Consider the following 460,373-nt stretch of genomic DNA (forward strand, 5'->3'; position numbering starts at 1 on the left):
GAGCGCGCCCATGGTCCTGCCATGGAAGGCGCCCTCGATGGCGATGATGATCGGGCGTGATCCACCCCCAGCACGGCGGGCCATCTTGAAGGCTGCCTCATTGGCTTCGGTGCCGGAGTTCGAGAAGAACACGGCCGAACCGCTGGGCAGGTCGAGGACCTCGTGAAGTTTGGCCGCGAGGGCGATCTGCGGCGGTGAGGTGAAGAAGTTCGAAATGTGGCCCAGGGTCGACGCCTGCTCGGTGATGGCCTTGACCCACGCGGGGTGGCAGTGGCCGAGTGCATTGACGGCGATGCCGGCGAGAAGGTCGAGGTATTCCTTGCCCGAGGCGTCCCACGCGCGCACGCCCGCTCCGCGGACGAGGTCGAGCTGGGGTGAGCCGAAGACCGGTGAGAGGACGCGGGAGAAGTCATCGCGCCAGGTCTGGGCCTGGTCTGTCACAGCGTTTGTCTCATTCATCGTTCGTCTCCTCCGTGCTTGTCTCGTGTCCTTCGCCCTTGTGTCCGTCACCCAGTGGTGCGGGTTCGACGACGGTGTCTTCGACCATGGTGCCGATGCCCTCGGAGGTGAAGACCTCGAGGAGAAGCGAGTGCGCCATGCGGCCGTCGATGATGTGTGCCTGCTGCACCCCGTGCTCGATGGCCTCGAGGGCCGCGGTCATCTTCGGGATCATGCCCGCGTCGAGGCTGGGCAGCAGTTCGCGCAGCTTCTTCGGTCCTATGCGTGAGATCAGGCTCGAGGTATCGGGCCAGTTGGCGTAGAGGCCGGGCACATCGGTGAGCATGATCAGTTTGTCGGCGCGCAAGGCTTTCGCCACGGCGGAGGCGGCGAGGTCGGCGTTGATGTTCAGGGGCTTGCCGGCCTCCCCGTCGATCTCCGAGGCGATCGAACAGATGACGGGCACCCGCCCGGCGTCGAGGAGCTCGGTGAGCACGGTGGTGTTGACTTCGGCGATCTCACCCACCCGGCCGAGGTCGATGACCTCGCCGTCCACCTCGGCGTGGGTCTTGTTGGCCAACAGCAGGTCCGCGTCCTCACCGGAGAGCCCGATTGCGGCATTGCCGTTCTGGTTGATGCGGGAGACGATGTCGCGGTTGACCTGGCCGGACAGCACCATACGGATGACCTCGGCGGCCTCTTCACTCGTGACTCTCTGTCCGGCCTTGAACTCGCTTTCGATACCCAAGCGAGCCAGCATCGAGGTGATCTGCGGTCCGCCGCCGTGGACGACGACGGGTCGGATGCCCGCGAAGCGCAGGAACGCGATGTCGTCGGCGAAGGACTGCTGCAGCTCCGGGGAGATCATCGCGTTGCCGCCGTACTTGATGACGATCGTGGCACCGGCGAAGGTCTTGATCCACGGCAGCGCCTCGGTCAGGGCCTCGGCCTTGACCTGGGCGGCGGCGAGCCGGGCTGCCGTGGACTTCGTGGACATGTCGTGTGGGTTGCTCATGTGGAGTAGGCGCTGTTCTCTTCGACGTAATCGTGGGTGAGGTCCGAGGTCCAGACCGTGGCGGTGTGATCTCCTGCGTGGAGGTCGATGACGACGTCGACGTTCCGGTCGAATGTGACCTTCTCCGGGTCCTCATAGGGACCAGAGGCGCGGCACACCTCGGTGCCGTTGATGATCACGTCGATGGCCGTGGGGTCGAAGGTCGCCGAGGTGGTCCCCACCTGGGCGACGACGCGTCCCCAGTTCGGGTCCTGACCGAAGATCGCGGCCTTGAACAGGGCCGAGCGTGACACGGAGCGGGAGACCTCGACAGCCTCGGCCTCGCTGGCCGCCCCCTGTGTGGTGATGGCGATGTCGTGGTGGGCGCCTTCGGCATCGACGTGGAGCTGGTGCATGAGGTCGAGGCAGAGTTCGCGCAGCAGGCTGGTGAACTCGTCCGTATCGACGGCTGCTTCGTGGGAGCCGGAGGACATGAGGATGACGGTGTCATTCGTCGACATGCACCCGTCGGTGTCGAGGCGGTCGAAGCTTCGACTCGTCGAGGCCCGCAGCGCCTGATCGAGCACAGCCTGGTCGACTGTCGCGTCGGTGGTGATAACGACGAGCATGGTGGCCAGACCGGGGGCGAGCATGCCCGCACCCTTGGCCATACCGCCGATCGTGTACCCGGATGAGCCTTCACGGGTGGCGGTCTTGGCCACGGTGTCGGTGGTCATGATCGCCTCGGCGGCGTGTTCGCCTCCGGTCACGGTGTCATCGGCGGCGGCCACTAGTGGTGGGAGGTTGTCGATGATGGTGTCGCGGAAGTCCTGGCCGCCGACGCCGATGAGTCCGGTCGAGCAGACGAGGATGTCTTCGGCCGCTGTTGTGGTGCCGGCCTTGGTGAGGAGTTCGGCGGTGGTCTGTGCGGTCAGGGTGGTCGTCTCGTACCCGAAGTCGCCGGTGTAGCAGTTGGCTCCCCCGGAGTTGAGCACAACGGCCCGGGCTTGACCGTTGGCGGAGACCTTCTGGGACCACAGGACGGGGTTGGCTTTGCAGCGATTCGAGGTGTACACGGCGGCGACAGCAGTGTCGGGGCCGGTGTTGATGACGAGTGAGAGGTCTTTGGTCCCGCTGGGTTTGAGTCCGGCGGTCAGGCCGGCGGCTGTGAAGCCGAGTGGTGCGGTCACGCTCATGGTGCAACTCCTTCAAGGGGAAGTGCGGTGGTCTCGTCGAGGCCGAGGGCAAGGTGGATGGACTGCAGGGCCTGGCCGGCGGTTCCGCGGACCAGGTTGTCCAGGGCCACGACGATGAGGATCTTCTCGGCGCGTTCGTCGACGGTGAACTGGACGTGCGCGAGGTTCGATCCGGTGGTCGAGGAGGTACGCGGCCATTGGCCTTCGGGCAATACGCGGACGAAGGGTTCGTCGGCGTAGGCCTGGTCGAATGCCTGGGCCAGCTGGTCTTTGAGTGCCGCGGCGTCGAGGAGGCCCTCGGCGGTTCTCGGTGCGGACTCCCCCGGCTCGGCGGTGATGGTAGCCAGTATCCCCCGGGCCATGGGCACGAGCGTCGGGGTGAAGGAGATCCGCGTCGGGCCATCTGCAGCATCGGCGCCGAGGACGCCATTGAGGTTCTGCTCGATCTCGGGCACGTGACGGTGTGTACCGCCGGTGCCATAGGGAGAAGCATCGCCGAGGACCTCAGCGGCGGTGAGGTGTGGCTTAAGCGCCTTGCCGGCCCCGGAGACGCCGTTGGCGAGGACTGCGTTGAGTGCTGTCGGTGCGGCAAGTCCGGCCTGGATGAGCGGGGCGAGCCCAAGCGTCACTGCGGTGACATTGCAGCCGGGGACCGCGATGCGCTTCGTGTCCTTGAGTCCTTCGCGCTGCTTCGTGCCATCGGCAGTGAGCAGTTCGGGCAGGCCGTAGGTCCAAGTGCCTTGGTGCTCAGAGCCGTAGAACTTCGCCCAGGCTGCGGCGCTGATGAGGCGGTGGTCGGCGGCGAGGTCGACGATGAGCGTCTCGGGGCTCGATTCTTCGAGCTCGGCGGCGATCGCTCCGGACTGACCGTGTGGGAGAGCAAGGATAACGACATCGTGGCCGGCGAGCACCTCGGCGGTGGACTCCTTGACCACGAAATCGGAATATCGGGCAAGATGGGGTTGATGTCGGCCGAGCGTCTCACCCACGGAGGAATGTCCGCACACCGTGGTGACGTTGAGATGAGGGTGAGTGCTCAGCAGCCGGAGGACCTCTCCCCCGGCGTATCCGGTGGCACCGGAGACGGCAACCGTAAGATCATTCATATGTATAACTATACCAGCACATTAAATTATATGCAGGAGGCGTGATGACCCAGGCTATTCAGGCGATGCGAGCAGGTGGACCCGAGGTTCTCGAGTTCAATGAGGTCGACACTCCTCAGCCCGGTCCTGGTGAGGTCCTCGTCGACGTCGCGGCCGCGGGTGTGAACTTCATCGACACGTACCGTCGTTCGGGCACCTATCCCATGAGCTACCCGCATATCGTCGGCTCTGAGGGTACCGGCCACATCGCCGAGGTGGGCGAAGGTGTGGCGAGCTGGTCCGTTGGCGACCGCGTCGCCTGGCACGAGGGTCCGGGTTCGTATGCCACCCAGGTTGTCGTCAAGACCGATAACCTACTGCGCGTACACGAGGGCGTGAGCACCGAGGTTGCTGCCGCAATGCCACTGCAGGGCCTGACCGCCCAGTACCTGGCCACAAGCTCGCACGAGATCAAGCCAGGACATACTGCCCTCGTCCACGCGCGCCGGCGGAGTCGGACTCCTACTCACACAGATCATCAAGCATCTGGGCGGCAACGTCATCTCGACCGTGAGCACCGAGGAGAAGGCTGAGCTGGCACGCAAGGCCGGAGCCGACGAGGTGTTCCTCTACGGCGAGGGTGTCGACGTGACCGCGAAGGTGCGCGAATTGACTGATGGCGAAGGTGTCGAGGTCGCTTATGACGGCGTCGGCAAGGACACCTTCGATGCCTCCCTCGCATCGCTCAAACCACTCGGTTCGATGGTGCTCTTCGGCGGAGCCTCGGGACAGGTGCCGCCGTTCGACATTCAGCGGTTGAACTCCTCGGGCGGCATCTTCCTGTCCCGGCCTTCGCTGGCGTGGTTCGTCCGGTCATCGGAGGAGTTGGCGAAGCGCTCGTCCATGCTCTTCAACGGGATTGAGCATGGCTGGTTGAACTTCCAGGTTGGTGCGACGTTTGCATTGGCTGATGCTGCGACGCGCATCGGGCACTGGAGGGGCGGGAGACTACCGGGAAAGTGGTGCTGACCAAGTGACTAACGCAACAATCCTGCACATAGCCACCCCTCGGGCTACAGGAACAAAATAGGTGCACGACTCTACAAAGCGGGCAGTGATGCGCCCGCTTTAGAGCAACACAATTACGGACTCTAGCTAAACCACCCTCACTTCAACGATGAGCTCCGTCATATCAAACCGGCACCCGGTCCGATGAAAGCGCATGCTTTGCCACAAGGTCGGCCAGCTCACCCGACTTAGCCGATCTATCAAGTGCCCATCCATGCTTCAAATTCAAGTCATTAGCCTTGCTCAACACAACGTCGATAACGGCATCAACCTTCTCCTGATCGAGGCCGTCAGACTCTAACCACTCAGATTTCAGCTGGGTCGGACTACGTAAAACATCTTTGGCACGGCTCGCCACAATATACATGCCCACATAGAACCGACAGTTGGTTTTAACATAGGCGCTATCGACAATTTCACTCGTAGACAGGTATCGGTCCACGGATTTCTGCATTTTCGTCACTCCAAGAAATGTCTCCAGCGACACTCCCTTACCGAAGACAGAATTGTAATCTTCAGTCTTTTTCAGCAAAGTCGAGGGCCGAGCACGGGCATCATTGGGCCGACTCATGCCTATGGCCATCATAAATTGCGCCAGTGCCGAAATACCAACTATCCGATCAACAGGTCGCCCTTGGTTCTTATGAAAATTCTTCCTTCGGTCGTAGAACCAATTGTGAGATTTAAAGTAGGATTCAATTTCTCGATGAATATCCTCAGTTGCATGCAATGAAGCATCATCAACTTTAGTCTGACTATTTGTTGCTCGAATTATCTGGTCCCTGACTGTCTCGTCGCTAGTTTGAATTACCCGAACGTGCACAGACCAGGCAGGCAACTCATCAATCGATCCGTCCTTGTGTCGCGTGGAAAGAACCTCGTGTATCACATGCGACGTTTGCATACCATTTACCACCTGAACATCTTCCAGCGCGAATGTCTTACTCCCACTTATGTTGACCCTGGAGCACAAAATCGTGACACCATTATTTAGCCACCAGAATTCAACGTTCCCGTCACCCTCAAGGGAACTTCTAATGCCCTTATTAACAGTAACTTTCCCCTGGTAGTCGCGAACGTTAAAATCAAAAAGATGCTGCCTTATTTGACCACTATCATCTGAGATGAAGTTGTAATATTCAGGTATCGTAACAAGACCCGAGTACGAATCTCCCTTTGTAACATAATCTTCAAACTGCAGTTGCAAATTATAAGACGGCTGAGCGTTGCCCTTCACCCACAACTCACGAGCACCAAGGAAGTTGACAGCGATGCTGCTCTCACCGATTACGATGTCCTCAGCGGACCGCTTCAGAATATCTCCTCGAACTTTCAACGCTGAAGAAATGTCGGAGGTCTTGCCTCGAGTGGCATAGTGGAATTCTATTTTGAACCTCAAGGATCTGGCATTATATTTCTCCCACACGGATTTGAATATACCAAATTTTTCAATCAAATCGCTTGCATAGATCTGTTTCGCCAAAGTCAAATCTAGCGACATGTCGGTCAAATATTCGAAAGTATCCTTAAGCTTATCGATTGCAGACTCACGGAACGACTGCTCAAGCTTCGATTGAATTATTACTAAACGCAACTCTGCGTTTCTTGGAACATTTGTAACATCGAATTCATCACGCAATTGATCAGAATCTTCTGCCAGAAGCTGTCCGTGTAAGAATGTGTAAATTGAGTCGACCCCGCCGTCTCGACCTCCCCCTACAATTCCGGAGTTTATTTCTTCAATACTGATATCTTCATCACGAAGAATGAGCTCAGCCGTGAATTGTTCAAAGTTTTCTCCTCTCTCACGGTCGCTCGGAGTAGGCGAAAGTCGCTCCTCCAACATTCGGTTGAGAAGAACCACATCATTGCTTTGCATTAGACTCACCTTTCCGGGTAGACGTTCAGTCGACTAGTCTTGAAATATGACGCTTAAATCTCCGGAGTGCGTCACCACCAGCTGATCCCGAGCCCGTGTCGCTGCAACATAGAGCAACGACCGTTCGCGCAGATTGAAGTCCTCGATGAACTCATCCGGCTGGAAGCGTGAGTTCAGAGGCGATGGGATGTCAGAACTGCCGGCATGCATGATCACAACATTCCGGAACTCTGTACCTTTGGCCCGGTGCATTGTCATGACGACAGGAAGACCGTCTTGGATCAGCCCCCTGCCAACGGACTGCACAATCACATCCAGCTCGCCTAAACGCCGTGCCGCTTTCCCCGGATCGCTCCTCACCAGGACGGCGATCTGTTCGGGTTTCAGCGTCGGGTCGGTGTCACACCGTGACAGCCACAACTTCAGAACGTCGGCCACAGCCTCGAGCTCTTCGTCGAGGTTTTCAAACCCACGAACAACTGGCGGTTCCCCGGCTCGCAACGATCGGTATCCCTCTACTGACTCTTCCGAATCTTCCAGGTCTGTAAACGATCCTCCCGAGAGGATGTGAAGCCCGAAAGCAAGGTTCTGTTCAGTTGTGCGGTAATTGAGCGTGAGCCTACGAGATCGCCCGACGATGCTGATTCCGAACCGAGACAATACAACTTTGCTGCCATAGATCCGCTGATGTGAATCTTCACCGATGAAGAGATCGTCTCGTCCTGGCCGAACAAGGGCACGTAGAAACATCCAGTGACCGGGGTTGAGATCCTGCCCCTCGTCGACTAGCAAATGATCGGCCGGATAGGCAGCGCGTCGTTGGCTTTCCGGAACCTCAGGGCGGTCATCTACGTTTGCCCGATCCTCCAAGATCACAGCAGCAAGATGGCTAGCTTCTTCGAAGCTGACTGAGTTGTTCGTTGCGGTCCTTGCGCGGTACGCTTCGAAGACGTCCCAAACAAACGACCGCTGCAGGCGGCTCAGTTTCACTCCACGGCCGGGCCTGCGGATTCGAAGATACTCTGGCTTATCCGAGATGCGGTTCGGCAATACCACCTGCTCGTATTCGTCCTTAAGGAAGACGCGATTCCGGGTCCGTTCTGGTAAATCGGCGGAAACCGACTGCAGAACTCGGTCCCAATCGGCATCTTCGCTACGATTCGTGACGTTCTGGTGCGCACGCCCCAAGAGTGTAGTTGTTGCCTGCAACAGTTCGTCAGCGTTAGCTCCGCGAAGAACTTCCGCAACAAGCTGATCGACACCTGCGACGTACAGCCCGCCTTTGCCAAGCTTCCCCGCACGCGGGACTGAGTTGTCCAGCGTGGACACCTGAGCATCAAGTTCACTCGCCAAGTTCCGGGTGAAAGTCGTCAAGACAACTCGCGGTGCCGGACCATCAGCTGGGGCAGTGGCGTTGGCAAGCCGTACTGCGCGATGAAGCAGAACGACGGTTTTGCCGGTCCCGGCGCCTCCTGACAGGCGGAATGGCCCGTTGTAACCGCGCTGTGCCCAGCGCCTTTGCTCCGGATGCAAGAAGACCCGCCATGCTTCGAAGTCTCCGCCCTCAGCTACACGCTTGAGCTCGTCTTCGTTCTCGACCTCCGCGAAGCTCAACTGAGCGGCCGAGGTGCGAAGTCCTGCGATGAGTGCGTCGTCCTGGCTCAGTTCAACATTGTCAGGCAGAGCAGGAACACCCGTGGGCCGGTCGGATTCCGCCAGGTCAGACGCCACACGAGGATAAGCAGCAGAAGCATCCGACAGCCTCGTATCATCGCTACCCGTGTCGAAGAGTTTCTTGACGATGTCTTCGTATGAAGTCCCCGATGCCAGATCCAACATTGCGTCCGATTGCCACTCAGGCGCGCCCAAGGATTCCAGACCATCAAGCAATTCGTCCACGGACCGGCACGATCGCGCTTTTGCTACGACACTGCGCCACATGCCCAGTTCGGAGATGAGCTTGGTGTCCGGCACAGCGCCGAGGGTTTCCGCCAACGGTTTGTCGCCGAAGACCGGGTCCGCCTCCGTGCGCCCGAAGGTCGCGGGAAGGCTTGCTTTGACGGCTTCAGAATGATTCGTGCCGGGCGCATAATTGTCGACCATCTCCTCCGCGGACGCTGCAGCAACAGGCGCTTGATTGGAATTCGGCGTTTCCAATCGTGACGCGAGTTCATCTGCATCGACCTTGTCGACAAGAGTGATTTCAGTGACGCCGTTCGTCGGATTGACGTCGAGCTTGAGGAAACGGGCCATCTCGATGGCTTTGTCATGCGGGTAGACCCCGTAGATGACCCAGCTCGTACCACTCTTGCCGGTCAGCTTGAAGAGAACCGCTCGCCAGAATTTGTCGACTCGACCGGTACGAAAACGACGGTCAGCAGAGTTCCGAATCGGCTCGATGTGAAGTCCCGACGAGGATTCGTCAGCATCGAGTTTCATCAGGAATTCCATCACCTTGCCCTTGATGGACTTCTCCATCTTGGACATGTTCTTGTGCATTGTGATGTTCATCGGTCCGAGACCTCCCCGTTGAAGTTGCTGCCTTCATCGTCTTTGCCTTGGTCCGGCTGCTCTCCAGTGCTGCCGCTACCTGAGTGCCCCAAAGCTGATTTCACTGTAGCGACCGCCGCGGACACGAGAGTCCACCCGCTGTTTCGCAGCTCTTCCTCGTCACCATCGATCGGATCGAGCAGCACTGCTAGCTTCTTTTCTGGCCATGCGAAGTCGAGAGAGACGCCCTCATCGGTCTCCTCACCCCACACTGGGACTTCCTCAACTCCTGCCTCTGCCAGATCACGAGCAAACTTCAATTCCTTCGCTGAGAGAAGACTCTGCTGAGACAGAAGCTCGTTCCATTCCTTTGACAGTGGGACACCGCCACCGGAGACGGCGGCGTAGTCAACCCCAACTGTGCTCGGAGCGGCTTCGTAATCTGAACCAGGCAGACTCGACAGACGGTCGGCCGCGTGCTCGCCCACGGCGTCTCCAGCGTCGCCCATACCACTGTCGCTGAGCACCGCTGAAATGGTCGTCAGTTCCACCCGAGATCCCGGTGCTCGCACGGCCACGATATTCGAGATGCGCAGCCATTCCTGCCATGCATCGGTGAACTCGTCGCCGATGGCAACTGATTCCTCTCGATCATCAATCACTGCAGCAATATCGAAGCGAATCATGTCATTGTCCACTGGCGCGGCAATCACCCGCAGCGCGCCACGATTCCATAAGAATCCATGTCGAAACCCAGTGGGCGACGATCCCTGAGGATGATCCGTCAGCGGAGCGTCACCGATGGCATCATCGACGACTGCTCCAGCCAATTCGCCAGTGGCCGCAACTTGGACAATTCGCTTGTTCCCGCGATGCATGGCGAAGAACAGAGGAGCCCCGTTTCCTGCAGCCACCATGGACTGTGGAACGCCCGGCTCATTGGAGTTCACGGCCTGAATCAGACCGACCAGTACGTCTAGTGGATTTCCGAGTGCGTCTTCTGATTGCGCAGTCCAGCCGAATTCGGGGCGATTGAGCACACTGGATACCACCGTTTTCGAGAACCATGGGGGCCTCTTGGCCGCGCCGAAACCATTTGAGTCGTGCAGTCCACCGCCCTTCAGTACTTCTGCGGCTTCGTCAACATCGGCACTTGTGATCGCGATAACCATGTTTCCCTGGCTTCGTACCCACGCACGCTTTGCCGCATCGTCGGCGAGGCGGTTGACGGCATGAGAAGCATGGAATGCCCGACCATCCGTGTAGATCGCGATGTCCGGTACATCCGGGGATTCACACCTGAGGAGGAAGTCCGGTTTCGTCCGTCCCAGGTTCACCTGAGGAATCATTCGCCACTTGAGCCTCGAGCCCAACTGCTGGATCTCGAGCTCGGTACCCGTTGGTGCAGGCTTATCCTGCACATCGACGTTTGCTCGTTCCAACCGTTCACGGAAGACCTGACGGAACCGTCGTTCGAGGAACGACTCGGGATCCATCGTCTGAGGAACCTCGGAAGTGACTTCCCATCGCTTCTCGTCATCGGCTTCTGCGACTCCACTGAGTTCGTCGCTCGCGCGCCCGGCGAGCAGAAGCTCTTTCAGTTTCTGTTCGGCGATGGAACGGCTCACCGTCGACGACGCAGTGCGCGGTACGTAGGGAAGCAGACATTTCGCGCATGCCCAGAGGTTCTGCTCCCGGCACTCGCATTCGGCCAAATGCCGCCACGCCTCGTACAGCACCTTCCACATGGTCTCCGGCTCACGCAGGTCAGCGAGATACCCGGTTCCGCCGGGCACGATGTCGTGCAGGAGGAGCGCTTCGACGACTCCTCCACCGTCGAGCGGTTCCTTAGCCGGAATGATGTCGATGTGGTCCGGATCCCCGCCGAGGTGCTTGGCCAGGCCCAACCGGATCGCCGCTTGCAGGGTCATCAGTGCGTTGTGTTCCCCGACGAGGAGATTCTCCGGAAGTCGGATCAGCGCACCTTGAGTGGTGAGGCTGTGTGTGAGCACAAGATTGAGATTCGACTCTTCAAGATCCTCGCGCTTCGGACACCATGGTCTGTGATCGGTCCGTTGATTGCCGTTGGTAGAGCTGTCAAGCTTTCCACAGTGATCGCAGACAACGAATCCGGAGTTGACGATGGTCTCCCCCGCAGCCAGAATCTCCTGGCCCTTTCCGCGGGTGCCGAAGTTCGTCGTCGTCACTGTCACCGAGTTGAGGTAACTGACGCCAAGACCGTAGCCGTCGACGAACCAACGGGAATTCATCATGGCCGGATCGATGTCGGCCGTCGGGGCAATCATGTATGAACGCAGACGACGTTCGTCATCGACATCGCTGATTCTTGCCTCATCACGATTGACCATGGCGCTGACTTTGCGCAGCTGAATCGCTTTGAGCCGCTGACCGACGTCAGCGATCGAGGCATCGCCACACCTAGGACATTGCGTTGGCGGTGTGACACTGGTCCGATGGTCATGGGAGTATCCGCATTCGGCGCATAATCTCAGTTCGTAGACTTCCTGCCGGTGCGGCCCGAGTTCGATCGCGTCGATGCGCGTCGCCAGGGAGCGTCCGTAGAAGGTCGATCCTGGAGCGAAATCGCGCAGCGCCTGTCTGGCTCCGCGTTCGAACTCGATCCGCTCACTTTCATAAGTTTGCGTATCTTCGTCCCGCCAGCGCACCGCCACGTCGAGTTGGGTGGTGTCGTCGAGGAGGGTGTAGTTGGGCAGCAGTTGATAGGTCTCGAGGGCTTCGATCCAGTACCGGCGACGTTCGTTCTCCAAGCGTCGTTCCGTCGCTCTTTGCGCCGAAACTGCTTGCCGGTAGGCATCCTTGTCTTCTTCGGTTGCTGTTGCCTCGTTGGCCGCCGCGGCAGCGAGTTCGTTGATGACTCGATTGATCTCTGTCAACTGATGCTGCAGCGATTCGACTTCCGTCCGGTACTCCCGATGCGCTTGCCACACAGTTGCCTGGAGCCCGCATGAACCGTCGTCTGCTACCTCGGCCCATGCGATGAGCTCTGTCTTCGCCTGATCGATGAGCTCGCCGAATCCTGCGAGGAACTCGGGAAGCAGTTCAACGTGTGACTCACAGTTGAGGTCGATGACCGAATTGAGAAATGGCGAATGATCCAGCTCGGCGCCGAAGACCTCTCCTACTCCGTGCACGGGAACAGCTCCGGGCGCCTGAGCAAGGCGGTCCATGAGGAAGGCGAGATACTGGCGTTTGATGATTTCGACGGCGTCAAGATAGGTCGCCGGCGGCTGCACCGATCCGTTGATGATCGACAGCGGCTCATGGATGGTGCGCAGTTCTTTCCCGGTGCTGCCGACGATGGCGAGGTTGAGCGCGTTTCCGGTGAGTCGTCCTGCGCGTCCGACTCGTTGCACGTATGAGGCGACGGTCTCCGGGAGGGATCCAAGCATCACTGTTGACAGGTCGCCGATGTCGATGCCCATCTCCAAAGTGGGTGTGGCGACGAGGACATTCGGTGCTGAGGGATCGTCCGAGCCGTGTTTGAATCCGTCTTCGTAGGCCTTGCGATCGTCGGTTTCGAGCATGCTCGAGTGCTCACGAGCGACGATGCGCGTCATCTGTGCACTTGTATAGAGATTGCGGTAGAAGTTCCCTTCGACGGTGCCTCCTGTCAGCCTGCCTGCACAGCCGACCATGAGGCAGTTCGCGTCCTCGAGGTCACGCAGGGTCTGATGGGCAGCGGGGAATTCCGTTTTGCACACGGAGCAGACCAGGTTCTCTGACTTCTCATTGACGTCGCTGAAGGCTCGTTCCAGCTGAATGCGGACTGGATCAATTCCGTAGGCGACGGCATCGGAGTCCTTGACAGGCATGGCCCTCAGAATTCCTTCGACGGCGAGCTTCTGCAGGAGGAGTTTCGTCAGTCCGGCCCCGTGGTTGGCCGTGACGCCAAAAGTTCGGGCTGCATATCTGGCGTACCACCCTTGGTTGGATTCGACCATGTCGAATTGTGAGCCACCTCGGCCACCGATTGACTTACGGGTCATTCCGGTGACCGCGAATGCCGGCGCATTGCGGCCGCTGGGGAACGCCGGCATGCCTTGGTCCCGCTTGCGCTTTCCCCAGATCCAGATTCGGTATCCTCCGCTGGCGACGTAACGGTCAAGCCACGGATGGTGAATGGCGCCCTGCGTGCGCAGTCGTTCGACGACGGCGCGGACCCATGCGATGCGCTTCCTCGCCGAGGTGGTGCTTTCTCCTCGTTGGTCCGTGTCCCCCAGATCGAGGACCCCCGCAACCTCGCCGGCTTCGGTGAGGACTTCGGCCGTGAGCCGATCGAGCATTCCCGCCTCTGGCAGCGCCACTTCAGCGTAGACGGTTCCAGTGGTCGATAAGGTCCGTCCGTACCGGGACTGCAGACCGAACTCGAGGGCTGCGTCGAAGGACAGTCGCTTCGTCACTTTCTCGACGGCTCGCCTATTGGTCCGCTGCGGTTGCTGCCACCAGGTGCGCACATCGGCGAAGCGGTCGGTGGAGAACTCGGGTGGCAGCACTCTGTATCGCTTAGCAGTGTCTTCGCCGGCTTGGGAAATGATCTGTCCGGCGACTGCTTCGAGTGTGCTGTAGTCGCCGATTGCTTCGGCAATGACGTTTCTCAGGGTCAGAACATGAGAGCGGGATTCGACGAATCCGGCGCGGTGGGCTGCATCCTGCACGGAGTCGGTGAAGACGAGGGACTTCTTCTCGTTGTCGTCGAGGTTCTGGTCGCCGAAGAGAGTCGACAGGCTCACGGAGAGCAGTGTTGCGACAGCTGACCCGAGGAAGCGAATGGAATCGCGTTCACCGCAGGCAGGGCAGTATTCGGCTTTGGACTTCTCCTCGGCGTCAGAGCCTTGGAAGACTAGTACGGGCAGAATGTCGCCTGCGTCGAGAGCTTCAGCGAGGTCATCGGGGATCGTCGGAGTTCCGAAGATGCGATCGGGGCTGATGAAGTCACGGTTGCGGACGTTGAATGCGGTGAGATTCTCGTGCAGTTCGTCCGCATTGCCGCCGGAGAGTTCGAAGCGGTCGGCTTCGCCTCCGGCGCTGATGAGTGCACGGTAGCGTGTGTTCTTCGACATCGATTCGCGGCGGATGTTCTTATCCTCATCCGGTGCAGCAAGCTGGTTGCCGACTGCGGACTTCACGACTCCCCAGCCGTTGCGTCCGCAGTTGCGGCAGTAGATCGCGGGGAACCGCTCTCGGGCTGAGTTGTCATCCCAGGTTCCTGTATCGGCAGTGATGAGATGCCCGTCGTCGGCCCAGGCGAATTCTGTTTCTCCGCCCGCGACGCGGTCGATCCTTGTCAAGGCGCGCACCCACATGTGTACGTCGATCGTGGGTGCCGCGAGTCGTTCAGCGGCGCGTATGGTGCTCAACCCGGCGATGATGTGGCCGATATAGTTCTGGGCCGTCGTGCCGCGATCTCCCAGGAGGTTCGCCGCCAGTTCGTCGAGGCTTTTCGCCGAGGTGGTCGATTCGAGGAAGGTCCGAATCCACGGATGTCTCTTGGCCAGAGTGAGGAGTTGGGCTGTGTCCTCGCCGAGGTGGTCGAGCGCCATCTTCCACTCAGGCTCCGGGGCGGGGTCAGTGACGGCGGTCGCGTTTGAATCCTCGCGTATGCGGAAGAGGGTGGCGAATGCTCGGCGACCGGTGATTTCGTCGCCGGAGTTCTTCTGACCGTTTTCGATCCAGCTCACAGCTGCATTGATGTCGAGAGCACTGGGATCCTCGATCGGTTCAAGATTCTCCCGCGCAGCACTGAGTTCAGCACCGGGGAGCGTGGCCCATTCCCCGACCGTATAGCGTGATTCGGTGACGACGGAGTCATTGTCGAACTCGTCTCCGAAGACGGTGCGAGCGAAGGTGAGAATTCGACTCGGATCGTTCTTGTCCCCCAGTGTTGCGCTCGTCGCTACGGGTGTTATCAGCCCGAGCGGTCGGGTACGATCATCGTCGGTGATTTCAGGGCCGTTGTCGGGCCACTGTGATTTCAGTTTGGCGCCCAGGCGGCGCAACAGCATAGCAACGTCGGTTCCCTGGGCACCGTCGTAGGTGTGGAACTCGTCGAGGACGAGGTAGCGCAGGCTCAGCGCGCTTTCCGACCAAATCTTCTGATCGGCAACGCGCAGAAGCATCTGGTCGAGCATCTTGTAGTTCGTCAGCAAGATGTCCGGTGGATTCGACTGGATTGCTTCTCGATCATTGATGAGACCATCGGCAGTGACACGAGAGCGCTTTGCGTCTCCATCATCGCCGGTGTAGATAGCAGCGCGAATGCCGCCGAGTTGGGGATCGTCAGTGATCATCCGCGCCAGTCGCTGGGCTTGGTCTGTGGCCAGCGCATTCATCGGATAGAGGATGAGACCGCTGACGCCTGCCCCGCCGCGTCGACGATGACGGACCACGTGGTCAAGGATCGGGTAGAGGAACGACTCGGTCTTACCTGATCCTGTTCCGGTGGTGACCAGAGTGGGTTGAGGGCGCTGGCCCTCGCCGAGATTGCGGCTGCTCAGCCGTTCAAAGGCTCGGGCCTGATGGCCGTAGGGTTCGAATTTGCCGGGCGTGATCTCGAGAGCGTCTCCCCCGCCAGGCTGTGGCTTGAACGGTGTCCGCGTGCGAATGTATGGACCTTTGAAAATGCCGGTCTCGGGATCACGGAGGAAACGATCAAGTGCCGTCTGCACTTCTTTGTCTGCAAGGGCAAAGGTGGTCCGCAGGTATTCCGTCAGTGACTCACGAGCACGACGAGCTTGAGCGGTGGGCAACAGCTGACTCATGAGACTGCTCCTTGGCTATTCGACGGCTCGCGCACGCTCTCTCCCTTATCAGCGAGACGCTGTTCAAACTCGGCATAGGCGGTACGCATATCGGCTTCACGGTCGAACGTGCGGAACGGCGGCACATACGTGTACTCAAAGCCTTGCGCATTCGTCGCCGAGAGGTCATCCTCGTCGGCTGCGTCGCCGAGTTTCTGCCACGTTTTGAGAACGTCGGCAGGTACGATGCGACCGTTCTGGTCGAAGTGGTCTCGTTGAGTGTCGTACTTGTACAGGACGGGAAACTGCGTGCGATAGATCGAACAGAGTTCGTCGGCGCTCACACCGAGCATGAGCGCCACGAGCGCATCAATCTCAACCTGAGCTTGACGCCGGTCTGCAGCGAGACGAAGTGGCGAGCTTTCCGACCACTCGTAGTCGAGCACATCCATGGACACGGAGTCCGGGTATCCGTATCCGCCAGTCCAGGCTTGGCCATCGGAAGTGAGGTCACTGAGTGAGTTCCAGAGGTCGGCATAACCGTCAGTCAGGGAGTTGAGGAGGAGAACTCGTACTTTAACATCCGCAGCGAGCGGATGATCGGAATTCGGCAAAGGAAGGCGGGCCGTAACGGCGGGATAGATTCCACTCTTCGGTGCAACACGAACTGCGAAATCAGACAGCAAAGAACTCATTGATCCGCTTGCAAGCAACAAATCATGATCGGAGTCGAATCCATAACTAAACACACCGTTGATATGCGCTACGCCCGGAGGAATCAGCGCAGGGATTAACGTCCGCTCGCCTGTGTTGGCAGCCATTGCACGCCAGGCGATTCGGTAGTAGTCGCGGGCGGCGACTCGGTCGCCGTTGGGGAGGGTCCAGTGGGTGTAGAGCTGGTCGTACTTGCCATCGCGAATCGGCTTATAACTCGTCACCGGCACAGCGTCCCCAGGAAGGTGTTCAATGTCGACGTTATGCCAGTCGCCATGACTTTTCATGCTTGGGTTCGGATATTTATATACCGGGGTGCCAACATGCAAATTTGGCCCTTGATAAATTACATTGCTCCAATCAGCAGGTCTACCCCACTGAAGCTCAAATCTACCGGCTTGTCTATCGGACTTCTCGTGCCACCCAGAACTGAACTGTGGGCCCGAAGCTCCGACACGTCTCGCCAGAGACAATTTCGCCAACACAGAGTCAGCTGAGGAATTAACCGTATAGATCAACGGGGTCTGCGCAGAAATCGATTCGTACTCGCCTAGAACTACGGCCCACTGATTCAGCTTGCTATTGTCCACATTAACAATTCTCGACTTGTGGGGCCGCAAATCCCACGAATCTTCTGGAGTCTTTATTCCTGGATCCGCTCCCGAACCATCATGTTTCAATGATCGATCTACTGTATCTGGGTGATACAAGTTCGAGGCGTTTAAAAACTTTATCTCCTCAGAGAAAGCCCCATAGACATGGACTCCAAAGTTGAATATGTGAGCAATTTCGAATAGTTTTAACTCATTAATGAACTGCCAGTGTCGGCGTAGGCGTCGATACGTTTGCTGGCGAAGGTAACCTGCTCTTGAGTCCGTGAAATGAGATTCAGGGTGGATTAGTCCAGTGACACCAGCACTCGCAGAGTGGCGCCAGACTTGCTCCATAAAACACCGATATAGATCTGCCTGAAGTCCTTGCAAGGCGGGATAATTATTGCCCGCACTTAGATACTCATTAGTTCCAGCGACGTCTACGATTCCATCCAATACTAAGTCCACAATCCCTGGCAGTTCAAGAGTCTTTGCCCGCATTCGATTTCGGACTGTCTCAGATGGTTTAAGCGTCAGCTGCCACCAAGGATCGCCCTCGGCGAGGAGTGCGTCTATGTCCACCGTCGGACGCACCCAAGGCGGGTTACCGAGCTGAAGGTCAAACCCTCCTCGTTGGAACACCGTGGCGAAGTCGAGGTCCCAGTGGAAGAAGCCCTGTTGTTCGGCGATCGCTTCAGTGATCCTCAGCCACGGGTGCTCATCGAGGACCTTCTCAACTGTGGATGCGGCACCTGAAATGGCCCGCTGGTTGCCTTCGTACTCATTGAGTTCGGACCAGTTATCCACATCGAACATCGACGCCTGGCCTGCAACTCTCGAGGTGCTTCGGCTCTTCACGTCGCCCTCTGGCTTGCCAAGCATTTGCTCGCACGCGTCGACCCACTGTTCAACGGACGGTGGTTCAATATCGGTCTCGGTAAGCGGCCAGAACCACAGGGCGCACCAGGCGTCCATCACTCGACGCAGTCGCTGGTAGGCACCGTTCGGATCAGCGAGCTTTGCTTCGATCTCTGCCCGAGTAATTGTGGTTCCGGACTCGGGCTCCTCGAGACCCCACACATTGATCGTGCGCCGAGTTTCAGCCTCGGCGATGGTCAGTCGTTTGAGTGCAATCTCCCACAGAACATCAGCCTGTTTCGACAGCCCGACTAATCGCCCTATCTGCGGGTTGCTCAGCTTCACTCGCTGCGACTTTCGCCATGTCTTCAGTCGAGCCACAGCTTCAGGGGCGAGTGCTTTGCCTTCCTTAGCGTCGGCTGCGGCGCCCCACCCCTCGGCAGGAAGGAGGAACTGATAGATGCTCTGTCCATCGCGCTCGTCTGAATCAACCTTCTGCGGGGTCGATTTCAACCACGTCTTGTCTTTAACCGTGCTGCGGCCGTAGACAGAGCGGCGAGCGCCGATGAGCGAATTGCCTCGGCGCAGTCGCAGTCCGAACCACGGCGCAGAGAGATCGGCGACCATCGTGTCGAGCCAGAGTGAGATTTCTGCGAGCTCGACGGCGGTGGAGTTGAGGTCGACTCCGTAGACATTGTGCAGAGCAATATATGCCTTGGTCTTCTGGAGTTCCTGTTGGTATGTGGCTGGATCGATGGCCTCCCCCAGCTCGTCCTGCTTGCGCCTCAGATATTCGACGGCGAGTTGGTTGACGGCTTCCAACGCGAATGCACCGGATCCCAGTGCAGGCTCGCATACGGTGAGCCTGAGGATCCCGTCGGCGCTCATGTCATCGGTGAGCAGTTCAGCCAGTGCTTGAGACACCGTGAAGCGGGTGAGCACTTCCGGCGTGTAATACGATGCCGACTGCTGCCGGTCTCGGCCGGAGAGTCTGAAGACGAAGCTGCCTTTAGTATGGCGCACCGGCGCATATTCACCGCTCGCCTCGGCGAACTCACACACGAAGTCATCGGCGTCGATGTGATCTGCTCGATCTGTCGGCACCACCCAGCTGCCTTTGCTCGAGTCTCCCTTGGGGGCCACTTCGAAAAGGTCAGTCTCTGCAAAGAAGCCGGTGTAGGACATCAGCCCTTCATAGACTCGGCCGAGTTGGTTGATTCCGAGCTCCGCATACGAGATGAAGCCGCGGGCCTTCTTCGCCGATTCCTTGCTGAGGAGCAGCTTTTGGAGAACTTGCTGGAGCGCGTCGTTTCCCAGACCCACCTCATCGATGTGCGCGGTAGCCTTCCGCGAGAACAGATCCGCCTCGAGCGGGTGGAAGACCAGGCCTTCACTCATCGGCACGGCTTCATGGGAACGATCAGCCGCCTCGGCGATCCGGAGATCATTGTGACCGGATTGGATCTGGGTGAACAGAACGTTGAGGGACTGATAGAGGTGGGTGCCGTCTCTACGGGTGGGAATGTCGACGAGGGCAAGGTCGCGCAACCGGTCAAGACTGTATCCGGATTCGTATTCCGTCGAGCCGACGGGAACAACGTCAAGCTCAGGGGACGCCTCGGCGAAGAGGAGGAAGAGAATGCGGTAGAGGAATCGAAGTGATTGCTTTGCGAGTACCTGGGCCTCGTCGGCCGGCAGAGGGTCAAGGTTTTCACGCCGGCGTCGAATGACGACCTCATTGGCAATGATCTCGATCGATTTCTGAACAGCTTCACGAAGGTCCTCGGACACCTTCTCAGTGTGCTTAACGGAGTCATCGAGAACTCCGGAGAACCAAGTTGTCCCTTCGGCGGTGGGAGCAAGTGCCTGAGCACTGGTGCAGGCGAGGAATTGATCGACGGCTCCCCCACGCTTCGTATCGTTACGTTCAAACAGCAGTCCCAGGTCGATCGCCAGATAGCGGCCTTCTTGCCACCGTTCCGCCGCAGTGAGCAACATCGTTGACCCGGCGAGGACGAGCGCGAAGCTCGGAGGATTGTCTTCGACGAAGCGCTTCGACAAGTATCGTGCAACAGAGTCGGTGCGTTCGAGTTTCTCGGTGCTACCCGGGAGCGTTTGAATGATCGGGCGCAACAACGTCGAGGCTTCTTTGTCGAGAAGGGCAGCGATGTCATCGACCGGAGTAGCGAAGACCACGAGCAATGGAGTCGAGTCCTCGGTCGTCGCAGTACCGTGCACGTCCTGATAGGAGGATTCCGTACCATCATGGTTTCGGCCTGTGACAATGTCGTAGCCAGCTGAGTATCCGAGCAGATCAAGTAGCTCGTAGTCGAAGCGAACGACCTCATCGGCGTCCTCATCGTTCCAGGTCTTTCCTTCTCCGAGGCCTTCTGTCAGAGATACCAGCCGCTTTTGAAGCTTCTGCCTGGCACCCGACCATGCGCTCAAAGGCGTCGACAGGGTTCGACCTTCAGCCTCGGCGTCGGAGCTTTCCTGTTCCCATTCCTTGCGCAGTTCCAGGGCTTTGGCCTTGAACGATTCCTTGGTGGAATCCGAGGTGAAGTAGTCGTCGCTGACGAAGTCCTGAACAACGGTGAGTTCATCCATGTCAGTTCTCCTCTGCGCTCTCGACGACGGTTGTGTCGTTCGCTACTGGTGTCTCGGTCGGAACGGCCACGAGCAATGGTCGTAACAGACTTCGGTTCGGCTGCATTGACGTGATGAGTTCTTTCTCCTCGTCCACGGTTCGAATCCGCTTCTTCAACGTTGATACCTGAGTGAAGTCGAGGGCACCCTGTTTCCATTTCTCGTTGCGGGAGAACCAGTCGTTGACGCGTTGTTCGATTCGGCGTTTGCCGGAATCGATGACCTCATCAAGGCTGTCGGCGACTGCATCGATCGCCGCCGGCACGAGGGACTGATACATGTCGGTGTCGATGAGTCCAGGGTTTGGGAGCCTGCTTCGCAGCCCAAGGTCAGCGATGAGTGCACCCGCGTCTTCATATTCGCCGGTCAGTCCGAAGGCGGGATCATTGCCGGGGAATGTCACAGTGCGGAAGACACTCGAGACCATCTGACCTCGTCGGTTCGTCAGACCGGCGTGGACGACGACGGTCGGGGCCGCGACATCTGCGCGGACGACGTAGATTCCGCCGCGCTTGGGCACACGAGACAGGGCACGGTCGGCAACCCACTGGAGTACCGGGTGAAGCGGGCCCAAGTAGAGCGCTTCGGGCCACAGGGAATCGTTCTTGGCGTCTGTCGAATTGCGGGCAGCGTCGACGAGTCTTCGACCGGTGGACTTGGTCGTGGCGAGTTTGAAGTTCGCCTTGACGCCACGATCCTTGAGATAAGTCTGCGGCAGGCTCTCCAATCGGGACCACATATCCCGAGGCGGCTCGAGCTCCGCGATAGATTCCCGCGAATGGTAGTTCCAACTCACACCGCCGCTGCCATCGACGGAGGGACGCTGCTCCGGGTGGTTCCGGTAGACCATGGCGAGGCCGTCGTGGAGGAAATCAACTGGGGAGGAGTAGAGAGCCAGTCCTGTGGCATTGCGGGTCTCAGCGACGCCCGCTCTGTTGCTATCTGAGCTATCAGCGTCCGACTCTTCGGACTCTTCAGGCAGCGTGCTGAGGAGAAGATTGAGGATCTCGTTGCCTTGGGTCGCTTGTCCGACGTCCGCAACGATGTCGTCGACATCCTGCCCCTTGGCGAGCGCGGTCTTGATGGCTTCCTCTTCAGCCTCGGCGGTGTATTTTCCCATGAGCGCGGCGGCGTCACCGAGGGCGGTATGCGCTTCGTTTTCCTTCTCGATGAGTTTCTTCAGGACTCGAATGTCACCAGAGAAGCGTTCTGAGTCAGGTTGCAGCACCAATGTGGTGATCTGTGGTCGCTGAGTCTGCCCGTAGCGGTCGATGCGACCGTTGCGCTGTTCGATGCGGATGAGTGACCAGGGGATGTCGAAGTGAACGAGTTCGTGGCACTGCGAATGCAGATTGACACCTTCAGACGCGACGTCGCCGGTGACGAGCACACGGATGGGTGAGCTCTTCTTCTTGAAAGATTCGACCACGTCCTGCTGTTCGACGTCGGAAAGACCACCGTGCAGGACTGCGACCTGGTCATCTTTGAGCTTGAGGTCCTTTTTGAGGTTGGTCTGCAGCGCGTGGAGTGTGGCAACTCGTTCAGCAAAGATGACGACTCTGGTCTCGCTTCTCGGGCCGATGCCGATGTCACCGAGATAGCTGAGCAGGGCACCGTATTTGCCTGTCTGCGGCAGCTTGGCCGCTCGATTGTGATCGACTGCCTCGAGGCTGGATGCGGCGTATTCGCGCAGGCGATTGAGAGCCCGGGCTTCTCGTGTCGTCTCTTCGGTCACTTCGTGCGCCTTGAGAGTTCGGAGACGGTTGTCGATTGTCTCGATGAGCGCCTCGGGACTGGAGAGGAATGCCTTGGCGAGAGTCCACGGGAAGAGGCTGGTCTTTCCCGAGTATGGACTTGTCCCGGTTGGGTGAAGCCAGATCTGATCGAGTTCCTCTGCGACAGCGTTCTCTTCTGGGCTGGCGTATGCGATTCGAGCCTGGGGCTCTTTGCGCTCGGCCCAATCAGCACCGACTTCCTTCTTCACGTCTTCCGAGTAGCGGTGGCGACGGACGATGAGCTTCTTGACGGCTTCTTCCTCGAGGTTCCCATCTGGTTTGACCGCGGTGGGTTCAAGAAGGCGGACGAGTTCGGCGAAGGATTCCTTCTTGCCGTTGTGCGGGGTGGCACTGGCGAGGATCAGCGCGTCAGTATTCTTAGCCAGCGTGTCCGCGAGCCGGTGGTTGAGCGAACTAGTGTTGGTGACGTTGTGGGATTCGTCGATGACCACGGCGTCCCATTTGTGTTTGCGCAGATGGGCGAGGTACCTGTCCGATTTCAGTGTGTCGATCGAGATGATCACGCGTTTGAAGTAGGTGAAGGGATTGCGCGTGGCAGGCAGCTTCTGACGGATCCGCTGGATGCCCTGCGAATCGAGGCGCACGAACGGGATGGCGAACTTCGTCCACATCTCATGCTGCATCTGTTCGAGGACGTGTTTGGGCGTCACGACAAGGATGCGATCGGCTCGCCCACGCTTGATAAGCTCGGCGAGGATGAGGCCGATCTCGATCGTCTTGCCAAGACCCACTGCGTCGGCGAGGAGAATGCGAGGACGGAGATTGCTCGGGTCGAGGATCTTCCTCACCGGAGTCTGCTGATATTCCTTCGGGTCGATGAGCATCCCATCGGCCACAGTGAGATTAGTGTCTTCGACCGCTGTCGCAGTTTTCATCAGAGTCGCTTCGAGCCAAAGTTTGGCATCGCGGTACCCGGAGCTGGGGTCGTTGATCAGCGGGGCTTGTCTGGGGTCGACCGGAGTGACTGTGTCAATCGAGTCGTAGAAGATGGCGCTCGTGTCACGGACGAGTTCGGAGAGCCCCTGGACTTCGATGCGCTGGACAGGCCTCGTAGGGGTGACTTCCTGGTGGTTGGCACGTTCGTAGATGGTCTGGACGCCGGTGACGAGCCACTCTTCGTCGCGGACTTCGACTACGGAGCCGGGCGCGAGGGTGGCTGCTTGTGAATTGCCTTCCTCCATCGGACTTGCTGGACGGTCGCCGTCGATCGTCGGGGAGACCACTGGCTGCGAAGACACCATTACACAAACCTCACGAGAAGACGGGCACTACTGTCGTCATGTTATCTCGGATGCACCGACTTGCACGTCTATGCCCTCAGTCGAGATTCGACGCTGCAGCCGCGTGCAGGATAGACACCGTCTCTGCGATGAGGTCTGCAACGTCGTACCTCGTCAATGAGGTCACGTCGAGGTCAAGGATCGTCGCGATTCGCAGACCTTTGTCACCTCCGAATGGCCCGGCTCCGGGGTACTTTTCCGCGTCCTCGATCTGCTGGTGGTGTTCGTCAAAGTCAAAGGTGCCAGCAGGCCTTTTGAACCCGTCGTACCTTCCCCCGCTCAAAGCACTTGCCACACTTTCCAATCCTCTTTTGGACAGTTCTTCCTTCAGCGAACTGCAACTCATTGACTGATGAATTCGGCTGGCAAGATCGAAGGCCAGTGATTGTGCCTCGTGTCGTGTTCGCAGGGCTCGATCATCTGAGCCGATCAAGTCGACTTCGATGTGAGGACGAAATTTCCAAGTCTTCCCGTTGAGCCTGCGAGGCGAAGTTCGGAGATCCACTCCGACCGAGACGGAACAGTCGTCTCTGTCACGCGGGTGAGCAGCCCAAGCAAATACCATTGGACTACCGGCGTTATCTCGTGTCGGATTGGCGTTTGCAGGTGCCACAGCCTCATTCAGTTTGGGCACTAGCTCCCTTGCAATTCGCTTGGTCGCAATGTCATTGACGTAATATCCGGTGCTCGCGCCTAAGTAGCCTTCCGCCTCGTTATCCCACAGGTCAAAGGTCTCCACAATGCTTTTCGCCAGCCAGGAGGCGTGTGGGTGAGCCGAATCTTGCCAGCGCGCATAAACATCCTTGAGACGCAGTCTGGTCCACTGGGTGTCTACACCCGCTTCCTCTTCGTCGAAAGCGCAGAAGAACAGGCGAGGAGGGGGCGAAGACACTGCAGATGCCCACGATACGTATCCTTCAAGCTGATCCCCGTGAATTGAGGAAGCTCCCTTCATCTCCAACGCAGCCTTGATCTCATTGCTGTCATCTCCTCGAAGGACCAGGTCGAGTCGTCCTTTTCCCTGCGTCTGCACCTCTCTCATTGCAACGTAGGACTCGTCATCAGGAAGGCCGAACAAATAGGAGACCGGCGCCGGTCCAGGTCAATCAGCATCGCCAAGAGATCTGTTGCTGAATTCTCGGATGCCAGTAGACGCCCTAGTCCGTTTGAATCTGCACGCATATAGTCGTTCATTTTCACGCCCTTCGTAGAACCCGATCTTGTCTTGGACCCTACTCGACCTTCAGCAGCCCCTGTTACAAACGACCGAGTGCCAAGTGGCCGCGAACGACCCAGCAAACTTGCCTTTTACGGTCACAAACTAGTTACAGATAGTGGACTTCAGGTGCGATTTGCAATCTATGTCAGTGGTCTCGACTTATACTGAGTTCACCCCCGCGGAAGTGAGCAAGCCCACCTCGGCCCAGAAACATGTGAGGGGCCTACCCCTTCACTTTGAAAGGCTTGAACTCTGTGAGCATTTGGTCCTTCCTCACGTGGGCTGTCTTCGGCATAGCCTTTGCCGGCATCCTTGTCTTCTTCATTCAGTTCGCCATAGTCGCGACTCGCGAGAACCGAGCCTCCAAGGCAAGGATCTCTGAAGTCCACACGCTGTTAAATGCCGCGAAGAACTCACGCGTCCAAGCACGGCAAAAAGCTGCAAAAGCTTCAGATACGGTCCGCGACGTCTGGGTCGAATTCGATGAGACTCTGGTTGATGATCTTCGGGTTGGCAGGACTCGGTCGACGGTCGAAGCCGAGTTCTTCTTCAACTCCCACTCCCTGGCTGGACCTCTATTCGAGAATCGATGGATCCAGGCACTGCCCGGAACCCTCATCGCAATCGGCGTGGGAGGAACGTTCTTCAAGCTCACCTTCGGCCTCATGGGCCTCGACCTGAGCGGCGACACAGACATCGATGCGTTGCAGGAAAGCGTCATGACCCTGCTGACAACAGCCGGCCTCTCGTTCTCGGCTTCAGGCCTCGGAGTGTTGATGAGCCTGATCGCCACCGGCGTCCTCTCCAACATTCAAACTCGAACTGCCGGTGCGATCAATACGCTGGTATCGGAAATCGACAGCTACTTCGAGCGATACTCGGCTGAGTTCGGCATCCAGAAAGTCGAACAGAACACTCGAGAGATCGCGCAGTCGCTCAACGAGCTCCACGAGAAGATCGGCGTTGAGTTCCAGAAATCCGTCCAGGGTTTGAGCAGCGACATGCAGAACGCCATCATCGGTGCCATCAACGTCGCTCTCGCGCCCGCAATGGAGAGTCTCAGCGAAACGACATCGCGTCAATCGGGCGAAGTCTTCGAGAGCCTGGTCGGTCGCTTCAGTGAGGCGTTCGAGGGCATGGGTAAGTCACAGGCGACCGCGATGAAATCCGCGTCGCTAGACCTTGTCGAATCTGTCTCGTCATTGAGCAGTCAGATCGGAAACACGCTCGAGCGAATTGAGAAGACGACTGCGGACAGCTCTCAGGCGACCAGCTCCGGTGTCACTCAGATGTTGGCAGCGGCACAGGACCAGGCAAGACAAGACCGCGAAAACCACGCCGTCGCCTCGACTGCGGCGAGAGAACAGGCCGAAGTCGACCGTGCTGCATACGCTGAAACCCTCGCACAGCTGCAGACGACTTCCACTGAGTCCCTGGCACGCTTCAAAGCCGAGGCGAGCGAACAGACCGATGTGCTGCAGCGGCAGTTCGGAGAGCTGGCCGAAGCCGCCAACGACCGCCAGCATTCGCTCGAAACGAACATCGCGCGCCTCGTTGAACTCACGTCCGAGACCCAGGGACTGATGGGAACCTCTGCCAAGAATATGGCGGCAAGTTCTGCTGACCTCAAGACTATTGCAGACGGATTCTCGGCGACCACCCGGACAGTCTCCGGCAATCTCTTAGATGCGGTCTCAAGTATCCAAGCAGTCAGCCAGCAGCAGTCGCTGTCGCTCCAGGCACTCGATCAGCACTCAACCGCCATCAACCAGATCACCAGTCACTCGAGCAGTGCGGGCGAACGGTTAGCAGCAGCCGCCCACGAAGCTAAAACGGCGTTCGACGAAATGCGCCAACACCAGGCGGAGTTCCTGCTGGGCCTCGGCTCCTCCCTCGACGGAGCGAAGACAAGTCTGACCCAAAGCATCGAACAGACTGCGAAGAGGATGGCCGAATGGCTTGCCGCGTACTCCGACACTGTGAGTTCGCAGACCGATGAGCGGCTCGATCAGTGGAACAAGCAGAGCACTGATTACGCCACCAGTATGCTGCAAATCGCGAAATCGCTAGAGGGCGTCGTAGACGAGCTCGAGGGGGTGAACAAGAGTGGCGCTTACACGCGGAAGGCGGTCCTCCGCTGACGGATCGAAAGAGACCAACTACTGGTCATCGTTCACCGATGTGATGACTGGAGTGTTGTTCGTCTTCATTCTGGTCGTCGTAGTCCTCGCCATTCAACTGATGCAGGCACAGAAGGACTTCAAAGCGCAGACCGATGATCTCAGCGAACAGATCGCGAACTCCAGCAAAGCGGAGACCATTCGCAAAGACATGCTTGATGAGATTCAAGACGAACTCAAGTCCCAAGGCATTGAGGTCGTCGTTGCCCAGAACGGTTCGGTCATCAGCATCCCCAATGACTCATTGGGGTTCGACCGGGGCTCCTATGAGATCAAGAAGCAGTACACAAGCAAATCATTGGCGATCGGCGAGGTCATTGCTACCGCAATCGAACAACACGAGGGCACCAAGTTCCTCGATACCGTGTTCGTCGAAGGCCACACTGACAATGCGAATTACAAAGGTCTGGAAGGCACAGGCAACTGGGGACTGTCGACATTCCGCGCTATCTCCCTCTGGAAGCTCTGGGAGGACGACCTGCCTAGGAATGAACAACTGGCGAAGATGCAGGGGCCAGACGGACAGCCGCTGTTCTCTGTATCGGGTTACGGAGAGACTCGACCGATGAACAACAACCAGTCGACTGACGCCGGCGCTTCAGCCAACCGACGAATCGACATCCGATTCACGATCATGCGCGCGGACTCCGATCAGCTCAAAGAGATCGAACGCGAAGTCACAGGCTGATGACTCTGGACTTTCCTCTCCCGTCAGCGAATGCGAGCATCCTGCGGTGGAGCAGCCACGACATGACGACCTGGGACAAACTGGCCGTCGATGCTCAGGCGATGAGCCGAAGAATCGACAATCCCGGCCTGAGCGTGGAGACAAGCCAACGGGCACGAGCTGTACTTGCCTCCGAGCATCCAGAGCTGCACCCCGAGTTGGACGACCGCAAGATCTGCCGTGCCATCGTCACAATATGGTCAGGTGACAGAAGACTTGCGGAAGAGACAATGAGAACCCCGGTCCTCCAGACAGTCTGTGACAACGGCAGTTTCACCAGGCTCTTCACGTTCGCACTCGCGAACGTCTATTTCACATATTTTGATCACCTGGACGACTGGGACCAGGGGCTGTTCCCGATGACGGCCGAACGGCTGCAGCGGGCCGTCTCACAACAGTCGACCGTGCACAGCCGGGATGTCCTGTTCGCTGTCCGTGAGCGTCCCGAGGTCGTCATCGGCAAAGACGCTCCCGGCGCGATAGCGCGGCTTGCTCTTGAACAGGATCGGGACCTGCCTTCGGTGATGCGAGATGCGGGGCTCGGCGACTACGCAAAGGGGCAGTATGCCGAAGCAGCCCGGCAGCGGCTCTATCTTGATCGCATTGCGAATGCCGATCCTCAACAGTCATACGATTGGCTGTCTGATCTATGCCAGTCGGATGTCGCCGACGCATCTGCATCCGGAGGCCGCCGTTTTGGGCATCTAGTCCTCGAAGCGATGACCGACCACCGAACGGACAGTCCGAGCCGTGAGTGGGAGAGCACGATCCTCAAGATCGGCGATGACCCTCGCGCCCGCGGAACCGTCAATTGGAATAAATGGTGGGCACGTATTCCACCTGAGAACGTGCAACGAGTCATCGCATGGCTCTCTGGGGAAGACATCAGGTTGTTCCTCGAAGCCGTCGAAGTCTTCGGCAGAAAAAACCACAAGTCGGATCTCCTGCGGATGTTCTCCGACCGTGAGCGGTTCCTAAAAGGACTTCTCGAGCTCAAGATGGTGCGGGAGACTCGCCTGTTCGCGGGTCCCTCGGCACGATCTGCGATTCGTCAGATCATGGGCACAGATCTGAGGACGAGCATTACGCCGATCATCGGAGGCAACTACAGCAGCACTGCAGTGATCTTTATGAACTGCGGTGATTTCCACATCGTTGAGGGATCCCACAACTTCAAGATGCGAGTGCTCCGTGGTGATCCACCTGAGATCATGTCCGACTGGAAAATGACCCGGATCAACAACTACTCCTTCCAGCTCGGAATCGAACGCGACCGCCGCTACGGCGAAGACTACGTCTCACTCACGCACAACGTGCACAAGAAGTGGATCTCAGATGCGCTCCTCTTCATCGAACGGGCAGGCCAGTATGTGCCCCCTGAAGACGTGATGACGGCCGAGACCTATCAGAATGTCTCTGCCACGAAGCCACTGCCCGTGCGGCCGAAGAATTGGCGACGCCCAAGCCAGGGAGAAGAATGATGAGCCTCCGTGAGACCCTCAAACGAATTCTGGGCGAACGAACCGCTCACGCCGCCGACGAGTGGTCGCTGCTCGAGTTCGTCCCCGACTTCGACTCGACTGCTGCGAACTTCCGCATCGGCACTCAGGATTGGGCAGAACTGTCAGAAAGCGGCGGTTCCGGTCGCGCTTTGGAGCAGTACACGGTTCTCGGCCTGTTGGAAGAGCAAGGGGACGCGATCCGCCTCCCGAACGGATTCCGGATGGAAGCGAGGGATGTCTCCCGACTCGACGCTGAGATCTCGGATCTCCTCGGGCTTCCCGGCACTGTCCCGGGTACTTTGCGCACCGAGGTCACGAGCAACACAACGAGCAGCCATTTTCGTGTCACCCCATACTTCGAGGTCGAAGGCATTCGTGCACCTGTCGAACGACATGGCGCGATCATCACCATTGGGGCTGACGAGTACGTTCTCACGCCTGCGGAATTCGACGTGCTTGAGGCAATCGATCACCACGCAGATCTGGTGCCGAATGAACGCACCGAGGCGGCGAACGTATCCTTGGTCGCTCGGCTTCAGGAAGCGAAACATCAGTCGTTGAACGACTGCCGGAGCCGTCCCTTGGACTTCGACCTGGGCCACCTCGAGAAGTTCGACACGACGGTGCCGGAGAAGGTCGAGGTGACCGTCACACAGCATGCGGACGGCTCTCTTGAACTCAGCCCCAACCTCGGCGAGGGCACCTCAGATATCGGCGTCCTGGACTACGAACAGCAGCTTGATAGAAGCGACGTCCTTCGGATCGACGACCGCCTGATCCTACTTCACGAACAGCAGAAGGCTGGGGTCAGAGAGATCAGCCGTAATCGCAGGATCCCGGCGACGCAACGCGACGCGTTTCTTGCTGCCCCTGGCGAATTCCTCGACCCCTCGCTTGTCGACCTCGACATCTCCTTCGGGGTCCGTGTCGAAGGCATCGGTGCCATCGTGCCGCTGACCTTCACTGAGGCTGACGAATCGGGGATCGATTGGTTGACGGCAGCCTCGGAGATCCTTTCGCCAGAAGCCCTGGAGGGGCTCATCGATTCCGACGAAGAGCTCGAGGATGTCAAAGAGAAGGTCGAGTCCGCACGGCATCACGAGCAGTCGACGATCACCCATGATGAGAAGATCGTGGACATCTCCAACTCGGAGGCGACGGACGAGGCAATCAGCAAGGCAGCCAGAAAGGTCGCCGCACGGACTGACGATGCGAAGGTTCCTGAAGCGACGAAAGAGACGGTGCAAGTCGGAATGTATATCTCCGACAGCCGCGATCGTTCCGAAGAGCTGCGGGAGCAGGCTGAGAACGCGGCAGCGAACTATGTTCCGGACCTCTCGGGCCTCAAATTCACGCCCTTCCCTCACCAGAGAGATGGGATCGCCTGGGCCGCGGGTATGATGGCGGCGTCCTTGGAGACTCGAGAAGCTCAAGCACGGGTGCAGGGCGGCCTCCTTGCAGATGACATGGGGCTGGGAAAGACCTTCATGACGCTGGTCGCTCTGCGAGACTTCACGAACGAGCAGAAGCGCAGTGTTGGCCAAGTCAAGCCGATTCTTGCGGTGCTCCCGCTCTCCCTCATCGAGAATTGGGAGGACGAACTCCAGAACGCCTTCGCGGAGCACCCCTTCGACGACGTGGTCGTTCTGCAGTCCTCGCGCGATCAGGACAGATTCAGGATCCAAGGCCGTGGGGCAGAGTCCCGAGCAGCAGCGGCTCTGCTCGACGATCACGGCATGGTCGACGAGTCAGCACTTCGACTCTCACTTCGAGTCGGCGCGACGCAGAAGGAGCGTCGGCTGACATGCCTGGACGACTGGTGCTGACCACGTATCAGAACCTCGGACGCTACCAACTGTCATTGGGCCAGGTGGATTGGGGCGCTGTAGTCTTCGATGAGGCTCAGCAGATCAAAAACCCTGAGACACTCGCTTCCCGAGCCGCGAAGGGCCTCAAAGCCGATTTCAAACTGCTGTGCACTGGTACGCCCGTTGAGAACTCGCTTCGAGACATCTGGAACCTGCTCGATACCGCTCAGCCGGATCTGCTGGGTGACTGGAGCAGTTTCCGGGAACGGTGGATCAAGAGTGTCGAGAACGCATCGGTTGACGAACAAGCGGCGCATGGCAGAGAACTTCGCGACACGATCGGGCGTTTCATGCTGCGGCGAACGAAGGAAGACAATATCGATGCCCTCCCGACGAAGACCATCTACACCGGGCTCGGAGCCGGTTCGTCCGACTCGGCTCTGAAGCCGGGGTACGAATACGACGAGCGGCTCTCGAACGAGATGCCTTCAGCCCAGAGAACCGCCTACGATCGCGTGCTGCAGATGCATCGCCCGCGGAAAGGCGGTGCACTCGAAACCATTCAACGACTGAAGAGCGTGAGTCTGCACCCGGCGACGCTTTCAGAATCGGGAGCGGCCTGGGACCCAAATCTTTCTGCGCGTGTCAACGGGATGGTCCAGGTCCTCGATGACGTCCATAAGGCCGACGAGAAGGCAATCATCTTCGTGATGACCAAAGCCGTGCAGGCACGTCTGGCTGTTTGGCTCCACGATCGATACGGGTTCACACCGAAGATCGTCAATGGTGAGACGAAGGCGGTCGCGAGCAGCTCATCGAAGACGAGAGGAACTCGCAAAAGCATCATCTCCGACTTCGAGTCGAAACCTGGCTTCAACCTCATCATCATGTCGCCTTTGGCTGTCGGCGTGGGTCTGACAGTGGTAGGTGCGAATCACGCGATCCATCTCGAGCGCCACTGGAACCCGGCTAAGGAAGCCCAGGCGACGGACAGGATCTACCGAATCGGGCAAACGAAACCCGTGCATGTATACCTGCCCCTTTCGAACCACCCGACTCTCGAGTCATTCGACGTCAATTTGGACACCTTGCTGCGCTCAAAGACTGATCTGAAAGATGCCGTGGTGATCCCTGGACAAGTGGAAGACGAGCTGATGCGTCGAATGGGCATTCTGGATGCGAAGCAGGCCACTGCCGTCGCCGACTGAGGGTTGGGCGACGGTGGCGGTGGCATTTTCCGGCTATGACTTGTATGTGGCGATAATGGAACCATGAACGACTCTTCGCGAGCTTCGGTCCCACCGCATTCCCCAATGCCGCATGTCTTTGTCACACGCGGAGACCTCACTCATATGGCTTGCGACGCCTGGATGGTGCCGACGGACCGCACACTGTCGGTGCGCTCTTATTGGACCAAAGACAATCCAGCGCTGCTCGAAGCAATCAAGAAGTTCTCTGATGACGCGTTCTTTGCAGGAGAGACGCACGCGGCCGCAGTTGAGACTTGGGACGAAGCCGGACCGATTCCGGTGTTGACTGCAGTTCCCTACTTCGGTTTCGATGATGCCTCTGACTTCGCCGACATCATCGACTGTTTCGCCGAAACAGCAGCCGCTGCCGTCTCAGAATCTGGCAGGGCAGGGGCCCGGCCGTTCCCATTGCTGGCGATGCCGGTCATCGGATCAGGTGGCGGAGGCGGAGCGGAAGTTCTCGGCGACCTCATCCGGAGCGTCCTTGAAGCTGCTGAGTTCGCTGCGGTGCGCCGCCTCGTCGATATTGTCATCGTCGTCCGAAGCGCCGCACAGATGGGACTGGCGCAGCGCATCCGACGCGAGAACCAACACTCACAATGGACCGGGCTTTCTCCTGAGGTCAAACAGGCTGCAGAAGACCTCTCACCAGACTGCGTATCAGGCAACATAGTGCCATTCCTGGGAGCTGGCATCAGCATTTCCGCCGGCGCACCATCGTGGCCGACGCTCGTTTCCCAACTGAGCGTCGAAGTCGCCGATCAACTCACCGAGGTGGAAAAGGCCTCGCTGGCGGCCAAAGGCCCACTCGACCAAGCCGAGATCCTCAAAAACCTCTACCCCAGCCCAGAGGAGTTCAATACGGCGGTCGCCGAATTAGTGAAGAAGACGGCCTACGGATTGGCACCGACTCTCATCGCCAATCTGCCTCTCAACCAAGCAATCACGCTCAACTACGACGAGTTATTCGAGATTGCGAGCGAAGATGCCGGGAATACTTGCGCAGTCATCCCCGGAACTGAGAACCCTGAAGCCTCTCGGTGGCTTCTGAAGATGCATGGCAATGTCTCCGATACCTCGACCATCGTACTGACGCGCAGTGACTACCTCGGCTTCGACGCCAACCGCAATGTCCTCGCGGCCCTCGTCAAGGCCAGCCTGGTGACGAAACGCCTTGTCTTCATTGGTTTCGGACTCGGCGATGACCACTTCCACCAGATCCTCCACGATGTCCGCGAGGTCTCCCCCGAATCGATAGCGCGAAGAGCCATCGCATTGACTCTTGCGGACGATTCCCTCGAGCAGAAAGCGTGGAAGGACAAGATCACACTACAGCCGATGGCACCGCACGGTACTGACACCGTGACAGCTGGTCGCATCCTCGAGATCTTCCTCGACTACCTGCTTATGCTCTCCACCGACAGCCGAGAGTACCTGCTCGATCCAGCGTTCGAATCACAGCTGACAGACCCCGAACGCCGGCTCAAGGATCTCATTTCCAGCATTCACGCGCTCAACCATGAAGCCGATGATCCCTCGATTGCGGCTGCGTCCGCAGCCATCGGCAGGTTCGGCACCCTCAACTGACCTCAGTTGAGTGCGAAGGGGTCAGGCTCGGCGAAACAGTCGCGCCGGCTTGCCGACCGTGCCGGATTCCATCTGGTCTGTTTCCACCAAGTGGCGCATCATCGCACGCCGGAACGTGTCCTTGTGCGCCGTTGTCGGGTCGACCGCCAGATGCAGGCGGTGCAGATCGAGAATAGTGAAGCACTCCCCCAGCAGCCACGCTGGATCGGGATGCTCCGCATATTCTCGACGTAAGGCGGCGACCGCCTCGGCGACGATGAGGTCGTGGTCGAAATCCAGGCCTACGGCCTCCTCGATGGGGACGACGCCGATATCGGTCAGCCGCTCCTGCGGCAGGGTGATCATGTGCGCGACGGAGAGGACGCGTCCGCGGTTGTCTCGATTGATCGCGTCGAACGTACGCAACTGACGGGGAACGACTCCCCGCAGGCCCACTCGCTGACGCAGTGACCGCTCGACCGCCTCGGCGAGAAGTTCTCCCTCGTGGAGGAAAGTTCCCGGCAATCGCTGCGAAGCTCCGCGATCGACGACGGCGACGCTCAACTCATCGTCCCTGACTGTCAGCAGCGCCGTATCGACCGCGACCGACGGTCGCGGGTAGTCGGCCAATTGCTTACCGTTCTCATCGATCCACACTGCCATGTTTACATTAAAGCAGAACTGCGCTAATCTGTCATTAGTTAGCGCAGTTCTGCTCTAACCATGGGGGTCCTGCACGGTAGGGTCCAGGAGGGGAGACAGGTCATGAAGAAGTCAGGACATTTGGACAGAGCCGCCGGAGTGATGGTGGGGCTCGCCTGCGGTGACGCCTTGGGCGCCGCGTACGAGTTCGGCGGTCCCTACCCAGCCGATATGGCAGTGAAGATGAATGGCGGCGGAGCTTTCGGATGGGAGCCTGGCGAATGGACCGATGACACTTCCATGGCAATACCTCTGTTGGAACTCATCGCATCCGGCGAGCGCCCGCGCGGTTACAACTTGCGCTCAGCGGTGAAGGGCTGGATCGATTGGATGCAGGACGCTAAGGACGTCGGCAACCAGACTTCCGCTGTCCTAGGTGAAGCAAGGCTGGCTTCGGGAGGCGACTTCTACGAACTGGATACAGCAGCAATGGTCGCTGCTCGCGAGTTTCAGGTGCAGTTTCCTGATGCCGCCGGCAACGGCTCGCTGATGCGCACCGCCCCTTATGGTCTCGCCGGGCAGGATCTTGAGTACGTCGCGATCACTGCCGCGGGTCAGAGCGAGCTCACTCACCCACATGCCGATGCGGTCACCGCTTGCGCAATCTGGTCGGCGGCGATCAAGCATGCTGTGGACACCGGGGAGCTCGACATCCGAGTTGGGCTTCAAGCGGGCGTATCCGAGACGAACGAGCCCGATCGGTTCGTTCTCTGGGAGACCCGGATCAAGGAGGCGGAAAAGTCTGCTCCAGAACATTTCACCCAGAATGGGTGGGTCGTCCAAGCTCTTCAAGGCGCCTGGTCGTCGATCGTCCACAGCGGGGACCGCGCCGACAATGACCCACGCCATGTGCGGAGAGCACTCGAGATGGCGGTCCGAGGTGGAGGAGACACCGATACCGTTGCGGCCATAGCCGGAGGCTTGATCGGCGCAGCCTATGGAGTCAGTGCGATTCCTCAGGAATGGAAGCGTCGGATCCATGGATGGCCCGGATGGAGGGCTGATGAGCTCGTCGAACACGCAATCACAGCGACTCAAGAGTGGACGGAGTACGGCCGGTCATCGGAGAATTCGTGGCCTGCCACTGACTACTGCGATTATTCGGACTGGCGAGGTACCGAAACCTGTGTGCCGCACCCGCATGATCGAGGTGTCTACCTCGGAGGCATCGGTGCTCTGGACAACCTTCCCGGAGATGTAGATGCCGTCGTCTCGCTATGCCGGGTCGGTCGCAAGCAGGTACCCGGTGCCATCGCCCGAGAGGACAGAGTCAGCGCGTGGTTGGTCGACTCTGATGATCCGGACGACAACCAGTACGTCGACTTCGTCCTCTATGAGGCGGCCGATATGGTCGCGCGAATGCGGCAGGAGGGCAAGACCGTCCTCTTGCATTGCGTACAGGCACACAGTCGGACACCCGCCGTCGGTGCTCTCTATGCGGCGCGCCACCTCGGTGTGCCAATCGATGATGCGCTGCGCGATGTCACCGCCATCCTCCCGATGGCGGACCCCAATCCCGCTTTCGTGGCTGCCATTCGTCGCATCGCCAACGAAGGAGAAGAACGGTGAACGAAGACTTCCTACCGGGTGATGATGAGGCTGAGGACGAGGACTTCATCATCACAAATCTGGGTTCGGTGGGCGAGCTCGATGAAAGTTTTCGACCAGACGAACATTATCTGGCTCGCGGGCCGTTCAGGGTGCACTCGCCGGCGGCCAATCAGTGGACCTGGGGCTACCGCCTCGAACAGGCCGGCAAACACCTCGTATTCCAAGATGGCTCCGCTCTAGGACGAACGGTGATGAGCGACGGCATGAGCATGCGTGCCAGCAATGGCGGCTCGATCATCTGGCTGTTCGGCTTCGAGGACGACGGACTGACTGTCCTTACCCTGTCGGTCGCGACACTCGAAGATTATCGGGCAGCGGCCCCCGACGATGTGGCGATCAGCAACTTCGACGACGGTGCGCGTGTTGTAATGGCAGAGCTCGAGACGAAGCGGAGGGCCAAATTCGGCTTGGACTTTGAGTGCGTCCTCACGAGTCGAATTGCCATTGTCTTTCGGGATATCACAGGATCACCCGTGCAGGGTCTCTTCTATTTCGACCGCTTCGGCGGAATTCACTCTCGAGTAGATGGTCGTTGGCTCAGATGCACCTTCTCGGAAGATGGGCCTGAACGAGGCGACGATGAACTTCTCTTATCTCCGACACTCAAGTCGGGAGTCGCCTTGTTCGATGCGCTCCAAGAGAGCGAAGGCCCGCTATCACTCAAATTGTTCCAGCCCTATATCTACCCCAAGTTCGATACGGACGACTCCGAGTCGTGGAGCTACCTATTCGACGACTGGGAGATCGTCGATTGAAATTCATGTACGTCACCTGCTGTCGACTACAGTTAACTCGTCGTGCAATCCCTTGCGCCCTTACGAATGGAATCTCTCGATGAACCTGCAAGAGCGAATGGTGTACCTGCAGTCCTGGTGGGTTGCTTCGGAGTTCCTCCGTCGTCACCCGGACTTCACGCTGTTCGAGACGTTTCCCGGAGGCGACCAGTACGACTGCCTGGCAATCGGCGGACCGCAAAGCAGCGACAGTCGGTACATCGAGCTTAATCGAAACGGAAGAATACACATTCACCCTGAAGCGTCGCCGAGGTTCGATCGGGGCGCATGGAACATCAACTTCCCAATCGAGTGGCAGTTGGTACAAGAGCAGACGGACCGAAGGGCAGTCCCTCGCTTCCTCGAAGCAGCAATGGGTGCGCCCGGCCCCGCGCAGACTCCTACGACCACGCGCAAAACGCTCACTTACAGAGTGATCTATCACCTGTTGCTCCTTGCGATGAACGAGCCTAAAGATTGGGAAGTACGCAACTCAGCTCCCGGCTCGAGCCCGTCGTTCAGCGTTAAGATTCCAGACTATTTTTCAGATATCGCATCCGCCAGAACATCGATGGTTCATTATGCGAAGGAAGCGAAGCAGAAAAGGTCCTTCTGGGCAGTCTTGCGCGACAGCCGTTGCATTGCTTTGCTGCAGGAAAACGCCACACTTCACCGTCCGAACGCCGTACCTGTAGATGTCATGGATACCTATAACGCGCATCGCCGTGACATCTTGGGCACTTCGCTCAAGATCCGACAACTTTTACAGACTCAGGACTAACTGATTCGGGCACGCGCACCTCGGCAACGGCTCCCAGCAGTGGCAGGTGAATGAGCACCTGTTTGGGGACGGTGCCGAGCGTCGTCTGCAGCGCCTGCCTGTACACGGAGAGCTGTCCCAGGTAGTTGTCACGAATATGACCGATCGGATCGGTTCCGGGGTACGACTTGTGGTCGACGAGGATGTGCTCCCCGCAAGGTAGCACGATGCGGGCGTCGATCCACCCTTCCATCACCTGACCGTCATCGTTGCGCCACGCGATCGGTGCCTCGGTGACCACCTCGGCGCCGGGGAACGTCGCATCGATCCATGCGTTCCACCGTCGGCCGAGCTCGATGAGCATTTCAGCGGTCAGGATCCCACCGGCATCCCAGCGAGTCAGTATCCGCTCGGCCGCGGCCCAGCGTGCTTCGTCAGATAGCGCGGTGAGAGGCAATCCAAGGTAGGCATGGACCGCATCGCCGATGCGATCCCAGTCCCGACCGCCTTTCTCCACCAGAGGCTCGCCGAGTGTGGCAAGGATACTCACCTCCGCGTCAATGCCTTCGGGTGGCACACTGCTCGCGGTGAACCTCGCCGGCAGAACCGGTCCACCAGCAACCGTCGCTCGCGTAGGTATGTCCGTGTTAGCGAAGAATGACCGGGTTTCCGTGCCACTCTCCCCCGCACCGTCGGACGCGGCGTCGATGGGAAAGGCAGTGATCCGTATCGTCAGTTCGTGATGCTCAGGCGCACCGTCAGCCTCAGCTCGACGGAGACCGGCAATCCGCAGAACGCCCAACTCCTCGACGGCCGGCGAAGACGTGTCGCCGATCATCGGGACCTCCCATTCAAGCAATGCGTCATCGACGGAGGCACTGAGGACGTTGCTCTTGCCCGTGGGATCGCCGAACGCCACGATGTTGTGGCACTCGGCGCGGGTCAGCGCGACATAGAGCAGACGATCGGCCTCCCGCTTCTCTGCCTCCCCTGCGCGGCTCACCGTGTCGAGGCCTGCGAGGCGTTCCTTCAACGGTCCGTAGTCCTTTATCACGCCTGGCAGGTACCGCAGCGACCGGTTGGCCAGTGGATGCCTGGCGTCGAACACCGGAGCCTTCTCCACACTGATCTCCCTGTGTCCGAAGTCCTTGTAGACAGGTACACCGACGATGACAACAGGCCATTGCAGGCCCTTCGACTGGTGCATGGTCGTCACGAGCACGGCATCACGGGCGGTGGACTGTTCGTAGGCAGAGGCCGCCTGGGTGAGGTGGTCGAGGAGACCGGCGGGGGTGACCGGCGAGCGCGTCTGCTTCGCGGCGTCCTCGTACTCACCGGCGATCTGGCACAGTGTATCCAGTGTGGCCAATCGAGTCTCCGGGCTCGTCCACGCTTTGATGCGCTGCGGCAAGTCGAAAGCATCGCTTACGGCAAGCAGCAGCTCAACCGACGAGTAGCGGGCCGCATTGACCTCAAGTTCGGACAGTCCAGCCAACGCGGGATCGGCCCACCACGTCCGGTAGTGCTTGTGCCGTTCCTCCCTGTCAACGATCCGTGCAGCATCCTCGAACCATGTGTCGTGTCTGCCGTGGTCGGGCATGAGCGTGACGAGTTCGGTCAGCGCCACGGCATCATCGCGGTCCACAACCGCCGCCAGCCCAGATGCAATGAACTGTCCTTCTCTGGTCGCCAGCAGATTGCTGGTCGAGCCCACCGCGCGGATGCCTCGATCTCTCAGTTCCGCGACGACCGAGTCGACCTGTGTGTTGGTGCGCATGAGGATAGCAATATCGCCCGGCGACACCTCGCCGTTCGGCAATTGAGGCGAGCGCCGCAGGACGTCGACGACTCCTTCGGCAATGGCTTTGACCATCCGTCCATTGGCTCTGCCTTCCTTGCCCTTGTCCGTATTCGGCACCCAGAGTTCGCGGCCGCCGATGCTGCGCAGGTGCTCGCGCTCCGGCGGGATGCGCAGGACCACTTCGTCTTCCTTCTGCTCGGAGAACACCGAACTGAAGACCGTGTTCGACAGTTCGAGCGGCGCCTGCGTCGACCGCCACGATGCGCCGAGGTTCTCCGAGGTCGCCGTGCCCAGATTCGTCGTTCCCTCGATGAGTGCCGCGAACACATCGTTCATCAGTTCCGGGTCGGCGCCGCGGAACCCGTAGATCGCCTGTTTGCGGTCCCCCACCCAGATGACCTCGTCGACGAGGTCGGCCAGTTCCATGAAGATCGCCAGTTGGATCGGCGAGGAGTCCTGGAACTCGTCGACGGCGAGCAGCCGGTAGCGGGAGGCGACGGATGCTCTCACGCGGTCGTTTGTGCGCAGCAGGTCGAGTGCGCGGACTTCTTGGTCGACGAAGTCCATCACGCCGAGTCGGTTCTTATGCTCCTCATACCCGCTGAGTGAGGCGATCGCCGTGTCGATGACGAGGTCGGTCAGTGCCGCAATGTCGGCGTGGAAAGCACTGTTGGACAGTATCTGGTCGGACACCAGCGGTGCACTCGAGTTCTCGAGTACCGCCTTCGGTACCACTCCAGGCGTCTTCCCTCCCGATGCAGCCGAGTAGTTCGCTTTGGCTACCTTCACCCATGTCGACCATGGGGTACGTGCGAAAAGATCGGCGTCGTCGGCATGGGAGTCGAGATCGCGAAGGAAATGCTCCAGCGTGACGATGCTGCCCTCCACATTGCTTGCACTTGTCTTCGTCATCTTCGGTACCTCTGCCGGCAGCTCCTCCTCGTTCTGGAAGCATCGCAGCATCTCGCGCAGAACGTCGATGTCAGCGGCCAAACAGTCCCGCCACGTCTGACGGTCATCAACCTGTTCCGAGGGGAGAGCCGAGAGGTAGAGGTGAACCGAGGCCTGAGCAGAGGAACGCAGTTCAGCCTCGCCGAGGTGGTTCGACCGTGCCGCTTCGGCGACGTCCTTGACGAGTGTGGACCAGGCGACCGGTCCGTGGCCGAAGGGGTTCACATCCTCAGGGCGGCCGTTGTGCCCGGTCCTCACGAGGAGATTTCGATGGGTGGATTCGGCCTTCGCGACGACCTCGTCGACAGCGGTGGCGAAGACGGTCTTCTGCTCGCTCTCTTCGAGCACCCGCAGCTCCGGTGAGAAACCGGCATCGATGGCGTATTCGGTCACGAGTCGTCCCGACATCGAGTTGACGGTTCCGATGAGGGCAGTGCCGATCTCCTCGGCCGCCGTCACGTTCCCATCATCGAGAAGGCGCTTCTGAGTCTTCTCGAGGAGGTCGGCGGCGGCCCGGACGGTGAACGTCGTAGCGATGACCTCGTTGGCGCGCAGGAGGGGTTCACTGTCTTCTGTCGTTCGGGACAGGCGTTCGGAGAGCACCTGGGTCAGTCGGTAGGTCTTGCCCGATCCGGCCGAAGCGGTGATGACGTGAACGCTCATGAGTGGTCTCCCGCTATGCCGTAGATGAGGTTGAAGTCGCTGAAGGTCTGCCGCCTGATACAGAAGAGTCGGCCGTCTTGCAGAATCTCCTTCTTGATCGCTTTGAGCGCCTTGTCGACTTCACTGGTTCGCTCCCCCGGTGTGGCATCGAGGTCGGCGTGAGTATCGGCGTTCGGGGAGTCGAACCGGCCCGCGACGATGTTCGACAGGGCATGTTCGACCGATTCTTCAATGATGGGCCACAGCCCTGCGGGGTCTCCGCCCAAGCCATAGCCGTCGTCGTCGAAGGCGTCTGCTCTCCCTGTCGAGTCCGGGTCAAGACAGTCGTCGGTTGAGACGAATCTGCCCTGTTTGAGCATGAAGTAGGACGTCAGCGGGTGTACACCAGGCGGCGCGTCGGTGGTGCGGGAGTACACGCTGAGCTGGACTGCTTCACCATCGTCGATCATCGTCCTGTACCGCTTATCGGAATTCGCCCATTTGAGGTCGATGATCACGGGTCGCCCGTCAACGAATGCGCCTTCGAGATCACGCTGTCCACGCAGCTGGACCGTCCGGGGCGTGCCGGCGATGGTCAGGGTCCAGTCGACGCAGAAGTTCTCTTCGGCGCCGGTGATGTAAAATCCGCGGTTCTGTGCTGCGGTGAACAGGTGGGTGAGTGAGGCGAGTACGGTGGAGCGGATCGTGTTTCGTCGGGCGAGCTGTCCGGGCAGAAGCAGCTCCGCGGCGAATCGTGGGACGAAGTGGTCGAATGTGGTCGCGATTCTTGCTGCCGGGGGTATCGCGCCATCGCCACGTTCACTATGGCGCACGAGGTGTTCGACGACGGCGTGGACCAGGGTGCCGATCATGCGGTTGTCGGTGGGGATGACGAAGGTGTACCCGCGCCTAACCCCCAGGGCTCTAGACAGGATCCATTCCTGGGGATCGCTGAGGAGTTGGTCGATCTGTGTGTATGACATGGTCTCGGGCAGGAGGTGGGTGAAATCTCCGTCGAGGGTCCGGGAGACCAACTGTGGTCGGATGCTCCGCCCGAGCTGGACGGTCGTCGTCGGGATGATGATGTCGTGCAGCTTCCAGGTCGCGGTGTCGAGGTTTCCTGAGTCGACGAGTTCGACGACGTTCCGGGTGATCGTCGGATCGGTCAGCACCGAGTCGACAAAGGTCGAGGTAAAACGATCCGGATGGGTTGCCGCGATGTCTTCGGCCAGCCTAGAAAGCGTCGGATGGAGGACGAGTTGCTCCCCACGCAACGTGTCCGGGCAGAAGCACACCAGGCTAGACGCTGTGCGGAGTCCGCTGAGTTCTGCTGCCTGTCGGAGGCGTTCCTGATCGGCGGCCGAGGAGATGTGGGCTCCAGCGTCGGCGAGGGCGGCAACCTCGGCGGATCCCAGGTTTCGACAGCGGAGGTGCCACTACGGTGGGAGGCCCACCAGACTATCATGTCCGTATTCACGGGGACCGCTGAGGGTTCGGTGACGACGGTCCATTCCGCGGCTTGCGCGGTAGCGGTTGCCCTCACCGAGGTGGGAGCGCAGGATTCGGCGATATCGAAGAGTTCACGAGTACGCAGAGTCTCGGTTCTGAGCTTGCCGAGGGTCGAGCGGAACGAGTCGAGGTGGGTGACCGTCTCTGCAATGAAGGGGTCGGTCGTGGCTTGAGCTTCGTTCGCTTGGGCTTCTTCGACGTTGGTCGGGTGATGGGCCTTTAGTCTGCGCAGAAGTGTGGTCAGCCAGTCGAGCGCGGGTGCGAGAGAGATCAGGGTGAGTTCGTCGTCGTGGATCTGCGGTGGGGTGACACGAAGTAACTCGTCGAGGGTACGGGCAGCTTCCCAGGCCTTGGTCGCGGTGTCGGGATGGCTGAGGGCCCGCGTTTTGAGCTCGTGGAGTGCTGTCATCCAGGCGGAAGCCGGGTCGCCGGAGATGCCCGGTTCCCGTGCCAGCGCATTGAGCAGTGGCGAGGAGACAGCGTGTGGGACGAGTTTCTTCGCCGGTGAGTCGCTGTCGGTGGATCCGAAAGAGAGGTGGAGAAAATCCGCCACACGTCGAATGTCGGTCGGGGGCAGCACGGCGCTGAGGAAGACCGGGAGGACCTGTGCGGATGGTGCCGTCGTGGTGGCACTAGGAGTGCCGAAGATTGGAGCCTGCCGTCGTGACAGCTGTTGGTCGAGGACAGATGTCGAATCTCCGGCGATGATGGACAGTCGATCACGATTGGGCAGGTGGGAGAGGTAACGGGCGGCCGCCTCGGCGGTGGACCATTCGTCGGGCCCGCGAATGATCGTGAGGTTTGGAATCTCGGTTTGCTGCGGGGTGCGGATGATGGTGACACCGGCGGTTTCCGCTGCATTAAGAATGTCCTGCCAGACGCACGGGAGGTCGCTTCGCTTGTCACGAAGTTCGATCGACCCGATGCCGAGCGGCCAGCTCGGACCGTGGAGTCGAAGCAAATTGAGAACTTCCCGCAGATCGTCTGCTCGTCCGGGAACGAGAGTCGATGAAGTGTCGTGGGAAGAGCCGAAAGCGACCAGCTTCTCGACAGCCGAAAGGGCATCGAGTCGCGGGTGAATGGAGTAGTCGCGGCCGTCTGCTTTCGGCTGCCATCCTGCTTCGATTGCATCGTCGCGCAGCTGCAGCAGGTGGCCCGCTGTGTTCCACGGATCGTTCGCGAATGAACGGCGATACCAGGGATGGTCGGCGCGTGCCAGCAGCGATCGATACTGCGCGATGCGAATAGAACGGTCGACGGTAGGACGAGTCGTGCCCAGCCTGGTCTGCAGGATCCCGAGCAGACCGAGCGGACCGGTGACAACCGTTGTGCCAGCATCACTGGTCGACCATGGTGATCGATCAAGATTCCACCCGAACACTATGCGCATACTTGGTCCTTTCAGAACGTTCGACCAAGTTCTCCCCGTCGATCGGGTTTCCAACTCGTGTCATTAAGAGATCACTAGTCCATCGCTACTTGCCCCGTCCTTTCCTGCATCGTCGGAGAGAGCCCGAAACAATCTCAACGCACCAGCAAGAACAGCCTGGTCGGCCCACCTGGACTCGGCACACGCTAGCCACTGCGTTGGTGCAGAAGAGCATAAGACATCGACGAACGAGTCCAGAGCAAAGTGCCATAACCCTTACTTATTCGTCAGTCTAATGACGAACGGAGGTAAGAAACCGATTCCCGACGCTGATCGCTAAAAGTATCAGAACGGGCTGCGGGGTCACCATAGGGTTGCGGACGGTCCATTCCAGCCGCACTGTCCCAAGAACGAATGATCCTGTCACGAAGGGCTTTGTCAGCATTCGGATGAAAGAAGACATGTTCATGCACACTGTTCATTTCGAATCGTTCAAAAATGACACCAAGCATCGCCACACCGGTGGACTCGTTCAGCAACGCTTCGACCGCGCCCGGCCAGTCTTGGTCATCCTCTTCGAGAGTGCGGTCATTCTCATCCCGAGAGGCTACAAGATCCTCGAACCGACCCAAAAGCGCGGCCAACTGGCTTGCTTCGAGTTCGATAGCGCTGGCCAGCTCTCCGTATGTCCAATTGCCGTTATTCTTCAGAGCGAGCTGGTACTGCAGTACCTTGTCTTCGGGCGCCGCGTCGTGCACACCCCACTGAATGGCATCGACGAGTGCGAAATCACCGGTAAGTGCGCGATCGTCATTATCGACATTGACCAGGGACTGTGCAGCACCAAACTGATTCCCAGGCGTAATCAGACGAGTCCAGCGCATGACAATGAGGTTCTCCCCATCGTGATGGTGGTGGGGGAATACATCGATCCGGCCAATTGGAAGTGATAAATGAAAGCCTTCCTCAACCGGCGGAACCTCAATCGCATGGCTAAACCGATCTACTTGCCAGGCTCCCCAGAGCGCAATTCCCAACTTGTCCAGGTTGATCACTGAAGCGCCTCTTCTGCAGGTTTCGACTTGACTTCAGCAACGATCTTACGAGCCTCGTTGACGATCGACTGCAACACTAAAATCAGCCCGTCTTCATCATTCAGCCAAAACTCTTCAGAATAGGGCTTATAGTCGGATTTTTGTAGATTAGATATTTGACTCGCGGCAACATTTTTGAGTCGAGTCGCAACATCATTTCCATAGCCCTTAATCTTTATATCCTCGCCATCAATACCTTTGATTGCGATGGGTTGTCCGGGGAATACAAACACACTTCCTCCTTCACGCAGCGTCACAGGAATCTGTAAGTTGCCTCCGTCAGATAGACCGAATCCCAGGGTTCGCGAGTGAATGACGTTGCGCCCGGTCAGCTTCTTCGTACCAGACAGCTCAATCGAATCGACACTGTTCAAAACGTTCGCCTGCGGCGTCAACGATCCCGTATATGCATCATGTAAAATTTCGTTGGCGGTGGAACCAGTTACTTTCCGTAGAACGAACTCCAAGAACCCCGCAACAGGACGGGTCAAAGAACTGAGCGGGAGCCTTTTCGACCCCGCATACGTCCTTGGTGTAACTTCCAGCCTGTCGAGCTCTTGCTCAGAGGGCCAGTCTTCATCCCTCGTAAATTGATCATTTCGGTTCAAGGACTGCGAATCAATGTTGAGAACACCACGATCGCTACTCCTCAGCCACCGTGCGCTATCCAGGCTGTATCGCAACGATTCAACTGCGCAAAACGAAAACGCTACCTCTTGACCGTCATGCACGCCCTTGGTTCGCGAGTGAACAGTTAGTTCACGCCTGTAAACCTGTTCGGGTTCCTCGAATTCGCCTTCCACGCTGTCTGAAGCAGGAGAGCCGATGCGCACAAATAGTCCGGACGCCGAATCGACGGGCATCAGCTTCCTCCATTTGATTTCCGAATCCCCAAACGGATCACCATGAGATCCAGTCTGAAATGGTATGAACCATTTTCCCGGCGGAATTATTGCCTCACGGTCGTAATATGGCCCCGTCCCAGTCTGCAAGGCTGAGCGAGACTGAGCCGATCCCTCACGATGATTTGCTCCGGAGCCAACGCTAAGTTTGATATCAACCTTCTGAGCCGGAACTCGACTTTCGTTGATCACGAGCACCCCTCGCCAAAACTTGCTGTCATCATCTTCAACAGTTTCCGCGACCCAAGCATAGACCTGCTCAGCCCGATGACGTTCGCGTTCTCTGTCAGCGGTTTTCAGCTCTTCCTGAAAGATATCTTTCGAGGCGTCGATTTGCTTGCTGGTAGCAGCCATCGACGCGGCGATTTGCTCTTGAGTCGCTATTTTCGCCTGGTTTCCCTGCTGGATGGCAAACAGAACTGTGGCGACCAAAGCACCAGCAGTCAGGATGGGCGCGAGCAGCCCGCCGAATGTATCGCCTATCTCGCCTGTTCCGCTCTTGTCTGCCGCGCCAACATGATCCATGAAGCCTGGCATTGGGAAATTCAGAATGACAATCACCGCGTACACCAACGCACCCAGAGTCAGGAACATAACAGGTGTCACGATGACGATTGCAAGCACTTTAATCCAGAGCGGACCTTGGCGCCACAAATTGCCATTCGCTTTCAACATGGCCGAATTGTCATTTTTAGTATCCGGAGCACCAGGCTGCCCGCCTCCTGAACGGGTATCTCCCGCTCCTGAGCCATCGCCGCTTGAACCATGAACGCCTTGCGACCCATCAGTCGAAACACTTCCCGACATTCTTCCTCTTTCCGGTACTAGCCTGGTCGCCCTACAGCGAACGTCGTATTCGATTCAGTTACAGATGTGATTGTATGTCGGTTTACACTTTTTAATACATAACAACGTCTGCATACGGCAACAATTTGGCAACTTTTTCGTTCACCGCCAGCGTGGGCGGACGACCACTTCCGCCTACGCTTAGCCGACCATGGACCCTATCCGAATGTTTGGATCTCGCTCATTCGGCCTCGGATGTGTCACTTGCAGAAGGCTTAGCACCCGGGAAATTGCTGACCTGCGAGGACGCTCCCGGCTAGCGCCCGTGCAGAAGACGAATAGCGCAGATGAAACCGGGGAACTGCCAGACTCAGCGAGCGCCCAATCCGGTGCCGCGGATGCGTCAAGACCGCCTGTGGGCGTCGGCGCATAGTCGACCGCCTCGGCTCGGCCGTCCGCGCGACAGGGAACGAGAGTCGCCGACAGCCCGTGGGCAGGCCCAAGGTCGACATGCGATTCAACAGCTGAATATGCCTCCAATCGCGGGTGAGCGCGATCGGATGTCATCTGCTCAGATCCGGTCGACGTGAAGCTGTACGTGGGCATGCGTGGTGGTCTATGGGGCGCTGGCGACTGCCAATATCTAGGAATGAAAGGGCTGAGCGAAGGACTCACGATATTGACCGATACAAATCAGCCGGTCTGCTGAGGGATGACCAGCACCCCAGCCTCGCCTTCAGACTGCCGACGAGTCCGCACGATCCGTTAAGCACCGTCGCCTCAGCATTGCTGGACCACCTAGCCCAATAATCGCACCGTATGAACACGGCCCACTTGCATGGGCCCTGCGGCCAGTCGGCGACTCACCGGATTACGATCCTTCGGTCACAAGGCGAAGTAATAGTCCCGAATATAGTGGGACATCAGTTTCCGACGTTCGTTAAGAAACTGAGAATAGCTGTCAGCGGTTGTATTTCGCAGGGACTTCGGCACAGCATTCTCTGTAAACGAGTCCTCGAGTTCGCACGACGTCGCTATCTCTCCGAGAGAAAGGTTCCCCGTACTGATCTGTCTGTCAACACGTTCAACGTAGACAGCGGGTTCAGAATCTTGAATCGCAATGTTGACTGGGGTTTCGGTGATCGCGAAGTTTGCGATCTGGTTGTATTGATTTCTGTCCGTTACTCCAGACATGATGAGGTAGTTCTTCGGAACGAGGTGGTGGATATCTCCACTTTCCTCAGTCATCTGGCGCACTGTGATGTGCTTGGACAGGAACCCTTTGGCGTTCTTCTGTATCTGCGCCGCTCTGAACGTGTTGAAATACGGGCTGCGCGTGCTCGTCGTGATCATGTTCGACGGCAGCTCCACATTCCAGAATCCATCCGTGAGTTGGCCGCGTTCGATCTCGTTCAGGACTCCGGCCGCGCCCATCTCTGCGATCTTTCTGATGTCGGCCTCGAAGCGAGTCTCGAACGAACCCGAATACCTGCCAGTGAGCATCGACATGGCAAACCAACGTCGAACAATCGACTTGATTTCTCCATCGCTCAAATTCCCCTCTGATTTAAGCTGGATAAAGAGCGCGTAGGCGAAATTGAGAGCATTCTTCGAACTGATCATCTTTGCAGCAATGAAGCCGGATGACTTGATGGTGAGTAGGAACTGCTGATAGTTGTACTGGTTGACGATTTCGAGCAGCACTCTCTCGAGTGTTTCAAACGACTGTCGGGCAAGTTGATCGCTGAAGGAGCGTGTATCGAAATCTCGGCCCGACAAGAGGCTGACCAGCGACGACATCCGGCCGCGTCCGAATCCGCGTAATCCGGCGACTCGGATCACGTCGGTGTAGTCAGGGTCGTAGAGATCAGAAGTGTCGTTGCGCAACCACGCGATTCTGTCCAGATATCCAGAAGCGGCAAATGCCTTATCGTTCTGTGAGATGTCGGAATATGCATGAGGGTGTTTGGCCAGGTGGCAGAAGTAGTCAATCAGTTTCCGCAGATTCGAACCGTACTCTCCGTGACTGGAAATCTTACTCATCGCGAAGTCTGCACCGGAGAGAGTGACACCCTTCGAGTTGATGCGGATAAATATCTCGGTGACCGTGTTGATGTCGAGATCATCGGCGAGGGTGATTATGCCGACTTGTGCATTATGAATTCCGGCCAGTTTCTCAAACGATCGGACAATTGCGGTCTCGTCCGCGTCCGGATTGCTGGAGAGGTACCGATTGATCGACCCGAAGGTGGTCCCGGATGAACTCATGAAATCGGAGATGTCCGACACCCACGCGTCATCTCGATCGAGAAACGGAGTCAGCGTCTCGAATTTCTCAGTCTGCGGGTTGAAAGCTATCTTGATGCGCTTCTTCGCGTAGTTCTTGTCCACGACTTCGTGACCAACAAGAGCAGCCGTCATTGCAGTGATTCGCTGCTGCCCGTCAATGAGGATCTGCTTGAATCCGGATGTCGTACCGTCCTTCAGTCCCACGTCTTGACTCTGCCACGTGATGAGATAGCCGACCGGGTAGCCATTGTAGAGAGAATCGAGCAAGTCCCTGACTTTCGTCGATGACCAGACAAACGGCCGCTGCAATTCTGGAATCGCGATCTGTCCACTTTTGACCCACGTGAGAAGCGTGTCGACCTGTTCCTGCCGCACCGTGTATTTGGCCACGTTCGATCCTTCTTTCATCGGAAATTTGCGAGTTTCGCACCTCACTCACACTACAACAGACGCCGTATCTCGAATCCTCGCAATGCGAAACTATCGATCATCGACATGGGATACGAGGGAACCACCGGCCCGCGAACGAACCATTTGAAACGTCCTCCTCTGTGTCCCGTGGCGGATAGGTACTCGGAGCTATCAAGAGCACAGCTAGGACTGAAAGCGGAGGCTTCACCTCTATGTCAGTGCCGACGTCTATTGTTGTTTCAAGTACTTCACAAAGGAGACACCGATGACTGTTCGTTCCATTGAGCCGACACCTGTTCGAACCTTGGTCAGTCCTGCCCACAACATCGATGACCCCAGCACCCTTCCGCCGTCTGCGTTCACCGGAACGGGAACAGCAGGTTTGTCCGAGGTCGTCAAAGCAACGCCGCGAAAGTCCGATCATTTCATCAATATTGTGGCTTCAAGGGCCGCCAGTGAGGTCAATCCTCACCTATGGGCATGGCAGGCGGAAGCCCTAGACGCGTGGCATCAAGCAGGATGCCGCGGCGTTGTCGAAGCGGTTACCGGAGCTGGTAAGACCATGATCGGGATCACTGCGGCGTTCGAAGCATTCCGCCAAGGGATCAAGGTGCTTGTACTGGTACCGACGGCGGAGTTGCAGACCCAGTGGCAACAGCGATTGATGGAAACTTTGCCCCAAGCGGATGTTGGGACCCTAGGGAACGGCCGAACTGATTCACTCAGCTCGTGCGACATATTGGTGGCGATCATCAACTCAGCAACCCGAGGAGCGTTGCTGAGTGAACAGTCTCACGGCATGCTCATTGCCGACGAGTGCCATCGCTATGCGGCGAAGACTTTTGCACAAGCTCTGCAATCGGAGTTCAACTATCGTCTTGGTCTGACTGCAACCTACCAGCGACCGGACAATGCCAATTCGGATGTCCTTGACCCGTATTTCGGCGGAGTGGTCTTCCACATGTGGTACGACAGAGCTCTGCGCGATGGCGTGATTGCCCAGTTCGACATTGCTTTCGTCGGGGTGACGTTGACTGACTCGGAGCGCGGTGAGTATCAGGTTGCAAGCTCTACAGTGAGTAAGCTCGGCATGTCCCTGAAGAACAAGCTGGACCTGCAGTACGCCCCGTTCGACCAGTTCATGAGCTCCGTTCAGACTTTGGCCGGAAGAAAGCACGACCGATCGCCTATCGTGTTTATGGCCCGGAAATATCTTGAAGCAGTCGTGAAGCGACAGCGTGTTCTTACCAATGCAAAGAACAAGATGAAGGTGCTCGACGGCATTGCACCAGTCATCGCCGATTCAAAGGGGACCCTTGTCTTCTCTCAAACAGTCGATTCGTCGACGCAAGCCGCACAACTTCTTCAACGTGCAGGCATCGAGACTAAGGCCGTGTCGTCGGAGTCGAAACCACACGAGAGACGTGGCGCAATGCAGTTGTTTGCAAATGGCATTGCCAAAGTGCTCTGCGCTCCCCGCATTCTCGACGAAGGAATCGATGTTCCGGACTCCGATCTGGCCGTCGTCCTCTCAGGTAGCAAGCAACCTCGTCAGACTATCCAGCGTCTCGGCCGAATCATCCGACGCAAGAAAAACGGAGGCCACGGTCGTTTTTTGGTGCTCTATGCGGTCAACACAATTGAAGATGAAAAGCGCAACAAAGAACAACAGTTCGGCGCGATTCTTCCCTCAGCCCGGCGCATAGCCGATTTCAATGAGACGCAGATTCGCGAACTGAGGAAGTTCCTGCGGGCACCGGCACCAGAACTGCCAAATGCACCGGCTCAACCGGGTGGCGGACCAAGCGAGTTGACTGGGAAGACTCCAGCGTCGGAACTCGACGGCGCCCCACATATTCTGCCGCCTTCCGACGAAGACACCGGCTCGACCTTTGGGCCTGATTCGCCCGATGTCGGACCACAGTCCTTTGTCCTACTCAAGGACGTCGATGAAGATGATGAACCACGCGAGTTGCTTCGAAATGTCCCTGATCCAGATGACCTTGTCCGCCTCTACCTATACCAAATCGGCCAATTCCCATTGCTCACTGCAGCCGAAGAGGTTGAGGTCGCGAAACGCATCGAGGCAGGGCTGTATGCGAGTCACTTACTTGCTCTCGGCCGCTATTCGACACGACGAGAGCGCCATGACCTCGAGTGGGTTCGAGCAGACGGTCAGGCGGCTCTTGACCAGATGGTTTCTTCAAATCTACGACTCGTCGTTTCCATAGCCAAAAAGTACATCAGCGGAAAGCTCTCGTTCCTCGACTTGATTCAAGAAGGCAACCTCGGCTTGGTCAAAGCAGTCCAGAAGTTCGATTTCTCTAGGGGGATCAAATTCTCTACATACGCGACATGGTGGGTTCGCCAAGGAATCGACCGAGGCATCGGGGACTTCACAAATACAATACGCATCCCTATCCACCTTGGTGAGAAGTTCCCCGAATACTGGTCCTGCACAAAAGATGAGGCATCGCTCAAAGCTTGCGAACACGACCATTCGAAGGTCGAAGAAGCGCTCAGAATGCAACCGGTCTCGCTTGAGAGCTATCTCGATCTGCAGTGGGACGGGCACTACGCGGAGAGCCAGAAATCGTTCGATGATCGTATCGCCACGCCTGAGGTGTTCACCGACGATCCCGAGACCAGAATCATCGACGCCGAGTACTTAGAGGCGGTGAATTCAGTCATCGACAGTCTTCCTGGCCGTGACGCCGAAATCGTTCGCCGCAGGTTCGGGTGGTTCAACGGCGAACTCCAGACTCTCGACGCCATCGGTAAGCCGTTCAATTTGACTCGTGAACGGATCCGCCAGATAGAGAAGCAATCCCTCGCGCGTCTACATGACTTGATCGAAGGTCACAGTTTTTTCAACGGTGGCAGGGCGGCCTTGTCACAACGGTCCGAACGATAGGCAATCGTATGTTCTCAAGTATGAATACTCAGATCGACGTTACTTTTGATTTTCGCGACGACGTCCCAGCGGGAAAGGACCCTGACCTGTATAGCTCTACTCTTCACGAGTATCACCGAACACTCTGGAGCAAGCAATTGCCCTCAGGGCAAATGTTCACACTCGCATCGGGCGAGAATACATATCTTCAGCACGAATCAAGTCTCGGACGATTCGTTTTCTCCAGCGACGCAATCACTACAAGACTCCGTGGCCGGGCTTCGAAAGTCGCAAATACCGTTCCTCCCGAATCACTGCCGCCTGATCTGGGTTACACGATCGGCAGCGCGATCATCTTTCCGGGCAATCGCGTTGATGGAGCTTCCACAATCAACGGTGCACGAGGGTTCCATCCGCGGATCTCCGATCGCTTCGATCTGACTCTCGAATGCATCCGGCGTCACTATCACGGTGAAATCAGCCCGATAGGTCCGACATTGAATCGATATGCGGACTTTTTCGCGCTGTTCTCGAGCTTTCCGCAGTACGTCGAGTTTTTCCTTCTCCAAGATCTTTGGGACAGCCGGGCATCGCGGATCAAGTTTCTCCATCATTTCGACGACTTCTCGACTCCGGCTGTCCCGAAAACTCCTGGTGACCTCATCGACTACCTGCAGGCGAACAACGAATTCATTGAAGCGAGAAACAGTCGGATCGTCCAAAGTCTGGAATAGTCGCTCACTCCTCGACGCGCTCAACCTTGCCAACGAGGAACACGTAAGACAGCACGCCCACGGTGGTGATTGCGGCCATGTAGACGAATGCGGATGCGAAGTCGATGTCGGTGACAAGGAAGCCGATCACGATCGGAGTGCGATGATGTAGCGCATCCGAATGGGCGCGCGGCCTTGTGCTCAGCGATGCCACCGTCGTCTTCGACATCATGGGTTTTCTGAGCCAAAGTTTTAATGATTGAGGCATAGTTCGAACGCTCAAGGCTTGAGATACCTCAGTCTCCGTCAGCCCGCTACCAGTCTTCTCTGGCGGCGGGCCGTTCAGCTCTCGTTCTCGAGAGCCAGATATTACTGCCCGACGAACTCACGAATCGCTGGCAGTTCACGACGTGACTGCGAGAGCCCCATGCGATGGGCGGCAGCGAGGCGGCGCAGGTCGCGGGTGCCGTTGTCGACCGGCATACGCTCCGGTGCGAACACGTGGGCCTTCCCCTCCGCTTCGAGAGCGAAGATGCGGTCGCGCGTTTCGTTGTAACGCGCCCACCGAGTCAGCAACGCCTCCCCCAGCGCCGGATACCGGCGAAAGATTTGGCGGTAGACCGCAGGAAAACGCTGTGGGACTTTCCGATACGAGCGCTCCTGGGTGAGCACGATGACGAACTTCTCGAAGCCCTCGCGCTGTGCCTGACTCAGCGCGATTCCACCGTCCTCGCCCATCGCCCCGTCAACATAGACATGACCGTCAAGATGGACTGGCGGCATGAGGACAGGCATCGTCGAAGATGCACGCACCCGAACCATGAGGTCCTCGATGAGAGGAGTGTCTTTCTTTGACCACACCACCTCGTCGCCGGACTCCGCGTCGAACGCGATGATCCGCATGTCCCCGGTGCTCGACTGGAACGTTTCCCAGTCGAAGGGCAGCGCCTGCTCGGGGCCGCCCGCCTGCTGATAGATGTACTCGGCGTTGAACATCCCCTGCCCGCGAGCGAAGGAGCGCAGACCACCGAACTGCTCGTCCGCGGCGAAGTCGACGAACGAACGACGGGCTCGACGGGCGTCACCGGACAGATAATTCACCGCGTTCGAGGCCCCGGCGCTGATGCCAGCGACCCAGTCGAAGGCAAGGCCAGCCTCGAGCAGTTTGATGACCATGCCACTCGTAAGGGACGCCCGCATTCCTCCGCCCTCGAAAATGAGTGCGGTGTCGCTGATGCGCGCCGTTCCTGTCGTGTGGTCTGTGTCCGTCATGTCGATCATCCTAGCGAGTGCCACTCAGCTCGCAGTACACCGCCGTCACTCCCCGGCTATGGGAACAAACCAGCCACATAGTGCAGGCCGCCTTGAACTACCCCAGCCCTTCCCAGACCATCCGCTGTCGCAGCGCCGGTGCCAGCACCATCGCAGCAATGACGCTGCCGACGAGCAGCACCCAGGCCCCGAAGTACGTGAACAGCTTAAGCTCGGGCGCCAGCGGCGGACCGAAATCCGCGGCCATGAGAATGACTCCGCCGAGGATCAATGCCGTGGACACAATCACTTGGATGAACTGTTCGACCGTGGACTTCAGCAGACCTTTGATCATCGAAATGTTCAGGCCGCTGGTGCCGACGTCGAGGGTACCGTCCTGGAGGTGGCCGGCGATACGTGAGAGCTGCCCGGGAAGTTCTGCGATCTGCGGACCTACCGCGGCCGCGTAGAGTGCTGTCTCCTGCAGATCGACTCCCAGCCCTCCGACCTCACGCAGAAGGCTGCGTCCGTTCTGCGTCACGAGAGCGAGCAAGTTGAGCTCGGGGTTGAGCTTCGTGATCGACCCCTCGAGCGTGCTGATCGCACGGAAGGCAGTGGCGACCGAAGCAGGCATGGGGAAACCGAAGTCGACGACGAAGTCGATGAGCTCCCCGAACAGCGCCGCCGAAGTCGAGCCCGGCAGACCGTCACCGTACTTGAGCAGGATCTGTCCGATCTCGCGTTGCAGCTCACGAAGGTTGACGTCACTCGGTGTTCCGAGGAGGTCAAGGATTGCGGCCGTCGCCGCTTGCGAATTCTGCGAATCGAAGGCCATGAGCAGCAGGGCGATCGCCCGACGGTCACGTTTGTCGATACGACCGACGGCCCCGAAGTCGACGAGTCCGGCCCTCCCTGCGGGTGAGATGACAATGTTGCCTGGGTGTAAGTCGGCGTGGAAGATGCCCTTGCCCAGCACCTGCCGGACGACCATGAGGAAGAGGTCCTGGGCGATCTCGTTTCTGGCCAGCTCCGAAAGATTCTCGACAACCTCTGTGGCGTGTGAGAGCGGAACACCCTCGATGAGGTCCATGACGATGACGAACTCACCGGAGTACTCCTTGTACACCCGTGGAATGCGCACCATGGAGTCCGTCCCCGAGGTGGATCGGCCCGTCTCATCGGCTGTGCGCAGCGCTTCGATGTGTGCCAGCTCCCCGCGGTAGTCGAGCTCACTTTGCAGGGAATCGACGAAGCTGCGAGCGAGTTTTCCGATGCCGACCTTGCTGGCCCACTCGGTCGAGCGTTCAAGCCGCTCGGCCAGGCTGAGGACGATATCGCAGTCGGCTCGGACCTGTTTGCGGATCTTGGGTCTTTGCACCTTGACGGCGACAATCCGGCCCTCCCACGTCACTGCCCGGTGGACTTGGGCAACCGAGGCAGCAGCGAAGGGGACCTCATCGAACTCTTCGAACACCTCGGCAACGGGCTTGCCCCACTGGGCCTCCAGCTGGCCTTTGACCTCGCTGAAGGGAACTGGCGGCACACCAGCCTGCAAGGTAGAGAACTCTTCGACGAATTCGTGCGGGATCATGTCTCCACGAGTGGCGATGAACTGACCGAGCTTGATGAAGGTGACACCGGCCGCAGCCAGCGCGTCACGGGTCGTCGACGCGATCTCTCGCAAGGACACGCGCAGGGTCGGGATCCGTGGTTTGAGGTAGCGGGCGAGTCCGAACCGGATGAGGATCTTCTGGATCTGGGCCAGACGATTGAGCCTGCGATACCAGGTGGGGATCTTCGGCGCCGATCGCAGCAGCGAGGTCAGAGATCCCGTCGGGAGGACGAGCTCGATGGCCAAGAGCACGAACATCTGGATGACGATGAACCAGGCGAACAGCAGGAGGAAGACCATGATGGCCGGGAAGCTCATGTCGAGGGTCGGATATTGCCCGCCCTCGGCAATGCCCAGAAGACGATAGGCCTGGAGGGTGATCGGCCAGATCGAGAGCCCCATGGCGAGGGAGACGATGGTGTTGCGAGCCGCACCCGTGCCGGTGAGCATCATTCGCCGGACAAGGAAGCCAACGATGAGTGCGCTGAGGACGCCTAGCCCGATGGAGTAGAGGATTGTCACCCGTCAAGCCCTTCTGTCGTTCGATCAGATGCGTCATTGTGAGGCGTGGTTAACCGTATTCGACGCGCCGAGTTTCGACGCTGTCACCAGCCTAGTAGATCAGGGACGCCTGAGATTGAGAGTTTGCGGTGCATCGGGACGAGTGGCCTGCCCACAACGCATCAACTCTCTATGACGACAGACAGCAATTTCAGGAACCATCTATTCCCGTCCAAACTCCAGAAGACGTCCAGAGGCTATGTTTAACGGCAGCCGCATCAACTTCACCGTCAGCAACAGCACGAGTAGCACGAAACAAGTCACGAGTGTCAATCACAAGTCCGCCCAGAGAGGCAAAATGAGCGATCACCTTTTCAGGATCGGTGAATGTTGGGCCCCGGCTCTCAGGTGCGACGTCCTTATTGCCGTTCACGATGTGCCAAAGCTTGTCCGGTTCTCGTTGAAATTCCAATGCAAACTGAGTGGCCGGGTTCATCGCAACCTGGTTTACCTCTGAAGACTTAGCGCCTCGTGTGTAGCCCTTCACCTCGACCAGACATATCCAATCCGGTCGGGACGAATCCCTAACTCTCAGATCCTCCAACTTCGCACCGCTTGTGGTCGAATCGCGGTCCTCCGCATCCAGACCAAGGACCTCCAGCGCCGACATCACCGCAGCCACCAGTTGTTCGCCGTTCTCAGTCAAGAGCCGCCACTCACCCTGCTCAGCCAGCGCCTTCTCTCGTTCGACCTGCCCTTCCGCCTCAGTAAGCTCTGCATCAAACCGAGCTACAACGTCGTCGCGCTCTTGCTTAAGTGCCTCAACTCGCTTGTACGCCGATCGCAGTGCGCTCGGCGCCCACCCGGCCCCATCTCGCCAACTGGTGCCCGGTGGAAAATGCTCCGCGTCCTCGATCTGCAAAACCGAGATTAATTCCAGCAGCCACAGTTCCGGGTTAAGAGTCTCACGAGGAAGACTGACAATGTGGCGCACTTCGTCCTTGGCGGACGAGTTCCAGAAAGCGAGCACAAATTGCTCCTCCCCAACGGTCAAGAGCGGAAATCCCGGATAAAGGTCGGCCGAGTTTAGCACGGCCCAAGAGCGGAAGCTACTTTGAAATCTGATCCAATAGTCTTTTTCTCCGTCCACAATAACGGGTGCGACAGTTTTACGTACGAGCCGGGTAATTGAGTTCGGGGCGTCTTGCCAAACGGCAAGTTCCGCTGCATGGGTTTTCCGTGCTCTCTGTTCCGCCCCGAGGCTAGTCGCGCCAAAAGACAGAGCGTGACGGATGCGATTGGCCTCGACTTCCGGGGCATAAGTGACGAGCAAGTCCCAATCACTGGCATGGACGTCATTGTTGAGCGAATGGGCGGCACTGGTAATTCTCAAATGCGAGGGTGCATAAACCTTCATTCTTTCGAACACGTCATCCGGGACATCCTCAAAGAGGATGCGCGGTCGTGGCTTCACGTTGATCATAGTCAAACTATATCCATGAACGGCGTATCGCCGGATTATTCGGTTTTGCTATTCCACCGCGCATCATCGGGATGAAACCAAGCTCCTGACAATCAGTTGTGTTTGTCAAGGAGCCCCACGCATAAGGTGACGTGATCCTCGTCTAAAAGCAGCGCGCTCCTCTTACCCGATCTTCGTCATCGCCCCACAGACCCTGCCTTAACTAGCGGTGCGTTTGCGGTTCGGTAAATCCTGACTCGTGAGCCAGTTTGTGACGTTCAGACCACTCGAGGCGTAACCAGTGAAACGATCACACATTCGTTTTATCGTGCATCGGATACCAGCTCTGCGCTGGCCGCCCCAACTCACTCCGGCCGGTGCTCAGCCATGGCCTTCTCGAAGAGCTGTGTTCCGAGCTCGTCGTAGTTCGCGTCCTTGGGGTACCACTGATCGAGATCAGCGAAGTCGCCCTTGTCCTCGTAACCGAGCTCGGTCACGCTCTTCTGCCAGTCAGCCCCTGCGGTCTTCAACGTTGACGGCGCGTCGGGAACGCCTGCCTTCTTCGCCGTCTTATCAGATAGCGTCTTGGCATACTTCGCCATCTGCTTCTGCACGTCATCGTCGAAGGGCTCAACCGATCCGTCGTTGGCCTTCGCCTGTCCGACGGCCATCGCCTTGGCACCGATGACGACCTCCATCATGGTGGAAAATGTCGTCGACATCGAGTCGAACACGATCTGTTGATAGGCCACCGGCAGCTCTGAGTACTTCTTCCCGGCTGTGATGGCACCGGCAGAGCGTGCGATTCCCGCATCGGAGGCGACTCCGATATTCGGGGCGACCTCGAACGTGCCGGCCTCAACGTTCGGGGCGAGCTGCCCGAGATCGCAGTCCACGGTGCCGCGCTGCAGCGCCTCATAGGTCTCCGGGAACGACAGCGACACCGGAGTGGCCCCAAGATCGGTGACCTGCTTACCGGCGGCGGCCGAACCGACACGCAGCTGCTTGCCCTTCCAATCATCAAGGGACGTCATCGGCTTCGAGCACATTGTGGAATACCCACCAGCGGCGAGCATCGGGATGAGGGGAACGAGGTTCTTGTCCTCGAACTCGGCGAGCACTTCGGGTGTCTCCCAGGCGGCTTGGACTCCGGCGGCATTCGCGGCCAGATCACTGGCGACCGGCGAGGACGGCAGAGTCGACATGGCTGTGCCGAGCGCATCGAAGGCCGGGTATTCGGCCGGGGTATAGGACGGCAGCGTGAACGCGAGATCGACTCGCCCGTCAGCCAACGCATCATCGACTTCGGCATAGCTGGCGATCGCCTGACCCCAGACGATGTCGACGGTGATCTTCCCGCCCGAGCGCTCCTCGATCGCCTTCTTCACATCGAGCCCGTTGGGCGCAAGGATCGACTTCTCCGACATCGCCGAAGGCTGGAACTTCAGGGTCACCGGGTCGAGATCGGACAGAGCCTCATCGATCTCATCCTGTGATGCATCAACGGCGAAGCCCTCCCCTGCTGAGGCGTCCGAGTCTGAGCTGCTGCCACCGACAGATCCGGCGCATCCGGCCAGGAGCGACAGCGACGCGAGCGTCGCGATGGCGGTGAGAGGGCGGGCTGACGCCGACCGAATGCGATTCATGGGACCCCTTTGAACAATGACTGAGAGTTTCCTTAGATCATAGATCTGAATGAGTCCACCCTGTTATGACTCCCCTCACACAGTGCGGAAGCCACGCGACGGCGCGGGCGACGAAAGGGCAAAGCCACCTCGGCGAGGGTCATCCGGTGGCCATGCCCCCGCTGGTGCGTTCGATGAGATCGGGCAGCCATTCGGTCATGCCGGGGACGGCGACCATGAGGACGAGGAAAACCACGGCCACGGGCAGGAACCACAGGAGTGAGATGAAGATGTCGCGCAGCGTGATGGTGTGCCCGAGGTTGACGGCCTTGTCCTTGACGATGCTGTGGATGATGTAGGGAATGATGCCGACCGGCGGGGTGACCATGCCGAACTCGCCGAGCAGGACAACGAATACACCGAACCAGAGTGGGCTGACCCCCATCGTCTCCAGCGTCGGCAGCAGGATCGGAATGGTCAGCAGCATCATGGACATGGTGTCGAAGAACATGCCCATGATGATGTAGAGGACGATGAGCACGAGCAGGAAGCCCACCCGCGAGAGCCCGAGGTCGGTGATGAATCCGGTGAGGATGGGGGCAAGCCCCGTGATCGCGAGCAGGCTGGTGAGCATCGTCGCACCGATCATGATGAAGAAGATCGCCGAGGTGGCCGACACCGTGGCCATGGCCGAGTCCGCGATCTTTCGCCAGGGATGGTCGCCCCGTTTCTCCCACAGGCACAGCAGAACGGAGCACAGCGCGGCGGCGGCTCCGGCCTCGGTGGGGGTGAAGATGCCGGAGAACATGCCGCCGAAGAGGACGACGAGGATGACGAGGAAGCCCCAGACTCCGCCGAGTGAGGTCAGCCGTTGGTGCCAGGTAGGTGTCGTGCGGTCGGCGGTGTCGATGCCGCGGCCGACGAGTTTCGGGGCGATAACACCGATGGCGAAGATGAAGACGGCGAAGCACAGCGCCAGCAGAATTCCGGGCAGAGCACCCGCCATAAGTGCCGGGCCCACGGGCACCGAGGCGATGCCGGCATAGATGACCATGAGGATCGACGGTGGGATGAGGTTGCCGGTCATTCCCGACACCATGATCGTCCCGACGGCCATGCGTTTGTCGTAGCCGGCCTTGAGCATCTCGGGAATGCCGGCTCGGCCGAGGGCGTAGGTCATGCCGATCGTCGACCCGGTGACCGCGGAGAGTCCGGCGCCTGCGAAGGTCGTGCCGATGCCGATGCCGCCGGGCAGCCAGGAGAACCAGTGGTCGGCCACGCGGTAGATCTTGCCGGAGAGTCCGGATTGGGTGAGCAGCATGCCCATGAAGATGAACATCGGCAGCACGCTCAGCGTCCAGTCCGAGACCGCGCTGAACGGTGCCGTCGAGAGGATATTCATGGTCGCGGGGATGCCGCTAACCGCGTAGACGCCGACGATGGAGGGCACAGACAAGGCGATGGCGACAGGTACCGACAGAAACAGCAGCACCAGCATCATGGCGATGCACCAGGCGCCGCCGATCGCCGCCGAGGGACTGGTGAAGAGGCCGACCAGGCAGATGGCGACAAGGCCGAAGCCGATAGTCAGAGCGAGGTAGCCGGGCGGTCTCCGGCGGGAACCCGAGGGCAGCAGTTGAGGGCTGTTCTGCGTGCTGCCGTCCGGAGTCGGGCCGGTTGCGGAGGTATCAGTATTTGCGTTCACAGGTCGTTTCCGTCGGCGGCTCGTCAGTAGGTTCTGGTGTCGGCATCGTGCTCGGCCGGTTGCCCCGTGGCACGGTCGACCTCGGGTTCGCCGGCGCGGGCAATGAGGATGGCGTCGAGGACGTAAAGCGTGGCCAGGAGGATGAAAACGATCGGGACGAGGAAGTAGACCGGCCAGGTGATGATGTCGGAGACGTCAGCGGTCGAGCCGATCGCCATGTTCTCGAGTGCCTTCATGAGACCGAACCAGGCGAAGGCGAGGGAGACGAGTGCGCCGAGGATGCAGGCGAAGACTGTGAACACCGAGGCGGTGGCTGGCCGTGCCCGGTCGATGGCCATGGTGACGGTGATGTGTTCCTTCTGCAACTGTGCGGCCGGGATGCCCAGCAATGCCACGATCGGCAGGTACCAATACTCGACGATCTCGTTGGTGCCGTAGATCGGGGCGTCGAAGAGGGAACGCGTGAGCGCGTGGATGACGATGTGGAGCATCATGATGATGATCGCCGCTGCCGTGGTGATCGTCAGGCACTTGTTGAGGACTGTGGTGAATGCCAGCATCACACATCACCTGCAACTTCCACCGCACGAAGCGCATCCAACAGATCCTCGACCTCCGACGTCGAGCGCAGACCATCGGGGATCATCGCGGTGACTCTGCGTGCCCCTGCTTCGTCGAGGACGATCGGGTCGATGCCGGCCACTTGAGAGTAGCGACGGGCGCTTCGCGGCAGAAGGGCAACGCCCAGTCCGTTGGAGACGAGCGACTGGATCGCACCCGGGTTATCAGTGATGTGTCGTGTGCGTGGTTCGAAGCCGGCACGCCGGCAGAGACGCTCGGCGGTGGAGCGGCAGCGCACACAGCCCATGATCCACGGCAGGTCCGCGACATCGCTGAGGTGAGTGATCTGTCCAGCACGGTTCCATCGTTCGGGGACCAGCAGGTCAAGATGATCGACCCCAAGGTCGACCGTGTCGTGAGCAGGCAGCCGCGGTGCCTCCTCATCTTCGTGATGGAACAGGAAGGCGACGTCGATCTCGCCTGCTTCAAGCAGGGTCATGGCTTCGGGCGGTTCTGTTTCGGCAACCTCGTAGGAGTGGTGCTGGACGGAATCGGCGCCCGTACCGGAGGATGATGCGAGACTTCCCAAGGCTGCTGCCAAGGGGCCGACGACGAAGCTGGGGAATCCTGCCAGTCGGACATTGCGTCCGCCGAGGCCGAACGCTCTGGCCAGGTCGCCTCTTAAACCCGTCACCGAGGTGGCTATTTCGTTCGCGCGGATGCGTGTCAGTTGGCCTGCGGTGGTCAGCACGATGCCGCGAGAGGTGCGTTCGAAGAGTCTGACGCCGAGGTCTTTCTCGAGCGCGTTCATGTGTTGGGACAGTGCCGGTTGTGACCAGCCGAGTTCGCGTGCGGCAGCACCGATGCTGCCTGCCTCGGCGATCGCGCCGAAGATCAGCAGACGTTTCGGTTCTCCGACATCGAGCGCCTGCTCAAACACATTTGCCATAAGCCCAGGTTATGTCATGGCAGAGGCAACTGGGCCTACCGGGAGTTCCTGGTTCGGACGAGACTGGGGAAGGCACCGTTATACGAGCACGAGGAGATGGACTATGCGCAGGATCGGCCTGTTGGGTGGAATGAGCTGGCACTCGAGCACTGAGTACTACACGAAGATCAACTCAGCTGTGACTGAGCGACTCGGCGGGCATCACTCTGCCCGGATCCTCCTCGATTCCACGGACTTCGCCGATATCCGCGACATGCAGGTCGCCGAAGACTGGACGGGCATGGATGCCTCCCTGACCTCAACGGCACAGCGACTCGTCGATGGCGGCGCCGAAGCGGTGGCAATTGCGACGAACCTCATGCACAAGTGCGCACCTGCCGTTGAGACCGCGGTCGATGCACCCCTGATTCACATCGTCGATGCGATTGCGACGGTGGCCAAGCGTCAGGGCCATTCGACTCTGGCGGTGCTCGGCACGAAGTGGACGATGCTCGACGGCTTCTACACCGAACGGCTCGAGGCAGAGGGCATCCGCACTCTCGTCCCCGACGAGGAGACCTGTACTGAGATCGACCAGATCATCTTCGACGAGCTCACTCAGGGTGTCTTCACCGATGCCTCCCGTGCCCGCTATGTCGAGATCATGAGGGATCTCAAGGCCCGCGGCGCCGATGCGGTGGCACTGTCCTGCACGGAGATCGGGTTGCTGGTTCCACCAGAGACCGCTCCCCTGCCGGCCATCGACTCTGTGGATGCGCATGTGGCAGCAATTGTGGAGTGGATGCTGGCTGAGGAGCGTGCGGTGACCCAATTTTGCAGTTTCTGTCTCCCGTGGCGCTGACTGCTGGAATCCGGGGACCTTGTGCCAACAATTCTGCGTCAATGCCGGGTCGTGGTCTTGCTGCGATCAGCCGAATCACTAACCTAAGTGGCACAAACGGAGCTGAGATGGATTGGGGCAACAACGTCCACCTCTACGGGCTGTTCACAAGTAGGAAGCTGTTCAAAAGCTGGAGCTTCCCCGAAAGCCACCAGAACCTCGGGATGTGATGTAAGTGTTCAAGACTCCATCACAATCTAAGGTCCCTAATACGCAAGTTTGCCCCGCTCTCCCTCGATATCACGCCGCCTGGACGAGCTCGGACTCACACTTATCGGCAAGCACCTGATTGTGTTATGCCTGATCACCGACGTCAACGCAAGCTGCGCCGAGAGCGGGCACCAGGGACAGGTCCGCACCACACAGATCCGCTGATCGGACTGACCACAGCGACACTGGCAGTTCGCATCTGAACGTTCACCCACCCCGACGGCAACAGGCGTTGGTCGCAATCTCCGCTCAGGGTCTGCGTGAGCCGGTCAAAGCAATCCCCTACCGCACGCCTGTGGGTATTGAAGTTCGTCGTCTTCAACCACATAAGCATCCACGTGATCGCTAAGAAACTCGCCAATTTTTGGAACACAATGTGTAAGGGCGTGCTTAATCTCGGTCGCAACATCTTCATCGTCGATGTGACCAAGTTCGATGATGTGACCACGATCAGGGTCGATGAACACTGTTGTGTTCCATCGTGGCTTCGACAGATGAACGACATTGTCGAACCCAGCAACAGGCCAGTACGGCTACTCCATTTCATTCCCGGCCTTGTTGCCCACAGGCTGTCTCACTGACTGGAAAGTCAACCAAATGGCCACCGGGCCGAACATTGGCCCCACCGTAATTAATGCCTTCGACGGATAAGAAGCCCGCGACCCAAGTGAACCCGGATTCGTTCACGATCATGGATCACTTCCGTGATGCGCACATCAGAACGAAACTCGATAAGGCGAGGGAAGCCTTGAAAATCGAGTTCCATGGGTGCCGGTCCCAGGCGGTGATGACTTGCACGGGATCAGGAAAACGATCCGGACACCCGAAAGGCTCCTGTCTAAAAAACAGAAGCATCGACGCAATGGCGTCTTCGCTACCGATAGCCATGCCACCGATGGTGTTTTCGCAATTCCACCAAAACAACGTCAATGGATACGTGACCGCGCCGGCGAAGGGCAAGACGGTCATGGTCCGGTCGACTGACAACCTGGCCAACACGGTCCCTGGTGAGTTGAAGGAGTAGCGGAGTCTGCGAGCAACGCTTCAACATAGTCGTGCCGATATTCTGGCGCGTATCGATCACCCAGAACGCAGAACGAGCCACCGGAAGCGATTAACAGCCAACTCGGGCATTCGCGGGGTGTCGCGTAGTGGTACCTCAGCCGCAACAACCTTCTCATCAGGGCCCGGATCCATGCCGGTGGACTGGGCTCAAGCGCCCACACCTCGTTTATCAAGCGCCCCAAAAATCTGTAGACATCAGAGAAATATCGAGAACTAGAGCCTTCTATGCCTCTATCATAGGATCGAAACTTCAAATTAGACAGAAGGTAGTCCACCGTGGCCTTTTCAGATTGGTTCAAGATCCCAGAGTCTGACGCAACTGATCCACTTAGACGGCCCCGTCGGAGCAAGGCTGAACGCGATGAGAGAAAACTGTTCCAATCGCTGCCAGTTTTTCCATGGGATTTATCGATGTCTGACCTTAACCAGCAACACAGCCAAATCGTTCAAAATTTCCCCGACGCCCATTCGCAGGAACGACTAGTGCAAGGAGATTTTTTCGAAAGATGCTCCACTCTCTATCAAGAAGCCGACGTAGATGTGTTCGCGCCACTGAGCGGTTCCCTTCTAGCCAGGCCAATGGATTTTGTTGAACCAAGTCTTGATAATTCGTCGTTTGCAACGATCGAACATCAGCTACTTCAACAACATGAAACAAACTCAGTAACCGATTGGCCACTACTTTTGCTTGATGGTCACTCGAAATCAGCCAACAGTCCTATCGGGATTACAAATTTTCGCCCGTCCGGTCACAAAGACCAGTATTCAATAACGGGGGAGAATGTTCCATTAACTGGCTCACGTTCAATAGTTCTTGTAAAATTGATTGCAGTTGAAGGAAGACGCGGACCAAGCCTAATCCTGCAATGCATTCATAGCTTAGACTACAATAGCTACTTCTCCGCCGTTTATCGCAGACTCCCCGGGCAAAATCTGCCAAACGCCATCTACTTCTTTGATATTCTAGATCACATTTTCTACAACTTCAGGATTCCGAATCTAGATTTCGAGTCATGGTCCATCGCTTACGACGATTTTGACTACCTTACACGACAAACCAATCTTTTAAACGACTCTGAACTTCCGGAATGGAAAGATAGAGAATCTCGTTTTGCAGAGACGCTAAAAGCAGCAATACCCGATACCCAAACCCCGGGTACACGTCTGCTTTTTGAACAGGTGATGACAGACTTCAGTGCCCCACCAAGGAACTCTCCGACACTGCCAACACCTCGACTTATCAAGAATCCACGAGACGCCGAATTATATGCAGCGCAAATAATGACTGCGCTTGGTTTCACCAATGCAGTCGCAACAAAGGCAGGAATCGACGGTGGAGTCGACGTAGAATCACTTGAAGCTGTTGCGCAAGTCAAGCTCGAAGGACGGCCGACCACAAGTGAGCAACTTCAGCGGCTATATGGAATTTCCGCACATAGAGATGTACTGCCACTTTTTTTCTCTCTAAACGGATACACTTCTCACGCACTACAGTGGGCTGGAGAGACAGGAATGGCCCTCTTCGAATTTGACTACGATGGGACGATCGCGTCTCGATCTACCCTCGCTGATCGGCTCTTGGGCAACGGTACACGTTAGTACGCTTTCGCATTCCCAGACCATTTACCACTTCAACGATGAGCCTGACCACCGTCCTCTCAAGTAGCACCGACGATTCTGGGGGCCGGAGGCTCTACTCATCTCGCCTAGATAAGGGCGATGACTACGGGATTGCCGACCGAGGCGAATGCGTTGACGATGAGGGCGACGTCGAAGACTTTGGACTTCACGACTCCAAAACGAATCCAGGATAGGTCTTCTACAACTCTTGTATAGAAGGGCCTTCCGGTAGCGGACGTGTAACGAAGTGATAAGGCTGGCTGTCGCCGAAGTGATGAGATTCAGTGTCCACGATGCACCGAGATCCCACAGCACCACTGGCGGTTTCCGATAGAGTTCAAATGGCCTCTTGCTCCCGCGCTCAAAAGTACGGTCGCTTATTGCTGTCGGTCGAGCGCCTTCCGCTCAGCACCAGCTGCGCAATCCCACGAGTGCCGAGCTCTTCGAGACAACTCAGGTGCAGGCCGATCTGCATCTCACAGGTGCTGTCCACCCGGGCTTCTGGGTGCAAACACTGGGAAAGCGCACGATATCGACAGCCTTGAACGCAGGCGGACCCACGTGTAGACCCGGCTCCCCATGGTCCGTAGGGACGTGCGCAACGAGGTCGTAGTTCGAGGTCAGCAACCAAACATCAGGCGTTCGACAAAGCGGCGCCGTGGCGCGCGGGAAGAGTCCTGATACATTAGTGCTAATTGTAGTTACCCAGCAAACACCGGCGCCACCGGATGCTACTTCCATACAGTGTCTGCAAGCAACGTGCAGAATGGCTCGAACCACCCACAGACACTGAGCCTTATCGACCGAAGAGCCGACTTTATTGGTCAGGCAAACGATATACCCTGGCCGAGCAGCAAAATGCTTAACGGCATCACCACCGCTGCCTAGGACGGCCATTTGGATGCGGCAGACCAGAGTGCCACGTCTAACTGACGCAACGGTTCCAAATCAAAATTGACTTCTCGCTGGTCCTCCACCGCCTCTGCCTTCGCCACTGCGGCACTCAGCGCTGAACGAACTTCTTCGTCCCGCATCAACTCACGGTAGACAACCCAGTCTTTGGCTCTGTCACCATGCCGATGGATTCCCAGCAATTTGCAGACGACACGATCGCGGACAGGAAACAGGTCTGGCCGCTTTCGAGCTGCAATCTTGCTTGCTGTCACCCACGGGTTGGAACTCTTTGTATCCGCCTTGGCCAGCAGCGACTTGACCAAGTCGTAGAATGCCTCCATAGATGGAAAGCTCTGCGCAACAGTATCCTCAAGTGCGCAAGCAGCAAGAGCTTCCAACGCGCCGTGAATTTTGCTTTGGATTGCGTTGTCTTCGAGTATTCGCCGAACTGCAAGCACGGGAATGTCCACAGACAACGTGGTAACTGCCAGCAGATCGGTGTCGGTTATCTCACCGGCCGCATTGGGCTTAAGGCCAGCAAACGTGGCGCCGGCATAATTCGTATCAACGTCGTAATACTTCCGAACCCGCTCAGGTGTCAGATCGTTATTGAGCACGTGTAAACACTGCTTCTTAGCGAAATCTAGGGTGTCTGAGCTGACCGTGGGGAAGGCACTGCCGCTGTTAACCATTCACTACTCTTTTTCTTGAGGGTCGCGGCGAAGCCGAGGAGCTAGATCTTCAAACAACAGGACGTCTGGCGTACGATTGGCAACTTGGTACCACTCTTCACCATCGGCAAAATTGGTCATCGCTTTGTTTGCCAGGGGTTGCATGGCTTGCTGAAGCAGAGCTTCCAAATCACGAATCAAGTCTTTGGTATCGAGGTTCTCAACTCCGCTGTACGTCTGTGCGACAGTTTCTACACCATCGTCACCGATGACACCTTCGTGGTCAGGAGAATCGAAGGTGAACCAGGAAAATCTGTTCCACAGTTGGGAATGCTCGTCATTGAGATGGTCCCGGATTCGACTTCCGATTCCATTATTTCCAACTGCCAGACCGACGTAATAGACGTTGATATCGTTATAGAGAATGTAGACGCCTCGAGCTCGCCGGAAGTCAACGATACGGAGACTTCCCGAGTTCAGTCCCTGCCGACCTAAGAGCCGCCAGGGCCGCGCCTTCCAATCGACTAGCTCTTCTTCCCAGAACAGCCCGTACGCACCGATAATCATTGACTCTTCTCTCCTTTGAGTTGCCTACTGCCCAGACGCATCTTGGCTCAAGACTAGCCGAACCAGCAGATGCAGCTGGCGTGACTACCTGAGAATTCTCAGTTCTCTAATCACCCGAAACTACGACAGGGAGTGCGTTGACCGACGGGTCGGAGCAAACCTCACCCAAGCACCAGTCGACGGGACGAATCCGACAGACCGGCAGCCGCCTCGGCGAGCAGGGACTGCTCCGAATCCGCACCCGCACGAACGTACCGTCCGGTGAACGCATCCAAGGTCCCCGAGGACAATGCCAGCGCCAGGTCGGTGACCTGCTGCGGGCTGGTCCAATCGTCTTCACCGCGGAAGTCATGGACGGGCATGGACTTCGTCATCGACGTCTCCACGACTCCCGGCGCCATCTCGAAGATCCGCAGACCCAGATCATGGCCGAAGTGGACGACGGAGTCGGCGATGCGGAACAGGGACGCCTTCGATGCCGAATACACGGCATAGGCGGGAGTGCCCTGGGCACCGGATCCCGAGTTGAGGTCGATGATGCGGCTGGGACGACCGGTCGCCTCGGCATTGTCCATGAGCACCGGGGCGAAGGCGTTGACCATGAGGGCGACGCCGAGGACGTTGGCGTCGACTACGCCCTTGATGCTCTCCGGCTCGGCCTCCCACAGCGGACCTTCGGTGGATTCGATGCGGCCGGCATTGTTGACCAGCACCTGGAGTCTGCGTCCGGTCTCGCTTGCGAGTTCGTGCACGGAGTTCTTCAGCTCGGCGACCGAGGCGGCATCGTCGGCGGTGAGGCCGAATCCGGTCACCGTTCCCCCGGTGCTGCCGATGATCTCGGCGGCCGCAGTCTCGGCACGATCCGCCGAGGTGGCCGTGATGACCACGTGATAGCCGGCGTGTGCGAACGCTTCGGACAGATAACGGCCGATGCCGCGGGCTCCCCCAGTGACGATCGCGATTGTCTCGGACGGCACGGCGGAGGCTTCACCAGCCGTCGAATCATTGGGCAGCTTGGTTCCGTAGGGCAGCTTCTCGGACATGGTCTAGGCTCCTCTCAGCTTCGTACTTCGGCACCGTGGCGATCGGCTGCCAACTGCGTCGCGGCCTCACGCATCGCCGAGGCGTCATCGGCCTTGAGCGTGCGGTCTGCCGCTCGGAAGGTCAGGCGGAAGGCCAGGGACTTCTTGCCCTCGGGCAGCTGGTCACCGGTGTAGAGGTCGAAGGTCTCGAGAAGCTCAAGTTCCTCCCCCGCACCTTCGCGCAGCGTCGCCGCCAGAGTCTGCGTGGGCAGTGACTCGTCGACGATGAGGGCGACGTCCTGACGCGAGACTGGGTAGGTTGACAGGGCACCATCCCAGGTCCGCAGATCATCCTGTGCCAGTAGGGCGTCGAGATCAATCTCGAAGGCCACGGTCCGCGCGGGCAGTCCCAGGTTCTCGCACACCTTCGGGTGCAGCTCACCGGCATGACCGAGAGTCTGACCGTCGGCGAGGAGGAACTTCGCCGCCCGACCCGGGTGCCAGGGGGCAACCTGGTCCGCGTCGACGGTGACCTCGATGCCGTTGGTACGGGCGATACGACGAACAGTGTCGATGACGTCGGCGGCCTCGGCCTTACGGCCCTTGCCCCAGACTCCGGGGAATTCCGCATTGCCGGAGATGATGCCCGCGTAGTGGTACGGCTGGGCGGGAACCGAGGCGTAGACCTCCTCGAGTTCGGCATCAGTCGGGTGGTAGCCGGGCAGGTGCCGTGGCCCAGGACCTGCGGGCAGTCCCGCCGAGGTGGAGACGAGTCCGGCTTCGAACAGCGCGACATCCTTGGCTCCGCGACCGAAGTTGCGTGCCACCAGTTCGACCAGGGTCGAGAGCAGGTTGGTGCGCATCAGCGGCAGGTCTTCGGACATCGGGTTTGCCAGGCGGATGTGCTTGCGGCGCACATCGTCGGCTTCGAGACGCAGCTGATCATCACGCTTATCGGACGTGAACGGGTAGGACAGCACCTCCGTGAAGCCATCGGCGGCGAGCAGGTTGGAGATCCGGCGCCGCGCACGCTGTGCTTCGGTCAGTCCCTGGCCGGCGCGAGCGGCCGGCTGGATCGACGGAATCCGATCATAGCCACCTGTGCGGGCGACTTCCTCGATGAGGTCGACGTCTGCGGTGATGTCCGAACGCCAGGAGGGCACGGTCACGGCCAGACGATCCTTGCCGATGACCTCGATGACTGCACCGATGCCTTCGAGCAGCCCGGTCACCTCGGCGGTGGTGTAGTCGACGCCGACGAGGGAGTCGACGCGCTTGACCGGAAGCTCGATGACGGTGGGTTCGGGAGCCTGTCCGACCTGTGTCGTCGCCGGGCTGAGTGTGCCGCCGGCGAGTTCGACGAGCAGGTCAGCGCAGCGGCGTGCCGCCACCGGTCCGAGCAACGGGTCGACTCCACGTTCGAAGCGACGCGAGGCCTCGGAGGACAGCTTGTGCCTCCGTGCGGTCCTGGCGATCGAGATCGGATCGAAGTGAGCGGACTCGATGACGACGGCAGTGGTCTCAGCGTTGACCTCGACCGCTGCTCCGCCCATGACACCGGCGAGGCCGATGATCTTGCCGCTGGTAGTGCCTGAACCCTGTCCACCGCGGTCGGTGATGAGGAGGTCCTCGGCATCCAGGGTGCGTTCGACATCGTCGAGGGTCGTGAACTTCTCCCCCGCCTGCGCACGACGCACGACGATCTCCTCGCCCAGCAGCGCCGTGTCATAGGCGTGCAGGGGCTGACCGAGTTCGAGCATGACGTAGTTCGTGACATCAACGGTGAGGCTGATGGGGCGCATGCCTGCGGCGATGAGTCGGCGCTGCATCCAGAACGGGGTTGTCGCTGCCGGGTCGAGCCCGGTGACCTGCATGGCGGTGAACTGGTCGCAGCCGACGTTGCCGTCGATGGGGTTGGAGTCCTCGATGACGACAGGGAACCCGTCATCGGTGGGGGCGTTGACCTCGGCGACGGTGGGGCTGCCGATGTCGGTGAAGGACTGGCCCTTCATCTGCGCGTACTCGCGGGCGATGCCGCGCATCGACAGCTGGTAACCACGGTCAGGGGTGACGTTGACGTCGAGGGTGACCTGGTCGAGGCCGAGCAGCTTGATCGCGTCATCGCCGGGCTCACCCGTCAGACCAAGATCCGACAAAACGATGATGCCGTCGTGGTCCTCACCCAGGCCGAGTTCCTTGGCCGAGCAGATCATGCCATCGGACTTGTGGCCGTAGGTCTTGCGCGCAGCGATCTGGAAATCACCGGGCAGGACGGCTCCGGGCAGGCAGGCGACGATGAGGTCGCCGACGACGAAGTTGTGGGCACCGCAGATGATGCCGCGGCTGGGACGTTCCTCGCCGGGCTGCGGGTCCTTCGGATCATCGGCATCTTCGTTGTGTGCGGGGCCGACGTCGACACGGCACCAGTTGACGGTCTTGCCGTTCGAGTGCTCTTCCTTGACAAGTTCGAGGACGCGTCCGACGACGAGGGGCCCGGTGATCTCGGGGCCGAAGAAGTCCTCTTCCTCGAGTCCGACCGCGGCGAATTCCGCGGCCAGGGCATGGGGATCCGTATCGGCCGGGAGATCGACGTAGTCGGCCAGCCAGTTCAGTGGGACGCGCATATCAAGCCTTCATTCCGAAACGTGCCGAGAAGCGCACATCGCCCTCGACCATGTCATGCATATCGTTGATTCCTTCGCGCAGCATCAGGGTGCGCTCGATGCCCATACCGAAGGCGAAGCCCTGGTAGACGTCGGGGTCGATGCCCGCGGCCTTGAGCACATTGGGGTGGACCATGCCGCAGCCGCCCCATTCGATCCAGCCGGGCCCGCCGACCTTGTTGGGGAACCAGAAGTCCATTTCCGCGCTCGGTTCGGTGAACGGGAAGAAGCTGGGGCGCAGGCGGGTCTTCGACTCGGGGCCGAACATTTCGCGGGCGAAGCCGTCGAGGGTGCCCTGCAGGTTGGCCATGGTCAGGCCCTTGTCGATGGCGATGCCCTCGATCTGGTGGAAGACCGGCGTGTGAGTGGCATCGAGTTCATCGGTGCGGAAGGTCTTGCCCGGGCACACGATGTAGAGCGGGACACCGCGCTGCAGCAGCGAACGCGACTGCACCGGTGAGGTGTGGGTGCGCAGGACGAGGCCGGCCTCAGGAGGGTCGACGAAGAAGGTGTCCTGCATCTGGCGAGCAGGATGGTCGGGTCCGAAGTTGAGGGAATCGAAGTTCAGCCACTCCGATTCGATCTCGGGACCTTCGGCAACTTCCCAGCCGAGGCCGATGAAGTAGTCGGCGGCCTGTTCCTGGATGAGGGAGAGCGGATGGCGAGCGCCGAGGCGGTTGCGATCTGTGGGCAGAGTGACGTCGATGGACTCTTCGATGAGAACGGCTGCGTCGCGCTCGGCTTCCAGCTCGGCCTGACGGGCGTCGAGGGCCTTCTTGACCTGGCCGCGGGACTTGCCGACGATCTTGCCGGCGGCGGCCTTATCGGCCTTGTCGAGTCCGCCGATGGCCCGGTTGGCCAGCGCCAGCGGGGCCTTGTCGCCCGTGAACTCGATCTTCGCGGCCTTGAGATCGTCGAGGGTGCGTGCGTCCGCGAATGCCCTCAGTGCCGCGTCAACGGCCGCATTCACGGCCGACTCGTCCAATGGGTCGAGCTGGTCAGTCATCAATGTCCTTCATCTGCGTAATCTGCATCTTCTGCGTACTTCAATGCCGTTTGTCTGCTGCGCTCAAGTCTATCGCCTGTGATTCCGTGCTCGACCACTCGTCCGGATCGTGTCCTGGCACCCCTGTGGCTCCCACCCTCGCCGAGGCGGCTCCACCGGATCCCTGTCCGTGCCCACATCTGTGAGCTGAGTCATCGAGGCCCCACTCCAAAAGATGTAGTGTCGAAACATGACGACTCAGCGAGCTTCCGATGTCATGGTCAAGGCCCTGGAGAACGAGGGAGTCGAACGCATCTTCGGCATCCCCGGTGAGGAGAATATCGACTTCATCGATTCTCTGCGCCAGTCCTCCATCGAATTCGTCCTCACCCGCCACGAACAAGCCGCCGCCTTCATGGCCGCGACCTACGGGCGGCTGACGGGCAAACCAGGCGTGTGTCTGACCACCCTGGGCCCGGGTGCACTCAACTTGGCGACCGGGGCCGCCTACGCCCACCTCGGCGGCATGCCGGTGATCATGATCACCGGGCAGAAGGGGATCCGCACGTCCGAGCAGGCGCGCTTCCAGATCGTCAATACCGTGGCGACGATGAAGCCGCTGACGAAAGACAGCCGTCAGATCACTTCGCCGAGGATGATCCCCACCATGATCAGGGAGGCCTTCCGCGTCGCCCAGTCCGAACGGCCGGGTCCTGTGCACCTGGAACTCCCGGAGGACATCGCCGCGATGCCACTGGAGCAGAGCGAACTCGTGCAACCGCACACCAATGGACGCGCCACGGCCAGCGACGATGCCATCGATGCCGCCGCCCAGGTGATCCGGACCGCGAAGCGACCGCTGCTCATGCTCGGCGCCGATGCCTCACGTTCGGACGCCAGCGAGGCTCTGTCGAGATTCGTCTCCCGGGTGCGCATCCCCTACTTCACCACGCAGATGGGCAAGGGATCCGTGTCCGGGTCCTCCGATCTGTACATGGGCACGGCGGCCCTGACCAGCCGGGACTACGTCCACGACGCAATCGAGAAGGCCGACGTCATCGTCACCATCGGCCACGATACGACCGAGAAGCCACCGTTTACGATGGATGAGAACGGACCGACTGTCGTCCACGTCGGCTACCGGGCAGCCGTCGTCGAGCAGGTCTACTTCCCGCAGGTTGAGACCATCGGTGACCTCGGGCCCAGCCTCGACCGTCTCGCCGTGGAACTCGTCGGACACGTGCCCAATGCCGGAGCACTGTTGCCGATGCGGGCAGGAATTCTGGAGAAGATCGAAGAACGGTCGAACGATGAGCGCTTCATCCCGCAGCGCATCGTGTCCGAGGTGCGCAAGGTCATGCCCGTTGACGGGGTCGTCGCCCTCGACAACGGCATGTACAAGATCTGGTTCGCCCGAAACTACCGGACCACGAGGGCCAATACACTCCTCCTCGACAATGCACTTGCCACCATGGGGGCCGGCCTCCCCTCGGCCATGGCAGCGAAGCTGACCTACCCGGAACGCCGGGTCATGGCAGTCGTCGGAGACGGCGGGTTCATGATGAACAGCCAGGAGATGGAGACCGCGGTGCGACTGGGCCTCGACCTCGTCGTACTCGTCCTCGAAGACAGCTCCTACGGCATGATCCGGTGGAAGCAGGCTGTCGACGGCATGCCCGACTATGGGCTGACCTTCGGCAACCCCGAATTCGTCGCCTACGCCGAGTCCTACGGGGCCACCGGGCACCGGCTGGAAAATGTCGACGACATGCATGACGTCCTCGAGTCCGCCTTTGCCGCCGGCGGAGTCCACCTCGTGGTCGTACCCGTGGACTATTCGGAGAACGAGCGAGTGCTCATCGATGAGTTGGGTGAGCGAGCGACTCAGGCGCTGGACGCACAGTAGGGCTGACTTCAGAGTCCGGCTGAACCTGCCGCACTATCCAACTGACCTTGCGGCGCTGTTTGCCGCTCTGCCTGCCAAGACGGCGCAGATGACTACGAGCACCCATCCGACTACGGACAGGATGTGGCCAGTTGTTGTGGCATCCGATATCTCGGCGACGAACAGCGCTACTGCATGGCAGATGCTGATGGCGGCCATGGCAATGAGATAGGGCCTGCCCGCGCGCTGCCCTGCCTTCCACGACGCATCGGATGCGCGCGTGTACCTCGTCCGGATCCCGATCACAGAGTTCCTGCCGATCGCCTGTCTGCGCTGTGCGACGATCATCAAGACGCTGACCGCCGTCACGATCAGGTAGCCCATCATCGGCGGGTAGAACATCGGTGCTGCTCCCTCCTGCTCTCCTTACGGATCCGTTGGACCAGCCGCGTCGGCGGTCATTCGACTCTGATGCCGAGTTCGTGAGCGAAGAGATCGGCGAAGAGCATCAGTTGTGTTTCGTCGATGGTGGCTCCGCGCAATGAGTGGACTCCGGAGATCTTGTGCGGCTGCAGGCCCCGCAGGTCCACATTGCCCAATGTTGAGCCTTCGCACTGGAGCACTCCGACAGTGGAGCCGGGGAAGGACATTCGGTTGACCTTGGCTCGGTCGAGGTCGATCTCGTCGATGACGCAGTCGCGAAATTCGACGTCGGTGAGTTTGGCTCCGCGTAAATTGAGGTAGGAGATGCGGCAGTTGTTGAAGGTCGTCTTCTCCCACACGCTGTCATGGAAGACTCCAGCGCCGATCCGTGTTCCAGAGATCTCGGTATGGATGAAACTTCCCCGTGGCATCGTCCATGTATCGGCGCGGGAGTCTTCGATCGTCGAGCCCGAGAAACGTGCACCGGTGAGATCCGCTGGCTCCTCGGCTGCCCCGAAGTTCATGCGGGACAGCGAGCAGTCCAGGTACGTGGCCTGGGTGGAATCCACCCCGGCGAGGTCAAGATCCGTGAACTCCATGCCCTCTAGAAACTCTTCCGGACCGATATCACCGAGGTAGCCAGGCGTCAGGTTCGTCAGCTTGATCTTGGGTTCGCGAGGAGCTTCAGTCGTCATAGGCTCACCGTATCGGGTTCCGGTGACACACATGCCGTCGGGCACACCCGACTTCCTAGTGCCTACTTCCAGCTGCATACTACCGAGCCGTCTTCACGTTGTTTCGCATGTTTCGCCGTCGTTCAACGTTGAGCCAGGCTTTCCTTGTTGCCTCGGCGGGAAAAGCTGGCTTCGCGTTGAACGAGCGGCCGCGCAGTGCGAATGCTTGCGATGGTCAGCCTATAGTTCCTGGGGAGCTCGCGACGCGTGCTTTGATTCTGAGGAACACATCAGCGGTGAAGAGATCTTGCCACCGGAGGCGAAATACGGAATATCCGAGGTTTCGCAGCTTGTACTCACGTTGACGTTCGAGCTCGAGTTCTCGTCGCGGGTCTCGGCCCGGCAGATGGTAATTTCCAGCGCCGTCGAACTCTGCGACAGTTTTCGCTCGCCTATTTGCGAAATCGGTTCGCGCGACGAAGTTCCCGTTCTCATCGCGAATGGTCACCTGTGGTTCGAACCCAGGAATGGAGAACTCGACGAATCGCACAGCACAGATGGATTCGGCGATCGACTCGCGGCGACCATCAGCGAGCCCCAACACCCGATCGACCCGGCGTTGACGCGTCCGCACCGGGTGCGCTTCGCAGTACTCCCTAACCAGCGGCAAGGTCACCAGGGAAGTGTGGATAGCGGCGTCGATAACGGCGACCGCGAACGCAAGCGGATAGTCGCGAGCGATATCGGCCAAGGTGCGCAGCAACGTGGTCACACGTGCTCCGTCGATCTCGCATACTTCGGCTGGACCGTAGTCCCGGCGCCTCATCAGGAGGGTGTTCCGGCGGACTCCATGAGTCGGATGAACCACCTCGGCGACTATGGACTCATCGCGGTCGAAGTAAGGGATAGGCAGCCCATGCACGATGAGAGCGCTTCTGTGCGAAAGTGTTGCCCCTGGCGGAAGGTCGCCCACGTACGATCTGACGAGAATGCGCAGGTCCTCATCACGTTTCCTCATTCCCGCGGTCTCCACCGGGAGATGCGTGCGATCGGAACCAGCGATCAGTGCGATGTGCTCGTGAATCGGCGTCTGGCACTGTCGTTTCACGAGGTATCGGCCGGACCGCACCCGTCGGAGACAGCAGGCCAGGGCGTTGTCGATCTGGTGTGAAGACCAACCAGCAGCCGTGAGTTCTGCAGTGCTCAGACAGACGAACATGCCATCAGCATCTGCGATGACGACACTTACCGCAAGATGACACGACGCGCCTGTGGACAACAGACCACTCGCCATCACAGGCGGATCGATGACGCTCTGCCCACCATTCGAAACTGTCGTTCAACGCTGAAGGAGGTTTTCACTCCGAGGCAACGGGGAAAACCTGACCCAGCGTTGAACGAGAGGCAGTTGCCTCACATTCGCTGGTTACGTGCGCTCTCGTAGATGCACACGCTGGCGGCTGTGGCCAGGTTGAGGCTCTCCGCCTTGCCGTAGATCGGCACGGCGGCCGAGGCGTCGCAGAGTTCCAGGTCCTTCTCGCCCATCCCCCACGCCTCGTTGCCGAAGACCCACGTGGTGCGAGCCGTCAGGTCGAGACCGGAGTCCCAGGGGTGGTGGAGGTCATGGGCATCGTCGTTGGCGTCCGCGGCAAGGACCTGAAGTCCACGGGCACGGGCCAGTTCGGTCACCTCGGACAGTCCCACACCGGTGACCACGGGGACGTGGAACAGCGAGCCAGCTGTCGAACGCACGGTCTTGTCGTTGTAGATGTCGACACTCGAGTTGGTGAGCACCACGGCATCAGCACCGGCGGCATCGGCCAGGCGGATGATCGTGCCGGCGTTGCCGGGGTCACGGACCTGCGAGAGCACCACGATGAGCTGAGCTTCTTTGTCGATCACCGAGTCAAGGGCCACATCGAGGTGTTCACACACGGCGACGACACCTTGTGAGTTCACGGTCGTCGCCAGTTCGGCAAGCACCTCCGGGGTCACGATGTTCCAGTCGATCTGTGCGCCCTTGACGGTCTCGACGAATTCGGGATGAACCTCGGCCGCTTCCTCGGTGATGAAGAGGTCGACGACAGCACCCTTGGGATCGATGGTCGAGCCCATCCACTCCGGAACACCAGGATTGTGCCCGTCAAGGTCCTGCGAGACATGACGATCCAGCGCTTCTCGCACGGCCTGCGGCCCTTCGACGAGGAACTGCCCCGAGGTCTTGCGGCCGTGGCGCTTGAGCAGCTTGACGGCGTTCTTGATCCGTTTCGACTGTGTGGAGGAGATGACGTCTGGAAGCTTCATGGAGTTTGTCGACCCGCGTTCTGGAAGTGCTGGAAGTGCTGAGACAAATTCAACGGCCCCGAACCAAATAAGTTCGGGGCCGTTGAGAGTATGAGGACCGGCAGCTCAGGCTGCGGCGGTCTTCGCTGCGTTGACGTCAGCCGGAAGAGCTTCCTTGGCAACCTTGATCAGGTGCGCGAAAGTGGCTGAATCGTTGACGGCGAGCTCGGCGAGCATACGGCGGTCAACCTCGACGCCAGCGGCCTTGAGGCCCTGGATGAAGCGGTTGTACGTCATGCCGTTGGCGCGAGCACCAGCGTTGATGCGCTGGATCCACAGGCGACGGAAGTCACCCTTGCGGGCGCGACGGTCACGGTAGCTGTAGACCAGCGAGTGGATGACCTGTTCTTTGGCCTTGCGGTACAGGCGCGAGCGCTGTCCGCGGTAGCCGCTTGCCCGGTCAAGGATGACCCGGCGCTTCTTGTGAGCGTTGACCGCTCTCTTAACACGTGCCACGTGTTACTCCTTCAAAGTTGGTTCAACCGGCGGTGCCGGAGTCTGGTTCAAGCTGTGGGAACCACATCAGTGGCTGCCCGGGATGGAGACCCGAGAGGGTCTCACCTGCCCTTGAGCTTGCCCAGAAGCTTGCGGGCTTTGGCGCGATCTCCGCCGGTGAGGACCTGGTCCTCGGCAACGCGACGCTTACGGGCCGAGGACTTGCCCTCGAACTTGTGCTGGTTGTTCACGCCTTCACGCATGATCTTGCCAGTACCCGTCACACGCATGCGCTTCTTGGCGCTGCTGTTCGTCTTCTGCTTCGGCATCGAGCCGTTCTCCTTTGCATTTCGTTGTCGGTGGCGACCACCGGCAACTACTTCACACGCTGAAACCGTTCAGGCTCCAGCGAATCGGTACTTACTTCTCACGCGTCGGGCGCTGCTTGTTTCTCTGCAGCGACGCGATCGCGTCGGGACTTCACCTCGGCGACGTTGCCCTTGGCATCGGATGATGCCTTGCGGGCCTCGGCCTTGGCGTCGGACTTTGACTTATGTGGGGCAATGACCATCACCATGTTGCGTCCGTCGACCCGTGGTGAGGATTCGACGGTGCCCAGTTCCGACACATCTTCGGCCAGGCGGTTGAGCAGCTTGATGCCCATTTCGGGGCGAGACTGTTCACGACCGCGGAACATGATCATGACTTTGACCTTGTCGCCACCGGACAGGAAGCGGGTCACATGCCCCTTCTTCGTCTCGTAGTCGTGTTCATCGATCTTGAGACGGAAGCGGATCTCTTTCAGCGCAGTGTTCGCCTGGTTCTTGCGGGCTTCTCTGGCCTTCTGAGCAGATTCGTATTTGAATTTCCCGTAGTCCATGAGTTTGGCGACGGGAGGCTTCGCCTGCGGTGCAACCTCGACCAAGTCGAGATCTGCCTCGCGAGCGAGGTCGAGTGCCTTGCGAATGGCAACGATACCGACCTGTTCACCGTTGGGTCCGACCAACCGGACCTCGGGAACCCGAATCCGGTCATTGATGCGCGTCTCGCTGATGTGTTCACTCCTTTTTAGCTCAAATGATGTCGTGGCAATAGAAAAGGCTCCCATTGACCACATGCCAAGGGAGCCTGCACACACATCAGAGCACGGTATTGAAACCGCAGCACTTCAAGTGAATACACCTCGATCTGAAATCTTCTGTCTCAGGCTTGCACCTGGGCTGTCGATCATCAGATCATTGGACCCGATCGCTCTACGCGATCAAGGTGGGAGTCAGACCCCGCTTCGCACCACGACTTAGTGTACTACGCTTCATGACTCTTCGCACATCGAGGCCGAACGTGCAATCGACGCGTCGTTCATATGTCAAGCTAGTCCCATGAGTTCTGAAAATTCTGTACCCGCCGAGGCGGTTGCCGATGTCACGCGTGACATCGCCGAAGTACCAGCCATCGAGGTCATCACATCAGCAGCCGTGCACTTGATGTCCGCTGCCGCCGTCAAATGCGGACTGGCCGAAGACTCCCCCGAGGCTCCCGCAGCAGAGCTGCAGGACCTGGACGAGGCACGCAAGCTCATCACTGCGCTGGCCGGCCTGGTCACCGGCGCCGCCACCGTCATCGGCGACCACCATGCTCGCCCTCTGCGCGACGGCCTGCGCAGCCTCCAGCTGGCCTTCCGCGAAGCCTCGGCGATTCAGGATGAGCCAGGACAGGGTCCCGGCGAGAAGTACACAGGCCCTGTTCGCTGAGACACCCCACCGTGCGTGCCGACTCTTTCGTCGTGCGCCATGGCCCCAAGATATCCGCTGCGGCTCCCGACCACTGGTCGGGGGCCGCTTCTGTCATGTCAGTGCCGGGTGAGACCATCGTCCTATGTCTCCCGTAGAATTGCCGTACGTGAGTGCCAAGGAGTTGCAGGACTACTTCGGCACCACGTTCTACGAGCGCGGACGCAGCTACGCCAACAAGGGCATGGTCGGGCAGGCACGTTGGGACCCCGAGGACAATACTCTGCGGGCAGACGTCGCAGGCAGCGCGGCACAGGATTACACCAGCATCGTGCGGCTGAAGCGACACAGTCCCACGGCGAAATCATTCACCGTGCTCTCCTCGCAGTGCACATGCCCCGTGGGCGGAGACTGCAAACATGTGGTGGCTGCGCTCATGGCGGCATCGGTTCGGCAGGTGGCTCCATTCGGTTCGACGGCACTGCACGACCCGGACCAACGCAGTTCCCCCGACCCTCCCAGCTGGCAGACTGCCCGCAGCAGAACAGCTTCCCGCAGTGGGACGTCGTCACCTCGGCGTGCGGAGTCGGATTGGAAGTCGATCCTCTCCGGTTTCTCCTCCGACCGCGTCGATGCATCGGTGTGGGCCTCTGGCCCCGGCGGCACCCTGGCTGGGACTGCACCGACGCGGCTTGCGCTCGGCTTCGAGATCTCCGAACTGCGGCGCACTCGCTTCGGGAACTTCGAAGTGCACCCGATCACGCGCACGAAGCTGACCGGTTACACCGACCTCGTCGTCACTCTGCGTCCTCTGATGGAGGGGGCACGCCGCAACTGGATCAAGGGCAACGTGTCCTGGTCCAACATCGCCAACAACTCCACCACCCGCGCCTATGCGCGCGGTCAGGCGGCATGGTTCGCTCAGCTGTACGGGCTCTCTGCCATCAACTCGAATCGCCTTGTGACCAATGAGGACACTGTGGTCCTTGACTGGTTCGCCTCACCCTTGCTGTGGCATCTCTTCGATCAGGCGAGGACTTTGGGCATCGAACTTGTCGGCACCCGCCGCGAGCTCACGGTCCGCCTGGCTGACGAGGCCACCACGGAATGCGATGTGGTCGCGACGCCACAGGGGCTCGAGGTTCGCTCCCTGATCACCGTTGACGAAGAACCGTTCGACCAAGGGCTCAGCGGGCCGATCGACGATCATGGCTTCTACGGAATCTCGACCGCGGCAGGACTCGCCCTCGTCCTGGCACCTGCAGAGAAGACCACCGACCATGCGGTCGTTGAGATGCTGCGTCGTTGGGAACCGGTCACCATCTCGAAGGACCAGATGGATGACTTCTTCACAGGCTTCTATCCCAAGCTCGCCTATGCCACCACCGTCATCTCCTCTGACGATTCGGTGACCCTGCCCGTGCTCGTCCCTCCCGACCTCGCGCTCACCGTCACCTACGGAGATCATGGTGCACATCTGACGTGGGAGTGGCACTACCATCACCCGACTCATACGTTCCCGATCCGCCGAGGTTCAGCACCAGACCGCGACCGCAGCATTGAACACGAAGACACCGTGCTCGCGAATCTCAGCTCCACGGTTGCGGCAATCCCAGTCCCACTGACCCTCCCCAGTGCGTTGGGTCATGCAGGCACCGTGGACCTCGACGGTCTGCAGACGGCTGTCTTCGTCGACAAGCTCCTGCCCACCCTGAGCGACATCGACCATCTCGAGGTCCATGAGGTCGGCGATCGCCCGGACTATCGGGAAGTCACCGAAGCACCGTTGGTGTCGATGTCGACCGACGAGGCCGAAGACAGCGACTGGTTCGACATTCGCTTCCACATCATGATTGCCGGACAGAAGGTTCGCTTCGCCGACCTGTTCGTCGCCCTCGCACAGGGGGCAGAGATGATAGTCCTGCCCGATGGCGCGTACTTCTCCCTCGACGGGCCCTTCTTCGACAAGTTTCGTCGCATGCTCGCTGAATCGGATGTCATTGCGGATTGGCAGCCGGACTCACCTCGCCTCTCGCGCTATCACATGGATCTGTGGGCCGAATTCGACGAACTCGTCGACGACTCCACAGCGGCGGCCTCATGGCGACGTTCGGTCGAAGCGCTCAGCCACCTCGGCGAGATTCCGTCTCTCGACGTGCCGGAGGGAATCGAGGCCACACTGCGGCCCTACCAACAGGAAGGGTTCAGCTGGCTGGCCGCACTGTGGTCCAGCGGACTCGGCGGCATCCTGGCCGACGATATGGGTTTGGGTAAAACTCTGCAGGCACTGAGCCTGTTCACTCATATCAAGAACACGACGGCGAATGCCTCCCCCATTCTCGTCGTCGCACCCACATCGGTGATGTCGACGTGGCGTGCGGAGGCCGAGAAGTTCGCACCTGGTCTGCGAGTCACCACTATCTCGGCCACAGAGAAGAAGCGGAAGACCGCCTTGGCCTTGGAGATCGAGGATGCCGACCTCGTCATCACCTCCTATGCGATTCTGCGCCTCGACGCACAGGCCTTCCGATCGATCCAATGGGACACCTTCGTCCTCGACGAGGCGCAGTTCGTCAAGAACCGGACGGCCAAGGTCCACACTGCGGCGAAGGGAATCCAGGCGCGATTCCGCCTGGCCATCACGGGCACACCGATGGAGAACTCGCTGACCGACCTGTGGTCGCTGTACTCGATCACCTCACCGGGACTGCTGCCGGGCATCGAGAAGTTCCGTCGCGAGATCGTCTTACCCATCGAATCGGGCGAAAGTCCGGAGGGCATGGCGCTGCTGCGGCGGCGGATCAGACCGTTCATGAAACGGCGGAACAAGGAACTGGTCGCGGCCGACCTGCCGCCGAAGCAGGAACAGATCCTCAGCGTCGAACTCAGCTCCAAGCACCGGGATCTCTACAACACGGTCCTGCAGAAGGAGAGGAAGAAGCTCCTCGGCCTCATCAACGACATGGATCGCAACCGCTTCGCCATCTTCCGGTCACTGACACTGCTGCGGATGTTGGCCATCGACCCCTATCTCATCGATGAGAAGTACGAAGCGATCGGATCAAGCAAACTCAGCGCACTCTTCTCCCACCTCGACGACATCATCGCCGAGGGGCACCGCACCATCATCTTCAGCCAATTCACCTCGTTCCTGTCACGGGTCGGCGAACAGCTCGATCATCGCAACATCAACTACTGCTACTTAGACGGCTCCACCCGGAACCGAGGTGCGGTCATCGATGATTTCAGAGCTGGGGAGGCACCGGTCTTCCTGATCAGCCTCAAAGCCGGCGGATTCGGGCTGACGTTGACAGAGGCCGACTATGTTTTCCTGCTTGATCCCTGGTGGAATCCGGCGGTGGAAGCTCAGGCGGTTGATCGTGCGCACCGCATCGGGCAGACGAAGAACGTCATGGTCTATCGGATGGTGTCTGAGAAGACCATCGAGGAGAAGGTTCTAGCGCTGCAGGAGAGGAAGGCACAGCTCTTCGACTCCCTGGTCAATGAGGGCGAGGGCTTCTCCTCGACAATCACGAGTGAGGACATCCGCGGACTTCTTGACGGGTGAAGGGCTCCTCGTAGCGGCCGCTCACGCCAGCTCGGTGCCGTTTGCTGGCTCAGTGCCCGAGAGACGATACGACTCCGCGCATAAGCTCATCCTCGACGAGTTCGACTCCAGGGCCGAACTGCCCGAAGCGCAGTGCATTGATGAGGCCGACCAGCGCCGCCCAGACGGTCACAGAGCGCACGATCACCTGATCATCAGGCTCCAACCCCAGTTCCCGCAACCCTTCACGCAGTGGGTCCAAGGCGTGAGATGGCGGAAGCTCAGAGGAAGTCTGGACTGCCGAGGACTTTTCCAACAGATTCGTCAGCGTCACCATGATCCTGGTCCCGGGCACTACGGTCTCATCCCTTGGGGCCTGATAGTCCGGGATGGGTGTGCCGTAGATGAGCGCCCACCGATTGGGATGCCGGCGCGACCAGGCAAGCATCGTCACACCGACCGTGAGAACGGACTCGTCGCGTGTCAGTGCCTCATCGACCTCGTCGGCGATCGCAGTGAACGCGTCACGGATGAGTATTGTCAGCAGCTCATCGCGGTTCTTCACGTATCGGTAGATGGCGCTTGAGACGATTCCGAGTTCTCGAGCAATGGCGCGAAGTGAGACTCCCTCGAGCCCATCGTCGTCGAGCATACGGTTCCCGATCCGGGTGATCTGGGCTTCGGTTTCCAGCCGGGCCCGCTGGCGCGGAGTCGAGTTCGTCATGCCTCAACCCTAAAACGAGAGAGCGAAGATAACAATAGTGAGCACTGCTCTTGAATTGCATTGCGGATCGGCCTAATCTGATTTCAGAGAGCAGTGCTCTCACAAGCCGTGCACTCAAAGGTGCGCACGACATCACGACATCACGAAGGATGATCACTATGAAATCTGCACTCGTCATCGGCTACGGACAGATAGGCAGCGAAATCGCCTTCCAGCTCACAGCAGCAGGGGTACACGTTGCAGTCGCCACCCGTTCGGCTCCAGCCGCTGTCCCGGTTGTCGCCGCCGGCCCAGGATCAGCAGACTCGGCCTACGCCGACCACGCCACAATCGACCGAGTTCGCGCGGACGCGACCGACCCCGATCAGCTGCGCGAGGCCGCGGCTGGCAGCGAAGTCATCTTCGCCTGCGTTCATGCTCCCTATGACAGCCGAGTGTGGGCACAGGTACTGCCGCAGATGGAGAAGACGATCATGGATGTCGCCGCGGAACTGGGCATGCCGGTCATCTTCCCCGAATCGGTCTACGCCTTCGCTGGCCTCCACAGCGCGGTGACGGAGTCCTCTCCGTTTGCCCCGGTCGAGGAGAAGGGACGGATCAGGCAGCAGCTCATGGAGGCGAGGCTGGAACACCCGGCCACTTCGGCGAGCATCATTGCAGGAGACCTGCTCGGCCGAAGCGCACAGCCGTGGTCCTCAGTGGTGAAGATGTGCATTACCACTCCGATCGCCAAATGGCATCGGGCCATTGTGCCCGCACGCTCCGATGTCGCCCACGGCATCACCGTGATCGAAGACCTCGCTGCCGCGATGATCCGCGCGGCACAGCTGCTCGAAGACGTCCCCGCGGGGACGCATCGCCGGCTGATCGCTCCGTCTTCGAATCCGACACTCGGCGAGATCGCGGAGTTCACTCACGAGCATCTGGGAACGAGACCGCGGAGGCCACTGTCCCTCCCCCGCTGGACGACTCGCGTCGCCGGAGTCTTCGAGAGGTCGATGTACGAACTCAACCAGCTCGCCCCGATCTGGTACTCCCCCTGCGTGATCGAGACCGGAGAGTTTGCGAAGGATCTGGGCACCACAGATTGGCGTGAAGGCGTCACACAGATGCTGTGATGCTGCCTCGGCGTGGAAGACGTGGCGTGCGCCGAGCTCGGACGAACAGGTCCTCGCTGCCGGCCTATTTGAGGAAGATGCCGTTGCCGGGGCCCAGCGGCAGGTCGAAGAAGAACCAGATCGCCAGGAGCGCAGCCCACGCCAGCCAAAAGGGTATGACGAACGGGAACATCCTGGAGATGATGGTACCCAGTCCGGCATTGGGCTCATACCGGCGCACGAGACCCAGAAGCACGATCATGTAGGGGTTGAGTGGGGTGATGACCTGGGTCGCCGAGTCGCCGACTCGGAATCCGGCCTGGATGAAGGCCGGTTCGTAGCCGAGCAGCGCGAACAGCGGAACGAACACCGCGGCCATGAGCGTCCACATCGAGGACCCGGAGACGATGAAGAGGTTGAGCACACTGGCCAGGAGCATGAACCCGATGACCGCTGCGAAGCCGGTGAGGCCTATCGCTTCGAGGCCGGAGGCACCGGCCACGGCGATCCAGGAACCGATCCCCGTCCAATTGAACAGCGCGATGAACTGACCGAGGATGAAGGCGAGAATGAGGAAGGACATCATGTCGACGATCGACTGGCTCATCATACGCACGAGATCGTTCATCGACCGCACGGTGCGCACGACGAAACCGTAGACCACGCCCATGAGCATGAAGTAGGCGAAGACGATGAAGACAATTGAGGACAGCAACGGGGACTTCGGCAGGAACCCGCCGTCCTCATTGCGCCAGGGTGAGTCGGGAATGAGCACTGCGAAGAGCAGTACCGCAGTCAGCAGCAGTGCCGAAGCCAGGGACCACACCAGGCCCCGCTTCTCCTCGGGTTCGAGTTCGGCTTTGACCTCCTTCTGCGATTCCTCGACCTCTTCGGCAGACACGGAGTTCTCGCCGTAGGGGTTGTCCTTCGCCTGGTATTCCTTGGCCAGGCCCGAACCCTTGGCATCGGCGTATTCGCGCGGAACGCCTTTGCGAACCATGTTCGGTTCGATGAGCTTGTCGATGATGAAACCGGCGATGACCGCCAGCACGATCGAGGCGACGATGTTGAAGAAGTAGTTCGACACCGGGTTGACGGCCGTATAGTCAGTGTCGGGCAAGGTCTCCATCACCGAGGTGGTGATTCCGGCGAAGAGCGCATCGAGGCTGGTCGGGACGATCGAGGTCGAATACCCGGCGCCGGTGGCGGCAAATCCGCCGATGAGGCCGGCCATCGGGTGTCGTCCGGCGGCCTTGAACACGAGCGCAGCCAGCGGCGGGATGATGATGAAGGCGGAATCGGCCATGATCGACCCGACCACGCCGACGAAGCCGACGGCATAGGGCAGCAGCCAGCGCGGGCTCTTGCCGAAGGCGATTCGCACAGCCGCGGCGAGCATGCCCGACTTCTCGGCCACGCCCACGGCCAGGAGGATCGGCAGTACGGTGGCCAAGGGCGGGAATCCGATGTAGTTGTCGCCCATCGTCGTCGTCAGCCACGACAGCCCTTCGCCGGTGAACAGTCCCTTGATCGCCACGGTCTCGTCGCTGCCGGGAATTGAGACCGACACGTCTGCTATAGCCATGCCGGTTGAGATTGCTCCTGTGATGAGGAACAGTCCGAGAAAGAGGGTGAACGGCTCGGGCAGTTTGTTGCCTATCCGTTCAATCCCGTCCAGCAGACGCTGGCCGATACCGATTTTCGCTGATGTCGTCGTTGACATGTGTCTTCCTTCTCTTCGATGGTCGCGATCCGAGCGGACTCCCCGGACTAGTTGAAGTAGTTCTCCACGTCTACTGCTCCTCCGTCGCGTTCGAATTCTGCAACCACCTCGGAGGCCAGGTCATCGTCGACGAGGAAGTCCAAAGCAGTACACGCCAGCCCGTAGCCGGCATCATGGGCGGCAGCTTCGGCGGCGGGCGTGATCGAGGCTGCCGCGAACTCGCGGGTATGCAGCGCCACCTCGGCGTCGGCGGTTTTGATGAGTGGGTGGATGCCCGGTATCCGATAGGAGACATTGCCGAAGTCGGTCGACGCTGCAATCGACTCATCGAGCACCCCACCGGGCAGCGGTGTTCGCCCCTGCGTCTCCTCATGCACGGCCCAGCGCTGTGTGAGAGCGGAGTTCGTACGCACCGGAAGCGAAGGCGGATGCTCGTCCCAGTCGACTTCTACTCCGGTGCCGGTCATAAGGGCCGCGCCCTTGGCCGCGTCCTCGACCCTGTCGGACAGCTCCTTGAGCGTTTCGGGGAACTTCGACCGCACATAGCACTGCACTGTGGCGGCTTCCGTGATGATCGAGGGCCGGGTCCCGCCGTCAGCGATGACGGCGTGCAATCGGGAGATCGGCGGCATCTGCTGGCGAATAAGGCCAAGACCCTGGTAGAAGAGGTTCGCGGCGTCGAGTGCGTTGCGGCCCATGAACGGCTGCGCCGAGGCGTGGGCGGCGATCCCTGAGTAGTTGACGGTCAGCAGACGCCTGCCCAACCACACCTGTTCCGCGCAGTCGTACCCGTAGCCGTGAACCATAATGGCTGCGTCGATCCCCTCGAATGCGCCGCCGCGGGCCATGACCTCTTTGCCCGAGTGGCCCTCTTCCGCAGGCGTACCGAGCAGCACCACGCTGCCGGGAACAGCGCTGGGGTCCCGTTCCCAGAGGGCATGCAGGGCGAGGAATGCTCCGACTCCGGAGGCGGCGATGAGGTTGTGCCCGCAGGCATGACCGATCTCCGGCAGTGCGTCGTATTCGGCGAGGATCGCGATCGTGCGTCCGTCACCATTTCCCGTGGTCGCGCGCAGACTCGTCTCGACACCGAAAAGTCCGGTCTCGACCTCGACGCCTCGTGAGCGCAGCAGCGAGGCGATCGCACTGACAGACTCGTATTCGACGAACGCGGTCTCTGCCAATTTGTGGATGGTATGCAGCAGCCTGTCGAGATCAGATCTTGCTGCTGCGAGAGCTGCGGCGAGGCCTGCCGTGCTTGACTCGGGAGCCCCGCTGAACTCGGAGCTCCACTCGCCTGCTCGCTCGCTGCGTGTTTGAGTCTCGGCGGCGATCTGGTCGAGATAGCTCGCGTTCGGGACGGTCGGTTGGCTCAGGTCGCGAATCTCACTCATGGAGATCAAGCATAGGAGACTTCGGGCAAGTGCACATGCCTTTTCCCTGTATTCGGGACTCGACCCGAAGTATTGGGTGCGCTGCGGTTCGGGAGTCTACGACTCGGCGATCTGCAGAGCCAATGAGTCCACCTTCTCCACGATCGTCTCATCGGCGGCCAGAGCTAGTTGGAATCGCTTCATCTCCTCGGCGGAGACTTGAGAGCGTACTCCAAGTCGGATGCGACCTCGGGCCCCTCGACATGGACTCGGGCACTGCCGGGACTCAAACTGATCTGCGCCAGCCAAGGAAAATCCTCGGCGATGGCGACCAACGCCTGGCCCACCTCGGCGTCGGCCCAGGACGGAGTCCAGGGCTGTCCCTGGGCAAATGCGAACATTGCGGTACGACGCAGCAGGAACGAGGTCTCGGCCCCGGGGTCGAGGACAACGAGCTGCGAATCGGCTTCAATCGCCCCGAGGACGAGCCGCTCCGATTCGATCGGCACGGGCCGAGCGTCGGGATGCCACGCAGTCAACGGTGGAATCGAGCAGAAACCGGGTGTGCACTCGCGGCCGTCTTCGGCCTGCAGCCGAACCATGGCCATCTCCGAGGAGTTGTCGACCATCAGTCCGTTCTCGCCGACCTCCTGGTCGACTGCCATCGGAACGATCGGTGCGTACAGCCTGGCCCCCGACAGTGCGGAGAGCACCTTGCTGTGCAGCGTCGGGTTCAACGGCTCCTGGCGCACCTGGTTCAGTGCTTCGATCAGACCGGCATCGGCGAGCCCGGAGTCGCCTGAGAACGGGTTCGGCCGCAGATCACGGCCGGACCATGATTGTCCGGCCGAGTCCGAGCGATCGCCCGTATCCGATGCCACTTCTTCAGCCTCCAGCGACTTCGAGGGCTTCTTCCAAGGTGAACTTTCCGGCGTAGAGGGCCTTGCCTACGATCGCCGAGTCCACGCCATAGGGAACCAGCTCGCGCAGGTTGCGCAGATCGTCGAGGCTCGAGACTCCGCCCGATGCCACGATCGGCTTGTCGGTCTTCTCCGCCATCGACTTCAGCAGCTCCACATTGGGTCCCTGCAGCGTGCCGTCCTTGCGGACGTCGGTGACGACATAGCGGGCGCAGCCTGCCTTCTCGAGTGTCGAGAGGACCTCGTAGAGGTCTCCCCCGTCCTTGGTCCAGCCGCGGGCTGCGAGAGTGGTGCCGCGAACGTCGAGGCCGATGGCGACCTGATCGCCGAAGCGAGAGATCATATCAGCGGTCCATTCCGGGTTCTCCAAGGCGGCGGTGCCGATGTTCACCCGCTCAGCTCCCGTGTCGAGTGCTCGTTCGAGGCTCTCGGTGTCGCGGATGCCTCCGGAGAGTTCGACCTTGATGCCGACGGCCTTGACGACCTGGTTGAGCAGATCTGAGTTCGATCCGCGACCGAATGCGGCGTCGAGGTCGACGAGGTGGATCCACTCCGCTCCCCGGTTTTCGAAGTCCTGGGCTGCGTCGATGGGTGAACCGTAGTCGGTCTCCGTGCCGGCTTCGCCCTGGACGAGGCGGACGGCTTTGCCATCGGCGACGTCAACGGCGGGAAGGAGGACGAGCTTGTTGGGGGTTTGAGTCATTGTGACCTTTCTCAAGAGGCTGTCGAGACTGATGTGAACGAGTTGGAGCAGATGAACCTGGAGGGTTCGGACAATCCTAGTGGCGGGCCGCGCCCGCTTCTGGGAAGGAGCCGATCCAGTTGCGCAGCAGACGTGCACCTGCGTCGGCTGACTTCTCGGGGTGGAACTGGGCTGCCCAGGTGGTGCCGTCCTCGACTGCTGCGATGAAGCTGCTGCCATGGGTTGCTGTGGTCACCACCGTGTCCGGCGGGGTTTCGGTCGCCGCATAGGAGTGGACGAAGTAGAAACGTTCCTCGGCCACACCGTCGAACATCCGCGACGACGTCGGCGCGCTGACCTGCGACCATCCCATATGGGGAACGACCGGAGCCTCGAGCGCGGTGACGGCGCCGGGCCAGAGTCCGATGCCTTCGGTCTTCACACCGTGCTCTTCTCCGCTGGCGAAGAAGACCTGCAGCCCGACGCAGATGCCGAGCAGAGGTCGCTGGCTCTCGTGCCAGGAGCGGATCAGTTCGTCTCCGCCGATTCGCGTCAATCCGGCCATCACGGCCGAATAGGCACCGACGCCGGGGACGAGCAGACCGTCGGCGGCATCGATGGCGGACCGGTCAGCTGTGAGAACGACCTCGGCGCCGGCTGCTTCCACCGCGCGTACGGCTGAACGGACGTTTCCTGCCCCGTAGTCAAGGACAGCGACCGTGCTCATTGCTTTGCTCCCTTGGTCAGGACGCTGTAGATCCTCCACAGGGAGAAGCCGAGGACGATCGCGCCGAAGACGGCGACGACCCAGGCCATCGTGTTCCCGGTGAGCCCAATGGTGATGCCGAAGGCAGTGATGAGTCCGGCGAGTACTGCCACGACGATCCACAGCAGTGCAGTTCGGGCCACGGCGGCCCGGCCAGGAGACATTGTGGCGGCGCTGGCCTGCAGCTTCGTCATGGAGGAGGTGGGGATGTTGCCCTCCACCTCGTCGGCCGACTTGATTTCGAGCAGGAGCTGCTCGAGGACGTCTGGAAGGTTCTTCAGCGCCAGCCCTGCCGGCACATCCGATTCGCGGGCACCGTGGCGGAAATGACCGGCATCGATCTGCTCTTCGCTGCGGGCAAGGAGGAGAACCTCGTGTTTGCCCGAGAGTTTGGAGATCGCTGCGGCCGCCTCGTTGCCCGCCTGCACATCGGTGTCGGCCAGGACGATTCCGGTGAAGTCTCCGATGGGAACGATGGTTCCCTTGATGTTCGACAGCACGCAGGCAGCGGCCAGCTGCTCGGCTACGCCGAACGGGGTCACGACGACGGTGGTGCTCACAAGACTCCCTTGGTGCTGGGTACCGAGTTGTTGCGCTCATCGGGTTCGACTGCCTCACGCAGAGCACGGGCGAAGGCCTTGAACTCTGCTTCGGCGATGTGGTGCGGATCCCGGCCGCGCAGCAGGTCGAGGTGCACGGTGAGGCCGGCGTGGAAGGCGATCGACTCAAGCGAGTGTGAGGTCATCGACCCGGTGAAGTGACCGCCGATGAGGTGGTACTGCTGGCCTTCGGGCTCACCTTCGTGCACGAAGTAAGGTCGGCCGGCCACATCGACGACGCAGCGAGCCAGAGCCTCATCCAACGGCACGGCGGCCAGACCGTAGCGGCGGATGCCGGACTTGTCGCCCAGAGCTTCGAGCAGTGCCTGGCCCAGGACGATGGAGGTGTCCTCAACCGTGTGGTGGACGTCGATGTGTGTATCGCCGTCGGCCTTGATCTCCATGTCGATGAGTGAGTGCTTCGACAGCGCCGTGAGCATGTGGTCGAAGAAGGGAACACTCGTCGAAATGTCGGACTGACCGGTTCCGTCGAGGTTGATGGAAACGTTGACCGAGGATTCCGAGGTCGTACGGGAGCGTTGTGCCTGCCTCATGGATGGCCTTTCGTAGGAAGGGTAAGTGCCGTCTGAAGACCATTGTCCTCTGACTCAAGCGAAGCGGTATGTCGGGGTGTGCGCATCTCAGCGATGTCGACTCAGTTGGCGGACAGCACGATGGCCGGGTCCTCGGCCAATATCTCGTCGACTGCGGTGAGGAACGCGGTGGTTTCCTCATCCGTGCCGGCATTGACCCGTGCGTGATGGTCGATGCCGATGTCGCGGATGAGAATTCCGCGATCGAGCAGCTTCTGCCACAGATCATGAGGTGAGGCGATGCTGCCGAAGAGAACGAAGTTCGAATCGCTGGGGTAGACGGTGAACCCCGCCGCATCCAGGTGTTGCGAGATTCGGTCGCGGGAGTCGATGAGCCTGTCCACGTTCTCCAGGAGGAGGTCGGCGTGCTCCAAAGCGGTGGACGCAAGCACCTGCGTGATTTCCGAGAGGTGGTAGGGCAGTCGCACGAGGCGCAGAACATCGATGAGGTCCGGTGACGCAATGGCGTAACCGAGACGCAGTCCGGCGCAGGCGAAGGCCTTACTCATCGTCCGTGACACGACCAACCGGGGACGGCCGTCCAGCAGCGTCATGGCAGAGGCGCGTGCAGGTCGGGAGAATTCGGCGTAGGCCTCATCGACGATGACAATGCCTGAGCAGTTGTCGTAGGCGGCTTCGATGACGTCGAGGTCGATCGAGGTGCCTGTCGGGTTGTTGGGGGTGCACAGGAAGACGATGTCCGGGTTCAATGCGGCCACCTCGGCGGCGACGGTTTCCGCATCAAGCGTGAAGTCGTCGTTGCGCGCCGAGGCCTGCCAGGTGGCACCGGTGCCAGTGGTGATCAGGGGGTGCATGGAGTAGCTGGGGGTGAATCCGAGGACAGTGCGCCCGGGTCCGCCGAAGGCCTGCACGATATGGGAGAGGACCTCGTTCGACCCGTTTGCCGCCCAGATCATGTCGGAGCTGAGCTCGACGGACTGTCCGGCGCGGTCATTGACGCCCTGCAGATAGGTGACGAGATGCTCGCGCAGGTCCTCGAACTCACGGTCGGGATAGCGGTTGAGTCCGGCGAAGTGTCCGTCGACGGCTGCGCGCATACTCTCGACGACCACATCGGGGATCGGATAGGCGTTCTCGTTGACGTTCAGCTGCACTGGCACATCCAGATGCGGAGCGCCGTAGGGCTTGAGGCCGACTAGGTCCGAACGCACTGGCAATGACTCGTTATTTCCCACCGCATCAGTCTAGCGTTTGGGCACATCCAAGGTCTGCCCCGGGTGCACCACAGGCGAGGACAGGTGGTTGATGTCGACGATGTCAGCGACGACATCGCGGGTGTCGCGATCGATCCCGAGATCCACGGCCACTGCCCACAGTGACTCCCCTTCACCGACGACGACTGCCTCGGCGTCGATGCCGATGTCCTCAGTCTCTGCTCCGGCGGCTGCCGAGAACGACTGTGTGGCGACGAAGAATGCTCCGCCGACGATGACAAGAGCGCACACCATGGTCCGAAGCAGGCGCATGGCCTGGCGTCCACGAGTGGTGAAACGCAGTTCCTGGTTCAGTGCAGACATCGCTTAACCTCTTTCCTTCGTACGATTCCACCCGTAATAGGTAGAACGTCTGTTCTATTCAACATGCCAATCGAACATATGTCCAGTCCAACTCGAACATTTATGCGACAATGAGAGAGAACCAGCGTTGTTGATTGATCTGAAAGAACCATCTCAGGCGGCACTGACACGAGAATTCTCGACGTGAGGATCAAGCGGTGAGGCTGGCGGGAATAGAACGAAGGGGAACGAGCAATGGTTCAGAACAAACGAGGGAGGGGCCGTCCCCGCAACGAGGACGTCGCCAGCGAAATCGCAGCCGCCCGCAGCGATGACGAGGACGTCTCGATTCCGGAAGGCTCCACCGGCGAGGGCGATTTTCGTCTGACCCCACGACAGCGTCTGGTCCTCGAGACCATCGAACGCGCAGTCGTGACCAACGGCTACCCGCCGAGCATGCGCGAGATCGGCAAGGCTGCCGGGCTGGCCTCGCTCTCCAGCGTGGCTCACCAGCTATCCCAGCTCGAACGCCTCGGCTATGTCCGTCGAGACCCGAAGCGCCCGCGCGCCATCGAAGTGGTCAATCCCTTCGAGGAAGAAGAGGCAGAGCGGGCCAAGTACGAAGAGCTGGCCAACAACACCGTCCAGGTCCCCGTCGTCGGCCGCATCGCCGCCGGTGGGCCCATCTTGGCTGAGCAGGAGGTCGACGATGTCTTCTCCCTGCCGACACAGGTCGTGGGCTCGGGCGACATGTTCCTGCTCAAGGTCGTCGGTGACTCGATGATCGAAGCCGCGATCTGTCACGACGACTGGGTGGTCGTGCGCAAGCAGCACACCGCTGACAACGGTCAGATCGTCGCCGCCCTGCTCGATGGTGAGGCGACTGTGAAGACCCTCAAGCGCAAGGCCGGCCACCAGTGGCTGCTCCCCCAGAACAAGGACTATGAACCGATCGACGGCACCTATGCCCAGATCATGGGTCTCGTCGTGTCAGTGATCCGTCGCCTCTGACTTTTCTCCCCAGGTCTTCGACCACTGAGGTTCCGATGACTGTGCCCCCGACCGATGACGGTCGGGGGCACAGTGCGTCTCGGGCTCAAATCAGTCGTCGGTGGCTGCCAGACGTCCCAGGCTGGACTTCACGAGCGCGGAATCCGTCGTCGGCCACATCGACGGCATCGAATTCACCAGGTATCCGCCGTAGCGAGCCGAGCGCAGGCGCGAGTCGAGCACGGCCACGACTCCCCTGTCCTTGGTTGAGCGGATCAGGCGACCCGCTCCCTGTGCCAGGCGCAGTGCGGCATGGGTGGCGCTGACGGCCATGAAGCCGTTGACTCCGCGGTTGTCGGCGTCTTTCGATCTTGCCTGCATCAGTGGGTCATCGGGCCTGGGGAACGGAAGCCGGTCGATGATGACCAGGCGGTTGGTCCGACCTGGAACGTCGACTCCCTGCCACAGTGACATGGTGCCGAAGAGGCAGGCCTGGTCATCTGCGGTGAATTGGGAGACGAGTGAGGGCAGTCCGTCATCGCCTTGGAGGAGGATCGGAATGTCGAGTTTCGCCCGCAGGTGTTCGGCTGCGGCATTTGCGGCCGCCCGGGAGGAGAACAGTCCCAGTGCCCCGCCCTTGGAGGCGGTGACCAGTTCCTCAAGTTCATCCAGTGCCTGTTCACTCAGACCGCTGCGGCCAGGACGCGGGAGGTGGGCGGCGACGTAGAGGATGCTCTGTTTGCCGTAGTCGAAGGGTGATCCGACGTCGAGGCTGTCCCACTTGGGTGCGTCGGGGCCGAAGAGTCCCAGGGACGCTGCGACGGCGTCGAAGTTTCCACCCAGGGACAGGGTCGCCGAGGTGGCCACCACCGTCGAGTCCTCGAAGATCCCCGAGCGCATGGTGCCGGCCACGCTGAGCGGGGCGACGACGAGGTTCGTGGTCTCACGCTCGCGGAAGGTGCTGCGCGAGAGCCACACGACGTCGTTCTTGCCGGGATCGCAGAACCGTTCGGCCAGTTCGAAGATCTCCTGGCAGCGGGCCTTGGCCATCTGCCGCCCGGCGTCGGAGTCTTCGGTCTTGCCGCCGATGTCGTTGATGATCTGTCGTGCGGAGTCACGAATCTGAGCCAGCGCGAGGGACAGTGCCTCGCTCATGTTGAGGATCAGACCTTCGCTGACACCGCTCTGGGCACGTTCGAGCGCTGCGGCCGCGGAGTCCAGCAGCGCGACGACGCCGTCCTGGACGATCGTGTGCTTGCGCACGGAGCTAGTAGCGGCGGAGAGCATGCTGGTGTTGATCTGGCCCGACAGTGCGTTCGTCACCCGATCCTTGAGTTCGTGGGCCTCGTCGATGATGATGACATCGTGTTCAGGCAGCACGGTGTTGTCACCGAAGGCATCGATGGCCAGGAGCGCGTGGTTGGTCACGACGATATCGGCTTCGGCCGCGATGTTGCGGGCCAGTTCAGCGAAGCATTCAGTGTACAGGGGGCAGTTCGAGCCGAGGCAGTCGAAGGAGTTGACCGAGACCTCTGACCAGGCGCGGTCGCTGACGCCTGGCAGGAGATCATCGCGGTCGCCGGACTCTGTGGTCTTCTCCCACGTCCGAATTCGCTGGATCTCCTCACCGAGGCCGGACCGGTCGCTGGCCTTACGACCGGCCTCCGCGTCCGCACCGAGGTCGAAGAGCATGCCTTCGCCCTCATCGGGGTATCCGCCGCCGAGCTTGTGCTTGCAGACATAGTTGCGCCTGCCCTTGAGCAGAGCAGCCCGTGGCAGCGGATCGAGAGTCTTCTTCACGGCCTTGAACAGGCGCGGCAGATCTCGGTGGATGATCTGCGTCTGCAGAGCCAAGGTCGCCGTGGACACGATGACGCGGTTGCCCGTCCGACTGGAGTACTCGGCCGCCGGAACCAGGTAGGCCAAGGACTTACCGGTACCGGTGCCGGCCTGGACCAGCAGATGGATGCCCTTGTCCACCGACGAGGAGACTGCTTGGGCCATCTCTGTCTGACCTTCTCGGGTCGAGCCGCCGATGGCCCCTACGGCGGACTCGAGCAGTTCTTCGACGGTGCTCACTCGCCGATGACCAGGTCCGGACGTCGGAAGTCTGCGAGTTCCGCGGCCAGTTCTGCCGGAACCTTCGCCTGCATAGAGGTTCCGCCGGCACCGTGTTCTTCGTGTTCGACCATGCCGAGGGCATAGATCTTCGACACAAGGTCTCCTCGCTCATAGGGAATGAGCACGGTGACCTCGATGTTCGGCGAGGGCAGCATCGACTCAATCGTCTCGACGAGCTCTCCGACGCCTTCTTTGGTCACAGCAGAGACGAAACGTGCCTCCGGGTACTCTGCGTGGAGTCCGGTGATCACCGCTTCATCAGCGATGTCGGCCTTGTTGAAGACGAGGAGTTCGGGAATGTCTCCTGTCTCGACGTCTTTGAGTACCTCGCGCACGGCATGGATCTGACCATGCGGATCCGGGTGCGAGGCATCGACGATGTGCAGGAGCAGATCCGAGTCCGAGGCTTCTTCCAATGTCGAGCGGAATGCTTCGACCAATTGATGGGGAAGGTTCCGGACGAATCCGACGGTGTCCGTGTAGGTGAAGGTGATGCCGTCAGCGGTCCGGGACTGTCTGACAGTCGGATCCAAGGTCGCGAACAGCGCATTCTGCACCATCACCTCGGCGTCGGTGAGCTGGTTGAGCAGTGATGACTTGCCGGCGTTGGTATAGCCGACGATCGCCACCGAGGGGATGTGATTGCGGGCGCGGTTCTTGCGCTTCGTGTCCCTCGACGGTGCCATCGCGGTGATCTGACGGCGCAGCTTCGACATTCTGGCCCTGATTCGACGTCGATCGAGTTCGATCTTCGTCTCACCGGGACCGCGGGAACCGATTCCGGCACCGCCGGCGACTCGGCCACCGGCCTGGCGAGACAGTGACTCGCCCCAACCGCGCAGACGCGGCAGAAGGTATTCGAGCTGGGCCAGTTCGACCTGGGCCTTGCCCTCGCGGGACTTCGCATGCTGAGCGAAGATGTCGAGGATGAGAGCCACTCGGTCGACGACCTTGACCTTGATGACGTCTTCGAGTCCGCGACGTTGGCTGGGTGCGAGTTCGGAGTCGATGATCACGGTGTCAGCACCCACGGAGGCGACGATCTCGGCCAGTTCGGCGGCTTTGCCCTTGCCGAGGTACGTGCCGGGGTCCGGGGTCTCACGTCGTTGGATGATCGCGTCGAGGACCTCCGAGCCGGCGGTCTCTGCCAGAGCAGCGAGCTCCCGGATCGAGTTCTCAGCATCGGCCTGCGTCGTGTTCCACAGTCCTGCGAGGACGACCTTCTCCAGGCGAACCTGGCGGTATTCGACTTCGGTGATGTCTTCGAGTTCGGTGGACAGGCCAGCGACTCGTTTGAGGGCCGCTCTTTCAGCCAGATCGAACTGCGAGGCGTCGTCGGCGTGTGATTCGTTGGTGTCCAGAGCTTGGGCACCTCGTGCGAGAACGCGATCGAGCATCGCGTCCCGACGCTCTTTTTCAGTGGACGTCATTCATTCCTTTGTTCGTTTCTACCCTCGGCGCCACCATGGTGTCGCGCGGAGAGTCTCCCCTCAGTTGAGAGAGGTGTCCATCAATTCTCCCACAGCCGTCTAGACTGTAACGGTGTCAGAGCACTATTTCACCGAATCGCCCAGCAGCGAGGCCAAAACACGCGAGCTCACCCTCGATCTCGCTGGCCGTGAAGTCACGGTCGAGACCGTCTCGGGGACCTTCTCCCCCACGCGTTTGGATCTGGGGACCGCGGTACTGCTGCGACATCTGCCGGTGCCCGAACCCGGCGACATCCTCGATCTGGGGTGCGGTTGGGGGCCGATCGCCTTGGACGCGGCCCTGAGTGCCAAGGACGCCGAGGTGGATGTGCGGGTGTGGGCACTCGACGTCAACTCCCGGTCCCTTGAAACGACTGCCAAGAATGCGCAGCGTCACGGACTCAAGACCATTCGTCCCGTCACCGCTGATGAGATTCCAGCCGAGCTGCAGTTCAGTGCGATCCGGTCCAACCCACCGATCAGGGTCGGCAAGGAAGCTCTGCATGAGCTTTTGAGCACCTGGCTGCCTCGCCTGGCCCCGGGCGGGCGCGCAGATCTGGTCGTCTCGAAGAACCTCGGCGCGGATTCACTGCAGAAGTGGCTCATCGCAACCCTCGGAACCGGCTTCAGCGTCGTACGCACCGGATCGTCGAAGGGCTACCGCGTCCTCACGATCGACCGAGACTGACGCATCGTCAGTCTGCGCGTTTTGGCTGTCGGTCTGTGCCGGCCGCCAGTCAGCTGATCGTGCCGTCGGCGACCAGCACTGCCGGTCCTGACAGGGTGACGCTGCCGCGTGTCCCGTCCTCGTTGGGTGTGATGCCGATACGCAGCTGGCCTCCGGGGACGTCCACTCGCCACTGCAGGGGTGAGTTCGGTCCTGCCCAATGATGGGCGGCGATGGCTGCGGCACAGGCGCCTGTCCCACAGGAGCGGGTCTCACCGACACCACGTTCGAACACCCGCATGCGCAGGGCGCCTTCTCCCCCGGCCATATCGCTGCGGGCCGGTTCCATGACGATGTATTCGACGTTCGATCCCTGCGGCGGAACCGGGTCGAGAACGGGTGCGTCGCGCAGTTCAGCGCTTTCGAGTTCGGCGGATTCCGCCAGGGCGACCACTGTGTGCGGGTTGCCTGTTTCGACGCGCATGCCGGGGCGGGGCACTTCGATGCCCGAGGTCGAAACGATGACGTCTTCGCTGTCGTCGAGTGACCATTCGCCCATGTCGATCATGTACCAGGAGTCGGCTGCTGATCCGGGCAGCGTCTGCCCTGCCGAGGCTGTCGCGTCGCCGGTCTGCTTGCCCAGTGCCGGGTTGAGGACCGTGCGCACAGTCTTGATGCCATCACGGGTGCCGACGAGGATCTCTCTTGAATCGGCCGCAACACGTCCTGTCGTGGCGAGCACGTGTGCGAAGACTCGCACACCGTTGCCGCACATCTCGGAGAGGCTGCCGTCGTGGTTGTAGTAGTCCATGAACCATTCGGCGCCGTCCTCGGCCTGTTCCTGTGCACCGGGGATCCCGCTGCTCGCTGAACGCACGATGCGGATGACACCGTCGCTGCCCAGTCCCGACCGGCGATCGGCGAGCTGCGCGATCGTTTCGGGATGCATCTCGAGGGCACTGTCATCGTCGGCCAGGAGGACGAAGTCGTTCTGTGTGCCGTGGCCCTTGATGAAGGTCGTGCCTGCGATGTCCGCGAATGGTGACTGGGAGGAGCTCATGGTCTTATTCTATCGGTGACAGGCCAGCTGTCGGCACAGTCTGCATTCAGCTCTTGGTATCGGCCACAGCGTCGAGGGCGCTGGCCGCATTGGCCGCATGGTCGCCTGCTGTGCCGTCGATCCAGACGATGCGCGGGTCTCTGCGGAACCAGGTGTCCTGCCGGCGTGCGAACTGTCGGGTTCTGATGGTCGTCTGTTCCTGGGCGTCGTCTCTGTCGAGCTTTCCTGCCAGGTACTGCTGGATCTGGGCGTATCCGATCGCTCGTGAGGCGGTTCTGCCTTCGGCCAGGCCACGTTCGAGGAGGCTGCGGACCTCGTCGACCCAGCCGTGTTCCCACATCGCCTCCACACGGGACGCGATCCGCTCGTGCAGGATCTTGCGTTCGACGCTCAGGCCCAGGTGGATGGTCGGTTCGATGGCCTGGTAGTCGGGCAGCTGAGCGCTGAAGGGGCGTCCGGTGAGTTCGATGACCTCGAGGGCGCGCACGATGCGCCGCGAGTCGTTGGGAGTGATCTTCGCAGCGGCGGCCGGATCTATTTCCTGCAGATGCCGGTGCCTGCCCCAACGATCGGCCTCGACCTCGGATTCGATGCGTGACCGCACCTCTGGATCGGTGCCGGGGAATTCCATCCGGTCAGTCGCGGCGCGCACGTACAGTCCCGATCCACCGACGAGAATCGGTCGTTTGCCTCGCGTACGAATGTCTGCGATGGCCTCACGCGCCTGCCGTTGAAACGTCTGCACGTTTGCTTCTTCACGGACATCGAGGATGTCGATGAGGTGGTGGGTGATCCCTCGCCGTTCGTCGATGGGAAGTTTGGCGGTGCCGATGTCCATGCCGCGGTAGAACTGCATGGAGTCCGTATTGATGACCTCCCCGCCGAGGTGCTCAGCCAGATTGAGGGCGAGATCCGATTTTCCGGTGGCCGTGGCCCCGGCAATGGTGATGGTCGGCTGTGTCGTCGTGCTCAACGGTGACTCATCTCAATACGTCCCGGTCCCGCACAGTGATCGAACCTCGTGAAGGTACTCGTCGAAGACAGTGGTGAAGGAATAGTCGGATGACATGTGGGCCAGCATGTAGGCTGCGGCTGCCTCGAGGAGCTCGAGATCTGCGTGCACGTCAGCGGCTGCCGCGACGGCGGTGGCGACGGATTGGGGATCACCAGTACTGAGCGCGGCAACGATCCGCTCGTCGGCTTGCGTAGCTCCTGGTACGGGTGCCAAAGGGGCTTCCTCAGATGCAGCGGCTGAAAGGTCGATGGGGACCAACAGGTTCTCATTGCTCGCCGGTGCCCCGCTGCTGGACGGTGATTCGCTGCCAGCCAGTGCGCCGATTCGCACTCCGACCGAATGGGCATGGAGGAGGGCCACGGCAATAGCAGGATGCGCGGACTCACAGACTGCCCGATCGGCAGGGCTGAGTTTCGACACTGCCTCAACCCAATCGTCGCCGTCGAGCAGCTCATTCGTTCGCGTGTCGATTCCACGATCGATTCCCAATCCACCAAGACCCGCCAACGGAGGCAGTTGGGTCACCGGAAGCGCCCACTCTGATCTGGTCGACAGGCAGGATTCGATCGCGGCTCGCATCTGCTCAGCTTGCGAGGTTTCTGCCAGATCCACGCCGGCCACCAAGATCGGGGCTGCCGGGATCACTGCAAATGAAGCCATCTCAGCCGCGGGTGCGGATGGTCGGCATGCCCAGGTTCGTGGAAGCACCACTCGTCTGGCCCGATGTGGGAGTCCCACAGCTGTCCGCCTGGGCACGGTCGTAGGCGTCTCCGGCACGTGAGGGTCGCACCGAGTAACCGGAGTCGGCCAAGAGGAAGAACGGTTTGGCGTCCGTCACGGTTGCGGTGACGAAGTCGCCTGGACGCGGCATCTGCTCGCCGTCGGGGATGCCGACGTGAACGAGTCGATTGTCCGCCGAACGGCCGGTGAGCCGTGGGGAGTCATCATGGGGTCGGGTAGTGACGAGGACTTCGACCTCGCGACCGATCTGTGCGGTGTTCTCTTCCCAGGAGATCTCGTCCTGGAGAGCAGTCAGACGTTCGAAGCGCTCCTGCACAATGTGCTTGGGCACCTGATCGTCCATCGTTGCGGCGGGGGTCCCGGGGCGGATGGAGTACTGGAAAGTGAAGGCCTGCGAGAAACGCGCACGCCGGACGATGTCCATGGTCCCCAGGAAGTCCTCCTCGGTCTCGCCTGGGAAGCCGACGATGATGTCGGTGGTGATCGCTGCGTTCGGGATCTTCTCGCGCACCGAATCGAGGATGCGCATGAATCTGCTGGTGCGGTAGGAGCGACGCATGGATTTGAGGATCGAGTCCGAGCCTGACTGCAGCGGCATGTGCAGCTGCGGCATGACGGTAGGGGTCTCGGCCATGGCGTCGATGACGTCATCGGAGAACGAGGCAGGGTGAGGGCTGGTGAACCGCACACGTTCGATACCGTCGACCTTCCCGACGGCGCGCAGCAGCTTCGCGAAGGCACCCTTGTCCCTGAATTCCGAACCGTAGGAGTTCACGTTCTGGCCCAGGAGCGTGACTTCGACGACGCCGTCAGCCACAAGTGCTTCGACTTCGGCCAGGATGTCACCGGGCCTGCGGTCCTTCTCTATGCCGCGCAGGCTGGGAACGATGCAGAAAGTGCAGGAGTTGTTGCATCCGACCGAGATGGACACCCACCCGGAATGCTGCGACTCACGGCGACTGGGCAGTGTCGAGGGGAAGACGTCGAGGCTTTCGAGGATCTCGACTTGAGCTTCCTGGTTGTGTCGCGCTCGTTCGAGCAGTGCGGGCAGTGAGCCCATGTTGTGGGTGCCGAAGACCACGTCGACCCATGGGGCCTTCTTGACGATCGTGTCGCGATCCTTCTGCGCCATGCAGCCGCCGACGGCGATCTGGAAGTCGGGGTTGCGTTCCTTGACGTGGGCCAGCTGACCGAGGTTTCCGTAGAGACGGTTGTCCGCGTTTTCCCTCACCGCACAGGTGTTGAAGACGATGACATCGGCTTGGTCATCGGCGTCTGCGGGAACATAGCCGGCGTCATCGAGAAGTCCGGAGAGCCGTTCGGAGTCGTGGACATTCATCTGGCAGCCGTAGGTCTTCACCTCGTAGCTGCGCGGTGAGCTCTCGGTGGAGGTGGGTGCATCAATCAGTTCAGTCATGGCGCAACTATTCTAGCTGTTGTCTCTCGCCGTCGACGATGTTCAGTCCTCGGCAAGGACTTCGCGTGTCACCTTGAGACAGACCGAGGACGCGAAGCCTCGTCGGGCGAGCATCCCCAGGATGCGACGTTCACGAACGTCATGGTCGAGTCCGCGAGTCGAGGCGGCCTTCTTCTCCGCGACTTGGCGGGCGAGGTCGTCTTCCCCGTCGACGTCTTCAACGGCGTCGGAGACAATTTCGGCGGGCAGTCCCTTTTTGTTGAGTTCACGTTTGAGAGCCGAGCGGGAGAGCTTTCGCCGCTCTCGGTGAGCGCGTACGTAACGGTGCGCGAACTCTTCATCATTAAGGAGACGCGACTTCTGGAGCTTGGCGATGAGTTCATCGACCGCTGCCGGCAGGAAGTCACGTTTGAGGAGTTTGTCGCGCAACTCTCCGCTGGCGTGGTCGCGCATGGCCAGCATGTTCATGGCCGTCTTCTTCGCCTTTTTGTAGGCGGCGTCGAAGTCCTCGGGACCGTCGCCATCATCGTCGTCGAATGACAGTGCGTTCGCGAAGGAGGAAATCTCCTCAGACTCTGATGTCTGCACGGATCCAGAGGCTGCACCGGTCGCCGCAGTCGGTGCATCCGAGGTGTCATCGGCGAAGAATCCGTTTTCGCCTTCGGCATGGCGTTGGTCGATCTCGGAGATGGCTTCGCGAAGTGTCTCCAGCTTCGACGAGGCCGCCCCTGATCTCACCGAGTCGCTCCCATGTGGGTCCGACTCGGCGAGATCACTGCCGCGACCGTGTGGGTCAGGAGACTTCGACGTCATCCGATTTCGAGCTCTCTGCTGCGGCGCCATCTGCCTGATTGGCATCTGCGTCTGCTTCGGGTTCGTCGACCTTGATCAGACCCATCTTGTGTTTGATCTTGAGCTCGATCTCCTCGGCCAGACCCGGGTTGTCGCGCAGGAAGTTGCGCACGTTCTCCTTGCCCTGGCCCAGCTGGTCACCGTCATAGGTGAACCATGATCCGGACTTGCGGATGATGCCGTTGTCGACGCCCATGTCGATGAGGCTTCCCTCGCGGGAGATGCCCTGGCCGTAGATGATGTCGAACTCGGCCTGCTTGAACGGCGGGGCGATCTTGTTCTTGACGATCTTGGCACGGGTGCGGTTGCCGACCGCGTCCTGGCCCTCCTTCAAGGTCTCGATGCGTCGCACGTCGATGCGCACCGAGGCGTAGAACTTCAGAGCCTTACCGCCGGAGGTGGTCTCCGGGGAGCCGAAGAAGACGCCGACCTTCTCACGCAGCTGGTTGATGAAGATGGCGGTGGTCTTCGACTGGGACAGGGCGCCCGCGATCTTACGCAGTGCCTGTGACATCAGTCGTGCCTGGAGGCCGACGTGGCTGTCGCCCATCTCGCCTTCGATTTCGGCCTTCGGCACGAGGGCTGCGACGGAGTCGATGACGATGACGTCGAGCGCTCCGGAGCGAATGAGCATGTCGGCGATTTCGAGCGCCTGCTCACCGGTGTCCGGCTGAGACACGAGGAGCTGGTCGGTGTCTACGCCGAGCTTCTTCGCATATTCCGGGTCAAGCGCGTGCTCGGCATCGATGAATGCTGCGATGCCGCCCGTCTTCTGTGCGTTGGCAACAGCGTGGAGCGCCACTGTGGTCTTACCCGAGGATTCCGGGCCGTAGATCTCAACGACACGACCGCGGGGCAGTCCGCCGATGCCCAGAGCGATGTCGAGTGCGATGGAACCGGTGGGGATGCAGGCGATCGGTTCCCGGACTCCCTCGCCCAGGCGCATGATCGCACCCTTGCCGTAGTTGCGGTCAATCTGACCCAGTGCGGCGTCGAGTGCCTTCGACTTGTCGCCGCCGGTCGGGATCTGCAGGTTCTTCGGTGTACGAGCCATGGTCTCTCCTAAAAGTGTCGTTTTCCGTTGAGACCAAGGCTAGAAGGTGGCACTGACATAACAACAGAGGAACGAAGTCCCCCGTGGATAATCAGCCACTCATGGTCACAGGTCCCGTGATTCATTACCAGCATAACCGACATGGGAACAAGTGTTCTATATGTCGGCGCGTGTCGCACTACTTTGCGCGATGTCATTGTGCGGCTAGTGCGTGAGAACCCCATGCTGCGCTCGACAGCGGCAATGCGCATTGAGGAGCGAAGCACTATCGAGCAGATACAGCTAAGACGGAGAAATCAGCACCGCTCAGAAAGGACGGGAGCGTGGCTTCTCTTTGCCCAGACGCCGTGATTCCGGCACGCCGTAAGCGTCGCAGACGGCGATCCAGATGTCGCGGGGTTCAATTCCGGCTTTGAATGCTTCTTCAGCGGTTCGGGAACCCAAGCTGCTCAGCGCGAGATCCGTGTGCAGTGATGCGGCTCGCGCCTCGCCGAACTCCTCGTTCATGAGGACCCAGTAGAGGGTGTGACGCATTAGGGCTTGGCTGCCAGTCGAGGCACGGTGTAACCACCGGGACGACCGAGGATCTTATCGGAGAGCTCCTGCGGGATGGTGTCGGGAATCTCAACACCTTCTTCGAGTGCGAAGCGATCCGAGACCGAAGACAGCAGAGCCGACAAAGGCAGGTCGAGGGCTTCACAGATTGCGGAGAGGAGCTCCGAGGAGGCTTCCTTCTGACCGCGCTCGATCTCGCTGAGGTAGCCAAGCGAGACGCTGGCTCCCATGGAGACATCGCGCAGGGTTCTCCCCTGGCGGCGGCGAACGGAACGCAACGCGTCACCGATTTCTACTCTCAGTAACATAACGCGTCCCTCCCTTTGTCTCCGCGAACTGTCCTAACGGTGTACTCAACTTTACAACCCGGTCGATGCCGAGCGCCAACCTGGGTGCGTGACCTGATGGTTTTGCCAGTCCATTCGAAGGTACCGGTGCATGTTCTTTCAATTGCCATTACTTGGTTAACTTCAACGAGGTGAAACTTATTCCAGGCATGCATGTTCAGGCCTCGACGGTGTCATCTGCTTCGGGTCCGAACGCCAAACGGGTGACGAAGTCGTCGAGGTCGGACATCATGGCGGCCACGGTCTGGCTGCGGATCGCCTCTCGGTCTCCCTCGAAATGGTGTTCGCTGACCTGTGCCTTCCCAGCGAAGGCGATGGCGGTGTAGACGAGACCGACCGGTTTCTCATCCTGCGGGTCTGGTCCTGCCACTCCCGTGCAGGAGACGCCGATGTCGGCGACGCATTCTCTGGCCGCGCCGGCTGCCATCTGGGCCGCGACGACTTCATCGATGGGCCCGGTCTCTTCGAGCTGGTCGGCGTCGACTCCCGCCAGACGGGATTTGAGGTCGGTGGCATACGTGATGAGCCCGCCGCGGACGACTGCGGAGGCTCCGGGGACGTCGACGAGTGTCGCTACGAAGCGACCACCGGTCAGCGATTCTGCTGCCGCGACCGAGAGTCCCACCTGCGTGCAGGTGGTGATGAGGTGCTGGCTGCGGGAGAAAAGCTCGGTCTCGTTCACGATCTCACCTGGGGTCTGGGCCGGTGTGTCCGTCCCCGGAAGGAGGGCCATCGGCAGGACGTTCGCCGGCAGATCCGTTAGCTGCGTGCGAGTCTTTGGCGAGTTTCGCAGCCTGGACGCAGTAGTCGATTCCGGTCACGACGGTGACGATGATGGCAGCGACCATGGTCAGCCAGGCCAGGATCAGCACGGCGAAGGTCACGCCTTCGGGAACGATCTGTGCAAGGGGGCGCAGGAGCAGGAAAAGTCCGATGGCCACAGTCTGCAGCACCGTCTTGATCTTGCCGCCTCTGGACGCGGGCATGACGGCGATGCGAATCATGAAGAAGCGCAGCACGGTGATGCCCAGCTCCCGGATGAGGATGATGACGGGAACCCACCAGGGGATCTCCGTGATCATCGCCAGGCCGATGAGGGCCGCTGCCATCAGGGATTTGTCGGCGATCGGGTCCGCGATCTTGCCGAAGTTCGTGATGAGGTTGTATTTGCGTGCCAGATCACCGTCGATCTTGTCCGTTGCCATCGCCAGCAGGAAGACAGCCAGTGCCCACCACCGCATAGTCATGTCCTGGCCGCCGTCGGCCAGCAGGAGGACGAGGAAGACGGGGACGAGCAGGATCCGGAGGACGGTCAGTGCGTTGGGAACATTCCACGGGCTGGGCTCTGCCGGTGTCTGTTCCGGGGCGCTGTTCTCTGGTCGATCATTCACGTGACAACCCTATCTGAGGGACATGTGAAACGCGTGGAGCCGACCGCTCGTTTCAGCGGTCGGCTCCACGCCGTGTTCTGTTCTATTCGCACCTCGCCGGTTGGGCATGGGGCCCTATTCAGAGGACACGAGGTGCAGCTGCGGTCAGCGACCCGTCAGTGACCAGGCGTCTTCGCCGCTGGTTTCGACGACTTCGAGTCCCGTCTCGGGATCGACATCGCCGACGTGCAGGTCTGCGGCATGTCCCACGCCCGTCGCATAACGGTCATTGGCGCCGGAACCTGATGACCTCGCCGAGGTGCTCGCACCCGAGTCGCCGTAATCGTCGAACTCCTCATCGAAGTCCCCGGCCGCCGACTGTGTGCCGCCCTGTGACCGGCTGTTCCCGCCGTAGCCGGAACCGTCGTCGTAGCCACCATCATCGCTTGCCGCGGAGCTCGGTTCCTCATCCGGAGGTGTCTCACCCTTGATGATCGCCAGAGTGCCGGGCAGATCTTCGGGACGCACCAGCACGTCGCGGGCTTTCGAACCTTCGGAGGGTCCGACGATGCCGCGAGATTCCATGAGGTCCATGAGGCGACCGGCCTTGGCGAAGCCGACGCGCAGTTTGCGCTGCAGCATCGACGTCGAACCGAACTGGGTGGTCACGACCTGCTCGGCGGCTTGGAGCAGAAGCTCGAGGTCGTCGCCGATCTCCTCGTCGATGACCTTCTTCGGTGCCTCGACCGCGACATCTTCACGGTAGTTCGGCTTGAGCTGGCCCTTGACGTGGTCGACGACCTTTTCGATCTCCGACTCGTTGACCCACGCACCCTGGACACGCATCGGCTTCGCAGCACCCATGGGCAGGAACAGTGCGTCGCCCTGTCCGATGAGCTTCTCCGCACCCGGCTGGTCGAGCACAACTCGGGAGTCGGCCAGGGATGAGGTGGCGAATGCCAGACGTGAAGGCACGTTGGCCTTGATCAGGCCGGTGACGACGTCCACGCTGGGTCGCTGGGTGGCCAGGACCAGGTGGATGCCGGCCGCACGTGCCAGCTGCGTGATGCGCTGGATCGAGGCTTCGACGTCGCGCGGGGCGACCATCATCAGGTCGGCGAGCTCATCGACGACGACCAGCAGGTAAGGGTAGGGCTGGAGCACCCGTTCCGATCCTGCGGGAACTTCGACGCGGCCCTCTCGGACGGCCTTGTTGAATTCGTTGATGTGTTTGAACCCGAAGTTCGCGAGGTCGTCGTAGCGAGCGTCCATTTCGCGCACGACCCATTCGAGCGCCTCGGCGGCCTTCTTGGGGTTCGTGATGATCGGGGTGATGAGGTGTGGGATGCCCTCGTAGATCGTGAGCTCCACGCGCTTGGGGTCGACGAGGATCATGCGCACCTCGTCGGGGGTCGCACGCATCATGATCGAGGTGATCATGGAGTTCACGAAGCTCGACTTACCGGCACCGGTGGCACCGGCGACAAGCAGGTGAGGCATCTTCGACAGGTCGGCGACGACGAAGCCGCCTTCGACGTCCTTGCCCACGCCCATGACCAGTGAGTTCTCGGTCTTGCGGGCGGCCTTCGAGCGCAGCACATCGCCGAGGGCGACGTTCTCACGGTCGGAGTTGGGGATCTCGATGCCGATCGCCTTCTTGCCGGGAATCGGCGAGAGGATACGGACATCGGCGCTGGCCACCGCGTAGGCGATGTTCTTCGACAGCGCCGTGACCTTCTCGACCTTGGTGCCCGCGCCGAGTTCGACCTCGTAGCGGGTGACCGTGGGGCCGCGGGAGAATCCGGTGACCGCCGCGTCGATCTTGAACTGCTCGAGAACGTCGCGCAGTGCTTCGACGACGCGGTCGTTGGCCTCGGACCGCTCCTTCGCAGGAGGTCCGGGCAGGAGGTTGTCCGATGCCGGCAGGGTGTAGGTGACGTCGCCGGCCAGGGTGAGCTGCTCGACGCGTTCGGGCAGCTGTTCCGTGGGTGGGGGTGCCGGGTTGTTCGTCAACGGCACCGGCGCCGAGGCGGCTCCCGAGTTGGTCTTCTTCGCCACGGTGGCAGCGTCGTCGTCCATGCCGATGGTCTTCTTCAGCGCGGCTGTTTCACGCTCGGCCTTCGTGGGCCGACGTTCGCCGGGCTTGAACTGCGGACGTTCGATGACGGTGGTGTCAGCTTCTTCATCGCTGACATCGTTTTCGTGGATGTAGGCCTTGTCGTAGGCCTTGGTCGCCGTGTCATCATCGGGATGCTCGCCCTCGGGGAGGTCGGTCTTCTTCTTCCGCGAGCGACGCTTGGCGCCCATGACGGGCTTGAGGGTCGAGGTTCGGGCATTGTCGGCGACGAGGTCGGTCGAGTCCTGTCCGTCCTGCTTCTCGGAATCGGGCCGAGCCCCTCCGGTGAGACGCAGGTAGAGATCCATCAGGCGCTTGGGGATCGAGCGCACAGGTGTCGCCGTGATGACCAGCAGTGAGAAGAGCCCGAGCAGGATGAGCAGCGGAACAGCCACATATCCGGTGGTGGCGACGACAAGGGGCGAGGAGATGACGAAGCCGAGTGCCCCTCCCCCATTGGCCATGGCCTCACGAGAGTTGACGAAGCTGGGGTTGCCCGCGGCGATGTGGGCCAGCCCTGCTGCTGCGAACAGACCCAAGATGATGCCGATGAGGATCCGGTTGTTGCCTCGGTTGTCGTCTCCGCGCAGGAACAGCCGGATCGCATATGCGGTGAAGATCACCGGCAGGGCGAGGGCTACGCGGCCGAAGGTGCCTTCGACGACATTGCGGACAACATCGCTGATCGCACCGGGGATGTTCCACCATTCGAAGGCTGCGATGATGATCGAGAGACCGATGAGGAAGAAGGCAGTGCCGTCTCTCTTCGTCGGTGACTGATCGGTCGGTTCGTCACTGAGGATCTTTCGCGCACGGTTTCCGGCCATGTGGGCCACTCCCCTCCACGCACCGGAGACAACGTTTGTCCCGGGGTCTTCCTTGGTCCCCGCTTGCCCGGTCCGACCAGCAGTTTTACGCGCTGTGCCTTTTCCTTTACCAGAAGCGGGGGAAGTCGTTCTGGTCGCCATGCTTCTTATCTTAGGGCGATTATGCGCCCCTGCCCAGTAAATCCGCAGGGTTCGGCGCGCCGAGGCGGGGCTGAGACACTGCCTCGGTGGCAGTTGTGCGCCCCGTTCTGATCCGCCGTTTCAGACTTTTCGAGCCACGAAGACAAACTGTCGGACAGCAGCGACGACAAGTCCGCCGGAGGTGAGGCTGATCGTGGCTGATCAGCGTTTCGTCCGTCTCTTCAGCCCATCCCGTAGAGATGTTCTGGACGTCCGGTGCTTCCGTATTGGAGTGAGACGGTCACGGCACGGGATTCGGCGAGCTTGGCCAGGTGGCGTTGGGCGGTGGCACGCGAGGTGCCGACCACCTCGGAGACCTCCATCGCCGTCAGCGGCTGATCGGCACTCTCGAGTGCCTCAAGGATCCGGCCGCTCGTCGACGAACCCGAGCCCTTGGCCGGAGCACTGCCCGGGGACGCGACGTCGTGCAGGCTGCGCAGCTGCCGTTCGAGGTCCGGCTGGCTCACCTTCTCCCGGTCCCAATACCGGCGGAAACGGGCATAGCGACGGAGGAAGTCCTGCAGCTCTTCGGCGGCGAAAGGTTTGAAGATATAGGTCATCGCTCCGGCCCGAAGCGCCGACCGCACCACATCGGGATCGGTCACGGCCGAGAGCACGATCGCATCGACGTCTGTCTCGCGGATGAGTTCGACGCCGTTGCCTTCGGGCAGGACATAGTCGGCCAACAGCAGGTCCACCTGCTCCTCGGCGATGATCGTGCGAGCGGTGCGCAGGTCTCTCACCGGCTCCAGAGCCTGAAATCCTGCAACCTCGTTGACGTAGCGACAGTGGATCTGCCCCACATAGAAGTCGTCGTCGAGGACCAGAACGTTGATCATCATCTCTCCTTGTCATCCGTGTCGTCGCTGAGCGCATCGGGCAGGTGGACGGCGAAGCCGGCTCCGCCCAGCACCGGGTCATGGCCTGCCAGCAGCCAGACTCGGCCACCGTGTCGGCGTGCAGTTCTCCGACACAGGGCCAACCCGATGCCGTGTCCGTGATCAGGGTCGAGGTCATCGGCGCTGCTGACTCCCTCGTCGAAGATGGACTCCACGTCCGCATCCTCGACTCCCCCACCGGTATCGGTGACGACGGCATGCAGCTCCGAACCGGACCCCAGCAGCGTCACCTCGACCCGGCCGAACACCTCGTCGGTCCGATCAGCGTCGTCGCCCATACCGCCCATGGCATCCGTCACCACAGCACGCACGGCGTTATCGATAAGGTTGCCGAGGATGAGAGTGACGTCCTCGGGCTCATTCACCCTTCCCAGCACCAGCGAATCCGGCGTGACAGAAAGACTCACTCCCACCTCGGCGGCGGTGGTGCCCTTCGCTTCGAGGAGAGCACGCAGGTAGGGCTCGGAGAGCACCTCGATGCCTTCGACGGGAGTCGCTATCGGACCGGTGCGCAGGATCGTGGCGAGGTAGTTCCGAGCTTCGTCGGTCGCACCCGTGTCGACGAGGCCAAAGACAGTGTGGAGACGGTTGGCGAATTCGTGGCGCTGGGTCCGCAGGGCTCGCGCCATCGACGTCACCGATTCGAGCTGACGAGCCATGGTCAATACTTGGGTCTCATCGCGCAGGGTCACGACTCCGCCGACCGAGACTCCATCACGGCTGACTCTGACGGCGGTGGCCAGCAGGATCCGGTCGCCGACGTTGACTCGGCGCCGCAGTGCTCCGTGATCGGGTGCCTCGAGCATCATGCGTCGAATCACCTCCGGCACCTCCGCACGGGAGGGCGCATCGGGATCGGCATCCGTTCCCGCCTCGACATGAGCGATGCCGAGCAGCTGCTCGGCCGTGGAGTTGCTCAGGGTCGGGACCCCGTCCGAGCTGAAGGCCAACACTCCATCATCGAGACCACGCAGGACCGCACCTTGATCGCGTGCCATCTCTGCCAGCTCCTCGGGGCCGACTCCCAACGTCTCGCGGCGTAGCCTGCGCCCCAGCGCCAGAGACGCAATGACACCGATGGCCAGGGCCAGGATGGCGACGGAGCCGAGGACGAGGAATTCGCGTCGCAGGTCGGCATCGAGGACCGAGGCATGAATGCCCACGGAGACTTCACCGACGACGGTCGTGTCATCGGCGGTGGAATAGATCGGGACCTTCGCCCGCACGGTCTCACCCAGGGTGCCCCGCTCATGCGTCACGGACTCCCGGCCGGCCAGGGCCTCATCCGGGGAGGTGGAGACACGTTTGCCGATGTTGTCTCGATCCGGGTGGGTCAGGCGGATGCCGCGGTCGTCGGTGATGACGGCGAAGACGATGCCCGAGGACGCCCGCAGGTCATCGGTGATCTCGAGCAGCGGAGTGGTGATCGCTTCATCGGCTTCCCCCGCAGGCTGTGCCGAGGCTTCGGTGGAGCCCTTCCTGACCTCGGGATCGATCGCCAGCGTCCGTGCCGTCGCCAGCGCCTTGGTCTCGGTGACCTCGGTGACCGAACGGCCGCCCATCCACGCGAAGACGCCTGTCACCAGCGCCAAGGTCACCACGATGACCGCGAGCTGACTGAGCAGGACTCTGCGGGAAAAGGATCGAGTGGGACGTGGCACCAACCCACACTAACCACGCATGAGCGAAATGCGCAAAAGGTGCCAAACAGGCAGAACGTCTTCAGTGCACACAAACGCGCGCCGCCGCGGTGACCGCCCTAGGGTGTATCGGGCATCACATCCGCCTTCATAGGAGAAGTTCGTGCTCGTAATTCTTGGTTTCGCGATGATCATCGTCTTCATGACGCTGATCATGACGAAGCGACTCTCACCGATCCTGGCGCTGATCATCGTCCCGACCGTGTTCGGACTGTTCACCGGCGCCGGTCTGGGAATCGGCGAAATGGTCATGGACGCCATCGCAGACATGTCCTCGACAGCTGCGCTGCTGCTCTTCGCCATCATCTACTTCGGCATCATGATCGACGTGGGACTCTTCGACAAACTCGTCGGGTTCATCCTCAAGGTTGCCGGCCACGATCCCGTCAAGGTCGTCATGGGCACAGCCCTGCTGACCGGAGCGGTCTCCCTCGACGGCGACGGGTCGACGACGTTCATCGTCGTCACCGCCGCAATGCTGCCGATCTATCAGCGCCTGGAGATGTCACCGGTGGTGCTGACCTGTGTCGCCGGCCTGATCAACGGCACGCTCAATATCGTCCCCTGGGGCGGTCCGACGGCACGCGCCTCCTCGGCCCTGCAGATCGATGCCAATGAGATCTTCGCTCCGATGGTCCCGGCTCTGGCAGCGGGTCTGCTGGTGTGCTTCGTCTTCGCCTACTTCCTCGGCATCTCCGAACGGCGCCGTCTCGCCAAGAACGGTGTGGCCTGGGTCGATGAGGCCCGCTCGGGGACTTCCGGATCGAAGCGCTCCGATCTCGTCGGTGCCGTCGCCCGCTCAAGCTCAGGATCCAACTCAAGCTCAGGCTCGGGATCGGGTGCCGCCAACGGTGGCACCACCTCGGCGACGTTGGCCGACGGCGACAGCGATAGTTTAGATGCCGGCTCCGGTAACAATTCTGGTTCCGGTTCTGCGCTGACCGACACCGCGCTCGACCCCAACCGGGCGACGCTGCGTCCCAAGCTCTTCTGGTTCAACCTGATCCTGACCGTGGCCGTGATGGTCATGCTCATCGCCGACCTGCTGCCCCTGCCCTACCTGTTCATGATCGCCATGGTCATCGCACTCATGGTCAACTTCCCCAACATCAAGGCACAGCAGGAAGAACTGGCCTCACACGCCTCGGCGATCATCGCCGTGGTCGCCATGGTCATGGCCGCCGGCGTGCTCACCGGCATCATGAGCGGGACCGGAATGGTCGACGCCATGGCCGAGTGGCTCGTCGCCGTCATCCCCTCGTCCATGGGCCCCTACATGGCCGTGATCACCGGGCTGCTCTCGATCCCGATGACGTTCTTCATGAGCAACGACGCCTTCTACTTCGGCATCCTGCCCGTGCTCGCCGAGACCGCCAGCCACTTCGGCATCTCCGCCGCCGATATGGCTCGCGCCTCGATCACCGGTCAGCCGGTGCACATGCAGTCACCGCTGGTGCCGGCGATCCTGCTCCTCGTCTCGCTTTCGGGAGTCGAGCTCGGAGACCATCACAAGAAGGTCCTGTGGCGAGCCCTCATCGTCTCCCTGGTGATGCTGGCCGTCGGCGTCCTCATCGGCGTCATCGCAATCGGATAGGAACACAACCGATATGACTGATTTCTACTCAGCTCCCCAACACAGGTTCCCGGTGCCCTCGCTGCGGGTGGCGGCCTCGGACGGCATCGACGATGCGCAGAATACGATCATTCTGGCCTACCGTTCGGAATCGTCGACGGCGCTCCTTGAGCAGGCGATCGCCGGCGCCCGACGAGAGAACGCGGCTGTGCGCGTCGTCCACTTCGAATCGGATACGACGACCGCGCCCTCGGCCGGTGCCCTGTCTCAGACGAAGGAGCTGGCCGATCGGCTCGCCGAGGCGGACCTCGAGTTCGAGATCCAACGCGCCGATTCCGATGTGGCCTCCCAGATCATCGACCTCGCCGAGGAGTGGCAGGCCAAGCTCATCGTCATGCCCTCCAAGCGCCGCTCGCCCGTGGTCAAGCTGCTGCTGGGCTCGAGCACCCAGAGGGTCATCCTCGAGGCCGAGTGCCCGGTGCTCATCGTCAAGTAGCGCGCTGCCAGCTGAGTTCGCACCCGTGCGGATGCGAACTCAGCGGCCCGAGGGGTCCTCAGCGTGCCAGCAGTTCCCCGGCACCTGCCCCGGTGAGTGAGGCGTCGAGGAGTTCGATCGTGTGGGCTGTCGGCAGCGTCGCCTCGCCCTGTCTGCGCAGAGCATCCGTGACCTGCAGCAGACACCCGGGGTTGCCGGTGACGACGAGCGCAGCGTTGGTGGCGGCGATGTTCGTGGCCTTCTTATCCCCGAGTTCGCGGGCCGTCTCCGGGCGCACGAGGTTGTAGATGCCGGCCGATCCGCAGCAGGTGTCGGCATCCTTGATCGCAGCCAGTTCGATCCCGGGGATCTGGCCCAGGAGTTCACGTGGTGGATTGCGCACTCCTTGGGCATGGGAGAGGTGGCAGGCGTCGTGGTACGCCACCCGCAGTCCCCCATCGGCCACCGGATGTCGTGGTGCACTGGGACCGAGTTCGACGAGGATCTCGGTGACGTCTCTGACCTTGTCCGCCAGCTCCTTCGCGCGCTGGGCATAGGCGGGGTCATCGGCGAGGATGTCGGCGTATTCCTTCATCGTCGACCCGCAGCCTGCGGAGTTGACGACGAGATAGCCCACCTCTGCCGAGGTGAATGTGTCCACGATCCTGCGCGCGAAGTCCTCACCTTCCTCGCTGCGCCCGGCATGGACCGACAGTGCCCCGCAGCAGCCCTGTGACTGCGGCACGACGACCTCACAGCCCTCCATGTTGAGCACGCGCACAGTGGCGGCATTCACCTGCGGGTAGAAGGTCCGCTGCACACAGCCGAGCAGCATCCCCACCCGTGCTCTGACCGGCAACGCCTCTCCTTCGGCAGAGCGTGGCGGGTTCGTGGCGGGAATGGTGACCTTCTTCGTCACCGGCGGTGCGATGGCCTCCATCGTGGCCAGGGTCGGTGAGAGCTTCTCGAGGACCTTGGACTTGCGGATGACATTCGACAGTCCCGTCCGCTGGTAGAGCTTGAGCGGTGCCAGCAGAGCCTTGAGACGGTCCGGGTACGGGAACAGCTGGAAGATGGCTTCCCGCAGTGCCACCTCGGCGCGGCTGCGATGCTCTTTTCCATTGCGTTCGACCTGACCACGTGTGGCTTCGATGAGTTTGTCGTACTGGACTCCGGACGGGCAGGCGCTGACGCAGGCCATGCAGCCCAGGCAGGCGTCGAAGTGCTCGACCATCGAGGCGGTCATCGGACCCTCTTCCAGGCCCTTCTCCATCAGGTAGATGCGCCCGCGCGGTGAGTCTTCCTCATTGCCCCACAGCTGGTAGGTCGGGCAGGCGGGAAGGCAGAAGCCGCAGTGGACGCAGTCGGCGATCAGCCCCGGGTCCGGTGGGTTGAAGACGTCGAAGGCCGAATGGTCCATGGTCGGCGGGGCCATCTCCATCGTGGCCTGGCCCGCGGTCGCCATCGTGGCTTCCAGCGGTGTCGGTCCGCTCGTCTCCTTGGGCGCTCCGCCGCCCTGGCAGCCTCCTGCGCCACCGCAATCGCATGACATCACAGTCCTCCTATTCCACGTCCGGGTGAGAGCAGACCGTCCGGATCGAACTGGTCCTTGATGGTGCGCATGAGTCCGACTCCGGGGATCTCGCCCCACGCATCGACGTCGCCCCACACCGAGGCGGGGGCACAGAGCACGGTCGCGCTCAGCTGCTTCTGACCCCAGGAGCGCAGGTGTTCGAGAACCACTCGGGTCGCGATCGTGGGGTCCGAGTCGAGGTCGCCGATGCCCAGATCGAAGACACCCATGGCGGACCCGCGCAGCTGAATCGGGTAGCCGATGGTGTCCTCGAGGCGGGCGATCTCCCCGACCAGCTGGGGAACCAGTGCAGGAGACACCGAAGCCCGGATGGTCACCGGAGCCTGGGCCCGCCGTGCCCACCAGCTCGGCTCGACGCACCGCTGAGCGCCCGGGTAGGCGCTGACGATGCTCTCGGTGCGCGAAGCGACGGATTCTTCGAGTCCTTCGACCATGACCACGGTCGACGCTTGTCCGCCCGGGGACCGGTCGATCTCCACAGCGGCCGGAGCCACCTGGGAGCCGATGACTTCGAGTGCCGCCTCGGCGCCGGGGATCTCGACGTATCCCTGGGTCTGGGGCTTCGGGTAGAGCCGGAGCGCGGCACTGGCGATGATGCCCAGGGTGCCCCAGGAACCAGTCATGAGTTTGGCGAGGTCGTAGCCGGCGACGTTCTTGACGACCTTGCCACCGGCCTTCGCGATGGTTCCGTCGGCGAGGACGACGGTGACGCCGAGGACGACTTCACGCAGCGGCAGCCGTCCGATGCGGCGCGGTCCCACGGCCCGGGTGGCGATGGCACCGCCCAACGTCGAGCCTGAATCGGTGCGATCGGCGGGAAAGTCCGGCAGGAGCTCTTGGTCCCCGGTCTCGGCGACGGCATTGAGTTCGGCGATCGTGGCTCCGGCCCCGGCGACGAGGATGAGGTCCCCGGGTGAGTGTTCGATGACCTGGTTGAGGCCTCCCATGTCGATGAGGAGACCCGGGGTGTGACCCGGAGGGTGGTCATCGAGCGCGGTCCCGCCGCCGTAGACGGCGATGGTGCGAGATTCGCGATGGGCGCGGGCCACGAGCTCGGACAGTTCCTCAACGCTCTCGGGCCGGGCCATCCGGGGAAGTTCTTCGGTCAAAACAGCTCCGCCTTTCCTGCTGCCTGCAGTGGGTGCTCCCCCGATGTTCGCCGAGGTGGTTCCCCGCACAGCCGTGGAGTCGGGAAGACCTTGCCCGGGTTGGACAAATGGTTCGGGTCGAAGGCACAGCGCAGGATCTGCATGGTATCGAGGTCGTCGTTGGTGAACATGCGCGGCATGAATTTGGCCTTGTCGGAACCGACCCCGTGTTCACCGGTGATCGACCCGCCTTCACTCAGGCACAGGTCGAGGATGCGCCCCGAGGCGGTCTCGGCCAGTTCGGTCTGGCCTTCCACGCTACCGTCGAAGAGCACGAGCGGATGCAGGTTGCCGTCGCCGGCATGGAAGACGTTGGCCACGCGGACCCCGCATTCCTCCGCGATCGTGGAGATCGAGGCGAGCACAGGCCCGAGCCGGGACCGTGGGATGACCCCGTCTTGGACGATGTAATCGGGGCTGATCCGGCCAACGGCTGCGAAGGCGGACTTGCGGCCCTTCCAGATCAGGCCGCGTTCGACATTGTCCACGGCGACCCTGATCTCTCCGGCCCCATGGTCCTTCGCCCGGGCGATGACCGTCTCACGCTCGAGGTCGACGTCGATGGCGGGACCGTCGAGTTCGACGACGAGGACGGCACCGGCACCCTCGGGATAGTTGCAGGCCACGGCCTTCTCGGCGGCCTCGATGGCCAGGGCATCCATCATCTCGATGGCCGCGGGCATGATTCCCGCGGAGATGATGTCGCTGACTGCCTCACCGGCTGCGTCGGTGGACTCGAATCCGATGAGCAACGTCTCCACTGCCTCGGGCAGGCGGGTCAGTCGCACGGTCACCTCAGTGACGATGCCCAGTGTCCCCTCGGATCCGCAGAGCACGCCGAGGAGGTCGTAGCCGGGGTATTCGGGGGCGTCTCCCCCGATCTCGACGATGTCGCCGCGGGCGGTGACGAGGGTGACGCCGGTGACGTGGTTGGTGGTGAACCCGTATTTGAGGCAGTGGGCGCCGCCGGAGTTCTCGGCGACATTGCCGCCGATCGAGCACACGCTCTGGCTTGAGGGGTCCGGGGCGAAGTAGTAGCCGCCCGGGTTGGCCTCATTGGAGAGATTGAGGTTGATGACTCCGGGCTGCACGATGGCACGCTGGGCGAGAGGATCGATGTCGAGGATGTCTCGCATCGTCGACATGACGATGAGCACGCCCTCCGCATGGGGTTGGGCTCCACCGGAGAGACCGGTGCCCGAACCGCGGGCGACGAAGGGGACATCGAACTCATGGCAGGCACCCACGGTCAGGGCCACCTCGGCGGTGGAGGTGACGCGGATGACCAGGGCTGGGACGGTCCTGTGCACCGCCAGGCCATCGCATTCGTAGGTCTTGCGTTCGTTCTCGTCGGTGACGATCGCCCCTGGTGGCAAATGCGGTTCGATCCGTGTGAGGACCGATTCGATTCTGCTCATGTCCACTCCCGCCTCCTTGCGTCGATGATGTCGAGCTTAGCGAAGAACGCCGCCGAAAATGTGCTGCGGGGCACATTTTCGACGGCGTTCTTACCTGGTGAGACTCCTGAACCGTGGAGACTCAGGGGACCGAAACTCAGGGCATACGGGCGTATGCCGGCAGGGTCAGGAAGTCGACGTATTCGTCGGCGACGGCCACTGACAGGAACGTGTCGGTGGCGTCCTTCCAGTCCGCTTCCTCACCGGGCAGCTTCGCGACCTCTTCGGACACGATCTGGCGGACGAGGTCGCCGGTGACGGTGACTCCGGTGTCGAGTTCGACTCCGGCGTCCATCCACTGCCATACCTGGGAGCGGGAGATCTCGGCGGTGGCCGCGTCCTCCATGAGTCCGTGGATGGCGACCGCACCGTTGCCTTCGAGCCAGGCGCGCAGGTACTGGATGCCGACGTTGACGTTGGTGCGCAGGCCGGCCTCGGTGATGGAGCCGGGTGTCGACTTCACGTCGAGGAGATCGGCGGCGGCGACGGAGACGTCTTCGCGCTTGTTCTCGATCTGGTTGGGGTTCTCACCCAGTGTCTCGGTGAAGACCTCCTTGCAGAGGGCGACCATGCCGGGGTGGGCGACCCAGGAGCCGTCGAAGCCCTTGCTGGCCTCACGGGACTTGTCCTCGCGGACCTTGTTGAAGGCGGCCTCGTTCTCGTCCTTGTCCTTGGAGGGAACGAAGGCGGACATGCCGCCGATCGCGTGGGCACCGCGCTTGTGGCAGGTGCGCACGAGGAGTTCGGTGTAGGCGCGCATGAACGGCACCGTCATCGTGACATCCGAACGGTCGGGCAGCAGGTAGTCAGAGCCGCGGGACCGGAAGTTCTTGATCACGGAGAAGATGTAGTCCCAGCGGCCGGCGTTGAGACCTGAGGAGTGCTCACGCAGTTCGTAGAGAATCTCCTCCATCTCGAAGGCGGCCGGGTAGGTTTCGATGAGCACGGTGGCGCGGATGGTCCCGCGTGCCAGGCCGAAGGCGTCCTCGGCATGGTCGAAGACCTGGTTCCACAGTCGCGCTTCGAGGTGGGATTCCATCTTCGGCAGGTAGAAGTAGGGACCCTTGCCCTTCTCGATCTGGATCTGCCCGGCGGTGGAGAAGTAGAGGGCGAAGTCCACGAGGGAGCCCGAGGCCTCTTCACCGTCGACGAGGATGTGCTTCTCCGGCATGTGCCAGCCGCGAGGACGCACGACGATGGTCGGCAGTTCCTCGTCGGGAGCCAGCGTGTAGGACTTGCCCTCTGGTGAGGTGAAGTCGATCTCGCGGGTCAGGGAGTCGAGCAGGTTGACCTGGCCGCCGATGACCGAATCCCACTGCGGGGTGTTTGCGTCTTCCTGATCGGCCAGCCACACCTTGGCGCCGGAGTTCAGGGCGTTGATCGTCATCTTCTTGTAGGTGGGGCCGGTGACCTCGACGCGACGGTCTTCGAGACCCGGGGCCGGCGGTGCGACCTGCCAGCTGGGATCATTGCGGATCTCAGCGGTCTCCGGGAGGAAGTCCAGATCAGCGCCGGCGGCAATCTGCGCCTGGCGCTCCTTGCGAGCCTCCAGTCGTTCGAGGCGGACCCCATTGAACTTCCGGTTCAGCTCGACGATGAGTTCGAGGGCCTTCGGGGTGAGCACCTTCTCTGCCCCGTCCGGCAGTTCGCCGGTGATCTCCATGCCTTCTGGAATATCCAGATTCTCGATTTGAGCAGTCATCGGTGGTTCTCCTTATTCGGCACTTTCACTAGTGCATCGCTGATCGCTGGCAACGGGGTTTAGCCTGCGAAACTTTCACATCGTGAAATTTATTGTTCACACAACGAAAAGAATAGGAGGTGATGCACATCTCGTCAAACGCTTCCCTCGAGGTGAGACGCAGGATTCCCTTGACGGTACAACAATCCACCAGGCACGATGAAGCCAGGTACTTCGTTTGCGGAGTCGGCACCACATCGTCTGCTGATCAACCGATCAGAGATGGGCGGACTCCTCGACCAAGCGGCAACGATGCCGCGGATCGGATTCACGATGGACAACCTCGCTGTCGCGGCGCTTCTTGCGCTCGCCCCCATCCTCCTGGCAGGAATCCTGCTCATCGGGTTTCGCTGGTCCGCGAAATATGCCATGCCGATCGGCCTGGTCGCTGCCGCACTCGTCGCGAACTTCGCGTGGCAGATCGACTGGGTGACGATCAGCGCTTCGGTGGTCCAAGGCCTGCTCACCGCGATCGGGCTGCTGTGGATCGTCTTCGGCGCCCTCCTGCTCCTGGCCACCGTCACACGATCGGGAGCAATCCAGACGATTCGCGCCGGCTTCGTCTCGATCTCTCCGGATCGACGTGTCCAGGTCATCATCATCGCCTGGCTCTTCGGTTCCTTCATCGAAGGCGCAGCCGGCTTCGGCACACCCGCCGCAGTGGTTGCACCGCTGCTACTCGCCCTCGGCTTCCCCGCCATCGCAGCGGTCCTCGCCGGTCTCATCATCCAGTCCACACCGGTGAGCTTCGGTGCTGTGGGAACACCCATGATCGTCGGAATCGGCACCGGGCTGTCGAAGGAAGACGGCAGCATGTCTGCCGATGTCGCGGCAAGAGCGTCCGAACTCGGTCTCAGCCAATCCGAATTCATCGCCCACACTGCCGCCCAGGTCGCCCTCATGCACGGCATCTGCGGAATCCTCATCCCGCTTCTGCTGTCCTGCCTGATGACCGGATTCTTCGGCCGCAACAGGCGCTTCGCCGACGGTCTGGCGATCGCGCCGTTCGCTATCTTCTCGGCCCTGGCCATGATCGTGCCCTACCTCCTCGTGGCCAACCTGCTCGGGCCTGAATTCCCTTCGCTCATCGGCGGCCTCGTCGGTTTGGCGATCGTGGTCTCGGCCAGCAAAGCCGGATTCCTCATGCCGAAGAAGACCTGGGACTTCGCCCCGCGTGAGATGTGGCCCAAACACTGGATGGGCACCGTGGACCCGGCCGATGAGGCAGCGGAGCTGACGAAGAAGATGTCGATGATCCGCGCGTGGTCGCCCTACCTCATCGTGGTCGCGCTCCTGCTCTTCACTCGCAACGTGCCCCCGGTCAAGGAATTCCTCACCGGGCCTGCCGTCATCAAGATCAAGGAGATCTTCGGCACCGCGATCAGTTCGGATATGGACCTCCTGTGGTCCCCGGGCTTCATCTTCGTCATCGCCTGCCTCTGCACCTACCTCATCCACCGAATGACCGGTTCGCAGATCGCCGGTTCGTGGAAGATCGCGGGTTCGCAGATCGCCGGCGCCGCCGTGGCGCTGCTGTGTTCACTGCCCTTGGTGCGCGTGTTCATCAACTCCGGCAGCGACTACAACGCCTCCGGTCTGGATTCGATGCCGGTGACCCTCGCCGAGGCGGCCGCGAGTACCGTCGGCAGCGGCTGGCCGCTGTTGGCTCCGTTCGTCGGTGCCCTGGGCGCCTTCGTCGCCGGTTCGAACACGGTCTCGAACATCATGTTCTCGCAGTTCCAGTTCTCCACCGGATCGGCGATCGGGGCTGCCAGTCCCGAAACGGTCGTCGCCGCGCAGGCCGTGGGCGGAGCGGCCGGAAACATGGTCGCCGTCCACAATGTCGTCGCCGCCTCGGCGACGGTCGGTCTGGTCGGGCGTGAAGGAGAGCTCATCAGGCGCACCTCCATTCCGATGCTCGTCTACTCCCTGACCGCCGGTGCTCTGGCCTTCATCGGCATCAACGGACTCGGGTTCAATTCGGGAACGATCGTCTTCGGTGCAGTCCTTGTGGGACTCATCGTTGCCGTCGTCCTCGCCCGGAAGTCACCGGGCAAGGAACTCGTGGCCGAGACGCCACGACCCAAGGAGAAGGCAGTCGAGGACTGAGGCGACGACCTCCGGCCGGGCCCTGAGATGCACTTCGCCCGCGGTGGACCCTCCTGTGAGGGTCCACCGCGGGCGAACTGTATGTGCGTGGTCGAACGAACTCAGACGATGACGACCATGGGGACGATCATCGGCTTGCGACGCAGCTTCGAGGACGCCCAGCGTCCCACAGTGCGGCGCACGACCTGCTGCAGCTGGTACTGGTCGGTGTTGCCGTCCTTGAGTGCATCCTCGACGGCCTTCGTGACCTTCGGCATGATCGAGTCGAAGACAGAATCGGACTCGGCCACACCACGGGCATGGATCTCGGGACCGGCAATGAGGGACTTGGACTGGCTGTTGATGGCCATGAAGATCGTGACGAAGCCTTCGCCCGAGAGCACGAGACGGTCCTTGAGGTCCGCCTCGGTGATCTCGCCGACCGAGGAGCCGTCGACGAATACGAAGTTGCAGTCCACCGCACCAACAACCTCGGCGTGGCCGTCCTTGAGGTCGACCACCCAGCCGTCGTCGGCGAGGACGATGTTGTCCGGGTTCACTCCGGTCGCCTCGGCGTGCCTGGCGTTGGCCAGCATGTGTCGCCATTCACCGTGGACGGGCATGACTCCGCGGGGCTTGACGATGTTGTAGCAGTAGAGCAGCTCGCCGCCGGAGGCGTGTCCGGACACGTGGATCTTGGCGTCTGCCTTGGTGATCACCTGGGCGCCCAGCTTCATCAGTCCGTTGATGACCTTGAACACGGAGTTCTCGTTGCCGGGGATGAGTGAGGAGGCGAGGATGACGGTGTCGCCGTCGCCCACCTCGACGCGGTGGCTGCGGTTGGCCATGCGTGACAGGGCCGCCATCGGCTCACCCTGCGAACCGGTGCACATGAGCACGACCTGGTCATCGGGAAGTTTGTCGACCTCTTTGATGTCGATGAGAGCACCCCGCGGGACCTCAAGGTAGCCGAGGTCTTCGGCGATCTTCATGTTGCGCACCATCGAACGGCCGACGAGTGCGACCTTGCGACCGTGCGCGTCTGCGGCGTTGAGCACCTGCTGGACGCGGTGGATGTGTGAGGAGAATGAGGCGACGATGACCCGGCGCTCGGCGTGACCGAAGAGGTTCTCGAGAACCGGCCCGATGTCCTTCTCCAGAGCGGTGAATCCGGGGACCTCCGCGTTCGTCGAGTCCGTCATGAACAGGTCGACGCCTTCCTCGCCGAGGCGGGCGAAGGCGCGCAGGTCCGTGATCCGGCCGTCGAGCGGGAGCTGGTCCATCTTGAAGTCGCCGGTGTGGAGGATGTTGCCCGCACCGGTGCGGATGAAGACCGCGAGAGCATCGGGAATCGAGTGGTTGACGGCGACGAACTCGAGGTCGAAGGGACCGAGCTGATCGAGGTCGTTCTCCTTGACCACGCGGGTGATCGGCTTGATCCGGTGTTCCTTGAGCTTGGCCTCGATGAGAGCGATCGTCAGGTTCGAACCGAGGATCGGGATATCGGCCTTGCGGCGAAGCAGGTAGGGCACGGCTCCGATGTGGTCTTCGTGCCCGTGGGTGAGGACGAGGCCGACGATGTCGTCGAGGCGATCGTCGAGGTAGGCGAAGTCGGGAAGGATGAGGTCGACGCCGGGCTGATCCTCCTCCGGGAAGAGGACGCCGCAGTCGACGATGAGCAGCTTGCCGTGGTATTCGAACACGGTCATGTTGCGGCCGACTTCGCCGAGGCCGCCGAGGGCGACGATGCGGACGGCTTCCGCGTCCATCTTCGGCGGAAGCTTCAGTTCTTGAGTCAATGCATTATTCACTGAGGTAACCACTCCTGGTCAATTGGGCGGACACGAGGGCCATCTGCTCATCATCTGCTGGGAGCAGCGGCATTCGCGTACCGCGGTTGTCAAGTATTCCTTGGGCCTGTAGTGCGGCCTTGGCCGAGATGACTCCCGGCATGTGATTCATGAGCGCGTCGACCATGTCTGCCGTTTCATGGGCAATCGCGCGGGCGGTGGTGAGGTCGTTGTTCGCCACGGCGTCGACCATGTCAGCGAACCGCGGTGTGCAGACATGGCCGGCAACGGAGACGACGCCGAGGGCACCCAGAGCCAGCAGCGGAAGGTTGAGCGCGTCCTCACCCGAGTAGTAGACGAGGGAGCTGCGGTTCATCACCTGCGCCGAGGCGAAGAGGTCGCCCTTGGCGTCCTTGACCGCGAGGATGTTGGGGTGATCGGCCAACTCGAGGAGAGTCTCCGTCCGAATCGGCACGCCCGATCGTCCCGGGATGTCGTAGAGCATGACGGGAAGGTCGGTGGAGTCGGCGGCTGCGCGCATGTGGGCGGCAATGGCCGGCTGTGTCGGCTTCGAATAGTAGGGCGTGACGATGAGGATTCCATCCGCACCGGCCTCGGCCGAGCGCTTGGACAGATCGATGGTGTGCGAGGTGACGTTGTTGCCGGTACCCGCAATGATCTTCGCCCGGTTGCCGATGACACCGCGGACGACCTTGAGCAGTTCGATCTTCTCATCATCGGTCGTCGTCGGTGATTCGCCGGTGGTTCCGGACACCACGAGCATGTTGTTGCCGAGGTCGACAAGGTGGTTCGCAACCTTCTCCACGGCAGGATAATCAATGGTTCCGTCGTCCTTGAACGGCGTCACCATCGCCGTGCCGACCGTACCGAACGCATCAATTGCAGCGGCTGCTGCGTTGTCACCGAGAATCGCCATACGAAAAGGATACCGCGCACAGCTCATCACTGCGGCAGTGGCCATCCGCGCGCCACCAGTGCATTTCCCTATCGCCTCCTGTCACCCGTGGCCGCATGCCGCTCATCGGCGGCGTGCGCGACATTCAGCTTCGACCATACAAGGCGGCGAGGCCACGAGAGACAGATCACACCGACCGGGCTCTGACCTCTGCAACGGCCGCGGGGTTGCCAGTGGTGGCTGCGACGTTGCCAGCGGCAGCAGAGCGGGCGTCAGCGGTGGCTGCGGCGTTGCCAGCGGCAGCAGAGCCGGCGTCAGCGGGCTGCGGCCCTATCGTCGACGCCCAGCAGCCGGCCGGCGGTGAGTTCGAGGGATGCCGCGATCCGCTCGGACATCGCGGCACTGCGACCAGCGGCCACGCCGACATCGAAGCCGTCGATGACCGCGATGAGAGTGTCGACGATGAGATCCACATCGGCGTACGGCCGGAAGCTCCCGTCGTCGATGCCGATGGCGATCAGCGCCCGGAAGTGGGCACTCCATGTGTCGAAGATCGCGTCGACCGAGTCTCGCAGGTACTCGTTGCGGGGCGAGGCGGCGACGAGTTCGATCCACACCTGCGAGCGCCGCTGCAGGTCACCGATCCTCGGGACGGCGCGCAGACTCGACTGCAGCCTTTCCCACGCTGTCCCCTGCTCCTGCGTGAGACCCGCGATGGCGTCGACGACACTGCTGCTGTGGGTCGAGAAGGCGTGGACGAGCAGGGACTCCCGGGACCCGAAGTAGTACTGCAGAGTACCCACGGACAACTTGGCCGCCTCGGCGATGTCCTTCATCCGCACTGCTTCCGGACCGTGCAGGGCAATCTGGTCAAGGGCAGATTCGACGATGGCGCTGCGCCTGGACGCGACCTCTGTCGCGGAGTGCTGAGGGCGTGGGCTCACGAGAATGCCGATCTACCGATGCTCACGAGACTGCGGCCAGACTGCTCGCGGCCTGCAGCCCTTCGAAGACCGCCTCCTCCACCGTCCGCGGTGCCACGGCATCCCCGATGGTGGCAACGCTCGCGGACCCGAAATCGAGATCTGGGATCACGGACTGCGGTGCCCCGGAGACGATAGTGGCTGCCACGCCTTCGACCTCGTGGACGATCTCGCACAGCGTCGACTGCAGGTAGCCGGTCGACGCATCGACTCCGACGAGGCGGGCGTCGTTGAGGAAGTCGACTCCTGCCCGCAGAGCCTGGGACATGAGCAGTGTGCGTGTGTACTGCTGGATTGCGGCTCCGGCGAAGTTCGCCGCGGTCGCCAGTGTCACCGGCACACGGGCCTCGGCCAGACGCAGGGCGATGCCCAGGCCGATCCAGTCGCCCTTCCAATCCGTGACGAGCACACGGCCTGCAGGCAGACTCGGCTGGGTGCTCAGATAGCCGCGGGCACCGATGACGAGCGCCTCATCGTCGACCTCGAGGTGCGGCATACGCTCCTTGGCACCCGTCGCGACGATCACGTGATCGGGTGCAACCTCGGCGAGAATCTGCTGGGTCACCGGCGTCGACATTCGAATGTCGACTCCCGCGCGTCGTGCCTCGGCGCTCAGGTTCGTCGCCGCTCCCCCGAATTCGGACCGATAGGGCAGCTCCTGTGCCAGCAGCACGGCCCCGCCGAGGTGGGGCTCGCGTTCACAGAGGACGACGTCATCGCCCTGTTCGGCTGCCACCGCTGCCGCCTTGAGTCCGGCGGGGCCTCCCCCGATGACGAGCACGCGACGTCGGGTTCTCACCATGGGCCGAGGCAGGAACGTCAGCTCCCGACCTGATTCGGGGTATTGGATGCAGGAGATGGGCACGCCCATCTGGAAGTGCCCGATGCAGGCCTGGTTGCAGCCGATGCAGGCTCGGATCTCGTCCACGGCGTCGTGTTGGGCCTTGTTGGCGATCGCCGGGTCGCAGATCATCGCCCGGGTCATGATCGCCATGTCGGTGCGGCCTTCGGCGATGGCCTTCTCTGCTTCGTGGGGCTGGTTGATCCGTCCGGCGACCATGACCGGTCGGTCGGTGATCTTCTTGACCTGTTCGGACAGGGTCGCGGCATAGCCCGGGTCGATCTGCATCGAGGGGACGATGTGCACCGCTCCCTGCAGGGTCGAGGAGTCTCCGGCGGTGATCGAGAAGTAGTCGAGGCAGTCCACCTGCTCGCCGGAGCCTGACCCATCCGCGACCTTCATCGCGTCGAGGTGGCCGATGAGGTCGAGCACCTCGGTGGCGACCAGACCGCCCTCGGTCTTCTCCTCTCCCGAGATCCTCAGGCCCACCACGACGTCTGGGCCCACCGCTTCGCGAACCCCGGCGACCACCTCGGCGAGGAAACGACGACGATTGGCTGGGCTGCCGCCGTACTCATCGGCGCGGGTGTTCACTCGCGGGTTGAAGAACTGAATGGGCAGGTACCCATGGCTGGCCACGATCTCGACGCCGTCGATGCCGGAGTCGGCGATGCGCTTCGCAGCACTGGCATACCCGGCGATGATGTCCTTGATCGCGGAGGTGCTCAACGCCTCGGGGACGACCTTGAACCTCTCCTGCGGTTCGTCACTGGGAGCCACAGCGCGAGGGGCCATGCCGCGCTCGCCGTCCATCACCTCACGGCCCGGGTGGAAGAGCTGAGCGAAGATCGTGGCACCGTGACGGTGGACCGCCTCGGCGACGGCCCGGTATCCGGGCACCGAGGAATCGTCGGTGGCCATGAGCACATGGTTCGTATAGCGGGCGGTTTCGTGGACGCCGGAGACCTGGAGGACGATGAGTCCGCAGCCGCCCCTGGCCCGCTCTTCGTGATAGGCGACAAGATCGTCGCCGATCATCCCGTGGTCATCGAGTACGGTGTCGTGGCCCGAGGACACGATGCGGTTGCGGATGGTCTTCGCACCCAGCGTGATGGGTTCGAAGAGGTGAGGGAACAGTGAAGACATGATCGGCCTTGATACATGTGGGGGTGGATCCTGACACGTAATTCATATCACGGTATTAATAACGATGGAAGGCCCAAGTGTGTGGTTCAGAACACCCAAGTGCTCGACTCAGTACAACCGGGATGGACCAGACCATGTGAGAATCGAGGCATGAGCACTCACCGCTCCCCCACCTCGGCGACTGATGGCAGTACAACGGTCCGTGATCGCCTGAGCCCCGCCGGCCGACTCATCGGCCTCGACGCCGCTCGCGGAATCGCCCTGTTCGCGATGATGGTCACGCACATCTTTGCCTTGTCCGGTCCCGAGGGCCTCCCGACCTGGGCCGCCGTGTTCGCGGGGCGTGCCTCGGCACTGTTCGCGGTCCTGGCCGGCTGTTCGCTGGTGCTCTCGACTCGGTCGCGGATGGCAGCTTCGGGGCGTCTGCGCGATGCCGTGCCCAGTGTGCTCATCCGGGCGGGAGCGATCGTCATAATCGGACTGTGCCTGGGGTCGATCTCGTCGCTGCTGGCTGTCATCCTCGTCAACTACGGGGTCATGTTCGCGATTGCGATGCTGTTTCTGCGCCTGCGCGCCAGCACACTCTTCGTCATCGCCGGTGCCTGGATGGTCCTCAGCCCCGTTCTCTCGATGCTCATCCGCAGTGAATTCGGCCTGGAGCCGATGTATTCACCGATGTCATGGTTCGACTTCGCGACCCCTGGGACCATGCTCCACGACCTGGTGCTCACCGGCTATTACCCGATTCTGCAGTGGCTGTCCTACATCCTGTTGGGGATGGCGGTCGCGAAGGTCGACATCGCCAAGCACCTCATGTCCCTCTTCGCCGCGGGTCTGGGGCTGTTTCTCGTCGGCAAGGGAGTCTCTTGGCTGCTCATCAACGTCGCTGGAGGCGGTCCTGTGCTGGTTCGGGTGTCCGAGCTGTATGGGACCGATCTCAATGCGGCGCTGTTCACCGGCAGCTATGGGGTGACGCCGACGACGTCGTGGTGGTGGCTGGCGATCGCGGGCCCGCACTCAGGCACGCCCTTCGACCTGCTGTCCACGGCAGGGACCGCGCTGACGACCATCGTCATCTGTCAGTCGCTGGTGATGCTGCTGGGGCGCAGCACCTGGGTGCTGGCGCCGCTGACGGCTCCCGGCTCAATGCCCTTGAGCGTGTACCCCGCCCATGTCGTCCTGCTCGAGATCACTCGCCCCTGGATCGAGGCCAATCCGATGCTCGGAGGTGAGGCGATGTCGCCGCAGACCGTCGAGTTCGGTCTGCATGCTCTCGTGTTCATCGGCTTCGCCCTGATGTGGAAGCTGGCGATCGGTGCCCATGGCCCGCTTGAGGGTGGAGTCGCGGCGATCATCCGATCCGCGTCGCCGGTTCCAGGACCTGGGCCGGCTAGGAATTCTGCTTCTCACCCGCCCGATGCATAGTGACAGCCTTGCGCATCGTTGATCTGGCGCGCTTGCGATCTCCGCACGCATCGTAGGCACAGGAGAGGCGGAACCATGAGCGCCAGTCCTCGGGTGCCGCCTCTGCCTCGGCCTGGTACTGGCCGAAGGCTTCGTCGGCGGATTCGCGGATGATCCTCCCGCCTGGAGTTCGCGAAAGATCATCGACGGGCAGTCCTCCCTCTGATTTGAGGATGCGCGCCAGCTTCTCGGTCCGTGCACCGAACGTGAGTTCAACGATCAGCGTCCAGGCCCCGACGAGCGGCAGGACGAAAAGGGCAATGCCCATCAGTCGTGGAATCAGATCGGGTTCCCTGATCAGAACCCATGCTCGATGCCCCATGAGGACGAAGTAGAAGACGAGCACCACTGAGACGACGATCGCCCCGATTTTACCTTTGGACATCAGAGGTCGAGCATATTCTCGAGGCCGTGCAGAAGGCCGGTGTAGTCGGAGATCGACCGCACTGCGGTGACGATTCCCGGCATGAACGCCGAGGTGGAATGTGAGTCCGTCCGGATCGTCAGGGCCTCGCCGCTGGAACCGAAGTGGATCTCCTCCGAGGCTGTCATGCCCTGCTGCCGGATCGCGTGCACGTGGATGCCGTCGACGACTGCGCCGCGAGCACCGTTGGGATCGATTTCGGTGGCGTCGGGTACCGGAGGCAGGCCGGCATCGTTCCGGGCTGCCGCGATTCGCTGCGCAGTGTGGTTGGCCGTTCCCGACGGAGCGTCGAGCTTGCGCGGGTGGTGGATCTCGACCACCTCGGCGGAGTCGAAGTACGGTGCGGCCAGTTCAGCGAAGCGCATGGCCAGGACCGCGCCGATCGAGAAGTTCGGGGCGATGAGCACGGCGGTGACCGCATGCTTGGCCAGGAGCTCTTCGAGACCGGACAGCTTCTCAGCGTCCCAGCCGGTCGTTCCGACCACGGTGTCGATGTCGTGCTCGACGAGGAAGCGCACGTTCGCCTCCGTCGAGGCGGGAACTGTGAGTTCGACCGCAACGTCGATGCTCTTCTCGAGCAGGCTCTCCAGCGAGTCGCTGCTGCCCAGTGTCGCAACGAGTTCGAGGCCCTCGGCCTCGGTGATGGCGTCGACAGCTTGGGCGCCCATGCGGCCCTGTGCTCCGATGACGGCTACCCGAATCGCATTCATAAGTTCGTAACTCCTTGCTCGACGATCTCCGCAGGCCAGTCTAACGACTCACGGCGCTGTCACCGTCATCAGGTGACGTGATCGGCAGCCGACGACCTGGGGCTCGTTGATCTCCGCGCAGGCGGGCGCACACCTCGGTGTCGAACCGGAACCCGTCGTAGAGAAGGCGCTCGCGTTCTCTGCCCTCGACTGTAAATCCTGCGCTCTTGGCGACTGCGCCCGATGCGGGATTGTCCACGCGGTATCCCAGTTCCAGGCGATAGACGTCGAGTTCGTCGTGGAGATGGTCGATGAGACTGCGCAATCCGGCCACGGCCAGTCCGTGACCGCGAACACTGAGATCGAGCCAGTAGGAGATCCAGGCCGTCGAATGGCGCTGCTCGATGGCTGTTGCCATGACATTGCCGACCGGAGTCAGGTCACCAGCCACGATTGCGTAGGCCGCAGCGGTCCCCTCGTCCTCAGCACTTCGGATCCTATCGAGCCACGCCTGCACACCTGCTGGTGAGCGGTCGTCGGGGATGTTGCTGAGGAGGTCGGTGTCGGCCCGGGCATAGATGTCGGCGAGAGCGTCCACATCATCGCGGTGCCAGCGTCTGAGGAATTCGGCCATGGCCCCAGCTTAACGAGGACTCGGGTGCAACCTGTCACGGTCGGCAGACCAGTCCCCGGACATGAAAACGGCGGCCCCGCCGAGATGGGTCGGAGCCGCCGTTTCAGGGTCTGTCAGGTTATCAGCCGAGCAGGAGTCCCTTGGTCTGAGTCACGGCGCGGTCGAAGCGTGCGCCCGCATCTGCCCAGTTAACGATGTTCCACCAGGCCTTGACGTAGTCAGGCTTGACGTTCTGATAGTCCAGGTAGAAGGCGTGCTCCCACATATCGAGCTGAAGAACCGGGGTTCCGCCGAGCTGGATGTCCGACTGCTGGTCCTTGAGCTGTTCGATGAAGAGGTTTCCACCGAGCTGATCGTAGACGAGCACGGCCCAGCCGGAGCCCTGAATCGTGGTGGCTGCCGTGGTGAAGTGCTCACGGAACTTGTCGAAGGAGCCGAACTGGTCGTCGATGGCCGCTGCGAGTTCGCCGGTGGGCTTGTCGCCGCCGTCTGGAGACATGTTGTTCCAGAAGATCGAGTGGTTGACGTGTCCGCCGAGGTTGAACGCGAGATCGCGGGTCAGCTTCGGCACGTTGGCGAGGTTTCCGCTTTCGCGGGCTTCTGCCAGCTGTTCAACAGCGGTGTTGGCACCCTTGACGTAGGTTGCGTGGTGCTTGTCGTGGTGCAGCTCCATGATGCGAGCCGAGATGTGCGGCTCAAGTGCGGAGTAGTCGTAGGGCAGTTCCGGAAGGACGTACTGCTCAGCCATGAAATTCCTCCTGAAGAGAATTGATGTCCGCCAGAGTCGGCGGCTTCATTTCGACCCTATAGCAGGGTCTCATCTCGAACAACACGGTAGCCGTGAGGACTATTCCAGATGACGCCAAGTGACCTCGGAAAAGATCGCGGCACCGCACGAAAGCATCCAGACGCCACATGAATGCATCCACACGAAATCACCCACCGTGTCAGGGCAGATTCCGCGAGATGAGCAGCCGCATGATGTCCGAGGTCCCCTCCTCGATCTCCTCCAGCTTGGCATCACGCATCCACTGTTCGACCGGATGTTCACGCGAATAGCCCCATCCGCCCAGGGTCTGGACTCCGGCCCAGGTGCAGAACATCGCGGTCTCTGAGGCACCCAGTTTGGCCATGGCCGCCGAGGCGGTGACCTTCTCCCGCTCCACGCCGTCACCGGCATCGATCATGCGGGCGGCGTTGAGGACCTGCAGCCAGGCGGCATCGATGCGCGCGGCCATGTCTGCCAGCCGGAAGGCCACGGACTGGTGTTCGATGATCGCTTTGCCGAACTGTGTGCGTTCACGCGCATAGTCGCGGGCGTATTCGTAGGCGGCTCTGGCTGTGCCCAGTGCTGCGGCGCCGAGGACCACACGGGAGATGTCGAAGGTGCGCATCAGCCCGTAGAAGCCCCGCCCCTCCTCGCCGAGGCGGTTGTGGGTCGGGACGAACACGTCGGAGAAGAAGATCTCCCGGCACACGATCGCCCGCTGGCCCATCTTCTTCATCGGTGCCCCGAACTCCATTCCCTCGGTTTCCCTGGGCAGGAGGAAGGCGGTGACCCCACGTGAGCGCTGCGCAGGATCGGTCTTGGCGAAGACGACATAGCCCTCGGCGAGTCCGGCGTTCGAGATCCAAGCCTTCTGTCCGTTGAGCAGGTAGCCGCCGTCAACAGCCTCTGCCCTGGTGGTGATCGAGGCGGAGTCGGATCCAGACCCCGGTTCGGTCGTCGCCAGCGCGGTGAACATCGGTTCCGGCCCGGTCAGAGGGCGCAGCCAGGTCTCCTTCTGCTCCTCTGTTCCCAGCGCCAGAATCGGATCGGCGAAGAAGCCGTTGGAGCACAGCAGGTTGCCGATGCCGGGGTCCCCGAAGCACAGCTGCTCTTGGACGAGGCATTGTGTGAAGACGTCGGTGAAGCCTCCGCCCCCGTACTCCTCGGGGATCATGAAGTCTGTGATGCCCACGCGTGCCGCCTCGCGGAACAACTCAACCGGGGACTCGGTGTCCGCTTCGTCGACGCCGGGGCCTGCGGGTCGGATCTTGTCCTTCGCAAAGGTCCGGCACAGTTCGATGATGTCGTTCTGCTCATCGGACAGCGGCCAGGGTGTGTAGCTCATGTCAGGTCCTTCTTCTCGTGCGAACTCTGTGTCGACTCGTGCGAACTCTGTGCCTGCCGGGCCGCACCCAGCATGTCCGTGGCCGCGCGGGAGTCCTCGGTCATGTGGATCAGGGTGGGTCCGGCGAAGTCCTCGGCCTCCTGCAGTGCCGTCGCCAGCTGCTCCTGGGTTTCGATGTGGAGACCACGAGCGCCCATCGACTCGGCCAGGGCCGGGAAATCGGGTCCCAGCAGTGCCACTCCCGCAGGGGTATCGCCGCGATCGGCCATCTCGTTGCGGATCTCCCCGTAGCCGCCGTTGTCGACGATGATGAGGGACATCGACACCTGGGCCTGCACAGCCGCGGCGAGTTCGGCGATCGTGAACATCGCTCCCCCGTCGCCCTCGATCGCCACGACCCTGGCCCCGGGCACGGCGAGTTTCGCACCGATCCCCGCGGGCAGGCTGTATCCCAGGGTTCCGGCGCCTGCCGGGTAGAGGAAGCGGTCTCCTCGGCGTGCCGCCCATCCGGTCTGCACTCCGTAATAGCAGCACATTGTGGAATCCGCGGCGACGATGACAGGTGAGGTCGCCGAGGTGGTGTAGTCGTTGAGTGCTCCGCACAGCTGTGCCCAGGGTGCGCCTTCGGTCTTGGCTGCGGCAGTGATCGTGTCCTGCCAGCCGCGCAGCCACTCGATTGCCGCCCGGGTGAGGCCAGTCGACCTGGTCTGGTGCAGCCGGTGCGTCAGCGCGATCGTTGCGTCCTTCGCGTCGGCTGGGATCGGGTGACTGACACGGGCGTTGCGCAGCATCTGCACCTCGTCGAGGTCGATGCGAACGACCGTGTGCGGCAGCGGCAACGGCTCGGGCCAGAAATCGCTGGGAGCCAGTTCCGTGCCGATGGCCACCACGGCATCAGCGGCACCGAGCACCTCCGGCAGCGCTTCGAGAACTCCGATGGCGCCGAGGTTGTTGACGAACTCATCGTCGATCGTTCCCTTCGCGTTCGAGGACAGGATGACCCCGGCCCCGAGTACCTGGGAGAGCTCTTCCACCTCCGCTCCGGCGCTGCGGGCCCCGGCCCCGACGATGAGAAGGGGACGCTGGGAGCTTGCCAGCGCCTCGGCGGCGGACCTGATCGCCGAGGGCTGCGGAGCCGGGTTGGGACGGGCCAGAGCCGGGTGCAGGCAACCGGGTCCGGTAGCTTCGATGAGGTCGAGTGGGATCTCGATGTAGGCGGGGCGGGATCGTCCGCTGCGCATGCGTGAGAGTGCCTGTCCGACCGCCAGGGACACCTCACCGGGGCTGGTCACCCGGTGGCTGTCGCCGAGGACGGCGTCGATGGCCTGGCTCTGGTTGCGCACCTCGTGGAGGAGTCCGTTGCCGCGTCCGGGATGGGTCAGGGGCATACCTGGGCTGATGAGCAGGACCGGGACCGAATCGGTGAAGGACTGCAGCAGCGCGGTCAGTGCATTGAACACCGCCGGTCCCGTCGTCGTAATGACGACCTGCACCTCGCCGGTGACGCGGGCCGCGCCGTCGGCCATGTATCCGGCTCCCTGTTCATGGCGCGGTGAGACGATGTCGATACCCTCGGCAGCCAGCTGTGCGAAGATCTCGAGATTGTGGGTCCCGGGGATCCCGTAGACCCGCGTGATTCCCTCGGCTCTCAGCGCCCGGGCCAGGTGCGCACCACCGGTGATCTCTGCCTGTTCCTCTGTCATCGTGACTCCTTGTCGGGGTTGTCGGTGCTGCTGTCGTTGTCGGGGTTGTCGCTGCCGCTGTCGTTGTCGGTGCTGCCATCGTTGTCGTCTCGGTTCGTGACGACGAGCGCGTCGACGGCCAATGCCCCATCCGGGGTCACGCGCACCGGGTTGATCTCGATCTCCTGGATCTCGTTGCTGCCGGCGATCAGACGGGAGACCGAGACGATGATCTCGGCCAGTTCGTCGAGGTCCGTCGCACGCCGACCCCGCCATCCTGTGAGCAGCCGGTAGCACGTGAGCCGGGAGACCATGTCCAGGGCCTCGGCATGCGAGACCGGCGCCAGCTCGAGCCAGGTGTCGCCGTAGAGCTCCGTCTCGGTTCCTCCGGCTCCCACCATCACAATCGGCCCGAAGTTCTCGTCCTGGCGCCCGCCGACCAGGATCTCGACGGCCCCATCGCGGGTGTCCATCTCCTCAACGATGTACTCACCCTCGCCGAGGCGTCCCACCATCTTCACGTAGGCGTCTTCGAGGGCTGCGGCATCGGACAGGCCGAGGGCGATCGCCCCGAGTTCGGTCTTGTGTGCGGGCCAAGAGGCCTTGAGTACGAACGGCGGTGTCAGGTCCGAGCCGGCCACCACCTCGGCGAGTTCGGCTCCGCGACTCAGCGTCAGGGCCCGCGGCACCGGCACCCCGGCCGCGCTGATCGTGTCACGGGCCGCACCGTACCCGGTACCCCAGGGCGTGACCGGACCCGACCGCTCCAGGGCCTCGGTGATGCGCCCGGAATGAGAGGCGTAGAACCCGGCTCCGGCAACGACGCGCATGACCGATTCGATCGAGGTGTAGACGGGTATCGAGTTCTCCCACAAGGCTGCGACGGCCGGCGAATCGGCACTCATCGAGTGGACGATGAGAGGCTTGCGATGACCGCGCACGGTCTCACCCATCCTGCCCACCTCGGCCAGCTCCGCATCGAGGAGAGCAGGAATGTCCTCGCCGTAGCAGCCGAAGTATCCGCTCAGGATGACCGCGTCGATGGCCTCATCGGCCAGGAGCGCATCGACGAGGCGCGAGTGCACGGACAGGTCAGCCTCCCCGGCCCCATCGAGGTCGATCGGATTGTCGATGTGACCGGCCTGCGGCAGGATCTCTGCGACCCGGGTGCGTGTGAGGGCGTCAAGGACGTGAACGCGCAGACCGTGGGACTCGGCTCGGTCTGCGGCGATCGCGCCCTGCCCGCCCGAGTCGGAAATGACGGCGATCCTCCTCCCCGTAGGCAACCAGGACGTGGCGAGGAAACCGGCCAGCTCAACGGCCTCACCGGGTGTCGAGAGTCGGATTGCACCGGCGGCGCGGCAGGCGGCATCGACCGTGTCCATCGCCGAGGTGAGCGATCCGGTGTGAGATCGCGCGAGCCTTGCACCGGCGTCCGATTGGCCCGTGGTGAGGATCATCGTGGGCTTGCCCGCCGCACGCAGTGCCTGCATCGCCGACACCAGGGCGCTGCCGCCGGTGAAGGACTCGAGGTAGAGCACGACCTGCGTGGTGGCGGCATCGTCGACCAGGGAGGACAGGATCTCTGCTGCCCGGACGTCGGACTGTCCGCCGATGGAGGCGAAGCGTGAGATCCCGAGGCCGCTGCGTGCGGAGAGGGTGGCGATCTCTGTTCCCAGTTGGCCGCTCTGCGTCACCACGGCCAGGGATCCGGGGGTGAAGTTGCCCCAGGCCAGAAGCAGATCATTGCTCGCATCGACGACGCCCAAGGACGAAGGACCGATGAGGCGGGCACCTGCGGAGATGATTCGCTGCGCCACCTCAGCGGCCCCGGGCACCCTGGCCGAGATGATGAGGAAGGCTCGCACTCCTGCGGCCAAAGCATCATCGACGACGGCCGGGACCCCGTTGCCCGGGATCGAGATGACAAGGAGCTCCGGTGTCTCAGGCAGCTCAGCGAGGCTGGAGTAGGTGGGCTCACCCTGGATCGAGGCGACTCGTGAGTTGATGAGGTGGACCCGGCGGCGGTGGGTTCCCTTCAACGCTCCCGCGGAGAGCCAGAATCCCCATTTGGCTGGGTCGTTCGAGGCTCCGAGGACGGCGACGCTGCCGGGGTCGAAGAACCGGTCCATGGTTCTAACGCTCTGCCTTCGCTGCGGCCATCTGATCAGGCTGGGCCCGGAGGGCTTCGAGGTTCGCATCCACCCGGGACTGTGCCGCCTGCCGGGGCGTGATTCCCAAACGGCCGGCCTCGCCCAGCACTTGTGTCGTGAGTTCGCGCAGAGTCTCGATGACCAGGGACCTGCTGTCGTCCCAGCTGCCGTCGACATCGCCGAACGTCACCCACCACCACCACGCATTCGTCGCGGAGTTCGCGAGGAAGTCGGGAACAACCGTGACCCCTCGGGCCTGCAGGTGCTCTTCCGCATCGGGCAGCACGGGCATGTTCGCGGCCTCGACGATGAGCCCGGCGGTGATGGTCTCGCAGTTCTCACGCGTGATCGCGTAGCTGACTGCCGCAGGGACGAGCACATCGCAGTCAGCGGCCAGCCAGTCTCCGCGGTCACCGTCCAGATCGTCGGGACGAAGTGCGGCTCGGTCGATGCCGCCGAAGGGATCGCGTGTGTCCAGTAGGGCCTCGACGTCGAGTCCGGCCGGGTTGGACACGAACCCGTCGGCATCGGCGATGCCGACGATGCGCACTCCCGCCTCGGCGAGGAATCGGGCGCTCGTCCCACCCATCGATCCGAATCCTTGGATCACTGCGCTCGAGTCGGCCGGGTCTCTCCCCGCAGATTCGAGTGCAGCGATCGCCGAGGTGGCCACTCCCAGTCCGCCGACGAGCTCATCCTGAGCCAGACCGTCGACGATCGTTGAGAAGGCGGTGGCCGTCCGCGCCCTGGCCGCTTCCGGATCGGTCAGCAGCTTCTCCACGGCCGACAGGCCACTGCCGAGCCCACGCTTGGCAAGGATGTCGTCGATATCCCTCTGGCGTACGCCCAGGTCCTCGCCGAGGGCCCAATAGGCGCCCATGATCGGGTTCACGGCGACGAGGAACCTCTCGAGGATGTCAGTGGCTCCGGGGGCACGTGGGTCGAAGTCGATGCCGCCCTTCGCACCGCCGACGGGAACGTAGTGCCGACCCGGCCGCAGATGGATCGCTTCCTTGCGCGTCATCCCCTGAGCCAGCCCCCGCACCTCCTCGAGAGTGCATCCCTGACGCATTCTCAGCCCGCCCGAGGCTGTTCCCCTCACCAGCGTGTCGATGACGACGAATCCGTGTGCTCCGGTGATCGGATCCTGCCAGGTGATGTCCATGAACATGTCGCTCCCAAGGGTTTTACTGAATCGCTGTTCAGTTAGGTTCAGACCACCAGTCTGACCGTCGGAGGACTGCCGCGTCAAGAGCGTCTGGGCGAGAGTTCCGGACTCATTCCAATTCGCGTGCGACGAAGTCATCGACCCAACTGGACAGGGTCTTAGGCGACACAGATTCGGGGTTGAAGATGAGCTGGACTGCGAGCCCGTCGAGGTACGCGAGGATCCTTGTGGCGCAGCCATCGGCCATCTCTGCGACGGTGGTGCCTGTGGGCCCGTTCGCGGACGCTCCCGTGGCCATTCGGACGTGGCTGAATCGGAATTCCTTCGCCTCGAGCCCCGCGACGATGAGCTCGGACAGTATTGTCTTCCACTCTCGGTCGAGGGTGGAGAACGTCGACCTCATCCCATCATCGAAGAGTGCGGCAGACCACCCGTCGATCCAGATCTTCCAGCTCCTCGTCGAGTCTGTCGGCATGTACCACTGGACGACGTCTCTGAGCCGCTGCGATGCTGGCTTCTGCGTCGCGGCGAGTCGACGCGCGCGATAGAGGTCGTTCTCCCCGGCGTGTGCGAAGGCTGCGGCGACGAGTGCTTCCTTCGTCACGAAGTGGTAGATGACCAGGCTCGGGCTCAGCCCCAGCCGTGCGGCGACATCGGCGACCCGGAGGGTGCGCAGGCCGGTGCTCTCGATTTCCTCCACGGTCGCAGCCAGGATCTCCTCCCGACGCACCGATGCTCTCTTTCGCGGCATGAACCTCTCCCCCACACAGACAGAAATGGCTGTACAACATGAATCTTGTTGTACGGCCATTCTAGATGCTCACGGTTCGGAGCCTGCGGGCATCGCCTCAGGCCAGCGTCATCTCAACCTCAGCGCAGGACGACGTCAGCCTGTGGTCCCACGAGGGACAGCGACCTCGGGCGTCCCATGAGGTCTCCTGCCATCGTCGACACCTGCTCAGCCGTGACCGAGCGGACGCGTTCGATGAGGTCGAGCGGAGATTCGAGTGGGATTCCGAAGATCTCCGATCGGGCCAGTCGATTCATCCGTGCGGCCGAGGACTCGAGTCCGAGGACCATCGAACCCGAGAGCTGGGAGACGATCGCGTCCAGCTCGGTGCGACTTGGCACCTCCTGCGCCAGACGGTTCCATTCGGCCAGTGCCAGGTCGACGACGGCCTGCCCGTTCTCGGGTGTGCAGCCGGCGTAGATGCCGAACGTTCCGAAGTCGGTGAACTGGCTTGCCACGCAGTTGACGGCGTAGGCGAGACCGCGTTCTTCTCGCACGCTCTGGAAGAGTCGGGAGGACATTCCTCCGCCGAGCATCGTCAGCAGCACAGAATAGACGAAGCGATCCGGATGGCCCTCTTCGAGACCCTCGCAGCCGAGCAGGATTCCCAGCTGTTCGGTGTCCTTGACCGTGTGTGAGCGACCCGAGTGGAACGTCGGCACCTCACGTGCGCCGCGGCCGGACACCCGGCCTGCTGTCGCAGCGGGGCTGTCCCAGGTGTGGGAGCCGGCCTGTGAACCGACACCGGCCTGAGCCAATGCGTCATCGACCATGCCCAGGACTTCGTCGTGGGTGGCACCGCCGGCGGCGGCGATGACCAGACGCGGGGGAACATAGGTCGTGGAATGGTGGTCCAGGAGTGTGTGATGGCCCAGCACGCGGATCTGGTCCTTCGTCGCGCCGACCGGACGTGCCAATGGGTGGTCGCCGAAGATGAGCTCGTCGAAGTCATCGAAGAGGACGTCGCCGGGATCGTCAGCGGACATCGCCAACTCTTCGATGATGACGCCGCGTTCGCGTTCGAACTCCTCGGCGTCCAGGTTCGAGTTCGAGACCATGTCGACGAGCACCGAGGTGATGTCCGACAGGTCCGTGACCAGGCAGCGCGAGTAGTAGCAGGTGAGTTCCTTGGCCGTGATGGCGTTGGAGTCTCCCCCGGTCCGGTCGAAGGCTGCCGCGATTGTCTTCGCGTCCTTCGTCGGCGTTCCCTTGAAGAGCATGTGTTCGAGGAAATGGGTCGATCCGGCGGTCTCGGTCGATTCGTCGCGCGAACCTGCCGCGACCCAGATGCCGATGGTCTCCGAGGCCAGCCCGGGCATGTGTTCGGTGGTCACTGTCAAACCACCGGGGAGGACAGACCGATCGATTCGGCTGCCCTCCCCGGTGTGAGAATCTTTGAGTATCAGTTGTCTGATTCCTCTTCTTCTGCTTCTTCGTCATCGTCGCCGACAGGCGAGAGTGACAGCTTGCCGCGGTCGTCGATCTTCGTGATCTCGACCTGGACCTTCTGGCCGACTCCGACGACGTCTTCGACGTCCTCGACGCGCTTGCCATCGTTGAGCTTACGCAGCTCGGAGATGTGCAGCAGACCGTCCTTACCCGGTGTCAGCGAGACGAATGCGCCGAAGCTCATCGTCTTCACCACGGTACCGAGGTAACGTTCGCCGACCTCGGGCACCTGCGGGTTGGCAATGGCGTTGATCATCGAGCGGGCGGCCTCTGCGGCTGCTCCGTCGGTGGCACCGATGAGGACGGTTCCGTCGTCTTCGATGCTGATGTCAGCGCCGGTGTCTTCCTGCATCTGGTTGATCATCTTGCCCTTGGGTCCGATGACCTCACCGATCTTGTCGACCGGGATGTTCACCGAGATGATGCGCGGAGCAGTCGGAGCCATCTCTGCCGGAGCATCGATGGCCTCGGCGATGACGTCGAGGATGACCATGCGGGCTTCCTGCGCCTGCTTGAGGGCGGCACCGAGCACCGAGGCGGGAAGGCCGTCGAGCTTGGTGTCGAGCTGGATCGCAGTGATGAAGTCACGCGTACCGGCAACCTTGAAGTCCATGTCGCCGAAGGCGTCTTCGGCACCGAGGATGTCGGTCAGTGCCGCGTATGCGGTCTGGTCACCGGTGTCGGTAGAGATGACGTCGGAGACGAGTCCCATGGCGATGCCTGCGACGGGAGCCTGCAGCGGCACACCAGCCGAGAGCATGGCCAGAGTCGATGCGCAGACCGAACCCATCGAGGTCGAGCCGTTGGATCCGAGTGCCTCTGAGACTTCGCGGATGGCGTAGGGGAAGTCCTCGCGCTTGGGCAGAACCGGCACGAGTGCACGTTCAGCCAGTGCACCGTGTCCGATCTCGCGGCGCTTCGGGCTGCCCACACGACCGGTCTCTCCGACCGAGTAGGGCGGGAAGTTGTAGTGGTGCATGTAGCGCTTCGTGGTCACAGGCGACAGAGAGTCGATGTGCTGTTCGAGCTTGAGCATGTTCAGCGTGGTGACACCGAGGATCTGGGTCTCTCCGCGCTCGAAGATGGCCGAACCGTGAGCGCGTGGGATCACGTTGGTCTCGGCGGTCAGCGGACGGATGTCCTTGAGACCACGACCGTCGATGCGGATCTGCTCGGTGAGGATGCGCTTGCGCACGACCTGCTTGGTCAGGCCGTTGAGGGCCCCGGCGATTTCCTTCTCGCGGCCGGCGAAGCGTTCGCCGAGCTTGTCGAAGAGCTCAGACAGCAGAACTTCGCCTGCTGCTTCGCGTTCCTGCTTGTCAGCGATCTGGAAATTCTCGGTCTGCTTGGCTTCGGCGAGTTCGCGCACAGCCTCGTAGACGTCGTCCTGGTAGTCCTTGAAGACTGGGAATGCGACGGTGGGCTTGGCAGCACTGTCGGCCAGCTCCTGCTGCGCACGGCAGAGTTCGCTGATGAAGGGCTTCGCGGCTTCGAGTCCCTCGGCCACGACCTCTTCGGTCGGTGCTGTGGCACCGGTCTTGATGCGGTCGATGGCGTTGTCGGTGGCTTCTGCCTCGACCATCATGATGGCAACGTCGTCACCGACGACACGGCCGGCGACGACCATGTTGAAGACGGCGTCGTCGAGCTGCGAGTGGTTCGGGAAGGCAACCCACTGGTCGTCGATGAGTGCGATGCGCACGCCGCCGATGGGGCCGGAGAAGGGCAGTCCTGAGAGCTGAGTCGACATCGAGGCCGCGTTGATGGCCAGGGCATCGTAGATGTGGTCGGGGTGGATCGACATCACTGTGACGACGACCTGAACCTCGTTGCGCAGTCCCTTCACGAAGGAGGGGCGCAGAGGGCGGTCGATGAGGCGGCAGGTGAGGACCGCGTCGGTCGAGGGGCGTCCTTCACGGCGGAAGAACGAACCGGGGATGCGACCCGCGGCGTACATGCGCTCTTCGACGTCGACGGTCAGAGGGAAGAAGTCGAAGCCCTCACGGGGGTTCTTGCCCGCCGAGGTGGCCGAGAACAGCATGGTTTCGTCGTCGAGGTAGGCGACGGCAGAACCGGCGGCCTGCTGTGCAAGCCGTCCTGTTTCGAAGCGGATGGTGTGTGAACCGTAGCTGCCATTGTCAATGTGCGCTACGGCGGATTCAGGGTTGAGTCCCACGTATTCTCCTTGTTTGTAACCGGCACGCGGACACCTTCGAAGAATGAAGGCGAAAGAGGCCCGCGTCGATCCGGTGGATATTGGCTCGGACAACCCCATGGATCCAAGCCGGTCATCGATCGGGGCCCACGGAATCAGCATGCGCATGCGTGCTCTTCCGGAAGCCACTACCGAGGACCGAAACGTCCATGGCATGGTTGTCCACGTTGAAGTCTACCGCAGTTGCCCCTGTGAGCCATTGCCTCGCATTCCACCCGGGCATGCCATGGGCAGTCTCCGGGCATGCTACGGGCAGTCGAGCTGCCGGGGAAGACGAAGAAGCGCCCTGCATGATGCAGGACGCTTCGTTTCGTCTGAGGTGTCTCGGTCGAGCCTGTGTCAGTTCGTCCGAGTCGCGCTCATTGTCATGGGGCTGGTCTCAGCGACGCAGGCCCAGGCGCTTGATGAGCGAGCGGTAGCGCTCGATCTCGACGCGCTGCAAGTACTTGAGCATCCGGCGGCGCTGGCCGACGAGGAGCAGCAGGCCACGACGCGAGTGGTGGTCGTGCTTGTGATCCTTGAAGTGTTCGGTGAGCTCGGTGATCCGGCGGGTCAGCAGCGCAACCTGAACCTCGGGAGAACCGGTGTCGCCCTCGTGAGTTGCATATTCCTTGATGACTTCTTGCTTTTCAGCAGTACTGAGAGCCATGGACTTCTCCTTTTGATCGTTGCGCGGCGCCGAAACCTGTCAGTCTCAGCACTATCGAACCGCGGCCGGTGAAAACGGCAAGGTTCAGTTTATCAGGTGTGGAGCACCTCGCGCACATCGGCAATGTCCTCGTGCATCTTCACGACAAGCTCGTCCATGCCGGTGAACGTCACCTGTCCACGTATGCGTGAGACGAACTCGAGAGACATATGCCTGCTGTAGACGTCGAATTCGCCGAATTCCTTGTCGAGGACATGCGCCTCGACCCGACGAACACTGCCTTCGAAGGTGGGGTTGGTCCCGATGGAGATGGCCGCGGGGTACGGCTGTGCCTCATCCGAGAAGGTCGCCCACCCGGCATAGACACCATCGGCGGGAATGAGGCCCTCGGCATCCTCAGACAGGTTCGCCGTGGGGAATCCGAGATCGCGGCCTCGAGCATCGCCGTGGACGACGGTTCCCTCGACCCGGTGGTAGCGACCCAGCTGATCGGCAGCCTCGGCGACATCTCCGGCAACGATCTGCTCACGGATACGCGAGGAGGAGTACCGTCCCCCGCGTCCGACCTCTTCGATCGTCTCCGTCCGGAATCCATATTTCTCGCCGAGGTGGCGCAGGGTTTCGATGGTGCCTTCGTTGTCCTTGCCGAAGCGCACATCATCGCCGACGACGACGATCTCGCAGGCCAGTGCCTCAACGAAGTAGGTGCGCACGAACTCCTCGGCGCTCTGGGCCGCGAAGTCGAGGTCGTAGTGCTGGACGAACAGCGCATCGATGCCGGTGTCCGCGATGAAGTCGGCCTTCTGCTCGGTGCTCGTGATCATCAGCGTCGGCTCATCAGGGCGGTGGACCGTGCGCGGGTGCGGGTCGAAGGTCATGGCCACGGAGCGCAGAGATCGCTCCCTGGCCAGTGCCGCTACGGCTTGGAGAACGGTCTGGTGACCGCGGTGGACCCCATCGAAGTTGCCCAGGGTCACGACGGTGCCGACATCGTCGGTCCCGACCTCATTCAGTCCGTGATAAAGCTCCACTCGACGTTTGCTCCTTCCGTGCACCGACTCAGGTTATCGCAGAGATGTTCTCACGTGCTAACCCACGCACGCCTCAGGAGATGACGGCCCAGCCGATCACGCCGACCAGGGATGCGATCGCGGTGGAGAGGAACGTTCCGATGATGAATCGCTCGCCAGCGGCCGCCGAGGATTTGATCTCCGCGAAGCGCCCGAGCCCTTTGACTGCGACGACGACGGCCATGAGTTCGGGCCTGCCCAGCACGATGGCTCCGGCGATGAGTGCGCGCTCGACGATGCCGATCCACATTCCGCCGCGCAGGACTTCGATGTCCTCGCTGCCGGTACGCTTCGGCTTCGAGCCGGGCCCGTCGTGGGTCATCCGCAGGAACAGCGGAACGAGCAGATAGCCAACCGCTGCGGACACGATCGCAGCCACAACAGCGATGAGTACGTCAATCCACATGGTCACCTGCCTGTGAGTCGCTGTCCCCGGTCTGGTCTACATGGGCCAGGTCTCCTACATGGGCCAGGTGGAAGGTCGAGAGTGCGCAGGCACCCTTTATGAGTTCCACACCGCCCGGGGAGAGCACCCTGGACACAGCCTGTTGGGAGACGTCGAAGTGTTCAGCGATGTCGTGCTGAGTGGATTCGGGATGGTCTAGCCTGCGGTCGATGTAGCGCCGAGACTGGGACCGGATGTTCTCGAACGTCCAGACCACCAGGCGCAGAGCGCTCTCAGCCAGGCTCGAGTGCGCTGTCTCCGGGTCGACGACAAGATGAGCGGGTGCTCCTTTTGCGGCCTCGACCGCGCGCCTGGCCGCATAGAAGGCCTCCCCCCTGCCCTCGGCGGTGGACGCCGGCAATGGGGTGTCGACCGGGCCGATGCCGATTCCGATATGCCACCCGGTTCGTGCGGCCAGCAGACGGACGGCCAGAGTCACCTGTTCGGGTGAGTCGAGAACTCCCTGCACCTCATCGCCGATCGTGCGCTCGAAGCCCCGCTGGGTCTCAACGCGGGCCAGAATGTCGAGCAGCCCGGGCACCTCATCGGTGCGCTCACGAGATTTTCGCTGGTCGATGGTCATGACGTACATGACTCAAGTACACCAAAGTCCACCACGATAGACAACCGTTCCAGTTGTATCGAACGAATACAAGCGATTACGTTGTGTTGCCCGTAGTGACGTTGTGTTGCCCGTGATGTCGTTGCGCTCTCAGGCGAGGTCGATGGCGAAGGCCGTCTGAGATTTCAGCACTCCCCCGGCTCGCACCTCGGCGATAGAGACGAGCTCCTCGCCGACGATCACGGCCACATCATTGCCCTGATCCGGGCTCCGATCGGTGCCGATCGTCTTGCCCTGCATCAGGGCCTTGGCCTCCACGGAATCGACGTGCACGGTCGGAAGCAGGGTCCGGGCCACCTCGGCGAGAGAGGTCAGCGCGGGTGCTTCGATGTCGAGATCATCGGGGATCATGACCGCTTCGTCGAGGCTGAAGGCGCCCACTCGAGTGCGCCGCAGAGCGGTGAGATGACCATAGACGCCGAGGCTGCCGCCGAGGTCTCGCGCCAGTGCACGAACATAGGTCCCCGACGAGCAGTCGACTTCGACGTCGACATCGATGTGGCCCTGCGCAACGGAGTACCGGGTGGCGAGGATGGTGAAGTCTGAGATCTCGACTCGGCGCGCCTTGAGCACAACGTCTTCACCGGCACGGACGCGGGCGTAGGAGCGTTGGCCGTTGACCTTGATCGCGGAGACCGCGCTGGGAACCTGGTCGATGGAGCCTCGCAAGGCTGAGACGCCGTGTGCGATCCCATCATCGGTGACCGCCGACAGTGCCGCAGGCTCGGCGAAGAGGTCTGGCTCCGAGTCCGCGTCATCGGTCGGCGTGGCCGAGCCGAGACGGATCGTGGCCAGATAGGTCTTGGACACACCGGTGATGTAGCCCAGGAGTTTGGTCCCGCGGCCCAGCCCGAGAACGAGCACGCCCGTGGCCATGGGGTCGAGGGTTCCGGCATGCCCGACCTTGCGGGTGCCGTACCAGCGCCGAATCCGAGAGACGACGCCGTGGGAAGTCAGGCCTTGGGGCTTGTCACAGACAATGACACCCTGTGGGGAAGTATCGCTCACGTCTCAGGTTCGATCAGTTGAACGAGGCGTGCACGTGGTCCATGTGGTTGTCCGTGGGTGAACCGCGGTCTTCCATGCTGCTCCACCCGCTGCCTGGCTGCCAGATCCGCTGCTTCCAGATGACGTACTTGACGTCGAGTGCTCCGGAGTTCTGGATCAGGTACTCGGCGATACGGTCGGCCGTGGACCCGTCGATCATGATGTCGACGGCTCCGCCTGTGTAGTGGTCCGAGGTGCCGGAGCCCGGCCGAACGCCACCGTAGGTCTTGACTTCGGGGAACTTCGCACACACGGCGCGGTAGCCGTTGACGGTGTTGGGCTGCAGTCCGGATTCGATCGAGGACGAGACCGAGCACGGTTCGTTCGAGATGCCCTCTGGAGTGTCTCCACCCTCAGACGACTTCTCATCCGAATCGGTGGACTTATCCTCGGATGACTTCGCACCGCCGGACTCCGCCTGCGCCTTCTCCGTCGTCGGGGACGGCTTGGGCTTGGGAGTCTTGACGTCGAGTGTTGTCTTCGAGGTCTTGTTCTTGTACTTGGGATCGTCCTTGACGTCCTTGAGGTATTCTTCGCCGGCCTTCTCGCGCTGGGCGTCGATCTCGTCCTGACTGACGGCCGAGGGACTCGACTTCGCCTGCTGCGCAGAGGTGTCAGCGGCCTCTGTCGTGACATTGCCGGCCTCGGGCGGGCTCATGACGACGGTGGAGCCGACGACAGCAGCGGTGGCAGCAGCCGGAACCGCGATCGCGGCAACGACGGGACGCTGCCTGACAGTTGACAGAACAGAGGTGGCGGTCGACGGTGCGTCCGAGGAGTGCCGACCGGCAGAGCGCTTGCTGGCCTTGCCTGCCTTGCCGGCGGGAGTCAGATCCCGGACCAGCTGCTTAGCGAAGCCAGGCTTTGGCGAAGAGTGCTTACCCAATTCAGAAGTCCCTTAACAGAGTCGTAATCATTTCGTTACCAGAAAAAGTCTAAACCAGAAGTGAAAGATTACAAAACTGTTACGTGAAGTTTTTCCGCGAGAGTGACAGAGATCGCGGTTGGACGCACGAGGCCCGCCGCGCTCACCTGAGAGGACACAGCCGGAGCACTGTCGCATCGGTGGTCCGTTATGGCGCTGTGACCAGTCAGCCTTCTTCGTCGGTCTTCTTGTAGGGGTCTTCGTCTCCCGCGGGCTTCGCGTCCTTGGCCAGTCCGGCCACCCGAGCGTCATCGGCTGCGGCCTTGGCGAGGAGACCGTCCAGGTGAGCGGCGGCCTCCGGCACGGCGTCGGCAATGAATTCGAGGCTGGGAGTCAGTCGGATCGTCAGGCCCTTGCCGACCTCTGACCGGATGAAGCCCTTCGCGGACTCCAGTGCTTTGCCTGTGGCTTCGAGGTCCTGCCCGTCGCCGAAGACAGTGTAGAAGATCGAGGCGTGCTGCAGATCTCCGGTTACACGCACATCGGTGACCGTGACGAAACCGAGACGGGGATCCTTGAGTCTGCGTTCGATCGTGCTGGCGACGATGACCTTGATCTGGTCGGCGATCTTACGCGCCCGAGTTGCATCTGCCATGGTGTCTTCCTTCTTCATCTGAACTGTGTCTGGGGGTGGTGCTGTATCTGAGCTTATGAGTGGTGCTGTGTCACTGGGTGTGGCTGTCTATCGGCGCCGACGAACGAACTCCCCCGGCACATTCTCTCATTGCCGGGAACCTCATCGCCGGGAACTGTGATGCTGTCGACTGCGATGACGTCGACTGTGGTGGTGCGGGTCTGCGAACCGCCCCGACAATCGCAGACCGGGTCCTGCCCGGGCGGTGTGCGGGCGAGTGGACTCTTGCCACCCGCTCGCACACAACCCGTTCAGAACCCGGTGTGGACTGCGATGTGCTGATCAGTCGCGCGGCTTCTCACGCATCTCGACGGTCTCGATGATGTCACCGACACGCAGATCGTTGAAGCTGCCCAGGCCGATACCGCACTCGTATCCTTCGCGGACCTCGGTGGCATCGTCCTTGAAGCGGCGCAGGGACTCGATCTTGACCTTGTCCCCGATGACCACTCCATCACGGGTGACGCGAGCGGTCGCGTTCCTGGTGATGTGACCATCGCGAACGATGGAGCCGGCAATGTTGCCGAACTTGGAGGAGCGGAAGACTTCGCGGATCTCCGCGGTGCCTGTCTGGACCTCTTCGTATTCCGGCTTGAGCATGCCCTTGAGCGAGCTCTCGATGTCGTCGATCGCCTGGTAGATGACCGAGTAGTAACGGACATCGACACCTTCGCGCTCGGCCAGGTCGCGTGCCTTCGCTTCCGGACGGACGTTGAAGCCCAGGACGATCGCGTTGTCGACCGTGGCCAGGTTGATGTCGTTCTCCGTGATCGCACCCACACCGCGGTGGATGATGCGCAGGTCGACGTCGTCGCCCACATCGATCTTGAGCAGCGAATCCTCCAGCGCTTCGACAGCACCCGAGACGTCGCCCTTGAGGATGAGGTTGAGCATGTCGACCTTGCCCTCGGCGAGTGCCTTGGTGAAGTCCTCGAGGCTGATGCGCTTGCGACCGCGAGCCTGAGCCGCGTTGCGCTCGATGGCGTCACGCTTCTCAGCGATCTGACGTGCTGTGCGGTCATCCTCTGTGGAGATGAACGTATCACCGGCACGCGGCACGGACGACAGACCCAGCACCTGCACGGGACGGGATGGACCCGCCTCCTCGACGAGGTTGCCGTTCTCATCGAACATCGCACGGACACGGCCGTAGGCAGTGCCACACACGATGGCATCGCCCTGACGCAGGGTGCCGGAATCGACGAGCACGGTTGCAACCGCGCCGCGCCCCTTGTCGAGCTTGGCTTCGATCGCGATGCCGCGAGCCGACTTGTCCGGGTTGGCCCTCAGGTCCAGTGCGGCGTCGGTGGTCAGCAGCACGGATTCGAGCAGCTGGTCGATGCCTTCGCGCTTGAGCGCAGAGATCGGCACGAACATGGTCTCGCCGCCGTACTCCTCGGCCACCAGGTTGTACTCGGTCAGCTGCTGCATGACCTTCGAAGGGTTGGCACCCTCCTTATCGATCTTGTTGACCGCGACCACGATCGGAATGTTCGCTGCCTGAGCGTGGTTGAGCGCTTCCACGGTCTGCGGCATCACACCGTCGTCGGCTGCGACCACGAGGATCGCGAGGTCCGTCGACTTCGCACCACGGGCACGCATGGCGGTGAACGCCTCGTGACCCGGAGTATCGAGGAAGGTGATCTTGCGATCGGCGCCTTCGTGCTCGACCTCGGCCTGGTAGGCACCGATGTGCTGGGTGATTCCGCCGGCTTCGCGGGCAGCAACGTTCGCTGAGCGAATGGCGTCGAGAAGCTTGGTCTTACCGTGGTCGACGTGACCCATGACGGTGACGACCGGTGGACGTGCTGCGAGATCCTCGTCGTCCTCGTCCGCGGCTTCCGCGTCAAGGTCGATGTCGAAGGTCTCGAGCAGCTCACGGTCTTCGTCCTCGGGTGAGACGATCTCGATCTTGTAGCCGAGCTCCTCGCCGAGAACCTCGAAGGTGCCCTCGTCGAGAGACTGGGTGATGGTCGCCATCTCGCCGAGGTGGAAGAGCACCGTGACGAGGTTTGTCGGATCGGTGTTGATCTTCTCAGCGAAGTCGGCCAACGAGGATCCGCGGCGCAGGCGCAGCGGAGTCGTGCCGTCGCCGCGTGGAACAGAGACGCCACCGACGGACGGTGTCTGCATCTGTTCGAACTCGGCGCGCTTGGCCCGCTTCGACTTGCGCCCCTTCTGACGGGGACCGCCGCCACGGCCGAATGCACCCTGTGTGCTGCCGCGACCGCGACCTGAACCACGACCACCTGGACCGCCGCCGGGTCCGCGACGACCTGCAGGTGCGCCGCCCGGGGCTGCACCTGGTGCACCGGGTGCGCCACCGCCGGCGGGCGCGTTGCCGCGTCCTCCGCCGCGTCCGCGACCTGGGGCCGGCTTGTTGAGAGCCGAGTTCTTCATCATCGATGGGTTGGGGCGAGGTGCGCCCGGGCGTGGTGCCGGACGTGGGCCTGCTGCGCCTTCCTCACCGGATGCGCGAGGTGGCTTCTGACCTGGCTTCGGCATTCCCTGCGAGTTGGCGAACGGGTTGTTGCCCGGACGTGCTCCTGGACCGCCTTGACCGCCCTGGCCACCTTGGCCGCCGGGGCGATTGCCGGACTTCGGTCCGCCGCGGCCTGCCGGTTTGGGCATGCCCTGGGCTGGAGCGAAGGGGTTGTTGCCGGGACGAGCCGGCGAACGGCCGCCTGGCTTCGGGGCAGAGCCCGGCTTGGGAGCCGAGCCTGGTTTGGGAGCGGCACCCGGCTTCGGAGCAGCGCCTGGCTTCGGTGCGTTCGCACGCGGTGCAGGCTTGGCCTGCTCGGACGCTTCGGCTGCTGCCGGAGCAGCTGCCGCGGTGTCATCAGCCTTGGTCTCTGCAGCCGGCTTCGACTCAGCAGCAGGTGCTGCCGCAGGCTTCGCTCCCGGCTTCGCGCCGGTCGACTTGGCCGCGGGCTTTGCCGCTGCAGGTGAGGTTTCGGCTGCTTCGCTTGATGTCGAGGCTGCCTTGGCGCCGGGCTTAGCACCTGGCTTGGCAGCAGTCTTCGCACCGGGCTTGGGAGCACCGGGCTTCGCTGCGGGCTTTGCACCCGGCTTGGCTGCCGACTTCGTCTCGGCGGGGGCGCTGGAGGCCTTGTCTCCGCTGGACTTTGCCGGAGCGGAATCGGCGAATGCCTCCTTCACCTTCCGCACGACGGGTGCTTCGAGGGTCGAGGAAGCGGAGCGAACGAATTCGCCCAGGTCCTGGAGTTTCTCGAGGACGATTTTACTTGTAGTGCCGAGCTCTTTCGCGAGCTCATGGACACGGGGCTTTGCCACAGTTCTCCTGTCCGGGTTCTTTCCCGGTCAGGAAAGAACCTCATCAATGAAGAGCAGTTCTCATTTCACTGCTCTCTCGAATTCCGATAGCGGTGTCATCGCACGACACTCACAACTTGTCATCCATTCGGGCTACCCGCTCTTCTTGGGTTCGTTATCCATCCTCGGCAGGTCCGAGGCGGTGACCTTCGTTCGAAAGGCTCGAGCGAAGGATGCGGCCGTCAATGCCTTCTTCAGGCATGTGGCGTCCGGGTGCACCCAGGCTCCTCGTCCCGGCAGTATCGCTGACACGTCATGGACGATGGCCGGATGCTGATCAGGTCGAATCACGAATCGTGTGAGTTCGTCCCGGTCGGCCTTTTGCCTGCAGGCGATGCACGTTCTTCGAGGTGCCGCGCCTACAATCACAGTACATAATTCTACAGCACTTCCGTCCCCACCCGTGCCACGCCCCGAGTGGTTCAGGTCACGCCCGATGCCTATTCGCCTGGGATTATGTCGATCTTCCAGCCGGTGAGCTTGGCAGCCAGACGGGCGTTCTGCCCCTCTTTGCCGATAGCCAGCGAGAGCTGGTCCCGGGGCACGATGGCACGAGATTCCTGCAGGTCCGCATCGAGGATGTCGACCTTGCTTGCCTTGGCCGGTGAGAGCGCGTGGCCGATGAATTTGGCCGGATCGTCGCTGTAGTCGACGATGTCGATCTTCTCCTGGCCCAGTTCGTTCATCACGGCCCGCACGCGGGATCCGAGTTCGCCGATGCATGAACCCTTCGCGTTGACTCCGGGCTTCGTGGCGCGCACGGCCAGTTTGGTTCGGTGGCCGGCCTCACGTGCCAGGGAGACGATCTCGACGGTGCCGTCGGCGATCTCGGGCGCTTCGTGCGCGAACAGCCGACGTACGAGGTTCGGGTGAGTGCGCGAGACGGTGACCGATGTTCCCTTCGGTCCCTTGTGCACGTCGGCGATGTAGACACGCAGGCGAGTTCCGTGCCGGTAGGACTCACCGGGAACCTGCTCATGCGGTGGCAGGACTGCCTCGACATCACCGAGGTCGACCTGAACCATCTGCGGATCCCTGCCCTGCTGAATGGTGCCGGAGACGATCTCACCCTCGCGGCCCTTGAAGTTTCCGAGCACCGATTCGTCTTCGACGTCGCGCAGGCGCTGGTGGATGACCTGGCGTGCCGTCTGCGCAGCGATGCGCCCGAAGCCGGTGGGAGTATCGTCGAACTCGCCGATCGGATTGTCATCGTTGTCGAACTCGACGGCGAGGATGCGAACCTCGCCCGTGCTCTTATCCAGTTCGGCGCGGGAATCTGGCCACGCGCCCTCGGTCTTCTGATAGGCAAGGAAGAGCGCTTGTTCGATGAGTTCGATCAGAGTATCGAGCGGAATCTCCCGCTCTCGCTCGATAATGCGCAGAACACTGAGGTCGATATCCATGGCCTATATCCTCTCCGGCTCCCTCGAGCATTGAATTGTCGGTCTTCATTTATGCAGGCGTGACATTCTATCTCAGATTACGCTCACCGAAATTTGAGTTCGACCTGCGCCTTGACGATGTCGCCGAGCTTGACCGTGCGCTTCTCACGACTGGCGGGATCGATGCCCGAGATTGAGTGATCGCCCACATCGTCGAGATCGAGCTTGAAGGTGTCCTTCTTCGTGCTGATTTCGAGTCGACGGCCGAGCACGCGCTTGAAGTGTCGAGGCGCCTCCAGCTTCCGCGTCGCACCCGGGCTGGTGACCTCAAGCTGATAGGGCTTGTCACGGAAGACCTCGACCTCGTCGAGGGTGTCACCGACGAGACGGCTCGATTCGGCGATCTTGTCCATCGACATCGGTTCCGTGCTGGACTCGTCGAGGTCGACGACGACCGTCAGTGCCCGTCGCTGGCCCGCTGCCACTGCCTTCACCGATTCCAGGTAGAACCCAGAGGTCTGCAGCGGCTCTCGCAGAAGTTTCTCTATCTGCGCCACGTCCTCGTCCATGTGTCCTCCAGTCCTCGTCCCGCTGACGAAGGTGTGCCCCGCGCGGTGACGTCGATTCTGCCCTGCTGATTGCCTTAGCCCCACCCTAAGCGACTCCCCCGGGTTGGGTTAAGCATCCGCTAGGATTGGCCTATGCGTTTTCCCGTCAGCCGCCGTGCTCTTCTCCTCTACGGTGTGAGCGGGGCGAGTCTGAGCCTGCTGTCGGGATGCGGTGTGAGACTCGATGCTTCCCCGGACGTGCCGACCCTCGATGAGACGAACCAGCTGCGCAACCGCATCGCCAGAATCCTCGCCGCCACAACTCCGGGAGACAAGGACCCGGAGACCGCCGGTGAGGCCTTGCAGAAATTCCGGGACGCCATCGGCCCCGTCTGGTCCCCTCCCTCGGAGATGGCCACCGAGCCCCCACCGACCGAGGAGCCGCGCGCCTACATCGCCGCCGCCGAGGTGGTCACCACTGCCGTATTCACCGACCTGCCGACCTTGGGCTCAGGCCTCATTCCCGTCCTGGTCGACGTGGCGACCGGCCTTGCCCTGACCGCCGGGACGAAGGACGCCGAAATCATCCGCAGCTCAGATGCCCTGGTCCGAGAATCACGCAGTTCCAGTCCCGCAGATTCCTCGGCAGAGCCGGGAACGGCAGAGGCCACCGAATCCCCCGACGAGCAGGGACCGACGGCTGATGATTCCACTGCTCCCCCGATGTGGAATGCGATCCTCAGCCAAGCCAGAGCTGCCTCCTACGGGTATGAGCGACTGGCCGTGAACTTCGATTCCAAGTCGACCGAACGTAAACGTGCCGTGGCCCGCCTGGAGTCGCTGGGTTCCTTGGCCGGCGAAATGCTTGAGCGCCTCGGTGAGAACAACGCGGATCCGGGCGCTCCGTCATGGAAGCTCGACCCCACCCCCACAGACCCGGAGACTGCCAAAGAGCTGGCGCTGGCGCTTGAGGACGGAATCGCTGCAGCCCTCCTGCCGTGGCTGCAGACCGACACGCGAGCGGCTCTGCGCCTCTGGGAATCCGCCCGCACGCGCACGGTGTTCGCCAGTCCACAGGTGCTTCGGTACACCTATTCCGGGGACTCCGGAGAGGCGGGGGCACAGAAGTGAAGGTCCCACCAGTCCTGTTCAACGCCACTCGAGACATCATCGGCGAGTTCCGCACCACCTCCTGGGTCGCGGCCCTGGACTTCATGGCCAGTGAGCTCGCCGACCGGTGGCAGCTGACCTTCGACGATGTCCCGGGCTCGCCCTGGGCCGGCTGCGAGAGTCTCGTGATCCCAGTCCTCACCCAGGAGCACTACCAGGGTGTGCTGCGGTTCGCGGCCCCCACCTCGGCGCATACGGCCGCACATGCACAGGCCCTGCGGGCGCTGAAGATGTGGAACGGGCACGGTGCCGTCCGGGTGATCCGGGACGATCACAGCTTCCGGGTGACGTTGCAGGAGCGGCTGCGCACGAAGGACAATCTCTCCGTGCTGCCTTTGGCTGATGTGCCTCCGGTATGGGGTGCTCTGCAGCGATCGCTGGAGATTCCAGCGGATTCGGATTTCCTGCGGGTCCAGGATGTGGCTGCGGGATGGCTGAACACCTTCGACGCCGACGCCGGGCTGCTCAGTGGCTGGTCCGAGGCTGGTCCCGGTGATTCTTTGCTGCTCTCGTTCGCCCGCAATTGGATGCACACCCTGGCTGCGTCTGAGGAGAACTGGCTCATCCACGCCGATCTGCACTACTACAACATCCTCGCCGGCAATCCCGATGCCGCCGGGATCTCCACGTGGAAGGCCATCGACCCGCAGCCGCTGTCGGGACCGACCGCCTACACCTTGGCACCGGTGCTGTGGAACCGTCTCGTCGAGATCCCGTCCCAGCATCCCCAGGCCCAGGCCGCATGGCTGCGCGGCTTCGCCACCGACCTCGCCCTGTGCGCGGGCATGGACCCGCAGTACGGGATGGGTGCCGCAGTCGCCCGGGAGATCACCAACATGTTCTGGTACTTGAAGTCGGCCCGCAGCGGTTCGAACGCGGCCCTGGCCGACGCCGCCCGCTCGCTGTGGGTCGCCCGTGCCCTGTCGGGTGCCGATGTCGCCGGCGTCAACGCCCACGCGCTCAAACCCATCGGCTGAACGCCTCGCCGCCGTCAGCTAGCAGTACGGGCAGCAGGGATGGCAGAGGCTAGTGGACGAGGCCGGAGATCACGTCGTAGCCGAGTTTGATGATCATCGCCGAGACCACGACGACGAAGACGACTCGAACGAAACCGGACCCCTTCTTCAAGGCCGTCCGGGCACCGAAGATTCCACCGGCGACATTGCCCACTGCCACAACGAGGCCCAGCGCCCACACGACCTGCCCATCGGGGATGAAGAAGACGAGGGCTCCGAAGTTCGTCGCCCAGTTGATGACCTTCGCCGTGGCCGAGGCTTGGAGGAATGAGAATCCGATGACCGTGACGAACGCGATGACGAGGAAGGAACCGGTGCCGGGTCCGAGCACTCCGTCATAGATGCCGACGACGAGGCCGATCAGCCATGACAGACCATGGTGACGTTTCGAGGATTCCCCGAATCGCAGGCTCGCATCGGCGCCGAGGCTGGGGTTGAGGACCGTGAAGAGTCCGACCCCGATGAGCGCGGCCAGAATGATCGGGGTGAAGAGTTCACCGGGAACCAGGGTCGCGAGTTTGGCACCGAAGACGGCACCGAGGAACGCCGTTGCCGCAGCAGGGATCGTCGCCGAACGGTCGGGCGTGATCTTGCGCAGATAGGTCACCGCCGAGGCGGTCGTGCCCGCAATCGAGCCCACCTTGTTCGTGGCCACGGCCTGGACCGGCGTCATGCCCGGAACCAGGAGCAGAGCCGGGAGCTGGATCAGACCACCGCCGCCGACGACGGCGTCGATCCACCCGGCCAGCACGCCCGCGGCCAACAGCCACAGAAGCATGCCGAGGGTGACATCGATGCCTGCGGTGAGAGCCTCCATCACCTACGTCGGTTCACCGAGCAGGTGTTTCGGCAATCGCTGCGTCCGCCGCAGCATCGGCGGTGGCGTAGGCGGCACGGATCGTGGCCACGGTGCCAGCGACCACCTCGGCGACGGGCACTTCCTGCTTCTCATCGGCGAGACGGTTGCGGACTTCGACGACTCCATCGGCCAGGCCGCGACCGACGACGATCACGGTCGGGATGCCGATGAGTTCGGCATCGGCGAACTTGAAGCCGGGTGAGACCTTGAGACGATCGTCGAGGAGGACGCTGACGCCTTCGGACTCGAGCTCGGCTGTCAGCTTCTCCGCCGCCTCGGCGATCTCCTCGCCCTTGCCGGCGGCGATGATGTGCACGTCGGCCGGGGCCAGGTGCTGGGGCCAGAGGAGGCCGCCCTCGCTGTGGTATTCCTCCGCGATGCAGGCCATGACGCGGGTGACGCCGAGGCCGTAGGAGCCCATGGTCACGGTCGTGGCCTTGCCGTTCTGGTCAAGGACCTTGAGATCGAGGGCCTCGGCGTACTTGCGGCCGAGTTTGAAGATCTGACCGATCTCGACACCGCGGGCAAGCTCCAGCGGACCGGAACCGTCGGGTGCGGGGTCACCGAGGACCACCTCGGCGGCTTCGATGGTGCCGTCAGCGGTGAAGTCACGACCGGCGACGAGGTCGAAGACGTGGCGGCCGGGCTCGTTGGCGCCGGTGATCCAGCGGGTGCCGTCGACGACGCGAGGGTCGAGGAGGTAGCGGATCTTCGAGGTGCCTTCGAGGCCGAGGATCTGATTGTCGAGGTCGTTGCCCGGTCCGATGTAGCCCTTGACGAGCTCCGGGTGGGCGGCGAGGTCCTCGCTGGTGGCGGCCTCGAGATCGACCTCGCCGTTGCCGAGCATTCCGGTGCCGGCGGCGCGGTCGAGGTCGACCTCACGGTCGCCGGGCAGGCCGATGACGATGATCTCGCGGGTGCCGTCGGGGTGGGTGACGGCGCAGACGACGTTCTTGAGCGTGTCCGCTGCGGTCCAAGCGCGGTCTTCGCGGGGGTGGTTCGCGTTGGCGGCGTCGACGAGGGTCTCGATCGTGGGCGTGTCGGGGGTGTCCTCGACGTGGGCCGCTGGTGAATTCTCGAATGGGATTGTCTCGGGCACGATCGAGGTCACTGCCTCGACGTTGGCGGCGTATCCGCCGGGTGAGCGCACGAAAGTGTCTTCGCCGACCTCGGAGGGGTAGATGAACTCCTCGGTGCCGGAGCCGCCCATGGCGCCCGGGGTGGCCTTGACCGGCAGGCAGGGCACGCCAAGGCGGGCGAAGGCGCGCAGGTAGGCCACGCGCATCGCTTCGTAGGAGGCGTCGAGTCCGGCGTCGTCGATGTCGAAGGAGTAGGCGTCCTTCATGATGAATTCGCGTCCGCGCAGCAGGCCGGCGCGGGGGCGAGCCTCGTCACGGTACTTGGTCTGGACCTGGTAGATGGACAGCGGCAGGTCCTTATAGGAGGAGTACAGGTCCTTGACCAGGAGGGTGAAGACCTCTTCGTGGGTCGGGGCCAGGATGTAGTCGTTGTCCTTGCGGTCCTTGAGGTGGAAGAGGTCAGGACCGAAGGCTTCCCAGCGTCCGGACTTCCGGTACGGGTCGGCGGGCAGCAGACCGGGGAAGTGGACTTCCTGTGACCCAGCTCGGGCCATCTCCTCGCGCACGATGGCTTCGATCTTGCCCAGGACCTGAAGTCCCAGAGGCAGCCATGTGTAGATCCCCGGTGCCGATCGGCGGATGTATCCCGCACGGTGCAGAAGCTTGTGGCTGGCGACCTCGGCACCGACCGGGTCTTCCTTCTGGGTTCGCACAAACAGGGACGACATGCGCAGGGCCATGGGTGATACTCCTCAACTTGTCAAGACTCAGATCGAACACTATCGCACGCGAGTATCTGCACGGCAATTGTGAGACCAAACCGTTCTGCGGCTCACACGGACACGGCCAGTGAGGGGTGGTGGAGGTTCTGTCTGTGAGCGCGGATTCGTCAGGTGGTGGAAGCGAATTAGACTGGTGGGCACAGACGTCCACCAGGGCCTGAGCGAATCGGGCCCGATCGCTGACCGACCGAATTTCTGACCGATACGAAGAGCATGCCTGATTTCACTCAACTGACGCAGTTCCCGCGGCCCTCGGTCGCGGTCGACACCGCGGTCCTCTGCCCCGTTCCCCGACGTGGCCTGCACGTGCTCCTCACCCATTCCGGCGACGGCGCCTGGCAGCTGCCGGGATCGATTCTGCGACCCCAGGAACGCCTCGCCGAGGCGGTCGCGCGGTGCCTGCGCGAGAAGGCGAGGCTTGTCGATCGTGCCCCGGTTCAGCTCCATGTCTTCGACCAGCCCGATCGTGATGATCGTGGCTGGGTGATCTCGGTGGCCCACCTCGATGTGCTCTCGACGAGGGATGTGGGCTTCGGCGATGCCAGCACACCCGAGACCGAACCGGATCCGCAGGATGCCCGGCGGCGAAAACTGGCGCCCGTGCATTCGGTGCGTGAGCTCAGCGCCGAGCATCAGGAGATCGTGCGGGTTGCGGTGCACCGCCTGCATGCCCTGCATGAGCGCACCCCCGATCCGTTCGGCCTGCTACCGGAGGAGTTCTCGCTGCGGCAGCTGCGTGAGCTGCATGAGATCGTCTCGGGAGAGAACCTGCAGGCGGATACCTTTCGCCGCACCATGCTGCCCCTTCTCGCGCCCACCGGGCATGCGGTGTCCCAAGGTCGCGGCCGCCCTGCCCAGACATTCACCCGCCGCAGCGAGATCGCTCTGCGCAGCGATGTCGACACCGTGGCCCCGGCTGCAGGCGGCGCGGCGCCGAGTGCAGGCTCGGACGAGGCTTCACGCTGACGATCATGGAGGCTGACTATGGAGATTGACCGCTCCCCCGGCAAACACGTGCGCGTGGATGTCTGGCTGTGGACGACCCGGATGTTCAAGACCCGGAACCTGGCGACCCAGGCCTGTCGGGGCGGACACGTCCAGGTCGAGGGCCAGCGGGTCAAGGCGGCGCAGAAGGTCTCCATCGGCCAGGAGGTCCGCGTGCGCAAGGCAGGCACCGAGTTCATCTGGAAGATCACCGGGTTCATTCCCACTCGTCCCCAGGCTTCGATCGCCGTGCAGTGCTACGAGGATCTCACCCCACCGCCCGATCCTGCTCTGCGCGGATTCGTCCCCCGCAGAGACAAGGGCATGGGCCGGCCGACGAAGAAGGACCGGCGGGAGATGGAGAAATTCCTGGGAGACATGGCCAAGCCCCAGAATCGCGATCGCCGAGACCACTGACTAAGCCAGTCGAGTGTTCGAGCTCTTGCGGTCGACTTGCGGCTGACTGCTGGCCGTCGAAAGCACAGCCAACGCTCGAAAGCAGACTCCCTGAGTTCTCCTCCCGGCGCTGACCTCGGCTCTCGACGATGAGCTCGGTTCTCGACGAGAAGGTTGGAGCGCGAGCGTGACACGAGTCGAGCGGGTCGCTGCCAGATTGCTCCCGACGACGATGCCGCTTCGCGGTCAGTACATAACGGTGGCGAAGGTGCCGACCTGTTCGAAGCCGACTCGCGTGTACATGCGCAGAGCCACCTCGTTGTAGTCGTTGGCGTAGAGGCTGACCGTGGTGTGCCCGGCCGCCCGAGTCTGTGCCACAACGGCAGCCATTCCGGCAGCCCCCAGACCTTGTTGGCGCACATCAGGATGGACCCAGACGCCCTGCACCTGAACGATGCGCGGTGCCCGAATTCCGATGTCGGCCTTGAACAGCACCTGCTCGGACTGCTCTGTCGCCGGCCAACGGCCCACCATCCCGCCTTGCGGCAGAGTGTCAGAGATCCGGGCGAAGCAGTTCTTGCCCCGGATGATGTTGCGGACACGGGCCAGGTAGCTCGACTGGCCGCCTTCGATCGGTGAGAAACCCACCTCGTTGGTGAACATATCGACGCTGGCGGCGAACACCGCAGGCAGCTGCTCCACCGTGACCAGATGCACCGCCTCGTCAGGGTCGACCAAGGGGTCGGAACTGATCGCCAGCAGCGGCTGCCGGTCACGGACACCGCGGGCACGGCCCCAGTTCAGGCGGTTGTGCAGATCGAGGATGATCTCCCGGGAACCGATGAGGGAGCAGGAGTAGCGCCCATCGGCGTTGAGCTTCTCTGCAAGAGCCTGATTCGTTGCCGGGGTCGCAGCGACGGGAATGATATTGCCGCCCACCCAGTAGGCGGCAACCGGGCGGTCACCGTCGAAGACACCCAGCACGGTACCGGCCGGGGAGTTCATCTGAGCTGTGCCGGTGATTTCGATCAGCGCGATGAGGTAGACGTTCTCGCACGGGTTGCGTGCCAGCAGGCTCTTCAGCCACCCGGTGTGCTGATGTCCCAGCCGAGCGACTCTCAGCACCAGAGAGCCTCCTTGTTCTGATCCTCACACACCGGGGAGCTTTTCGAGATGGGTCGGGTTTCAGCCGACGACGACGTCAGGCGATCCGGACGGGGCGTCGGACTCGGCTGCGATGCGGTTGGCCTCTTCGATGAGAGTCTCGACGATCATGGCCTCGGGCACGGTCTTGATGACCTCGCCCTTGACGAAGATCTGGCCCTTGCCGTTGCCGCTGGCCACACCGAGGTCGGCCTCACGGGCTTCACCGGGACCGTTGACGACGCAGCCCATGACGGCGACGCGCAGAGGAACCTCCATGCCTTCGAGACCAGCCGTGACCTTGTCCGCAAGGGTGTAGACGTCGACCTGGGCGCGTCCGCAGGACGGGCAGGAGACGATCTCGAGCTTGCGTGGCTTGAGGTTGAGGCTCTCAAGAATCTGGTTGCCGACCTTGATCTCTTCGACTGGGGGTGCCGAGAGGGACACACGAATAGTGTCACCGATGCCCTGCGACAGCAGCGAACCGAAGGCGGTGGCGGACTTGATCGTGCCCTGGAAGGCAGGCCCAGCCTCGGTGACACCCAGGTGCAGAGGCCAGTCACCGCGTTCGGCGAGCAGCTCGTAGGCGCGGACCATGACCACGGGGTCGTTGTGCTTGACGGAGATCTTGAAGTCGTGGAAATCGTGTTCTTCGAACAGTGAAGCCTCCCACACAGCGGACTCGACGAGCGCTTCTGGGGTGGCCTTGCCGTACTTCTCCATGATGCGCTTGTCCAGGGATCCGGCGTTGACACCGATCCTGATCGAGGTCCCGGCGTCATTTGCCGCCTTCGCGATCTGCTTGACCTGATCGTCGAATTTGCGAATGTTGCCGGGGTTGACGCGAACCGCGCCGCAGCCGGCGTCGATCGCGGCGTAGACGTACTTCGGCTGGAAGTGGATGTCGGCGATGACCGGGATCTGCGACTTCTGTGCGATCACCGGCAGTGCTGCAGCATCATCGGGCGAAGGGCAGGCCACTCGCACGATGTCACAGCCTGCGGCGGTGAGTTCGGCGATCTGCTGCAGAGTCCCGTTGATGTCAGTGGTCTGTGTCGTCGTCATCGATTGGACGCTGACAGGGAAATCGGAACCGACGCCGACCTTTCCGACCTGGATCTGTCGCGTTTTGCGTCGCGGCGAGAGCACAGGAGGTGGTGGGGCAGGCATTCCGAGGTTGACCGATGTCACGAAGACATTCCCTTCATTGACGACTGGGGACCAGACTGATCGTTCGAGTCATTCATATTGTAGGACTTCAAACCGTATCCGGGCTCTCCGATCACGGTGTGATCGCTCACGACAGCATCATTTCGCAGGTATCGTGAAGGAAACTTGCCGTCCGATCCCAGAAGATAGCCGTGAGCTGAGGAGATTTCGTGCCATTCACCCACCCCGATACGCAGGCCATCATCAGCCGACTCGAATCTGCGGCGTCGTCTCTGGCCGAGCAGGGCGGAACCCTGGCCTGGGGCGTCTTTCCCCAAGGTGAGGCCGGAACCGTGGCCAACGGCGATGTTCCCTACCGGATCGCCTCGATGACGAAGTCGTTCACGGCCGCAGCGATCGGTCGGCTCAGGGCCCAGGGGCTGGATATCGACATGCCCTTGGGTCAGCTCCTCCCAGAACTCAGCGGCACATCGATCGCCGACCGCACCTGCCGGCAGGCGCTGACGATGGGCACCGGGTTCACGAAGGACGACCCCTGGGCCGACCGTGTGGAGGCGATGACGGGTGCCGAGCTCATCGACTATCTCAAGCGCGGAGCCATCCCCATCGCACCGGCAGACACCGGATACGAGTACTCCAACCTCGGGTATGCCCTGCTCGGTCTCGTCGCCGAGGCGGTGGCCGGGAAATCGTTCATCGACGTCGTCACCGCCGAGGTGCTCGCACCCCTGGGACTGACCCGCACCGGCTTCGACATCGCCGACTTCCCGGACCTGATGCCAGGCATCCGCATCGACCGTAACGGTCACAACCACCCGGCCGAACTCACCGGCCCCGGGGTCTTCTCCCCCATCGGCGGAGTCATCTCCACGGTCAACGACATCGGAACCTGGATGAGCGCCCACCTGGACGCCTTGGAAGACATCGATTCCTACGAACCGGGCGCACTGCCGCGGATTCTCACGGACAACCAGCAGTCCCACCGTCTCATCGAGATCCAGCACAGCGAGCATCACACCGAATCCGTCAACTACGGCTTCGGTCTGCAGCCGCGCCTGGATTCTCGGTTCGGTCGGGTCGCCTGCCATTCCGGAGGCTACCCCGGGTACGGCTCACACATGCGGTGGTTCCCGGACCTGGGGCTGAGCATCGTCGTCTTCGGCAATACGACCTACTTCCCGGCCGAACGCACCGTGAGAGACGCCATCGATGCCGGTTGGGCCGCCGCCGCGGGCACGCCCGACCTGCAGCTGACACGCACGACCACCGCGGTGCCAGCCCCTCACCATCCGGTCGCAGCCAAACAGTCAGAGACGGTGCTGGCTGCAGCAAACCTGGTCATCGACTTCGACGATGCGATCACCGATGAACTCTTCACCATCAACATGGACCTCGATGAGCCCCGCGCCGAACGCCGCGAACGCTTCAACGCGTGGAAAGAGGACCACCAGCTCAGCCGGCCCTTCACCACTGAGGTACTCACCATGCTGACTCCTTTGAAGGGCACGGTGACTGTCTCTGCTGCGGCAGAGCCAGCAGCCCAGGCACCGTCGATCACGGTGAGCCTGGACCACCTCGGCGAGGTGCAGACGATCACGCTCAACAGCTGAGCACGGGACGCCCAAGCACCAGGGCAGCTACACCACCCGAGCAGCGCAGGGCGTGCCTACCCGGAGTTGAAGATCGCGTCGAGCGTGACCGGTTTGACGAGGTCGACGTAGACGAGCAGCGCCGTCATGCACAGCATCAGCCCGATGACGACGTAGGTCAGCGGCAGCAGCCGGGCCGTGTCGAAGGGGCCGATCTTGCCGCGTCCGCGGAACTTGTTGATCTGGCGGCGTGCGCCTTCGTAGAGACCGACCGCGATGTGTCCGCCGTCCAGCGGCAGCAGCGGGATCATGTTGAAGGCGAACAGGAAGATGTTGAGCGAGCCCAGCATGCCCAGCCCCAGCTGTGCCTTCTCGACGATCTGGAACTGATCGGTCGACACGATCTCACCGGCGATGCGCCCGACTCCGACCATCCCGACCAGGCCTTCGGCGTCGCGTTCCTTCGAGCCGGTGGCCACCTCGGCGATGTCGATGAGCTTGACCGGCAGGGTCACGATCGCGTGGAATACGCCGCTGACCTGCTCCCAGACCGCGCCGGGGAACTCGTTGAGCGGCAGCGGCTGACGTTCCTGGACGGGACCGACACCGAAGAAGCCCTCGGTCACCGTCTGCGGTGTACCGTCGGCGTTCATCTGCGCCTCACCGCGGTCATCGACGACGGCTCTCTCATGGGCGATGATCGGCACTGTCACCGTCTGCTTCTGGCCATCGCGGTTGAACTCAACGTCGACGCGTTCGCCGGCATGATCCTTGATCACGTTGGAGAGTTCGTCCCAGCTGTCGGTGGAGACACCGGCCACCGAGGTGATGTCATCACCAGGTTTGATGCCGGCTTCCCAGGCCGGCGTCAGCGGATCATCGTCCTGGCAGGTCTCCTTCTCAGACGCAGGGCGCTGCGCCGCCTCCGAGGCGGGCACCGCGCATTCGACGACGGTCTGGACCGAGGTCGTCGGGGTCATGACGCCGATGCCGATGAGCGAGATCGCCATGATGATGATCCCGAGCACGAGGTTGACCAGGGGGCCCGCGAACATCACGACGAGCCGTTTGGGCACGTTCAGGGCGTAGAAGGTCCGGTGCTCCTCCCCCGGTTCGATCTCCTGGTTCGAGAAGTCCCGGGCATCGGCCATCGTGTTCTCAAACAGCCGCCCCCGCCGCTGCTTGCGCGGCCGGCGGGGAGCCTCCGTCGCGAGATCAGTAGGTCCGTGCTCGTCCCCGATCGTGCCGACATCGTTGCGCTCGGTCTCGGCTGCAGTCCTGCCGGCCCGACGAGTCGTGGCTACCAGCGGCGGGTACATTCCCGGCATGGCGATGAAACCACCCAGAGGCAGAGCCTTGATCCCGTATTCGGTCTCCCCACGGCGGAAGGAGAACACCGTCGGACCGAAGCCGACCATGTAGTGGGTGACCTTGACCCCGAACTTCTTCGCCGGTACCAAGTGGCCGAGTTCGTGGAGTCCGATCGAGATCGAGATCCCGATGAGGAACAGGACGATCCCGACGATGTAGAGGACGACTGTCATATCAGGAGCGCCGGCGGTCGTACCGGGTGCAGATGATGGTGTCGCCTCGGTCTGTGCCTTCAGGTCCTGGCGGGCGAACTCCCGGGCCCACGCATCGGCGGCGAGCACGGTTTCGACGGTGTGCTCGGCTGCAGGCTCGTGAGCTCGCAGCGCCCGTTCGATGCCCTTGTCGATACCGGTGAAGGGGATCTGCCCGCCCACGAAAGCTTCGACGAAGACCTCGTTGGCGGCGTTGAACACCGCGGGGAAGCTCTTCCTCTTCCGTCCTGCTTCAACGGCCAAACCGAGTGCCGGGAACGCGAGGTGGTTGACGGGTTCGAAGGACCAGTGCATGGGCTGACCCCAGTTGTTGGCCACCGCGCCGGAGGACAGGCGCTGGGTCTGGCCATCGGTCTGTGTGCCGAGTGCATAGGCGATGGGCAGCCGCATGTCCGGTGGGGAGATCTGCGCGATCGTCGAAGCGTCGCTGAATTCGACCATCGAGTGGATCTGCGACTGCGGGTGGACGACGACCTCGATGTGGTCGAAGTCGATGTCGAAGAGCAGATGCGCTTCGATGACTTCGAGCCCCTTGTTGACCAGGGTCGCCGAGTTGATGGTGATCATCGAGCCCATCGACCAGGTGGGATGCTTCAGCGCTTGGGCTGGGGTGACACGACGCAGGGCATCGCGGGTCATCCCGCGGAAGGGCCCCCCGGAGGCGGTGATGACGAGCTTGCTCACCTCACCGTGGGTGCCCGAGCGCAGGGCCTGGGCGATGGCGGAGTGCTCACTGTCGACGGGGATGAGAGCCGCGTTGTTGCGGGCGGCGGCATCGAGGACGATCGAGCCGCCGATGATGAGGGACTCCTTGTTGGCCAGCGCCACATCTGTGCCGCGTTCCAGGGCCGCCAGGGTCGCACCGAGCCCGGCAGCACCGGTAACAGCGTTGAGGACCATGTCGGCGGCGGCACCGGCGACCACCTCGGCGGCGTCGGGGCCCACGTGGATCTCACGGACAGGATCGCTTACTCCCCGTTGGCCGGCGGCCTGCTCCAGTCGCTGGCGGATCTCGTCCGGGCCACCCTCTGGTGGGCTGGTGAGGCCGATGACGGGGACAGAGAATTCGAGGGCCTGGGCGACCAGCGCATCGAGCTGGGTTCCGGCGGCGAGGCCGATGACCTCGAAACCTTCTGCGTTCTCCGCCAGGACGTCGAGGGCCTGGGTGCCGACCGAACCGGTCGAGCCGACTACAATGATTCTACGTTTGCTCACGCCTACCGATAATGCCAAAGTTCTCTGAGAAATGACTCGACATCGGCGTCATCGGCGACGTGAGATATGCAATGCGAATCAATGGCGAAAGAGGATTTAATGACTGCAGCGATGAGCCCCGACGACATTCTCGGCTTGGATTCGGTCTTCGAGGAAGATGACCTCGAGTTCGCGTCGATCGTGAAGAAATGGCTGGATGAGAACGTCCGCGAGAAGATCGGCGACTACTTCCTCGACGCCACGATCCCCGCTCGGGAACTCGCCGAGGGCCTAGGCGAACTCGGGCTCCTGGGCATGCACCTCGACGGCTACGGCTGCGGCGGATCCACCGCCACCCAGTATGGTCTGGCCTGCCGTGAGCTCGAAGCCGTGGACTCTGGTCTGCGCTCGCTCGTCTCGGTCCAGGGATCCCTGGCCATGTTCGCCATCCACCACTTCGGCTCGGAAGCGCAGAAGGAAGAATGGCTGCCGAAGATGGCCGCCGGCAAGGCCATCGGCTGCTTCGGTCTGACCGAACCCGATGTCGGCTCCGACCCCTCGGGAATGAAGACGACCGCGAAGAAGGACGGATCCGACTGGATCCTCAACGGCGCGAAGATGTGGATCACGAACTCCCCGGTCTCCGATGTCATGGTCGTGTGGGCCAAGACCGAAGAGACCGATGCCAAGGGCAAGCCGGTCGTCCGCGGATTCGTCGTCCCCAGTGACACCGAGGGCGTCCAGACTCCGGAGATCCACCGCAAGATCTCACTGCGGGCCTCGATCACCGGCGAAATCGTTCTCGACAACGTGCGCCTTCCCGAAGATGCCATGCTGCCCAAGGCCAAGGGCCTCAAGGGCCCCCTGTCGTGCCTGTCCGAGGCCCGTTACGGAATCGTCTTCGGCGTCACCGGCGCCGCACGCGACGCTCTCCTATCGGCACTCGAGTACACCAATACGCGCATTCAGTTCGACCGTCCGCTTTCTTCGTTCCAGATCAGCCAGCAGAAGCTTGCGAAGGCCTTCGGCCAGTATTCGCAGATCACACTGCTCGCCGCTCACCTGGGCAAGCTCAAGGACTCGGAGAAGGGTGTGCGCCCGGAACAGATCAGCCTGGGCAAGATGGTCAACGTCGATACCGCGATGAACGTGTGCCGTGACCTGCGCGCACTCTTCGGCGGTTCCGGCATCACCAGCGAATACCCACCGCTGCGCCACGCGGTGAACCTCGAGACCGTGCTCACCTACGAAGGCACCCACGAGGTCCACCAGCTCACCTTGGGCCGCAGTCTCACCGGAATCAACGCCTTCGCGAACTGATTCGCAGGGCCTGAGCACCGCCCAGCCAACGAGCGCCTGAGCAACGCCCAGCAACCGCTGGCAAGAAGTGTGTACGCAGTGCACACATGCAGCACCGCTGCACGTCTTGCCAGCGGTTGCTGTCATTCACCTCACGGCTCCGACGCCATCCACCGGCCCGCACAGCGAACCGAATGTTCTCAGCTGCGCAGCCGCAGTTCGAGCACCACGGTCTGCTCGTCCTCGCCGAGTGTGCGCGTGCCGATGAACCCCAGGGCCTCGGCGAAGTCGGTGGCCGGTTGCTGCTGCTGGCTGCCGAGTTCGATGAGCAGCACTCCACCGGGTGCCAGCCAATCGTGTGATTCGGTGATGAGGCGCCGGACCAGGTCCAGCCCGTCGGCCCCGCCGAAGAGCGCCGTCGCCGGCTCGTACTCGGCCGCTTCGTGGGGTAGGTACTGTGCCGCGGAATCCGGTACGTAGGGCGGAACCGCGGAGATCACATCGAACCTGCCGCTCAGAGACTGTGGCAGCCCCACCAGGCAGTCGAGCAGATGCGGCGTCGCCTGAGCGCCGACGTTTAATCTCGCACAGTTGAGGGCAGTCTCATCATAGTCGCCGAGGTGGATCTGAGTTCCGTGCACGGCGCGGGAGACGGTGGCGGCCACGGCACCCACACCGCAGAAGGCTTCGAGGAAGCGCGCCGATTCGCCTGCGGCCTGCACAGCCAGTATCGACTGCTGCGCCAATAGCGTCGATCTCTGCCGCGGTACGAACACGCCGGGTGCGACCGCGATGTGCTGACCTGCGAAGTCGACCCATCCCACGATCTGTTCCAGCGGCTCACCGGCAACACGGCGAGCCAGGAGCCTGCCGAGAACGGCGTGGCGGTCAGCGAAGTCTGACGATGCGGTCTCTTGGGCGGCTTCCAGCAGGATTCGGGCTTCGTCTTCGGCGAAGACGCACCCTGCTTCGCGCAGATGGGCGGTGACCGTGGTGTGGCTCATCTGCTCTGTCGTGTTCGGATCGGAGGCGTCAGGCTTCAGGAAGGAGCTCCTGCGACAGCCAGTCCAGGCTCGATCGTGCGTCGAGCGAAGTCTCGTCGGTGACGATGAGTGCCCGGTCCGGTAAGAGTGCGACGACCGCGGCGGGTTCGACGCGTGAGTCCCTCATCGCCTGATCGATGTTGGCGGTCTCCCCCGCCACGGTGATGCCCACGCCTTCGAACTGGGAGCGGATGGCCTTGACCGATGCCCGTCCCGACTCAATCGGGGCCGCGTCGATGGTGTGGACGAACACGGTGGTGAGCTCGTCATCTCCAGACTGAGCCGAGGAGGCCTCGACCGACGAGGACGTCGCGGACGACGCGGTGTTCGCGGCCGCCGAGCGGACGTCGACGCCGACTCCGATGCGCAGGGCACCGAGGATGCTGAGCGCCCGAGAGACCGGTGGAACATCCTCGGCGATGATGACGCGTTCGTTCTCTGTGCCGTTGATGCCCATGGCACGGAGGACTCCGGCGAGTTTCGCACTCCGGTCGAGCACCTCGGCGCGATCGAGTTCCACGGGCTTCGACAGTGCCTTGACCAGACGTGGGTCGGTGACCACCCTGCCATCGACCATCGGTTGGTCCGGGACTGGCCCGGTCAGGACGATGTCATCGGCCCCGCCCATGGCGATCGGGAAGTCGAGCAGCTCGAAGACCGGGTTGAGAGTTCCAGCCGAGGTGTCCGTGGGTGCTTCGAAGTAATGGAAGTCAGTCAACGGAGGCCATCACTTCGACGACACGGTCGATGAAGGCATCCACCTGGTCCTCGTCGTAGGCCTTATCGCCCTTGGCCGTCTTGAACAGGACGCGACGCACCTGGTCGACGCTCATGGCCACACCCTGGGTGAAGTAGGCGTTGACCTTCTCGCACATGTCATCGACCTGATCAATGTCGTAGCCGATGACTCCGGGTGCCGGGTTGTCGAAGTGTTCGCCGGGTTCGCGCACCAGACGTCCCCGCAGGGACGCGGCCACACGTGTCAGCTCGGACACCCATGCGTCTTGACCCGACTGTGCGATGAGGCGATCACGTGCCTGTTTGGCGAAGGCGTCTTCGAGGCGGTCGAGTGCGGCATCGACGACGGCGACGTGGTATCCCTTGCGCACCAGGTCGAAGCCGACAGTGCGCACCGCACGGGAGTCGAGGTCACCGGGCTGCGGGGTGGGACGTTCGAAGGATTCACGCGCACGTTTGAAGAAGCTGTCGACCTGTTTCGGGTCGTAGCCGTTCTTCCATCCGGACATTCGGGGGAAAGTCGTGTCCGCCATGTTGCCTCCAGAAGCGAATCGCCGTATTGGTCATTTCCACCATGATAAATGGCGGACGCGGAAAATGCGTGTTCGCGACTTCTCAGTCGGCGGCAGCGAGCTGTCCGCAGGCTCCGTCGATGTCCGATCCGCGGGTATCGCGGATGGTCGTCGGGATTCCCTGGTCGATGAGTCTGCGCACGAATTCGTCTGCCACCTCCGGCTCGGACGCGGTCCACACCGAGCCCGGAGTCGGGTTGAGCGGAATCGGATTGACGTGCACCCAACCGCGGCCGCGAGCGTTGAGCTTCTTCGCCAGCAGCTCTGCACGCCAGGGGTGATCGTTCATGTCCTTGATGAGCGCGTATTCGATGCTCACCCGACGTCCCGTCACCTGGTAGTAGTTGTATGCGGCGTCGATGGCCTCATCGGCCTTCCACCGGGTGTTGACGGGGATCATCTCGTCGCGCAGCTCATCATCGGGTGCGTGGAGGCTGAGCGCGAAGGTGACGGGGATGTCCTCGGCTGCGAGCTTGTTGATGCCGGGGACCAGACCGACCGTGGAGATGGTGATTCGGCGGGCCGACATGCCCAGTCCCTGGGGAGCAGGTTCGACGAACCGGCGCACCGCGTTCATCACCCGCTTGTAGTTGGCCAGGGGCTCGCCCATTCCCATGAACACGATGTTGGAGACGCGTTCGGGTCCCGTCGCCGAGGTGCTCGTGCCCGATTCGTCGACCGTGGCCTCAGAGGTCTCCCCCTGCTCGTCATCGGCTTCGGCACCGAGTGCCGTCTCACCTTCGGCTGGCATGTCTGATGTGGGTGCGGGTGCGAGTTCACCGGCAGCGATGACCTGATTGGCTCGGATGACCTGTTCGACGATCTCTGCCGCGGACATGTTGCGTGTCAGGCCCTGCTGGCCGGTGGCGCAGAAGGGACAGTTCATGCCGCAGCCGCACTGGCTGGACACGCACAGGGTGACACGGTTGCGGTAGCGCATGAGGACTGACTCGACGAGCGCACCGTCGTAGAGGCGCCACAGGAATTTGATGGTGTCGCCGTTGGCTGTGCGCAGGCGGCGGACCTCGGTCAGGAGGTGGGGGAAGAATCGTTCCTGCAGGTCGGCACGCAGATCCTTGGGCAGGTCCGTCATGGACTCCACGTCGGTCTGATAGTGCGAGAAGTAGTGTGTCGAGATCTGCTTGGCGCGGAAGGCCGGCAGTCCCATCTCTTTGACCGCGTCGATGCGTTCGTCCATCGTCATATCGGCCAGATGCTGCTTCGGCTGGCTGGCTCGTGGAGATTTGAAATTGAGCAGCGGACGGCCGTCTGCCATCGGTGTCTTCGATGTCGTGCCGTCTGCGTGTTCGACGACGGGCCGTGTCTGCCTGTTACCTGCTTGAGAACTCACACGTCCATTGTCTCATGAGAGCAATTTTATTGGAGTGTGTGAGCCGCCACGGCCCGGCAGGCGTCGGATCAGAGGTATCCGGGCAGAACGGAGAACATCACCAGAGCCACCGGAGCCGTCGGCAGGATCGAATCGAGTCGGTCCATGACTCCCCCGTGGCCAGGCAGAAGAGTGCCCATGTCCTTGAGCTCGAGATCTCGTTTGATCATCGATTCGCTGAAGTCGCCGAGGGTGGCGAAGGCTGGAATGACGACGCCGAAGACCAGTCCGGTCCAGAAGGGCGCGTCGAAGAGTGTGAGAGCGAGGATGGTCGCGACCGCAGCGGCGAAGACCACCGAGCCGAAGTAGCCTTCCCAGGATTTCTTCGGCGAGATCCTCGGGGCGATCGGGTGTTTGCCCCACAGCACCCCGAAGACGTAGCCCCCGGTGTCCGAGGCGACCACGCTGGCAAGGAACAGGATGACGTAGAGATTGCCGTCGGGCTGCGTGAGCAAGTAGACGACGAAGCAGGCCATGAGACCGACATAGGTGAGCGCGAACAGGGACAGCGAGACGTCTTTGACCGCGTTCTTGCGGCGTTCGACCATTGTGAAGAGCATGACTGCGCCGGCGCTGGCAGCGAAGGTCACCCACAGTGCTTCGCGTCCGCCGACGAAAGTCGCCAGTACCATGCAGGCTGCGGAGACCATGGTCGGAATACGCGAGACCAGCGATCCCGAACGAGACAGCGCGTTGGCCAGTTCCCACATCGCAGCGACGATGGCGACGAGGATGATGAAGAGGAAGGAAATCGGGAAGAAGACGAGCGAGGCCAAGACGACGCCGCCGATGAGCAGCCCGATGCCGATCGCCGCCGGCAGATTTCGTCCGGCCTTGCCGTAGTCCTTCTCCGCCACCTGAGGAACGTCTTGCCCGGTCTTCGCTGCCGGATTCGTCGCCGGATCGTCCGGCGAATAGTCCTTATCCGAGTTGCGCAGGTCTCGGCGCCTGGGGAAAGGGGTCTCAGAGCCTGATGCATGCGGAACCGGATCCGGCCCCCCGAAGGAAGCCGGATCGGATGCAGGACTGTCTGACCCGGTCAAGGAAACCATCAGACCTCGAGGAGCTCAGCTTCCTTCTGATTCAGCAGCTTGTCGACGTTGTCGACCTTGCTCTTCGTCAGGTCGTCGAGTTCGGAGATTCCGCGTGCGACTTCGTCTTCGCCGGCGTCGCCGTCCTTCTTGATGCGTTCCAGGGTCTCCTTGGCATGGCGACGGATGTTGCGGATCGAGACCTTGCCGTCTTCGGCCTTGCCCTTGACGATCTTCACGTATTCCTTGCGGCGTTCCTCGGTGAGTTCCGGGAGCACAACGCGGATGACGTTGCCGTCGTTGGCGGGGTTGGCCCCGATGTCCGAATTGCGCAGTGCCGTCTCGATGTCACCGAGTGCCCCACGGTCGTAGGGAGTCACGAGAATCGTGCGGGCCTCTGGGGTCTGGAATGAGGCCAGCTGCTGCAGAGGGGTCGGTGCACGTAGTAATCGATCTCAATGGACGCGAACAGGGCGGGATTGGCGCGGCCGGTGCGGATGGACGAGAAGTCCTCCTGCGTGAATTCCACGGCCTTGTCCATCTTCTCTCTGGCCTCAGCCAGTGTCTCTTCAATCACGACTCACTCTTTTCGTCGGTAGGGTGCTTTGGGTTCATTCTATGGGTCATAGCTCACGAATGCCCCACTCTATTGGTCCAGGAACGGTCCTGGACTTCATATGAGGGGGTGTTTCGAGGTGTTGATGTTCCTGGGCGGTGCGCGGTGAAACTAGTTGACCACGGTGCCGATCTTGTCTCCGACGATCGCCTTGCGCAGGTTGCCTTCGCCTTCCATGCCGAAGACGTGCATCGGAAGCTTGTTGTCCATGCACAGGGAGAAGGCGGTGGCGTCGACGACCTTGAGGCCCTTCTGCAGCGCCTCCTGGTAGGTGATCTCACGGATCTTCTCTGCTGTGGGATCGATGTTCGGGTCCGCGGTGTAGACGCCGTCGACTCCGTTTTTGGCGATGAGGACTTCATCGGCGTGGATCTCCAGCGCACGCTGTGCGGCGACGGTGTCGGTGGAGAAGTAGGGCAGTCCGGCTCCTGCGCCGAAGATGACGACCCGGTTCTTCTCCATGTGACGCATGGCCCGGCGTGGGATGTAGGACTCGGCGACCTGGGACATGGGGATCGCGGTCTGCACTCGAGTGTCGACTCCGGTCTGCTCGAGGAAGTCCTGCAGAGCCAGGCAGTTCATCACTGTTCCCAGCATGCCCATGTAATCGGCGCGGGTACGGTCCATGCCCCGCTGGGACAGCTCTGCTCCACGGAAGAAGTTACCGCCGCCGACGACGATGCTGACTTCCACCTCGTCGACGGTGGGTGCCACTTCCCTGGCGACTGCGGCGACGACGTCGGGATCGACTCCGATCTTGCCTCCGCCGAACACCTCGCCGGAGAGTTTGAGGAGAACGCGGCGGCGGTGGGTGCGGACTGGTCTGCTGGCGTAGCTGGATTCGTGAACCGGGGTGGATGTCATTTAGTCCTTCTTCCGTCTGGGCAGGTTGGAGCCCGGATGAGTCGTCGGTGTCAGTTTAGCGAAAACGGGGCCGGACCGATTGGTCCGACCCCGTCCGCCGCTTATGAGTTCACTCTCAAGCGAGACGACTGCTGTGCGGGTCGGAAACCGACTCGCTCAACGGTCAATGATGTTTCAGGCTCCGACGCGGAAGCGCAGGAATCCGGTGGCCTTGACGCCGGCAGCCTCAAGAACCTTGCTCACGGACTGCTTGGGATCCTTGGCGAATCCCTGGTCCAGCAGGCAGTTCTCCTTGAAGAAGCCGTTGACGCGGCCTTCGATGATCTTGGGCAGAGCCTTCTCCGGCTTGCCTTCGTTCTTCGCGGTGTCTTCAGCGATGCGACGTTCGTTCTCCACGAGGTCCGCAGGGACATCTTCGCGGGAGAAGTACTTCGGGCTCATCGCAGCGATGTGCACGGCGACATCGTGGGCAACCGAGGAGTCGTCACCTTCGTAGGCCAGCAGGACGCCCACCTGAGGAGGCAGATCCTTGTTGGTCCGGTGCAGGTAGGACTCGACGCTTGCGCCTTCGAGACGTCCGACGCGACGCAGGGCGACCTTCTCGCCCAGAGTCGCACCGCTTTCGGTGATGAATTCCGAGACGGGCTTGCCGTCCTTCGTGGACTCGAGGACAGCTTCGGCCGAATCGGCGTTGCTGGACACGGCCAGAGCCAGAACTTCGTCAGCGAGTGCGACGAAGGGATCGGACTTCGCAACGAAGTCGGTCTCCGAGTTGAGCTCGATCATCGTTCCGACGCCGCCGTCGACCTGTGTGGCCACGAGACCGTCGGACGTGGAGCGACCTTCACGCTTGGTCGCGCCCTTGAGGCCCTTCACACGGAGGACCTCGATAGCTTTCGCCTGATCGCCGTCTGCTTCGTCAAGAGCCTTCTTGACATCCATCATTCCGGCGCCGGTCTTCTCGCGCAGTGCCTTGATATCAGCGGCAGTGTAGTTTGCCATTCTTTCTCCTCAGGGTGGTGGAGTTATGGAAAATCAGGACTCGGTCGACTCGGTGGAGTCTGCAGCGGCGTCCGCAGCCGGAGCAGCGGTCTCTTCCGTTGCTTCAGCAGCTGGTGCAGCGGCTTCCTCGGCAGCAGGCTTCTCAGCAGCAGCGTCGGCAGCAGGAGCAGCAGCTTCTTCAGCGGCTGGCTTCTCAGCAGCGTCAGCGGCCGGAGCGGCAGCTTCCTCAGAGGCAGGAGCGTTGCCCTCGAGCAGTTCGCGTTCCCACTCAGGCATCGGTTCGACGGCGGAGACGTTCTTCTCGCCGCTGTCATCGTCGGAGGAGTGGCGGGCGATGAGGCCCTCTGCCACTGCATCGGCGATCACGCGGGTCAGCAGGGACACCGAGCGGATGGCGTCGTCGTTGCCCGGGATCGGGTAGTTGACGTCGTCAGGATCGCAGTTGGTGTCGAGGATCGCGATGACCGGGATGCCCAGCTTGCGAGCTTCGTCGACTGCGAGGTGTTCCTTCTTGGTGTCGACGATCCAGACAGCCGAAGGGGTGCGCTGCATGTCGCGGATACCGCCGAGGGTCTTCTCGAGCTTGTCCTTCTCACGACGGAGAATGAGCAGTTCCTTCTTGGTGTGCGAAGAACCTGCAACGTCGTCGAAGTCGATCTCTTCGAGTTCCTTCAGGCGGCGCAGACGCAGCGAGATGGTCTGGAAGTTGGTGAGCATGCCACCGAGCCAACGCTGGTTGACGTAGGGCTGGCCCACGCGCTTAGCCTGTTCGGCGATCGATTCCTGTGCCTGCTTCTTGGTGCCGACGAAGAGGATCGAGCCACCGTGGGTCACGGTTTCCTTGACGAACTCGAACGCAGTGTCGATGTAGCCCAGCGACTTCTGCAGGTCGATGATGTAGATGCCGTTGCGCTCGGTGAAGATGAAGCGCTTCATCTTCGGGTTCCAACGACGGGTCTGGTGTCCAAAGTGAACGCCGCTGTCGAGCAGCTGGCGGATGGTGACGACGGCCATGCCGACGCCCTCCTTTCTCTTGCACCCGTAGGTGCTTTTACGTCAGTGTTCTCCGGCAGCATTGAGCTGTCGGCAACAGTGACCTTTTCGGTTGATTCCTGGTATTCGGTTCATCCGCCCCACAAATTCGCCCTGACGGACAATTTGCACCATGGGATGGAGAAGAAATCGAATACGCGTAGTCAGAAGACACGCTTCTGCTGAGGCCAGTCTATCCCCGTTGCCCAAGGCATTTCCAATCGATCGGGCACCTGCCGGATGGTCTGCATCACATGCAACGCACATTCGCTGTCCTTTTCGAAGACGATGCCCATTGACTCGTGCGCGTTGGTATGTGGACACAGCCGGATCTGCGGAAGTGTGAGCCCCGATTCTGCAGCCGATCGTGTTCGCCCAGATCGTTCTCGGCCGCCTCATCAGACGCGGCGGCCCGTCACTCATGCGCGCTCTCCTGTGGATTGCCCGATGACTCGTGTTCGTTTCGCCTGTGCACACTCGCGACCTGTCCACAGGGGCCGAGCTTGGGCCTGACTTCGGCAAGTGATCCCGCTTCCATGGGCTCATGGATCTCTTCGCCGATTCCCCTCACACCGCCCTCCCGTCCTGGCTTCGGCCTGTGCCGGCAACTCGTCGTCTGCGACTCCTGCTTGCCGGGAGTCTGCTGGCCCTGACCTTCACCGTCGCCGAGGTGGGCCTGCCGTTGGAGTCACCGACGCACATCTCGTCGGCGGCGGCCGCCACCTCGACAGTGGCTGCCACCTCGGTGTCCGAGGCAGAGCCGACGTGGGTGTCCCCCGTGCCTGCGATGGAGATCATCGAGGCCTTCGATCCGCCGACCGAAGCCTGGCTGAAGGGACACCGCGGCATCGATGTGCTGACGGTCAGCGGTGAACCGGTGCGTGCGCCCGCCGCGGGCACTATCCGATTTCGCGGCACTGTGGCCGGCACCGCGACCGTGAGCATTGTGACGGACTCCGGGCATGTGGTCTCCTTCCAACCAGCGAAGTCGGAACTGAAGAAGGGTGAGAGGTTCGCTGCCGGTGAGGAGATCGGGTCTGTCGGCAAAGGTTCGCACTGCGATGAATCGTGCCTGCACATCGGAGTTTGGGCGGCTCAGGGCGACAAGGTCTACATCGACCCGGCAGGCTTCTTCGGGCAGGAGGAGTCGATCCTGTTGCCTCTGTCTCGCAAACCTGCGAAGGAACCCACCGGGGATTCCACGACCTCGGGTGCAGGAGCCTGGGGCGGGCATCGCAATGGCCGAATTCCTGCGGCTGCCATGTGCACGCTGGACTCGGCACCAGGGCAGATGCTGCGCTGTGATGCGCAGAAGGCATTCGACCGCATGTCCCACGCCTACGAAGCCAGATTCTCGACCCCGATCTCCGTCACGGATGCTTACCGCGACTACGACACCCAGGTCATCCTCAAGAAGCGCAAGGGACGGATGGCGGCAACCCCGGGGACCTCGAATCACGGATGGGCGCTGGCCGTTGACTTGGGCGGCGGAATCAATTCCTTCGGCAGTGCCCAACATCAGTGGATGCGCGCGAATGCACCCAAGTTCGGGTGGATCCATCCCGGCTGGGCCCGCCAGTCCGGTTCTCTGCCGGAGCCGTGGCATTGGGAGTTCCGTCAATGACGGCATCCCAGGACCGCGCACGGCCCGCTGCGATCAGGCCCGGGGGTGCGCCTGTCGATAGGTCTCCTGCAGCCGCTGCATCGAGACGTGGGTGTAGATCTGGGTGCTGCTCATCGTCGAATGCCCCAGAAGTTCTTGGATCTGTCGCAGATCCGCTCCCCCGTCAAGCATGTGTGTAGCGGCCGAGTGTCGGAGTCCGTGTGGGCCGATATCAGGTGCGCTGGGATCAGCGGCACCGTAGCGGTGGACGAGTTCCCTCACCTGCCTGGCTCCGATGCGACCACCTCTGACGCCGAGGAAGAGCGCGTCGCCGCTGCTCTCGGAGGCGAAGGTGTCCCGCAGACTCAGCCACTTCTGCAGTGCCGCCTGGGCTGGTTTCCCGTAGGGGACGCGGCGTTCCTTGTTGCCCTTGCCCAACACGGTGATCATCGAACGCTGGTGATCGACGTCGCCGCGGTTCAGCCCGGTCAGTTCAGAGACACGCACCGCTGTGGCATAGAGCATCTCCAAGATGGCCGCGTCTCTGACCCATTTGGCGGCCTCGATGGGGTCGCTGTTGTCGGCCTCAGTATGAACGGTCCGCTCCCGGGATACGAGATCGGCGGCCTGTTGCGGTTTGAGTACTGTGGGCAGGCGTGAGTCCTTCTTGGGAGTTCGCAGTCGTGCCGCTGGATTGTTCGACAGCCCATGCTGGTTCACGCAGTAGGCGAAGAAGGACTTCACAGCTGCGATCTTCCGGGCCACCGTCGACTTCGCCGCTCCGGCATCGTCGAGCGTGATGAGCCACGACCGCAGATCGTTGAGATCGATGTCGCTGACCTGCAGCTCAGTGGCCCGGGACTTAACGCCGGCACCCGGTGAGTGGGCCGTGTGGTCGAAGAAGTCGCTGACATCGGCGACGTAGGCTCTCGAGGTGTGGGCTGAGACGTCACGCGATCTCAGGTGGTCGGCATAGCCGGACACCACCTCGGCGATGGTCGTCGGAAGGGTCACAGTCCCAGGTTACGCGATCGGACGTGTTCAGCTCCGGACCTTCATCGGCGTCTCATTGTGGTGGCCGCAGCTTGACCCAACCGGAGTCCCGGCGGGCGGTCAGGCCTGCCAGTTCGAGGACGGCGAGCGCGGAGAGGGTGTTCGACACTGTCAGCCCGGCCCGTGACGCCACGGTTGAGACGTCGAGAGCCTTGGTCACCGAGAGCACGTTGACGCAGATCTTCTCCCGTTCGGCGAGATCATCGATCGGGTCGGAGGCCGCTGTGCTGGGGTGTTCGCCCGTGAGTCTTCCGTCGTCGAACAATGTCGGTTCCTCTCCGCCGATGAGTTCGATGACGTCTGTGCAGCTGGTCACCAGTTCCGCTTCATGCGCGCGGATGAGTCTGTGGGTTCCCGTCGAGGATGCCGAGTACACGGATCCGGGGAATGCTGCGACCTCGCGGGAGAGTTCCAATGCGTGCCGGGCGGTGTTGAGGGCTCCGCTGCGCCAGCCGGCTTCGACGATGACCGTGACTTGCGATGAGGCGGCGATCAGGCGGTTGCGGAGGAGGAACCTGTGCCGCATCGGGGTCATTCCGGGAGCGGTCTCCGAGACGATCGCGCCGTCTTCGAGCACCTGCTGGAACAGTTCGGTATTGGCCACCGGATAGAAGCGATCGACTCCCCCGGCCATGAAGGCGATCGTGGTGCCCTCTCGGGCGATGGCTGCCCGGTGGGCGGCCGCATCGATTCCGAAGGCCCCGCCGGAGACGATGGTCAGTCCCCGTGCGGCCAGGTCCCAGGCAAGATCTGAGGCACACTTGGTGCCGTAGTTGCTCGACGCACGTGCTCCGACGATGGCGACGGCCGACCGCAGCGCTGTGTTCAAACGTGCCGCGCCTCGGACCCACAGTCCCAGTGGTGCCGCCGGCCCCAGGTCGGTGAGAGCTGTCGGCCATTCGTCATCGCTGGGGATGACGAGTCGCCCTCCCAGCCTGTGCACGGCTTCAAGATCACGATGCCCCTGGGCGTCCTCGCCGCGCACGGCCCACCGGTCGAAGGCCTCTGGAAGCTGCCCGCTGCCTGGAACTTCTGTCACGATCGTTGAGAGACTCGCAGCAGCTTCGGTCGCAGATGACGTTCCCACAGCCACCGCCCGAATCAGTTCGAGGACTGCGATCGGTCCGATTTCAGCGACGAGCCCGGTGAGCAGACCGTCGCCGGGTTCGCCGATTCTCAGCAGCGCGGCCACGGCTGCCCTGATCTCCCCGTTGGCGTCGTCGTTCATGATTCCTGCGTCCTCAATGCCAGCGCCGCCGTGATCTTGTCGGGTGTCGGCGCACCGGCTCCCTCGAGGTCGGCCAGAGTGGTTGCGACCCTGAGCACTCGGTCATATCCGCGCATGGTGATCCTTCCGGTGTCGAGAGCACGGTCCAGGTCGCGCAGACTGTTCGGGCTCAGCGCAAAGTGTTCACGCAGCCAGGCTCCGGGAGCATTTGAGTTCAGCGTCCACTCGCAGTCGACGTATCTCTCCGCCTGTCGTTGCCGGGCGAGATGGACCCGCGCTGCCACAGTTGCGCTGTCCTCCTGTCCCCCGCCGAGGCGGATGTCTGCTGGGGAGACCGGGAACAGTTCGAGCTGCAGGTCGACTCGGTCCAACAAAGGCCCGGAGAGCCTGTTGCGGTAGCGGCGTTTATCCATCGGTGTGCACCGGCACGTGGATTCGGCTCCGCGCATTCCTACCCCGCACGGGCAGGGGTTGGCCGCCATGACCAGTTGGAACGATGCGGGAAGCACCATCGAGCCCCACGCCCGGTGGATGTGGACCTGTCGAGATTCCATCGGCTGCCGCAGCGCTTCGAGGACGTCCCGTGAGAATTCGGGGGCCTCATCCATGAAGAGGACACCCCGGTGAGCTCTGCTGAGTATTCCTATCGATCCCGGTCGGCGCCCACCGATCAGCGCCGAGGCTGTGCTGCGGTGATGTGGTGCCTCGAACGGGGGTGTGCGGTCGAGTCCTTCGCCGCCGTTGAGCTCTCCCCGCAGCGAGCGCACCGCCGCCGCTTCGATGGCCTGCTCGTCATCCAATGGTGGAAGTATCCCCGGCAGGCACTGCGCCAGCAGCGTCTTTCCGGCTCCTGGGGTGCCGCGCATCAGCAGATTGTGTCCACCGGCGGCGGCGACTTCGAGGCCGAATCGAGCTTCGGCCTGGCCTTGGACTTCGGCAAGGTCGTGACGTTCGGAGATTTCCGGGCTGATGGTCTCGGCCTCGACGGCTGGTGGCAGCTCCGGGACCGCAAGGCTTCCACCGTAGATATTGATGAGCTCTGCCAGTGAGGCGACGGCCTTGACTCCGCCTCCCCCGAGCAGGGCTGACTCCTGACTGTTGCCGACAGGAACGACGAATCGCTCGAAGCCGGCCTGGAGACCACTGTGCAGGCTCGGCAGCACCCCGGTGACGGGACGAATGCGCCCGTCGAGGCCGAGCTCACCGCAATGGATGATCGATTCGGTGTCCGTTGCGGTGATGATTCCTTGAGCCTTGAGCACGGCCACTGCGATTCCGAGGTCGAATCCTGTGCCGATCTTCGGCACGGTGCCCGGGGTGAGGTTGATCGTCAGATGCTGCGAAGCAACGGGTATTCCCAGATAAGCCAGTGCGGCCCGCAGTCGCTTCCTGGACTCGCTCACGGAGGCATCAGGCAGGCCCACGATGTCGATGCCCGGCAGTCCGGCGCTGACGCAGGCTTCAATCGACACGATCTTGCCCGCCAACCCCCAGAGCGCGACAGCGGAGGCCCGTCCGATCACGTTGAGCTTCGTCTCTTCGCTCACGAGTCGACCTGCACATTGCGGCGATGGGAGTAGTCGGGTTCAGGGTCCATCACGATGCCGAGGGCGTCGATGCGGATGGATGGGAAGAAGCCCTTCTGCTGGCTCAACCAGATTCCCGACAGTGTTCTGATCTTCCGCAGCTTCGCTGCCGTCACCGCTTCGAGAGGTGATCCCTGTGCGAGGGTTCTGCGGGTCTTCACCTCGACGAAGACGATGGTGTCGCCGTCTTTGGCGATGATGTCTATCTCTCCGCGCGGGCACCGGAAGTTGCGTTCGATGATGACCATTCCCTGCCGTTGCAGGAATTCTGCGGCCAGGCATTCTCCTGTCTGCCCCAGTGCGCGCTGGCGCAGTCCCGGTGTCGTTGCGCTGCGTCTGCCAGTTGTCGGTCCCATGGGGCTCAGACCACCATCGGGGGTACAGACGCGACAAGGGCAGAAGATCGGCCTGTGGACGACGATGTGTCGTCCACAGGCCGAGCACACACAAGTCGAGGCCCCGTCCACAGCGGAACGGTGTACGAGTCATCCTGAACGCGTCAGGAACTCACATGCACCGGCTGCGTTCAGCCTCTGATCGACGTCGGCGGTTCCAGATCGTTCTTGGAGATCTCTTCGATATTGACGTCTTTGAAGGTCAGCACGTGCACAGTTTTGATGAAGCGTGCTGATCGGTAGCTGTCCCACACCCACGCGTCGCGCAGGGTCAACTCGAAATAGACGTCTCCGGCATCGTTGTGGGCCTTGAGGTCGACGTGGTTGGCCAGATAGAAACGTCGTTCCGTCTCCACAACGTAGGCGAAGAGTCCTACGACGTCGCGGTACTCCTTGTAGAGCTGCAGCTCCAGTTGAGCTTCGTAATCGTCCAGATCATCAGTGCTCATGACGATCCCTCCTTCGCATCGTGTGCCGTTTGCAGGCGGAAGCTTCTCCGGTGGTGAATGCTGGGACCGAAGTCGGCGATGCCCCGACGGTGCTTCATGGTTCCGTACCCCACATTCGACTGCCAACCATACTGGGGGTTTGCCTTCGCGAGTGCGATCATCTCCTCGTCTCGCTGCACTTTTGCCACAATACTTGCTGCGGCAATCACCGGAACACTTCCGTCGCCCTTGATCACGGTTCGCACCTGAGGCAGCTCCAGGTCGGCGGCGTCGCCGAATATCCCCAGACAATCGAGCGTGAGTGGCGCCGAAAGCCAGTCATGCTTGCCGTCGAGGAGGATCATCGTCGACGGCGGAAAGTCGGTCGATCCGACACACTCCAGCAGCATCTCAGACAGGGCCCTCCGACCGGCCAGGTTCAAGGCCATGGTCATCCCGAGTTCGTCGAGTTCATTCGGAGTCGTCGAACCCACGGAGGTAGCCCTGGCCCAGCCATTGACGCGATCAGTCGCGGTTTGACGGGACAGCGCACTAAGCTGCTTGGAATCATGGATGCCAGCGGGCACCTCGGCGGCGGTTACCTCTCTGAGGTCGAAGAGGGCGACCCCGACGCTGACCGGTCCTGCCAATGCTCCCCGACCGACCTCGTCGACGCCGATGACGAATTCATAGCCTTCTGCCAACAGTGCGCTCTCATAGCTGAGGTCGTGCAATCCTGTCTGCGCCATCAGTTGCCGGTGATTCCTTCGGAGTCGGGGACATCGGCGAAGACCGCCTTCGGCGTCGACATCCAGCTGAAGTGCTTGAAGGGCCAGTTGATGAGGAAGACGGTGCCCACCACATTGTCTTCGGGCACATAGGGCTGTGTGTCGACGTGGTACCTGGAATCGGCGGAGTTGCTGCGGTTGTCGCCCATGACCCAGTAGTGGCCGTCGGGGACGGTGACCTTGAACTCCACCTCCGAGGGGGCGGTGTCATCTTCCAGGTAGGTCTCATCGAGGGGTTCGCCGTTGACGAGGATGCGTCCCTGCGCGTCGCAGCATTCGACGGTGTCGCCGCCGACGCCGATCACCCGTTTGATCAGCTGCTGACCCCCGTCTGCCGGAGCCAATCCGACGAATTCGAGGATCGGGTTGGGCTCATATTCCGAGACTTCCTGGGGGCTCAGCCAATGGTCGGGATCATCGAAGACGATGATGTCACCGCGGTTGGCCGGTCCGAAGCGGGGTGCCAACTGATTGACAAGGACCCTGTCGTCGATCTGCAGAGTTTCCATCATCGATCCCGACGGAATGTAGAACGAGCGGACGACCCATGTCTTGAGTGCGGTGGAGATGAGTATGGCGACGAGGATGATCGCTGCGGTCTCGAGCACGCCCCGGAGAAGTTTCTTCGAGGCTGAAGGTGGGGAAGCTTCTGATTCGGTTGACATTCGTTCGCTTTCGCATCGGACCACAGGTTCCGCAGAGGGACTGAAATGAGCGTACCAGCACCTCGTCACGTCACCTGTCAGGCGACGATCATCTCTGAGAACCGTTCAGTTTCCAGACTGGGTCCTGTCTGCGGAGTGGTCAGAGACCAGCTCGGACAGCCGGGTGAGATCACCTTCTCAGTCGACCGAGGAGCCGTGTCCGATGACGGGGCCGATGACACGATCAAGGGGAATGAAACCGCCTCCGGGTCTGCCCAACAGCGCTCGGGAGTCTGCCGAGTCGTTCCGGTTGTCGCCCATCACCCACATGGTGTCGGCGGGGACCTCGATCGAGAACTCCGTCTTCGAAGCTGGCAGAGGGGCGTAGTCCTCTTTCAGTGGTTCGTCATTGAGGAGCAGTCGACCATGGGCATCACAGCATTGGAGTGTGTCGCCGCCGACGGCGATGACGCGTTTGACGTAGTAGACGTCTTTGCTTCCCAGCCCCACCCATGACCCCACCTTCTGGATGGGGGTCGGAAGGGCATCGTCGACGAAGGAGCCTCGTCCGTCGAAGACGACGATGTCGCCGCGTTCGATGTCAGAGCTCAGAGCGTCGGGGCGCCAGACGCTGATATCGTCGCCGACATCCAGGGTCGGCTCCATCGATGCGCTGGGAATCGTGAACCGTTGGACGATGAACCCGCGAACGGATCCGCCGATGACGATAATGAGGATCGCGATGACGGCGATGAGCTTCCAGAAGCGGCCAGAATACAGAAAACGCGACCCGAAGGTCGCGTTTTCTTGTTGCTTCGGCACAGCGCGATCATTGCCCACAGTGCCAGGCAATAATCAGGCCTTTTCGCGGATGCGAGCAGCCTTGCCGCGCAGTTCGCGCAGGTAGTACAGCTTGGCACGACGAACGTCACCGCGGGCGAGAACTTCGAGCTTCTCGACGATCGGCGAGTGCACCGGGAAGGTACGCTCGACACCGACGCCGAAGCTGATCTTACGAGCGGTGAAGGTCTCGCGGACTCCGTCGCCCTGGCGACGGATGACGATTCCCTTGAACACCTGGATACGCGAACGCGATCCTTCGACCACGCGGACGTGAACGTTGAGCGTATCGCCCGGGCGGAAATCAGGAACGTCAGTCTTCAATGAGGCTGCGTCAACAACATCAAGCTTCTGCATTGTGTTTCTCCATGTGTCCCCTGCTTCAGGTCGAGAACACGCATATCGGACCGGTTGTACCGGTGATTGGATCGTCTGTCGGGATTGCTCCCCGGAATTCTGCGATATCAACACCGCAGAATCGCTGTGGGCATCCATCCCCCTGAAGCAGGTGAATGCCAACAAACGCGACGATCTATTCTGTCATGGATTCGTCTCCGGACTCAAACCGTTCCACAACGGCACGGTCGTGCTTGTCCAGATCCTGGAGTTCGGCGAGCAGATCGGGCCTGACCTCGGCCGTGCGTTCGAGCCTGCGGTCTCTTCTCCAACGTGCGATCGCACCGTGATTTCCGCTGAGCAGGATGTCCGGAACGTCCCGGCCCCTCCAACTGGCGGGCTTCGTGTAGATGGGGTATTCGAGGAGTCCGTCCTCGTGGCTTTCCTCAGTCAGCGATTCCGGGTTGCCGATGACTCCAGGAACGAGACGGCTGACGGCTTCGATCATCACCATCGAGGCGACCTCTCCCCCGTTGAGCACATAGTCTCCGATGCTCATGGGGCGCAGATCGAAATGCTCGGCCGACCAGTCGATGACCCGCTGGTCGATGCCCTCGTAGCGTCCGCACGCGAACACGAGGTGTTCGGCCTCGGACAGCTCCTCGGCGATGCGCTGATTGAAGACCGGGCCGGCAGGGCTGGGGACAATGAGGATCGGCTTCTGCGGCGTGCCCGCCCCCGCAGCCTGCGGCTCGTCGAGGATGTTCTCGAGGGCCAGCGCCCAAGGCTCGGCCTTCATCACCATGCCCGCACCCCCACCATAGGGTGAGTCATCGACGGTGTTGTGCCGGTCGAACGTGAAGTCGCGCAGGTCATGCACTGTCAAATCGAGCAGCCCCTGGTCGACGGCCTTGCCGATGAGTGAGAGCTGAAGCCCGGCGAGATACTCTGGGAAGATGGAGACGACGTCGATCTTCATGCCGGTACTCACGAAGCGTCGAAGAGACCGGCCGGAGGTGTGACCTTGACCCACCCGGCCTCAACATCAACCTCGGGCACGATCTCCGTGACGAAGGGAATGAGTGCCTGATGTCCATCGACGTGCTTCATATGGAGCAGGTCCTGGGCGGTGCCGTTGGTCACATCGACGATCTCTCCGACCTGCGTCTCACCGTCGAAGACCCGGAGTCCGATGAGGTCCTCAAGATACCAAGCATCGTCTTCGACCTCGTCGTCCTCCTGGTCGCTGAGGATCAGGGTATTGCGGATCTCCTCTGCCCGGTTGCGATCGGGGACCTCGTCGAAGGTCAGCAGCAGACGGTCCCGGTGCCACCTCGCGGTCCTCAGCGTCAGCTCACCGATGTCGGGATCAGTGGAATAAGTCTGTCCGGGAACGAGTCGTTCGTCGGGTCGGTCCGTGCGCACCTCGACGGTGAACTCACCTTTGATGCCGTGCGGCTTGCCCAACCGGGCGATCACCGTGTCCATGCTGCTCCTCGTGTTCGTGGAAGTGCTCAAGTTCGTGTTCGTGAAGACGCAGGTGCCCCTCCAGATGCGGGCGCGCATTCACTTCAGTCACACAGTTTAGTCCGCTGATCCGTCGCTCGCGGCAGTGGCCACAGCAACGCTCACCTGCACGCCGGCGAATACGCCAGCACGCCAGTGAATACAGGAAAGGGGACACGGCGATGATTCGCCGTGTCCCCTTTCCTGATGAAGGTGTTACGCCTCGATGAGGTCCACTCGCACCGACTCACGGCCGGCAAGAGAGTTGATCACGGTGCGCAGAGCCTTTGCGGTTCTCCCCGCGCGACCGATGACACGACCGAGGTCTTCGGGGTGAACCCGGACCTCAAGCGTGGTCCCGCGCTGTGACGAGCGGGATCGAACTGCAACATCGTCTGGATGATCGACGATGCCGCGGACCAGGTGTTCGAGCGAATCAGCCAACATGTCAGGCTTCAGCGCTCTCTTCGGAAGCAGCAGGTGCAGCTTCTTCAGCAGACTCAGCAGGTGCTTCCGCGGCCTTGTCCGAACCCTTAGGGGTGATAGCTTCCTTGATGACGGAGCCAGCGGTGGGAGCCACGTAGGCTTCCTTCTCCGGCTGCGGCTTTACAGTGTTCACTGCTTCGCCGACGCCGGTGTGCTTCTGCCAGTCACCGGTGAGCTTGAGCAGGGTGCGAACCTGATCGGTCGGCTGAGCGCCGACGGAGAGCCAGTGCTGTGCACGCTCCGAATCGATCTCAATGACCGAAGGGTTGCGTGTCGGGTGGTAGATGCCGATCTGCTCGATGGCCTTACCATCACGACGTGTACGCGAATCAGCGACAACGACGCGGTAGAACGGTGCACGGATCTTGCCCATGCGGGTCAAACGAATTTTGACTGCCACTTTAGTGGTGTCTCCTTTTGTCTTTAAGTTGCACAGAGGTCCCAGAAGAATCGTGGGGTTGATCTGCCGGAATCTGTGACCTGGACTATCACTCCGGGGCGGAAGAGAGGGCCCGCACCGGTAGCAAAAGTACAAGAGTCAATTGTGCCAGAAAGCCCTATTACTTTCCACCTGGGAACATTCCGCCGAAGCCCTTGGGCAGGTTCTTCATATCGAACTCTTCGTCACCGTCGAGATCGACTCCCCCGAAGGCCGAACCGACCGGATCCTTCGTCTTACCGGCCTTCTTATCTTCAAGCGCCTGAGCCTGCTGTGCCCGCTTGGCCGGGTTGCCCGACTGACCGCCCTTGCGGCCCTTCTTCTTGCCTACGGCCTTCTTCTTGCGGTTGGCTCCGCCACCGGGCATTGAGCCCATTCCGGGCATACCGCCCATGCCCGGCATGCCGCCTCCGCCCGGCATACCGCCGCCACGGGTCATTCCGCGCATCATCTTCTGCGCCTGAGTGAATCGCTCCATGAGCTGGTTGACTGCGGTCACCGTGGTGCCGGCGCCCTTGGCGATGCGTGCACGGCGCGAGCCGTTGAGGATCTTCGGGTTGGTGCGCTCTGCCGGAGTCATCGACCGGACGATGGCCTCGACCCGGTCGACTTCTCGCTCGTCGAAGTTCTCCAGCTGGTCTTTGTACTGGCTCATACCGGGCATCATGCCCAGCATCTTCTTCATCGAGCCCATCTTCTTCAGGCCCGACATCTGAGTCAGGAAGTCATTGAGGTCGAAGTCCTCACCGGCCTCGACCTTCTTCTGGAGCTTCGCGGTCTCCTTCTCATCGAAGTTCTTCTCGGCCTGCTCGATGAGGGTCATGATGTCGCCCATATCGAGGATCCGGTCAGCCATCCGGTCGGGATGGAACTGCTCGAACTCCTTCATCGACTCACCAGTCGATGCGAACATGATCGGCTTCCCGGTCACCTCGGCGACGGACAGCGCGGCACCGCCACGTGAGTCACCATCGAGCTTCGAGAGCACGACACCGGTGAAGTCGACTCCTTCGAGGAAGGCCTCAGCAGTCTTCACCGCATCCTGACCGATCATCGCGTCGATGACGAAGAGGACCTCATCCGGGTTGACTGCGGAGCGGATGTCCGCAGCCTGCTGCATGAGCTCTTCGTCGATGCCGAGTCGACCGGCGGTGTCGACGATGACGACGTCGTGGAGCTTGGCCTTAGCGACCTCGAGTGAATCCGTGGCCACCTGCACCGGGTTGCCGACGCCGTTGCCGGGTTCTGGTGCATAGACGAAGGCGCCTGCACGTTCACCGACGATTTCAAGCTGATTGACCGCGTTGGGACGCTGCAGGTCGGCTGCGACGAGCATCGGGCGGTGGCCTTCGGACTTCAGCCAATAGGCGAGCTTGCCGGCCAAGGTGGTCTTACCCGCACCCTGCAGGCCGGCGAGCATGATGACCGTGGGTGGTCGTTTCGCGTAGTTGAGGCGACGGGTCTCCCCGCCGAGGATGCCGACCAGCTCATCGTTGACGACCTTGACGACCTGTTGGCCCGGGTTCAGTGCACCCGAGACCTCTTCGGACAGGGCCCGCTCGCGGATGCGTCCGGTGAATGCACGAACGACCGGCAGGGCGACGTCGGCGTCCAGCAGGGCGCGGCGGATCTCGCGGATGGTGCCATCCACATCGGCTTCGGACAGCCGGCCCTTGCCGCGCAAGTTCTTGAACGTCGCGGTGAGCCTGTCGGAGAGAGAATTGAACACGTACAAGCCTTCTTCACGATAATTGGTCGACTCCCTAGCCTAACAACTCAGTAGTGTCCGACTGAAACCGAGAATGCTGGGAAAGCGCCCACAACCGCCTCACCCCAGAACCTGTCGACTGCGCTGAGATGACTGATCGCCTCGGTGGGGTGGCTGCTTCCACCCCACCGAGGCGATCGGTGAGTACGCTCACGCACTCCCCCTCACCGAGGCGGCCGGCGAGACCGACCGACCCCCTGGCGGGAGATTTCGGGGCTCAGCGGAACGAGTAGGCCTGCTCCGCGTGTTCGAAGGCATCGATGCCCGCCAGTTCGTCTCTGGGATCGATGCGCAGCCCCATGGTCTTGCGGAGGACGAGAGCGATGACCAAGGTTACGACTCCGGCGTAGATCAGGGCGACGAGTGTGGCCACGATCTGGGACACGAGAAGCCCCAGCCCTCCACCGTGGAAGAGACCCGCGGCCGAATCTGGACTCGGAACCGCGAAGAGGCCGATCATCACGGTGCCGATGACACCGGCGACGAGGTGGACGCCGACGACGTCAAGAGCATCGTCGTAGCGGAGGCGGTTCTTGGCCTCCACAGCGAGCACAGCTCCAGCTCCTGCGGCGATTCCGATGATGACTGCCGCGTACGGTTCGACATTTGCACAGGCTGGGGTGATGGCCACGAGGCCGGCGATCGCGCCGGAGACGCTGCCGATGCTGCTGGGGCGAGTCGCCCGAATTCTCTCGATCGCGATCCAGGTGATCATTCCGGCAGCTGGGGCGGCGAGGGTGTTGACCCAGATCAGCCCGGCCTGTTCGATCGTCGAGGCGGCTCCCCCGTTGAACCCGAACCAGCCGAACCACAGCAGTGCCGCGCCGAGAACGGTGATCGGAATGTTGTGGGGCTTGTGTGGTGTCGAATAGCGAGCCCGGCGCCCCATGACGACGACGAGCACGAGGGCCGAGATCCCGGCATTGATGTGCACGACCGTGCCACCGGCGAAGTCGATCGCGGGCCCGAAGGCGCTGCCGATCGCACCCGATTCGCTGAGCAGTCCGTCACCCCAGACCATGAAGGCCAGAGGGCAGTACACGAGGGTGACCCACAGCCCGGCGAAGACCAACCAGGTGGAGAACTTCGCCCGATCAGCCACGGCACCGGCGATGAGTGCGATCGCGATCATTGCGAAAGTGGAGCCATAGCCGATGGAGATGAGGGCTTCGGGTTCGTTGGCGACTGCGTCGGCGAGGCCGATCTGGGACAGCGGATTGCCGAAGATCCCCAGCACCGAGTCACCGGAGCTCAACCCATATCCGAAGAGGACCCAGACGAGCCCGCCCATCGCCATTGCCGAGAACACCATCATCATCATGTTGATGCTCGAGGTGATTCGGGTCATTCCGCCGTAGAAGAAGGCCACACCGGGGGTCATGAGCAGGACCAGACCGGCCGCGACCATCATCCATACATTCACTGCGTCGAGTTCCATGTCGTCTCTTTCATGTCTCTGTCGGCTCCGATTAGAACCGAACAGTGACAGTGTCCATGACGGATGTCACACCCGAGAGTCGATCATGTTTCCAACATGTGACACAGGTGCTCTCACGCTGGGAAATACGGTCAGTCGAGGAGTGCGTCGACGAAGCCCTCAGCGGTGAATGGTGCCAGATCATCGGCGCCCTCACCGAGGCCGATGAGCTTGACGGGAACTCCGAGCTCACGCTGAACGGCCACGACGATTCCGCCCTTGGCCGTGCCGTCGAGCTTCGTGAGCACGATACCGGTGATGTTGACCGCCTCGGCGAAGACCTTCGCCTGCTGCATTCCGTTCTGACCGGTCGTGGCATCGAGGACGAGGAGCACCTCGTCGATTTCGTGCCCCTCACCCAGGGGACGAGTCGCGACACGTTTGACCTTGCCGAGTTCGTCCATCAGGCCGATCTTGTTCTGCAGGCGTCCGGCCGTGTCGATGAGCACGACGTCGGTGTTCTCCGACTTGCCGCGTTCGACGGCGGAGTAGGCCACGGAGGCGGGGTCTGCGCCCTCCTCACCGCGGACGGTTTCGACTCCGACGCGTCCGCCCCAGGTCGACAGCTGCTCTGCAGCCGCGGCGCGGAACGTATCGGCTGCGCCCAGGAGCACGGTCTGGTCTTCGGCGACGAGCACGCGGGCGATCTTGCCCACGGTTGTGGTCTTGCCGGCGCCGTTGACGCCGACCACGAGCATCACTGCTGGGTCGTCGCCGGTGCCTGAGACCGCGAGCTCGCGGTCCATGGTGGGGTCGACCAGCTTGATGAGCTCCTCGCGCAGCAGCCCTCTGACCTCTTCGGGTTCGCGGGTGCCGAGGACCTTGACGCGTTCGCGCAGCCGGTCGACGAGTTCGGTGGTCGGATCGACTCCGACGTCGGCGAGGATGAGCGTGTCTTCGATTTCCTCCCACGTCGATTCGTCGAGGTTGTCACGCGAGAGCAGACTGAGCAGTCCGCGGCCCAGGCCGGAGTTAGACTTCGCCAGGCGTTCGCGGAGGCGAACGAGTCGGTTCGCTGGTTCGGTGGGAACCTCGGAGCCGCGAGTCGCCTCCTTCTCCTTGGCGACCGCCTCGGAGATGTCGTCGATCTTGAGTTCGCCGGTGACATCGGCGTCGATGCTGCGCCGGTCGCGCAGCCCCTTCCGCTTGGCGTTGACGCGCAGGGTGAAGCCCAGCCCGACGACCAGCATGAAGACGATGGCTGCGACGATGAGCAATACGATCGGCTGATCCATTGACGTACGTCCTCCTTTGAGTACCTTTGCAGGCCCCACGTTCTCACGTGGCGACCGCCGGTCAAGGGTGCAGTCCTGGTTCCGTTGCGCGCATCAGCCCGAGACCGTTGTCGCGTTCCGGTGGCCCGCACCCAGCGCCCCGTTGTCTCGGGGCGCGTGTGATGATGTCGTGTTGTCCGGTCAGGAACCTCGGCTGCCGAAGAGCAGACCGGCTGTGGTTCTCCATCCGGTCCCGGATTCCGGGATCTTCCAATGGCGGGTGCGCGGTCTCACGGTCAGCAGAGACGGCGCTGCGTGCCGGCGCGGCTGCGGCCTGAGCACGTAGGAATGGTCCCGGATCGCGGTGACGGCGGCCTGTTCCCGAGTCGCGAGATGGGAGGTGCCGTCATCATGTCCGAAGAATTCGTGGACCTCGTCGTCGTAACCGGTCCATTGTCCCGGCAGTCGAAACCGCTGCACATCGGAGGAGTACTTCAGGCGACCTTCGGCCCTCAGCCCCGGCAGTGCGACAAGGAGCACGACGATGAGGGCGAGTGCGAACGATACGGCGAGTCCGACGATGACGACGAGTACTGCATTCATGCTCTCGAGTCACCTCGTGATTCAGCCGACTCGGCCATGGACGTCCCGCTCCTCAAGCTTTTCGATAATGCTTCCCTGTGCTCAAGTCTATCGTCCAAACACACGACATTTGTGCTCAGGGGCCGTGAGCCTGTTGGAGAATTTCCTGGGACTCCCCTGGACATCCCTGCCAAATCGGCGTCTGACGAAGGTCCGCCGATCATGGGATCCGCTGCGAGATGACCTTCGACACACCGTCCCCATGCATCGTCACCCCGTAGAGTGCGTCGGCGATCTCCATCGTGCGCTTCTGGTGGGTGATCACGATGAGCTGGGAGGAATCCTGCAGCTCCTCGAACACGGTGAGCAGGCGGGACAGATTGAGATCGTCAAGGGCCGCCTCGACCTCGTCCATGACGTAGAACGGGCTGGGCCTGGCCTTGAAGATCGCCACCAGCATGGCCACAGCGACCAGTGACCGCTCCCCGCCGGAGAGCAGCGACAGCCGTTTGACCTTCTTGCCCGCCGGCCGGGCGTGGACATCGACGCCGGTCGTGAGCATGTCATCGGGGTCGGTCAGGCTCAGTGAACCCTCACCGCCGGGGAACAGTCGGGAGAAGATGTCCTCGAACTCCCGCGCGGTGTCCGCATAGGCTTCGGCGAAGACCCGTTCGACGTGCCGGTCGACCTCGTCGACGAGCTTCATCAGGTCCTTCCTCGAGGTTTCGATGTCGGTGATCTGCTTCTCGAGGAACTGGTGCCGTTCCTTGAGCGCCTCGTACTCCTCGAGCGCCAGCGGGTTGACCGTACCGATGCGTTTGAGTGCGGCAGTCGCCTGCTTGTGTCTCTTCTCCACCTCGGCCCGCACATAGGGCCGTTCCTCTTCGTCCTCACCGAACGCAGGAACTGGAGTATGGGGACCGTAGAGTTCGACCAGCCGCTCCAGGCTCAGTCCCGTCTCCTCCCCTGCCCGGTTCTCGATCTCCTCGAGTTTGAGTCGGAACCGCTCCTTCGCGAGTTCGGCTTCCGCCGCGGCATCTTTGAGCCGCTGCAGCTCGGTGCGCGTGGTGCCCAATTCCTCGCCGAGGTGGCCCTTCTCCTCCCGCATCTGCCCGCGCTCTTCGACGAGGACCTGGATCTGGGAGGCCAGTTCGGTCACTGTCGTCTCCGCGAGTGCCGTCGCGTTCTGTGCGGTCTCGACGATGAGCACCGCCGAGGCCGCGGACCGCTTCTTGCGGGCGATCGTCCGCTGCGTCTGTTCGCGTGCGCTTTCTTCGGCTGCTGCCTGTCGCAGCAGGGAGTCGACCCTGTCGGAGAGGAATCGTGCCCGGTCCGTGGCTGCCTTGTGGCTGATGCGGGTCTCGATGACGTCTTCGGAGGATTGGGAGACCTGTCGGCTCAGTTCGTCGCGGTCCGTGGTGTCGACGACCTCTTCGACGTCCCCTGCCCCGGCGAGGGCGGATTCGGCCGTGCGGGCATCACGTTCGGCCGTCTCCAACCGTGTCGCAAGCTCCACCTCGTTGTCCTTGGCCCGTTGCAGGCGGGTTTGGGCTGTGGTGATGTCGCTCGTGATTCGTGAGACTTCTTCGCCTGCGGCCATGATCGCCGCATCCGAGGAATGCAGCTTCTCAAGCGCCGCGGCGGCCACTGTCTTCGCTTCGGTGAGCTTCGCGGCGACCCGATCGATGTCGGTCTCGACTCCGCTGTGAGCTGTCTGCAGTTCGGAGATGGAGGCTTGGGTCTCCTCGAGCGCGGTCTGCGAGGCCAACCGCGTCCCCGAGGCGGTGCGTGCCCGACTGACCCGCGTCGCGGTCACGATCTCCCCGTGGATGGTCACGGCGGTGAGTTCGGGATGGGAGTCGATGACGGACAGCGCACTGCCGGCATCGTCGACGCACACGACCGTCTCCAGCGCAGCGTTGAGGAGCTGGGTGAGCTCGGGGACATCGCTGCTGACGACCTCGGTGAGCCACCGCACTGTCGACTTACCGTCGGCAGAGCCGGTGAGCGTGGGCAGCGCCCGCGACTTGGCCATCGTCTCGGCTGTCGGGTTCGCCCCCTTGCCTGCGCTGGACTTGCCCGCCGCTCCCCCGCGTGACCCCGCACCGGCGGGAATCGTGAGATGGACGTTCGTGTCCTCGCCGAGGTGGTCGAGCACTGTCAGCGCCACCTGGCCGGAGTCGACGAGCACACCGGAGACCGTGTTCGACAGAGCAGCGGCCACGGCCATCTCGAACCCGGTGGCCACGCTCAGTCGTTCGGTCACCGCCGAACCGACACCCGGCAGATCGGCGTTGAGGATGTCTTCGAGGTCGGCTTCCAGCGCGGTGCCCAGTGACAGGGCTTCGGCCCTGGCCTGCGCCGAGGCCAGCTCGGAGGCCGTCTTCGCCTTCTGTGCGCGCAGACCCTCGAGTTCAGTCTCCAACGACGTCGCAGCCTCGTTGGCAGACTCGTATTCCGTGTCGAGTTCGGATTCCCCGGCTTCGACCCCTTCGACGGCGGCTTCAGCTGTGGCCAGTTCCTCGCGGCGTTCGGCGATGCGGGCCGATGCGGTGTCGATCTCCGTCCGGTTAGCTTCGATTCGGGCTGTGAGGTCGCTGATGCGCTCACGCGCCTGGGAGCTCTTCGACTGCAGTGCCGACCGGTTCTTGATCGCCTCGGTGATGGCCAGTTGTGCCGCTTTGACCTCGTCATCGGCCTTCTTCAGCGCCAGAGCGAGTTCTTCCTTGCGCATCTGGCTGCGGTCCAGTGCTGCTGCGGATTCCTCCACTGCAGTCTCCGCGGTGCCGAGCTCTTCCCGGTGATGCTCGACTTGGGATCTCAGCTCTTCCGGTGATTTCGATTCGCGGCGGCCCAGGCTCGCGACCTCGGAGAGCAGGTGTGCGCGTTTGTCCTCGGCGCGCTGGGCGATCCCTTTGGCCCGCACGATCTGGGTCTGGGTGCGCGACTCTGCGGTGCGCAGGTATTCGAGTTCGGAATCGAGCGTCCCCAGGCGTGATTCGATCTCCTGCAGCCGCTCTTCGGTGCGGGAGCGGCGATGTTCGAGGTCGCTGATGCGATCGCCTCCGTCCTCGCCGCCGGCGCTGGCGGTCGAGGCCAAAGAGGACTGCAGGCGCACCGTGTCATCGGCGAGCAGTCGTGCTGTGGAGTCGCGCAGTGTGGCTTGGACCGTGGCGGCCTTCTGTGCGGCCTCCGCCTGCCGGCCCAATGGCCCCAGCTGGCGGTTGAGTTCGGTTCGCAGGTCAGAGAGGCGATCGAGGTTCGTCTGCAGACCCGTGAGTTTGCGCACAGCCTTGTCCTTGCGCCGCCGGTGCTTGAGGACGCCGGCGGCCTCTTCGATGAAGCTGCGGCGCTCGATCGGATCCGCGTGGAGGATCGCATCGAGACGACCCTGGCCGACGATGACGTGCATCTCCTTGCCCAGGCCCGAGTCGTTGAGCAGCTCCTGGATATCAAGGAGTCGTGCCGGTGTCCCGTTGACGGCGTATTCGCTTCCCCCTGTGCGGAAGAGGGTGCGTGAGATCGTGACCTCGGTGTAGTCGACGGGGATGGCTCCGTCGGTGTTGTCGATGGTCAGGGTCACCTCGGCGCGGCCCAATGCCTGGCGTTTGGAGGTGCCGGCGAAGATGACGTCGTCCATCTTGCCGCCGCGCAGATTCTTCGCTCCCTGCTCGCCCATCACCCAGGACAGGGCGTCGACGACATTGGACTTGCCGGATCCGTTGGGGCCGACAACACAGGTGATGCCCGGCTCGAATCGGAGAGTCGTCGCCGAGGCAAAGGACTTGAATCCTCGCAGGGTCAGGCTTTTGAGATGCATTGTCCACCCAGCATATCCCGAAGGAGTTCCAACAATTCTCGAATCTTTTGATAGAGTATTTCCTCGTGCGCCGAAATCGGCGTCTTTCCTCCGTAGCTCAGTTGGCAGAGCATTCGACTGTTAATCGAAGGGTCGCTGGTTCGAGCCCAGCCGGGGGAGCTGATCGAGGCCCCGTCGTCCGCGACGGGGCCTTGACCATGTCCGGGCAGAATCGTCGGCACCATGGCGAAGTCTGACCCCGTCTCGCATCTCAGCTGAAATGATCTTTGGTGTGAACCGATAGGAAACTGAAAAATCGGACTAATTTGGACTCAGCGCCCCAATCGGCCCGGTGACAATCAACGCCGTCCATGAACAGGAAGGAGCGCCGACCGGGACCGGCCGCGGACTTACTGCGGCCACGCTGATCGGCAAGCATCCCTATGAGCAGTGAAACGACAAAGACTCAGGAGCTGATACGGCACCTGAAGAATCCGACCACGAAGCAGAAGCCGCTCATCCGCAAGGGCGTCGACAAAGTGGTCTTCTTCACGGCAGGCGTCCTCGCAGTCGGCTTCGTCGTCTGGGGCTTCCTCTCTCCGGACAGCCTCGGTGCTGTGGCAGGAACTCTGCTGACCGGCGTGATGGACAACTTCGGCTGGCTCTTCGTCATCGCCGCCACCGTCTTCACGATCTTCGTCATCATCGTCGCCCTGTCCAAGTTCGGGCGGATTCCGCTGGGCCGAGACGATGAGAAGCCGCAGTTCAAGACCTCATCGTGGATCTCGATGATGTTCGCGACCGGTATGGGCATCGGTCTGGTGTTCTCCGCGGTCGGCGAGCCTCTCTTCTTCTACATGTCTCCCCCGCCGAACACGGTCGATGGTTCGACTGCGGAGGCCATGGGCACCTCGATGGGTACCACGCTCTTCCACTGGACCCTCTACCCCTGGGCGATGTACGCGATCGTCGGACTCGGCGTCGCCTACGGCTCCTTCCGTCTGGGACGCTCCCAGCTGTTCTCGTCGATGTTCACCCCACTCTTCGGTGAACGTGCGGTCAACGGCGCCGGCGGCAAGGTCATCAACATCCTCGCGATCCTCGCCACGCTCTTCGGCTCGGCCTGTTCACTGGGTCTCGGTGCGATCCAGATCGGCGGAGGCATCGAATCGGCTGGCATCATGTCCGATGTCTCCTCGCCGATCCTCGTCATCATCATTGCGATCCTCACCGCAGCCTTCGTCGCTTCGGCCGTATCCGGTGTCGAAAAGGGCATTCAGTGGCTGTCGAACATCAACATGGTCCTGGCGATCATCGTCGCCCTCATCGTGTTCATCGGCGGACCGACTCTGTTCATCCTCAACGTCATTCCCTCCTCTCTCGGTTCGTTCATCCAGGATCTGCCGCAGATGGCGTCGCGGACCGCAGCCAACGGCCAGGACGTCAACACCTGGCTGTCCTCGTGGACCGTCTTCTACTGGGCCTGGTGGGTCTCATGGTCACCCTTCGTCGGCCTCTTCATCGCCCGCATCTCCCGCGGTCGCACCGTGCGTCAGTTCGTCCTCGGCGTTCTCATCGTTCCTTCGGTTGTCTCGACAATCTGGTTCGCGATCTTCGGTGGCGGCGCCATCGGCATCCAGGAACGTGCTGAGCGCGGCGAAGGCACCGTCAAGGCCTTGGCGAAGATCGTCGACGGGGAACCGGACATCAACATGGATACGATCCTGTTCGATCTCCTCGGCGCTCTGCCGCTGCCCAACGCCATTGCCATCATCTTGATGGTCGTCACGGTCATCCTCATCGCGATCTTCTTCGTCACGGGTGCCGACTCCGCGTCGATCGTCATGGGCACGCTGTCGGCCAACGGCCGCGAAGAGCCCGGCAAGGGCCTCGTCCTCTTCTGGGGTGTGGCTACCGGTGCTGTGGCAGCGGTGATGCTCCTGGCTGGAGGTTCCGACCCGGCCGAGGCTCTCGAGGGTCTGAAGAACATCACGATCGTGGCGGCATTGCCGTTCGTCATCGTCATGCTGCTGTTGTGTGTGGCCGTCTGGAAGGACCTTTCCCGAGATCCGCTGATCATTCAGGGACAGCTGGCCAACCACGTCCTCGAGCAGTCGGTCGCCACGGCCGTCAACGAGTACGACGGTTCGGTCTTCGGACTCGAGACCTCTGAGCTGCCGGCCGAGGACATCGAGAACGACTCCGACGCCGAGGCGGCTGCGACGTCATCATCGAAGGCTGAGTCATCATCGAAGGCTGATGGTTCAGCCGACGACGATACAGGCACAAGCCAGAGCTGACCTTCCGGTCACCAACGGTCCGAGGGCCGGGTACTGCTCCGAACGGAGCGGAACCCGGCCCTCGTTCTCGTTCCCGGCTGGCCACCGCTATATTCTGTGTGTATGGATTCGATGACCGGGCTGAGCAGCATTCTGCAACGCTTGGAATTCCAGGGCAGCGTGACGTTGCCCGGTCGACCGTCCGAAGCGCTGTCTCGTTGGCGACGGAAGAGAAGCATTGCCATCGGAATCTCGTTCGCAGCAGCCGGCGCTGGAGTGGTGCTGATTATCATCGGTGCCATTGTCCGCGATGTCGGATTCTGGTCTCTCAGCATCATCGTCGGCGCGTTGCTTGGCGTGCTGGGTCTGTTTGTCGGAGTGATTCTCGTCGGCGTGGGTCTGCTCTGGCGTGAGCGCATCGCCTCCGAGAAACTTCCCGTGCGCCTTGATGCTGTCGGAATCTCCCTGCGCGGCATCGGCCACATACCTTGGAGAGATCTTCGCGCCCCCGAACGCCGTTATGTGCCGGTCAAAAACGACATCGGGGGCCGATGCACCGTCATGCCGCTGACGCAGCGCGCTCAGGCCCGGGTACGCATGCAGCCCGGTGATTGGCAGCTGCGAGTCGGTCCCCGCCCGTACCTGAGCTTCGACCAGCCGTTCCTTCTCCTGCCCGGAGTCCAGGGCCTCAGTGAGGACGAGGTCGTTCGACTCTTCCACCATGTCTGGTCCACGTTCTCGACTGGGTACCAGCGCTGAGGGACGGTATGGGCTCAGGCGCCCATCCTGCCGCGCCGCTGACGTGAGAAGATAGCGCCGTGCGCCTGACGGATCAGCGGGAAGGAAGCGACGACGAATGAATACGATCATCCGAACCCACGGCGTGGTGTCACTCGTCGTCGGGTGGATGCTGACCGGCATGGGGATTCTGGCCATCGCGACGGTGATCATTCTTTCCGTTTTCGTGGAGGACTGGATGATCATATTCCTCTTCGGTCCTGTCCTCCTGTTCATCGGTGCTGCAGTCAACTTCTAGATGGGGTCTAGGGCACGATTGGAGATCACTCCCGATCGCTTCATCTGGTGCGGATTCATCGGTCGAGCTCGAAGCATCGCCTGGCGCGATGTGCACCGGATTGTGCGACCCCCGCCAGGTTCACCCCCACGTCTGGCCGCGGTCGCGCACCTCAGAGACGGCAGTTTCGTCGAGGTCACAGCCCTCTGGAAATCTCTTTCCTGGCCGACGACCTATCTCAGTCACCAAGACCACGGGCGCGCGCAGCAGGCCCTGATCGATGGGCACATCGCACACCTCAATCGGATGTCACGAGGTTCCCGGCAGCAGCATGGGCGGCAGCAGCCCGGCTGGTCTCAGGGGCAGTCCGGCTCGCCTCAGCGGTAGCGGGGCGGCTTCTGGCAGTTCGGGCAGAAGTGGCTGCCACGTCCACCGATCGTCATCTTCTCGATCTCGGTCCCGCAGCGCACACATTCCTGGCCGCCGCGTCCGTAGACGAGCAAGGCACGGTCGAAGTAGCCCAACTTCCCACGATAGATACATTGAAAAACTGGGAGCCTCTGAAGGAGGCGTTTCCGCTGGTCAGAGGACACTTTACGGTGAGACGACGCGTGAAGGACGCGCACTGCCTACACACCAGAATACGGCCTCAGGACTTCAACATGTCGACGACCCAGTCGAAGCGGGAATCGGGCATCCGTGACCGTGGGCACAGGACGCCTCCGCCATCGAAGATCGGCACTGCGCCGCCTACGACGCAGTCCCGGCCTCCCCTTCTCGTCTTCTCTTGGCGTCCTGCTCGAGCAGGTGGTCCGTGAAGACCTTGGCGATGAACGTCGTCTGCTCGCGCGTCAGCGGCGGCGCGGCCTCGCGGATCTTCTGGACGTGCTCGGCATGCGCAGTCAGACCGAACGCTCGGTCCAGGTGGGAGACTCGGATCAGCGTCTTGATGACCGGGCGTCCGTCGCGGCCGCCCACCTTCTCGGTACGGGCAGGGAGCTTCCCCTTCCAGACGCGCCGCCAGATGCTCTTGGTGCTGCAATCGTGGCGCTCTGCCGTGGCGGCGACGTCGAGCCATTCGTCCTCGGCCATCGGCCAGGTTGTCGTCATTCGGTTGATGCGCTCGGCCGGTCTTCAGCTGAGCGCGCCGGCTCTCCGTCGCAACAGCTTCCCTCGGCATTCCGAACGGACGTGCGATGGCGTCCGGCGAGGATCCCGAGCAGCAGCGCGACAAGGACGGCTGCGACGGACACTCCGGTGACGACGCCGATGTGCCCTTGGACCCAGTCCGACACCGAAGTGGCAACCGCGGCGATGGCATTGGAGCGGCCGGAGGCAGGGGCGTCGCCGGTGGCAGCGGGGTACCAGTACCAGGCCAGGTAGGCCCCGGTGAGGATGAGCACGGCGGCAGTGACCTTGGGGCCATAGCGCGCCAGCGCGGCGATGCGACGCGAGAGCGCCGACCCGGCAGCCGCGGCGGCCACGGCGACGAGCAGCAGGACGGCGGCGGAGCCCGCGGCGTAGGCCGCGAAGACCAGGAGCATGCCGATGAGGCTGGCTGTGGCCTGGGCTTGGGCGATGACAGCGAGCAGCACGCCGAAGGTGCACGACAGCGAAGCCGCGGCGTAGCCGACCCCGAAGAGGACCATGCGCGTAGTTCTCGGCGGTCGGTCCGTGACGTTGCTGGGGATGCTGGGCAGTCGGAGCGAGAAAGAGCGGCCGGCGAGCATCGTCCCGCCGAACAGCACAAGCAGGACACCGACAGCGAGACCGAGTACCGGAGCCGCCTGGATGAGGCCGCGCGCGCCAGCGCTGACCACGACTCCGGCAAGTGCGAGCGTGCCCGCGAACCCGATCGTCAGCGCGAGACCCGCCCGCAGGGCCCGCAGGAGGCGCACCGGGGCCGGGGAGGCGGCGGCGTCGCCCAGCGCGTGGGTGATCCAGGCCGGGAGCAGGGCGAAGCCGCAGGGGTTGACGGGGGCGATCATTCCGGCGGCGAAGGCGAGCGCGAGTAGTCCACCCATGGCTCACGCGCCGGCCTTCTCGAGCTCGGCTGTGATCGTTTCCGCGTCAGGGTCGGTGGCTCTAAAGGTGACTCTGCCTTCGGCGTCGACGACGATGAGGGTGGACAGCGCGGCGACGTCGAAGCGCTGGGACAGGATCGCGCCCTCGTCGATGGCGGCGGGTACGCGCTCGGCCTCGACGTATGCCATGAAGCCTTCGATGGTCTCCTTGGATTCGCGCGGATCCATGTCGACCGCGAGGAATCCGGCTCCGGTGCCGCTCTCCTCCGCACTCGCGGCGGCCTCGCCGAGGGATCGGACCCCGCCGACGCATTCGCCACAGCCGACGGAGAAGAAGAACACCGCAGTGGGCTTATCCGCGGCGGGCAGGCTTACCCGCTTGCCGTCGACCCTGGTCACCGTCGCGGGAGCGACGGCGTCGGTGGAGGGCGGGGCGTCGTCAGCTTTGCCGCAGGCGGTCAGGACCAGCGGCCCTGCGAGCAGGAGGCCTGCGATCGATATCGACGCGCGGCGGGTGAGGGAGGTCGTCATGGGGTCTGTTCGTCCTTCGTGTCGGTGGGGTGGTCGGGATCCATGGGCGGGCAGCAGTCGTGGATGGAGCGGTCGCTGCGGGTCCGGCGGCGGGCGACTGCGAGCACGACGAGCGTCACGAGCGCAATGCCTGTGCCCAGCACCCAGGGGTTGCCGAGGAAACCTCCCAGGCCGGCGAGCACGCCGCCGGCGATGAGCAGCGGCAGCGCGCAGCAGAGGGCCATGAGGAGCACGGCCCCTGCCCCGAGCAGCAGGCCGCCACCGGTTCGGTCGTCGCTTCTTGTCGTCATCGGTGTTCTCGTTTCATTCGGGGCCGGGCTCAGCAGCAGCAGTCGCAGCCGTCGGCGGCCGAAGCCGTGACCTGGAGCCGGTCGAGCAGGCGGCGGGTGAGTTCGATGCCGATCCGGTGGGCCTCTGCTACCGGCACCGCCTGGGCCCCTGGGTGCTCGGCGAGCCACTCAGCGGCGTCGTCCGCCGATGCGAAGTAGTGCACCTGGTTGCAGAACGAAGAGCGGATCGAGGCGATCCGCTCCGGGTTTACCAGGGACACGACGGCGCTCGCGGGTTCGACGCGGGTGACGCCGGCGGCATGGTCGAGGGCGACGACGATCCTCTCGCCGCTGGCCGGGGAGATGGACTCCACGCGGGCCGCCCGGTCCAGGATGGCCGGGAAGACCAGGGTGTCCAGGGCGCACCAGGTGTAGAGCTCCTGACCGGCCACGGTGAACCGGTGCGGGGTCGGGCGCAGGGTGAGGCCCTGGCCGACGATCCGGCCCTGGCCGTCGTACTCGGTGTCGGGCACGGCCGCCAGCCCGTGCCTCACCTGATCGGGGGTGCGGCCGGCGGCCGAGGCGAGCTGCTCGATCGTGACGGGGTCGCCGTCGACGAGCAGCCGAAGCAGCGGGACCAGCAGCCTGGGGTCGAGGCCGGTCTCCTCTGGCCGGCTGAGCCGCTCGGGCAGTTGCGTGTTGAGGTCGGACATTTCGGATTCCTCCAGTTCTGAATTCGGGTGGGCACTGTCACGGGGTCGGGTCAGGCACAGCAGGACAGCTTCGAGACGTCGGTGGTGAAGGCCTTCGCGGCGATCCGGATGCCCTCAGCCATCGTCAGGTAGGGAGCCCAGGCGTCGGCGACCTCGGCGACGGTCTTGCCGAGCACGTGGACACCGGCGGCGGCGAGCTCTCCGGCGTCCTTGGCGACGGCGGTCAGGCCGAGGATCTCGTTCGTATCGGCGTTCACGACGATCTTGATGAACCCGCGGGTGTCGCGGTTGACCAGCGCGCGGGGCACGTGGTGCAGCGGCAGGACGCGGCAATCGCAGCGGATCCCCGCAGCGAGGACTTCCTTCTCGGTCATCCCGACCGCGCCGATCGCGGGACCGGTGAACGTCACCCGCGGCAGATGGGAGTAGTCGACGGACCGGTCGGCGTCGGCGAACGCGTTCTCGGCGACGAGGGTGCCGTGGTGGGCCGCGACGTAGACGAACTCCGGGTGCCCGGTCACGTCGCCCGCGGCCCAGATCCGCGGGTTCGACGACTGCAGATGGTCGGAGACGACCACCTCGCCGCAGTCCCCGGTCTTCACCCCGACAGCGTCGAGGTTCAGGCCGTCGGTGACGGGACGGCGTCCGAGGGCGACCAGCACCTGCTCTGCGCGGAACTCCTGCGAGCCGCCGGACACGTCCGCGGACACCACGACCTGCCCGGTCGCCGCGTCCCGGGACACCCGGGTCGGCACCGCGCGGCGGACGACGCGGATGCCCTCGTCGGCGAACACCTCCTGGAGCGCCTTGGACACCTCCGGCTCCTCCTTCGAGGCGAGCCGGGACCGCACCAGCAGTGTGACCTGCGAACCGAGGCGGGCGAACAGCTGCGCCTGCTCCAGGGCGACGTAGCCGCCGCCGAGCACCAGCAGCGACCCAGGGACCTCCGTCAGCTCCATCGCCGTGGTCGAGGTCAGGTACCCAGTCTCCTCCAGCTCGTCGATCGGCGGTGCCCACGGGCGAGAACCAGTCGCGACCAGGAAGTGGTCGGCCTCGACCGTTTCGACGCCTCCGTCGGCGGTGACGATCTCCAGCACCGGGGAGTTTAGGCTGCCGGTGAACGCGGCGTCTCCGCGGAGGATCCGCCAGCCGTAGGAGTCGGCGACGTCGGCGTACTTTTCGCCGCGCAGCGACTCCACCAGAGCCTGCTTCCCGGCGATCAGCGCGGGCATGTCCACGGGCTCCGCAGTGGTCGCGATCCCGGGGAACCGGCCTGAGGCGTCGGCAGCGGCGTGCCGCGCGTCAGCCGAGGCGATGAGCGCCTTCGACGGCACGCAGCCCGTGTTCACGCAGGTGCCGCCGAGCGTCCCCCGCTCGATCATCACCACCGACTTGCCGAGCGTCGTCGCATGGATCGCCGCGGCGAACGCGCCGCCGCCTGATCCAATGATGGCGAGGTCGTACTTGGTAGGCATCGTTGCTCCTGTCAGTCCTTGGCTTTCCGCTCTATCTCAGCCATACTGGACCTTCCAGTGCAGGGGAAGGTCAAGTCTGCTCCTGCCGAACGATCGGAGGCCGCGATGCGCATCGGAGAACTCGCCGAACGAGCGGGCACCACGGCGAAAACGCTCCGCTTCTACGAGGAGCAGGGGCTGCTTCCGCCGGCCGAGCGCACGCCGTCCGGATACCGCGACTACGCGCCCGAGACGGTCGCCCGGATCGACTTCGTCCACCGCGGCCAGGCCGCCGGCCTCACCCTCGCCCAGATCCGCCAGATCCTCGACATCCGCGACGAAGGCACTGCTCCCTGCGAGCACGTGCGCGGCCTCCTCGACGCACGCCTCGCAGAGATCGAGCAGCAGATCGCCCAGCTCGCCGCGCTCCGAGACACCATTGCCGAGCTCAGGCACGACGCCGCGCAGCCCGACCCCGACTCGTGCAGCGCGGACCAAGTCTGCCGGTACTTGTAGAGCGACTGGCACCGGGAGTTCGCGTCGCGAACCGCCCTAACGCCCGCGAAGACGGGCGACCGGTTCCGGGAAGGGCAACAGTTGGGGAATCAACCTGACGAAAATCACCATGATGACCAGCTCGACCAGAGTCTGCGTGACGACGATGAGTGGCGCGAGGTCGAACACTGCCGGCAGGGCTAGGACGAGCGGCAGCACGACGAGCGAATTGCGCGTCGCACTGCTGAACACGATGGCACGCCTCCCGGGTACGTCGAGTCCAGCAACACGGCTGGACATCATGCCCACTGGCACCATGATTACTGCGAAGAGGACGTAGATCGGCACAGCCAGGAGCAGGAAGCCGAGCTGGGCGCTCACGCCGGCTACCTGCGAGGCGACGACGACCGCGAGCGTGGCGACCATCAGCGGCACCATGGTCCCCATGACGACACGCTCGATCTCCCTCCCGATGCGCCAGCGCGCAGCGGCGAGCTGCGTGAGAGCGGCAGCGACCAGCGGCAGGGCGATGATGAGGACGAAGGCCTCGACGAACGGGGCGAATTCCACGGATTCGACGAACTCCGCCCCGACGAACAGCCAGAGGTACAGCGGCAGCAGGAGCATCTGGGCGAGCAACAGCAGCGGGGCCGATGCCAGGAGCCGCTCCGAGTCCCCGCCGGCGAGCCCGGCGAAGACGATGACGTAGTCGATGCACGGGGTCAAGAGCACGAACAGCACGCCGACGAGGAGCACCTGATCGTGGGCGACGATCCTCGACAGCAGCCACACGACGGCGGGCACCAGGACGAAGTTGACGACCAGGATCGTCGAGAGGAATCGCCAGTCGCGGAAGGCGTGCCCGATCCTGCCGAAGGGGATGCCGAGGAACGTGGCGTAGAGCAGCAGAGCGAGCACGGGGTGGATCGCCAGCTCGGCGGGGTGGGCGACCGCGGGCCAGGCCAGTCCGACGACGGCCCCGAAGACCAGGCCCGCGACGTAGAGCGCCACCTGGTGCCGCTCCATCCACTCCACGCTCATCTGCATTTATTCTCCCTCACCATGTTCAAGGGCGGGAAATCCCGCCTCCAGAAAAACGTTAGACCTTGAACCCGGGTTGAAGGTCAAGCCGGCGAAGCCTAGGCTCGAAGCATGAAGATCTCCGAGGTCGCCGAGCGCAGCGGAGTGCCGGCGAGCACCCTGCGCTACTACGAGCGCTTCGGCATCCTCGCCGCCCACCGCAGCCCCAATGGATACCGCGACTTTGACGAGGGCCATCTCGAACGCCTCGACTTCATCGCTTCGGCCAAGCGGCTCGGACTCGAGCTGCCCGAGATCCGCCGCCTCTTGGAGCTGGCCGACACCGGCACCTGCACCGGAGTGAAGGCCGCGCTGCAACCGCTGCTGGCCGAGCAGATCGCTGCCGTCGAGCGGCAGTTGAGGATCCTCGCCGAGCTGCAGGAGCAGCTGAGCGCAGCGCAGGCCCACGTCGACACCTGCCCGGACAGCGACGAGCGGTGCCGCTCCGAGTGCGCGTTCCGGGCCTTCGCGGGGACCGCTTCGGGGTCCAATCAGGGCTAGCCAATAGGTCAGCACCTGCTGTATGGTCATTATATGCTGACCAGTGCCTCGCGTGTCGACGTCATGAACCGGCTGGGCCGGGCCATGGCCGACCCGACTCGCTCGCGCATCCTCCTCTCCCTGCTCGACGAGCCCAACTACCCGGCGAAGCTCGCCCGCGACCTCGAGCTGACGCGGACGAACGTCTCCAACCACCTGTCCTGCCTGCGCGCCTGCGGGATCGTCATGGTCGAGCCCGAGGGCCGGCAGACCCGCTACGAGATCGCCGACCCGCACATCGCCGTCGCTCTCACGGCGCTCGTCGAGGTGACCCTCGCCGTCGACGAGAGCGTCCCATGCATGGACCCGCAGTGCTCGGTGCCGGAATGCTGCGCCTCCACCCCAGCACTGAGAACGGAGAGAGATAAATGAGTCACGTGGGACCGTTGAACGGGCTGCCGATCGCCTGCGCGCTCACGCCGGACACCGGCAGAGCGCAGGTGGAACGTTGGCGCGCCTTCGACGCTGAGTACGCTCGCGGCATCGAGCGCTCCGAGACCGAGCTCCTTATCCACTACGAGAAAACAGACGATTCCACGCGACGGCTGCGCGAGCTCGTCGCGACCGAGAGCGAATGCTGCTCGTTCGTGGGCTGGGAGATCGACGACAGCCACGCTGATCTGCGGCTGGTCGTCAGCGGAATGCCGGAGCAGTTGGCCGCGCTGAACGTCGGGTAGGCGCGACACGAACGGATCTACCAGTCGGGCCCGCCATCTCTGGCTCATGGAGCAAGGGCACGTCCACGGCGACAGCGGCCGTTATAAGTTGAAGTAGCGCGGACCGAGGCAGCGCCACGAGCGAAGTCAGTCCTCACGCGACGTTTCAGACTAGCGTTTCCTCTGGCAGACCGGGCAAGAGAAGCTCGACCTGTTCATGAATTTCTCGCGCACGATCGGCGTCCCGCAACGCGCGCAGGGCTGGCCGGCAAGACCGTAGGCGTTCAGGCTGCGGGCAAAATAACCGCTGCTGCCTGCCACGTCGACATAGAGGGAATCGAACGACGTCCCGCCCTGGGCGAGTGCCGCAGCCATGACCTCCTGCGCAGCATCGATCAGCGCTGAGATCCTCGGCTTGCTCAACGACGAGGCAGGTGTCTCCCCGTGCACTTTGGCAACCCACAGAGCCTCGTCGGCGTAGATGTTCCCGATACCGGACACCACCGTCTGATCCAGCAGCACGCGCTTGATCCCGGTTTTCTTGGCCTTGATCCGCGCAACTGCTGCCGGCTGGTCGAACAGCGGATCGAACGGGTCCCGTGCGATGTGGGCGATCGGCGAGGGCAGCACCGCTCCGCCCTCGTCGTACAGCAGATGGCCGAACGTGCGCTGGTCGTCGAACCGCAGATCGTGGCCGCCGTCGGTGAAGGTGAACCGCGCCCGCTCGTGCGCAGCAACTGGTAAATCGGGAGAAGTGATGAGCATCTGCCCGCTCATCCCCAGGTGCGCCAGCAGCGCGTCCTCGCCGTCCAGGATCAGCCACAGGTACTTGCCGCGGCGCGCAGTCTCTGTGACCGTCGCACCGACCATCCGCGCTGCCAGATCCTCCGGACCACCCACATGACGACGAGCGGCACGTGGATGCCGGACAACAGCCGAGGAGATCGTCCGGCCACGGACATGATCGTCGAGCCCCCGGCGCACGACCTCGACCTCAGGCAGTTCAGGCACAGGCGACACCTCGCAGTGTCCGGGGCCCGGAGCTACGGCGGTGCGCTGCTGAACGGGTCGGGCCGTCGAGCTGCTTGGCCAGAGCCCTTCGTGCCTGGTCAGACTGGGATACGACTCGTTGACGCCGGGCCGCTGTCCAGCACTGCCAATCGCGACGTTCGAGTGCACGGCTTCCTTCGACCCGCTCTACGTCAATGTAGAAGTAGCCGGATTCGCCGTTGACATTGACGTAGAGCGCGTCGAAGCTCGTCCCACCCACAGCCAGGGCATCGCTCATGACTCGTGTCGCGGAGTCGAGAACGGCGGCCAGACGGGACTTGCGCGTGCGAGCGGGAATCGCCAGGGGGTGGATTCCGGCGCGGAACAGTGCTTCGTCGGCATAGATGTTGCCGATGCCGCTGACCAGGGACTGGTCGAGCAGCGCTGATTTGACCACCGTCCGCTTACGAGCAAGCTGCTCGAGAGCGAGTCCGGGTTCGAAGGCCGGTTCCAGAGGATCGGCTGCAATGTGATTCGCCGAGGCGGGCACGAGCCGACCATAGGCATGCACCAGTGGCTGTACGCCGAGATGGCCGAAGATCCGCTGATCGATGAAGCGCAGCTGAAGGCTCTCACTCCCCCGCTCAAGGCGAAGGATTGCCCGGGTATGTCGGTGGATCTCGTCAGCGGCATCGTGGACGCGCAGCTGTCCGCTCATGCCGAGGTGGACGAGCAGGCTGAGTTCGGGGGCAGCCGGCTCGGCGGCCGGGCCGGCCCCGAGGTCCTCCCCCAATGTCAGCCACATGAACTTGCCGCGACGTTCGGCAGCGATGATCCGGCGACCGGTGACAGCGGCGATGAACCCGTCGACGGCGGAAGCATCGATGCGACGCTGGGATGTCGTTCCCAGGATTCGGGGGTCGATCACCTCGGCGCCGGTGATGGTGGTGCCGGCAGTCCATTCATGGACGCCCACACGGACGCTCTCGACCTCGGGAAGCTCAGGCATCAGGAATGCCTCAGCGCGTGTAGTCCGGGTAGATGGTGCGGATGGCCTTGACGGCGACTTCCGCTGCTGCCGCTTCGGCGTTCTTCTTCGAGGATCCGTCGCCGGTGCCCCAGCCGTTGGCACCCAGAAGGGCGGTGGCGGTGAAGACCATGGCGTGGTCGGGTCCCGAGGACACGATCTCGTAGCTCACGGCACCCAGGTCAAGGTCGGCCGCTGCTTCCTGCAGGGTCGTCTTGTAGTCCATTCCGGCACCAAGATTCACAGCGTCGGAGAGCATCGAATCGATGAGTCGGTGGACGAATGCGAAGGCCTCTTCACGTCCCCGGGCGACAAAGGTCGCGCCGATGAGGGCTTCGACGGTGTCGGCGAGGATCGAGTCCTTGTCGCGTCCGCCGGTGAGCTCTTCGCCCTTGCCCAGAAGTATGTGGGGGCCGATGCCGTGCCTGCGCGCGATCGACGCCAAGGCTCGGGTATTGACCACGGCGGAGCGCATCTTGGCCAGTGAGCCTTCGGCCAGATCCGGGTTGTCGTAGTACAGCGACTCGGTGGCCACGAGGCCCAGGACGGAGTCGCCGAGGAATTCGAGGCGCTCGTTCGTGGGAATGCCGCCGGCTTCGAAAGCGAAGGAGCGGTGAGTTAAAGCGAGACGAAAAGTCTCGGGATCAATATCGATCCCGAGACTCTTCTGCAGTTCTGCTGTGGTGTCAGTGTCCACAGGTCAGACGTCAGCGACCTTGCGTCCCTTGTATTCAAGGAACAGCGGGGTGCCGGCTGCGTCTTCGACAACTTTGGCCTGGTGAGGGCGCGAGTACACAACGCGACCGTTCTCCGCAGTCTTGACCAGGCTAGGAGCCTGTGCCTTCCACTGCGAACGACGGTGGCGGGTGTTGCTGCGCGACAATTTACGCTTTGGAACAGCCACGTCTAGCTCTCTTTCTTCTCATCCAACAAACTCTTCAATGATGCGAACGGCGAATCCGCTTCGCTCTCGTCCACCTCGAGGTCTTCCCCCACGGTGAAGCTGAACTCTTCGCTTTCGTCCTTTGACGGACTGAACGGAAGAGCCATTACGACAGCGTCTCGAATCGCGGGCTCGAGGTCGAGCTGATCGCGGTCGATGACATAGGAATTCTCGTCGCCCTCGGCCTGCTCATAGACGTACATCTCTTGGATGTCGACATCTATAGGCAACTCGATTTCGTCGAGAGTCCTTACATCTTCGCCGCGGGCCGTGGCCGAGACTGTGCCCGACACGTAGATTCCCTCTGACACGCTTTCGAACATCAGCTCGAGTGCCAGTGGTGAACCTTCTGCGACCCCGATCACTTCGATCTTGAGATCCGCCGGAGCAGACAGGGTGGTGTTCACCCGTTCCCATTCACCAGGATGACCGAGCAATCCCATCGACCTGAGATCGTAGACGAACTCAGACTGCTTCTTCATGCTCACTCCTCCTTTACGTGATTGAGGATGCTTACTCCTGCGTTCACACGCGACTCACCATTCTAGTCATCATCGCCGGTCATTACCAATCGAGCCTGCGAAGTTGCACAGGTGTTCCTGGTCACCATTTCTCGCGGTGATTGCGCAGCGTCACCCCACCGGCGGCCAAGAGCAGCGCACCGGAGATCGTAAAGACGATGCCCGAGCCCGCGATGAGGGTGAGCAGGGACGCCGCCGAGGGGATTGCGACTTGGCTGAGTCGGTTGCCGGCGAGCCGGATAGAGAGGACCGCGGCACGGTTGGCCGGGTCCGACAGGGTCGAGACCCAGGTCATCGTCAGCGGCTGCGTGAGCCCGAAGCAGAACCCGGAGATGAGCAGCAGGATCGCCAGCGCCCAAGGCTGAGTGAAGACGGGGATGAGGATGATGCAGACCCCTGCCAGCGCCGAGGCGGTCCACAGGAGCGAGAGATTGTGCCATCTGCGGGTCAGCACCCCGATGATGAGCCGCGAGATGACCGAGGCGAGCGTGCGCAGGGTCAGCAGCCAGGTCACCGTCGTCACCGACAATCCGTTCTGCTGACCGATGAGCGGCAGATAGGCCGTCATCAGGTCCACGGCCGCCAGCGTGGTCATCGAGGCGAGGATCGCGGGCTTCATTCCCCGGATCGAGAGCAGAGACCAGGGCGTGCGGGCGTCCTTGGCCGCATCGGCGCGGGAGACGTGCGGTGTGCGCCCGCGGAGCATGACGATGACCGCTGCGACCAGTGTCAGCGCGGAGACCCCGGTCATGAACCACAGGGCACCGACGATGTGCGGTGACCCGTCGGTCGAATCCGCGATCATGCCGGCCACAGGCAGACCGATCGTCTGACCGATCGAGACGCCGAGCGTGAGAAAGCCGAACTTCGACGTCAGGGCCGAGGCCGGGAAGCTCTGCGGGATCAGCGCTTGGGAGGCCACGGTCGTCAGCAGCTGACCCAGGCCCAGGCTCATCGTGGCGATGAGCAGAACGCCGAGGTTGGGCGCCAGCGCGGCGAGACCGACGGGCACGATCGAGAGGATCGTCCCCGTCCACAGCACAGCTGTGGCATAGCCGCGATCGACGAGTCTGCCGACGAAGAGCGCAGTGAGCAGCGGGACAAGTGAGTAGCAGGCGGTCATGAGACCGAGAACGACACCGCTGCCGCCCAGCTCCAGAGTTCGATAGGAGATGAGGACGCGCACACCGTTGTAGGTCGCGTGCGCGATCACGGTGTGGAAGATGAGGCCGAGGAACCATGCCCTGGAGGAGGAAGAGGGAATCGGCATGCCTCAGCGGCTGGCGTTCAGCGCCGACAGCACCGCATCCGGCACCAGACCCGTGATGTCTCCCCCGCCGGAGTGGACTTCCTTGATGAGTGAGGACGAGACGTGTTCGTACTCGGGATTCCCCGGAACGAAGATCGTCTCGAGCTCGCTCAGATGCTTGTTCATCAGCGCCATCGGCAGCTCGTAGGCGAAGTCCGTGCCCGAGCGCAGCCCTTTGACCACGGCAGGTGCGCCGATGGAGGTGCAGTAGTCGACGAGGAGGCCCCCGGCGACGGTGTCGATGGTGACGTTCTTCGCGCCTCGGGTCCGCTCGTCCTCGTCGAGTGAGCGGCGGATGAGATCGGCGCGAACCTTCGGGTCGAAGCGTCCGGACTTCTTCGGATTGTGCACGACGGCCACGACCACCTCGTCGAAGAGTCGGGCACTGCGGGCGATGACATCGAGATGACCCATGGTGATCGGGTCATAGGAACCGGGGCAGACAACCTTCATGGCTTCATCGTATCTCTCAGCTGCGACCACTGGTCGTCGACAGGCTCGTCGAGGTCCTCGGCCCTGACGATGACAGCCTCGGGTTCCGTCAGCGGATTGTGCAGACGGGATGCGGCGCAGCTCATGACTCTGCCCACGATCGCCAGCGACAGCTGCTCGTCACCGGCTGCGATCGCCTCGGCGAGCTCCCGGTGCGTCTCGATGAGGTCACACCTGACCTCGTAACCGCGCGGATCGGAGAGCGAGAGCAGACGAGTGTGGACCATGGAGACCTTCATCAGGTCACTGAGTCTGACGGACCCGGAGCAAGCGATGATCGAGTGGTGGAAGTCGAGGTCGGCATCGCCGATGGTGCGCGCCGTGTTCTCTGTGATCGCCTCCTCCAGCCTGGCCAGCGCCTGGTGGATGCGGGCGATCGGCTTGCCCGATCGAATCACGATCTTCACAGCCTGGGCTTCGATGGCCTCGCGGACCGCATAGACGTCGTCGATGTCATCGGTGCTCATCCGCTTGACCCAGACTCCGCGGCCGGGCGCATGCGTCATCACTCCTTCGCTGACGAGGCGCTGCAGAGCCTCCCGCAGTGATGGTCGGGAGACGACGAGGAGCTCGGCCGTGCGGACTTCGTTGATGGACTGCCCCGGCGCCAACGAGCCGCTGTAGATGGCGTTTCTGATCTGGTCGGCGATGAGGTCGATCGTCGAGGAGCGGATGACCTTGCGCAGGACAGGGAGCTCCGAGGTCGGGGGTGAAGGCATATCACGATCATATAACGTTGTCTGACAGTGTGACATCCGGACAACAAAAGTATTGAATAGTGTTCTTGAGACGCATGTCACGAAGATGTGTCAACGCACTAAGAAAGGGACAGCTATGAAAGCCATCAAGGGGCTAGCCGCCGCGACCTCGATTCTCGCCCTGACACTCACCCTGGGGGCTTGCGGCGGAAGCGATTCCGACAAGAGCACTCTGCAGAAGGCCATCGACGACGGAAAGATCTCAGTCGGCTTCGCCGGTGAGGCACCGTACAGCTTCGAAAAGGACGGCGAGCTCCAAGGCGCCTCGGTTGAAATGGCCAAGACAATCTTCAAGGAGCTCGGCGTCGACGACGTCGAAGGTGTCAACACCGAATTCGGCTCACTGATCCCCGGCCTCAATGCCGACCGCTTCGGGGCCATCTCTGCCGGAATGTCGATTCTTCCTGATCGCTGCGAACAGGCCGCCTTCGGCAATCCTGAGTTCATGTACACCACTGCCCTGATGACCAAGAAGGGCAAACAGGACGGCATGAAGACCATCGACGACGTCAAGGAGAAGGGCCTCAAGCTGGCCACCATGACCGGTGCGATCGAATCCGACTACGCCAAGGACCTCGGCATCAAGTCGCAGGAAGTCGGCACTCCCCAGGACGGCATGGACGCCGTGACCACAGGCCGTGCCGATGTCTTCGCTCTGACCGGCATCTCGCTCAACTGGATGGCACAGAACAACAAGGATGCCGACGTCGAGGTCAGCGAATCCTTCGTCCAGGAGATCGACGGCGTCCCGCAGATCGGTGCCGGCGCCACGGTCTTCCGCACGGATGACACAGAACTCAAGGATGCTTGGAACAAGGAACTCGACAAGATCGTCAGCGACGAGAAGAAGTACCTTGACGTTGTCGGCGACTACGGCTTCACGAAGGAAGAACGCCCCGACGGTGAGATCACAACGGATCAGCTGTGCAAGGGCGAACTTCCCACAGCCAAGTCCTGATCTGTCTACTGATCACCTCAGATCATGACTGACAATTTCACAACGTTGCTGAATTTCCTCCCACAGCTGTGGGAGGGAATTCAGACAACGCTCATCCTCACCGTCGCGGGCGCGATCGGCACCATCATCATTGCGATCGTCCTCGGGCTCGCGATGACGTCGCTCCACGCCTGGATGCGTATCCCGGCACGCATCATCGTCGAGTTCTTCCGCGGCACATCGCTGCTCGTGCAGCTGTTCTGGCTCTTCTACGTCTTTCCGCTCCTCGGCGTCGACCTCGACCCCATTCTCTGCGGCATCGGAGCTCTGGCTCTCAACTACGGTGCCTATTCCGCCGAGGTGGTTCGGTCGTCGATCAAGACCGTCGACAAGGGCCAGTGGGAGGGTGCCATCGCACTCAGCCTCTCCCCCACCAGACGAATGGTCCGCGTCATCTTCCCCCAGGCCTGGGCACTGATGATCCCGTCCCTGGCGACCTTGCTCATCCAGCTCCTCAAAGGCACAGCGGTGGTCTCCTTCATCACTTTGCAGGACCTGACCGAAAAGATCGATCAGCTGCGCCAGTCGACGAACGACACCTACTTCGCCTTCACCATCGGGCTCATCATCTACTTCGTCATCGCCTGGCTGATCCAGGAGGGTATGAACTTCCTCGAACGCAGGGCCACAGCAAAGCTGGGCCGCAGACGACCCAACTCACGTGCCGACAGACGGGTAGCGCGCCGCGACGCCCGCGCAGATAAGAACAGTGACCCCGGTTCCACTTCAGTGGCTGGGCCGAACGCAGGCAACGTCGGATACGGAGGCCCACTGTGATCTGGAACTGGGAATTCGCCGCCGAAGCGCTGCCGATCCTCCTGCGAGGATTCGTCAACACGCTCATCGCCACCGTCATCGGCACGCTCATCGCCGTGGTCCTCGGCCTCATCATCGCCGTCGCGATTCGGTCGCTGCCACGCTGGATCAATTGGCTGATCCGACTGCTCGTCGCTTTCGTCCGCAACACACCGCTGGTCATGCAGCTGATGTTCGTCTACTTCATCTTCGCCGGGATCCCGGGCCTCGTCGATGTTCCGGCGCTCGTCATCGGCTTCATCGTCATCGGCATCCACTATTCGACCTACATGTCGGAAAGCTACCGTGCGGGCATTGATTCGGTGCCTCCGGGCCAGCATGAGGCAGCGACCGCGCTGTCGCTGCCGCCGGTCCGGAAGTTCACCGCGATCGTCCTCCCGCAGGCTCTGCGCGCCACGGTCCCGTCGTTGGGAAACTACGCCGTCGCGATGTTCAAGGACACCCCGTTCCTGTTCGCGATCTCTGTGGTCGAGCTCGTCACCTCAGCACAGCAGTTCGGAGCGGCGAAATTCGCCTACACGGAAGCCTTTACTCTGGCCGGTCTCATCTTCCTCGCCGCCAGCTACCCGACATCCCTGCTCATCCAACGAATGGAGAAGCGCCTTGCCACCTACTGAGAACACCTCATCAGCACCGGGCACCACCTCGACCTCCGGCACTCCGGCGATCGAATTCAAGGACGTGGAGAAGCGGTTCGGGAAGACAACGGTCCTCAAGGACCTCAACTTCACCGTCGCCCCCGGAGAGCGTGTGACGCTCATCGGCCCCAGCGGCTCCGGCAAGACGACGATTCTCCGTCTTGTCATGACCTTGGAGGAGCTGACCGGCGGCTTTATCTTCGTCGACGGCAAACCCCTGACGCACACCGAGAAGAACGGCAAGCGCGTCGAGTTGCCGTCGAAGACGACGCGCGCCATGACGACGCGGATCGGGATGGTCTTCCAGCAGTTCAACCTGTTCCCCAACATGACGGTGCTCGAGAACATCATCGAGGCTCCCGTCCATGTGCTGGGCAAGCCGAAGGCAGAGGCCGTCAAAGAGGCGAAGTCTCTGTTGGAGAAGGTCGGACTCGGCGAGAAGGCCGATGAGCATCCCACCAGGCTCTCGGGCGGTCAGCAGCAGCGTGTGGCCATCGCCAGAGCATTGGCGATGAGCCCGGAGATCCTCCTCCTCGACGAGGTGACCTCCGCGCTCGACCCCGAGCTCGTCGGCGACGTCCTCGGCGTCCTCCGCGACATCGCAGAGACCACCGACATCACCATGCTGCTCGTGACTCACGAGATGCAGTTCGCCCGCGAGGTCTCACACCGGGTGATGATGTTCGACGGCGGTCAGGTGCTTGAGGAAGGTCCGCCGGACCAGATCTTCAACAACCCGCAGCACGAGCGGACGCGGACGTTCCTCTCCAGCGTGCAGTAGCCACACGTTCAGCAAGGCCCACCGGAGTACGACTCCGGTGGGCCTTGCTGCATCTCATCCCGCGTGCTTCAGCTGCGGATGCGGCGCACGAGCCGCCAGATTCTCACGATCAACGCAATGCCGATGAGCACCATGGCCACCCAGAACAGGATGTCCGTAGGTCCTGGCCAGAAGATGTCAGATCGACTCACCGGATCGGCAGCTTTCGCATCCGACAGGCTCCTCAGCCACTTGAGTGCCAACCAGAAGAGCAGCAGACCCACTCCGCACGCTGCGAACACCCAGGGTGTGCGGTACCAGGGGCGGCGGGAGCTCACGCCGACTCGTTCGCTGCTGCTGAGTCCGACACCTCTTCAGGCTTGCCTTTGAGCTGGACGAAGTACAGAGCGGTCTCACCGAAGGTCTTCGAACGGAAGACCTCGAGGGCCGCCGGCATCGTCGGTTCCGGGGCCCGAGATGCCCGTTCGACCACGACGATGGATTCCATGTCGAGGAGTCCGGAGAGTCTGCCCAGAATCTGAGTCACAGCGTCCTCACCCAATGGGTAGGGCGGGTCCATGAAAACCAGGTCGAAGATGCGCCCATCGCCGTCGTCCAGGTCGCTTCGTGTCTCGAGCACCTCGCCGTCCAGAACCGCATCGAGTCCTTCTCCGTGCTCGCCTTCCCCGCTGTGGGTTCCCCCGCTGTGCCCCTCGGATTGCAGCTGCGCCGAAGCGTGCTGCTTCGGGACACGCTGGGAGCTGAGGAAAGACACGACATCCGAGGAATGGATCCGAGTCGAGTGATCGATTCCGAGCTTCGCGGCATTCGCCTCGACCGCACGGGCAGAGGCACCGGCCGAATCGACGAAATCGACTTCGGCAGCACCCCGCGACATGGCTTCGAAGCCCAGTCCACCGGACCCGGCGAAGAGATCGAGAACGTTCGCGGCCTGCAGCACCCCGTAGCCGTCGAGCATGGAGAAGAGGGATTCCTTGACTCGATCCGAGGTCGGGCGGGTGTTGGACCCGCCCGGTGCGACGAGCTTGGAACCTTTGTACGCACCAGCGATGATTCTCATTGCGGCTCCTCCTCATGAGGGTGGTTCGACAGCACACGAAGGCTTGTCTTCTCACAGTAGCGCGACATCAGCTCACAGCAACGCGACATCAGCTCGCCTCGATGAAGTGAGCCGACTCTGCGGGCAGAACCCTGTTGATGAAGGCCCGCAGAGCAGGCAGTGCACTCAGGTCGGGGTCGACGGAGATGATCTTCTCCGCGATGGTTCTCGCCTCTTCGACGATCGGTGCATCCCGGAGAATGGACAGGTGCTTCAATGACGACCCTCCCCACTGTGAGGACCCGAGCACATCGCCTTCTCCCCTGGTGCCGAGGTCGTATTCGGCAAGAGCAAAGCCGTCGAGGGTGCCCGCAACCTCGCTGAGTCGCTCGAAGCTCTCATCGACTTCAGGCACGTCGGTGAGCAGGAAGCACATGGCCGCACTGCCATCGCGTCCGACGCGTCCGCGCAGCTGATGGAGCTGAGCGACGCCGAAGCGCTCCGCCTCGAAGATGACCATCATGGTGGCCCGAGGGACGTCGACGCCCACCTCGACGACGGTGGTGGAGACCAGGATGTCGGTCTCGCCGGAGACGAATGCCGCCATCGTCCGGTCCTTCTCCGCCGGAGACATCCGACCGTGAAGAAGCGCAGTCGAACGTGAGCGGAGCTCATCGGAGTTCTGCAGAAAGTCCTTCAGGTCCTCAATTCCCTTTCGGGCGCCGATCACATCACCCGTCTCAGGGTCTTCGATGTCGGAGGGCTCGATGCGCGGGAAGACCACGAAGGTACCTCGCCCGTTCTCGGCCGCCTCGTCGATGAGCTGAAGGACTCGGCCCAACCAGTTGGGATGGTCGCCCAGGGAGACAGCGTGAGTGGTGATGTCCTTGGTACCGGCAGGCATCTCATCGAGGGTGGAGACATCGAGGTCGGCGAAGACCGTCATCGCCACGGTGCGTGGAATCGGAGTCGCGGACATCACGAGGGTGTGCGGAACCTTGAGCCCTGCCTTCGCCCGCAGCGCCTCCCGCTGCTCGACACCGAACCGATGCTGCTCATCGACGACGATGAGGCCCAAGGTGTCGAACATCGTCGTATCCGACATCAGGGCATGCGTGCCCACGACGATGTCGATCTGGCCGGTGGCGAGGTCGAGTGCCAGCTGTTTGCGTTCCCGGGCCGGCATCGACCCCGTCAGCAGCGCCACCCGCACCTGATCATCACTCGAAAGCAGAGGACTCAAAGCCATCTGATCGCCGAGGAGGGTCTCAATGGAGCGGAAATGCTGAGTGGCGAGAACCTCGGTGGGGGCGAGCATCGCGGCTTGGGCTCCGGAATCGACGGCCGTGAGCATCGCCCGCAGCGCCACGACGGTCTTGCCGGAGCCGACGTCGCCGTGGAGCAGGCGATGCATCGCCGTCTTCCGGCCCATGTCTGCCTCGATCTCCTCACCGACCCGCAGCTGGGAGGCGGTGAGGTAGAAGGGCAGACTGTTGTCGAACCGCTCACTTCTGGCTCCGACGTTGAGCAGCGGGGTGGCCTCGAGCTTTTCGTAGTCGGCCTTGCGGGAGACGAACTCCGCCTGCAGGGCGAGCGCCTCTTCCCATTTCCATCGCTGCTTGGCTTTCTCCGTCGCTGCGGCTGACCTTGGTCGATGCATGTCGTTGAGAGCGGTGCGCAGGTCTGGCAGGTCGAGGTTCTCTCGCATGGCGGTCGGCAGCGGGTCCTCGAATTCGTCCGGGCCGGCGACATCGAGGAGGACCTTGATGGCCTTCCACAGTCGCGTCTGTGCGATGCCCTTGACTCGTGAGTAGACGGGGAATGGGGAGTTAAGGTCCTCCGGCGTCCACTTCTCATCGTGTTCGTCCCGGTTGAGCCAGGTCGGTGAGTTCAGGGTCAGCTGCCCGCGGTACTCCTCGACCTTCCCGGCGAAGACGACGGTGAGTCCGGGCACCAGCTGGCTGTCCAGCCAGCGCTGGTTGAAGAAGGCGATCTTCATCGACTGCTGCCCATCGTGGACGATCACATCGGTGATGGTGCCTCGACGCTTCTGCATGCGCCTGGTGTCCACGGAGATGACTTCAGCCTGCAGGATCGCGGTTTCGCCCAGCGGGAGCCCGCCCAGGGGCGTCTTCTCACCGGGTACAAGGAATCTGCGTGGGAAGAAGCGGAAGAGATCCGCCACCGAGGTGATCCCTCGTTTCTTCAGAGCACCGCGGTCTCGTGCGGTGAAGTAGTCCTCAAGGCGGGCGCTCATTCGACTCCCATGATGAGCAGCGTGGCCCGGTCCCTCGAATCGATGTCCTGGAACCGCACCTGGGCATGCGACTTCCGGATCCAGTCCCGCAGGTGCGAGAGGACATCGGGGGCGCAGCCGGGACCGTGGACGACGGTGAGGAGCTCTCCCCCGGCGCCCAGGAGGCGATCGGCGAGCTTCTCGACCAGGGTTGTGAGTTCCGTGCTCTGAGTCTTCACCTTCCCGTCGATGAACACCCGATAGAACTGGGAGGGATGGGAGAGCGGGATCCTGCGCATCCCCACCGTTGCGGAGTCAGACGCAGTGCCAGAGTCAGGCGTAGAGTCTGGGCTCGAACTCGTTCCTGGGGCATCATCGATGACCGGCAGGGCACCTGTGGGCGGGTTGAGGGCAAGCTGTTCGGCGGAGACGATGGTGCCCACGCGGGTGCCGGCAGCAGCCTCGGTCATATCCGCAAAGATCTCACCGGACGGGGCGAAGGGATCATAGACCGCGAGTGCTGAGAGCAGAGTGGCGACATTGCGGGAGCGGACCACCTGCACACCGGAGACCTGTCCCAGTGCCTTCAGGACGGTCGTCGAACTGGGGACGACGATGACATCACGTTCCTCCTCGGCGATGATGTCCCTGGTCATGGCCCGCACATCACCGGAATCGGGTGACAGGGCACTTGCCCCGTTGAGCGCGCAGTGCATGAGGAGTCCGGTGCCGGAGACAATGGCCACCAGATGGGTTTCGCCCTCTTCCTCGTGCAGACGCAGGTCTTCCATGTCCAGACGGACGATGCCAAAGCCGGCGAGGTGATCAAGAACGGTCACAGCGGTCGCCTCGTCGGCGACGTGGACGTGAACCTTGGGTCCGTTGATGACGATCGAGGTTCCACCCAACTCATCGAGCGCCTCGGCGAGGGTGGATGTCGTCTCTTCGGAATCGGTCGATGCCGGGGAAGAAGCCAAGATGGCAACGATCTCGAGTTCATCGGCACTGGCCTGATGGACGATCCGTGGAGACCTGGTGACTTCGCCGAGCATCGAATCCTGCGGCGTCCTGCCGGTGACAGTGGCGTAGAGGAGGTCGAAGAGTTCCACGATCCCCGTCGATCCGGCGTCGACGACCTCGGCTTCGCGGAGCACGGGCAGCTGCCCGGTGGTCTCGCGCAGTGCCGATCGGGAGCGCAGCCGCACAGCGGAGATGAGTTCGATGAGGTTCGCCCCGTCTTCGGCCTTCTCAGCTGCCTCAGTGGCCATGGCATCAAGCACGGTGAGCATGGTCCCGTCGACGGGCCGGGCCACGGACTGCCGGGCCCTGGCGGAGGCGAGTTCGAGGGCTTGAGCCATGGCCTCGGGCGTCGCCACTGTCACCCCGTCCAGGGCATCGGCGACGCCTTGGAGTGCGACAGCGAGGATGAGTCCGGAGTTTCCGCGGGCGCCGCGTCCTGCGCCCTCGGCTAGTGCAGCGACGACCTGGGGCAGCGTGACGGGCCCGGTCAGCTCTTCGACGGCCAGATACGCGGCGCGCAGCGTGTGGTACATATTCGTGCCGGTGTCACCGTCGGGGACGGGGAAGACGTTGAGTTCGTCGATTTCGACGCGTTCCTTGCGCAGTCGATCAACGGCTCGCCGAGCCCACCTGGCGGCCAGACGCCCATTGAGGCCGATGGCTTGATTGGGTCCGCTCATGTCACTTCCCGAAATGGCTGAAGCCGCTCGTCGGCACCGGTGCGCCGTCGAGAGTGACCCCGCTGCCGTCTCTCATCTCTCCGATTCTCCGCCAGCCTACCGGAGGCGTGTCGAACTGCGCCGACGACGCGACGAAGCCGTGGTCCTCTCCTCCGTTGAGCACCCAGTGCAGCGCCAATTCCTCGGCCTTGTCGGTACTTCCGGCCGCTTGAGTGCCGGAGCTCCTGGCCACCAGGTGCCGAGCTGCTGGCAGCAGCGGGTCGATGAGCTCCTGGAGTGCAGTTCGGTCGATGCAGGCGTGGACTCCCGAGGCTGCCGCCACCCGTCCCAGGTCCGTGCTCAGACCATCGGAGACATCGATCATCGCCGAGGCTGCCCTCATCTCAAGGACGGCCGCGTAGTCCGGCTGCGGGGCCAGTTGAGTGTTGATGAGTTCGGTGAGGCTCGTCCCCGGCTGAGGATCATCCTGGCCGACGTCTGCGTTTGGGTCGACACCGGCGAAGAGGAGATCCAGTCCGGCGGCCGCGCGACCGATGGTCCCGGCCAGGTAGATCGAGTCCCCAGGCTGCGCCCCAGCACGGGTGATCGCTGCGCCTGATCCGTGGGTTCCTGCAGACGAAGCAGCAGTACCAGTACCAGAACCACCGACGGTGCCCAAGGCAGTGATCGCGACGACGATGAGACCTGAGGAGGAGAGGTCTCCGCCGATGATCGGGATCTCGCAGCCAAGTGCTTCACCGGCACGGGCCGCCTCGGCGACGATGCCGGCGAAGAGAGCCTCGAGGTCCTCGATCTCCGTCGAATTCGGCACGGCCAGCGACACGAGCAGCCCGTGCGGTTTCGCGCCCATGACGCACACGTCGGAGAGGTTCTGTGCGGCGGCCTTGGTGCCCAGTCGAGACCAATCGAGCCAGGTGCGGGTGAAATCCTCGTTCTCCACGAGCATGTCGGCCGTCGACACCAGGTTGCCGTCCACCGCAGTCACGGCGGCATCGTCCCCGGGTCCGATGATCACCTGCGAACCGCTGCGATTGTGAGAGAGGATACGTTCGAGCACGTGTGATTCGCCAAGTTCGGACAGTCGGGTCATGACTCCAGGTTATCGGGAGATACGGTAGTTGTATGAGATCTCGTCGCCTCCGCCCGTCGCCTCGAACGTCGCCTCGGAAGACGCGCACTTTCGCCCTCGCAGCCGTTGCCACAGTGTTGGCCGGTGTGAGCCTGGCCGGATGCGAGCGAACCGTCGTCGTCGAGCCTGCGCAGGACGCACAGAACCCCAAATGCGCCGACATCATGCTGCGCCTGCCCGATGAGATCGCCGGCCAGAAATCACGCACAACCTCTTCCCAGGGCACGAAGGCCTGGGGAGATCCAAACATCGCGGTCATCCGCTGCGGAGTCACCCCACCCGGACCGACCACGGATCAGTGTGTGAGTGTGAGCAGCGTCGACTGGATCTCGAAGGCCTCCGATGAAGACGACACCTGGGTGTTCACCAGCTACGGACGCACCCCGGCCGTCGAAGTCCTCGTCAACCGCAAGGCCGAATCGGGCAACAATGTGCTCGCGGCCATCTCACCGGCCCTGACGGCCGTCAAACCCGAGGCCAAGTGCGTGGGAGCCCAAGACCTCGAAGGCTGAGCAGCCCTCAGTGGGTGCGGGCGTGATCAACCAGGGCGATGGTGATGAGCTCTGAGATGAGCGCCGGGTACTCGATCCCCGACTTCGACCACATGAATGGGTACGCCGAGGTGGGGGTGAATCCCGGGAGGGTGTTGATCTCGTTGATGAGGACCTCACCGGCATCCGTGACGAAGGTGTCGACACGGGAGAGCCCGGTGCAGTCGAAGAGACGGAACACCTGGGCCGAGAGCTCCTGGATCCGCGCCGTCGTCGTCTCATCGACACGAGCCGGGCAGGTCAGCTGGGCATCGGCAAGGTTGAGGTATTTGGCTTCGAAGTCATAGAACGAGTGTTCGCCGGAGACCTCGATCTCCCCGGGGAACGAGACCCGAACCTCACGGTCGTGGACAGAGCCGAGCACCGCGCATTCGATCTCCCGGCCGACGACCTGCGGCTCGACGATGACCTTCGAGTCATGCTCGAAGGCCGAACGCAGCGCCTGATCCAGCCCTTCGGCGGATTCGACGCGGCTGACACCCATAGAGGACCCGGCACGGGCAGGCTTGACGAACACAGGCAACCCCAGACCGGTGATCCGGTCCTGGGCCTCGGCCTGGTCGGCCTCCCACATGGTTTCGGTCACGAGCTCCCAGGGACAGGTCGGAATCCCGGCATGGGCCATCAGGGATTTCGTGTAGTGCTTGTCCATGCTCGCCGCCGAGGCGAAGACCCCGGAGCCGACGAAGGCCGTGTCGCTGAGTTCGAACAGTCCCTGCAGGTCCCATCCTCCCCGTACTGCCCGTGCAGGAGCGGGAAGTAGACGTCAACCGATCCGAGTTCGCTGTAGTGTCCCTCGGCGTCCCGCTGCAGCAGGGGCGAACCCTGAGCTGAGATCGGCGGAATGATCTCGGTTCCGTTGTCGACAACCTCGGGCATATTGTCCGGGTCGAAGGCCATCGTCGACCAGTCTTCGACGATGCGCCAGACGCCGGCCTTCGTGATGCCGATCGGCAGTACACGATAGGCGTCGTCGTCGATGGCCCGGATGACCCCGGCAGCAGTGACGCAGCTGACGGCATGTTCGCTCGATCGTCCGCCGAAGAGGACTGCGACGAGTGGCCGGTGATCAGATTCAGGCATAGAAATCCTTGGTCGTTAGCGCGCGTGACCGTTTGTACGGACTGGAAAACTCTAGCTCACTTGAGCTCGAACGTGCATTCCAGGGATGCACGGGCGATGCCCTTGAAGAACATGTTGAATCCGGCGAAGGCCGGTGATGCAGATTCGTCAAGACCCAGAGGCTCCGCCAGAGCAGTGACGATGAAGAAGTAGCGGTGCGGTCCGTGGCCCTGGGGTGGTGCGGCACCGACGAAGCGAGGTTCGCCCGCATCGTTGCGCAGCGTCACCGTTCCGGCCGGAAGCAGGTCCGCCGAAGGGTCGCCGGCGTTGGCGGGCAGGCTGGTCGTCGAGGCGTCGAGATCGGTCACGACCCAGTGCCAGAAACCGGAGCCGGTGGGTGCGTCCGGGTCGTAGCAGGTCACGGCGAAGGCCTTGGTCTCTTCGGGGAAGCCCGACCATGACAGCTGCGGCGAGACGTCCTGACCGCCGTCGACGCCCATCGCACCCGAGAGCTGTGGTCCGGTCAGTTCGCCCCCGGCTTCGATATCCGTGCTGGTGAGGGTGAAGCTGGGGACATCGGAAAGGTTGTAGAACGGTGAGTTGACGCTCATGTCTGCTCCTAGTCGTACGAGATGATTCGGTACTGGACAGCCCGAGGTGCTCAGGCTGGTGGTCCCTCGTGCTTACGCTTCCGAGACAACAGCAAACCGGCGAGTTCGTCAACCCGCAGCCGTCCTCCGAGGACCGCGCACACGGCTTCCGTGATCGGCAGATCGACGGAGTACTTGCGTCCCAGGGCGAGGATGGCGGGCGCCGATTTCACTCCCTCTGCGGTCTGCGAGGTGTGAGCGATGACATCCTCCAGGCTCATCCCCTCACCGAGGTGGCGCCCGAATGTTCGGTTCCGCGACAGTGGGGAGGCACAGGTGGCGACGAGGTCGCCGAGTCCGGCCAGGCCCGACAGGGTGTGTGGCTGCGCACCCATGGCAGCGGCCAGACGTGAGGTCTCGGCCAGGCCGCGGGTGATGATCGAGGCCTTCGAGTTGTCGCCGAGCTTCTGGCCATCGGCGATGCCGACGGCCAGGGCGATGACGTTCTTGACGGCACCGCCCATCTCAACGCCGACGACGTCGGTGTTCGTATAGGGACGGAAGTACCCGTTCGCGCTGATCTCAGCGACAGCCTCGGCGGTGTCGATGCTCTCCGCGGCGACCACGGTGGCCGTCGGCTGCTGATCGGCGATCTCACGGGCCAGGTTCGGACCGGAGACGACTGCGATCTGGGTGGAGTCCACCTCGGCGACCTCGGCGATGACCTCGGACATGCGCTTGCCCGTGTCGACCTCGATGCCCTTCATCAGGCTCACGAGCTTCACGCCCGGATGCAGGTGCGGCTTCCACCGGCTGAGATTCTCACGCAGCGTCTGCGCGGGCACGGCCAGGATGATGACCTCGGCGTCGGTGACGGCGGCGATGTCGTCTGAGGTGGCGCTGAGCAGCTCGGGCAGGACCCGATCACCTAAATACCGTTCGTTCGTATGTGAGGTGGTGATCTCCTCGGCGACCTCGGGCCGGCGGGCCCAGAGGGTGACGGGGAACCCGGCATCGGCGACGACGGCGGCGTAGGTCGTCCCCCACGATCCGGCACCCAGCACCGTGGTCTTCTTCACGCTCATTCGCCGACCTCCTCGTTGTGGAATCTCTCTGGCAGCTCACGGTTCGAGAGCTCGCCGACCATCGTTGCGATGGTCTTCGTCAGACGGTGGGTCAGCACCGTCTTCGACCTCTTCTCCTCACGGTGGGACCACAGGTCCTCGTAGTCGATGGGATCACCGAAACGGACCACCGAGGTGTGTCGCAGCGGCCGGAACTTCGGCACCTTCGCTCCCTGCGGAAAGATCTCCTGCAGACCCCAGTGCGCGGCGGGGATGATCGGGGCACCCGTTTCGAGTGCAAGCCGGGCGGTGCCGGACTTGAAGTGCTGAGGCCACAGTCCCGCGTCCTTCGTCAGCGTCCCTTCCGGGTAGATGACGACGCATTCGCCCTGGGCCAGAGCCTCTTTCGCATATTCGAGGGAGTCACCGGCCTGGTTCGAGGACCGCAGGACGGGGATCTGGCCCAGCCCACGAAGAACGGTGCCGAGAGCACCGGAGAACAGGGTCGATTTGGCCAGGAAGTGCGGCAGGTGTCCGTTGCGCCACAGCGCCAGACCCACGAGGATCGGGTCGAGGTGACTGGCGTGGTAGGCGGCGATGATGGCGCCGCCGCCCTGGTTCGCAGGCATCCCCCGCAGACGCTGAATCCGCGGGGTCCGAGCCGGCAGGATCTCGGCATTGTCGACCTTGATCTTCGAGGTCAGCCGGTAGAGCCCATAAGCGGCCGAGGCCACGACGAAGGCGACTCGGCGCTGGGACCGGACCGCGGAGGGTTGAAAGGAGACCAGCACCTCCTCGTCGCTCACGCGGCCACCTCGGCGCCGAGGCCGATGAGCTTGTCGATGAAGTTCTCGTATCCGCGGTTGATGAGTTCGATGCCGTGGACCTGACTGGTGCCGCGGGCTGCCAAGGCGGCGATGAGGTGGCTGAATCCGCCGCGCAGGTCGGGCACGTCGATTCGGGTTCCGGTGAGTTCGGTGGGTCCGGAGACCACGGCCGAGTGCTGGTAGTTGCGGCGCCCGAAACGACACGGCGTCCCGCCGAGGCATTCGCGGTAGAGCTGGATCTGCGCACCCATCTCCCCGAGCGCGTGGGTGAAGCCGAAGCGGTTCTCGTACACGGTTTCGTGGATGATCGACAGTCCCTCGGCCTGGGTCATGGCCACGACGAGCGGTTGCTGCCAGTCGGTCATGAAGCCGGGGTGCACATCGGTCTCCAGGGCGAAGGAGGTGAGTTTGCCGCCGGGGTGACGGAAGCGGATTCCGTTCTCCTCGACTTCGAACTCCCCGCCGATGCGACGGAAGACGTTGAGGAAGGTGATGAGTTCGGGCTGGGAGGCCCCTTCGACGAAGATGTCTCCCCCGGTGGCCAGGGCGGCAGAGGCCCAGGAGGCGGTCTCGTTGCGGTCGGGCAGTGCCCGGTGGATGAAGCCGCGCAGGGAGTCCACGCCTTCGATGCGCACGACCCGGTCGGTGTCGACGGTGATGATGGCGCCCATCTTCTGCAGCAGGGCGATTAGGTCCATGATCTCGGGTTCGATGGCCGCATTGCGCAGTTCGGTCACGCCTTCGGCGCGGACCGCGGTCAGCAGCACCTGCTCGGTGGCACCCACGGAGGGGAAGGGCAGTTCGACCTTCGTGCCCTGGAGGCGCCCACGGGTGGTGAGCATGATGCCGCCGGAGGTCTTGTCGACCTCGGCGCCGAACTGGCGCAGCACGTCGAGGTGGAAGTTGATGGGACGATCCCCGATGTGGCAGCCGCCCAGATCGGGAATGAACGCCTGGCCCAGGCTGTGCAGGAGGGGTCCGCAGAAGAGGATCGGGATCCGCGAGGAACCGGCGTGCGCGTCGATGTCGACGATCGATCCCTGTGCCATATCGGAGGGGTCGAGGTGCAGCTCACCGTCGGAGAGGTCTCCATCGCTGCCGGGCGTGACCCGAACCCCGTGGAGCTCGAGCAGACCGGTGACGATCTCGACGTCCCTGATCTGCGGCACGCCGCGCAGCACGGAGGGCGTCTCCCCCAGCAGCGCTGCGACCATGGCCTTGGGCACCAGGTTCTTGGCACCTCTGACCTGGACTGTTCCACCTAGCGGATTACCGCCGCGAACTTCGAGCATGTTCCTCCCTGCGTCACACTTGCACCCGGTGGGATCCGGGCGTGGCCCAGACTAGTCCGGACTCGTCCAAGACTAGCGCAGAGGACACGCGGGTCCCTTGTGGGAAGGCTCTCAGACCGTCGCGTCGGACGATTCGAACCTTCGCACGGGGTGGGTCAGACCTTCGCCGGCAGGGTCGTCGGCTTGAAGGTCGCCCGCTTGGACTCGAAATCGGAGATCTCGGATTCCTTGGCCAGCGTCAGGCTGATGTCGTCATGGCCTTCGAGGAGGCGCCAGCGTGTGTAGTCATCGATCTGGAAGGTCACGGTGACCGAATCACAGGTCACGGTCTTCTCATTGAGGTCGACGGTGATCGGGGTGCCCGGGTGGTTCTCCAGGATCTTCCAGATCAGTTCGATGTCAGCCTGGTCGAGCTGAGCGGCCAGGAGTCCCTCTTTGCCGGAGTTGCCGCGGAAGATGTCGCCGAAGCGCGAGGAGAGGACGACGCGGAAACCGTAGTCCTTGAGCGCCCACACGGCGTGCTCACGCGAGGAGCCCGTGCCGAAGTCGGGTCCGGCCACGAGGACTGAGCCCTTCGAGAACTCCGGATCGTTGAGGACAAATTCGTCGTTCGTACGCCACCGGTAGAACAGGGCGTCTTCGAAGCCGGTGCGGGTGACCCGCTTGAGGAACTTCGCCGGGATGATCTGGTCAGTGTCGATGTTGGCGCGGCGCAGCGGGACGCCGATTCCGGTATGTGTGCTGAAAGCTTCCATCAGTCGGTCTCCTTACGCGTTCGCCGAGGTAGGGGTGGGTGTCAGTGTCAAGGTGGGCTTATCGTCCGTCCACGCCACCGGTTCGGCGTCGCGGGGCAGATCCTTGACGTCACCGGGTGAGGACAGCGTTCCGCGCACGGCGGTGGCCGCTGCCACGAGCGGGGACACCAGGTGGGTGCGCCCACCCTTGCCCTGGCGGCCTTCGAAGTTGCGGTTCGAGGTCGAGGCACAGCGTTCACCGTCGGCCAGCTGGTCCGGGTTCATGCCCAGGCACATCGAGCAGCCAGCGAAGCGCCACTCTCCCCCGAAGTCCTTGAAGATCTTATCGAGGCCCTCGTCCTCGGCCTGGAGGCGAACCTTGGCGGAACCGGGAACGACCATGAAGCGGATGTTCTCGGCCTTCTTCCGGCCGCGCACCACCTCGGCGGCGGCACGCAGGTCCTCGATGCGTGAGTTCGTGCACGAACCGAGGAACACGGTGTCCACCTCGATTTCGCGCAGCGGGGTGCCCGGAGTCAGGCCCATGTAGGCCAGAGCGTTGGCGGCCGAGGCCTTGTCGTTCTCGTCGGCGAAATCATCGGGTGACGGCACCGAGGCAGACAGCGGCAGTCCCTGGCCGGGGTTGGTTCCCCAGGTCACGAACGGTTCGATGTCCTTGGCCTCGAGGACGACCTCATGGTCGAACGTGGCGCCCTCGTCGGTGTACAGGGTCTTCCAGTATTCGACCGCCGCATCCCAGTCCTCACCCTCGGGTGCGTGCGGACGGCCCTTGACGTACTCGAAGGTCGTCTCATCGGGGGCGACCATGCCGGCACGGGCACCGGCCTCGATCGACATGTTGCAGATGGTCATCCGTGCTTCCATCGACAGCGCCCGGATCGCCGAGCCGCGGTACTCGAGCACGTAGCCCTGCCCGCCTCCGGTGCCGATCTTCGCGATGATGGCGAGGATGATGTCCTTCGCACTCGACCCTTCGGGCAGTTCGCCGTCGACCGTGATCGACATCGTCTTGAACGCTTTGAGGCTCAGCGTCTGGGTGGCCAGCACATGCTCGACCTCGGAAGTGCCGATGCCCAGAGCCAGCGCACCGAACGCGCCGTGGGTGGACGTGTGGGAGTCACCGCAGACGACGGTGGTGCCCGGCTGGGTCAGGCCCAGCTGTGGGCCGACGACGTGGACGATGCCCTGATCGGCATCGCCGAGGCTGTGCAGGCGGATCCCGAATTCCTTCGTGTTCTTGCGCAGAGTCTCGATCTGCGTGGCGGAGGTGGGTTCGGCGATGGGCTTGTCGATGTCCCACGTCGGAGTGTTGTGGTCCTCCGTGGCGATCGTCAGGTCGGGGCGGCGCACAGGGCGCCCGGCGAGTCGGAGTCCGTCGAATGCCTGCGGGCTGGTGACCTCATGGACGAGGTGGAGGTCGATGTAGATGAGGTCGGGCGCACCGTCTTCGCCCAGGGATACGACGTGATCGGCCCAGACCTTCTCGGCCAGAGTGCGTGGCATGATTCCTCCCGCCAATACAGGGATTGCCTGTACGTGCTTACAGCTGCGACGTCCGCGATTTCGCGGCGTCTGTGACATTCGACATGGTGACTCGGCGAGTGCGCAAGGCGGTCTCAACGAGTGTGTACAGGAAACCTACTCGTCCGTATCGCATTTCGAACTTGCATCTCGCCCACTGAGACGCGCACAATAGTGTCTATGACAAGCAATGGTAGCGGCGTCGGAGTCATCGACAAGGCCGCAATGGTTCTCTCCGCCCTCGAGGCCGGACCCGCTTCACTGGCCGAACTGGTCTCACTGACCGGACTCGCCCGACCCACTGCCCACCGCCTGGCTGTTGCGCTCGAATTCCATCGCATCGTCGGTCGTGATCTGCAGGGCCGCTTCGTCCTCGGCCCACGCCTGGCTGAACTGTCCTCCGCTGCCGGTGAGGATCGCCTGCTCGCCGCGGCCGGACCGGTGCTCGGCCAGCTGCGTGACCAGACCGGCGAGTCCGCACAGCTCTTCCGCCGCCAGGGCGACCTGCGCCTGTGCGTGGCTGCCGCAGAACGCCCCGTGGGACTGCGCGACTCGGTGCCGATCGGTGCCACTCTGAGCATGCGCGCCGGTTCCGCCGCCCAGGTCCTCCTAGCTTGGGAGGAGCCCGACCGTCTGCACACCGGCCTGCGCGGCGCCCGCTTCTCCGCCACCATGCTCTCCGGTGTCCGTCGCCGAGGCTGGGCCCAGTCGATAGCCGAACGCGAACGTGGCGTCGCCTCGGTCTCCGCCCCCGTGCGCGGACCCAGCAATCGCGTCGTGGCCGCCGTGTCGATCTCCGGCCCCGTTGACCGCCTGACACGTCAGCCCGGACGCCTGCACGCGAAATCCATCATCGAAGCGGCTCGAACCTTGAGCGAAGCTCTCATCAGAGGCTGAGGACGACACCATGATCGCTGCCCAACGACGCAATGTGATCATCGAGACGATCGAACGCGACGGCGCGGTGTCCATCTCAGCTCTCTCTGAACGGCTGGAGACTTCGGCCGTGACGATCCGGCGCGATCTCGATCAGCTCGCCGACGAAGGCCGCCTGACCCGCACCCATGGAGGGGCAGTCCCCTTTTCCAGCGCGCGCGAGTCGAGCTATGCAGAGAAGCTCGAGCAGGCCCTGGCCGAGAAGTCGGCGATCGCTCGTGCCGCGGCCAAGCATGTGCGCACCGGCGATGTGGTCGCTCTGGGGCCCGGCACCACGACCGAACTCCTGGCCAAGGAACTCAGCGGACGCTCGGGCATCCGCATCGTGACCAACTCCCTCCTCGTCGCCGAGGCTATGGTCTCCTCCCCCGATATCGAAGTCATCGTCGTCGGCGGAATCCTGCGACATTCGATCCGCGCCTTCGTCGGCGGAGGAACGGTCTCACAGCTTCTCGGCCTGCGGGCCGACACCGTCTTCCTCTCCGGCAATGGTCTGGCAGCGGACTTCGGCCTCTCCACTCCGGCCTTCCCCGTGGCCGACACCGACCGCGCCATGGCCACAGGCGCCGGGCAGGTCACCGCCCTCGTCGACCACACGAAGGTCGGGCTGCGTTCGTCCGTGCTCACTGTTCCGACAGAGGAGATTCACCACCTCATCACCGACTCGGACAGCGATCCTGCTGAACTCGACGCACTGCGCGAGGCCGGGGTCAACGTCGAAGTTGCGTGACACGCCGAGAATAGAACCAAATTCCCCGCCAAACAGCGACCGATCATAAACAATCAAAACTTTTCATGTTCGATCACTGGTGATCGGACGATCCGTCCTCTAAAGTATCGGTTTGAGGTGGCTTAACCACAAGGAGCCATTCACCGAAGACGTTGGAGGAACCTTGGAAGACATCCGTCTGGACGCCCAGTGGATCGACTATCTGCTGATCGCGATCTACTTCGTATTCGTCCTTGGAATCGGCTGGTTCGCCAAGCGCGGCATCTCCTCGAGCATCGAGTTCCTGCTCTCCGGACGCAGCCTTCCCGCATGGGTGACGGCATTGGCCTTCGTCTCGGCCAACCTCGGTGCAGTGGAGATCATGGGCATGTCGGCCACCGGCGCGCAGTACGGCATGCCGACGATGCACTACTTCTGGATCGGTGCCGTCCCGGCGATGCTCTTCCTCGGTGTCGTCATGATGCCGTTCTACTACGGCTCGAAGGTCAGATCCGTTCCGGAGTTCATGCGCAGGCGCTTCGGCACCGGCGCCCACCTCGTCAACGCGCTGTCCTTCGCCGTCGCTCAGATCCTCATCGCCGGCGTCAATCTCTTCCTGCTCGGCACGATCGTCAATCGACTCCTCGGCTGGCCATTGTGGATCGCCCTGGTCGTCGCCGCCGCCATCGTCCTGTCCTACATCACGCTCGGCGGGCTGACCGCCGCCATCTACAACGAGGTGCTGCAGTTCTTCGTCATCGTCGCAGCCCTGCTGCCGCTGACGATCATCGGCCTCAACCGCGTGGGCGGCTGGGACGGCCTCGTGGCGAAGGTCAGCAATGACGGCATGCTCGGCGCCGAGCAGCTCAGCAGTTGGCCAGGCGAGCAGCTCTCCGGGTTCTCCAACCCGGTGCTCTCTGTGGTCGGGATCGTCTTCGGGCTCGGCTTCGTGCTCTCCTTCGGCTACTGGACGACGAACTTCGTCGAAGTCCAGCGAGCGATGGCCTCAAAGAGCATCAACGCCGCACGACTGACTCCGATCCTCGGCGCCTTCCCGAAGATGCTCATCCCGTTCATCGTCATCATCCCGGGAATGATCGCGGCAGTCCTCGTGACCCAGCTGACCAAGTTCAAACAGATCGCATCCAGCGTCGACGAGGCGACCGCTCAGGCCCAAACCGGAGTGACCTACAACGATGCGCTCCTGCTGCTCATGCGCGAGGTCCTGCCCAACGGCCTCCTCGGCGTGGCGATCGCCGGCCTGCTCGCCGCGTTCATGGCCGGAATGGCTGCCAACATCTCCGCGTTCAACACGGTCTTCAGCTACGACCTGTGGCAGCAGTACGTGGTCAAGGACAGGGAGGATTCCTACTACCTCAAGGTCGGCCGCTACGCCACAATCGGCGCCTGCATCGTCGCGATCTTCACCGCCCTCATCGCCGGCAACTTCGCCAACCTCATGGACTATCTGCAGACACTGTTCGGCTTCTTCAATGCGCCGCTGTTCGCCACCTTCATCCTCGGTATGTTCTGGAAGCGCATGAGCCCCACCGCCGGCTGGGTCGGTCTGGTCGGCGGCACCCTTTCCGCCGTCGCCGTCTTCATCCTCAGCGAGACCGGCGTATTCGACCTGCCCGGCCAGGGTGCGGCGTTCCTCGCCGCCAGCACGGCCTTCGTCGTCGACATCGTCCTCTCGGTGATCGTGACCTTCAGGACCACGCCGAAGCCCGCGAGTGAACTGCGAGGGCTTGTCTATTCGGAGACTCCGAAGACCGACTTCGAAGACCTGAACGAACCCAAGCCCCCGATCTGGAAACGCCCGGTGCCTGTTGCAGGCGTGGCACTGGTCCTCGTCATCATCCTCAACGTGGCCTTCGGCTGAAGGAGCAAGTGAGAACAATGAGCAAAGCAAACGAACTGACCAAGACCGCAGGTGCCTTCGACATCCGCAACTTCATCGGGGTGCTGCTGGGGATCTTCGGGATCATCCTCACCATCGCCGGCGTCGTCGGCTACACCCCCGACGAGGCTGAGCGGACCGGCGGAATCGATGCCAACCTCTGGACCGGAATCGGCCTCATCCTCACCGCGTTATTCTTCCTCATCTGGGCCAAGCTGCGCCCGATTCGGATCATCGCCGATGACGCGGCTGAGGTGGTCGACACGGATCCCCGCGACTAGCGCGACCGTGCCTAGCTTGACCGTGCTCTGCGCGAATGCGGCACCGGCCTAACGGAGGCCGATCAGTCGATACGGCCGGCGCCTGGCCCCGGGCCAACGGCGAAGATATCGGGCGCACGGAAACCGCGGTCGGAGAATTCGGCCACGACAGCCTCGGAGATCATCTCGACGTTCTCCGTATCAACGAGCGCGATCGCCGATCCGCCGAAGCCGCCGCCGATCATCCTCGCACCGAGTGCTCCCGCTGACATCGCTGCGCTGACTGCAGCATCGAGTTCGACGCAGGAGACCTCGTAGTCATGGGCCAAGGAATCGTGAGAGGCAAGCAGGAGTTCACCGATTCCGCGGATGCTGCGTCCCTCCCCGCCTTCTCCCTCCAGGAATTCGACAGTGGATGCGACTCGGGCGTTCTCACTGAAGACGTGTCGCACTCGTTTCCGCTGCACCTCGGTGAGGGTGCCGAGGTCGACGGTTTCGTCGAGTTCGCGCAGACTCTGTGCTCCGAGGATTCCGGCGGCTTCCTCGCACGTGCGTCGCCGGTCGCCGTAGCCGCTTTCGCTGTGGGAGTGGGACACCCGGGTATCGATGACGAGCAGCCGCAGCCCCTCGGCGTCGAGGTCGAAGGGAATCTGTCGAGATCGCAGGTCGCGGCAGTCGAGGAAGAGCGCGTGCCCGGCCTCGGTCATGATGGAGGCGGCCTGATCGACGATTCCTGTCGGAGCACCGACGAAGTCGTTCTCGGCACGCTGGGTCAGCAGCACCTTCTCCCGGTCGTCGAGATCGAGACCGTAGACCGCGTCGAGAGCGATGAGGACCGCCACCTCGAGCGCATGAGAAGAAGACAGTCCTGCACCGACTGGCACAGTCGATTCGATATAGAGGTCGATGCCGCCGACAACCGTGCCCGTCGTCTTGGCGATCTCATCGACGACTCCCGCTGGGTGGTTGAGCCACGCTGGAAGAACTCCTGGCACGAGGTCCTCGGCGATGAACTGGCCTGCGAGTCGCTGGCCCCGGTCGTCTCGATGGTCGGAGACGATGCGGATGCTCTTCTCTTGGGCCGGCGGTGCCGCGGTTCCACTGCCGTTGGCGTCCGCACGGCTTCCAGGACGCCGTCCGATGGCCACGTGCACAGCCCGGTCAATAGCTATGGGCAGGACGAATCCGTCGTTGTAGTCGGTGTGCTCGCCGATGAGGTTGACGCGTCCTGGAGCACGAAAGCAGTCGAGCGGCTGATAGCCGAAGATCGTTTCGAACTCGGCACGCAGGCTCTGCCCGACAGAAGTGTCAGTCGCGTTCATCGGTGACCGTCCTCGTTCGTCGGTTCTGCCGCCGGCATCGAGTCTGCCGACCGCGGTTGCACGTTGCGCAACCTTGCTGCGGTCTCCTCGGCGGAGACGTCGCCGACGAAGGCGCCCATGGCCGCTTCGGACCCGGCGAGGAACTTCAGTTTATTCTCGGCACGCCTGGGGCTGGTGATCTCCAGATGCAGCCACTCTGCCGCGCGGTCCTCACAGTTGACCGGTGCCTGATGCCAGGCCGCGATGTAGGGAGTCGGCGTGGAGTACAGGCCGTCGATCCTTCGCAGCGTCTCTGGGTAGATGCGAGCGAGGTCCTCGCGTTCGGTCTCGTCGAGTTCGTCGATGCTCAGCACCTGCCGATGCGGGACGATATGGACTTCGACCGGCCATCGAGCCGCATAGGGTACGAAGGCAGAGAAATGGGCGGATTCGAGAACCATCCGCTCACCGGATCGGCGCTCGAAGGCGAGGATATCGGCCATCAGTGCTCGGCCCGTCTCACGTCTGTGCTGGACCGCCCTGGCCGAGGTGACCTTGGTGTGTGGAGTGACATAGGGATAAGCGTAGATCTGACCGTGTGGATGATTCATCGTCACGCCGATCTCCTCGCCCCGATTTTCGAATACGAAGACCTGCTCGATCCCTGCGCAGGAGGCGAGCTCACGCGTCCGATTCGCCCAGGCGTCGATGACTGTGCGGGCTCTCGCCGTGTCGAGGTCGGCAAACGATCCGTTGTGCTCGGATGAGAAGACGACGACCTCACAGCGTCCATAGGCCGGTGCGGTCAGGGCGGACTCTGCGGCCACCTCGGCGAAGTTATGGCTCGGATCGGCACTGACAGCACCGATTCCAGGACCCAGCGACGGGAAACGATTCTCGAAGACCACGACCTCGTAGTCAGCGGCCGGGATCTCCGTTGGTCGCCCCGGTGCCGACGGGCAGAGGGGGCATTCGGCGGCAACGGGAAGATGAGTGCGCGACTGGCGATGCGTGGCCACGGCCACCCATTCTCCGGTGAGCAGGTCGAAGCGCAGCTGGCCGCCACTGGGACGCGGCTCCGCGGAGCGCTGGTCCTCGGCTAACGGCGCGACAGGCGAATCGGTGGCGTGGAAGAACAGGATCTCTCGGCCGTCGGCAAGGGTGTTCCTGCTGATCTGCGTGCTCAACGCGGACCTGTGAGCTCACCGCTGAAACGGTGGATCTGAGAAATGCAACGCTGGCTCATCAACCCTCCAAAACCGATCATTTTCGATCATAATGCTAACATCTGATCGGTGGAGAACACAGTTCTGCCGTAGAATTCTGGGACACCAGAACATTCGCACACAAATTGCGCAGGAGTCGCATGACCGGTTCCATCGAGCTCACTCAGGGCAACGACAGCGCGGTCGTGTCCACACGCGGTGCGGCTCTGCTTCACTACACCGTCGGCAATCGTCCTGTCGTCGTTGAGATGTCCGCCTTCGACGGCGCCGTGCTGGCACCGTGGCCGAACCGGATTGCCGATGGGCGCTATGACTTCAACGGCGTCTCCCACCAGCTGCCCATCACCGAAGCCACCCGCAGCACCGCCCTGCATGGCCTCGTGGCCGACGTCGACTGGACGGTGTCCGAACGCGATGCCGATTCGGTGACACTGAGCACCGAGATCTCCGACGTGCCGGGATACCCCTTCGCGATGTCCCTCGAGGTGACGTACTCCCTCATCGGCCATGACGACGAGGGCGAAGATGCTGGACGCGGTGAACTGCGGGTGAGAACACTGGCACGCAACATCGGGCAGGAGCCGGCTCCCTTCGGACTCGGCTTTCATCCCTGGATCCACCCCGGCGCGGAACAGGTCGATGAGGCTCAGCTGCTCATTTCCGCCGACACCTGGCTCGAGACCGATGACAGACTCATCCCCCATACGGTCCGACCCTTCGACACTGGAACGTTCATCCCCGCCGATCATGGGCCCGATGAGGCGAGCTGCCTCCTCTGCAAAGATTTCCGCGCACTGCGCTCTCTGGGCCATGCTGTGCTCGATGATGCCTTCGGCACACCTCAACGCGATGACCACGGGTGGTCGTGGGTGCGGTTGAAGGGTGCCGACGACAGGACGGTCGTCATCGGAATGGACGATCATTTCCGGTCCTGGCAGATCTGCACCGGCGACGAACTCGGCTCGGACCTTCGGCGCACCGCGATCGCGATCGAACCGATGACGTGTCCACCGAATGCCTTCGCCACCGGCTCGGACTACGACGTCATCGACCCACAAGGTGAACTCACGGTGGAATGGAGCATTGCTCTGCGTTAAGAGTTCCGGGTGCAAAGTCATCTTGCCCTGATACGTTGCGACTATCGGTTCCAACACGTACGAAGGAAGATAATGTCGACACCACAGAACCCGTACTCCGGTTCGGACGCAGAGAACAACCAGAACATCCAGAACGACCAGGTCGATCCCGATTCGAATCAGGTCAGCCCTGTGTCGGACGAAACCGGCCCTGATTCGAGCGCTGCTGGCACGGAATTCGGGCAGGCCGAGCAGTACAGGCAGGCCGAGCAGTACAACGATCAGCAGAGTCAGTTCGCCCAGCCGAATATGCAGGGTCAGCAGAACCAGTACAACCAGTACGATCAGGGCGCTCAGTACAACCAGGGCGGTCAGTACAACCAAGGCGGTCAGTACAACCAGGGCGGTCAGTACGATCCTCAGAATCAGTACGGGCAGTTCGACCAGCAGGGCCAGCACCCTCAGGGCGCTGACTACGCCGCGTATGGCCAGGGCAATTACGCCGGTTCTCAGCACGCCCCGGTAGGCAACTTCCAACAGCCTGCAGCGCAGCAGAAGGCTGGTGGCAGCGGCGGCTTCTTCAAGTCGCTCTTCGACTTCCGCTTCGACAACTTCATCGCCGTTCGCTGGGCGGGATTCATCTACATCATCGCCATCGTGGTGGCCGCGCTGTCGTGGCTGGGATCCATCATCGGCGGAATCGTCACAGGTGCAGCTGCGGGCAGCGCATCCGCCTACTTCGGCGAGGCTCCGAGCTTCAGCCCATGGCCGCTGCTGCTGGCGATCATCTTCGGTTGGATCATCCCAGCCCTCTGGGTGATCTTCGTCCGCCTGGGCCTCGAGCTCATCGTGGCCAACGTCAAGACCGCTGAGAACACGAAGCACATCGCGGACTCGCTCAGGCGCTGAATCGCTTCGGTATTCGCTCTGAGGCTCAGGGATCGGCTACGCAGTCGAGCTCTGAGGCTCAGACAAACTCTGCGGCTCGGAAGAGCCGAGGCAACCGCAGAAAAAGGCCCGTGAATTAGAGCGAGCCCCACACCGATTCCTCGATGCGGGACTCAACCGTACCCCCGAGCAGGTTCGAACTGCCGTTTCCGCCTTGAGAGGGCAGCGTCCTAGGCCACTAGACGACGGGGGCCAATAAACAGCTCAGAGTCATACTCCCGATACTGTTCGCTGGGGTACCAGGACTTGAACCTAGACTAAATGTACCAGAAACACTCGTGCTGCCAATTACACCATACCCCAATGTTATTCAGGCTCACTCCCGAAGGAATTTCCCTGAGCAACGAGATATAACTCTACACAAACCCCCCGCCCGACTCCAAATCATCGGGCCCCTTTTTCAGTGTGACCTTCTTAACATCTACCTGCGGGCCACACTTCAGGCCGCCCTGTCGCCTGCGCTCGCGCGCCACTCACCCGCGAGCGAGTGAGATGAGGCGATCAAGAACCCGGTAGCCGTCGGCACGCAGTCCGTTGTGCTCGTATTCGTTGGTCACCCAAGGCTTGACCCCGCCGAGGAGCTCGGCCGTGGCCAGCGAGAGCTCGGCTGGGACATACGCATCCTCGAAGTACACCGCCGCGCCGCCGCGCACCTCAGCAGCTCGCAGAGCGTCTACGTCGTAGAGCCTGGGCCACTCGCGCTTCGCCACGAGCTCGGCCACCTCGGCGAAGGGAGCGAGCTCGGGATCCTCGGTCAGGGACTCCGGTCCGGCATGCTCGCCGGCCAACAGCGTCGGGTCAGCCTGGACATCGTCAGGCATCGCCCGCCGAGCCGCCCACTCGGTGACGCCGCCGTCGGCCCAGCAGGACTCGTGGATGATCGCGTAGAGCGGATTGCGTCCGGAGAACGGCAGTGCCGCCGCCAGATCATGACGGAATGCCGCCGAGGTTAGATCCTGGTCGAGCAGATAATGCAGCTTCTCCGGTCCATCGGAGGCCCCGAGGAAGTGTCCGAGCAGACGGATGCGCTCCTTGGTCGCGCGGGCTCCGCCGGGCAGAGCAATGCCGTCATCGGAATCAGCTAAGTCGATGAGGTGCGACAGCTTCTCCCGGTCGCCGGGGAAGGCACGGTAGTACTGCTCCGACTTGCGCTTCATCCCCTCCCAGGTTCTCGCGTACACGGTGACCGGATCGGTGTCGACCGCCGGCAGACCGCCGGTGAAGTAGACCTCATCGAGCGATTTCGAGTGTGCGGAGACATAGCGCAGAGCGGTGAAGCCGCCGAACGACTGACCCAGCAGCGACCAGGTGTCCACACCGAGTGCCTCACGCAGGATCTCAGCGTCCTCGACGATCGAGTCGGCTCGATAGTGACTGAGCGCCTCGGCGATGTCCGCGGGATCGTCTCCGACTGCGTCGAGGCCGGTGATCCGACCCGCGACGGAGCCGATGGGACTCGACTTCCCGGTGCCGCGCTGGTCGAACATGACGACCTGGAACTCTTCGAGCGCACGGGCCAGCCACGTGGACCCGCCGACTGGCGTCGTCGGTCGAGGTGCCTCGTTGCCCGGACCACCCTGGAGGAAGACCAGGTAGGGCTTCTGGCTGTCCGCCTCAGTGGCGACGATCCGCGCGAAGATCTCGATGCTTGAGGGCCCCTGCGGCTTGTCCGAGACCGGTGCCGCCAACGAGGCTGCTGCGGACTTCGCCGCTCCCCCACCGAAGTGGTCGAAGGGAGCCTCGAAGGTCACGTCCTTCAGGTGCAGTCCCCCACGTGTCCAGCTCGACTGCTGCAGACCCTCCGCCTGGCCCGTTCCCTTCGACTGGTTCCCACTTGTCACAGTGAGGCCGCCAGGGCACGCAGTCGCGTGAGAGAGGAATCCTTTCCGAGGATCTCCATGGACTCGAACAGCGGTGGTGAGACCTTGCGTCCGGACACGGCCACGCGCAGCGGACCGAAGGCCAGTCGCGGTTTGATCTCCATCTCGTCGACGAGCTTGGCCTGGAGCACACTGTGCAGGGTGTCCGTGGTCCAGTCACCGGTGGCTTCGAGGACCTCGATGGAGGCAGCGAGCACCTCGGGCGCCGAGTCCTTGAGCGTCTTCAGTCCGTCCTCGGCCATGGTCAGCTCGGAATCGGGAGTGAACAGGAACGCGAGCAGGTCCGGTGCCTCGGCGAGGAGGTTCATCCTCGTCTGCACTAGGGGTGCGGCCTGGTTGAGGATCTCCAGCTGAGCATCCGATGGCTTCTCGGGAAGCACCTCGGCGGCCTGGAGATAGGGCACCAGACGGTCGCGGAAGTCATCGGCCTCGAGGAGGCGGATGTGGTCGGCGTTGATGGCCGTGGCCTTCTTCACGTCGAAGCGGGCCGGGTTGGGCAGGACGTCGTGGATGTCGAAGGCCTCGACGAACTCCTTGACGCTGAACACGTCACGGTCGGGGCCGATCGACCAGCCGAGCAGGCCGAGGTAATTGATCATGCCTTCGGGGATGAAGCCGTTGTCGCGGTGGAGGAACAGGTTCGACTGCGGATCGCGCTTGGACAGCTTCTTGTTGCCGTCACCCATGACGTAGGGCAGGTGACCGAACTCGGGAGTCGCCTCGGCGATGCCGATGTCCTTGAGTGCTTCGTAGAGCACGACCTGGCGCGGTGTCGAGGACAGCAGGTCCTCGCCGCGCAGCACATGGGTGATGCCCATGAGCGCGTCGTCGACGGGGTTGACCAGGGTGTACAGCGGTTGCCCGTTCGCGCGGACGACGACGTAGTCGGGAATGGTGCCGGCGCGGAAGGTGATCTCACCGCGCACGAGGTCGGTGAAGGTGACGTCCTCGGCGGGCATGCGCACACGCCACACGGGTTCGCGGCCCTCGGCCTTGAAGCCGGCGATCTGTTCGGACGTGAGGTCGCGGTCGTAGCCGTCGTAGCCGAGCTTGGGGTCACGTCCCGCAGCCTTGTGGCGAGCTTCGACCTCTTCGTTCGTGGAGTAGGACTCGTAGATGTGACCGGCGGCCTTGAGCTTCTCGATGACGCCCTGGTAGATCTCGCCGCGCTGGGACTGACGGTAGGGTCCGTCAGGTCCGCCGACATCGATGCCTTCGTCCCAGTCGAGGCCGAGCCACTTCATGGCCTCGACGACCTGGCCGAAGCTCTCCTCGGAGTCACGTGCGGCGTCGGTGTCCTCGATGCGGAACACGAACTTTCCGCCGGTGTGCTTCGCATAGGCCCAGTTGAACAGGGCGGTGCGGACCATGCCGACGTGCGGGGTGCCGGTGGGTGATGGGCAGAAACGAACTTTGACGCTCACGGTAGTCCTTATGTCGTGTGGTGATGCTGCGAGTCTGTGGTGGTGCTGTGTGGTGCTGGTCTCAGGCGTCCATGACCATATTGGTGAGCACGCCGAGTCCCTCGATGGCGATGTCGACGCGGTTACCTGACACGATCTGGCCCACGCCGGCTGGGGTGCCGGTGAGAATGACGTCACCGGGCAGCAGGGTGATGGTCTCGGACAGGTGTTCGATGAGGGTCGGGATGTCGAAGATGAAGTCGGCGGTGTTGCCGTCCTGCTTGAGCTCCCCGTCGACCCAGGAACGGATGGAGAGGTCGTCGACGTCGAGTTCGGTTTCGATCCACGGGCCCAGCGGGCAGGAAGTGTCGAAGCCCTTGGCTCGTGACCACTGCTTGTCAGACTTCTGGATGTCGCGCATGGTCACATCATTGCCGCCGGTGTAGCCGAGGACGTAGTCGAAGGCGTTCTCTGCCTTCACACCCTTGGCCACGCGACCGATGATGACGGCCAGTTCGGCTTCGTAGGACACGTATTCGCTGATGGAGGGCAGACGAATCGGATCGCCGGGACCGATGACCGCGGTGTTGGGTTTGAAGAAGGTCAGCGGACTGACGGGCACCTCGTTGCCGAGCTCTGCGGCATGGTCGGCGAAGTTGCGTCCCACGCCGATGACCTTCGAGCGCGGCAGGATCGGGCTGAGCAGACGAACATCGTCGAACTTCAGCCGCTCCCCCGTTGACTGGGCCGGGGCGAAGAAGGGGTCCTGGTCGAGAACGGCGAGACTGAGACCGGACGTGTCCCACGTGCCGTCCTCAATCTGCGGCACGTCGCCTTCGACGACTCCGTATTTGGGTTCATCCTGGTGCACAAATCTGGCAATACGCATGCCCCCCAGTCTAGTCAGTCGGCCGGGCCGCCGACACACGGGCATTCTGCGCTGGGACTGAGACACTTGGGACATGCCCGATTCCCCACACTTCGACCTCCACGCCATCGCCGAGGGCCTGCCCGCTGCGGCACTCATCGACCAGCTGGCGAGCGCGGCTGTCGGCAGATTCCCCCGCCTGGTCGTCGAGGCCCCGCCCGGAACCGGCAAGACCACACTGGTACCGCCGCTCATTGCCGAACACCTTCATGATCCAGGGGACATGCCGGGGCGAATCATCGTCACCCAGCCACGGCGCATGGCTGCCCGGGCCGGCGCCAGGCGGCTGGCGACGCTGACGGGGACCCGCCTCGGCGAGGACATCGGGTTCACGGTTCGCGGAGAGTCGCGGACCTCTGCGCGCACGCGGATCGAGTTCGTGACCACTGGAGTGTTGCTGGCTCGGCTGCTGCGCGATCCCGAGCTGGCAGGTGTCTCGGCGGTCATCCTCGATGAGGTGCACGAACGTCACCTCGACACCGACCTGACCTTCGCGTTGTGCCGGGAGCTCGTCGATCTGCGTGAGGACCTTGGCCTCATCGTCATGTCGGCGACCCTGGACGCCACGCTATGGGCACGACGTTTGGGAGCAGGTGACAATGCCGGTGGGGCCGAGTCTCCGGCCACGTTGCTGTCGGTATCCGCCCAGGTCCATCCCCTCGAGGTCAGGTGGGCACCCGCGAAGCAGCGGCCTCTGGACGCACGCGGAGTGACCTGGGACTTCCTCGATCATGTGGCCCGCACAACCGTCGATGCTCTCTCAACGCACACGAGTGGGGACGTGCTCGTCTTCGCTCCCGGTGCCCGGGAGGTCGAGGAGATCGCCTCGCGCATCGCGCGGTCCCTTCCAGCCACACCGGCGACCGAGGTTCACACCCTGCTCGGGCGCACCCCTGCCAAGGAGCAGGATGCGATATTGAAACCGCAGGCCGCCGAGGTTGGCCGACGTCGCGTAATCGTCTCGACCTCGGTCGCGGAGTCGGCTCTCACGGTTCCCGGGGTGAGCATCGTCGTCGATTCGGGGCTGGCTAGGGGTCCCCGGTTGGATACGCGGCGTGGAATGTCTGGTCTGGTCACCACCCGCGAGTCCAAGGCCTCGGGCACGCAGCGTGCCGGCCGTGCCTCGCGCTTGGGGCCTGGCACGGTCTATCGGTGCCTGTCCGAATCTGACTGGGCGAGCCTGCCCGAGCACACGCCGGCTGAGATTGCGACCTCCGACCTCACCTCGGCGGTGCTGACCCTTGCGGTGTGGGGTGGTGACACGGACCTGCTGCCGGATCCGATGCCGGAGGGCCCCTACCGCCTGGCCGTGGACAATCTCGTGGCGCTTGGGGCGCTCGAGGCCGCAGAACCAGTTCAGGGTGCAGGTCCGGATCAGGGTGCGGGGGCTGAGCGCGATGCAGGCGCCGAGGAGGCCTCGGTCACGGTCACCGAGCTGGGACGGGCCATCGCCCGGATTCCGGCCTCGGTGTGGTCAGCGCGAGGTCTCTTCGACGGAGCCGCGATGCTGTCCCCGGCGGCTGCGGCCGAGGCGATCGCTGTGATCGAATCCGAGCAGCGTGCCCCTGGTGCCGATCTTGTGGCCACCCTGCGCGAGCTGCGGCGCGGCAAGGACCGTCGGTTCGCTCAAGATGTGAAGCGCTTCGCCGGTTTGGCCGCGGAGTTCTCGAACCCGCAGGATGCAGCGGATCAGGGAACAGCGGATCAGGGTTCGGCCCGGGCAGGGTCACTGAGTCCCGATGACCTGGGCCTCGTCGTCGCCCTCGCCCACCCGATGCAGATCGGACGACTGCGCAGCTCCTCGGCCTCTGAGTACCTGCTGGCCTCGGGCACAGCGGCGACATTGCCGCGGAACTCCTCGCTGCAGGGAAGCCCGTGGTTGGCGATCTCCGATGTCGGCCTCTCTGGCGGGCGCGCTGTGATCAGGGCGGCTGTGGTCATCGACGAGGACACCGCGGAACTTGCGGGGGCCGGGCTGATGGCGACCGAGGAGACGGCGACGTTCGAGCAGGGCAAGGTCCGTGCGGTGCGCCGGACCCGCCTCGGCGGCATCGAACTCACTGCCACACCGATCAAGGCGAGTCCGGAATTGGCCCGCTCGGCGATCGCAGCTTCGGTGCGTCAGCGCGGAGCCAGAGAGATTCTGCGACCCAGTGAGGCGTTCGAGGAACTGCGCTCGCGGCTGGGGCTGCTGCACGCCGTCTATGGCACACCGTGGCCGGATGTGCGCTGGTCACAGCTGTCACAGACTCTGACCCAGTGGTGCCCGGCGGCCCTGGACCGGGTCGCCCGAGGAGCCGATCCGAGCAGGGTCGATCTTGTCTCTGCGCTGCGGACTCTCCTGCCCTGGCCGCAGGCGTCGCGCCTCGACGAGCTGGTGCCGGTCAGTGTTGAGGTGCCCAGCGGTTCCCGGGTTCGCCTCGACTATCCCGATCCCGACCGTGTGGACTCGGAATCCGATTCCGAACAGGGGCCTGTGCTCGCGGTCAAGCTCCAGGAGTGCTTCGGTTGGCAGACTGCGCCGAGCGTGTGTGAGGGTCGAGTCCCGGTGGTGGTCCACCTCCTCTCCCCAGCCCGCCGACCTCTGGCGGTCACCAGCGACCTCGCCTCCTTCTGGGCCAACGCGTATTCCCACGTCAGAGCCGAGAACCGCGGCCGTTATCCGAAGCATGCCTGGCCCGAGGATCCGCTGACGGCACCCCCGATGCGCGGGACCAAGCGGTCTGGGACAATGAAGAGGTGACTCTCGCCGCCTCCCTGACCGCTGATGGCACCGACATGCTCGGTGCTGCGATCAGCGCACCCACGTGGCGAACACTGCGCGATGAGCACGCATTGCAGATTGCGGAGAGGACCGATGCGCACCTCGCCCGCCGGCTCAGAGGCGAGAAGCACCCGGTCGAGGATTTCCTGTTCACCTACTATCCGTTCAAAGCGGGTCAGCTGGCCAAATGGAATCCCGGCCCCGGAGTGGGCCTCGAGTTGGACACCGAGGCCGACCGAACCTACTTCGACCGTCGCTGGTACACCACGAATCCTGCCGGCACGATCGCCGAGGTGGATGTCGAGTCTTGGCGCAGCGACCGTGGCGATGGTGCGAAGTTCATCGCCTCGCTGCTCCAGTCGACCCTGCGTCGGGAGGCGAACTTCGGATGCTTCGGCATTCACGAATGGGCGATGGTCTACAAACTCAGCGAAGAGCAGCGTCGTCATCAGCAGGTGCCGCTGCGGCTGAGCCATGAGGCCACCGATGCCGTCGTCGAAGGTCACCGGATCCAGTGCTCACATCACGACGCGTTTCGTTTCTTCACCGGGCCAGCCAGGCCACTGAACACTCTCCAGCCCACCCGCGAGTCCATGGTGGCCAACGAACAGCCGGGCTGTCTGCATGCGGGAATGGACCTGTACAAATGGGCGATGAAGATCGGGCCCATCGCCCCCTCCGACCTCGTCGTCGACTGCTTCGACCTGGCGCTGGACATCCGCACCCTCGACATGGAGGCCTCGCCCTATGACCTGCGCGGCTGGGGCTACGGTGTCGTCGCCATCGAAACCGCCGAGGGCAAGGCCGAATACATGGATCGCCAAAGAGCCTTCTCCGAACGGGCCCAGGCTCTGCGACAGCGACTGCTCGACTCCTTGGCCGCGGTTGGGGTCTACGCCAGAGAGTCCGACTGAAGGCAGAGCCGACAGATAGAGTGCCCGCCCCATTTGAGGCCGGGCACCAGCAAAGTGCACACAGTGTGGACCGCGGTGAGTCGCCCGCCCCTGCCTGCATAGTATTGCCGTGTGCGTGCAATCGTCTATGAAGAGTTCTCTGTCCTCCCCCAGCTGAGAGACATCGAGTCCCCCTCCACTCCCACCGCCGGTGTCGTCATCGACGTCGAGGCCACCGGCGTCTGCCGCAGCGATCATCACGCGTGGTCGGGCCACGACTCCACGATCTCCTTGCCCCATGTGCCCGGCCATGAGCTGGTCGGTCACATCGCCTCTGCGGGACCCGAGGTCACGGACTTCCGTGTTGGCCAGCGCGTGACCGTGCCCTTCGTGTGCGGCTGCGGGCGCTGCCGGTGGTGCCTGAGCGGCAATGCTCAGGTCTGCCCGAATCAGACTCAACCCGGCTTCACCCACTTCGGCTCCTGGGCGGACCAGGTGGTCATCCACAACGCCGATGCCAACCTCATCGCGGTCCCCGACGATCTGCCCGCCTCGGCGATGGTGGGACTCGGATGCCGATTCGCCACCGCATTCCACGGACTGAGGGTGCGAGCGAACCTCAACGCCGGTGAGACGGTCGCGGTCTTCGGCTGCGGCGGGGTCGGCCTGTCAGCGATCATGATCGCCCGGGCCATCGGCGCCCAGGTTGTCGCCGTCGATGTCAGTGATGCCGCACTCGAGCGAGCCCGACAGCATGGAGCGGCGCACACGGTCAACGCTTCCGGTAAGAGCCCGACCCAGCTGTCCGCCGAGGTGGTCGCACAGTTCTCGGAAGAGTGTCCCGATGGTGTGGCTGTCAGCGTGGATGCGCTGGGCCGTGAGGACACGATCGCTGCCGGGATCGCCTCGCTGGCGCCCTTGGGCCGTCATGTCCAGATCGGACTGCTGTCTGCTCCGCCGGTGATCGACGTAGGACGTGTCATCGGTCTCGAGCTCAGCGTCCTCGGCTCCCATGGGATGGCCGCGGCCGAGTACCCGGAGATGCTGGACCTCGTCGGCGACGGCAGACTCCGCCCGCAGGACCTGGTCACGAACGTCATCGGTCTTGAGGACGCTCCCGCGGCCATGGAGATGCTGGGCTCGAGCACCGGCTCGGGGATGACCATCATCGACCTGAGCCGGTAACGGGCCGAGTCAGCCCTCCTGCAGGGCTGAGCGCATCGAGGATGCCAGATCCTCGATCAGCTCAGCGTCACCACGCACACCCGGTTCGAACGGCAGCCGCAGCCGGTCCTTCGTCTTGTCCCGGTAGCGCGGGATGAGGTGCATGTGGAAGTGGAAGACCGTCTGCCAGGCATCCTCTCCACAGCAGTTGAGCAGGTTGACCCCGTCCGCGCCCCACGCGTCGAAGACGTGCTTGGCGATGCGCTGTGACTCGATGGCCACCTCGGCGAGGTCGGCGGACGGGATGTCGCGCAGATCGGTGCTGTGACGCTTGGGAACGACGAGCAGATGCCCGTCGGAGCCCGGCTGGATGTCCATGAATGCGTAGGTCGTCTCGGTCTCAGCAACCTTCGCACCCGGCACGTCACCTGCGACGATCCCGCAGAACAGGCAGTCCTGGCTCATCAGTGCATCACACCATCACGGCGAGCACGACCGGAGCTTCCTGACCCGCCCAGCGGCCCAGGAGCAGTCCCGCGTCGGATCCCTCAGCGGGAGAGTCGAGGTTGAGTTCATACAGCACCTGCACGTCTTCGGCACCGGCCAAGGGTCCCGTGCCCCAGGCATGAGCCACATCGGTGATCTCGTCGATTCGGTTGCCCTCGTCGTCGACGCGGTACTGCTTTGCCGAGGTTCCGGCGGTGGCGATCGCGTGGTCCAGTCGCTGCCGGAAGTGTGGGTCGCCCATTCCGTCATAAACCCAGCGCGTGCCGAGGATGGAGTGCTCCATGGTCGAGATCAGGTGCTTGTCGGCACCGGCCAGCTCAACACCACGGTAGGTCAGCGGCACCTGGAAGACACGGTCACCGGCGGCGACGATGTGGATCTCGGCGCCCACCTTGCCTTCCGGATCGTCGAAGCGGTAGGACGTGACCTTCTTCAAGGACTCCGGGGCCACATCGGCCTCGGCTGCCCATGACTGCTTGGACAGCCATGCGGAGATGACGTCGAGTTTTCCGGGGTTCAGTTCGGCGCTGTAGATGTCAGCCATGTCATGCCTTCCGGGTCCCGGGGATCCATTCCCCATCGACCACTTCATAGTCGGAGAAGATCGCTGGGGCCTCTTCGCGCATGGCCTCACCGATTTTGTTGAACACGAGACGGATCTCTTCCTCTGCTCCCTTGGCGGTGCGCATCTCGATGACGTGACGCAGGGAGCGCAGGTTCGCGGTGTAGACGATGCCGGTGGCCAGGCCCTCGGGTGCGAAGCGGCGCATGAAGGAGGTCATGTGCTTCTTGTGGGAGAACTTGGTGCTGGCTTCGTCGAGTTCGAAGTGCTCGGTCATCCACTTCTGGTGCTCTTCGAGGGTGTCGAGGACCTTGAGCGAGCGTTCCATGAGCTCCGAGTCCTCACGTGCCCATTCGGGGAACCAGAACGGAATGTCGGCCAGGCGCACGTAGCGCAGGGATTCCTGCGAGAACGCCGATCCTGCACGGTGACGGATGAGTTCGTGGGTGAGCACCCGTGAGACGTTGTGGAGGACGAAGGTGAAGTTCGCGTGTTCGAGCACCGATCCGTGCTGGGAGGCGATGACGTTGCCCAGGTACTGGGCCGAGTCGGTGCGCACGCGCGACACGTTCGGGTTCAGTCCCGGTTCCCACGAGCGGTAGCACATGCGTCCGGAGAACTCGAGCAGATCCTCGGCGTCGGGAGAATCGGCCTCTTCGACCCGGTCGGCCCAGGTAGTTCCGCCCACCTCGTCGAGGTATGTCCTCATCGATTCCCAGTCGATGCTGGGTTTTGCGAGCAGTTCTACGGATGGTTCGACCTGGCGCATGGCTCTCCTTGTGCAGGGTATGGCTTGATTGATTCCCAATCCTACAGATCAGATCGCCGAGGTGGTTCGACCGTCCGTGACGAATGTTAGGTCACGTCTCTGTCGAGCCGTGTTTCGCCTCGCTCGTCGACGATGTAGGCGTGTGCCTCGGATTTCTCCGCAATCACCGAGGTGGCTCTGAAGTTCTCGAAGACGACCGCAGCATGGTCATCGATGGCAAGCCCGGGCCCTGGAAGCTGGCCGGCCTCGATCCATGTTCGGAAGGTCTCGGCCCGGCCGGGTTCACCGTGATAGTGCGGGCAGGCGCTTCCGGGGATGAGCCCGAGGCCGTCGCTGAGTGGAGCCAGGGGCCCGAACGAATCTGTCGACGAGGCCTCGAACCAGCAGTTGGCACCGGCACTGATTCCGGCCAGGATAGTGCCCCTTGACGCGGCGAGCGCCATGATGTCATCGACTCCGTGGTCACGCCACAGCGTCAGCAGGTTGGCGGTGGATCCGCCGCCGACGTAGATGAGGTCCATGTCCTGGAGCATCTTCGGGTCCTGGTAACCCCACGGGCTCTGTCCGAACAGTGAGAGCACGTGCGTTTCTGCCCGTCCGTCGAACGCGGCTTCGAAGCGGTGGATGTAATCGGGGTTGTCTCCTGAGGCGGTCGGGACGAAGCACACCCGGGGAAGCACCGAAGCTCCGCGACCACCTCGGCGGTGGTGAGCTTCTGTGCTGCGCTTGTCTCGAACGGTGGTCGCCAGCTCCAGGAGGTAGTCATCGATCGCTGATGTTCCGGATTCCGACATCGAGAACCCGCCACCACCGAGAGCGACGATCGTCGACTGGTTGAGGGCCGCATCCATCATCGTGTTGTGCGCCCCTGAGGTCGTCTGGCCTGCCATTGGTCTCGGGCTTTCCGTCTCGTTCGGCCAGCCTTCACCATTGCCACGACGGCGCCGACTCCGAAGAACAGGAAGCCGGTTGCGGCAACGATGAGCACCGCGATCTGGTTGCCGCTCACCCCGTAGGTCACCGCTGATATGAGCGTGAAGATGAACAGGAGCCCCATCCCGAGCCCCATCAGCAGCCCCACCCACAGTGTGAGCACGAACGTGGTCCGGGAATTGGGGTCCCTGCGCATCAGGATTCCGCCGAAGAGACAGGCACCGAAAAAGACCAGGCACACCAGCCCGATCAGGCGGAGAGCGCCGATGAACATACACAGCAGCGAGGCCGCCACGAACACGGACGAGACGATGATGAGTGTGGTTCCCTGCCGCCTCTCACGGCGTTGTGCTTCCGCGGCCAGGGCCAGTGCTTGGGCCTGCCACCAGGGGTTTTGATCACCTGAGGACATACTCACGGCACCCGGTGCGTCCACTTCTCGGTGCCGAACTTCTCATCAACCAAAGCCTGCGCCTTGTCCAGTTCGTCGGCAGTGAAGGTGTCGAAGTTTGCCCCATAACGGTCAGCAAAGGTGTTGGCCATGACGTCGATGATGTCCTTGCGGGCCTCACCGGTCTGGCTGCGGAGGGGGTCGACGCGCTTCTTGGCGCTCGATACTCCCTTATCGGAGATCTTCGCCTCGCCGATGCGCAGGACTTCGACCATCTTGTCGGCGTCGATGTCATAGCTCATGGTCGCGTGGTGGAGCAGAGTGCCATCACGCAGTCTCTTCTGTGCCGCACCGCCGATCTTGCCGCCGGTTGAGGAGATGTCGTTGATCGGTTTGTAGAAGGCTTCGACGCCGAGGCTCTTCAGTGCGGCTAGCACCCATTGGTCGAGGAAGACATAGGATTCCTCGTAGTCGAGGCCGGCGACCAGCGAGGGCGGTACGAACATCGAATAGGTGATGCAGTTCCCGCCTTCCATGAACATCGCTCCCCCGCCGGAGATGCGACGCACAACCTGCACGCCGTACTTCTCGACGCCTTCTGGGCGGAGTTCGTTGACATAGGACTGGAAGGCTCCGATGACGGTGGCGGTGTCGTCCCATTCCCAGAATCGCAGCGTGGGTTTGCGACGTCCCGCCGCAACCTCCTCCAACAACACCTGATCGAGGGCGACATTGACCTGTGTGGGCAGCACCTGACCGCGGATGACCTGCCAGTCGAAGTCGGTGAAGTTCGCAGCCGACCCCAGAGCACGGCGGACGACTGTCGCAATGTCGGAGTTGGAGAATCCGTGCATCGCCAGTTCGGAGCCGTAGCCGGCGAGCGCCGCGTCGAGTCGTTGCCGCAGGTTCGCGTTGTCGGCGGTGACGCTGGCGCCCACAAGCGCGGGGGCGAGATCGAAGTAGGCCTCTTCGGGTTCGAGGAAGAAGTCACCGGAGATCTTGAGCTCGGTGATGGTCTTCCCGTCGGTCTCCACATCAGCGACCACGAGCTTTCCGCCGATGACCTTGTACTCGGCGTGAAAACGCTGGGGTTCGTGTATGTCGTTCGTCATGATTCCAAACCTACTCTCGAGCTCGACTGCAAAGCTATGAACTTGCTCACTCGCCGGTCAGTGAGTTCCACAGGAACCGGTAGCTCAGGGCCCGGGTGAAGGCCGCCTGCTTGTTGTCCGATGCCGCCGAGTGTCCGCCTTCGGTGTCTTCGAAGAACCACACATCAGCGATGCCGCGATCCTGCATTCGGGCAGCCATCTTGCGTGCCTGGACTGGTCCCACACGATCATCAGACGTCGCTGTCCAGAACAGCACCGGCGGATAGTCCGTGCCGTCTTCGAGCAGATGGTAGGGCGAGAACTTCTGGATGAACGCCCAGTCCTCGGCCACATCTGGGTCACCGTATTCGGCCTTCCACGAATAGCCCGCGCTCAGTTTGGTGTAGCGGCGCATGTCCAGAAGAGGCACTCCGCACGAAATCGCACCGAAGAGCTCGGGATACTGGGTGAGCATGTTCCCCACCAGCAGTCCTCCGTTCGATCCGCCGGCGCAGGCCAAGCTCGACGGACTCGTCACTCCCCGATCGATGAGGTCTCGGGCAACCGCGGCGTAGTCCTCGTAGGCCCGCATCCGGTTCTCCCGCATCGCCGAGGTGTGCCACCCTGGCCCGTATTCCCCGCCGCCGCGGATGTTGGCGAGGACGTAGACCCCGCGTCGTTTTGCTGGAAGCGAGGCCTCGGTTCCTGTCGTGCGCTCCAACCAGCCGATGCCCATGACCGGGGAGTAGACCGGTGTTCGGCTGACTTCGAAACCGCCGTATCCGTCCAGCAGGGTCGGATTCTTCCCATCGAGTTCCAGGCCGCTGTCGCCGATCTGGAAGTAGGGGATCTTCGTTCCATCGTCGCTGGTGGCGAAGTGCTGTTCGACGCGGAACCCTTCGCCGGGAAACAGGGCTGGTGCCGACTTGATGACTTCTGGAGTGACGGAGCTGCTGGAGTTCTCGGTCTCGCCGGAAGACCCCAGGCTCCCGTACGACAGGGTTGTTGGGGTGAGGAAGCCCGTGCTCACCAGCCAATAGTCGTTTGCGGTCGCGTCATCATGTTTGTCGACGGCTCCGAGCCCGACCATGTGATTGGCTGGGACCCCGGGCAGTCGGGACGAGGAGAAGTTGTCGTTCGGGTCAAGCACGACCAGCTGCGACTGCACGTCTCTCAGCAGCTCGAGGACGAGGTAGTCCCGTGTCCATGTCCACGACTGCAGGGCGGTGTGCTCATCTGGGGTGAAGATGACGGTTGGGGAGATTCTCCCGGCCTTCACCTCGGCGATATCGGCAACAGCCAGACCTCCGGCCGCGACTGTGAGACCCTCATGATCCCACTGAGACTGGGGACGGAAGAGAACGAAATCTCGTTCGAACCCGACCTCCACATCGGTCGGGACATCCACGACGCTCAGCTTGTTCTCCCACGCCGAGGCGGTGGTTGAGATCGACCCGGGTTCGTCCCTGACATCGTCGAGGTCGATGAAGCTCATCCGCGTGTTGAAGAAGTCGATCGCGTCGATGGCGAACGCCCGGTCGGTGGAATCAGGATCTGCTGCTCCCACGTCGCTGCCGACGAAGATTGCGACATGGTCACGAGGCACCTCGGCGACGATCGGGGCATCTGCGATGGCCTGCCCACGTGTGAGAACTCGAGCCTGACGCGGATAGGACGAGGTGGTGAGAGAGTCCTCGCCGGTATCGGTAGCGACGATGATCGTGTCGTCGTCGAGCCAGGCGAAGCGAGTCTTCGCCGAGGGCAGGTCAAAGCCTCCGGCGACGAAGGACTTGGTCACCAGATCGAATTCGCGCACCCGGTGGGCGTCGCCACCATCGGGAGACAAAGAGACGAGCGCACGAGCGTTGTCCGAACGACGCACCGAGGCTCCGGCCCACACCCAGGGTGTGTCCTCTGCGATGCCGAGTGCGTCGATATCGATGAGAACTTCCCATTCCGAGGACTCGGAGACATAGCTGTCCCAGGTGGTCTGTCGCCACACGCCCTTGGGATTCGTGGAGTCGCGCCAGAAGTTGAAGTAGTGATCGCCGCGTTTGGCCACCATCGGGATCTTGCCCTCAGAGTCCAAAGCGGTCTGAATATCACCGGCGATGGAGTCGAAGAGATCATCATGGAAGCGGGCGAGGGTGGTCGTGTTCTGTTCCTTCACCCACGCGACCTGGTCCTCCCCGTGGATGTCTTCGAGCCACAGGTTCTCATCGTGGGGCATCGGGGCAGCATCATGCGGCTGGGTTGCCGCGGTGGAGTTCTCGTTCGTCTGGTCATCTGCCGAAGCTTCTGTGCGCATGCCACCATCCTAGTGATCGTTGAGCACCGCCGAGCTCGGGTGCCTGCACAGCAGGCGGTTCGGCTCAGAACGGTGGTCGGAACATGATCAGTCCCGGCTGACCGTTGGGTGCTTCGGGTCCGTGGCCGAGGTCGAAGAACCCGAGGCTTTCGTAGAGTCGGCGGGCGGGGCTGTCGATGTCGGTGGTCTGGAGCCAGCAGCTGTATCCGCTGATGCCGGCCAACCAGCCCTGCAACGTCGCTCGTCCGAGTCCGGACTGATGCAGGTGAGGGTCACGTGCCAACAGGTTGAGCGCGAACGACCATTCGATTGTCGCGGCGGCGTCCCCGAGGGTGGAACGGAGTTCATGCGCCCATTCGTGGTCCTGTTCGGCCCAGGACCAGAAATGACCGTAGGCGATTGATCTCAGGCGTCCCTCGGAATGTGTTGCTGCGACGAGAACCTGGCCGTTTCGGACCGAGAGATCGTAAAGGCTGCCGAACAGTGCGGCATGCTTCGGATCTTCGTTGAGGGGCGGCTCGGCTGCGGCAGCAGCGTAGAGTTCCTCGACCTCAGACGGAGGCGGGAGCACTCCCGGGATTCCGGCTGCCGAGCCTACGGGTTCCCAACTCTGGCCCAGTCCGCCTGGTACGCCCCACACGAGCTCAACGTCGAGCTCTGCGGGTGAGGTTCCGAGCACTTCACACTCGGCATGATCATCCATGCTCCCCACCCTAACGACGTCGGCAGTCGATCAGTTGAATTCAGGGAGAATTCTCTCCAGTGGGTTGAGCAGCTGGCGCCTGAGTCTGGCACCCGGTTCTGGTGTCTAGCTCAGGCGGCTGGCTCCGAAGACTGGCTGAGGACGTCATGCCGTGGAGGCGTAATCGGCGACCTGTCGCCCGAGGCACACTTCCACTGTGCTCGGGGGCTCCTCATAATGCTCCCAAACATCGACGTTCAGCGATTCAAACGGTTCTACAAGTCTCGGCGCTTTCACTTTTCGCAACGGTGGGATTCTCACAGAGAAGAGATTCGGCTCGCTGACCGGATCGGGGGCCTGTTCATCTGCGAGCTTGGAACGCGGACGTTCTCGAGAGTTCGCGTCGGGTTTTCCAATCGGTCGGGTGCCGATCCGGTAGCGATGTCCGGTGGGAGTTCGTACGACCAGTTCTTCTGCCGTGGCCTCGTGCCGCCATCCCGGCACCTCTTTGAGGAAGTTGCAGGCTGCGCAGAGACCTGAGGCGTTGTCCCAGTCGGTCCCTCCGCCGGCGGCATATGACTGTGCGTGGTCGGCATGTTTGATCTTGGCATCGCACCACGGTGAGCGGCAGACATCATCGCGGATGACCACCATGCGCCGGAGCAGACCGGAGAACTCACGCCGCTTCGAGTCCATCCGGACCAGTTGCCCGTCGGATGGTCGTGTGTACAGCCGGCGGATGAACGTCGCGGCTTCGTTGTCGGCGATGAAATCACGTGCGGTCTTCGCGGGGATCGGGCCGAAGCCGGGAAACCATGCCGGGGTGTCGCCTGGGGAGAAGAGGCTGCTCTCATTCATCACGACGTGAACTTCGGTGGGAATGGCCTCAGCGTTATCTTGCCCTGTGATTCTCTCGACCAGGAGATCGGCCATGATCTGGCTCTGAGATCTTCCTTCGGCCTGTCCTATTCCCACGATCGACTGCGCGGACTTCGCCAGGTTGGTATACGCCGCCACGGCCTGCGACAAGGGCAGGAGCGCCGTCAGATACGCCATGTTTCCTGGTGCTGGGCGCACGCTGACGGCACGCTCTTCCATGCATCTGTCGAGGTGCTCGACGGCAGCCTTCTGGTCGAGTTGCTGGGCAAGAGCTCGGACTTCATTGCCCAATCGACCGACGCCGACCTCGGAGAGACGATCGGACATCCGCTCATCGACTTGGTGTCTTTTGTCCCTGGGGAGCCAGTCGGTTTCCTTCGCGACGACGCGTGCTTTCTCTTCCGAAATGTTGCCGCTCTTCAACGAGGCATAGGTTTTGGGCAGGTCCATCAGCAGCGACCGAGAGAAGCCGAGCAGTTTGCTTCCACGGGCTCGAGACACCTTCCGCGCCAGTCCGATCTCGGCGCCCAGGCCTCTGCCCTGCTTGCGACTCGGCACTCCTTCTTCGGCTTCACGATTCCGACGATGCATGTCGAAGGTCAGGGTTTCTCTGGCCTGCGCTGCCGCGCTCACGGACACCAGTTCTTCCAGGGCAGTGATCCGATCGATCGCTTCATGCTCGGTCCGTGCCGGAGGCAGATCAGACAGCTTCTCGCGCCACCGATGAATCTCGGCGATCACATCTGAAACTGGTTCTGCATCCATAGGAACACGTTAGCGGTCGCCCCTGACACGAGAATTTCGTCGTCCATCATCCCAAGTCAAAGGTGGAATCGAGCGATGGGAGCCTCAGCCGAGCGCTTCGCCTGTGGTCTCTCGTGCGAGCAGAGCCATCAGCACCACTGCCACAACCACGAGCAGACCGGTGAGGATGAACGTCAGCGTCAGGCCGAGCACCGGCCACATGAACGCACCGAAGACCAGGGGTGCGATGCCGGTCGCGATTCGCGACGCCGCCGATGCCCAACCGAATCCCGATCCTCGCAGACGAGTCGGGTAGAGCTCCGAGACATAGGTGTAGAGGGTGGGAATCGCGATCTGCACAACGAAACCGAACCCGATGATGCTGGCTTTGGCGGCAAATGTCAGCTCCGAACCGGAAGCCTCGATGAACACTGCAGCAACGACGAGCAGGAGCGCGGAGACAATCGACGTGGTGCCGAGCACCCACTTCCGACCGACCCGTTCGACGATCAGTGCCGAGACGATTACACCGAGGATTCCCACCGCGGTCATCGAACCGGTGACCATGAATGCCGCCTGGTCCCCCATGCCCTGCTTCTTCAGGATCCCCGGCAACCATGTCAGTGCCGCGTAGTAGACCAGGAGAACGGAGACGAACAGGGACCACGAGACGAGAGTCGTCTTGGCCGAGTACTGCCATAGCTGCACCAGCTGGCCGGTGGCAGCGCGTAGCTGTGCATTGACGTTGGTGACCCTGCCGGGCTGGGACGGCGCATTCGAAGTTGCCTGGGACGCGGCTCCGGCCGTCGTCGCGGTCGCACCTTCGGCCGCAGTCGCACCTTCGGCCGTCTTGGGGACCTCATGGGTCCAGGTCGTCACCTCGGCGCCGGTGCGCTCAACGAGCCGGGCGATGATCGCATCGGCCTCTTTGTAGCGCCCGACAGAGGCAAGGTAGAGCGGCGATTCGGGAATTCCGAAACGCACGGCAACGGTCAGCAGCGCGGGCACGATCATGACGAGCATGATCAGGCGCCAATCCCCCACGCCCAGCAGCCATGCGGAGACGAAGGCGCACAGTGAAGCGCCGATGGGCCACCACCCGTCCATCGCGGTGAGGACTCGGCCCCGGTGCTTCTTGGGGGTGAATTCACCGACAAGGGCATAGTCGACCGGAATACAACCACCAAGCCCGAATCCGGCAAGGAATCGGAAGAGAATGAACCAACCGAACGCCGGAGAGAATGCTCCCGCGACGGTGAAAATTGAGAACACCAGCAGAGTGAGGGTGAATGCCTTCTTCCTGCCGATCACATCGGCGATGCCGCCCCAGATGAAGGCGCCCAGGGCCATGCCGATGAGGTTGGCAGTGGCGATCCAGGCGGCTTGGCCGACGCTCAGGCTCCAGTAGTCGCTGAGCAGCGGGATGAGGAACCCATTGAGGGCGACGTCCCAAGCGTCGAACATGAACCCCAAGCCGCCGATGATGAAGATGGCACCTTGGGTTCTCCATCGCCAGGGAAGGTTGGCGACGACTTCGGAAGCGGTCGGCGTTGTCGCCGAGGTTGCAGTAGACACGAGGCCACAATACCTCTTTAACTCATTTGTGAGTAAAATTGCCCGCGACCCGTCTGAACACTCCAAGCCGCCCGATGGGACACGTCTAGATGGAGTACGCCTATTGGACCAGGCAGGCCGAGCCCCAGGTCGAAACTCCAGAGACTGTCATGGCACATGCCTGAGACTGTCATGGCACACGAAGAGGGTCGGGTGCCGCGATCGAAATCGCAGCATCCGACCCTCTCAACGCGGGACGTTCTGAGCCGACCTGCCTGAGCAGCGCCTAAACCCCAGGCCTCAGGCCAGGCGAACCATCCAGTTGTTCTTGTCCTCGGTCCGACCGTACTGGATGTCGAGCAGCGTCTTGCGGAACTCCATGGTCTTCGCGCCCGGTTCGGTGCCGTGATCGATGGTGAAGTCATTGCTGACGACCCGACCGATCGGTGTGACGACCGCGGCGGTGCCACAGGCGAAGGCCTCGACGATGTCGCCGTTGGCAGCACCCTCGCGCCATTCGTCGATGGTGACCTTGCGCTCTTCGGGCTCGAGACCCAGCTGCGGGGCGAGGTCGAGCAGCGAACGGCGGGTCACACCGTCGAGGATCGAATCGCCGAGTTCCGGAGTGACCAGACGGCCGTCCTTGGTCACGAGCATGAGGTTCATGCCGCCGAGCTCGTCGATGTACTTGCCCTCTGCAGCGTCGGTGAACAGCACCTGCTGACACCCCTGAGCTGCGGCTTCGTTCTGCGCGGCCAGTGAGCTGGCGTAGTTTCCGCCGCACTTGGCGAATCCGGTGCCGCCGGCACCTGCACGGTTGAAGTTCTGCGACAGCCAGATCGAGACGGGCTCGATGCCGCCGGAGAAGTAGGGCCGGCCGGGCAGGAGATGACGTAGTAGTCCACTTCATGACTGGAGCGCACACCGAGGAAACGTTCGGTGGCGATCATGAACGGACGCAGGTAGAGGCTCGACTCGTCGGCCTCGGACTCGGGAGTCGGGACCCACTGCTGGTCGAGGGTGACCAGGGCCTTGAGCGACTCGATGAAGTCCTCTTCCGGCAGCTGCGGCAGTGCGAGCCGTTCGGCGGACTTGTTGATGCGAGCGGCATTCCGATCAGGACGGAAGGTCCAGACCGAACCGTCAGCGTGACGGTAGGCCTTGAGACCTTCGAAGATCTCCTGTGCGTAGTGGAACACGGCCGCCGCAGGATCGAGCTGCAACGGCGCGTATGGCTGCACCTGGTGTGCGTGCCAGCCATCGTCCAGGGTGTAGCGGACGTGCGCCATGTGGTCGGTGAAGTACAACCCGAATCCGGGGTCCTTCTTGATGTTCTCGCGCACCAGCTCGGGTTGCGGCTGGATGTTTTTGAGAACGGCAAACTTAGTCATAAGAACTCTTTTCTCATTTGTGATGAGTGACACTGTCAGGGTAGTCCATCACCCCGGTGCGCGTCGCACCGGGGTGATGATGATTCAGGCCGCAGCAGCGGGGTGAAACCAGACGGGAAGCTCAGCCCAGGCGAGCCGCGATCGCGTCGCCCACCTCGGCGGTGGAGCGCTTGGTTCCGTCCCGATCGGCCAGATCGGCTTCGACAGCTGTCTCGATCGACTTTGCGACGACGTCGAGGCCGAGGTGTGAAGCCATGAGCGCACCGGAGAGGATCGACGCGGTCGGGTCGGCGATCTGCTGCCCGGCGATGTCCGGCGCGGAGCCGTGGATCGGTTCGAACAGGCTCGGTGCCGTGCCTTCGACATTGAGATTGCCCGAGGCGGCCAGGCCGATGCCGCCGGTGACCGCGGCTGCGAGGTCGGTGAGGATGTCACCGAAGAGGTTGTCGGTGACGATCACGTCGTAGCGCGAGGGGTCGGTGACCATGTAGATCGTGCACGCATCGGTGTGTTCGTAGTTGAACGTCACCTCGGGGAATTCGGCGCCGACCTTCTCGACGACGCGACGCCACAGGTGACCGGCGTGGACCATGACGTTGTGCTTGTGCACGTAGGTGAGCTTCTTGTTTCGGGCCTGCGCACGCTCGAAGGCGTCGCGGACTGCCCGCTCCACGCCGTACCAGGTGTTGACCGAAACCTCGGTGGCGACCTCGTAGGGGGTGTCCGTGCGGACGGAGCCGCCCATGCCGGTGTATGACCCTTCGGTGCCCTCACGGACCACGACGAAGTCGATCTCACCCGGGTTCGCCAGCGGGCTGGTGACACCGGAGAAGAGCTTCGAGGGGCGCAGGTTGACTGCGTGGCTGAGACCGAAGCGCATCTTGAGGATCACACCGCGCTCGAGCACGCCCGAGGGCACGCTCGGATCGCCGCAGGCGCCGAAGAAGATGGCATCGTGCTTGCGCAGCGATTCCAGTTCGTCGTCGGTGATCGTCTCGCCGGTCTCGTGCCAGCGGCTGGCGCCGACATCGTAGTCTGTGAGATCGAGTTCGACCGGCTCTCCGGACACCTCGATCGCACGCTTGAGCACCTTGAGACCTTCGGGGACGACCTCGTTGCCGATTCCGTCGCCGGGCATGACCGCAATTGAAAACTTCATGGTTTCAGAGTAGAACTCATCTCACCATGCAACTAGGTCGTCCTACTATTCGGACACTACCGGGCGCTCGGAGTCGGCAAATCCCGTCATCCACAATTTCATGTCTCAAACTTCGTTCCCGACTACAATTCCGCGTCCCGAACGCCGAAGATGGGAGGAACAACCCCGAAGCAACAAACCCCAGAGAAAGTCGATCATTGACAGAGACGATCCGCAACGCCCGAGCCGCATCCCTCCCCGCCAAGCTCTCCCGCTCCTGGCTGCTGGTCAACGCCGCCAAAGAGGAGATCTTCACCGAGGCGCAGATCTCCGAATCGGATTCCGTCATCTTCGACCTTGAGGCCTCGGTCTCCGACGACAAGAAGATCACCGCCCGGGACAATGTCGTGCGTGCCCTGGAAGGCGGCATGTCCGCCTGGGTGCGCATCAACAAGATGGACTCGGAATTCTGGGATGACGACCTCGCCGCCATCGCCATGCTGCCCGGACTGCGCGGCGTGATGCTGCCGGAGACCGAACGCCCCGAACAGGTCTCCTATACCGCGATGCGTGCGAAGGCAGGACTGCCGGTCATCGCCCTGCTCGAATCTGCCATGGGCGTGGAGAACGCAACCAAGATCGCCGAGGCGCCCGGCACCTTCCGTCTGGCCTTCGGAACGAACGACTTCCGCAAGGACACCGGCTTCTCCGGTGATCCGATGGCACTGGCCTACGCTCGCTCGCGTCTGACCATCGCCTCGCGCATGGGCGGACTGCCCGGTGCGATCGACGGCCCATCAGCGGCGACCGCCAGCGATGAGCAGGTCCGCAATGACGCCGAGGTGACCCACATGATGGGCATGACCGGAAAGCTCGTGCTCAACGTCGATCAGGTCGTGACCCTCAACGAATCGATGAGCCCGAGCGAGGACGAGCGCGACTGGGCTCGACAGCTGCTCGAAGCCGCCGAGGGCGGATCCGAGATCACAGACGGTTCGTACCTCCCCCGTCTGGCACGCGCGAAGAAGATCGCGTCCCTGGCATCAACCTACGGTCTCTGGAACGCCTGAGTCCTCGCACGTGTCGGTCCGTCAGCCTTCGTGGATCCTCTGGTCGACCCTGCCTGCGATTCTCCTGGTCATCGCCTTCGGGCTGTGGCTGAGAGTCAATGTCTCCGGCCCCACGACGCTGGACCAGGATTGGCTCAGCCTCGTCGGGCTCGAATCCGACACCGTCCCGTACTGGGTGGCGGTCACCCTCGCCGAGATGGGTGGGGGCACGGGTGTCGTGATCTGCACGGGACTTCTGGGTGCGGTCTTCGTCCTCCTGCGACAGTTCCGTTCCGCTGGCGTCCTCGTGACCACCATGGTCTTGGGAGTCGCGCTGTCCGAGCTGCTCAAGGCCGTGGTGACCCGGGTCCGCCCCAGCGAGCAGCTCTACGATTCCCTGGGCTATTCGTACCCGTCGGGACATTCCATGGGTGCGGCCGCGCTTGCCCTCAGTCTCGCTTTCATAGCCTCTCGGGCGCATATGCTGCGTCTGGCCGAGGCGGGCGCGGTCGCCCCATTGGCGCTTCCGCCTGAGAGCACGAACGAGGTCAAGGCGGTTCCGACCGAGATCACTCCCCCACTCGAGCCTGTCGTCCTGCGGTTCCACTGGTCGATGCTCCTGGCCGCGGTCTGGATCCTGCTGATGATGTGGTCGCGGACCGCGCTGCAGGTGCACTGGCTCTCCGACACGATCGCAGGTGCCCTCATCGGCATCTCGGCCGCGGTGCTCGCCGATGAACTCTGGACCTGGGGGACGATGAGGGCCCGTTCACCTCGTCGTGAGAGGTGAACGGGCCCCGTTCGATCTGATGTGTCCGGTGGAGGTCAGTCCTCGCTCAGTGAGACTCCGCTGAAGGCTGAGGCGTTGACGGCTCCGGCCACGGCCTTGACGACTTCCTCGGACACCGCCGAGTCGACGGCGAGAACCGAGAGCGCATCGTTGTCGGTCGCAGAGGGTGAGACCTGCATGCCGGCGATGTTGATCTCGTTGGCACCCAGCGCCTGGCCCAGCTGCCCGATGATTCCGGGGCGATCTTCGTAGCGGAAGATGAGCAGGTTGTCGGTGAGTTCGATCTCGAGCTCGAAGCCGTTGACCTCGGTGAGCTTCTGCACGAGCTTCGGTCCGGTCACGGTGCCCGAGACAGAGATCCGCTGCCCTTCGCTCGTCGTCGCGGTCAGCCGCGTGACGTTGCGGAAGGATTCACAGTAGGGATCGGTGACGAGCTCGACGCCGATTCCGCGCTCCTCGGCCAACAGCGGTGCGTTGACGTAGGAGACCTGGTCGGACACGACGTCCTTGAACAGACCCTTGAGAGCGGAGAGCTTGAGGACGGACACGTCCTTGTCTGCGATCTCGCCGTTGACCTCGACCTTGAAGTGGGTGACCGAGGAGTTGGCCAGCGAGTTGACCACGCGGCCCAGACGTTCGGCCAGGGGAATGCCCGGGCGCACGTCCTCGTGGATGGCTCCACCGGCGACGTTGACAGCGTCGGGGACGAGTTCACCGGCCAGTGCCTTGCGCACGGACTTGGCGACGGCCACGCCGGCCTTCTCCTGCGCTTCAGCGGTCGATGCGCCGAGGTGGGGCGTGACGTTGACGGCGTCGAGGTCCATGAGCGCCGAGTGCTCAGGGGGTTCCGTGCTCCACACGTCGATGCCTGCACCGCCGACCTCACCTGCTGCGACCGCCTCGGCGAGGGCGTCCTCGTCGATGATGCCGCCGCGGGCGACGTTGATGAACCGGGCGCCGGACTTGGCGGCCTTGAATTCTTCGGTGCTGATCATGCCGATCGTCTCAGGCGTCTTGGGCATGTGGACGGTCACGAAGTCGGACACGGCCAGCAGTCCGGGCAGGTCGACGACCTCGACGCCCATCTGCGCGGCGCGTGCCTGCGTGATGTAGGGGTCGTAGCCGACCAGTCGCATGCCGAAGGCCTTGGCACGCTCGGCGACGAGGCCGCCGATGCGTCCGAGTCCGACGATGCCCAGAGTCTTCTCGTAGAGTTCCACGCCGGTGTACTTCGAGCGCTTCCATTCCCCCGCCTTGAGCGAGGTGTTGCCGGCGCCGAAGTAGCGTGCGGAGGCCAGAATGTGTGCCATGGTGAGCTCGGCCGCGGAGATGACGTTCGAGGTCGGAGCGTTGACGACCATGACGCCCGCCGAGGTGGCAGCTGGGACGTCGACATTGTCGAGTCCGACCCCGGCGCGGGCGATGACCTGGAGCTTCTTCGCCGCGGCGATCGCCTCGGCGTCGACCTGGGTCGCGGAGCGGACGAGGATCGCGTCGACATCGACGATGTCGTTGAGGAGCTGGGAGCGGTCAGCACCTTCGGTGTGACGGATCTCGAAGTCTCCTCCGAGGGCATCGATGGTTGCCGGTGACAGATTTTCGGCGATGAGCACGATGGGCTTGGGCACTGAGTTCCTCCTGTTGCGTCCGGGACGCGTCCATCTTATGAGACTTTGTGAATGCATTCACAAAGTCTCAAATTATGGGAAGTGAGTCTCGGCTCACTCAGGCGAGTGCCCCGGCCGAGTCACGCAGATGTCGACGTCAGAACCCGTTGGGCGAATACGGCATCCGGCCCAGGTTGAACATCGAGCTGGCGCGCACTGCGGCACCAGGCACGTTCTCGTCGATGCGTCCCGCGCGGCGAGGATCACCGGGTCGGCGCCGCCGAAGTAGAGGGACCCGAGTTCCGCGATGCCGAGACTCAGGTCTGCCGGGGTCGAATCAGGGGCGGTCTCGACGACGGCGTTCTCACCGTCTGAGGTGATCGTGTAGCGACCACCAGCCAAATCGAGGGAGTCGTCGATCTCGAGGACCAGTGTGCCCGGCACGTACCAGGGACGAGCCTCAAGGGCGGCCTTGACGTCGAGGATCCTGATCCAGATGTTGTCCTCAGTGGACACGGTCCGGACTCGGCGGGAGTCTGTGAGCAGCCACGGCAGCGGTGAGTCCTCGGCAGACTCTCCGAACGTCACCCTCGTCGTCAGGTCGATGGCGGCCAGGAATGACCACAGTGAGGCGTAGGCGGCATCGGTGACAGCGACGAAATCGATGAGTTCGATCGTCGGCGGATTCTTCGACCAGCCGGCGAACTTATAGGACACGTAGCCGTCGGCTTCGCCCTGTTCGTCGAAGTGCAGGGCGGCACGCACACCACGATCAGCCTCGCCGGTGTCCGTGTTCAGGTCTCCGGTGGCACGCTCGATGTAGGTCTGCTGGCGCTCCATGGCACCTGGGGAGGTGCGCATGAACTCTCCGTAGATCTTCGGTGCCAGCTCGCGCAGTTCGCTGGGCAGGCACATCTCGACCCGACGGTCGGGTTCGTGGACCATCTTGAACCCCGGTGAGGTGTCGACCTCGATCGAGTGTGCCCAGGTGGCTACGCCGAATCCGAAGCGGGAGTAGATTCCACCTTCGGTCGCCGTGAGTGCGGCGAATGGGTATCCGGCTGCCTTCGCCTCGGCGAGGTCGGTCGTCATCAGCGACCTCAGCAGCCCCCGCCTGCGATGGGTGGGCCGCACCGTCACCCAGGTGATCAGGTGGCCGGGCACCAGACGCCCGCCTCCCACGTTGACCAGCTTCTCGAACCACGCGAAGGTCGCCACGGGGACGCTGGCGTCGAGGGCGTGCTCGTATTCCTGCTTCGCGTAGACGGCGGTGAGGTTCCGCCCGTCGGCGATGGCTCGCTCGACGCGATTCTTCAGCGCATCATCGGTCGACCGAGCGTCATGGAATCCCACGCTCGTCGACGCGAAATACCCCTGTGTGCGCTCATCGGGGGCTCCGGTCGACTCGTCGAAGGCTGGCTTGAAGTTTTCGAATCTGTAGTTCGTCACGATCCCAAGAGTAATTCACATCACCGCCGATGCGACTCATGCACGAGCGGAAATCGTCACCTCCCGACGGGAGCCGACACGACGATGCCCCGGAGGCCGAGCAGGCTTCCGGGGCATCGAGGTAAGACGATCAGCGAGCGGCAGTGCCCTCGGTGTAGTCGTCATCGGAGTCCTTGAGCCATGCGAACATCTTGCGCAGTTCGCGGCCGGTGGTCTCGATCGGGTGCGTCTCTTCCTTCGAACGCAGTTCCTTGAACTCGGCCGCACCGTTCTTCTGGTCGTTCATGAAGCGCTCGGCGAACTTGCCGTTCTGGATGTCGGCGAGGACGGCTTCCATGTTCTTCTTCACGTCAGGGGTGATGACGCGAGGACCGGAGACGTAGTCGCCGTACTCAGCGGTGTCGGAGATCGACCAACGCTGCTTAGCGATTCCGCCCTCGACCATGAGGTCGACGATGAGCTTGAGCTCGTGGAGAACCTCGAAGTAGGCAATCTCCGGCTGGTAACCGGCCTCGGTGAGGACCTCGAAGCCGTACTGCACGAGGTGGGAGGTGCCACCGCAGAGGACGGTCTGCTCGCCGAAGAGATCCGACTCGGTCTCCTCGGTGAAGGTGGTCTTGATGCCGCCGGCGCGCAGTCCGCCGATTCCCTTGGCGTAGGAGAGGACGAGGTCCCAGGCCTTGCCGGAGGCGTCTGCTTCGACGGCGACGAGCACGGGGACGCCGCGACCGTCGACGTATTCGCGACGCACGACGTGGCCCGGTCCCTTGGGAGCGACCATGATGACGTCGACGCCCTCGGGAGGCTGGATGTAGTCGAAGCGGATGTTGAAGCCGTGAGCGAAGAGCAGCGCATTGCCGGGCTTGAGGTTCGGTGCGATCTCAGCGTTGTAGATCTCGGCCTGGACCTGGTCCGGGGCGAGGATCACGACGAGGTCGGCCCACTCGGAGACCTCGGCCGGGGTGCCGACTTCGAGGCCTTCTGCTGCAGCCTTGTCGCGGCTGGCGGAGCCTTCCTTGAGGCCGATGCGGACCTCGGCGCCGGAATCGCGCAGGCTCAGTGCGTGTGCGTGTCCCTGGCTGCCGTAGCCGACGACGGCAACCTTCGTGCCCTGGATGACGGACAGGTCTGCATTGTCGTCGTAATAGCGTTCTGCTGCCATAGTTCTCTTGCTCCTTCAGAGGTTTGGGGTACTCCCCCATTGTTTCACAGTTCGGTACTGCTGTTCACTTATTGAGATGGTTGACGTTCCACGAAGTGGAACGAGAAGTCCTCAGCTGCGCTGGGTTGAGGTGCGCAGTATCGCCAGGCTTCAGCTGCGCAGGGCGCGGTCGGTGATCGACTTCGAGCCGCGGCCGATGGCCACGGTGCCCGATTGGACGATTTCCTTGATCCCGAATGGCTCGAGGACATCGCGCAGGGCCTCGACCTTGCCCAGCTCGCCGGTGGCCTCGACGCTGACGGAATCGGGTCCCACGTCGACGATCTTGGCCCGGAACATCTCCACTGCCGCCGCAACCTGTGGGCGGGTGGTGGCGTTGGCCTTGACCTTGTAGATGATGTGGGCCCGGCGCACCGAGGTGGCCGGTTCGAGTTCGACGATCTTGATGACGTTGACGAGCTTGTTCAGCTGCTTGGTCACCTGCTCCAGCGGCACGTCCTTGACGTCGACGACGACCGTGATGCGCGAGAGCTCATCGTGTTCGGTGACGCCGACGGCGAGGCTGTGGATGTTGAAGCCGCGGCGGGCGATGAGGCCGGTGAAGCGGGTCAGCACGCCCGGCTTGTTCTCGACCAGGACTGAGAGTGTGTGCCGGTTGTTCATTCCAGGCCTCCTTCGATCTGTGCCACGGAGCGAACCGTGCCGTCTTCTTCGGTACCGGCGTCTGCGATCTGGTTCTCGGCCTGCTCGTCGCCTTCGCCGTCGAACTCGGGGCGAATGCCGCGGGCGTATTCGATCTCATCGTTGGACACACCGGCGGCGACCATCGGCCACACCATGGCATCCGGCGGGACCGTGAAGTCCAGAACGACGGGACGATCGTTGGTCTCCAGCGCCGTCTTGATCGCAGCATCGACATCGTCGTTGCTGTTCACGCGCAGGGCCAGGCAGCCGTAGGCTTCGGCGAGTTTGACGAAGTCGGGGATCCGGATCGTCTCGTGCCCGGTATTGAGATCGGTGTTGGAGTATCGCCCGTCATAGAACAGGGTCTGCCACTGGCGAACCATGCCCAGGGACGAGTTGTTGATGATCGCAACCTTGATCGGGATGTCATTGAGCGCGCAGGTCGCGAGCTCCTGGTTGGTCATCTGGAAGCATCCGTCTCCGTCGATGGCCCACACGACACGGTCGGGTTCGGCGACCTTCGCGCCCATCGCGGCAGGCACCGAGTAGCCCATGGTGCCCAGGCCACCGGAGTTCAACCAGGACTTGGGGCGTTCGAACTCGACGAACTGGGCGGCCCACATCTGGTGCTGGCCCACACCGGCGGCGTAGACAGCCTCGGGTCCGGTCAGCGCCGAGATCCGCGAGATCACATACTGGGGATCGCAGAGTTCGTCCTGCGTGGAGTAGCCCAGTGGGTAGGTCGTCTTGAGACGGTTGAGGAAGCGCCACCAGGGTTCGCGCTGACGCTCGAGTGCCTTGGGGAACTTGCTTCGCAGTTCGCTGAGCATCTCGGCCAGCACCTCGCGAGCGTCTCCGACGATGGCGACCTCGACGTCACGGTTCTTCCCGATCTCCGCCGGGTCGATGTCGGCGTGGATGACCTGCGCGTTCGGGGCGAAGGAGTCGAGGTTGCCGGTGACCCGGTCATCGAATCTGGCACCGATGGTGATGAGGAGGTCGGCCTTCTGGAAGGCGGTCACGGCGGGCACGCTGCCGTGCATACCCGGCATTCCGAGGTGGAGCTGGTGCGAGTCGGGGAACGCGCCACGGGCCATCAGGGTGGTGGCCACGGGAATGTTGGTCGCTTCGGCGAGTTTGAGCAGTTCCTTGTCGGCCTGCGAACGGATGACTCCGCCACCGATGTAGAACACGGGGCGCTGAGCTTCCGAGATGAGCCTCACGGCCTCGCGAATCTGCTTCGCGTGCGGCTTGAGGATAGGACGGTAGCCGGGCAGCTGCGGCTCTCCGGGCCAGACGAAGGGGGCGGTGCCCGTCTGTGCGTCCTTGGTGACGTCGACGAGGACCGGGCCGGGCCGGCCGGTGGTCGCGATGTGGTGGGCGTTGAGGATCGCCGATGGGATGTCCTCGGCCTTGGTGACGAGGAAGCTGTGCTTGGTCACCGGCATCGTCATTCCCACGATATCGGCTTCCTGGAAGGCGTCGGTGCCCAGCAGCTTCGAGCTCTGCTGGCCGGTGATGGCCAGGACGGGCACGGAGTCCATGTGGGCGTCGGCGAGCGCCGTGATGAGGTTGGTCGCTCCTGGACCCGAGGTCGCGATGCACACGCCCAGCTTGCCCGAGGCCGCAGCATAGCCTTCGGCCGCGTGTCCGGCGCCCTGTTCATGGCGAACGAGGATGTGGCGGATCTTGTCGGTCTCGAACAGTGGGTCATACGTCGGAAGGATGGTGCCGCCGGGAAGGCCGAAGACCGTCTCTACCTCGAGGAGCTCGAGGCTGCGGACGATTGCCTGCGCTCCGGTGAGGACCTCTGGGGTCGAGTTGCGTCGAATGCTTGACGGGGTCGCGGTGACCGGGGCTGCGCTGGGCGCGGTGCCAGTTCCCGCTGACTGGGCCGAGGGCGTGGCTGCCATCGTTTCGTATCCTTCCTAGTGATCCATCTTGTCTCCGCATGAAAAAAGCCCCTCCGGTTTCGGTAGGGGCGCGCGGAACATGTCGTGTTGACAGGCTACGGAAGATCCGCGCGCTGGGTAATAACGACGACAAGAAGGTGAGTCATGGCTCAATAGTTCACCTCCGGCGACAAAGGTGTCAAACGTCGCAATGGATCGTCTCGCAGAATGGGACTGCGTTCGACTGAAGAGTGAGACTCCGCAAACGCACCCGCGGTTGCAGCCTGAGCCCGGGGAAGAAGGAAAGCCCGATTGTGCGAACCATAGACTCCGACACGCGCTCCGACTAGGCTCTTGAAGGTGCGTCCCCTCTTACGTTTCTGGCCCGATCTGCGCTCTCGCATCGGCGTGTACATCGCTGTACTCGCGCTCACGCTCCTGGCCAACGGCATCCAGCTGATCATCCCCCTGATCACCGGTCACATCATCGACGGCCCCATCGCCCACCGCGATCTGTCCGGGCTGTGGCTGCCCGTGCTCGGGGTCCTTCTCATCGGCATCGCCGAGGCGGTGGCACTGTGGGCACGGCGCATGCTCGTTGCCCCGGTCGTCGCCCAATGGGAGATCACCTGGCGTTCACGTCTCTTCGACCGACTGCAGTACACCTCGGTGGCTATCCACGACTCTTGGGAGTCCGGGCAGCTGCTCTCGCGCGCGATCAATGACCTGTCCCAGCTGCGCCGGTTCTTCGCCTTCGGAATCCCCTTCCTCGTGACCACTCCGCTGATCATCATCATCGGCACCATCATCCTGACCTTCCTCCAACCGGTCTTCGGCCTCATCATGCTGATCATGGCCGTACCGACGATTGCGACTGTGACGGTCTTCGAGAAGAGGTACCGCGAGGCCTCCCGGCGCTCCCAAGACACGGTCGGTGAGATCACCACCGAGGTCGAGGAGTCGATTCAGGGGATCCGGATCCTCAAGTCCTTCGGCCGCTCGCCCTGGGCCGCACAGCGCTTCTCCCTGCTGTCGCGGAAGTTCCAGGGTCTCGAGGTGCGCAAGGCCAAGCTCGACTCCTGGTTCTGGAGCGTGCTCATCCTCCTGCCCACACTTGCCCAGGCAGCCATCGTCGCCGTCGGCACGTGGGGCGTCGTGCAGGGGTGGACGACGATCGGCACCGTCGTCGCAGGTGTGACCATCTCCATGGTGATGCGGATGCCCATCGAGATGCTCGGCTTCCTCCTCGCCGATGCCCTCATGGCCCTGACCGCCGCGGCCAGATACTGGGAAGTCATCGACATCAGACACGACATCACCGACACTGACGGCAAGATCGCCGATGCTCCCGATGTGCGTCGCTATCAGGGTGAGCTGGATTTCGAGGATGTCGACTTCCATTTCGCCGACACGGACCGTGAGACTCTGAAGAACCTCAATCTCCACATTGCTCCGGGCCAGACCCTGGCCATCGTCGGTGCCACGGGCTCGGGCAAGACGACGCTGGCTTCTCTCGTCCCGCGGCTGCAGGACGTCACCGGCGGATCGGTGCGGATCGATGGCACCGACATTCGCGATCTGCCCGTCAATGAGGTCCGCAACCTCGTGTCCGTGTCCTTCGAAGACCCCATCCTGTTCTCCACCTCGGTGGCCGAGAACGTGAGTATGGGTGCGCCCGGGGTCGATGATGCCGCCATCTGGCAGGCCCTGGAGATCACGGCCGCGAAGGACTTCGTCGAACGGCTGCCGGAGGGCTTGGACACCCAGGTCGGTGAGCAGGGCCTGTCCCTGTCCGGTGGGCAGCGACAGCGGCTGGCGCTGGCCCGCGCTGTGATCGGCGCACCTCGGATCCTCGTCCTCGATGACCCCTTGTCCGCCGTCGACGTCGACACGGAGGATCGGGTGCAACGGTCACTGCGGGAGATACTGCCCGATTCGACGACGCTGATCATCGCCCACCGCCCGTCCACCTCGGCGCTGGCCGATGCGGTTGCCGTCCTCGACGAAGGACGCATCGTCGCACTGGGCACCCACGATGAGCTGCTGGGATCCTCCCCGCTGTATCGCGAACTCATGGGCGCGTCTGCGACGAGCGAGCACTCGACGTCCCAGCACTCGACTGAGGGAGGTGGCCGATGAGCATTCCCCGTCTCAATGAGGACGAGGTCGAGCAGCTTCCCCCGGACATCGCGAAGAAGGCCCGCAGGCTGCTGCTCTCCCTGGTCCGTCCCCATCTGCCGATGGCGATCTTCCTGCTCGTCATCGTCGTGCTCACGGCACTCTTCCTCGTCATCGGTCCGATCTTCATCGCCGATGCCCTCGACAATGGTGTGCCGAAGGCGGTCGAAGGCGATCCGGGGCCGCTGATTCGGGCAGTGTCGGCCTTCGTCATCTCAGCGATCGCCTCGGCCGTGCTCGCCTTCGCCTCGACGAGGCTGGTCGGCATCACTGCACAAAAGGTCGTCTACAGTCTGCGCGAACGGCTGTTCACACACATCCAACGCCTCGATCTGGGCTATCACGAACGCTCGACTTCTGGCCGGCTGGTGTCGCGACAGACCTCGGACATGGAGTCGGTGCAGCAGTTCCTCACCTACTCCCTCTTCGACACGGCGCTGGCGCTGTTCGAGATGACGTTCATCGCCGTGACGCTCATCGTCCTCGACGTGCCCCTGGCCGTCGTGGTCTTCCTCGGATTCATCCCGCTCTTCTTCATCACGAAGTCCGCGCACACCTCGCAGCGCAGCGCTTATCGCCGGACGCGGACCTCGATCGCGAAGGTCATCGTCCACTTCGTCGAGACCATGGGCGGGATCCGAGCGGTGCAGGCCTACCGCCGGCAGCCCGACCGCCGCGGCACGCTCAAGGACGAGGACACCCAGTACCGCGATGCCAACACCGATGCTCTACGCGGAGTCGCCTGGTTCGCTGGCTGGACGCGGCTGGTCGGCAACGTCACCCAGACCGTGATCATCATCGTCGGTGCCTGGCTCGTCATCGAGGGATGGACTCAGATCGGTGTGCTCGCCGCGTTCATCCTCTATCTGCGTCGCTTCTACGGTCCGCTCGATGAACTGGTTCAGTCCTTCAACCTCTACCAGTCCGCCTCGGCGGCGCTGGAGAAGATGGCCGCCGTCCTCGACACCGACCCCGAGGTGGTCGCACCAACGAGCCCCAAGTCGCTGCCCGCGCACAGGTCCGACCAGACCTCAGGCACCACCTCGGCGACGGAGGATCTGCCTGCCAAGCCCAGCGGCCGCTCGATCGACCTCAATCATGTCCGCTTCTCCTACGGTGACGGCCCCGATGTCCTCCCCCGATTCGACCTGCGCATCCCCGCAGGCCAGATCGTGGCGCTCGTGGGTGCCACCGGCGCGGGCAAATCGACCCTGGTCAAACTGGTCACCCGGTTCTACGATCCCAGCGAAGGTCGCATCACCATCGACGAGGTGGACCTGCGTGATCTCGACGATGCCGAGCTGCGTCAGAGCGTGGTCATGGTCACCCAGGAGTCATTCCTGTTCGCGGGCACGATCGCCGACAATATTCGCATCGGCAATCCCGACGCTGGTGATGACGACGTCGTCGCCGCGGCCACAGCCGTCGGCTTGGACCCCTACATCCGGAGACTGCCCGCGGGCTATGAGACCGATGTGAAGAAGCGCGGCGGTCGGCTGAGTTCGGGACAGCGTCAGCTCGTGTCGTTTGCCCGCGTATTTCTGGCCGATCCGGACATCGTCGTCCTCGACGAGGCGACCGCCCATCTCGACATCCCGTCCGAACGCCTGGTCCAGAAGGCACTGGCGACGGTGCTCGAGGGGCGCACCGCGATCATCATCGCCCACCGGCTCTCAACCGTAGAGATCGCCGACCGCGTTCTCGTCATGGACTCCGGTCGGATCATCGAGGACGGCACGCCGGATGAGCTGATCTCAGGGGCGGGCAAGTTCGCGCAGCTGCACAAGGCGTGGCGGGACTCGTTGGTGTAGGGCGTGGGCTGACGGGAAGTTGGCACTGTGTGTCTTGACTTCTGGTGTCCGGACTTCCTACTCTCATGACAACACAAGTTGTCGATTAACAGTTGCCGTTGACCCACCGGGAGGGTTCCTATGACCTCAGGCCAGAAGTGACCGTACGCGCCTGACGACGAAGTCAATGTCTGTGACGCCCATGCCGATGACGCCGACAGCCGTGAGACGGGGCCTGCTCCGACGGGACTGAGCGCACGGATTGATACCGCGTTCGAACATTCCGCAGGCATCGACTCCATGCCGCTGGCCGATGCGCGGGAACGACAGGTGATCCTCCGAGCGATAGCTATCGCCTACTCTCTGACCCAATGCACCGGCCTCATCGCTGGCCTGCTGCTGGCTGCATCCGGCCTGTGGTGGGCAGCACTTGCATTGGCTCTGGCGGTGTTGATCCCGGACTTGATAGCGAGGCGCTACGCCCGTAAGCGCGGTGTCGATCTCTACTGGCAATCTGGGGCCGCACGCAATGAGACTTCAGTGCGGGGTCTCATTCTCAGCACTCTGCTCATCATGGGGGTCGGTGGCCTCCTCACGTTCAATGCGACCTACGGCCACCCCCTGCTGACCTGGTCGTGGCACGTCAATTTTCCTGCTTCTGCTGGTACCGCAGTCACAATGTTCGTCGGCGCGTTGTGCGGAGGAACGATCGGGTGGTTTCTCCGGCGCAGACGGTATCGGGCAAAGCTGGAGGCATCAGCTGAGCGAGCGGCTGACACAGAGGAGCACCAAACAACCGAGTATCGTTGACCCGTGACGAATACCGATCTCGAACGCGCGCAGACCCTGATCACCTCGATTCCCGACTACCCTCAGCCGGGGGTGAACTTTCGCGATATCTCACCACTCATCGCTGACGGTCCTGCACTGCGTGCCGTCACCGAGGCGCTCATCGCACCTTTCGAGGGACAGTTCGACATCGTCGGTGGCCTGGAAGCTCGCGGCTTCCTCTTCGCCGGAACGATCGCGGCGATGACCGGAGTCGGAATTCTGCCCATCCGCAAGGCCGGCAAACTCCCCCGCCCAGCCGCAGCCGTGTCCTATTCACTCGAATACGGCACCGCGACGATCGAGGGTCCTGATGTGCTCAAGGAAGGCGAGCGCGTCCTCCTCGTCGATGACATCCTGGCCACGGGCGGGACCCTGTCTGCTGCTCAGGCTCTCGTGAAGGAACTTGGCGCCGAGGTGGTCGGCTCAGCCGTGGTCCTCGAGCTCACAGCCCTCGGCGGTCGGTCTCTGACCGGAGAGGTGCACACCGTCTTCGCCGACTGATGGGCGGCAGCCGTCCGCGAAAGCCCCGTCGGAGCATCCACCGCACCTCCCAACATCGACACCGCCGTTCATGGACATGTGTCGTAGCTGTCTCGCAGCTGCGTCTGAGCCTTGATCGCCTCAGTGGTCATAAACTGGCTCGGCTCTTTCTCCTTTGCGCTGTCATGTGCATAGTCGCAGCTGCCGACACTGATATGGCCGCCGGTCAGTAGGTTCCCATCCGTCGACCTGGACGAACCGACGCTCCAGTTGAAAGACCAGGGAGCCGAAGTACCTGAGTCGGCCCGATCAATGATGTCCTCGAGACGACCCACAACGTCGGGCCCTGAATCAACGGTTACGGTTAGGTTCGTCAGGTGGTCGCCGTCAATCTCAATCCGTTGCATGACCTTTTCGAGGTCGGTGCCCACCGCCGATTCCAGTTTGTCCTGCGCCTGCACTGAATAGGGGAATGTCACTGACCACTGGGCATCGTTGCCTCGGTCCAGACGCAACTGAATCTCTTCGGAACCGAATTGGTCCCGGACCGCTGTGATCACGTCGAACGGACTCCCGGACGCACTATCGATTTCAAGGATGTCCTCGCTGTACCTGTCATCCCATGAATCGAACCAGGTCACCCCTCCCACGCCCAGAGCTGAGGTGAGCGCGCGGAGGCGGGATGGCAGATGTTTCAGAGACTCGACGGCAGTCTCTGTCCGAAGGGCGATGGTGAGTCCCGACTGTTTCACCGTCAGTCCACGGTCGAAGTTGTCGAACTCAGATCCGATTTCATCGTTGAGGGTGGACGCCACATGGATTGCCTTCTCGTCAGTTGCTCCGTCGGCCATGATGGCGACGTAGGTGAGTCTCTGTACTGAATTGTCTTTCCTGTAGTAGGTCGCAACCGTCTCCACTCCTGGCAACGCGGATAGCACGTCCCCGATTTCGTCTGCCCGCGAACTGAGATCTGGACTTGGATTGGGATCTGGACTTCTTTCACATCCAGACAGTCCGAAGATCATCACCATGACAGCAATCATGGCGAGGGTGACTCTGCGGACGGGAACCCTGGCTTCGAACATGTCTCCAACGTAGTGAAGGACTTCAGACAGGGAGTGCCAGCAGTGTTCCAGTCCCGTTACGCGCCGGTGGCGCGCGGCACCGAATTCCGCATGACATCGTGTCGATCACACCTGGGAATACTGTTCTTCCGTCGTGACGTTATAGGCTCGCACAGGTACCGTCACCACGGTGCCCGATTGCAGCACGACAGACCACCAATCCGTGACGAAAGGCGGCACCTTGACGGTTCCCACACTCACACTCAATGACGGCAAGACCATTCCCCAGCTGGGCTTCGGCGTCTTCAAGGTCGATCCCGAGGAGACCGAGCGCATCGTCACCGACGCCCTCGAGGTCGGCTACCGCCACATCGACACGGCCGCCGTCTACGGCAATGAAGAGGGCGTGGGCCGCGCCATTGCGAAGTCCGGAATTGCCCGCGATGAGCTCTTCGTGACCACCAAACTGTGGAACGACCGGCACGGTGCCGACGAGTCGAAGCGTGCCCTGGGCGAGAGCTTGGAGAAGCTGGGCCTCGACCACGTGGACCTCTACCTCATCCACTGGCCGGCACCGGAGAACAACAATTCGGTCGAGACCTGGGAGGCCTTCCCCTCCTACCGCGATCAGGGTCTGACGACGTCGATCGGTGTCTCGAACTTCGATCACCGCTACCTGCCCCAGATCCTCGATACCGGAATCATCCCGGCCGTCGACCAGATCGAATGCCACCCGCAGTTCCAGCAGATCGAGACCCGTCCGCTGCTGACCGAGCACGACATCAAGGTCGAGGCTTGGGGACCGCTGGGACAGGGCAAGGTCGACTATGCCGACACCGTGATCGGCGAGATCGCTTCCGCCCACGGCAAGTCCTGGGCCCAGACCATCATTCGCTGGCACCTGCAGCGCGGGCATGTCGTCTTCCCGAAGTCGAACAACCGCGACCGCATGGCCCAGAACTTCGATGTCTTCGACTTCGAACTCACCACCGCCGAGGTGGCGGCCATCGATGGCCTGGAAAACGGCGGTCGCGTGTCCGGTGATCCCGCCGAGGTGAACTGAGGTTCTGACGTCAGCTGAGGTTTGTGATCTGAACCGAGGTTGAACGTCCAAAGGCCCGCTTGGAGCTTCATCGCTCCAGGCGGGCCTTTTCAGTGTCTTCCAGCAGTACTTTTTGCCATCTCCCATCTGGCCTTGGACGTCAGGTGAGCAGACGAACCGGCTCCCCCGCCATCCACGCGGCGATGTTCTCGACAGTCTGGGTGAAGAAGATCCGATACGTGTCTTCGGTGACATAACCCAGGTGCGGAGTCAGCACGGTCCGCGGAGTGCTGCGCAGAGCATGATCATGTGGCAACGGCTCAAGGTCATACACGTCGATCCCCGCGCCGCGAATGCGACCTGCAGCCAATGCGTCCTGCAGTGCTTCCATATCGACGAGGCCCGCCCGAGAGGTGTTGATGAAGATGCTGTTCGGCTTCATCCGTGACAGTTCCTTCGCAGCGACGAGCAGTCGGCTGCGTTCGCTGAGTTTGTAGTGCACGGTCACGACGTCAGCGGTTGAGAAGAGTTCCTCTTTGCTCACTGCGTGTGCCCCGACATCGGCTGCCCGCTCCTCGTCGAGGTTCTGGCTCCAGGCCACGACGTCCATGCCGAAGGCGGCCCCGACTCTAGCGACCTGGGTGCCGAGTCTGCCGAGTCCGATGATCCCGAGTCGGTGCCCGAAGAGGTCACCGCCGACGGTGGACTGCCAGCCGCCGGAGTGCATCGCGGCATCTTCGGTGGGGATGCTGCGCAGCACCGAGAGAATGAGTCCCCAGGTCAGCTCCGGGGTCGCCGAGGTGGTGGATTCGGTCCCGCAGACTGTGATCCCCTGGGCTCGTGCCGCATCCAGATCGATTGATGCGTTGACTCGTCCCGTGGTCACGAGGAGTTTGAGATCGCGCAACTGGGCCAGTCGCTCGGCAGAGAAGAGGGTGCGTTCACGCATGGCGACGACAACCTCGGCGCCGTCCACCGTCTGCACCAGATCCTCGGTGTCGCGGATCGGGCGGGAGACGAATTCGACCTCGGCCCCAAGCTCCTGCCAGTTGGCAAAGTCTGCCGCCACATTCTGGTAGTCGTCGAGCACAACGATGTGCATGCCTGTCCTTCCTCTGATGTCGCGGGGTATCAGTGAGATATTCGCCGAGGCGGTGCGAACGTTGGTCCGCACCGCCTCGGCGATGGATCACTCCCCCACACTGCGGTGGGGAGGCTAGCCGATGATCAGCTCATCGGCTGGAAGCTGCTCAGAAGCAGACGGCTCCGGTCGATGCCGACTGGACGAGCTTGGCGTACTTGCCGAGCACACCGGTGAGGCGGTGGTTCTCGGGGATCGTCCAGGTCTTGCGACGCTCTTCGAGCACCGACTCGTCAACATGCAGGTCGATGGACCGTGCCGCGATGTCGACGGTGATCTTGTCGCCGTCCTCGACGAGTGCGATCGGTCCGCCGTCGACGGCCTCGGGCGCCACGTGACCGATGCACAGTCCCGTCGATCCGCCGGAGAAGCGTCCGTCGGTGATGAGCAGGACGTCCTTGCCGATTCCCGCGCCCTTGATCGCACCGGTGATGGCGAGCATCTCGCGCATACCGGGTCCGCCCTTGGGTCCTTCGTAGCGGATGACGACGACATCGCCCTTCTTCAGCTCACCGTTGAGGACGGCATCCATGGCCGGCTTCTCCTGGTTGAACACGCGAGCGGTGCCTTCGAAGACGTCGGCATCGAAGCCGGCGGACTTCACGACTGCACCTTCGGGAGCCAACGAGCCCTTGAGCACGGTGAGGCCGCCGGTGGCGTGAATCGGGTTGTTGAGCGCGCGCAGGATCTTGCCGTCGGGGTCCGGCGGGTTGATCGTCTCGAGGTTCTCCGCCACGGTCTTTCCCGTCACGGTCATGCAGTCGCCGTTGAGCATTCCGTTGTCGAGCAGAGCCTTCATGATCACCGGCACGCCGCCGATCTTGAACACATCGTTCATCACGTACTGGCCGAAGGGTTTGACGTTGCCCAGGTGCGGGACCTTGTCGCCGATGCGGTTGAAGTCATCGAGGGCGAGTTCGACTCCGGCCTCGTGGGCGATGGCCAACAGGTGGAGGACGGCGTTGGTCGAGCCGCCGAAGGCCATGACCACGGCGATCGCGTTGTGCAGCGATTCCTTCGTGATGATGTCCTTCGTCGTGATGCCCTGGCGGAGCAGGTTGACGACGGCGTCACCGGACTTGCGCGCGAACATCGTGCGGTCGCGGTGGATGGCCGGTGGCGCGGCCGATCCCGGCAGGGACATGCCCATCGCCTCGGCTGCCGAGGCCATGGTGTTGGCGGTGTACATGCCGCCACAGGCGCCTTCACCTGGGCAGACAGCGCGCTCGATGGCGTCGACGTCCTTCTGGGTGATAGTTCCGGCACGGCAGGCGCCGACGGCTTCGAAGGCGTCGATGAGGGTGACTTCCTTCTCGGATCCGTCGGACATCTTCGCGGTGCCCGGCATGATCGAGCCGTTGTAGAGGAAGACGCTGGAGAGGCCGAGACGGGCCGATGCCATGAGCATGCCCGGGATCGACTTGTCGCAGCCGGCCATGAGGACCGATCCGTCGAGTCGTTCGGCGCTCATCACGGTCTCAACGGAGTCGGTGATGACCTCGCGCGAGACCAGCGAGTAGTGCATGCCCTCGTGGCCCATGGAGATGCCGTCGGAGACGGAGATGGTGCCGAATTCCAGGGGGAATCCGCCCGATTCGTGCACGCCTTCCTTGGCGGCCGCACCGAGGCGCTGCAGGGACATGTTGCACGGGGTGATCTCGTTCCACGAGGTCGCGATGGCGATCTGCGGCTTGACCCAGTCGTCATCGCCCATTCCCACGGCACGCAGCATGCCGCGCGCAGCGGTGGCTTCGAGACCGTCGGTGACGTCGCGAGAACGTGGTTTGATGTCCGGTTTGGTGGAGTTCGTATCAATGCTCATGCAGGCACTCTACGCCGGAGTCCATCATGTATATGCCAAGTTCTCGCATGTTGGAACTTGTTTTGGGCGGTCGATCGAGAACCGGTCGGCAGTTCCTCGAGAACGTGCCGACAGTTCCTCGAGAACCGCTGCGATCACTCCGTCGAGACGAGGTTGAGCGGCTGCTCGCCGTCGTTGAGTCGGCGCACCTGCTCGGCCAGGATCTGCACCACGCGAGGCTCGAACGCCGAGGTGTCGCCGCCTTCATGAGGTGTGATGAGAGTGTTCGGGGTCCCCCACAGCGGATGGTTCTCCGGCAGCGGCTCGGGATCCATGACGTCAAGCGCGGCGTGGAGACGGCCGGTGCTCAGCTCGGCCACGAGGGCATCGGTGTCGACGACCTTGCCTCGAGCGACGTTGACGATGAGAGCGTTGTCGGGCAGCCGGGACAGGAAGTCCTTGTTTACGAGCTGGTTGGTCGACTCGGTCAGAGGCGTGATGAGGACGACGACCTCAGTGTGGGGCAACAGTGTCGGCAGCTCATCGACACTGTGGATCTTCCCGCGATCGTCTTCACGAGCGGTCGTCGCCACCCGCGTGAGGTCGACCTCGAAGGGAGCGAACCGATCGGCGATCGCCGAGCCGATCTCGCCGGCGCCGATGATCATGACACGGCGATCCTGCAGGGAGCGGTTGCGTTTGTGGTTCCAGATCCTCGCGCTCTGCGCACGAACGGCATCATCGATGCCGCGCAGGCTGGCCAAAGTCAGTGTCAGGGCGAGTTCGGCCGTTCCGCCTGTGTGCACGCCCGAGGCCGTCGCCACCTTGATGCCGCGCTCCGGCAGGTGAGCGACAGGGTCGTACCCGGTGGTCTGCGTGATGACCAGGCCCAGGTTCGGCAGCTCGTCGAGCAGTTCGATGGTCGGTCCCGAATCGAGGTACGGGAGCACGACGACATCGACGTCATCTCGGCTCAGCTTCGCCGACTTCTCGGCGTCCGAGTAGACGACCAGGTCGACGTTGGCACGCTGGTGCGCCGGAATCCGGGCGATGACGCGGTTGCGGAGTTCAGAATCTGGGAAGGCAATGGTCTTGATCGACATGGTCACATTGTCCCACGAACAGGCTCACTCGGGCAGGGGTGTTCAGACTGTCCTATTCGGGCAGGGCCTGTCCGATGCGCGCGAATACTCGTTCGATGACTTCGAGTTCCTCATCGTCGACATGGTTGAGGAAGACTTCGTCGATGTTCTCCCGGTGCTGACGTCCCGCATTGAGGAAGGCTTGGGCACCGGCCTCGGTGAGCCCGACGTTGTGCGCTCGTTTGTCCTCTGCGCATTCCGTCTTCGTCACCAGGCCCGCGTCCTCAAGCACCTTGATCCGGTAATTGAGGCGTGAGGGCGAGAACACCAGCTTCTTGGCCAGCACGCTCATCGTCAGCAGGTGGGTCGGCTCCTCCCACAGCAGCAGCAGCGTGTTGTAGTCGCTGACAGTCAGACTGGCACGGTCCTTGAGGTTGCCCTCAAGGTTCTGCCGGATGCGCTGTGAGGTCTCGAAGTACAGGCGCCACGATCTCTGCGCCAGAGCGTCGCGGTCCCGACCGAGTTTGACCTCGACCATCGTCATCCCTCGAGAAGTTGAGCGAAGGGCGTGATGAGCTCGGGATTGAACTCATCATCGATGCTCGGGTTCCGCTGCGCGCCACGCCGACCGAACTCGCCGGTCGTCGTGGTCGCAGTGCCGCCGCCGGCAGTCCCGCCGGCAGTGCCTGCGCTCGAAGCGGTGCCGACCCCGTGCAGGCTCGCTGCCAATCCGATCAGCTCCTCGCTGGCCTGAGCGATTCGGGCGTTGAGGCTGCGCCCGCCTTCGATGCTGCCCCAGTCATCGGTGGCGGCGAAGATCGTCGTCGGTACGACGATGCCCTTGAGGTAGGACAGCATCGGACGCAGCACGGTCTCCCCCGCCAGCGAGTGCCGAGGCGTCCCACCGGTCGAGCCGATGAGCACGGGCTTGTTCGCCAGCGCCTTTTCGTCGATGAGCTGCCAGAACAAGGTGTGCAGGCCCACCGGAGCGACCTTGTACACGGGCGCCACGGTGACGATCACGTCTGCCGCGGCGACCTGCGCGAAGGCCGCCTCGAGGTTGTCCGAACGGAATCCGGTCAGGGCCATATCGGTGAGGTCCGAGCTCAGGTTCCGCACGTTGATGTGCTCGGTCTCCGCGCTCAGGTCCGCAGCATCGGCCGCCGAGGTGGCCGCTGCGATGATCTTGTTCGAGAGTTTCAGTGTGGTTGAGTCCTCGCTCAACGAGGTTGTGATGCTGAGAATTCGCATCAGCGATCAGCTCCTTGGTTCTCGTTCTGCTCCGCAGCCCTGGCCTGACGGTCGGCGTAGGCACGTGATCCGGGGCCACCACCGGGGATGGGATCGCGGCCCTCACGGTGACGGATGACGAGTGATTCGTGTGTCGGTGCGTCGGGGACATCGGCCGGACGGTCCTTGGCGAATTCCTTCCGCAGAACCGGAACGACTTCCTCGCCGAGGAGGTCGAGCTGTTCCAGCACTGTCTTCTGGGGAAGTCCGGCGTGGTCGATGAGGAACAGCTGACGCTGATAGTCGCCGGCCCATTCGCGGAAGCTCAGGGTGCGTTCGATGACCTGCTGGGGCGATCCGACCGTCAGCGGGGTCTGCGTCGAGAAGTCCTCGAGGCTGGGGCCGTGGCCGTAGACCGGTGCGTTGTCGAAGTACGGACGGAATTCCTTGACGGCGTCCTGCGAGTTCTTGCGCATGAACACCTGACCGCCGAGTCCGACGATCGCCTGGTGCGCGGCTCCGTGGCCGTAGTACTCGTAGCGCTGGCGGTAGAGCTGAACCATGCGAGCGGTGTGCGACACAGGCCAGAAGATGTTGTTGTGGAAGTATCCGTCACCGTAGTAGGCGGCCTGTTCGGCGATTTCGGGGCTGCGGATCGATCCGTGCCACACGAAGGGCGGGACATCGTCCAGTGGTGTCGGTGTGACGGTGAACCCGTTGAGAGGCGTACGGAACTTGCCCTCCCAGTCGAGGTTCTTCTCGCGCCACAGGCGGTAGAGCAGGTTGTAGTTCTCGACTGCCAGCGGGATGCCCGAACGGATGTCCTTGCCGAACCAGGGGTAGACGGGACCGGTGTTGCCGCGTCCCATGACGAGGCTGATGCGCCCGTCGGAGAGGTGCTGAGCATAGGCATAGTCCTCAGCGATACGCACCGGGTCGGTCGTCGTGATCAGCGTGGTGGCCGTCGACAGATGCAGCTTCTCCGTCTGGGCTGCGATGTTCGCGAGCAGGACCGGCGGGTTCGCGGGTGCCACGAACGGCGGGTTGTGGTGCTGTCCGGTGGCGAAGACATCGAGGCCGACCTCTTCGGCCTTCTTGGCGATCTCGACCGTATCCTTGATCCGCTGATTCTCAGACACCGTGGTCCCCGTGGTGGGATCGCTGGTGACGTCTCCGATGGTGAAGATTCCGAGTTCCATGTCTGCTCCTTCTGCTCGCTCTTCGCGAACCCTCCTTGAACTGAATAACTTCAGTTTTGAAGTAACTAGTTGAAAGTTTAACAGACTTCGGTCGAGAAGTATTCCCGAGCTCTGTCACACAACGATCTGAGCTGCGTCACACATCAAAAGCCGGGCCCTCCGAGCCGAATCCTTTGCGGATGTCGGCTGGGAGGGCCCGGCGAAGACAGTGTTGCTGGGTGAAGCTGGCGAGCGAGCTTCTCGCTCAGATCCAGATAGCGGGATCGATCAGTTCGAAGTCGGCGTAGGGAGAACGTGAGTCACCCACATCGGATCCGGCCGCCTCGGGGTCGGTGCGATTCTTGTAGGGCCTGACCTTGGCCGGGATCCCCACCGCACTCGAATCGGCGGCGACGTCTTTGACGACGACCGCATTGGCACCCACCGAGGAGTTGTCGCCGACGACCACAGGGCCGAGGATCTTCGCACCGGCACCGACGAGGACGTGGTTGCCGATGGTCGGGTGGCGCTTCGTCTGCTCCATCGATGTGCCGCCGAGGGTGACCTGATGGTAGAGCATCACATCATCGCCGATCTCCGAGGTCTCGCCGATGACGACACCGTTGGCGTGGTCGATGAAGAAGCGTCGACCGATCTGCGCGCCAGGATGGATCTCAACTCCGGTCAGCGTCCTCACCGCCTGGGACATCAGCCTGGCCGGCACCTTGGTGGAGTCGTTCTGCCACAGTCGGTGCAGGCCGCGGTGGGCCCAGATCGCGTGCATGCCCGGGTACGAGACCATCGAGACGAAATCATTGGTGGCTGCAGGGTCACGCCTGCGCACGGTATCGAGGTCCTCGCGCAGTGTCGCGCGCACCCCAGGTCGACTCAGCCCATAGGCTGCCGCGCCGATCGCCGCCGCTGCCACGGTCCACAGTGCCTTCATCTCAACAGTCCTTCTTGCTTGTGATCGTCAATCCTCAATGCCGCGAGGGCGCCAAACATGTGTTTGACGCCCTCGCCGCGAAACCGGCATCTGCCTGCGGCGATGCTCAGTCGAAACTTACTCTGCTCAGTCCATGTACTCGGCGAAGAGCGGCGTGGTCAGGTAGCGCTCACCGAAGTCGGGCAGGATGACGACGATGCGCTTGCCTGCGTTCTCCGGGCGAGCACCCAGCTCTTCGGCTGCCAGGAGTGCGGCACCGGAGGAGATTCCGACGAGCAGTCCCTCTTCCTTGGCGACGTCGCGGGCACGGGAGAAGGCATCATCGTTTTCGATGGTGACGACTTCGTCGTAGATCTTGGTATCGAGTACGCCGGGGACGAAGTTGGCACCCAGGCCCTGGATCATGTGGGGACCGGCAGCTCCGCCGGAGAGCAGCGGCGAGGCAGCGGGCTCAACGGCAACGATCTTGACGTCGGGGTTGGCCTCACGCAGGGCGGCTCCGGCACCGGTGATGGTTCCGCCGGTTCCGATGCCCGAGACGAAGATGTCGACCTTGCCGTCGGTGTCGGCGAGGATCTCGGGGCCGGTGGTCTTGCGGTGGATGTCAGCGTTGGCCTGGTTTTCGAACTGGCGAACCAGCACTGCGCCGTCGGCGGCGATCTCTTCGGCCTTCTCGACAGCGCCCTTCATACCCTGGGCCTTGTCGGTGAGGACGAGCTCGGCGCCGAATGCGCGCAGAAGTGCACGGCGTTCCTTCGACATGGATTCCGGCATGGTCAGCTGGACCTTGTATCCGCGTGAGGTGCCCACCATCGCCAACGCGATTCCGGTGTTGCCGGAGGTGGCTTCAACGATCGTTCCGCCTGGCTTGAGCTCGCCCGAAGCTTCGGCGGCATCGATCATTGCGACGCCGATGCGGTCCTTGACCGAGTTCGCGGGGTTGTAGGATTCGAGCTTCGCAACGATCTCCGCGCCGGAGCGTTCGCTGGCCTTGTTCACACGAATCAGCGGGGTGCGGCCGACCAGTTCGGAAACATTTTTGAAGATGGTCAAGACATGTCCTTTCACGCGTATTTGTTCGCCCGGTACTGAGGGCTGTGACGAAGACGTCACACAACCACCAGCCAAAGGCTTCAGCTGCTGATCTCGTCTCGTGGACCGAGACGGTTCGACACCATCATAACCACCCGCCGTCTGCGGTTGTTCCCCAGACGGTTGCTCAACAATCCATGTTCGCTTCCGGCGAAATATGTTGTCATTGCGCGTCATATGCACTTAACTGCCCATCTCACGTCACGGCACCAGCCGCTGTCGGCGATCGAACCGCTGAACAATCAGGCACGTATATGCCAATTCAGCGTCCCTCGACACCTCCTCCCGAGAGCCAGTGAGCAGGTCCGAATCTGAGACGCCGAGGCGGTCATGGGACAGCTCATCAGTCTGCGAGATCCCGACGGGCGGGTCGCAAGGCTGCACACCTGGATGCGCCTGTCTCCCCGCGACAAGCTGCTGTGGAGAAAGCCGATACGATTGTCCTCATGGCTATTCATCCCATCGTCATCTACGGCGAGCCCGTGCTGCATCAGCGTGCAGAGAAGATCACCGACTTCGACGAGGAGCTCGCAACTCTGATCGCCGATATGCACGAGACTCTCGATGCCAGCAACGGGGTCGGTTTGGCCGCTCCGCAGATCGGCGTAGGCAAACGCATCTTCGTCTTCAACGCCGAGGACGAAGAAGCGGGAGTTCGTCGACGCGGGACGTTCATCAACCCGCTGCTTATCGCCTCGAAGGTGCCCGACACCCGCCCCGATCCTGATGAGGAGACGGAAGGCTGCCTCTCCGTTCCCAGCTTGGACTTTCCGCTCAAGCGCGCGGACCGTGTCACGGTCAATGGTCTCGATGAGACCGGGCAGTCGGTGTCACTGACCGCTGAAGGCTGGTTCGCCCGCATCATGCAGCACGAATACGACCACCTGCAGGGCACGCTCTACGTCGATCGTCTCGACAAGCGCTGGTCGAAGAAGTGGAAGAAAGAGCAATCCGCCAATGGTTACAACGTGCCCGGACAGTCCTGGACACCGGGCATCGACCCCGATCCCTTCGGCCACTGAGCCGACACTGATTCAGTCATACTGACGCTTCTCGGATGACTCCAAGCGGCGGTCGTCCTTCGGGTCGTCCTTCGCGGCACGCGGCGACGAAGGCGTGGGTTCGAGCGCGTCGACCGATTCCTGGGCCGCTGCCAGACGTGAGTCGAAATCATCGAAGTCATCCGCGGTCTGCTCGAGCTCGGCGACCAGCCCCGAGATGATCGAGGACTGCGACTCGGCGTCGATCCGCAGTTCCCTGAACTGCCAGTCAGCGGAGTCATCGGCCGCCGTCCGGGACAGCACGTCGAGGACGCGGTCGCCGAGTTCACGTGAACGTTCGGAGTTATGAAGCAGCATGAGCTGCTCGTCGAGTGCGATGAGATGCTCATAGTACTCATGCATCGACAGCACACGGTTGGCCATCGAGGTGAAGGCCACAGCGAGTTTCGACAGGTACGTCTCCACCGACTTCGCGGTCCCCGCGTCCCGAATGCTCTCGATCTCCTCACGCAGCCGCACCAGTTCGGCCAGCCGCACACCGATCGAGGCGACAGCATGGTCAAGGTCGACACGTGAGACGTGGTCGCGCAGGATCGGGTGGGTCCAGGCGCGGGTCCGGACGATCTTGCGCGCAATGGTCACCGCGAGGTGGAAGAGTCGCTGTTCGTCGGTGTCGCGGCCTTCCTTGCGGCCAGGCTGGAATCCCAGCGAGGCGGGCGTGATCCACTGTGCCTGTCCCACCTGCTGACGGTTCTTCCGGCTCAGCCGTTTAGGGTCTCGGAGGTACTTCGGGGCGGTGACTGCGGCGAACACACCGGTACCGACAGCGGTCGTTCCTCCGAGCACCCCGAACATCAGCGCAGCATCGGCGAAGCCGGACAGCAGTGCCAGACTCCCCGGTGCGGCGAAGCCCGCAGTCACGGCGGCTCCGGCGCCGGTTCCGCCCTTGAACAGCATGCTGGAGCGGAAGAAGTTCCGACGCATTCCACCGGTGAGCATGATCGCACTCGGAGCACCGGCGGTATAGCGATACCCGCGAGCGTTCCAGGCCTGCATGATGTCCTGATTGACGCTCTCGGGCACGAGGACGCGATAGATCGGGATCGACTTCCCGCATTCGCTCTTCCACAACGACTTCCACGACTGGGACACCGCATTCACCTCCACGTACGGATGGCACCCTCACGCCGACTGCCGGATGTGTGTCCGGCCGAGTCGGCGTCTGGTCCGGCAGAATGCGAACAGCCACACCCTCCGGACTTCTTTGGTATCCGAGTCTAGAGGGTGTGGCTGGATCAATCCTGAGTTCTGTTCAGACGTCTGATTCTGTTCAGACGCTTGTGAACTCAGCCGTTGATCTTGGCAAGGATCAGGTCCTTGGCCTTTCCGGCGTCGGCCTGACCACGGGTGGCCTTCATGATCGGTCCCATCAGGGCACCGATGGCCTGCATCTTTCCGCCCTTGATCTTCTCGACCACGTCTGGGTTCGCGGCGATTGCCTCGTCGACGGCGGCCTCGAGTGCTCCGGTGTCTTCGACGATTTCGAGATTACGAGCGCTCATCACCTCGGCGGGTTCGCCTTCTCCGTCGGCAACGGCGGTGAGGACGTCCTTCGCGAGTTTGTCATTGAGCTTGCCGTCATTGATGAGCCCGATCAGAGCCGCGACCTGGGCCGGTGTGACGAGCTCGGCGGTGGGCTGGTCCTTCTGGTTGGCCAACCTGGCCACCTCACCGGTCCACCATTTGCGTGCCGCGGCAGGCTTCGCGCCGGCATTCACAGTCTCCTCGATTGCTTCGAGCAGACCGGCGTTGACGATGTCTCGCATCTCCAGATCGGAGAAGCCCCACACGCCTGCCAGACGGCGGCGCTTCTGGGCCGGCAGCTCGGGCAGGGTCGCCCGCAGCTCTTCGACCCACTCGCGGCTGGGCACGAGTGGAACGAGGTCCGGCTCCGGGAAGTACCGGTAGTCGTCGGCATCGGACTTCGGGCGCCCCGACGAGGTCTCCCCCGTGCCTTCATGGAAGTGACGGGTCTCCTGCACGATTGTCTCTCCGGCTTCGAGCCGGGTCGCCTGGCGGGCGATCTCGTAGCGGACCGCGCGTTCGATCGAGCGGAAGGAGTTGACGTTCTTCGTCTCTGTGCGGGTGCCCAGCGGAGCATCGGGGCTCTCGCGCAGGGAGACGTTGACGTCGGCACGGACGTTGCCCTGTTCCATGCGTGCCTCCGAGACATCGAGGGCACGGAAGATGTCACGCAGGGTCCGCACATAGGTGGAGGCCACCTCGGCGGCCCGCTCCCCTGTCCCGGTGATCGGGTGGGTCACGATCTCAACGAGGGGCACTCCTGCCCGGTTGTAGTCGACCAGGGAATGGTCGGCTCCGTGGATACGGCCGGTGGCGCCGCCGATGTGGGTGTTCTTGCCGGCGTCTTCCTCCATGTGAGCACGCTCGACCGGGATGGTGAACATCGTGCCGTCTTCGAGCTCGACCTCGACCGAGCCTTCAGCGGCGATGGGCTCATCAGACTGGCTGGTCTGGAAGTCCTTTGGCACGTCCGGGTAGAAGTAGTTCTTCCGAGCGAAGCGGCAGGTCTCTGCGATTTCGCAGCCCAGTGCCAGGCCGATCTTGATCGCGTATTCCACGCCCTTCTCGTTGACGACGGGAAGGGAGCCGGGCAGGCCCAGTGAGGTGGGAGTGATATTGGTGTTCGGTCCCCCACCGAAGGTGTTGGGTGCAGCGTCGAACATCTTCGTCGCGGTGCCCAGTTCGACGTGGACTTCGATGCCGATGACCGGATCGTACTTCTTGATCGCGTCTTCGTATTTCACTTGGTGGTCAGTCCTTCCGCAAGAGTATCGAGCACACGAGACCCGGAGGCTTCCAAGGCGGCTTCGAGCGGGCCGGCCACCTCGTACATCTTCACGTCCTCACGTGCCGGGGCGAGGATCTGGAATCCGACGGGCAGACCGTCGGACAGTCCTGCCGGCAGGGACAGGCCGGGGATTCCGGCGAGGTTGGCCGGGATCGTCGCCACGTCGCCCAGGTAGAGGGCCATCGGATCGGATGCCGCCTCGGCACCGAACTTCAGGGCCGTCGTCGGAGCCGTCGGCGAGACGAGGACGTCACAGGATTCGAAGGCCTTGGCGAAGTCGTTCTGCACCAGGGTGCGGATCTTCTGCGCCGAACCGTAGTAGGCGTCGTAGTAGCCAGCGGAGAGGGCGTAGGTGCCGAGGATGATGCGGCGCTTGACCTCGGCGCCGAATCCTGCGGCGCGGGTCGCTGACATGACCGTCTCTGCGGTGACCGGACCGGATTCGGGCTCGACGCGCAGTCCGTAGCGCATGCCGTCGTAGCGTGCCAGGTTCGAAGACACCTCGGAGGGCATGAGGAGGTAGTAGGCGTCGAGGGCGTAGGAGATCGACGGGCAGTCGACCTCGACGATCTCGGCACCGGCCGCTGCGGCAACGTCAAGAGCAGCGGAGAAGGCATCGCGGACGCCGTCCTGGTAGCCCTCGCCGCGCAGCTGCTTGATGACGCCGAGCTTCTTGCCCTTGAGGTCCGAGGTCTGTGCCGCGGAGACGAAACCTGCCACCGGGTCGGGCAGCGAGGTCGAGTCCAGCGGGTCATGACCGGCGAGCAGTTCGTGCAGAGCCGCGGCGTCGGCGACACTGCGGCCCATGGGACCGACCTGATCGAGGCTTGAGGCCATGGCGATGATGCCGAAGCGCGAGATCGAACCATAGGTCGGCTTGACTCCGACGGTGCCGGTGAACGCTGCGGGCTGTCGCACCGAACCGCCGGTGTCGGTGCCCACCGAGAGCGGAGCCTGGAAGCCGGCTAGTGCCGCTGCCGCGCCGCCGGAGGATCCGCCGGGCACGTGCTCGAGGTTCCAGGGGTTGCGGGTGGTGCCGAAGGCCGAATGCTCGGTCGTCGACCCCATGGCGAACTCGTCGAGGTTGGTCTTGCCCAAAACGGGAAGTCCGGCGGCCTTGACCTTGTTGTGCACGGTTGATTCGTAGGGCGGGACCCAGTTCTCGAGCATCTTCGACGCGGCGGTTGTGGCCACGCCTTCGGTGACGATGAGGTCCTTGAGCGCGACTGGCACCCCGGCCAGGGCGTGGACGTCCTCGCTGGCGCTGCGCTTGGCATCGACAGCCTTGGCGGTCTCAAGTGCGAGATCGTCGGTGACGGTGATGAATGAACCGAAGTCTGCTTCGGTGGCGTGGATGCGGTCCAGGTGAGCCTGGGTCACCTCGACGGAGGAGAACTCGCCGGCTTTCAGTCCTGCGGCGAGTTCGAGGGCGCTCTTGGTGGTGAGTTCGTTCATCATTCCTCCCCGAGGATCTGTGGGACGAGGAATTTGTCATCGGCGGATGCTGGTGCCGAGGCCAGAGCCTGCTCGCTGGTCAGGGTCTCGCCCACGACATCGGGGCGCAGCACGTTCGACAGTGCGATCGGGTGGCTGGTCGCCGGCACATCGTCGCCGGCCACTTCGTTGACCCTGGCGACATTGCTCAAAATTGTGCTCAGGTCACCGGCGAGCGACTTCAGCTCGTCTTCGCCCATGGCGATCCGAGACAGCGAGGCCAAATGCTCGACTTGTTCGGGGGTGATTGCGGAGGACTCCGTCATTCCCTGCCTTTCATCGGTCTGTTTACTCGTCAGCAAGTCTAGTCTCTTTGCCGGACCTGTTCTGAAGGGACCGATGTGAGGTTGTCCGAGCATCATTGCTCAGCTGCGTCGAGGCGCACGGGTCTCGCCGGGCAGGGTTCCGAACTCAGGCGACGGTGCGCTCTGGCCAGGTGCGCTCAGGCCAGGTACGTTCGCCCTTGATGTAGCTCGACAGGTCGCCGAGCACCCTGTCCGCGTCAGCTTGGGAGAATTCCCCTGCATCGACTCCGGCCTGCAGATCGCCCGCAAGGTCTGCGACCCGTGATTGGGCGTCGGCAGCGGTGTGTGCCACCAGGCCCGCGCCGTCGCTGAGGGCCGTGGCGCCGGCAGCTTCGATCCCGCCGCCATCAGGTGTCGTCTCGGCGCTGAGTGTCGTCTGGGCGCTGGTTGTTGTCTCGGCGTTGGGCTGAGCATCATCGGTGCGGTCGCGAGTTTCGTCCGCACGTGTTTCGTCATCACGAGTCTCGTCGTCGCGAGAATTGTCATCGTCACGTGTTCTGCTTGTTGTGACTGGTGCAGTGGTGGAGCCGGTCAGCGCGGGGGCCGCACGCTTGGTCGGCTGCTGTCCCGGATTGAGGATGTAGTCGGCAATGCCAGCTGTCAGCGGTGCTGTGGTGAGGACTGCGGCGAGGACGACGGCAGTGCCGGCGATCAATCGGGGAATTGCTTTCATGCTTTCACTCTTCCAGATCAAGCTGTTTCCCCACTTCAATGCGACTGTGATGATCCTTGGCATTCGATGTCGAATCGGTGGCAGCCAGGGAACGTGTCAGAATCGTGAACCGACTGATCACTCGATGCTTCCGGTCTCCAGGAGTATGCGGAAGGTGTCTTCGTCGAGGACTCTGACTCCCAAAGATTCGGCCTTCTCCAACTTCGATCCGGCGTTTTCACCGGCCACCACGTAGTCGGTCTTCTTCGACACGGAGCTTGCCGCCTTGCCGCCGGCGCCGAGGATCGCTTCCTTGATCCCGTCCCGGGTGAATGTGCTCAGCGAACCGGTGGCCACGATCGTCAGGCCCTCCAAGGTCTGCTCTCCGGTTTCCTGCTCCTCATCTTCCATCCGCACACCGGCTTCGGCCCAGGCCTCGACGATTTCGACATGCCAATCGACGGCGAACCAGTCGCGGATGCTCGCTGCGATCGTCGAACCAATGCCGTCGACGGCCGAGAGTTCCTCGAGTTCGGCCGCCCGGATCGCCTCAAGGGTGCGGAAGTGTGCGGCCAGGGTTCGTGCAGCAGTCGGTCCCACGTGCCTGATCGAGAGCGCGACGAGGACTCGCCACAGGTCCTGGTCCTTGGCCTTGTCGAGTTCGTCGAAGAGCTTCTTCGTATTCGCGCTCGGGGCGCTGGGCTTCTTCGCTGTGGGGCGCGTGTAGAAGTAGGGCACCAGCTCGCGTTCCCCGGTCTCCACGCCCTTGACCTTCTTGTTCCGCCAGATCTTCACCTCGGCTAAGTCCTCGGCCGTGAGGTCGAAGAGGAACGCCTCCGAGGTCAGCGGCGGTGACTCGGGCTCAGCCGGTGCGGTCAAAGCCAGCGCCGCCTCTTCGCCCAGGGCTTCGATGTCGAAAGCGGCGCGGGAGGCCAGGTAGAAGATGCGGTTGGCCAGCTGCGCGGGACAGGACCGGGCATTCGGGCAGCGCTTGTCCTTGTCCCCTGCCTTCTGCTCCCCCAGCTTCGTTCCGCAGGAGGGGCAGTGTGTGGGCATGACGAATTCGTATTCGCTGCCATCACGCTGAGCGACCACCGGGCCCAGCACCTCGGGAATGACGTCACCTGCCTTGCGCAGGGTGACCGTGTCACCGATGAGCACACCTTTGCGGGTGACCTCGTAGCCGTTGTGCAGGGTCGCTCGTTCCACCGTGGACCCGGCGACCGTGACCGGTTCCATCACCGCGAACGGGGTGACTCGACCGGTCCTGCCCACCTGGACCTGGATATCGAGGAGCTTCGTGGTGACCTCTTCGGGCGGGTATTTGAAGGCCGTGGCCCACCTCGGCGCACGTGAGGTATAGCCCAGGGTCTCTTGGACGGCGATGTCGTCGATCTTGATGACGATGCCGTCGATCTCATGGGTTACGTCGTGGCGGTGTTCCCCGTAGTAGGTGATGAAGTCTTCGATCTCATCGACGTTATCCAGCACCTTGAAGTATTCGCTGATGGGCAGGCCCCAGGTCCGGAACTGCTCATAGACCTCGGACTGATGGGCCGGTTCGGGATGGGAGCCATCGGCCGGTGTCCACACCGCGATGCCGTGGACGAGCATGTGCAGGGGTCGCACAGCGGTGACGGCGGGGTCCTTCTGGCGCAGGGATCCGGCGGCCGAGTTGCGGGGGTTGGCAAACGGGGCCTTGCCCTCTGCGACGAGGGCGGCGTTGAGTTCGGTGAACTTCTCCAGCGGGAAGAACACCTCACCGCGGATCTCGACTTCGGCCGGCGGGTAGTCGGTGTCGAGCTTGTCGGGGATATCGGAGATGGTGCGGACATTGGCGGTGATGTCCTCGCCGATGCGGCCGTCGCCGCGGGTGGCGGCGCGCACGAGTTCACCGTTGCGGTAGAGCAGGTTGACGGCGAGTCCATCGATCTTGAGTTCGCAGAGGAACTTCGACTTCGCCGAGGTGGCCGCCCGGACCCGGTCGTACCATCCCCGCAGCTCCTCGAAGTCGAAGACGTTGTCGAGGCTGTACATCCGCCCGATGTGTTCGACCGGATCGAAGGTGGAGGTGTCGACATTGCCGCCGACGGTCTGGGTCGGTGAGGAGTCGGTGACGAGTTCGGGGAATTTCTCTTCGAGATCTTCGAGGCGGTGGACGAGATCGTCGTATTCGGCGTCGGCGACCAGAGGCGAGTCGTCCTTGTAGTAGGCGGCGCGCTGCTCTTCGATCTTCTCCACGAGGTCTGCATGAGCTTGGGCACGGGCCGTGGCGTCTGAGAGGTCAGACGTATCGGACTCGCCGGAGTTGTCGGGCGTTGCGGTCATTCGATCTCCTCAAAGGCACGCCGCAGACCGGCGGCGATCATCATCGTTCCCGTGCTGATGTTCTTGGCACCATCTGCTGTGTCCCCCTCGACCGAGGACAGCAGCGGTGGGTAGGTCAGCGGAAGCTCTTCGCCCGCGAGGACGCCGAAATCACGCAGACTGGTCGTGCTCATGCCGATGCGGTTCCACGGCATCATGATTCGGTTCAACCAGTGCTTGACCTCCTTCGGCCTCGATCCTGCGGCAGGCGGCAGTCCCATCCATGTTCCGATCCCGGCCTCGGAGATCATGGCCAGCTGTTCCCAACCGTGTGCCTTCAGGCTAGCCAACGGCACTGACACGGCGGTGGCACCGGAATTGCGGACCACCTCAGCGGCGGTGATCTCCTTGCCCTGCAGCGGCAGGGGGTCGAAGTCGGGGAGGCTCAGCAGCACCGGGGGCAGATGGCGCAGCGTCGACTGGAGTGCGGCGTAGACCTGGGCTTCGGGGATGGCGGGCAGGGTGGCCCAGCCGGAGACCGTGGGCCAGGTTCCGGTGAGAATCGGGTGCAGGCGGGTCTCGACGAGGCGGATCACGGGCTGCATTCCCAGTGAGGCCAGCTTGTCGGCGAACGCGGCAAGACCGAACGCGTAGGCTTGGATGACGTCGCGACGAGCACCGTGGTCGGCCAGCACGGGTGCCCCGGAGGTCAGGCTCAGTGCGGTGACCAGGCTCCACGGCCCTGGCAGGGAGATCTGGACCTGGCCGGTGTAGCCCTCACCGTATTCGGCGATGGCGTCGAAGGCCTCGCTGAGGGCCGAGGATTCGAGTCGCTCGTCCTTGCCCGCCGCACTTGTCAGGCGCCAGCCGAATGAGGCTCGGTCGACGTGAAGCTCGGTGAGGAGTCCGACGGCACGACCGATCGCGTCGGCACCCCACCGATCCTCGGAGCGATGGGCGCTCAGCGGCACCGGCGGCAGCTGTTCGCCGAGGTGGGTGAACGCTGCTGCGGCAGCCTCGCGGACGGGGCTGTTGGCGATGTAGCCTGCGGCACCGGACTTCGATCCGGCCCCGGTCTCTGGTCTGGGGCCCGGAATCCAGATGCCGGTGGTCGTTCCGGCCGGTTCCAGGGTTGCTGTGGTGTCGGGCGGGGACGCGACAGGTTCAGCCATGGTTGCGGCTGCGTGGGATTCCGAAGACGTCGGCATAGAACCCGAACTCGCTTTCCAGGGAATCGATGATGGTTTCGGTGCGGACGAAGCCGTGGGATTCGCCCTTGTACAGACGGTAAATGTACTCCACTCCGGTCAGTTCCAACATATCGACGAAGTCCTGAGCCTGATTGGGTGGGACGATCGGGTCCCGATCGCCTTGCATGATCGCCACCGGGACTCGGATCTGGCTCGTTCGTCTGATGGGTGAGCGGGTGATGTAGGCGTCTTGGGCCTCTGGCCAGGGTCCGACCAAGCCGTCGATGTAGTGCCGTTCGAAGTCGTGGGTGTCGACGACGAAGCGCATCAGGTCGGTGACCCCGAAGTAGGAGGTGCCGCAGGCGAAGACGTCCGAGGAAGCCAAGGCGGTGAGCACGGTCCACCCTCCCGATGAGGCACCGGAGATCGCGATGCGATCCGGGTCGGCCAGTCCCTCGGCGACCAGTGCTTCGACTGCCGCGACGGCGTCGGCGACGTCGACGATCCCCCATTGGCCGCGCAGTCGGTTGCGCCAGGCTCGACCGTAGCCGGTCGAACCGCCGTAGTTGACCTCCATCACGCCGATGCCCCGGGACGTGAAGTAGCTGGATCGGGCCGACATGTCCGGGGTCGCCTGCCCTGTGGGTCCACCATGGATGGAGATCACATAGGGCGGGAGTTCCCGGTCGAGGGCGGTGAATCTGGGGTTGTGCGGTGGGTGGATGACGACGGGGACTCCGCCGAGGACTCGGGTGCCAGGACGCGAGTAGTAGTCCTGATGAGCGTCAAGACGTTCTTGGGCGATCTCGGTGAAATTTCCAGTGACTCGGTCGACAGCGTAGAGGGCTCCGGTCGAGTCCGCGGATTTGCCGGTCAGGAGGACATGGCTGTCGTTGAGATCGTGGAGTTCGAGGCTGCCGAAGGGCGCTCCGGGCGGAGAGATCTCCTCGACGTCACTGCCGGGACCGTCCTTGGGCGAGCGTGGGAGACGTGCCCGGATCAACGAGGCGGTATCGGATTGGGAGTGGGCCCAGATCTCCTCGTCATCGCTTAGGTACCAGTTGGTTCCCAGCTGCCAGAGGGCGCCGCCGATCTCACCTCCTGTGTCGAGGACCGGTCGCAGCTCGGAGATGTCGAGTTGGTCAACGGAACTGTCTGCTTGACCTGCTGATCCGTTCGCTGCAGCCTGTCGATCGCGGACAAGGCAGTCGACCTGTTCGAAGTCCAGTGAGTACAGGCTCCAGGTTCCGCTGTGGTCGGAGCTGAGGATGAGCGAGGAGTCCGAGGTGAATTCGGGTTGCAGGAGGGAGACGTCGTGCCCGGCCAGCACTGCCACGGCCGGTATGTCGGAGGTGCGCACGTCGATGAGCCACAGGTTCGTCGAGTCCCAGGGCATGTTGGGATGTTCCCAGCCGATGAACGCCAACGTCGAACCGTCCGGAGACAGTCGGGGGCTGGCCATGAAGTAGGAATGACGGGAGAGCACATTCGTCGTCCCGTGCCGGGTGATGAGCACGATGGCTCGTTCCCTGCGCGTTGACCGGCAGTCTTCGCGTACGCACAGCAGACCCCAGCGCGTCATCGTCAGGTCTCCGTAACGGATGCGGCCGGAGGTGTCCGGGGTCAGCGCATGGGGAGCCTTGCCCGGGATGATCTGCCAGATCCGCTGGTCGGAAGCGTTGACGAAGTAGATGACTTCGCTGTCGGGATCCAGGGCCCAGGCCGCTCCCCCGTATTCGTGCACCGAGGACCGGATGTTGAAGTCCGCGGGCAGCACCTGTTCCTTCAGGCCCGGATGCGAAAGCGTCGTCCGAACCAGCCCGGTCCGGGAATTCTCCGCCGGAACCTTCGTGGAGAAGTAGATGTGCTCACCACGGAAGGCGGCATCGAAGATCGGCGCGGAACCGGCAGCCACCTCCGCAGCGCTGAGCGGTGACGACCAGGTTCCGAAAGGTGCCGTGACGACATCTTGGGGAAATTCCTTCATACCCCCAGGTTAACGCAGGGGCGAGGAGCACAGCTCAGTCACCGAGGTGGGCCGTGACCTCAGGCGCTGTGGCAGTCTCTGCCCTCAGACGCCGAGGCGGTCCTTGGCTGTCACGTCGATCGTGGCCTGCCCGAGAACTCGGGTTCCGCGGTAGATGACCATGGTCTGTCCGGGTGCGACACCGGAGAGTTCCTCGTCGACGTCGATGTGCATGAGCTGTCCGGCCGGTCGTGCGGCCGGAACCTCGACCTCGTCGACGATCGGGTTCACCTCGTGCTCGGGTGCCTCGGAGATGTAGTCACCGAGCCAGGCTCGAGCAGGAACAGGGTCGCTGTGGGCCCGGATCTGGACTTCGCAGTCGATCGCGGTCGCCGGTTCGCTGCCGATGTCGGTCGGTGCCGGACCGGCCCAGGTGGTGCGGATGCCGGTGAGGTGGGACACCGCGAGATCGCTGCGGGAACCCACCGTGACAGTGTTCGAGGCCGGGTCGAGACCGGTGACGAAGCGAGGCTGGCCATCGGCAGCCGGCTTCTGGATGCCCAGTCCCTTGCGCTGGCCGATGGTGTAGGTCATCGCACCGTCGTGTTCGCCCAGGGTCTCACCCTCGGCGTCCTTGATGAGGCCAGGACGCATGGGGATCTTGTCTGCCAGCCATGCCTTCGTATCACCGTCGGGGATGAAGCAGATGTCATAGGAGTCGGGCTTGTTGGCCACGGAGAACCCACGTTCGGCGGCTTCGGCGCGGACCTCGGCCTTCGAGGCGGTGGCGCCGATCGGGAAGTAGCAGTGCTCGAGCTGATCCCCGGAGAGCACACCGAGGACGTAGGACTGGTCCTTGGCCAGGTCCTCTCCGCGGTGGAGTTCCGGGAGACCGTTGTCGTCGCGCAGCACTTCGGCGTAGTGGCCTGTGGCGATGGCGTCGAAGCCCAGCGCCAGGGCACGGTCGAGGAGGGCGGCGAACTTGATGCGCTCATTGCAGCGCATGCACGGGTTCGGTGTGCGTCCGGCCGCGTATTCGGCGATGAAGTCATCGACGATGTCTTCCTTGAACCGCTCGGAGAAGTCCCACACGTAGAACGGGATGTCGAGCATCCCGGCCACGCGGTGGGCGTCCCGGGAGTCTTCGATCGTGCAGCAGCCGCGTGAACCCGTGCGCAGGGTTCCGGGCATGCGGGACAGGGCGAGGTGAACGCCGACGACTTCATGGCCGGCATCGACGGCGCGTGCTGCGGCGACCGAGGAGTCGACTCCGCCGGACATGGCGACGAGAATTTTCATGATGCTCCTTGCATCCAGCGTGGAGTGGCCGAGACCATTCCAGCCTGGTGTGCTTGTTCGACGACTTCGGGCAGGACCGCGAGAAGTCGATCGACTTCCTCTTCGGTCGAGTCGTGGCCGAGACTGAATCGTTGGGCTGATCTGGCGACGTCTTCCTCCATGCCGCAGGCCAGCAGCACGTGGGAGGGTCGGGAGACCCCGGCCGAGCAGGCCGAGCCCGTCGAGGTCGCCAGTCCTCTCGCGTCGAGGCCGAAGAGAAGGGAATCGCCCTCACATCCGGAGAATGTGAAGTGCGCGTTCGCGGGCAGCCTGCCCCCACCTCGGCGACCGGAGAGGGTGGCGTTGGGGATCGTGTCCTCGATGCCGGCGATGAGACGGTCGCGCAGGAATGAGAAGCGAGCGGCCCGAGCCTCGATGTCGGAAGTGGCGAGTTCGACGGCCTTGGCGAAGGCGACGGCACCGGCCACGTCGAGCGTGCCGGAGCGGACTCCGCGTTCCTGACCGCCGCCGTGCAGGATCGGTGCCGGGGCTGCGCCGCGGTCGAGCAGCAGTGCGCCGATGCCCACGGGGCCGCCGATCTTGTGGGCGGTGATCGACATGGCGGTGGCGCGAGCTCGGCGAAGTTCAGCGGAATCTGGCCCAGTGCCTGCACCGCATCGATGTGGAAGGGAATTCCGAGTTCCTTGGCGGCAGCGCCGATTTCGGCGATCGGCTGCAGGGTGCCGATCTCATTGTTCGCGGCCATGATGGAGATGAGCGCGGTGCGTTCTGGGTTCCGACGCAGCTCGATCAGGGCCGCATCGAGGTCGAGGTATCCCTCGTCGTCGACGTCGAGGTAGATGATTTCGGCACCTTGGCTGCCCAGCCATTCCACCGAGTCGAGGATCGCATGATGTTCGATCGTGGTGGTGAGTACGCGGGGGCGAACCGGTGCGTCGAAGGTGGAGTTGTTGCGGGCTAAGTAGAGGCCCTTGAGTGCGAAGTTATCGGCTTCTGTGCCGCCGGAGGTGAAGATGACCTCGGATGAGGTGGCGGCGCCGACACCGCGGGCAATGTCCTCACGGGCGGTCTCGATGCGCATCCGCGCGGCCTGACCCACGGCGTGCAGAGCCGAGGGATTGGCCCGTCGGCTCAGCTCAGCGGTGTAGACGTCGAGCACCTCTGCCGGCATCGGCGAGGTGGCTGCGTGGTCAAGATAAATCGGCACTCTCCCTATTTTAGGCCGCGAAGGGCACTTCGGCCAGGATCAGTGCCGCATCTCACCCGAGACTCCGGGCAGATCCGGGCACCGCAGGTTCCGGGTGCGTACCAGCGCCGACTAAACTGGGGCTGTGTTCACCGTTTTCACCTACGTGCTCTATGCCGTCTCCGCCGTGCTGGCCATCTGGTCGATCGTCGAAACCATCCGCAACAAGCCCGCCGGCAAACTGCTGCTCGGTGCGACCGCTTTCCTTCTGCTGCTGCTCATCGTGCAGCTGGTGCTCTCGATCGCCACATTCGGTTCGACTCACGACATCGATCCGCTGCTGTACTTCGGCTACGTCATCACCGCGATCCTCGTCATCGCCCTGGCTGGCTTCTGGGCGTTTGCGGAACTGAGCAGGTGGGGACCTGGTGTGCTTGCGGCGGCAGGACTGACGGTGATCGTCATGATCGAGAGATTGGACCAGATTTGGCAGTGAAGAAGCGAGAAGAGATCGCCGCGGCGAAGCAGGAGCGGGCCGAGAAGCGCAGCCGTTCACCGTACTCGGCGATGCACACCGGACCGGGTCGGGCATTGACCGCCGTCTACGGTGTCTTCGCACTGTCGGCGACCGCACGTGCCGGCTACCAGGTCATCCGCGAGTTCGACGTGGCCCCGATTGCGTATTCGCTGTCTGTGCTCGCCGCCGTCATCTATATTGTGGCCACGGTCTGCCTGGTCATCGGCAACCGCGTCTCACACCGGATTGCGATCGCTGCCTGCCTCGCCGAATTCCTCGGCGTCATCATCGTCGGCATCCTCAGCTTCACCCACCCCGAAGACTTCGCCAAACCCTCAGTGTGGTCGTCCTTCGGCAGCGGCTACGGGTACATCCCACTCATCCTGCCCCTCATCGGACTCTGGTGGCTCTTCCTCGTCGGACGCAGAATCCGCACCACCTGACTAGTCAGGCCCCACCTCGGCGGGGCCTGACTAGTATTGTCACCTGCGGTCCGCTGTCACTCGATGCGTGAGGACAGCACGTTCCAGTCGGTGGCCACGGCACTGAGCTGATCGCCGGTCTTCATCAGCACATACGGGTGGGCGGTGTCGACCTTGACGGTGTTACCTTCCTTGTCATTGGTCTTCACTGCTTCGATAGTGTCGCCCAGATCGACCGAGTAGTCGTCGGGAACCTCGATCTTCATGGTGCAGCGGACTTCGCCCATTCCGATCGCACCGTGTTCGGTGCTCAACGTCATCGCGGTGAAGTCGAGCTTCTCATAGGGCTTGCAGGAGATGTCGACCTTGTCGAAGCCGGAGTCCTTGCCCCGCAGGTCGCCCAGGTAGTCCCTGAAATCCTTGAATCCGCCTTCTTTGAGCCCATCGGCATCGCCCTTACCGGCCTTGCCGTCGACGAGGAAAGTAGACACCTGGTCCGCAGCCGTCGTCATCTCCTTGTCGAAGCCCTCCGGGCCGGGCTTGACCGACCCGTTCCCGTCGGCCATCAGCGTCGGCATCTGATCGGTCGGAATGTAGGAGGCGGTGCGCACGATCGGGTCGGCAGCTGCCGACTCGCGAGTCGCCAACTGCACCTGTGTGAGCTTCTTGTCGCCCTTGCTGGTGCCGAATGCGTAGAACCACATCGGATACTCGGTGAAGCTCGGGCTGCCGGCGACGACCTCGCTGAAGTTCGGAGCCCGCAGCTTCTGCTTCGCCTTCTCCGCGATCTGCATCTGTGCTCGGGTGTGATCGATGAGGGGCTCGCCCTGGATCTTCTCCAAGTCGGTGCCGCCGTCTTTGAGGGTCTTATCGAGAGCCTCGGTGTAGCCGGTCATGAAGTCCCCGGCCTCGCCCGGGCGCAGCGCCGTGCGCTCATAGGGCGTGATGTCGGGGCTGTGCGGCTGAGCCACGGGCAGCGCGCTGCACCCGCTCAAGGCCAGTCCCGAAGTCAGGGCCGCAGCCGTGACCGCGCGCATGGATCGTCTGCCGCGCGCGTTCTGGCGCCGAGGTGGCGCTGGGTTCGCCCCGCCAGGGTTCTTCACGAGGCGCGAGCTCTGCACACGTCCCGTGTTGGTTCCGTCCGCAAACGTGGCGTCGGTATCCGTTCCGCCGCCACTGCCAGAACCTGGGCCTGAGCCGCGGGTGCCGGGGCGGGCCTTCGTGCTCTTCTTCTCCGGTCGGATGCAGCCGTTGAACCAGCGCAGGAAGAAATAGGCGCCGAATCCGGCCAAGATGATGCCCAGAGCGATGCCGATGAGACTCAATGCCAGGACTCCTTCCACACGCATCTTCAACGAGACCGTGGTGCCCTCAAGGCTCTCGCCATCGTTTGCTGCGGAGATGACGAGAACCTGGGGATCGGCGTCGAGGTCGAAGGTCTTCGCGACCTTCTCCCCCGAGTCCTTGCTGATCCACCAGTCCCGGTCCGTGATCGCGGCTTCCGGTTCGGCATCGCCGGGGATGTACCGGTGCTCGAGAGTGTTGGGGAACTCTACGTTACTGACCTGCTCCTGCGCCACTCCGTCGAGGATGCTGTCGGTGTCGACGCCGTTGGCGGTGCCGACGAACAGTTCCGTGCCCTCGGAGTTCTCGGCCTCAACGGTCACGCTGGTGCCAGAATATGGAACGATCGCCTCATCGAGGACGACGGCATAGGCGCCGTCCTCGACGGTGAAGGGTTTGGTCTCGGTGACCTCGTCGGTGCCGACGACGGACAGAGCGGAGACAACCAGAACTGCCACGATCACCGCTGCGAGAGCGAAGAGAATGGCTGTGGTGAGACGGATTCTCTGGATCAGAACAAGGCCCTCATCAATGCTGTGCGTGCCTTGGTCACGGCCGGATCATCCGCACCCAGGACTTCGAAGAGTTCGAGGACCCGCAGGCGCAGCGCTTCCTTCTCATCGCCGGCGCTGACGCGGATCAGCGAGATCAGGCGGTTGAAGGCGCTGCTCGGGTTGCCGCCGACGATTTCTGCGTCGGCTGCTGCCTTGGCCGCCTCGGGGTCTTTGGGGTTCGCATCTGCTGTGGCGATGAGCTGCTGCGGATCGGCGTCGATGAGACGGCGTCCCAATCCGGCGCGAGCGAGACCGAACTTGGCCTCTTCGTCAGCCGGAGACGCAGCCAGTGCCGATTTGAACAGAGACTCGGCCGTATCGAAGTCTCCCCGGTTCAGTGCTTCTTCAGCCTCGGGATGGGCAGGGCCGGCCGGTTCCTGTTCGGCTCCGGCGACGACGGCATGTCCGGTGACGCCGTTCTCGCCGGCGAGTTTGAGCAGCTCATCGAAGTAGGCCTTGACCTGCGCCTCGGGCAGTGCGCTCTGGAACAGAGGCACGGGCTGGCCCTTGACGATGGCGATGACGTTCGGGATCGATTCGACGCCGAAGGCCTGCTGCAGGCGTGGGTTCGCGTCGACGTCGACTCGCGCCAAGACCAGACGGCCGCCGAAGGATTCGACGATGCGTTCGACGATCGGTGAGAGCTGCTTGCCCTGCTCACTCCACTCCGCCTGCAGATCGATGACGACGGGAACCCGGTCCGAGATCGCGACGACGTCGTTGAAGCTGGCCTCGTCGACATCGAATGCCAGGGCAGGCACCGGCACGGCATTCGGGTCCGCGGGGCCTCCTGCGGACTGACCCGGTCCACCGGTCTTCTCCTCATGGGGCAGGTTCTTGCTGCGCACCGCGGACAGATCGAGTCCTTGGTTGGGCTGCGTGTTGTCCTGCGAGGGATCCATTGACACGTGGTCTCCTTTGTTGCGGGAAGTGCGAATTCGTACGGTACGTCTCGTCCGGAACTCTACAGTTCAGACGGCGTTGATGACATCCAGTTTAGAACGTATCGACATCGTCGGGCCTGCACTCACTTCGGATCGCAGTGCCCCGGACCGTTGGAGGTCGCCGGGCCTGCGACCCTTCCAGTTCGGACTATTCCAGTTCGGCGCCGCTGAGTGTCTCCAGTCCGCCGATGAGGCGCACCTTGCCGTCCTTGGGTACGAGGAAGGTCAGGACCTGGGTCGTCTTCGTCGTCACCGGCTTCTGGGTGCTGTCGGATCCGGTCAGTTCCTTCTGCGGGCTGGACAGTGTCAGGGTTCCGGTCCGGCCGTCAACTGACTCCGGAGAGATCGTCGACTCGGCTTCGATGACTCCCGTAACGACGGCGGAATCGTCAGCAGTGCCCTGCGCGACGATCTCCTTGCCGGGGGTGTACTTGTAAGTGACCTCAGCCTTGCCCTCTTCGGCACTCTGCTTCTGAGCCTGCTGGTTCTTCCAGATCGACTTCGAGAAGTCATCGGACTCGAACTTCTTCGCTTCCTTCGAATCCTTCCCTGAGCCCAGTGCCTTCGCGTAATCGGACACAGCCTTCTCTGGGGTCAGCGCATAGTCCTTGGACTTCGGATCGAGAGGTGCCGAGCCCTGCCGGGCGTCGGGAATCTCCGGCAGTTCTGTGCCCGGGACCAGCTGAGTCTGGGACCACAGCTTGTAGTCGGAGCGTGGATCTTCCTGAGTCAGGACCAGAAGCTGAGTGTCATTGCCCGCCGAGGTGATGAGGCTGGTCATGCGCGGCCAGCTGTCGGTGGCTGCGGTGTAGTTCACCACGACCTTCTCGTTGGCCACTGCCGGTGGCAGCTTCTGCTTCTCGACCTTCTCCTTCACCTTGTAGGCGTCCTCGCGCTGCTTCAGGGCTGGTCCTGCCGCACGCTTCTTCAGATCGGAGCTGGATGTCTTCTTGTCTGCGGCCTTGATGTCTTCGGCCACGGAATCGAGAATCCGCTTAGCCTGATCATCGTTGACACCGGCTGCTGCAGAGCTCGGTGCCTCCGAGGGCTCCGGCTTGGGCAGCTCTTCGGGCCCGCAGGCGCTCAGCGCCAGAACGGGAACGATCGCAAATGCGGTTCCGTATTCTGCCAGCTTCTTGCGGCGTTCCTGACGGGCCGTGCGCCGGTTCTTCTCCTTCTTCGCGCTCTTGCGGTTGAAGAAGAGGACGACGATGCCGCCGATGAACAGTGCCCCGCCGATGATCATCAGCGGAAGAGCCCAAGGAGTCTCGGCATGGTTGGGCCAGGAGATGGTGACGGTCTTGACGTCGCCGGGCTCACCGCTGCCGGCGATGAGGAACCCTGTCCGGTTCGCGTCGTCGGTCCAGTCAAGCTCAACCGTGTCTGTTCCGGTGACTTCGGAAGTCCAGAGATCGGCACCGGCAGGGTTGGGGACCTTTGCCTTGCCGTCTTGGGCTTTCACGGTCAGTTCGCCCTCGGGTGCGAGACCGGTCACATGGGCCGAAGCGGAGTCGCCCACCCAGGCTTCGACGTTCTCGGCCGGTGCCTGAGCGATCGTCAGATCGCCTGAGCCCTCGACCTTGAGAGTTGCGGGGGTTTCGTAGAGATTGAGCATCCCGGGGTCGACGACGACGGCCGGTGTCTCCGCATCGATCTCTGCGGTCGCGGTGATCTGGTCGTCCGGCGCCCACAGGGTCTTCTGCAGAATTCCGAGGCCTCCGACAACGACGCCCACCACCATGAGAATCACAGCAAGTGTGTAGCGCACGTACGAACCCTTCCCTCAACAAAGTGTCTTCTGACCCCACGTTCACCCGTGGGACAGTCCAAGTTTAAGTCACTGGGCGCAGATTGGTTTTGTGCGTGTACTCAGCGTGTGTCGACGCGCACAACCAGCGGTGTGTCGGTGCACACAGCCAAGTGCGTGGTGATCCGCACATCCGGGGAAAATGCTCAGCCCCACTCCTCTGCTCTAAGCTGGTCTGGTGAGCAACGACAAAATTGTGTGGATCGACTGTGAAATGACCGGCCTCGACGAAGTCAGGGATGAGCTCATCGAAGTGGCGGCTGTCATCACCGACTTCGACCTCAACCCCCTCGACGAGGGCATCGACATCGTCATCAAACCCTCCGCCGCGGCGCTGGAGAACATGAACGACTTCGTCACCAAGATGCACACGAGTTCCGGACTCATCACCGAACTCGATGCAGGGACGACGGTCGCCGAGGCGCAGACCCAGGTGCTCGAATACATCAAGAAGCACGTCCCGGAGGCTGGCAAGGCACCCTTGGGCGGCAACTCGGTGGGCACCGACAAGGTGTTCCTGAACAAGCAGATGCCCGAGCTCGTCGAGCACCTCCACTACCGGATCATCGACGTGTCCTCGATCAAGGAACTGAGTAAGCAGTGGTTCCCCCGCGCCTACTTCCAGTCGCCTGAGAAGCACGGTGGTCACCGCGCACTCGGCGACATCCTCGACTCGATCGTCGAGCTCCAGTACTACCGCAAGGCCGTCTTCTCGGCTGAGGGCCCGACCTCGGAAGAGGCGAAGTCCATCGCCGCCGAGGTGAGCGCCAGCATCACTCGCTGACTGGCCTGAGCAACACCTCCTGACTGGTCCAGTGCCATTCGCCGTCTTCGGCGTTCATGTGAAATGATGATTTCATCATGCCATTAAGTCACGTGCAGCGCCCCCTCTATGAGGTCAAGGCCAATCTGTTCAAAGGGTTGGCCCACCCCTACCGAATCCGTATCCTCGAGCTCCTCGCCGGCGCCGCAGAGTTCAGCGTCACCGACCTGCAGGCCGAGACCGAGCTCGAAGCCTCCCACCTGTCCCAGCACCTTGCCGTTCTCCGTCGGCATCGCCTGGTCGAATCCGAGCGTCGAGCCAGCCACGTCTACTACCGCCTCTCCGACCGGCGCACCGCTGAGCTTCTCTCCGTGGCCCGGTCGCTGCTGCTGTCGATGCTCGAAGACGACGAGGGCCGCCTCGCCGAGGCTCAGACGCTGCCACAGATCCCAGGTGGCCCTGCCACCACGGGCAGAGTTGCGCCCACCGCCAGCCCTGTCACCACCAGTGAGACCGCGCAGTGAGTTCGCCCAGCACCGCCTCGGCGGCTCTGTTCAGCTCCCTCAGACGAGTACGCTCTCTGCTGCCTGGCGTCTCCGACTACAGCGAGACCCGCCGGTCGTGGCCGAGGGACCTCCTCGCCGGTGTCACCGTCGGCATCGTCGCTCTCCCCTTGGCACTCGGCTTCGGCGTCAGCTCGGGGCTCACCGCGGAACAGGGCCTGATCACTGCGATCGTGGCGGGTCTGCTCGCGGCGGTCTTCGGTGGATCGCATGTGCAGATCTCGGGACCGACCGGTGCGATGGCCGTCGTGCTCGTGCCCATCGTCGCCACCCAGGGCGCCGAGGCGGTGGTTGCGGTCACGCTCATCGCCGGGATCATCGTCGTCGCGGCCGGACTGCTGCGTCTGGGACGTGCCGTGTCGTTCATTCCCTGGCCCGTGATCGAGGGGTTCACGCTGGGAATCGCGGCCATCATCTTCTTGCAGCAGGTCCCGTTCGTCACGACGCCGACCGACTCGCAGCCGGGTGAGCACAGCACGAATGCGCTGGTCGCTGCCTCACAGCTCATCTCTGAAGCCGACTGGTCCTATCTGCCCTATTCACTCACGGCAGTCGCGATCGTCGCCGTGTGCATGGTCCTCGCCCCGAAGATCCACTCCTCCATCCCGGGATCACTCGTCGGCATCATCATCGTCACGGCACTTGCCGCGCTGGTGCCCAATCCGCTCGCGACCATCGGCGAGATTCCGCGCTCACTGCCCTTGCCCTCTGTTCCCAGCATCGACCTCGGCGCCGTCGGAGGACTGCTGCCGGCTGCCGGGACGATCGCCGCATTGGCGGCCATCGAATCGCTGCTCTCCGCACGAGTGGCCTCGTCCATGTCGGAATCGGGCGCCTACAGTCCCGACCGAGAGCTGGTCGGACAGGGAATCGCGTCCATCGGCTCCTCGCTCTTCGGCGGCATGCCTGCCACCGGCGCCATCGCCCGCACCTCGGTCAATATCCGTGCCGGCGGTCGCACCAGGCTCGCCTCGATCGTCCACGCCCTCGTCCTCCTGGCCATCGTTCTCGCCGCGGCCGCGCCCGTGGGACACATCCCGCTTGCGGCCCTGGGCGGAGTCCTCTTCGTCACCGCGGTGCGCATGGTTCACCTGACCACGGTGCGTGCCATAATGCGATCGACGCGATCCGATGCAGTCGGCTTCGTCATCACCGCACTCATCACGATCTCGTTCGACCTCATCATCGCCGTCGGCATCGGCATGGTCGTGGCCGCCGCGTTCGCCCTGCGCAACCTGTCCCGGGCCACCGGAGTCACGATCGAAGAGGTCGCCGCCGACGACTCTGCCCATCCCGGCGATGATTCGATCTCGATCGTGCGCTTCGATGGACCGCTGTTCTTCGCCTCCTCGGACCGGGTCTTCGACGAAGTCATGGAGCTCGACGGAATCGTCGTGGTGATCCTGCGGATGTCCCAGCTCGAGCTCGTCGATGCGTCCGGGGCGCGCATCCTCGCCGAGGTGGTGCACACCTTCGAACGCCGCGGGATCACGGTCCTCATCAAGGGCGTGAAGGACTCCCACGTCGATCTGTTCCGTCACGTCGGGGTGCTCAGCGCACTCAGACACAAAAAGCACCTGTTCGATGACCTGCCCAGTGCCATCGAGCATGCACGCTCACACGTGAAGCGGGCCTCGACCGGCTCCCGCTGAACCGAGGTGGATGCCGGCGCAGCGACGACGTGCGCGCCGGCCCGGCTTCAGTGATTCAGCTGGTCTTCTTGGCCGGCTGGGCGAAGACCGAGGCGGGGAAGGCCCCGGACTGGGCCAGGACCTTGATCAGGCTGCGGCTCAGAGACACGAGCGCCTCGATCTCCTCGTCGGAAAGGACCGACCAGGCTGCGGCCACGGTGCCGTCGGTGAGCTGCTCGACCTGCTCCTTGAGATCGCGGCCAGCATCCGTGATCGCCGGCAGGTCGAAGCCGCGCTCGTCCTCACCGACAGTGATGAGACCGGCCTCGGCCAGACGCGACTGCGCGGCCTTCCACTCCTCGTCGGTGTACCCGCGGGTCTTCTGCGCCGCACGAGGCTTGAACGAAGCACCCGTGGCGACATCGAGCATGAGAGCGTCGATACCCGGCACGCCTGTTGTCACCAGCGAGGCCACATGGCCGTCACCGCGGAACTCTCGGGCGATGGTCGCCACGCCCCACAGCCGTTCGAACGCCGTGTTCGGCTTGTGTGCCGTCAACGCGTCCGCGGTGGCCTGAGCCAATACTCGGCCCGAGAAGTCCATGTTCGCCAGCACCGGCTCCACGGCCGTGGCCACCTGCGTGGCCGCCTCGGTGAGCAGCGCAATGTCCTCACGGGAGTCGAAGAGCTCGGCCATGAATGCGGCCACTGCGTCGAAGCGCGCCTGCACCATGGTCTCCGGTGACGCTGTGTCCCAGATCTTCGGGAACTGGGTTGAAAGGAAGGCATGTGAGTAGTTGTAGTAGGCGGCGCTGACGACCCCGGCATTCACACGCCCCAGCGGAGCCGATCGTCCGGCCAGGTTCCCCTCGACTCCGGGCTCGAGGCCGTGCTTGGCATACTCCCGGCCCACGGTCTCGGAGAAGTACATGGCCGAGTGGAACGAGTTGAGACGGGAAGAGACGGTCCTGATGTTCTGCGTGCGCTGCGAGTTCATGGTGCCCATCCTATGGTCAGGGCTCCCATGCGTCGATAGCGTTCGCCGGCGCATCTGTGCTGGTGGAGCCGGTGTCGGCTGGCGCAGAGTCACTGCTGCCAGTAGTGGCTCTGATTCCAGTGGTGGCAGCGAACCAGTGGATGTGGTCCGCACATTCTCGACGTGCCCGGTCCGCGTCACCGGCGAGAACGCTCTCGAGCAGACCGGCGTGCTGTGCGGTGAGTTCGGCCTGCACCCACGGCCAATCATCGGTGCCGTCGGCCGCTGCGGAGACATAGTCGAGGATGCTGCTGGACAGTGACGCCAGGATGATGTCGGTGACCGGATTGCCGGCCGCGGCACACAGTTCACGATGGAATCGGGCGTCGAGATCATGGAAGGTCGCCTTGGCGATGTCGGCCTCACGCATCCGAGCCAAAAGCTCACCAGCTCGCCTCAGGTGGACCCTGCCCGACCCGGTGCGGGGGTCGCCCGTCGGTGACTTCCTCGCGACAGATCCAGCTTCGGCAGCAACAGCCTCGGCGGCGGTGGCAACCGCATCTGACTCGAGGACGACTCGAGTGGTGAGGACGTCTGCGGGAGCGATATGCCGAGCCGAGACGTGCAGCTTCAAGGCCCGGGACAGGCCCACCGCCGGCTCGGAGACGATGACCGATCCGGCCTCGGGCCCCGAACCGACACCAGACCGGATGAGGCCGACGGCGTCGAGGATGCGGATGGCCTCGCGCACACTGGATCGGGAGACTGCGAAGCGCTGAGCCAGGGCCCGCTCCCCCGGCAGCCGGTCACCGAGGCTGAGGGTGCCGTCGAGGAAAGCACCCTCGATTCCGGCAAGGACTATTTCATAAGCCTTATTCATCGTAATTGCCTTTTCGCCGACCGCGGTACCCGCAAAGAGTCCCCAGTCAGCGGGATTGTCAGGGGCATCTGTGCCGAGGCCTTTGCGGGGACATCCCCTTATGTTAAGGTCTGACCACATTTGTGACAAGAACCACTTCCGTCGCATTCGATCGGTCTCCGCTCAGGAGCCGAGCCCCGGATCCGATTCTTGGCACTGCAGGCACCACGGCTTGGAGGTCAGATGAAGATTGCACTGTTCGCCACGTGCATCGTCGATGCCATGTATCCGGAGGTCGCGCAGGCGACCGTGACGATTCTGCGCAGACTGGGCCATGAGGTGATCTTCCCCGAGGGACAGACCTGCTGCGGGCAGATGCACATCAATTCGGGGAAGTTCGCGCAGGCAGAACCGGTCATCGCAGCCCATGCCCGGGCCTTCTCCAGCACCGAGTGGGATGTCGCTGTCGCCCCCTCGGCGTCCTGTGTCGCCTCGCTCGGACACCAGCAGCCGATGGTCGCCAGACGGATGGGCAACGAGGCCCTGGCCACGGAGGCCGCCGACATCGCCGGACGCACCTATGAACTCTCGCAGTTCCTCACCGACGTCCTCGGCATCACGGACGCGGGGGCTGACCTGGGATCCTACTTCCCTCACCGGGTGACCTACCACCCTTCGTGCCACGGAATGCGCCTGCTGCGCCTCGGCGATCGTCAGAGCAATCTGCTGCGCTCGGTCAAGGAAATCGACTTCGTCGAGCTCCCTCTGGCCGACTCCTGCTGCGGATTCGGAGGCACATTCTCGGTGAAGAACCCCGAGGTCTCCTCCGCGATGCTCGCCGACAAGGTCCGCACCATCCAATCGACCGGCGCCGAGGTGTGCACCGGCGGAGATGCCTCCTGCCTCCTGCACATGGGCGGCGGGATGTCTCGCTTCCAGCGGACCGGGAACTTCGAGGGCACCCCCGACGTCACGGCCGTGCATGTGAAGCAGACGAGCTCGACCGAGGCCGGCGCTGACAATGCCGATCAGCTCACAGCGGTCGTCGGAGCCAGCGACGATGACCACCGAATCCCCGGCGAACAGGGCACACAGCCGCAGGAGCCGAGCCAGGTGCAGTCGGGCCTGAGAGTCGGACAGTCAGCGGTCCACTTGGCGCGGATCCTCGCCTCGACCAAGGAGGATCCGCTGCGTGTCCAAAGTGAAGGAGCAACCGTGAGCGGAGGGAGTCTGCGATGACTTTTCTGGGAATGCCGCTGCTGCGGTCCACACGCCATGACGACCATGAGATTCCGGGCGGTCAGGGCAATATCGTCGAAGACGAGTCCTTCGCCGGGGTCTCACATCAGCATCTGTCGAACCAGCAGCTGCGCAACAACATCGGACATGCGACCGCGACGATTCGGGACAAACGCTCCGAGGTCGTCGCCGAGCTCGACGATTGGGAGGCCCTGCGGGAGGCAGGGTCTCAGGCCAAGAATCACGTGATGGAGAACCTGCCGGAGTATCTGGCCGAGTTCGAGAAGAACTTCACGGCAGCCGGCGGCGTCATCCACTGGGCCCGGGATGCCGATGAGGCCAATGCCATCGTCACCGAACTCGTCGAGGCCAACGCCCCGGTGCTGGAGAGCGGGCGCCGTGAGGTGATCAAGGTCAAGTCCATGGCGACCCAGGAGATCGGCCTCAACGAACACCTCGAGACTCAGGACATCGACGCTTTCGAAACCGATCTGGCCGAGCTCATCGTCCAGCTCGGCGATGACAAGCCCAGCCACATTCTTGTCCCGGCCATCCACCGCAACCGCGATGAGATCCGCGACATCTTCATGGACAAGATGCCCGATGCCGGAGACCTGACGAATGAGCCCGCAGTCCTCGCCGAGGCTGCCCGGCGACATCTGCGCCACAAGTTCCTCACCACGAAGGTCGCGATCTCCGGAGCGAACTTCGGCATCGCCGACACCGGGTCACTCGGCGTCGTCGAGTCGGAGGGCAACGGCCGCATGTGCCTGACCCTGCCGGAGACGCTCATCACCGTAATGGGCATCGAGAAGCTGCTGCCGAGCTTCGATGATCTCGAGGTCTTCCTGCAGCTGCTGCCCCGTTCATCGACCGGTGAGCGGATGAACCCGTACACCTCATTCTGGACGGGCACGACTCCCGGCGACGGTCCGCAGAACGTCCACCTCGTCCTCCTCGACAATGGCCGCACCCGGGCCCTGGCCGATGAGCACGGACGCACAGCGCTCAACTGCATCCGCTGTTCGGCGTGCATGAACGTCTGCCCCGTCTACGAACGCACCGGCGGGCACGCCTACGGGTCGACCTACCCGGGACCGATCGGCGCGATCCTCTCACCGCTGATGACCGGCATAGAAGTCGAAGAGAACGGCTCCCTGCCCTACGCTTCGAGCCTGTGCGGAGCCTGCTACGACGTGTGCCCGGTCAAGATCAACATTCCCGAGATCCTCGTCCACCTGCGCGGCGAGGACGTCGAAGCCAACCACTCCCCCGTCTCCTCACAGCTCGACGCCGCACTCACCGGCGCCTCGTGGATGATGAGCGACGGCAAGCGGATGGCCGCAGCCGAATCCGGTCTGCCCATCGCCCACACGGTCACCGGCGGCGAGCAGATCAATTCGCTGCCAGGCATCGCAGGAGCATGGACCTCGAGCCGTGACATCCCCGCGCTGCCGGAGAAGAGCTTCAGACAGCTGTGGGCCGAGGATCAGGCCCGCGCAGAGGAAGAGGACGACGAGACATGACGGACACCGCACGTGAAGAGATCCTCGGCCGCATCAATCAGGCCCTCGGTCGCCGAGGTGGGGGCGAGTACGTCTCGTCCGCCTCCGGGACCGTGCCCACCGGTTCACCCCCAAGTGCCACCGGCTCCGAGCAGTCACACGGCACGAGCGGCGAGGCCGAAGCTGCTGGTGCCGACATTCCCGCGGCCGGCGGCGGAATGGTCAATCAGAGCGCGGACTATCTTCGCACCGGCACGCATGAGGGTGAGGACCTCATCGAGCTGCTCATCGATCGTCTTGTCGACTATAAGGCCAACGTCCACCGCGTCAGCGGCGACCCAGCGGCCACCATTGCGGGGCTCCTCGACTCCGGGTCGAAGGTCGTCGTGCCTCGCGGGCTCGATGACTCATGGATGAACTCGTTCTCCGGTGAGGTCTCGGTCGATGCTCCGGGTCAGGAGCTGAGCATTCCCGAACTCGACGCACAGGCTGCGGTGGTGACCGCCTCGGCGGTGGCGATCGCGCAGACGGGAACCATCGTCCTCGACGGATCACCCGAGTGCGGCAGGCGGGCGATCACGCTCGTGCCGGACCATCATGTCTGCGTTGTGCGCGTGGCCGACATCGTCGACATCGTGCCCGAGGGGATCGCCCGCCTGACTCCGACGGCGGCGCTGACATTCATCTCCGGGCCCTCGGCGACGAGCGACATCGAGCTCAAACGTGTCGAAGGCGTCCACGGTCCGCGCACCCTCGACGTGGTCATCGTCGATACGTGAGTCGGACCCACGACGCCTGGGCCATCAGCGATGCGGAACAATGGTGGCTATGACGATGGCCCGCACTGCAGAGTACCCACGCGAACCACCTCGGCGGAGGTCTCGCCGGTCCAAGCTCATCGTCACCGCGGTCATCGTCGTGCTCACCCTCATCCTCGGCGTCATCGCCGCCGACCGGGTGGTCGACTTCACCACTGAGCAGAAGATCGCCTCGAGCCTCGAACCCTACGGCGAGGCTGATGTCAACGTTGAGGGCTTCCCCTTGCTCACTCAGATGGCCGGAGGAACGCTTGACACCGTTCGTGTCACAGCGGATCAGGCGCAGTATGAGAATGTCGACTTCACCGACGTCGATGCCGAACTCTTCGACGTCCCGGTCGACACCTCACGCCCCATCGGCACGGTCGAGGCGAGCGCAGTGATTCCGCTGTCGACGATCGACTCGCTGGCCACTGAACACGCCTCGCTGCCCGAGGGAATGTCGTTCACCACGATCGACGGCGGACTCTTCCTCAAAGGCTCGCTGCTCGGTCAGGAGCTGCTCATCGGAATAGACCCGCAGGCGCAGTCGCGGCAGGTCGTGGTCAATGCCACGACCATCAAGCTCGGATCTGCCGAGGTCGACATCGACTCGCTTCCGTCATTTCTGACCTCGTCGATCTCCGACATCGTCATCGACCTCGACTTCCTGCCCGCAGGCCTGGAACTCACCGACATCAAGGCCACTGACACCGGTCTGGAGATCAGCCTCCATGGCACCGGAGTCTCCTTGAACTGAGGTTGGGGCGACTCGAGGCGGGGCGTGAACCTGCGAGAGCATTCTGATTTCGCGTAGACTGACTGTGATGACTCCCACGATGCCCGACACCGTTTTCACACCAAAGGTGTGGGTTCTGGGACATCCGGGCACCAATGGCTACATCACCTCCTGGGGCATGATGCTCTCGGGAACAGCCCCACTTCTGGCCGGCGAACGACTCCGGCCCACCCTCTGAGCAGACGATCATGAGCACGAGCCTCTCGGCGCTCGATCACTGATCGTTCTGGCAGAGCACCCACACATTTCGGGTCGGAAAAGCACACCGTCCGACCACGAAATGGGATCTCCGTGTCTTCACCTTCTCCAACGACCACCGGCGACAATCGCCTGCTCACCTCTCTGCGCAAGGACACCGTCGGCGGCGGACTCCTCGTCATCGCCGCACTCACCGCCCTCATCTGGGCGAACTCTCCACTCGCGGACTCGTACTTCGCTCTCAGAGACGTCGAGATCGGCTTCGCGCCGTGGCACCTGCAGCTGAGCCTGGGCACCTGGGCCGCCGACGGGCTGCTCGCGATCTTCTTCTTCCTCGTCGGGGTGGAGCTGAAGACCGAATTCACCCATGGGGACCTGCGCAGCTTCCGCACGGCCATCGTCCCGATCACTGCCGCCGCCGGCGGTGTCATCGTCCCGGCCCTCATCTACACGGTGCTCATGACCTCGAACCCGCAGCTGCTGCGCGGCTGGGCGATTCCCACCGCGACGGACATCGCGTTCGCCGTCGCGATCCTCGCGATCATCGGCTCCCACCTGCCCAAGGCGCTGCGCATCTTCCTCCTCACCCTCGCCGCTGTCGATGACCTGCTCGCCATCGGCATCATCGCCGTCTTCTACACCGAGACCATCAACCCCATCCCCCTGCTGGCAGCCGTCGGAGTCATCATCGTCTACGGACTCATCGCCTCCCGGTGGCGAACATTCTTCGTCGACCGCGCGTGGGCAGCGTGGGTGATTCTGCTGCCGCTGGGACTCATCGCCTGGGGCCTCATGCATGCCTCCGGAATCCACGCCACGATCGCCGGTGTCGCACTCGGGTTCACCATCCCGGCCCTGGCTCGGCGCCGGGACACAGGTCAGGATCGCAGGCCAGTCCAAGACGAAACCCCGAATCTCGCCGAGGTGCTCGAACACCGCCTGCGCCCCCTGTCCGCAGGATTCGCCGTCCCCGTGTTCGCCTTCTTCGCCGCGGGTGTGGCCGTGGGCGGATTCGAGGGGCTGGCCACGGCATTCTCCCAGCCGCTGACCTTCGCGATCATCGCGGCACTGGTGCTCGGCAAACCATTGGGCATCCTCGCCTCGACGTGGCTGGTCTCCCGATTCACCTCCGCCGGGTTGGATCCGAGCCTGAAATGGCTGGATCTGGCCGGCGTCGGTCTGCTCGCCGGCATCGGCTTCACGGTCTCCCTCCTCGTGGCCGAACTCAGCTTCATTCCCGGCTCCCCCGCACACGATTACGCGAAGGTCGCCATCCTCAGCGCCTCCGTGATCGCGGCCCTGCTGGCAACGCTCGTCTTGGGCAGCAGAAACCGTCGGTACCGGAAGGCAGAGGGCGCTACCCTGGATGTGCATCAGCCCTGACGAGGGCACACCTCTTCACGCACACTGGCACCGCCTCACCACCGCACCATCAGAAAGGCTCAACGATGAGCACGATCACCCCGGTAGGCCAACGATTCTCATCCGAGCTGACGACGCTGGCCACCCTCGTCGACTCGGAGCGGCCCGGATGGACGAGGCGAGCGCTGAGCGAATTCGACATCGCCGGCCGCGACTACGCCCGCACCCTGATGAAGCAGGCAGGGCTGCAGACCCGAGTCGACGGGGCCGGAAACGTCATCGGAGTCTTGCCCGGTCGCCTCGGCGGGCGTGAGATCATGCTCGGGTCCCACACGGACACCGTCGACGGCGGTGGCCGATTCGACGGAATCACCGGTGTCCTCGGTGCCATCGAGGTCGTGCGGCTGCTGCGGGAGAACGACATCCGACTCGACCATGACCTCGTCATCGTGGTCTTCTTCAACGAAGAGCCCAATGACTTCGGCTTCTTCTGCGTCGGCTCCCGGGCGATGACAGGACTCGTCGACCGCACCACCCTGGCCGCCACCGACACCAGCGGCCGCAGCCTCGCCGAGGCTCTGCCTGATTCCGGCATCGATCCCGAGGCTTTCCTCGACGCACGCTACGACTTCTCGAAGGTCACTGCCTTCCTCGAACTCCACATCGAGCAGGGGCCCGAACTGGAGCGGATGGGCAGACAGATCGGCGTCGTTGAGACCATCACCGGCATCAACCACTTCAAGGCGCTCTTCACCGGACGCCAGGACCACGCAGGCACGACCCCGATGGATGTCCGCGCCGACGCGGGGTGTGCCGCTGCCGGCACGGTGCTCGCCGTCGAGTCGATCGCCGAGTCCGGGACGAACACGCGGGGTACGAGCGGTCAGATCCAGTTCACTCCCGAGGCCGTCAACGTCGTCTCGGCCAATGCCAGCGTCGAAGGCGAGTTCCGCGGCCCCGAGGGGTCCTGGCTGAATGAGGCTCAGCGGCGGCTCACCGATGCTGCCAACCAGAACGCCGACAAGCGCGGTGTCCACGTGGAGATGGAGTGGACGACCGACGATGCGCCCGTGCCGCTGCACGAGCCGATCACCTCGACCATCGCCGAGGTGGCCGATGAGCTTGGTCATTCCAGGGCCACGATGTTCTCCGGTGCCGGTCACGACGCGGGCATCATCGCCGCCAAGACGCAGGTGGGCATGATCTTCGTGCCCTCACATGATGGCCGCAGCCACTGTCCCGAGGAATTCACGGAACTCGATGACATCGTCCCTGGAATCGAGGTTTTGCTGCAGACGGTGCTCCGCCTCGACGGTGCTACAGGTTCAGGTGCGACTGCACGGTCAGGTGGAGCACAGTCGCGGTGACTACAGTCAGTGCTGACACGACCGTCTGCTGAGAAGGGCCGCATCATGCCATTCGACAAGTTCATCAACAAGGCAAAGAACCTGGCCAACGATCCGAAGGTCCGCGAGAAGCTCAACTCCGACAAGGGAGAGAAGGCTACCGATTCGATTCTCGACAAGGCGGCAGGGGTCGCGGAGTCTCTGACCAATGGCAAGCACACCGATAAGATCCAGAAGGCCCGAGACGCCGCCGACCGTGCCGTCGGCACCGATGGGAAGTCGGAGAACAACCAGGCCGATGGCCAGCGCCCGGCCGGTGAGCAGAACCCCGGTGACAATCAGCGTCCCACTGACGAGCAGCGACCGACCGGCGAGCAGCGCCCCGATGTGAATCCTCGCACCGACGAGGGCGAAACTCGCCCCTGAGGATTCTCACTTCGTCGAATCGATCCTCGGCTCGCTGAGGCCTGCCTCATCGGTGTCGAGAATGATCCGTACTGCGTCGGTCTCTGCCAGCTCGTCAGGCCCGATCAACCAGTCATCACCGGACTTCCGGCCGCAGGGTTCACCCTCCGGAGGCCAGTCCTCACACTCGACTGCGACGATCGATTCAGCTGATTTCACGACCACGTCCCCGGGCACCAACGATCGGAAGTAGACGGCGACTCCTCCAGTCTTCGCCTGCACGGAGCCGACTGCTGCACCGGTGACCCTGTAGTCGACGGTGCCCTCGTGCTCTCCTTTGGTGAATGTGTCCTCGGCGGAGATGTCGACGGCGTGGACCTCGTGCTCAACATCCACCTCGGCGGCTTGACCATCCATGGTGATCGTCGGATCTGAGTACTGTGCCCGCAGGTAAGGCGGCAGCACAGACTCCGTGTCAGGCAAGCGGAAGCCGTCGTGAACCATGCCGCCGAAGGTGAACTTGTAGTTCCTGGCCAACTCCATGGTCTGGTCGATGTGCACCTGATAGCTGCCGTCGGAGTCGATGGTGATGGTGTGAGTGGCGTCCTCTCCCATGTACGGGTTGGGTGCGGCAGAGACGTCATCGACGGGAACCGTGCCAGCGACGATGGTTGCGGCCACGACCACCAGTACACCGAGGCCGGCACCGGCGGCTTTCCGGTTACCTGAACTGGTCCAGTGCTTTCGGGAGTTCATGATCAGCTCCTCTCGCGTTCGGGTGCGTCAATGGGTTCGGCCTGCATGTTCTCCGGGGCTGCGAATCCGATGGCCTCGATGCTGGGTGAGGTCTCTTCTGACCAGGTGAGTCTGGTCCCGTCGTCGGTGAAGCGATGTTTGTCCAATCCCGTGCATTCGGCGTCAGGGTCGAACTCCGTATGGTCTGGCAGGCACTGGATCGGGCCTCCCGCTTCCAGTGACACGGTGCGCATGCTCGGCGCTTCGTTCGATCCAGAGGGAAATCGCAGGGGCAGAACGAAGAGCTCATGCCCATCGACGTTGAGGTAGACGTCGTCAAGAACATAGGTGATGTCGACGACGTGCCTGCCCGGGGTCCACTGCGAATCCTCGCCAGCCTGCTTCTCACGCGTGAAGTCGTAGACGGCCGAGTCGGAGAATGGATCGTCGATCGACCGATTCTCGCGTGTCACGGTGAGATCGCCCACCTCGGCGGGATTCTCCTTCGTTGAGTCCTCCGCGGTGCTCAGCTCCTGCGCTGAGACCTCCCCAACTTGTGGGAGCACGTAATACCTCGGACCGTCACCGACGCCGGTGTTCCAGCCGATCTGCTCTCCACCGATATACCAGGACAGCGGCTCCTTCATCTCATCTGTGACATCGAAGATCAGGCGCTGGCTCACCTGCAGCGACCCATCGCTACGCGGTGTCACGTTCACCGTGATCTCTTCAGGTGTCAGCGCCTGTTCGGGATACCTCGACCGATCCGGTGGCATATCGGGGATGCGGGCGGACCCCTGGAACACGATCACGAGGATGATGACTATCGCGGCGAACCCGATGGCACCGGCGACGATGATGCTGATTGGCTTCGACATATTCACACACTATGGTTGGCCGCTGCGGCATCTGTGCCAGCCCAGTTCCAGTTCTGCCACATGCTCTGCCCATGTTGAGTTCGCTGCCCCGCGGTGGACTCCCCACCAGCAGAGGTGTGTGTGAGAATAGCAGTCGGGCATCAGCTGCCCCGACTCATTCAACCGAATCACATCCCACGAACTTCATCACACTGCAGGAGGTGCAATGCGATCCCCTATCCCTGATTTTCTGGACGAGACGCTTGATCGTCACAGGTCAGACCGGTCCGGTGTGAACGCGGACTATATCCCCGATCTGGCGGCAGCCGATCCGGAGAAGCTGGGTATCTGCATCTCCACCCTCGACGGGGTCGAATACTCCTCCGGTGACTCGGAGTTCGAGTTCTCCATCCAATCGATGTCGAAGCCCTTCATCTACGGCATGGCGATCGAGCAGGAGGGACTGGCCGCGGTCCTCGACATGGTCGGTGTCGAACCCAGTGGTGAGGCCTTCAACGAGCTCTCGCTGGACAAGATGTCGGGCAAACCACTCAACCCGATGATCAACGCCGGAGCCATGGTCATCCATTCGCTCCTGGGTGAGCCGGGAGCCTCGCTGGCCGAGCGGATCGAGATCGTGCGTGCCGGCTTGTCCGAGTTCGCCGGGCGGCAGCTGCGCGTCGACGATTCGGTGGCCGAAGGCGAATGGGGTGAGGCCTACCGCAATGTCGCGATCGCCAATATGCTGCGCTCCTACGGTGTCTACACCGACCAGCCCGACGAGGTGGTCCAGGGCTATATCGCCCAGTGCTCGATCCTCATCACCACCAAGGATCTGGGCATCATGGCCGCTACCCTGGCCGCCGGTGGAATCAATCCGATCACCGGCAAACAGGTGCTCTCACCTCGCGTGAACCGTCAGGTCCTCGGCGTCATGATGACGTGCGGCATGTACGACGCGGCCGGTGACTGGATGACAGAGGTCGGCGTGCCCGCCAAGTCAGGCGTCTCGGGCGGAGTCTTCGGGGTCCTGCCCGGACAGGTCGGCATCGCCACCTTCTCTCCGCGCCTGGACAAGCACGGGACGAGTGTTCGTGGAGCCAACATCTTCCGGACTCTCTCACGGGAGCTGAGTCTGCACATCATGGATGCTCCCGAACCTGCCCGCTCCATCATTCGCCGTGACCGACGCTTCGTGGACTCCCAGGGCGTCATGGTCCGCATCTGCAGCCTCCAGGGCTTGATTCAGTGGAGCGGTGCCGAGAACGTCATCCGGACCATGGACGCCCCCGAATCCAATGTCGAGGTCTTCGTTCTCGACCTGCGTCGGGTCAACGAGATCAACGGGGTGGCCAGGCGCATGCTCACCGAGGCGATGAGTCGTCTCGAGGACGACGGCAAGCGCATCGCGCTCATGGACCCCGAAGACATGCTCCTGTGCAAGAGCCCGAGCTCGTCCCTGCCTGAGGTCGAATACGTCGACTCCCCCAAGGCGCTCAAGGGTCTGCGACGGCTGCGTGAGGACTGGTCACAGAGAGCCGTGTGATTTTGCTGCGTGATTTCGCAGCGGCTCCTGGTGGCCCGGCTGAGGCAGCCCACACCGTCACTTGATAAGGTAAGGCTAACTAACCTGATCATGCAGGCGCAGTTTGGGCCCCTCGCCGAGGCGGCCCATCCGAACGGCCCGGCCCTGTCGCATCCCAGCGCATCCCAGGAAGGCTCTCTATGTCGACGACGCACACAACGCAGAACAGCTCAGCCCGTCCACCCCGGCCGCAGGCCATCCTCACCGTCCACGAGGTCACCGCCATCTCCCCGAACCTGATTCGCATCAGGGCCGGCGGTGAGGGCTTCGATGCCCTCAACAGCAACGAGGCGACCGACAAATACGTCAAGCTCATGTTCGCCGACCCCGCACACGGTCTCACTCCGCCCTATGATCTGGCAGAGCTGCGGGAGAACTCCTCCGAGAAGCTGCCCCGCAACCGCACCTATACCGTGCGGGAGATCAACGAAGACGAGAAATGGCTGTCACTGGACTTCGTCATCCACGGTGACGAGGGCGTTGCAGGCCCCTGGGCCAAGACCGCGCAGCCAGGTGACACCATCGTCATGGTCGGTGCCGGAGGCAAGTACCGGCCGAACCCCGATGCCGCATGGCATCTGCTCATTGCCGACCACACCGCAATACCTGCTGTCAGCACCGCGCTTGAAGCCATGGACACCGAGGCGAAGGGCACCGTCATCGCCGCCGTCGCAGACGAAGCAGACCGGCTGCTGCCGGCCACACCTGCTGGCGTCACCGTGGTCTGGGTCGACAATGACGATGAGCTCATCTCCGCTGTTCGCGAGCTCGACTGGTCCGAAGGAACACCGCAGGTCTTCGCCCACGGTGAGCGCGGGACCATCAAAACGATCCGGACGGTCCTCAAGGAACACGAGGTGCCCCGTGAGTCGCTGTCGATCTCAGCCTATTGGGCTCGCGGTCGCGCCGAGGACCAGTTCCAGGCCGAGAAACGCGAACCCATCGGCAAGATCGACTGACACCATCGCAGGCTTCAGTCCCACCCAGCCGAGCAGAGAATCTTCGCGCTCAATCCCACCCGATTGAGCCGAGGACGTCGTTGCTCGACTGTGCCCCGCTGCGGCGACCGTCTCCGCGACGACCGTTCCGACGGCGACGTGCCAGGTAGATGGCAAGGACACCGAAGCCGATGAGACCCAGCGCGATGCCGGCCATGATGAGGTACTGGCCCATGTCCGCACCGGTGCGCGGCAGCGAGCCTGCATTGTCGCCGTCTGCGTCTGTCCCGTCGGAGGACGCGCCGGCGTCGCTGTTCGCCCCGGACTCTGACCCTTCGGAGTCTGCGGCAGAGTCTTCGCCTGCACCCGTGGAGTCGGCAGCTCCGTCGGTGTCCTCGGAGCTGTCGGAAGTGGTCGAGTCGTTGGAGTCCGTGGAGTTGCCTGAGTCGTTGGAATCGGCCGAAGCACCGGAGTCGGAGGAAGCCTCTGAGGTACCTGAGCTGTCGGCATCCGTGGAGTCATCGGATGCAGCCGAGCTGTCGGATTCGGCTGAGTCGTTGGAATCAGTCGAGTCGTCCGAGTCAGCTGAGTCGTCAGTTTCGGCCTCTGGGTCCGAACCGCCGTCGTCGTTGAGATCGGCGACGGAGTACAGGCTGGTGGTGCCTGAGACCTCGTTGCCGACGACGAGGGCGGCCTCTTCGGTCGCAGACTCGTCGGCACCGAGGAAGGTGATGCCTTCCGGTCCGAGGTCGCCTGCGCTGGAGAGCAGAGCGTCTGGGTCGGCGGCGTCCTCGATCTCATCTTCGACGGAGACCGAGAAGTCACGGTTGTTGAAATAGGTGGCGAACGTGGGGTTCGTTGGGTCGCTGAGGTCGAAGGCGGCGATTCCGCCCACCCGTTCGAACCCGACGAAGGCATAGGTGGTCTCACCCACCTGACCAACAGTCAGCGCCTCGGGTTCTGGCCCCTTGTCATCGCTGCGACCTTCGAGGTTGGACTCGGAATGGTTGGAGTTGAAGAAATCGGGAATCGCCTCGGCGGTCATCTGTTCGAAGCTGTCGCCGGAGTCGGCGACGAGCGTACCGTCGGTCGTCCACACGGAGAAGGATCGGGCACCGAAGGAGTAGAGCTCTTCATAGCAGTCTCCGCTTTCGCTCAGCCCCAGGTCGGTGATGATGTTGAGCCTGCCCAGGTCCTCGTCACCGAGTTTGTCGGCCAGCGGGGAGGTCTCACAGACCGGTGCCAATTCGTCCTCGCCGAGGTCTTTGACCCTGGCTGCGTCGACGAAGTCGCCCCATTCTCTGGAGTCTCCTTCGTTGGCGGTGACCAGGTAGTCGGTGCCGCCGGAGGTGAATGTTGAGATCGTGTCGGGCATGTAGGCGCCCTTGAGTCCCGGGTATTCAGCGATGTTCTTCTCCGGAGCATCCTCTGGGTCTCGGTCGGAGGCGTCGAGTCCATTGCCGACCTGACCATGATCCTTGAAGCCCAGCGGCAGAACCTCGGTGACTTCGGCTGTCGCGATATCGAGAACGGCGATCGCATTCGCCTCCTGCAACGTGGCGTATGCCTTGTCACCTGCGACGGTGATGTATTCGGGTTCGAGGTTGCGAGACACCGGCAGATCGTCGTGCGGTTCGGGTCCGAAGACGCGAACGTCGTCGGGCAGCGTCTTCGAACCGCTTTCCTCGAAGTCGTGGAAGTCGGCGGCGTGCACATCCGATTCCTCGGGTGCGGCCACCTCGGCGGGCAGGTCGACCACGGATACGGACCCTTCAGGGTCGGTGGCGAAATCCTCGTCCGGTTCGCCCTCGTTAGCCACCAGCGCATGCGCGCCGTCCGGGGTCAGCGCCACCATGTCCGGCAGCGATCCCACCGAAACAGTGCCCAGCACCGTCGCCGAGGTGTCGGTGGCGTCGAAGAACATCAACGATCCCGGTGCGGTCTTGTCCTCGTTCTCCAGCGCGATGACGCCGAGTCCGTCGTCACGGACGGCGATGGAGTTCGCGATTCCGGAACCGGTGATTTCACCGGACTTCTCGGGCTTGTGCGGATCGGAGATGTCGATGATGTCGACGGTTGCCGCCTGCGCATTGACGGTGAAGGCCGTGTCGCCGTGGACGGCGGTGATCTCTGCGGCGGACTCGTCGAACTGGCCGGTCTCGTGCGAGCCGAGGAATCCGAGGTCCACGCCTGCCTCCGGCGCGGAGTAGCTGATGGGCTCACTCACCTCGGCCGCGGCTGCTGCTCCAGTGCCGATCATCGTCCCTGTAGCGCTCAGGCCTGCGGTCAGCAGCAGGACGGTCAGGGCGGCCGTGGTTGAGCGCGAGGTGGACTGATGCGTCATCGGTTCTCCGGAGTCGAGGTGATCGAGGGGGCGAAACTGCCCGCAACCACTTATATATAGGCAGGCGGTCTGTCTCTGCCTCGAACTCCGGGTGGATTCCGAGTGAACACACGTGCCCTGCTCCGGGCGAAACCTCGAGCGCGGTCGCTCAGTCGAGGTGGAGGGTATCGGCCACCTCGGCGGCTTTCCTCTTCTGGTCATCGGTGAGGCCGAGGATCGGAAGGGGCAGGGAATGCGGGGCAACCAGTCCCAGATGTTCGGCGATCGCGGCGGTGACTCGAAGGCTGCCGCCGAGTTCGGCGAAGAGATCCCACAGAGGCTGGAGTTCGGCGGAGAGTTCCAACGCCCGGTCCGCTTCGCCGTTCTGGGCGGCGCGGGTGATCGCGAGCATCGGGGCCGGCAGGGTTCCGCCGACGGCCGTGTACCAGGCATCGCAGCCGGCATTGAGGCCGGAAGCTCCGAACGCGTCACCGGAGATCCCGATGCTCACGCGGTTGCCGGTGGCGGCCCGAATCCGTTCGACATGGGCGGTGAAGTCCGGAGGCGACATCGCCTGCCCGGGAATCTTGATCGAGGCCACGCCGTCGAGATCGGCCAGTCGGGCGTAGAGATCAAGGGTGAACGTGAAGTGCGTGGTGCCCGGATTGTCGTAGACGACGACGGGAAGATCGGTCGCCGAGGTGACCGTGCGGAAAAGTTCGAACACGTCGTCCTCGGTCAGCGGCTGATAGCTGACGGGAGCGAGCAGGAGTCCCTGGGCGCCAGCGGCTTCAGCCGCGGCCACATTTGCCAGAACGTCGCGCGTGCGCAGTGCTCCAATCCCGACGAACACGGGGATCCCGGCAGCATGCTCGACGGTCAGCTGCGCGACTCGGGCGCGTTCGTCGGTGCTGAGATAGACATACGATCCGGTCGATCCCAGGGCAGTGATCGAATCGACGCCGGCGGCGACAAGACGCTGGAGCAGCCCCGCGTAGGCAGCCTCGTCGATCTCCTCGTCGCTGATCGGGGTGAGGGGGAAGGCGCTCAGGCCCGTGAACAGGTCAGGCGATGGAGCGTTCGGGTCCGTCATGTCGTGGTCTCCGTCGTAGTCGTCGATTGCAGGTAGTGCTCGAGTCGGTGGAATTCGGGTTGGGCATTCGGGTCCATCACGGCCTCGGCACCGACGGCATTGGCCACCGCCAGTGACCGTTGCCGCGAGTATCCGGCGGCCAGGGCGATGGTGAGGGCCGCGCAGAATGCGTCTCCGGCACCGACGGTGCTGACCGGTCGACGCGGCAATGCCTCTGCGAAGGCCACCTCTCGACCGTATTCGTATAACCCCGAACCCCGCGAACCATAGGTGATCGCCACCAGTTTCGCGTCTCGCAGCTGCGGGAGCAGATCGTATTCGCTCTCGTTGACGATGATGAGATCGGCTCGCTCGACCACCTCGGCGGGCAGAGGGAGAGCGGGGGCGGCGTTGATGACGAATCGTCCCGGCACGGTATGTGACAGTTCTGTGATCAGGTCCATGGATACTTCGAGCTGGGTGAGCACGGTCTCCTGGGCACCGAATTCGCATTCGGCAATGCTCACGTGGGCATTCGCGCCCTCGCACACGGCGATCTGATTCTCGCCAGCTGCATCGACCATGATGAGGGCGGTCCCGGTCCCCGAGTCGACGACTGCGATGCCATCGGTCCCGACACCGGCGCTCTGCAGTGCCTGTGTCATCGCCGCGCCTGCGGCATCCGAGCCCACGGCCCCGATCATCCTGGTCCTCGCGCCCAGTCGCGCCGCGGCACTGGCCTGGTTGGCACCCTTGCCGCCGGGACTATGGACGAGCCGACCCCCGCCCACGGTCTCACCGGCTGCGGGCAGTCGGTGGGTGATGGCGGTGATATCGGCGTTGATGCTGCCGACGACAGTGAGGTCGAGGTCAACGGTCATGGGTTCCTCCCCTCAGACCGATGTCGGCACCCGAGATGCCTCTCGGGTGCCGACATGTCGTCGTGTTCAGTTGGGTGTGCGGTGGGTCGGTCAGGCGCCGTGGACGACGAGTTCGACCGGGATGTTGCCGCGAGTGGCCTTCGAGTATGGGCAGAGTTCGTGGGTGCGGTCGACGACCTTCTGCGCGGTGTCCTGGTCGACGCCGGGGATGGTCACGGTGAGCTTGACGCTGATGCCGAAGCTCTCCCCTTCCTTGCCGATTCCGACTTCGGAGTTGACGACTGACTTCGAGGTGTCGACTTTCAGCTCCTTGCCCGCCAGACCCATCGCACCCTGGAAGCAGGCACCGTAGCCGACGGCGAAGAGCTGCTCGGGGTTGGTTCCGCCACCGGGCCCGCCCATTTCCTTGGGGCTGCGCAGATCGACGTCGAGTGCCTTGTCATCGGTAGCGCCATGACCGTCACGGCCTCCGGTGATCTCGGCCTTTGCGGTGTAGGCAATGCTCTCTGGGGTGTTCATAACACGTCTCCTGTTCGTTGAATCGTGATGTCACAGATCGTGGTCCTTCACGAAGAAGGCACCTGCGACCGAGTATTGTCACTTCACCGACGGAAGTCCAGGGGTGACCCTGTAGGTGATAGGCCAGATCGTGACCGACTGAAGAGGAACAGGAATGAGAAAAGCCCCGGAGTCTTCAGACTCCGGGGCTTCCCGTTCGGGGTGAGTAACGGGACTTGAACCCGCGACATCCGCGACCACAACGCGGCGCTCTACCAGCTGAGCTATACCCACCACATGCGCTGCAACCAGGTGCAGACAGCAAGATACATCCTAACCTCACTCAGGCACCCGGGCAAACTCACAGCGCATATGGTGCACAATGAGACACAGATCTCCTGACGTGCAACGATTCAGTAGCGATGTATAACGGTTTCGGAAAAACGGTAGGTGCATCCACTTGGATTCAATAGTATTGTCACGGTCCTATCCTCAATATCGTTCAAGGAACCCTGTACATGGCTCGTGCGCTGATCTCCGTCTCTCAGGACGGGTTCACCTATCTCACCCTCAACGGGGCGACGAGTCGCTACTCCGACACCGGACAGGCCATGACCTACCTTGGCGACTACGCCAGGGAGACAGCGACCCAAGTACCAGTGACCATCGACGACGGCAATCAGGAAGTCGACGTCGTCCTGGACGAGACCGGCAAGATCGCTCCCGCAGCTTCCGCATCACCGACTCCCCCTCCCTCGCAAGAACCTTCCTCCTCTCCCGCCGCACCCGCATCGGATGGGAACAGGTCGACGGATGAGTCCACGACCACCTCGGCGACGGACGGTGATCCTGCCGATGCACAGTCAGAGCGTCACCAACAGGGGAAGACCGACGCCGAGGCGGGCAATGGGGATGACTATCCCCTGGGCACTCCGTTCTCCGGACCTGCCGCACCCAACGCTCCGACAGTCAAGCGCACCCGAGTGCGCAAGCGCGCACCGCAGCACAAGAACTCACCACAGAATCGCCCCCAACGACTGAAGAAGATCACCGTTCCCGGACTCGTGCTCATCGGCATCGTGATCCTGATGATCGGGGCGTTCGTCATTCCCAACATCGTGCCTGCAGGCTCTCAGGACTCACCGCAGACGATCGAGTCGGAACAGCAGATCAATCCCGCGTCCGAACTCTCCGTGGACAAGACCGCGGACGTCGTTCCCGGCTTCGACAACTCGCCGACGTGGGAGACCAAGATCCCCAAAGACGCCTCGGTCACGGCCTCGGATCGTGGTGTCCTCGTCGTCGACGGCGGGAAGCTCGAAGTCCTCGACTCCGCGACAGGCAAATCCCGGTACTCGGGAAAGACCAGCGAAGCCCCGACCTTCGCCGTCGACACGATCATCGACGGCAAGCCCGCCCTGCTGTGGCAGGCCGGCGACACCGCCGAAGCGCTCATGGACGGTGAGGACAAGCCCAAGACCTATCAGCTGCCGGAGAACGCACGCATCACCTCGGCGGGCAAAAGCGTCCTCATCAAGTCGGGTAACCGTCTGTCCACCTTCGGTGTCGACGGTCTCGTGAATGTGCCGACTCCCGAATCGGGATCGACGCCGATGGCGATCGAGAACGACGAGCTCTTCAGCTCCGACTGGAACGGTCCGGTCAAGGCGAAGAACATCAAGTCCGGCGATGAGCGATCCGTCAAACTCGAAGCCCCCGCCGATGGACTCCAGATCATCAAATGGGTCTCGGCCGGTCATGGCAAGGCCGTCACGCTGTGGGGCGAACAGGGAGCATCGACGAACTCCGGTCACCGCATCCAACTCGTCGTCCACTCCTTGGAAGACGGTTCGATCCTCTCGACTGTGACCACCACGACCGACATCGTCGGCGAGATGTCATGGGTGCGCGGCCAAGGCGGAAAGCGAGCCTACATCGGCCCGTATCTCTTCGACCTGGAATCCGGGCTGCTGCTCATGGACACCTCGAGCAAGGACATCCACCTCTCGGAACCGCGCGGCACGATCGTGCCCTGCACCGTCGACAACGACGACTCCTGCCTGCTGGCTGGCAAACACGCCTACCGCACGGACACCAACCTGCTGGCGCTGACCGACGACGGCGGCAGAGCCATCGTCGACGGCGCAGACTCGACGATCCGGGCCTACGAGAAGTCGTCCGACACGAGCGAGAAATGACCGAAAACTTTCTCACCCTTGATGTAGCCATTAGGATGGGGAAAGACGTGCCTGTCTGCCAAGTCCCCTTGCACGTCTGATGCCGGAGTCCCCACACCGAAGGAACACAGTGCCAGCTACACGCGAGTTCAGCCGCACAGCGGCCGCCCTCGGCACTGCTCTTGCCCTGGTGCTGCTCCCGCTCACAGGCACAATCGCTCCAGCGAATGCGAGTGTCACGGACTCCGACCAGACCAGCTCATCAAGCTCGGGGACCACCACTTCCGATCCTGACGGATCTCCCGAAGGTGCTAGAGCTTTGGATCCAGGCGACGCGACAAGCTCCGTCACGGCTGATTCCGATTCTGGAAGCTCTGAGGCCGACGACGCCGATGGAGACGAAGGGGCGACTCCCGACGCCAACGCGGGCTCCGATAGTGGGAATGATGATACCGGGTGCGACCCGGAAAATAAGGCTCCCGAGGGTGATCCGTGTGATGTGAAAGAGCCGCTCGATACGACCTGGAACGAACCTCGCAAGACCATCAGGATATCGCCCTCCGAGGAATTGCCTGAGAGTTGGAAGAACGTGACTTTCCAAGGGCCGTCCCAGGCTGACGACAAGCGCTGGCCGGTCCAGAAGTCGTCGGACCCCGCAGAGGAACCTGCGTCCACGGCCAAAACCAATGGCGACATCGACGACAGCGGAAACTCACTTCCGCCGACCGCCGAGGAGGAATTGCCCACCGAGTTTCAGCTCAACGAGGACGGTTACGTCGTCGATCCCGACCATCCCGATGAAAAGATGGTCTTCGAGTACTTTACCGAGGACCCTGAGTGGACGTTCGATTCCGACGACGGAACCATCACTGTCAAAGGTGACGAATACACGAGCAGTGGCAACGGCGACGACGGGGCCTCGAACAGTGCGAACACGGAACAGGATGCTAGCAGCGACGGCACCGACGACGGAGGCGACATGGCCGGTGATGATGTCGAGGCGACTGGAAACAATACCGATACAGCCAGGTCCGATACTGAGGCCGACGGCACAGACTCGGACGCCGGCACAGACATCGACTCTTCCGCCGGCGACAACTCGGATTCCAACACCTCATCGGACTCGGAGAGCAAGTCCTCGTCCGACACTTCCTCCGACTCCGAATCCTCAGACTCGGCGAAAGCTGATTCCAAGGAATCCGACACCTCGTCATCGTCAGACGCCGATTCCTCCAAGCAGAATTCTGATTCGAACTCCTCATCAATATCCGACGGCTCCGATTCCGGCAGCTCCGATGACAAAGGCAGCTCGGACAAGGACGGCGGCAAGGACAGCAAGGACGACAAAGGCTCCGCGGACAAAGACGGCTCCGGAACAACCTCCAGCGATAGCGATGGCGGGCCAGTCGGCGATGACTCCACCCCAGACCCTGCGACCGGCAACGGTTCCTCGGACACACGCGATGAGATTCCTGGAGATGTCGGCGACGATTGGCTGCCCGGAAACGGCGACTCCCCACCTCCGGACTACTCGGATCCCGTCCCGCAGAACCCTGACACTCCAGTGCCGGATGATGACAAGGACCTCATCACCGGAGGCGAAACTCCCAAGCCTCGCAGCGACAAACCACCATCGACCTCGTTCGGTGAGTCGATTGTGTCAACTATTGCGAGTTCGTGGCCGATCTTCATCCTCGCAGCCTCAGGTATGGCCGCCGTCGGCTTCATCATCTGGATCGTCAGCCGACGCAATAAGCAGAACTGACCCGCCTCAGAACTGAGCCCACCTCACAGGTCCATGCTGTTCTAAGATCACAGCATGGACCTCTACGACTCAGAACTCGAGGTGATCGACGTCGCCGAATCTCTGGCAGCCACACTCGGAGCCGATGAGAATCACACGGTGGCAGCCGCCGTCATGGACACCTATGGTCGCATCCACACCGGCGTCAACGTCCACCACTTCACCGGCGGGCCCTGCGCTGAGCTCGTCGCCATCGGCAATGCGGCAGCCGCCGGAGCAGGTCCGCTGGTCACGATCGCAGCCGCCGGAGATGGCGGCCGGGGCCTCCTATCCCCCTGCGGACGCTGCCGTCAGGTAATCCTCGACCTGCACCCCGACGCACTCGTCGCAGTCCCCAGATCGGGCTCTGCTGGGCCTGCCAGCTCTGCCGGGTCTGCCATGATCGCTCCGATCTCCGCGCTCGTCCCCCACTACTACCGTCAGCCGGATTCGGCACCCCAACGCCTCCTGAGGTTCCACCCTCGCTATTACGAGGCGACCACCTCTGGGAGGAAGAACCTGACCGTGCGGTGGCAGGAATCCCACTCGCCAGGCCCTGCCTTGGCCTATTTCGAACACACCGAACACGGGCCGCTGCCCGTTGACATCACCTCGGTGAACACCCATCGCCTCAGCGAGCTGACACCGCAGATTCTGCAGTTGCAGGCTGGGTCGAGCATCGAGGGATATGTGACCAATCTGCGCGATCACTATCCGACCATGCCCGAAGACGCCGACGTCGAGATCCTGACTTTTCGGCTCTCCGCGGTCAATATCTGACACTGGGAGAATCAAGCGGTTAAGCTTGACACGAGGCACGCTGGCACCCCGTCACGTGCATGAATGTATTCTCGACCCGGAGGACCTGCCCCGATGACTGACAATGTCTACACCTCAGATGTGACCGTCGACTCAGCGTCACCCAGCCAGCTGGCGGAATCGATTCGCCTGCGCGAAGAGCGCATCGCGGACAACATCGATGAACTTGTGGGCCGTGTCCACCCGAAGGTCCTTGCGACTCGCGCCGCTAACAAGGCGAAGTACTCCGTCGTTGAAGAGGAGAGCGGCTCGGTCAAGCCCGAGGCGGTTGCACTCGGCGTCGGAGTCGTCCTCGGCGTGGCCGCACTGATCGTGGGTGTCTCCGGCCGCAGCAAGCGTGGCTGAGTCCGCTCTGCCCATCCGCATGCTGCACGACCGGATCCTGGTGGATCCGGGCGAGGAGGCCGGGGAACGCAAATCCTCGGCAGGGATCGTCATCCCGGCAACTGCCAGCATGGGCAAGCGTCTCGTGTGGGGCAAGGTCGTCGCGGCCGGCCCACACGTGAGGCAGGCCAACCTCGGCGACACCGTCCTCTATGATCCTGAGGAGCTCGCCGAGGTGGAGCTGGAGGGGACGGCGTACGTGCTCCTGCGTGAGCGCGACGTCCACGCGATCTCAGAACCAGCGGAGCAGTCGCGGTCCGGGATGTACCTCTGACGTGCAGGTATGCGAGCTACCTCACAAAATCTGAAAAGTGCCGTTCTCAGTTTGCATGAACCCTGGGAACCTGAGTAATATTAATTCTCGTTGCGCGGCAAGCGCAGCTCGCACCTCTAGCTCAATTGGTAGAGCAACTGACTCTTAATCAGTGGGTTCCGGGTTCAAGTCCCGGGGGGTGCACCACAGCAAAGAAACCGCCGTTCGGATCATCCGAACGGCGGTTTCTTGTTTGTCTTCCGTAACTGGCACCAGGGTCGGTGTCAGCTGGCTAGTGTTGGCGTCGAACCGGTGCCTTGGCCGCAGATCGGACTGGTGTCCTCGTTGCTCTGCGGGCTCTGCCGTTCATCCGGGTCCTATAGGGCTTGAGTGCATTCTCCGAAACGCCGCAGCCGTCTGCGCACTCGAGCATGGGGTTGAGATTCACTCCGTCACCGGGTTCCGCAGCAGCGGCGGTGTCAATGAGACGGCCGTAGCAGTCGGGACAGAGATATGGTGCATACTTCATTGCGCACTCCTTGCAGACCGACCACTGTCTGATCTGCCGATAGACATGCAGGCCTGGGCCGACATGGGCGTATGCAATTTGCACAAACACGTCTCTATGAGTCTAGCAGTCGGGCCCCAACGGCCCCGGCGCTGAGAAGATCGCACTCAGGCTGAGAAGATCGCACTCAGAACATGGTGCTCAGTCCTGGCCGGCGCGGGCGTAGGCGCCGAGGACCTGACGTTCGGAGTCACCGAGGTACGCACCGAGTTTCGCGGCCGCTTCCTTCGGGGTCTCATTCAGATAGGCGTCGAGGACCTCTTGGTTGCGTTCGACGAACGGCGCATGGAGGAAGTCGAGAACCTCTACCTTGAGGAAGGCCAAGCGCAGCTCGGCCAGGACATTGCCGAACGAGCGCATCAGCCGGGAGCTGTCCGACAGCGAGACCACAGCATTGTGGAACGACATATTCAGCGTTCCCACCTGCAGCCAGTCATCGGCGGCCGCGGCAGCCTGTGCGGCTTCCACCGCCCGGCGCATCTCCTCGGCGCCCGGATGGTTCTTCGGAGCATTCTCCAGCACAGAGCATTCGATGTGGCGTCGCACCCGGTAGATGTCGATGACATCGGAGGTGTTCGGTGAGGCCACCGAGACTCCACGGTGCGGGATGTGATTGACCAGCCCCTGCTCCCCCAGCACGCGGAAGGCTTCGCGCAGAGTGTTGCGGGAGACGTCGAACTCCTTTGCCAAGGCGGCTTCGGACAGGCGGACGCCGGGCGGCAGCTCACCGGCAATGAGGCGGTCGGTGAGCTGATTGACCAGGGACGATTCGTGATTCACGGTTCCATCCTAGTGATCAAGGCAACAAATGCCTCAAGTTCGTGGGAACAATTCCTGAACTGAGATGTGACTCAAGTCTATTCTTGTTGAACAATCCATGCTAGATTGTCTAACGCTTCACCGATAGTGACGCGGACCACCACCGTGGTTGGTCCTCTATCCTTCGGCGAGGCAGACCAGACGTCAGGCAACTTGGAGATCCCATGTCACAGCCGCAAGATCAGACCACGAAACCGTCAGTGAAGGTCAGCCGCAGTGCGATCCTCGGTGCCATCTTCCTCATGGCCACCTCGGCGATCGGCCCCGGCTTCATCACCCAGACGGCGACATTCACCGCTCAGATGGGCGCAGCCTTCGCCTTCGCGATCTTCGTTTCGATCCTCATCGACATCGCCATCCAGCTCAATGTCTGGCGGATGATCACGTCGTCGGGCAAGCGGGCCGCGCAGCTCGCCTCGAGCGCCATCCCGGGCACGGGCATCCTCCTGTCCGTCCTCATCGTCATCGGCGGTCTGGCCTTCAACATCGGCAACATCGCCGGCGGCGGACTCGGCCTCAACGCCCTCCTCGGCATCGACCCGAAGCTCGGCGGCCTGCTCACCGGCGTGCTGGCCATCGGCATCTTCCTGTTCAAACGTGCGGGCAAGGTCGTCGACGCCGTCGTCATGGTCCTCGGCGTCGGCATGATCATCCTCACCGTCATCGTCGCGATCGCCTCCAACCCACCGGTCGGTGAAGCGATCAAGCAGAGCTTCCTGCCCGACACCATCAACTTCGCCACCATCACAACCATCGTGGGCGGAACTGTCGGCGGCTACATCACCTACTCGGGAGCCCACCGCTACCTCGACTCGGGCAAGACCGGACCGGAGCACGCTCCCTCAGTGATGCGCTCGGCACTCACAGGCATCCTCGTCACCGGCGTCATGCGCTATGTGCTGTTCCTGGCCATCCTCGGCGTCGTCGCCTCGGGAGTCGCTCTCGATCTCAGCGGCCAGGCCGCCAACCCTGCCGGTCAGGCGTTCGCAGCCGTCCTCGGCGACGCCGGAATGCGCATCTTCGGTGCCATCTTCTGGGCCGCGGCATTGAGCTCGGTGATCGGGGCGGCCTACACTTCGGCGACATTCCTGTCCGCGTTCTCCAAACGCCTCGGCAAGGGCTGGCCGCTGCAGTTGGCCACGGTTGCGTTCATCACCGTCTCACTCATCGTCTACTTGAGCATCGGTACCGCCCCGGCCACTTTGCTCGTCTTCGTCGGCGGATTCAACGGACTCATCCTGCCGATCGGCCTGACGATCTTTATGTACATCGGCTGGTTCAGACCTCGACTCCTGCGAGTCGACAAGTACCCCAAGTGGTTGCTGATCATCGGCACCGCGGCAACACTGGTGATGTGGTACACGGCCGTCGGATCGGTCGGCCCCATCTTCGCAATGATCGGAATCGGAGGATGACAATGAACGCGACAGGCACGAGCGCCACCGGCGCGATGACCATCGACCTCAACTCGGATCTCGGGGAGAACGTCCCCGACCGCGTCGTCAGCGACGATGCGGCCATGCTGGACCTGGTGACCAGCGCCAACGTCTCCTGCGGTTTCCATGCCGGCAGTCCCGAGGGCATCCGGGAGACCCTCGCCGCGGCGACGCAGGGTGGAGTCGTGATCGGCGCTCACCCCGGCTACGACGACTACGAGGGATTCGGTCGGCGCCCCCTTGACGTCCCCGCCTCCACCCTGCAGGCGCAGGTCGAATACCAGATCGGCGCTCTCCTGGGCCTGACAGCGGCAGTCGGCGGTTCCGTCGCCTACGTCAAACCCCATGGTGGTCTCTACAACGCCATCGTCCGTGACGAGGCTCAGGCCAAGGTTGTCGTCGACGCGGTCAAGGCCGTCGATCCGTCCCTGGTCTTCCTCGGCCTGGCCGGCAGCGTGGCCAATCGCGTCGCCGCAGATGCGGGGCTCAACGTCGCCGCCGAGGCCTTCGCCGACCGCTCCTACAATCCCGATGGTTCGCTGGTGGCTCGCACCGAACCCAATGCTGTCCTCCACGACCCCGAAACTGTGGCCGCGCGTGTCCTGCGCCTGGTCCAGACGGGTCAGGTCGAGGCCATCGACGGCAGCCTCGTCGACGTCGACGCCCAGTCCATCTGCTTCCACGGCGACAGCCAGGGTTCCATCGACATGGCCCGGGCCGCCCGGGAGCTACTCGAATCCTCGGGCGTGAGGATCGCGGCCTTCGCCGGTGCCGTTCGATGAGCAGCGATCACAGCACCGCCGGAGCTCAGGCATCTGCTGGGAAGGAGGCGTCTGCTGGGAAGCAGGCCCGCGAGCGCATCCGGGCAGGTTCCACGGAACCCACCTCGGGGCTGGCTCCCGGTCTGGTCCAGGCCAACCTCATTGCCGTGCCTGCCGACTGGGCCTTCGACATGCTCCTCTTCGCCCAACGCAATCCGAAACCTTGCCCAGTTATCGACGTCCTCGAACCAGGGCAGGTCGAATCGAGTCTGGCGCCGGGCAGCGACCTCCGCACCGACATCCCCGGATACCGATTGTGGGAGAACGGTGAACTCGTCGAGGAGGTCACCGACGCGAGCGCAGCCTGGGCAGATCATCCCGACCTCGTGTCCTTCCTCATCGGGTGCAGCTTCACCTTCGAATCCGGGCTGACCGAGGCTGGCATTCCCATCCGCCACCAGGAGGCCGGACGCAACGTGCCGATGTATCGCACGTCCACCGCCTGCACCCCGGCCGGTCGGGTCCACGGCGACATGGTTGTGTCCATGCGTCCCATCCCGGCCCGACAGGTCGCCGAGGCGGTGCGCATCACCGACCGCTTCCCCGCCGTCCACGGGGCCCCCATCCACATCGGCGACCCCGAGCAGATCGGCGTCACCGACCTTCACTCCCCCGACTTCGGCGACGCCCCCGCAATCCAGGACGGGGACATCCCCGTGTTCTGGGCCTGCGGAGTCACACCTCAGCTCGCCATCCAGGCATCGGCCCCACCCTTTGCGATCACGCACTCACCGGGCCGGATGTTCATCACCGATGCGCCGGAAGGCAACTACCGCCAATGATCGACACCCTTGACTTCCATACCGCCTCCCGTCGTCATCTCCTCGTCGAATGCGGGGACCTGGCGGCCACGATGCACCTGCATCAGGGGCTGCAGGCGGCGGCATTGCCCGGGGTCGATGAGCTGATCCCAGCCGCGCGGACCGTGCTCATCCGATTCAACCCGACCCGCACCTCGGCGTCAGTGCTTGCAGATCAGATCCGCGGACTCGAACACACAGGCACGGACTCAACCGAGTCCCGTGAGGTCACGATCGATGTCCACTACGACGGTGAGGACCTTCACGAGGTGGCCGATCTCCTCTCCCTGTCCCCCGCCGAGGTAGTGACCCGGCATCAGCGCGCCACCTGGCAGGTCGCGTTCTCCGGTTTCGCCCCCGGATTCGGGTACCTGGCCGGTGACGACCCGATCTTCGACGTTCCCCGCCGATCCTCCCCGCGCACCCGTGTGCCCGTGGGCGCGGTGGCTTTGGCCGGGGAATTCACAGGCGTCTACCCTCGCGCCTCCCCCGGCGGCTGGCAGCTCATCGGCCGCACCGATGCCACGCTGTGGGACCTCGACCGGGAACCCCCTGCCCTGTTCGTGCCCGGAACGACCGTCAGATTCTGCGAAGCCGACCGGGAAACGGTGACGGTGAGCGAGAAGTCCGTCAGCGCTGTCTCGCCTCCTCCACAGCCGGACGCAGCTGTCACGGCGCATTCCTGCACGGTCATCCGTCCCGGACTGCAGCTGCTCGTCCAGGACCTCGGTCGTCCCGGCTTCGCGGCCATGGGCGTCTCGAGCGCAGGAGCCGCCGATCGCAGTGCACTGCAGACTGCCAACCGTCTCGTCGGCAACGCCGAGACCGCGGCCGGGCTGGAGAGCTTCGGCGGTGGGGTGAAGCTGGCTATCACCGGTGCCGGTGTGGCCGCTGTGACCGGGGCGAGGGCCACGATCACCGTGACCTCTGCCGAAGGTGCCGTCTTCCGGCACCACCTCGGCGAGGCCTTCTCACTCGACGACGGAGACGAACTCGAACTCGGCACTGCAGAGTGCGGGACCCGTGCCTACATTGCCTTCCGCGGCGGGATCACCACAGAGACTGCACTGGGCAGCGCCTCGGCAGACACCCTGGCCGGCCTCGGCCCTGCACACCTGGAGCCGGACACCACCGTTGCCCTCGGCCGACCGGAATCGGCACCCCACCTCGTCGACCCTGTCCGCAGTGCAGGTGGCCAACGGCACCTGCCGGCACCGGGAGAGACGATCGAACTGTCGGTGACGCTGGGACCACGCGCAGACTGGTTCACCTCCGCTGGTCTGCAGACCCTGCTGGGCCAGGTCTGGACGGTCACGCACGAATCCGATCGGGTCGGACTCAGGCTGAGCGGAGAGGTCCCACTCGAACGCTCCCGCACCGGCGAACTTCCCAGCGAAGGTGCCGTCACCGGGGCGCTGCAGGTCCCACCCAATGGCCAACCTGTGCTCTTCGGACCCGACCACCCGCTGACCGGGGGCTATCCGATCATCGCCAGCGTCGATGACACGGACCTGGTGGCGCAGCTGGCGCCCGGCATCAAGATCCGCTTCGTCACCGCCGACTCCTCGGTGGCCGACCATGCCACCAGCACAGACCACACCGCTCATTCACCGGAGAACGGACACTGAATCATGCCGAAGATCCTCATCGCCAACCGCGGCGAAATCGCCGTCCGCGTCATCCGCGCCTGCTCCCACTACGGGCACACCTCGGTCGCCGTCTACGCCGACCAGGACCTCGAAGCCATGCACACCCAGCTGGCCGATGAGGCCTACTCCCTGCCGGGGACCAACGCGGGCGACACCTACCTCAACATCGATGCGATCATCGCCGTGGCCAAGCAGTCCGGGGCCGACGCCGTCCACCCTGGATACGGTTTTCTGTCCGAGAACGCCGATTTCGCCGCGGCTGTCGAGGACGCGGGGCTCATCTGGATCGGGCCCACCGCGGCCACGATCACAGCACTCGGTGACAAGGTCACCGCCCGCCAACTGGCGCAGAAGGTCGGCGCACCCCTGGCCCCGGGCATCGACAGGCCGCTCAAGGACGCTGGGGAGGTTGAGGCCTTCGCCGCCGAACACGGTCTGCCGATCATCATCAAGGCAGCCCACGGCGGAGGCGGGCGCGGCATGAAGATCGTCCACGACCTCGCCGAGGTCGCCGATGCATTCGAATCGGCCACTCGTGAGGCGGTGGAGGCCTTCGGACGCTCCGAATGCTTCGTCGAGAAGTTCCTCGAGCGCCCTCGCCACGTCGAGGTCCAGATCGTCGGTGACGGTCAGGGACGTGTCGTGGCCGTCGGCGATCGTGACTGCTCGGCCCAGCGCCGCAATCAGAAGCTCATCGAAGAGGCACCTGCTCCCGGACTCAGCGCCGATCAGCGTGAGCGTCTGCACCGTTCGGCCGAGGCCATCTGCGCCGAGGTGAACTATAGGGGTGCTGGCACCGTCGAGTTCCTGCTGGCCGCCGACTCCACGATGACCTTCCTTGAGGTCAACACCCGTCTCCAGGTCGAACACCCCGTCACCGAGGCGGTCTCCGGTGTCGATCTCGTCGCCGAACAGTTCCGCATCGCCTTCGGCCAGGAGCTGTCGCTGTCGTCGACACCCGAACCACGGGGGCATGCCATCGAGCTGCGCATCAACGCCGAAGACCCGGGGCGTGGCTTCCTGCCGACTCCCGGCCGCATCGATGTGCTCAGCGCCCCGGGCGGCCCAGGTGTGCGCTGGGATGCAGGAGTCCGGGCCGGTGACATGGTGCAGCCGGCCTTCGATTCGCTGTTCGCCAAGCTCATCGTCCACGGCCCCGACCGTGCGTCCGCGATCGCCCGGACCGTGACCGCGGCGAAGGAACTCCACGTCGAGGGGCCAGCGACCGTGCTGCCCTGTTCACTGGAGATTCTCACGGATCCGGCGTTCACGGGTGATGACCTTGGCATTCACACACAGTGGATCGAATCCGAGCTCCTCCCCCGGCTGAGCACACAGCCTCGGCCGGCACCGGCCTCCGAGTCCTCGCTGACACGAGTGAACATCGAAATCGACGGCAAGCTCTCCAGCCTCGGCCTGCCGAGTGCACTGCTGGCCGCATTGGGAACCGCCGGTAACGGGCCTGCCGGTACTGACGATGGTGGTGCTGGTGGAACTGGCTCTGACGGTGGCGCCGCGGAGACCGGTGGTGTCAGTGCTCCGGTGCCCGGTAACCTCGTCGACTATCTCATCGCCGACGGCGCCGAGGTGGCCGAAGGAGACGATGTCGCGGTCCTGTCGGCGATGAAGATGGAGACCCGAGTCCAGGCTCCCAGCGCCGGAACACTCAAACAGATCGCGAAAGTCGGTGACATGGTGGCCGTCGGCGAGGTCTTCGCTCGAATCGAGTGAGGCTGAACCGTGTCGGGGTCTCAGACTAGAGTGGTCCGTGAACTGAGAATTTCGGAGACGTTCCGAACGAGAAGAGGAGACACTATGCCACGTCTGTCAGTCGGCGACACCGCACCGGATTTCACCCTGTCCAATCAGGACGGGAAGTCCGTGACCCTCAGCGAGTTCAAGGGACAGCGGGTAGTCGTCTACTTCTACCCTGCCGCAATGACTCCCGGCTGCACGACCGAGGCCTGCGACTTCCGTGATTCGCTCTCGGCGCTCTCCGCTGCTGGTCTCGTCGTCCTGGGCATCTCGCCGGACAAGCCGGAGAAGCTGAAGAAGTTCGCTGAGAAGGAGAGCCTGAACTTCGACCTCCTCTCCGACCCCGACAAGACCATGATGGAAGAGTGGGGCGCCTTCGGGGAGAAGAAGAACTACGGCAAGGTCGTCCAGGGCGTCATCCGCTCCACGCTCGTCATCGATGCTGAGGGCGCCGTTGAACTGGCACAGTACAACGTCAAGGCCACCGGTCATGTGGCTCGTGTGCGCAAGGCCTTGGGCATCGACGCCGCCTGACCGGCTACGTTATCTGATCGTTTCAGCATCGCGCCCTCGTCCTGCTAATCTTGAGGACGTCGCGCGCGAGTGGCGGAATTGGTAGACGCGCTGGATTTAGGTTCCAGTGTCTGCGGACGTGGGGGTTCAAGTCCCCCCTCGCGTACAGAGCGGAGAACGGCCTCTGGTTCGGGAAATATCCTCCCGGCCAGGGGCTTTTTCACATACTCTTGCAGTACATGTCGCCTTGCGGCGCTCACATGTCACCCCGCAGAACTATAAGGAAAGGCCCGGACAGTCATGGCAGATTCGTCGACCACTTCCGTTCGCTCTGTTGAATCGGCAGACGAGACTCGCTGGCGTGAGCTCTTCCGCGGCTACCGCGAGTTCTATCACCTGCCGGAATCCGAGGACATCGTCTCCCGGGTGTGGGGCTGGCTCATGGATACAGCACACGAATGCCAAGGCCTGGTCGCCGAGGCGGATGGCCGCATCGTCGCAATCGCGGACTTCCGGAGATTCTCGCGTCCGTCGACCGGCACGGTCGGTCTCTGGCTCGATGACCTCTTCACCGATCCTCAGGCCCGCGGAACAGGTTCTGGACGTGCGCTCATCGCCCGTCTTCAGGAGATCGCCGCGGACGAGGGTCGTTCGGTCGTCCGCTGGATCACTGCCGACGACAATGCTCAAGCTCAGGTGCTCTATGACAAGGTGGCGACGAAGACGAACTGGCTCACCTACGACGCGAAGCCGCAGGAAGCATAAGGACGAAGTTTCTCAAGCGTCTGTGCGCGGACCTCAACTCATGCGAGTTCGCAGTTCTTCGGCGCCTTCGCCCTCGAGCAGCGAAGCGAAAACCGGACGTCCCGCCATCGCCATCACCAAATCCAGGAGCCTGCCTCTGACCGCCGGTCCGCTTCCGACCCTGAAGTCAGCATCGTCTGCGACGAGAGTCAGCCCTTTGACGAGGGTCCTGCTGTTGACGGCGAAGTCCTTCGCGGCATAGAAGCCAGCGACCTCATGGACTGCGCTGGGGTCGGGAGTCAGAGTCAGCCCGAGTGGCCGGGCGATGTCCTGAGAGTGGACGATGACCTCGCCGAGGAACGCAGGATAGTCCTTCGTCGGTACGATCGTGGCCGTGATGCAGGTGCGGAAGATCCCCAGAGTCTCTTCCGGCGACCTCCCTCGGAACCTGGCCAGGAGTCGGGAATTGTGCCGGTCAGCGTTGAATCCGGCGGCGACGATGCTGCGAATCCACGCCCACCTGCCCGTGTTCGCCGCCGCGCTGAGATGGGCAACGACCTGCTCGACACTCCAATCAGAACACAGCGTGTCAGCGCTCCACTGGTCAGACTCGAGCGTCTCCAGCAGTTTGACCAAGCGGGCACGTTCGGCATGGATGAGACTCCACCAATCGACAGTTTCAGACACTTCGTCCTTCCGTCCGATTACCTGCGTCTACAGGTCACCGTGGAAACACGAGCCGGAACCGCTCGCACACTACGAGCATATCCGAGGCGAAACCCTCTGAGCTCTGGCTGTAGTCTCGCCAGAACCTCTCGTGGATCTCCCGCCAGGCCGCCAAGGTCCGTTCGCCTTCGCCTTCGGCGTGAGCATGCTCAGCAGTCACCTCGTCGAAGGCAACAGTCACGACGGCAGTGGTCTCGATGACCGCTCGGGGACTGTCGCGGCCGTCGAGGATGATGCTCACTTCACCGACTCTGGGCACTTCTTCCCCTTCGGCTTCGATGTCACAGAGCGCAGAGGCTGTGCCGGTCTTCGTCCCGTCAAGGACCAATGCGAGGAGGTCATCGGCATGCTCGGGCGTCGCACCGAAGGCCCACGGCTGGGGTGCGTGCACCGGCAGCTCCGGTACTGCGGACCGTGCGGCCGACCAGAAGTCTTCGAGCAACATACTATTCACGAAATTCCTGCCTCCAGCTGCAGCCGCAGCCCATCGATGAGTGCGTTCAGCCCGAGCTCGAATGCGGCAGTCGCCGAAGAGGTCTCGACGAATCGTGGGTCGAGGGCGGTACGGATTTCGGAGAACCGGACATCAGCCGAATCCTGTGCGATGAGGTCACTGGGAGCGATGATGTCGAGGGCGGATCCGAGGACATGGGCTTCGACCGTGCGCATGACCGCCACGGTCCTCGATTCCGGCCAGCCGCCTCGGCGCAGGCCGGCGATGACCGCATCGTACATCTCGTACGTCGACAGATCCCGAATCTCCGTCGTCGCCAGCAGGCGGATGAGATTGGGGTGGGCGGCGAATGCTCGCAGGTAAGACCGTGCCCAAAACTCGAGTGCCCTCTCCCATGGAATCGCCCTCGCAGATGTGCCCACCGAGGCGAACGCCGCCACATCGATGTCGGCGACGATGCGGGCGCGCATGAGTTCGATGAGTTCGGTTCGACCCGACACATGGTTGTACAGAGACGACACCTGCCGATCGACACGAGCAGCCAGAGTGCGCATCGACAGCGCCTCGGATCCGTCGTCGTCGACGAGGGCGAGCGCGGCGTCGACGAGTCGTTCCCGATTGAGTCTCATGCCGACCTCTTTCCCTGACCTCCCTCGGAGTGTATCGTGTTCTCAGTCACAAATACGAACACTGTTCGTGCGCTGTGGCGGGTCAGAGATCACACGCAGCGAAGCGGGGGACGAAGCGAATTGGCCTTGACGCATTTCCACAACGGCACCATCTGGCGCGGAGCCTCGAGTGGCCCCGCCGACTCGCTGCTCGTGAGAGACGGCACCATCGTCGCGATCGGTTCCGCCGAGGTCGACCGGCACCTGAACTCGTCCTCATTTGAGCACTCACCCGCAGACTCGTCCGAGTCAGTCGACCTCGATGGCGGCTTCCTCATGCCATCCTTCGGTGATGGTCATGCCCATCCGATCTTCGGCGGGCTCGAAGCGGAGGGACCGCAGGTGCGCGCTTGTGCCAGTGTCGCTGAGATCGTGACCGAGGTGCGACGTTTTGCTGAAGCCAACCCTGAGGTCGAGTGGATCACCGGCGCCTCCTATGACGGCAGCCTCCTCGAGGGCGGGCTCTTCGACTCCCGTTGGCTCGACGACGCTGCAGCGGACCGACCCGTGGTGCTGCGCGCCTGGGACTATCACACAGTGTGGTGCAATTCCCGGGCCCTCGAACTCGCCGGCATCACCGCCGGCACACCCGAACCAGAGCTGGGTGAGATCCCTCGCCGAGGCGATGGTTCGCCACTGGGGACACTGCGGGAATGGGGCGCGGTCGATCTCGTCGACGCCGTGCGTCCGCCGCTGGACGAGGCCATGCGGCTGCGCGCGCTCGAACGGGCAGCCGACTACTACCTCGAGCGCGGGGTCACCTGGGTCCAGGACGCCTGGGTCGAACCGGCCGATGTCGAGACCTATCTGGCTGCCTCGGATCAGGGCAGACTCAAGGTCCGGTTCAATCTCGCCCTCTATGCGGATCCGCGTCACTTCGCTGAGCAGCTGCCTGCCATGGTCGAGGCCAGGAGGCGCGTCGAGGTGCGCGGCGATCCGCTGCTGAGTGCCCGGACCGTGAAGTTCTTCGCCGACGGCGTCGTCGAGAACGAAACCGGGTCGCTGCTCGAACCGTACTGCTCGTCGCTGCACAATCACGGCCTGCGGGTGTGGGAAGGCGAGACCTTGGCCGAAGCGGTTCGTGCCGTTGACGCGGCCGGATTCCAGGTCCACATCCACGCCATCGGCGATGCCGCCGTCCGCCAGGCCCTTGATGCCATCGAGTCGGCGATGACGTGCAACGGTCCACGGGATCGCCGGCCGGTCATCGCCCATGCGCAGCTCGTCGATGCCGACGACCTCTCACGATTCGCCGAGCTCGGGGTGATCGCGAACATGCAGCCGTTGTGGGCGCAGCTCGATGACCTCATGACCGTGCTCACCCTCCCCCGCCTCGGCGAGGAGAGGGCCGGTCATCAGTACCGGATGCGGACCATCCTCGAACGCGGTGGACGCCTGTCGTTCGGTTCGGACTGGCCGTGCACCTCGGGCACACCCGTCGAGGGCCTGGCGATCGGCACGAGCCGACAGACCGATGCGGGCGAACCCGCAGGCGGGTGGACTCCGGAGGAGATCGTCGACATCGACCGTGCCCTCGACTGCTATTCGACCGCAGTGGCCCACCAGGCCTTCGCCGATCACTCCCCCGCAGTCTGGGGCGAGATCCGCCCCGGGGCGAGTGCAGACCTCATCCGATTCGATCACGACCCTCGGGACGTGACACCGCAGGAACTCGCGAAGATGGCCGTTCGCACCACCTACCTCGGCGGCGTTGCCGTGCATTCATCGACCTGAGCGAAAGGACCACCATGTCCGACTCACACGACACCAGCGCGCCCCAAGGTGGCAGAGGACATCACGATGGCGGCGAAGGGCAGCTCAAGCGTGCTCTCGGGGCCCGTCTCTCGTGTTCTTCGGCCTCGTCTATATGGTGCCGCTGACTATTTTCACGACTTACGGCATCGTCACTCAGGTCACCGGAGGTCGGGTGCCGCTGGCGTACGTGATCACTCTCCTCGCGATGGTCTTCACTGCCAGGTCCTATGCGAAGATGGCGCACGAGCTGCCCTTCGCCGGGTCCGCCTACACATACACGCAGAAGAGCTTCGGGGCAGGCATCGGCTTCGTGGCCGGGTGGGCGCTGCTGCTCGACTACCTGTTCCTGCCGATGATCAACTACCTCGTCGTCGGCATCTATCTGTCCGCAGCGTTCCCGATGATCCCTGCCTGGGTGTTCGTGCTCACGGCGATCGTTCTCGTCACGGCGCTCAATGTCATCGGCATTGTGTCCGTGGCACGAGCGAACATCGTCATCATCGCGGCCCAGGCGATCTTCATCCTGACCTTCGCAGCGCTCGGCATTGCGTCGATGTCAGGCTCGGGCACGGTCGATCTCATGGCACCGTTCACCGGTGACGGCAGCGCACCCGGTTTCGGCAATGTCATGGCCGGTGCCGCGATCCTGTGTCTGTCGTTCCTCGGCTTCGATGCGGTCTCGACTCTGTCCGAGGAGGCCAAAGATGCGCAGCGCACCGTCCCGCGTGCCATCGTCATCGCCACCGTCACGGGCGGGCTCATCTACATCGTGCTCTCGTTCCTTTCTCAGCTCGTCTACCCGTCGAATGACTTCGCCGACGTCGATTCGGGAGCCCTCGACGTCATGGGAGCTGCGGGTGGAGAGTTCCTCGCGATCTTCTTCACCGCTGCCTATGTCGCCGGGGCCTGCGGCTCCGCACTGACATCTCAGGCCTCGGTCTCACGCATCCTCTTCGCGATGGGTCGTGACGGTGTCCTGCCGAAGCGCTTCTTCGGGCGTCTGTCGCCACGCTTCCACACTCCGATCCTCGCGACACTCTGCGTCGGAGTGGTATCGCTCTTCGCCTTGGCCGTCGACCTCAGCTTCATCTCCGAGATGGTCAGCTTCGGTGCACTCATCGCGTTCTCCGCGGTCAACCTCTCGGTCATCAAGCACTTCATCATCGATGGGAATCGTCGCGGATCGCGCGCGATCATCAACTTCATCGTCCTGCCCGGAATCGGCTTCTGCCTCACCCTGTGGCTGTGGACGAGCCTGTCACCGCGCACGCTGCTCATCGGTGCGATCTGGCTGGCCCTCGGCATCGGGTACCTTGCGTTCGTCACCCGCGGATTTCGCCGACCGACTCCGACGCTGGATCTCGCGGAGTAAGGGGCGGGCCCGTAGTGCAACGAGTTGACGAGCCGTCATGTGAGACAACGCTTCTCGTAGCCTAGACAGTCCCTTGTTCCACCAACACCTATGAGTACAAACATTCATTTGTGGTAGTCTGTCTGCATCCGAGCGAAAGGATGCCGACGATGACTGCTGAACCCGACATCGACCTCGACCTGTCACTTCGAGCGCTCGCCGACAGCAATCGGCGGTCGATTCTCCATGCGATCCGCGGCCATCCGCTCCCGGTCGGGTCCATCGCCGAGGTAGTCGGACTGTCCCAGCAGACGACATCGCACCATCTGGGCGTGCTTCGAAGAGCCGGCCTTACCGTCGGCGTCCGCGAAGGCACACGCCACCTGTTCGCAGTCGAGACCGATGGCCTTGCGGCAGTTCGCTCCTACCTCGACGACTTCTGGCCGACCAAACTCTCGAAGCTCAAGGCTGCTATCGAGGCACGAGACGAACCCGAGAGTGCAGGCAGCGAGACCCATGGCTGAATTCCGAGATTCCATCGAGATCGCCGCCTCGCCGGAGACGGTTTTCGAGCACCTGACGACGAACTCAGGCATGACGGCCTGGATGGGCCAGTACGCCGATCTGGAGGCGACGGCTGGGGGCCGATTCGCCGTCGACATCGCGGGGCACCCCGTCCGAGGGAAATTCCTCGAGGTCAGTCGCCCCTATCGTGTGGTCGTGTCATGGGGATTCGCCGGCAGCGTGGACCTTCCCCCTGGTGCGTCCCGGGTCGAATTCACCCTCACCGCCATTGGATCGGGAACGCGGGTCGATCTGCTCCATTCGCACCTGCCCGACGCTGAGGTCCGCGGTCACGCCGACGGTTGGGCGCACTTCTTCCCCCGCCTGATCATCGCCGGTTCGGGCGGAGATGCAGGAATCGATGACTGGCAGCCAGACGCGACAATGACCTGACGGGACAATACAACAAGCTGCGTTGTGTCAGAGTTCACACACATCCGTTTGCACACTCACACGGAACCATCGATCGCAGAGGAGCTTCTCATGACCTACGAATCGGCCCAAAACGTCGTCAGCCGATATCACCACGCGTGGACCAGCGGTGATATCGATGGGGCGATGGATCTCATCGACGAGGACATCGCATGCCGAGCCCCAGGAGTCGACCTCGACGGCAAGGAGGCCTATCAGTCGTTCATCGCCGGATTCGCGCCGACGCTCACCGGCATCACCGACATTGCCGAGTTCGCCGACTCCGACAGGGTCGCACTGTTCTATTACCCCGAAACGGCAGCGACGACGACTGCACCGGCAGCTGAGTTCTTCACAGTTCGTGATGGCCTGATCAGCGAGAGTGTGCTCATCTTCGACCGACTCTCCTATGGCCCGCCGGATCCGGACCGAGGTGCGCAATGACGGTGACATCCGCGCAAAGGTCACTCGCAGAACGCATCCGCACCTCAATCGCCGATGAACCCGCTCAACGCGAGGTCTCGATGTTCGGCGGTCGCTCGTTCATGGTCAACGAGAAGATGATCGTCAGCGCCAGCAAGGACGGCTCCCTGCTGGTCAGGATCGCCGCTGAAGACCACGACCGGCTGCTGCTGGAGCAACCCGGGGCCCAACAGGCCGAGATGGGAACGGGACGAACCATGGGACCAGGCTGGATCACCGTCGCCGCCGACCACCTCGTCGACGAGGCCTCCCTGGCACTGTGGCTCTCATTTGCGCTCGACTACAACCGAGCACCTAGGTGAGGCCCTGTGAGGCCCGACCAGCTGGCCAGTACCCGCCGCTTCACACCACGGGCATGCGATCGCGCTCATAGGTGATCGATGAATAGCCGTGAGGGTCTGGCTGCCCCGCCTCCCCTACGCTGACGAAGACGATTCTGTCGATGCTCAGAATGGACTTGCGCGTGATCATATTGCGCACCTGAGCTCGCATCGTCAGTGACGTGTTGCCGAAACGAGTTGCGACGAGCCCCATCTCAATGAGATCCCCCTGGCGAGCCGAAGCTACGAAGTTGATCTCGGAGATGAGTTTCGTGACCACGCTGTGGCTGCCGAGCTGAATGATCGCGTAGATCGCAGCTTCCTCGTCGATCCACTTCAGCAGGCTTCCACCGAAGAGCGAGCCGTTCGCGTTGAGGTCCTCTGGGCGAACCCACTTGCGTGTGTAGAAGTTCATTCCATCGACTCGATGAGTCGTATTCGCCGAGGTCATTGCCGAGTCGTTCATCGCCATCCCTATCGCTGTTCTCTCGCTCTTGAGCACAGGCTAGCCGAGGGATATTTCGCCGGCATTTCGGGTACGAAGCGAACATTTCCAGTTGGTTTCATCACGGCACTCCTGCAGATTCTCGCGCTTCACCCCACCTCTTCACCTAATTCCGGCCTCACACTATACCCCGCCCCTTGCAATAGTGTGTGTCACACACTATTGTGTGAAGCATGAACGAGGATGAAGAGCAGGCACTGGCAACACACGAACAAGAGCTGAGACGAGGCACCGTCGTCTTCGCCAGCCTCGTTGCCTGCCGTCAGCCTCAGTATGGGTACTCCCTGCTGACGACTCTCACCGAAGCCGGCATCGCCACAGAGGCCAACACCCTCTACCCCCTGCTGCGAAGACTTGAGAAACAAGGGCTGCTCAGTGCCGAGTGGAACACCGAACAGGCGCGTCCACGCAAGTACTACAGCGTCACCACCAGTGGTGCCGAAGTCGCCGCAGCACTCCACTCCCAATGGCTGGAACTCAACACCAGCATCACGAAACTCTGGAAAGAAGGAACACCATGAGTGCGCTCACCACCATCTACGTCGACAATGTGGTCAGCCACCTCCCGGAGGACTCCCGAGGTGACATCGCGGCAGAGATCAAGGCCACAATCGACGATATGGTCGAAGACCGACTCGGCGACCTGGAACATCCTGCAGACGAGCAGACCGCGGCTGCCGAACGCGAGGTGCTCGAAGAGCTCGGCGATCCGGCCCAGCTCTCCCGGGAGTACACGAACTCGCCACAGCATCTCATCGGGCCGAAGTCCTACCCGGTCTTCATCTGGGCGATACGCTGGGTGCTTCCGCTCGTCGCCGTGGCCGCGGCCGTGACGAACTCAATCGCGTTCATCGCCACCAACGATGAGGTCCAGATCGGGGCGCTCATCGGTCAGCTCGTCGGCAATACGATCGTCGCGCTGCTCACGGCCTTCGCCGCAATCACGATCATCTTCGCCCTCGGCGACAAAGAGATGAGCGGAGGTGCGGCAGATAAGATCGCCGGCACGAAGAAGGACTGGTCAGTCGATCAGCTGCGCGCGACGGATGCGAAGGCGAACCAGATCCGCGCCGAGGCGGTCCTGAACCTGATCTTCCTCGTCCTTCTGGCGCTGATCCCGCTCATCCCGACCTCGCTGGTCTACGTCGGGCATCTCAACAACGGCGAGACATTCATCAATCCCGACCTGGGATCAGGATGGCTGCTCGGCTATTGGGCCTTCCTGGCCCTCATGGCCGTTATCGAAGTCATCAAGCTGGTCCGTTCTTCGACCAGTGCCGCGCTGATCATCACCGGTGTGGTCCTCGACGTGGCGATGGCCGTCTTCCTCACCATCGCTCTGCTGACGCAGCAGGTGCTGCACCCGGATCTCACATCCGCTTCGGGCGCCGAGGTGCAGCAGATCATCACCGTCATCGCAATCTGGGCCATCGTCATCTGGGATCAGATCAGCACGTGGCGCGCCCACCGAGCGAACCGCTGACCGCGTAGCCTTGTCCGGGTGCAACCTCACCGTTGCACCGGGACGAGAGGAAGTGGCCATTTCATGACCGAAGAGATCGGCGTCGTCGGCGCTCGCGAGCACAACCTGTCCGGTTTCTCCGTCTCTCTGCCGCATAGGCAGCTCATCGGCATCTGTGGTGTATCGGGCTCGGGCAAGTCGTCGTTGGCGTTCGACACCATCTACGCCGAAGCCCAGCGCCGCTACCTCGAATCGGTCTCCCCGTTCACCCGTCACCTCCTCGGCGCGGTCTCCGCGCCCCAGGTCGACCGGATCACGGGCCTTCCTGCCGCAATTGCAGTCAAACAGCTCGTGTCGACTCCCCCGGAGAATTCGAGCGTGGGCACCCTGTCACAGGTCTCTGATCTGCTGCGGGTGCTGTTCTCCCGCTTCGGCGACTACCCCGCGAACCAGGGCCGTCTGCTTGCCTCGGCATTCTCCCCGAACACGGTCGAAGGCGCCTGCCCGACGTGCGCGGCGAAGGGCAGCATCCATGACATCGACCTCGACGCCGCAGTGCCCGACGAGACCCTGACCATCCGCGAGGGCGCCATCGCCGCCTGGCCGGGAGGATGGTTGGGCCGGAACTTCAAACACCTTGTCGAGGCACTGGGAATCGACGTCGACATTCCCTGGAAGCGCCTGCCCGCTGACACCCGCACCTGGCTGCTGACCACGGAAGACACACCATCCGTGACCGTCGAGCCGGAGAAGATACTCGACCACGTCGCCCGCGAATACACAGGCAAATTCCGCAGCGCCCGCCGGTACCTGCTCGACACAATGGTCACGACCAGCAGTGCCACGATCCGCGAGCGCACCGAGGAATTCCTCAGCAACGACCTCTGCCCCGATTGCCATGGGAGTCGCATCAACCCTGCCGCATTGGCGGTGACGATCGGCGGGGCGAATATCGCCGAGGTGGGCGACCACAGCCTCACAGACCTAGCCGTGACGATCAACGCCGCCATCGCCGCCGACCTCGAACGCGGCCCCAGCGAATCGAAGCGATTCTCCGCAGCCACAGATGAGGCCGCCCACGTCCTCCTCGACGAACTCGACAAGCGCACCGACGTGATCGAGCGCCTCGGCGTCGGCTACCTTCCGCCCAAACGGTCAGCGGCCACCCTCTCCCCCGGTGAGCTGCAGCGACTGCGCTTGGCAGCCCATCTGCACAGCGGCCTTCACGGCATGGTCTATGTCTTCGACGAACTCTCCACCGGTCTGCACCCGAAGGACACTGATCACCTCTTCACCCACATCGAGGCTCTGCGCGATGCGGGCAATACGGTCATCCTCGTCGAACACGATATGGAGATCGTGCGCCGCTGTGATTGGGTGATCGAGCTCGGTCCCGGCGGAGGTGCACGTGGAGGCCAGCTCATGTTCTCCGGACCTGTCGCCGAGGCACTCGACGGGGAGAGCTCGACCGCTGTCCGCCTGCGCAATGAGGCTCCCAGCGAACCTTGGCGAGCACCCCAGGAATTCGAAGATTGGGCTCGGTGCACCAGTCTGTCGGCGAACAACCTCCGCGGACTGGCACTGGCCTTTCCCATCGGCGGTCTCACCACTCTGACTGGAGTCTCCGGAGCGGGCAAGAGCTCGGTGCTGCGGTCGGTGGCGACACTGGCCAGGAGCGCTGGAGCCTCCCCGTTCGATGGTGAGGAGGAACCGTCGACGATATCCCGGCGCAGTGGCAGCGGTGGTGAGGGAGGAGATCTTGCCGAGGCCGATGCTGCCGGGCTCGAGGTCTTCGACCGGGTGGTCAGCTTCGATCAGTCCACCATCGGCCGGTCCCCGCGATCAGTCATCGGCACCTACCTGGGCATCTTCGATAAGATCCGCAGCCTGTTCGCGAAGACCGATCTGGCGCGCAGTCGTGGCTTCACCGCCTCACAGTTCTCCTTCAACACCGCCCGGGGACGCTGCCCCCGCTGTGAGGGCCTGGGCATCATCACCATCGATCTCGTCCACCTGCCGGCCTCCAGCGGCACCTGCCCCGAATGCGAGGGCCGCCGATTCATAGAGGAGACACTCGAGGTCACAGTCGAGGAGCTGACCATCGCGGATGTCCTCGATCTGTCGATCGATGCGGCGGCGACGGTGTTCGCCGAACGCCTCGGTCTCGTCGCCCATTTCGAGGTCCTGCAGAGGGTCGGCCTCGGTGGTCTGCTGCTCGGACAGTCCTCGGCGACGCTGTCCGGCGGTGAGGCGCAGCGGCTGCGGCTGGCCGCGGTGATGCGAGCCAGGAAGCGACGTGAGCGCTCACTATTCATCCTTGATGAGCCGGCCAACGGCCTGCACCCCAGTGATGCTCGGGTCCTGGGGAGGCTCTTCCGCCAGATCGTGGACGAGGGCGATACGATCCTCATCGCCGATCACAATATGGAGCTGGCCGCCGGCTCGGATTGGCTCATCGACATGGGCCCTGGACCTGGTCCCCAGGGCGGTCACATCGTCGCCTCCGGCCGGCCGGACGAGGTCGCCACGGCAGGCGTCGGTGCCACGGCCGAAGTGCTGTCGGCGCGCTTCGGCACCTCTGTCAGCTAGCGGCGGCTGAGACTCTCAGCCGCGTCTGAGGCTGCGGACGACGGTGAACTTGCTGGAGCGCGCGACCTGTTCGCTGGGTCCGATGACGCGTTCCAAGGTCTCGCGGTAGTGCAGGTGTGAGTTGTAGACCGTGAAGATTCGTCCCTCGGGTGCCAGCAGCTCGGCCGCTGTGCGCATGAGTCCGGCAGCGGTGTCAGTTTCGATGGTCGTGCCCTGATGAAACGGCGGGTTGAGCAGAATGAGGTCCTGCCCGCCAGTGCGCACCGAAGAGTCTGCGCCTGTCAGAGCCTGCACATCCGTGGCATCGGCGAGGATGGTCTCGACATCGAGTCCGTTCGCCTCCGCAGTCTCCCTCGTCGAGGCGACCGCCGCCTTCGACACGTCCACACCGGCACCCTTGTCCGCCGCCGTCACCTGCATCGCTGCAGCCAGCAGCCATCCGTTCCCGCACCCGAGGTCGAGGACCGAGTTCGGGGAACCAGGACCCGCCTCGGCGGTCTGGACACCAGCAGTTCTGGTTTCAGCGGCCTGAGTATCAGCGGCCAGAGCCGTGAGCAGCGCGGCCGAGCCTTCATCGCTTTTGACCCCGGAGAAGCAGGCTCCGTGGGCACTGACCTGCAGCGAACCTGTGGCCGGATGATCGATTCTGCTGTGCCTGGGAAAGCTCGGCAGGCTCGGTGATGACAGCGGGCGGCTGCCGATGATCATGCGGTGCTTGCCGACGCCTGGCGAGACGTCGACGCGGGCGAAACCACGCGCCAATTCCTTGTTCACCGCTCGGCTCATCGAATCGCTGCGACCGATGACGACGATCGTGGTCACGTGCGCCTGGACGGCAGCGATCGTCTCGGCCAACGCGTGGGTGGCCTTCGGTGCGTTGACGATCGCCCAGACTTCTTGCGCTTCTGAGGCGAAGACAGCGAGATCGTCGACGGGGCTGGCCTGATCTGCCACCTCGGCGACGGTGCGTGCTTCGTCCACTCGGTCGTTGTACGTGCGCACGGGTACGATCTCGCTCAACAGCCGCGACTGCAGTCCCTGGCCGTCATCGACGATGAGGACCTCGTGCGGAAGCCCGGCAACCGCCTCGGCGTCCACGAATGATCCTTCCGTCGCACGCCCGGAGACGTCGAGCTCTCCGCTGCGTCTCCCCAGGACATACTCGGTGAGGATCCTGGCCTGTGGGAATCCCGGAACTGCAGCGAGCTCGGGAAACTGTTCCAGCAGCTCCTGACTACGGTGGCGGGCAGAAAAATCCGGCGACAGGAGGGTAGAAGGCATTAGAACAGTCTAGTCGGACTGAGCCCCTGCTTCAGTCGCGGATGCGCCACCACCAGGAACGACCGACTCACACAGATCTCCGCTGCAGGCTGGGGCAGACTGAAGTGCAGGTTGGGGCGGACTGAGGAGCGTCGCAGCACGCAGATGTGCTACTAATTGAGGGAGCTTCGTCCAGTGTCGTATCAGGAGAGATCATGACAATTCTCGTCGGTTATTCCCCCTCACCCGAAGGCAAGGCTGCCGTCACGTTCGGCATCGACCAGGCGAGGGCCTTCGATGACACCGTGATCGTGCTCAATGCCGGCATCGGAGAGACCCCCGACGAACGCGGTGTCGCGACGAATCAGGATATGGAGGAACTCAAAGAGGCGCTGCGCTCGTCCAAGGTCTCCCATGAGATCCTGCAGTTCCTACGCGGCAATGATCCCGTTGAGGAACTCCTCGCCCTCGCCGAGGCGACCGAAGACACCCGCATGATCGTGATCGGATCGCGTCGCCGCTCCCCCGTCGGCAAACTCATCATGGGCTCAACCGCTCAGCGCATCATCCTCGACTCCGATGTCCCCGTCGTCTCTGTGAAGGCCGACCGGAAGAAATGACAAAGCTGCCGGCCGGCACGGAAGCTCGTGTATAGTCGTACTTCCGTGTCGGCAGACACGCTGGCTGCGCCACCTCGGCGCAGTGAACACACACGAAGGAATCAACTGATGAACGTTTTCGCCTCATCGCGCGAACTTCGCGGATCGAAGCAATTCGAATCCGCTCATCAGTCGACCCTTCGGTGGCGCGACATCTGACCCAGCGCACGTCAGCATGCCCCGCACCGATCACCGGTCCGGGGCTCTTTTCATATCGCAGCCATGGCTTTCCAGATCTTCGCGATGTGGGTCCCGGACCTCACCACAAGGAAATCAGGAAAGGACCATGGAAAAACTCAGCAGACGGCTGATCTCCTGGGCATCTCTTCTCGACGAGAAGACCCTCGAGCAGGCGCACACGACTGCGCGAATGCCGTTCATCTACCCCCATGTCGCGCTCATGCCCGATGCCCATCTGGGCAAGGGAGCGACCGTCGGATCGGTCATTCCCACCCTGGGCGCGATCATCCCCGCCGCGGTCGGAGTCGACATCGGCTGCGGCATGATCGCCGTGCGCACACAGTTCACCAGACAGGATCTCGAGGCGCGCGATCTCACCGGACTGCGCGAAGCCATCGAACGGGCAGTGCCGACCTCGGCAGGGGCCTACAACCGCAAGATCGTCGCCACGGCGGCGCCACGCATCGCCGAGCTCGAGGAGTTGGCGGAGAGGTCCGAATTCGACCCTTCCGACTATGCCGGACACTGGCGGCATCAGCTGGGATCGCTGGGCTCGGGCAACCACTTCATCGAGGTCTCCGTCGACGAGGACGATCGGGTGTGGATGTTCCTGCATTCAGGATCGAGAGGCATCGGCAACAAGATCGCCACTCACCACATCAAGGTCGCCGCACAGCTGAACAAGAAATGGTGGATCGATCTTCCGGACCCGGACCTCGCCTACCTCGTCGAGGGCACTCCTGAGTTCTCCGCCTACATCAGTCAGCTGAAGTGGGCTCAGCACTTCGCCCTGCTCAACCGTGAAGAGATGATGGACCGGGTGGCCCGGCAGCTGTCGGAGACGATGGGTGAGACCGTGGTCGAGGCCGAGCGCATCAACTGCCACCACAACTTCACCCAGTCCGAGAAGCACTTCAACAAGACGGTGTGGGTATCGAGAAAGGGCGCGATCGAGGCCGATGCCGGACGGCCAGGCCTCATCCCCGGATCGATGGGCACCGCATCCTACGTCGTTGAGGGCAAGGGAGATCCAGTATCGCTGAACTCCTCACCACACGGAGCCGGTCGGCAGTATTCCCGTACCGCAGCCAGGAAGACGTTCAGCCATGACCAGCTTCGGGAGGCCATGGTCGGCATCGAGTACCGGGACACGGACGCCTTCATCGATGAGATCCCGCAGGCGTACAAGCCGATCGACCAGGTGATGGCCGATGCCTCGGCGCTGGTCGAGATCAGGCATACGCTGCGTCAGCTCGTCAACGTCAAGGGAGACTGAGCAGGAACGGGCCGCCGGTCACCGACCTGAGACTTGGGTCGTCGACCTGCCTCTACGCCTCTACCCAGGACTCGGCGTTCAGGACTCGACAATGGCCTCGATGAGAGCGTCGACATCCTCGGCTGTGGTGTCGAAGGCACACATGAGGCGCACGACGTTCTCGGCCATGGGCCAGTTCGCGAAGGCGAACTTCTGCCGTGCCCGCGCCGCAACCTCTTCGGGCATGTGCACGAAGACGACGTTGGATTCGGTCTTGGCCACGATCGAAATATCGGGGGCATGGCCGGTGGACACCGCCTCGGCGAGGCCATCTGCCAGCCTCCGGGCCATGGAGTTGGCGTGATTTGCCGAGGTGGACCACAGGTCGCCGTCGTAGAGGGCATTGAGTTGGGCGGAGAGGAAGCGCATCTTCGATGACAGCTGCAGATTCATCTTCCGCAGGAACTTCATCCCCTGGCCGATGTCGGGATTGAGGACGACGATCGCTTCGGCGCCGAGGAGCCCGTTCTTCGTCCCGCCGAGGCTGATGATGTCGACTCCGACGTCGGTGGTAATGGCTCCGAGGCCGGTGCCGAGATAGGCGGCGGCGTTGCCCAATCGGGAGCCGTCGACGTGGAGGATCATGTCTAGACCGTGCGCGATGTCCGCGATGGCACGGATCTCGTCGGGCGTGTACGTCGTTCCCCACTCGGTCGATTGGGAGATGCTCACTGCCAGGGGCTGTGCGTTGTGTTCGTTGCCGCGACCGAGGACGGCACCGTTGATGATCTCGGGCGTCAGTTTGCCGTCTGGAGTTGGGGCACCGATGACTTTGAGTCCGCCGACCTTCTCCGGGGCTCCGGTTTCGTCGTAGTTGATGTGGGCCGATGCGGCGGTGATGACGGCCGCCCAGCGGGGCAGAGCCGACTGCAGTGCCAGCACGTTGGCTCCGGTGCCGTTGAAGACTGCGAACGTCTGGGCGGAGGGACCGAAATGGCCCTTCATGACCTCACCGAAACGCGCAGTCCAGGGATCACCTCCGTAGCCGGGAGTGTGTCCGACATTAGCCTGCGTGATGGCGGTGATGACTTCCGGGTGGGCGCCGGCCCAGTTGTCGGAGCCGAAGTTGCGCGGATGGGCGCCCGGGGAGGTGTCAACGGCCGGTGGGTTGAGGGGCGTCGACTGATCGAGGGGCGTCGTCTGATCGGCCTGTGGGTTCTGGGACAGCGGTGTCTGGTCATTCACATGTTCAGGTTAGCCTCCCGTGCCGACCCCGCACAGTCCGTTCCATAACCACCTGTTGCAATGGGGTGATTTGCTGCTCCCGGTGCGTGACGCATCATTACGTGTGGCGCCGCCCACCCACTTTCCTGCGGACATACAACAGCGCGGTCACAGTGCAGGTGCCCAGCATGTGTGCTGGGCGGTCGCACTGTGACCGCGCTGTGAATGAGTCAGACGACTCAGGCGAGGAGTTCGCGCATGAGGTCAGCGGTCTCGGTCGGAGTCTTGCCGACCTTCACGCCTGCAGCCTCAAGGGCTTCCTTCTTCGCCGCAGCGGTTCCTGAGGAGCCGGAGACGATGGCGCCGGCGTGGCCCATGGTCTTGCCCTCGGGAGCGGTGAAGCCTGCAACGTAGCCGACGACCGGCTTCGTCACGTTGTCCTTGATGTAGGCAGCGGCACGCTCTTCAGCGTCACCACCGATCTCGCCGATCATGACGATGGCTTCGGTCTCGGGGTCATTCTCGAAGGCCTCGAGCGCATCGATGTGCGTGGTGCCGATGACCGGGTCACCACCGATTCCGATGGCGGTGGAGAAGCCGAGGTCACGCAGTTCGTACATCATCTGGTAGGTCAGCGTGCCGGACTTGGAGACCAGTCCGAGCTTGCCCTTCTTGGTGATGTTGGCAGGGATGATGCCTGCCAGCGAAGCCTCTGGCGAGATGATGCCCGGGCAGTTGGGTCCGATGATGCGGGTCGCATTGTCTGCGGCCTGCGCACGAGCCCACACCTCGGCAGCGTCCTGGACTGGAATGCCCTCGGTGATGATGACGAGCAGACCGATCTTGGCGTCGATGGCCTCGATCGCAGCATCCTTGGAGAATGCCGGCGGCACGAAGGCCACGGAGACGTCGGCGCCAGTGGCTTCCATCGCCTCGGAGACGGAGCCGAAGACGGGCAGCTCAACTTCGTTGCCGTCCTTGTCGTTGTGCTTGACGGTGGTGCCGGCCTTGCGGGCGTTGACACCGCCGACGACGTTGGATCCGGCTGCGAGCATGCGCGCAGTGTGCTTGGTTCCTTCGCCGCCGGTGATGCCCTGGACGATGATCTTCGAATCGGAATTCAGGAAGATAGACATTTATGTAAAGACCTTTCCTTACTTGGCAGCAGCCAGTTCGGCGGCCTTGTCGGCTCCACCGTCCATGGTGTCGGTCAGAGTGACGAGTGGGTTCGCGGCTTCCTTGAGGATCGCACGTCCTTCTTCGACGTTGTTTCCGTCGAGGCGGACGACGAGTGGCTTGGTGGCCTGGTCGCCGAGGATCTCGAGAGCCTTGACGATGCCGTCGGCTACAGCGTCACACGCGGTGATTCCGCCGAAGACGTTGACGAAGACTGACTTGACCTGCTCATCGCCGAGGATGACCTCGAGCCCGTTGGCCATGACCTCAGCAGAGGCGCCGCCTCCGATGTCGAGGAAGTTGGCAGGCTTGACGTTGCTGTGCTTCTCACCGGCGTAGGCGACGACGTCGAGGGTCGACATGACGAGTCCGGCACCGTTTCCGATGATTCCGACTTCGCCGTCGAGCTTGACGTAGTTGAGGTCGAGCTTCTTGGCCTTGAGCTCGAGTGGGTTCTCTGCGCTGTCGTCGCGCAGTTCCTCATGCTCGGGCTGACGGAAGTCGGCGTTCTCATCGAGAGACACCTTTCCGTCGAGTGCGATGATGTCACCGGCACCGGTCTTGACCAGTGGGTTGACCTCGACCAGCGATGCGTCTTCCTTCTCGAAGACGGTCCACAGGGACATCAGCACAGGGGCCACTTTAGCGGCGGTGTCTGCGTCGAATCCTGCTTCCTTGGCGATCTCTTCGGCCTTGGCGGCATCGATTCCGTCGATGGCAGAGACTGGGATCTTGGCGAGTGCTTCCGGGCGTTCCTCGGCGAGCTGCTCGATCTCCACTCCGCCTTCCTTGGAGCACATGGCCAAGTAGGTGCGGTTGGACCGGTCGAGGAGAACCGAGAAGTAGTATTCTTCAGCGATGTCTGCACCTTCGGCGATCATCACCTTTTCGGTGATGTGGCCCTTGATGTCGAGACCCAGGATGTCCTTGGCGCGAGCTTCGGCTTCCTCAGGATTCTTCGCAACCTTGACGCCGCCGGCCTTGCCGCGGCCGCCCATCTTGACCTGAGACTTGACGACGACGACTCCGCCGCCAAGATCTTCGGCTGCCTTCTTCGCAGCTTCTGGTGTCGTCGCGACCTGAGCCTTGAGCACGGGCACTCCGTGCTTCTCAAACAGGTCACGTGCTTGATACTCGAAAAGATCCACGTGTATTCCTTCGTTTCTGCTGCGGCGTCTTTTGGCTCCGCAGGTGCGTTGACGGATGCAACAACCATCAACCACTTTATTCCCATACACGCACTTCCATCCAAACGTGCAGGCCAAATCCGTCAATGAGTAAGAAATGTCTCGTGAAAAAGTATCTTTGGCGCAAAGATTCTTGATCTGGACGTAAAATCGGAACATGGACGAGGTTGATCGGATTGTCGCGGCATGGCGCCACGAGCGCCCGGATCTCGACGTGTCCCCGATGGAGATACTCTCCCGAGTCTCCCGCTTGGCCCGCCAACTGGATTTGGCGCGGAAGTCGAGCTTCAGCGACTACGGCATCGAAGGCTGGGCCTTCGACGTGCTCTCGGCCCTGCGCCGCTCTGGTGAGCCCTACCAACTGTCCCCCTCGACTCTGCTGCAGGAGACACTGGTCACCAGCGGCACCATGACCAACCGCATCGATCGCCTGGTCACGGCCGGTTGGGTCGAACGACTGCCCGATCCCGGAGATCGCCGAGGTGTGCTCGTACGGTTGACCGTCGATGGTCGGGCCACCGTCGACTCTGCTCTGGCCGACCTGCTGGTCAAGGAGCGTGAGATCCTCAGCGACCTCACCCCGGCTGGTCGCCGCAAGCTCGCTTCCCTGCTGCGCCAGCTCTCAACCGGCTTCGACGGCGACGAAGACTGAACCGAAGACCAGCTGAGCCGAAGACCACAGGGAAGACCCGAGCGGATCGGGACGAACCGATGGAGGAGTTCAAGGATGAACGAGAAGAGGAGACCATGACCGAGACCAACCTCAACGATTGGGCCGGAGTCGAACCACCTCGGCGGGAGACGATCCACGGCCGCTATGTCGACCTCGAACCCCTCGATGCCGGGCAGCACTCGGATTCGCTCTTCGCGGCCGCGTCCGCAGACGGTTCGGATGAGCGTTTTCGCTACCTGCCGCAGGCGCCGCAGCGTGCGCGCGCAGACTTCGATGAGTGGATGGCTACGGCCTCGCAGTCTCCAGATCCGTTGTTCTTCGCAGTCGTCGACCACAGCACCAAGCGGGCCGAGGGACGCCAGGCGCTGATGCGCATCGATGCGAACAACGGCGTCATCGAGATCGGAAACATCCTGTGGGGACCGGCACTCTCACGCACCCGGGGAGCCACCGAGGCGCTCTTCCTCTTCGCCGATCTTGCCTTTGCCAGCGGATACAGGCGCTTCGAGTGGAAGTGCGATGACGACAACGCTCCGTCGAAGAAGGCTGCGACTCGTTTCGGGTTCACCTTTGAGGGACTGTTCCGACAGCACATGGTCGTGAAGGGCCGCAATCGCGACACCGCCTGGTTCTCCATCATCGACACCGAATGGCCCAGCCTGCGCGCGGCCTATGTGCAGTGGCTCGATGAGGACAACTTCGACGAATCCGGCGCACAGAAGGTCAGCCTGAGCGATCTCATGCCGGCCCGCGACCAGTAGCCGCTGCCCGCAGTGACTGCCGCGCGCAGCAGCTGCTGCGCAGAGCAATCGGGGCCGGGTCAGCGCGTCCACCGGGGCGAGCGCAAGCTCTCGGATTAGGCTGGAATCAAGGCTGGGCTCCTGGCCCGGCACCGCCACGCCGACCACCTTTCGAGGAACCATGCGCATTCGCTCTCTTGCCCTCCTGACCACCGCCGCAGTGCTGGCCACGACGACAGCCTGCGTTCCCACCTCGGAGGAGACCCGTCCCGCACCGCGTCCCTCCGTCAGCGAAGAGGAGGTCACTCCGGTCGAGACTCCTGATGACGCTCCGAAGGTCTCCATCGTCGACTCCTCCCCCGGCGGAGCGAAGGATGCCGATCCACTGTGGCAGGGCCTCGCCGAGGCGGCCGCGAACAAATCCGAGGCCTACCTCAAGGTCTACGTCCACACCGGCAACCCCGACGTTCCCGATTCCGGCGAGGCCACCATCACCGCCGACACCCCGGACAGTGTCAGTGTCACCGTCGATGCCGAGAATGTCGATACCGAGAAGTCGCCCTTCCTGCTCATCCAGGGCACCTTCACCGTTGAGGAGATCGGCGGGTCCGCATACACGCTGAAGGCGGAGAACTCCGATGAGATTTCCGAGCTCAATCCGAAGGGCCCCGATGATGAGGCTCGGTGCACGGCCGATGATGCTCAGGACCGCATCTCCCTGGCTGCTCAGGACCTGGCCGATGATCCCGATAAGCGTGAGGACTTCCGTCAGCAGTGGGGCGCATCTCCGCAGGTCTGGTGGGGCATCCAGAAGACCGCAGACAGTCTCAACCAAGAGGGCGGCGTCGCCGGGGACTTCCTCACCGAAGCCTGCGGGGAGTACCTGCAGCAGTAAGGCAAACACCTCAGATCTCGGATGAGAGGCCCACACCCCATGAGAATCGCGATCGTCGGAGCCGGCATCGGCGGACTCTCAGCCGCCGTGGGCCTGCAGAGGGCTGGCGCACAGGTCACCGTGTTCGAAAAAGCCGCCGAGGTGCGCGCCGGTGGATCGGGGCTGTCGATATTCGCCAATGGGCTCAGGGCACTTGAATCGCTGGGGCTCGGACCTCAACTCGCAACGATCACCGACAAACAGGCCGAATCCTTCGCCGCTGGCCAACGACGACCCGACGGACGCTGGATCGCACGCCTCCCCACCGACAGCGTCGGCGAACTGCGGATCGTCGACCGGGCCGACCTGCATCGGGTGCTCCTCGAAGCCCTCGATGAGGCAACGGTGCGCACCAACGCTGAGGTCACCTCGGCGAGCACTGATGGAACGGTGACGATCGGGTCCGGGACGGAAGCAAACGACCAGGAACACTTTGATCTGGTCATCGGCGCCGATGGGCTCAACAGTCAGGTGAGGGAGTCCGTCGAATCTGGCATCGGAGCACGCTATTCGGGGTATTCGTGTTGGCGCGGGATCACCGAGCGTCCGGTCGATCTGGGTGGAGCCGCTGGTGAGACCGTGGGACGGGGCCTGCGCTTCGGGATTGCGCCGCTCATGGACGGGCGCGTGTACTGGTTCGCGGTTGCGAACATGCCTGAGCACGCGAGCTTCGCGAATGAGAAGGCCACGGTCCGGGACCTGTTCTCCGGCTGGCATGCGCCGATCGCTGAACTCATTGCAACGACACCGGCACCGCGGATCAGGCGCACCGTGATTTCGGACCTCGCCACTCCCCTGTCGACCTACCACCGGGGACACATCGTCCTCCTCGGCGATGCCGCTCATGCGATGACCCCGAACCTGGGACAGGGCGGGGGTCAGGCCCTCGAGGACGCCGCAACGCTGACGGCACTGCTGACGCCGGTGATCACGAAGTCGGGAGACAATGCGGAGGCAACGGAGGCGGGGTCAGCCGTCGACGATCGACTGCGCAGTTATGACCGCCTGCGACGCAAGCGCAGTCAGTCGATTGCCGCGAAGTCACGCGCCCTCGGCGCCGTCTTCCAGATACAGTCCCCGCTGGTGGCGGGACTTCGCGATGCGATCTTCACCGCTGTGCCTTCGAGACTGACGGCTGCTCAGGCAGCCAGTGTGCAGAAGTGGGAACCGCCGAGCACCTGAGCAGACAGGTGTCCGGTGCTAGAGCCGACGACGCCAGCCGCCAGGGACCTGCAACCTCAGCCTTCGAGTGCCCTGTTGTACGCGTCAACGACAGGGGGCAGGAAGTAGCCGAGAAGAACGGCGAGTGCCGTGACCAGGCAGGCCAGGCCGAGCCAGAGCGAGCCGCCGATGACGCTGAAGGCGAAGACGATGACGAGCAGCTCGAAGGCGATCGCTGCGGGTCGAGCCCAGCGGTGCAGCTTCCACGATCCGCGCGCCGCAGCGGCGACTCCGGCGGCGAAGATGAGGAACATGACTGCCAGTCCCAGCAGCGATCCGGCCAGAGGACCGGCGCTGATGGCGGTGAGGATGAAAGACAGGGCGGACCCGAGGAGGGCCAGCACCTGGATCCCGAGCACCACGACGACGACCAGCATCGCTCGTGGGGTGGGAACACCGTGGCCAGCAGGCTGAGTCGAACCACCCGACGGTGCTGCACCGTCGGGTGTGTTCGAACGCTTGTCCCGTGAACTCAAATGTTCACCCGGGCGAATCCTGGGATGAGAATCTCGTCGAGCATGCGCTCGCGCACGTCGAGAGGCAGGAAGGCTGCCGTGACCGCATTGACAGTGGCCCATTCGAGGTCCGTCTGCGTCCAGCCGGCTTCGTCGACGAGCCGACGCATCTCACGCGTGACCGAGGTCGCTGACATCAGCCGGTTGTCCGGGTTGATGGTGACGGCGAAGCCCAGATCTTTGAGTCCGGTGATGGGGTGGGAGGCGATGGTGCCGCCGATGTCGGTCTGCAGGTTGGAGCTGGGGCACAGCTCGAGCGGGATCTGCTGGTCGAGGACCCATGCGGCCAGGCTGCCCAGCTGTCCTTCGCCTTCGACGATGTCCATGTCTTCGACGATGCGAGCGCCGTGACCGATGCGCTGGGCATGGCAGACGGTGAGTGCTTCGTGGATCGAGGCCTTGCCTGCGGCTTCCCCAGCGTGGATCGTCACGGGCACGTATGCCTGGTGGAGTGCGTTGAATGCCGACAGGTGCGCCGAGGGTGGGAAGCCGTTCTCGGGACCGGCGATGTCGAAGCCGACGACTCCGGACTCAGACCCCTTCTCACGGTGCCGGATGGCCAGTTCGGCAATCGCCATCGAGTTGTCGGCCTGGCGCATGGCGGTGATGATCTGGCCGACGCGGATGAACTTGCCATCGGAGGAGGCTTCGATGACTCCGGCCTCGAGTCCCTGCTGGACGGCGTCGACGACCTCGTCGAGTTCGAGTCCGCCTTCCAGGTGCTGTTCGGGAGCCCAGCGGGCCTCGGCGTAGAACACACCGTCGGCCACCTGGTCGAGGACCCATTCCTTGGCCACCCGCATCAGGCCCTCACGGCTCTGCATCACGGCAACCGTGTGCGAGAAGGTCTCGAGGTAGCGGACCAGGTCACCGGAGCTGGCGGAATCGTAGTACCACTGAGCCAGCGCCTCCGGTTCGGTGGCGGGCAGTTCATGACCGATCGAGGCGGCCAGTTCGATCAGTGTGGCGGGGCGCAGGCCACCGTCGAGGTGATCATGGAGGGAGACTTTGGGCAACTGCAGGATCGGGTCGTCTTCTGCGACTCCGGCGGGATTATTCAACACCCGCACAGCTTATCGGATCAGGGTGCGAGAAGGATGGAAGAATCCACCAGCTCAGAACTTCCGTTCAGGACTTCCGTTCAGGACTTCTCAGGATCGATGTCCCCGCTCTTGATCCTCTCCCGCAGATCGGTGATGCTGCGGCCGGCGTCGGAGACGCGGCTGAGGAACCCGTCTTCGGCGGAGATCCCCACCCCACCGTTATCGATCGTGCCCTTGTAGTGCTTGTCGGTGATGAGGAATCCGCCCATGTCAGCGGGTTCGTCCTTCGACGCCTCGGCGACCTCGTCGGGGTTCCTGCTCTGCGGCCATTCGGCGAACATGCTGCGCAGTCCCCGACGGATGTTCGGCTCGATGGTTGCGATGATGGTGTCGCTGAAGGCCCCGGATGCTCCGTACCAGATGACCTTCGGCAGGGCCTTCTCCTCCGCGCCTTCTTCTTTGGGCTCTTGGGTGCGCTGGGCCGCCATCTCCTCGGTCGACGCGGTGGCCACGCCCATTGCCGCCGCCGATCCGAAGGGCACGAGCACATCGACATCCGAGCCATAGGCCGATTCGAAGAACTTCCGTCCCTCATCGCTGGTGTCGGCCACGGTCCGGTCGTCGACCGCAGACTCGCGGTAGGACTTCACGTTCTCGACATCTTCGTCGGCCTCGTCGTTGTAGAGTGCGACTCCGGCATCGAAGGCGTTGAGGATCTTCTTCGCCTGCGGGAACCCCTGCGAGACGAGCGCGCCGACTTCACCGGTTTCGCTCGCGGTCGCTGCGATGTAGCCGGCGATGAAGGCCGGAGGAACCAGGTCGAAATCGATGCTGAGCACATTGTCCGGGAAGTCCTCGTGCCCGCTTGCCACTCCGAGGAAGACGTCGTCCGGATTGGACTTGGCATGGTCGCTGAGTTCGTCGGCCCCGCCGGGTCCCAGCACCGTCGTCAGTGCGCAGTCCTGGTCCTTCATCCTCGTCAGAGCCGCCGAGGTGGCCGATGAGTTGGTCACCCGCTGGCTCGATGTCGCGGAGAACAGTCCCGCCGACCGCGCCAGTTCCGTCTCTGCCAGGGTCAGTGCCCCGGCGGAGTGATCGTCGAATCCGGCAGGAGCCGAGATCATGCATCCGAGTGTTTCTTCCTCGACGGGTTCGGGTGTCGACATCGAGCACGCGCTCAGGGCCACCAGGCTCAACGCACTGAAGCCGGCGCCCAGCACCGTGCTCATGACCTTTACTCTCATGTCTCCAAGATTATCGGTTCTGCCTGAGTCCCCGGTACGGCATCAGTCTCGCTGCAGGACCTTCAGTGCGGTCGCGGTGAAGATGCGGGCAGCGATCTCAACGCTGTCCTCATCGATGAGGAGATCACCCTGGTGGATGTCGTACGTCTTTCCCCCCGGAGTGCGGGTGCCCATGCGCACGAGCGCTCCAGGGCAGTGGGTGAGGTACCAGGCGAAGTCCTCTCCGCCCATGGACTGCGGGGTCAGCTGGACGGAGTTCTCGCCGAGCTCTCCGCGCACGGCGGATTCGATGAGGGCGACCTGGTCTTCGGTGTTGACCACCGGCGGCACACCTCGGCGATGGTCGAGGTCGACGGTGACTCCGTACGGGCCGGCGATGCGCTCGACCAGCTCCGGCAGCACCTCGGCGACCTGATTCCAGCCGTCGACGTCGAGGCAGCGCAGGGTTCCGCGCAGGATGCCTTCGCTGGGGACGACATTCGCCGCGTGGCCGGCGCTGATCTCGCCCCAGACGAGGGAGATCGCGTGGCGCGGGTCGATGAGGCGGCCCAGCGTCGAGGGCAGGTCTGTGGCGAGTTTGCCCAAGGCGTAGACGAGATCCTCGGTCAGGTGGGGTCGTGAGGTGTGTCCGCCATGACCGGAGAGGCGGATGATGACGGTGTCGCCGGCGGCGGTGATGGCCCCGATGCGGGAGCCGATCTTGCCGACGTCGACATTCGGGTCGCAGTGGAGGGCGTAGACCTCGGGAACGTCGTCGAGGACGCCCTGGGAGATGACGCGCAGAGCACCGCCCGGGGTGACTTCCTCACCGGGCTGGAAGATCAGCCGCACACGCCCGCCGAGTCCGCCGGGAGTGGATTCGTGGAGTCGCTGCAAGGCGATGGCTGCGCCGACGAGGCCGGTCAGGTGCACATCGTGGCCGCAGGCGTGGGCGACGCCGGGCACCGTTGAGGCGAAGTCCTCGTCAATGAGGTCGTCGATGGGCAGCGCATCGATGTCGGCGCGCAGTCCCAGTGCCAGCGGTCCTTCACCGACCTCGCACACGACACCGGTGCTCTCAAGGCGCCGAGGTGACAGACCGGCCGCTTCGAGGCGTGCGACGATCTTGTCGGTGGTGCCGAACTCCTGAAAGGACAGTTCCGGGTGTGCGTGGACATCGCGGCGGAAATCGATGAGTTCGGCACCGATCTCAGCAATGGTCGAGCTGATCACGTCTGGTCCTTCTGGGGGCGCGACGCCGGCGAGGCGCGGTTCGGATATCTGAGACATTGACTGCAATGCTAAGCACTCCGCGTCACATTTGGGCGCACTGCGACCAATTTCGACACACTCCGCAGACGCCTCTCCTCACACTGCAAGATGCGTGCGTTCCTACAGCAGGTCCTCGAGTCCGCGTTCACCTGCGGCCGAGACCGCCTTCTTCACATCCTGAGCATGGGACCGCGAGGTGATGAGCAGGACGTCCTCGGTGTCGACGACGACGAGGTCATCGAGGCCGACGATCGCGACCGTGCGCGGCTGCTTGGATTCGGAGAAGACGACACCGGAGGCGTCGATTTCGAGGAGGTCGCAGTTCTGACCGATCGAGATGACCCCGGCAGGTTCTCCCGCCACCGGCTGGCGCAGACGGGCCACGGAGTCGAAGTCGCCGACGTCATCCCAGCCGAAGTCGCCGGGGATGACGATGACTCGTCCGGCCGCGGCAGCGGGTTCGGCCACGACGTAGTCGATGGCGCGCTTCTCCAACCCGGGCCACACCTCGGCGAGCACCTGTGCCTGGGCATCGGTCCCCCAGGCCTCGGCGATCCTCGACAAACCCGCGAACAGTGTCGGGTCCTCGGTCTCAAGGACCTCGAGGAGGGCTGCGGCCTTGGCGATGAACATGCCGGCGTTCCAGCGGTAGCGACCGGAGTTGACGTAGGCACGTGCCGTGCTCGCGGCCGGCTTCTCGGCGAAGGCCAGGGCCCGGCGGGCAGTCGGTGCGCCTTTGAGCCCCAGCAGATCACCGGTTTCGATGTAGCCGTAGGCGGTGGCAGGGTTGCGGGGCATAATGCCGACGGTGACGATGTCGCCGGTCTCTGCGGCGACGCAGGCCTGGTCGATGACCAGCCGGAACTCGTCGACGTTGGTGATCGAATGGTCGGCGGAGAATGAGCCGACGATCGCGTCCGGGTCTTCCTTCGCAATGAGCATGGTGGCCAGACCGATCGCGGCAGCGGAGTCCTTCGGGGAGGGCTCGGCGAGGATGTTGTCCACCGAGATCTCGGGAAGCTGCTCGGCCACCTGGTCGCGGTGGTTCTGCCCGGTCACGACCCAGACCTTCTCGGTGCCCACGAGCGGGGCGACTCGATCCCAGGTGGACTGGATCAGACTCCGGCCCGTACCCAGGACGTCGTGGAGGAACTTCGGCGATGCCTTGCGTGAGAGCGGCCAGAGCCTGGTTCCGGATCCGCCGGCGGGGATGATGGCGTGGAAGTGTGTGTTCACATCATCAGTGTCTCAAAGTTCGGTCACGCTCTGACCGATGTTGTCCGCCGTGTCGGGGTGAGGAGAACCGGAATTCTCGATCCTGGGTTCGACATCTGATACATCAGCTGCACTTCCACGTTCAGCCCGCACCCGCCTCGGCGTGGGAACCGACTCACCAGGTCAGCCCGGCGAAGCGATTCTTTAGGGCATATGATTGTTCTGTAATTGAAAATCGTCGTATCTCGACATCGCGACTATGAGGGAACTGCCAGGAAGTTAATGTGATCCACCACGCTCAGGCGTGGCTCAACTGGCAACCAGGCGGCGTTCGGCGTAGTTTCTTGATGTACACAGTCGATTAATCCAAGATGGAGGATGCTCCGTGGCCAAAGCGTCTACGGGCACTCTGTACCGAGGAAATGAAGGAATGTGGTCCTGGGTCGCGCATCGCGTCACAGGCGTCGGAATCTTCTTCTTCCTGCTGGTCCACGTGCTCGATACTGCACTCGTCCGCGTCTCACCCGAGGCCTACAACGCCGTGATCGGAACGTATAAGACACCGTTCATGGCCATCGGCGAGATCGCTCTCGTTGCCGCAATCGCATTCCATGCGTTCAACGGTCTTCGCGTAATTCTCGTTGACTTCTCGAAGAGTGGACCGAAAAATCAGAAGAAGCTGTTCTGGGGAGTCATCGTCGTATGGCTCATCATCATGATCGCCTTCATCCCCCGCCAGCTGATGCACACGTTCGGAGGATGACATGAGCACAACATCGATCCCGGCTCCGCGCACCGGCTACTCGCGCCACAAATCAACACGGTCGAAGTTCGAGATGTTCGCATGGCTGTTCATGCGCATCTCGGGCGTCGTCCTCGTCATCCTCATCTTCGGCCACCTGTTCGTGAACCTGTGGGCCGGCGAAGGCGTCCAGGCCATCGACTTCGGGTTCGTGGCCGGCAAGTGGGCCAGCCCGTTCTGGCAGATCTGGGACCTGCTGATGCTGTGGCTGGCTATGCTGCACGGCACCAACGGTCTGCGCACCATCATCATGGACTATGCCGAGAAGCCCGGCACCAGGATGGCTCTCCAGGTGATCCTCTACATCGCCTCGATCATCGTCATCGTGCTCGGCACGCTCGTCATCTTCACATTCGATCCCTGCCCGGCCGGAGCCGACCCCGCATTGCTGGCGTCGTTCTGCTCGGCCGCATAGAAGGAGAAACATGCAGGTACATCAATACGACGTTGTCATCGTCGGTGCCGGTGGCGCCGGGATGCGCGCAGCGATCGAATCGGGCCAGCGTGCCCGGACCGCAGTCCTGACCAAGCTCTACCCGACCCGTTCGCACACAGGTGCCGCCCAGGGCGGCATGTGCGCCGCACTGGCGAACGTGGAAGAGGACAACTGGGAATGGCACACCTTCGACACCGTCAAGGGCGGTGACTACCTGGTCGACCAGGATGCCGCCGAGGTGATGGCGAAGGAAGCCATCGACGCCGTTCTCGATCTCGAGAAGATGGGGCTGCCCTTCAACAGGACCCCAGAAGGCAAGATCGACCAGCGTCGCTTCGGCGGTCACACCCGTGACCACGGCAAGTCCCCGGTCCGTCGCTCCTGCTACGCAGCCGACCGCACCGGCCACATGATCCTCCAGACTCTGTACCAGAACTGCGTCAAGCACGGCGTCGAGTTCTACAACGAGTTCTACGTCCTCGACCTGGCCATGACCGAGGTCGACGGGGTCCGCCGTCCGGCTGGCGTCGTCGCCTACGAACTGGCTACAGGCGAGATCCACCTGTTCCAGGCCAAGTCGGTCGTCTTCGCAACCGGCGGCGTGGGCAAGGTCTTCAAGACCACCTCGAACGCCCACACCCTCACCGGTGACGGCATGGCCGTGGCCTACAACCGGGGCATCCCGCTTGAGGACATGGAGTTCTTCCAGTTCCACCCGACCGGCCTGGCCGGTCTGGGCATCCTGCTCTCCGAGGCAGCCCGTGGCGAGGGCGCTATCCTGCGCAACTCCGACGGTGAGCGCTTCATGGAACGCTACGCCCCGACGATCAAGGACCTCGCTCCTCGTGACATCGTGGCCCGTTCCATGGCCAACGAGGTTCGTGAGGGCCGCGGCTGCGGTCCGAACAAGGACTACGTCCTGCTCGACCTCACCCACCTCGAGCCTGCGCACATCGATGCCAAGCTGCCCGACATCACCGAGTTCGCTCGCACCTACCTCGGTGTGGAGCCCTACACGGAGCCGGTGCCGGTCTTCCCGACCGCGCACTACGCCATGGGCGGCATTCCGACCAACATCGGTGCCGAGGTGCTGGCAGACAACGACACCGTCATCCCCGGCCTCTACGCCGCCGGTGAGGTTGCCTGCGTGTCCGTGCACGGTTCGAACCGTCTGGGCACGAACTCGCTGCTCGACATCAACGTCTTCGGCAAGCGCGCCGGCATCGCCGCCGCGGAGTACTCGAAGACCGCTGACTTCGTCGAACTGCCCGAGGCTGCCGAGAACGACACCGTCGCACTGCTCGAGAAGATGCGGACCTCAGACGGCACCGAACGCATCGGCGCCATCCGCAAGGATCTGCAGGAGCTCATGGACGCCAACGTCCAGGTTTTCCGCACGGACGAGACTCTGCGTGAAGCGCTCGACGAGATCGCGAAACTGCGTGAACGTTACAACAACGTCGGCATTCAGGATCGCGGCAAGCGCTTCAACCTCGACCTCCTCGAGGCCGTCGAGCTGAACTTCCTGCTCGAACTCGCCGAGGTCATCTCCGTCGCCGCCATCCACCGCAAGGAATCACGCGGTGGGCACTTCCGAGAAGACTTCCCGGACCGTGACGACGAGGGATTCATGCACCACACGATGACCTACCTCGATCCTGATTCCGAGACCGACGGCATCAAGGGCATGCGTCTGGAGACGAAGCCCGTCATCGTCACCCGTTACCAGCCGATGGAGCGTAAGTACTGATGAGCACCGATACCTCAACCGAAACCCCGGAACCAGCCTCAAAGATCGACCTGCCCGACCACGTGGCAGGCGACAGCGGTTCGATCCCGTCGTTCGACTGCACCTTCAAGATCGCACGCTTCGACCCCGAACAGGACGAAGAGGCGCACTGGGAGGAATACAAGGTCACCATGTACGGCACCGACCGTGTCCTGGACGCCCTGCACAAGATCAAGTGGGAAGACGACGGTTCGCTGTCCTTCCGCCGCTCCTGTGCCCACGGCGTGTGCGGCTCCGATGCCATGCGCATCAACGGCCGCAACCGTCTGGCCTGCAAGACCCTGCTGAAGGATCTTGACACCTCCAAGACGATCACTGTCGAAGCGATCAAGGGTCTGCCTCTGGAGAAGGACCTCATCGTCGACATGGAGCCGTTCTTCCAGTCCTACCGTGAGGTCATGCCGTTCCTCATCACCTCCGGTCACGAGCCGACGCGTGAACGTCTGCAGTCGGCCGAGCAGCGTGAGGCCTTCGACGACACCACCAAGTGCATCCTCTGCGCTGCGTGCACCTCGTCGTGCCCCGTGTTCTGGACCGATGGCCAGTACTTCGGACCGGCAGCCATCGTCAACGCGCACCGTTTCATCTTCGATTCGCGTGACGAGGGCGGAGACATGCGCCTGGAGATCCTCAACGACAAGGAAGGCGTGTGGCGCTGCCGCACCACCTTCAACTGCACCGAGGCCTGCCCTCGTGGCATCGAAATCACCAAGGCCATCGCCGAGGTGAAGCAGGCAGTCCTGCAGCGCGCATTCTGATCTGACGATCACCATCGCCGAGGCGGCCGTGCACTTTTCGTGCACGGCCGCCTTTCGCGTTCCCTGGGGCGGGTGGGGCGGCGCAAGCTGTGCCCAATCGCACCGAGTTTCCTGAAAGCTCCCAGTTCCCCTCGGTCGTAGACTGGTGCGATGCGTTCTCACCATCCTTCTTCTCCGACGCGTACAGCGGTCCTCCCCTGTTCACCTCTGGCAGGACTTCGTCTCCTCGTCAGCGCCGTAATCGCTCTGGTGCTGATTGGGGCTCAGCTGGTCCTCTCCCCCAGCACCTCGCACGGTCTGAGCCAACCGGAGGAGACACCGGAGAAGGTCTACGAGTCTCCGGCCGACCTCGGCGACGGATCGAAGCCACCGACACCAGTGGGAACGTCATGGCTGGTGGGAGACCTCGACACAGGTGAGCTCCAGGTCGCGCATGACATCGACAAAAAGCATGCCCCAGCATCGACGATCAAACTCCTCACCGCCCTCGCGCTCGTCGAGGTCCTCGACGACCCGAAGCAGAAGGTGGAGGCGGAGTTCGAGGACATGGAGATCGACGGCACCAAAGTCGGTCTCATGCAGAAGAACGAGTACACCGTGGATCTGCTCTTCCACGCAATGCTGATGTCGAGTGCCAACGATGCTGCGAATGCGCTCGGACGAGCCGCTGGCGGTCAGGACAAGGCGGTGGCGCTGATGAACGAAAAGGCCGAAGAGCTGGGGATGACAAACACTCACGCGGCGAACACTTCGGGCCTCGACGATAAGAATCAGCACATGACTGCCGCAGACATGATGAAGCTGGCGTGGGCGGTGTGTGAGAACGACTATCTGATGAGCGTCATCGACACCGAGACCTACAAGTTCCCGGGTGGCAAGAACCCGGATACCAAGGAGAAGTTCAAGGGCTACGAGATTCAGAACCACACCAAGATCGTCGGCCAGGTCGACGGTGGGCTCGGACTGAAGAACGGGTTCACGCGTCAGGCCAAGGGCGCGTATATCGCTGTGGCAGAACGTGACGGCCGCCGTGTCGTCTCGACGATGCTCGGAATCGACAACAACTCCCGGCAGGCAGCGGTCGACCTTCTCGAATGGGACTTCGCCCAGAAGGATCCCACATCCTTGCAGACCGTCCCGGTCGGCCAGGCTGTGACGCCCAGTGGCGACCCGAGCGCTTCGGAGAGCGGCAGCGATGCAGGCGGAGCCGACGCCGACGACAATGCAGCAATCGGCGCCCAGGTGGAGTCCGGCGACGGTGCAGTGGCCTCTGATTCCACAACCTCGTCGAAGACGCTCGGCGTCTCTGATGAGACGCTGCTCCCCATCGGAATGCTGCTGGTTGCGGCAGCTCTTCTGCTCACCGCGCTCATCATCTTGGTGAGGCTGCGTCGAGGCAAGATCCCCCGCTGATCACTAGCCGCTTTGACTTCTCGTTATCACTGCGGTTAAGCTGTTGTCTTGCGTTCGAAGTCGTCCGGCTTCATTGAACCATCTGATCCACTGAGCACGATGACACGTCGCTCACGAGTGAGAGTTCAGATCCAGGTTCGACATTGCAAATGATTCGCCACGGACACTGTCTCACTTCGAATCGCAGATCCCCCACCGTGAAGGATCAACCCACACCACGGTGACATTTCAGCAGGCCAGCTTCCGATTCACGCGGTTCGCGGCCGGCACCTCGGCGACTGCCCCGTCGCCACCACGAAAACAATGAGAATGACATGCGTTGATGCATGCCCTTCGACGAAGTAGCTAAGAAAGGAGGGAACGATGACTCAGTTCCCACTGTGGGTCCAGCGTGCCATTGAGCATGCAGGACTGATTGATCCGAAGATCAGCACCCGCAACGGCACAGTCACGATCAGTGACAATACCGGCCGCGTCGTGCTTTTCACCGGCTCATCGCTGCGTGAGATCACGCCGCTGGCGGCCTGATCGCCGCCGTCTGTCAAGGTTTTCCTTCGCACTGCTGGGTTTTAAGCAGAGCGAGAACCACGACAGTCTGACCTCTGCCCGACATTTCGCAGGTTTCGCCTGCAGGAATGTCGGGCTTTCTCATTCTCCGCCGGTGCCCCTTGCCCAAGCCGATCAGATAGCATATATGCCTTGTAGGGTGATACCTCCATGCACTCTGTCCGAAAGGACGACCTTTGCAGCAGAACTCACGACACCAGCTATCGCTTCTGGCCAGACGCCCCGACGTCGCCACCGACGTTCTCCAGATCATCAAGACGGTGATCGCAGCCACCGGCGCCTGGCGGCTGTCTGATAATGTCCTGAACTCCCAGATGCCGTTCCTAGCTCCGTGGGCGGCGCTGCTGACCGTCCATGCCACAGTCCACCGCTCGCTGTCTCGCGGAGCGCAGTCGACGATCGCCTCAACCCTCGGTGTTGGCTTGTCCTTCCTCATCGGCAACTACCTGGGGGTGAGCAGCTGGACATTTGCTCTCGCGCTCCTGGTCGGCCTCACCGCTGCGCGGCTGCCGTGGATCCGCGATGAAGGTATTGCGATTGCAACGACCGGAATCTTCGTCCTCGGCAGCGGCTTCGACAGTCAGCAGCCCTTTCTCGGGGAGCGGATCTTGGAGCTCTGTATAGGCGTCGCCGTCGGCATCGTCGTCAACCTCCTTGTGATTCCGCCGCTGCGGGATCAGCAGGCCGCACGGTACGTCGACAGCATCAACCGGCGCATGGGCAACATGCTCGTCGACATGGCAGATGAACTGGACGACGGCTGGGAAACCGCGGACGCCGATGACTGGTTCAATGAGACCGAGTCAATGAGCGAAGAGATGAACTCCGCATGGCAGTCGGTCAAGTTCGCTCGTGAGAGCCAACGAGCAAATCCGCGTCATCGTCTGCGTCGGAGGCGCACGCCATCGGGCGAGGCTCGGGACACTCAGACATCGCCGAAGGAAGCCAGCTACGAGAATATCCTGTTGCGGGTGGACGAAGGCATCTCCCATCTGCGCCATCTCACGCGAACTCTGCGCGAGGGGTCCTATGAAGACGGCGAATGGGACTCTCGCTTTCGCGAGCAGTGGACGTCGATCGTCCGCGACGCAGGGCGATCGATTGCCGACCCGGATGCGGAGGTTGAGCCGATCTTCAAACGCCTCGAAGAACTGTCGGTGACCATGGCCGCCGATGACGGCCTCCCTGAGCGCTCCTGGGCCCTGTACGGGTCGCTGATCGCGAGCATGCAGCACATCGCGGCAATCGTCGACGACGTCGCCTCCGCACGTGAGGCACGCGAATCTCGCTGACAATAGTCAGTTGAGATGAGCAGCTGAGTTGAGCAGCTGAGTTGAACCGGTTTCGCCTGCAGACTCCTCAATGCAGAAAAGCGACCCACCCAAGCAGTGTGTGCTCGGATGGGCCGCTGACGCTCGGAGGACTCGGTCCCTCAAGCGCCTGAAAGATGACTCAGAAGTCCCAGTCGTCGTCTTCCGTGTTCTCGGCCTTGCCGATGACGTAGGAGGATCCGGACCCGGAGAAGAAGTCGTGGTTCTATCGGACGCCCTGGTGAGGAGGGTGAACCCTGTAGTTTCGGGGCTTCCAGGTGCCGCCGAATCCGGTCGAGAATGGGTGATCCGAGGTCACGTGTGCTCATTTTGTGCTCACATTTTCCCTTCCCACCACACATCGTCAGGATGCAACCACACCCCAGTGAACTTGCACCGCTTGTCCGAGAGCTCAACGAAGATCGCGGGACCATCCGGATCCAGACGCAGCGCATGACCGTCCTTCCACTCCTCCCCGTCCTGCTCCCACGCGAGGCGAGCGCGGACGGGGATTTTCGTGCGTGCGGGTCGGTCTCTGGCGGGGAGTGCGTTGAGGACGTTCTGCCATTGCAGTGCGCTGCCGGAGAAGTGAATGGGGTTGTCGGTCATGGGCTTATTGTTCACTCAGGTGCAGACACGAGACCAGGTCCGGCTCACTGTGTCTGCGCAATTCTCGCACCCGATGTGTGTAGTCTGAAACTTCACCACATCAGAAGTATCCAGGAGTCTATTGATGTTCCGCCGTTCACGCATTTTGCCGACTATCCCGATCTTTGACATTACGTGGACAATCCCCGAAGACTTCGGCGGACTGACCAGCATGGTGCTGCGCCGAAGCAGTGCGTTCTCTGAGGTCGACCGACGACGCATCGACATTCTGACGCTGTCTCCCGCACTCGACTTACCAGCAAAGACCAGAGAGCTAAAAGAGACGGGATGGTTGGCAAAGCGAGTGAAGCTGCGCAACCTCTGGCATGAGCTACGACAAGCGAAAGACCGAGAGTTGTACAAGCTTGCCGGGAATGTGGATGAACCGGTCGCTGGAGATGAAGAGCTGTTGCCGCAGTCGGGGCAGGAGGACTCGGAGCGGCGTTCGAAGTCCGATCAGCTACTCCAAGTCAACCGTTACCGAGTCGACGGGTCGCTGCTGGTATCTGATCGCCGTGACACCACGAAGAAAGGGAAACTCGGCGGCCGGCGGATCACCCTATTCGACCGGGCAGGCGAAATCGTCACCCAATGGACGTCAGCCCGAAGCCTGTACCACTCGTGGATCGACTACGTCACAGACGGAAAGGATGCCGCGGTCATCTGTGACTCGGCTCGAGTTGGTACGCTCCTTGACAACTACCGCCGCGACAACGTCCACGTCACTCAGGTCATTCACACAAATCATCGGGAAGACCCCGAGACGCCTCTCGATGGTGGATTGGCCGACCGCTTTAAGATCCTCACCGTCCTCGATTCATTCGACTCTGTAGCTATCCTCACCGGCTCGCAGCGAAACGACCTACTCGACAACCACCTCGGAACCGGCAACCTCCACGCCCTCCCCAATATTTTCGCCGGCCACAACTTCACCGGACACGCCATTGCGCCTCGCGGGAAAGGCGTGATTGTTGCTCGCCTGATGCCAGTCAAGCGACTCGAACAGTCAATTCAAACAATAGGCACGCTACGCGACAGTGGCGCCACCCTCGACATCTACGGCGACGGCCCTGAGAAAGACAACTTGCAGGCATTCATTGACGACACCCACCTCGAGGATAGCGTGAAGCTCAACGGCTATGCTCCTGCTGCCTACAAGAAGTTCGAAGGCGCATCGTTCACACTCCTCACCAGCTTTTCGGAAGGCATGCCCATCGTCCTCCTTGAGGCCATGACAGCCGGCTGTATACCGATCGCCTATGACTTGAAGTATGGCCCTTCCGACATCATCACCCACGGCAAGGACGGATTCCTTGTCCCCCTCGGAGACATCGAAGAACTCTCGGCCACCCTGCGACAGTTCCTTGAAATGCCCGAAGCTGAGGTCGCGGCCATGCGCTCCGCTGCCCGAGAGAAGGTAGAACAGTTCTCATCCCAGACCGTGACCAGGCGCTGGGCAGAGGCGCTGGAAGCGGGTCGAGAAGCGAAGACTGCTGTCAAGCGCGTGGAAGGACGCTCGGGCCTCCGGGCTGCTACGTTCACGAACGACAAACTCCACCTGTCATTCGTCGTGAGTGGCGAGGCCGCAGCTGAACCCGAGTGGATGATGCTCGCCGTCATCGGCAGGTCAATGCCCATCTACTTCCGCGTCCCATGTACCTACACACTCATCGACGAAGAGCTGCGCGCCGACGCGGTCATCCCATCCGAACTCTTCTCAAGCCCGACTGCGGACACTGTCGACGTGTTCGTAGATGTGCGCGTCGATGGGAACAGACGGAGAATGCGCCTTTCCGCTGGCGAAGTGGAATTGCCCGAGGCGTTCGAGCGGACGACACCCTACTCAACCGACCAAGGCAATCTCAGCTTCCGTATCGATGGACCCGACACCGTTGCGGACGAAGGCATTCAGCGAGAGATAGCAGGCTAATAAAACGAAGAAGACCCCCACCGCGTTCTGCGATGGGGGTCTAAACGTTGCTTATGTCAGACGTCGAGCGCGGCTCTGACCGCCGCGTCCTTACCTTCGAGGAGCTTGCGCAATGCAGTCGACTTCTCGGGGCCGTCGGGTAGCGTCTCGTCAACGTCGGTTGCGAGTGCGTGGAACTTCAACGAGGTAGCTCTGAGCGGGCCGGCGTTGAGGTGCGCAAACTCGAAGTACCGGAGGATCGGTGCGCTCATGTCAGTGCCTCGGTTCGTAGCCGTCTGGGGCGGGCGTGGCGTCCACTTCCGCGGCGAGCGCTTCATCTTCGTATTCGCTGTCCTCGTCGAGCGGCACATCGTCAGCATCGTCCGGGGCGATCTCTTCCGCGCCGTCAGAGTCGGCAGAGCGGGTGACGATGGTGTTGGCTGCAGCGGTGAGTCCGAACGCACCGCCAACGTAGAGAACAACGTTGGTGGTCACGGCGTGCCATTCTGGGATGTTGTCCGGCCCGTAGGCTGTGGCGATCGCGCCGAGGGCGACGCCGATGAGCGCGTATACGACGTAGGTGGGTTTGCGCCAGGCGGCGGGGATGATTTCGTTGAGACTCATTGGTCAGCCTTTCAGTGTGCGAGTTGTGACGGACGTGATCTTCGCTGTCTTGGAGTTGGTCCAGACCTGGGCGCGGAGGCGTTCGGAACGTCCGCCCCTGCCCTTGCCGCGTTTTCCGATCTGGGAGGCCACGACATAGGTGCCGCCGGTGGTGCCAACAAACTCCTGTTTGGAGTAGTAGCCGACGTGTTTCGTCTTCGTGCCTTTCTCGTAGGAGGCGATGAAGAACCGCACCTGTAGGGACTCACCGGGTTTGAGGCCAGAGACAACCAGTGAGGCTTCGGACATGAACGAGGATCCGTCGAAGGTGAGAATCGATGTTGCGCCTCTACCCACCCAGAGTGTCTGCCACTTGGCGTGGGCGAGCTTCTGAATAGCTTTGTAGGGCTTGGAGTATATGTATTTGGACATGCCGAGGATTCCCTTCGGTTCGGTGGTTGAGGTGGTGCCGGTTTCGGCTTGTTTGACGATGCCGGGAATCTGGGCGATTCGACGATCACCGGGGCAGACTTTCCCCCGATACTTCGACCACTGGTACTTGGTGCCCATGAGGTGGCTGGGCAGTCCGTTGCCGGGAACTCCCTGCCGGTGGTAGCCGACGCCCTTCTGGGTGACTGAGGTCGTGGCGCGCAGCGGAATCCCGTGAGTCTTGTGCACCCACACAAGGATTTTGACGATCGCCTTGATCTGAGCGGGCGTCCAGGCTGGCACGTTGTCGCCCCGGGTGTTCCACGGCTTGAACTCGGGGCCGTGGTCAGCAGTCTCAATGCTGATGACGTGGCCGGAGCCGAGATAGTTCGCGTCAGCCGTGTATTTGGTGTCCACCCACTGGTAGATGGTGCCGTCACCACCGACGCCAAAGTGGCTCTCGGTGCCGACTGTGCCGTTCTTCTGGAACATCCCATCCGTTCCGGCGAGACTGCCTACCATTGTGTGCAAGCATGCGGCGTCGTAGGACTTCATTCGCCCTTGTCGGGCCTGGTTAGCGAGGAGCCTGTTGACGGCTCCGGGCATCATGGCCATGAGTTACCCCTTTCCGAGGGCATAAGAAAACCCCGGCGATGCGGGGCTTACAGGTTGAGGTGGGACGGTGGCTCCGGTGGTTCTCCGCCGAGGGAACGACCCCAGTCGATGAGCCTGTAGATGTATCGGCGCAGTGACCAGTCGGACTGTTGGAGCTGCCGAATCTGTTCGGCTTGCCCGGAGAGTTTCGCGTCCGTTTTGTCGGCGCGTTCACGGAGCTCCTTCACGTCATCCTTCAGGGTGCTGATAATGAGTTCCGCCTCATTGATTTCGTTGGCTTCTTTCGCCGACTGTCGGGTCTTCTTCGTCGCGTAGATTCCGCCAACGAGGGTGATGATCGCGACGAGCACAGCGGCAGGTATCCAGTCAGTCCACATCCCGATCACCACCGGGAGCGTGCACCTCCGAGGGGTCGATCAAGCGGATGACTGCGAGAATGAGCAGCGCTTGAACCGCATAGGAGACTGCGGTGATGTAGTCGCGTGAGTCGATGCCACGGACGAAGATGTCCATGCACCATTCGGCGAAGTAGGACGACGCCCACAGGCTGGTGATGACCATGAGCGGAACGAACGGTGCCCGGTAGTGGCTGGTGAACGCACCGATGAGGGAGATCCCACCGATGATGACCCACGCCCAGGCCCAGAAATCGAGGTTGGGAACTTGGGCGAGGGTGCGCAAACCGGCGGGGATGGCAGGCGGGTCAATGTAGGACAGGCCCCTGACGGCTCCGAGGATGCCGAGAGCGGCGAGCGCTGTTTGTTTGACTCCGAACGTGTGGGTGTTCATATTCTTCTCCACGGTCCATCCCCTACCCTTCTCGCGTGAGGATGATCGGGTCTCTAGCCCACCCGTATGATCTGTGGTCTCGGAATCGGATCACGCAACGGTTGCCCAGGTAGGTGATGAGAAGTGAGTACGACAGTGATGCCCAGGGCGATGCGTCCCCATTCGGTCTGGCGGGATCGTTTCCTATCCCGCCAGCGGTGGGTCCGTTGATCGCGAATATCTGTTTGCCGCCGATGGGCATCACTCGCGCCGACTCTGGTGCGCCAGGCTCCATGTGGCGGTGGCCGGATAGCCAGCCTGCAACATTGTTGTGCCCACTGACGATTGATTCCAAATCAGCAGTGGGCGAGGGAATCGCATAGTTCGAGTATCCGATGTATTGTCCATTCGGTGGACCGTGGGTGACAATCCAACACGGCGCCCCTTCCGCTGTCGTCAGAGCCCAATCTAAATAGTTGAGAGTCTCCGGGGAAAGCACGCACTGGTCCATCCAGTGCCAATAGTCAGGTGCGAGGCCAATGAACCGCATACCGCCCGCGTCGAGAGTCTGATTGGCGTCGGCCAGCCCCATCAGGTCTGCCCAGTCTTCTTTCGACTGCACGACATCCCCAGCATGGCCCACCGGTGCACCCATGTCATGATTGCCGGGGACCTCCAGCCATGGAAGTCCGTCAGTGTCTTTGATCGTGCTCCTCATCGCCTTATAGAGCGCGTATTGATCCGACCGGTTATTGTCGACTTGATCACCGCCAAGGATATGGGCGACATGCGAGGAGCGGAGGTGCTTGAGGTCATCGGTGATACGGTCCATCCACTGGGGGGAGAAAAACGTGTCCCCCAAATGGAGGTCGGTGATGAAGTGGAACGTGGACCCGTCTGTGAGGTCGGGATAGCTGCGTGTCATAGGGGCCTGTACCTAAATGTGATTGTGGCGGGCAGGGAGATGTCAGTATGAGAACCGTATTTTTTGTACTTGAAGGCCAGGACTTCGCCCTTCTCTAGGGTCTGCTGCCCGGCTTCCCAGTAGAACGAATGGTCCCATTCCCATCCTTGGCCTGCGATCACATCGGTGCCCCAGGTCAAGTCAGTGCCTCCTCGAGCAATCACTTTGGTGGTGTCGCCATGTGGCCGTCTGAGGAGATAGAAGTTGAGATAGTCGGTATCTGATAGCGGTGAGTTTGATGAGAAGTTCTCGAATACCATTCCGATTGACAGGATGGTGGCGTTGAAGGGTGCCACCCAAAGGGGTAGTTCCGTGTTGGCTATGAAGGTTGAGGTCAGCGACGATCCGGAGACCATAGACGAAATGTAGACAGTTTCGGTGAGCTCATCCGTCGTAGGGGTGATGGTCTGGATTTGATCGATCGCCTGTTGAATATTCTGGTTCGACGCGACTTCGCCAGAAGCGATCAAATCCAGCGCATTCGTCGCCTTATCGTCAGCGGCATTTGCGACCGTCAACGCGGTTGATGCGGCGCCCAGTGCATCCTCGGACTTCACGAGTGCTGTCTTCACGGCATCATAAGTTTCCGCTGCGGGGAGAACCCACCGCATCCCCGTACCGGAGTCGATATAGAGCTTCGAGTAAGTGCCGGATGCCTTGAAAGCTATCCTCCCCTGGTCTCCTCCGGAGGCAACTGATTTGACAACACCACCCAGCGGACTGTCCTCAATGTCATATAGTTCTGTGACACGTTGCCCACCATTACGGGCCGTATAAACTTTCACGTCAACGCCACCAACAACATTGCCTTGACTGTCAGTAGTCACATCGGCAGGACCACCACCGAAAACATTAAGAGACATGCTTCACCTCAGTTCAGGAATGTGATTGAGAACCGAACCCAGTCGCCGGTCTTGATATAACCGCCAGGGTGAATGTCGCGCATCACGCAGTTCCCGGACCCGTAGAGCATCCCGGAACCAGCCGACGTTGAAGAAGTCCAAATGAACGTGCGATACCGGGAGCCGACTTCCGATGCGAACTGTGCTGGCACGGTAACGATGGTCGAGTCAGGCGAGATGTTGCCGGGAGAAGCGTTATCCGTGATGTCGCTGTCGCCGTTGTAGATGAGTTCGGCGCAAACTTCGACCATCGGCCCCCATTTGCGAGCAAAACAGTAGGCACCTTGACTCCAGCCTGAAGCGTAAGTAAAGCCTGTCGTGACATCTCCCGAGTCGCTGTAAACGTCGAGCCAACTCGCCGACCCAGGGCCCGTCTTCATCCACACTTTCGAGGACTCCCCGGAGGCAACTATCGTCGATATGGGGCGCCCCATATTTCGCGTTTCGGTCAGCTTCGTCGATTGCTGACAGGATGATTTTGTTGTCCATGGCCATGACGAGTGACATCATGTCCGCTGCCGCTGCCGGGGCGTCCGAGCCGGACGGGTACGGGACTTTCCCGAGAGGTGAGTTAGGCATAGTGGTTCTCCTTAGCTTTTGAACGTGATCTTGAGTCCGCCACTGCCAGCAGTGGCAATGAGGTACTTCGATTTCCCCGTGGACGCTCCTATACCAATGCCTTTTGACGCACCGGATGCCAGACGAGCTGCCTGCGATGAGGGTATGGTGATCCACTTGGCATCACCCATGCCCAGTCCGGGACCGTCCCACCTGTTGTTGAGGCTCGGCGTCCTCGACGGGGCAGACGTTTCGTTGTGCAAACCCAGGTGAGGCCGAACCTTCCCTGACTTCCCGTGGTACTTCGATGTGCGGGCGACACGAACTTGCATGGTGTCGACGGTTTTTCCCTGACACGCTGCGGCGACCTTGGACCCGTACAGGAAAATCGACGTGTACGGGTGCGGATATGAGGGCCATGCGCCTTGGGCAGGGCGTGAACCGCTTCTGCGACCATCGCGATACGCGGCAACCGAAGAGGGGGAAAGGGTGACTGGTTTCGGTTTCGACGCGGGAGATGGGTCACCAGGGCCAGGCCCGGGGCCCTCCCCTGTTTGCCCGTAGATGGCACCGTCTTTGACGTAGATCGCGTTGACCTGCACGAAATCTGCTGACGGTGCTGCCGGCCCGAACGTGAGATCCACTGGTTCGGGAATGTCGATTTCGACGGGGCCGCCGATCTTGTCCATGACTCGCCAGCCAGCTGAGTGGTTGAGGACGAGGACGACGTCACCCTCGGCGCGAGGGTTGTAGGCCTGGTTCGCTGCGACGTCATTGATGATCGCCTCGCCCCACTGAAGGTTGACGTTGCCGTCTTCCCTCGTAGAACTCACAACCATGATCTGAAAAGGGTTCGCCTGCCGTTCCACCTCAGCGCGCACCAGGGCGGCGAGATCATTCTCTGCATCACTCATCGAACGCACCTTCGCCTTCCCCATAGTCTTCATCGAATTGGTCAGTGATTGTGGTCAACCCTGTTGAGGTGGTGGACCGGGTTTGCAGTGTCATGGTCCCTCCGGTCAGCGGGTAGCTGACGGAGTCGATGATGTGGTTCTCGTCGTGTCCGCCTGGCATGGTCACGGTGATTACGTCGTCGGGTTCGATCGCATAGTTGACGAGCGAGGACACGGACACCTTCTGTTTCAGGCCCAATCGTGGTGCCAGGAGAGCGAGAGCTGCCTGTTGGCACTGTGGGAACGTTGTTAGCAGCTTCGATGTGTAGAACAGTGGAACTGCGCCGAACGGTCCCTTGTAGTAGGTGGGTGAGACTGGGTCGCTATCGGATGCGACAGCAGGCCCGATTGGTGGTTGTCCGTTCTCAGAGGCACCGGAGGCCACGATCTGGTTGTACACACCGTCGCGGGAGAGTGTCTGCTGTGGTTCGACGAGCGCACCACCCTGACCGGCGGCCAACGTCCAGACGGGTTCGTCTTCGAGTGTCGGTACTGGGGCTGCGACGAAGGACCCTCGGGAGTCGCAGAACACTCTCCCGCCGAGGCTCTTGGCAATGGACGGGTCACGGGAACGTCCGTCGATGAGGCCCCATCGGTCGCGTTCTTCGATGAGCTGCGGAATGGCGGTGTCACCCAGTCGCCAGGACATGCCGATCTCGGGCAACACTTCCTTGATCAGAGTGGTGGCCCAGTATTGGCCGGTGCCGACCTCGATCGTGCGCGGTTGGTGGAACCTTTCATCCATCACCTGCGACTCGAGAGACAGGCCGTCGAGTTGCGCCCGACCAGTACGGAGGCCAGCCTGTGAGACCTCTTCGACGCGGTACACACCGAGAGGCACCGTCTCGTAAGTGTTGCGGTCGTAGTGCATGCGCATGAACACACGGATCCTCGCACCATACGGTGACAGGGCGCGGCGTCCTATGTCGGCTCCGGAGACTATGATGCCGCGTGCAGTCCAACGGACTTGTGATGTGGACGCTGCAGTAATGGACCCGTCGTGCACGGTCAGGTCGTGCCAGGTGTTTCCGCGGTCGGGTGACCATTGCACGACGGGTTCATACCGGGCCAGGGACAATGACTCGAGCCAACGCTGGGAGACGGGGAACAATGGTGCCTCCTATGGTTCGAGCAGTTTGTTGTACGAATCGACGGTGGCCGCGAGTTGGTCGTAGGTGGTCCAGTCGCGTTCGACGGTGTCGTAGGACAGGTTCGGGATCCGCAGCGGGGAATCGGTGGTGTCTGGCCGGTCGATTGAGATGACGTCCCATTGGTAGCGGCGCCATGGGTAGCCGTCCCAGTGGACGTGTTCGAGGTCGACTTTCCCGCGGATGAAGTAGAAGTCCGGCAGACCAGCGCACGCCGGGAACTGTGCCAGCACCGGGCCCTCATCCAACAGGGCCATGAGCTGGTCGGCGACAGGCTTCTCACGCACGAGAGACCGCAGCTGGGTGGTGAACCCTTCGAGAACGTCCCACGTCGCGGCAGGCCGGGGCGCACCGGCGATGCTGGTGGTGTCGACGCGGCCGTCATATGACAGGTCCGGTGGTTCGACTTTCAGCAGCATCGCTTTGCCCGGGTCGGCGACGGGCTTCAACCACGCCCACCCGTCAGACAGTGCAGGGATGACCGCGCCCACATATTCGGATGGTGTGCCTTCGGTGCCGTCGAAGCGGATGGGTACGGCCCGCCAGAGTGTGCCGCCACCGAGAGTGGCTTCGTGGTCGTAGGCGTGCGCGTACCCGCCGGGTGCCCAGGCAGGATTGCCGGACCGGACAACAGTGCCGTCCTGACGCTCGAAGCGGATCTTGGCGACCGCGTTCTGTCGATCGCCTTCCCTCTCGCCGTGCATGGAATGAATTGCCAGCCATCCTGGCGACGGTTGCCCGTCAGCGATGCATCCGTATCGTGCGTAGACAGCTCCGTCCGGGGCAGTCACTGACCCCGAGATGTGGCCGTACCCATCCATTGCCATGATCGACATGATGTATGCACTCGCCGCTGTATAGAAGTAGATCCGAATGTTTATGTCTGACGTAGCACCTTCGTGCGCGTCTACAACGGCTTCAACATTCCACACGTCTCCCGGTGCTGTCGGCATCATCGGCCCATACGAAGCAGGAGACGATGACCCTTCAAAGCGGATAGCTTTCCCGTCCGGAGACGATGAGTAGTCCACTATGAACGAACCGCTGTTCTTCATCTCCCACTCCGCTGGCCGCTTCGCAATGCTCCCGCCGAGCTCTGCTGGCGTCATGTCTGAGTAGTCTGCCCGCAACAACACCCCGGCATGGGCGGGGTCGACTATCGCCGTGATCCGGCCATCCGGTGACACCACAGGATCAGTCTCAGGTGGCCAGACATAACCCGGATTCACGACGATAGGCATTAGTGAGCCCTCCCAGCACCAACAGCAATACTGCCGACGGTTGTAGAAATGTGTGCTTGCATTTGCTTGCCATCCACAACCAAGGACACCGGGACACCATCCAAAGCCTTTGCAAGCTCGGACGGTGTGAACTGGTTGTTCTTGATCTCGGCGGCAATGGACGAACCAATAGCAGAAGCATCGAACCCGCCACCCGTGTGCGGGATGAAGGTGCGGTTCTCGGCGAGCAGCTTCCGGGACTCGGCGGCGTTGTGGATCTGCTCGCCACCGGAGAGGTTGACGAGCTCGGGCCCGTTCTCCCCCACGACAGCCCAACCGGACTTCGCGGAATCAGTGCCTTGCTCATACCAGTGGTTGCGTTCCCAGAACGACCGTGCACCCTGCACATCGCCGTAGCGCTGTTTGATGTACTTCAATCCGTACTCAAGCTGCATCTTCGGGTCCGAGGTCTTCGAACCACCGACCGTGCCCCATGTTCCGTTGAGGAACTGGAACAGGCCGTAAGCCGACGAGGACGGGTTCTGAGCGTTCGGATTCCAGCCCGACTCCCTTGTGAGGAGCCAGTTGAGGTCACCGAACTGGTCGCCCCAGCCCATCTGCTCAAGCATTTGCTTGGCCATGGACTTCACCGGGCCCGCGGCGACGTTCGAGAAGTCAGCCGAGCCGGCGTTCTTCCCGTAGTCCTTCGCCTTACCGACGAGGCCCTCGGAGACCTGGGACATGATGCCCTTGCCGAGACCACCCATGTAGCCGTCGGGGAGCATCTTCGAATGCTTCGCGTAGATCTGCTCGGTGAGCTTCTTGGCCGCCGCCTCATAGGACTTGGCCATGTTGTCACCAGGCTTCACGCCAGCACGATCCAGGAACGGGTGAGACATTGCCCCGCCCATGCCAGGCAGTCCCCCGGCCATCGCCTCGGACAGTGCTTTGACTGCCGCGATATGGACGTGGTTGAAGTGCATTCCACGAACAGCACCCGTGTACATGTAGTTCTGGCCGTTCTTGATCTGCTTCCCATTGGCTGGGGAGTAGATCAGTTCCGCCAGGTCCGAACCGTAGGTGTTGCGCCAGAAGTTGAAGATGTCCATCGACGGAGATGTATCGATCGCGTTGCCGCGTGAGTGGTGAGAGGTGTTCCCCGACGCTGTGATGGATCCGCCACGGTAGGCAGAGTTGAGTGTTGCGTTCGGGAACTTCTCCTTCGTGATCGCCCACAGGTTCCGCCACACACCCGAGTCAGCGAACGCGTTCACACCAGGCACGGGCCCGAATACCCCACCTGAAGCGAAAGCGTTGCCCTGCATGTGCAGAAGGTCATCGAGACGCCCCTGACGAGCAGCATCATTCTGAGCCTTGACACCCTGCTCGCCGCCCATTGCACGCGTCCACTCAGGACGCATGATCGCCTCACCACCGGAGAGGTACAACTCCCCCGCCGTGGGTGAACGGAACTGGTGAATATCACGGCCCGGCGAATAGCCAGGCATCACACCACCGGATTCGAACTTCAATGCTGCTGGTGCGTCGAGCTTCACGCCCACATCACCGAACGCCTTGTTCACCGATGCAGTGAACTTCGAGAGGACACCAATCAGACTATTCAGGCGGTTACCCAGTTCAGGCTTGGCCTTTTCCATCTGACCGTCAATGCCGTCGCGGACGCCCTTCATGTTCTTATTCGACGTATCCAGGACCGACTCGAAGCCGGACTTGTTCAGACGCTTCAGGTCACCCAGGCGAGTGTCGTAGTCGCCATACATGCCGGACATGGTGCCGTCCGTTGCTTTGCGCATGTCGCCGAACTTGATGCCCGTCGTTGTCTTCAATGATTCGAAGTCCTCAGCGGACTTCGTTTTCATCTGAGACTGCTTGTCGATGAGCATGAGCCGCATCAGTTCCTGCTGCTCAGTCGCAACAGTCTTCTGCCCTGCCTGCTTCGTGGCGACGTTGAGACGCATAGCCTCCTGCTGAGTCTGCACGTCCAGGAGCATGGCTGCGTTCTGCGTCTGAGTGTTCAGAAGCATTGCCGCCTGCTGGGTTTGCGTATCCAGCAACTGGCCAGCATTCGTGGTCTGCGTGCCCAGGAGCATTCCGGCCTGCGTCTCCTGCATGTTCAGCAGCATTGCCGCCCAACCATCAGAGACACCGACCCGCATCTGCTCCATGGCATCCAGTGTGGTGGCCGACATATCCTGCATCGCCAAGCCAGCCATGCCCTCATCGTCAGCAACGACAGGGTTCACGCCCACGTCCACGGAAGTGCTCATGTCTCCAAGCGCAGGCACAGCAGCACCACCCAGCATGGATGCCGCGGACTGAACGTCCGCAACTCCGCCGAGCATGCCCTGCACAAGACCCTCAGCGGTGAACCCACCGAGCTCGGCCATGACGGTCGACGGCGAATGGATCCCAAGAACCGATTTGAACGTCGATTCCATGACCTTCGCCAGGTTGGCGATCGCGGACTCGACGTTCTTCTGCCGACCCTCGAGGCCCTTGACTACCCCGTCAGCAGCAGCAGAGCCTCCCTTGTAGAAGCCTTCCGTGACGTACTGGCCGGCCTGACCTGCGTACTTGTCGAACTCGGCCCAGGATGAGACCAGCTGGTTGCGTTCACCGACGGGAGCACCCAACAGAGCATCAGCAGCAGCGTTTCCGCCCTCGATGCCCTGCCCGGCTACCTCCTGCAAGAGAGCACCAGGGATGCCCATCTTCGAAAGCTTCCCCAGCTTGTTGACGAGTTCCTTGAGGCGGGCAGTCTTCCCCGTCATGGACGACAGAGACGAGACCTGCTTGAAGTTCCCGTCACCCGTCGACACCACATCAGTGGACACATCGAGATCACGGTCATTCAGCAGACCCGAAGCAACAGAGTCCTTGATGCCCTTGAGCTCCTGGGCTTTGTCCTTGGCCTTCTCGAGTTTCGCGTCTATCCGCTCGGCCTGGTTGTACAGACTGTTGAGGTTCGATTCGAACTTCCTGGCCGAAGAGGTTGCACGAGACTTAGAGCCACGAGACAGGTTCTCATCGGACCCATACCGAGAGAGCTGATCGACAGCCGAAAGACCGCCAGAGAGACCGGAAGTCACCTGGTCACGGATGGAACCGCGACGCAGGTCCTGACGAAGATCGGCCTGCATTTCACGGATCGCCTTGAGGCGTTCCCGTTCCAGCTTCCGCTGCTCCTCGTCAGCCTTCGATGAGCCAGACAGCACACCACCGCGGGCCATTGGGGTAGCACCCGGCATGCGGGTGAGCGCTTCCATCATGATCTTCCAGGAACGCTTCGACCCGTCGAGGGGAATGAACGCCTCGTCGACGTCCATGCGGTCACCGACCACACGCCACGTATTCGGCTTGACCATCTCAGCAATGTTGGAGTGAACACCACCGGCCGCCATGGGCATGAGGTCGATACCGCCGGCAGCCTTCGGTCCCCACTGGTTCAGGCTTCCCGGCTGCTTGCTCCGGTTCCTGTTCGGGTTGAGCAGGTTCTCTGGCATGTTCTTGATGCCGTTTTTCGGCTCATTGACATTGAAGTGCACCTGCACGGTGACACTTTTCGGAATGTTGTCGACATCCTTCTTCGTCTTCTTGGCCTGCTCCGAGGCGGCATCCGACATCCACGTTTTCACGGAGACGTCATCAGGGATGCCGAGGACCTTGCGGGCCATGGCATCCGCCTCATCAGCGTTCTGCCCAAACTTCTTCGCGGTCCCGACAAGGTCGTCGTAGGTGCGCTGAAGATGTTTCTGCAGATCCTCTTGAGACGCACCATTCTCGGCCATCCTGTCGGCAGACTCTCGGCCGGCGTCAGCAATTCCGAACAGAACGTCCCGGTTGGCGCGGCCCTTCTCTGTGGTGATATCGAGCGTGCGACCGTTTTCCTTGACGGCATCGCCGACAGCATCGATCGCAGCCTCGTAGGACGCCATCGCTTCCATCTCGGACTGCTGGATGATGCCAAGACTCAGGAGCCCTTCGAGCATCTCCTGCATGCCGCCTGCCGCGTCCTTCGCTGCACCACCGACACCCGCGATCGCGCTGGAGGCTTCACCAGCGGGGCCGGTAATCTCACCAAGCGCTATCTGTGCGAGAGTGGCGTTGTCTGCGCTCACACCCCACTCTGCGGCAGTCGCCACTAGCTGCGCCTTCAGTTCCGGCATTTTGTTGATAATGTCTTCCGCTGTGTATCCAAACTCGTCGCCGGAATCGACCATCGTCTGGAAGCTGGCCGCCAGTAGTTCCGGGTCACCAGACTGGGCGGTCGCCGCGAGGACAGAATCGAACTTCTCTAGCTGCTGCGTCGCAACATCGGCACGCGTGTCCGCGAATAGTCCAAAGCCTGTCCCAAGCTCCGAGAGTCCTTCCATCAGCGGGTTTACATCAGTTCGCTTCAACGCATCACCGAATCCGGTGATACCAATCACGGCATTGCCGTTAGCTGTGAACATCTCATCCAGCGCCTCAGCAGTCAGCCCACCTTCGGAGCGCAACTGAGCCAGCTGGGTAACTGCTTCCTGAGTGTTTTCCAACTTGCCCAGCCCGGCGTCAGCCAGCTGCTTTGACACCGCGAACGCAGTCAGGCCAATGGCGGCACCGGCGGCGGCTGGGCCAAGTGCACCAAGTGCACCACTGAATTTTCCAAGAGTGCCAGTTGATGCGGCAGCGGCAGCTTTGAGTGTTGTAATCGCGGTGACTGTCTCCGCAATCCGCGGCACCAGGATTAGGGCGGCGCCGCCAGCCAGTGCGGCAGTGCCGGCGATGGCACCGAGCGCAGCGGAAGTTTTCAGCACAGGCTCAGGTAGATCCCCGAATGCGGTTGCCAGTTGCGCTGCACCTTCGGCCACGCTGGCCAATGCGGGCAGGAATGTGCCACCGATCGTGATGGCTGTGTCTTTGAGGCTGTTGCCAGCGATTTTGATTTTCGACTCGGCGGTCTCGTACCGCTTCGCGGCCTCCTGCGCCAGGGCGGTGCCCCGCTCGTACTCGTCATTACCCTGCTTGAGGGCATCAGTGAGCACATCAGAGGCCCCAGAAAGGCGCAGTAGTGCGTCGGATTCGCGAATACCGGTGATGCCGAGATCGGAGAGCGTCTGGTTGACGTTCTCTCCCGATGCGTCAGCTTCCCCGAGGCCAGTCACGAACGTGCTGAGTGCACCGGACGCGTCCTTCTGCCATGCCTGAGCGAACTGGGATGATGACATGCCTGAGATCCGAGCGAACTCGTCGAGCCCTGCACCGCCTTCGCCGACAGCCTTGGTGATCTTTTTCATGACCAGGGACATGGCCGTGCCGCCAGCCTCAGCCTCGATGCCCACCGATGACAGTGCGGTGGCGAGACCGAACACCTCGCCCTCAGATAGGCCTGACTGTTTACCCACGGCGGCAATGCGCATGGACATGCCGACGATTTCAGCCTCAGTCGTCGCAAAGTTGTTGCCGAGTCCGACGATGGAGGCACCCATCTTGCCGAAGTCCTTCTGGCTGGTGCCCATGATGTTCGCCAGGCGTGCCAGAGATGTTGCTGCTTCTTCAGCGGAGATGTTGGTGGACTCGCCCATGTCAATCATGGTTTTGGTGAACGACACAACGTTGTCGGTCTTAATGCCGAGCTGTCCTGCAGCTTCTGCGACAGCGGCAATCTCTTCGTGCGTGGCAGGGAGAGTCTTCGCTAGGTCACGCAGACCCGACTCCACGGCGGCAAGCTGCTTCGGCGATCCATCGACTGTCTTGAGAACACCAGTCCATGCCGATTCCCACGACATCGCAGCCTTCGTCGCCAGCCCGAGGGAGCCGACAACAACGCCACCGAAAGTGGCCATGGCTGTGCCCGCAGTGGTCATCTCGCCGGAGTATTTGCCAATTGCGGCCATTGACTTACCGGCGCCCGTAGAGGACTTATCCCACGCTGTTTCGGTCTTCTGAGCGGCGTCCATAGCCGACTTCGAGGCAGCGGCCATATCGGCTTTGAACGCGTCCACCTTGGCAGAAAGGACAACCTTCGTGCTGCGAACTTCTACCATGGCAGGGGCCTCCTATATGATGTGGTGACTACAAAGGAAATCGGAGAAGGGTTCCGGAATGCGCGCAGAAATGAGCGGGATGATCGCGTTGTTCTTCATTGCGATCGTGCTCGCCTCGATATTCTTCGTCGTTCGCGGAATCATCCGATATGCAAAGCGCCGTGAGGCTGATCGGCAGGAAATGCTCGATCTCATGCGTGAGCAGAATCGCCGAGAATAGTCACTCGTCTTTCACGACGTAGGTCTTCTCGCCGTCTTCCGGAGTCCGATCCAGGCGGCGATGCTCCTCGAGTTCTGCGCACGCGGCACAGTTGATGCGATGGACTTCGTAATCCGTGGGGTGCTCGCCTGTTGTGCGTGACATTGGCTGACCGCACCCGTTGCACAGATCCGCCTCGTAGGCGGTGAGGGCGAGTGCGAACGCCCGATCCCTCGCGGACCATTTTTTGCCTGGCTTCCGTTCCCCACGCAGCACGGTCACAGGTTCTCCCCATGAGCGTGCTGTGCGGGTCTCGGTGAGGGAGTTTAGCCCTCGTCCGTCCTGCCAGGCTTCGACGATTTTGGGATGAACGAACCCGGATCAGTCGACGTCAGATCGTAGAACGCGGCGTACAGTTTCTCCATTTGCGGCTGACCCAGCTTCTCGGCCACAACGCGCATCTGCTTTGGCGTGAACGCCCGGTCGCCTGTGTCGGTGACGATCGCGTGGGAGAGGATGTGGATACCTGCCTCTTTCTGCAGGATCGCGCCCGAGGCGTTCGATGCGGCACGACGCACAGCCTCCTTGATCTCCTTCGGATCGGAGACCTCAGAGCGCTTGCATTCCTCACGCGCATAGCCAGCGGCATCCTTCGACGCCTGGTCGGCGCGCTCCTTCGCGGCCTGGCGGGCTTCTTTGCTGATCTCTTCGATCTTGTCCTGCTCAAGGGCCTGAACTATGAACTCGACAGCGGAGTCCTGGAGCTCGGCTTGTAGTCGTGCCTGCTTTTCCAGCAGTTCCGACTTCTCTGCGCCAGCATCGAGAGTCTGTTCTTCACCACTGTCGGCGAACAGGGCGAGATCGTCCTCGACTGCCTTGAGTCGTCCCGCCACGTCAGCAGCCTGGAAGATCGTGACGGGCTGCTGTGCCGTGCGAATGCCTGCGATGAACTGGTCCGGATCGAATTTGGTGGTCATTTCTATTCCTCCATGTGAAAGTTGTGGGGTCTCCATGTAGGTAGGCCAGTGGCCCGGCCATGGAGGAACCGGGCCACTGGGGTCTGGGTGATCCGAGGATCAGGGGGTGGCTGCAGCGACAACGCCTTCGAGTTCCATCTCCTGGAACGCTGCGGTGATCTTGCGCTTCACGTAGCCGGTGCGATCAACGTGAGTCGGGTTGTCCGCGATGCCGTGGAAGTATTCGTACTCGTCGCCGGCTTCCCAGGCTTCTTTCGAGGTCTTCGAAGTCTCGCGCTGCACGAGGTATACCTGGGTGCCCTTGGACTTCACTGCCTCGTAGGCCTTGCCCTTATCCGAGGTGAGATCCAGCGCGTGCTGATCGTCGTAGTCGAGGAAGAGAGTGAACTCCATGGTGCCGTTGCTGGCGCCCCAGGTGGAGGCGTTGCCTTCCTGGCAAAGGGACTTCTCGTCGACGGATTCGGAGGTTGCGGCGCCGACGTTGTAGTCGGACATCATGATCGCGCACGATGCTTCGATGCCGGCTTCGAGTTCGGTGAGGGTGATTGCCTTGGGATCGGCGGGCGCGGTGGGGAGGATGGTGACCTTGGTCTTGCCATCTGCGAGTGGTGTTGGCATGGTTACTTGCCTTCCTGTTTGTTGACGACCTCAATGACTGAGGCGACACTCGGGGTGGGTATTGGCGCGGGGGTAGTGCGGTCTTGCTTCTTCTGGAGAGGCGTCGGTGAGAGCGTCCCTGCGAAGATTTGGAAGTGGGTTTCGGGCACCTTGTACGGGAGCTTCTTCCCGGTGCGTCGGTCCCATGCGTGCTTGAAGTTGTCGGCCATGGAGACTCCTTTTCGGGCATAGAAAACGCCACGGGGTGACCGTGGCGTGGTGTTGAGTGGCAGGGTTACGGTTGCTGGAACTCGAATGCGACCGGCATGTAGAACCGCGTCGGGCTCACCTGATCGTCGTGCTGGATCGGAATGTGCGGCTCACTGTGCCGGTACTCTCCCCCGCCAGGCACCGGGACTCGGTTGAGTTTCCGGACTACCTCTTGGGCGAGGTTGCGGACCGTACCGACTGTTGCACCAGCGACGGTGATCGTGAGGTTTCCGGCTGTCTCCTGCATGGAGTAGTCGAGTGGTTGCTCGAAATGCTCGCGCAGGGGCTGAGACCAGACGGCCAGATACGGCTTGATGTACCCGCCCGTCGTGGGGACAGATCCGGGGACCATGCCGTCGTAGACGTCGACACCGATCGCCTTGAGGCGGGCAATGGTCCAAGTGTTGAGGGTGATGATGTCAGTCAGGGAAGATCGCCTCCCCCGCCAATTTGGACATGGCCTGCTCGAACCCGGTCACGCGGCGGTTGAACGCCGGTGCCAGGTACGGTTGCGGCGCCATGCGACTCGTGCCTGCCTCGACGTGCAGCCCATATCCGGCTGTTGGCCCTATCTCGGCGCCCAACTCCCCGCCGGTGTTGAACGTGTCGTATCCGATGGAGTTCTTGAGATTGCCGGTGTCCACGGGGACGTAGGACTTCGCATCTGCAGAGATGTCGGCAGCCGTTTTGCCGATGGCCTGGGCTGCCTTGTCGTGTGCGCGTTGTCCAGCCTGGGAGAGATCGAGTGCAAGGTTCTTCCACTCGTGCGCGTCTGCAGTCATGCCGCTTTCGCCTCCCGCCCGTTGATGTCCTGGCACAGGTAGTCGCGTGTCCAGTTCGTGGTTCCGGATTCGGCGACGAGCACTTGGAATTCGCGCCCGTTTAATGCAGGGTCGTCGGGGTTGTCGAGGATCTGGATGGTGTCCCCGTAGTGCAGCCATGTGGAGGCGATGGGGACACTGATCCGGTGGGATGCGATGATCTCCACGCCGTCGGCGACCGTGACGGGTCGCGATGATTGAGTGAGGAACTGGGCCGAACACGGTGCATGTTCCCATTTGGACGCGTAAGTGGGATTACCTCCACCGCCAGGGGTCCAATCGCCGGGGGCGCCGACCGTGTAGGCGGTGCAGTCACCGGTAAGGAAACCATAGGCGGCGGGACGGTGATGCTCGGACCATCCGTCGGGGATCACCCTAAGGCGGCCTCGTGCGGGGAGCGGGCTCATAACCGCATCTCCTCACCCTCCTGTGCAGTGTCGCCGGTGAGGTCGAAGGCCATGAAGAACGGTTCGTCGTCCTCCGCGTCCTCTTCCTCCTTGGCGCGTCCGCGCAACGCCGTGGCGTGTTTACGGAGCGCATCTGCTACCTGGGCGCCGTTTGTGCTTCGGTCCTGAGTAGTAATGACCTTGGAAGTGAGAGCCTCCGACGACGCAATCGCGTCTAGGGCGTCCGCAGCAGCGCGCTTCACTGATTGGCGAGTGATGCTGAGGAAACCTTCCAGCTGATCGTCAGAGAAGATCTGATTCTCACCGGCATCCAGGTCGGCTATGAGGAGCCTGATCTGTTGCACTGGTTCGTTGTATTCGACCATCACAACTCCCTTGGTTGTGCCGTTCCCCGCCCCACACGATGGCAGTCAGTGCGGAGCGGGGACCGTGCTCAGGTGGGGTCAGGCCGCGGTGCCGGTGGAGGCGTAGGCGACGAGCGCCTTACCGTCGGCATCCTGGAGACCCTTGGCGGCTCCGTCGATGTGGCGGCCGCGGAAGTCGATCGTGTCGTCGAGGTATGAGCCCTCTTCGAACGGGATCTCACCGCCGCCGACCCGGTTGCCCTGGTCGCGCTTGGTGCGAATGTCGACGTTCTCGTGGCCAAGCAGCGAGACGTGGAGGATTGCCGGGTGCACGCTGGACTTGTTCGCCAGGAGGTACCAGGTGGTTCCACGGTTCGCGGACTTGTCGATCTCGACGAGCTTGCGGGACACGACGACCTGCACGAGACCCCGGAAGGGGTTCTGGATGCGGGTCTTCGTTTCCTTGTTGCCCTCGGTCACCTTGAGGTCGAGCTCGGCCGCGTTGATGATGCGGTTCGCTTCGATCTGCAGGGTCGGAGGGACGACGAGGACGAGTCCGGTGGTGTCGACGAGGTCACCGCGGTGGTCTTCCTTCAGTGCGAAAGCTTCGACAGCCTTCTGCAGATTCTCCGGTGAGAGTTTCGCGGTGCCGGGGGTGGTGAAGAAGTCGGCACGCGGGCCAGCTGCGTCCACGAACGTGGAGAACACGTTGCGGTTCGATGTTTCGACTGCACCGTTGCCGAGTCGGCGGGGGAAGTCGGCCATGTCGGTGAAGTCACCGGAGAGTGCGAGCTCCCAGGTGTAGCCGAAGCGGCGACCGAACTTCTTGACCTTGTATTCGACTTCGAGCTCGTCGAGGGTGTCAGCCTTGTACTCTTCACCCTCAGCGACGGGTTCGAACTCGGTGTTGCCGAACAGGTCGCGCAGCTTCTTCGGCCGGAAGTCCGGCACCTTGCGCTCGAGAGCGAAGGGCTCGTATTCCTTGACGGCGTCCTTCTGGGCCTGGATGGCCTCGACTTCGAACCCCTTCGACAGGAGGAGGGGGAAGTCGCTGGTGGACATGGCTTCCTTGAAGCGGGCGACAGCGATGTGTCCGCCCTTCTGGGCTTCGTTGAAGAGCTTGGCAGCGCCGAGCACCTTCTGCTTCATGTTGGGGGCCGTGCGGAATTCCGCCTCAGCCAGCAGATCAAGTTCCATTGTTCTCTCCTAAGAGTATGGGGATGCGTTGGGCTGGTCAGCCGGCGGACGCGGGGGTGGGCGGGATCATGCCGAAGGGAGCGACCTCGGCGGGGCCGGTTCCGGTGGCCTTGGCCTGGTTGGACACGCCCCAGGCGTTGGCATTCGCGGTCGCGGTGAGGCCGTTGCTGCCAGTGAGGTAGACGACCTGGCCCTCGGTGAGGGCGCCGGCCACGTCGATCTCCCAGGCGCCGTCGAGCCACACGGTGACACGGTCACCTTCGGCGGCGTCAATGAGTGCGACGCCACGGTAGGCGCCGATCGCGACGGGCTGACCGGACTTGTAGTCCTTATCGGCGGTGAGGGCGATGTGCTTGTTTTCCGGGTACTTCTGGTTCTTCGCCATGTCAGGCTCCCTTCAGAGCTTCGAGGTCTGCGAACGTGATCTGGGTGTCGTCGGATTCGGTGGTGTTCGCGGGTCGGGATTCGCCGAGGCCGCGCACGGATCCTGTTGCGTTGGGTGCGAAGGTGAGTTCGTCGGCGAAGGTCTTCGCTTCCTTGACGATCTGTTCCGCGTCCTTCTCGGACTCGGTGAACCGTTCGATGAGAGCGTCCTTCGTGGCGGGGGCGTCGATGTTCTCGAATGCCTCCTCGACGATGCCGGCAACCTCGTGGCGGCGGGCTTCCTTCGCACCCTGGGCTTTGAGTCGCTTGATCTCGGCCTTGAGTTCACCGTTCTCGCGGCGGAGCTTCTCGACCTCAGTCTCGCTGCCGTTGCCGGAGCCGCTGTTGTTCTTCTTCGAGTCGGCTTCGTCGACCCGGCTGGTGTCCGTGGTGGTGTTAGCCATTTCGGCTGCCTCCTGTTGTTCGGATTCTTGATTTCCATTCCCAGCCGGGGCCGGGGTGGTCTTGGGTACATACACGGTGGTGGGCACGACCTCGGTGGGCTCGCCGGTGAGGGTGATGGTGATGCCGTTGCGCGTGTACTTCTGCTCGTAGGTGGCGAGCACGTCGGCGGGGCCTTCGGTGCTGAACCACACTGTGTTGTCGTCGTGGTCGCGCACGTACATCCACATGTCGCGGTTGCCGATCGTGTCGCGCACTGCCTTCTGGAGGAGGTCGCGTGTTTCGTCGTTGATGCCTTCGCGCAGGCGGGCGGATTCGAGGACTTCCATCACTCTCCCGCCCCGCCCTGCGCGAGTAACGAAATCGACGGACCGGGCTTCGGTGAGCCTGGTGATGATGCGCTGCCCGTTGGCTTCGCTGACTTCTCCGGATGCGCGGATGCTGACTCCGATGTCTTCGGCCATGTCGGCGACGATCGGCTTCCAGTGTGAGTAGATCTTCGCCTCGGCGACCAGGCCGCCGGCTTCGTCGTCCCAGTGGGCGTCTTCGGAGAGCACGCCGACGAGGTTGTGAAGGTCGCCTTCGGGGCGGGTCCAGTCTTCGGATTCAGTGGCGTGATTCCAGAACATCTGCGTGCCCTTGGGAAATACCTTGTCGCGGCCGGCGGCTTCGATGGTCTCTTTCGGGTAGACACCACTTGAGCCAGAACCGGGGGTAATGATGCCGATCTTGGCGCGTCCACCGCCCTTTGGGGTGAGAGTCGCCGTTTCTTTGAGGATGGTCATGTCTTCGCCACCTTTCGGAGGTCTGCGAGCGAGGTTGCTTGATACGAGGGCCGCCAGTCGGGGTTGTCGACGCGCTTGGCCATGTCGGAGAGGTTGATCTGCCCGTCCTGCAACATGCGGTAACGGTCAGGTCCGAGCGCAGAGACCGCGTCCTGTGGATTCGTCTGCATCCAGTCCTCAACCGATGGAGTGAGGTCCGGAGGCTCCTCAATGTTGGGGAAGCCGAGGTCCGCCCAGGACTTTGTCTTGGGGATGAACGTGCAACGCCCGTTCTGGTGATCGAATGGGCCCGGAGTATCGGGTGGGTACTCTGATCCGTGCTTACCCAGACAGGAAGGGCAAGTTCGCGACGAGAGTTCGGCATGCCAGACGACAGCGGTCACGGATGGGTTGGCAGCGTTCTGTACCCGGTTCGCGGCTCTGTGTGCGTCCAGCTGTTCAGTACGGGCGATACGCATTGCGCGAGTCAGTCCACCGTTGAAGCTCGATCGTGTGCGCTTGAGCATTTCCCGTGCTGCCCGGTCCGGGTGCCAGCCACTGGGGACGGCTCGGATCAGTGCGGACTTCATGGCGTCGATCGCATCGTCAGCCAGTGGCAACGAGGATGCGTGGATCTGGCCGAGGCTGCGTTCGATGATCTGCTCAAGAGCTGGCTGGTCAACGCGGGTGAACGATGGGAGGAGCTTCGAATCGACGGGCGGCATCTGGGACGCCGCCACCCCGGTGGTGAGGTCCGCGGTGCGCTCGACGACCTCCCGGATCGAATCCTCAAGCAGTGGACCGATCTCGGCAGCGAGCTCCTGAAGCTTCGAGGCGGTCATCGCCAATGCTCTTTGGGTGCGAGCCAGTTGGGTGATCTGCGCGGGCGTCAGCGGCTCGCCGGCGGCACGACGAGCCAACACGACGGCGATGGTGTCTTGCCACTCCTGTGCGATTTCCTGCCACGCTTGCGCCCACCGTGCGGTGAGCGCCCGGGTGGAGGCGTCCACGTAGTCGTCAACGAGGGCCCGGAGTTCGGAAGCCCGGCGTAGCGTGAGTTCTGTGATTGCCACGCCGGCACCTCCTTACTTACGGTTGAGCGCCTCGGCTGGATCCTCGCCACGGTTGAACGCATCGACCGCAACATCACCAGCTGATGTATTCGGGTCGATGAAGTTCCCGGCGTCGTCCGTCCAGGTTTCGAGGATTTCGTCGACATCCCGCACGCCGAGGGCACGCAACAGGAGTCGCATGGTTTCCAAGGGTGGGAGCTTGCCGGTTGCGTCAGCGTCAGTGATGGCCTTGACCATGGTGTCGACGGGAGTCTCGTCAATGTCGGGCCAAGTGATCGTGAGAGTGCGGTCCGATTCGCCCTGCAGGATCACTTCCTCCTGCTGGGTGTACGCATCCACCGAGACACCGCCCTTGAGCGGTCCCTGTGGCGCAAGGACTGCCTGGTCGATGACGTGGCCAAGGATCGCCCTGTACGTTTCCGTCCAGACTTCACGACGCCCGCTCATTTCCAGGCGGGTCGGCTGGTCCAGGGTTTCCGCGACAGCGCGTGCACCGGTCTGCCCGGGGTCTGCGAGGAGTGTGGTCACGGGGAGGCCGAGGGCTGCAGCAATCATGGTGGCCAAGGGTCGACCGGATTCGGCGTCGATGGTGGCACCGGACTTCGGTACCGCCTCTAACTGCGAATTGGGGTCCATGGCCGCGACACCGCCCGCCTCACCCAGACCATTGAGGGCTGAGCGTGCCTGCTGTGCAGAGGACCGTTTACCGGAGAGTTTCCAGGCGATCCGGGCCAGGGACTTCATGAGCTTCGCCCAGTCCTCAAGGAACTCGCGGTAGGACCTTGCCCAGGGCAGAGCAGCGTAGGCATCGCCCACCCCGAATTTGCCGACCGTGTTGACGGCGACCATGAACACTGGGGCATCCCAGTTCACCGGGTTGCCGTCGATCACAGGGAAGCGGCGTGTGGGCTTGTGGCCCATCGCTGGATACCAAGTCGTCTTCTGTCGGGTCGTGACCTTCGCGGTCCGTTCCCCGATGGTCGACTCTTCATAGTCGCGGCGGTAGAACCAAACCTCGGATGCATCTTCAGGGTTGGTGATGATGTCCGTCATCTCGATCGGGTCAAGCGTGCGGATGCGAGTAAACCCGGTCTTGGGATTCGAGAATAGGACGGCGTAGACCATGCCGTCGGTGCCGAGCTGGTTCTCCATCCGCACATGCGCTTGAGCGCCCGTGAAGGCTTTGCGGTTACCGGGATCGTCGAGGAAGTTCTGCACGACCGAGTTGACGTCCTGTGTGCCACTCTCCTTGCCGTCTGGGGCTTGAATGCCGACCCCGCCTGCCCACACGTACCCTGCGCGCAGGGCCAAGCCACGCTTCACGAGGGGATTCGAGATGGCGAACACTCGGCAGAGTTCAGCGGCTTGTCTGCGAGCCTCGGGAGTCATTTCTCGTTGACCCTCAGCACCAATCTGAGACCAGCCGCGATCTTCCGCAAATGACGCCTGCAGCTGACCAAGGTAGTTGGCGTTCTCCTCGAGCTTGAACTCCAGCGAGTCGACTACGCCGCGGAGGCGGTCCACTTCGGGGTCGTGTGCTTCGCGGAGGCCTAGCCGTTCGAGCATGCCCATGGAGGCCTCCTTCGTGTTGGTTCAGAATGGGGAAATTGACCACTCGCGTTCGTCCTGCCACTCTTCTGCTACCAGCTGGTCTTGTGACAGCAGAGGATGCAGGAGAAGATACGATGCGGCCTGGGTGGCGCTGTCGACGCTGTCGTCGAAACTTGCGCCGGGGAAGCCCTTAGCCTCTTCGATGAACTCCTCCACGTTCGGCAGAAGCGTCGATGTTGGCAGGTGCATGTTTCCGGCGAATGCGAAAGGCGAGATGGCTGAGGCGCGGGCGATCTTAGATCCCTCGGGGGTGACGGGGATGATGCCGGAAATGTCACGCGAGAGAGCGGAGATGACAGCTGGACCGTTCGCCGCGTCCTCCACTAGCTTGGCCGTGGCCTCCGGATACTTCGCACTGAGATATCGGATCTTGTCGACCGTGCCGTTGAAGTTCAAGCGCTCGCGCACCATGTCGAGCAGGAACATGTTCGGGCCAACACGCAGCCACACTTGGCCGACAACGTAGTCCGAGGAGTCTGCATCCTTGAACGCGAGATCCCATGACTGGATGAGTTCGTAGCCGTTCTCCCTTAAGCCCGGGACGCGGCGTGACCCATCATCCAGGTCCACCCACATGGGCTGTGAGTAGCGCGGCCATTCGGGCGGGAAGATGCCGCCCTCGTCCATTGTGGGGCTTTGCTGGTACATCGCCTGCCAGGCCTTAGGCCCCGTGGCGATCTTCCGCTGCTCCCACTCTTCGACGGTCATGCCATGGACGGTCTCGTGATACTCGCCAGGCTCACGGCCAAGTGGGTCCGTCTCGCCTTTTGCAGGGTCGTGATCGGCCTGCGCGGGAATACTGAGGACTTCCCAGTCTTCCCCGCCTGGCTCGTTCAGGATGCGTCCGCCGAGGTCACCGGTGGCCCACCTCGTCATAATGAGGATGACGGGAGTGCCGGGGTGGAGGCGAGTCTGCGCTGTGCCTGTCCACCAGGCGAATGAGGTCTCGTTTTTGACCTTCGAGATGGCTTCCTCGTAGTTCTTCACCGGATCATCAATGATCATCGCACCATCGGATGGACGGCCTGTGAGTGCTGAACCAACGCCTGCGGTGAACATGCCGCCGCGATGCCCATCGAGTTCCCACTCGTTCTGGGCAGACACGTCATCGCGGATGCCAAGGCCGAGCGTGTCACCGTCTTGTCGGATCTGGTCACGGACTGCGCGTCCCCATCGTCGGGCCACTGCGGTCTCGTAGGAGGCGAGCGTGATTCGTGCGTCAGGGTTGCGGGTGAGCAGCCACAGTGGGAGCCATCGGGAGCAGAGCTGTGACTTCCCCGATTGTGGACTTACTGACACCATGAGGCGAGCGTTCGGAGTGTTGATCGCGTCGACGAGCTTCTGGTTGATGAGCTCAATGACGGGCGTGCGCTTGACGGTGGGATCGAGTGCTTGGGCGAGGTCGAGGGGGCTGTCCCATTGAGGGCGGTCGTTTCCCGTCTGCGCTTCGAGTTTGTCTGCGAGCGCCGTCATCCAGTCAACGGACACGACGCACCTCCATGTGGTTTGCCCCGCTTTGAGTCGAGTACGGGAAACTCGAACCACGGCGAGGTAGCGAGCCCGGTGCTGTGGTTGGCTTGATGCCCCCTGGAGCCTGCAATGGATGAGTGCGGCTGCAACAGGGGGCGGGGAACGCACTGCACGGGTAGAAAAGTGACGAAACACCCCGTGAATGCGAAAGATGGACCGGTGCCCGTAGACACTTCGACCCATCTATCGCATAGCTAATCCCCTAACTGGCTTTTTGTCCAGATCGACACCCCGAGTGTTGGGCACGGGTGAGAACTTCTTCGAACCGGAACAGCAGGGGCGCTTTCGGGCCCGGCCCTTTTCGGCCGACAGGGTGGAGTCCTTCGTATTCGCCGAGGGCACCGGTGGCCCTGTTCCTGTTGTCGACTTCGAGGAATTTGAGGACCTGCTTCGCACTGATCTTGATGCCATGGACCTGGGTGAGGACGAGGGCACATTCCTTGGCGGTGAGGTCAACGTCGGCAATGCCTGCCTTGAGCCTGTCCTGGCCTTCTCTGGGCGTGTAGAGCTGTCCATCCACCATGACACTGGCTTGGTCGTGCCGGGCGTAGACAGGGCGGTCGTTGTGCCAGCCGCAGAAGCGTCGGTCGTCGATATGCCGGTTGAGCTCGTCGTGGATAGCCCGGATCGCGTCCTGGATTTCGGTGATGAAGTCGTCGAATGCTGGGTGGTGTGACATCCAGTCGGCGTACCCATAGATCCATGCTGCGATGGCAGAGGTGTCGTCCTTGCCGGTGTAGTCGTGGTGGCCTTCTTCGGCGATGAGTAGCGCCCAGGAGACGAGGGTCTGTTTCAGGTTGTCGCGGGCGATGACCATTGTGTCGGTCATTGGGGCTTTGGGTGCTGGTGATCCTCCCCCGCCTTCGGATCCGCCGTATGAGGCTACTGGTGCGGTTGGTTCGATGGTTTCGTAGAGGTCGCTGATCTGGTCGCAGAGGCTACGGATCTTCTGCGCTGGGGCTGGGTCAGGCATGTGGCCTCCATTCGGCGTGTGGGGTGAGGTGGATACTGCCCGTAGTGAGGGTGACGGTGAAGATGTCGATGTCGCCCATGTAGGTGCGCTCCTCGCCGCCCCACTCCTTCTCGACGAGCACGTCTCGTTCGTAGCGGATGCCGGAGACGGTGACGCCGGAATAGAGACGCTTCTTGTCTTGGACGTCGACACTGGCGCCAACGGTGGACAGCGGCATAGTGTCGATCGGCAGCCATGGGTTTTCGGTCATGGTCGTCCTGCTTTCTGCATATCGCTGATCAGTTGCTCATATGTGTTGGCGATGAGTTCGGCTGCGGTCACCCACGTCATGGCCCCGTTGCTGGCGGCCTGTTCGGCTTGGTTGATTCCGTCGTCGTAGATGGTGGCGGCGTGGGCTTTGATGGTCATGCCTCCGGGTGTGGAGCCTGCCGCGTGGTGTTCGACTGCGAGGAGGCCGGCTGCGCGTCGGATGCGTTCACGTTGGGCTTGCACCTGCTGGATCGTCACTTGGGGCCTCCCCCGACGTTGCGGAGGATCTTCGGGATCTCGGCGGCCGCGAGTTTCATCTGTTCCGGGGTGGCACCGATCGCGGGCAGTAGGGCGGTGATGACGGCTTCGAACTGTTCACCAGTCCTCTCGGCGATGCGGACTTGTCGTTCGTCCACGCCGGCCTTGAGTGTTTCGCCGGCGTACCGTGCGAGCTGGTCTTGGGCTTTGTGCAACAGCGTGTAGACGACGTGCTGCCGGGCTTCCTGGACGGTCTCGGACTTCCCGCCCATCGGGTTGTCTTCGGAGGATTCCTTCGTGGTTCCCCACCACAGTTCACCGTCGGTCTCGAGGAGCTCCACCTGGTGCCTGAGCCACTCGACTTCGCCGGCCTTGGAAGCAACGAGATCCAGTAGCGCCTGCGCGGGGTCAAGGTTCTCGTGGGGTGTGCCGAGGCGTCGGGCGACTCGGGTGAGCTTCTCTTGCTCGAGGTTGCGGGTTGCTGCGGTCTTGGATCGCTTGTTGGACGAGCCGTGAACGCGGCATGTGGTGCCGCCACGGACAGGGTATGACCCGCATTGCCCTTGCCGCGACTTGGCATACGCCTGGCACTTGGCCGGATCCCATCCGCTGCGATCGATATCTTTGCGCTTCACCATCAGAGACCCTTGAGCTCTACGGTGTCGAGAACGTCGATGCGTGCGCCGCTGGGCACCGTGTGCAAATGGTCACCTATCTGCAACGTGACGGTGCCGGGGCTAGCGGTGTGGATGGAGTGGAGGGTGCCGCGTCGGCAGTAGCCGAGGGCGGACCAGGTGGGGAAGCTGACAGTGGAGCCGATGTGCTCCGGCCCAAGTTGGCTGACGTACTGGATCTTCATGCACGAAGCTTGTGCCCGGACACGGCAGAGTTACCAGGGGCGACACGCGGGATACGGAAGTAGTTTCTCGGGATAAGATCTACAAATGTGCATTGACTTGGCAGCGGTTTCCAGCGTCGCGGTTTCCGCAGTAGCCCTCATCGTGGCGGCCCTCGCGCTAGCTCAAGATAGATCACTCGCCCAAAACCCAATAGTGTGCGCGAGCTTCAACGGGAAGCATGGGGTGTTGACAAAAGGCACCCACGACGGGATGTCCCGAACTTCTTTTGGGCCGAGAGACTACTTGATCGAGTTCAAGGTCCAAGGGCCAGGCGCCGTTTATGATCCGTCAGTCACAGTGGAAGACACCCGCGACGATGATGGCGGCCTCAAGTGGGCGTATCGGGAGAAGGGCAGCGTCCTGACCGCGGATTCTGGTTCCGTGGAGGTTTATATTGAAGCGCACGTCACGAAGCCTGGTCTGTTCGTAGTCTTCACTTTTGATCGTCCGAGGCGATTCCGCAGGGGCGCGACAGCCGTCCATTATCGCTATGCCATCCCACGCCACAATCACGATGATGAAGCCGACAAGACTGAGATATTCAAGCGCGGGAAGTGGCGTCGAATCAAGATGAAAGAGATCAACGGGCCGAGCGTGGAGAACCCCGTCAAGGAAGACCGGGATCTTCGAAAACAGCAGGGCTGAACGGACCTGGGCGGCCTAAGGCGTGCTGTGGCGGAAGTTGATCAGTTCCGGCCCAGCTTCCCCGACGATGAAGTTGGCGATGCCTGTCTTGGTTCTGCGCATGGTTCGCTCGCTGGGTCGGGTTGTGTAGATGTACTTGCCGGAGCTGATGAGTTGTGCCCGGTGTGCGACTGCCCACCAGTAACGCTGGTTCGAACCATAGCGGTCTTTCATGTACCTGAGCGTTACGTTCAGGTCGCTCACTGTCTGCCTGATCTCTTCGCGGAAATTCATGCTCCCTCTCCGAGTAGTGCGGTGATCGCGGCACGGGCGCTGTCCATCCAGGCGTGCTTGAACTCCACGTCACGGTCGCCTGCTGGCCCACCACCGAAGTATTCGTTCGTGGGCCAACCGTTCGACACGTCAATGCCTTCGTCTTTGATCAGATGGAGAGCAAGCCTCTCTACCGCCCCGTCGGTGCGGAGTTGTTCGCGCTGCCAGCGGGCAGCATCAACGAACAACAGCATCGCCTCGCGAGCATGCCAGTCCGAGTCCGCCCTGTCGCGTCTCTTGGCCTCACCGAGAGCCTCGGCATCCCGTAGTTCCGTCTCATTCGTCATCGTTGCCCCTTTCAGTACTGTGTTCACAAACCATTCGGCGGTTTCGTTCGTGACTGGCCTGGGTAGTAGTGGCGCTCCTGCGCCGCGATAGATGACGGGCTGCTCATTCGTCATCGTTGATCTCCATCCACGGGCAGCAGCATTGCTCGCCGTGTGCCTCGTAGTTCCAGCATTCGTTCGCATCGTGGTCGTTGATCTTGTGGCCGCAGGTGGTGCAGGTGCGGTCGTACACGTCACTCATCGTTTCCCCCAGATGCAGGTCACAGGCACGGCTCCGGGCGCATCGTGCGGGGCAACGTGCCACGTTTCCCAATCGTCACGGCTCACCACCCACAGGTGAGCCACGTCGAGGCCATTCCAATGCGCGTCAGTGGTGCCGCATGACCTATCCCATTTGGTGACGATCCACGCGAACGCCGACTTGCTTTGGTGGCCAGGTCCGGTGATGTTGCAGTTCTCGGCTTCCACGAACGGGAGCCAGGTGGTTTCGTCCCACCATGTCGTCATTGCCTGCGCCGCTGTGTCGAGTTCAGTGCTCATCACGCACCTCCCTGCCGATCGATGTTCAATGCCCACGCCGCATCACTTCGAGCCTTGTCCGCATCGTCGCCTTCCGGTGCCTTCAACCAGCCGAGCGATGCCAATCGTTCAGCTAGCACTCCTGATCCGAGGTTGTGCCCACCGTCGACTTCTCGAATGTCATCCGCCAGCTTCTCCGCGTTCGTCCGCGCCGGGTCCGGGACGATAGTGATGCCGAACCGGGCGGCCAGGTCTTCCCAGCCCAGTCCCCCGTTTCGGTGCGCGTCCGCAGTCTCGTGGAACTCGGACTGCGTGATTGTCTGTCCGGGCACCTGGTCGGGGTGAGAGTCGAGATACCGCAGTGCGTCACAGATCCCCGCACGTCGTTCTTGCCCCGGGATCGTGCCGTAGTAGTCGGAAACTTTCGGTTCCAGGTCGATGTAGTTGCTCATGGTCAAAGCTTCTCCTCGGATACGGGACTTTTCCCAGCCCTGACACGCGGTTGGTGAGGTTCAGTTTCAACCCCAACGATTGGTGAGGTTGCGTGAGGTTCGGTCCCGGGATTGTCGGTGTTTGAGGTTCCGCCAAACGCCCTGTGCGCCTCGCTGAGCCGTTTTCGTGTCGCCCATGACTCCACGTGTGGTTCAAGGATGATTGCGGCCAGGACGGCGGCTGGAACGAGCGCCGCGGTGATGATGAGCGGGATCATGCCGCACCCCTGAGTGCGAGCAGTCCCCGCCGGTAGTCGGCCCAGGGGGTTTCGCCTCGCTGGTAGTCGTCGTACTGCTCAGGGGTGAGCGCACCGGATGCGACAGCCTTCGTGAGGGCCTTGGTCGTGGCGAGTTCGGTGGCCGTGTCGGTCATGTCGGCGCGGCCAGACACGATGGTGCCGACCTTGGCCAGGCGGGTCTTGCGTTCGGCTTTGAGGATGCGCACCAGATGCGCTGGCATCAGGTACTCCGTGCTGTCATTGAAATGTTTCTTCACAGCGTGTTTCGCTTCGGCCAGCGTGTACGGGTGCAGCAGGTCGTACCAGGCGCCGGAGACTTCCTCGCTGACGTGTCGGTTGTCGTAGGCGCTGATGAGGGCGAGCAGGTCGCCGGCTTCGCTGAGTCTCACAGGAGCTCTCCTTGGATTGGTTCATCGCCGTAGCTTTCTTCGATGCGGCGTAGGTTCTCGATGACTGCACGGTTGTTGTCCATGCGTTCTTGCGCTCGGTTGCGGGCTGGTCCCCGCTCGGATGGTCGGGTCCGGTCTGGGAGTGGACCGTTGTCCCAGGAGTCGGCATTGAGCCATGTCGCGCCGAGCTTTGTGTAGGTCTCTTCCCGGTTTGGGTCGTCTCGGTAGCGGATTGCGCCGTGGTAGATCTGATCGGCTGATGCTCGTTTGCGTGCTCGATCCCAGGCTTTGAACGCTGGTCGCTTGTCGTCCTTGCGGGGGTAGGTCTGCCAGAACATTTCGAACTCCTCGGGGTAGTCGTGGTGGGCACTCCGCGACTCCGTTGCGGGGAGTGAGGAGCAGGAGCTTGTAGTAGTAGCAGGAGTAGGAGCAGGAGTAGGCGAAGTTTGATTTGGGCCTAATTGAACTTCGGTTTGGGCCAAATGCGACCCCGAAACCGAACTTTGATTTGCCCCAAACCGAACTTCGGGCAAGGGGTAAACGGGCGTTTCGTTCGGATCGATTTCCGGCTCGTCGAGCACCTCAGTCAACTTCTCTTTCCCCCACCCCTTGAGCTCCGGTTTTGCCGACTTGAGCTTCCGCAGCTCGTGGACGATGACCCCGCGGATCATGAGTGACGAAACACCTGCGTAGGCGTTCGCTACGGACACTGCCATGCGTGGCTGATCAATGAGCCCGTCGTGCTTGATCCAAGTGCGGATCAGGACTTCCTCCGTGTCGTCGTCGATGATCGCCACATGGGCCGATGAGAGCTCGTGCGCGGCGGTGTCGACGTCGTCCACGGTCCACGACTCGGAGAGTGCGGCGAGGCGTTTTGGTCGCCAGTCCGCGACCCCGGCGTAGTTGAGCGTTGATGAGGTAACGAGGACGAAATAGAGGTGCTGTGCGGCTGGGGACAGTTTCCGGAACCCGGTTGACCCCCAGATCGCGATGTTGATGCGTGCGTGGTCACGAGCCATTGGAACTCACCTGCCCGGCGATGCGTTTCGCGTATCCGACCTCCATTCCGAGGCAGAAGCTTCGCTGGTCTGCGGTGTCCAGCTCTTCTTGCGTATAAACAGGAGGGTTCAATGCCTCGGTGTCGTCGAGCTCTACGGACTGACTCTTGATCGACCCCCAGATAACACTCGCGAAGTATCGGAACGGTTCGTCCGGCGCCCCTCTTCGGCCGCCCATGTCGTCGACGATGTCGAGCATGAACAGCTCCGGTACGCCCATGAGCCACCATCGAAACAGTGACGCTTTGCCGATGATGTGGATCGAAAAGCCTGAGTTTTCCCAGGCGACAGAGAACGCCTCATAGAACGCTTCGAATCGCTCGTAGTTACTGCGCAGCTTCGTGGCCGCGGCAACATGCTTGATGGCTTCGATCGCCAGATGCTCGGCGTATGCGTCTGCCTTGGCGGATAGGCCCTGAACGAACTCTCCTGCCGGGCTGGTCGATGACTTCCCGAGGTTGCAGTCCTTGCACGCCGCGACGAGGTTGTCGGGCTTGTCGGATCCGCCGAGCGTTGTGGGTATGACGTGATCGACATGCAGGGTGACTGTCGGTGCCGACTCCCCGCAATACTGGCAGGTGTGGTCGTCTCGCCTGAGAACTTCGAATCGTGTGCGTTTTGAGACTGCCATTGTCATTCCCTCCCTGGTCGTGGTGGAAGCAGCCCGAGCACTTCGAGGACGTCACGTGCTTCGTCTGCCGGGAGCCACGAGGCGACAACCTCGGTGGCCTTGTGGCATTCGGCAGGCGTGTTGCGAAGTTTCTCGAGCGCGATGGTGCCGAGGTTGGTGCCAGTGGGGTTCGCGTACCCGATGCTGTTCGTCATGCTGCGGACTCCTGCTCATTCATTGCGGTGATGTATGCACCTAGCCGGTCTGGCCTCAATCCGCCCCAGTGTTCTGTGTGGCCGTCGGGGTATTGCACGTAGACGATGGGTGCTTGCTTGTAACCGAGTTCCCTGGTGACGAAGCGGTGGGCGTCGAGGTCAGTGCTGAGGTCGACGGGTGTGTAGGTGATGCCGTCGCGCTCGAGGATGTGTTTCGTCATTCGGCATTGGGAACAATTCGGCGAGGAATAGACGGTGATGGCCATGGTCATGCCGCCTTCTCTGAGATGCCGCGCAACTCGGCCATAACCTTGTATGTGCGCGGCGCCATGCCGGTCCCCTGCGCCACCTCCGCGAGAAATAGGCGCGTGATCTTGTCCCAGCGTTCGACGAGTGCGGCCCAGACTGGGCCAAGCTCGGCCATGCGGTGGAGTTCGAGGCGAAGCTCGGGGCAGGATTCAAGGAGTTTGCGGCATCGGTTGAAGTCGGATGGGTCATAGGGGTAGCTTCCGAAGCCTGAACGGCCTCCTACAGGAACGCCGGTGAGGTGCGAGACGATCGCGTCGGATGAAATGCCGCGTTCTCCGGTTGCGAGCCAATGGACGATGTTGTGTGAGTGAATATTTGCCATGATGTTCTGCCTTTCAGAAAGGTACGCGCTGGTCGATGAACTTGAGGTGGATGCGGTATCGGTCCTTCACTGGCGCTTTGGGTCCGCGGCGGTAGTCGGGTCCGATGACGTGCCGGCTGTCGTCGTCGGGCCATGCGCCAGCGTCTGTCAGGCCGTCGAGAGCAGCTTTGACCGCTAACGATGCGTTCCCTGGATCTGCGCGGCCTCCGGTCCGGAATCCGATTTCAGCGACGACGAGCACAGGTGTTGGCAGGATGAGTTTCTGCTGCTTCGCGAGGTAGTGGGTCAGCTGGCGGATATGTTTCTTCCGCTTCGCCAGTGCCGCCCAGTACAGTCGATCGTTGTCGCTGATCCAGTACGCCTTGTGGATGTCGACGATGAGTTCCGTCATGGGTTCACCTCGAATAGTCCGGGCTGAATGACGTCGAATGCCTCGATGGTTTCTGCGTATTCGAGTAGCTGTTCGTAGTCGAAGATCTCGGTCGAGTGCAGGCTGATCGTCAAAGCTGTCTTGTCCGCTTCGTACCCCTGACGCGGCGTGGCCCTAAGTCGTGCGAGGCGGTTATCGAACGCCTCCTGCGCGGTCACGTTCGTCTGCTGGGTGATTCCGGTAGCCTCGCGCCCTTCCGGATGCGTCGTGGTGATCTTGACGAAGCTCATGCCGCCATCGCCTTCCTGGCCTTTGGGCGCCGACACTTGGCGATGAACTCCCGGCCACTGTCGGTCAACGCGAAGGCGGCAACGTCGACACCCGTGACCGGCTCGATACTGGCGACGGGAGCGAAATCTTCCCCGGCAATGAACCGGATGGATTCGGCCAGCGTGCGTTCGATCTTCACGTTGGCGGGTGCCGCTGCTCTGGCGACGGTTCTGTCACTCACGCCAAGCAGTCGCCCCAGTTGGAGCATGGAGTGCTTCTTCTTGAGCTCAATGAGTAGGTCGCGGGTGTCGTGTGAGTCGACGAGGCGACTAGGGGCTTGATCCGGTAGGTAGCCCTTGGCGATCTGGTCACGGTGCTTGCCGCAGTACGATCGGCCATGCGTGTTTCCGGTGCAGTCGGGGACGGTGCAGGGATTCGTTTTCATGCTGCTTTCCTTCTCTGGTCTTGTGCTCGCTCGATGAGCCAATTGATTGCGAATACTGCTTGCTGGGTGACGACCCCGTTACCGAGTGCGCGGAGCTGCTGGACGCGTGATAAGCCGAGTTCCTCGTCAGTCACCCACCCATCGGACTGGCCCATCATCCACTCGACAAACCGGGCCGACAGTCGGTGTTTTCCTTTGGGTGTGAGTTCGGTGGGTGCTGGTGCTTCTCTACCTGTCACGGTTTCCCATCGGGCGATCGCGTCGGCGTATGGGCCAAAGCCGTCGACGATAGTCGGTGCAACGTTCTGCATTCCTACCGAGCGGCCCTGCGAACGCCGAGATTCTGGATGATTGACGTTCCCGTTGTCGGCATCGCCTGCCAGCGGTGTTGGGAGAAGGTGCACGGCGGATGAGACGGTGAGGTCGCCTTTCGACCCTCGCTGATTCGGGCCACCCTTCTCGCCATCCGATGCTCGCGGCGTCGGTAAGAGTCGTCGACGTCGTTCTGCCTCCCCTGCCTGCCGATCAGCGTTTCCGGTCATATCGGTTTCCGGCCACACCTCCTCCGGCATCCCTAATAGTGCAGGCATGCACTGCAGTCCCGGTGAGTTGCGAGTCGCAACCTGATTCTTCACATCCACCGGCTTACCGTCGATCGTGGAAGGGGTGGGTAGCAGGTCGTCCTTGAGTTGGTCGGGTGCGACCATGTGAACGATCTGCGATGAGAGCCGCAGCGTCTGCCCTTCGCGCTCGGCTTTGTCTGGGTGGAGCATTCCGCCCTCGGCCTCAGCCGCGCACGGTGTGCGCAGTAGGCCAACGGTCTCGGTCGCGCTGCCTCCCCTGGTTGTCCTAAGAGTCGGCAGGCCAGGCGATGAGGAAGACGCGCTGCCGGGCATGTGGGGCTCCGACTGCGGATGCAGGAACAGTCGTCCACTCCGCGTCGTACCCGAGATCGGCAAGGTCTCCGAGAACGCGTCCGAGAGCCCGGAGAACAGGTCCATCGTGTCCGTCTCCCACAGATCCCTCTCCGGGTTCCATGTCGCTTGCGCTGCTTGCTGGTGCACTGAGTGCCCCTCTCACGTTTTCCCAGACGACAAGCCCGGGTCTGATAACTGCAATTGCTTCTCTCATGGCGACCCACAGATTCGAGCGGGTGCCGTCTTTCATTCCTGCGCGACGGCCGGCGGCTGACAAGTCCTGGCAGGGTGTGCCCCCGCACAGCACGTCCACTGGTGGTACTTCGTTCCAGTCGAGTGCGGTCATGTCGCCGATGTTCGGTGCGTCCGGGAATCGGTGCTCGAGGATCGTGCACGCGCCCGGATCAATGTCAGACACCCACACGGTCTTCCCGCCGGTGACTTCCTCCACTGCGAGGTCAAGTCCGCCGTACCCGGAGCAGAACGAACCGATGCGAGGCCGGTCCAGTTCAATCAGACGAGTCATCGATTGTGGAAGCTCAAGCTGCTCAGTCATGCCGCGTCCCTCCTTCGTTCTCGTTCGTATTCGCGACGGTGTTCGAGTCGGTGGACTTCACGGTCGTCGTCGCAGTGGTCGGATCTGGTGATGATGGGTGACCCGCAGTCGGCGCAGATTTTGCCGGGGTCGAGTTCGGCTCGCTGATGGCCGTTGAGTCCACCGCGGATACCGAACCTTTCGCGGGCAGGTGTGCCGCGTTCCTCTTCGAGGGCGGCGGTCAGGCAGCGTGCGCGGATTGGGCAGTCCCAGCAGAGTTTCACTGCCATGGCGCCCTGGTCGGGGCCGAGGGGGAAGAACATGCTGTCCGCCACCTCAGCACCGATTTGAGCGCACACTGCGCCCTCCCAGTCGTCGCCGTAGCGGTCAGAAGGGTGGCTCATCTGCCGCTCCTGGGTTCTGGCCCCATCCGCTCGACTGCTGTCCCTGCGTCTGCTGGGACTGCTGCTGGTTGCCCCAGTTGCCGCCTTGCTGGGCCTGCTGTCCGCTGTTGAAGTTCCCGCCGCTCTGCTGCTGGTCCTTCTTTGGATACACACGGAGACCGTCACCGTTGACCTTGATTGACAGGGACTCGCCGTTCTGCCCGTCATACTTCTCAACGCCTGTGATATTGCCCGTCACGGTCACCTTGGAACCGCGTTCGGGGTTCAACGCCGATGCGAGGTCGGCGTGCTCAGCCCAGTAGGTCACGTCGTATGCCGTGGTCGAAAGCTGCTCCCAGCCGCCGTTGCCGTCGGGCTTTGATCGACCTGCGAGGACTCTAATGTTTGCGACGCGTTTGCCGCTGTTGGTGGTGTTGAAACGCGGATCTGACGCGATCACGCCGGGAATGTTCACTGTTGCGTCTGCCATGGTTACGCTGCTCCTTCTTCGTGGATTTCGCCTTGTTCGTCGATGAGGACACCATCGACAACTTCTGTCTCGTTCTGGGGCTGGTTCTGTGCCGCAGTGAGTGCCGTGCCTGCTGACGTGAAAGCGGACTTGAGATCGTCGGTGAGTTCCCCGGCGTCAGCGCACGCCTTCCACAGGTTGCGGATGTCTTGCGCGGTTGCGCACTGGTCGAGTTCAGCCAGCCAGTCACGGTTGCTCGGTGCCGGCATGGGCGCCGAAACGGTTTCCGGTTCGGCCTTCTGCTTCCGCGTGGTGGTTGCCTTCGGTGCCGGACCAGACGATGAAGGTCCGGTGCTGGTGAACTCGATGACTTCCTCGACCGTGTACTTGAGTCCACCAAGGACTTCGGGGCACGCCATGCGAACGCATTCGCTGATCGCACGCCAGCGAAGCATCGTTGCCGGATCCTTCGCCCAGTGACCCTTACCCCACAGCCCGGCACCCTGGGCCTTCTTCTGGTCCCAGACGGATGTGTGGGTGAACTCCGGGTCATCGGCGCGGATGATTTCGCACACCGCGGAACCGTCGTCCTCGTTGCGGGTCCGAACACGATGGCCAGCGGATCGGGCGAGGGATGCCATCATGGATGCCGAGAGTGACGGGGTGCCATTGATGACGTTGATCTCATTGAGTGCGACGATGGGTGCGATACCCAGGGCGTTGCCGTATTCGATGGCGACGAAGATGTTCGCCGGGTTCTTCTGGAACGCCTTCGGGATCATGTTCGCGTCGGCGAGGACGGATGCGTACTGCTGCCGTTCCCCAACGCTCATCTCCGCGGCGGGACTGTGTACTGCAATATCGGTGGACATTATGCTGCCTTCTTCCTATTCCTGTATTTGCTGGTGCCCTGATTGGCTCTGCATGTGCGGCACTGACGGGCACCGTTGGGCCTGCGATACGTGTTCTCGATCGTGTATTCGTGCCCCCACTTGCAATGAGTCCTTGATGCCATCGGGTGGAGCCCGTTGCGTACCTTGTCGTAGGTGTTTTCCGAGATGGTTCCCCACCGGAGGTTCGATGGTGAGTTATTGGTTTTCACGTCGTCGATATGGCAAACGACGTGACCCTCGGGCTTAGGCCCATGCCACGCTTCGCACACGAGCTGGTGGACTCTGCGACCGACCCTCTTGTTATTCCTGGTCAGCCAAACCTGCGGGTACCCGTCGAACGTCGTTCCGCCCCTCATGAGTGCGGCCTGCTTGTGCGCCATCACCCCAGGCCTGGTCTCGACGATTCGATCTACCCCGCGCACGCGGCCCAGGCTGCTCACTTCGTAGTAGCCCTCGTAGCCAACGACCGGACGCCACTCCTCGCTCATGCCGCGTCCTGGATGAGTGAGAACCGTCGAGTCGGTTCGCCTTGTTTCGTGTATTCGGCCTTGATGTCGGCCAGGTTCTTCTTGGTGTCTTCGATGCCTCGATCTGCCGCGATCTTGCGGAGTACTGCGTCGGCATCGAATGTGCGACGACCAGCAACGTTCGACCATTTGGCGACCGGGCGGCCGTTGAGGGTGAGGAACTCTTTGTCGCCGAGCGCGGCCTTGAGCTTCTTTTCGGCGTCGGCCTTCCGGTCCTTGATGTCCGCCTCGATCGACTTGACCTCTGTGAGAACTCCGATCGCTTCCTCCACGTCAGGATCGAGAATCTCGACAGCCGATTCCGGGTCAATGACCTGCGGGTAACGGTCGGTCAGCTCTCCGGCTGTGGCCGTGTCCAGCTCGACGGGAGGCGGCGTGCTGGTCTCCACGTACCGCCAGAACTCCTGCGCCTTGGTAAACAAGGAGCGTGCCCATTCCGCGTCGTATTCAAGCTCGAGGATGATGGGCTTCCGGTCGACGAGAGCGATGATGTAGCCCTTGTGGCGGCCAGTGACGAACATGTACCAGAGCAGCTGGACGGCATGTGGTTCCGGGATGATGCCGGCGAGGTAGTTCTTCCCGTTGTCGGTGAAGTTGCTGGTCGTCTTGATCTCGAGGATCCCGCCGTCAGCAGTGAGCCGGTCCGGGTTTGCCAGTGCCCACGGATTGGCTTTCTCCTGGTAGGTGCCGCACTGGCGGGTTGCGATGCCGGTGTCGGCGGTGAACCTGCGGGAGAGCATGTCCTCGGTTTCGTGACCGAACCAGAAGATGTCTCGGTCTTCGTCGACGGGCGGTTCCGGATCCGTTTTGGCCTGCCAGATGGTGTAAGGGTTAGTGCCGACGTATCGGGAGCCTCCTGCAACGACCGCGACGTCGGATCCGCCGAGGCCGATGGTGCGAGTAGTGAGCCAGTCTTGGTGGCTGGCGTCGACGCGGAGGATGAGTTTCGCGTTGGGTACGCGGTAGTCGGGTTTCGTGGTCATGATTCTTGTCTCGATTCTTTGAGTGCCACGGCGGAGCCGATGGCGAGGATGATGAGCCCGATGGCGGACAGCCCGTTCGCGGTGAGCGTCAGCCCTAGTGAGTAGATGTAGATTGCGGATCCGAGTGCGGCCAGCGGCATCCACATGGCCCAGCAACGGCGCTTGCGGTACTTCTCTGCTGTGCTCATGCAGCTCGGCCCCCGTCCCACGGTCCAGCGGCACCTCGGTCGTTGAAGTGGCTCTGTTCGAGCACCGCGTCTTCGACGTCGTTGAGGAACTGCTCCCCCGCTCCGTCGTCGAGGACTCCGATGACCTGCTTGCCTTTGACGGTCATGAACTCGACGTGGAGTTCACCATCAATGTGGTTGACGGTCGCGGTCTTGGCGTTGAAGTGCATCATGCTGCGGCCCTCCTTGTGTGGCGGTCGAGCCATGCGTCGACTTCGGCCTGTCTGGTTCCGCGGACTCGAGGTCTCCATGAGTCGCCGACTTCAATCCATGCCGGCACTCGATCCCCTCCGTCGCCTCGGTCGAGGGCTCGCTCTGATTGGAGCTGGGATTTCGAGCAGCCGATCTGTTCGGCGACCTGCTGGTCATTGAGTAGGGCGGCCATGGTCTTGTCCTTCCTTGGTCAGTGACCACGGCAGGTTGGTGACGTGGTCGTTGGTGACGGTGGTGGATTGTTTGAACTGGGTGTTCTGAGCGCGGTAGTCGAGAGTGCCGGCGAGCGTGAGGGCTGCGAGGCCTAGGACGATGACGGCCACGGTTGCGGCGAGGAACCTGTCTTGGTGGTTCATGGGCGCTTCTCCTTGAGAATGGTGAGAGCGTCGCCGGAGACTTCGACGGGCATGTTGTCGATGCCGATAATGCGGTTGAGTGCGGCTACGTTGAGGTCGTGCATGGTGGCCACATCCCGGTACATGTCGTCGCGGTGCTCGTGAAGTTCGGCGTACCGTTGGCAGTCCTTGCACTGGATGCGGTGCAGGTCAGTGGCGTCTCTGGCGGTCATGGTGCCGTCGAGTTCCACGCCGTTCTCGCACGGGAATTCGATGTAGGTGGTCATGATGGGTCAGCCCCTGGGAGCTTCTTGTAGACCCGGCGCTCGGACTGCACCAGGTGAGTCATTCCGTCCTCGTCTTGAGTCGGGATAGTGCATGGCTCGTCGTAGTAGACGGGTGAGCCGTCCGAGTAGAGTCGAGCTTTCTCATAGGTGTTCGAGTGCACATACGGGCCGAAACCTTCGATAATCGGATCAGCCAGCCTGTACTGGACCTGCGATTGAAGCGCTGTGTGCATTGACTCCGCGATGCTGTCGAGCATCTTGATCAGATCATCGTCTTCGTCGATCTCCCGGCTGATGACCAGCTGTTCGGTGATGTATTCGAGCATGCTGATCCCTTGCAGGCTCACGTACTTGAGAGCGTCAAGTGGCGTTGGAGTGTTCACGCTGCGTCACCGCCGTCGAACATTGCCGGCTCCTTGAGTCCGAGCTTCTGGGCCAAGTCCTCAGCGTGGAAGCGAAGCAGATACATGGTTGTGCGAACCTGCCCGTTGTGATGGCGAGGCGCATCGTGCTGCGGACGGACCACGAACCATTCGGAGTAGCGTGTGCCCTGGCGGGGTCGCCACTCGGGAACGTCCACCATCCGTTGCTTCGACTTCGACCAACGGCGGCCCAGGATGCGACGAACGGCGACACCCTTGGTCCGCAGAAGCTCACGAACCTTCGGGCCGGTCGTCCCCCAGTCGGTAGCGAACATGTCGATCGTCTGCACGTCGTCCATCTCGGCAACGAAGCGTTCGTGGTAACGGATCTTCGGCGCATCGAGTTCGGCCTGCATCTTCGCGGCCTCGATCTCCTTCTCTGCATCGAGCACCATCTGGGCGAGCGCAGCGCGTGACGGGAGGGCAACGACTGTGCTCTTTGTGGCCTCTGAGAACGCCTTGACCAGATTGATCTTGAATCCGACGACTGCCGGCGTATTGCGCATGAGGGTCAGAAGGGACGTGGACTGCTCTTCGGTGAGGCGAGCGACGCGAACCTTGGCGTTGTTGTAGCCAGTCCGCATTTCAAATGCGACCTGCCCGAAGGCATCCTCGATGGATGACTGGTGAGTCTCGAGTAGCTGCAAGGCGGCGCGGTGCTCGATGCCCGCGTGCTCAGCAACGATCTCTGACGTGGTGAACGGCACTCCATCGACCATCTCGATGAGGCTGGTATTCTGGCTGTTAGACATTTGGTGCTTCTCCTTTGTCTCTAGGCCCTCGCCCTGACCGGCGGGGGCTTTCTCTTTGTCCTGATGCATGTCGGCTCCTATGCAGCCATCTCGCTTGATCTAGCGTCTAGCATGTCGGGCAAAAAACACACTTCCCGAGGGATGCCCCACGCTGCTTCGATCTTGCGAGCGGTGGCCCTATTCACGTGAGTCTTCGGAACCTTGCGCCCACCCTTGCCTACCTCGTACCCCTTACGGAGCGACTGGATCAGCGTGTGGGACAGTCGAGCGCGGATTGCTATCTCGCGCTCAGACGCCGGCTTCCCTGGTCTGCCCATCGACTCTCGCTCTTCCCTGAGGAACTGATTGAACAGCCTGCGGTCTACCTTGTATCTCATCTTTCACCTCCTTGTCGATAGATCTAGCGTATACCGTCTTGCCAGGGTTTGGCAAGTGGCAAATGCAAAAACTCCCATACGCCGCATAGGCCAGCGAAATTACGGGCCTGTAGTTCCGTGCCAGCACTGGCAAGGGTAGATTTGTGCTATCCGATGTTCTGACCGAAAGTGATTCCTGTGAGCGACTTATCCGATCGACTGGCCGACGCGAAGCAGAAGCTGGGCATCTCCACACAGAAGATGTCCGACCTTGCGCAGGACGCCGGCTACCAGCTGTCGAACTACTCGGCGACTGTATACACGAACGGAAAGCACCCAGCTAAGGCATCGACTGCAACACTCGACGCACTGGCCTACGTGCTCCGCATTCCGGTCGAAGAGCTTCGGCGACTGGCCGGGCTTCCCCAGCATCATGGGAAGTTCGAGCCGACGCCGGCCGCGGACACGCTCACTGCACCACAGCGCACCGCTGTGAACGAGATCATCCGTCAGCTGGCGGAGGCGAACGAGAAGGCAGGTGAGGGAAATGCAGACAGTCCCACCCCCATGAACCAGGCCGGCGGGAAGCCGGCAACAGGCGAGGACGACGGGCTCGGTGCATTTGGTGGCCGAGCTCGCGGAGACCTCGACCACGAATCCAAGAACGACGGTGCCGGAGGCAACGTGCACCGGCTGTTCACTCCACCTCCCGAGCGCGGAGACACTGCCGCCTACGACGCCCCCAACCGTGGCAAGAAGGACAAGGAGGAGTCGGAGAAGCGCGGGGAGGAATCGCAAGATCCGGAGGACTGGGAGTGAGTGCCAAAAGTTTCAAAGGGCTCGCCCACTCACTGTGGCTCAACCTTGGCGAATGGGCAACCGGGAATACGCTTAACGTCGGTGGCTTCTCGGCGGTAGTTGGAATACTCGCTACTATCGCAACTGGCCTCATCCCTGTGTTCGGCGTCCTCCCAATGGTGATCACAGCGGTAGCCCTTCTGGCTCTCACCTGTGTGCCACCGCTTGCAGCGGAGCACTGGAAGAAGCAGCAACCCCAATCCAGCGAGGACGTGGCCGTCCGCGGCATCGTCCTCTCAGGCCACCTCAGCCGTGCTATACAAAAGCTAGCTAGCCAAGCCGGCGATAGTGCACATGATCGGATGAAATACGTTGACCACCTTGCTGAGAAAGTATGCACAAGCGTCGTCGCCAGCTTTGGAAACATTAATGGCGTCCGATGCTCCGTGTTCAGACTTTCTGAGGACAAGAAGCAGATGCGGCTCCTGGATTCTTTCGGACGAGTTGACCGGCCCGAGACATTCACGACAAACGACGCCCGTGGGAGACAAGCCCTCAAGTGGGTGTTGGCCGGTGGAGATAGTGTCAAGTTCGTACTTGACAACCGCAAATCCAAGAGCAAAAAAAGTACCAAAAGCGGGAAGCCATATCAAACTTACGTCTCAATCCGTGTCAAGACTGCAACAGAGACGTATGGGATGCTTACAATTGATTCACTAGAAAGTGGTGATCTAGCATTGGAAGACTCACATCTGTTGACGGTGTACGCCGCCATCATCGCCCTCGGTATAGCCGAGAGCGAACGTGACACATAGAAGATTGCAGGGAGGGCTCACCATGGCAAGCAGCTCAGTTCTATTACCGGCAGATGGGCGCGAAGAGCGTAAACTGACTCTCACCAAAGCGGAGAGGGACGCGGCCGTCAAGCAACTTGAGGTCGAAAAGAAGAAGTTGAAGAAGGCCCACCGAGAACTATATCGCCTCCGCAAAGAGAGACTAGCTTCTCGTTAATTGCAAAGTTGCCTTTAGTTAAAAACGGTGCCCTCGCCTAGTAGTTGCGAGGGCACCGTTCTGTGTCAGCCTCTCCTTCTATGGTCTTGAGTTATGCACCATCCATGGAGAGAACTACGTGAGCGCGGGGACGGCGTTGTCCTGCACCGCACCAAGTTCAACGACACTCGAATAGCCGCCACGAACGGCAACAACGCCATTTGGCTCGACGACAACTTACTGCAAGTCGAGAGACGCTGTGCCATCCAGCACGAGCAAGCACACATCGACCTCGGGCACACGAACTGCGACGACCCGAAAGAAGAATCTGCAGCGCGCCGCCTGACCGCCAAGAAGCTCATTGACTGGGAGGACCTCGTCGACGTCTTCCGATGGGCACACACGGCCATCGAAGCCGCTGACGAGCTCAACGTCATACCTGAAGTACTCGAGGACCGCCTGCGGTTCCTTCACCCGCACGAGAAGGCACTCTTGCGTCTCATCGGTGCTGCCAGAAGCGAATGACCTCAGCACCGCTTACCCCACCTGGAAAGGCCACACATGCTCACCCCAGAAGAAACCGCACGCCGGCGCCGCATCAACAAGATCCTGCTACCGATCGTCGGCCTTGTCGTCTTGGCCATCGTCGTCGCAATTGTTCTCATCAACGTCTCCGAGAAGCGAACTGAGGATGAGCGCGTCGAGGAGGCCATGGCCAGTGCCGCACCTCCCGACATGACGGATGAGGAGTTCGCGGACTTCCATGAACGCCTCGGGAAGATCCACCCCGATTTGGTCGACAACGGCATCCGCGCCCACGCCCGCGACACCTGCTCAAGTCTCGACAGTGATCAGCTCGTAGACAACACCATCGTGCGTTTCTCGAGCGCCGATCACGACGTGACGGAGGACGAGGCCCAGCAGATCGTCGACCTCATCAACGACATCGGCTTCTGCGATCGGTGACCGCGATGGATGATTTACACCAACGGATCCTCAAGCTCGAGAGGTACTACCCGAAGTACGACGGACGCAAGGACCACCAGATCCGGGAACAGTTCAACATGTCCGCGACGTCCTACTTCCAGATCCTCAACAGCCTTCTCGACGACCCGGAAGCGGCATGGGTTGAGCCTGTGCTCATTAATCGGTTACGGAGACTCAGAGATGGCCAGCATTGAACCCTACGACACCGCGAAAGGTCGCCGGTACATGGTCAGGTATCGGAAGCCGGACCGGAAGTCGACAATGCGCCGCGGGTTCCGCACGAAACGCGAAGCGCAGATGTTCCTCAACACGGTCGAAGTGTCCAAGCTCGAGGGACTCTACGTAGACCCGACAGCCGGGAAACGAACCGTTGCCAGCCTCGGCGCCCACTGGCTTACTTCCCAGGCTCACGTCAAGGTGTCGTCGAAGAAGGTCTACGAGACCGCCCTGCGCGTACATGTCCTCCCGGAGTTCGGTGCGTTGCCAGTGTCGAGCGTAAAGCGGGCTCAGGTGCGCGACTGGGTGGCTGGCATGACGGACAGGGACAAGCCCCTGGCGGCCCGCACCGTCAGGCGTGCTCACTTCGTCTTGCAGGCGATCCTCGAGCTCGCCGTCGATGACAAGCTGATTGCCCGAAATCCCGCGAGAGGCATCAAGACGCTGCCGACAATCCGCCACCGGAAGAACGTGTACCTCACGTATGAACAGGTAGAGCGCGTAGCGGCTGCGGCCGACCGTCACCATCTGACCGAGCATCGCGGCAAGTACGGCTTCGTGATCCACATCGCCGCATACATGGGTTTGCGGTGGAACGAGATCGCGACGCTGCGCCCCGATGATGTCGACCTGAAGGCTCGCCGTGTGCGCATTCGTGCCGAGGTGGCGAAGAACGGCGAGGAGCGCAGTGTCGGGTATCCGGCGTTCATGCATGATCGGTTCCGTGAATTGGTGCTCGCCGCCGATCCTGGTGGGCCTGTGATCGCTGGGATGAGATCTCCGAAGACAGAGGAGTCATGGTTCATGAGTGTGCGGAAGCGCGCTGGCCTGCCGGAGGGATTTCGGTTTCATGACCTTCGCCACTCGGCAGCTTCGTTCGCGGTCTCGGAGGGCGCCAGCGTCAAGGTCGTTCAGAACATGCTTGGGCACAACCAGGCCGCTGTCACGCTTGATGTTTACGCCGACTTGTTCAGTACGGATGTGGATGATGTGGCTGAGCGGATTGATGCAGCGCGGAATCGGAGTGTGCTCAAAATGTGCTCAAACGACGAATCAGCGGTACCCGGTGAGTGAACACAAGAAAGCGGCCCACCTAAGCAGTAGTGCTCAGATGGGCCGCTGACCAGGGTATTTAGAAGTCCCAGTCGTCGTCTTCCGTGTTCTCGGCCTTGCCGATGACGTAGGAGGATCCGGACCCGGAGAAGAAGTCGTGGTTCTCGTCGCTGTTGGGCGAGAGCGCCGCGAGGATCGCCGGGTTGACCTCGGTGACCTCCTTCGGGAACATCGCCTCATACCCGAGGTTCATCAGAGCCTTGTTGGCGTTGTAGTGGAGGAACATCTTGCAGTCCTCGGCCAAGCCCACCGAGTCGTAGAGGTCATGGGTGTAGGCAACCTCGTTCTCGTAGAGTTCGAACATGAGGTTCATCGTGTAGTCCTTGAGCTCCTGCTTGCGCTCTTCGGACTGTGACTCCAGGCCCTTCTGGTACTTGTAGCCGATGTAGTAGCCGTGCACAGCCTCGTCGCGGATGATCAGGCGAATGAGGTCCGCCGTGTTCGTCAGCTTCGCGTGCGCAGACCAGTACATGGGCAGGTAGAAGCCGGAGTAGAAGAGGAACGATTCCAGCAGCGTGGAGGCAACCTTGCGCTTGAGCGGGTCATCGCCGCGGTAGTAGCTGAGGATGATGTCGGCCTTGGACTGCAGGTAAGTGTTCTCCCGCGACCAACGAAACGCCTCGTCGATCTCCTTCGTCGAGCACAGGGTCGAGAAGATCGACGAATAGGACTTCGCGTGCACGCTCTCCATGAACGCGATGTTCGTCATCACTGCTTCCTCGTGCGGCGTGACCGCATCCGGGATCAGAGAGATCGCACCCACGGTGCCCTGAATCGTATCGAGCAAAGTCAGACCGGTGAAGACGCGCATCGTCAGCGTCTTCTCCTCCTCGGTGAGGGTGGCCCACGAGGGAATGTCATTGCTCAGCGGCACCTTCTCAGGCAGCCAGAAGTTTCCTGTGAGGCGGTCCCAAACGTCATCGTCGACGGGATCGACGACGCGGTTCCAGTTGATGGCGTCGACGTGCGAGGCCAAAGTCAGATTCTCCAACGTTTCCATCTCTCTTCCAAGTTGCAGGTACGTCGTGCGTACGTGTCGTCTGCCCAGCAGACAAAGTATGTTGAGCACCCGGAGCCTGCGCGATGGGCAGGCCCCGGGTCAAGAGTGCTGTGGGCCGGTTTGCACCGGCCCACAGCACTCAACGGTCACAGCATGCAGGAAACGCAGCCATCGACCTCGGTGCCCTCCAGCGCGAGCTGGCGCAACCGGATGTAGTAGATGGTCTTGATGCCCTTGCGCCACGCGTAGATCTGCGCCTTGTTGATGTCACGAGTCGTGGCGGTGTCCATGAAGAACAAGGTCAGCGACAGCCCCTGGTCCACGTGCTTCGTGGCCTCGGCGTAGGTGTCGATGATCTTCTCGTAGCCGATCTCGTAGGCATCCTGGTAGTACTTGAGGTTGTCGTTGTCCATGAAGGGTGCCGGGTAGTACACGCGCCCGATCTTGCCCTCCTTGCGGATCTCGACCTTCGAAGCTACAGGGTGGATCGACGACGTCGAGTTGTTGATGTAGGAGATCGATCCTGTGGGCGGAACGGCCTGCAGGTTCTGGTTGTAGATGCCGTGTTCGGCAACCGCAGCCTTGAGCTCTCGCCAATCATCCTGAGTCGGGATGTGCACGCCGGCTTCGGTGAACATCTCGGCCACACGCGAGGTGCGTGGTTCCCACACTTCGTCGGTGTACTTGTCGAAGTATTCGCCGCTCGCGTACTTCGACCGCTCGAATCCTGCGAAAGCTGTCTTGCGTTCCTTCGCGATCTCCATCGACGCCCGCACACAGTGGTAGGCGACGGTGTAGAAGTACATGTTCGTGAAGTCGAGTCCCTCATCCGAGCCGTAGTAGATGTGCTCGCGGGCAAGGAAGCCGTGGAGGTTCATCTGGCCGAGTCCGATGGCATGCGACATGTCATTGCCGCGGGCGATCGAGGGCACCGACTGGATGTCAGAGGTCTCAGCGACAGCGGTCAGTCCGCGGATCGCAGTCTCGATGGTCTGCCCGAAGTCAGACGAGTCCATCGTCAGAGCGATGTTGAGGGAACCGAGGTTGCAGGAGATGTCCTTGCCGACGACGTCGTATCCGAGATCGGAGTCGTACTTGCTGGGCTCGGAGACCTGCAGGATCTCGGAGCACAGGTTCGACATGATGATCTTGCCGTCGATCGGGTTCGCCTTGTTCACTGTGTCTTCGAACATGACGTAGGGGTATCCGGACTCGAACTGGATCTCTGCCAAGGTCTGGAAGAACTCGCGTGCATTGATCTTGTTCTTCTTGATGGCCGCGTTGTCGACCATCTCCTCGTACTTCTCTGTCACGTTGACGTCGGAGAAGGGCATGCCGTAGACACGTTCGACGTCATACGGGCTGAAGAGGTACATGTCCTCATTGCGCTTGGCCAGTTCAAAGGTGATGTCCGGGATGACAACGCCCAAGGACAGCGTCTTGATCCGGATCTTCTCATCGGCGTTCTCGCGCTTGGTGTCGAGGAACTTGTAGATGTCGGGGTGGTGAGCGTGGAGGTACACGGCACCGGCACCCTGACGTGCACCCAGCTGGTTGGCGTAGGAGAAGGAGTCTTCGAGCAGCTTCATGACGGGGATGACACCCGAGGACTGGTTTTCGATCTTCTTGATCGGTGCACCGGACTCGCGGATGTTGGTCAGAGCGAAGGCCACACCGCCGCCGCGCTTGGACAGCTGCAGAGCGGAGTTGATGGAACGGCCGATGGACTCCATATTGTCTTCGATGCGCAGCAGGAAGCAGGAGACAAGCTCGCCGCGCTGCTTCTTTCCCGCATTGAGGAAGGTCGGGGTGGCCGGCTGGAACCGACCATGGATGATCTCGTCGACGAGCTGCTTAGCCAGGGTCTCGTCGCCGCGAGCCAGGAACAGTGCGACCATGACGACGCGATCTTCGAAGCGTTCGAGGTAGCGCTTTCCGTCAAAGGTCTTCAGCGTGTACGAGGTGTAGAACTTGAAAGCACCGAGGAAGGTCTGGAACCGGAACTTAGCCGAATAGGCGTGCTTCGAAAGCTCCTCGATGAAGTCGAAGGAGTACTGATCGAGAACTTCGGGCTCGTAGTATTCCTTCTCGACGAGGTAGTCCAGCTTCTCCTTGAGGTCATGGAAGAAGACTGTGTTGTTGTTGACATGCTGCAGGAAGTACTGCCTGGCAGCCTGTTTGTCACGTTCGAACTGGATGCGACCATCCTGGTCGTAGAGGTTCAGCATGGCGTTGAGCGCATGGTAGTCAAGATCCGTCTCTTCGCGGATGATGTCTTCTACATTGCGGTCTTCAGCGAGCTCGCGCACAGTTTGTCCAATCCTAAATTCACTGCTTCGACGTCCTCTGGGGTTCCGAGGAGTTCGACACGGTACAGCACGGGTACATTGCATTTCGCGGCCACTTTGTGTGCCGCGCGACAGTATTCTTCGCCGAAGTTCGTATTTCCGGCGCCGATGACGCCGACGAGGTGGCGGCGATTCGATTCGATATTGAGGAACTTGATCACTTGCTTGGGGACGGCGCCTCTGTTGGGGCCGGCTCCATAGGTGGGAGTCACAAGGACGAACGGTTCGTCGATCGCCAGCGTCTCATCTTTTGTCAGCAGGGGAAGTCGGCGTGAGGGGTGCCGCAGCTTGCTGACGAATCGGTCGGTGTACTCAGAGCTGCTCGAGTAGTAGACCAGGAGCATGTCAGGCTACAACGGAGACCGAGGTCTGCTCGCCGGCCAGAGTGGCGATCTTGTCCGGACGGAAACCTGACCAGTGGTCGTTGTCGGTGACAACGACGGGAGCCTGCATGTAGCCCATGGCCTTGACGACATCCAAGGCGTTCTCATCGACACTGAGATCGACCGACTTGTACTTCAGACCCTTGGCATCGAGCGCACGGTAGGTGGCGTTGCACTGGACGCAAGATGGCTTGGTGTACACGGTGATCATCGCGACTCCTCAATTCTGCACTTCGGCTTAGATTCCACGGTATGTCCAGCTCGGGCTATGACCTTGACAATGACGAATATCACGCAGATCAGGCCCGAGTGTGACCACTAGATGTTGTGTTCGGGGTCGACTCTACCCCTATATCCAGTGTTACACCAGTGTTGTTTCGATCATCCACACCCTGTGTTCAAATCGTCCACAGTCATCCACAAGTCACGAATGACACTGATGTAGTTCGATCACCTGCGAGGACACTGGGCAGCGGGGCCGAAAACCCATTTTCGGGCGCCTCCCCCTACTGCGTTTTCCACACTTGTCCACAGATAAAAATTTCACCTGTGGGCACTTTTTCGGCGTGTCACGCTCGACTGCGCTTGCGGTCGAATATGGTCCACTTCCACGGTCACCGCCTCCCTTCTTCATCGCGTCGATTTCGTGGCGTTGTGCGCGACTTCGCGGCGCCTTCCACGGCTGTGTGTCGTTCCTTGAACTGTATGTGTCGGTACTGACACGAAAGTGCCCAGACGTGTGTCAGGGTCAGCCCATATGCTTGTTTTGTCAGCCAGTTGAGATTTGAGAGGCCCCACCATGACGGCAACGGCACCCGCCAACACTCAAGAGATCGCGCATGCTCAATCGATTCTCAAAGGCTTGGAGTCCTATTTGGACCATTTCGTCGTCGGGCAGCAGCGTTTGCGGGAGAGCCTGCTCATCGGTCTCCTCTCCGGTGGTCATCTGCTCCTGGAGAGTGTTCCTGGACTAGCCAAGACGACCGCGGCAGCGGCGTTGGCCAATGCGGTGGCCGGAAAGTTCTCCCGCATCCAATGCACTCCCGATCTGCTGCCAGCCGACATCATCGGCTCACAGATCTACAACGCTCAGGAGGGCTCGTTCAATACGGTCCTGGGCTCCGTGCACGCCAACATCGTCCTCCTCGATGAGATCAACCGGTCCTCGGCGAAGACGCAGAGCGCCATGCTCGAAGCGATGCAGGAGAAGCAGACCACGATCGGCGGCCAGCGGTTCGAACTTCCGCGTCCGTTCCTCGTCATGGCCACGCAGAACCCGATCGAGCAGGAGGGGACCTACCAGCTTCCCGAGGCTCAGCTCGACCGGTTCATGATCAAAGATCTCCTCACCCATCCGAGTCCCAACGAGGAGATGGAGATCCTCTCCCGTCTCGATTCGGGTGTCTTCGACCGCGACTCCGTGCCTAAGCCCTCGTGCAGCCTCGAGGACGTGGAGACGCTGCAGCAGTATGCACGCACCATCTACGTCGACCCATCGATCAGCCGGTACCTCGTCGAGCTCGTCCACGGGACCAGGAACACCACGAAGTATCTGGGTCGCCTGGCTCCCTTCATCGAATACGGCGCCAGTCCTCGTGCCTCGATCGCGTTCACCAACGCCGGACGGTCCCTGGCGATGATCCGGGGCCGCAACTACGTCATCCCCGAGGACATCAAGGACCTGGCCCACCGGATCCTCGCTCACCGCATCCAACTCAACTTCGAAGCCGCGGCCGAGAACATCACGAGCGCACAGGTCGTCGATGCCCTTCTCATGGCCGTCCCGACTCCCTGATCGGCTGCATCGATGACTGCTCTGCTCAATCGGATCAAGGCGCGGATGACCATCCACGCACACCGTCGGACCCGTCGGCTCCTCGATGGGGACTATTCCTCTGTCTTCCACGGACACAGCCTCGACTTCGATGACCTGCGTGACTACATCCCCGGCGACGAGATCCGCGACATCGACTGGAAGGCCACGGCTCGACATTCGAACCCACTGGTCAAACGCTACGTCGCCCACCGCAGGCACATTCTGGCACTGGTCGTCGACTCCTCCCGGAACTTCGACGCCGTCACCTCGGCGGGAGTCGACAAACGACAGCTGGCGATCCTCATGGCCGGAATGACCGGTTACCTTGCCGTACGCCACGGTGATGACGTGATGCTCGTCCATGGAAACTCAGCGCGGTCCACCGCATCGCCCCGCAAGGGCAGCGAAGCCCACTTGGAGAACCTGCTGCAACAGATCCTCGCCGAAGCCGGCACCGACAGCGACGGTTCGATCAATGAGCAGCTGCAGTGGATCGCCACCCACATCAACCACCGGATGCTCGTCGTCGTCATCTCCGATCAAGCGCCCCTCGGCGCGAAGGAAGAGGCCACGATCAAACGTCTGCGCGCGCAGCACGAGATCCTGTGGATCACGATCACCGACGCAGACCTCGCCCAGCTGCCGACCGCCTCGGCGCCGTTCGACGTCTCACGACCGGACGTCGGCCTGCCATCATCCGTGATGGCCAATCCGAGTGTGCGCGCCGAATTCCACGCCGCCGAGGCGAGCCGCCGGCAGCACCGAAGCGACCTGCTCTCGAAGCTCGGGATCTCACACACCGAACTCGCCCACCCGGACCAGGCACTGGGCAATCTCCACACTCTTCTGCTGAGGCACCGCCGTGGGCCCCGCTGAACTCGTCGCGCCGCTGCAGCTCTCGGCCTGGTGGTATGTCGCCGCCTGTGCCGTTCTGCTGGCCGCCGTCCTCAATCTGTTCGCTCCGCTGCTGCGCGCGGCTGCCGGTTCAGGTGCGAAATCCCGGCCGCGCATTCCCATTCCTGTCCGCAGCACCTACATGTCGCGGATCGCCGCCGTCGAGTCGAAACTCGGTGACGGAGATGTCGGCGTCAGGGATTCCGCCCGGGACCTGGCGAAGATCGTGCGCGAGTTCGCTCGTGACGCGTGGGGCGTCAAGGCCGAGCACCTCACCTACCGAGACGCGGCTGTGGCCGGTCTCGATGACCTCGCCGAGTCCCTGTCGGGACTCTACGAGGCGGAGTTCGCTGAGGACGAAGCCCACGATCTGGGGCCCCAGATCGCCGGTGCCAGAAAGTTGGTGACGCGATGGTCCTGATGCTCTGGTGGTTGGCGATCATCCTCCTGGTGCTGGCCGCGGCAGCGGTCTTCTTCTTCCGCAGGCCCAAGGCCACCGCCTCCTCACTTGCCGTGGCACACAGTGCACGGATGACGACCCTGCCGAGTTTCCGCAAAGCCATGCGGACTCGCCTGCTCACGACGGTCGCCTTCCTCGCTGTCATCGCCCTCACCGGGTTGTCGACGCTCGCTGGGATCTCTCGGCCTGCCTGGGTCGAGACCGTCAACCCGGAGAAGAAGCTGCGTGACGTCATGCTCTGCCTCGATGTGTCCGGTTCAATGCTGGGATACGATGCCGATCTCCTCGAGGCCTATCAGGAGCTCGTCGACCGGTTCGACGGCGAACGCATCGGCATGACTGTGTTCAATTCCACCGCTGTCTCCGCGTTCCCGCTCACCGATGACTACGAGATGGTCCAGAGCTACCTTGAAGAGGCTGAGGAGGGATTCCGCACTTGGGGTTCGGAGGGCACCGACTACTCATGGTCGACCTCACCGTCGAACATCGGCGGTTCCTCTCTCATCGGCGACGGTCTCGTCTCGTGCGTGGACAACTTCGATCGTCAGGACGAGGATCGCTCACGCTCGATCGTCTTCGCCACCGACAATATGCTCGCAGGTGACCCGCTCTTCGACCTCGACGAGGCCACGGACATCGCAGTGGAGTCGGATGTCAGGGTCTACAGCCTCTCTCCCCCATCGGTGCTCACGAACCCGCAGACCAAGGAGTTGAAGTCGGTCTCCGATCGCACAGGAGGAAAGCAGTTCGACATGGGTTCGGCGTCGACGATCGACCGCATCGTCTCAGAGATCCAGAGCCAGGAGGCCGAGAACACTCCCGGCCGCTCCTACACTGTCGTCCATGACATGCCTGCTGTTCCTCTCGGGATCGCGGTCTTCGGCCTCGCCGGCGTCTTCGTTCTGGCGTGGAGGACGAAATCATGATCTTCGATCCCGTCTTCACCTGGTTCGGCTGGGGCTTCCTCGTCCTCGCTCTGCTCACCGTGTGCATCATTCCGGCTGTGCGCGGGGATGGTCCGCGTTGGAAATGGTTCGCGCGCATGGGCATTGTCGTCGTGCTCGCACTCGCTTTGGCTCGCCCCGGCATTCCGATCAAATCATCGACCGAGGAGTACGAGGCCGCAGCCGACGTCTACTTCCTCGTCGACACGACGACTTCGATGGCCGCTGAAGACTATGACGGTGACAAGACCCGCCTGGAAGGGGTGAAGAAGGACATGCTCGAGCTGGCCAAGCAGCTCCCCGGCACCAGGCTGAGCATCATCTCCTTTGCCTCAACCGCTTCGACGGTCATGCCGCTGACGACCGACCATGCTGCGTTCGCCTCCGCCGTCGACGTCCTCAGCCCCGAGATGTCGTTGAACTCGAATGGCTCGTCCATCACCGAGGCGGGTGCTGAGTTGGACAAACGCATGAAGTCCAATCAGGAGGATCGTCCTGAGAACAAGAGCCTGGTCTTCTACTTCGGCGACGGTGAGCAGACGGCTGAGACCTCTGTCGACTCATGGTCATCCTTCGCCTCGCGCATCGATGATGGCGCGGTGTTCGGATACGGAACCGCGCAGGGCGGGAAGATGAAGGAACCCCAGCCCTTCGGCTACGGATCGTCTCCCGGAGATGATCCCGGCCTCGGCGACCCCCAAGACCCTGACGGTGCTGGCGGGTCCGGTGGATCAGCCGACGAGTACATTCGCGATGGGCAGGGCAATCCCGGGATCTCGAAGATCGATGAGACGAACCTCAAACAGTTGGCGACTGACCTCGGCGTGAAATACCACCATCGTGAGGGCGGGGCCTCGATGTCGAGCGTCTACTCGGCGCCGAAGTACGATCAGACTCTGGTGAAGAAGGATGGCCGCGTCACCGTCGACGAATACTTCTGGGTCCCCCTGATCCTCGTGTTCGCGTGGATCGCAGTCGAAATGGTGTTCGGGGTCCGCGAACTGCTGCGGCTGCGTACCATCGCCCCCACACGGCGAGGAGGTCGGCCATGAACCGGATCACACGCACCTGGTCGACGATGCGCAGGCTGTCTCGCATCAACATCATCATCGGTTCCGTCCTGCTGCTCGTCTTCGGCTATGTGGCTGCGACCCTCTATTTCGGGGCGGCCTCACAGGTACGCTATTCGTCGAATGACTTCCCCGGAGCGAAGAAGGCATCGACCGCTTTCCTCACACTCAGTCCGGTCCAACGCCACATCGGCTACTACAATCGCGGCACCGCGGAGGCAGCAGTCGGCGATTTCGAACCAGCGCGAGACGACCTCGAGTCGGCTCTCGAGATTGCTCCCGTCCGGGACGAGTGCGCCGTGCGCATCAACCTGTCCTATGTCTACGAGAAGCTCGCCGACGAAGCCGCGGGGCAGGAACCAGAGAAGTCGGATGAGCTCTACGAACAGTCGCTGAAGACCTTGGAGGATGCTCCGAAGGAATGCCAGCCGAAGAAGAGCGAAGAGCAGCAGAAGAGCGACGAGGCGAAGAAGCGCGTCGAGGACAAGAAGGCCGGAGAGAAGTCGAAGCAGGAAGGGTCCGAAGGCGAGGACTCAGAGAGTTCCGAGAACGATGATCAGAAGAACGGCGACTCCGGAGATGGCTCGAAGAAGAAGGACGAGAAGGAGAGCTCTGGCGAAGGCGAGGAGAAGTCCGATGACTCCGGAGAGAAGTCCGAGGAGGAGCAGAAGCGCGAGAAGCTGCGCAAGCGAGGCGAGGACTCAGAACGTGAACAGCAACAGCAGGGACCTGGCGGTGAGGGAGGTCGTTCGGCCCCGGACAAACCCTGGTGATTCTCCTGTGCGATCATGAGTCCATGAGCACTCCGGACACCTCAGCTGACAGCACCTCGACCCCGCGGCTGCGGGCCTCGCTGGAGACATTCCCGCCGTATGTTCCTGGGAAGGCACCCAAGGAAGTCGACGGTCTCGCCCCGTTCAAGCTGTCCTCGAATGAGAACTACCTCGAGCCGCTGCCAGCTGTGGTCGCGGCCATGGTCGCGGATGCGAAGAATCCTGCCCTGTACCCCGATGACGCGGCACTGGCTCTGCGCACAGAACTGGCCGAGCGTCTCGGCGTGAGCATCGATGAGCTCATTGTGACTACAGGTGCCAGCGAGCTGCTCGTGGCTCTGACCCAGATCACCTCGGACGCCACCACCGAAGCGATCTACCCTTGGCCCTCGTTTGAGATGTATCCCCAGACCACGGGGTTGGCCGGGTCGAAACGGGTCGAGGTTCCGGTCTGTGACGACGGTCGACACGACCTCGATGCCATGGCGGCGGCGATCACCGACAAAACCAGCCTCATCATTCTCTGCTCCCCGAACAATCCGACGGGTCCTGCACTCCGCGATGAGGAGGTGCGCCGATTCCTCGACCGCGTCCCGGCAACGGTGCTGGTCGCCCTCGACGAGGCCTATTGGGAGTTCGCCACCGCCGAAGGAGTCGTCGACGGTGTCGCTCTGGTCGCCGACTACCCCAATGTCGTCCTGGTCCGGACCTTCTCGAAGGCTCACGCTCTGGCCGGTCTGCGGGTCGGCTACGCGCTCGCTCACGAATCAGTCATCCAGGGACTGTTCAAGGCCGTCATTCCCTTCGGAGTCACCGATATCAGCCAGACTGCCGCCCTGGAGTCCCTGCGCCGCAGTGATGAGGTCGACGTCAGAGCCAAGGAGATCGCGGCCGTCCGCGATGACTTCGCCGAAGCGCTGCGCAACCAAGGATGGGATGTGCCCGAGGCGCAGGGGAACTTCGTGTGGCTGCCGCTGGGCCCGCTGTCCTCAGCCTTTGAAGATGCCTGCGTCGAGCAGGCTGTCGCGGTGCGCAACCTCGGTGACGGTGTCCGCATCAGCATCGGTGAGCAGGAAGGCCTCGACCGGGTTCTCGCAGTCGCTTCGGACTTCTACGCCGAGCACTTCGGCTGAGCCGGCCGCCTCTCAGAGTTCAGCAAGCTCAAGAGCCAAGGCCACGGCTTGGACCGATTCGGCCCGGCCGAGATCGCGACCCAACAACGTCTCGATCTTGGCCATGCGTGCTCGCACCGTATGCCGGTGGATGCCGAGCTCGGCCGCGATCGCATCTCTGACTCCCGCAGTCGCGATGAACGACCGCAACGTCAGCAGCAGGTCCTGTTCGTCGCGTGAGGCGAAGAGCGTACCCAGGACTCGGTCGACGAATCTCTGCGCCGCCGCCTCATCGATCGATGACAGCAGCGACCGCACATCCGAGCTCGCGGTTTCGTGCTGCGTTCGCCACACGGTCCAGGCGTGGTGGACCTGGGCCAACGGGATCATCTTCGCAGACAGTTCGCTGAGACCGGTGACCTCCGCGACCCGGTCGACCATGCTCACCTGGTCTGGTGCGGATCCTGCAGAATCTGGGGAATCTGTGGCGTCGTGACGGCCGCGCCCGGCATCCTGCCTGCCAGCCTCGATGACGCCGAGCATCGCCCCTGCACGGACCAGGAGTGTTCCGGGTCCCAGATCCCCCATCAGCGTCTCCGGGTCCTCACCGCGCACATTGCCGAAGACCGTGAACTTCACTCGCGAGACCGGAGCCAGACCGGTCTCCTGCACCCACTCGGTCCGTGCCTGAGCTGGTGTCAAGGGAGTGGTGAAGAGCGGTGACTCCGATCGCCGAGGTGGGGCCTCCGTGATGCTCAGACTCAGCAGTGCCGCTGCGGTGGAGAGAAGGAGGGCGCGGGTGCGGGTATTTCCGGTCGCCTCGGCGGGTGCGAGGATCCAGGCCCGCACCTGCTCGTCTCCGACCGGAACAGCCTCGACGATGCCCGCCTCAGTGCGCAGAAGGCGCGGGGCCATGGAGGGCTTAAGGGCCTCGAGAATGAGCTCGTGGCGCACCTGAGTCTTCGCATCAGCGCCGGTCAGTCCCCTGCCTGTGGGTGAGACGAAGTGGACAGCCGCAGCCAGCGTGCGGGCCAGATCGTCGACCAGAGCTGCTGGCCCCTGGTGTGCCAGGTCGGTGGCGAAGCGGCGTCCCGCGCTGCTGGCCCGGGTCAGTTCCCGGGTCGTCTCCTCCTCCCGCATTCTGGTGAAGGCATCGACGACGGCCACAAAGGGAACCGGTTCGGGCACCCCGAACAGGGCCAGCTCCTGCGCCCTCGCCTGCTCGATCAGCTTCGGTGGAAGCTCCTGCCACGGCAGGGCAGAGCCGAGACCGATGCCGAGTGCGTGGACACCCGCTCTCTTGAGGCGCCCAACATAGTCACCCACGCCGTCGCCGCTGAGGTCTTGGCCGACACCGATCGTGAGCAGGACCTCTCCCCCGGCCAGCCATTCGTCGACGGCGGGCAGCTCCGAGGAGTGCACGATCGTGACATCTTCCAGCCTGGAGTGCGGCGAATCGACGACGACATCGAGCGCGAGTTCCTGCCGCGCCCAGAGCTGACCCAAAGTGACCATGCCCCCAATACTATCCGCACTGGATACTCAATTTTCCAAATTGTCCGTTGTGGATATCGGCGTGGTGTGAGCCACGTCCTAGGCTGATGGCAATCACGCACTACCGTCAGCATTCACGATTTCGAAGGAGAGCCGATGTCGACTCAACCCCTGGGACCAGCCGATTACAGCAAGACACCACGATTCGCAGGGCCACCGACCTTCGGCCTGCTCCCGCGCATCGACGAGGTCGAAGCCCAGAGGCCTGGTGAGAAGATCGACGTCAAGATCCTCGGTGTCCCCTTCGACGCCGGAGTCAGCTACCGTCCAGGTGCACGTTTCGGTCCCGCCCACATCCGCCAGTCCTCGAAGCTGCTGCGCCCCTACAACCAGGCCACGAACGTCCACGCATTCACCTGGCAGCAGGTCGCCGACTGCGGTGACCTGGGCGTCAACCCCTTCGACATCGAAGAAGCCATCACCGAAGTCGAACGCACCGCCGATGAGATGCGCGCCGACGGGGCGAAGCTGCTCACCCTGGGCGGTGACCACACACTGGCTCTGCCGAACCTGCGTTCCCTGCACAAGACGCACGGCAAGATCGCGGTCCTGCACTTCGACGCCCACCTCGACACCTGGGACACCTACTTCGGTGCTCCATACACGCACGGCACCCCGTTCCGCCGCGCCAGCGAAGAGGGCCTGCTCGACCTCGAATCCTGCATGCATGTCGGCATCCGCGGACCCCTCTACGGCCAGAAGGATCTCGAAGACGACGCCGTGCTCAGCTTCCAGATCATCCGCAGCGACGACTACCAGTTCACCTCCGTCCAGGAAGTCGTGGCCCGCATACGCAAACGACTCGGTGACGCACCCGTCTACCTCTCCGTCGACATCGACGTCCTCGACCCGGCCGCAGCTCCGGGCACCGGCACGCCTGAGGCCGGCGGCATGACGAGTCGCGAACTGCTCAACTCGATTCGCGGACTCCAGGGACTCAATGTCGTCGGAGCCGAGATCGTCGAAGTGGCACCGGCCTACGATCACGCCGAGATCACCGGACTCGCCGCCGCCCACGTCGGCTACGAGATGCTCTCCCTGTGGGCCGCCGAGGCCAATGGTCTCACCGGTCCCTCGGGACCCAGCGGCGAAGCGCTCGGAGTCTGACCATGGCAGATGACAAGAACAGCGCCGCACCCAGCGAAGAGTTCCGCAACGGCGGTCGGGCCGTCATCGCGACTCTGGCCGCACACGGCGTCGACACGATCTTCGGGATCCCCGGCACACACAATCTCGAGTTCTACCGCCACCTGAGCGAATTCGGCATCCGGGCCATCACTCCGCGCCACGAGCAGGGTGCCGGCTACGGTGCCGACGGGTATTTCCTCGTCTCCGGCAAACCCGGGGTCGTCATCACCACCTCAGGTCCGGGACTGACGAACGTCATCACGGCTGCGGCGACCGCGTACGCGGAGTCACGACCGATGCTCATCCTCTCCCCCGGTGTCCCCACCGGCATGGAGCGCGCCGATGTCGGAATGCTGCACGAGACGAAGGACTCCTCGGGCGCACTGAACCGCCTGCTGGTCTCCTCCCAGCGCACGCGCACCGCCGAAGGTGCTGCACAGGCCGTCGCCGAGGCGTTCGCCATGTTCTCCTCTTCGCGGCCCGGCCCCGTTCACATCGAGGTTCCCCTCGACGTGCTCGAGGGCGCCTGGAACGGCAGCGTGCCGACCCCGATTCCCGGACGCCGTCCCGGTCTTGATTCGCGTGTCGTCTCCCGTGCCGCCGAGGCGGTGGCCGGCGCCGCTCGCCCGCTCATCGTCGCCGGTGGTGGTGCCCGGCGGGCAAGTGCTGAGGTCAGGGCCTTCGCCGAGCGACTTGACGCACCTGTGGCCACAACAGCCAACGGCAAGGGCATCATCTCTGAGACCCACCCGCTGTCGCTGGGCTCCAATGTCCGCTTCCCCAGTGTCCAGGCCGAGTCCGCTGCCGCCGACGTCCTCATCGTCCTCGGTTCCGAACTGGCTGACTCCGATCTGTGGGGCGGACTCATCGGCGCCCAGACCTCGGTCGGGATCCGCGATGAGAATTCCGCGCAGCTCGTCATCCGCTGCGATATCGACCCCGACCAGTTGGGCAAGAACCTCGGCGGGGACATCCTCGCCTGCGCAGACGCGGGCGAGTTCCTCACCACGCTGATGGCCGAGCTGGACCACGATGGGGCCACGACCACCTCGGCGAGAGATGCCTCGTCGACTGGAAGCGGAAGCGACCGGGTCGCGGCGATCCGAGGCTCATGGAACTCGGACTTCGATTTCGAGTCCATCGGTGCCCGCGTCACCCGCCTGGTCGAACAGGGTGCAGGACCTGCTGTCGTCGTCGCCGGGGACTCGTCCCAGGTCACCTACGACGGTTCCGTGCATGCTCTCACGGCCAGCACACCCGACCAGCTGCTCTACATGCCCGGTTTCGCGACCTTGGGCTACGGAATCCCGGCAGCCATCGGGGCGAAGCTGGCCGACAGCGCTCGACCGGTTGCCTGCATCCTCGGAGACGGGGCGGCCATGTTCTCGATCCAGGAACTGATGACGGCCAGCGAGCTGGGGTTGGGGATTCCCTTCGTCATCGTCGACAACGGCGGGTACGCCGAAATCGAGGCTCAGATGGTCGACCGGACGATCGAACCGTTCGCGGTCAAGCTCGCCCGTCCCGACTTCGCGGCCCTGGGCCATTCCATGGGTGGGGCAGGTGTCACGATCGCTGAGTCCGACATCGACGAGATGTTGCCAGCGGCCGTCGCCGAGGCGCTGGAACGGACCGTTCCCACCACCATTCACATCACCGTCGGGTGCTGAAGCACCCAATTAGCCGGCTGCTCGCGCAGCCAATCAAGAAAGGGTCGACGTGGACTCTCTAGTCGTCATCATCTACCTCGCCGCCATGGTGGGATTCGGAATCTGGGGCCGGTACAAGGCGAAGAACCAGGACGATTTCCTCGTCGCCGGCCGCCGTCTGGGCGGGTGGCTGTACACGGGCACGATGTCCGCTGTCGTGCTCGGCGGAGCCTCGACGATCGGCGGCGTCGGACTCGGCTACACCTCGGGACTGTCGGGGATGTGGCTGGTGTTCAGCATCGGCCTGGGCATCATCCTGCTCTCGTTGTTCTTCGCCCCGAAGATTCAGAAACTGGAGATCTACACGGTCTCGCAGATGCTGGAGCTGCGCTACGGGAAGGGCTCCCGCCTGGTCTCGGGCACGATCATGACCGCCTACGGGCTGATGATCTCCACGACGTCGACGGTCGCCTATGCGACGATCTTCCATGCGCTCTTCGACCTCAATAAGTTCTGGTCGGTGCTCATCGGCGGCGGCATCGTCATCCTCTACTCGATGCTCGGGGGAATGTGGTCGATCACGCTGACCGACTTCGTGCAGTTCTTCATCCAGACCATCGGCATCTTCCTCATCATGCTCCCGGTCGTGCTGAGCAAGTCCGGCGGCATCGGAGAGCTGTTCTCCTCACTGCCGGCCGAGCAGACCAGCCCTGTGGGCATCGGCTGGCAGGCGATTCTGGGCTACATCCTCATCTACACTCTGGGGCTGCTCATCGGCCAGGACATCTGGCAGCGCGTGTTCACCGCACGCAGCCCGGGTGTGGCCAGGTGGGGCGGTCTGTCCGCTGGCGTCTACTGCCTCCTCTACGCCGTGGCCGGTGCGCTCATCGGCATGGCCGCAACGAAGATCGTTCCCGGTATCGAGGTCCAAGACGATGTGTTCGTCGCCGTCGTCGATGCTGCGATGTCACCCCTGCTGGGCGGATTCGTCCTCGCCGCGGCACTGGCAGCGATGATGTCGACGGCATCCGGCTCACTCATGGCCGCCGCGACCGTCTGCCGCCAGGACATCGTCGAACCCCTGCTGGCTCGCAAGGACATCGCTCCGGCGACGAAGGACGTGCCCGATTCGACACCAGAGGGCGCGACCCAGACCGACGGCGTACCGACCTACGGCTCGAGCAGCACGAAGTCGACGCTGGTGAAATCTTTGGTGCGTGAGACCGGCGATGAGATCCGCGATTCTCGCATCTACCTGATCGGCCTCGGCGTCGTCACCCTCATCCTCGCGATGATCATGCCCAGTGTCGTCGAGGCACTGACGGTCGCCTACAACCTGCTGGTGGCCGGACTCTTCATCCCCATTCTCGGCGGGCTGATCTTCAAGCGCGGCAACATCGTCGGTGTCATGGCGGGCATGATCCTGGGCTCGCTGACCACGATCGTCATCATGATCACGATGGGCATCTACTCCAACGAGGCCATCTACCTGGGCCTCATCGCCTCGCTGCTCGGCTACGTCATCGGTTCGCTGGTGACGAAGCCGACGCCTCCAGAGGTCATGGCCGCCTGGAAGGAACGCCTGAACCGCTAGTCAGCATCCGCACTGGCTGCCAGCGGGCCGGTCGTTCGAGTCTGCACCGAGAAGGTGCCGGCTTGGACGACCGGCCCGCTTTCATCTATATTCGAATGGTCAGGCCGGTGACAACGTCGATTCCGGTTGCTGCCGAACAGCCGGCGCTCGAAAAAGGAGCGCGAAGCCGCGGACAACGCGTGTGAGACATATATGGATCGTTCACTTCCATATCTCTCATTCGCGAAAGGCCCCGCATGGCTCACACTTCTGCCCACGTCGCTCACACCCTGGCCCACCACATCGATGAGGTCTTCGGACTCATGGGCAACGGCAACGCCTACTTCCTCGATGCTCTGCTGACCTCCACCTCGGCGGCCTATACTGCCGTTCGCCACGAGGCCGGCGCGGTCGTCGCCGCCGATGCGCACTTCCGCACCTCCGGGCGAATCGCTGCGGCCACCACAACCTACGGGGCCGGGTTCACGAACACACTCACCGCACTGGCCGAGGCCGCGCAGGCCAAGGTTCCGCTCGTCCTCGTCGTCGGTGATGAGCCCACGTCCGGACCTCGCCCGTGGGATGTCGACCAGATCGCCATGGCCTCGGCCGTGGGCGTGCGCACCTACACCGTGGGGCGCGTCGATGCTGCGGCCGCGACTGTCACGGCCATCGAGCACGCGCTGACGTACCGTGTGCCCGTCGTCCTGGCGATCCCCTACGATGTCGCGACCCTCGACATCGGCGAGATTCCCTCTGTCCCGGGACCTGGTCAGCCCACTCCCCTGGCGCCGTCGTCCGAATTCGTACAGACCTCACTCGCTCGCTTGGCCTCCACCCTCGCCGAGGCGGAGCGACCAGTTCTGCTGGCCGGGCGAGGCGCGTGGTTGGCGGGGGCAGAAGAGGAACTCGGCGCCCTGGCAGAGGCCACCGGGGCATTGACTGCCACGACTGCTCTGGGCCGAAACGTCTTCCCTGATGACGAGTTCGACCTGGGTGTGGCCGGAGGCTTCGGAGCCCCGGAGGCGATGGAACGAATCCATGAAGCCGATGTCGCCGTCGTCTTCGGGGCCTCGCTCAACCAGTTCACCATGCGCTTCGGCGAACTGTTCCACCCGTCGACGACTGTCTGGCAGATCGACACCGACGATCGGGCAACGAATGCCAGGGTCGGCGGTTTCATCCGCAGCGACGTGAAGCTTGCCGCGGGTGAGCTGGTTTCTCGCTTGGAAGCTGCCGGATCTCAGCCGAGCGGGTGGCGCGAAACCGTGGACACAGCTTCCGACCGGGCCTATGAGATGGGGACGGAGTTTGCTGAGGACGGTCGCCTGGACCCGCGTGCAGCCGCTGCGAGACTCGGAGAACTGATACCCGAGGACCGCGTCGTTGTCTCCGACGGCGGTCACTTCATCGCGTGGGCGAACATGTTCTGGGAACCCAGCGCACCCGACCGGTTGGCGATGGTCGGCACCGCATTCCAGTCGATCGGACTCGGCTGGCACAGCGTCGCCGGGGCTGCCCGGGCCAATCAGGATTCGACGATCGTTCTCACCACCGGCGACGGGGGCGGCGCCATGGCGTTGTCCGACCTCGACACCGCCATCCGTTCAGCCGGAGGCCGCGGCATGGCCGTAGTGTTCAATGATGCCGCCTATGGCGCCGAGGTGAACCTGTACGGTCTCAAAGGGCTGGATAAGTCGCCGATGCTCATCGACGAGATCGACTTCGCAGCCCTGGGCAGCGCTGCCGGAGGACAGGGTGTCGCGGTTCGCTCGCTGGCTGATCTCGAGGTCGTCAACGAGTGGAAGGCGACTCCGGTCGACGAACGGAAGTTCCTGGTCCTCGACCTGCGGATCTCGGGTGCGGTCATCGCGCCGTACCAGGAGGAAGTCATTCGTGTGAACTCGTAGGGGCGCGGGCGGCTCAGTCGCGATTCCGGACGCGAAGAAGCCCGGTGACTCAGAACTCTGAGTCACCGGGCTTCTTCCATGGGTGGAGATGGCGGGAATCGAACCCGCGTCCGTCGGCAGATTGTCAGGACTTCTCCGGGCGCAGTTCGTGAAGTAGTTTCTTAGGTTCTGGCCCTCACACGAACATGTGGACCAACGAACGGAGTTGAGTAAAAGTCCCTCAGATACCCTCAACAAATATCTGAAGCAGTGGCTCCCTAAGCGACGCCAGGACCTAGAGTGGAAGCAACTCTAGACTGACGGATTCGCAGCTCGGCCTAATCAGGCAGCGAGGGCGAAATCGGTGCGGTTATTAGACTTAGCACCTATTGTTTTGCAGAGGACATTAACGAGATGACTCTACATTCTCGGCCCGCTTCTCCCGTCGCAGTGTCCGACGTCGAAACCGATCATCCCCATATTCTTTTACCAAACCTGCCCAGCTCATTCACCTGCATAAACAGGCTCATGCGCTGACCAGAATAACCAGCATACTCGTAGAACACCAGTCGATCCAATTGCATTCCCACGAACGGAAATCCGGTTCGCCGGCGGTGTCGACTGGGTCAGCTCAGAGGAACTGCTTGGACTTGATGGCGCGCTCAGCCTCACGCTTGTCCTGTGCCTCACGCAGCGCCTGACGCTTGTCCCATTCGCGCTTGCCCTTGGCCAGAGCGATCTCAACCTTGACGCGCGATCCGTCGAAGTACAGTTCCAGCGGAATGAGTGTGCGTCCCGATTCCTTGACCTTCTGCGACAGCCGCAGAATCTCGTCACGGTGCAGCAACAGCTTCCGCCGGCGGCGAGCGCTGTGGTTCGTCCATGTCCCCTGTGCGTATTCGGGAATGTAGACGCCTTCGAGCCACGCTTCGTTCTGGAAGATCAATGCGAAACCGTCTGTCAGCGACGCCCTGCCCTCTCGCAGCGACTTCACTTCGGTTCCGCTCAGCACGAGACCGGCCTCCCACGTATCTTCGATGAGATAGTCGTGGCGTGCCTTGCGGTTCCTCGCAATGACTTTCTTGCCAGTTTCCTTCGGCATGTCCGGCCTCCTTCCTGTGTCTCGGTTCAGTGTGTCCGACCTCGATTGTCAGCCCCCGAGGAGTGCTCAATCGCGTAGACACGCAGACCAACTACTCTAGCTCAATGATATCGCGCACGAAAGGCCAGAATCACATTCAACCGGGAGCCACCTCGGCGAGGTCAGGTTCTGAAGGACGATGACCGTCGTCAGGAGATGTAGGGCATCGGGTCGACGTAGCCGCCGTTCTTCATGATCTCGAAGTGCAGGTGGCAGCCGGTGGAGGCACCGGTCGTGCCCGAATCCGAGATGACCTGACCCTTCTTCACCTTCTGCCCGTCACGGACCTTGAGGTCCGTGTTGTGGTTGTACGTCGAGGCGATCGAGTCGCCCTTGATCTTTCCGTGGGAGATCACCACGCGGTTGCCGTAGCCGCCGGTCCAACCGGAGATCACGACGATGCCATCGCCTGCTGCACGGATCGGTGTGCCGCAGGGAACGCCGAAGTCGGTGCCCGAGTGCAGCTTCTTGGCTCCGGTGATCGGGTGGATGCGGTACCCGAATGGTGAAGTGGTGGGATAGCCCTTGGCAGGGTTGGCCAGTTCGCCGTCGCCGTAGACGAATTTGCCCTTCTTCTCCTGATCCTTCTCCCAGTCGCGGACCTTCTTCGCCAGGCGATCCTGCTCGTCCTGTTCCTTCTGCAGCTGTTCCTCGGTCTCGGCCTTGTTATCCGAGATCGTCTTCTCAGCATCGTCCTTCGTGGTGATGATGTCGTTGAGGCTGTCGGACTTCTTCTTCGCGTCGATCTGTGCGGCTTCCTTGGCCAGCACCGCCTCGGCGGCTTCGTCCTTGAGGTCCGAGATCTCATCGGTGACACCGGAGAGGCGCTCTTCGTTGTTCTTGTTCACCGCTCGCTGCTCGGAGAGGGTGTCGATCGTGCGCTGCTGCGATCGCACGGCGGAGTCCACCCGCCCGATTCCGCCGTCGGCGCTTGTGCCCTCGGCCATCTGCAGCAGCATCGCCAGGTCGGAGGTGATGCCGGAGTTCTGGTAGGCCTGTCGCCCGATGCGCGCGGCCGAGGTCTTGTGCTTGTCGATCTCCTCTGCGCCGTCCTTGATCGAGGTCTTGAGATCCTTCTGGGCATTCTGCGCCGAGGTGAGACGGGCTGCCATGGCATCATCGGTCTCGATGGCTTCGGCCAGAGCGTCATCGGCCTTCTTCGACGCGGCTTCGGCGTCGGGCAGCTTCTCCTCGGCGGCATCGCGTTCGGCGATGACTCGGGCCAGGTCCTCGTCGAGGCCCTCGAACTCCTGCTGGAGCTCCTTGACCCGCTCATCGACCTTGCTCTTGTCATCGCGAGGGTTGGCCCCCGCCGAGGTGACGGGCATGATGACGGCCAGCACTGCTGCTGTGAGAACCAAACCGAGTCTGCGCTTCATCTCAGACCTTCGTGTACTTGTTCAGGGTGATCAGGGACGATGCCCCGGCCATGATCACACCGATGGCGATGAGGATCGGTGCCACGATGAGGACGTTGACTCCCGAGATCAGGCTGAAGCCGGTCGCCTGACCCTCCAACCAGCCGCTGACGCCGAAGTGGACGAGGAGGCCCAGCGCACCGGCGGACAGGGTCGCACCGATCGCCGAGGCGATGACGCCTTCGAGCAGGAACGGGAGTTGGATGAAGGTGTTCGAGGCACCCACCAACCGCATGATTCCCGTCTCACGTCGCCTGGAGAACGCAGAGAGTCGGATGGTCGTGGCGATGAGCAGCATGGCGCACAGCAGCATGATGCCGGCGATCGCGACCGCGACGACGGTGGCGATGTTGAGCACACCGAAGAGACGGTCGAGAAGCTGGTTCTGGTCAACGACTTCTTCGACGCCCTGAGTCGAGGAGAACGATTCCTTGATGATGTCGTATTTCTCGGCGTCTTTGAGTTTGACCCTGAACGACTCGTTCATCTCGTCTTCGGGAACGGTGCCTTCGAGGCTGGTGCCCTTGAACTGGTCTTGGAAGTGCTCGAATGCCTCGCCTTTGTCCTCGAAGTAGACCTCGTCGACATAGGGGGCAAGCTCAGAGCTTTCGAGCTGGTCTTCGATGTTCTTCTTCTGCGTATCAGTGGCTTCGCCCTCGACGCAGTTGGTGGCCTCCGAATCCGGTGGGCACAGGAAGACGGAGACCTGGACACGGTCGTACCAGTAGTCCTTCATCTGCCCGACCTGCATCTGCAGCAGGATCGCGGCGCCGACGAAGAGCAGGGACACGAATGTCACGAGCACCACGGATAGGACCATGGAGACGTTCTTGCGCAGCCCCGACCAGACCTCGGAGAGGATGAATCCGGCCCTCATGAGGCGACTCCGTAGGTGCCCTCTTCGACATCGCGAACGATTGTTCCCTCGGAGAGTTCGATGACTCGCTTGCGCATCCGGTTGACGATCTCTCCGTCGTGTGTGGCCATGAGCACTGTGGTTCCGTTGCGGTTGATCTTCTCGAGCACCGACATGATGTCGGCGCTGGTGGTCGGGTCGAGGTTGCCTGTGGGCTCGTCGGCGAGCAGGATGCCTGGCTTGTTGACGACGGCGCGGGCGATGGCCACGCGCTGCTGCTCACCACCGGAGAGTTCGTTGGGGTAGCGCTTCTCCTTGCCGGCCAGCCCCACTGTCTCGAGCACATCGGGGACCAGGGTCGACATGGCGGCCCGGGACTTGCCGATGACCTGGAGGGCGAAGGCGACGTTGGCGAAGACGGTCTTGTTCGGCAGCAGGCGGAAGTCCTGGAACACGGTTCCGATCCCCCGCCGCAGGTAGGGCACCTTCCAGCTAGGCATCTTGACGACCGATTTCCCGGCGATGTGGATCCGTCCGGCACTGGGGACCTCTTCGCGCAGGATGAGGCGGATGACCGTGGATTTACCCGAGCCCGAAGCGCCGACGAGGAACACGAATTCTCCACGCTCGGCCTCGAACGAAATGTCGTCGAGTGCTCGGCGGGAGCGTGCGTCGTAGGACTTCGAAACTGAGTCGAATTTGATCAAGAGGTTCTTCAATCATGTCGCGGATGGCTCGGCCGCTTCCACTGTACGTAACAGCTCCGTGATGTTCGGGGAGGCTTAAGGGCGTGTGTTGCGCATTGGAGGAAGTTCACAGCCGCCGAGGCGGTGCGTCAACGAGGCGGTTCGTGAACTAGTCGAGCAGCCGAAGGTCACTCAGACTCTTCGGCCATCTCCTGCTCTTTGCGCCAGCGGATTCCGGCCTCGATGAGGCCGTCGAGGTCGCCGTCGAAGACGTTCGAGGGATTGTTGACCTCGTAGCCGGTGCGCAGGTCCTTGACCATCTGGTACGGGTGGGTGACGTAGGAACGCATCTGGTCACCCCAGCTGGCCTTGATGTCACCGGCCAGTTCCTTCTTCTGCGCTGCCTCTTCCTTGCGTTTGAGGTCAAGGAGGCGGGACTGGAGCACGCGCATCGCGGCTTCGCGGTTCTGGATCTGGGACTTCTCGTTCTGCATGCTCACGACGACGCCGGTGGGCTCGTGCGTGATGCGCACAGCCGAGTCGGTCGTGTTCACGGACTGACCGCCTGGGCCCGAGGACCGGTAGACGTCGATGCGCAGATCGTTCTCATCGATCTCGACATGGTCTGTGGACTCGATGAGCGGGACAACCTCGACGGCAGCGAAGGAGGTCTGACGACGCCCCTGGTTATCGAAGGGGCTGATGCGCACGAGACGGTGCGTGCCTGCCTCAACGGACAGTGTTCCGTAAGCGTAGGGGGCGTTGACCTGGATGGTTGCGGACTTGATGCCCGCACCTTCGGCGTAGGAGGTGTCAAGCTGCTGCACGTTGTATCCGCGGTTCTCGCCCCAGCGGATGTACATGCGGATGAGCATCTGCGCCCAGTCGGTGGCGTCGTCGCCGCCGGCACCGGAGCGCACGGTCACGACAGCGGAGCGCTCATCGTATTCGTGGTTGAGCAGGGTCGAGATCTCGAGCTCGGCCAGCTGGTCGTGGAGCTTCTTGAGATCGCGTTCGGCTTCGACCTTCGAGTCCTCATCGCCTTCATCCTCGGACATCTCGATGAGCAGCTCGGCATCGTCGATGCGCTCACCGAACTTCTCGAGCTTCTCCAGGGTTCCCTGCTTGTGCGAGAGGGTGGCCGAGATCTTCTGCGCGGAGTCCGGATCGTCCCAGAAGGACGGCGCCGATGCCTGCTCCGTCATTTCGGCGACCTCGGAGCGAAGGTTGTCCAGATCGGACACGTCCAGGATCGCTTTGTAGGTCTGACGGAGGTTGGCGATTTCAGCAGAATAATCAAGGGCCATAATGAGCCCAGCCTAGTACATCGCGGCCCTCAGGCTTGAATCCTCGCCCTTCAACCCCGCCGTCAACCGGCGCCGAGGTGGCACGACCGATCGTGCCACCTCGGCGTCGGAATGGGGTGTGGTCAGAACCGGAGAATCAGGCCGACACCGGCTCCGCGGCAGCACTCCAGGTATCGGGCCCGAAGACCTCGAAGTGGACGTTGCCGGCGGGGACATCGAGTTCACCGAGCCCACGTCGCACCGCGTTCATGAACGGCGGTGGACCGCACAGGTAAACCTGCGCGCGCAGGTCCACACCAACCTCGGCGAGGTTGATGAAGCCCTCGTGGACGGTGTCGGTGGCCGGGCGAGCACCGAGCTGTTCGTACCAGTGGTGCATCTGCGCGCCAGGCAGCTGGTTGACCAGTTCCGCCATCTCCTGCCTGTGCGCGTGGGAAGCCATCGACTGGTCGGCGTGGAGAACTGTGACCGGGCGGGTTGACTCGGCCTGGACCAGGTGATTGAGCGCCCCGATGATCGGCGTGCAGCCGATTCCGGCCGAAACCAAGAGCAGCGGCTCATCGGCTTCTTCGACGACGAGGTCGCCATAGGGCAGGGAGCAGCGCAGGGTGTCACCTTCGAAGACGTTGTCGTGGATGAAGTTCGAGACCTCTCCGGCAGGAACACCCGACTCGGCACGGCCTGGCTCGGCCTTGATCGTCACAGCCCACGACGTGCGGTTCGAGGTTCTGGTCAGAGAATACTGGCGAATCTGCTGTGCACCATCGGGAAGCGCCACCTGGACGGACAGGTACTGCCCCGGCTGCGCCTCGGGCAGCGCCGCTCCGTCTTCGCGGGCAAGTTCGAGACTGACGGTGGTCGGAGACTGTTGGGTCCGTGCGACCACAACCAGCTCACGCCAGACATCGCCGGGGTCGACCTGGAAGCGGGCGTAGAGCCCCTTCTCCGCTCTGATCAGCGAGTCGGCCATGTCCCAGTAGACCGCCGTCCAGGCGTCGACGACGTCGGAGGTCGCGGCGTCCCCGAGAACCTCGGCGATGGCAGCGAAGAGGTGTTCGTAGACGATGGCGTACTGATCTTCGGTGATCCCTAAGGACGCATGCTTGTTCGAGATCCGGCTCATCATGGCGTCGATGTTCGGCGCATCGTCACTGACCAGAAGCGTCGCATAGGCGGCGATCGCGCCGGCCAGCGCCTTCTGCTGCTCCCCCTGCGCCTGGTTCCCGCGATTGAAGAGGTCACGCTCCAAGTCCGGGCGGGCGGCGAACATGCGCGAATAGAAGATCGGGGTGATCTCGCCGATCGAGGCTCCTACGACCGGCAGGGTCTCGCGGATGACGGAAAGTGCGGGTTGGGAAATCACATCTGCCCCTTTCGCGGCGCAGCGGCACCGCGTGGCTGAAACGGCCGTTCCTGGTCGTCTTTTCGGTTGGACGATTTCGACACTACTACGCTCTGTAGAATACTCTCCACGAGTCCCCGTGGTGAGAAATCTCAAGCCGAAGTGTGGACATGCGTGCGAACCTGGGGCGGCCGACGGTAGAGCGCGGAATGAAAATAGCGTCGCCGGCGGGAGATCAAGTCATCCCGCCGGCGACGCGGCCTGTGGTGCGTGTGATTCGACGTCGATATCACCGCAGCAGTGAGGAAAATCTATACCCGATTGTGTGCTTGCGCAATGTGATGGTTTCGATTTTCTCGAGCCTTCAATGCTCGCGCAAACTACATAATTGGCATTCGCTTTTTGTGCACAGAGTTATCCACAGATTCGAGAAATTGCTGGATTCTTCATTCGACTACATATAGGTTAAAAACAAATCCAGCTGTTAGAAATACGATTCGCATTCTGTCTGCCAGGGGTTCAGCGTGGAAGCCACCGAGGTCATCAAGAGCGAAGTTCACAAGAGGATCAGAGACCTCGATGTGGATCCTCGTGCCGATATGCAACGCTCGCGCGAGGTCATTCGCACCGTCATCTCCGAGTACGACGAGCGCAGTCTGGTCGCGGATCTTCCGCCTCTTGAGGACAAGGAAGCGACTTTCCGGACTATCGACAATCAGCTCTCCGGGTTCGGTGCGCTGCAGGACTATTTCGATGATCCCCGAGTCGAGGAGATCTGGGTCAACTCCCCCAGCGAAGTCTTCATCGCCATCGATGGCCTTCACCAACTGACGACGACGAAACTCACCGCAGGTGAACTCGATGACCTGATCGAAAGAATGCTGCGCACCTCGGGGCGACGAGTCGACCTGTCACAACCATTTGTCGATGCGATGTTACCGGACGGCTCCCGACTCCACGTCGTCCTGCCCGACATTACCCGCTCCTATCCTGCTGTGAACATTCGCAAGTTCATTCAGCGCCCGCGCAATCTGGCTGGTCTCGTCGCCCAGGGCTCGCTGACCCCGCCAGCGGCCCGCTTCCTCGATGCCGCCGTTGCCAGCGGTGCGAACATCTTGGTCTCCGGCGCGACCCAGGCCGGCAAAACGACCATGCTCAACGCGCTGGCAGGTTCCATTCCGGCTCGTGAACGAATCATCTCCTGCGAGGAGGTGTTCGAACTCAACCTGCCCAGCCGAGACTGGGTTCCGATGCAATGCCGCCAGCCCTCGCTGGAAGGCACGGGCGAGGTCACGCTGCGGTCCCTGGTCAAGGAAGCTCTGCGGATGCGACCGACGCGCATCATCGTCGGCGAGGTTCGAGAGGCCGAGAGCCTCGACCTGCTCGTGGCCTTGAATTCCGGTTTACCCGGGGCAGGCACGATTCACGCGAACTCCGCCCGGGCTGCGATCACGAAGATCTGCACCCTGCCCCTTCTGGCCGGGGCGAACATCTCTTCGTCGTTCGTCGTTCCCACTGTGGCGGTGAGCATCGACGTCGTCGTCCACCTCCGGCGTGACTCGAACGGGACTCGCCTCGTCAGCGAAATCTGCGCAGTCCCCGGCGGCGTCGAAGGTGACATCGTCGAACTCGACACCATCTTCCATTCGCCGCAGGGACAGCTGGTGCGCGGACAGGGATTCGGCCACCTCGGCGAACGATTCGCCGCCATCGGCAAGGATCTCCATTCCATGCTGGAAGCCGCATGAGCTATTCCCAATACAGTCTTCTCATCGGCGCGTGCTTCGGCGCCGGTCTCTTCCTCCTGTGGATGTCGCTGTGGCAGAGACAGTCGAAGCGAAGGGTGCAGCGACGATGGGTACGCGAACTCGACGACATGCTCACCGGGGCCGGCTTCCCACGACTGCACCCCAGCCACCTGGTTCTCATCTCCATTGCCGTCTTCATCGTCGTTGTCGTCGTCGCCACTGTACTCACCGGCTCATGGGCCATCGCCTTGTGCTTCGGGGCATTCGCCTCCTGGCTGCCGCACAGATTGCTCCAACATCGCGCCCGGAGCAAGCAGGTGATGCGCCGCGAGCTGTGGCCCGAGACCCTCGACCACCTCAATTCCGGTGTGCGTGCCGGCCTGTCCCTGCCTGAGGCCCTGAGTTCTCTGGCCCACCGTGGACCCGAACCGCTGCGTCCTCTGTTCGAGGTCTTCGCTGAGGAATACCGGGCCAGTGGTTCCTTCGCCATCGCCCTCGAACGCTTCCGACAAGTCAGCGCCGACCCTGTGGCCGACCGGATCGTCGTCGCACTCAGCGTGACCAGGCAGGTCGGCGGAAGCGACCTCGGCACGATGCTGCGAGCACTCGCCCAATTCGTCAGGGACGATGCCCGCACCCGCAATGAACTCTCCGCCCGCCAGCAGTGGACCGTCAACGGTGCCAGGCTGGCGGTGGCCGCTCCCTGGGTGGTGCTCGCCTTCCTCTCGACCCGACCAGAGACGGCGGTTGCCTACAACTCCCAGACCGGACTGCTCCTCCTGGCCGCCGGATTCGTGGTCTCACTGCTGGCGTATCAGGCGATGAAACGCATCGGCAGGCTCCCCCAGGAACCGCGCGTCATCGAAGGATCTTCACTGTCGTCGTCGTTCCACCGCCCGGTCGAGGGCAGTGAAGCCGCGTGAGCGCGCTGAGCGATCCGCTGACGATCCTTGCCCTCGGGGCCTTCAACGGGTTCGCACTCTGCGTCTTCGTCCTCTCCCTGCCTCCGCTGCGCCGGCCGACTCTGTCGTCTCGAATCGCCCCATACCTGCGTGATCAGGAGTCGCTGGTCGACATCTATGCGCCGCCGACACCGCGCACGGAAGGCTTGCTGGGGCTGCTCAAAACCGCCACGTTCGGCGCCACCATGTGGGTGACATCCCGGATCACCACCGACGCCACATTGAACCTGCGAATCAACCGTCTCGGCGGGGGTGCATCTCTGGAGCGTTTCCGGATCAATCAGATTCTGAGCATTCTGGCAGGCATGATCGCCGCCGGGTGCGTGGCCGGGCTGCTATCGGCACAACGCGGCTTCTCCCCTGTGGTCACAATCGTGCTCATCATCAGCGGCGGCATCGCCGGGCACATCGCCAATGACTGGCGCCTGAGCCAGGCCATTGCTCGTCACGAATCCCGAGTCCTGGCAGAGTTCCCCACCATCGCCGAACTCCTCGCGCTGTCCATCACCGCTGGTGAGGGAATCGTCGAAGCTCTCGAACGAGTCTGCCGCACCTGTTCAGGCGATTTGGTCGACGAACTGCGCGGCGCACTGGCCACAACCAGGACCGGAACGCCGCTTGTCGATGCGCTCGATTCGATGGCCACCAGGATCGCCATTCCCGAGATCGTGCAGTTCGTCGACGGACTGGCCGTGTCGATGACACGCGGAACTCCCTTGGCCGAAGTCCTTCGTGCTCAAGCCGCCGATGTGCGAGAGCAGTCGCGTCGTCGTCTGCTCGAACTGTCGGGAAAGAAGGAGATCGGCATGTTGGTTCCGGTGGTCGTCTTCGTACTTCCGGTGACCGTCATCTTCGCCGTCTTCCCCTCGCTCACGGTCCTTGATCTGAGCCCCTGACCTGCCACCCGATCATCAACCTGCCACCGATCACCCCGGAAGAAGGAGACACCATGTTCCACCATCTGATGAACCGATTCACCGTGTTCGTCATCGGCCTCTCAACCGATGCCCCCGATCGCCGAGGCGAGCGCCGAGAGGAGAGACCGGACCGCGGTGACGTTCCCGGTTGGGTCCTCATCACTTTGATGACGGCAGGGTTGGTCGTCGCGCTGTGGGCATTGGCCGGAGAAGCCTTCACCTCGATGTTCCAGGACGCGATGAACAAGGTTCGGGGCGCCGGGTGATCCATCGGAGGCGTGGTGTCGACGTGGACGCGGAGGCCGAGGACTACGATGTTGACCGCGAAGCCGGGGCCGACTCCGGTTCTGCGATCGCCGAGTTCGCGCTCATCGGGTCACTCCTGGCCCTCGTCTTAGCCGGGACTCTGCAGATCGGTCTGGTCATCCACGTCCGCAACACAGTCATCGATTCGGCCATCGCCGGTGCCCGCCAAGCCAGCCTCGCCGATCAGTCGAATGCCGACGGGAAACGTCTCGCCTCCGAACTCATCACCGTGTCCGTGGGCGAGCGCTATGCCCAGTCGATCACCGTCACCACAGCCCGGCACGGCCCAGACGATGTCGTCGAGGTTCGTGTCCGGACTCCGTTGCCCGTCCTCGGACTGTGGGGTCCCGCCGAGGTGTGGGATCTGAGCGGACGGTCGGTCGTTGAGGACGTCGATCGTGACTGAGTCTGATCTTGCTGTGCCCGAGGAGCACCGCGACTCGGTGTCGGAGGAGCGACCCGATCCAGTATCGAAGGAACGCCTCGATTCGGGTACGGCCGTCATCGAGTTCATCTTCGCGTCCATCGTTCTGCTCATCCCGGTCGTCTATCTCATGCTCGCCATCTCTCAGCTGCAGGCTGCCAGCTATGCGACCACGTCGACCGCGATCTCGGCCTCCCGGATCGCGGCCCGCGATGCCGACCCGTCCGAACGCCGAGCCCACCAGGTCGCCGACATGCATTTCACCGATTTCGGACTCACCGGGGTTCCCATCACTATTGACTACTCATGTTCTGGGCCCTGTGGACAAGCAGGCTCCCTCATCACCGCGCGGGTCGAGACGAAGGTGTCGCTGCCCGGGTTCCCGCTCCTCTTCGGCACCAAACATTCCCCACACATCACTCTTCGGGCCTCCCACACCGATGTCGTCGCCACGGCAGGTGGAGACTGAGATGCCGCGCAGACACCGGTCCCGCGTCGACGACGGGTCCATCACCCCATTGGCCATCGGCTTCGTCGTCATCGCCTTGCTCTTGGCCTTCCTCATCGCGGCGCTGACGGACCTGCATATGACTCGCCGCGAGCTGCAGAGCGTGGCGGACTCTGCAGCGCTGGCCGCCTCCGACTCATTCGAACCGGCTCCCGGCGGCGAACCTGGGCTCGTGTTCTCACCCCCTGCGGCGAAACGGGCCGCCAGCCGCTACATTGACGCCGTTCCCACGCCGCAGGGGCTGCACAATGTGGAGCTCAGCGCCGATGCGGACGGGCAGCATTCGGTTGTCATCCGCCTGCGCGCCGACTACACCCCTGCATTGCTGTCACGGTTCGTCCCCGATCTCATCGAACTCCAAGCCACCGCCTATGCTCGCGGTTCGCTGCGCATATCGTGATGGTCGCTCAACGACTCTGATGCGGACACCCCGGCGACTCTGCCGTATTCTCCTGTGGGCATTTCCCCCACTTGTGAGCGAAGAACCTGTGGGCACAGAACCGCCGTCCACAGGGAGATGAGGCGCACTTGGCCCGCCCGTTGAACCACGTGATCCTGAAACCATGAACACGCTCGGTCTGATTCATCGCATCGATGCCAACGCCAACATTCGCACCGATGTGATCGAAGCAGACTCTGAGCAGCCCGTCCTCGAGGTGCTTCGCTCCGTCATTGGTCCCGTCCTGACCTTGACTGACCTGCTCGCGGGCAACCGACTGCCCGCAGAATCCGACAACCCAGATGACTTGGTGAAGACCATGGCCTGGGGGCGGTGGCAGTCGCTGAACCCGGTCACCGTCCTCGGAACCTCGTCCCTCGATCGAGGATCCGGATCTGCCCTGGTCTCGGTGCTCGCCGGACCCGATTCGGGCTTTACGATCGGAATCGATCCCCGGACTCCCCTGCTCAGCCGCATCTCCCACCCCGAGAGCCTGACCATCGTCGACCCGTGTCTGTCCCGCCAACCGGCACGACTCGAGTTGGGGCCGGCCAGGGAGCAGACGTTCTCAGCTCTGGGCACCACTATCTTCTCGCCCATCTCCCCCACTATCTCCCATTCCCGCAGACCTCCCCCGGATACTAGCCGGACCCGAATGTTCGCCGGCTCTGGGCGTGAACCCACGCATGTGGCACCTGAGTCAGTTGATGACCCACGCCCAGCGAAGCCTCCCCAGTGGTGGGCATTCCTCATTCCCATCGCCATCGGAGGTGTGCTCGCAGTCGTCACCGGAATGTGGTGGTTCCTCCTCTTCAGCGTGTCCGCACCCATCTCCGGCTATGTCGCCTATGTCATGGAGAAGCGTCGATATGCACGCGACTGCGCCCAATGCGTCCTCGACAGGCGGGCGGCGCTCGAGACGGCTCGGCGCAGGCTGTCCACAGTGGTCGACGACCACAGGCGCCTCCTGCAGACCGGTTCGGGACTATGCCTCGGCTTCGGGGCTGCCCGCAGCCCCATCACGATCGCCGATGAACTCCGCGAGGGCACCGAACATCTCGATGGGACGGTCATCATCGACGAGGTGCCGCTTCGCATCGACCCCACCACCACCTCGGTGACGGTTACCGGCGATAGCGAACAGCTGCGTCGCATGGCTCTGTCCTGGCTGAGCGAGCCCACCTATGACTGGCTGCCGTGTCCCGATCTGCTTCGGCTGCCCGAGCTGCAGGGCAGCGGCTTCGACCACGGCGACGGCACCGAGTCGAGGATCGGCGTGGTCCTGTCCGAACAGGCCACGTCGGCGAGACTTCTGCTGCAAGCACCGTCTCCCATCGCATCGATCTCTCTGTCACTGGGCAGCCTGGCACAGGCACGCACCGACGATTCCTCGGCTGCAGATGGTCCAGCGCCGGGCAGAACCCTCGTTGCCTCCCTCATGCCACCTGGGCGGTTCCTCGCTCTCGGGCACCGGCAGGCGACGGACGGCAACGTCGAACGGCTGCCGAATCATGGCCTCGGCGATCTCTACGACGATGCACCGCAGGTCATTCGTCAGCGCTGGGCGCACACTGCACCTGGTCCCGTGCGGATTGGGCGCGGACGAGATGGGGACATCGCTCTCGACCTCTTCAACGACGGACCTCACGCGCTCGTGGCTGGAACGACAGGCAGCGGGAAGTCGATTCTGCTTCAGACCTGGCTGCTGGCAATGGCTCTGGAACACCCACCGTCGCGGCTGGTGTTCGTTCTCATCGATTTCAAGGGCGGTGCGACTTTCGCCCCGTTGGAGGAGCTGCCGCATACCGACAGCGTCCTCGACGACTTCGATTCCGCGGCTGCCTTCCGCGCATTGGTCTCCGTCCGTGCTGAGATCACCCGCCGCGAGCGGCTCCTGGCCGACCACGGGTGTTCCGATGTCCTCGAACTCGACGATCCTCCGTCGAGGTTGGTCGTCGTCATTGATGAGTTCCACGCCCTCATGGCGACCCACCCGAAGGCGGCAGATCTGCTGGAGCACCTGACAGCCCTGGGACGGTCGCTGGGAGTGCATCTCATCCTCGCGACTCAACGGCCGCTCGGCGTCGTCACCGGACAGATGAAGGCCAACATCAACATTCGGATGTGCCTGCGCGTGCGAGAGGATGCGGACTCCTTCGACGTCATCGGCGTCAACGACGCTGCCCTTCTGCCACCGGACACCCCAGGCGCAGCATGCCTCGATACGGGTTCGTCGATCGTGGAGTTTCGGGTCGCCGTTCCCACCTCCGCTTCCTCTGCTGCCGGTGTTCGTCAGCGGCCCCGACTCCGCCCGTGGGAACCCGGCCGAGGCCTTCCCACCCAGCACAGCGTCAACGGCATCCATATCGGCAACCTTGAGCAGGCATATCGTAAGTCACCTGCCGAGACACAGCCATCGCCTCAACGGCATCGTTCGGTCGTCCTGCCGCCCCTGCCCGATGCTGAGGATATCCCTGTGCTGCTCTCAGCGTGGACCGATGGGTCCGGCTCAACTGAGAGCGATCCAGAGGTGAATGGGACAGGGTCCGAGACAGTGACTGGAACGGTAACCGGAATCGTTGACATTCCCAGTCACCAGAAGCAGAGCGCCTGGTCATACTCCCCTGCCGTTGATGGTTCGACCATCGTCGTCGGCACCGACGCGGACGTCGTCTCAACAGTGCTGAGGCGCATGGCAGCCAGTGCCGCCCTGACTCACCGGGTCGTGGCTTTGGGGCGCATCGCGAAGTCCTTGGACTGGGCCGAGATCGCCTGTGGGATGGACACCGGTTGGCGCTTTCACGCGATCCTCGACCATCTGCACCGAGGCTCTGCCGACGAACGCGTGCCGGCAACGATCGTGGTGTGCAGCAATTGGAACGAGTTCATCGACTCTCTGGACCATCAGATGGCTGCCGAGACGGAGCGTCTGCTCAAACATGGCTCCGGGTTGGGGCTGACGTTTCTGCTGGGCGGGTGCCGAACGTCGACGAGCACGAGCGCCGCTTTCACCTCTCAGGTGATCTTCCCACCCAGTGCAGGAGGTGATGGGCTCAGCGTCGGACTGTCCAGGCAGCGATTCGTCGGGACGTGGCCGGAATACAGGGCAGTCCTCGTCGGTCCCAGCGCGCACGAAGCAGGTGGTGACGGCGCCGATGTGCAGTTGGTGCCGGACCTCGCAGCTGTAGGCGACGACATATGTGGCAGCGTCGAACCCCGTTGGCGTGGACTCACGGCAGCACCGGAGCACGCAACTGCGCCACTGGATCCGACGGGGACCTGGATTCCGCTCGGACTCGACCCCTTCGGGAAACTCGTCGCGTGGGACCCAGCGCGTGACGGAGAGGTTCTCAGCGTCCGCGGATCACCGCAGAGCGGAAAGAGCGAGACCGCAGCCATGCTCCAGGAGACGTGCTCTGACGCAGCAGCGGCCAACATCCAGTTGCTCACGGTCCATGACGATGCGCATTTGGAAGCCAACCCGGACGCCTTCGATCTCCTCGACGGCGGACTGCATGTGGTCACGATGCCGGTGCGGTTCACCCCCGGCTACGGTTCCCCGTTGGCCAAGGCACAAGGACTGGGGCCGACGCTGATCATCGGCGTCCACAGTCGGCAGGACCTCAGCAATCTGGGCCTGCTCAGACTGCCACCACTCGACGGAGATCCCGGGACCGCGTGGTACGTCACCGAAGGCAGGGCGCAGGCCGTGAGGCTCTTCTCAGCGGAGGGATCCGCCGATGTCACGGTGAGGTCTGCCTGACCGATCGCGTTTCGAGCTGACGATCAGTCAGTACTCTCGTTGTGCCTGCCCGCGGCCAGTGGCTCGGTGTGGTCGATGAGCTGGTAGGGTCGGCGCCCCTCACCCCGAACGAAGGCGAAGTAGCACAGCCACAGCGCCCCGACCCAGAGCAGACCTACCCACAGCGCCGGACGGGAATCGGGCACGATTCCGACCATGACGATGACGAAGAGGATGAATGCCACCGTCGCCCAGGACCCCACAGGCCACAGCGGCATCGGGAACTCACTGCGCAGTCGGTTCTCCTGCACCAGCACCCGCTTCATCCGAAGATGAGCTGCGAGGATGACCAGCCACACCAGCACCGTGGCGAACGTCGCCAATGCGCCGAGCAGGAACAGGGCCTGGTCGGGGTAGAGGTAGTTGAGGAGCACGCCGACCAGCAGGGCCGCAATCATCGTGATCACAGTCATCACCGGCACTCCGTTGCGGGTGGTGTGGGCGAAGGAACGCGGTGCCTGTCCCTGTTCCGCCAGACCATGGAGCATCCGACCGGCCCCGAAGATATCGGCATTGATGGCCGAGAGTGCGGCTGTGATGAGCACAACCTGGAGGATGGCGGCTGCTGCGTTGAAACCGACGGAGTCGAAGATCGCGACGAAGGGGCTGATCTCCGAGGTGATTTGGTTCCAGGGCAGGATGCACATGATCACGCCGAGGGTGAGCACGTAGAAGAGCAGGATGCGCACCGGCACCGTGTTGATGGCGGCCGGCAGCACCTTCTTCGGGTTCTGCGCCTCGCCGGCGGTGACTCCGATGATCTCGATGCCGCCGAATGCGAACATCACGATCGTGAATGATGACAGGAACCCCCAAAGTCCGTGCGGGAACGCTCCCCCGTGGTCGAACAATGCACGCGGGCCCATCTGATCGTGGTCGGCGATGCCGAAGCCGAAGATGATGATGGCCACGCCGGCCGCAATGAGGGCGATGATCGCGACGATTTTGATGAGCGCGAACCAGAATTCCAGCTCACCGAAGACCTTGACACCGATCATGTTGATTGCGGCGATGAAGAGCACGACGGCCAGCACCCAGATCCAGCGCGGTACTCCAGGGAACCAGAAGCCCATGTACACGCCGACGGCGGTGGCGTCGAAGACGGCGACAAGAATCATCTCGAAGACGAAGGTCCAGCCGACGAGGAAACCGGCGAATGGATGGAGATAGTGCGATGCGAACTGGCCGAAGGATCCCGAGACGGGATGACGGACCAGCATTTCGCCCAGCGCACGCATCACCATGAAGACGGCGGCACCGCCGATGATGTAGGCCAGCAGCACGGACGGACCTGCGGCTTGGATCGACTCCGAGGACCCCATGAACAACCCCGTGCCGATGGCCGAGCCCAAGGCCATGAAGCGGATGTGCCGGGCGGTCAGTCCCCTGCGCAGGCCCACATTCTCTGTGTGATTGTCATGGGAGATCGCCTCGCTGCTCCCACTGTCAGCCGAAGACACAGGTGTCCTACTTTCTCTCAAATTCTCCCGCCAAGCCTGGCCCAGTCATTGTGAACCCTCGGGGCAACGTCGGCTCAGTGAGCGTCGGCGGGCGGTCCCGTGAGAGTTTCGTAGCGGTAGAGTTCCGTGGCCTGGCCGGCTTCGGCGAGTCGATCGGCGAGCGCGGAGACCACCGGCATGCCGCTCGTGACCTCCAGGACGACGTCGGC

At 62.5% G+C, this 460,373-nt stretch carries 427 protein-coding genes, 6 tRNA genes, 1 other RNA gene and 7 pseudogenes (2 of these 441 cut by a window edge); 143 read left to right on the forward strand and 298 right to left on the reverse strand.

The genetic code is table 11. The features are described 5' to 3' along the window. The 4 genes in view from PGC08_RS12320 to argC are tightly spaced (each overlapping or abutting the next) and all read right to left on the reverse strand, a layout consistent with a single transcriptional unit that may run on beyond the window. Positions 1-459, reverse strand: partial view of an acetylornithine transaminase gene (locus PGC08_RS12320; RefSeq protein WP_271708508.1) — the 5' portion only. It extends 759 nt beyond the left edge of the window; the window shows 459 of its 1,218 coding nt (coding positions 1-459); the start codon lies at positions 457-459; the stop codon falls past the left edge of the window. Further along, positions 452-1,453 (reverse strand): acetylglutamate kinase, encoded by a 1,002-nt coding sequence (gene argB, locus PGC08_RS12325; protein WP_271708509.1) that lies wholly within the window; start codon positions 1,451-1,453, stop codon positions 452-454. The genes PGC08_RS12320 and argB overlap by 8 nt, the downstream gene beginning before the upstream one ends. Beyond that, entirely contained in the window at positions 1,450-2,628 is a 1,179-nt protein-coding gene (gene argJ, locus PGC08_RS12330) for a bifunctional glutamate N-acetyltransferase/amino-acid acetyltransferase ArgJ (protein WP_271708510.1), read from the reverse strand. The genes argB and argJ overlap by 4 nt, the downstream gene beginning before the upstream one ends. Beyond that, the gene (gene argC, locus PGC08_RS12335; protein WP_271708511.1) at positions 2,625-3,734 is read right to left on the reverse strand and encodes an N-acetyl-gamma-glutamyl-phosphate reductase; all 1,110 of its coding nucleotides are present in this window, start codon (positions 3,732-3,734) and stop codon (positions 2,625-2,627) included. The genes argJ and argC overlap by 4 nt, the downstream gene beginning before the upstream one ends. Before the next feature lie 44 nt (positions 3,735-3,778). Here argC and PGC08_RS12340 point away from each other — a divergent pair. After that, positions 3,779-4,750, forward strand: a pseudogene (locus tag PGC08_RS12340) (quinone oxidoreductase family protein). A gap of 155 nt (positions 4,751-4,905) precedes the next feature. Here the strand turns inward: PGC08_RS12340 and PGC08_RS12345 are convergent. The 6 genes from PGC08_RS12345 to PGC08_RS12370 all read right to left on the reverse strand — a co-directional run bounded on the left by PGC08_RS12345 (position 4,906) and on the right by PGC08_RS12370 (position 24,849). Then, complete coding sequence (locus tag PGC08_RS12345; protein ID WP_271708512.1) at positions 4,906-6,660, reverse strand: AIPR family protein; 1,755 nt, start codon at positions 6,658-6,660, stop codon at positions 4,906-4,908. Positions 6,661-6,693: 33 nt separating this feature from the next. Then, positions 6,694-9,171, reverse strand: a complete 2,478-nt coding sequence (locus tag PGC08_RS12350) for a UvrD-helicase domain-containing protein (RefSeq protein ID WP_271708513.1) — start codon at positions 9,169-9,171, stop codon at positions 6,694-6,696. Then, the gene (locus PGC08_RS12355; RefSeq protein ID WP_271708514.1) at positions 9,168-15,950 is read right to left on the reverse strand and encodes a DEAD/DEAH box helicase; all 6,783 of its coding nucleotides are present in this window, start codon (positions 15,948-15,950) and stop codon (positions 9,168-9,170) included. Before PGC08_RS12355 ends, PGC08_RS12350 begins: the two co-directional genes overlap by 4 nt. Beyond that, positions 15,947-20,701 carry an Eco57I restriction-modification methylase domain-containing protein gene (locus tag PGC08_RS12360; protein WP_271708515.1) on the reverse strand — a complete coding sequence of 1,585 codons (4,755 nt, stop codon included), beginning with the start codon at positions 20,699-20,701 and terminating at the stop codon, positions 15,947-15,949. Before PGC08_RS12360 ends, PGC08_RS12355 begins: the two co-directional genes overlap by 4 nt. Before the next feature lies 1 nt (position 20,702). Next, the gene (locus PGC08_RS12365) at positions 20,703-23,777 is read right to left on the reverse strand and encodes a helicase-related protein (protein ID WP_271708516.1); all 3,075 of its coding nucleotides are present in this window, start codon (positions 23,775-23,777) and stop codon (positions 20,703-20,705) included. A 76-nt stretch (positions 23,778-23,853) separates the two neighbouring features. After that, positions 23,854-24,849 (reverse strand): hypothetical protein, encoded by a 996-nt coding sequence (locus PGC08_RS12370; protein ID WP_271708517.1) that lies wholly within the window; start codon positions 24,847-24,849, stop codon positions 23,854-23,856. 440 nt (positions 24,850-25,289) lie between these two features. Between PGC08_RS12370 and zorA the strand changes: the two genes are divergently transcribed. The 6 genes from zorA (at position 25,290) to PGC08_RS12400 (ending at position 34,089) form a co-directional block, all read left to right on the forward strand. Continuing rightward, positions 25,290-27,176 carry an anti-phage ZorAB system protein ZorA gene (gene zorA / locus PGC08_RS12375; protein WP_271708518.1) on the forward strand — a complete coding sequence of 629 codons (1,887 nt, stop codon included), beginning with the start codon at positions 25,290-25,292 and terminating at the stop codon, positions 27,174-27,176. A 43-nt stretch (positions 27,177-27,219) separates the two neighbouring features. Next, positions 27,220-27,903, forward strand: coding sequence for an OmpA/MotB family protein (locus tag PGC08_RS12380; protein ID WP_271708519.1), 684 nt, complete (start codon positions 27,220-27,222; stop codon positions 27,901-27,903). A gap of 62 nt (positions 27,904-27,965) precedes the next feature. Continuing rightward, complete coding sequence (locus PGC08_RS12385; protein ID WP_271708520.1) at positions 27,966-29,423, forward strand: EH signature domain-containing protein; 1,458 nt, start codon at positions 27,966-27,968, stop codon at positions 29,421-29,423. After that, positions 29,420-31,270 carry an SNF2-related protein gene (locus PGC08_RS12390; protein ID WP_271708521.1) on the forward strand — a complete coding sequence of 617 codons (1,851 nt, stop codon included), beginning with the start codon at positions 29,420-29,422 and terminating at the stop codon, positions 31,268-31,270. The genes PGC08_RS12385 and PGC08_RS12390 overlap by 4 nt, the downstream gene beginning before the upstream one ends. Continuing rightward, complete coding sequence (locus PGC08_RS12395) at positions 31,249-32,460, forward strand: DEAD/DEAH box helicase (protein WP_271708522.1); 1,212 nt, start codon at positions 31,249-31,251, stop codon at positions 32,458-32,460. Before PGC08_RS12390 ends, PGC08_RS12395 begins: the two co-directional genes overlap by 22 nt. A gap of 144 nt (positions 32,461-32,604) precedes the next feature. Beyond that, positions 32,605-34,089 (forward strand): SIR2 family protein, encoded by a 1,485-nt coding sequence (locus PGC08_RS12400; RefSeq protein WP_271708523.1) that lies wholly within the window; start codon positions 32,605-32,607, stop codon positions 34,087-34,089. Between the two features lie 21 nt (positions 34,090-34,110). Here PGC08_RS12400 and PGC08_RS12405 read toward each other — a convergent pair whose 3' ends face one another. Further along, positions 34,111-34,731 (reverse strand): NUDIX hydrolase, encoded by a 621-nt coding sequence (locus PGC08_RS12405; protein WP_271708524.1) that lies wholly within the window; start codon positions 34,729-34,731, stop codon positions 34,111-34,113. Between the two features lie 102 nt (positions 34,732-34,833). On the opposite strand from PGC08_RS12405, the gene PGC08_RS12410 reads away from it, so the two are divergent. From PGC08_RS12410 to PGC08_RS12420, 3 genes are all read left to right on the forward strand, one after another. After that, entirely contained in the window at positions 34,834-36,339 is a 1,506-nt protein-coding gene (locus PGC08_RS12410) for an ADP-ribosylglycohydrolase family protein (protein WP_271708525.1), read from the forward strand. Beyond that, positions 36,336-37,136, forward strand: coding sequence for a hypothetical protein (locus PGC08_RS12415; RefSeq protein ID WP_271708526.1), 801 nt, complete (start codon positions 36,336-36,338; stop codon positions 37,134-37,136). The genes PGC08_RS12410 and PGC08_RS12415 overlap by 4 nt, the downstream gene beginning before the upstream one ends. Before the next feature lie 79 nt (positions 37,137-37,215). Continuing rightward, a complete protein-coding gene (locus tag PGC08_RS12420; RefSeq protein WP_271708527.1) occupies positions 37,216-37,935 on the forward strand; it encodes a TY-Chap2 family putative peptide chaperone in 720 nt (239 codons plus the stop codon). Here PGC08_RS12420 and PGC08_RS12425 read toward each other — a convergent pair. The 6 genes from PGC08_RS12425 to PGC08_RS12450 form a co-directional block, all read right to left on the reverse strand. Beyond that, a complete protein-coding gene (locus tag PGC08_RS12425) occupies positions 37,901-41,329 on the reverse strand; it encodes a UvrD-helicase domain-containing protein (protein ID WP_271708528.1) in 3,429 nt (1,142 codons plus the stop codon). The two genes, PGC08_RS12420 and PGC08_RS12425, sit on opposite strands and share 35 nt — an antisense overlap. Next, positions 41,326-42,480, reverse strand: a complete 1,155-nt coding sequence (locus tag PGC08_RS12430; protein WP_271708529.1) for a PD-(D/E)XK nuclease family protein — start codon at positions 42,478-42,480, stop codon at positions 41,326-41,328. Before PGC08_RS12430 ends, PGC08_RS12425 begins: the two co-directional genes overlap by 4 nt. Then, a complete protein-coding gene (locus PGC08_RS12435) occupies positions 42,474-44,207 on the reverse strand; it encodes a hypothetical protein (protein ID WP_271708530.1) in 1,734 nt (577 codons plus the stop codon). Before PGC08_RS12435 ends, PGC08_RS12430 begins: the two co-directional genes overlap by 7 nt. Before the next feature lie 266 nt (positions 44,208-44,473). Next, positions 44,474-45,241, reverse strand: a complete 768-nt coding sequence (locus tag PGC08_RS12440; protein WP_271708531.1) for a hypothetical protein — start codon at positions 45,239-45,241, stop codon at positions 44,474-44,476. Then, the gene (locus tag PGC08_RS12445) at positions 45,238-46,989 is read right to left on the reverse strand and encodes a hypothetical protein (RefSeq protein WP_271708532.1); all 1,752 of its coding nucleotides are present in this window, start codon (positions 46,987-46,989) and stop codon (positions 45,238-45,240) included. The genes PGC08_RS12440 and PGC08_RS12445 overlap by 4 nt, the downstream gene beginning before the upstream one ends. Before the next feature lie 864 nt (positions 46,990-47,853). Then, positions 47,854-49,647, reverse strand: coding sequence for a GmrSD restriction endonuclease domain-containing protein (locus PGC08_RS12450; RefSeq protein ID WP_271708533.1), 1,794 nt, complete (start codon positions 49,645-49,647; stop codon positions 47,854-47,856). 286 nt (positions 49,648-49,933) lie between these two features. Here PGC08_RS12450 and PGC08_RS12455 point away from each other — a divergent pair, with 286 nt between their 5' ends. Continuing rightward, positions 49,934-52,582 (forward strand): sigma-70 family RNA polymerase sigma factor, encoded by a 2,649-nt coding sequence (locus tag PGC08_RS12455; protein ID WP_271708534.1) that lies wholly within the window; start codon positions 49,934-49,936, stop codon positions 52,580-52,582. A 20-nt stretch (positions 52,583-52,602) separates the two neighbouring features. Further along, entirely contained in the window at positions 52,603-53,295 is a 693-nt protein-coding gene (locus tag PGC08_RS12460; protein ID WP_271708535.1) for a DUF6994 family protein, read from the forward strand. 4 nt (positions 53,296-53,299) lie between these two features. On the opposite strand, the gene PGC08_RS12465 is transcribed toward PGC08_RS12460, so the two are convergent. The 8 genes from PGC08_RS12465 to PGC08_RS12500 form a co-directional block, all read right to left on the reverse strand. Next, entirely contained in the window at positions 53,300-53,506 is a 207-nt protein-coding gene (locus tag PGC08_RS12465) for a hypothetical protein (RefSeq protein ID WP_271708536.1), read from the reverse strand. A 137-nt stretch (positions 53,507-53,643) separates the two neighbouring features. Beyond that, entirely contained in the window at positions 53,644-54,546 is a 903-nt protein-coding gene (locus PGC08_RS12470; protein WP_271708537.1) for a patatin-like phospholipase family protein, read from the reverse strand. Positions 54,547-54,643: 97 nt separating this feature from the next. Further along, entirely contained in the window at positions 54,644-56,659 is a 2,016-nt protein-coding gene (locus PGC08_RS12475; protein WP_271708538.1) for an ABC1 kinase family protein, read from the reverse strand. A 190-nt stretch (positions 56,660-56,849) separates the two neighbouring features. Then, positions 56,850-58,121, reverse strand: coding sequence for a hypothetical protein (locus PGC08_RS12480; RefSeq protein ID WP_271708539.1), 1,272 nt, complete (start codon positions 58,119-58,121; stop codon positions 56,850-56,852). A 344-nt stretch (positions 58,122-58,465) separates the two neighbouring features. Then, positions 58,466-59,746 (reverse strand): TRAP transporter substrate-binding protein DctP, encoded by a 1,281-nt coding sequence (gene dctP / locus PGC08_RS12485; protein ID WP_271708540.1) that lies wholly within the window; start codon positions 59,744-59,746, stop codon positions 58,466-58,468. Positions 59,747-59,885: 139 nt separating this feature from the next. Further along, positions 59,886-61,430 (reverse strand): TRAP transporter large permease, encoded by a 1,545-nt coding sequence (locus PGC08_RS12490; protein WP_271708541.1) that lies wholly within the window; start codon positions 61,428-61,430, stop codon positions 59,886-59,888. Between the two features lie 23 nt (positions 61,431-61,453). Further along, positions 61,454-61,990: a TRAP transporter small permease gene (locus PGC08_RS12495; protein ID WP_235351326.1), complete on the reverse strand. Its 537-nt coding sequence runs from the start codon at positions 61,988-61,990 to the stop codon at positions 61,454-61,456. Then, the gene (locus PGC08_RS12500) at positions 61,990-62,940 is read right to left on the reverse strand and encodes a LysR family transcriptional regulator (RefSeq protein ID WP_271708542.1); all 951 of its coding nucleotides are present in this window, start codon (positions 62,938-62,940) and stop codon (positions 61,990-61,992) included. Before PGC08_RS12500 ends, PGC08_RS12495 begins: the two co-directional genes overlap by 1 nt. Positions 62,941-63,043: 103 nt before the next feature. Here PGC08_RS12500 and PGC08_RS12505 point away from each other — a divergent pair, with 103 nt between their 5' ends. From PGC08_RS12505 to PGC08_RS12515, 3 genes and pseudogenes are all read left to right on the forward strand, one after another. Beyond that, the gene (locus tag PGC08_RS12505) at positions 63,044-63,781 is read left to right on the forward strand and encodes an aspartate/glutamate racemase family protein (protein ID WP_271708543.1); all 738 of its coding nucleotides are present in this window, start codon (positions 63,044-63,046) and stop codon (positions 63,779-63,781) included. 248 nt (positions 63,782-64,029) lie between these two features. After that, positions 64,030-65,287 (forward strand): annotated as a pseudogene (locus tag PGC08_RS12510) (transposase). An 84-nt stretch (positions 65,288-65,371) separates the two neighbouring features. Then, positions 65,372-66,694 (forward strand): restriction endonuclease, encoded by a 1,323-nt coding sequence (locus PGC08_RS12515; protein ID WP_271708544.1) that lies wholly within the window; start codon positions 65,372-65,374, stop codon positions 66,692-66,694. Between the two features lie 905 nt (positions 66,695-67,599). Here PGC08_RS12515 and PGC08_RS12520 read toward each other — a convergent pair. From PGC08_RS12520 to pheS, 5 genes are all read right to left on the reverse strand, one after another. Beyond that, complete coding sequence (locus PGC08_RS12520) at positions 67,600-68,301, reverse strand: DUF6308 family protein (RefSeq protein ID WP_271708545.1); 702 nt, start codon at positions 68,299-68,301, stop codon at positions 67,600-67,602. 3 nt (positions 68,302-68,304) lie between these two features. After that, entirely contained in the window at positions 68,305-68,847 is a 543-nt protein-coding gene (locus PGC08_RS12525; protein ID WP_271708546.1) for a GIY-YIG nuclease family protein, read from the reverse strand. Positions 68,848-69,008: 161 nt separating this feature from the next. Beyond that, positions 69,009-69,890, reverse strand: coding sequence for an SDR family NAD(P)-dependent oxidoreductase (locus PGC08_RS12530; protein ID WP_271708547.1), 882 nt, complete (start codon positions 69,888-69,890; stop codon positions 69,009-69,011). Between the two features lie 14 nt (positions 69,891-69,904). After that, positions 69,905-72,493: a phenylalanine--tRNA ligase subunit beta gene (gene pheT, locus PGC08_RS12535; RefSeq protein ID WP_271708548.1), complete on the reverse strand. Its 2,589-nt coding sequence runs from the start codon at positions 72,491-72,493 to the stop codon at positions 69,905-69,907. A gap of 1 nt (position 72,494) precedes the next feature. Then, positions 72,495-73,538: a phenylalanine--tRNA ligase subunit alpha gene (pheS, locus tag PGC08_RS12540; RefSeq protein ID WP_271708549.1), complete on the reverse strand. Its 1,044-nt coding sequence runs from the start codon at positions 73,536-73,538 to the stop codon at positions 72,495-72,497. 229 nt (positions 73,539-73,767) lie between these two features. Between pheS and PGC08_RS12545 the strand changes: the two genes are divergently transcribed. Further along, on the forward strand, positions 73,768-75,423 hold the full coding sequence (locus PGC08_RS12545) for an acetolactate synthase large subunit (protein ID WP_271708550.1): 1,656 nt from the start codon (positions 73,768-73,770) through the stop codon (positions 75,421-75,423). 33 nt (positions 75,424-75,456) lie between these two features. Here PGC08_RS12545 and PGC08_RS12550 read toward each other — a convergent pair whose 3' ends face one another. The 3 genes from PGC08_RS12550 to PGC08_RS12560 all read right to left on the reverse strand — a co-directional run bounded on the left by PGC08_RS12550 (position 75,457) and on the right by PGC08_RS12560 (position 77,271). After that, positions 75,457-75,804, reverse strand: coding sequence for an SdpI family protein (locus PGC08_RS12550; RefSeq protein WP_096160562.1), 348 nt, complete (start codon positions 75,802-75,804; stop codon positions 75,457-75,459). Between the two features lie 56 nt (positions 75,805-75,860). Further along, positions 75,861-76,520: a pentapeptide repeat-containing protein gene (locus PGC08_RS12555; protein ID WP_271708551.1), complete on the reverse strand. Its 660-nt coding sequence runs from the start codon at positions 76,518-76,520 to the stop codon at positions 75,861-75,863. A 214-nt stretch (positions 76,521-76,734) separates the two neighbouring features. Further along, a complete protein-coding gene (locus tag PGC08_RS12560) occupies positions 76,735-77,271 on the reverse strand; it encodes a hypothetical protein (protein WP_271708552.1) in 537 nt (178 codons plus the stop codon). Between the two features lie 78 nt (positions 77,272-77,349). Here PGC08_RS12560 and PGC08_RS12565 point away from each other — a divergent pair, with 78 nt between their 5' ends. Continuing rightward, positions 77,350-77,670 carry a hypothetical protein gene (locus PGC08_RS12565; protein ID WP_125178215.1) on the forward strand — a complete coding sequence of 107 codons (321 nt, stop codon included), beginning with the start codon at positions 77,350-77,352 and terminating at the stop codon, positions 77,668-77,670. A gap of 242 nt (positions 77,671-77,912) precedes the next feature. Here the strand turns inward: PGC08_RS12565 and PGC08_RS12570 are convergent, their stop codons facing one another. The 4 genes from PGC08_RS12570 to infC form a co-directional block, all read right to left on the reverse strand. Then, positions 77,913-78,803 carry a TrmH family RNA methyltransferase gene (locus PGC08_RS12570; protein ID WP_069600389.1) on the reverse strand — a complete coding sequence of 297 codons (891 nt, stop codon included), beginning with the start codon at positions 78,801-78,803 and terminating at the stop codon, positions 77,913-77,915. 105 nt (positions 78,804-78,908) lie between these two features. Further along, entirely contained in the window at positions 78,909-79,298 is a 390-nt protein-coding gene (gene rplT / locus PGC08_RS12575) for a 50S ribosomal protein L20 (RefSeq protein WP_009885052.1), read from the reverse strand. A 101-nt stretch (positions 79,299-79,399) separates the two neighbouring features. Beyond that, entirely contained in the window at positions 79,400-79,606 is a 207-nt protein-coding gene (gene rpmI, locus PGC08_RS12580) for a 50S ribosomal protein L35 (protein WP_009885053.1), read from the reverse strand. Positions 79,607-79,704: 98 nt separating this feature from the next. Further along, a complete protein-coding gene (gene infC / locus PGC08_RS12585) occupies positions 79,705-80,385 on the reverse strand; it encodes a translation initiation factor IF-3 (protein WP_081448649.1) in 681 nt (226 codons plus the stop codon). 271 nt (positions 80,386-80,656) lie between these two features. Here infC and PGC08_RS12590 point away from each other — a divergent pair, with 271 nt between their 5' ends. Both PGC08_RS12590 and PGC08_RS12595 read left to right on the forward strand, forming a co-directional pair. After that, positions 80,657-81,028 (forward strand): DUF1844 domain-containing protein, encoded by a 372-nt coding sequence (locus tag PGC08_RS12590; protein ID WP_009885055.1) that lies wholly within the window; start codon positions 80,657-80,659, stop codon positions 81,026-81,028. Positions 81,029-81,176: 148 nt separating this feature from the next. Continuing rightward, entirely contained in the window at positions 81,177-84,575 is a 3,399-nt protein-coding gene (locus PGC08_RS12595; RefSeq protein ID WP_164743179.1) for a DEAD/DEAH box helicase, read from the forward strand. A gap of 49 nt (positions 84,576-84,624) precedes the next feature. Here the strand turns inward: PGC08_RS12595 and PGC08_RS12600 are convergent, their stop codons facing one another. Continuing rightward, on the reverse strand, positions 84,625-85,278 hold the full coding sequence (locus tag PGC08_RS12600) for a TetR/AcrR family transcriptional regulator (RefSeq protein WP_009885057.1): 654 nt from the start codon (positions 85,276-85,278) through the stop codon (positions 84,625-84,627). Between the two features lie 158 nt (positions 85,279-85,436). On the opposite strand from PGC08_RS12600, the gene PGC08_RS12605 reads away from it, so the two are divergent. Beyond that, entirely contained in the window at positions 85,437-86,396 is a 960-nt protein-coding gene (locus PGC08_RS12605; protein WP_096145818.1) for an NmrA family NAD(P)-binding protein, read from the forward strand. A gap of 64 nt (positions 86,397-86,460) precedes the next feature. Here PGC08_RS12605 and PGC08_RS12610 read toward each other — a convergent pair whose 3' ends face one another. After that, positions 86,461-88,098, reverse strand: a complete 1,638-nt coding sequence (locus PGC08_RS12610; protein ID WP_009885059.1) for an AbgT family transporter — start codon at positions 88,096-88,098, stop codon at positions 86,461-86,463. Between the two features lie 47 nt (positions 88,099-88,145). After that, positions 88,146-89,492 (reverse strand): M20 family metallopeptidase, encoded by a 1,347-nt coding sequence (locus tag PGC08_RS12615; protein WP_009885060.1) that lies wholly within the window; start codon positions 89,490-89,492, stop codon positions 88,146-88,148. On the opposite strand from PGC08_RS12615, the gene PGC08_RS12620 reads away from it, so the two are divergent. After that, entirely contained in the window at positions 89,491-89,694 is a 204-nt protein-coding gene (locus PGC08_RS12620) for a hypothetical protein (protein ID WP_271708553.1), read from the forward strand. The genes PGC08_RS12615 and PGC08_RS12620 overlap by 2 nt on opposite strands. Here the strand turns inward: PGC08_RS12620 and PGC08_RS12625 are convergent. The 7 genes from PGC08_RS12625 to PGC08_RS12655 form a co-directional block, all read right to left on the reverse strand. Further along, entirely contained in the window at positions 89,672-90,352 is a 681-nt protein-coding gene (locus PGC08_RS12625) for an SseB family protein (protein ID WP_271708554.1), read from the reverse strand. The genes PGC08_RS12620 and PGC08_RS12625 overlap by 23 nt on opposite strands. 4 nt (positions 90,353-90,356) lie before the next feature. Next, positions 90,357-91,094 (reverse strand): bifunctional 1-(5-phosphoribosyl)-5-((5-phosphoribosylamino)methylideneamino)imidazole-4-carboxamide isomerase/phosphoribosylanthranilate isomerase PriA, encoded by a 738-nt coding sequence (priA, locus tag PGC08_RS12630; RefSeq protein WP_009885062.1) that lies wholly within the window; start codon positions 91,092-91,094, stop codon positions 90,357-90,359. Positions 91,095-91,170: 76 nt separating this feature from the next. Next, positions 91,171-91,800, reverse strand: coding sequence for an imidazole glycerol phosphate synthase subunit HisH (gene hisH / locus PGC08_RS12635; protein ID WP_009885063.1), 630 nt, complete (start codon positions 91,798-91,800; stop codon positions 91,171-91,173). Next, positions 91,797-92,399, reverse strand: a complete 603-nt coding sequence (locus PGC08_RS12640) for a hypothetical protein (protein WP_096160569.1) — start codon at positions 92,397-92,399, stop codon at positions 91,797-91,799. Before PGC08_RS12640 ends, hisH begins: the two co-directional genes overlap by 4 nt. Then, positions 92,396-92,992: an imidazoleglycerol-phosphate dehydratase HisB gene (gene hisB / locus PGC08_RS12645; RefSeq protein WP_009885065.1), complete on the reverse strand. Its 597-nt coding sequence runs from the start codon at positions 92,990-92,992 to the stop codon at positions 92,396-92,398. The genes PGC08_RS12640 and hisB overlap by 4 nt, the downstream gene beginning before the upstream one ends. A 101-nt stretch (positions 92,993-93,093) precedes the next feature. Continuing rightward, a complete protein-coding gene (locus PGC08_RS12650; RefSeq protein WP_069600398.1) occupies positions 93,094-94,227 on the reverse strand; it encodes a histidinol-phosphate transaminase in 1,134 nt (377 codons plus the stop codon). A 9-nt stretch (positions 94,228-94,236) separates the two neighbouring features. Continuing rightward, entirely contained in the window at positions 94,237-94,569 is a 333-nt protein-coding gene (locus PGC08_RS12655) for a LysM peptidoglycan-binding domain-containing protein (protein ID WP_009885067.1), read from the reverse strand. Between the two features lie 234 nt (positions 94,570-94,803). On the opposite strand from PGC08_RS12655, the gene lexA reads away from it, so the two are divergent. Further along, on the forward strand, positions 94,804-95,559 hold the full coding sequence (gene lexA / locus PGC08_RS12660; protein WP_009885068.1) for a transcriptional repressor LexA: 756 nt from the start codon (positions 94,804-94,806) through the stop codon (positions 95,557-95,559). A gap of 90 nt (positions 95,560-95,649) precedes the next feature. Here the strand turns inward: lexA and PGC08_RS12665 are convergent, their stop codons facing one another. Further along, a complete protein-coding gene (locus PGC08_RS12665) occupies positions 95,650-97,617 on the reverse strand; it encodes an ATP-dependent DNA helicase (RefSeq protein WP_271708555.1) in 1,968 nt (655 codons plus the stop codon). Next, the gene (gene hflX / locus PGC08_RS12670; protein ID WP_114384561.1) at positions 97,614-99,089 is read right to left on the reverse strand and encodes a GTPase HflX; all 1,476 of its coding nucleotides are present in this window, start codon (positions 99,087-99,089) and stop codon (positions 97,614-97,616) included. The genes PGC08_RS12665 and hflX overlap by 4 nt, the downstream gene beginning before the upstream one ends. A 112-nt stretch (positions 99,090-99,201) precedes the next feature. Here hflX and PGC08_RS12675 point away from each other — a divergent pair, with 112 nt between their 5' ends. Continuing rightward, entirely contained in the window at positions 99,202-99,816 is a 615-nt protein-coding gene (locus tag PGC08_RS12675; RefSeq protein ID WP_009885071.1) for a class I SAM-dependent methyltransferase, read from the forward strand. 49 nt (positions 99,817-99,865) lie between these two features. Here the strand turns inward: PGC08_RS12675 and dapF are convergent, their stop codons facing one another. From dapF to PGC08_RS12740, 13 genes are all read right to left on the reverse strand, one after another. Beyond that, positions 99,866-100,855 (reverse strand): diaminopimelate epimerase, encoded by a 990-nt coding sequence (dapF, locus tag PGC08_RS12680; protein WP_096145820.1) that lies wholly within the window; start codon positions 100,853-100,855, stop codon positions 99,866-99,868. A 46-nt stretch (positions 100,856-100,901) separates the two neighbouring features. Next, positions 100,902-101,828 (reverse strand): tRNA (adenosine(37)-N6)-dimethylallyltransferase MiaA, encoded by a 927-nt coding sequence (gene miaA, locus PGC08_RS12685; RefSeq protein WP_271708556.1) that lies wholly within the window; start codon positions 101,826-101,828, stop codon positions 100,902-100,904. A 12-nt stretch (positions 101,829-101,840) separates the two neighbouring features. Next, the gene (locus tag PGC08_RS12690) at positions 101,841-102,530 is read right to left on the reverse strand and encodes a hypothetical protein (protein WP_135447908.1); all 690 of its coding nucleotides are present in this window, start codon (positions 102,528-102,530) and stop codon (positions 101,841-101,843) included. 1 nt (position 102,531) lies between these two features. After that, complete coding sequence (miaB, locus tag PGC08_RS12695; protein WP_271708557.1) at positions 102,532-104,028, reverse strand: tRNA (N6-isopentenyl adenosine(37)-C2)-methylthiotransferase MiaB; 1,497 nt, start codon at positions 104,026-104,028, stop codon at positions 102,532-102,534. A gap of 42 nt (positions 104,029-104,070) precedes the next feature. Further along, on the reverse strand, positions 104,071-104,841 hold the full coding sequence (locus PGC08_RS12700; RefSeq protein ID WP_096145823.1) for a regulatory protein RecX: 771 nt from the start codon (positions 104,839-104,841) through the stop codon (positions 104,071-104,073). Beyond that, a complete protein-coding gene (recA, locus tag PGC08_RS12705) occupies positions 104,822-105,934 on the reverse strand; it encodes a recombinase RecA (RefSeq protein ID WP_069600403.1) in 1,113 nt (370 codons plus the stop codon). Before recA ends, PGC08_RS12700 begins: the two co-directional genes overlap by 20 nt. A 306-nt stretch (positions 105,935-106,240) precedes the next feature. After that, positions 106,241-106,468 carry a DUF3046 domain-containing protein gene (locus tag PGC08_RS12710; RefSeq protein WP_009885078.1) on the reverse strand — a complete coding sequence of 76 codons (228 nt, stop codon included), beginning with the start codon at positions 106,466-106,468 and terminating at the stop codon, positions 106,241-106,243. Further along, positions 106,468-106,797, reverse strand: a complete 330-nt coding sequence (locus PGC08_RS12715; RefSeq protein WP_029417702.1) for a helix-turn-helix domain-containing protein — start codon at positions 106,795-106,797, stop codon at positions 106,468-106,470. The genes PGC08_RS12710 and PGC08_RS12715 overlap by 1 nt, the downstream gene beginning before the upstream one ends. A gap of 196 nt (positions 106,798-106,993) precedes the next feature. Continuing rightward, positions 106,994-107,518: a CinA family protein gene (locus PGC08_RS12720; RefSeq protein WP_247642493.1), complete on the reverse strand. Its 525-nt coding sequence runs from the start codon at positions 107,516-107,518 to the stop codon at positions 106,994-106,996. A 4-nt stretch (positions 107,519-107,522) separates the two neighbouring features. Continuing rightward, positions 107,523-108,227: a CDP-diacylglycerol--glycerol-3-phosphate 3-phosphatidyltransferase gene (gene pgsA / locus PGC08_RS12725; protein WP_096162767.1), complete on the reverse strand. Its 705-nt coding sequence runs from the start codon at positions 108,225-108,227 to the stop codon at positions 107,523-107,525. Between the two features lie 144 nt (positions 108,228-108,371). Further along, positions 108,372-111,149, reverse strand: a complete 2,778-nt coding sequence (locus PGC08_RS12730) for a DNA translocase FtsK (RefSeq protein ID WP_096145826.1) — start codon at positions 111,147-111,149, stop codon at positions 108,372-108,374. 362 nt (positions 111,150-111,511) lie between these two features. Continuing rightward, the gene (locus PGC08_RS12735) at positions 111,512-112,171 is read right to left on the reverse strand and encodes a response regulator (protein ID WP_029416965.1); all 660 of its coding nucleotides are present in this window, start codon (positions 112,169-112,171) and stop codon (positions 111,512-111,514) included. Further along, entirely contained in the window at positions 112,168-113,889 is a 1,722-nt protein-coding gene (locus PGC08_RS12740) for a sensor histidine kinase (protein WP_271708558.1), read from the reverse strand. Before PGC08_RS12740 ends, PGC08_RS12735 begins: the two co-directional genes overlap by 4 nt. 142 nt (positions 113,890-114,031) lie before the next feature. On the opposite strand from PGC08_RS12740, the gene PGC08_RS12745 reads away from it, so the two are divergent. Together PGC08_RS12745 and PGC08_RS12750 are read left to right on the forward strand one after the other, a co-directional pair. After that, on the forward strand, positions 114,032-115,522 hold the full coding sequence (locus PGC08_RS12745) for a CitMHS family transporter (protein WP_271708559.1): 1,491 nt from the start codon (positions 114,032-114,034) through the stop codon (positions 115,520-115,522). A 13-nt stretch (positions 115,523-115,535) separates the two neighbouring features. Next, the gene (locus PGC08_RS12750) at positions 115,536-115,997 is read left to right on the forward strand and encodes a universal stress protein (protein WP_009882959.1); all 462 of its coding nucleotides are present in this window, start codon (positions 115,536-115,538) and stop codon (positions 115,995-115,997) included. Positions 115,998-116,055: 58 nt separating this feature from the next. Here the strand turns inward: PGC08_RS12750 and PGC08_RS12755 are convergent, their stop codons facing one another. From PGC08_RS12755 to aceB, 4 genes are all read right to left on the reverse strand, one after another. Further along, on the reverse strand, positions 116,056-117,528 hold the full coding sequence (locus PGC08_RS12755) for a heterodisulfide reductase-related iron-sulfur binding cluster (RefSeq protein ID WP_271708560.1): 1,473 nt from the start codon (positions 117,526-117,528) through the stop codon (positions 116,056-116,058). Then, the gene (locus PGC08_RS12760; protein ID WP_029416970.1) at positions 117,528-118,679 is read right to left on the reverse strand and encodes an FAD-binding oxidoreductase; all 1,152 of its coding nucleotides are present in this window, start codon (positions 118,677-118,679) and stop codon (positions 117,528-117,530) included. The genes PGC08_RS12755 and PGC08_RS12760 overlap by 1 nt, the downstream gene beginning before the upstream one ends. Next, positions 118,676-120,136, reverse strand: coding sequence for an FAD-linked oxidase C-terminal domain-containing protein (locus PGC08_RS12765; protein WP_035278666.1), 1,461 nt, complete (start codon positions 120,134-120,136; stop codon positions 118,676-118,678). Before PGC08_RS12765 ends, PGC08_RS12760 begins: the two co-directional genes overlap by 4 nt. Before the next feature lie 136 nt (positions 120,137-120,272). After that, positions 120,273-121,877 (reverse strand): malate synthase A, encoded by a 1,605-nt coding sequence (aceB, locus tag PGC08_RS12770; protein WP_009882965.1) that lies wholly within the window; start codon positions 121,875-121,877, stop codon positions 120,273-120,275. Between the two features lie 198 nt (positions 121,878-122,075). On the opposite strand from aceB, the gene PGC08_RS12775 reads away from it, so the two are divergent. After that, positions 122,076-124,025 carry an L-lactate permease gene (locus PGC08_RS12775; RefSeq protein WP_333937434.1) on the forward strand — a complete coding sequence of 650 codons (1,950 nt, stop codon included), beginning with the start codon at positions 122,076-122,078 and terminating at the stop codon, positions 124,023-124,025. A 101-nt stretch (positions 124,026-124,126) separates the two neighbouring features. Here the strand turns inward: PGC08_RS12775 and PGC08_RS12780 are convergent, their stop codons facing one another. The 4 genes from PGC08_RS12780 to PGC08_RS12795 form a co-directional block, all read right to left on the reverse strand. Then, positions 124,127-125,773 (reverse strand): ribonuclease J, encoded by a 1,647-nt coding sequence (locus PGC08_RS12780; protein WP_271710069.1) that lies wholly within the window; start codon positions 125,771-125,773, stop codon positions 124,127-124,129. Positions 125,774-125,807: 34 nt separating this feature from the next. Beyond that, the gene (gene dapA, locus PGC08_RS12785; protein ID WP_271708561.1) at positions 125,808-126,731 is read right to left on the reverse strand and encodes a 4-hydroxy-tetrahydrodipicolinate synthase; all 924 of its coding nucleotides are present in this window, start codon (positions 126,729-126,731) and stop codon (positions 125,808-125,810) included. A gap of 293 nt (positions 126,732-127,024) precedes the next feature. Next, positions 127,025-127,654, reverse strand: coding sequence for a TetR/AcrR family transcriptional regulator (locus PGC08_RS12790; RefSeq protein WP_271708562.1), 630 nt, complete (start codon positions 127,652-127,654; stop codon positions 127,025-127,027). Between the two features lie 22 nt (positions 127,655-127,676). After that, positions 127,677-129,680 (reverse strand): oxidoreductase, encoded by a 2,004-nt coding sequence (locus tag PGC08_RS12795; RefSeq protein WP_271708563.1) that lies wholly within the window; start codon positions 129,678-129,680, stop codon positions 127,677-127,679. Between the two features lie 150 nt (positions 129,681-129,830). Here PGC08_RS12795 and PGC08_RS12800 point away from each other — a divergent pair, with 150 nt between their 5' ends. Further along, positions 129,831-131,105, forward strand: coding sequence for a heparan-alpha-glucosaminide N-acetyltransferase domain-containing protein (locus PGC08_RS12800; protein ID WP_009882974.1), 1,275 nt, complete (start codon positions 129,831-129,833; stop codon positions 131,103-131,105). Here PGC08_RS12800 and PGC08_RS12805 read toward each other — a convergent pair. The 22 genes from PGC08_RS12805 to rimP form a co-directional block, all read right to left on the reverse strand. Further along, positions 131,071-131,529 carry a tetratricopeptide repeat protein gene (locus tag PGC08_RS12805; protein ID WP_009882976.1) on the reverse strand — a complete coding sequence of 153 codons (459 nt, stop codon included), beginning with the start codon at positions 131,527-131,529 and terminating at the stop codon, positions 131,071-131,073. The genes PGC08_RS12800 and PGC08_RS12805 overlap by 35 nt on opposite strands. After that, positions 131,529-132,278 carry a 4-hydroxy-tetrahydrodipicolinate reductase gene (gene dapB / locus PGC08_RS12810; protein WP_009882978.1) on the reverse strand — a complete coding sequence of 250 codons (750 nt, stop codon included), beginning with the start codon at positions 132,276-132,278 and terminating at the stop codon, positions 131,529-131,531. The genes PGC08_RS12805 and dapB overlap by 1 nt, the downstream gene beginning before the upstream one ends. Positions 132,279-132,318: 40 nt before the next feature. Beyond that, entirely contained in the window at positions 132,319-132,891 is a 573-nt protein-coding gene (locus PGC08_RS12815; RefSeq protein WP_009882979.1) for a GNAT family N-acetyltransferase, read from the reverse strand. Positions 132,892-133,012: 121 nt separating this feature from the next. After that, positions 133,013-133,639, reverse strand: coding sequence for a superoxide dismutase (locus PGC08_RS12820; RefSeq protein WP_009882980.1), 627 nt, complete (start codon positions 133,637-133,639; stop codon positions 133,013-133,015). A gap of 199 nt (positions 133,640-133,838) precedes the next feature. Then, complete coding sequence (locus PGC08_RS12825; RefSeq protein WP_009882982.1) at positions 133,839-135,005, reverse strand: acyl-CoA dehydrogenase family protein; 1,167 nt, start codon at positions 135,003-135,005, stop codon at positions 133,839-133,841. Beyond that, positions 135,002-136,708: a thiamine pyrophosphate-binding protein gene (locus PGC08_RS12830; protein WP_009882983.1), complete on the reverse strand. Its 1,707-nt coding sequence runs from the start codon at positions 136,706-136,708 to the stop codon at positions 135,002-135,004. The genes PGC08_RS12825 and PGC08_RS12830 overlap by 4 nt, the downstream gene beginning before the upstream one ends. Continuing rightward, positions 136,705-138,819, reverse strand: a complete 2,115-nt coding sequence (locus tag PGC08_RS12835; protein ID WP_096145833.1) for an acetate--CoA ligase family protein — start codon at positions 138,817-138,819, stop codon at positions 136,705-136,707. The genes PGC08_RS12830 and PGC08_RS12835 overlap by 4 nt, the downstream gene beginning before the upstream one ends. 4 nt (positions 138,820-138,823) lie before the next feature. After that, on the reverse strand, positions 138,824-140,011 hold the full coding sequence (locus tag PGC08_RS12840; protein WP_096145834.1) for a glutamate dehydrogenase: 1,188 nt from the start codon (positions 140,009-140,011) through the stop codon (positions 138,824-138,826). Between the two features lie 106 nt (positions 140,012-140,117). Beyond that, complete coding sequence (locus tag PGC08_RS12845) at positions 140,118-140,759, reverse strand: TetR family transcriptional regulator C-terminal domain-containing protein (RefSeq protein ID WP_035278659.1); 642 nt, start codon at positions 140,757-140,759, stop codon at positions 140,118-140,120. Between the two features lie 119 nt (positions 140,760-140,878). Further along, positions 140,879-142,132 (reverse strand): M16 family metallopeptidase, encoded by a 1,254-nt coding sequence (locus PGC08_RS12850; protein ID WP_009882987.1) that lies wholly within the window; start codon positions 142,130-142,132, stop codon positions 140,879-140,881. A gap of 68 nt (positions 142,133-142,200) precedes the next feature. After that, a complete protein-coding gene (locus PGC08_RS12855) occupies positions 142,201-144,423 on the reverse strand; it encodes a polyribonucleotide nucleotidyltransferase (protein WP_271708564.1) in 2,223 nt (740 codons plus the stop codon). Between the two features lie 418 nt (positions 144,424-144,841). Then, on the reverse strand, positions 144,842-145,111 hold the full coding sequence (gene rpsO / locus PGC08_RS12860; protein WP_009882989.1) for a 30S ribosomal protein S15: 270 nt from the start codon (positions 145,109-145,111) through the stop codon (positions 144,842-144,844). Between the two features lie 92 nt (positions 145,112-145,203). Continuing rightward, complete coding sequence (locus PGC08_RS12865) at positions 145,204-146,142, reverse strand: bifunctional riboflavin kinase/FAD synthetase (RefSeq protein WP_271708565.1); 939 nt, start codon at positions 146,140-146,142, stop codon at positions 145,204-145,206. Between the two features lie 73 nt (positions 146,143-146,215). Further along, positions 146,216-146,587, reverse strand: coding sequence for a hypothetical protein (locus tag PGC08_RS12870; RefSeq protein WP_009882991.1), 372 nt, complete (start codon positions 146,585-146,587; stop codon positions 146,216-146,218). After that, entirely contained in the window at positions 146,577-147,218 is a 642-nt protein-coding gene (locus tag PGC08_RS12875; RefSeq protein WP_009882992.1) for a hypothetical protein, read from the reverse strand. The genes PGC08_RS12870 and PGC08_RS12875 overlap by 11 nt, the downstream gene beginning before the upstream one ends. 120 nt (positions 147,219-147,338) lie before the next feature. Beyond that, complete coding sequence (gene truB, locus PGC08_RS12880; protein ID WP_009882993.1) at positions 147,339-148,256, reverse strand: tRNA pseudouridine(55) synthase TruB; 918 nt, start codon at positions 148,254-148,256, stop codon at positions 147,339-147,341. Between the two features lie 13 nt (positions 148,257-148,269). Beyond that, positions 148,270-149,181 (reverse strand): hypothetical protein, encoded by a 912-nt coding sequence (locus PGC08_RS12885; RefSeq protein ID WP_009882994.1) that lies wholly within the window; start codon positions 149,179-149,181, stop codon positions 148,270-148,272. A gap of 205 nt (positions 149,182-149,386) precedes the next feature. Beyond that, entirely contained in the window at positions 149,387-149,815 is a 429-nt protein-coding gene (gene rbfA, locus PGC08_RS12890; RefSeq protein WP_009882995.1) for a 30S ribosome-binding factor RbfA, read from the reverse strand. Between the two features lie 321 nt (positions 149,816-150,136). Continuing rightward, positions 150,137-153,148 (reverse strand): translation initiation factor IF-2, encoded by a 3,012-nt coding sequence (gene infB, locus PGC08_RS12895; protein ID WP_271708566.1) that lies wholly within the window; start codon positions 153,146-153,148, stop codon positions 150,137-150,139. A gap of 132 nt (positions 153,149-153,280) precedes the next feature. Then, positions 153,281-153,556 carry a YlxR family protein gene (locus PGC08_RS12900; RefSeq protein ID WP_193078309.1) on the reverse strand — a complete coding sequence of 92 codons (276 nt, stop codon included), beginning with the start codon at positions 153,554-153,556 and terminating at the stop codon, positions 153,281-153,283. 71 nt (positions 153,557-153,627) lie between these two features. After that, a complete protein-coding gene (gene nusA, locus PGC08_RS12905) occupies positions 153,628-154,590 on the reverse strand; it encodes a transcription termination factor NusA (protein WP_271708567.1) in 963 nt (320 codons plus the stop codon). Positions 154,591-154,673: 83 nt separating this feature from the next. Then, positions 154,674-155,138 carry a ribosome maturation factor RimP gene (gene rimP / locus PGC08_RS12910; RefSeq protein ID WP_271708568.1) on the reverse strand — a complete coding sequence of 155 codons (465 nt, stop codon included), beginning with the start codon at positions 155,136-155,138 and terminating at the stop codon, positions 154,674-154,676. Between the two features lie 132 nt (positions 155,139-155,270). Here rimP and PGC08_RS12915 point away from each other — a divergent pair, with 132 nt between their 5' ends. Continuing rightward, positions 155,271-156,248 carry a hypothetical protein gene (locus PGC08_RS12915; protein ID WP_271708569.1) on the forward strand — a complete coding sequence of 326 codons (978 nt, stop codon included), beginning with the start codon at positions 155,271-155,273 and terminating at the stop codon, positions 156,246-156,248. Further along, on the forward strand, positions 156,245-157,264 hold the full coding sequence (locus PGC08_RS12920) for an aminoglycoside phosphotransferase family protein (protein WP_009883001.1): 1,020 nt from the start codon (positions 156,245-156,247) through the stop codon (positions 157,262-157,264). The genes PGC08_RS12915 and PGC08_RS12920 overlap by 4 nt, the downstream gene beginning before the upstream one ends. A gap of 49 nt (positions 157,265-157,313) precedes the next feature. Here PGC08_RS12920 and PGC08_RS12925 read toward each other — a convergent pair whose 3' ends face one another. Then, positions 157,314-158,120, reverse strand: coding sequence for a TSUP family transporter (locus tag PGC08_RS12925; protein WP_009883002.1), 807 nt, complete (start codon positions 158,118-158,120; stop codon positions 157,314-157,316). A 13-nt stretch (positions 158,121-158,133) separates the two neighbouring features. Continuing rightward, positions 158,134-159,981, reverse strand: a complete 1,848-nt coding sequence (locus PGC08_RS12930; protein WP_096145839.1) for a proline--tRNA ligase — start codon at positions 159,979-159,981, stop codon at positions 158,134-158,136. Between the two features lie 255 nt (positions 159,982-160,236). On the opposite strand from PGC08_RS12930, the gene PGC08_RS12935 reads away from it, so the two are divergent. Continuing rightward, a complete protein-coding gene (locus tag PGC08_RS12935; protein ID WP_271708570.1) occupies positions 160,237-160,989 on the forward strand; it encodes an NUDIX hydrolase in 753 nt (250 codons plus the stop codon). 18 nt (positions 160,990-161,007) lie between these two features. Next, positions 161,008-161,424 carry an RNA-binding S4 domain-containing protein gene (locus PGC08_RS12940; protein WP_069600448.1) on the forward strand — a complete coding sequence of 139 codons (417 nt, stop codon included), beginning with the start codon at positions 161,008-161,010 and terminating at the stop codon, positions 161,422-161,424. A gap of 225 nt (positions 161,425-161,649) precedes the next feature. Here the strand turns inward: PGC08_RS12940 and PGC08_RS12945 are convergent, their stop codons facing one another. Together PGC08_RS12945 and ispG are read right to left on the reverse strand one after the other, a co-directional pair. Continuing rightward, positions 161,650-162,528 carry a GNAT family N-acetyltransferase gene (locus tag PGC08_RS12945; RefSeq protein ID WP_096145841.1) on the reverse strand — a complete coding sequence of 293 codons (879 nt, stop codon included), beginning with the start codon at positions 162,526-162,528 and terminating at the stop codon, positions 161,650-161,652. A gap of 60 nt (positions 162,529-162,588) precedes the next feature. Next, positions 162,589-163,737, reverse strand: coding sequence for a flavodoxin-dependent (E)-4-hydroxy-3-methylbut-2-enyl-diphosphate synthase (gene ispG, locus PGC08_RS12950; RefSeq protein ID WP_009883009.1), 1,149 nt, complete (start codon positions 163,735-163,737; stop codon positions 162,589-162,591). A gap of 188 nt (positions 163,738-163,925) precedes the next feature. On the opposite strand from ispG, the gene PGC08_RS12955 reads away from it, so the two are divergent. Further along, the gene (locus PGC08_RS12955) at positions 163,926-165,326 is read left to right on the forward strand and encodes a serine hydrolase domain-containing protein (RefSeq protein ID WP_271708571.1); all 1,401 of its coding nucleotides are present in this window, start codon (positions 163,926-163,928) and stop codon (positions 165,324-165,326) included. Positions 165,327-165,382: 56 nt separating this feature from the next. Here PGC08_RS12955 and PGC08_RS12960 read toward each other — a convergent pair whose 3' ends face one another. Together PGC08_RS12960 and dxr are read right to left on the reverse strand one after the other, a co-directional pair. Next, positions 165,383-166,849: a M50 family metallopeptidase gene (locus tag PGC08_RS12960; protein WP_271710070.1), complete on the reverse strand. Its 1,467-nt coding sequence runs from the start codon at positions 166,847-166,849 to the stop codon at positions 165,383-165,385. Between the two features lie 48 nt (positions 166,850-166,897). Next, a pseudogene (gene dxr / locus PGC08_RS12965) lies at positions 166,898-168,103 on the reverse strand (1-deoxy-D-xylulose-5-phosphate reductoisomerase); the annotation flags it as partial. 99 nt (positions 168,104-168,202) lie between these two features. On the opposite strand from dxr, the gene PGC08_RS12970 reads away from it, so the two are divergent. Continuing rightward, positions 168,203-169,402, forward strand: a complete 1,200-nt coding sequence (locus PGC08_RS12970; RefSeq protein WP_096162808.1) for an acyl-CoA dehydrogenase family protein — start codon at positions 168,203-168,205, stop codon at positions 169,400-169,402. Between the two features lie 179 nt (positions 169,403-169,581). On the opposite strand, the gene PGC08_RS12975 is transcribed toward PGC08_RS12970, so the two are convergent. The 9 genes and pseudogenes from PGC08_RS12975 to rpsB form a co-directional block, all read right to left on the reverse strand. After that, entirely contained in the window at positions 169,582-170,385 is an 804-nt protein-coding gene (locus PGC08_RS12975) for a N5-glutamine methyltransferase family protein (RefSeq protein WP_069600453.1), read from the reverse strand. A 28-nt stretch (positions 170,386-170,413) separates the two neighbouring features. Continuing rightward, positions 170,414-171,142 carry a hypothetical protein gene (locus tag PGC08_RS12980; protein WP_193078302.1) on the reverse strand — a complete coding sequence of 243 codons (729 nt, stop codon included), beginning with the start codon at positions 171,140-171,142 and terminating at the stop codon, positions 170,414-170,416. Further along, a complete protein-coding gene (locus tag PGC08_RS12985) occupies positions 171,135-171,695 on the reverse strand; it encodes a DivIVA domain-containing protein (protein WP_029416982.1) in 561 nt (186 codons plus the stop codon). Before PGC08_RS12985 ends, PGC08_RS12980 begins: the two co-directional genes overlap by 8 nt. Positions 171,696-171,777: 82 nt before the next feature. Next, positions 171,778-173,010, reverse strand: coding sequence for a 23S rRNA (adenine(2503)-C(2))-methyltransferase RlmN (rlmN, locus tag PGC08_RS12990; RefSeq protein WP_009883023.1), 1,233 nt, complete (start codon positions 173,008-173,010; stop codon positions 171,778-171,780). A gap of 143 nt (positions 173,011-173,153) precedes the next feature. Further along, positions 173,154-174,176: a phosphatidate cytidylyltransferase gene (locus PGC08_RS12995; RefSeq protein ID WP_009883024.1), complete on the reverse strand. Its 1,023-nt coding sequence runs from the start codon at positions 174,174-174,176 to the stop codon at positions 173,154-173,156. Then, positions 174,176-174,732 (reverse strand): annotated as a pseudogene (frr, locus tag PGC08_RS13000) (ribosome recycling factor). The gene PGC08_RS12995 and the pseudogene frr overlap by 1 nt, the downstream one beginning before the upstream one ends. A gap of 150 nt (positions 174,733-174,882) precedes the next feature. After that, positions 174,883-175,635: a UMP kinase gene (gene pyrH, locus PGC08_RS13005; RefSeq protein WP_009885084.1), complete on the reverse strand. Its 753-nt coding sequence runs from the start codon at positions 175,633-175,635 to the stop codon at positions 174,883-174,885. Positions 175,636-175,809: 174 nt separating this feature from the next. Continuing rightward, a complete protein-coding gene (gene tsf, locus PGC08_RS13010) occupies positions 175,810-176,637 on the reverse strand; it encodes a translation elongation factor Ts (RefSeq protein ID WP_009885085.1) in 828 nt (275 codons plus the stop codon). Between the two features lie 33 nt (positions 176,638-176,670). Further along, entirely contained in the window at positions 176,671-177,651 is a 981-nt protein-coding gene (rpsB, locus tag PGC08_RS13015) for a 30S ribosomal protein S2 (protein WP_009885086.1), read from the reverse strand. A gap of 616 nt (positions 177,652-178,267) precedes the next feature. On the opposite strand from rpsB, the gene PGC08_RS13020 reads away from it, so the two are divergent. Then, complete coding sequence (locus PGC08_RS13020) at positions 178,268-179,293, forward strand: peptidoglycan DD-metalloendopeptidase family protein (protein WP_271708572.1); 1,026 nt, start codon at positions 178,268-178,270, stop codon at positions 179,291-179,293. A 33-nt stretch (positions 179,294-179,326) separates the two neighbouring features. On the opposite strand, the gene PGC08_RS13025 is transcribed toward PGC08_RS13020, so the two are convergent. The 18 genes from PGC08_RS13025 to smc form a co-directional block, all read right to left on the reverse strand. After that, the gene (locus PGC08_RS13025; RefSeq protein ID WP_096157255.1) at positions 179,327-180,286 is read right to left on the reverse strand and encodes a tyrosine recombinase XerC; all 960 of its coding nucleotides are present in this window, start codon (positions 180,284-180,286) and stop codon (positions 179,327-179,329) included. Between the two features lie 52 nt (positions 180,287-180,338). Further along, positions 180,339-181,553, reverse strand: a complete 1,215-nt coding sequence (dprA, locus tag PGC08_RS13030; RefSeq protein WP_271708573.1) for a DNA-processing protein DprA — start codon at positions 181,551-181,553, stop codon at positions 180,339-180,341. After that, entirely contained in the window at positions 181,550-183,100 is a 1,551-nt protein-coding gene (locus tag PGC08_RS13035) for a YifB family Mg chelatase-like AAA ATPase (protein WP_271708574.1), read from the reverse strand. Before PGC08_RS13035 ends, dprA begins: the two co-directional genes overlap by 4 nt. After that, a complete protein-coding gene (locus PGC08_RS13040; protein ID WP_096145852.1) occupies positions 183,097-183,495 on the reverse strand; it encodes a YraN family protein in 399 nt (132 codons plus the stop codon). Before PGC08_RS13040 ends, PGC08_RS13035 begins: the two co-directional genes overlap by 4 nt. A gap of 170 nt (positions 183,496-183,665) precedes the next feature. After that, positions 183,666-183,983 carry a DUF2469 domain-containing protein gene (locus tag PGC08_RS13045; RefSeq protein ID WP_009885093.1) on the reverse strand — a complete coding sequence of 106 codons (318 nt, stop codon included), beginning with the start codon at positions 183,981-183,983 and terminating at the stop codon, positions 183,666-183,668. Continuing rightward, a complete protein-coding gene (locus PGC08_RS13050; protein ID WP_271708575.1) occupies positions 183,980-184,711 on the reverse strand; it encodes a ribonuclease HII in 732 nt (243 codons plus the stop codon). The genes PGC08_RS13045 and PGC08_RS13050 overlap by 4 nt, the downstream gene beginning before the upstream one ends. Next, positions 184,711-185,415 (reverse strand): signal peptidase I, encoded by a 705-nt coding sequence (gene lepB / locus PGC08_RS13055; RefSeq protein WP_271708576.1) that lies wholly within the window; start codon positions 185,413-185,415, stop codon positions 184,711-184,713. Before lepB (PGC08_RS13055) ends, PGC08_RS13050 begins: the two co-directional genes overlap by 1 nt. Positions 185,416-185,592: 177 nt before the next feature. Next, the gene (gene lepB, locus PGC08_RS13060; RefSeq protein ID WP_096145856.1) at positions 185,593-186,216 is read right to left on the reverse strand and encodes a signal peptidase I; all 624 of its coding nucleotides are present in this window, start codon (positions 186,214-186,216) and stop codon (positions 185,593-185,595) included. Between the two features lie 33 nt (positions 186,217-186,249). Further along, positions 186,250-186,591: a 50S ribosomal protein L19 gene (gene rplS / locus PGC08_RS13065; RefSeq protein ID WP_009885097.1), complete on the reverse strand. Its 342-nt coding sequence runs from the start codon at positions 186,589-186,591 to the stop codon at positions 186,250-186,252. A 175-nt stretch (positions 186,592-186,766) separates the two neighbouring features. Further along, positions 186,767-187,549: a tRNA (guanosine(37)-N1)-methyltransferase TrmD gene (trmD, locus tag PGC08_RS13070; RefSeq protein ID WP_271708577.1), complete on the reverse strand. Its 783-nt coding sequence runs from the start codon at positions 187,547-187,549 to the stop codon at positions 186,767-186,769. A gap of 8 nt (positions 187,550-187,557) precedes the next feature. Further along, positions 187,558-188,058, reverse strand: a complete 501-nt coding sequence (gene rimM, locus PGC08_RS13075) for a ribosome maturation factor RimM (protein ID WP_069600462.1) — start codon at positions 188,056-188,058, stop codon at positions 187,558-187,560. 234 nt (positions 188,059-188,292) lie between these two features. Beyond that, entirely contained in the window at positions 188,293-188,523 is a 231-nt protein-coding gene (locus PGC08_RS13080; RefSeq protein WP_009885102.1) for an RNA-binding protein, read from the reverse strand. 1 nt (position 188,524) lies between these two features. Then, on the reverse strand, positions 188,525-188,962 hold the full coding sequence (gene rpsP / locus PGC08_RS13085; protein ID WP_009885103.1) for a 30S ribosomal protein S16: 438 nt from the start codon (positions 188,960-188,962) through the stop codon (positions 188,525-188,527). A 160-nt stretch (positions 188,963-189,122) separates the two neighbouring features. Continuing rightward, entirely contained in the window at positions 189,123-190,730 is a 1,608-nt protein-coding gene (gene ffh, locus PGC08_RS13090; protein ID WP_009885104.1) for a signal recognition particle protein, read from the reverse strand. 256 nt (positions 190,731-190,986) lie between these two features. After that, positions 190,987-192,207 (reverse strand): ammonium transporter, encoded by a 1,221-nt coding sequence (locus tag PGC08_RS13095; RefSeq protein ID WP_009885105.1) that lies wholly within the window; start codon positions 192,205-192,207, stop codon positions 190,987-190,989. Positions 192,208-192,338: 131 nt separating this feature from the next. Continuing rightward, entirely contained in the window at positions 192,339-193,481 is a 1,143-nt protein-coding gene (gene ftsY / locus PGC08_RS13100; protein ID WP_009885106.1) for a signal recognition particle-docking protein FtsY, read from the reverse strand. Between the two features lie 180 nt (positions 193,482-193,661). Next, positions 193,662-194,063, reverse strand: coding sequence for a hypothetical protein (locus tag PGC08_RS13105; protein WP_009885107.1), 402 nt, complete (start codon positions 194,061-194,063; stop codon positions 193,662-193,664). Between the two features lie 199 nt (positions 194,064-194,262). Then, positions 194,263-197,862, reverse strand: a complete 3,600-nt coding sequence (smc, locus tag PGC08_RS13110) for a chromosome segregation protein SMC (protein WP_271708578.1) — start codon at positions 197,860-197,862, stop codon at positions 194,263-194,265. 86 nt (positions 197,863-197,948) lie between these two features. On the opposite strand from smc, the gene PGC08_RS13115 reads away from it, so the two are divergent. The 4 genes from PGC08_RS13115 to PGC08_RS13130 all read left to right on the forward strand — a co-directional run bounded on the left by PGC08_RS13115 (position 197,949) and on the right by PGC08_RS13130 (position 201,156). Further along, positions 197,949-198,021 (forward strand) — tRNA-Asn (locus PGC08_RS13115). A gap of 263 nt (positions 198,022-198,284) precedes the next feature. Continuing rightward, positions 198,285-200,141, forward strand: a complete 1,857-nt coding sequence (locus PGC08_RS13120; RefSeq protein ID WP_271708579.1) for a BCCT family transporter — start codon at positions 198,285-198,287, stop codon at positions 200,139-200,141. A gap of 102 nt (positions 200,142-200,243) precedes the next feature. Next, entirely contained in the window at positions 200,244-200,879 is a 636-nt protein-coding gene (locus PGC08_RS13125; RefSeq protein WP_101556931.1) for a hypothetical protein, read from the forward strand. A gap of 97 nt (positions 200,880-200,976) precedes the next feature. Continuing rightward, positions 200,977-201,156, forward strand: a complete 180-nt coding sequence (locus PGC08_RS13130; protein ID WP_096177862.1) for a hypothetical protein — start codon at positions 200,977-200,979, stop codon at positions 201,154-201,156. A 356-nt stretch (positions 201,157-201,512) separates the two neighbouring features. Here the strand turns inward: PGC08_RS13130 and PGC08_RS13135 are convergent, their stop codons facing one another. From PGC08_RS13135 to merA, 7 genes are all read right to left on the reverse strand, one after another. After that, positions 201,513-201,659 (reverse strand): zinc finger domain-containing protein, encoded by a 147-nt coding sequence (locus tag PGC08_RS13135; RefSeq protein WP_092107232.1) that lies wholly within the window; start codon positions 201,657-201,659, stop codon positions 201,513-201,515. 226 nt (positions 201,660-201,885) lie between these two features. Beyond that, on the reverse strand, positions 201,886-202,245 hold the full coding sequence (locus PGC08_RS13140) for a hypothetical protein (RefSeq protein WP_271708580.1): 360 nt from the start codon (positions 202,243-202,245) through the stop codon (positions 201,886-201,888). Next, a complete protein-coding gene (locus PGC08_RS13145; protein ID WP_271708581.1) occupies positions 202,242-203,159 on the reverse strand; it encodes a cytochrome c biogenesis CcdA family protein in 918 nt (305 codons plus the stop codon). The genes PGC08_RS13140 and PGC08_RS13145 overlap by 4 nt, the downstream gene beginning before the upstream one ends. Positions 203,160-203,162: 3 nt before the next feature. Continuing rightward, a complete protein-coding gene (locus PGC08_RS13150) occupies positions 203,163-203,690 on the reverse strand; it encodes a TlpA family protein disulfide reductase (protein WP_271708582.1) in 528 nt (175 codons plus the stop codon). Beyond that, positions 203,687-203,980 carry a hypothetical protein gene (locus tag PGC08_RS13155; protein WP_271708583.1) on the reverse strand — a complete coding sequence of 98 codons (294 nt, stop codon included), beginning with the start codon at positions 203,978-203,980 and terminating at the stop codon, positions 203,687-203,689. The genes PGC08_RS13150 and PGC08_RS13155 overlap by 4 nt, the downstream gene beginning before the upstream one ends. Positions 203,981-204,009: 29 nt before the next feature. After that, positions 204,010-204,672 (reverse strand): organomercurial lyase MerB, encoded by a 663-nt coding sequence (merB, locus tag PGC08_RS13160; protein ID WP_271708584.1) that lies wholly within the window; start codon positions 204,670-204,672, stop codon positions 204,010-204,012. Positions 204,673-204,722: 50 nt separating this feature from the next. Further along, positions 204,723-206,147 (reverse strand): mercury(II) reductase, encoded by a 1,425-nt coding sequence (gene merA / locus PGC08_RS13165; protein WP_271708585.1) that lies wholly within the window; start codon positions 206,145-206,147, stop codon positions 204,723-204,725. Positions 206,148-206,252: 105 nt separating this feature from the next. Here merA and PGC08_RS13170 point away from each other — a divergent pair, with 105 nt between their 5' ends. Further along, positions 206,253-206,642 (forward strand): heavy metal-responsive transcriptional regulator, encoded by a 390-nt coding sequence (locus PGC08_RS13170; RefSeq protein ID WP_271710071.1) that lies wholly within the window; start codon positions 206,253-206,255, stop codon positions 206,640-206,642. Between the two features lie 36 nt (positions 206,643-206,678). Here the strand turns inward: PGC08_RS13170 and PGC08_RS13175 are convergent, their stop codons facing one another. Beyond that, complete coding sequence (locus PGC08_RS13175; RefSeq protein ID WP_271708586.1) at positions 206,679-207,668, reverse strand: arsenic resistance protein; 990 nt, start codon at positions 207,666-207,668, stop codon at positions 206,679-206,681. A 105-nt stretch (positions 207,669-207,773) separates the two neighbouring features. Between PGC08_RS13175 and PGC08_RS13180 the strand changes: the two genes are divergently transcribed. Genes PGC08_RS13180 through PGC08_RS13190 form a run of 3 tightly spaced genes read left to right on the forward strand, consistent with a single transcriptional unit; the run spans position 207,774 to position 208,918 of the window. Continuing rightward, a complete protein-coding gene (locus tag PGC08_RS13180; RefSeq protein ID WP_271708587.1) occupies positions 207,774-208,202 on the forward strand; it encodes a MerR family transcriptional regulator in 429 nt (142 codons plus the stop codon). Between the two features lie 33 nt (positions 208,203-208,235). After that, positions 208,236-208,613 (forward strand): Cd(II)/Pb(II)-sensing metalloregulatory transcriptional regulator CmtR, encoded by a 378-nt coding sequence (gene cmtR, locus PGC08_RS13185; RefSeq protein WP_271708588.1) that lies wholly within the window; start codon positions 208,236-208,238, stop codon positions 208,611-208,613. After that, a complete protein-coding gene (locus PGC08_RS13190) occupies positions 208,610-208,918 on the forward strand; it encodes a hypothetical protein (RefSeq protein WP_271708589.1) in 309 nt (102 codons plus the stop codon). Before cmtR ends, PGC08_RS13190 begins: the two co-directional genes overlap by 4 nt. A 150-nt stretch (positions 208,919-209,068) precedes the next feature. On the opposite strand, the gene mutM is transcribed toward PGC08_RS13190, so the two are convergent. The 8 genes from mutM to PGC08_RS13230 all read right to left on the reverse strand — a co-directional run bounded on the left by mutM (position 209,069) and on the right by PGC08_RS13230 (position 214,898). After that, the gene (mutM, locus tag PGC08_RS13195) at positions 209,069-209,908 is read right to left on the reverse strand and encodes a bifunctional DNA-formamidopyrimidine glycosylase/DNA-(apurinic or apyrimidinic site) lyase (protein ID WP_271708590.1); all 840 of its coding nucleotides are present in this window, start codon (positions 209,906-209,908) and stop codon (positions 209,069-209,071) included. After that, on the reverse strand, positions 209,901-210,896 hold the full coding sequence (locus PGC08_RS13200) for a DNA-formamidopyrimidine glycosylase family protein (protein ID WP_271708591.1): 996 nt from the start codon (positions 210,894-210,896) through the stop codon (positions 209,901-209,903). The genes mutM and PGC08_RS13200 overlap by 8 nt, the downstream gene beginning before the upstream one ends. Positions 210,897-210,906: 10 nt before the next feature. Continuing rightward, positions 210,907-211,611: a ribonuclease III gene (rnc, locus tag PGC08_RS13205; protein WP_009885114.1), complete on the reverse strand. Its 705-nt coding sequence runs from the start codon at positions 211,609-211,611 to the stop codon at positions 210,907-210,909. Between the two features lie 3 nt (positions 211,612-211,614). Continuing rightward, positions 211,615-211,818 (reverse strand): 50S ribosomal protein L32, encoded by a 204-nt coding sequence (gene rpmF, locus PGC08_RS13210; protein ID WP_271708592.1) that lies wholly within the window; start codon positions 211,816-211,818, stop codon positions 211,615-211,617. 2 nt (positions 211,819-211,820) lie between these two features. Further along, positions 211,821-212,339, reverse strand: coding sequence for a YceD family protein (locus PGC08_RS13215; protein ID WP_271708593.1), 519 nt, complete (start codon positions 212,337-212,339; stop codon positions 211,821-211,823). A gap of 121 nt (positions 212,340-212,460) precedes the next feature. Then, a complete protein-coding gene (locus tag PGC08_RS13220; RefSeq protein WP_009885117.1) occupies positions 212,461-213,648 on the reverse strand; it encodes an MFS transporter in 1,188 nt (395 codons plus the stop codon). Positions 213,649-213,651: 3 nt separating this feature from the next. Continuing rightward, entirely contained in the window at positions 213,652-214,140 is a 489-nt protein-coding gene (coaD, locus tag PGC08_RS13225; protein WP_096177867.1) for a pantetheine-phosphate adenylyltransferase, read from the reverse strand. Further along, positions 214,137-214,898 carry a GntR family transcriptional regulator gene (locus PGC08_RS13230; RefSeq protein WP_009885119.1) on the reverse strand — a complete coding sequence of 254 codons (762 nt, stop codon included), beginning with the start codon at positions 214,896-214,898 and terminating at the stop codon, positions 214,137-214,139. The genes coaD and PGC08_RS13230 overlap by 4 nt, the downstream gene beginning before the upstream one ends. Before the next feature lie 115 nt (positions 214,899-215,013). On the opposite strand from PGC08_RS13230, the gene ehuB reads away from it, so the two are divergent. The 4 genes from ehuB to ehuA are packed head-to-tail and all read left to right on the forward strand — an operon-like array spanning position 215,014 to position 218,169. Next, the gene (ehuB, locus tag PGC08_RS13235; RefSeq protein WP_096177872.1) at positions 215,014-215,895 is read left to right on the forward strand and encodes an ectoine/hydroxyectoine ABC transporter substrate-binding protein EhuB; all 882 of its coding nucleotides are present in this window, start codon (positions 215,014-215,016) and stop codon (positions 215,893-215,895) included. A 24-nt stretch (positions 215,896-215,919) separates the two neighbouring features. Continuing rightward, positions 215,920-216,711 carry an ectoine/hydroxyectoine ABC transporter permease subunit EhuC gene (gene ehuC / locus PGC08_RS13240; protein ID WP_009882489.1) on the forward strand — a complete coding sequence of 264 codons (792 nt, stop codon included), beginning with the start codon at positions 215,920-215,922 and terminating at the stop codon, positions 216,709-216,711. Beyond that, positions 216,708-217,367 carry an ectoine/hydroxyectoine ABC transporter permease subunit EhuD gene (gene ehuD, locus PGC08_RS13245; RefSeq protein WP_009882488.1) on the forward strand — a complete coding sequence of 220 codons (660 nt, stop codon included), beginning with the start codon at positions 216,708-216,710 and terminating at the stop codon, positions 217,365-217,367. The genes ehuC and ehuD overlap by 4 nt, the downstream gene beginning before the upstream one ends. Continuing rightward, complete coding sequence (ehuA, locus tag PGC08_RS13250) at positions 217,354-218,169, forward strand: ectoine/hydroxyectoine ABC transporter ATP-binding protein EhuA (RefSeq protein ID WP_096145860.1); 816 nt, start codon at positions 217,354-217,356, stop codon at positions 218,167-218,169. Before ehuD ends, ehuA begins: the two co-directional genes overlap by 14 nt. Positions 218,170-218,237: 68 nt before the next feature. Here the strand turns inward: ehuA and PGC08_RS13255 are convergent, their stop codons facing one another. The 5 genes from PGC08_RS13255 to PGC08_RS13275 all read right to left on the reverse strand — a co-directional run bounded on the left by PGC08_RS13255 (position 218,238) and on the right by PGC08_RS13275 (position 224,234). Continuing rightward, complete coding sequence (locus tag PGC08_RS13255; protein ID WP_271708594.1) at positions 218,238-218,486, reverse strand: hypothetical protein; 249 nt, start codon at positions 218,484-218,486, stop codon at positions 218,238-218,240. Beyond that, the gene (locus PGC08_RS13260; protein WP_096160628.1) at positions 218,483-219,229 is read right to left on the reverse strand and encodes an RsmD family RNA methyltransferase; all 747 of its coding nucleotides are present in this window, start codon (positions 219,227-219,229) and stop codon (positions 218,483-218,485) included. The genes PGC08_RS13255 and PGC08_RS13260 overlap by 4 nt, the downstream gene beginning before the upstream one ends. Before the next feature lie 88 nt (positions 219,230-219,317). Next, the gene (locus PGC08_RS13265) at positions 219,318-221,465 is read right to left on the reverse strand and encodes an ATP-dependent DNA helicase RecG (protein ID WP_069600468.1); all 2,148 of its coding nucleotides are present in this window, start codon (positions 221,463-221,465) and stop codon (positions 219,318-219,320) included. Next, on the reverse strand, positions 221,462-223,144 hold the full coding sequence (locus PGC08_RS13270) for a DAK2 domain-containing protein (RefSeq protein WP_096177877.1): 1,683 nt from the start codon (positions 223,142-223,144) through the stop codon (positions 221,462-221,464). The genes PGC08_RS13265 and PGC08_RS13270 overlap by 4 nt, the downstream gene beginning before the upstream one ends. Before the next feature lies 1 nt (position 223,145). Then, entirely contained in the window at positions 223,146-224,234 is a 1,089-nt protein-coding gene (locus PGC08_RS13275; RefSeq protein WP_009882482.1) for a thiamine-phosphate kinase, read from the reverse strand. Positions 224,235-224,266: 32 nt separating this feature from the next. Here PGC08_RS13275 and PGC08_RS13280 point away from each other — a divergent pair, with 32 nt between their 5' ends. Continuing rightward, positions 224,267-224,785, forward strand: coding sequence for a DUF3515 domain-containing protein (locus PGC08_RS13280; protein ID WP_081448534.1), 519 nt, complete (start codon positions 224,267-224,269; stop codon positions 224,783-224,785). 7 nt (positions 224,786-224,792) lie between these two features. Here PGC08_RS13280 and PGC08_RS13285 read toward each other — a convergent pair whose 3' ends face one another. From PGC08_RS13285 to leuC, 8 genes are all read right to left on the reverse strand, one after another. Next, positions 224,793-225,545 (reverse strand): D-alanine--D-alanine ligase family protein, encoded by a 753-nt coding sequence (locus PGC08_RS13285; protein WP_333937925.1) that lies wholly within the window; start codon positions 225,543-225,545, stop codon positions 224,793-224,795. Then, positions 225,449-225,907 carry a hypothetical protein gene (locus tag PGC08_RS19430; RefSeq protein WP_333937488.1) on the reverse strand — a complete coding sequence of 153 codons (459 nt, stop codon included), beginning with the start codon at positions 225,905-225,907 and terminating at the stop codon, positions 225,449-225,451. The genes PGC08_RS13285 and PGC08_RS19430 overlap by 97 nt, the downstream gene beginning before the upstream one ends. Positions 225,908-225,963: 56 nt before the next feature. Next, positions 225,964-226,497 (reverse strand): YbhB/YbcL family Raf kinase inhibitor-like protein, encoded by a 534-nt coding sequence (locus PGC08_RS13290; protein ID WP_009882479.1) that lies wholly within the window; start codon positions 226,495-226,497, stop codon positions 225,964-225,966. Between the two features lie 50 nt (positions 226,498-226,547). Continuing rightward, a complete protein-coding gene (locus PGC08_RS13295) occupies positions 226,548-227,561 on the reverse strand; it encodes an NAD(P)H-dependent glycerol-3-phosphate dehydrogenase (RefSeq protein WP_271708595.1) in 1,014 nt (337 codons plus the stop codon). Beyond that, positions 227,558-228,346 carry a lysophospholipid acyltransferase family protein gene (locus tag PGC08_RS13300; protein ID WP_069600473.1) on the reverse strand — a complete coding sequence of 263 codons (789 nt, stop codon included), beginning with the start codon at positions 228,344-228,346 and terminating at the stop codon, positions 227,558-227,560. The genes PGC08_RS13295 and PGC08_RS13300 overlap by 4 nt, the downstream gene beginning before the upstream one ends. Further along, the gene (murA, locus tag PGC08_RS13305) at positions 228,343-229,659 is read right to left on the reverse strand and encodes a UDP-N-acetylglucosamine 1-carboxyvinyltransferase (protein WP_125188095.1); all 1,317 of its coding nucleotides are present in this window, start codon (positions 229,657-229,659) and stop codon (positions 228,343-228,345) included. The genes PGC08_RS13300 and murA overlap by 4 nt, the downstream gene beginning before the upstream one ends. Before the next feature lie 155 nt (positions 229,660-229,814). Continuing rightward, positions 229,815-230,414: a 3-isopropylmalate dehydratase small subunit gene (leuD, locus tag PGC08_RS13310; RefSeq protein WP_009882472.1), complete on the reverse strand. Its 600-nt coding sequence runs from the start codon at positions 230,412-230,414 to the stop codon at positions 229,815-229,817. A gap of 12 nt (positions 230,415-230,426) precedes the next feature. After that, positions 230,427-231,917, reverse strand: a complete 1,491-nt coding sequence (gene leuC / locus PGC08_RS13315; RefSeq protein ID WP_125178242.1) for a 3-isopropylmalate dehydratase large subunit — start codon at positions 231,915-231,917, stop codon at positions 230,427-230,429. A 198-nt stretch (positions 231,918-232,115) separates the two neighbouring features. Between leuC and PGC08_RS13320 the strand changes: the two genes are divergently transcribed. The 4 genes from PGC08_RS13320 (at position 232,116) to PGC08_RS13335 (ending at position 235,761) form a co-directional block, all read left to right on the forward strand. Further along, entirely contained in the window at positions 232,116-232,832 is a 717-nt protein-coding gene (locus PGC08_RS13320) for an IclR family transcriptional regulator (protein ID WP_009882470.1), read from the forward strand. Between the two features lie 10 nt (positions 232,833-232,842). Then, positions 232,843-233,601: a DeoR/GlpR family DNA-binding transcription regulator gene (locus PGC08_RS13325; protein ID WP_096157265.1), complete on the forward strand. Its 759-nt coding sequence runs from the start codon at positions 232,843-232,845 to the stop codon at positions 233,599-233,601. A gap of 163 nt (positions 233,602-233,764) precedes the next feature. Further along, entirely contained in the window at positions 233,765-235,462 is a 1,698-nt protein-coding gene (locus tag PGC08_RS13330) for a sodium:solute symporter family protein (RefSeq protein ID WP_009882468.1), read from the forward strand. Between the two features lie 17 nt (positions 235,463-235,479). Beyond that, on the forward strand, positions 235,480-235,761 hold the full coding sequence (locus tag PGC08_RS13335) for a hypothetical protein (protein WP_271708596.1): 282 nt from the start codon (positions 235,480-235,482) through the stop codon (positions 235,759-235,761). A 62-nt stretch (positions 235,762-235,823) separates the two neighbouring features. Here PGC08_RS13335 and galK read toward each other — a convergent pair whose 3' ends face one another. Both galK and galT read right to left on the reverse strand, forming a co-directional pair. Next, entirely contained in the window at positions 235,824-237,062 is a 1,239-nt protein-coding gene (galK, locus tag PGC08_RS13340; RefSeq protein ID WP_271708597.1) for a galactokinase, read from the reverse strand. Next, entirely contained in the window at positions 237,059-238,228 is a 1,170-nt protein-coding gene (galT, locus tag PGC08_RS13345; RefSeq protein WP_193078283.1) for a galactose-1-phosphate uridylyltransferase, read from the reverse strand. Before galT ends, galK begins: the two co-directional genes overlap by 4 nt. Before the next feature lie 179 nt (positions 238,229-238,407). Here galT and PGC08_RS13350 point away from each other — a divergent pair, with 179 nt between their 5' ends. Then, positions 238,408-239,364, forward strand: a complete 957-nt coding sequence (locus tag PGC08_RS13350) for an aldose 1-epimerase family protein (RefSeq protein WP_096177888.1) — start codon at positions 238,408-238,410, stop codon at positions 239,362-239,364. A 72-nt stretch (positions 239,365-239,436) separates the two neighbouring features. After that, positions 239,437-240,252, forward strand: a complete 816-nt coding sequence (locus PGC08_RS13355; RefSeq protein ID WP_096160639.1) for a DUF4282 domain-containing protein — start codon at positions 239,437-239,439, stop codon at positions 240,250-240,252. Between the two features lie 159 nt (positions 240,253-240,411). Here PGC08_RS13355 and PGC08_RS13360 read toward each other — a convergent pair. From PGC08_RS13360 to PGC08_RS13380, 5 genes are all read right to left on the reverse strand, one after another. Then, positions 240,412-240,484, reverse strand: a tRNA-Glu gene (locus tag PGC08_RS13360). A gap of 38 nt (positions 240,485-240,522) precedes the next feature. After that, positions 240,523-240,594, reverse strand: a tRNA-Gln gene (locus PGC08_RS13365). A gap of 170 nt (positions 240,595-240,764) precedes the next feature. Then, on the reverse strand, positions 240,765-242,132 hold the full coding sequence (locus PGC08_RS13370) for an alpha/beta fold hydrolase (RefSeq protein ID WP_271708598.1): 1,368 nt from the start codon (positions 242,130-242,132) through the stop codon (positions 240,765-240,767). After that, positions 242,129-243,595, reverse strand: coding sequence for a glutamate--tRNA ligase (gltX, locus tag PGC08_RS13375; RefSeq protein ID WP_101584128.1), 1,467 nt, complete (start codon positions 243,593-243,595; stop codon positions 242,129-242,131). Before gltX ends, PGC08_RS13370 begins: the two co-directional genes overlap by 4 nt. Before the next feature lie 61 nt (positions 243,596-243,656). Then, positions 243,657-244,463 carry a fumarylacetoacetate hydrolase family protein gene (locus PGC08_RS13380; RefSeq protein WP_009882606.1) on the reverse strand — a complete coding sequence of 269 codons (807 nt, stop codon included), beginning with the start codon at positions 244,461-244,463 and terminating at the stop codon, positions 243,657-243,659. Positions 244,464-244,536: 73 nt separating this feature from the next. On the opposite strand from PGC08_RS13380, the gene PGC08_RS13385 reads away from it, so the two are divergent. The 3 genes from PGC08_RS13385 (at position 244,537) to PGC08_RS13395 (ending at position 249,344) form a co-directional block, all read left to right on the forward strand. Continuing rightward, positions 244,537-247,245 carry an ATP-dependent RNA helicase gene (locus tag PGC08_RS13385; protein ID WP_009882607.1) on the forward strand — a complete coding sequence of 903 codons (2,709 nt, stop codon included), beginning with the start codon at positions 244,537-244,539 and terminating at the stop codon, positions 247,243-247,245. Then, on the forward strand, positions 247,242-248,180 hold the full coding sequence (locus PGC08_RS13390; RefSeq protein ID WP_271708599.1) for a 3-methyladenine DNA glycosylase: 939 nt from the start codon (positions 247,242-247,244) through the stop codon (positions 248,178-248,180). The genes PGC08_RS13385 and PGC08_RS13390 overlap by 4 nt, the downstream gene beginning before the upstream one ends. A 111-nt stretch (positions 248,181-248,291) precedes the next feature. Then, positions 248,292-249,344, forward strand: coding sequence for a zinc-binding dehydrogenase (locus PGC08_RS13395; protein ID WP_009882610.1), 1,053 nt, complete (start codon positions 248,292-248,294; stop codon positions 249,342-249,344). Between the two features lie 9 nt (positions 249,345-249,353). Here PGC08_RS13395 and PGC08_RS13400 read toward each other — a convergent pair whose 3' ends face one another. From PGC08_RS13400 to PGC08_RS13455, 12 genes and pseudogenes are all read right to left on the reverse strand, one after another. Next, on the reverse strand, positions 249,354-249,788 hold the full coding sequence (locus PGC08_RS13400) for an HIT family protein (protein ID WP_009882611.1): 435 nt from the start codon (positions 249,786-249,788) through the stop codon (positions 249,354-249,356). A gap of 7 nt (positions 249,789-249,795) precedes the next feature. Continuing rightward, entirely contained in the window at positions 249,796-250,374 is a 579-nt protein-coding gene (locus tag PGC08_RS13405) for a maltokinase N-terminal cap-like domain-containing protein (RefSeq protein WP_009882612.1), read from the reverse strand. 1 nt (position 250,375) lies between these two features. Continuing rightward, the gene (gene thyX / locus PGC08_RS13410) at positions 250,376-251,161 is read right to left on the reverse strand and encodes an FAD-dependent thymidylate synthase (protein WP_009882613.1); all 786 of its coding nucleotides are present in this window, start codon (positions 251,159-251,161) and stop codon (positions 250,376-250,378) included. An 86-nt stretch (positions 251,162-251,247) separates the two neighbouring features. Then, positions 251,248-252,051, reverse strand: a complete 804-nt coding sequence (locus PGC08_RS13415) for a peptidase E (RefSeq protein ID WP_009882614.1) — start codon at positions 252,049-252,051, stop codon at positions 251,248-251,250. After that, a complete protein-coding gene (locus PGC08_RS13420) occupies positions 252,012-252,506 on the reverse strand; it encodes a hypothetical protein (RefSeq protein WP_035278533.1) in 495 nt (164 codons plus the stop codon). The genes PGC08_RS13415 and PGC08_RS13420 overlap by 40 nt, the downstream gene beginning before the upstream one ends. Positions 252,507-252,508: 2 nt before the next feature. After that, positions 252,509-253,597, reverse strand: a complete 1,089-nt coding sequence (locus PGC08_RS13425) for a lipoate--protein ligase family protein (RefSeq protein ID WP_271708600.1) — start codon at positions 253,595-253,597, stop codon at positions 252,509-252,511. A 46-nt stretch (positions 253,598-253,643) separates the two neighbouring features. Further along, entirely contained in the window at positions 253,644-255,884 is a 2,241-nt protein-coding gene (locus PGC08_RS13430; RefSeq protein WP_271708601.1) for a prolyl oligopeptidase family serine peptidase, read from the reverse strand. A gap of 64 nt (positions 255,885-255,948) precedes the next feature. Beyond that, positions 255,949-256,587, reverse strand: coding sequence for a hypothetical protein (locus PGC08_RS13435; RefSeq protein ID WP_271708602.1), 639 nt, complete (start codon positions 256,585-256,587; stop codon positions 255,949-255,951). 144 nt (positions 256,588-256,731) lie between these two features. Then, positions 256,732-258,210 carry an HNH endonuclease gene (locus PGC08_RS13440; RefSeq protein WP_135447707.1) on the reverse strand — a complete coding sequence of 493 codons (1,479 nt, stop codon included), beginning with the start codon at positions 258,208-258,210 and terminating at the stop codon, positions 256,732-256,734. Between the two features lie 84 nt (positions 258,211-258,294). Further along, positions 258,295-259,764 carry an MFS transporter gene (locus tag PGC08_RS13445; RefSeq protein WP_271708603.1) on the reverse strand — a complete coding sequence of 490 codons (1,470 nt, stop codon included), beginning with the start codon at positions 259,762-259,764 and terminating at the stop codon, positions 258,295-258,297. Between the two features lie 279 nt (positions 259,765-260,043). Next, positions 260,044-261,134, reverse strand: a pseudogene (locus tag PGC08_RS13450) (branched-chain amino acid aminotransferase). 121 nt (positions 261,135-261,255) lie between these two features. Further along, a complete protein-coding gene (locus PGC08_RS13455; protein ID WP_009882623.1) occupies positions 261,256-262,293 on the reverse strand; it encodes a 3-isopropylmalate dehydrogenase in 1,038 nt (345 codons plus the stop codon). 197 nt (positions 262,294-262,490) lie between these two features. On the opposite strand from PGC08_RS13455, the gene PGC08_RS13460 reads away from it, so the two are divergent. Together PGC08_RS13460 and PGC08_RS13465 are read left to right on the forward strand one after the other, a co-directional pair. Beyond that, positions 262,491-263,342 carry an HpcH/HpaI aldolase/citrate lyase family protein gene (locus tag PGC08_RS13460; protein ID WP_096161176.1) on the forward strand — a complete coding sequence of 284 codons (852 nt, stop codon included), beginning with the start codon at positions 262,491-262,493 and terminating at the stop codon, positions 263,340-263,342. A gap of 10 nt (positions 263,343-263,352) precedes the next feature. Next, the gene (locus PGC08_RS13465; protein ID WP_125240614.1) at positions 263,353-264,111 is read left to right on the forward strand and encodes a phosphatase PAP2 family protein; all 759 of its coding nucleotides are present in this window, start codon (positions 263,353-263,355) and stop codon (positions 264,109-264,111) included. Between the two features lie 35 nt (positions 264,112-264,146). Here PGC08_RS13465 and serA read toward each other — a convergent pair whose 3' ends face one another. From serA to PGC08_RS13490, 5 genes are all read right to left on the reverse strand, one after another. Then, entirely contained in the window at positions 264,147-265,739 is a 1,593-nt protein-coding gene (gene serA, locus PGC08_RS13470) for a phosphoglycerate dehydrogenase (RefSeq protein ID WP_271708604.1), read from the reverse strand. A 93-nt stretch (positions 265,740-265,832) separates the two neighbouring features. Continuing rightward, positions 265,833-267,167 carry a GNAT family N-acetyltransferase gene (locus PGC08_RS13475; protein WP_271708605.1) on the reverse strand — a complete coding sequence of 445 codons (1,335 nt, stop codon included), beginning with the start codon at positions 267,165-267,167 and terminating at the stop codon, positions 265,833-265,835. A 130-nt stretch (positions 267,168-267,297) separates the two neighbouring features. Continuing rightward, on the reverse strand, positions 267,298-268,329 hold the full coding sequence (ilvC, locus tag PGC08_RS13480) for a ketol-acid reductoisomerase (RefSeq protein WP_271708606.1): 1,032 nt from the start codon (positions 268,327-268,329) through the stop codon (positions 267,298-267,300). Between the two features lie 150 nt (positions 268,330-268,479). Further along, complete coding sequence (gene ilvN / locus PGC08_RS13485; RefSeq protein ID WP_009882629.1) at positions 268,480-268,992, reverse strand: acetolactate synthase small subunit; 513 nt, start codon at positions 268,990-268,992, stop codon at positions 268,480-268,482. Further along, the gene (locus PGC08_RS13490) at positions 268,989-270,926 is read right to left on the reverse strand and encodes an acetolactate synthase large subunit (RefSeq protein ID WP_069600490.1); all 1,938 of its coding nucleotides are present in this window, start codon (positions 270,924-270,926) and stop codon (positions 268,989-268,991) included. Before PGC08_RS13490 ends, ilvN begins: the two co-directional genes overlap by 4 nt. 339 nt (positions 270,927-271,265) lie before the next feature. On the opposite strand from PGC08_RS13490, the gene PGC08_RS13495 reads away from it, so the two are divergent. The 4 genes from PGC08_RS13495 (at position 271,266) to PGC08_RS13510 (ending at position 276,205) form a co-directional block, all read left to right on the forward strand. Beyond that, positions 271,266-273,044 carry an ABC transporter ATP-binding protein gene (locus PGC08_RS13495; protein WP_308298382.1) on the forward strand — a complete coding sequence of 593 codons (1,779 nt, stop codon included), beginning with the start codon at positions 271,266-271,268 and terminating at the stop codon, positions 273,042-273,044. Continuing rightward, complete coding sequence (locus PGC08_RS13500) at positions 273,041-274,894, forward strand: ABC transporter ATP-binding protein (protein WP_271708607.1); 1,854 nt, start codon at positions 273,041-273,043, stop codon at positions 274,892-274,894. Before PGC08_RS13495 ends, PGC08_RS13500 begins: the two co-directional genes overlap by 4 nt. A gap of 279 nt (positions 274,895-275,173) precedes the next feature. Continuing rightward, on the forward strand, positions 275,174-275,683 hold the full coding sequence (locus tag PGC08_RS13505; protein WP_009882636.1) for a hypothetical protein: 510 nt from the start codon (positions 275,174-275,176) through the stop codon (positions 275,681-275,683). A 3-nt stretch (positions 275,684-275,686) separates the two neighbouring features. Beyond that, entirely contained in the window at positions 275,687-276,205 is a 519-nt protein-coding gene (locus PGC08_RS13510) for an adenine phosphoribosyltransferase (protein ID WP_069600493.1), read from the forward strand. 68 nt (positions 276,206-276,273) lie between these two features. Here PGC08_RS13510 and PGC08_RS13515 read toward each other — a convergent pair whose 3' ends face one another. Next, complete coding sequence (locus tag PGC08_RS13515; protein ID WP_069600494.1) at positions 276,274-277,269, reverse strand: hypothetical protein; 996 nt, start codon at positions 277,267-277,269, stop codon at positions 276,274-276,276. Between the two features lie 220 nt (positions 277,270-277,489). Between PGC08_RS13515 and PGC08_RS13520 the strand changes: the two genes are divergently transcribed. After that, positions 277,490-278,311 (forward strand): aldo/keto reductase, encoded by an 822-nt coding sequence (locus tag PGC08_RS13520; RefSeq protein ID WP_271708608.1) that lies wholly within the window; start codon positions 277,490-277,492, stop codon positions 278,309-278,311. A gap of 139 nt (positions 278,312-278,450) precedes the next feature. Here PGC08_RS13520 and PGC08_RS13525 read toward each other — a convergent pair whose 3' ends face one another. The 8 genes from PGC08_RS13525 to cysK all read right to left on the reverse strand — a co-directional run bounded on the left by PGC08_RS13525 (position 278,451) and on the right by cysK (position 286,721). Continuing rightward, a complete protein-coding gene (locus PGC08_RS13525) occupies positions 278,451-279,392 on the reverse strand; it encodes a D-2-hydroxyacid dehydrogenase family protein (protein WP_271708609.1) in 942 nt (313 codons plus the stop codon). Between the two features lie 148 nt (positions 279,393-279,540). Continuing rightward, complete coding sequence (gene ilvD, locus PGC08_RS13530) at positions 279,541-281,253, reverse strand: dihydroxy-acid dehydratase (protein WP_096157301.1); 1,713 nt, start codon at positions 281,251-281,253, stop codon at positions 279,541-279,543. 134 nt (positions 281,254-281,387) lie between these two features. After that, positions 281,388-282,335 (reverse strand): 2-hydroxyacid dehydrogenase, encoded by a 948-nt coding sequence (locus tag PGC08_RS13535; protein ID WP_009882652.1) that lies wholly within the window; start codon positions 282,333-282,335, stop codon positions 281,388-281,390. 52 nt (positions 282,336-282,387) lie between these two features. Further along, positions 282,388-282,852, reverse strand: coding sequence for a MarR family winged helix-turn-helix transcriptional regulator (locus tag PGC08_RS13540; RefSeq protein ID WP_271708610.1), 465 nt, complete (start codon positions 282,850-282,852; stop codon positions 282,388-282,390). A gap of 2 nt (positions 282,853-282,854) precedes the next feature. Further along, a complete protein-coding gene (locus PGC08_RS13545) occupies positions 282,855-283,565 on the reverse strand; it encodes an NAD(P)H-dependent oxidoreductase (protein ID WP_069600500.1) in 711 nt (236 codons plus the stop codon). Continuing rightward, positions 283,565-284,743 carry an LLM class flavin-dependent oxidoreductase gene (locus tag PGC08_RS13550; RefSeq protein ID WP_009882656.1) on the reverse strand — a complete coding sequence of 393 codons (1,179 nt, stop codon included), beginning with the start codon at positions 284,741-284,743 and terminating at the stop codon, positions 283,565-283,567. Before PGC08_RS13550 ends, PGC08_RS13545 begins: the two co-directional genes overlap by 1 nt. Positions 284,744-284,987: 244 nt before the next feature. Then, complete coding sequence (gene epsC / locus PGC08_RS13555; protein WP_096161181.1) at positions 284,988-285,668, reverse strand: serine O-acetyltransferase EpsC; 681 nt, start codon at positions 285,666-285,668, stop codon at positions 284,988-284,990. Positions 285,669-285,794: 126 nt separating this feature from the next. Next, a complete protein-coding gene (gene cysK / locus PGC08_RS13560; protein WP_096161715.1) occupies positions 285,795-286,721 on the reverse strand; it encodes a cysteine synthase A in 927 nt (308 codons plus the stop codon). Positions 286,722-287,206: 485 nt separating this feature from the next. Here cysK and def point away from each other — a divergent pair, with 485 nt between their 5' ends. Continuing rightward, on the forward strand, positions 287,207-287,782 hold the full coding sequence (gene def, locus PGC08_RS13565; protein ID WP_069601391.1) for a peptide deformylase: 576 nt from the start codon (positions 287,207-287,209) through the stop codon (positions 287,780-287,782). Between the two features lie 12 nt (positions 287,783-287,794). On the opposite strand, the gene PGC08_RS13570 is transcribed toward def, so the two are convergent. The 11 genes and pseudogenes from PGC08_RS13570 to PGC08_RS19440 all read right to left on the reverse strand — a co-directional run. Further along, positions 287,795-288,928 (reverse strand): hypothetical protein, encoded by a 1,134-nt coding sequence (locus PGC08_RS13570; RefSeq protein WP_271708611.1) that lies wholly within the window; start codon positions 288,926-288,928, stop codon positions 287,795-287,797. A gap of 179 nt (positions 288,929-289,107) precedes the next feature. After that, positions 289,108-290,589, reverse strand: coding sequence for an Asp-tRNA(Asn)/Glu-tRNA(Gln) amidotransferase subunit GatB (gene gatB, locus PGC08_RS13575; protein ID WP_069600503.1), 1,482 nt, complete (start codon positions 290,587-290,589; stop codon positions 289,108-289,110). After that, positions 290,586-292,088 carry an Asp-tRNA(Asn)/Glu-tRNA(Gln) amidotransferase subunit GatA gene (gene gatA / locus PGC08_RS13580; RefSeq protein WP_009882663.1) on the reverse strand — a complete coding sequence of 501 codons (1,503 nt, stop codon included), beginning with the start codon at positions 292,086-292,088 and terminating at the stop codon, positions 290,586-290,588. The genes gatB and gatA overlap by 4 nt, the downstream gene beginning before the upstream one ends. Further along, the gene (gatC, locus tag PGC08_RS13585) at positions 292,088-292,393 is read right to left on the reverse strand and encodes an Asp-tRNA(Asn)/Glu-tRNA(Gln) amidotransferase subunit GatC (protein ID WP_009882665.1); all 306 of its coding nucleotides are present in this window, start codon (positions 292,391-292,393) and stop codon (positions 292,088-292,090) included. The genes gatA and gatC overlap by 1 nt, the downstream gene beginning before the upstream one ends. Positions 292,394-292,538: 145 nt before the next feature. After that, positions 292,539-293,105, reverse strand: a complete 567-nt coding sequence (locus tag PGC08_RS13590) for a hypothetical protein (protein ID WP_271708612.1) — start codon at positions 293,103-293,105, stop codon at positions 292,539-292,541. 117 nt (positions 293,106-293,222) lie between these two features. After that, positions 293,223-295,412: an NAD-dependent DNA ligase LigA gene (ligA, locus tag PGC08_RS13595; RefSeq protein WP_271708613.1), complete on the reverse strand. Its 2,190-nt coding sequence runs from the start codon at positions 295,410-295,412 to the stop codon at positions 293,223-293,225. Then, positions 295,409-296,563 (reverse strand): hypothetical protein, encoded by a 1,155-nt coding sequence (locus PGC08_RS13600; RefSeq protein ID WP_271708614.1) that lies wholly within the window; start codon positions 296,561-296,563, stop codon positions 295,409-295,411. The genes ligA and PGC08_RS13600 overlap by 4 nt, the downstream gene beginning before the upstream one ends. Next, positions 296,556-298,568 carry a prolyl oligopeptidase family serine peptidase gene (locus tag PGC08_RS13605; RefSeq protein WP_193069651.1) on the reverse strand — a complete coding sequence of 671 codons (2,013 nt, stop codon included), beginning with the start codon at positions 298,566-298,568 and terminating at the stop codon, positions 296,556-296,558. Before PGC08_RS13605 ends, PGC08_RS13600 begins: the two co-directional genes overlap by 8 nt. An 84-nt stretch (positions 298,569-298,652) precedes the next feature. Then, complete coding sequence (gene mnmA / locus PGC08_RS13610) at positions 298,653-299,846, reverse strand: tRNA 2-thiouridine(34) synthase MnmA (RefSeq protein ID WP_009882674.1); 1,194 nt, start codon at positions 299,844-299,846, stop codon at positions 298,653-298,655. Next, positions 299,843-300,445, reverse strand: a complete 603-nt coding sequence (locus PGC08_RS19435) for a cysteine desulfurase family protein (RefSeq protein WP_333937518.1) — start codon at positions 300,443-300,445, stop codon at positions 299,843-299,845. The genes mnmA and PGC08_RS19435 overlap by 4 nt, the downstream gene beginning before the upstream one ends. A gap of 71 nt (positions 300,446-300,516) precedes the next feature. After that, positions 300,517-301,017, reverse strand: a pseudogene (locus PGC08_RS19440) (aminotransferase class V-fold PLP-dependent enzyme); the annotation flags it as partial. Between the two features lie 160 nt (positions 301,018-301,177). Here PGC08_RS19440 and PGC08_RS13620 point away from each other — a divergent pair. Both PGC08_RS13620 and PGC08_RS13625 read left to right on the forward strand, forming a co-directional pair. Continuing rightward, a complete protein-coding gene (locus PGC08_RS13620; protein ID WP_009882677.1) occupies positions 301,178-301,528 on the forward strand; it encodes a hypothetical protein in 351 nt (116 codons plus the stop codon). Beyond that, positions 301,525-301,992, forward strand: coding sequence for a hypothetical protein (locus PGC08_RS13625; RefSeq protein WP_009882678.1), 468 nt, complete (start codon positions 301,525-301,527; stop codon positions 301,990-301,992). Before PGC08_RS13620 ends, PGC08_RS13625 begins: the two co-directional genes overlap by 4 nt. A gap of 56 nt (positions 301,993-302,048) precedes the next feature. Here PGC08_RS13625 and PGC08_RS13630 read toward each other — a convergent pair whose 3' ends face one another. The 3 genes from PGC08_RS13630 to PGC08_RS13640 form a co-directional block, all read right to left on the reverse strand. Beyond that, the gene (locus PGC08_RS13630) at positions 302,049-303,773 is read right to left on the reverse strand and encodes a hypothetical protein (protein WP_271708615.1); all 1,725 of its coding nucleotides are present in this window, start codon (positions 303,771-303,773) and stop codon (positions 302,049-302,051) included. A gap of 53 nt (positions 303,774-303,826) precedes the next feature. Beyond that, positions 303,827-304,771, reverse strand: a complete 945-nt coding sequence (locus PGC08_RS13635; RefSeq protein ID WP_009882680.1) for a tetratricopeptide repeat protein — start codon at positions 304,769-304,771, stop codon at positions 303,827-303,829. Between the two features lie 190 nt (positions 304,772-304,961). Continuing rightward, complete coding sequence (locus PGC08_RS13640; protein WP_101584158.1) at positions 304,962-306,581, reverse strand: hypothetical protein; 1,620 nt, start codon at positions 306,579-306,581, stop codon at positions 304,962-304,964. Between the two features lie 253 nt (positions 306,582-306,834). Here PGC08_RS13640 and orn point away from each other — a divergent pair, with 253 nt between their 5' ends. From orn to PGC08_RS13655, 3 genes are all read left to right on the forward strand, one after another. Next, entirely contained in the window at positions 306,835-307,404 is a 570-nt protein-coding gene (gene orn / locus PGC08_RS13645) for an oligoribonuclease (protein WP_009882682.1), read from the forward strand. Positions 307,405-307,481: 77 nt separating this feature from the next. Beyond that, on the forward strand, positions 307,482-307,907 hold the full coding sequence (locus PGC08_RS13650) for an ArsR/SmtB family transcription factor (RefSeq protein ID WP_271708616.1): 426 nt from the start codon (positions 307,482-307,484) through the stop codon (positions 307,905-307,907). Continuing rightward, complete coding sequence (locus tag PGC08_RS13655; RefSeq protein WP_271708617.1) at positions 307,904-309,598, forward strand: SulP family inorganic anion transporter; 1,695 nt, start codon at positions 307,904-307,906, stop codon at positions 309,596-309,598. Before PGC08_RS13650 ends, PGC08_RS13655 begins: the two co-directional genes overlap by 4 nt. 55 nt (positions 309,599-309,653) lie before the next feature. On the opposite strand, the gene PGC08_RS13660 is transcribed toward PGC08_RS13655, so the two are convergent. Both PGC08_RS13660 and PGC08_RS13665 read right to left on the reverse strand, forming a co-directional pair. Next, the gene (locus PGC08_RS13660; protein WP_271708618.1) at positions 309,654-310,574 is read right to left on the reverse strand and encodes an SCO6745 family protein; all 921 of its coding nucleotides are present in this window, start codon (positions 310,572-310,574) and stop codon (positions 309,654-309,656) included. A 16-nt stretch (positions 310,575-310,590) separates the two neighbouring features. Beyond that, a complete protein-coding gene (locus tag PGC08_RS13665; RefSeq protein ID WP_271708619.1) occupies positions 310,591-311,433 on the reverse strand; it encodes a FadR/GntR family transcriptional regulator in 843 nt (280 codons plus the stop codon). Positions 311,434-311,655: 222 nt separating this feature from the next. On the opposite strand from PGC08_RS13665, the pseudogene PGC08_RS13670 reads away from it, so the two are divergent. The 8 genes and pseudogenes from PGC08_RS13670 to PGC08_RS13705 all read left to right on the forward strand — a co-directional run. After that, positions 311,656-312,396 (forward strand): annotated as a pseudogene (locus PGC08_RS13670) ((Fe-S)-binding protein); the annotation flags it as partial. Positions 312,397-312,647: 251 nt separating this feature from the next. Beyond that, the gene (locus PGC08_RS13675; protein ID WP_404801854.1) at positions 312,648-314,177 is read left to right on the forward strand and encodes a lactate utilization protein B; all 1,530 of its coding nucleotides are present in this window, start codon (positions 312,648-312,650) and stop codon (positions 314,175-314,177) included. Continuing rightward, positions 314,174-314,935: a LutC/YkgG family protein gene (locus PGC08_RS13680; RefSeq protein ID WP_009882690.1), complete on the forward strand. Its 762-nt coding sequence runs from the start codon at positions 314,174-314,176 to the stop codon at positions 314,933-314,935. Before PGC08_RS13675 ends, PGC08_RS13680 begins: the two co-directional genes overlap by 4 nt. 49 nt (positions 314,936-314,984) lie before the next feature. Beyond that, entirely contained in the window at positions 314,985-315,713 is a 729-nt protein-coding gene (locus tag PGC08_RS13685) for an LmeA family phospholipid-binding protein (RefSeq protein WP_271708620.1), read from the forward strand. A 67-nt stretch (positions 315,714-315,780) separates the two neighbouring features. After that, positions 315,781-315,930 carry a hypothetical protein gene (locus PGC08_RS13690; protein WP_162619340.1) on the forward strand — a complete coding sequence of 50 codons (150 nt, stop codon included), beginning with the start codon at positions 315,781-315,783 and terminating at the stop codon, positions 315,928-315,930. 113 nt (positions 315,931-316,043) lie between these two features. Beyond that, the gene (gene nhaA, locus PGC08_RS13695) at positions 316,044-317,333 is read left to right on the forward strand and encodes a Na+/H+ antiporter NhaA (protein ID WP_069600513.1); all 1,290 of its coding nucleotides are present in this window, start codon (positions 316,044-316,046) and stop codon (positions 317,331-317,333) included. 65 nt (positions 317,334-317,398) lie between these two features. Continuing rightward, entirely contained in the window at positions 317,399-318,679 is a 1,281-nt protein-coding gene (locus PGC08_RS13700; protein WP_009882694.1) for a Zn-dependent hydrolase, read from the forward strand. Between the two features lie 45 nt (positions 318,680-318,724). After that, positions 318,725-319,084, forward strand: a complete 360-nt coding sequence (locus PGC08_RS13705) for an antitoxin (RefSeq protein ID WP_009882695.1) — start codon at positions 318,725-318,727, stop codon at positions 319,082-319,084. Positions 319,085-319,090: 6 nt separating this feature from the next. On the opposite strand, the gene PGC08_RS13710 is transcribed toward PGC08_RS13705, so the two are convergent. Together PGC08_RS13710 and PGC08_RS13715 are read right to left on the reverse strand one after the other, a co-directional pair. Further along, a complete protein-coding gene (locus PGC08_RS13710) occupies positions 319,091-319,819 on the reverse strand; it encodes a hypothetical protein (protein WP_009882696.1) in 729 nt (242 codons plus the stop codon). Between the two features lie 2 nt (positions 319,820-319,821). Further along, on the reverse strand, positions 319,822-320,676 hold the full coding sequence (locus PGC08_RS13715; RefSeq protein WP_069600516.1) for a hypothetical protein: 855 nt from the start codon (positions 320,674-320,676) through the stop codon (positions 319,822-319,824). 205 nt (positions 320,677-320,881) lie between these two features. On the opposite strand from PGC08_RS13715, the gene PGC08_RS13720 reads away from it, so the two are divergent. Both PGC08_RS13720 and PGC08_RS13725 read left to right on the forward strand, forming a co-directional pair. Continuing rightward, positions 320,882-322,201 carry a glutaminase gene (locus PGC08_RS13720; RefSeq protein WP_096178833.1) on the forward strand — a complete coding sequence of 440 codons (1,320 nt, stop codon included), beginning with the start codon at positions 320,882-320,884 and terminating at the stop codon, positions 322,199-322,201. Positions 322,202-322,380: 179 nt separating this feature from the next. Continuing rightward, entirely contained in the window at positions 322,381-323,199 is an 819-nt protein-coding gene (locus tag PGC08_RS13725) for a siderophore-interacting protein (RefSeq protein ID WP_271708621.1), read from the forward strand. A 49-nt stretch (positions 323,200-323,248) separates the two neighbouring features. On the opposite strand, the gene PGC08_RS13730 is transcribed toward PGC08_RS13725, so the two are convergent. The 5 genes from PGC08_RS13730 to PGC08_RS13750 form a co-directional block, all read right to left on the reverse strand. Continuing rightward, a complete protein-coding gene (locus tag PGC08_RS13730; RefSeq protein WP_271708622.1) occupies positions 323,249-325,522 on the reverse strand; it encodes a choice-of-anchor I family protein in 2,274 nt (757 codons plus the stop codon). Positions 325,523-325,670: 148 nt separating this feature from the next. Beyond that, on the reverse strand, positions 325,671-326,594 hold the full coding sequence (locus tag PGC08_RS13735; protein ID WP_009882701.1) for a dihydrodipicolinate synthase family protein: 924 nt from the start codon (positions 326,592-326,594) through the stop codon (positions 325,671-325,673). After that, positions 326,591-327,454 (reverse strand): ribokinase, encoded by an 864-nt coding sequence (locus PGC08_RS13740; RefSeq protein ID WP_069600518.1) that lies wholly within the window; start codon positions 327,452-327,454, stop codon positions 326,591-326,593. The genes PGC08_RS13735 and PGC08_RS13740 overlap by 4 nt, the downstream gene beginning before the upstream one ends. Before the next feature lie 90 nt (positions 327,455-327,544). After that, on the reverse strand, positions 327,545-327,973 hold the full coding sequence (locus PGC08_RS13745) for an organic hydroperoxide resistance protein (protein ID WP_271708623.1): 429 nt from the start codon (positions 327,971-327,973) through the stop codon (positions 327,545-327,547). Between the two features lie 200 nt (positions 327,974-328,173). Next, positions 328,174-328,246: transfer RNA gene (locus tag PGC08_RS13750), tRNA-His, on the reverse strand. Positions 328,247-328,470: 224 nt separating this feature from the next. Here PGC08_RS13750 and PGC08_RS13755 point away from each other — a divergent pair. The 6 genes from PGC08_RS13755 (at position 328,471) to PGC08_RS13780 (ending at position 333,575) form a co-directional block, all read left to right on the forward strand. Next, complete coding sequence (locus PGC08_RS13755) at positions 328,471-330,150, forward strand: hypothetical protein (RefSeq protein ID WP_127362234.1); 1,680 nt, start codon at positions 328,471-328,473, stop codon at positions 330,148-330,150. A 568-nt stretch (positions 330,151-330,718) separates the two neighbouring features. After that, on the forward strand, positions 330,719-331,894 hold the full coding sequence (locus PGC08_RS13760) for a hypothetical protein (protein ID WP_271708624.1): 1,176 nt from the start codon (positions 330,719-330,721) through the stop codon (positions 331,892-331,894). A 54-nt stretch (positions 331,895-331,948) separates the two neighbouring features. After that, positions 331,949-332,692, forward strand: a complete 744-nt coding sequence (locus PGC08_RS13765) for an ASCH domain-containing protein (protein WP_096161197.1) — start codon at positions 331,949-331,951, stop codon at positions 332,690-332,692. Between the two features lie 93 nt (positions 332,693-332,785). Then, positions 332,786-333,076, forward strand: coding sequence for a DUF3618 domain-containing protein (locus PGC08_RS13770; RefSeq protein WP_009882709.1), 291 nt, complete (start codon positions 332,786-332,788; stop codon positions 333,074-333,076). After that, complete coding sequence (locus tag PGC08_RS13775; RefSeq protein WP_096161198.1) at positions 333,069-333,389, forward strand: GroES family chaperonin; 321 nt, start codon at positions 333,069-333,071, stop codon at positions 333,387-333,389. Before PGC08_RS13770 ends, PGC08_RS13775 begins: the two co-directional genes overlap by 8 nt. Before the next feature lie 110 nt (positions 333,390-333,499). Next, positions 333,500-333,575: transfer RNA gene (locus tag PGC08_RS13780), tRNA-Lys, on the forward strand. A gap of 502 nt (positions 333,576-334,077) precedes the next feature. On the opposite strand, the gene PGC08_RS13785 is transcribed toward PGC08_RS13780, so the two are convergent. After that, complete coding sequence (locus PGC08_RS13785) at positions 334,078-334,716, reverse strand: GntR family transcriptional regulator (RefSeq protein ID WP_271708625.1); 639 nt, start codon at positions 334,714-334,716, stop codon at positions 334,078-334,080. Between the two features lie 203 nt (positions 334,717-334,919). Here PGC08_RS13785 and PGC08_RS13790 point away from each other — a divergent pair, with 203 nt between their 5' ends. From PGC08_RS13790 to PGC08_RS13825, 8 genes are all read left to right on the forward strand, one after another. Then, positions 334,920-336,170: an NRAMP family divalent metal transporter gene (locus tag PGC08_RS13790; protein WP_271708626.1), complete on the forward strand. Its 1,251-nt coding sequence runs from the start codon at positions 334,920-334,922 to the stop codon at positions 336,168-336,170. A gap of 2 nt (positions 336,171-336,172) precedes the next feature. After that, positions 336,173-336,973 (forward strand): LamB/YcsF family protein, encoded by an 801-nt coding sequence (locus PGC08_RS13795; protein WP_271708627.1) that lies wholly within the window; start codon positions 336,173-336,175, stop codon positions 336,971-336,973. Then, entirely contained in the window at positions 336,970-337,794 is an 825-nt protein-coding gene (locus PGC08_RS13800) for a putative hydro-lyase (RefSeq protein ID WP_193084302.1), read from the forward strand. Before PGC08_RS13795 ends, PGC08_RS13800 begins: the two co-directional genes overlap by 4 nt. Then, positions 337,791-339,440 carry an urea amidolyase family protein gene (locus tag PGC08_RS13805; protein ID WP_193084303.1) on the forward strand — a complete coding sequence of 550 codons (1,650 nt, stop codon included), beginning with the start codon at positions 337,791-337,793 and terminating at the stop codon, positions 339,438-339,440. Before PGC08_RS13800 ends, PGC08_RS13805 begins: the two co-directional genes overlap by 4 nt. Positions 339,441-339,443: 3 nt before the next feature. Continuing rightward, positions 339,444-341,192 (forward strand): acetyl/propionyl/methylcrotonyl-CoA carboxylase subunit alpha, encoded by a 1,749-nt coding sequence (locus tag PGC08_RS13810; RefSeq protein WP_271708628.1) that lies wholly within the window; start codon positions 339,444-339,446, stop codon positions 341,190-341,192. Between the two features lie 84 nt (positions 341,193-341,276). Then, the gene (bcp, locus tag PGC08_RS13815) at positions 341,277-341,750 is read left to right on the forward strand and encodes a thioredoxin-dependent thiol peroxidase (protein WP_069600594.1); all 474 of its coding nucleotides are present in this window, start codon (positions 341,277-341,279) and stop codon (positions 341,748-341,750) included. A gap of 63 nt (positions 341,751-341,813) precedes the next feature. Further along, positions 341,814-341,895, forward strand: a tRNA-Leu gene (locus PGC08_RS13820). A 134-nt stretch (positions 341,896-342,029) separates the two neighbouring features. After that, entirely contained in the window at positions 342,030-342,494 is a 465-nt protein-coding gene (locus PGC08_RS13825) for a GNAT family N-acetyltransferase (RefSeq protein ID WP_271708629.1), read from the forward strand. 33 nt (positions 342,495-342,527) lie between these two features. Here the strand turns inward: PGC08_RS13825 and PGC08_RS13830 are convergent, their stop codons facing one another. The 3 genes from PGC08_RS13830 to PGC08_RS13840 are packed head-to-tail and all read right to left on the reverse strand — an operon-like array spanning position 342,528 to position 344,282. Next, entirely contained in the window at positions 342,528-343,160 is a 633-nt protein-coding gene (locus PGC08_RS13830) for a maleylpyruvate isomerase family mycothiol-dependent enzyme (protein WP_271708630.1), read from the reverse strand. A gap of 34 nt (positions 343,161-343,194) precedes the next feature. Beyond that, positions 343,195-343,644, reverse strand: coding sequence for an ASCH domain-containing protein (locus tag PGC08_RS13835; RefSeq protein WP_009885145.1), 450 nt, complete (start codon positions 343,642-343,644; stop codon positions 343,195-343,197). A 5-nt stretch (positions 343,645-343,649) separates the two neighbouring features. Next, positions 343,650-344,282: a TetR/AcrR family transcriptional regulator C-terminal domain-containing protein gene (locus PGC08_RS13840; RefSeq protein ID WP_009885144.1), complete on the reverse strand. Its 633-nt coding sequence runs from the start codon at positions 344,280-344,282 to the stop codon at positions 343,650-343,652. Between the two features lie 126 nt (positions 344,283-344,408). On the opposite strand from PGC08_RS13840, the gene PGC08_RS13845 reads away from it, so the two are divergent. The 6 genes from PGC08_RS13845 (at position 344,409) to PGC08_RS13870 (ending at position 349,187) form a co-directional block, all read left to right on the forward strand. Further along, positions 344,409-346,055 (forward strand): amidohydrolase, encoded by a 1,647-nt coding sequence (locus tag PGC08_RS13845; RefSeq protein WP_271708631.1) that lies wholly within the window; start codon positions 344,409-344,411, stop codon positions 346,053-346,055. 112 nt (positions 346,056-346,167) lie between these two features. Then, the gene (locus PGC08_RS13850) at positions 346,168-347,448 is read left to right on the forward strand and encodes an APC family permease (protein ID WP_271708632.1); all 1,281 of its coding nucleotides are present in this window, start codon (positions 346,168-346,170) and stop codon (positions 347,446-347,448) included. A 149-nt stretch (positions 347,449-347,597) separates the two neighbouring features. After that, positions 347,598-347,951, forward strand: a complete 354-nt coding sequence (locus PGC08_RS13855; protein ID WP_271708633.1) for an ArsR/SmtB family transcription factor — start codon at positions 347,598-347,600, stop codon at positions 347,949-347,951. Next, positions 347,944-348,384 carry an SRPBCC family protein gene (locus tag PGC08_RS13860; protein WP_271708634.1) on the forward strand — a complete coding sequence of 147 codons (441 nt, stop codon included), beginning with the start codon at positions 347,944-347,946 and terminating at the stop codon, positions 348,382-348,384. The genes PGC08_RS13855 and PGC08_RS13860 overlap by 8 nt, the downstream gene beginning before the upstream one ends. A 90-nt stretch (positions 348,385-348,474) precedes the next feature. Next, entirely contained in the window at positions 348,475-348,846 is a 372-nt protein-coding gene (locus tag PGC08_RS13865; RefSeq protein WP_009885139.1) for a nuclear transport factor 2 family protein, read from the forward strand. After that, a complete protein-coding gene (locus tag PGC08_RS13870) occupies positions 348,843-349,187 on the forward strand; it encodes a TfoX/Sxy family protein (RefSeq protein ID WP_096145909.1) in 345 nt (114 codons plus the stop codon). Before PGC08_RS13865 ends, PGC08_RS13870 begins: the two co-directional genes overlap by 4 nt. A 40-nt stretch (positions 349,188-349,227) precedes the next feature. Here the strand turns inward: PGC08_RS13870 and PGC08_RS13875 are convergent, their stop codons facing one another. After that, a complete protein-coding gene (locus PGC08_RS13875) occupies positions 349,228-349,671 on the reverse strand; it encodes an acyl-CoA thioesterase (protein ID WP_371860657.1) in 444 nt (147 codons plus the stop codon). 212 nt (positions 349,672-349,883) lie between these two features. On the opposite strand from PGC08_RS13875, the gene PGC08_RS13880 reads away from it, so the two are divergent. The 3 genes from PGC08_RS13880 (at position 349,884) to PGC08_RS13890 (ending at position 353,761) form a co-directional block, all read left to right on the forward strand. Further along, positions 349,884-350,231, forward strand: coding sequence for a PadR family transcriptional regulator (locus PGC08_RS13880; RefSeq protein WP_096145910.1), 348 nt, complete (start codon positions 349,884-349,886; stop codon positions 350,229-350,231). Further along, complete coding sequence (locus PGC08_RS13885; protein ID WP_271708635.1) at positions 350,228-351,193, forward strand: HAAS signaling domain-containing protein; 966 nt, start codon at positions 350,228-350,230, stop codon at positions 351,191-351,193. The genes PGC08_RS13880 and PGC08_RS13885 overlap by 4 nt, the downstream gene beginning before the upstream one ends. Positions 351,194-351,256: 63 nt before the next feature. Next, positions 351,257-353,761 carry an ABC transporter gene (locus tag PGC08_RS13890; RefSeq protein WP_096168037.1) on the forward strand — a complete coding sequence of 835 codons (2,505 nt, stop codon included), beginning with the start codon at positions 351,257-351,259 and terminating at the stop codon, positions 353,759-353,761. A gap of 15 nt (positions 353,762-353,776) precedes the next feature. Here the strand turns inward: PGC08_RS13890 and PGC08_RS13895 are convergent, their stop codons facing one another. Beyond that, a complete protein-coding gene (locus PGC08_RS13895; RefSeq protein WP_271708636.1) occupies positions 353,777-355,042 on the reverse strand; it encodes a class I SAM-dependent methyltransferase in 1,266 nt (421 codons plus the stop codon). A 194-nt stretch (positions 355,043-355,236) separates the two neighbouring features. On the opposite strand from PGC08_RS13895, the gene PGC08_RS13900 reads away from it, so the two are divergent. Both PGC08_RS13900 and PGC08_RS13905 read left to right on the forward strand, forming a co-directional pair. After that, entirely contained in the window at positions 355,237-355,641 is a 405-nt protein-coding gene (locus PGC08_RS13900) for a universal stress protein (protein ID WP_101583439.1), read from the forward strand. A gap of 325 nt (positions 355,642-355,966) precedes the next feature. Beyond that, positions 355,967-357,136, forward strand: a complete 1,170-nt coding sequence (locus PGC08_RS13905) for an RtcB family protein (RefSeq protein WP_096157337.1) — start codon at positions 355,967-355,969, stop codon at positions 357,134-357,136. A gap of 78 nt (positions 357,137-357,214) precedes the next feature. Here the strand turns inward: PGC08_RS13905 and PGC08_RS13910 are convergent, their stop codons facing one another. The 3 genes from PGC08_RS13910 to sucC form a co-directional block, all read right to left on the reverse strand. Next, positions 357,215-358,360, reverse strand: a complete 1,146-nt coding sequence (locus PGC08_RS13910; protein WP_271708637.1) for a threonine aldolase family protein — start codon at positions 358,358-358,360, stop codon at positions 357,215-357,217. Between the two features lie 218 nt (positions 358,361-358,578). After that, the gene (sucD, locus tag PGC08_RS13915) at positions 358,579-359,475 is read right to left on the reverse strand and encodes a succinate--CoA ligase subunit alpha (RefSeq protein WP_009885128.1); all 897 of its coding nucleotides are present in this window, start codon (positions 359,473-359,475) and stop codon (positions 358,579-358,581) included. An 18-nt stretch (positions 359,476-359,493) separates the two neighbouring features. Further along, a complete protein-coding gene (gene sucC, locus PGC08_RS13920; protein WP_009885127.1) occupies positions 359,494-360,663 on the reverse strand; it encodes an ADP-forming succinate--CoA ligase subunit beta in 1,170 nt (389 codons plus the stop codon). A gap of 196 nt (positions 360,664-360,859) precedes the next feature. Here sucC and PGC08_RS13925 point away from each other — a divergent pair, with 196 nt between their 5' ends. The 4 genes from PGC08_RS13925 to PGC08_RS13940 all read left to right on the forward strand — a co-directional run bounded on the left by PGC08_RS13925 (position 360,860) and on the right by PGC08_RS13940 (position 364,231). Continuing rightward, the gene (locus PGC08_RS13925) at positions 360,860-361,354 is read left to right on the forward strand and encodes a MarR family winged helix-turn-helix transcriptional regulator (protein ID WP_009885126.1); all 495 of its coding nucleotides are present in this window, start codon (positions 360,860-360,862) and stop codon (positions 361,352-361,354) included. A gap of 95 nt (positions 361,355-361,449) precedes the next feature. Further along, the gene (locus PGC08_RS13930) at positions 361,450-362,136 is read left to right on the forward strand and encodes a GNAT family N-acetyltransferase (RefSeq protein WP_164514389.1); all 687 of its coding nucleotides are present in this window, start codon (positions 361,450-361,452) and stop codon (positions 362,134-362,136) included. Positions 362,137-362,296: 160 nt separating this feature from the next. Beyond that, positions 362,297-363,010 carry a hypothetical protein gene (locus PGC08_RS13935; protein WP_069600609.1) on the forward strand — a complete coding sequence of 238 codons (714 nt, stop codon included), beginning with the start codon at positions 362,297-362,299 and terminating at the stop codon, positions 363,008-363,010. A gap of 39 nt (positions 363,011-363,049) precedes the next feature. Beyond that, positions 363,050-364,231 carry an FAD-dependent monooxygenase gene (locus PGC08_RS13940; RefSeq protein ID WP_069600610.1) on the forward strand — a complete coding sequence of 394 codons (1,182 nt, stop codon included), beginning with the start codon at positions 363,050-363,052 and terminating at the stop codon, positions 364,229-364,231. A 56-nt stretch (positions 364,232-364,287) separates the two neighbouring features. Here the strand turns inward: PGC08_RS13940 and PGC08_RS13945 are convergent, their stop codons facing one another. The 5 genes from PGC08_RS13945 to PGC08_RS13965 all read right to left on the reverse strand — a co-directional run bounded on the left by PGC08_RS13945 (position 364,288) and on the right by PGC08_RS13965 (position 369,559). Continuing rightward, positions 364,288-364,746, reverse strand: coding sequence for a hypothetical protein (locus tag PGC08_RS13945; RefSeq protein WP_236850454.1), 459 nt, complete (start codon positions 364,744-364,746; stop codon positions 364,288-364,290). Further along, positions 364,743-365,849, reverse strand: coding sequence for an adenosine deaminase (locus PGC08_RS13950; protein WP_096145917.1), 1,107 nt, complete (start codon positions 365,847-365,849; stop codon positions 364,743-364,745). Before PGC08_RS13950 ends, PGC08_RS13945 begins: the two co-directional genes overlap by 4 nt. A gap of 77 nt (positions 365,850-365,926) precedes the next feature. Further along, on the reverse strand, positions 365,927-367,057 hold the full coding sequence (locus PGC08_RS13955; protein ID WP_069600611.1) for a BMP family lipoprotein: 1,131 nt from the start codon (positions 367,055-367,057) through the stop codon (positions 365,927-365,929). A 57-nt stretch (positions 367,058-367,114) separates the two neighbouring features. Beyond that, the gene (locus PGC08_RS13960; protein WP_085974905.1) at positions 367,115-368,341 is read right to left on the reverse strand and encodes an amidohydrolase; all 1,227 of its coding nucleotides are present in this window, start codon (positions 368,339-368,341) and stop codon (positions 367,115-367,117) included. Between the two features lie 102 nt (positions 368,342-368,443). Then, positions 368,444-369,559 (reverse strand): mannose-1-phosphate guanylyltransferase, encoded by a 1,116-nt coding sequence (locus PGC08_RS13965; protein WP_101557220.1) that lies wholly within the window; start codon positions 369,557-369,559, stop codon positions 368,444-368,446. Positions 369,560-369,923: 364 nt separating this feature from the next. Between PGC08_RS13965 and sdhC the strand changes: the two genes are divergently transcribed. The 7 genes from sdhC to PGC08_RS14000 all read left to right on the forward strand — a co-directional run bounded on the left by sdhC (position 369,924) and on the right by PGC08_RS14000 (position 376,595). Beyond that, positions 369,924-370,301, forward strand: coding sequence for a succinate dehydrogenase, cytochrome b556 subunit (gene sdhC, locus PGC08_RS13970; protein WP_035279682.1), 378 nt, complete (start codon positions 369,924-369,926; stop codon positions 370,299-370,301). A 1-nt stretch (position 370,302) separates the two neighbouring features. Next, the gene (locus tag PGC08_RS13975; protein ID WP_009885235.1) at positions 370,303-370,755 is read left to right on the forward strand and encodes a succinate dehydrogenase hydrophobic membrane anchor subunit; all 453 of its coding nucleotides are present in this window, start codon (positions 370,303-370,305) and stop codon (positions 370,753-370,755) included. Between the two features lie 10 nt (positions 370,756-370,765). Then, positions 370,766-372,526, forward strand: coding sequence for a succinate dehydrogenase flavoprotein subunit (gene sdhA / locus PGC08_RS13980; protein WP_271708638.1), 1,761 nt, complete (start codon positions 370,766-370,768; stop codon positions 372,524-372,526). Then, complete coding sequence (locus PGC08_RS13985) at positions 372,526-373,323, forward strand: succinate dehydrogenase iron-sulfur subunit (protein ID WP_271708639.1); 798 nt, start codon at positions 372,526-372,528, stop codon at positions 373,321-373,323. Before sdhA ends, PGC08_RS13985 begins: the two co-directional genes overlap by 1 nt. 150 nt (positions 373,324-373,473) lie before the next feature. Then, the gene (locus PGC08_RS13990; RefSeq protein ID WP_193101439.1) at positions 373,474-374,736 is read left to right on the forward strand and encodes a D-alanyl-D-alanine carboxypeptidase family protein; all 1,263 of its coding nucleotides are present in this window, start codon (positions 373,474-373,476) and stop codon (positions 374,734-374,736) included. Positions 374,737-375,099: 363 nt separating this feature from the next. Continuing rightward, positions 375,100-375,264: a hypothetical protein gene (locus tag PGC08_RS13995; RefSeq protein ID WP_164513824.1), complete on the forward strand. Its 165-nt coding sequence runs from the start codon at positions 375,100-375,102 to the stop codon at positions 375,262-375,264. 215 nt (positions 375,265-375,479) lie between these two features. Next, positions 375,480-376,595, forward strand: a complete 1,116-nt coding sequence (locus PGC08_RS14000; RefSeq protein WP_271708640.1) for an FUSC family protein — start codon at positions 375,480-375,482, stop codon at positions 376,593-376,595. A gap of 354 nt (positions 376,596-376,949) precedes the next feature. On the opposite strand, the gene PGC08_RS14005 is transcribed toward PGC08_RS14000, so the two are convergent. Further along, positions 376,950-377,222 carry a hypothetical protein gene (locus PGC08_RS14005; protein WP_271708641.1) on the reverse strand — a complete coding sequence of 91 codons (273 nt, stop codon included), beginning with the start codon at positions 377,220-377,222 and terminating at the stop codon, positions 376,950-376,952. A gap of 415 nt (positions 377,223-377,637) precedes the next feature. Here PGC08_RS14005 and PGC08_RS14010 point away from each other — a divergent pair, with 415 nt between their 5' ends. Further along, entirely contained in the window at positions 377,638-379,191 is a 1,554-nt protein-coding gene (locus PGC08_RS14010; protein ID WP_271708642.1) for a glycosyltransferase, read from the forward strand. A gap of 56 nt (positions 379,192-379,247) precedes the next feature. On the opposite strand, the gene PGC08_RS14015 is transcribed toward PGC08_RS14010, so the two are convergent. The 12 genes from PGC08_RS14015 to PGC08_RS14070 all read right to left on the reverse strand — a co-directional run bounded on the left by PGC08_RS14015 (position 379,248) and on the right by PGC08_RS14070 (position 393,377). Continuing rightward, positions 379,248-379,442 carry a hypothetical protein gene (locus tag PGC08_RS14015; RefSeq protein WP_271708643.1) on the reverse strand — a complete coding sequence of 65 codons (195 nt, stop codon included), beginning with the start codon at positions 379,440-379,442 and terminating at the stop codon, positions 379,248-379,250. A 1-nt stretch (position 379,443) separates the two neighbouring features. Beyond that, positions 379,444-379,794: a hypothetical protein gene (locus tag PGC08_RS14020; RefSeq protein WP_271708644.1), complete on the reverse strand. Its 351-nt coding sequence runs from the start codon at positions 379,792-379,794 to the stop codon at positions 379,444-379,446. Between the two features lie 3 nt (positions 379,795-379,797). Then, positions 379,798-380,817, reverse strand: coding sequence for a peptidoglycan recognition protein family protein (locus PGC08_RS14025; protein ID WP_271708645.1), 1,020 nt, complete (start codon positions 380,815-380,817; stop codon positions 379,798-379,800). 47 nt (positions 380,818-380,864) lie between these two features. Further along, positions 380,865-381,194: a hypothetical protein gene (locus tag PGC08_RS14030; protein ID WP_271708646.1), complete on the reverse strand. Its 330-nt coding sequence runs from the start codon at positions 381,192-381,194 to the stop codon at positions 380,865-380,867. Next, the gene (locus PGC08_RS14035) at positions 381,184-381,606 is read right to left on the reverse strand and encodes a hypothetical protein (protein ID WP_271708647.1); all 423 of its coding nucleotides are present in this window, start codon (positions 381,604-381,606) and stop codon (positions 381,184-381,186) included. Before PGC08_RS14035 ends, PGC08_RS14030 begins: the two co-directional genes overlap by 11 nt. A 22-nt stretch (positions 381,607-381,628) precedes the next feature. Next, the gene (locus PGC08_RS14040; RefSeq protein ID WP_271708648.1) at positions 381,629-382,510 is read right to left on the reverse strand and encodes a metallophosphoesterase family protein; all 882 of its coding nucleotides are present in this window, start codon (positions 382,508-382,510) and stop codon (positions 381,629-381,631) included. Then, positions 382,507-383,412 carry a hypothetical protein gene (locus PGC08_RS14045; protein WP_271708649.1) on the reverse strand — a complete coding sequence of 302 codons (906 nt, stop codon included), beginning with the start codon at positions 383,410-383,412 and terminating at the stop codon, positions 382,507-382,509. The genes PGC08_RS14040 and PGC08_RS14045 overlap by 4 nt, the downstream gene beginning before the upstream one ends. Before the next feature lie 8 nt (positions 383,413-383,420). After that, a complete protein-coding gene (locus PGC08_RS14050; RefSeq protein WP_271708650.1) occupies positions 383,421-383,831 on the reverse strand; it encodes a hypothetical protein in 411 nt (136 codons plus the stop codon). A 210-nt stretch (positions 383,832-384,041) separates the two neighbouring features. Then, complete coding sequence (locus PGC08_RS14055; protein ID WP_271708651.1) at positions 384,042-384,923, reverse strand: hypothetical protein; 882 nt, start codon at positions 384,921-384,923, stop codon at positions 384,042-384,044. After that, entirely contained in the window at positions 384,916-385,839 is a 924-nt protein-coding gene (locus tag PGC08_RS14060; protein WP_442868135.1) for a hypothetical protein, read from the reverse strand. The genes PGC08_RS14055 and PGC08_RS14060 overlap by 8 nt, the downstream gene beginning before the upstream one ends. A gap of 243 nt (positions 385,840-386,082) precedes the next feature. Further along, positions 386,083-386,937, reverse strand: coding sequence for a hypothetical protein (locus tag PGC08_RS14065; protein WP_271708652.1), 855 nt, complete (start codon positions 386,935-386,937; stop codon positions 386,083-386,085). A gap of 413 nt (positions 386,938-387,350) precedes the next feature. Next, a complete protein-coding gene (locus tag PGC08_RS14070) occupies positions 387,351-393,377 on the reverse strand; it encodes a phage tail tape measure protein (RefSeq protein ID WP_271708653.1) in 6,027 nt (2,008 codons plus the stop codon). Between the two features lie 58 nt (positions 393,378-393,435). On the opposite strand from PGC08_RS14070, the gene PGC08_RS14075 reads away from it, so the two are divergent. Continuing rightward, complete coding sequence (locus PGC08_RS14075; protein WP_271708654.1) at positions 393,436-393,597, forward strand: hypothetical protein; 162 nt, start codon at positions 393,436-393,438, stop codon at positions 393,595-393,597. Here the strand turns inward: PGC08_RS14075 and PGC08_RS14080 are convergent, their stop codons facing one another. The 19 genes from PGC08_RS14080 to PGC08_RS14170 all read right to left on the reverse strand — a co-directional run bounded on the left by PGC08_RS14080 (position 393,598) and on the right by PGC08_RS14170 (position 406,331). After that, positions 393,598-393,741, reverse strand: a complete 144-nt coding sequence (locus PGC08_RS14080; protein ID WP_271708655.1) for a hypothetical protein — start codon at positions 393,739-393,741, stop codon at positions 393,598-393,600. It abuts the gene before it with no gap. Between the two features lie 161 nt (positions 393,742-393,902). After that, complete coding sequence (locus PGC08_RS14085; protein ID WP_271708656.1) at positions 393,903-394,553, reverse strand: hypothetical protein; 651 nt, start codon at positions 394,551-394,553, stop codon at positions 393,903-393,905. Positions 394,554-394,652: 99 nt separating this feature from the next. Further along, positions 394,653-395,171 carry a phage tail tube protein gene (locus PGC08_RS14090; RefSeq protein ID WP_271708657.1) on the reverse strand — a complete coding sequence of 173 codons (519 nt, stop codon included), beginning with the start codon at positions 395,169-395,171 and terminating at the stop codon, positions 394,653-394,655. Positions 395,172-395,173: 2 nt separating this feature from the next. Next, entirely contained in the window at positions 395,174-395,380 is a 207-nt protein-coding gene (locus tag PGC08_RS14095) for a hypothetical protein (RefSeq protein WP_271708658.1), read from the reverse strand. Positions 395,381-395,445: 65 nt separating this feature from the next. Continuing rightward, on the reverse strand, positions 395,446-395,772 hold the full coding sequence (locus tag PGC08_RS14100; RefSeq protein WP_271708659.1) for a hypothetical protein: 327 nt from the start codon (positions 395,770-395,772) through the stop codon (positions 395,446-395,448). Positions 395,773-395,839: 67 nt separating this feature from the next. Beyond that, the gene (locus tag PGC08_RS14105; protein WP_271708660.1) at positions 395,840-396,202 is read right to left on the reverse strand and encodes an HK97-gp10 family putative phage morphogenesis protein; all 363 of its coding nucleotides are present in this window, start codon (positions 396,200-396,202) and stop codon (positions 395,840-395,842) included. Further along, positions 396,199-396,648: a DUF6093 family protein gene (locus tag PGC08_RS14110; protein WP_271708661.1), complete on the reverse strand. Its 450-nt coding sequence runs from the start codon at positions 396,646-396,648 to the stop codon at positions 396,199-396,201. The genes PGC08_RS14105 and PGC08_RS14110 overlap by 4 nt, the downstream gene beginning before the upstream one ends. Next, the gene (locus tag PGC08_RS14115) at positions 396,645-397,013 is read right to left on the reverse strand and encodes a hypothetical protein (RefSeq protein WP_271708662.1); all 369 of its coding nucleotides are present in this window, start codon (positions 397,011-397,013) and stop codon (positions 396,645-396,647) included. Before PGC08_RS14115 ends, PGC08_RS14110 begins: the two co-directional genes overlap by 4 nt. A 78-nt stretch (positions 397,014-397,091) precedes the next feature. Continuing rightward, on the reverse strand, positions 397,092-398,189 hold the full coding sequence (locus PGC08_RS14120; RefSeq protein ID WP_271708663.1) for a phage major capsid protein: 1,098 nt from the start codon (positions 398,187-398,189) through the stop codon (positions 397,092-397,094). Between the two features lie 37 nt (positions 398,190-398,226). Further along, positions 398,227-398,574 (reverse strand): DUF2190 family protein, encoded by a 348-nt coding sequence (locus PGC08_RS14125; protein ID WP_271708664.1) that lies wholly within the window; start codon positions 398,572-398,574, stop codon positions 398,227-398,229. Position 398,575: 1 nt separating this feature from the next. Beyond that, complete coding sequence (locus PGC08_RS14130) at positions 398,576-399,799, reverse strand: hypothetical protein (protein ID WP_271708665.1); 1,224 nt, start codon at positions 399,797-399,799, stop codon at positions 398,576-398,578. Next, positions 399,796-400,851: a phage minor head protein gene (locus PGC08_RS14135; RefSeq protein ID WP_271708666.1), complete on the reverse strand. Its 1,056-nt coding sequence runs from the start codon at positions 400,849-400,851 to the stop codon at positions 399,796-399,798. Before PGC08_RS14135 ends, PGC08_RS14130 begins: the two co-directional genes overlap by 4 nt. A gap of 12 nt (positions 400,852-400,863) precedes the next feature. Then, entirely contained in the window at positions 400,864-402,423 is a 1,560-nt protein-coding gene (locus tag PGC08_RS14140; RefSeq protein ID WP_271708667.1) for a hypothetical protein, read from the reverse strand. Between the two features lie 21 nt (positions 402,424-402,444). Further along, on the reverse strand, positions 402,445-403,950 hold the full coding sequence (gene terL, locus PGC08_RS14145) for a phage terminase large subunit (protein ID WP_271708668.1): 1,506 nt from the start codon (positions 403,948-403,950) through the stop codon (positions 402,445-402,447). 244 nt (positions 403,951-404,194) lie between these two features. Further along, positions 404,195-404,965: a hypothetical protein gene (locus tag PGC08_RS14150; RefSeq protein ID WP_271708669.1), complete on the reverse strand. Its 771-nt coding sequence runs from the start codon at positions 404,963-404,965 to the stop codon at positions 404,195-404,197. Then, complete coding sequence (locus PGC08_RS14155) at positions 404,958-405,215, reverse strand: hypothetical protein (RefSeq protein ID WP_271708670.1); 258 nt, start codon at positions 405,213-405,215, stop codon at positions 404,958-404,960. Before PGC08_RS14155 ends, PGC08_RS14150 begins: the two co-directional genes overlap by 8 nt. After that, entirely contained in the window at positions 405,212-405,472 is a 261-nt protein-coding gene (locus PGC08_RS14160; protein ID WP_271708671.1) for a hypothetical protein, read from the reverse strand. Before PGC08_RS14160 ends, PGC08_RS14155 begins: the two co-directional genes overlap by 4 nt. Continuing rightward, a complete protein-coding gene (locus PGC08_RS14165; protein ID WP_271708672.1) occupies positions 405,469-406,110 on the reverse strand; it encodes a hypothetical protein in 642 nt (213 codons plus the stop codon). The genes PGC08_RS14160 and PGC08_RS14165 overlap by 4 nt, the downstream gene beginning before the upstream one ends. Further along, positions 406,110-406,331 carry a hypothetical protein gene (locus tag PGC08_RS14170; protein ID WP_271708673.1) on the reverse strand — a complete coding sequence of 74 codons (222 nt, stop codon included), beginning with the start codon at positions 406,329-406,331 and terminating at the stop codon, positions 406,110-406,112. Before PGC08_RS14170 ends, PGC08_RS14165 begins: the two co-directional genes overlap by 1 nt. Before the next feature lie 85 nt (positions 406,332-406,416). On the opposite strand from PGC08_RS14170, the gene PGC08_RS14175 reads away from it, so the two are divergent. After that, entirely contained in the window at positions 406,417-407,016 is a 600-nt protein-coding gene (locus PGC08_RS14175; protein ID WP_271708674.1) for a hypothetical protein, read from the forward strand. Between the two features lie 15 nt (positions 407,017-407,031). On the opposite strand, the gene PGC08_RS14180 is transcribed toward PGC08_RS14175, so the two are convergent. The 28 genes from PGC08_RS14180 to PGC08_RS14315 form a co-directional block, all read right to left on the reverse strand. After that, a complete protein-coding gene (locus PGC08_RS14180; RefSeq protein ID WP_271708675.1) occupies positions 407,032-407,229 on the reverse strand; it encodes a hypothetical protein in 198 nt (65 codons plus the stop codon). Positions 407,230-407,285: 56 nt separating this feature from the next. Continuing rightward, a complete protein-coding gene (locus tag PGC08_RS14185) occupies positions 407,286-407,729 on the reverse strand; it encodes a hypothetical protein (protein WP_271708676.1) in 444 nt (147 codons plus the stop codon). After that, positions 407,719-407,856: a hypothetical protein gene (locus PGC08_RS14190; protein ID WP_271708677.1), complete on the reverse strand. Its 138-nt coding sequence runs from the start codon at positions 407,854-407,856 to the stop codon at positions 407,719-407,721. Before PGC08_RS14190 ends, PGC08_RS14185 begins: the two co-directional genes overlap by 11 nt. After that, complete coding sequence (locus tag PGC08_RS14195; RefSeq protein WP_271708678.1) at positions 407,853-408,155, reverse strand: hypothetical protein; 303 nt, start codon at positions 408,153-408,155, stop codon at positions 407,853-407,855. Before PGC08_RS14195 ends, PGC08_RS14190 begins: the two co-directional genes overlap by 4 nt. After that, a complete protein-coding gene (locus tag PGC08_RS14200; protein WP_271708679.1) occupies positions 408,155-408,586 on the reverse strand; it encodes a hypothetical protein in 432 nt (143 codons plus the stop codon). The genes PGC08_RS14195 and PGC08_RS14200 overlap by 1 nt, the downstream gene beginning before the upstream one ends. Before the next feature lie 253 nt (positions 408,587-408,839). Continuing rightward, positions 408,840-409,253, reverse strand: coding sequence for a hypothetical protein (locus tag PGC08_RS14205; RefSeq protein WP_271708680.1), 414 nt, complete (start codon positions 409,251-409,253; stop codon positions 408,840-408,842). Beyond that, entirely contained in the window at positions 409,250-410,272 is a 1,023-nt protein-coding gene (locus PGC08_RS14210; protein ID WP_271708681.1) for a hypothetical protein, read from the reverse strand. Before PGC08_RS14210 ends, PGC08_RS14205 begins: the two co-directional genes overlap by 4 nt. Next, positions 410,262-410,942, reverse strand: a complete 681-nt coding sequence (locus tag PGC08_RS14215) for an HNH endonuclease (protein WP_271708682.1) — start codon at positions 410,940-410,942, stop codon at positions 410,262-410,264. Before PGC08_RS14215 ends, PGC08_RS14210 begins: the two co-directional genes overlap by 11 nt. A gap of 2 nt (positions 410,943-410,944) precedes the next feature. Then, complete coding sequence (locus tag PGC08_RS14220) at positions 410,945-411,136, reverse strand: hypothetical protein (protein ID WP_271708683.1); 192 nt, start codon at positions 411,134-411,136, stop codon at positions 410,945-410,947. Next, positions 411,133-411,357, reverse strand: a complete 225-nt coding sequence (locus PGC08_RS14225; RefSeq protein WP_442868136.1) for an NrdH-redoxin — start codon at positions 411,355-411,357, stop codon at positions 411,133-411,135. Before PGC08_RS14225 ends, PGC08_RS14220 begins: the two co-directional genes overlap by 4 nt. 47 nt (positions 411,358-411,404) lie before the next feature. Further along, on the reverse strand, positions 411,405-411,767 hold the full coding sequence (locus PGC08_RS14230; protein WP_271708684.1) for a hypothetical protein: 363 nt from the start codon (positions 411,765-411,767) through the stop codon (positions 411,405-411,407). A gap of 13 nt (positions 411,768-411,780) precedes the next feature. Then, positions 411,781-412,158 carry a hypothetical protein gene (locus PGC08_RS14235; RefSeq protein WP_271708685.1) on the reverse strand — a complete coding sequence of 126 codons (378 nt, stop codon included), beginning with the start codon at positions 412,156-412,158 and terminating at the stop codon, positions 411,781-411,783. Further along, complete coding sequence (locus PGC08_RS14240; RefSeq protein ID WP_271708686.1) at positions 412,155-412,427, reverse strand: hypothetical protein; 273 nt, start codon at positions 412,425-412,427, stop codon at positions 412,155-412,157. The genes PGC08_RS14235 and PGC08_RS14240 overlap by 4 nt, the downstream gene beginning before the upstream one ends. Beyond that, on the reverse strand, positions 412,424-412,852 hold the full coding sequence (locus tag PGC08_RS14245; RefSeq protein WP_271708687.1) for a hypothetical protein: 429 nt from the start codon (positions 412,850-412,852) through the stop codon (positions 412,424-412,426). The genes PGC08_RS14240 and PGC08_RS14245 overlap by 4 nt, the downstream gene beginning before the upstream one ends. Continuing rightward, positions 412,849-413,625, reverse strand: a complete 777-nt coding sequence (locus PGC08_RS14250) for a hypothetical protein (RefSeq protein ID WP_271708688.1) — start codon at positions 413,623-413,625, stop codon at positions 412,849-412,851. Before PGC08_RS14250 ends, PGC08_RS14245 begins: the two co-directional genes overlap by 4 nt. A gap of 76 nt (positions 413,626-413,701) precedes the next feature. Further along, positions 413,702-414,325: a DNA cytosine methyltransferase gene (locus PGC08_RS14255; RefSeq protein WP_271708689.1), complete on the reverse strand. Its 624-nt coding sequence runs from the start codon at positions 414,323-414,325 to the stop codon at positions 413,702-413,704. After that, a complete protein-coding gene (locus tag PGC08_RS14260) occupies positions 414,322-414,708 on the reverse strand; it encodes a WhiB family transcriptional regulator (protein WP_271708690.1) in 387 nt (128 codons plus the stop codon). Before PGC08_RS14260 ends, PGC08_RS14255 begins: the two co-directional genes overlap by 4 nt. Continuing rightward, positions 414,692-415,177, reverse strand: coding sequence for a single-stranded DNA-binding protein (locus tag PGC08_RS14265; RefSeq protein ID WP_271708691.1), 486 nt, complete (start codon positions 415,175-415,177; stop codon positions 414,692-414,694). Before PGC08_RS14265 ends, PGC08_RS14260 begins: the two co-directional genes overlap by 17 nt. Before the next feature lie 2 nt (positions 415,178-415,179). Further along, a complete protein-coding gene (locus tag PGC08_RS14270) occupies positions 415,180-416,028 on the reverse strand; it encodes a hypothetical protein (protein ID WP_271708692.1) in 849 nt (282 codons plus the stop codon). Further along, the gene (locus tag PGC08_RS14275) at positions 416,028-416,537 is read right to left on the reverse strand and encodes an NUMOD4 motif-containing HNH endonuclease (protein ID WP_271708693.1); all 510 of its coding nucleotides are present in this window, start codon (positions 416,535-416,537) and stop codon (positions 416,028-416,030) included. Before PGC08_RS14275 ends, PGC08_RS14270 begins: the two co-directional genes overlap by 1 nt. After that, positions 416,534-417,559 carry a YqaJ viral recombinase family nuclease gene (locus PGC08_RS14280; protein ID WP_271708694.1) on the reverse strand — a complete coding sequence of 342 codons (1,026 nt, stop codon included), beginning with the start codon at positions 417,557-417,559 and terminating at the stop codon, positions 416,534-416,536. Before PGC08_RS14280 ends, PGC08_RS14275 begins: the two co-directional genes overlap by 4 nt. Then, entirely contained in the window at positions 417,556-417,747 is a 192-nt protein-coding gene (locus PGC08_RS14285; RefSeq protein WP_271708695.1) for a hypothetical protein, read from the reverse strand. Before PGC08_RS14285 ends, PGC08_RS14280 begins: the two co-directional genes overlap by 4 nt. Beyond that, positions 417,744-417,959, reverse strand: coding sequence for a hypothetical protein (locus PGC08_RS14290; protein WP_271708696.1), 216 nt, complete (start codon positions 417,957-417,959; stop codon positions 417,744-417,746). Before PGC08_RS14290 ends, PGC08_RS14285 begins: the two co-directional genes overlap by 4 nt. Beyond that, positions 417,956-418,171 carry a hypothetical protein gene (locus PGC08_RS14295; protein ID WP_271708697.1) on the reverse strand — a complete coding sequence of 72 codons (216 nt, stop codon included), beginning with the start codon at positions 418,169-418,171 and terminating at the stop codon, positions 417,956-417,958. Before PGC08_RS14295 ends, PGC08_RS14290 begins: the two co-directional genes overlap by 4 nt. Beyond that, complete coding sequence (locus tag PGC08_RS14300) at positions 418,152-418,355, reverse strand: hypothetical protein (protein WP_271708698.1); 204 nt, start codon at positions 418,353-418,355, stop codon at positions 418,152-418,154. Before PGC08_RS14300 ends, PGC08_RS14295 begins: the two co-directional genes overlap by 20 nt. Beyond that, the gene (locus tag PGC08_RS14305) at positions 418,352-418,621 is read right to left on the reverse strand and encodes a hypothetical protein (RefSeq protein WP_271708699.1); all 270 of its coding nucleotides are present in this window, start codon (positions 418,619-418,621) and stop codon (positions 418,352-418,354) included. Before PGC08_RS14305 ends, PGC08_RS14300 begins: the two co-directional genes overlap by 4 nt. Further along, a complete protein-coding gene (locus tag PGC08_RS14310) occupies positions 418,618-419,004 on the reverse strand; it encodes a hypothetical protein (protein ID WP_271708700.1) in 387 nt (128 codons plus the stop codon). The genes PGC08_RS14305 and PGC08_RS14310 overlap by 4 nt, the downstream gene beginning before the upstream one ends. Then, positions 419,001-419,795 carry a Rha family transcriptional regulator gene (locus PGC08_RS14315; protein ID WP_271708701.1) on the reverse strand — a complete coding sequence of 265 codons (795 nt, stop codon included), beginning with the start codon at positions 419,793-419,795 and terminating at the stop codon, positions 419,001-419,003. Before PGC08_RS14315 ends, PGC08_RS14310 begins: the two co-directional genes overlap by 4 nt. A gap of 554 nt (positions 419,796-420,349) precedes the next feature. Between PGC08_RS14315 and PGC08_RS14320 the strand changes: the two genes are divergently transcribed. The 6 genes from PGC08_RS14320 (at position 420,350) to PGC08_RS14345 (ending at position 424,216) form a co-directional block, all read left to right on the forward strand. Then, positions 420,350-420,970: a helix-turn-helix domain-containing protein gene (locus tag PGC08_RS14320; protein ID WP_271708702.1), complete on the forward strand. Its 621-nt coding sequence runs from the start codon at positions 420,350-420,352 to the stop codon at positions 420,968-420,970. Next, positions 420,967-421,764, forward strand: a complete 798-nt coding sequence (locus PGC08_RS14325) for a hypothetical protein (protein WP_271708703.1) — start codon at positions 420,967-420,969, stop codon at positions 421,762-421,764. Before PGC08_RS14320 ends, PGC08_RS14325 begins: the two co-directional genes overlap by 4 nt. Before the next feature lie 289 nt (positions 421,765-422,053). Further along, positions 422,054-422,464, forward strand: coding sequence for an ImmA/IrrE family metallo-endopeptidase (locus PGC08_RS14330; protein WP_271708704.1), 411 nt, complete (start codon positions 422,054-422,056; stop codon positions 422,462-422,464). Between the two features lie 36 nt (positions 422,465-422,500). Further along, positions 422,501-422,905, forward strand: coding sequence for a hypothetical protein (locus PGC08_RS14335; protein WP_271708705.1), 405 nt, complete (start codon positions 422,501-422,503; stop codon positions 422,903-422,905). A 5-nt stretch (positions 422,906-422,910) separates the two neighbouring features. Beyond that, the gene (locus PGC08_RS14340) at positions 422,911-423,120 is read left to right on the forward strand and encodes a DUF3263 domain-containing protein (protein WP_271708706.1); all 210 of its coding nucleotides are present in this window, start codon (positions 422,911-422,913) and stop codon (positions 423,118-423,120) included. Between the two features lie 103 nt (positions 423,121-423,223). Continuing rightward, positions 423,224-424,216 (forward strand): tyrosine-type recombinase/integrase, encoded by a 993-nt coding sequence (locus PGC08_RS14345; protein WP_271708707.1) that lies wholly within the window; start codon positions 423,224-423,226, stop codon positions 424,214-424,216. Positions 424,217-424,274: 58 nt separating this feature from the next. Here the strand turns inward: PGC08_RS14345 and nrdF are convergent, their stop codons facing one another. The 4 genes from nrdF to nrdH form a co-directional block, all read right to left on the reverse strand. Next, positions 424,275-425,255, reverse strand: coding sequence for a class 1b ribonucleoside-diphosphate reductase subunit beta (nrdF, locus tag PGC08_RS14350; RefSeq protein WP_009881980.1), 981 nt, complete (start codon positions 425,253-425,255; stop codon positions 424,275-424,277). Positions 425,256-425,401: 146 nt separating this feature from the next. Then, complete coding sequence (nrdE, locus tag PGC08_RS14355) at positions 425,402-427,528, reverse strand: class 1b ribonucleoside-diphosphate reductase subunit alpha (RefSeq protein ID WP_271710074.1); 2,127 nt, start codon at positions 427,526-427,528, stop codon at positions 425,402-425,404. Between the two features lie 5 nt (positions 427,529-427,533). Next, a complete protein-coding gene (gene nrdI, locus PGC08_RS14360) occupies positions 427,534-427,947 on the reverse strand; it encodes a class Ib ribonucleoside-diphosphate reductase assembly flavoprotein NrdI (RefSeq protein WP_009881978.1) in 414 nt (137 codons plus the stop codon). A gap of 1 nt (position 427,948) precedes the next feature. Beyond that, complete coding sequence (nrdH, locus tag PGC08_RS14365; RefSeq protein ID WP_009881976.1) at positions 427,949-428,197, reverse strand: glutaredoxin-like protein NrdH; 249 nt, start codon at positions 428,195-428,197, stop codon at positions 427,949-427,951. A 588-nt stretch (positions 428,198-428,785) separates the two neighbouring features. Between nrdH and PGC08_RS14370 the strand changes: the two genes are divergently transcribed. From PGC08_RS14370 to PGC08_RS14400, 7 genes are read left to right on the forward strand one after another with little or no spacing between them, the layout of a single operon-like run. Continuing rightward, positions 428,786-429,781: an AAA family ATPase gene (locus PGC08_RS14370; RefSeq protein WP_271708708.1), complete on the forward strand. Its 996-nt coding sequence runs from the start codon at positions 428,786-428,788 to the stop codon at positions 429,779-429,781. 12 nt (positions 429,782-429,793) lie between these two features. Further along, positions 429,794-430,678, forward strand: coding sequence for a DUF58 domain-containing protein (locus PGC08_RS14375; RefSeq protein WP_069600624.1), 885 nt, complete (start codon positions 429,794-429,796; stop codon positions 430,676-430,678). Then, positions 430,665-431,117 carry a hypothetical protein gene (locus PGC08_RS14380; RefSeq protein WP_069600625.1) on the forward strand — a complete coding sequence of 151 codons (453 nt, stop codon included), beginning with the start codon at positions 430,665-430,667 and terminating at the stop codon, positions 431,115-431,117. The genes PGC08_RS14375 and PGC08_RS14380 overlap by 14 nt, the downstream gene beginning before the upstream one ends. Next, complete coding sequence (locus PGC08_RS14385) at positions 431,108-432,082, forward strand: vWA domain-containing protein (RefSeq protein ID WP_271708709.1); 975 nt, start codon at positions 431,108-431,110, stop codon at positions 432,080-432,082. The genes PGC08_RS14380 and PGC08_RS14385 overlap by 10 nt, the downstream gene beginning before the upstream one ends. Then, positions 432,079-433,152 carry a vWA domain-containing protein gene (locus PGC08_RS14390; protein WP_271708710.1) on the forward strand — a complete coding sequence of 358 codons (1,074 nt, stop codon included), beginning with the start codon at positions 432,079-432,081 and terminating at the stop codon, positions 433,150-433,152. The genes PGC08_RS14385 and PGC08_RS14390 overlap by 4 nt, the downstream gene beginning before the upstream one ends. Then, positions 433,149-433,943 carry a tetratricopeptide repeat protein gene (locus tag PGC08_RS14395; protein WP_271708711.1) on the forward strand — a complete coding sequence of 265 codons (795 nt, stop codon included), beginning with the start codon at positions 433,149-433,151 and terminating at the stop codon, positions 433,941-433,943. The genes PGC08_RS14390 and PGC08_RS14395 overlap by 4 nt, the downstream gene beginning before the upstream one ends. Before the next feature lie 23 nt (positions 433,944-433,966). After that, positions 433,967-435,076: a histidinol-phosphate transaminase gene (locus PGC08_RS14400; protein ID WP_096168017.1), complete on the forward strand. Its 1,110-nt coding sequence runs from the start codon at positions 433,967-433,969 to the stop codon at positions 435,074-435,076. Between the two features lie 12 nt (positions 435,077-435,088). On the opposite strand, the gene PGC08_RS14405 is transcribed toward PGC08_RS14400, so the two are convergent. Beyond that, complete coding sequence (locus PGC08_RS14405; RefSeq protein ID WP_271708712.1) at positions 435,089-436,570, reverse strand: PucR family transcriptional regulator; 1,482 nt, start codon at positions 436,568-436,570, stop codon at positions 435,089-435,091. 135 nt (positions 436,571-436,705) lie between these two features. Between PGC08_RS14405 and speB the strand changes: the two genes are divergently transcribed. The 4 genes from speB to PGC08_RS14425 all read left to right on the forward strand — a co-directional run bounded on the left by speB (position 436,706) and on the right by PGC08_RS14425 (position 442,869). Beyond that, on the forward strand, positions 436,706-437,716 hold the full coding sequence (speB, locus tag PGC08_RS14410) for an agmatinase (RefSeq protein WP_271708713.1): 1,011 nt from the start codon (positions 436,706-436,708) through the stop codon (positions 437,714-437,716). A gap of 2 nt (positions 437,717-437,718) precedes the next feature. Beyond that, positions 437,719-439,407 (forward strand): thiamine pyrophosphate-binding protein, encoded by a 1,689-nt coding sequence (locus PGC08_RS14415; RefSeq protein WP_009881960.1) that lies wholly within the window; start codon positions 437,719-437,721, stop codon positions 439,405-439,407. Positions 439,408-439,456: 49 nt separating this feature from the next. Continuing rightward, positions 439,457-440,980: a sodium:solute symporter gene (locus PGC08_RS14420; RefSeq protein ID WP_164513973.1), complete on the forward strand. Its 1,524-nt coding sequence runs from the start codon at positions 439,457-439,459 to the stop codon at positions 440,978-440,980. A gap of 236 nt (positions 440,981-441,216) precedes the next feature. Continuing rightward, entirely contained in the window at positions 441,217-442,869 is a 1,653-nt protein-coding gene (locus tag PGC08_RS14425; protein WP_271708714.1) for a thiamine pyrophosphate-binding protein, read from the forward strand. Between the two features lie 80 nt (positions 442,870-442,949). Here PGC08_RS14425 and ssrA read toward each other — a convergent pair. The 7 genes from ssrA to PGC08_RS14460 form a co-directional block, all read right to left on the reverse strand. Next, positions 442,950-443,326, reverse strand: a transfer-messenger RNA (tmRNA) gene (gene ssrA, locus PGC08_RS14430). Between the two features lie 153 nt (positions 443,327-443,479). After that, a complete protein-coding gene (smpB, locus tag PGC08_RS14435; RefSeq protein WP_271708715.1) occupies positions 443,480-443,950 on the reverse strand; it encodes an SsrA-binding protein SmpB in 471 nt (156 codons plus the stop codon). Between the two features lie 188 nt (positions 443,951-444,138). Next, entirely contained in the window at positions 444,139-445,368 is a 1,230-nt protein-coding gene (locus PGC08_RS14440; RefSeq protein ID WP_009881954.1) for a M23 family metallopeptidase, read from the reverse strand. A gap of 1 nt (position 445,369) precedes the next feature. Next, positions 445,370-446,284 carry a permease-like cell division protein FtsX gene (gene ftsX / locus PGC08_RS14445; protein ID WP_009881953.1) on the reverse strand — a complete coding sequence of 305 codons (915 nt, stop codon included), beginning with the start codon at positions 446,282-446,284 and terminating at the stop codon, positions 445,370-445,372. Beyond that, positions 446,281-446,970, reverse strand: coding sequence for a cell division ATP-binding protein FtsE (gene ftsE, locus PGC08_RS14450; RefSeq protein ID WP_009881952.1), 690 nt, complete (start codon positions 446,968-446,970; stop codon positions 446,281-446,283). Before ftsE ends, ftsX begins: the two co-directional genes overlap by 4 nt. 167 nt (positions 446,971-447,137) lie before the next feature. Beyond that, positions 447,138-448,256 (reverse strand): peptide chain release factor 2, encoded by a 1,119-nt coding sequence (prfB, locus tag PGC08_RS14455; protein WP_069600633.1) that lies wholly within the window; start codon positions 448,254-448,256, stop codon positions 447,138-447,140. 136 nt (positions 448,257-448,392) lie between these two features. After that, positions 448,393-449,619, reverse strand: a complete 1,227-nt coding sequence (locus tag PGC08_RS14460) for a globin domain-containing protein (protein WP_125240634.1) — start codon at positions 449,617-449,619, stop codon at positions 448,393-448,395. Positions 449,620-450,122: 503 nt separating this feature from the next. Here PGC08_RS14460 and PGC08_RS14465 point away from each other — a divergent pair. From PGC08_RS14465 to PGC08_RS14500, 8 genes are all read left to right on the forward strand, one after another. Then, positions 450,123-451,346, forward strand: a complete 1,224-nt coding sequence (locus tag PGC08_RS14465) for a CpaF family protein (protein WP_271708716.1) — start codon at positions 450,123-450,125, stop codon at positions 451,344-451,346. Continuing rightward, complete coding sequence (locus PGC08_RS14470; RefSeq protein WP_271708717.1) at positions 451,343-452,269, forward strand: type II secretion system F family protein; 927 nt, start codon at positions 451,343-451,345, stop codon at positions 452,267-452,269. The genes PGC08_RS14465 and PGC08_RS14470 overlap by 4 nt, the downstream gene beginning before the upstream one ends. Then, positions 452,266-453,204 carry a type II secretion system F family protein gene (locus PGC08_RS14475; protein ID WP_231442118.1) on the forward strand — a complete coding sequence of 313 codons (939 nt, stop codon included), beginning with the start codon at positions 452,266-452,268 and terminating at the stop codon, positions 453,202-453,204. The genes PGC08_RS14470 and PGC08_RS14475 overlap by 4 nt, the downstream gene beginning before the upstream one ends. Positions 453,205-453,257: 53 nt before the next feature. After that, entirely contained in the window at positions 453,258-453,491 is a 234-nt protein-coding gene (locus tag PGC08_RS14480; RefSeq protein ID WP_096157352.1) for a hypothetical protein, read from the forward strand. A 23-nt stretch (positions 453,492-453,514) separates the two neighbouring features. Next, entirely contained in the window at positions 453,515-453,937 is a 423-nt protein-coding gene (locus PGC08_RS14485; protein ID WP_069601402.1) for a TadE family protein, read from the forward strand. After that, complete coding sequence (locus PGC08_RS14490) at positions 453,930-454,424, forward strand: hypothetical protein (protein ID WP_236850460.1); 495 nt, start codon at positions 453,930-453,932, stop codon at positions 454,422-454,424. Before PGC08_RS14485 ends, PGC08_RS14490 begins: the two co-directional genes overlap by 8 nt. 1 nt (position 454,425) lies before the next feature. Next, positions 454,426-454,863 (forward strand): pilus assembly protein TadG-related protein, encoded by a 438-nt coding sequence (locus PGC08_RS14495; RefSeq protein ID WP_069600652.1) that lies wholly within the window; start codon positions 454,426-454,428, stop codon positions 454,861-454,863. Positions 454,864-455,026: 163 nt separating this feature from the next. Continuing rightward, a complete protein-coding gene (locus tag PGC08_RS14500; protein WP_271708718.1) occupies positions 455,027-458,665 on the forward strand; it encodes an FtsK/SpoIIIE domain-containing protein in 3,639 nt (1,212 codons plus the stop codon). A gap of 23 nt (positions 458,666-458,688) precedes the next feature. Here PGC08_RS14500 and PGC08_RS14505 read toward each other — a convergent pair whose 3' ends face one another. Together PGC08_RS14505 and PGC08_RS14510 are read right to left on the reverse strand one after the other, a co-directional pair. Then, positions 458,689-460,062, reverse strand: a complete 1,374-nt coding sequence (locus PGC08_RS14505) for an amino acid permease (protein ID WP_333937927.1) — start codon at positions 460,060-460,062, stop codon at positions 458,689-458,691. A 176-nt stretch (positions 460,063-460,238) separates the two neighbouring features. Then, positions 460,239-460,373, reverse strand: partial view of a GNAT family N-acetyltransferase gene (locus PGC08_RS14510; RefSeq protein ID WP_271708719.1) — the final stretch only. The gene runs 867 nt beyond the window's last position; 135 of the gene's 1,002 nt are visible here — the last part of the coding sequence; its start codon lies beyond the right edge, outside the window; it ends in the stop codon at positions 460,239-460,241.

Source organism: Brevibacterium sp. BDJS002, from assembly GCF_028201555.1.
GTDB classification, from domain to species: Bacteria; Actinomycetota; Actinomycetes; order Actinomycetales; family Brevibacteriaceae; genus Brevibacterium; species Brevibacterium aurantiacum.

Bases quoted from the DNA above. Each gene is read 5' to 3' on its own strand.
- PGC08_RS12715 (WP_029417702.1), bottom strand. From the start codon at position 106,797: ATGTTACTGAGAGTAGAAATCGGTGACGCGTTGCGTTCCGTTCGCCGC.
- PGC08_RS13765 (WP_096161197.1), top strand. From the start codon at position 331,949: ATGGACCTCTACGACTCAGAACTCGAGGTGATCGACGTCGCCGAATCT.
- PGC08_RS14190 (WP_271708677.1), bottom strand. From the start codon at position 407,856: ATGAGTGACGTGTACGACCGCACCTGCACCACCTGCGGCCACAAGATC.
- PGC08_RS14225 (WP_442868136.1), bottom strand. From the start codon at position 411,357: ATGACGAAACACATCCTCGAGCGCGACGGCATCACCTACACACCCGTC.
- PGC08_RS12380 (WP_271708519.1), top strand. From the start codon at position 27,220: ATGACTGGAGTGTTGTTCGTCTTCATTCTGGTCGTCGTAGTCCTCGCC.
- PGC08_RS14180 (WP_271708675.1), bottom strand. From the start codon at position 407,229: ATGAAAGACCGCTATGGTTCGAACCAGCGTTACTGGTGGGCAGTCGCA.
- PGC08_RS13515 (WP_069600494.1), bottom strand. From the start codon at position 277,269: ATGTTCGAAGCCAGGGTTCCCGTCCGCAGAGTCACCCTCGCCATGATT.
- PGC08_RS14200 (WP_271708679.1), bottom strand. From the start codon at position 408,586: ATGAGCAACTACATCGACCTGGAACCGAAAGTTTCCGACTACTACGGC.
- PGC08_RS13325 (WP_096157265.1), top strand. From the start codon at position 232,843: ATGATCGCTGCCCAACGACGCAATGTGATCATCGAGACGATCGAACGC.
- merB (WP_271708584.1), bottom strand. From the start codon at position 204,672: ATGTCCGACCTCAACACGCAACTGCCCGAGCGGCTCAGCCGGCCAGAG.
- PGC08_RS12735 (WP_029416965.1), bottom strand. From the start codon at position 112,171: ATGATGATCAACGTTCTGGTCCTCGACGACGACTTCTATGTGGGGCAG.
- tsf (WP_009885085.1), bottom strand. From the start codon at position 176,637: ATGGCAAACTACACTGCCGCTGATATCAAGGCACTGCGCGAGAAGACC.
- PGC08_RS13710 (WP_009882696.1), bottom strand. From the start codon at position 319,819: ATGAACTCCCGAAAGCACTGGACCAGTTCAGGTAACCGGAAAGCCGCC.
- PGC08_RS14100 (WP_271708659.1), bottom strand. From the start codon at position 395,772: ATGGTCCCCGGATCTGTCCCCACGACGGGCGGGTACATCAAGCCGTAT.
- PGC08_RS12460 (WP_271708535.1), top strand. From the start codon at position 52,603: ATGAATACTCAGATCGACGTTACTTTTGATTTTCGCGACGACGTCCCA.
- PGC08_RS14090 (WP_271708657.1), bottom strand. From the start codon at position 395,171: ATGCCAACACCACTCGCAGATGGCAAGACCAAGGTCACCATCCTCCCC.
- PGC08_RS13265 (WP_069600468.1), bottom strand. From the start codon at position 221,465: ATGAGCGCCCGCCTTGAGGACTACTTCACCGCACGAGACCGCGGTGCT.
- PGC08_RS13280 (WP_081448534.1), top strand. From the start codon at position 224,267: ATGAGATCTCGTCGCCTCCGCCCGTCGCCTCGAACGTCGCCTCGGAAG.
- aceB (WP_009882965.1), bottom strand. From the start codon at position 121,877: ATGACTGCTCAAATCGAGAATCTGGATATTCCAGAAGGCATGGAGATC.
- PGC08_RS14235 (WP_271708685.1), bottom strand. From the start codon at position 412,158: ATGACGGAACTCATCGTCGACATCCACAAGGCGTACTGGATCAGCGAC.
- galK (WP_271708597.1), bottom strand. From the start codon at position 237,062: ATGAACGCGACTGACACTTCTGTCGGGCAGAGCCTGCGTGCCGAGTTC.
- PGC08_RS13985 (WP_271708639.1), top strand. From the start codon at position 372,526: ATGAGCACCGATACCTCAACCGAAACCCCGGAACCAGCCTCAAAGATC.
- PGC08_RS14395 (WP_271708711.1), top strand. From the start codon at position 433,149: ATGAACCGGATCACACGCACCTGGTCGACGATGCGCAGGCTGTCTCGC.
- PGC08_RS13715 (WP_069600516.1), bottom strand. From the start codon at position 320,676: ATGTCGAAGCCAATCAGCATCATCGTCGCCGGTGCCATCGGGTTCGCC.
- dprA (WP_271708573.1), bottom strand. From the start codon at position 181,553: ATGAACGACGACGCCAACGGGGAGATCAGGGCAGCCGTGGCCGCGCTG.
- PGC08_RS13435 (WP_271708602.1), bottom strand. From the start codon at position 256,587: ATGGATGATCATGCCGAGTGTGAAGTGCTCGGAACCTCACCCGCAGAG.
- argC (WP_271708511.1), bottom strand. From the start codon at position 3,734: ATGAATGATCTTACGGTTGCCGTCTCCGGTGCCACCGGATACGCCGGG.
- PGC08_RS14470 (WP_271708717.1), top strand. From the start codon at position 451,343: ATGAGCTATTCCCAATACAGTCTTCTCATCGGCGCGTGCTTCGGCGCC.
- PGC08_RS12520 (WP_271708545.1), bottom strand. From the start codon at position 68,301: ATGGTTAACAGCGGCAGTGCCTTCCCCACGGTCAGCTCAGACACCCTA.
- PGC08_RS12505 (WP_271708543.1), top strand. From the start codon at position 63,044: ATGCGCAGGATCGGCCTGTTGGGTGGAATGAGCTGGCACTCGAGCACT.
- PGC08_RS12780 (WP_271710069.1), bottom strand. From the start codon at position 125,773: ATGGACGCGGAAGCCGTCCGCATCGTCGCCCTCGGCGGCCTCGGCGAA.
- PGC08_RS12655 (WP_009885067.1), bottom strand. From the start codon at position 94,569: ATGTCTGCACTGAACCAGGAACTGCGTTTCACCACTCGTGGACGCCAG.
- ehuC (WP_009882489.1), top strand. From the start codon at position 215,920: ATGACTGACAATTTCACAACGTTGCTGAATTTCCTCCCACAGCTGTGG.
- PGC08_RS14085 (WP_271708656.1), bottom strand. From the start codon at position 394,553: ATGACCACCAAATTCGATCCGGACCAGTTCATCGCAGGCATTCGCACG.
- PGC08_RS14155 (WP_271708670.1), bottom strand. From the start codon at position 405,215: ATGACCGAAAACCCATGGCTGCCGATCGACACTATGCCGCTGTCCACC.
- ilvN (WP_009882629.1), bottom strand. From the start codon at position 268,992: ATGAACAACCGGCACACACTCTCAGTCCTGGTCGAGAACAAGCCGGGC.
- PGC08_RS13430 (WP_271708601.1), bottom strand. From the start codon at position 255,884: ATGCGCACAGAAGCTTCGGCAGATGACCAGACGAACGAGAACTCCACC.
- PGC08_RS13865 (WP_009885139.1), top strand. From the start codon at position 348,475: ATGACCTACGAATCGGCCCAAAACGTCGTCAGCCGATATCACCACGCG.
- rbfA (WP_009882995.1), bottom strand. From the start codon at position 149,815: ATGGCAGATGCAACTCGGGCGCGTAAGATCGCCGACCAGATCAAGGTC.
- PGC08_RS14195 (WP_271708678.1), bottom strand. From the start codon at position 408,155: ATGAGCACTGAACTCGACACAGCGGCGCAGGCAATGACGACATGGTGG.
- PGC08_RS13050 (WP_271708575.1), bottom strand. From the start codon at position 184,711: ATGGCGCAGACAGGATTGCACGACCTCAGCTATGAGAGCGCACTGTTG.
- PGC08_RS12935 (WP_271708570.1), top strand. From the start codon at position 160,237: ATGCCTGATTTCACTCAACTGACGCAGTTCCCGCGGCCCTCGGTCGCG.
- hflX (WP_114384561.1), bottom strand. From the start codon at position 99,089: ATGACGTCCACTGAAAAAGAGCGTCGGGACGCGATGCTCGATCGCGTT.
- PGC08_RS12495 (WP_235351326.1), bottom strand. From the start codon at position 61,990: ATGCTGGCATTCACCACAGTCCTCAACAAGTGCCTGACGATCACCACG.
- PGC08_RS12930 (WP_096145839.1), bottom strand. From the start codon at position 159,981: ATGGCCCTGCGCATGTCGTCCCTGTTTGTGCGAACCCAGAAGGAAGAC.
- PGC08_RS12700 (WP_096145823.1), bottom strand. From the start codon at position 104,841: ATGACGTCGAAGTCTCCTGACCCACACGGTCGCGGCAGTGATCTCGCC.
- PGC08_RS14170 (WP_271708673.1), bottom strand. From the start codon at position 406,331: ATGAAGATCCAGTACGTCAGCCAACTTGGGCCGGAGCACATCGGCTCC.
- PGC08_RS13535 (WP_009882652.1), bottom strand. From the start codon at position 282,335: ATGTCGATCAAGACCATTGCCTTCCCAGATTCTGAACTCCGCAACCGC.
- PGC08_RS13675 (WP_404801854.1), top strand. From the start codon at position 312,648: ATGACTTTTCTGGGAATGCCGCTGCTGCGGTCCACACGCCATGACGAC.
- PGC08_RS14315 (WP_271708701.1), bottom strand. From the start codon at position 419,795: ATGTCTAACAGCCAGAATACCAGCCTCATCGAGATGGTCGATGGAGTG.
- PGC08_RS13540 (WP_271708610.1), bottom strand. From the start codon at position 282,852: ATGGTCGAGGTCAAACTCGGTCGGGACCGCGACGCTCTGGCGCAGAGA.
- PGC08_RS12615 (WP_009885060.1), bottom strand. From the start codon at position 89,492: ATGAGTGAGATTCGCGACCTGAGCCAACCGACCGTCCCGAACGCGAGC.
- PGC08_RS14215 (WP_271708682.1), bottom strand. From the start codon at position 410,942: ATGGCAGTCTCAAAACGCACACGATTCGAAGTTCTCAGGCGAGACGAC.
- PGC08_RS12365 (WP_271708516.1), bottom strand. From the start codon at position 23,777: ATGGTGTCTTCGCAGCCAGTGGTCTCCCCGACGATCGACGGCGACCGT.
- PGC08_RS13275 (WP_009882482.1), bottom strand. From the start codon at position 224,234: ATGACCCGACTGTCCGAACTTGGCGAATCACACGTGCTCGAACGTATC.
- PGC08_RS14270 (WP_271708692.1), bottom strand. From the start codon at position 416,028: ATGTCCACCGATATTGCAGTACACAGTCCCGCCGCGGAGATGAGCGTT.
- epsC (WP_096161181.1), bottom strand. From the start codon at position 285,668: ATGAAGGCACTGTGGACCGTGGCAGCGGCGGCGATCGGCGCGGCAGCC.
- PGC08_RS19430 (WP_333937488.1), bottom strand. From the start codon at position 225,907: ATGCCTGAATCTGATCACCGGCCACTCGTCGCAGTCCTCTTCGGCGGA.
- PGC08_RS13860 (WP_271708634.1), top strand. From the start codon at position 347,944: ATGGCTGAATTCCGAGATTCCATCGAGATCGCCGCCTCGCCGGAGACG.
- PGC08_RS12800 (WP_009882974.1), top strand. From the start codon at position 129,831: ATGAGCACTCACCGCTCCCCCACCTCGGCGACTGATGGCAGTACAACG.
- PGC08_RS13385 (WP_009882607.1), top strand. From the start codon at position 244,537: ATGCCCGATTCCCCACACTTCGACCTCCACGCCATCGCCGAGGGCCTG.
- PGC08_RS14095 (WP_271708658.1), bottom strand. From the start codon at position 395,380: ATGGCCGACAACTTCAAGCACGCATGGGACCGACGCACCGGGAAGAAG.
- PGC08_RS14290 (WP_271708696.1), bottom strand. From the start codon at position 417,959: ATGATGCACTTCAACGCCAAGACCGCGACCGTCAACCACATTGATGGT.
- PGC08_RS14305 (WP_271708699.1), bottom strand. From the start codon at position 418,621: ATGACCACCTACATCGAATTCCCGTGCGAGAACGGCGTGGAACTCGAC.
- PGC08_RS13650 (WP_271708616.1), top strand. From the start codon at position 307,482: ATGCCATTAAGTCACGTGCAGCGCCCCCTCTATGAGGTCAAGGCCAAT.
- PGC08_RS14345 (WP_271708707.1), top strand. From the start codon at position 423,224: ATGTTCCTCAACACGGTCGAAGTGTCCAAGCTCGAGGGACTCTACGTA.
- nrdF (WP_009881980.1), bottom strand. From the start codon at position 425,255: ATGGAAACGTTGGAGAATCTGACTTTGGCCTCGCACGTCGACGCCATC.
- PGC08_RS14130 (WP_271708665.1), bottom strand. From the start codon at position 399,799: ATGACCATCCTCAAAGAAACGGCGACTCTCACCCCAAAGGGCGGTGGA.
- PGC08_RS13130 (WP_096177862.1), top strand. From the start codon at position 200,977: ATGAATACGATCATCCGAACCCACGGCGTGGTGTCACTCGTCGTCGGG.
- PGC08_RS14070 (WP_271708653.1), bottom strand. From the start codon at position 393,377: ATGGTAGAAGTTCGCAGCACGAAGGTTGTCCTTTCTGCCAAGGTGGAC.
- rimM (WP_069600462.1), bottom strand. From the start codon at position 188,058: ATGGACACGGTGATCGCCCGGTTGGGCAAGCCGCACGGCATCAAAGGT.
- PGC08_RS14500 (WP_271708718.1), top strand. From the start codon at position 455,027: ATGAACACGCTCGGTCTGATTCATCGCATCGATGCCAACGCCAACATT.
- PGC08_RS13665 (WP_271708619.1), bottom strand. From the start codon at position 311,433: ATGAATAAGGCTTATGAAATAGTCCTTGCCGGAATCGAGGGTGCTTTC.
- PGC08_RS13355 (WP_096160639.1), top strand. From the start codon at position 239,437: ATGTCGACACCACAGAACCCGTACTCCGGTTCGGACGCAGAGAACAAC.
- PGC08_RS13770 (WP_009882709.1), top strand. From the start codon at position 332,786: ATGACTGACAATGTCTACACCTCAGATGTGACCGTCGACTCAGCGTCA.
- PGC08_RS13455 (WP_009882623.1), bottom strand. From the start codon at position 262,293: ATGAAGTTTTCAATTGCGGTCATGCCCGGCGACGGAATCGGCAACGAG.
- nusA (WP_271708567.1), bottom strand. From the start codon at position 154,590: ATGGATATCGACCTCAGTGTTCTGCGCATTATCGAGCGAGAGCGGGAG.
- PGC08_RS13755 (WP_127362234.1), top strand. From the start codon at position 328,471: ATGGCTCGTGCGCTGATCTCCGTCTCTCAGGACGGGTTCACCTATCTC.
- PGC08_RS14495 (WP_069600652.1), top strand. From the start codon at position 454,426: ATGCCGCGCAGACACCGGTCCCGCGTCGACGACGGGTCCATCACCCCA.
- PGC08_RS13095 (WP_009885105.1), bottom strand. From the start codon at position 192,207: ATGGAACTCGACGCAGTGAATGTATGGATGATGGTCGCGGCCGGTCTG.
- PGC08_RS14230 (WP_271708684.1), bottom strand. From the start codon at position 411,767: ATGGCAAATATTCACTCACACAACATCGTCCATTGGCTCGCAACCGGA.
- PGC08_RS13125 (WP_101556931.1), top strand. From the start codon at position 200,244: ATGGATTCGATGACCGGGCTGAGCAGCATTCTGCAACGCTTGGAATTC.
- PGC08_RS14335 (WP_271708705.1), top strand. From the start codon at position 422,501: ATGCTCACCCCAGAAGAAACCGCACGCCGGCGCCGCATCAACAAGATC.
- PGC08_RS14210 (WP_271708681.1), bottom strand. From the start codon at position 410,272: ATGGCTCGTGACCACGCACGCATCAACATCGCGATCTGGGGGTCAACC.
- PGC08_RS14480 (WP_096157352.1), top strand. From the start codon at position 453,258: ATGTTCCACCATCTGATGAACCGATTCACCGTGTTCGTCATCGGCCTC.
- PGC08_RS13270 (WP_096177877.1), bottom strand. From the start codon at position 223,144: ATGAGCGGACCCAATCAAGCCATCGGCCTCAATGGGCGTCTGGCCGCC.
- PGC08_RS13490 (WP_069600490.1), bottom strand. From the start codon at position 270,926: ATGGCAGCCACGCCCTCGGCCCAGTCAGCGGGAACTGGCACCGCGCCC.
- PGC08_RS13525 (WP_271708609.1), bottom strand. From the start codon at position 279,392: ATGCACATCGTTGTGCTCGACGACTACCAGAATGTGGCGGCAGACTTT.
- PGC08_RS14055 (WP_271708651.1), bottom strand. From the start codon at position 384,923: ATGAGTGATGCAGAGAATGATCTCGCCGCCCTGGTGCGCGCTGAGGTG.
- PGC08_RS12820 (WP_009882980.1), bottom strand. From the start codon at position 133,639: ATGGCTGAGCAGTACGTCCTTCCGGAACTGCCCTACGACTACTCCGCA.
- PGC08_RS12400 (WP_271708523.1), top strand. From the start codon at position 32,605: ATGGCTTGCGACGCCTGGATGGTGCCGACGGACCGCACACTGTCGGTG.
- PGC08_RS14020 (WP_271708644.1), bottom strand. From the start codon at position 379,794: ATGAGTCTCAACGAAATCATCCCCGCCGCCTGGCGCAAACCCACCTAC.
- PGC08_RS12525 (WP_271708546.1), bottom strand. From the start codon at position 68,847: ATGATTATCGGTGCGTACGGGCTGTTCTGGGAAGAAGAGCTAGTCGAT.
- PGC08_RS13415 (WP_009882614.1), bottom strand. From the start codon at position 252,051: ATGGCAGGCCAGACGACCTCAGGGGCGCACAACACGATGATGGATGCG.
- PGC08_RS14275 (WP_271708693.1), bottom strand. From the start codon at position 416,537: ATGAGCGAGGAGTGGCGTCCGGTCGTTGGCTACGAGGGCTACTACGAA.
- PGC08_RS13400 (WP_009882611.1), bottom strand. From the start codon at position 249,788: ATGAGCCAGGACTGCCTGTTCTGCGGGATCGTCGCAGGTGACGTGCCG.
- PGC08_RS14175 (WP_271708674.1), top strand. From the start codon at position 406,417: ATGTGCATTGACTTGGCAGCGGTTTCCAGCGTCGCGGTTTCCGCAGTA.
- argB (WP_271708509.1), bottom strand. From the start codon at position 1,453: ATGAGCAACCCACACGACATGTCCACGAAGTCCACGGCAGCCCGGCTC.
- PGC08_RS13995 (WP_164513824.1), top strand. From the start codon at position 375,100: ATGACTCAGTTCCCACTGTGGGTCCAGCGTGCCATTGAGCATGCAGGA.
- coaD (WP_096177867.1), bottom strand. From the start codon at position 214,140: ATGAAGGTTGTCTGCCCCGGTTCCTATGACCCGATCACCATGGGTCAT.
- dapF (WP_096145820.1), bottom strand. From the start codon at position 100,855: ATGAGCTCCTCCCAGTCACCATTCGCGGACATCGCAGGCACGACCTTC.
- PGC08_RS12600 (WP_009885057.1), bottom strand. From the start codon at position 85,278: ATGACGAACTCGACTCCGCGCCAGCGGGCCCGGCTGGAAACCGAAGCC.
- PGC08_RS13335 (WP_271708596.1), top strand. From the start codon at position 235,480: ATGAGCAAAGCAAACGAACTGACCAAGACCGCAGGTGCCTTCGACATC.
- PGC08_RS13685 (WP_271708620.1), top strand. From the start codon at position 314,985: ATGACGATGGCCCGCACTGCAGAGTACCCACGCGAACCACCTCGGCGG.
- PGC08_RS14250 (WP_271708688.1), bottom strand. From the start codon at position 413,625: ATGCTCCACCCAGACAAAGCCGAGCGCGAAGGGCAGACGCTGCGGCTC.
- def (WP_069601391.1), top strand. From the start codon at position 287,207: ATGGCTATTCATCCCATCGTCATCTACGGCGAGCCCGTGCTGCATCAG.
- lexA (WP_009885068.1), top strand. From the start codon at position 94,804: ATGGTTCAGAACAAACGAGGGAGGGGCCGTCCCCGCAACGAGGACGTC.
- PGC08_RS13680 (WP_009882690.1), top strand. From the start codon at position 314,174: ATGACGGACACCGCACGTGAAGAGATCCTCGGCCGCATCAATCAGGCC.
- murA (WP_125188095.1), bottom strand. From the start codon at position 229,659: ATGCTCGAAGTTCGCGGCGGTAATCCGCTAGGTGGAACAGTCCAGGTC.
- rlmN (WP_009883023.1), bottom strand. From the start codon at position 173,010: ATGGCAGACGGCCGTCCGCTGCTCAATTTCAAATCTCCACGAGCCAGC.
- prfB (WP_069600633.1), bottom strand. From the start codon at position 448,256: ATGGCCCTTGATTATTCTGCTGAAATCGCCAACCTCCGTCAGACCTAC.
- PGC08_RS14080 (WP_271708655.1), bottom strand. From the start codon at position 393,741: ATGTCACGCACAACAGGCGAGCACCCCACGGATTACGAAGTCCATCGC.
- PGC08_RS13930 (WP_164514389.1), top strand. From the start codon at position 361,450: ATGACCGAGACCAACCTCAACGATTGGGCCGGAGTCGAACCACCTCGG.
- PGC08_RS12830 (WP_009882983.1), bottom strand. From the start codon at position 136,708: ATGACAGAGGAACAGGCAGAGATCACCGGTGGTGCGCACCTGGCCCGG.
- PGC08_RS13500 (WP_271708607.1), top strand. From the start codon at position 273,041: ATGAGCATTCCCCGTCTCAATGAGGACGAGGTCGAGCAGCTTCCCCCG.
- PGC08_RS14400 (WP_096168017.1), top strand. From the start codon at position 433,967: ATGAGCACTCCGGACACCTCAGCTGACAGCACCTCGACCCCGCGGCTG.
- PGC08_RS12590 (WP_009885055.1), top strand. From the start codon at position 80,657: ATGAGTTCTGAAAATTCTGTACCCGCCGAGGCGGTTGCCGATGTCACG.
- PGC08_RS14340 (WP_271708706.1), top strand. From the start codon at position 422,911: ATGGATGATTTACACCAACGGATCCTCAAGCTCGAGAGGTACTACCCG.
- PGC08_RS13790 (WP_271708626.1), top strand. From the start codon at position 334,920: ATGTCACAGCCGCAAGATCAGACCACGAAACCGTCAGTGAAGGTCAGC.
- PGC08_RS12870 (WP_009882991.1), bottom strand. From the start codon at position 146,587: ATGTGGATTGACGTACTCATCGCTGTTGTGGCTGCGATCGTGTCCGCA.
- PGC08_RS14425 (WP_271708714.1), top strand. From the start codon at position 441,217: ATGGCTCACACTTCTGCCCACGTCGCTCACACCCTGGCCCACCACATC.
- PGC08_RS14185 (WP_271708676.1), bottom strand. From the start codon at position 407,729: ATGACGAATGAGCAGCCCGTCATCTATCGCGGCGCAGGAGCGCCACTA.
- PGC08_RS13905 (WP_096157337.1), top strand. From the start codon at position 355,967: ATGGAAAAACTCAGCAGACGGCTGATCTCCTGGGCATCTCTTCTCGAC.
- orn (WP_009882682.1), top strand. From the start codon at position 306,835: ATGACCGGCCTCGACGAAGTCAGGGATGAGCTCATCGAAGTGGCGGCT.
- PGC08_RS13105 (WP_009885107.1), bottom strand. From the start codon at position 194,063: ATGAATGCAGTACTCGTCGTCATCGTCGGACTCGCCGTATCGTTCGCA.
- PGC08_RS12610 (WP_009885059.1), bottom strand. From the start codon at position 88,098: ATGTCAACGACGACATCAGCGAAAATCGGTATCGGCCAGCGTCTGCTG.
- PGC08_RS14385 (WP_271708709.1), top strand. From the start codon at position 431,108: ATGGTCCTGATGCTCTGGTGGTTGGCGATCATCCTCCTGGTGCTGGCC.
- PGC08_RS14125 (WP_271708664.1), bottom strand. From the start codon at position 398,574: ATGGCGAAGAACCAGAAGTACCCGGAAAACAAGCACATCGCCCTCACC.
- PGC08_RS12555 (WP_271708551.1), bottom strand. From the start codon at position 76,520: ATGACGACTGAAGCTCCTCGCGAACCCAAGATCAAGCTGACGAACCTG.
- PGC08_RS13175 (WP_271708586.1), bottom strand. From the start codon at position 207,668: ATGCAGATGAGCGTGGAGTGGATGGAGCGGCACCAGGTGGCGCTCTAC.
- PGC08_RS12395 (WP_271708522.1), top strand. From the start codon at position 31,249: ATGCCTGGACGACTGGTGCTGACCACGTATCAGAACCTCGGACGCTAC.
- PGC08_RS14415 (WP_009881960.1), top strand. From the start codon at position 437,719: ATGGCAGATGACAAGAACAGCGCCGCACCCAGCGAAGAGTTCCGCAAC.
- leuD (WP_009882472.1), bottom strand. From the start codon at position 230,414: ATGGAAGCTTTCAGCACACATACCGGAATCGGCGTCCCGCTGCGCCGC.
- PGC08_RS12915 (WP_271708569.1), top strand. From the start codon at position 155,271: ATGCGTTTTCCCGTCAGCCGCCGTGCTCTTCTCCTCTACGGTGTGAGC.
- PGC08_RS14105 (WP_271708660.1), bottom strand. From the start codon at position 396,202: ATGACTGCAGACGCGCACGAGTGGAAGAACCTTGCACTCGATCTCTCC.
- PGC08_RS12875 (WP_009882992.1), bottom strand. From the start codon at position 147,218: ATGTACGTCATGACCATCGACCAGCGAAAATCTCGTGAGCGCACCGAT.
- PGC08_RS13545 (WP_069600500.1), bottom strand. From the start codon at position 283,565: ATGCGAATTCTCAGCATCACAACCTCGTTGAGCGAGGACTCAACCACA.
- PGC08_RS12345 (WP_271708512.1), bottom strand. From the start codon at position 6,660: ATGCAAAGCAATGATGTGGTTCTTCTCAACCGAATGTTGGAGGAGCGA.
- PGC08_RS12455 (WP_271708534.1), top strand. From the start codon at position 49,934: ATGACTGTTCGTTCCATTGAGCCGACACCTGTTCGAACCTTGGTCAGT.
- bcp (WP_069600594.1), top strand. From the start codon at position 341,277: ATGCCACGTCTGTCAGTCGGCGACACCGCACCGGATTTCACCCTGTCC.
- trmD (WP_271708577.1), bottom strand. From the start codon at position 187,549: ATGAAGATCGACGTCGTCTCCATCTTCCCAGAGTATCTCGCCGGGCTT.
- PGC08_RS14115 (WP_271708662.1), bottom strand. From the start codon at position 397,013: ATGGTCGAATACAACGAACCAGTGCAACAGATCAGGCTCCTCATAGCC.
- PGC08_RS12545 (WP_271708550.1), top strand. From the start codon at position 73,768: ATGACGACTCAGCGAGCTTCCGATGTCATGGTCAAGGCCCTGGAGAAC.
- PGC08_RS13155 (WP_271708583.1), bottom strand. From the start codon at position 203,980: ATGACGACAAGAAGCGACGACCGAACCGGTGGCGGCCTGCTGCTCGGG.
- PGC08_RS12815 (WP_009882979.1), bottom strand. From the start codon at position 132,891: ATGGCCGAATTCCTCAGACGCTGGCACCGCGATGATGTGGACGCTCTC.
- PGC08_RS13505 (WP_009882636.1), top strand. From the start codon at position 275,174: ATGCCGCTGGCCGATGCGCGGGAACGACAGGTGATCCTCCGAGCGATA.
- PGC08_RS12975 (WP_069600453.1), bottom strand. From the start codon at position 170,385: ATGAGCCACACCACGGTCACCGCCCATCTGCGCGAAGCAGGGTGCGTC.
- argJ (WP_271708510.1), bottom strand. From the start codon at position 2,628: ATGAGCGTGACCGCACCACTCGGCTTCACAGCCGCCGGCCTGACCGCC.
- PGC08_RS13890 (WP_096168037.1), top strand. From the start codon at position 351,257: ATGACCGAAGAGATCGGCGTCGTCGGCGCTCGCGAGCACAACCTGTCC.
- gatC (WP_009882665.1), bottom strand. From the start codon at position 292,393: ATGACGGAGTCCTCCGCAATCACCCCCGAACAAGTCGAGCATTTGGCC.
- PGC08_RS12410 (WP_271708525.1), top strand. From the start codon at position 34,834: ATGAAGAAGTCAGGACATTTGGACAGAGCCGCCGGAGTGATGGTGGGG.
- PGC08_RS13955 (WP_069600611.1), bottom strand. From the start codon at position 367,057: ATGAGCACGGTGCTGGGCGCCGGCTTCAGTGCGTTGAGCCTGGTGGCC.
- PGC08_RS13635 (WP_009882680.1), bottom strand. From the start codon at position 304,771: ATGGATCCCTCGCAGGACAACACGCAGCCCAACCAAGGACTCGATCTG.
- PGC08_RS14300 (WP_271708698.1), bottom strand. From the start codon at position 418,355: ATGAACCACCAAGACAGGTTCCTCGCCGCAACCGTGGCCGTCATCGTC.
- PGC08_RS12750 (WP_009882959.1), top strand. From the start codon at position 115,536: ATGACTGATTTCTACTCAGCTCCCCAACACAGGTTCCCGGTGCCCTCG.
- miaB (WP_271708557.1), bottom strand. From the start codon at position 104,028: ATGACTGAACTGATTGATGCACCCACCTCCACCGAGAGCTCACCGCGC.
- PGC08_RS13405 (WP_009882612.1), bottom strand. From the start codon at position 250,374: ATGGCTGACATCTACAGCGCCGAACTGAACCCCGGAAAACTCGACGTC.
- PGC08_RS12470 (WP_271708537.1), bottom strand. From the start codon at position 54,546: ATGACGGACACAGACCACACGACAGGAACGGCGCGCATCAGCGACACC.
- PGC08_RS13885 (WP_271708635.1), top strand. From the start codon at position 350,228: ATGAGTGCGCTCACCACCATCTACGTCGACAATGTGGTCAGCCACCTC.
- ligA (WP_271708613.1), bottom strand. From the start codon at position 295,412: ATGACCGCAACGCCCGACAACTCCGGCGAGTCCGATACGTCTGACCTC.
- dapB (WP_009882978.1), bottom strand. From the start codon at position 132,278: ATGAATGCGATTCGGGTAGCCGTCATCGGAGCACAGGGCCGCATGGGC.
- PGC08_RS12355 (WP_271708514.1), bottom strand. From the start codon at position 15,950: ATGAGTCAGCTGTTGCCCACCGCTCAAGCTCGTCGTGCTCGTGAGTCA.
- PGC08_RS13145 (WP_271708581.1), bottom strand. From the start codon at position 203,159: ATGGGTGGACTACTCGCGCTCGCCTTCGCCGCCGGAATGATCGCCCCC.
- PGC08_RS12825 (WP_009882982.1), bottom strand. From the start codon at position 135,005: ATGAGCTACACACCCTGGCCGCTGTCCGATGAGCAGAACGACATCATC.
- PGC08_RS13150 (WP_271708582.1), bottom strand. From the start codon at position 203,690: ATGACGACCTCCCTCACCCGCCGCGCGTCGATATCGATCGCAGGCCTC.
- PGC08_RS14025 (WP_271708645.1), bottom strand. From the start codon at position 380,817: ATGGCCATGATGCCCGGAGCCGTCAACAGGCTCCTCGCTAACCAGGCC.
- PGC08_RS12405 (WP_271708524.1), bottom strand. From the start codon at position 34,731: ATGGCAGTGTGGATCGATGAGAACGGTAAGCAATTGGCCGACTACCCG.
- PGC08_RS14285 (WP_271708695.1), bottom strand. From the start codon at position 417,747: ATGAGCACAGCAGAGAAGTACCGCAAGCGCCGTTGCTGGGCCATGTGG.
- speB (WP_271708713.1), top strand. From the start codon at position 436,706: ATGTCGACTCAACCCCTGGGACCAGCCGATTACAGCAAGACACCACGA.
- PGC08_RS14060 (WP_442868135.1), bottom strand. From the start codon at position 385,839: ATGCGCATGCACTACGACCGCAACACTTACGAGACGGTGCCTCTCGGT.
- PGC08_RS12350 (WP_271708513.1), bottom strand. From the start codon at position 9,171: ATGAACATCACAATGCACAAGAACATGTCCAAGATGGAGAAGTCCATC.
- PGC08_RS14370 (WP_271708708.1), top strand. From the start codon at position 428,786: ATGACGGCAACGGCACCCGCCAACACTCAAGAGATCGCGCATGCTCAA.
- PGC08_RS14265 (WP_271708691.1), bottom strand. From the start codon at position 415,177: ATGGCAGACGCAACAGTGAACATTCCCGGCGTGATCGCGTCAGATCCG.
- PGC08_RS14140 (WP_271708667.1), bottom strand. From the start codon at position 402,423: ATGGGCATGCTCGAACGGCTAGGCCTCCGCGAAGCACACGACCCCGAA.
- ehuB (WP_096177872.1), top strand. From the start codon at position 215,014: ATGAAAGCCATCAAGGGGCTAGCCGCCGCGACCTCGATTCTCGCCCTG.
- PGC08_RS13230 (WP_009885119.1), bottom strand. From the start codon at position 214,898: ATGCCTTCACCCCCGACCTCGGAGCTCCCTGTCCTGCGCAAGGTCATC.
- PGC08_RS13900 (WP_101583439.1), top strand. From the start codon at position 355,237: ATGACAATTCTCGTCGGTTATTCCCCCTCACCCGAAGGCAAGGCTGCC.
- PGC08_RS13290 (WP_009882479.1), bottom strand. From the start codon at position 226,497: ATGAGCGTCAACTCACCGTTCTACAACCTTTCCGATGTCCCCAGCTTC.
- PGC08_RS12710 (WP_009885078.1), bottom strand. From the start codon at position 106,468: ATGCGTCACACCCTCTACTGGGTCCTCATGAACGAGGAGTTCGGCGAG.
- cmtR (WP_271708588.1), top strand. From the start codon at position 208,236: ATGCTGACCAGTGCCTCGCGTGTCGACGTCATGAACCGGCTGGGCCGG.
- PGC08_RS13200 (WP_271708591.1), bottom strand. From the start codon at position 210,896: ATGCCTGAGCTTCCCGAGGTCGAGAGCGTCCGTGTGGGCGTCCATGAA.
- PGC08_RS12620 (WP_271708553.1), top strand. From the start codon at position 89,491: ATGGAGATCAAGCATAGGAGACTTCGGGCAAGTGCACATGCCTTTTCC.
- PGC08_RS13960 (WP_085974905.1), bottom strand. From the start codon at position 368,341: ATGTCTCAGATATCCGAACCGCGCCTCGCCGGCGTCGCGCCCCCAGAA.
- PGC08_RS13190 (WP_271708589.1), top strand. From the start codon at position 208,610: ATGAGTCACGTGGGACCGTTGAACGGGCTGCCGATCGCCTGCGCGCTC.
- PGC08_RS12435 (WP_271708530.1), bottom strand. From the start codon at position 44,207: ATGCGCATAGTGTTCGGGTGGAATCTTGATCGATCACCATGGTCGACC.
- PGC08_RS12690 (WP_135447908.1), bottom strand. From the start codon at position 102,530: ATGGCTTCATTTGCAGTGATCCCGGCAGCCCCGATCTTGGTGGCCGGC.
- nrdI (WP_009881978.1), bottom strand. From the start codon at position 427,947: ATGCTCCTGGTCTACTACTCGAGCAGCTCTGAGTACACCGACCGATTC.
- PGC08_RS12835 (WP_096145833.1), bottom strand. From the start codon at position 138,819: ATGGACCGGTTCTTCGACCCCGGCAGCGTCGCCGTCCTCGGAGCCTCG.
- PGC08_RS14005 (WP_271708641.1), bottom strand. From the start codon at position 377,222: ATGACCGACAACCCCATTCACTTCTCCGGCAGCGCACTGCAATGGCAG.
- PGC08_RS14045 (WP_271708649.1), bottom strand. From the start codon at position 383,412: ATGTCTCTTAATGTTTTCGGTGGTGGTCCTGCCGATGTGACTACTGAC.
- PGC08_RS14375 (WP_069600624.1), top strand. From the start codon at position 429,794: ATGACTGCTCTGCTCAATCGGATCAAGGCGCGGATGACCATCCACGCA.
- PGC08_RS13320 (WP_009882470.1), top strand. From the start codon at position 232,116: ATGACAAGCAATGGTAGCGGCGTCGGAGTCATCGACAAGGCCGCAATG.
- PGC08_RS14065 (WP_271708652.1), bottom strand. From the start codon at position 386,937: ATGGCAATGGATGGGTACGGCCACATCTCGGGGTCAGTGACTGCCCCG.
- PGC08_RS13870 (WP_096145909.1), top strand. From the start codon at position 348,843: ATGACGGTGACATCCGCGCAAAGGTCACTCGCAGAACGCATCCGCACC.
- PGC08_RS12605 (WP_096145818.1), top strand. From the start codon at position 85,437: ATGAAATCTGCACTCGTCATCGGCTACGGACAGATAGGCAGCGAAATC.
- PGC08_RS12960 (WP_271710070.1), bottom strand. From the start codon at position 166,849: ATGACAGTCGTCCTCTACATCGTCGGGATCGTCCTGTTCCTCATCGGG.
- PGC08_RS13550 (WP_009882656.1), bottom strand. From the start codon at position 284,743: ATGGAACTCGGAATCTTCACCATCGGAGACGTCACCAGCGATCCCACC.
- PGC08_RS12775 (WP_333937434.1), top strand. From the start codon at position 122,076: ATGAAGCCAGGTACTTCGTTTGCGGAGTCGGCACCACATCGTCTGCTG.
- rpsO (WP_009882989.1), bottom strand. From the start codon at position 145,111: ATGGCTCTCAGTACTGCTGAAAAGCAAGAAGTCATCAAGGAATATGCA.
- PGC08_RS12940 (WP_069600448.1), top strand. From the start codon at position 161,008: ATGGAGATTGACCGCTCCCCCGGCAAACACGTGCGCGTGGATGTCTGG.
- ilvC (WP_271708606.1), bottom strand. From the start codon at position 268,329: ATGGCAGCAGAACGCTATTACGACGACAATGCAGACCTGTCCGTCATC.
- PGC08_RS13590 (WP_271708612.1), bottom strand. From the start codon at position 293,105: ATGAAAGCAATTCCCCGATTGATCGCCGGCACTGCCGTCGTCCTCGCC.
- PGC08_RS13800 (WP_193084302.1), top strand. From the start codon at position 336,970: ATGAGCAGCGATCACAGCACCGCCGGAGCTCAGGCATCTGCTGGGAAG.
- sdhA (WP_271708638.1), top strand. From the start codon at position 370,766: ATGCAGGTACATCAATACGACGTTGTCATCGTCGGTGCCGGTGGCGCC.
- PGC08_RS14030 (WP_271708646.1), bottom strand. From the start codon at position 381,194: ATGTGGACTGACTGGATACCTGCCGCTGTGCTCGTCGCGATCATCACC.
- leuC (WP_125178242.1), bottom strand. From the start codon at position 231,917: ATGCCACGCACTCTGGCCGAGAAGGTCTGGGCCGATCACGTCGTATCC.
- ftsY (WP_009885106.1), bottom strand. From the start codon at position 193,481: ATGGATCAGCCGATCGTATTGCTCATCGTCGCAGCCATCGTCTTCATG.
- PGC08_RS12805 (WP_009882976.1), bottom strand. From the start codon at position 131,529: ATGTCCAAAGGTAAAATCGGGGCGATCGTCGTCTCAGTGGTGCTCGTC.
- PGC08_RS14390 (WP_271708710.1), top strand. From the start codon at position 432,079: ATGATCTTCGATCCCGTCTTCACCTGGTTCGGCTGGGGCTTCCTCGTC.
- PGC08_RS12730 (WP_096145826.1), bottom strand. From the start codon at position 111,149: ATGGCCGGAAACCGTGCGCGAAAGATCCTCAGTGACGAACCGACCGAT.
- PGC08_RS12795 (WP_271708563.1), bottom strand. From the start codon at position 129,680: ATGTCTTCACTGTTCCCTCACCTCTTCGAACCCATCACGCTGGGTGCG.
- PGC08_RS12445 (WP_271708532.1), bottom strand. From the start codon at position 46,989: ATGTCGGGAAGTGTTTCGACTGATGGGTCGCAAGGCGTTCATGGTTCA.
- PGC08_RS14015 (WP_271708643.1), bottom strand. From the start codon at position 379,442: ATGAGCGCACCGATCCTCCGGTACTTCGAGTTTGCGCACCTCAACGCC.
- PGC08_RS13440 (WP_135447707.1), bottom strand. From the start codon at position 258,210: ATGGATGCAGAACCAGTTTCAGATGTGATCGCCGAGATTCATCGGTGG.
- PGC08_RS13170 (WP_271710071.1), top strand. From the start codon at position 206,253: ATGCGCATCGGAGAACTCGCCGAACGAGCGGGCACCACGGCGAAAACG.
- PGC08_RS12765 (WP_035278666.1), bottom strand. From the start codon at position 120,136: ATGAGCAGAATCGAATCGGTCCTCACACGGATCGAACCGCATTTGCCA.
- merA (WP_271708585.1), bottom strand. From the start codon at position 206,147: ATGCCTACCAAGTACGACCTCGCCATCATTGGATCAGGCGGCGGCGCG.
- PGC08_RS12360 (WP_271708515.1), bottom strand. From the start codon at position 20,701: ATGGATGAACTCACCGTTGTTCAGGACTTCGTCAGCGACGACTACTTC.
- PGC08_RS14120 (WP_271708663.1), bottom strand. From the start codon at position 398,189: ATGGAACTTGATCTGCTGGCTGAGGCGGAATTCCGCACGGCCCCCAAC.
- dctP (WP_271708540.1), bottom strand. From the start codon at position 59,746: ATGAATCGCATTCGGTCGGCGTCAGCCCGCCCTCTCACCGCCATCGCG.
- lepB (WP_271708576.1), bottom strand. From the start codon at position 185,415: ATGTCAACCGAATCAGAAGCTTCCCCACCTTCAGCCTCGAAGAAACTT.
- PGC08_RS14040 (WP_271708648.1), bottom strand. From the start codon at position 382,510: ATGACACGCAGCTATCCCGACCTCACAGACGGGTCCACGTTCCACTTC.
- PGC08_RS19435 (WP_333937518.1), bottom strand. From the start codon at position 300,445: ATGTCGATCACCGCCCACAAGATCGGCGGCCCCGTGGGCATCGGCGCA.
- PGC08_RS12755 (WP_271708560.1), bottom strand. From the start codon at position 117,528: ATGTCATGCGATTGCGGTGGCGCAGGAGGCTGCCAGGGCGGCGGAGCG.
- PGC08_RS13425 (WP_271708600.1), bottom strand. From the start codon at position 253,597: ATGACGAACGACATACACGAACCCCAGCGTTTTCACGCCGAGTACAAG.
- sucD (WP_009885128.1), bottom strand. From the start codon at position 359,475: ATGTCTATCTTCCTGAATTCCGATTCGAAGATCATCGTCCAGGGCATC.
- PGC08_RS13975 (WP_009885235.1), top strand. From the start codon at position 370,303: ATGAGCACAACATCGATCCCGGCTCCGCGCACCGGCTACTCGCGCCAC.
- PGC08_RS14260 (WP_271708690.1), bottom strand. From the start codon at position 414,708: ATGAGCCACCCTTCTGACCGCTACGGCGACGACTGGGAGGGCGCAGTG.
- PGC08_RS13180 (WP_271708587.1), top strand. From the start codon at position 207,774: ATGAAGATCTCCGAGGTCGCCGAGCGCAGCGGAGTGCCGGCGAGCACC.
- PGC08_RS13990 (WP_193101439.1), top strand. From the start codon at position 373,474: ATGCGTTCTCACCATCCTTCTTCTCCGACGCGTACAGCGGTCCTCCCC.
- PGC08_RS12480 (WP_271708539.1), bottom strand. From the start codon at position 58,121: ATGATCAACGTGAAGCCACGACCGCGCATCCTCTTTGAGGATGTCCCG.
- PGC08_RS13810 (WP_271708628.1), top strand. From the start codon at position 339,444: ATGCCGAAGATCCTCATCGCCAACCGCGGCGAAATCGCCGTCCGCGTC.
- PGC08_RS13040 (WP_096145852.1), bottom strand. From the start codon at position 183,495: ATGGGACCGACAACTGGCAGACGCAGCGCAACGACACCGGGACTGCGC.
- PGC08_RS13725 (WP_271708621.1), top strand. From the start codon at position 322,381: ATGTCGACGACGCACACAACGCAGAACAGCTCAGCCCGTCCACCCCGG.
- nrdH (WP_009881976.1), bottom strand. From the start codon at position 428,197: ATGATCACCGTGTACACCAAGCCATCTTGCGTCCAGTGCAACGCCACC.
- PGC08_RS13080 (WP_009885102.1), bottom strand. From the start codon at position 188,523: ATGTTGGCTGATTCGCTCGAACACCTGGTCCGCGGCATCGTCGATCAT.
- PGC08_RS14330 (WP_271708704.1), top strand. From the start codon at position 422,054: ATGCACCATCCATGGAGAGAACTACGTGAGCGCGGGGACGGCGTTGTC.
- PGC08_RS12925 (WP_009883002.1), bottom strand. From the start codon at position 158,120: ATGGAGGCTCTCACCGCAGGCATCGATGTCACCCTCGGCATGCTTCTG.
- PGC08_RS12550 (WP_096160562.1), bottom strand. From the start codon at position 75,804: ATGTTCTACCCGCCGATGATGGGCTACCTGATCGTGACGGCGGTCAGC.
- hisH (WP_009885063.1), bottom strand. From the start codon at position 91,800: ATGAGCACGGTCGCTGTCCTTGACTACGGGGCAGGAAACGTCCGTTCA.
- PGC08_RS13660 (WP_271708618.1), bottom strand. From the start codon at position 310,574: ATGAACTCGCAGCGCACGCAGAACATCAGGACCGTCTCTTCCCGTCTC.
- PGC08_RS13730 (WP_271708622.1), bottom strand. From the start codon at position 325,522: ATGACGCATCAGTCCACCTCGCGCTCAACCACGGCCGCCCTGACCGTC.
- pyrH (WP_009885084.1), bottom strand. From the start codon at position 175,635: ATGACATCCACCCCGGTTCACGAATCCAGCTACGCCAGCAGACCAGTC.
- PGC08_RS14245 (WP_271708687.1), bottom strand. From the start codon at position 412,852: ATGAAAACGAATCCCTGCACCGTCCCCGACTGCACCGGAAACACGCAT.
- PGC08_RS12420 (WP_271708527.1), top strand. From the start codon at position 37,216: ATGAACCTGCAAGAGCGAATGGTGTACCTGCAGTCCTGGTGGGTTGCT.
- rimP (WP_271708568.1), bottom strand. From the start codon at position 155,138: ATGGACGAGGACGTGGCGCAGATAGAGAAACTTCTGCGAGAGCCGCTG.
- PGC08_RS13740 (WP_069600518.1), bottom strand. From the start codon at position 327,454: ATGACCGTTGACCTCGACCTCACTGTCGTCGGCAGCATCAACGCCGAT.
- dapA (WP_271708561.1), bottom strand. From the start codon at position 126,731: ATGGCGATTCTCGGTGACAACGCAGCAGCCGCTGCAATTGATGCGTTC.
- rplS (WP_009885097.1), bottom strand. From the start codon at position 186,591: ATGCAGAAGCTTGATGTTGTTGACGCAGCCTCATTGAAGACTGACGTT.
- thyX (WP_009882613.1), bottom strand. From the start codon at position 251,161: ATGCGCCAGGTCGAACCATCCGTAGAACTGCTCGCAAAACCCAGCATC.
- smpB (WP_271708715.1), bottom strand. From the start codon at position 443,950: ATGCCGAAGGAAACTGGCAAGAAAGTCATTGCGAGGAACCGCAAGGCA.
- pheS (WP_271708549.1), bottom strand. From the start codon at position 73,538: ATGACTGACCAGCTCGACCCATTGGACGAGTCGGCCGTGAATGCGGCC.
- PGC08_RS14110 (WP_271708661.1), bottom strand. From the start codon at position 396,648: ATGAGCCCGCTCCCCGCACGAGGCCGCCTTAGGGTGATCCCCGACGGA.
- PGC08_RS13295 (WP_271708595.1), bottom strand. From the start codon at position 227,561: ATGAGCGTGAAGAAGACCACGGTGCTGGGTGCCGGATCGTGGGGGACG.
- PGC08_RS13690 (WP_162619340.1), top strand. From the start codon at position 315,781: ATGACTCCCACGATGCCCGACACCGTTTTCACACCAAAGGTGTGGGTT.
- PGC08_RS13855 (WP_271708633.1), top strand. From the start codon at position 347,598: ATGACTGCTGAACCCGACATCGACCTCGACCTGTCACTTCGAGCGCTC.
- PGC08_RS13215 (WP_271708593.1), bottom strand. From the start codon at position 212,339: ATGAAGAAGCAGTCTGAGTTCGTCTACGATCTCAGGTCGATGGGATTG.
- PGC08_RS13745 (WP_271708623.1), bottom strand. From the start codon at position 327,973: ATGAACACCCCAGAGAGCATTGCCTACACCGCAAAGGCCGAGATCACC.
- PGC08_RS13805 (WP_193084303.1), top strand. From the start codon at position 337,791: ATGATCGACACCCTTGACTTCCATACCGCCTCCCGTCGTCATCTCCTC.
- PGC08_RS13940 (WP_069600610.1), top strand. From the start codon at position 363,050: ATGAGAATCGCGATCGTCGGAGCCGGCATCGGCGGACTCTCAGCCGCC.
- PGC08_RS14240 (WP_271708686.1), bottom strand. From the start codon at position 412,427: ATGAGCTTCGTCAAGATCACCACGACGCATCCGGAAGGGCGCGAGGCT.
- PGC08_RS12985 (WP_029416982.1), bottom strand. From the start codon at position 171,695: ATGGCGGACACGACTTTCCCCCGAATGTCCGGATGGAAGAACGGCTAC.
- PGC08_RS12500 (WP_271708542.1), bottom strand. From the start codon at position 62,940: ATGGCAAATGTGTTTGAGCAGGCGCTCGATGTCGGAGAACCGAAACGT.
- PGC08_RS13605 (WP_193069651.1), bottom strand. From the start codon at position 298,568: ATGAAGGAATTTCCCCAAGATGTCGTCACGGCACCTTTCGGAACCTGG.
- PGC08_RS13705 (WP_009882695.1), top strand. From the start codon at position 318,725: ATGCCATTCGACAAGTTCATCAACAAGGCAAAGAACCTGGCCAACGAT.
- smc (WP_271708578.1), bottom strand. From the start codon at position 197,862: ATGCATCTCAAAAGCCTGACCCTGCGAGGATTCAAGTCCTTTGCCTCG.
- PGC08_RS14075 (WP_271708654.1), top strand. From the start codon at position 393,436: ATGCGCGCAGAAATGAGCGGGATGATCGCGTTGTTCTTCATTGCGATC.
- PGC08_RS14440 (WP_009881954.1), bottom strand. From the start codon at position 445,368: ATGAAGCGCAGACTCGGTTTGGTTCTCACAGCAGCAGTGCTGGCCGTC.
- ilvD (WP_096157301.1), bottom strand. From the start codon at position 281,253: ATGAGCATTGATACGAACTCCACCAAACCGGACATCAAACCACGTTCT.
- PGC08_RS13720 (WP_096178833.1), top strand. From the start codon at position 320,882: ATGCGATCCCCTATCCCTGATTTTCTGGACGAGACGCTTGATCGTCAC.
- ftsX (WP_009881953.1), bottom strand. From the start codon at position 446,284: ATGAGGGCCGGATTCATCCTCTCCGAGGTCTGGTCGGGGCTGCGCAAG.
- PGC08_RS14035 (WP_271708647.1), bottom strand. From the start codon at position 381,606: ATGAACACCCACACGTTCGGAGTCAAACAAACAGCGCTCGCCGCTCTC.
- PGC08_RS13700 (WP_009882694.1), top strand. From the start codon at position 317,399: ATGAGCACGATCACCCCGGTAGGCCAACGATTCTCATCCGAGCTGACG.
- PGC08_RS12385 (WP_271708520.1), top strand. From the start codon at position 27,966: ATGACGACCTGGGACAAACTGGCCGTCGATGCTCAGGCGATGAGCCGA.
- PGC08_RS14220 (WP_271708683.1), bottom strand. From the start codon at position 411,136: ATGACGAACAGCATCGGGTACGCGAACCCCACTGGCACCAACCTCGGC.
- PGC08_RS13935 (WP_069600609.1), top strand. From the start codon at position 362,297: ATGCGCATTCGCTCTCTTGCCCTCCTGACCACCGCCGCAGTGCTGGCC.
- PGC08_RS13875 (WP_371860657.1), bottom strand. From the start codon at position 349,671: ATGAACGACTCGGCAATGACCTCGGCGAATACGACTCATCGAGTCGAT.
- rpsB (WP_009885086.1), bottom strand. From the start codon at position 177,651: ATGGCCGTCGTCACCATCCGCCAGCTGCTCGACAGCGGCGTTCACTTT.
- mnmA (WP_009882674.1), bottom strand. From the start codon at position 299,846: ATGAAAATTCTCGTCGCCATGTCCGGCGGAGTCGACTCCTCGGTCGCC.
- PGC08_RS13825 (WP_271708629.1), top strand. From the start codon at position 342,030: ATGGCAGATTCGTCGACCACTTCCGTTCGCTCTGTTGAATCGGCAGAC.
- PGC08_RS14405 (WP_271708712.1), bottom strand. From the start codon at position 436,570: ATGGTCACTTTGGGTCAGCTCTGGGCGCGGCAGGAACTCGCGCTCGAT.
- hisB (WP_009885065.1), bottom strand. From the start codon at position 92,992: ATGAGGCAGGCACAACGCTCCCGTACGACCTCGGAATCCTCGGTCAAC.
- PGC08_RS14165 (WP_271708672.1), bottom strand. From the start codon at position 406,110: ATGGTGAAGCGCAAAGATATCGATCGCAGCGGATGGGATCCGGCCAAG.
- PGC08_RS13220 (WP_009885117.1), bottom strand. From the start codon at position 213,648: ATGCCGATTCCCTCTTCCTCCTCCAGGGCATGGTTCCTCGGCCTCATC.
- PGC08_RS13925 (WP_009885126.1), top strand. From the start codon at position 360,860: ATGGACGAGGTTGATCGGATTGTCGCGGCATGGCGCCACGAGCGCCCG.
- PGC08_RS12530 (WP_271708547.1), bottom strand. From the start codon at position 69,890: ATGTCCGAGAAGCTGCCCTACGGAACCAAGCTGCCCAATGATTCGACG.
- PGC08_RS13880 (WP_096145910.1), top strand. From the start codon at position 349,884: ATGAACGAGGATGAAGAGCAGGCACTGGCAACACACGAACAAGAGCTG.
- PGC08_RS13795 (WP_271708627.1), top strand. From the start codon at position 336,173: ATGAACGCGACAGGCACGAGCGCCACCGGCGCGATGACCATCGACCTC.
- PGC08_RS13600 (WP_271708614.1), bottom strand. From the start codon at position 296,563: ATGGCTGAACCTGTCGCGTCCCCGCCCGACACCACAGCAACCCTGGAA.
- infC (WP_081448649.1), bottom strand. From the start codon at position 80,385: ATGGGAGCCTTTTCTATTGCCACGACATCATTTGAGCTAAAAAGGAGT.
- PGC08_RS14255 (WP_271708689.1), bottom strand. From the start codon at position 414,325: ATGACTGAGCAGCTTGAGCTTCCACAATCGATGACTCGTCTGATTGAA.
- PGC08_RS13420 (WP_035278533.1), bottom strand. From the start codon at position 252,506: ATGTCCTCAGGTGATCAAAACCCCTGGTGGCAGGCCCAAGCACTGGCC.
- PGC08_RS13120 (WP_271708579.1), top strand. From the start codon at position 198,285: ATGAGCAGTGAAACGACAAAGACTCAGGAGCTGATACGGCACCTGAAG.
- PGC08_RS13045 (WP_009885093.1), bottom strand. From the start codon at position 183,983: ATGAGCACTGATGATCTGGACGATTACGAAGCTCAACTGGAGCTGCAG.
- PGC08_RS13260 (WP_096160628.1), bottom strand. From the start codon at position 219,229: ATGAGAATCATCGCTGGTGCGTACAAAGGTTCCAAGCTCGTCGCACCG.
- PGC08_RS13835 (WP_009885145.1), bottom strand. From the start codon at position 343,644: ATGTTGCTCGAAGACTTCTGGTCGGCCGCACGGTCCGCAGTACCGGAG.
- PGC08_RS12995 (WP_009883024.1), bottom strand. From the start codon at position 174,176: ATGGTTTCCTTGACCGGGTCAGACAGTCCTGCATCCGATCCGGCTTCC.
- PGC08_RS14050 (WP_271708650.1), bottom strand. From the start codon at position 383,831: ATGAAGACGGGCCCTGGGTCGGCGAGTTGGCTCGACGTTTACAGCGAC.
- PGC08_RS14505 (WP_333937927.1), bottom strand. From the start codon at position 460,062: ATGGCCTTGGGCTCGGCCATCGGCACGGGGTTGTTCATGGGGTCCTCG.
- PGC08_RS13840 (WP_009885144.1), bottom strand. From the start codon at position 344,282: ATGAGACTCAATCGGGAACGACTCGTCGACGCCGCGCTCGCCCTCGTC.
- PGC08_RS12840 (WP_096145834.1), bottom strand. From the start codon at position 140,011: ATGTTCATGGACATCACCTGGCAGGATCCGATCACCGGAGCACACGGA.
- PGC08_RS12970 (WP_096162808.1), top strand. From the start codon at position 168,203: ATGACTGCAGCGATGAGCCCCGACGACATTCTCGGCTTGGATTCGGTC.
- PGC08_RS14295 (WP_271708697.1), bottom strand. From the start codon at position 418,171: ATGGCCGCCCTACTCAATGACCAGCAGGTCGCCGAACAGATCGGCTGC.
- PGC08_RS13895 (WP_271708636.1), bottom strand. From the start codon at position 355,042: ATGCCTTCTACCCTCCTGTCGCCGGATTTTTCTGCCCGCCACCGTAGT.
- PGC08_RS13350 (WP_096177888.1), top strand. From the start codon at position 238,408: ATGACCGGTTCCATCGAGCTCACTCAGGGCAACGACAGCGCGGTCGTG.
- PGC08_RS13735 (WP_009882701.1), bottom strand. From the start codon at position 326,594: ATGACGGACCCGAACGCTCCATCGCCTGACCTGTTCACGGGCCTGAGC.
- pheT (WP_271708548.1), bottom strand. From the start codon at position 72,493: ATGCGCGTCCCACTGAACTGGCTGGCCGACTACGTCGATCTCCCGGCC.
- PGC08_RS12845 (WP_035278659.1), bottom strand. From the start codon at position 140,759: ATGCCGCGAAAGAGAGCATCGGTGCGTCGGGAGGAGATCCTGGCTGCG.
- PGC08_RS12465 (WP_271708536.1), bottom strand. From the start codon at position 53,506: ATGATGTCGAAGACGACGGTGGCATCGCTGAGCACAAGGCCGCGCGCC.
- priA (WP_009885062.1), bottom strand. From the start codon at position 91,094: ATGACTCAAACCCCCAACAAGCTCGTCCTCCTTCCCGCCGTTGACGTC.
- PGC08_RS12390 (WP_271708521.1), top strand. From the start codon at position 29,420: ATGATGAGCCTCCGTGAGACCCTCAAACGAATTCTGGGCGAACGAACC.
- PGC08_RS12425 (WP_271708528.1), bottom strand. From the start codon at position 41,329: ATGAGCGTTCACGTCATCACCGCTTCGGCCGGATCGGGCAAGACCTAC.
- PGC08_RS13140 (WP_271708580.1), bottom strand. From the start codon at position 202,245: ATGACGACAACCTGGCCGATGGCCGAGGACGAATGGCTCGACGTCGCC.
- PGC08_RS14280 (WP_271708694.1), bottom strand. From the start codon at position 417,559: ATGACCACGAAACCCGACTACCGCGTACCCAACGCGAAACTCATCCTC.
- PGC08_RS12570 (WP_069600389.1), bottom strand. From the start codon at position 78,803: ATGAAGCTTCCAGACGTCATCTCCTCCACACAGTCGAAACGGATCAAG.
- rpmI (WP_009885053.1), bottom strand. From the start codon at position 79,606: ATGCCGAAGCAGAAGACGAACAGCAGCGCCAAGAAGCGCATGCGTGTG.
- PGC08_RS13380 (WP_009882606.1), bottom strand. From the start codon at position 244,463: ATGCGTATTGCCAGATTTGTGCACCAGGATGAACCCAAATACGGAGTC.
- PGC08_RS12565 (WP_125178215.1), top strand. From the start codon at position 77,350: ATGAGTCGGATGAACCACCTCGGCGACTATGGACTCATCGCGGTCGAA.
- recA (WP_069600403.1), bottom strand. From the start codon at position 105,934: ATGGCTCGTACACCGAAGAACCTGCAGATCCCGACCGGCGGCGACAAG.
- PGC08_RS14150 (WP_271708669.1), bottom strand. From the start codon at position 404,965: ATGCCTGACCCAGCCCCAGCGCAGAAGATCCGTAGCCTCTGCGACCAG.
- gatA (WP_009882663.1), bottom strand. From the start codon at position 292,088: ATGAACGAACTCACCACCAAGAGCGCCCTCGAACTCGCCGCAGGACTG.